The sequence below is a fragment of the Streptomyces sp. NPDC049887 genome, assembly GCF_040656535.1.
Classification (GTDB): domain Bacteria; phylum Actinomycetota; class Actinomycetes; order Streptomycetales; family Streptomycetaceae; genus Streptomyces.
In genome coordinates, this window is the sequence record NZ_JBFAMM010000006.1 from 1 (window position 1) to 332659 (window position 332659).

General features: G+C 72.1%; 285 protein-coding genes, 1 tRNA gene, 1 other RNA gene, 9 pseudogenes and 1 riboswitch. Of the genes and pseudogenes, 150 read left to right on the forward strand and 146 right to left on the reverse strand.

The window, feature by feature from the left end; translation table 11 throughout:
* The first annotated feature begins 459 nt into the window (after positions 1–459).
* Positions 460–1926, forward strand: a complete 1467-nt coding sequence (locus AB0J10_RS09205) for an amino acid permease (protein ID WP_363059445.1) — start codon at positions 460–462, stop codon at positions 1924–1926.
* Positions 1923–3023: a succinyl-diaminopimelate desuccinylase gene (gene dapE / locus AB0J10_RS09210; RefSeq protein WP_363059447.1), complete on the forward strand. Its 1101-nt coding sequence runs from the start codon at positions 1923–1925 to the stop codon at positions 3021–3023. Before AB0J10_RS09205 ends, dapE begins: the two co-directional genes overlap by 4 nt.
* A 297-nt stretch (positions 3024–3320) precedes the next feature.
* On the opposite strand, the gene AB0J10_RS09215 is transcribed toward dapE, so the two are convergent.
* Positions 3321–4940, reverse strand: a complete 1620-nt coding sequence (locus tag AB0J10_RS09215; protein ID WP_363059449.1) for a helix-turn-helix domain-containing protein — start codon at positions 4938–4940, stop codon at positions 3321–3323.
* 170 nt (positions 4941–5110) lie between these two features.
* Between AB0J10_RS09215 and AB0J10_RS09220 the strand changes: the two genes are divergently transcribed.
* Both AB0J10_RS09220 and menC read left to right on the forward strand, forming a co-directional pair.
* Positions 5111–6340, forward strand: a complete 1230-nt coding sequence (locus tag AB0J10_RS09220; RefSeq protein WP_363059451.1) for a hypothetical protein — start codon at positions 5111–5113, stop codon at positions 6338–6340.
* Positions 6337–7452, forward strand: a complete 1116-nt coding sequence (gene menC / locus AB0J10_RS09225) for an o-succinylbenzoate synthase (protein WP_363059453.1) — start codon at positions 6337–6339, stop codon at positions 7450–7452. Before AB0J10_RS09220 ends, menC begins: the two co-directional genes overlap by 4 nt.
* Positions 7453–7505: 53 nt before the next feature.
* Here the strand turns inward: menC and AB0J10_RS09230 are convergent, their stop codons facing one another.
* The gene (locus tag AB0J10_RS09230) at positions 7506–8204 is read right to left on the reverse strand and encodes a helix-turn-helix domain-containing protein (RefSeq protein WP_363059455.1); all 699 of its coding nucleotides are present in this window, start codon (positions 8202–8204) and stop codon (positions 7506–7508) included.
* Positions 8205–8285: 81 nt separating this feature from the next.
* Here AB0J10_RS09230 and AB0J10_RS09235 point away from each other — a divergent pair, with 81 nt between their 5' ends.
* A complete protein-coding gene (locus tag AB0J10_RS09235; protein ID WP_363059457.1) occupies positions 8286–9785 on the forward strand; it encodes an FAD-binding oxidoreductase in 1500 nt (499 codons plus the stop codon).
* 390 nt (positions 9786–10175) lie between these two features.
* On the forward strand, positions 10176–10553 hold the full coding sequence (locus AB0J10_RS09240) for a hypothetical protein (protein ID WP_363059459.1): 378 nt from the start codon (positions 10176–10178) through the stop codon (positions 10551–10553).
* A gap of 346 nt (positions 10554–10899) precedes the next feature.
* Here the strand turns inward: AB0J10_RS09240 and AB0J10_RS09245 are convergent, their stop codons facing one another.
* Positions 10900–11781 (reverse strand): hypothetical protein, encoded by an 882-nt coding sequence (locus AB0J10_RS09245; protein ID WP_363059461.1) that lies wholly within the window; start codon positions 11779–11781, stop codon positions 10900–10902.
* Positions 11782–12316: 535 nt separating this feature from the next.
* On the opposite strand from AB0J10_RS09245, the gene AB0J10_RS09250 reads away from it, so the two are divergent.
* Both AB0J10_RS09250 and AB0J10_RS09255 read left to right on the forward strand, forming a co-directional pair.
* Positions 12317–13672 carry an NAD(P)/FAD-dependent oxidoreductase gene (locus tag AB0J10_RS09250; protein WP_363059463.1) on the forward strand — a complete coding sequence of 452 codons (1356 nt, stop codon included), beginning with the start codon at positions 12317–12319 and terminating at the stop codon, positions 13670–13672.
* Positions 13673–13849: 177 nt separating this feature from the next.
* Positions 13850–14095 carry a hypothetical protein gene (locus AB0J10_RS09255; RefSeq protein WP_363059956.1) on the forward strand — a complete coding sequence of 82 codons (246 nt, stop codon included), beginning with the start codon at positions 13850–13852 and terminating at the stop codon, positions 14093–14095.
* Positions 14096–14126: 31 nt separating this feature from the next.
* Here AB0J10_RS09255 and AB0J10_RS09260 read toward each other — a convergent pair whose 3' ends face one another.
* Positions 14127–14306, reverse strand: coding sequence for a CsbD family protein (locus AB0J10_RS09260; RefSeq protein ID WP_138055446.1), 180 nt, complete (start codon positions 14304–14306; stop codon positions 14127–14129).
* Positions 14307–14526: 220 nt separating this feature from the next.
* Here AB0J10_RS09260 and AB0J10_RS09265 point away from each other — a divergent pair, with 220 nt between their 5' ends.
* Both AB0J10_RS09265 and AB0J10_RS09270 read left to right on the forward strand, forming a co-directional pair.
* Positions 14527–15267 (forward strand): SDR family oxidoreductase, encoded by a 741-nt coding sequence (locus AB0J10_RS09265; protein WP_363059465.1) that lies wholly within the window; start codon positions 14527–14529, stop codon positions 15265–15267.
* 288 nt (positions 15268–15555) lie between these two features.
* Entirely contained in the window at positions 15556–16815 is a 1260-nt protein-coding gene (locus AB0J10_RS09270; RefSeq protein WP_363059467.1) for an MFS transporter, read from the forward strand.
* A gap of 42 nt (positions 16816–16857) precedes the next feature.
* On the opposite strand, the gene AB0J10_RS09275 is transcribed toward AB0J10_RS09270, so the two are convergent.
* From AB0J10_RS09275 to AB0J10_RS09305, 7 genes are all read right to left on the reverse strand, one after another.
* Positions 16858–18123: a S8 family peptidase gene (locus AB0J10_RS09275; RefSeq protein ID WP_363059469.1), complete on the reverse strand. Its 1266-nt coding sequence runs from the start codon at positions 18121–18123 to the stop codon at positions 16858–16860.
* A gap of 234 nt (positions 18124–18357) precedes the next feature.
* Complete coding sequence (locus AB0J10_RS09280) at positions 18358–18603, reverse strand: hypothetical protein (protein ID WP_363059471.1); 246 nt, start codon at positions 18601–18603, stop codon at positions 18358–18360.
* Positions 18587–18838, reverse strand: a complete 252-nt coding sequence (locus AB0J10_RS09285; RefSeq protein ID WP_363059473.1) for a DUF6400 family protein — start codon at positions 18836–18838, stop codon at positions 18587–18589. The genes AB0J10_RS09280 and AB0J10_RS09285 overlap by 17 nt, the downstream gene beginning before the upstream one ends.
* Positions 18839–19115: 277 nt before the next feature.
* Entirely contained in the window at positions 19116–20501 is a 1386-nt protein-coding gene (locus tag AB0J10_RS09290; RefSeq protein WP_363059475.1) for a carboxyl transferase domain-containing protein, read from the reverse strand.
* Positions 20494–21978 carry an acyl-CoA synthetase gene (locus tag AB0J10_RS09295; protein WP_363059477.1) on the reverse strand — a complete coding sequence of 495 codons (1485 nt, stop codon included), beginning with the start codon at positions 21976–21978 and terminating at the stop codon, positions 20494–20496. The genes AB0J10_RS09290 and AB0J10_RS09295 overlap by 8 nt, the downstream gene beginning before the upstream one ends.
* 632 nt (positions 21979–22610) lie before the next feature.
* Positions 22611–23648, reverse strand: coding sequence for a rod shape-determining protein (locus tag AB0J10_RS09300; RefSeq protein WP_363059479.1), 1038 nt, complete (start codon positions 23646–23648; stop codon positions 22611–22613).
* Between the two features lie 158 nt (positions 23649–23806).
* The gene (locus tag AB0J10_RS09305; RefSeq protein ID WP_363059481.1) at positions 23807–24364 is read right to left on the reverse strand and encodes a hypothetical protein; all 558 of its coding nucleotides are present in this window, start codon (positions 24362–24364) and stop codon (positions 23807–23809) included.
* Positions 24365–24502: 138 nt separating this feature from the next.
* Here AB0J10_RS09305 and AB0J10_RS09310 point away from each other — a divergent pair, with 138 nt between their 5' ends.
* Positions 24503–25225, forward strand: a complete 723-nt coding sequence (locus tag AB0J10_RS09310; RefSeq protein ID WP_363059483.1) for a hypothetical protein — start codon at positions 24503–24505, stop codon at positions 25223–25225.
* Between the two features lie 212 nt (positions 25226–25437).
* Here the strand turns inward: AB0J10_RS09310 and AB0J10_RS09315 are convergent, their stop codons facing one another.
* The gene (locus tag AB0J10_RS09315) at positions 25438–25905 is read right to left on the reverse strand and encodes a MarR family transcriptional regulator (RefSeq protein WP_363059485.1); all 468 of its coding nucleotides are present in this window, start codon (positions 25903–25905) and stop codon (positions 25438–25440) included.
* Positions 25906–25994: 89 nt separating this feature from the next.
* Between AB0J10_RS09315 and AB0J10_RS09320 the strand changes: the two genes are divergently transcribed.
* The 3 genes from AB0J10_RS09320 (at position 25995) to AB0J10_RS09330 (ending at position 28637) form a co-directional block, all read left to right on the forward strand.
* Positions 25995–27014 carry an NADP-dependent oxidoreductase gene (locus tag AB0J10_RS09320; protein ID WP_363059487.1) on the forward strand — a complete coding sequence of 340 codons (1020 nt, stop codon included), beginning with the start codon at positions 25995–25997 and terminating at the stop codon, positions 27012–27014.
* Between the two features lie 63 nt (positions 27015–27077).
* Positions 27078–27500 (forward strand): organic hydroperoxide resistance protein, encoded by a 423-nt coding sequence (locus AB0J10_RS09325; RefSeq protein ID WP_363059489.1) that lies wholly within the window; start codon positions 27078–27080, stop codon positions 27498–27500.
* A gap of 243 nt (positions 27501–27743) precedes the next feature.
* Positions 27744–28637, forward strand: a complete 894-nt coding sequence (locus AB0J10_RS09330) for an EI24 domain-containing protein (RefSeq protein WP_363059491.1) — start codon at positions 27744–27746, stop codon at positions 28635–28637.
* 241 nt (positions 28638–28878) lie between these two features.
* Here AB0J10_RS09330 and AB0J10_RS09335 read toward each other — a convergent pair whose 3' ends face one another.
* From AB0J10_RS09335 to AB0J10_RS09345, 3 genes are all read right to left on the reverse strand, one after another.
* On the reverse strand, positions 28879–29250 hold the full coding sequence (locus AB0J10_RS09335; protein WP_363059493.1) for a hypothetical protein: 372 nt from the start codon (positions 29248–29250) through the stop codon (positions 28879–28881).
* Between the two features lie 21 nt (positions 29251–29271).
* Positions 29272–30498 carry a pyroglutamyl peptidase gene (locus AB0J10_RS09340; protein ID WP_363059958.1) on the reverse strand — a complete coding sequence of 409 codons (1227 nt, stop codon included), beginning with the start codon at positions 30496–30498 and terminating at the stop codon, positions 29272–29274.
* 409 nt (positions 30499–30907) lie between these two features.
* Entirely contained in the window at positions 30908–31771 is an 864-nt protein-coding gene (locus tag AB0J10_RS09345; protein ID WP_363059495.1) for an SGNH/GDSL hydrolase family protein, read from the reverse strand.
* A gap of 314 nt (positions 31772–32085) precedes the next feature.
* Between AB0J10_RS09345 and AB0J10_RS09350 the strand changes: the two genes are divergently transcribed.
* Positions 32086–32580: a DUF3145 domain-containing protein gene (locus AB0J10_RS09350; RefSeq protein WP_363059497.1), complete on the forward strand. Its 495-nt coding sequence runs from the start codon at positions 32086–32088 to the stop codon at positions 32578–32580.
* 468 nt (positions 32581–33048) lie between these two features.
* Here the strand turns inward: AB0J10_RS09350 and fabF are convergent, their stop codons facing one another.
* The 5 genes from fabF to AB0J10_RS09375 all read right to left on the reverse strand — a co-directional run bounded on the left by fabF (position 33049) and on the right by AB0J10_RS09375 (position 37963).
* On the reverse strand, positions 33049–34311 hold the full coding sequence (gene fabF / locus AB0J10_RS09355; RefSeq protein ID WP_363059499.1) for a beta-ketoacyl-ACP synthase II: 1263 nt from the start codon (positions 34309–34311) through the stop codon (positions 33049–33051).
* A 79-nt stretch (positions 34312–34390) separates the two neighbouring features.
* Positions 34391–34639: an acyl carrier protein gene (locus AB0J10_RS09360; RefSeq protein WP_138055468.1), complete on the reverse strand. Its 249-nt coding sequence runs from the start codon at positions 34637–34639 to the stop codon at positions 34391–34393.
* A gap of 80 nt (positions 34640–34719) precedes the next feature.
* Positions 34720–35721 (reverse strand): ketoacyl-ACP synthase III, encoded by a 1002-nt coding sequence (locus tag AB0J10_RS09365; protein ID WP_363059501.1) that lies wholly within the window; start codon positions 35719–35721, stop codon positions 34720–34722.
* A gap of 17 nt (positions 35722–35738) precedes the next feature.
* The gene (locus AB0J10_RS09370) at positions 35739–36677 is read right to left on the reverse strand and encodes an ACP S-malonyltransferase (protein WP_363059503.1); all 939 of its coding nucleotides are present in this window, start codon (positions 36675–36677) and stop codon (positions 35739–35741) included.
* 89 nt (positions 36678–36766) lie between these two features.
* Entirely contained in the window at positions 36767–37963 is a 1197-nt protein-coding gene (locus AB0J10_RS09375) for a helix-turn-helix domain-containing protein (protein WP_093656703.1), read from the reverse strand.
* A 249-nt stretch (positions 37964–38212) separates the two neighbouring features.
* Here AB0J10_RS09375 and AB0J10_RS09380 point away from each other — a divergent pair, with 249 nt between their 5' ends.
* Positions 38213–38866: a pirin family protein gene (locus AB0J10_RS09380; RefSeq protein ID WP_363059505.1), complete on the forward strand. Its 654-nt coding sequence runs from the start codon at positions 38213–38215 to the stop codon at positions 38864–38866.
* Between the two features lie 409 nt (positions 38867–39275).
* Here AB0J10_RS09380 and AB0J10_RS09385 read toward each other — a convergent pair whose 3' ends face one another.
* Together AB0J10_RS09385 and AB0J10_RS09390 are read right to left on the reverse strand one after the other, a co-directional pair.
* Positions 39276–40100 (reverse strand): serine hydrolase domain-containing protein, encoded by an 825-nt coding sequence (locus AB0J10_RS09385; RefSeq protein ID WP_363059507.1) that lies wholly within the window; start codon positions 40098–40100, stop codon positions 39276–39278.
* 10 nt (positions 40101–40110) lie between these two features.
* Positions 40111–40212 (reverse strand): annotated as a pseudogene (locus AB0J10_RS09390) (GNAT family N-acetyltransferase); the annotation flags it as partial.
* 98 nt (positions 40213–40310) lie between these two features.
* On the opposite strand from AB0J10_RS09390, the gene AB0J10_RS09395 reads away from it, so the two are divergent.
* Entirely contained in the window at positions 40311–40766 is a 456-nt protein-coding gene (locus AB0J10_RS09395) for a MerR family transcriptional regulator (RefSeq protein ID WP_363059509.1), read from the forward strand.
* Between the two features lie 6 nt (positions 40767–40772).
* A complete protein-coding gene (locus AB0J10_RS09400) occupies positions 40773–41786 on the forward strand; it encodes an aldo/keto reductase (RefSeq protein ID WP_363059511.1) in 1014 nt (337 codons plus the stop codon).
* Positions 41787–42140: 354 nt separating this feature from the next.
* Here the strand turns inward: AB0J10_RS09400 and AB0J10_RS09405 are convergent, their stop codons facing one another.
* The gene (locus AB0J10_RS09405; protein WP_363059513.1) at positions 42141–43022 is read right to left on the reverse strand and encodes a DUF4429 domain-containing protein; all 882 of its coding nucleotides are present in this window, start codon (positions 43020–43022) and stop codon (positions 42141–42143) included.
* Between the two features lie 86 nt (positions 43023–43108).
* Entirely contained in the window at positions 43109–44320 is a 1212-nt protein-coding gene (locus tag AB0J10_RS09410; protein ID WP_363059515.1) for an alpha/beta hydrolase, read from the reverse strand.
* A gap of 441 nt (positions 44321–44761) precedes the next feature.
* On the opposite strand from AB0J10_RS09410, the gene AB0J10_RS09415 reads away from it, so the two are divergent.
* Positions 44762–45211: a peptidase inhibitor family I36 protein gene (locus AB0J10_RS09415; RefSeq protein WP_363059517.1), complete on the forward strand. Its 450-nt coding sequence runs from the start codon at positions 44762–44764 to the stop codon at positions 45209–45211.
* Here AB0J10_RS09415 and AB0J10_RS09420 read toward each other — a convergent pair.
* Together AB0J10_RS09420 and aceE (AB0J10_RS09425) are read right to left on the reverse strand one after the other, a co-directional pair.
* The gene (locus AB0J10_RS09420; protein ID WP_363059519.1) at positions 45192–46034 is read right to left on the reverse strand and encodes an ion channel; all 843 of its coding nucleotides are present in this window, start codon (positions 46032–46034) and stop codon (positions 45192–45194) included. The two genes, AB0J10_RS09415 and AB0J10_RS09420, sit on opposite strands and share 20 nt — an antisense overlap.
* A gap of 70 nt (positions 46035–46104) precedes the next feature.
* Positions 46105–48852, reverse strand: a complete 2748-nt coding sequence (aceE, locus tag AB0J10_RS09425) for a pyruvate dehydrogenase (acetyl-transferring), homodimeric type (RefSeq protein ID WP_363059522.1) — start codon at positions 48850–48852, stop codon at positions 46105–46107.
* Positions 48853–49190: 338 nt separating this feature from the next.
* On the opposite strand from aceE (AB0J10_RS09425), the gene AB0J10_RS09430 reads away from it, so the two are divergent.
* From AB0J10_RS09430 to AB0J10_RS09455, 6 genes are all read left to right on the forward strand, one after another.
* On the forward strand, positions 49191–49619 hold the full coding sequence (locus AB0J10_RS09430) for a DUF3052 domain-containing protein (RefSeq protein ID WP_138055493.1): 429 nt from the start codon (positions 49191–49193) through the stop codon (positions 49617–49619).
* A 147-nt stretch (positions 49620–49766) separates the two neighbouring features.
* Positions 49767–50225 carry a peroxiredoxin gene (locus AB0J10_RS09435; RefSeq protein WP_363059525.1) on the forward strand — a complete coding sequence of 153 codons (459 nt, stop codon included), beginning with the start codon at positions 49767–49769 and terminating at the stop codon, positions 50223–50225.
* A gap of 113 nt (positions 50226–50338) precedes the next feature.
* Positions 50339–50914: a TerD family protein gene (locus tag AB0J10_RS09440; protein WP_363059527.1), complete on the forward strand. Its 576-nt coding sequence runs from the start codon at positions 50339–50341 to the stop codon at positions 50912–50914.
* 90 nt (positions 50915–51004) lie between these two features.
* Positions 51005–51580 carry a TerD family protein gene (locus tag AB0J10_RS09445; RefSeq protein ID WP_363059529.1) on the forward strand — a complete coding sequence of 192 codons (576 nt, stop codon included), beginning with the start codon at positions 51005–51007 and terminating at the stop codon, positions 51578–51580.
* A 160-nt stretch (positions 51581–51740) separates the two neighbouring features.
* Positions 51741–52874: a DUF475 domain-containing protein gene (locus tag AB0J10_RS09450; RefSeq protein WP_363059531.1), complete on the forward strand. Its 1134-nt coding sequence runs from the start codon at positions 51741–51743 to the stop codon at positions 52872–52874.
* Positions 52875–53028: 154 nt separating this feature from the next.
* Positions 53029–53766, forward strand: coding sequence for a Tellurium resistance (locus tag AB0J10_RS09455; RefSeq protein WP_363059533.1), 738 nt, complete (start codon positions 53029–53031; stop codon positions 53764–53766).
* 110 nt (positions 53767–53876) lie between these two features.
* Here the strand turns inward: AB0J10_RS09455 and AB0J10_RS09460 are convergent, their stop codons facing one another.
* Positions 53877–54740 carry a TerD family protein gene (locus AB0J10_RS09460; protein ID WP_363059535.1) on the reverse strand — a complete coding sequence of 288 codons (864 nt, stop codon included), beginning with the start codon at positions 54738–54740 and terminating at the stop codon, positions 53877–53879.
* Positions 54741–55054: 314 nt separating this feature from the next.
* Between AB0J10_RS09460 and AB0J10_RS09465 the strand changes: the two genes are divergently transcribed.
* The 3 genes from AB0J10_RS09465 to AB0J10_RS09475 are packed head-to-tail and all read left to right on the forward strand — an operon-like array spanning position 55055 to position 60101.
* The gene (locus AB0J10_RS09465; RefSeq protein WP_363059537.1) at positions 55055–56218 is read left to right on the forward strand and encodes an HpcH/HpaI aldolase/citrate lyase family protein; all 1164 of its coding nucleotides are present in this window, start codon (positions 55055–55057) and stop codon (positions 56216–56218) included.
* Positions 56218–59091: a phosphoribosyltransferase domain-containing protein gene (locus tag AB0J10_RS09470; protein ID WP_363059539.1), complete on the forward strand. Its 2874-nt coding sequence runs from the start codon at positions 56218–56220 to the stop codon at positions 59089–59091. Before AB0J10_RS09465 ends, AB0J10_RS09470 begins: the two co-directional genes overlap by 1 nt.
* Entirely contained in the window at positions 59088–60101 is a 1014-nt protein-coding gene (locus AB0J10_RS09475) for an HAD family hydrolase (RefSeq protein WP_363059541.1), read from the forward strand. Before AB0J10_RS09470 ends, AB0J10_RS09475 begins: the two co-directional genes overlap by 4 nt.
* 640 nt (positions 60102–60741) lie before the next feature.
* Here AB0J10_RS09475 and AB0J10_RS09480 read toward each other — a convergent pair.
* The 3 genes from AB0J10_RS09480 to AB0J10_RS09490 form a co-directional block, all read right to left on the reverse strand.
* Positions 60742–60966: a zinc ribbon domain-containing protein gene (locus AB0J10_RS09480; protein WP_363059543.1), complete on the reverse strand. Its 225-nt coding sequence runs from the start codon at positions 60964–60966 to the stop codon at positions 60742–60744.
* 21 nt (positions 60967–60987) lie between these two features.
* Positions 60988–61575 carry a DUF4383 domain-containing protein gene (locus tag AB0J10_RS09485; protein ID WP_363059545.1) on the reverse strand — a complete coding sequence of 196 codons (588 nt, stop codon included), beginning with the start codon at positions 61573–61575 and terminating at the stop codon, positions 60988–60990.
* A 404-nt stretch (positions 61576–61979) separates the two neighbouring features.
* The gene (locus AB0J10_RS09490) at positions 61980–63350 is read right to left on the reverse strand and encodes a hypothetical protein (protein WP_363059547.1); all 1371 of its coding nucleotides are present in this window, start codon (positions 63348–63350) and stop codon (positions 61980–61982) included.
* A 468-nt stretch (positions 63351–63818) separates the two neighbouring features.
* Here AB0J10_RS09490 and AB0J10_RS09495 point away from each other — a divergent pair.
* Positions 63819–63893: transfer RNA gene (locus tag AB0J10_RS09495), tRNA-Val, on the forward strand.
* A 102-nt stretch (positions 63894–63995) separates the two neighbouring features.
* Here AB0J10_RS09495 and AB0J10_RS09500 read toward each other — a convergent pair.
* From AB0J10_RS09500 to AB0J10_RS09555, 12 genes are all read right to left on the reverse strand, one after another.
* Positions 63996–65132 (reverse strand): tyrosine-type recombinase/integrase, encoded by a 1137-nt coding sequence (locus tag AB0J10_RS09500; RefSeq protein ID WP_363059549.1) that lies wholly within the window; start codon positions 65130–65132, stop codon positions 63996–63998.
* A complete protein-coding gene (locus AB0J10_RS09505; protein WP_138055523.1) occupies positions 65132–65341 on the reverse strand; it encodes a helix-turn-helix domain-containing protein in 210 nt (69 codons plus the stop codon). The genes AB0J10_RS09500 and AB0J10_RS09505 overlap by 1 nt, the downstream gene beginning before the upstream one ends.
* On the reverse strand, positions 65338–66618 hold the full coding sequence (locus AB0J10_RS09510; protein ID WP_363059960.1) for a replication initiator: 1281 nt from the start codon (positions 66616–66618) through the stop codon (positions 65338–65340). Before AB0J10_RS09510 ends, AB0J10_RS09505 begins: the two co-directional genes overlap by 4 nt.
* A 143-nt stretch (positions 66619–66761) precedes the next feature.
* On the reverse strand, positions 66762–66947 hold the full coding sequence (locus AB0J10_RS09515) for a hypothetical protein (protein WP_363059551.1): 186 nt from the start codon (positions 66945–66947) through the stop codon (positions 66762–66764).
* A gap of 5 nt (positions 66948–66952) precedes the next feature.
* A complete protein-coding gene (locus AB0J10_RS09520; protein WP_363059553.1) occupies positions 66953–67156 on the reverse strand; it encodes a hypothetical protein in 204 nt (67 codons plus the stop codon).
* Between the two features lie 91 nt (positions 67157–67247).
* Positions 67248–67562 carry a SpdD-like protein gene (locus tag AB0J10_RS09525; RefSeq protein ID WP_363059555.1) on the reverse strand — a complete coding sequence of 105 codons (315 nt, stop codon included), beginning with the start codon at positions 67560–67562 and terminating at the stop codon, positions 67248–67250.
* Positions 67563–67587: 25 nt separating this feature from the next.
* A complete protein-coding gene (locus AB0J10_RS09530) occupies positions 67588–67746 on the reverse strand; it encodes a hypothetical protein (RefSeq protein ID WP_363059557.1) in 159 nt (52 codons plus the stop codon).
* A gap of 16 nt (positions 67747–67762) precedes the next feature.
* Complete coding sequence (locus tag AB0J10_RS09535; protein ID WP_018892242.1) at positions 67763–67957, reverse strand: mobile element transfer protein; 195 nt, start codon at positions 67955–67957, stop codon at positions 67763–67765.
* A gap of 1 nt (position 67958) precedes the next feature.
* Positions 67959–68153 (reverse strand): hypothetical protein, encoded by a 195-nt coding sequence (locus AB0J10_RS09540; protein WP_363059559.1) that lies wholly within the window; start codon positions 68151–68153, stop codon positions 67959–67961.
* A gap of 19 nt (positions 68154–68172) precedes the next feature.
* A complete protein-coding gene (locus AB0J10_RS09545; protein ID WP_363059561.1) occupies positions 68173–68871 on the reverse strand; it encodes a DUF2637 domain-containing protein in 699 nt (232 codons plus the stop codon).
* Between the two features lie 150 nt (positions 68872–69021).
* A complete protein-coding gene (locus AB0J10_RS09550) occupies positions 69022–70383 on the reverse strand; it encodes an FtsK/SpoIIIE domain-containing protein (RefSeq protein WP_363059563.1) in 1362 nt (453 codons plus the stop codon).
* Positions 70384–70389: 6 nt separating this feature from the next.
* Positions 70390–70716, reverse strand: a complete 327-nt coding sequence (locus AB0J10_RS09555) for a hypothetical protein (protein WP_336555174.1) — start codon at positions 70714–70716, stop codon at positions 70390–70392.
* Positions 70717–71143: 427 nt separating this feature from the next.
* Between AB0J10_RS09555 and AB0J10_RS09560 the strand changes: the two genes are divergently transcribed.
* On the forward strand, positions 71144–72187 hold the full coding sequence (locus AB0J10_RS09560) for an XRE family transcriptional regulator (protein WP_363059566.1): 1044 nt from the start codon (positions 71144–71146) through the stop codon (positions 72185–72187).
* Here AB0J10_RS09560 and AB0J10_RS09565 read toward each other — a convergent pair.
* Entirely contained in the window at positions 72171–72962 is a 792-nt protein-coding gene (locus AB0J10_RS09565; RefSeq protein ID WP_363059568.1) for an NUDIX domain-containing protein, read from the reverse strand. The genes AB0J10_RS09560 and AB0J10_RS09565 overlap by 17 nt on opposite strands.
* A 603-nt stretch (positions 72963–73565) precedes the next feature.
* Here AB0J10_RS09565 and AB0J10_RS09570 point away from each other — a divergent pair.
* From AB0J10_RS09570 to AB0J10_RS09585, 4 genes are all read left to right on the forward strand, one after another.
* Entirely contained in the window at positions 73566–73991 is a 426-nt protein-coding gene (locus AB0J10_RS09570; protein WP_363059570.1) for a type II toxin-antitoxin system RelE/ParE family toxin, read from the forward strand.
* Positions 73988–74467 carry a helix-turn-helix transcriptional regulator gene (locus AB0J10_RS09575; protein ID WP_363059572.1) on the forward strand — a complete coding sequence of 160 codons (480 nt, stop codon included), beginning with the start codon at positions 73988–73990 and terminating at the stop codon, positions 74465–74467. Before AB0J10_RS09570 ends, AB0J10_RS09575 begins: the two co-directional genes overlap by 4 nt.
* 1 nt (position 74468) lies before the next feature.
* On the forward strand, positions 74469–74957 hold the full coding sequence (locus AB0J10_RS09580) for a hypothetical protein (RefSeq protein WP_363059574.1): 489 nt from the start codon (positions 74469–74471) through the stop codon (positions 74955–74957).
* Between the two features lie 702 nt (positions 74958–75659).
* A complete protein-coding gene (locus AB0J10_RS09585) occupies positions 75660–76805 on the forward strand; it encodes a phage Gp37/Gp68 family protein (protein ID WP_363059576.1) in 1146 nt (381 codons plus the stop codon).
* On the opposite strand, the gene tcmP is transcribed toward AB0J10_RS09585, so the two are convergent.
* Positions 76802–77854 (reverse strand): three-Cys-motif partner protein TcmP, encoded by a 1053-nt coding sequence (gene tcmP / locus AB0J10_RS09590; RefSeq protein WP_363059578.1) that lies wholly within the window; start codon positions 77852–77854, stop codon positions 76802–76804. The genes AB0J10_RS09585 and tcmP overlap by 4 nt on opposite strands.
* A gap of 413 nt (positions 77855–78267) precedes the next feature.
* Here tcmP and AB0J10_RS09595 point away from each other — a divergent pair, with 413 nt between their 5' ends.
* Positions 78268–79071 (forward strand): DUF4145 domain-containing protein, encoded by an 804-nt coding sequence (locus AB0J10_RS09595; RefSeq protein WP_363059580.1) that lies wholly within the window; start codon positions 78268–78270, stop codon positions 79069–79071.
* Between the two features lie 611 nt (positions 79072–79682).
* Here the strand turns inward: AB0J10_RS09595 and AB0J10_RS09600 are convergent.
* On the reverse strand, positions 79683–80804 hold the full coding sequence (locus tag AB0J10_RS09600; protein ID WP_363059582.1) for an AraC family transcriptional regulator: 1122 nt from the start codon (positions 80802–80804) through the stop codon (positions 79683–79685).
* A gap of 14 nt (positions 80805–80818) precedes the next feature.
* Entirely contained in the window at positions 80819–81829 is a 1011-nt protein-coding gene (locus tag AB0J10_RS09605; RefSeq protein ID WP_363059584.1) for an AraC family transcriptional regulator, read from the reverse strand.
* A gap of 600 nt (positions 81830–82429) precedes the next feature.
* Here AB0J10_RS09605 and AB0J10_RS09610 point away from each other — a divergent pair.
* The 8 genes from AB0J10_RS09610 (at position 82430) to AB0J10_RS09645 (ending at position 90307) form a co-directional block, all read left to right on the forward strand.
* The gene (locus AB0J10_RS09610) at positions 82430–82774 is read left to right on the forward strand and encodes a hypothetical protein (RefSeq protein ID WP_363059586.1); all 345 of its coding nucleotides are present in this window, start codon (positions 82430–82432) and stop codon (positions 82772–82774) included.
* A gap of 417 nt (positions 82775–83191) precedes the next feature.
* Positions 83192–83971 (forward strand): hypothetical protein, encoded by a 780-nt coding sequence (locus AB0J10_RS09615; protein WP_363059588.1) that lies wholly within the window; start codon positions 83192–83194, stop codon positions 83969–83971.
* Between the two features lie 376 nt (positions 83972–84347).
* Complete coding sequence (locus tag AB0J10_RS09620; RefSeq protein WP_363059590.1) at positions 84348–85124, forward strand: hypothetical protein; 777 nt, start codon at positions 84348–84350, stop codon at positions 85122–85124.
* A 248-nt stretch (positions 85125–85372) separates the two neighbouring features.
* Positions 85373–85894, forward strand: a complete 522-nt coding sequence (locus AB0J10_RS09625; protein ID WP_363059592.1) for a hypothetical protein — start codon at positions 85373–85375, stop codon at positions 85892–85894.
* 38 nt (positions 85895–85932) lie between these two features.
* Positions 85933–86199: a hypothetical protein gene (locus tag AB0J10_RS09630; protein ID WP_363059594.1), complete on the forward strand. Its 267-nt coding sequence runs from the start codon at positions 85933–85935 to the stop codon at positions 86197–86199.
* A 212-nt stretch (positions 86200–86411) separates the two neighbouring features.
* Positions 86412–86936 (forward strand): (2Fe-2S)-binding protein, encoded by a 525-nt coding sequence (locus tag AB0J10_RS09635; RefSeq protein WP_363059596.1) that lies wholly within the window; start codon positions 86412–86414, stop codon positions 86934–86936.
* A 99-nt stretch (positions 86937–87035) separates the two neighbouring features.
* Positions 87036–88073: a xanthine dehydrogenase family protein subunit M gene (locus AB0J10_RS09640; protein WP_363059598.1), complete on the forward strand. Its 1038-nt coding sequence runs from the start codon at positions 87036–87038 to the stop codon at positions 88071–88073.
* Positions 88070–90307: a xanthine dehydrogenase family protein molybdopterin-binding subunit gene (locus tag AB0J10_RS09645; RefSeq protein ID WP_363059600.1), complete on the forward strand. Its 2238-nt coding sequence runs from the start codon at positions 88070–88072 to the stop codon at positions 90305–90307. Before AB0J10_RS09640 ends, AB0J10_RS09645 begins: the two co-directional genes overlap by 4 nt.
* 609 nt (positions 90308–90916) lie before the next feature.
* On the opposite strand, the gene AB0J10_RS09650 is transcribed toward AB0J10_RS09645, so the two are convergent.
* A complete protein-coding gene (locus AB0J10_RS09650) occupies positions 90917–91372 on the reverse strand; it encodes a protein phosphatase (protein ID WP_363059602.1) in 456 nt (151 codons plus the stop codon).
* A gap of 417 nt (positions 91373–91789) precedes the next feature.
* Here AB0J10_RS09650 and AB0J10_RS09655 point away from each other — a divergent pair, with 417 nt between their 5' ends.
* The 3 genes from AB0J10_RS09655 to AB0J10_RS09665 all read left to right on the forward strand — a co-directional run bounded on the left by AB0J10_RS09655 (position 91790) and on the right by AB0J10_RS09665 (position 93003).
* Entirely contained in the window at positions 91790–91996 is a 207-nt protein-coding gene (locus AB0J10_RS09655) for a hypothetical protein (protein ID WP_363059604.1), read from the forward strand.
* Between the two features lie 132 nt (positions 91997–92128).
* Positions 92129–92566 (forward strand): GNAT family N-acetyltransferase, encoded by a 438-nt coding sequence (locus AB0J10_RS09660; protein WP_363059606.1) that lies wholly within the window; start codon positions 92129–92131, stop codon positions 92564–92566.
* Between the two features lie 176 nt (positions 92567–92742).
* Positions 92743–93003 (forward strand): DUF2277 domain-containing protein, encoded by a 261-nt coding sequence (locus tag AB0J10_RS09665; protein WP_363059608.1) that lies wholly within the window; start codon positions 92743–92745, stop codon positions 93001–93003.
* On the opposite strand, the gene AB0J10_RS09670 is transcribed toward AB0J10_RS09665, so the two are convergent.
* Entirely contained in the window at positions 92972–93637 is a 666-nt protein-coding gene (locus AB0J10_RS09670) for a VTT domain-containing protein (protein WP_363059962.1), read from the reverse strand. The two genes, AB0J10_RS09665 and AB0J10_RS09670, sit on opposite strands and share 32 nt — an antisense overlap.
* A 273-nt stretch (positions 93638–93910) precedes the next feature.
* Here AB0J10_RS09670 and AB0J10_RS09675 point away from each other — a divergent pair, with 273 nt between their 5' ends.
* A complete protein-coding gene (locus AB0J10_RS09675; protein ID WP_363059610.1) occupies positions 93911–94615 on the forward strand; it encodes a superoxide dismutase family protein in 705 nt (234 codons plus the stop codon).
* A gap of 428 nt (positions 94616–95043) precedes the next feature.
* On the opposite strand, the gene AB0J10_RS09680 is transcribed toward AB0J10_RS09675, so the two are convergent.
* The 4 genes from AB0J10_RS09680 to AB0J10_RS09695 form a co-directional block, all read right to left on the reverse strand.
* A complete protein-coding gene (locus AB0J10_RS09680) occupies positions 95044–95508 on the reverse strand; it encodes a DoxX family protein (protein WP_363059612.1) in 465 nt (154 codons plus the stop codon).
* Positions 95509–95564: 56 nt separating this feature from the next.
* Positions 95565–97478, reverse strand: a complete 1914-nt coding sequence (locus tag AB0J10_RS09685; protein WP_363059613.1) for an FAD/NAD(P)-binding protein — start codon at positions 97476–97478, stop codon at positions 95565–95567.
* A 135-nt stretch (positions 97479–97613) separates the two neighbouring features.
* The gene (locus tag AB0J10_RS09690) at positions 97614–99386 is read right to left on the reverse strand and encodes an alkaline phosphatase D family protein (protein ID WP_363059615.1); all 1773 of its coding nucleotides are present in this window, start codon (positions 99384–99386) and stop codon (positions 97614–97616) included.
* Between the two features lie 177 nt (positions 99387–99563).
* Positions 99564–100217 carry an HNH endonuclease family protein gene (locus AB0J10_RS09695; RefSeq protein WP_363059617.1) on the reverse strand — a complete coding sequence of 218 codons (654 nt, stop codon included), beginning with the start codon at positions 100215–100217 and terminating at the stop codon, positions 99564–99566.
* A gap of 183 nt (positions 100218–100400) precedes the next feature.
* Here AB0J10_RS09695 and AB0J10_RS09700 point away from each other — a divergent pair, with 183 nt between their 5' ends.
* The 3 genes from AB0J10_RS09700 (at position 100401) to AB0J10_RS09710 (ending at position 103081) form a co-directional block, all read left to right on the forward strand.
* On the forward strand, positions 100401–101180 hold the full coding sequence (locus tag AB0J10_RS09700) for an ABC transporter permease (protein WP_363059619.1): 780 nt from the start codon (positions 100401–100403) through the stop codon (positions 101178–101180).
* Between the two features lie 355 nt (positions 101181–101535).
* Entirely contained in the window at positions 101536–102120 is a 585-nt protein-coding gene (locus AB0J10_RS09705; RefSeq protein ID WP_363059621.1) for a TMEM165/GDT1 family protein, read from the forward strand.
* Positions 102121–102397: 277 nt separating this feature from the next.
* Positions 102398–103081, forward strand: a complete 684-nt coding sequence (locus AB0J10_RS09710) for an HAD-IA family hydrolase (protein WP_363059964.1) — start codon at positions 102398–102400, stop codon at positions 103079–103081.
* Positions 103082–103289: 208 nt separating this feature from the next.
* Here AB0J10_RS09710 and AB0J10_RS09715 read toward each other — a convergent pair whose 3' ends face one another.
* Positions 103290–104318: a peptidoglycan-binding protein gene (locus AB0J10_RS09715; RefSeq protein ID WP_363059623.1), complete on the reverse strand. Its 1029-nt coding sequence runs from the start codon at positions 104316–104318 to the stop codon at positions 103290–103292.
* 148 nt (positions 104319–104466) lie between these two features.
* Between AB0J10_RS09715 and AB0J10_RS09720 the strand changes: the two genes are divergently transcribed.
* Positions 104467–106545, forward strand: coding sequence for an MFS transporter (locus AB0J10_RS09720; RefSeq protein WP_363059625.1), 2079 nt, complete (start codon positions 104467–104469; stop codon positions 106543–106545).
* A gap of 188 nt (positions 106546–106733) precedes the next feature.
* On the opposite strand, the gene AB0J10_RS09725 is transcribed toward AB0J10_RS09720, so the two are convergent.
* Positions 106734–107270 (reverse strand): GNAT family N-acetyltransferase, encoded by a 537-nt coding sequence (locus tag AB0J10_RS09725; protein ID WP_363059627.1) that lies wholly within the window; start codon positions 107268–107270, stop codon positions 106734–106736.
* 188 nt (positions 107271–107458) lie between these two features.
* Between AB0J10_RS09725 and AB0J10_RS09730 the strand changes: the two genes are divergently transcribed.
* The 3 genes from AB0J10_RS09730 to AB0J10_RS09740 all read left to right on the forward strand — a co-directional run bounded on the left by AB0J10_RS09730 (position 107459) and on the right by AB0J10_RS09740 (position 111691).
* The gene (locus AB0J10_RS09730; RefSeq protein ID WP_363059629.1) at positions 107459–108523 is read left to right on the forward strand and encodes an aldo/keto reductase; all 1065 of its coding nucleotides are present in this window, start codon (positions 107459–107461) and stop codon (positions 108521–108523) included.
* Between the two features lie 350 nt (positions 108524–108873).
* Positions 108874–110235, forward strand: coding sequence for an NADP-specific glutamate dehydrogenase (gene gdhA / locus AB0J10_RS09735; RefSeq protein WP_363059631.1), 1362 nt, complete (start codon positions 108874–108876; stop codon positions 110233–110235).
* A 283-nt stretch (positions 110236–110518) separates the two neighbouring features.
* Positions 110519–111691 (forward strand): serpin family protein, encoded by a 1173-nt coding sequence (locus AB0J10_RS09740; protein WP_363059633.1) that lies wholly within the window; start codon positions 110519–110521, stop codon positions 111689–111691.
* Positions 111692–112233: 542 nt separating this feature from the next.
* On the opposite strand, the gene AB0J10_RS09745 is transcribed toward AB0J10_RS09740, so the two are convergent.
* Both AB0J10_RS09745 and AB0J10_RS09750 read right to left on the reverse strand, forming a co-directional pair.
* Complete coding sequence (locus tag AB0J10_RS09745; protein ID WP_138055552.1) at positions 112234–112560, reverse strand: antibiotic biosynthesis monooxygenase; 327 nt, start codon at positions 112558–112560, stop codon at positions 112234–112236.
* Between the two features lie 94 nt (positions 112561–112654).
* Complete coding sequence (locus AB0J10_RS09750; protein ID WP_363059635.1) at positions 112655–113323, reverse strand: O-methyltransferase; 669 nt, start codon at positions 113321–113323, stop codon at positions 112655–112657.
* A 937-nt stretch (positions 113324–114260) separates the two neighbouring features.
* Between AB0J10_RS09750 and AB0J10_RS09755 the strand changes: the two genes are divergently transcribed.
* The gene (locus AB0J10_RS09755) at positions 114261–114917 is read left to right on the forward strand and encodes a hypothetical protein (protein WP_363059637.1); all 657 of its coding nucleotides are present in this window, start codon (positions 114261–114263) and stop codon (positions 114915–114917) included.
* 343 nt (positions 114918–115260) lie between these two features.
* Here the strand turns inward: AB0J10_RS09755 and AB0J10_RS09760 are convergent, their stop codons facing one another.
* Positions 115261–116502, reverse strand: a complete 1242-nt coding sequence (locus AB0J10_RS09760; RefSeq protein ID WP_363059639.1) for a serine hydrolase domain-containing protein — start codon at positions 116500–116502, stop codon at positions 115261–115263.
* A 346-nt stretch (positions 116503–116848) separates the two neighbouring features.
* Entirely contained in the window at positions 116849–118102 is a 1254-nt protein-coding gene (locus tag AB0J10_RS09765; RefSeq protein WP_363059641.1) for a cytochrome P450, read from the reverse strand.
* 261 nt (positions 118103–118363) lie between these two features.
* Between AB0J10_RS09765 and AB0J10_RS09770 the strand changes: the two genes are divergently transcribed.
* A complete protein-coding gene (locus AB0J10_RS09770) occupies positions 118364–119533 on the forward strand; it encodes a steroid 3-ketoacyl-CoA thiolase (protein WP_363059643.1) in 1170 nt (389 codons plus the stop codon).
* A gap of 185 nt (positions 119534–119718) precedes the next feature.
* Here the strand turns inward: AB0J10_RS09770 and AB0J10_RS09775 are convergent, their stop codons facing one another.
* Together AB0J10_RS09775 and AB0J10_RS09780 are read right to left on the reverse strand one after the other, a co-directional pair.
* Positions 119719–120483, reverse strand: coding sequence for an ABC transporter permease (locus AB0J10_RS09775; protein WP_363059645.1), 765 nt, complete (start codon positions 120481–120483; stop codon positions 119719–119721).
* Entirely contained in the window at positions 120480–121412 is a 933-nt protein-coding gene (locus AB0J10_RS09780; protein WP_363059647.1) for an ABC transporter ATP-binding protein, read from the reverse strand. Before AB0J10_RS09780 ends, AB0J10_RS09775 begins: the two co-directional genes overlap by 4 nt.
* Positions 121413–121751: 339 nt before the next feature.
* Between AB0J10_RS09780 and AB0J10_RS09785 the strand changes: the two genes are divergently transcribed.
* The 11 genes from AB0J10_RS09785 (at position 121752) to AB0J10_RS09835 (ending at position 129707) form a co-directional block, all read left to right on the forward strand.
* The gene (locus AB0J10_RS09785; RefSeq protein WP_363059649.1) at positions 121752–121922 is read left to right on the forward strand and encodes a hypothetical protein; all 171 of its coding nucleotides are present in this window, start codon (positions 121752–121754) and stop codon (positions 121920–121922) included.
* A 210-nt stretch (positions 121923–122132) separates the two neighbouring features.
* Positions 122133–122333, forward strand: a complete 201-nt coding sequence (locus tag AB0J10_RS09790) for a hypothetical protein (protein ID WP_363059651.1) — start codon at positions 122133–122135, stop codon at positions 122331–122333.
* Between the two features lie 106 nt (positions 122334–122439).
* Positions 122440–122619 (forward strand): hypothetical protein, encoded by a 180-nt coding sequence (locus AB0J10_RS09795; protein WP_363059653.1) that lies wholly within the window; start codon positions 122440–122442, stop codon positions 122617–122619.
* A 150-nt stretch (positions 122620–122769) separates the two neighbouring features.
* Positions 122770–123606 carry a hypothetical protein gene (locus tag AB0J10_RS09800; RefSeq protein WP_363059655.1) on the forward strand — a complete coding sequence of 279 codons (837 nt, stop codon included), beginning with the start codon at positions 122770–122772 and terminating at the stop codon, positions 123604–123606.
* Positions 123603–124622: an alpha/beta hydrolase gene (locus AB0J10_RS09805; RefSeq protein WP_363059657.1), complete on the forward strand. Its 1020-nt coding sequence runs from the start codon at positions 123603–123605 to the stop codon at positions 124620–124622. The genes AB0J10_RS09800 and AB0J10_RS09805 overlap by 4 nt, the downstream gene beginning before the upstream one ends.
* On the forward strand, positions 124619–125164 hold the full coding sequence (locus AB0J10_RS09810; protein ID WP_363059659.1) for a hypothetical protein: 546 nt from the start codon (positions 124619–124621) through the stop codon (positions 125162–125164). The genes AB0J10_RS09805 and AB0J10_RS09810 overlap by 4 nt, the downstream gene beginning before the upstream one ends.
* On the forward strand, positions 125161–125883 hold the full coding sequence (locus AB0J10_RS09815; protein WP_363059661.1) for a class I SAM-dependent methyltransferase: 723 nt from the start codon (positions 125161–125163) through the stop codon (positions 125881–125883). The genes AB0J10_RS09810 and AB0J10_RS09815 overlap by 4 nt, the downstream gene beginning before the upstream one ends.
* 59 nt (positions 125884–125942) lie before the next feature.
* Complete coding sequence (locus AB0J10_RS09820; RefSeq protein WP_363059663.1) at positions 125943–126122, forward strand: hypothetical protein; 180 nt, start codon at positions 125943–125945, stop codon at positions 126120–126122.
* The gene (locus AB0J10_RS09825; RefSeq protein WP_363059665.1) at positions 126119–127852 is read left to right on the forward strand and encodes an ABC transporter ATP-binding protein; all 1734 of its coding nucleotides are present in this window, start codon (positions 126119–126121) and stop codon (positions 127850–127852) included. The genes AB0J10_RS09820 and AB0J10_RS09825 overlap by 4 nt, the downstream gene beginning before the upstream one ends.
* On the forward strand, positions 127849–129306 hold the full coding sequence (locus AB0J10_RS09830) for an NAD(P)/FAD-dependent oxidoreductase (RefSeq protein WP_363059667.1): 1458 nt from the start codon (positions 127849–127851) through the stop codon (positions 129304–129306). Before AB0J10_RS09825 ends, AB0J10_RS09830 begins: the two co-directional genes overlap by 4 nt.
* Entirely contained in the window at positions 129303–129707 is a 405-nt protein-coding gene (locus AB0J10_RS09835; protein ID WP_363059669.1) for a hypothetical protein, read from the forward strand. The genes AB0J10_RS09830 and AB0J10_RS09835 overlap by 4 nt, the downstream gene beginning before the upstream one ends.
* Positions 129708–129912: 205 nt before the next feature.
* Here AB0J10_RS09835 and AB0J10_RS09840 read toward each other — a convergent pair whose 3' ends face one another.
* From AB0J10_RS09840 to AB0J10_RS09870, 7 genes are all read right to left on the reverse strand, one after another.
* The gene (locus AB0J10_RS09840; protein ID WP_363059671.1) at positions 129913–130314 is read right to left on the reverse strand and encodes a transglycosylase SLT domain-containing protein; all 402 of its coding nucleotides are present in this window, start codon (positions 130312–130314) and stop codon (positions 129913–129915) included.
* 302 nt (positions 130315–130616) lie between these two features.
* Positions 130617–131474, reverse strand: coding sequence for an ECF transporter S component (locus AB0J10_RS09845; RefSeq protein WP_363059966.1), 858 nt, complete (start codon positions 131472–131474; stop codon positions 130617–130619).
* Positions 131475–131578: 104 nt separating this feature from the next.
* Positions 131579–133423 carry an ATP-binding cassette domain-containing protein gene (locus AB0J10_RS09850; RefSeq protein ID WP_363059673.1) on the reverse strand — a complete coding sequence of 615 codons (1845 nt, stop codon included), beginning with the start codon at positions 133421–133423 and terminating at the stop codon, positions 131579–131581.
* The gene (locus tag AB0J10_RS09855; protein WP_363059968.1) at positions 133420–134559 is read right to left on the reverse strand and encodes an energy-coupling factor transporter transmembrane protein EcfT; all 1140 of its coding nucleotides are present in this window, start codon (positions 134557–134559) and stop codon (positions 133420–133422) included. The genes AB0J10_RS09850 and AB0J10_RS09855 overlap by 4 nt, the downstream gene beginning before the upstream one ends.
* 305 nt (positions 134560–134864) lie before the next feature.
* A complete protein-coding gene (locus AB0J10_RS09860) occupies positions 134865–135533 on the reverse strand; it encodes an SCO2322 family protein (protein ID WP_363059675.1) in 669 nt (222 codons plus the stop codon).
* Positions 135533–136792 carry a prenyltransferase/squalene oxidase repeat-containing protein gene (locus AB0J10_RS09865; protein WP_363059677.1) on the reverse strand — a complete coding sequence of 420 codons (1260 nt, stop codon included), beginning with the start codon at positions 136790–136792 and terminating at the stop codon, positions 135533–135535. Before AB0J10_RS09865 ends, AB0J10_RS09860 begins: the two co-directional genes overlap by 1 nt.
* 110 nt (positions 136793–136902) lie before the next feature.
* Positions 136903–137037: riboswitch (cobalamin riboswitch) on the reverse strand.
* 186 nt (positions 137038–137223) lie between these two features.
* Positions 137224–138288, reverse strand: coding sequence for an MBL fold metallo-hydrolase (locus tag AB0J10_RS09870; protein ID WP_363059679.1), 1065 nt, complete (start codon positions 138286–138288; stop codon positions 137224–137226).
* A gap of 289 nt (positions 138289–138577) precedes the next feature.
* On the opposite strand from AB0J10_RS09870, the gene AB0J10_RS09875 reads away from it, so the two are divergent.
* The 3 genes from AB0J10_RS09875 to AB0J10_RS09885 are packed head-to-tail and all read left to right on the forward strand — an operon-like array spanning position 138578 to position 141185.
* The gene (locus AB0J10_RS09875; protein ID WP_363059681.1) at positions 138578–140041 is read left to right on the forward strand and encodes an aldehyde dehydrogenase; all 1464 of its coding nucleotides are present in this window, start codon (positions 138578–138580) and stop codon (positions 140039–140041) included.
* Complete coding sequence (locus tag AB0J10_RS09880; RefSeq protein WP_363059683.1) at positions 140041–140274, forward strand: ferredoxin; 234 nt, start codon at positions 140041–140043, stop codon at positions 140272–140274. The genes AB0J10_RS09875 and AB0J10_RS09880 overlap by 1 nt, the downstream gene beginning before the upstream one ends.
* A gap of 38 nt (positions 140275–140312) precedes the next feature.
* Positions 140313–141185, forward strand: a complete 873-nt coding sequence (locus AB0J10_RS09885; RefSeq protein WP_363059685.1) for a tetratricopeptide repeat protein — start codon at positions 140313–140315, stop codon at positions 141183–141185.
* Between the two features lie 173 nt (positions 141186–141358).
* Here the strand turns inward: AB0J10_RS09885 and AB0J10_RS09890 are convergent, their stop codons facing one another.
* Entirely contained in the window at positions 141359–141994 is a 636-nt protein-coding gene (locus tag AB0J10_RS09890) for a TetR family transcriptional regulator (protein ID WP_363059687.1), read from the reverse strand.
* 274 nt (positions 141995–142268) lie between these two features.
* On the opposite strand from AB0J10_RS09890, the gene AB0J10_RS09895 reads away from it, so the two are divergent.
* The 3 genes from AB0J10_RS09895 to AB0J10_RS09905 all read left to right on the forward strand — a co-directional run bounded on the left by AB0J10_RS09895 (position 142269) and on the right by AB0J10_RS09905 (position 145526).
* Positions 142269–143582, forward strand: coding sequence for a glycosyltransferase family 4 protein (locus AB0J10_RS09895; protein WP_363059689.1), 1314 nt, complete (start codon positions 142269–142271; stop codon positions 143580–143582).
* A 121-nt stretch (positions 143583–143703) separates the two neighbouring features.
* Positions 143704–144435 carry a methyltransferase domain-containing protein gene (locus AB0J10_RS09900; RefSeq protein ID WP_363059691.1) on the forward strand — a complete coding sequence of 244 codons (732 nt, stop codon included), beginning with the start codon at positions 143704–143706 and terminating at the stop codon, positions 144433–144435.
* Positions 144432–145526: a prenyltransferase gene (locus tag AB0J10_RS09905; protein WP_363059693.1), complete on the forward strand. Its 1095-nt coding sequence runs from the start codon at positions 144432–144434 to the stop codon at positions 145524–145526. Before AB0J10_RS09900 ends, AB0J10_RS09905 begins: the two co-directional genes overlap by 4 nt.
* Positions 145527–145572: 46 nt before the next feature.
* Here the strand turns inward: AB0J10_RS09905 and AB0J10_RS09910 are convergent, their stop codons facing one another.
* A complete protein-coding gene (locus tag AB0J10_RS09910; RefSeq protein WP_269730625.1) occupies positions 145573–145866 on the reverse strand; it encodes a hypothetical protein in 294 nt (97 codons plus the stop codon).
* Positions 145867–146030: 164 nt separating this feature from the next.
* Here AB0J10_RS09910 and AB0J10_RS09915 point away from each other — a divergent pair.
* Together AB0J10_RS09915 and AB0J10_RS09920 are read left to right on the forward strand one after the other, a co-directional pair.
* Positions 146031–146604, forward strand: a pseudogene (locus tag AB0J10_RS09915) (hypothetical protein).
* A 149-nt stretch (positions 146605–146753) separates the two neighbouring features.
* Positions 146754–147212, forward strand: a complete 459-nt coding sequence (locus tag AB0J10_RS09920) for a hypothetical protein (RefSeq protein ID WP_363059695.1) — start codon at positions 146754–146756, stop codon at positions 147210–147212.
* A 299-nt stretch (positions 147213–147511) separates the two neighbouring features.
* Here the strand turns inward: AB0J10_RS09920 and AB0J10_RS09925 are convergent, their stop codons facing one another.
* The 4 genes from AB0J10_RS09925 to AB0J10_RS09940 form a co-directional block, all read right to left on the reverse strand.
* The gene (locus AB0J10_RS09925; RefSeq protein WP_363059697.1) at positions 147512–148522 is read right to left on the reverse strand and encodes an LLM class F420-dependent oxidoreductase; all 1011 of its coding nucleotides are present in this window, start codon (positions 148520–148522) and stop codon (positions 147512–147514) included.
* A 126-nt stretch (positions 148523–148648) separates the two neighbouring features.
* A complete protein-coding gene (locus AB0J10_RS09930) occupies positions 148649–149437 on the reverse strand; it encodes a hypothetical protein (protein ID WP_363059699.1) in 789 nt (262 codons plus the stop codon).
* 193 nt (positions 149438–149630) lie between these two features.
* Positions 149631–150581 carry an N-acetylmuramoyl-L-alanine amidase gene (locus AB0J10_RS09935; RefSeq protein WP_363059701.1) on the reverse strand — a complete coding sequence of 317 codons (951 nt, stop codon included), beginning with the start codon at positions 150579–150581 and terminating at the stop codon, positions 149631–149633.
* Between the two features lie 33 nt (positions 150582–150614).
* Positions 150615–151268 (reverse strand): class I SAM-dependent methyltransferase, encoded by a 654-nt coding sequence (locus tag AB0J10_RS09940; RefSeq protein WP_363059703.1) that lies wholly within the window; start codon positions 151266–151268, stop codon positions 150615–150617.
* A 663-nt stretch (positions 151269–151931) separates the two neighbouring features.
* On the opposite strand from AB0J10_RS09940, the gene AB0J10_RS09945 reads away from it, so the two are divergent.
* The 4 genes from AB0J10_RS09945 (at position 151932) to AB0J10_RS09960 (ending at position 157651) form a co-directional block, all read left to right on the forward strand.
* Entirely contained in the window at positions 151932–152213 is a 282-nt protein-coding gene (locus tag AB0J10_RS09945) for a hypothetical protein (protein WP_363059705.1), read from the forward strand.
* A 210-nt stretch (positions 152214–152423) separates the two neighbouring features.
* Entirely contained in the window at positions 152424–154661 is a 2238-nt protein-coding gene (locus AB0J10_RS09950) for an acyl-CoA dehydrogenase (protein WP_363059707.1), read from the forward strand.
* Positions 154662–154739: 78 nt separating this feature from the next.
* Entirely contained in the window at positions 154740–155930 is a 1191-nt protein-coding gene (locus AB0J10_RS09955; protein WP_363059709.1) for a lipid-transfer protein, read from the forward strand.
* Positions 155931–156187: 257 nt separating this feature from the next.
* On the forward strand, positions 156188–157651 hold the full coding sequence (locus AB0J10_RS09960; RefSeq protein ID WP_363059711.1) for an MFS transporter: 1464 nt from the start codon (positions 156188–156190) through the stop codon (positions 157649–157651).
* A gap of 224 nt (positions 157652–157875) precedes the next feature.
* Here AB0J10_RS09960 and AB0J10_RS09965 read toward each other — a convergent pair.
* Positions 157876–158304, reverse strand: a pseudogene (locus AB0J10_RS09965) (response regulator); the annotation flags it as partial.
* A 418-nt stretch (positions 158305–158722) separates the two neighbouring features.
* Between AB0J10_RS09965 and AB0J10_RS09970 the strand changes: the two are divergent.
* The 3 genes from AB0J10_RS09970 to AB0J10_RS09980 all read left to right on the forward strand — a co-directional run bounded on the left by AB0J10_RS09970 (position 158723) and on the right by AB0J10_RS09980 (position 161694).
* Positions 158723–159577, forward strand: coding sequence for a MaoC/PaaZ C-terminal domain-containing protein (locus AB0J10_RS09970; protein WP_363059713.1), 855 nt, complete (start codon positions 158723–158725; stop codon positions 159575–159577).
* A gap of 87 nt (positions 159578–159664) precedes the next feature.
* Positions 159665–160741 carry a Zn-dependent alcohol dehydrogenase gene (locus tag AB0J10_RS09975; RefSeq protein ID WP_363059715.1) on the forward strand — a complete coding sequence of 359 codons (1077 nt, stop codon included), beginning with the start codon at positions 159665–159667 and terminating at the stop codon, positions 160739–160741.
* Positions 160742–160752: 11 nt separating this feature from the next.
* Positions 160753–161694 carry a 3-oxoacyl-ACP reductase gene (locus AB0J10_RS09980; protein ID WP_363059717.1) on the forward strand — a complete coding sequence of 314 codons (942 nt, stop codon included), beginning with the start codon at positions 160753–160755 and terminating at the stop codon, positions 161692–161694.
* A 341-nt stretch (positions 161695–162035) separates the two neighbouring features.
* Here AB0J10_RS09980 and AB0J10_RS09985 read toward each other — a convergent pair whose 3' ends face one another.
* A complete protein-coding gene (locus tag AB0J10_RS09985; protein ID WP_363059719.1) occupies positions 162036–162206 on the reverse strand; it encodes a hypothetical protein in 171 nt (56 codons plus the stop codon).
* Positions 162207–162310: 104 nt separating this feature from the next.
* A complete protein-coding gene (locus AB0J10_RS09990; RefSeq protein WP_363059721.1) occupies positions 162311–163465 on the reverse strand; it encodes a hypothetical protein in 1155 nt (384 codons plus the stop codon).
* Between the two features lie 319 nt (positions 163466–163784).
* Here AB0J10_RS09990 and AB0J10_RS09995 point away from each other — a divergent pair, with 319 nt between their 5' ends.
* The 3 genes from AB0J10_RS09995 to AB0J10_RS10005 are packed head-to-tail and all read left to right on the forward strand — an operon-like array spanning position 163785 to position 166614.
* Positions 163785–164600, forward strand: coding sequence for a Nif3-like dinuclear metal center hexameric protein (locus AB0J10_RS09995; RefSeq protein WP_363059723.1), 816 nt, complete (start codon positions 163785–163787; stop codon positions 164598–164600).
* Positions 164597–165340 carry a C4-type zinc ribbon domain-containing protein gene (locus tag AB0J10_RS10000; RefSeq protein WP_269732606.1) on the forward strand — a complete coding sequence of 248 codons (744 nt, stop codon included), beginning with the start codon at positions 164597–164599 and terminating at the stop codon, positions 165338–165340. The genes AB0J10_RS09995 and AB0J10_RS10000 overlap by 4 nt, the downstream gene beginning before the upstream one ends.
* Positions 165340–166614 carry a bifunctional RNase H/acid phosphatase gene (locus AB0J10_RS10005; protein ID WP_363059726.1) on the forward strand — a complete coding sequence of 425 codons (1275 nt, stop codon included), beginning with the start codon at positions 165340–165342 and terminating at the stop codon, positions 166612–166614. Before AB0J10_RS10000 ends, AB0J10_RS10005 begins: the two co-directional genes overlap by 1 nt.
* A 289-nt stretch (positions 166615–166903) precedes the next feature.
* Here the strand turns inward: AB0J10_RS10005 and yaaA are convergent, their stop codons facing one another.
* Positions 166904–167704: a peroxide stress protein YaaA gene (gene yaaA, locus AB0J10_RS10010; protein ID WP_363059728.1), complete on the reverse strand. Its 801-nt coding sequence runs from the start codon at positions 167702–167704 to the stop codon at positions 166904–166906.
* Positions 167705–168175: 471 nt separating this feature from the next.
* Here yaaA and AB0J10_RS10015 point away from each other — a divergent pair, with 471 nt between their 5' ends.
* On the forward strand, positions 168176–169618 hold the full coding sequence (locus AB0J10_RS10015) for an RNB domain-containing ribonuclease (protein WP_363059730.1): 1443 nt from the start codon (positions 168176–168178) through the stop codon (positions 169616–169618).
* On the opposite strand, the gene AB0J10_RS10020 is transcribed toward AB0J10_RS10015, so the two are convergent.
* Positions 169569–170399 (reverse strand): hypothetical protein, encoded by an 831-nt coding sequence (locus tag AB0J10_RS10020; protein ID WP_363059732.1) that lies wholly within the window; start codon positions 170397–170399, stop codon positions 169569–169571. The two genes, AB0J10_RS10015 and AB0J10_RS10020, sit on opposite strands and share 50 nt — an antisense overlap.
* The gene (locus AB0J10_RS10025; RefSeq protein ID WP_363059734.1) at positions 170396–171184 is read right to left on the reverse strand and encodes a MerR family transcriptional regulator; all 789 of its coding nucleotides are present in this window, start codon (positions 171182–171184) and stop codon (positions 170396–170398) included. The genes AB0J10_RS10020 and AB0J10_RS10025 overlap by 4 nt, the downstream gene beginning before the upstream one ends.
* A 316-nt stretch (positions 171185–171500) precedes the next feature.
* On the opposite strand from AB0J10_RS10025, the gene rnpB reads away from it, so the two are divergent.
* Positions 171501–171914, forward strand: an RNA gene (rnpB, locus tag AB0J10_RS10030) — RNase P RNA component class A.
* Between the two features lie 509 nt (positions 171915–172423).
* Here the strand turns inward: rnpB and AB0J10_RS10035 are convergent.
* Entirely contained in the window at positions 172424–172744 is a 321-nt protein-coding gene (locus AB0J10_RS10035; protein ID WP_363059736.1) for a hypothetical protein, read from the reverse strand.
* Between the two features lie 1095 nt (positions 172745–173839).
* Between AB0J10_RS10035 and AB0J10_RS10040 the strand changes: the two genes are divergently transcribed.
* From AB0J10_RS10040 to pglX, 5 genes are all read left to right on the forward strand, one after another.
* Complete coding sequence (locus tag AB0J10_RS10040) at positions 173840–174052, forward strand: hypothetical protein (protein WP_363059738.1); 213 nt, start codon at positions 173840–173842, stop codon at positions 174050–174052.
* Positions 174053–174350: 298 nt separating this feature from the next.
* Positions 174351–176237 carry a DUF2075 domain-containing protein gene (locus tag AB0J10_RS10045; RefSeq protein ID WP_363059740.1) on the forward strand — a complete coding sequence of 629 codons (1887 nt, stop codon included), beginning with the start codon at positions 174351–174353 and terminating at the stop codon, positions 176235–176237.
* 400 nt (positions 176238–176637) lie between these two features.
* Entirely contained in the window at positions 176638–176964 is a 327-nt protein-coding gene (locus AB0J10_RS10050) for a hypothetical protein (protein ID WP_363059742.1), read from the forward strand.
* A 223-nt stretch (positions 176965–177187) separates the two neighbouring features.
* On the forward strand, positions 177188–181921 hold the full coding sequence (gene pglW, locus AB0J10_RS10055) for a BREX system serine/threonine kinase PglW (RefSeq protein WP_363059744.1): 4734 nt from the start codon (positions 177188–177190) through the stop codon (positions 181919–181921).
* Positions 181918–185544: a BREX-2 system adenine-specific DNA-methyltransferase PglX gene (pglX, locus tag AB0J10_RS10060; RefSeq protein WP_363059746.1), complete on the forward strand. Its 3627-nt coding sequence runs from the start codon at positions 181918–181920 to the stop codon at positions 185542–185544. Before pglW ends, pglX begins: the two co-directional genes overlap by 4 nt.
* Here the strand turns inward: pglX and AB0J10_RS10065 are convergent.
* Positions 185471–186061: an ATP-binding protein gene (locus tag AB0J10_RS10065; RefSeq protein WP_363059748.1), complete on the reverse strand. Its 591-nt coding sequence runs from the start codon at positions 186059–186061 to the stop codon at positions 185471–185473. The genes pglX and AB0J10_RS10065 overlap by 74 nt on opposite strands.
* A gap of 173 nt (positions 186062–186234) precedes the next feature.
* Between AB0J10_RS10065 and AB0J10_RS10070 the strand changes: the two genes are divergently transcribed.
* From AB0J10_RS10070 to AB0J10_RS10085, 4 genes are all read left to right on the forward strand, one after another.
* Positions 186235–187065, forward strand: coding sequence for a helix-turn-helix transcriptional regulator (locus AB0J10_RS10070; protein ID WP_363059750.1), 831 nt, complete (start codon positions 186235–186237; stop codon positions 187063–187065).
* On the forward strand, positions 187062–187265 hold the full coding sequence (locus AB0J10_RS10075) for a DUF397 domain-containing protein (protein WP_363059752.1): 204 nt from the start codon (positions 187062–187064) through the stop codon (positions 187263–187265). The genes AB0J10_RS10070 and AB0J10_RS10075 overlap by 4 nt, the downstream gene beginning before the upstream one ends.
* Positions 187266–188262: 997 nt before the next feature.
* On the forward strand, positions 188263–188433 hold the full coding sequence (locus tag AB0J10_RS10080; protein ID WP_363059754.1) for a hypothetical protein: 171 nt from the start codon (positions 188263–188265) through the stop codon (positions 188431–188433).
* Positions 188434–188808: 375 nt separating this feature from the next.
* A complete protein-coding gene (locus AB0J10_RS10085) occupies positions 188809–189672 on the forward strand; it encodes a hypothetical protein (protein ID WP_363059756.1) in 864 nt (287 codons plus the stop codon).
* A 287-nt stretch (positions 189673–189959) separates the two neighbouring features.
* On the opposite strand, the gene AB0J10_RS10090 is transcribed toward AB0J10_RS10085, so the two are convergent.
* Entirely contained in the window at positions 189960–190613 is a 654-nt protein-coding gene (locus AB0J10_RS10090) for a class I SAM-dependent methyltransferase (protein WP_363059758.1), read from the reverse strand.
* A 189-nt stretch (positions 190614–190802) separates the two neighbouring features.
* Positions 190803–191249, reverse strand: a complete 447-nt coding sequence (locus AB0J10_RS10095) for a hypothetical protein (protein WP_363059760.1) — start codon at positions 191247–191249, stop codon at positions 190803–190805.
* Between the two features lie 193 nt (positions 191250–191442).
* Here AB0J10_RS10095 and AB0J10_RS10100 point away from each other — a divergent pair.
* The 6 genes and pseudogenes from AB0J10_RS10100 to pglZ form a co-directional block, all read left to right on the forward strand.
* Positions 191443–191658: pseudogene (locus AB0J10_RS10100) on the forward strand (helix-turn-helix transcriptional regulator); the annotation flags it as partial.
* 135 nt (positions 191659–191793) lie between these two features.
* Positions 191794–192816, forward strand: a complete 1023-nt coding sequence (locus AB0J10_RS10105; RefSeq protein WP_363059970.1) for an XRE family transcriptional regulator — start codon at positions 191794–191796, stop codon at positions 192814–192816.
* Between the two features lie 29 nt (positions 192817–192845).
* Positions 192846–193136, forward strand: a pseudogene (locus AB0J10_RS10110) (class I SAM-dependent methyltransferase); the annotation flags it as partial.
* Between the two features lie 14 nt (positions 193137–193150).
* The gene (locus AB0J10_RS10115) at positions 193151–193792 is read left to right on the forward strand and encodes a tetratricopeptide repeat protein (protein WP_363059762.1); all 642 of its coding nucleotides are present in this window, start codon (positions 193151–193153) and stop codon (positions 193790–193792) included.
* 320 nt (positions 193793–194112) lie between these two features.
* Complete coding sequence (locus tag AB0J10_RS10120; protein ID WP_363059764.1) at positions 194113–198003, forward strand: phage resistance protein; 3891 nt, start codon at positions 194113–194115, stop codon at positions 198001–198003.
* Positions 198000–200936 (forward strand): BREX-2 system phosphatase PglZ, encoded by a 2937-nt coding sequence (pglZ, locus tag AB0J10_RS10125; RefSeq protein WP_363059766.1) that lies wholly within the window; start codon positions 198000–198002, stop codon positions 200934–200936. The genes AB0J10_RS10120 and pglZ overlap by 4 nt, the downstream gene beginning before the upstream one ends.
* Before the next feature lie 48 nt (positions 200937–200984).
* Here pglZ and AB0J10_RS10130 read toward each other — a convergent pair whose 3' ends face one another.
* Together AB0J10_RS10130 and AB0J10_RS10135 are read right to left on the reverse strand one after the other, a co-directional pair.
* Entirely contained in the window at positions 200985–202031 is a 1047-nt protein-coding gene (locus tag AB0J10_RS10130) for a CBS domain-containing protein (protein WP_018892158.1), read from the reverse strand.
* Positions 202028–203845: a DUF262 domain-containing protein gene (locus AB0J10_RS10135; RefSeq protein ID WP_363059768.1), complete on the reverse strand. Its 1818-nt coding sequence runs from the start codon at positions 203843–203845 to the stop codon at positions 202028–202030. Before AB0J10_RS10135 ends, AB0J10_RS10130 begins: the two co-directional genes overlap by 4 nt.
* Positions 203846–204031: 186 nt before the next feature.
* On the opposite strand from AB0J10_RS10135, the gene brxD reads away from it, so the two are divergent.
* Together brxD and AB0J10_RS10145 are read left to right on the forward strand one after the other, a co-directional pair.
* The gene (brxD, locus tag AB0J10_RS10140; RefSeq protein WP_363059770.1) at positions 204032–205381 is read left to right on the forward strand and encodes a BREX system ATP-binding protein BrxD; all 1350 of its coding nucleotides are present in this window, start codon (positions 204032–204034) and stop codon (positions 205379–205381) included.
* Positions 205381–207579: a DEAD/DEAH box helicase gene (locus AB0J10_RS10145; protein WP_363059772.1), complete on the forward strand. Its 2199-nt coding sequence runs from the start codon at positions 205381–205383 to the stop codon at positions 207577–207579. The genes brxD and AB0J10_RS10145 overlap by 1 nt, the downstream gene beginning before the upstream one ends.
* A 347-nt stretch (positions 207580–207926) precedes the next feature.
* On the opposite strand, the gene AB0J10_RS10150 is transcribed toward AB0J10_RS10145, so the two are convergent.
* The 3 genes from AB0J10_RS10150 to AB0J10_RS10160 form a co-directional block, all read right to left on the reverse strand.
* On the reverse strand, positions 207927–209786 hold the full coding sequence (locus AB0J10_RS10150; protein ID WP_363059774.1) for a glycoside hydrolase family 15 protein: 1860 nt from the start codon (positions 209784–209786) through the stop codon (positions 207927–207929).
* A 280-nt stretch (positions 209787–210066) separates the two neighbouring features.
* Entirely contained in the window at positions 210067–210531 is a 465-nt protein-coding gene (locus AB0J10_RS10155; protein WP_363059776.1) for a hypothetical protein, read from the reverse strand.
* A gap of 432 nt (positions 210532–210963) precedes the next feature.
* Positions 210964–211719 carry an SDR family oxidoreductase gene (locus AB0J10_RS10160; protein WP_363059778.1) on the reverse strand — a complete coding sequence of 252 codons (756 nt, stop codon included), beginning with the start codon at positions 211717–211719 and terminating at the stop codon, positions 210964–210966.
* 134 nt (positions 211720–211853) lie between these two features.
* Between AB0J10_RS10160 and AB0J10_RS10165 the strand changes: the two genes are divergently transcribed.
* On the forward strand, positions 211854–213485 hold the full coding sequence (locus tag AB0J10_RS10165; RefSeq protein ID WP_363059780.1) for an alkaline phosphatase D family protein: 1632 nt from the start codon (positions 211854–211856) through the stop codon (positions 213483–213485).
* Positions 213486–213934: 449 nt separating this feature from the next.
* Positions 213935–215365 (forward strand): multidrug effflux MFS transporter, encoded by a 1431-nt coding sequence (locus AB0J10_RS10170; protein ID WP_363059782.1) that lies wholly within the window; start codon positions 213935–213937, stop codon positions 215363–215365.
* A 228-nt stretch (positions 215366–215593) separates the two neighbouring features.
* On the opposite strand, the gene AB0J10_RS10175 is transcribed toward AB0J10_RS10170, so the two are convergent.
* The gene (locus tag AB0J10_RS10175) at positions 215594–216949 is read right to left on the reverse strand and encodes a hypothetical protein (protein ID WP_363059784.1); all 1356 of its coding nucleotides are present in this window, start codon (positions 216947–216949) and stop codon (positions 215594–215596) included.
* Between the two features lie 338 nt (positions 216950–217287).
* On the opposite strand from AB0J10_RS10175, the gene AB0J10_RS10180 reads away from it, so the two are divergent.
* On the forward strand, positions 217288–218277 hold the full coding sequence (locus tag AB0J10_RS10180) for a small ribosomal subunit Rsm22 family protein (protein WP_363059786.1): 990 nt from the start codon (positions 217288–217290) through the stop codon (positions 218275–218277).
* A gap of 84 nt (positions 218278–218361) precedes the next feature.
* Here the strand turns inward: AB0J10_RS10180 and ddaH are convergent, their stop codons facing one another.
* Entirely contained in the window at positions 218362–219225 is an 864-nt protein-coding gene (ddaH, locus tag AB0J10_RS10185) for a dimethylargininase (protein ID WP_363059788.1), read from the reverse strand.
* A gap of 112 nt (positions 219226–219337) precedes the next feature.
* On the opposite strand from ddaH, the gene AB0J10_RS10190 reads away from it, so the two are divergent.
* The gene (locus tag AB0J10_RS10190; protein WP_363059790.1) at positions 219338–219943 is read left to right on the forward strand and encodes a TetR/AcrR family transcriptional regulator; all 606 of its coding nucleotides are present in this window, start codon (positions 219338–219340) and stop codon (positions 219941–219943) included.
* 173 nt (positions 219944–220116) lie between these two features.
* Positions 220117–220890 (forward strand): bifunctional DNA primase/polymerase, encoded by a 774-nt coding sequence (locus tag AB0J10_RS10195; protein ID WP_363059792.1) that lies wholly within the window; start codon positions 220117–220119, stop codon positions 220888–220890.
* Between the two features lie 282 nt (positions 220891–221172).
* Here the strand turns inward: AB0J10_RS10195 and AB0J10_RS10200 are convergent, their stop codons facing one another.
* The 5 genes and pseudogenes from AB0J10_RS10200 to AB0J10_RS10220 form a co-directional block, all read right to left on the reverse strand.
* The gene (locus tag AB0J10_RS10200; protein ID WP_363059972.1) at positions 221173–222153 is read right to left on the reverse strand and encodes a hypothetical protein; all 981 of its coding nucleotides are present in this window, start codon (positions 222151–222153) and stop codon (positions 221173–221175) included.
* Positions 222041–223009, reverse strand: a complete 969-nt coding sequence (gene efeU / locus AB0J10_RS10205; RefSeq protein WP_363059794.1) for an iron uptake transporter permease EfeU — start codon at positions 223007–223009, stop codon at positions 222041–222043. The genes AB0J10_RS10200 and efeU overlap by 113 nt, the downstream gene beginning before the upstream one ends.
* Positions 223010–223025: 16 nt before the next feature.
* Positions 223026–224423, reverse strand: coding sequence for an iron uptake transporter deferrochelatase/peroxidase subunit (gene efeB, locus AB0J10_RS10210; protein ID WP_363059796.1), 1398 nt, complete (start codon positions 224421–224423; stop codon positions 223026–223028).
* 14 nt (positions 224424–224437) lie between these two features.
* The gene (gene efeO, locus AB0J10_RS10215) at positions 224438–225586 is read right to left on the reverse strand and encodes an iron uptake system protein EfeO (RefSeq protein ID WP_363059798.1); all 1149 of its coding nucleotides are present in this window, start codon (positions 225584–225586) and stop codon (positions 224438–224440) included.
* A 223-nt stretch (positions 225587–225809) separates the two neighbouring features.
* Positions 225810–225902: pseudogene (locus tag AB0J10_RS10220) on the reverse strand (hemin ABC transporter ATP-binding protein); the annotation flags it as partial.
* A gap of 11 nt (positions 225903–225913) precedes the next feature.
* On the opposite strand from AB0J10_RS10220, the pseudogene AB0J10_RS10225 reads away from it, so the two are divergent.
* Positions 225914–226099 (forward strand): annotated as a pseudogene (locus tag AB0J10_RS10225) (HtaA domain-containing protein); the annotation flags it as partial.
* A 90-nt stretch (positions 226100–226189) separates the two neighbouring features.
* Positions 226190–226864 carry a PhzF family phenazine biosynthesis protein gene (locus AB0J10_RS10230; protein ID WP_363059974.1) on the forward strand — a complete coding sequence of 225 codons (675 nt, stop codon included), beginning with the start codon at positions 226190–226192 and terminating at the stop codon, positions 226862–226864.
* Between the two features lie 315 nt (positions 226865–227179).
* Here AB0J10_RS10230 and AB0J10_RS10235 read toward each other — a convergent pair whose 3' ends face one another.
* Positions 227180–227851: a biliverdin-producing heme oxygenase gene (locus AB0J10_RS10235; RefSeq protein ID WP_363059800.1), complete on the reverse strand. Its 672-nt coding sequence runs from the start codon at positions 227849–227851 to the stop codon at positions 227180–227182.
* A gap of 115 nt (positions 227852–227966) precedes the next feature.
* Positions 227967–228824 (reverse strand): type I methionyl aminopeptidase, encoded by an 858-nt coding sequence (gene map / locus AB0J10_RS10240; RefSeq protein ID WP_363059802.1) that lies wholly within the window; start codon positions 228822–228824, stop codon positions 227967–227969.
* 109 nt (positions 228825–228933) lie between these two features.
* Between map and AB0J10_RS10245 the strand changes: the two genes are divergently transcribed.
* Positions 228934–229167 (forward strand): hypothetical protein, encoded by a 234-nt coding sequence (locus AB0J10_RS10245; RefSeq protein WP_363059804.1) that lies wholly within the window; start codon positions 228934–228936, stop codon positions 229165–229167.
* Positions 229168–229418: 251 nt separating this feature from the next.
* On the opposite strand, the gene AB0J10_RS10250 is transcribed toward AB0J10_RS10245, so the two are convergent.
* On the reverse strand, positions 229419–230714 hold the full coding sequence (locus AB0J10_RS10250; RefSeq protein ID WP_363059806.1) for an MFS transporter: 1296 nt from the start codon (positions 230712–230714) through the stop codon (positions 229419–229421).
* Between the two features lie 45 nt (positions 230715–230759).
* On the reverse strand, positions 230760–231368 hold the full coding sequence (locus AB0J10_RS10255) for a hypothetical protein (RefSeq protein ID WP_363059808.1): 609 nt from the start codon (positions 231366–231368) through the stop codon (positions 230760–230762).
* Between the two features lie 104 nt (positions 231369–231472).
* Between AB0J10_RS10255 and npdG the strand changes: the two genes are divergently transcribed.
* Both npdG and AB0J10_RS10265 read left to right on the forward strand, forming a co-directional pair.
* The gene (npdG, locus tag AB0J10_RS10260; protein WP_363059810.1) at positions 231473–232183 is read left to right on the forward strand and encodes an NADPH-dependent F420 reductase; all 711 of its coding nucleotides are present in this window, start codon (positions 231473–231475) and stop codon (positions 232181–232183) included.
* Positions 232184–232281: 98 nt separating this feature from the next.
* Positions 232282–232461: a hypothetical protein gene (locus AB0J10_RS10265; protein ID WP_363059812.1), complete on the forward strand. Its 180-nt coding sequence runs from the start codon at positions 232282–232284 to the stop codon at positions 232459–232461.
* A 74-nt stretch (positions 232462–232535) separates the two neighbouring features.
* Here AB0J10_RS10265 and AB0J10_RS10270 read toward each other — a convergent pair whose 3' ends face one another.
* The 3 genes from AB0J10_RS10270 to AB0J10_RS10280 form a co-directional block, all read right to left on the reverse strand.
* A complete protein-coding gene (locus tag AB0J10_RS10270; RefSeq protein ID WP_363059814.1) occupies positions 232536–233342 on the reverse strand; it encodes a site-2 protease family protein in 807 nt (268 codons plus the stop codon).
* 402 nt (positions 233343–233744) lie between these two features.
* Positions 233745–234563, reverse strand: coding sequence for an ABC transporter permease (locus tag AB0J10_RS10275; protein ID WP_363059816.1), 819 nt, complete (start codon positions 234561–234563; stop codon positions 233745–233747).
* On the reverse strand, positions 234560–235555 hold the full coding sequence (locus AB0J10_RS10280; protein ID WP_363059818.1) for an ATP-binding cassette domain-containing protein: 996 nt from the start codon (positions 235553–235555) through the stop codon (positions 234560–234562). Before AB0J10_RS10280 ends, AB0J10_RS10275 begins: the two co-directional genes overlap by 4 nt.
* A gap of 458 nt (positions 235556–236013) precedes the next feature.
* On the opposite strand from AB0J10_RS10280, the gene leuE reads away from it, so the two are divergent.
* Entirely contained in the window at positions 236014–236667 is a 654-nt protein-coding gene (leuE, locus tag AB0J10_RS10285) for a leucine efflux protein LeuE (protein ID WP_363059820.1), read from the forward strand.
* A gap of 197 nt (positions 236668–236864) precedes the next feature.
* On the opposite strand, the gene panB is transcribed toward leuE, so the two are convergent.
* The gene (panB, locus tag AB0J10_RS10290) at positions 236865–237731 is read right to left on the reverse strand and encodes a 3-methyl-2-oxobutanoate hydroxymethyltransferase (RefSeq protein WP_363059822.1); all 867 of its coding nucleotides are present in this window, start codon (positions 237729–237731) and stop codon (positions 236865–236867) included.
* A 184-nt stretch (positions 237732–237915) separates the two neighbouring features.
* Between panB and AB0J10_RS10295 the strand changes: the two genes are divergently transcribed.
* The 4 genes from AB0J10_RS10295 to AB0J10_RS10310 all read left to right on the forward strand — a co-directional run bounded on the left by AB0J10_RS10295 (position 237916) and on the right by AB0J10_RS10310 (position 242992).
* Entirely contained in the window at positions 237916–239532 is a 1617-nt protein-coding gene (locus AB0J10_RS10295) for an MFS transporter (RefSeq protein ID WP_363059824.1), read from the forward strand.
* 173 nt (positions 239533–239705) lie between these two features.
* A complete protein-coding gene (locus AB0J10_RS10300; protein WP_363059976.1) occupies positions 239706–240323 on the forward strand; it encodes a TetR/AcrR family transcriptional regulator C-terminal ligand-binding domain-containing protein in 618 nt (205 codons plus the stop codon).
* 280 nt (positions 240324–240603) lie between these two features.
* Entirely contained in the window at positions 240604–241626 is a 1023-nt protein-coding gene (locus tag AB0J10_RS10305; protein ID WP_363059826.1) for an endonuclease/exonuclease/phosphatase family protein, read from the forward strand.
* Positions 241627–241759: 133 nt separating this feature from the next.
* Positions 241760–242992: an MFS transporter gene (locus AB0J10_RS10310; protein ID WP_363059827.1), complete on the forward strand. Its 1233-nt coding sequence runs from the start codon at positions 241760–241762 to the stop codon at positions 242990–242992.
* Here the strand turns inward: AB0J10_RS10310 and AB0J10_RS10315 are convergent.
* Entirely contained in the window at positions 242958–244718 is a 1761-nt protein-coding gene (locus AB0J10_RS10315; RefSeq protein WP_363059829.1) for an NAD+ synthase, read from the reverse strand. The two genes, AB0J10_RS10310 and AB0J10_RS10315, sit on opposite strands and share 35 nt — an antisense overlap.
* A 117-nt stretch (positions 244719–244835) precedes the next feature.
* A complete protein-coding gene (locus AB0J10_RS10320; RefSeq protein WP_363059831.1) occupies positions 244836–246584 on the reverse strand; it encodes a multicopper oxidase family protein in 1749 nt (582 codons plus the stop codon).
* A 92-nt stretch (positions 246585–246676) separates the two neighbouring features.
* Between AB0J10_RS10320 and AB0J10_RS10325 the strand changes: the two genes are divergently transcribed.
* Both AB0J10_RS10325 and AB0J10_RS10330 read left to right on the forward strand, forming a co-directional pair.
* Positions 246677–247393: a DUF998 domain-containing protein gene (locus tag AB0J10_RS10325; RefSeq protein ID WP_363059833.1), complete on the forward strand. Its 717-nt coding sequence runs from the start codon at positions 246677–246679 to the stop codon at positions 247391–247393.
* Positions 247390–248235, forward strand: a complete 846-nt coding sequence (locus tag AB0J10_RS10330) for an alpha/beta hydrolase (RefSeq protein WP_363059835.1) — start codon at positions 247390–247392, stop codon at positions 248233–248235. The genes AB0J10_RS10325 and AB0J10_RS10330 overlap by 4 nt, the downstream gene beginning before the upstream one ends.
* Before the next feature lie 273 nt (positions 248236–248508).
* Here the strand turns inward: AB0J10_RS10330 and AB0J10_RS10335 are convergent, their stop codons facing one another.
* From AB0J10_RS10335 to AB0J10_RS10350, 4 genes are all read right to left on the reverse strand, one after another.
* Complete coding sequence (locus AB0J10_RS10335) at positions 248509–248928, reverse strand: CBS domain-containing protein (protein WP_363059837.1); 420 nt, start codon at positions 248926–248928, stop codon at positions 248509–248511.
* Positions 248929–249299: 371 nt separating this feature from the next.
* Positions 249300–250094: a DUF305 domain-containing protein gene (locus tag AB0J10_RS10340; protein WP_363059839.1), complete on the reverse strand. Its 795-nt coding sequence runs from the start codon at positions 250092–250094 to the stop codon at positions 249300–249302.
* Complete coding sequence (locus AB0J10_RS10345) at positions 250091–250741, reverse strand: DUF3105 domain-containing protein (RefSeq protein ID WP_363059841.1); 651 nt, start codon at positions 250739–250741, stop codon at positions 250091–250093. Before AB0J10_RS10345 ends, AB0J10_RS10340 begins: the two co-directional genes overlap by 4 nt.
* A gap of 93 nt (positions 250742–250834) precedes the next feature.
* Positions 250835–251272: a hypothetical protein gene (locus AB0J10_RS10350; RefSeq protein WP_363059843.1), complete on the reverse strand. Its 438-nt coding sequence runs from the start codon at positions 251270–251272 to the stop codon at positions 250835–250837.
* Positions 251273–251414: 142 nt separating this feature from the next.
* On the opposite strand from AB0J10_RS10350, the gene AB0J10_RS10355 reads away from it, so the two are divergent.
* Positions 251415–252776, forward strand: coding sequence for a glutamine synthetase family protein (locus tag AB0J10_RS10355; RefSeq protein WP_138055719.1), 1362 nt, complete (start codon positions 251415–251417; stop codon positions 252774–252776).
* Between the two features lie 117 nt (positions 252777–252893).
* On the opposite strand, the gene AB0J10_RS10360 is transcribed toward AB0J10_RS10355, so the two are convergent.
* On the reverse strand, positions 252894–254915 hold the full coding sequence (locus AB0J10_RS10360) for a S8 family serine peptidase (protein ID WP_363059845.1): 2022 nt from the start codon (positions 254913–254915) through the stop codon (positions 252894–252896).
* 142 nt (positions 254916–255057) lie between these two features.
* Between AB0J10_RS10360 and AB0J10_RS10365 the strand changes: the two genes are divergently transcribed.
* The 3 genes from AB0J10_RS10365 to AB0J10_RS10375 all read left to right on the forward strand — a co-directional run bounded on the left by AB0J10_RS10365 (position 255058) and on the right by AB0J10_RS10375 (position 257171).
* Positions 255058–255600: a hypothetical protein gene (locus tag AB0J10_RS10365; RefSeq protein ID WP_363059847.1), complete on the forward strand. Its 543-nt coding sequence runs from the start codon at positions 255058–255060 to the stop codon at positions 255598–255600.
* A gap of 49 nt (positions 255601–255649) precedes the next feature.
* Positions 255650–256192, forward strand: a complete 543-nt coding sequence (locus tag AB0J10_RS10370) for a hypothetical protein (protein ID WP_363059849.1) — start codon at positions 255650–255652, stop codon at positions 256190–256192.
* Positions 256193–256283: 91 nt separating this feature from the next.
* Positions 256284–257171 carry a peptidase gene (locus AB0J10_RS10375; protein ID WP_363059851.1) on the forward strand — a complete coding sequence of 296 codons (888 nt, stop codon included), beginning with the start codon at positions 256284–256286 and terminating at the stop codon, positions 257169–257171.
* Between the two features lie 76 nt (positions 257172–257247).
* On the opposite strand, the gene AB0J10_RS10380 is transcribed toward AB0J10_RS10375, so the two are convergent.
* The 3 genes from AB0J10_RS10380 to AB0J10_RS10390 all read right to left on the reverse strand — a co-directional run bounded on the left by AB0J10_RS10380 (position 257248) and on the right by AB0J10_RS10390 (position 260947).
* A complete protein-coding gene (locus AB0J10_RS10380) occupies positions 257248–257688 on the reverse strand; it encodes a VOC family protein (RefSeq protein WP_363059853.1) in 441 nt (146 codons plus the stop codon).
* Positions 257689–257790: 102 nt separating this feature from the next.
* Entirely contained in the window at positions 257791–258225 is a 435-nt protein-coding gene (locus AB0J10_RS10385) for a VOC family protein (RefSeq protein WP_363059855.1), read from the reverse strand.
* Between the two features lie 493 nt (positions 258226–258718).
* Positions 258719–260947 (reverse strand): PIG-L family deacetylase, encoded by a 2229-nt coding sequence (locus tag AB0J10_RS10390; RefSeq protein ID WP_363059857.1) that lies wholly within the window; start codon positions 260945–260947, stop codon positions 258719–258721.
* A 601-nt stretch (positions 260948–261548) separates the two neighbouring features.
* On the opposite strand from AB0J10_RS10390, the gene AB0J10_RS10395 reads away from it, so the two are divergent.
* The gene (locus AB0J10_RS10395) at positions 261549–264542 is read left to right on the forward strand and encodes a bifunctional [glutamine synthetase] adenylyltransferase/[glutamine synthetase]-adenylyl-L-tyrosine phosphorylase (protein ID WP_363059859.1); all 2994 of its coding nucleotides are present in this window, start codon (positions 261549–261551) and stop codon (positions 264540–264542) included.
* 363 nt (positions 264543–264905) lie between these two features.
* On the opposite strand, the gene AB0J10_RS10400 is transcribed toward AB0J10_RS10395, so the two are convergent.
* The 3 genes from AB0J10_RS10400 to AB0J10_RS10410 form a co-directional block, all read right to left on the reverse strand.
* Positions 264906–265769, reverse strand: a complete 864-nt coding sequence (locus tag AB0J10_RS10400) for a phosphatase PAP2 family protein (protein ID WP_363059861.1) — start codon at positions 265767–265769, stop codon at positions 264906–264908.
* Positions 265770–265933: 164 nt separating this feature from the next.
* Positions 265934–266965 (reverse strand): LacI family DNA-binding transcriptional regulator, encoded by a 1032-nt coding sequence (locus AB0J10_RS10405; RefSeq protein ID WP_363059863.1) that lies wholly within the window; start codon positions 266963–266965, stop codon positions 265934–265936.
* Between the two features lie 25 nt (positions 266966–266990).
* Positions 266991–268634, reverse strand: a complete 1644-nt coding sequence (locus AB0J10_RS10410) for a glycoside hydrolase family 13 protein (protein WP_363059865.1) — start codon at positions 268632–268634, stop codon at positions 266991–266993.
* A gap of 364 nt (positions 268635–268998) precedes the next feature.
* Between AB0J10_RS10410 and AB0J10_RS10415 the strand changes: the two genes are divergently transcribed.
* The 8 genes from AB0J10_RS10415 (at position 268999) to pulA (ending at position 283467) form a co-directional block, all read left to right on the forward strand.
* Positions 268999–270270: an extracellular solute-binding protein gene (locus tag AB0J10_RS10415; protein ID WP_363059867.1), complete on the forward strand. Its 1272-nt coding sequence runs from the start codon at positions 268999–269001 to the stop codon at positions 270268–270270.
* A gap of 20 nt (positions 270271–270290) precedes the next feature.
* Positions 270291–271304 (forward strand): sugar ABC transporter permease, encoded by a 1014-nt coding sequence (locus AB0J10_RS10420; protein ID WP_363059869.1) that lies wholly within the window; start codon positions 270291–270293, stop codon positions 271302–271304.
* Complete coding sequence (locus tag AB0J10_RS10425) at positions 271301–272161, forward strand: carbohydrate ABC transporter permease (protein WP_363059871.1); 861 nt, start codon at positions 271301–271303, stop codon at positions 272159–272161. Before AB0J10_RS10420 ends, AB0J10_RS10425 begins: the two co-directional genes overlap by 4 nt.
* A gap of 49 nt (positions 272162–272210) precedes the next feature.
* Positions 272211–273887: a glycoside hydrolase family 13 protein gene (locus tag AB0J10_RS10430; RefSeq protein ID WP_363059873.1), complete on the forward strand. Its 1677-nt coding sequence runs from the start codon at positions 272211–272213 to the stop codon at positions 273885–273887.
* Positions 273872–274915 (forward strand): LacI family DNA-binding transcriptional regulator, encoded by a 1044-nt coding sequence (locus AB0J10_RS10435; RefSeq protein WP_363059875.1) that lies wholly within the window; start codon positions 273872–273874, stop codon positions 274913–274915. Before AB0J10_RS10430 ends, AB0J10_RS10435 begins: the two co-directional genes overlap by 16 nt.
* 366 nt (positions 274916–275281) lie before the next feature.
* Positions 275282–275620, forward strand: coding sequence for a hypothetical protein (locus AB0J10_RS10440; protein ID WP_363059877.1), 339 nt, complete (start codon positions 275282–275284; stop codon positions 275618–275620).
* A 492-nt stretch (positions 275621–276112) separates the two neighbouring features.
* The gene (locus tag AB0J10_RS10445) at positions 276113–277801 is read left to right on the forward strand and encodes a carbohydrate-binding module family 20 domain-containing protein (RefSeq protein ID WP_363059879.1); all 1689 of its coding nucleotides are present in this window, start codon (positions 276113–276115) and stop codon (positions 277799–277801) included.
* A 308-nt stretch (positions 277802–278109) separates the two neighbouring features.
* Positions 278110–283467, forward strand: a complete 5358-nt coding sequence (gene pulA / locus AB0J10_RS10450) for a pullulanase-type alpha-1,6-glucosidase (RefSeq protein ID WP_363059881.1) — start codon at positions 278110–278112, stop codon at positions 283465–283467.
* A 30-nt stretch (positions 283468–283497) separates the two neighbouring features.
* On the opposite strand, the gene AB0J10_RS10455 is transcribed toward pulA, so the two are convergent.
* Positions 283498–284235 (reverse strand): TetR/AcrR family transcriptional regulator, encoded by a 738-nt coding sequence (locus tag AB0J10_RS10455; RefSeq protein WP_363059883.1) that lies wholly within the window; start codon positions 284233–284235, stop codon positions 283498–283500.
* Positions 284236–284298: 63 nt separating this feature from the next.
* Between AB0J10_RS10455 and AB0J10_RS10460 the strand changes: the two genes are divergently transcribed.
* Positions 284299–284694, forward strand: a complete 396-nt coding sequence (locus AB0J10_RS10460) for a hypothetical protein (protein ID WP_363059885.1) — start codon at positions 284299–284301, stop codon at positions 284692–284694.
* Between the two features lie 56 nt (positions 284695–284750).
* Here AB0J10_RS10460 and AB0J10_RS10465 read toward each other — a convergent pair whose 3' ends face one another.
* Both AB0J10_RS10465 and AB0J10_RS10470 read right to left on the reverse strand, forming a co-directional pair.
* The gene (locus AB0J10_RS10465) at positions 284751–286661 is read right to left on the reverse strand and encodes a hypothetical protein (protein ID WP_363059978.1); all 1911 of its coding nucleotides are present in this window, start codon (positions 286659–286661) and stop codon (positions 284751–284753) included.
* A gap of 66 nt (positions 286662–286727) precedes the next feature.
* Positions 286728–287540: a tyrosine-protein phosphatase gene (locus AB0J10_RS10470; RefSeq protein ID WP_363059887.1), complete on the reverse strand. Its 813-nt coding sequence runs from the start codon at positions 287538–287540 to the stop codon at positions 286728–286730.
* A gap of 143 nt (positions 287541–287683) precedes the next feature.
* Here AB0J10_RS10470 and AB0J10_RS10475 point away from each other — a divergent pair, with 143 nt between their 5' ends.
* Positions 287684–288121, forward strand: a complete 438-nt coding sequence (locus AB0J10_RS10475; protein ID WP_363059980.1) for a hypothetical protein — start codon at positions 287684–287686, stop codon at positions 288119–288121.
* Between the two features lie 119 nt (positions 288122–288240).
* Here the strand turns inward: AB0J10_RS10475 and AB0J10_RS10480 are convergent, their stop codons facing one another.
* The 4 genes from AB0J10_RS10480 to glnII form a co-directional block, all read right to left on the reverse strand.
* Entirely contained in the window at positions 288241–289767 is a 1527-nt protein-coding gene (locus AB0J10_RS10480; RefSeq protein WP_363059889.1) for a DUF1996 domain-containing protein, read from the reverse strand.
* Between the two features lie 261 nt (positions 289768–290028).
* Positions 290029–291021 carry an NAD-dependent epimerase/dehydratase family protein gene (locus AB0J10_RS10485; protein WP_363059891.1) on the reverse strand — a complete coding sequence of 331 codons (993 nt, stop codon included), beginning with the start codon at positions 291019–291021 and terminating at the stop codon, positions 290029–290031.
* 73 nt (positions 291022–291094) lie between these two features.
* The gene (locus tag AB0J10_RS10490; RefSeq protein ID WP_363059893.1) at positions 291095–291763 is read right to left on the reverse strand and encodes a winged helix-turn-helix domain-containing protein; all 669 of its coding nucleotides are present in this window, start codon (positions 291761–291763) and stop codon (positions 291095–291097) included.
* Positions 291764–292226: 463 nt separating this feature from the next.
* On the reverse strand, positions 292227–293258 hold the full coding sequence (glnII, locus tag AB0J10_RS10495; RefSeq protein WP_363059895.1) for a glutamine synthetase: 1032 nt from the start codon (positions 293256–293258) through the stop codon (positions 292227–292229).
* 518 nt (positions 293259–293776) lie between these two features.
* Here glnII and AB0J10_RS10500 point away from each other — a divergent pair.
* Positions 293777–294688: a Gfo/Idh/MocA family oxidoreductase gene (locus AB0J10_RS10500; RefSeq protein WP_363059897.1), complete on the forward strand. Its 912-nt coding sequence runs from the start codon at positions 293777–293779 to the stop codon at positions 294686–294688.
* Positions 294689–294861: 173 nt separating this feature from the next.
* On the opposite strand, the gene AB0J10_RS10505 is transcribed toward AB0J10_RS10500, so the two are convergent.
* Both AB0J10_RS10505 and AB0J10_RS10510 read right to left on the reverse strand, forming a co-directional pair.
* Positions 294862–295830: a hypothetical protein gene (locus AB0J10_RS10505; RefSeq protein WP_363059899.1), complete on the reverse strand. Its 969-nt coding sequence runs from the start codon at positions 295828–295830 to the stop codon at positions 294862–294864.
* A 279-nt stretch (positions 295831–296109) separates the two neighbouring features.
* Positions 296110–296469: an arsenate reductase family protein gene (locus AB0J10_RS10510; RefSeq protein WP_363059901.1), complete on the reverse strand. Its 360-nt coding sequence runs from the start codon at positions 296467–296469 to the stop codon at positions 296110–296112.
* 130 nt (positions 296470–296599) lie between these two features.
* Between AB0J10_RS10510 and AB0J10_RS10515 the strand changes: the two genes are divergently transcribed.
* The 4 genes from AB0J10_RS10515 (at position 296600) to AB0J10_RS10530 (ending at position 301104) form a co-directional block, all read left to right on the forward strand.
* Positions 296600–296953 (forward strand): hypothetical protein, encoded by a 354-nt coding sequence (locus AB0J10_RS10515; RefSeq protein ID WP_363059903.1) that lies wholly within the window; start codon positions 296600–296602, stop codon positions 296951–296953.
* Positions 296954–297270: 317 nt separating this feature from the next.
* Positions 297271–298140, forward strand: a complete 870-nt coding sequence (locus AB0J10_RS10520) for an arpA protein (protein WP_363059905.1) — start codon at positions 297271–297273, stop codon at positions 298138–298140.
* 262 nt (positions 298141–298402) lie between these two features.
* On the forward strand, positions 298403–299248 hold the full coding sequence (locus AB0J10_RS10525; protein WP_363059907.1) for a class I SAM-dependent methyltransferase: 846 nt from the start codon (positions 298403–298405) through the stop codon (positions 299246–299248).
* Positions 299245–301104, forward strand: a complete 1860-nt coding sequence (locus AB0J10_RS10530) for a choline/carnitine O-acyltransferase (protein WP_363059909.1) — start codon at positions 299245–299247, stop codon at positions 301102–301104. Before AB0J10_RS10525 ends, AB0J10_RS10530 begins: the two co-directional genes overlap by 4 nt.
* A 79-nt stretch (positions 301105–301183) precedes the next feature.
* Here the strand turns inward: AB0J10_RS10530 and AB0J10_RS10535 are convergent, their stop codons facing one another.
* Positions 301184–301468: a YciI family protein gene (locus tag AB0J10_RS10535; protein WP_363059911.1), complete on the reverse strand. Its 285-nt coding sequence runs from the start codon at positions 301466–301468 to the stop codon at positions 301184–301186.
* Positions 301469–301476: 8 nt separating this feature from the next.
* Positions 301477–302043: a helix-turn-helix domain-containing protein gene (locus AB0J10_RS10540; protein WP_363059913.1), complete on the reverse strand. Its 567-nt coding sequence runs from the start codon at positions 302041–302043 to the stop codon at positions 301477–301479.
* 159 nt (positions 302044–302202) lie between these two features.
* Here AB0J10_RS10540 and AB0J10_RS10545 point away from each other — a divergent pair, with 159 nt between their 5' ends.
* From AB0J10_RS10545 to AB0J10_RS10555, 3 genes and pseudogenes are all read left to right on the forward strand, one after another.
* Positions 302203–303291: an alkene reductase gene (locus AB0J10_RS10545; RefSeq protein ID WP_363059915.1), complete on the forward strand. Its 1089-nt coding sequence runs from the start codon at positions 302203–302205 to the stop codon at positions 303289–303291.
* A gap of 511 nt (positions 303292–303802) precedes the next feature.
* Positions 303803–304408 (forward strand): hypothetical protein, encoded by a 606-nt coding sequence (locus tag AB0J10_RS10550; RefSeq protein ID WP_363059982.1) that lies wholly within the window; start codon positions 303803–303805, stop codon positions 304406–304408.
* Positions 304398–304838 (forward strand): annotated as a pseudogene (locus AB0J10_RS10555) (mobilization protein); the annotation flags it as partial. The gene AB0J10_RS10550 and the pseudogene AB0J10_RS10555, both read left to right, overlap by 11 nt.
* A gap of 215 nt (positions 304839–305053) precedes the next feature.
* On the opposite strand, the gene AB0J10_RS10560 reads toward AB0J10_RS10555, so the two are convergent.
* The 5 genes from AB0J10_RS10560 to AB0J10_RS10580 are packed head-to-tail and all read right to left on the reverse strand — an operon-like array spanning position 305054 to position 309583.
* Positions 305054–305584, reverse strand: a complete 531-nt coding sequence (locus AB0J10_RS10560; RefSeq protein ID WP_363059917.1) for an ATP-binding protein — start codon at positions 305582–305584, stop codon at positions 305054–305056.
* 48 nt (positions 305585–305632) lie between these two features.
* Complete coding sequence (locus tag AB0J10_RS10565; RefSeq protein ID WP_363059919.1) at positions 305633–306499, reverse strand: glycosyltransferase family 2 protein; 867 nt, start codon at positions 306497–306499, stop codon at positions 305633–305635.
* Positions 306493–307728 carry a hypothetical protein gene (locus AB0J10_RS10570; RefSeq protein WP_363059921.1) on the reverse strand — a complete coding sequence of 412 codons (1236 nt, stop codon included), beginning with the start codon at positions 307726–307728 and terminating at the stop codon, positions 306493–306495. The genes AB0J10_RS10565 and AB0J10_RS10570 overlap by 7 nt, the downstream gene beginning before the upstream one ends.
* Positions 307725–308429, reverse strand: a complete 705-nt coding sequence (locus AB0J10_RS10575; protein WP_363059923.1) for a hypothetical protein — start codon at positions 308427–308429, stop codon at positions 307725–307727. The genes AB0J10_RS10570 and AB0J10_RS10575 overlap by 4 nt, the downstream gene beginning before the upstream one ends.
* Positions 308426–309583, reverse strand: a complete 1158-nt coding sequence (locus AB0J10_RS10580) for a glycosyltransferase (protein WP_363059925.1) — start codon at positions 309581–309583, stop codon at positions 308426–308428. Before AB0J10_RS10580 ends, AB0J10_RS10575 begins: the two co-directional genes overlap by 4 nt.
* Before the next feature lie 141 nt (positions 309584–309724).
* Between AB0J10_RS10580 and AB0J10_RS10585 the strand changes: the two genes are divergently transcribed.
* Positions 309725–310699, forward strand: a complete 975-nt coding sequence (locus tag AB0J10_RS10585) for a helix-turn-helix transcriptional regulator (RefSeq protein WP_363059927.1) — start codon at positions 309725–309727, stop codon at positions 310697–310699.
* Complete coding sequence (locus tag AB0J10_RS10590) at positions 310696–311265, forward strand: peptide deformylase (RefSeq protein WP_363059929.1); 570 nt, start codon at positions 310696–310698, stop codon at positions 311263–311265. Before AB0J10_RS10585 ends, AB0J10_RS10590 begins: the two co-directional genes overlap by 4 nt.
* A gap of 60 nt (positions 311266–311325) precedes the next feature.
* On the opposite strand, the gene AB0J10_RS10595 is transcribed toward AB0J10_RS10590, so the two are convergent.
* Positions 311326–313131: a pentapeptide repeat-containing protein gene (locus AB0J10_RS10595; RefSeq protein WP_363059931.1), complete on the reverse strand. Its 1806-nt coding sequence runs from the start codon at positions 313129–313131 to the stop codon at positions 311326–311328.
* Positions 313132–313413: 282 nt separating this feature from the next.
* On the reverse strand, positions 313414–314823 hold the full coding sequence (gene glnA / locus AB0J10_RS10600) for a type I glutamate--ammonia ligase (RefSeq protein WP_093660179.1): 1410 nt from the start codon (positions 314821–314823) through the stop codon (positions 313414–313416).
* A gap of 300 nt (positions 314824–315123) precedes the next feature.
* On the opposite strand from glnA, the gene AB0J10_RS10605 reads away from it, so the two are divergent.
* The gene (locus AB0J10_RS10605; protein ID WP_363059933.1) at positions 315124–315591 is read left to right on the forward strand and encodes an RDD family protein; all 468 of its coding nucleotides are present in this window, start codon (positions 315124–315126) and stop codon (positions 315589–315591) included.
* A gap of 328 nt (positions 315592–315919) precedes the next feature.
* Here the strand turns inward: AB0J10_RS10605 and AB0J10_RS10610 are convergent, their stop codons facing one another.
* The 4 genes from AB0J10_RS10610 to lipB form a co-directional block, all read right to left on the reverse strand.
* Positions 315920–316618, reverse strand: a complete 699-nt coding sequence (locus tag AB0J10_RS10610) for a DUF4191 domain-containing protein (protein WP_093660175.1) — start codon at positions 316616–316618, stop codon at positions 315920–315922.
* Between the two features lie 19 nt (positions 316619–316637).
* Positions 316638–316841, reverse strand: coding sequence for a hypothetical protein (locus tag AB0J10_RS10615; protein ID WP_017949918.1), 204 nt, complete (start codon positions 316839–316841; stop codon positions 316638–316640).
* 234 nt (positions 316842–317075) lie between these two features.
* Positions 317076–318068 carry a lipoyl synthase gene (gene lipA / locus AB0J10_RS10620; RefSeq protein WP_363059936.1) on the reverse strand — a complete coding sequence of 331 codons (993 nt, stop codon included), beginning with the start codon at positions 318066–318068 and terminating at the stop codon, positions 317076–317078.
* 102 nt (positions 318069–318170) lie between these two features.
* A complete protein-coding gene (gene lipB, locus AB0J10_RS10625) occupies positions 318171–319031 on the reverse strand; it encodes a lipoyl(octanoyl) transferase LipB (protein WP_363059938.1) in 861 nt (286 codons plus the stop codon).
* Between the two features lie 242 nt (positions 319032–319273).
* On the opposite strand from lipB, the gene AB0J10_RS10630 reads away from it, so the two are divergent.
* Positions 319274–320725: a regulator gene (locus AB0J10_RS10630; RefSeq protein ID WP_363059940.1), complete on the forward strand. Its 1452-nt coding sequence runs from the start codon at positions 319274–319276 to the stop codon at positions 320723–320725.
* A gap of 196 nt (positions 320726–320921) precedes the next feature.
* Here AB0J10_RS10630 and AB0J10_RS10635 read toward each other — a convergent pair whose 3' ends face one another.
* Together AB0J10_RS10635 and AB0J10_RS10640 are read right to left on the reverse strand one after the other, a co-directional pair.
* Positions 320922–322256: an NAD(P)/FAD-dependent oxidoreductase gene (locus tag AB0J10_RS10635; protein WP_363059942.1), complete on the reverse strand. Its 1335-nt coding sequence runs from the start codon at positions 322254–322256 to the stop codon at positions 320922–320924.
* A gap of 409 nt (positions 322257–322665) precedes the next feature.
* Positions 322666–323565 (reverse strand): TIGR01777 family oxidoreductase, encoded by a 900-nt coding sequence (locus AB0J10_RS10640; RefSeq protein WP_363059944.1) that lies wholly within the window; start codon positions 323563–323565, stop codon positions 322666–322668.
* Between the two features lie 34 nt (positions 323566–323599).
* Here AB0J10_RS10640 and AB0J10_RS10645 point away from each other — a divergent pair.
* Positions 323600–324121 (forward strand): annotated as a pseudogene (locus AB0J10_RS10645) (N-acetyltransferase); the annotation flags it as partial.
* On the opposite strand, the gene AB0J10_RS10650 reads toward AB0J10_RS10645, so the two are convergent.
* Complete coding sequence (locus AB0J10_RS10650; RefSeq protein ID WP_363059946.1) at positions 324102–324785, reverse strand: TetR family transcriptional regulator; 684 nt, start codon at positions 324783–324785, stop codon at positions 324102–324104. The pseudogene AB0J10_RS10645 and the gene AB0J10_RS10650 overlap by 20 nt on opposite strands.
* Before the next feature lie 146 nt (positions 324786–324931).
* Positions 324932–325450 carry a DUF4240 domain-containing protein gene (locus AB0J10_RS10655; RefSeq protein WP_363059984.1) on the reverse strand — a complete coding sequence of 173 codons (519 nt, stop codon included), beginning with the start codon at positions 325448–325450 and terminating at the stop codon, positions 324932–324934.
* Between the two features lie 201 nt (positions 325451–325651).
* On the opposite strand from AB0J10_RS10655, the gene AB0J10_RS10660 reads away from it, so the two are divergent.
* Positions 325652–326572: an SDR family oxidoreductase gene (locus AB0J10_RS10660; protein WP_363059948.1), complete on the forward strand. Its 921-nt coding sequence runs from the start codon at positions 325652–325654 to the stop codon at positions 326570–326572.
* On the opposite strand, the gene AB0J10_RS10665 is transcribed toward AB0J10_RS10660, so the two are convergent.
* From AB0J10_RS10665 to sucB, 4 genes are all read right to left on the reverse strand, one after another.
* Positions 326563–327549 carry a WYL domain-containing protein gene (locus AB0J10_RS10665; RefSeq protein ID WP_363059986.1) on the reverse strand — a complete coding sequence of 329 codons (987 nt, stop codon included), beginning with the start codon at positions 327547–327549 and terminating at the stop codon, positions 326563–326565. The two genes, AB0J10_RS10660 and AB0J10_RS10665, sit on opposite strands and share 10 nt — an antisense overlap.
* Before the next feature lie 141 nt (positions 327550–327690).
* Entirely contained in the window at positions 327691–330375 is a 2685-nt protein-coding gene (gene aceE, locus AB0J10_RS10670; protein ID WP_363059950.1) for a pyruvate dehydrogenase (acetyl-transferring), homodimeric type, read from the reverse strand.
* Between the two features lie 505 nt (positions 330376–330880).
* Positions 330881–331504 (reverse strand): GntR family transcriptional regulator, encoded by a 624-nt coding sequence (locus AB0J10_RS10675; protein ID WP_363059952.1) that lies wholly within the window; start codon positions 331502–331504, stop codon positions 330881–330883.
* A gap of 109 nt (positions 331505–331613) precedes the next feature.
* Positions 331614–332659 (reverse strand): 2-oxoglutarate dehydrogenase, E2 component, dihydrolipoamide succinyltransferase (sucB, locus tag AB0J10_RS10680; protein ID WP_363059954.1); only part of this gene is annotated, 1046 nt, incomplete at its 5' end.

A 332659-nucleotide genomic window follows, 5' to 3' on the forward strand; every position in this document is an offset into this window, starting at 1 on the left:
GCATCAGCGTCCTGTTCGCCATGCTCCGCGACGGAACCTTCTACGAACCGAGAAGCCCCCGCACAGCTTGACGAAAAACATAGAGGCACCCCCCCTCCGCGCGGCCGTCCGGCGGCCGGGGCGCGGCGGTGCAGCGGCGCGGCGGCGCGGGCCGTCCGGCCGGGCGCCGTGCCTCGGCCTGCCGCCGTGCTTCGGGTGCCGGGTGCCGGGTGCGGCTGAGGCGGGGCTGCGGGTGAGGCGGGGCTGCGGGTGCGGCCGCAGTGGTGTCTGGCCGGTGCCTGTGGGGCGGTTCCGCGTGCCGTCCCGGCCCGCGGCCCTCGGACGCCTCCACCTTCGAGTCCTGCATTGGCCGGAAGGACAAAGCACGCCCCGCTGTCTTGGCCGGAGCGCACACCCCTCCCCGCACCTTCGTTCCGCATCATCAAGGGCCGGAACGGGAGCTGTGAGAGGAGTGACGCGATGGACGCTGTGCGGACGAGCCCGCCGAGACCCGCGGGTGAGGTCGGGACCGTGAACAGACTGACACGGCGGCGGGACGTGGCCGATCTGGTCGCCGAGGCCCACGGTGGTGAGCTGCGCCGGACGATGGGGCTCACCCAGCTCACGCTGCTCAGCGTGGGCGCCACCCTCGGAACCGGGATCTTCGTGGTCCTCGGTCAAGCGGTGCCCGAGGCGGGCCCCGCTGTCGTGGTCTCCTTCGTGCTCGCCGGGATCACCGCACTGTTCTCCGCGCTGTCCTACGCCGAGCTGGCGGGCATGATCCCGGGCGCCGGGTCCTCGTACAGCTACACCTACGCCACGCTGGGCGAGCTGGTCGCATGGGTCTGCGGCTGGTGTCTGGTGCTGGAGTACGGCGTCTCGGTCGCCGCCGTCGCGGTCGGCTGGGGCCAGTACGTGAACGAGCTGCTGGAGCTCACCGTCGGCCGGCCGCTGCCCGAGTCGCTGTCCGGACCGCCCGGCGCGGGCGGCGTGCTGAACGTCCCCGCCGCCGCGATCGTCGTCCTCGCCATGGTGGTGCTGCTGCGCGGGGCCCGCGAGAGCGCCGTCGTCAACACGGTCATGGTGGCGGTGAAGGTGGCCGCCCTGCTGATGTTCTGCGCCGTCGCCTTCACCGCGTTCCGCGCCGGGAACTTCCAGCCCCTGTTCCCGCTCGGCATGGCGGGCGTGAGCGCGGGCGCCGCCACGTTGTTCTTCTCGTACATCGGCTTCGACGCAGCGTCGACGGCCGGTGAGGAGGCGAAGAACCCGCAGCGCGACCTGCCGCGCGCCATCCTCCTCTCCCTCGGGCTGATCACCGCGCTGTACTGCGCGGTGGCGGTCGCGGCGGTCGGCGCGATGCCGTGGCGGGAGTTCGCGGGTACCGAGGCCACGCTCAGCGAGGTGCTGGTCCGCTCGGTCGGCGGCGGCACCCTGTGGCCGATCCTGCTGTCGGTCGGCGCGGTCGTCGCCACCACGAGCGTCGTCCTCGCCGTGCAGTACGGGCAGACCCGCATCCTGTTCTCGATGGCGCGCGACGGGCTGGTGCCGTCACTGTTCGCCAGGGTCCACCCGAGGACCGGGGTGCCCCGCGCCAACACCGTCATCGTGTCCTCGTTCGTCATGGTGCTCGCCGCGCTGGTGCCGCTCGGCGCCCTCGCCGACGCCACCAGCATCGGCACCCTGTTCGCGTTCGCGCTGGTCAACTGCGCCGTGCTGATCCTGCGCCGGCGCAGCCCGGAGGCACCGCGCGGCTTCCGGGTGCCGCTCGCGCCGGTGACCTGCGTGCTGGGTGTGCTGTGCTGCGGCTATGTGATGTGGGGGCTGGGCTCCGACACCTGGATCGCGTTCGGTCTGTGGATGGCGGCCGGGTTCGCGATCTACGCCCTCTACGGCATCAGGCACTCCCGGCTGAACCGGCCCGACCCGCAGCAGGAGACCGCCGCATGACCCCGCTGAATCCGGCCGCCGACATAGTGGAGCTCACCCGGGCCCTGGTGGACGTCCCGTCCGAGAGCGGCGACGAGGCCGCCCTCGCCGACGCCGTGGAGGCCGCCCTGAGCGCCTGCGCGCATCTGACGGTCGACCGCATCGGCAACTCCGTCGTGGCCCGCACCGAAGCGGGCCGCGCCGAAAGGGTCGTCGTCGCCGGCCACCTGGACACCGTCCCGGCCGCGGGGAATCTGCCCTCCCGGCTGGAGGGTGGCCTGCTCCACGGGCTCGGGGCGTGCGACATGAAGGGCGGCGTCGCCGTCGCCCTGCGCCTCGCGGCCACTCTCACCGCACCGGTACGCGACGTCACATACGTCTTCTACGAGTGCGAGGAGCTCTCCGGCGACCGCAACGGCCTGAACCGGATCGCCGCCGAACGCCCCGACCTGCTGAAGGCGGATCTGGCGATCCTGATGGAGCCGTCCGACGCGGGCGTCGAGGCGGGCTGCCAGGGCGTCCTGAACGCGGACATCACGGTACGCGGGGAGCGGGCGCACACCGCCCGCTCCTGGAGGGGCGTCAACGCCGCGCATCGAGCGGCCGCCGTGCTCCGGCGCCTCGACGACCACACCGCCGAGCGGATCGTCATCGACGGCCTGGAGTACCGCGAGGGGCTGAACGCGGTCGCCGTCCGTGCGGGCGTCGCCGAGAACGTCGTCCCGGACACCTGTGTGATCACGGTCAACCTGCGTTTCGCGCCCAGTCGTTCGGCCGGGCAGGCCGAGGCGTATCTGCGCGGGCTGTTCCCCGAGTACGAGGTCGAGGTGACCGAGGTCGTGCCGGGAGCCCTGCCCGGTCTCGGACAGGGACCGGTCGCCGCGCTCGTCGAGGTACTGGGCGCGACCCCCCGCCCCAAGCTGGGCTGGACCGATGTCGCCCGCTTCGCCGCGCTCGGCACGCCCGCGCTCAACTACGGCCCCGGCGACCCGGCCCTGGCGCACACCGCCGGGGAGTACGTGCCCGTCGGGCAGCTGCGGGAGTGCGAGGCACGGCTCGCGGGCTGGCTGAGCGGCGGTGCCGTAGAGGGCTGGCACGACTGTGCGGCTGTGCCGTAGGGGGCGGTGGAGCCGTGCTGTGCCGCAATGGGGCGTGGAAGGTGCGCGGCTGTGCCGTAAAGGGGCGGAGCGTAAAGGGGCGGAGGATGCGCACGGCGATGCCGTAGAGGGCCGGAGCGATCGTCCGGTTGAGCGGCCGGGCGCTACGGCGAGGCAATGTGTGCCCGGCCCGTGGACCGCAGGTGCCGCCGTCCGCCCCGGCACGCCGGCCGTGCCCGGCCCGGGGTGCGCGCCGGACGTCGTGCCCCGGGCGCCGGCCGGTGCACCCCTCCCCGCGGCCTGCCGCGGGGAGGGGTTTCACTCACGGCCGGCGCCCCGCAGGCCCCCGAGTGTGCGCAGTTGCAGCCACAGCACCAGCCGCTCGTCCGGGTCGGCGAGATCGAGGCCGACGTGCTGCTGTGCCTGTCTGAGGCGGTACCGGCAGGTGTTGGGGTGCACATCGAGCAGCTTCGCCGCCCGCGCCGTGTCGCATCCGGCGTCCAGCCAGCACACCAGGGTCCTGGCGTAGTCGGTGCCGTGCGCGCTGTCGTACTCCAGGACCTCGCGCCAGGTCCCCGCAGTCAACTCCCGCTGTGCGCCGATCAGCTCCCGCAGCCGCAGCAGGGTGACACGGGCGCGTACCTCGGTCACCGCGGCGACGTCCTCGTCCGGCCCGAGCACCCGCAGCACGAGGTCGGCGTCGTCGCGTGAGCCGCGCACCGCGGCCAGGTCCGCGACCACGTCGCCCAGCCCCGCCCGCACCGGCACCCGCAGTGCCCGGCCCGCGCGCCGCACGATGTCCTCGACGAGCCGCCGGTGCCGCGCCGCACCGCTCCGGGCCTTCGGCTCGGTTCGGGCGGGTGGTCCCCCGGGTCCGGCAACCGGCAGCAGCGCGTACACCGTCCCGTCCACCAGCACGCACGCATGCCATCCGTACCGCGCCTCGCACTGGAGCCGTACGCTGTCCAGCAGCCGCTGCGCCGTCTGTTCCCCGTCGGGCGCGGACACCGCGGCGTCGAGGGCGAAGGCCGCGACCCGGACCGGTGTGTCGGCGGCGAGGCCGAGGCGGTGAGCGGCGCCCGCGGGGTCGGCGGTGCCGTCCAGGAGCCGGCGCAGCAGGTCACCGGCCAGATGCCGGGAGAGCTCCGCGCTCGCCCGCGCCCGCATCAGGAGGAGGGCGGCCGTGGACGCCCCCCGGGTCAGCGCCTCCTCGGCGCCGGGGCCGAGCTGCCCGTCGTCGACGACCCACACCGACCCCAGAGTCTCGCCACCCGCGCGGATCGCGACGGCGAGCCGCGGCAGCTCACCGCCCTCGAGCGCGGTGAGGCGCAGGGGTCCGGGTGCGGCGAACAGGGCTCGGTACTGCTCGGTGTTCTCGGGGCTGCTCGGCACCTGGCGGCCCAGGATGCCTCGCCGCCGGACCTCGTCCACGGCCTGCCCGGGGACGGTGGAGTAGGCCAGGATGCGCTGGTGGGCGTCCTCGACGACGGTCGCGCCGCCCACGGCCACGGCCAGCGCGTTGGCCAGTGCGAACAGGTCCCCGAAGGCGGCCCCGCCGCCCGCCGGGCCGGGCCGGGAGCCGACCGCGGACGCGAGCAGCAGATGGACGTGGTGCCAGGCGGCGTCGTCGTCGACGGCGAGCAGTGCGAGTCCCTGGGCCTCCGCCGCCGCCACGGTGTCGGGTCGCCCGTCCCCGGCGCGCACCACGAGTCCGGCCATCCCGGCCGCCGCGGCATCGCGCGCCAGCGGCCCCAGGTCGCCCGCTCGCGCCCCGACCGCCAGCAGCAGGGCGCCGGGCGCGCTGCGCGGGAACGGGCTCCGGACGTCGTGCAGCAGGATCTCCGAGACGGGTGTTGTGAGGTCGGCCGGGGCGGCGAGCACGCGGAACACGGGTTCGCCGAGGGTGCCGAGCAGGTCCTCGAGGGTGCAGACGTCCATGGGCGGGGCGGGCTCTTCCGGTGCGGGCGGTCACTTGGGGACGATCGGCCCATTCCGCTTTCTACCGGCCGGCGAGCGTCGCGGTCCTTGGCCGATCACAACAGGGGTCACCCCGTTCATTGTGCCGGACGACAACGGATGACGGGATGGGGCCTTGGAGACTCAAGGGCATGACACCTGTGACGAGCTCCGCCGCCGGGTCCGCGGCGGCGAACGGTACGCCGGACGCGCGCCCCCTCGCCGGGGACCCGATCCGCACCGGCGGCGAAGCGGCCCTGAGCACCGGGGGAGGAGCCCCCACGACGGATGAGGCCGCCCGCGGGCCCGGGGGAAGGGCCTCCACCGCGGGTGCAGCCGCCGACGTCGCCCGGGAGGCCGGCGCCGCGGCCCGTGCCGCCGGCGTCACGGTCCGTACCGTGCACGACGTGTCCGGCATCCATGCCGTGGCCGACTTCCTCGCCGATGTGTGGCAGATGCCGCGCGCCACCCCGCCCTACCCCCCGGAGGTGCTGCACAGCCTGGTGCACGCCGGCGGCGCGGTGCACGCGGCGTACTCCGCGCGGTCGTCGGGCGTGCGTCCGGCCGGTGCGGCGGTGGCGGTGTTCGGGCCACCTGGCGAGCGTGACGTGTACTCGTTCGTGGCCGCTGCGAGCGCGTCCGGCCGCGGTGTGGGCTTCGCGATCAAGCAGGCGCAGCGGCTGTGGGCGCTGGAGCGCGGCGCGACCACCATGCGCTGGACCTTCGACCCGCTGGTCGGCCGCAACGCCCGCTTCAACCTGGTCAGGCTGGGCGCCGTCGGAGGCGAGTACCTGGCCGACTTCTACGGACCGATGAGCGACGGCGTGAACAACGGCGACGAGAGCGACCGGCTGACCGTCGTGTGGGACCTGGTGGCCGGAACCCCGCGGAAGGACGACCCCGCCGACGGCCGCTCCGCCGCCGAGGCCGTGCGCCGGGCACCGGACGGCGGCCCGCTCGCCCTGCGCGGCGAGGACCGGATGTGGTGCCGCGTACCGGAGGACGTCGTCGCGCTGCGGGCCGCCGACCCGGCGCTCGCCCTCCGGTGGCGCTACGCCGTGCGCGAGGTGTTCACCGAGGCGTACGCCGAGGGCCTGCGCCCGACGGCGATGTCCCGCGACGGCTGGTACCTGCTGGCCCGCTGCCCGTCCACCGGACCCACGGCGGTGGGGACCGGCTCCGGGACCGCCGCGATCACCGCCGCGCAGACCGAGCGCGGGAGCACCTCTCGCAAGGCCGCCTCCCCGACCGCGTGCGCCCCCTCCGCATCCGCCCCGCCCTCCGCGTCCCCCACCCCTTCCACATCCGCCTCCCCTTCCGCACCCCTCTCCGCAGACACCTCCGCAGACACCTCCGCATCCCCCTCCGAGGAGCAGGAATGAAGCTCGAACGCGTCGAACTGCTCCATGTCGCCATCCCGCTCGTCACCCCGTTCCGCACCTCGTTCGGGACGATGACCAGCAAGGACACCTTCCTGTTGCATGTGGTGACCGACGAGGCGGAGGGCTGGTCCGAATTCGCCGCCGATCCGCAGCCGCTGTACTGCTCGGAGTTCGTCGCCGGAGCGGAGATCGTCATCCGGGACTTCCTGCTGCCCCGCGTCGCCGCCCTGCCCGAACCGACGACCGCCGCCGTCGCCCCGGCCCTGGCCTCCGTCAAGGGCCACGAACTCGCCAAGGCGGCCCTGGAAACCGCCCTGCTGGACGCCGAACTGCGCGCGTACGGGATGTCACTCGCGACGTTTCTCGGCTCGGTCCGCGAAAGGGTGCCCGCCGGAGTGTCGGTCGGCATCAAGGAATCCGTGCCCGAACTGCTCGACGAGGTAGAGCGGTACCTCGCCGAGGGCTACGTCCGTGTCAAGCTGAAGATCGAGCCGGGCTGGGACGTCGAGCCGGTGCGCGCCGTGCGCGACCGCTTCGGCGACGGACTCCCGCTCCAGGTGGACGCCAACACCGCCTACACCCTCGCGGACGCCGAACATCTCAAGCGGCTCGACGAGTTCGGGCTGCTGCTGATCGAGGAGCCGCTGGAGGAGAACAACCTGCACGCCCATGCCCGGCTCCAGAGGCGCCTGGCCACTCCGGTCTGCCTCGACGAGTCGATCCACTCCGCGCGCGACACCGCGTCCGCGCTCGCGATGGACGCCTGCCGGGTGGTCAACGTCAAACCGGCCCGCGTCGGCGGCTATTCGGAAGCCCGCCGCATCCACGACGTGGCGACCGCCCACGGCGTGCCGGTGTGGTGCGGCGGAATGCTGGAGACGGGCATCGGCCGCGCCCCCAACCTGGCGCTCGCCGCGCTCCCGGGCTTCACCCTGCCGGGCGACACCTCCGCCTCCGGCCGGTACTTCGCCGAGGACATCACCGAACCGTTCGTCCTGCAGGACGGCCACCTGACCGTACCGACCGCCCCGGGCATCGGCGTGGCCCCGCTGCCGGACGCCCTCGCCCGGTTCAGCACGGGGAAGCGGGAGTTGTACGCGGTACGGACGTGACCCGTCCTCCCGGTGCGTCATCGTCGCCTGTGCTCGACGACGCCCCGGACACGTCAGGCCGCCGTGCCCGCCGCGGCTCGGGGGACCGGCCTGACGCGGGCGAAGGCGCTGCGGGCGTTCCAGGTGGGGAAGGCGCGTACGAGCCAGGAAGGGCCGTGGAGCTGGATGCGGCGGTCGCGGACGGCTTCGGCCCAGGTCTGCCGGCCCGCGTGCCATTGGACGAAGGCCTCGGCTTCCGCCGTGATGTAAAGGTCCTCGTCGACTCCGGGGTACGTCTTGCAGATCTCGGTGTCGCCGCGCTCGATCAGCAGCCAGTACCGTTCGCCGCGGGTGCGGCCGGTGAAATCGAAGCGGATGACGACGCGTCGATCCGGCAGCCGGTCCCGGCGGAGCATCTTGCACATCGACCACAGCGCCACGAAGGGATCGAGGTGCTCGGGGGCGATCTCGAGCCAGGTCGCCCCCCACTCGCCGAGCGACACGCAGACCTTGAAGAGGTCGTGGCCCGCGGGCGTGAGTTCGTAGTGACGTCCGCGTCCGCCGGGTTTGGGGCACGAGCTGACGATGCCCAGCCGCTCGAGTTGCCTGAGCCGCTGGGAGAGCAGGGTGCGGGACAGCCCGGGCGCGCCTTCCAGGATCTCGCCGAAGCTGCCGCAGCCCAGGTGCAGGTTGCGGATGATCAACGGCGTCCAGCGTTCGGCGAAGATCTCGGCGCCGCGGGCTATGGGGCAGTACTGGCCGTAGCTCCGCACGACACCAGTCTCCCACCCCTCTCCCGGCCCGGAAGTCCAGATTCCTGACTTCACGACCGCGACACCACGGTGGTGCGATGGATGTCGGGGCACCAGGAGGTGGCGGCACGACCGGCGAGCACGTCGGCCGTACCGACCGAGGAGGCGATCGCCATGGAGATCGACGGGTTCCGGGGCCGACTGATCACCGCCCGCCACGCCGACTACGATTCCGCGCGCGCGGTGTGGAACGGGGCCGTCGACCGGCGCCCCCGGCTGATCGCCCGGTGCGGCGGGGCCGCCGACGTGGTCGCGGCCGTGCGCTTCGCCCGCGACCACGACCTGGAGATCGCGGTGCGGGGCGGGGGGCACAACGTGGCCGGCACCGCGGTGTGCGACGAGGGGATCGTCATCGACCTCTCGGCGATGCGCTCGGTACGGGTCGACCCGGCCGGCCGTACGGCCCGGGTGCAGGGCGGTGCGCTGTGGGGCGACGTCGACCACGAGGCGCAGGCCCACGGTCTGGCCACCACCGGCGGGATCGTGAGCCACACGGGCGTTGCCGGGCTGACCCTCGGCGGTGGTATCGGTTTCCTGATGCGCAAGTACGGGCTCACCGTCGACAGCCTGCTGGCCGCCGAGGTGGTCACCGCCGACGGCGGTGTGGTGCGGGCGTCCGCCGACGACCACCCCGATCTGTTCTGGGCGCTGCGCGGCGGCGGCGGTAACTTCGGCGTCGTCACCTCGTTCCGGTTCGCGCTGCACCCCGTCGGCCCGACCGTGCTCGCGGGACCGGTCTTCTGGGCGGCCGACGACACCGGTGACGTGCTGCGCTTCTACCGGGACTTCGCTGTGGAGGCACCCGACGGACTCGGCACCGTCGTCAGGCTCGGTACCGTTCCCCCGCTGCCGGCCATCCCCGAGGAACTGCACTGGCGGCCGGCCGTCGCCGTTGTCTGCTGCCACGCCGGCGCGGTCGAGGACGGCGAGCGGGCGGTGCGGGCCCTCCGCCGGTTCGGGAGGCCGCTCGTGGACCTGGTCGCGCCGAAGCCGTACACGGCCCATCAGAGCAGCACCGACGACACCGTCCCGCACGGCTGGAACTACTACTGGAAGGCCACGGACCTGACCGGCCTCTCCGACCACGCCGTCACGGTCATCGCCGACCACGCCTACGCGGCCGGCTCGCCCCGCTCGTACTCGGTGCTGTTCCACATGGGCGGCGCCGTCGCCCGGGTCGCGCACGACGCCACCGCCTACGCCGCTCGTGACGTGGCCCACAACATCAACATCGATGCCGTATGGCTCCCCGGGGAGTCCGGTGAGCGGGCCGCGGCCGAGACCGCATGGGCGCGGCGGTTCCTGCACGCTCTCCAGCCGCACCGCGTCGGCAGCGTCTATGTCAACTTCCTCGACGCCGACGACGGCACCAGCCGCTTGCGGGAGGCGTACGGCGAGCGCGTATACCGTCGACTGGCCGACGTAAAGGCCGCGTACGACCCCGACAACGCCTTCCACCTCAACAAGAACATCCGTCCCGGTGCGGCCTCCCCGGCCATCGCGGGACCGTCGATCGGATCGCCCGGCCGAGGTGGATCCTGACCGCCACCGGGCACCGGCGCCGGCGGCGAACGCAGATCCGGTACTTCTGCGCGCACATCACCCGGCAGGGGCATGCGGTGTCCCCCTGTGTGGGCGTTCCCGAGTCCGGGTGTTGGACGAGGTGCCGGCACCGGGCCGGTGACGTGCATGGGGTTGTGCGGTGCACCCGTCGAGCCGATCGCGGAGCTGTTCGGCTTCTCCAGCCCCTTCTTCCAGGTCCTCGGTGGTGGCGCTGGGTGGGTTCCCGTGAGGTGAGCGCCCTCTATGCCCCCGGTTCGCTCCATTGAGTTGTTTGCCAGGAAAACGCATCCACTGTGCCGATTGGTGCAGCAATGCTGATCGCCGAGGGAACTCCCACTCCCGGGGTTCCACGGACGAAAGGACACATGCATGCGAGGCAAGCAGGCGATCGGCGCGGGCGCGCTGGCACTGGCCCTCGTCTCAGGCGCCGGATGGGCCGCCCAGGCGACCACCGCCGAGACCGCGGTGGCCAAGGCTCCGGCTGCGGTGGCCAAGGCTCCGGCCGCGGTGGACGGGTATCAGATCGTCAAGCTCCCCAACGCCAACGTGCCCAACTTCCAGCGCCGGACCGTCTTCTGCCCGACGGGCAAGAAGGTCATCGCCGGTGGTGCCGAAGCCCAGGGCAACGGCGCGGTGCTGGTCGGCAGCTTCCCGACCGACGACGGGCGCGGCTGGATCGGACTCGGCCGGCAGGACGGCTACTCCAGCGTCGGCGTCAGCGTCTACGCGGTCTGCGCGAGCGTCTGACCGGCCGGGCCTGACGCAGTAGGCGGTTCCTCGCTGCCGACCGGGCGGCGAGGGACCACCGCGCCTCCTCCCCTCCGGGCACTCCGTGAGCGCGCTCCTCTCGGACCGATCAGGTCCGGGCCCTCGGAGCGGGCTGCGGAGGCGCACACTGCCGGTCGTGGATCCCCGGGAGGGGGAGCGGGAGGACCACGGCCGGAAGGCATCGGTCAGGAGCCGTGGTCAGGCGGGCGGAGGGCGCCCCCGCCGCCCGCCTGGCCACGGACGGCGCCTCCGACGAGGCCCGCGCGAACGGTCAGCTCCCGCACGCCGGCCCGCTCTCCCGCCGCGGCCCGGGCCCGCCGACCGGTCATCTCCCGGTGAGCGCGGCACCGCCGACGACACTCCGGCCCACGCTCGCCGGGAGCGGCACCCGCTTGGGCAGTGCCTCCGTCACCGGCACCTCCGTGGTGCCGGGGGTCGGGCTGCCCGTGGGCGAGGCGCCCGTACTGCCGCTGGGGCTCGGTGAGGCGGGAACCGTCGGCGAGGGCGACGGGGCCGGGCGGCCGGTGGAGGGGCGGACGCTCGGCCCTGCGGTCACCGGCGGAGGAGCCGTGTCCGGGGCGGGTTCCGGGGTGGGGGCGGCCGGGGGTTCCGGGGCGGCGGGGGTCGTGGTGCGGGGGCGTCCGGGCGCAGCGCCGTCGCGTTCCCGGGCGGCCCCCCTGGCGGGGTGGGTGGCCGGACGCTCCGGTGCGGCCGAGGCCGCCGGCCGTGCGGTGCCGTGTTCCCGGGGACCGTCGGGGGACGGCAGTTCCGGGCTCGGCGCGGCCAGTGGGAGGCCGGCGGAGCCGTCGGCCAGCAGCGAGGACGTGCCCAGGCCGCCCAGCACCGCGAAGGCGGCGGCGGCGAGAGTCCGGCCGCCGTATGTCCTCCACCGCCGTGGCCGGGGGCGGTGGGGGTCGGCCGCATGGGCCGCGGCCCGGTGGGCGTCGGCCGTGGTCACATGTGCCGCCGCCGTGGGACTCGGCGGCGCGGCCGTTCCGGCCGCGGCCGGGGGAGCGGCATGCGCGGGGGCGGAGGCGGCGGCGGGGGACCCGCCGGTTGCCGTCTCCTCGTCGGGGCCGGTCTCCGCCATCGGCGTGGCGACCGGCGGAATCCCGTCCGCGCCGGCCATCGCGGGGTCGTACGCACCGCATTCGGGGCACGTCACGGCGCCGTTGAGTGTGCGGTGGCAGGGAACGCAGTAGTCCATGGGCGCGACCGATCTAGTACGCGGGTCGCGGGCGGGAGCCCTGGGCCGCCGGACGCGCCCGGCGGCGGCTCGCGGACGCCGGGCGGAGCCGGGTGCGGTGCGGAAGGAACCTCGGCATGTGCGGACCTCGCTCACTCGGCGGTCTGGGTGGGTCACCGGTTACCGGGGTCAACGAGGGCCCGCGAGCGGGTGTTCAACCGTCGGCGCAAACGTGGCACGGGTAACTTCCCTGCCGGTGGGGGCCGTTGAGGTCCCGTGCCGGCCGGGTGCCCGGTCCGGACGAGGGCACGGGCCCCCGCGCCGGGCGGGTGTGCGTGGCAGCACGCAGCCACCGCCCGCACCGCGTGCAGAGCCGTAGGCGCGGGCGCCGGAGATGTGACAGGGCCCGTCCTGAGACAGTCCGCCCCACCGCCCGGTCCGGTCGCCGACCGGGTGGGCGGTGTGTCGCCCGGACGGCCCCAAGTGCCGCACGGGCGGTTCACCCACCGAGCGCCGGCGGCCCCGGCGGGTGAGGCTGCCCCGTGGAGGTGCCCTCATGGAGCAGGCGACGGCGGACGTGTGTGTGGTCGGTGCCGGATTCGCGGGTCTGGCGGCCGCGCGGAACCTGGCGCACGCGGGCCGGGAGGTGATCGTGCTCGAAGCCCGGGACCGCGTGGGCGGCCGGGTGTGGAACCGCGAACTGCCCGACGGCACCGTCGTCTCCGCGGGCGGGACCTGGCTCGGGGAAGGCCAGGCGAGGATGTTCCGGCTCGCCCGGGAGTACGGTCTCCGGGCGTATCCGCAGTACGGTGACGGCGACCACGTCCTGCGCCTCGACGGCGTCGACCACCGCTACCGGGGAAGCATCCCCAAGGCCGGTCCGGCGACGCTCGCCTCCCTGGGACTGGCCTTCGCGCGGCTGAACGCGATGGCGCGCCGGCTCCCCGCCGACGCCCCCTGGCTGGCCCCTCACGCGCGGACGCTCGACGCCCGCACGCTCGGGCAGTGGCTCGCCGATCCGCTCAATGTGCCCTCCGGCACGGCGCACACCGTGCTGAAGGCGACCATGAGCCTGCTGTTCTGCACCGACCCCGCCGAGGTCTCCCTGCTGGGCGCGCTGGTCCTGGCACGGGGCGGCGGAGGGTTCGACTACTACACCGACAGCGGCAGGACCGAGACGCATCTCCTCGACGGCGGGACCCCGGAGCTGGCCCGACGGATGGCCGAAGGGCTCGGCGACGCCGTACGCCTGGCCAGTCCGGTCCGCCGGATCGTCCAGAACGGGAACGACGCCGAGGTGAGCACCGACGCGCTGACGGTACGGGCGCGCCGGGTCATCGTCGCCGTACCGCCGGTGCTCACCGGGCGCATCCTGTTCGAGCCGGCGCTGCCGCCCGCCGCGGTCCATCTGCGGCAGCGGATGACGCCCGGCTCGATCATCCGCGTCCACACCTCGTACCCCGAGCCGTTCTGGCGCGGCCAGCGCCTGTCCGGGCAGACGCTCGCGCCCCTGTCGGCCGTCCCCGTGACCATCGACCAGACCCCACCCGGGGACGGGCCAGGGGTGCTGAGCAGCTACGCCTTCGGGCCCGGGGCCGTACGGCTCGGCCGCCTGGACCCCAAGGAGCGCCGGGACGTGTGGCTGCACGCGCTCGCGGAACGGTTCGGCCCGGAGGCCCTGCATCCCCTGGGGCACCTGGAGACCGACTGGTCCGCGCAGGCTTGGTCCGCGGGCGGGATGATCGGCCACTTCCCGCCCGGGGCACTCACCGGCTACGGTCGTGCGCTGCGCGAGCCGGTCGGCCGGATCCACTGGGCGGGCACGGAGACCGCGACGCAGATGCACGGGCTGATGGAGGGCGCGGTGCGCTCCGGAGAGCGTGCCGCCCGGGAGGTCCTGGCCCTCAACTGACCTCCCCGAAGGTCCCGCCCCGGTGGGCCGATCCGCGGGGCTCCACCGCCGTGGTCGGGTTCATCGAGCGCCGAGCTCCGCACTGGCCGTGCAGCCGGGCCGCTCGCCGCCGGTACTGCGCCGGGGCGCCGGGCCGCGCTCCTTCCGGGCGGCCGTGCCGGACCCCTGCTCGGGCGGATTCCCGGCTGCGCGCACCGGACCGCCACCGCGCCGCTGGAGCCGGACGACCTCCCGCTCCTCTGCACCGGCGGCCTGATCGCGGGGCGCGACGAGGACGTCGGGGAATCGCTCGACGGCCTCGTCCGCGGCCTGGCGCGCGAAGGGCCGCTGTCGCCGCAGGAGACCGTCGGCGACCTGGTCTCGGCCCACACCGCTGCCGGCCTGGAGGACGACGTGCGCCTGCCGGTCCTGCGGATCGGCTGACCGCGCAGGATCCCGGAGCCGGCCGGATGTCTCAGTGGTGCCTGGTGTGCCTGCGCACCTGGTCGGCCGCCTTCTCCGCCATCTCCTGCGCCTTGCCGCGCAGCATGTCGCTCCGGCCCGAGCGCTGCATGGACTTGTCGCCCATGGTCTTCCCGAGGGTCTCCTTCAGCTTGCCCTTGATCTGCCGCGCCTTGGCGTTGTGCTTGCTCATCAGGATCGGTGTCCTCTCGGGTCCGTGGTGCGTCCACGCACCGGTTAACCCTGCGCCTGTTCACCCTGCGCCTACCCGGGTTGGCCCGCAACCTGCGCACCTGTACGCACCCGCGCACCCGCTCCCGCGCACCCGCGCCTTCCCCCGGCTGTGATGGAGTGGCCCCCGGAAGGCCCGCACGACGTCCGGCGCGGGCAGGAGCGAGCCAGGGAGGTGCCAGATGGGGCGTCCGGTCACCGTCGTCACGGGCGGGAGCCGTGGCATCGGCGCGGCCACCTGCGTCCGGCTGGCCGCCGACGGCCACGACCTGGCCCTCGGGTACGTCAGCAACGCGGCGGCCGCCGAGGAGGTCGCGCGGGCCGTGCGCACCACCGGCGCGCGCTGCGTCACCGTACGGGCGGACACCTCCGACGAGACGGCGGTCGAGCGGTTGTTCGACATCGCGGCGGCGGAACTCGGCGCCGTGACCGGGCTGGTGAACAACGCAGGCGTCACCGGCCCGCTCGGTCGGCTGGCCGACGCCCGCACCGAGGACCTGCGCCGGGTCATCGACGTGAACCTGCTGGGCTGTCTGCTGTGCTGCCGGCGCGCCGCCCGTGACATGGCCGCGCACGGTTCCGGCGCCATCGTCAACATCTCCTCGGCCGCCGCGACGCTCGGCGCACCCGGGGAGTACGTCCACTACGCGGCGACGAAGGCGGCGACCGACGCCCTGACCGTCGGCCTGGCCAAGGAACTAGGCCCGCAGGGCATCCGCGTCAACGCCGTCGCCCCGGGCACCGCCAACACCGACATGCACGCGGCCATGGGCGATCCCGACCGGCCCCGGAAGGTGGCCGCGGTGACCCCGCTCGGCCGGCCGGGAGAGCCGTCCGAGATCGCCGGGGCCGTCTCCTGGCTGCTCTCGGACGACGCCTCGTTCACGACGGGGACGGTCCTGCGGGTCTCCGGCGGCCGCTGAGCGCACCGGGGCGGTGACGGGTTCACCGGGGGACGTACCCGGTGAGCCCGCGCCCCACAAGCCCACCCCCCGGGGCTTCCGGTACCCGTGCGGCCGCCCCGGCGTCGTCAGGGTTCTGACGGCGATGAAGCCCGCAGGGTTCACGGGGCCCGGCCCGGCCCACCGGGATTCGTGCGGCCTGCCCGCGCTGTGAGCGGCCCGACCGCTCTGTAAGGGGCTCGCCAGGATGCGTCAATATACTTCCGCCATGCCGCCGATAGCCGCCCGCCGCCGCACGACCGTCCCCCGGTGACCGCCACCGGCACCCCCGCCCGGGGACCCCGCATCCTCGCCGACCTCACACCGCTGCGCCTCTCCGCCCACTACCGGCGGCTCTGGCTCGGCAACACTGTCTCCTGGATCGGCCAGGGCATGACCACGCTGGCGATCTCGCTCCAGGTGTACGACATCACGCGCTCGACCTTCTCCGTCGGGCTCGTCGGCCTCTTCTCCCTCGTCCCGTTGATCGTCTTCGGCCTGTACGGCGGCGCCGTCGCCGACACCGTGGACCGGCGGGTGCTGGGGCTGTGGAGTGCGGCGGGTTCCGCCGGGCTGTCGGCAGCGCTCGCCGCGGCCGCGTTCGCGGGTTTCCACCACGTCTGGTTCCTGTACGGCGTCGTCGCGCTCCAGGCCGTGTGCGCCGCGCTCAACTCGCCCGCCCGAAGCGCGATGATCCCGAGGCTGCTGCCGCCCGGGCAGCTGCCCGCCGCCAACGCGCTCTCCTCCATGACGATGACGTCCGGCATGCTGATCGGCCCGATGCTGGGCGGGCTGATCGTCGGCTACGGCGGCTACCAGGCCGCGTACGTCATCGACTTCGCCGCGTTCGGAGCCGCGCTGTACGCGATGTGGCGGTTGCCGTCGATGCTGCCCGACCGTGACCGCGCGAAGGGCGGCCGTGCGTCCGTGCTCGACGGGCTGCGCTTCCTCGCCACCCGGCCGAACATCCGCATGACGTTCTTCTCCGACTTCTGCGCGATGATCCTCGCCCATCCGCGCGCGCTCTTCCCGGCCGTGGCCGGGCTCTGGTACGGCGGGGACGCCCGTACGACGGGCCTGCTCGTCGCCGCGCCCGCCGTCGGCGCGCTGCTCGGCGGGGTGTTCTCCGGCTGGACGGGGCGCATCCGGCGGCACGGGGCGGCGATCCTGCTCGCCGTGGCCGCGTGGGGTACCGCGATCGCCGTGTTCGGCCTGACCCGGAACCTCTGGCTCGGGCTGCTGTTCCTCGCGGTCGCCGGATGGGCCGACACGGTCTCCATGGTCTTCCGCAACACCATGCTGCAGGCGGCCGCGCCGGACGAGATGCGCGGCCGCCTGCAGGGAGTCTTCGTCGTCGTCGTGGCGGGCGGCCCCCGCCTCGGCGACTTCCTCGCCGGGTCGGTCGCCGACGTCACCTCGCCGGCCGTCGCCGTCACCGGCGGCGGTCTCGCCTGCGTCCTCGCCGTCGCCCTCCTGGCGCTGCGCGGTCGCGGCTTCCTGCGCTACGACGCCCGCCGGCCGACGCCGTGAGTCCCGGAGGCGGGACCGCCCGCTCGGCGGGACCGGTCGGGGTCAGAACGAACGGAGCCGGAGCAGGGGCTCCTTGATGCCGTCACCGTCCTCCGACGGCCAGGTCCAGTCCGTGCCGCCCGCCGTCACCAGGGCCGACTTGACCTCGGCGGGGGAGGCGGCGGGGTGCGTGGCCCGGTAGAGGGCCGCGCCGCCCGCGACGTGCGGGGCTGCCATGGAGGTGCCGGAAAGGGTGGAGTAGCCGCCGTTCCTGAAGGTGGAGCGGATGCACACGCCGGGGGCGATCAGGTCCACGTCGCGCCCGTAGTTGGAGAAGTCGGCGAAGGTGTCGTCCCGGTCCGTGCGGCAGGTGGGGCTGCCGAGACCGCCCGGCTTGCCGTCGAAGTCGGCAAGCGCGCTGACCGTGATCACCTCGTCGTAGGCGGCCGGGACGATGCCGGCCGCGTCGGTGTGGTCGTTGCCGGCGGCTACGGCGTAGGTGACTCCCTTCGCCACCGAGTTGCAGATCGCCTGGTGCATGGCGTCGTTGTTGGTCTTGCCGCAGTTGCCGTCGTCCTTGCCCGAGCCGCCCAGGCTCATGTTGACGACGTCGATCTCGTCGGCGTGCTGGGTGACGTGGTCGATGCCGCAGATGACGTTCGAGGTGCTGCCGGAACCGAACGGGCTGAGCACCTGGACCGGCCAGAGCCGTACGCCCGGTGCGACGCCGACCACTCCCGTGCCGTTGTCGAGGGCGCCGATCGTGCCGGCCACATGGGTGCCGTGCCCGTGCATGTCCGTGGGCGGAAGGAACGGCAGCCAGCAGTTCTTGCCCCCGGCCTCGTACACGTTGAGATCCGGGTGGTCCGCGTCGATACCGGTGTCGATGACCGCCACGTCGGCGTCGACCCGGGTGTCGTTGCCGTCGATCGCGGCGGTCGGGCTGAGGTCGGCCTCCACCCGGTCCACCCCGGTCGGCACCGTCTGGGCGGCGATCCGCACCGGAAGGTCGGGCTCTACGGACCGGACTCCCGGCTCGTCCGCGAGCTCGGCCGCCGTGGCCGCGGTCATCGACGCCGCGTAGCCCTGCAGGGCGTGCCGGTAGACGTGCACCACCACGGCGCCCATGGACGACGCCCGCCCGACGGCCGCGTTCACGGCGGCGTCGGCGCTCTCGGCCGCGGGGGTGTGCTCGAGCGTCACGATGTACCGGCCGGTGGTCTGACCGCCGGTCTGACCGGACTGGGCGGTCGTGCCGGCGACCGCGGTGGCCGACGGGGCGGCCGCGAGTGCGAGGACGAGCAGAGCAGCGCCGAAGATCTTGGGCATCCCAGACCTTTCTTGAGGAAGTCGTCGGAGATCGACCGGCCTTCACCGGTCTTCTTCCGGAACGTCAACGGGTTCGGCGCTTACAGCTAGCAGCTCCGGGGTGGCGCGACGGTCCGACATCCGGGCGGTCACCGGATTGCTGACTACTCGTCATCCATATAGCTGTGTCATATTCCCCCGCGGATTCGCGGATCCTGCCCTCCGCCGGCGCTGCCGGGTTCCGCGGCCGCGGGATCAGCAGGGCGGCGGGTCCCCGGCGGGGCGCTTCGCGCGGCGGCGGGTGTCGACCGACCACATATGGGTGCAGCCGGGGCACTGCAGATGGACCACCGCGCCCTCGTTGGAGATCAGATAGCGCCAGTGCTCCGCACAGTTGCGCCGGTCCGCGCAGGGGCCGCAGTCCCGCGCGTCGTCGCAGGCGGGGCAGGGCAGCCAGGCACGGCGGGCGATGTCGGCCTGCGGATCAATGGGAAGGCGCACGGCCCGGGCCCCTTTCCGGAAGGACACCGGCGGCGACGAGCATGTCGTACGTCCGCTGCTGCCCGGCGTCGAGACCGGAGTAGAGCAGCGCGTACGCGGCCTCCTCGCCCTCCAGCGCCGCCACGGGGTCCCAGTCCGGCCCCAGCGCGGCCACCACCTCGGCCCGGCGCCGGGCCTCCTCGAAGGTCAGGTCGATCTCGAACGGGGTGAGGTCGGGCGAACGGTCCTGGTCCATGGGCGACACTTCCGGTCTTGCTGTGGTGCGGCGGCCCCTCCGGGCGGACTGCCACGTCTACCAGAGGGGCGTCGCGCGAGGGAAGGGTTGCCTAAGTTGCTGTGACGCACCTCATGGCTCGTGGGCCCCACGGACCACTCGGAGCACAGGGACCGTACGTGGCGACCGGACTCCCGGGCCGCTCGCACGGCGGGGGCGGTCCGCGCGGAACTCGGACCGCACGGCACGCCAACCCCCGGCCGTCACCCGGTCCGCACGGCCGTCCGCGTCGCTCGGTTCACTCGGCCCGGGCCACGATGCCCCGCACCAACCCCAGCTCCACGAGATCCCGCGGCCGCAGGCGGAGCTGGTCCGCGGTCGCCGGTGTCCGGGACGGGTCGCGCTTGAGGATCGCCGCGGCGAGTTCGGGCGCGATGACCGAGAAGTAGCTGTCGGGCGTGACCCAGGTGTTCGCCGGGGCCGCCAGCGCCAGCGCCCCACCGGAACCGCCCTCGCCTATCACCAGGGTCGTCACCGGGACGCGCACCGACGCAACCGCCGCGAAGACGTCGGCGATGGCCGCGCCGGCACCGGTCCGCTCGGCCTCGGCGTCGTTCGCGGCACCGGGCGTGTCCACGAGGGTGAGCACCGGGATCCCCAGCCGGTCGGCCAGCCGGATCAGCCGCGCGGCCGTGCGGTATCCGGCAGGCCGGGTCGCGGTCCCGGCCTGGGCCGCGTACGCCACGACCCGCCCTTCCCGCAGTCCGAAGCCGCAGATCATCCCGGGGTCCGTACCGCCGCACCGGTCGCCGTGAAGATCCGCCCGCTCGTCGAACCAGGCGTCGAGATACGCCCCCGCTCGCGGCCGGTGCGGAGCCCGCGCCCGGCGCACGGCCTCCCATCCGGTGGCCGCCGCGCCGTACGCGCCGTCGAGCGCGAGGGGCGGCGGGACGGGCACGCCGCCCGGCACCGGCCCCGTGGCTCCGCCCGTGAGCAGCCGCAGCCACAGCGACAGTGCCGGGCGCAGCCGGTCCGGCGGGACGACCGCGTCGATCTGCCCGGCGGCCAGCTGGCCCTCGGCCGTGTACGCCGAGGGGTCCGCGTCCGGCGGCCTGACCCGGGACCCGGCGAACCCGACCTGCGCTCCCGGGAGCGCGAGGACCACGTCCGCGCCCGCCCCGAGCGTGGCCCAGCCGCCACCGGTGGCGGGGTCGCGCAGCACCGCGAGCTGCGGCAGTCCGGCCGCGCGGGTCAGCGCCGACGCCCGTGCCACCCGCTGGAGCTGGCTCAGGGCGACCATGCCCTCCTGCATCCTGCTGCCGCCCGTCGCGACCAGCGACACCAGCGGCAGCCGCTCGGCACGGGCGTGCGCGTACGCCCCCTCCAGCAGTTCCCCGGTCCGCCGGCCCAGCGACCCGCCGAGGAACCGGAACTCGAACGAGACCAGCACGGCGCGCCGGCCCCCGATGTCCGCCGTGCCCCAGAAGACGGACTCACGCTCACCGGTGCGTGCCGCGGCCCGCGCCCGCGACTGCGCGTATCCGTCCCACCCGAGCGGTCCGTCGCCGAGCGGGCCGTCTGCGGACGGACCGTCGGTGACAGGGGCGTCCGCGCTCGCCGGGTGCTCCTCGAAGACGTCGGTGACCAGGGCCGCAGCCTCCCGCGCCGTGAGACCGTCAGCCATGGGGGAGGGCCCGCTTCATGATCTTGCCCAGGTCGTTGCGGGGCAGCGCCTCGAGGAAGCGGACCGCGCGCGGCCGCTTGTGCGGGGCGAGCTGGGACGCGACGTGGTCCGCCAACTCGTCGTCGGACGGCGGGTCGGCGGGATCGGAGGGCACCACCCACGCCACGACCCGCTCGCCCAGGTCGTCGTCCGGTTCGCCGGTCACGGCGGCCTCCCGCACCCGCGGGTGCTCCAGCAGCGCGTTCTCGATCTCACCGGCGCCGATCTTGTAGCCGCCGCTCTTGATCAGGTCGGTCGCCTTGCGGCCCACGATCCGCACCTGTCCGTCCGGGGCCCGGACCGCCATGTCGCCCGTGCGGAACCAGTCGCCGTCGAACGCCGCGGCGGTCGCGTCCGGGCGGTTCAGATAGCCGGAGAACAGGTTCGGCCCCCTCACCTGGATCTCGCCGACCGTCTCCCCGTCCAGGCCCGTGATCTCCGACCCGTCCTCTTCCACCAGCCGCAGCTCCACACCCGGCAGCGGGAGACCGACCGATCCGGGGCACGGCTCACCGTCCACCCGGACGCTCGTGTTCATCAGCGTCTCGGTCATCCCGTACCGCTCGACGATCCGCCGGCCCGTCGCCGCGAACAGCCGCTCGTGGTCGTGGACGGGCAGTGCCGCCGAACCCGACACCAGCAGGCGTGCGCCCGCGAGGGACTTCGCCAGCTCGGGGTCGTCGTCCACCGCCTCCGCCAGCCGGTGGTACATCGTCGGCACCCCGAAGAGCATCGTCCCGCCCGCGGCGAGCTCCCGCCCCACCCCGCCGGCCGAGAACTTCCCGAGGTGCCGTACCGAGCCGCCCCGCCGCAGCGGCCCGAGGACGCCGAGGACCAGCCCGTGCACATGGAACAGCGGCAGCGCCTGGACGAGGACGTCGTCGCCGGTCCACGCCCACGCTTCCGCCAGCGCGTCCAGGGTGGCCGCGATCGCCCGGCGCGGCAGCACCGCGCCCTTCGGCGGGCCGGTGGTCCCGGAGGTGTAGACGATCAGGGCCGGGGACTCCGGGGCCGGTTCGGCGGGCAGTGCACGGCAGCCGCCCGGCGGCTCGTCCCCGGCCCCCGCCACCTGGACGTCGATCCGCTCCGACCCGGCCAGTGCGGGCGGCACCGCGTCGCCCGGGCGCGCGAGCACCAGCGGCGGCGCGCTGTCCCCGACGATGTGGGCCAGTTCCCGCTCTCCCGTACGCGGGTTGAGCGGTACGGCGGGCACCCCCGCGATCAGCGCGGCCACCACGCCGACGGCCGTCTCGAGCGTGGGCGTGGCCCAGACCGCGACCCGGTCCGCTCCGGAGATCCGCTCCGCCGTCCTCCCGGCGGCGGAGACCAGCCCGCCGTACGTCAGCGACCGGTCGCCGAAGCGCAGCGCGGGCCGGTGCCGCACACCGTCGGACGTGCCGTCCGCAGCGGCCGCCAGGGCCGGGAAGAGAGCACTCACGGGTCGTCCTCCTCAAGTCGCTTCCGCACCGTTCCGCGGGACCGGCGGTGGGCACGCGCCCGCGGCCACACCATTCTCCCCGCGATCACCTACTCGTGCGTAACAAATGCTCGGACCGGCGACCTCCGACCTGCCGTCGGCAGGTCGGAGGCGCGACTCCGGCACGGCCCTGGTGCCACTCGCGGCGGAGCGCTCGTCTACCGCGCGGAGCGGCGGCTTGCGGTGTGCCTGCGTGGGCGCGGCCCGGTGCGGTGCCTCGGCGGTGGTGCTGCCGGGGGTGCGGCCCCGGGGACGGTACCGGCCGGCACGTTCGTCCGGGGTGGCGTCGTCCGTGACGGTGAAGGGCAGGGTGCGGCGGCCGTCGGGCACGGGCGCGGTCGGCCTGGGCCTCGACGTCGACCGCCGTGGGCCCCGCCCGCCGGTGCGCCGCCGCGCGTCGGGCGCGCCGTGCCGTGAGGGGCGGGTCGCCGCGCTCCCGCTCCTCGTCCACGAGCGCGCCCACCGGTCCGGCGAAGCGCACCGCGGGGCGGCGGCCGAAGCGCACCGCGGTGCGGACACCGAAGCACCCCGCGGGCGGAGGCCGAAAAGCCCCGCCGCGCCACCGGCCCCCGGCAGCGGACCGCGGCCCGGACTCAGGCGGTGAGCGGGGAGAGGACCATCGAGTTGGTGTTGCCCTCCAGCATCTCGCCGAGTCCCAGCACCGCACACACGTCGGGCCGTTCGGCGATGAGGACCGGCATCCCGGTGGCGTCGCGCAGCATCTGGTCGAGACCGGGCAGCAGGGCGCTGCCGCCGACCATCATGATCCCGCGGTCGGCGAGATCGGCGACGAGGTCGGGCGGGCAGTTGCGCAGGATCCTTCCGATTCCGTCGAGTACGGCGGTCAGCGGCGTGTGGATCGCGTCCCGCACCGCCGCGGTGTCGACCCGCACCGAACGCGCCAGGCCGGTCGCCACGTCCCGGCCGTGGATCTCGGTGGTCGAGGGGCCCTGGAGGGTGAGTCCGTTCTCGCTGAGCGCGATCTGGAGGGGGCGTACGGACTGGCTCGGCAGCATCAGTTCGTGCTGGTGGCGCAGGTGCTGGATGACCGCGTGGTCCACGGCCTCGCCGCCGACCGGGATACGGGCCGCGGTGACGATGGAACCCAGGGACAGCACGGCGACCTGCGTGGTGGCCGCACCGCACATCATGATCATCGTGGCGGTCGGCTGCTCCACCGGCAGACCGCAGCCGACGGCCGCGGCGATCAGCGTGTCGACCAGCTCGACCCGCCGGGCCCCGAGTCCGACCAGCGTCTCCACGGTGGCGCGCTGGGCGAGCGGATCGGCCTCGTGCGGTGTGCACGCGGCCGCGCGCAGCCGTGGCTTGCGGCGCAACTGCCTGCGCAGCTTCTCGCCGAGCAGATGGCGCAGCATGCGCTGGGCCATGTCGATGTCGACGACGGTGCCGCCGGAGACGGGGCGCATCACCCGGATGTAGTCGGGGGTACGGCCGGTCATCTGCTCGGCGAACTCGCCGACGGCGATGAGGGCGCCGTTGCGGGTGTTGACGGCGGCGACGCTGGGCTGGTCGACGACCAGCCCGGCGCCCTTCACATAGACCCGGGTCCGCGCGGCACCCAGGTCCACGGCGACATGGCAGCGGCGCAACTGCTCAAGACTGACGGTCATGGCAGGTCCTCCCGAGACGGTTCCCTCCTCGCATCCTGCGATCGCCCGGGGCCTGACGCGCGCTGGGCTGCGCCGGTCGGGGGTGGACTCCGCCGGGATCGCCAGGGGCCGGGCGGACGCCGGGCGCGCGGTACCGGACGCCGGGCGCGAGCCTCGGATCAGGAGCCGTACGCGACGCGCTGCAGCAGGCCCCAGGTGAACTCCGCCACGCACGACCGGCCGTCGGGCACGCCGAACGCGAGCCGCCAGCGGGTGGGGGCGGTGCCCTCCATCGGCCGCACCGGGGCGAAGGCCGCGGCGACCTCGTCGACCGTGCAGCACCAGGGGCGCAGATCGTCCGCCGTGAGCAGGTCGGGTCCGGCGGCCCCCCGCGCCCGTACGAGCCATTCGTTCCAGACCGCCCCGCCGGGTCCGGCCAGCACCTCGAACCGCAGATCCGGCCACAGGGGCACCGGCCACCGCAGCGCGTCGCAGTCCAGGTCGCCGATCCTGCGGCGCGTCGTGGTCTCGGGCTCGCCGAGCACGGAGCGGTACCGGGAGAGGGCCCCGCGGGTACGCGGGGAGCGGACGATCGCCTGCCAGCGGCGGTTCGCCTCCCGCATCCCGGCGGCCGACGCGCCCAGCTCGCGGCGTGCCTCCTCGACCAGTTCCGGCTGATGGTCGGCCATCCGGCGGAGCAGCACGAGCTGGAACTCGCGGGGCCCGAAGGTGTTCATGCCCTCATCGTGCCCGTACGGGCCGGTCCGCGGCGCCGCTCCGGCCGGCCGACGTGCCGCGGAACTGCAGATTCCACACAGGATCCTCACAGTCACGCCTACCTCAGGTGTCACATCGCTGCATACGCTCCCGGAGCCATGGATTACTGCCACCAGTGCCGCCGACACATCAACGGGGCCTTGGCGTGCGCGGGGTGCGGTACTCCTGCCGAGGAACTGCGCCACTTCCGCCCCGCCTCCACCGCGACGGAGAGCGACGTCGTCGTCGAACTGGGCGGCGCGTACGGCGACGAGGACCCGCCCGCCGGGCGCCGCCGTGCCGACGGCCAGGGCCGCCGTACCCGCAGGGCCGCAGGCACCCGCAGGGCCCGTCGCAAACGCGGGCGGAGGGTACTCATAGGGACATTCGGGCTGGCGCTCGCCGCCGGCGCGCTGAGCCTGGCGGAACTGGCCCGGGAGTCCTCGGGCGGCGGTGACGACACCGCCGTCGAGGTGCGTGAGCAGGAGTCCCTGGAGGTCGACGACATACCCGAGCCGACCGGCAGCGCGGAGCCGCCGCCGGGGCCGAGCGCGGTGAGCGAGCCGCCCACGACGTCGCCCGCCGCGGTCAGACCGTCGGGGTCGGTCGGGCGAGGCAGTACCAGACCGACGGTGGAGGCGTCCGCGCCGCAGGGGGAGCCGAGCGAGTCGGAACCGGCCGTGCCCGACCCGCCTGACGACGACGGCACCCCGACCCCGAGCGGCGATCCATCGCAGCAGCCCTCGCAGTCTGCTTCACCGCCGCCACCGCCCCCGCCCGCCGAGCCGGCCCCCTCCCCGACGCCGACGAAGGACTGCTGGCTCATCTTCTGGTGCTCGTGACCCGCGGAGCGCCGCGGCATCTGACCCGGCCCCCGTTCCGGACCCGTCGCGCGCCCCCTCCGAAGACCCTCGAGATCCGCCCCGCCGCCCCCTCCGGGTGGGCCGCGGACCCGTCGCGCGCCCGTCGAAGAACGCGTCCCATCCTGCGGTGAGGCTGCCGACGCCACCCCTTCCGCTCCCGCTCCGGCTCCCGGATGCGGCGCCGCCTCCGGTCACCGTCCCCGATCCGGCGCCTGTGCGCCTGCCTCGGTGCCGGCATCGCCCAGCATGCGCTTCAGCAGGTCCCGCAGCATCCCGCGCTCCTCCACCGACAGCTCCGCGAGCGGCTCGCGCGCGAAGTGAAGGGCCTCCCGGAGCTCGCGCGCCGTCCGGTGGCCCTCCTCCGTGGCCGCGGCTATCTTCACCCGGCGGTCGGCCGGGTCCGGGCGGCGTTCCACCAGGCCGCGCGCCTCCAGCCGGTCGATGATCCCCGTGACGTTCGACGGCTCGCACTTCAGCTTCCGGGCGATCCGGCGCATGGCGGTGGGCTCCATGGACAGCAACCCGAGCACCCTGGCCTGCGCCCCTGTCAGGTGGTAGCGGGCGGCGGCCTCCTCGTACTCGTCGTGGTAGCGAGCCACGACGGTGCCGATGAGATCGACGACCTCGAGGGTCAGCGGGTCCGTGCGCGTGGTGGCCATGCCGCCAGCATACCCAGATGCTTGACAATATGAAATATTCAGTCGCATGGTTGTTTCAGAACATGAAGCATTTCTAGGAGGCCCTCACCATGCCCGCACTTCCCGCGACCAGCCGCGAATGGCACCTCGTCTCCCGCCCCCACGGCTGGCCCGAGCCGGAGAACTTCGCCCTGCGTGAGGCCCCGGTGAACGAGCCGGGCGAGGGGCGCATCCTCGTCCGCAACCTGCACTTCTCCGTCGACCCGTACATGCGCGGCCGCATGAACGACGTGAAGTCGTACGTACCGCCGTTCCAGCTCGACCAGCCCATGGACGGCGGCGCCGTCGGGGAGGTCGTCGCCTCGAACGCGGAGGGCTTCGTGGTCGGCGACCACGTCCTGCACGGCCTCGGCTGGCGCGAGTACGCGGACGTGGAGGCCGGGCAGGCCGTCAAGGTCGACGCCTCCGTCGCCCCGCTCTCCGCCTACCTCGGTGTGCTCGGCATGCCGGGGCTCACCGCCTACGCCGGCCTGTTCGAGGTGGCCTCCTTCAAGGAGGGCGACGCGGTCTTCGTCTCCGGCGCCGCCGGTGCGGTCGGCAGCCAGGTCGGCCAGATGGCGAAGCTGAAGGGTGCCTCGCGGGTCATCGGCTCGGCCGGTTCCGACGAGAAGGTCAAGCTCCTGGTGGAGGAGTACGGCTTCGACGCCGCCTTCAACTACAAGAAGGGCCCCGTCGCCCGGCAGCTGAAGGAGGCCGCCCCCGACGGCATCGACGTCTACTTCGACAATGTCGGCGGCGAGCACCTGGAGGCCGCGATCTCCTCGTTCAACGTGCACGGCCGTGCCACCATCTGCGGAATGATCGCCCAGTACAACGCGACCGAGCCCACCCCCGCCCCGCGCAACCTCGCCCTGGTCATCGGCAAGCGGCTGCGTCTGCAGGGGATGCTCGTCAACGACCACCGCGCGCTCCAGGGCCAGTTCGTCCAGGACGTCGCCGGCTGGCTGGGCTCGGGCGAGCTGAAGTACGACGAGACGGTCGTCGAGGGCATCGAGAACGGCTTCGGCGCGTTCCTCGGGCTGCTGCGCGGCGAGAACACCGGGAAGATGATCGTCTCGCTGACCCGCTAGGCTCGGCTCAGCCGTCGCGGTCGTGGGCGCGAGCCGCGGCGAACGACAGAAGGAACCAGACCCATGTCGATCCAGCAGTCCGACGTCCTCTACACCGCCGTCGCCACGGCGGAGAACGGCCGTGACGGCCGCGTCGCCACCGACGACGGCAAGCTCGACGTCGTCGTCAACCCGCCCAAGGAGATGGGTGGTTCCGGCGCCGGCACAAACCCGGAGCAGCTCTTCGCCGCCGGCTACAGCGCCTGCTTCCAGGGCGCGCTCGGCGTCGTCGCCCGTCAGGAGAACGCCGACGTCTCCGGCTCGACGGTCACCGCCGAGGTCGGTATCGGCAAGAACGACGAGGGCTTCGGCATCATCGTGAGGATCTCCGCGGTCATCCCGAACGTGGACGCCGCCACCGCCCGTGAGCTGGTCGAGAAGGCCCACCTGGTGTGCCCGTACTCCAAGGCCACCCGCGGCGGCATCACGGTCGAGCTCGCGGTCTGAGCTGCCTGCGCCGGGTCCGCCCGGCGCACGCGGCCGACGCACGGGACGAGGCCGCACCCCGAGGGGGTGCGGCCTTCGTCGCATCACCGGTCCGTGGCACCTGACACCGGACGTGCCCGCGTCACCGGTGGGCGCGATCGCCGCCGCCCCGTTTTTCGTCCCGTCCCTTCCCGTCCACAGGTTCCCGGCCTTCGTCCACAGGCCCAGGACCGGGGGTTCCGCACCCCGTATAGGGTGTGGCGCATGCGTGATCTGGGTGCGGGCTTCGGCTACTTGGTGAAGGGACAGCGGTGGGTCGGCCGCCACGGCCGGTGGTTCGGCATCGGGCTGCTGCCCGGGCTGATCACCCTCGTGCTGTACGCCGGAGCCCTCGTCGGGCTCGCCTACGGCGCCGACGACCTCGTGAGCTGGGCGACCCCGTTCGCGGCGGACTGGTCGTCGCTGTGGCAGGGGGTGTTCCGCGGCTTCCTCACGGCCCTGCTGTGGGTCCTCGGTCTCTTCCTCGCCGTGATCACGTTCACCGCCGTGACGCTGCTGGTGGGCCAGCCGTTCTACGAGTCGCTCTCCGAGGCCGTCGACCGTGCCGAGGGCGGTGAGGTCCCGCGATCCGGGCTGCCGCTCTGGCGCGAGCTGTGGATCTCCGCGCGGGACAGCCTGCGGATCGTGATCCGTGTCGCCCTCTACGGTCTGCTGCTCTTCGCGTTCGGCTTCGTTCCCGTCGTCGGCCAGACGGTCGTCCCCGTGCTCGGCTTCTGCGTCACCGGCTTCTTCCTCGCCGAGGAGCTCACCGCCGTGGCCCTGCAGCGGCGACGCGTCGAGCTCGGGGGGCGTCTCGCGCTGCTGCGCGGCCGGCGCCTGCTCACCCTCGGTTTCGGCGTTCCGCTGGCGCTGGCCTTCCTCGTCCCGTTCGTCGCGGTGCTGCTGATGCCGGGCGCGGTCGCGGGCGCCACCCTGCTGGTGCGCGATCTGACCCAGGACCGGGAAGAGGAGGAGCCCGGCCCCCGGGCGCCGGACCAGCACCCGTACACGGCTACGGACCCCCACGCGCACCCCGGGACGGGCCAGGACCCGCACGCGAGCCGCCAGGCCCCGCCCGCTGCCCCCTTCGGCACCGGCAAGGACGAGGCCCGCTCCTAGGACGCGGGCCGCCCCGCGGCCCCGAGCGCGCGCCGGACGCGTCCGCACCGAGCGGGCGTGCCCCCGGGCCGCGCCGCACGTGCCGGAGCCCAGAGCGACGGGCCGCGCCGGACGTGTCCGTGCCGAGGACGACCCCACATCGGCGACGGCCGGCCCCGGGGCGCCCCCGCGGTGGCGAGCAGCGCCCCCGGACGGCGACCGACAGATCAAACTCAAGGCACGAGCCGGTCATAGGCGCGAGTCAGGCCACCGCCCCGAGCGGCACCTGACCATCCTCGCAGTCGTAGCGCGCGAGCAGCTCGCCGTCCGGGCCGAACACGAGTGAGGCGACGGCCGGGCTGCCGCCGTCGCGGGCGCCGCGCAGTTGACCACCGCGGCGGTGGCGGTGGCACGGCAGCCCTCCGGACCGGCGCCGGCCTCGGGTCGCCGGGCGAGGTCCACAGCCGGGGCCGACTGCGGGCAGGCCCAGTTCGTACCCGGTGACCGCCGGCTCCCCGAAGACGGTCAGCCGTGCCCCGCGCCCGGCGGCCGCGCGGACCAGCCGGGCCATGGCACGGACGATGGCCGGGACATCACCCGGTGCCGGGACGAACCGGACCGTTGCGACGATCATGTTCCCATCGTCCGGTGCGGTTCAGCGCCGCGCGGCCGCCACCGCCACGATGGCCCGGACCTGGGCGATGATGTCCAGCCGGTTCCGTACGAACCCGGGGTCGGTCACGGCGCCCGTCGCCGGGTCCGTGTTGCCGGCCCCGAACTGGAGCACCGGAGTGTGCACATGGCCGCCGGGCAGCGTGCCGTGCAGGCCGAGACGGTCGCGCAGCAGCGTGGCCCGGTAGGCGATCTCGTTGGACAGGTAGTTCCCGCCGCCTCCCGCGCGAGCCGTGGAACCGGGGGTGGGACCCTCGGGGCGGACCACCGGATCGGTGCCTCCCGCGGGTATCTCGGTGACGGACGTGTTGTCGTACACCGGGAAACGGCCGGTCTCCGCGGCGATGACGTCCGCGTACGGCAGGGTCGTCGAGGTCCACTGCGGCTGCGCGAAGGGGCCTGGCACCGGCACGGTCCCGGTGCGCGAGACGTTCTCGTTGTCCGGGAAGCCGCCGCGCCAGGCTCCGTTGGTCCGCTCGATGTCGAAGCGCCCGGCGCGCCCCTGGCTCACGGTGGTGAACAGATCCGCCTCGGGCAGCCGGTGGCGCAGGGTCCGCTCGACGGTGCCGGCCGCGAAGTCCGTCCAGCGCACCGGGAAGACGGCGGTCTCCACCCGGGCCAGACCGCCGTCGGCGGTACGCAGCCAGGTGCCGTCGAGGGCGAGCGCCGCCGCCCCGCTCGGGTTGCTGATCCTGATGTCGCGGTCCAGCGTGAACGGGTCGAAACCGGTGAGCACGACGCGCTTGAAGACCTTGCCGCCGACGGTCGTCCCCGCTCCAGGGAAGTCCATGGTGTCCTGGCCCCGGGAGGTCCGCTCCAGCTCGTCGAGCAGCCGGTCGCGCGCCCCGGCGGGCAGGACGAAGTCCGGCTCCCAGAGGCGCAGTTCACGGATCATGGCGAGCCGGGCCCAGTACAGCGGACGGTCGTCGTCGCGGCTGAGGTCCCCGCCTGCGGGGCCCCTGCCCTGCGCCCGGTCGACGGCCCGCCGCCACAGCGCCGACCCCTGCCGCTCGACGACCCGGCGGGCCTCGGCGTACGAGTCCGCCGACCGCAGCGCCCCGGCGAACCGGCCCGCCACGGAGTCGAATCCGCTGCGCCGCAGGATCTCCTGCGGCGCGGCCCGGTCCAGCCGCTGCTCCTCCACGGTCGGCGCGGCCGAGGCCACCACCCGCCCCGGTCCGTCCGCGCTCGCCGGCGCCGCACCGGCCATCGTGCCCACCACAGCCGTCACGACCAACAGCCCGATTGTCCGCCGCACACCGCATCCCTCCGCCGAAACCGATCTGCCCGAAGCCGTCAGTATGGGAAAGGAGTTGGGGGCGTGGCCAGAGGGGAAGCCGGTGCGGCCGGCAGGGACGGGTGGCATGGCCGGATCGGAACGCGCACGACGCACCACAAACGCGACACACATCACGTGGATCGCGATCGGTTCGGCGCGCCTGCACCACTCATGACGGGGAATCAGCATCCTGGAGGTTCGTCCCCGGTACCCACGCGGTCCGGTGCACCGGCCGCCCGCAGGGGCGCACCGCGATCCGTGACCCGTCCGGGCCCCGATCACCCCGGGGCGGTCCCTGACAGCCGCCCCGGGGCCGCCGCCGCGCCGCGGGTGCCCGTGATCAGTTCGACTCCGCCGGCGGCCGCGGCGCGGTGATGTTCCGGTACGCGATCTCCGCCAGCCGCCTCTGGCCGTTCCGGCTCGGGTGGAACCAGTCCCAGGGGCTCAGCTGCTCGCCGGTGAACCGGTAGTCGAAGACGGCGTCGCCGTCGTACCGGCAGCGCAGGTCCTTCGCGCACACGTCCCGCAGCACCCGGTTGTAGGCGACGACACGGTCGTGCACGAGGGCCCGGCGCTCCTCGGCGGCCCGGCCCAGGTCGTCCGCGTCCCCGAGCATCGAGGCGCAGATGCCCAGTTTCCAGATCTGCTTGCCGAGCGGGTTGCCGCGCCCGGTCGACCACAGCCGCTTCAGGTCCGGCACACTCGACACGTACACGTGCGTCCCGGGCGCGCTGCGCCGCAGCGAGCGCATCGCGGCCGTGAACGACTCGGTGAACTCCGCGACCGGTGTCATCTGCGCCGGTGTGTCACGGCACGCGTCGTTGGCCCCGACCATCACCGTCACCAACTCCGGTCTGCGGACGGCCGCCTCCGTCATCTGCGCGGGCAGGTCGGCCATCCGTGCCCCGGACCGTGCGTGGTTCCAGGCGCGCCGCTTCGCTCCCGTCGTCCCCAGCAGCCGCTGCGCGAGGCTGCGCACGGTGGTGTCGGTGCCGGTCGCCCAGGACGCCTCGGGACAGTCGGCGAACAGCGAGCAGGCGTCGAAGCCGCGGGTGATGGAGTCGCCGACCGCGGCCAGCGAGCCGGGGGCGCGGTCCCAGACACGCGTCGGGGAGGGCTTCGGGCGCTTCACCGGCTCGCGCTGCGTTCCGGGGGGTGCGTCGCATCCGACCGGCCCGGCCGTGATCACCACGGTCGCCGCCACGGCACAGGCGACGACGGTACGCCACCGACGCGGCCGCCGACTGCGCCGGATTTCACGCATCTGCCCTCCCCCGAGGCGTCCTGGCGGGTGAATGCTTGGTGCGTACGGGGCCCGGGAGGGGCGGTACGACACACCTGGGCCCCCGTCGCACGGTAGCTTTGCCCACGTCGAACCAGAGGCACTTGGCTCGCCGGCTCCAGTAAATTACATCACGTCATATGCCGTCCGCTTTTTGGCGTTTGCAGGGATTCGTACTTGATGTTGTTTACTGAGGCCGCTGGGAAGGTGATCCTCGTCCCACGCTGGAGGTCCCGGTGACGACACGCGGCGTTCTCTATGTCCACTCCGCACCACGCGCCCTGTGCCCGCACGTCGAATGGGCGGTCGCGGGCGTGCTCGGCGTACGGGTCCAGCTCGACTGGATCCGCCAGCCCGCGTCCCCCGGCACCTGGAGAGCCGAGTTCTCCTGGCAGGGCGAGAGCGGCACGGCTTCCAAGCTGGCGTCCGCGCTGCGCGGCTGGCAGCTGCTCCGCTTCGAGGTGACCTCGGAGCCCAGCGCCACCGCGGAGGGCGAGCGCTACAGCGCCACTCCCGACCTCGGCATCTTCCACGCCGTCACCGGCATCCACGGCGACATCCTCATCCCCGAGGACCGCCTCCGTGCGGCCCTCACACGCTCCGTCCAGGGCGAGACGGAGCTCGAGGCGGAGATCGCCAAGCTGCTCGGCAAGCCCTGGGACGACGAGCTCGAGCCGTTCCGGTACGCGGGCGAGGGGGCCCCGGTCCGCTGGCTCCACCAGGTGGTCTGACCCGCGTCCCACCCGCCGGCACCAGCCGGCTCCGATCCCCGCCTCCGGCCGGGCGGCCGACGCGCCGCCCGGTCCCGCGTCTCCGCGCACGCGCGCCCGGCCGCCGCGTTTCGGCCCCGCGTTCCGCCGGTGCGCTTCCCTCGCCGCCCGACGCTCTCCCCCGCCACCGACCCGTCGGCCGTAGTCCTCCCCGCGTCGGCCTCCCCGTGTCGGACTCTTCGCGTCGCCCACTCCCGAGCAGCGCGTCCGCCCGGACCTCGGCGCCGCAAAGGCGCGGACACCGGAGCGGCGGGCGCCGCCGACGGCCCCGGCCCTCCCGGCCCCGTGCCGAACCGGCCCGCCGAGCCGACCGGCGCCGGGCCGCCCGGCCGTCCGTGAACCGTCCCGCACCGACGAGCGGGCCCCGCCTCCCCACGAGGTACGAGGGGAAACGGGGCCCGGTGTTCGTCGTCGTGCGACGGACGTGCCTCAGACGGTGCGGAAGGCCAGCACCACGTTGTGGCCGCCGAAGCCGAACGAGTTGTTGATCGCGGCGATCGTGCCCTCGGGCAGCGCACGCGGCTCACCGCGGACGACGTCCGCCTCGATCTCGTCGTCCATGTCGTCGACGTTCACGGTCGGCGGAGCCTGCCGGTGGTGCAGTGCCAGCACCGTCGCGACGGTCTCGATACCGCCGGCACCACCCAGCAGATGGCCCGTCATCGACTTCGTCGCGGAGATCGCGACATGGTCGAGGTCGTCGCCCAGCACCTTGCGCAGCGCCTTGATCTCGGCGAGGTCGCCCTGGGGCGTGGAGGTCGCGTGGGCGTTGAGGTGGACCACCTCGGACGGCTTCAGGCCCGTATTGTCCAGCAGGTTCTGCACCGCGGCGGCGACACCGCGGCCGGTCGGCTCGGGCTGCGCGATGTGGTGGCTGTCCGCGGACAGTCCCTGGCCCAGCGCCTCGCAGTAGACGCGTGCGCCGCGCGCGGCCGCGTGCTCCGCGGACTCCAGGACGACGACACCCGCGCCCTCGCCCAGTACGAAGCCGTCACGGGCCTTGTCGTACGGCCGGGAGGCACGCTCGGGCTCGTCGTTGTTCTTGGACATCGCCATCATGTTGGCGAACGCCGCGATCGGCAGCGGGTGGATCGCGGCCTCGGTGCCGCCCGCGACCACGACGTCGGCGCGGCCGCTGCGGATCATCTCGACGGCGTAGCCGATCGCCTCCGCGCCCGAAGCGCAGGCGGAGACCGGGGTGTGCACGCCGGCCTGGGCGTTCACCTCAAGACCGACGTTGGCGGAGGGGCCGTTGGGCATCAGCATCGGCACGGTGTGCGGGGAGACCCGGCGTACGCCCTTCTCCTTCAGCACGTCGTACTGGTCGAGCAGGGTGGTGACACCGCCGATACCGGAGGCGATGACCGCGCCGAGGCGGTCGGGGAGGACGGTCCCGTCCTCGCCGGCAGGGGCGGTGAAGCCCGCGTCGGCCCACGCCTCACGAGCGGCGATCAGGGCGAACTGGGCCGAGCGGTCCAGCTTGCGCGCCTGCGGCCGGGGCAGGACCTCGCCCGGGTCGACCGCCGCAGGGGCGGCGATACGGACGGGCAGTTCCTCGAAGCGCTCGCCTTCGAGGGGCTTGACGCCGGAACGTCCCGCGATCAGACCTTCCCAGGTCGATGCGGAGTCGCCACCCAGCGGTGTGGTTGCGCCGATACCGGTGACGACCACAGTGCGATTGGTCGAGCTCACAGGAATTCTTTCTCCACGGTCTATGAGGGTTCGTGAATCAGCGGCGCCACCGCTGGGTGGCGTACCTGATCGGCCTGGATCAGGCCTGGTGCTTCAGGATGTACTCGGCTGCGTCGCCGACGGTCTTGAGGTTCTTGACGTCCTCGTCCGGGATCTTGACGTCGAAGCGCTCCTCGGCGGCGACGACGACCTCGACCATGGACAGCGAGTCGACGTCCAGGTCGTCGGTGAAGGACTTGTCCAGCTGGACGTCCTCCGTCGGGATACCGGCGATCTCGTTGACGATCTCGGCGAGACCTTCGACGATCTCTTCCTGAGTGGCGGCCATGTGGCGCTCCTTCGGTGTGTAGCAGAGGGTTGAACGGGCTTGCCCGGAGGACCGGAGATCCGGAAGATCCGGATGCTTGCCTAGGGGAGGGTAACGACCGTCGCGGCGTAGACGAGACCCGCCCCGAAGCCGATGACGAGCGCGGTGTCGCCGCTCTTCGCCTGCCCGGTCGCCAGAAGCCGCTCCATGGCGAGCGGAATCGAGGCGGCCGAGGTGTTGCCGGTGGTCTCCACGTCACGGGCGACCGTGACGTGCTCCGGCAGTTTCAGAGTCTTCACCATCGAGTCGATGATCCGCATGTTCGCCTGGTGCGGGATGAAGACGTCCAGGTCGTCCGCGGTGATCCCGGCCGCGTCCAGCGCCTGCTGGGCGACCTTCGCCATCTCGAACACGGCCCAGCGGAACACCGCCTGGCCCTCCTGGGTGATGGCGGGGAACCGCTCGACGGCGCCGTCGCGGTAGTCCGTCCACGGCACGGTCTGCTTGATGGTCTCCGACTTGTCGCCCTCGGAACCCCATACGGTGGGGCCGATCCGGGGTTCCTTCGCGGGACCGACGACGACGGCGCCCGCCCCGTCACCGAAGAGGAACGCCGTGGCGCGGTCCTCCAGGTCGGTCAGGTCGCTGAGCCGCTCGACGCCGATGACCAGCACGTACTCGGCCGAGCCCTCGACGACCATGCCCTTGGCGAGGGTCAGGCCGTAGCCGAAGCCCGCGCAGCCGGCGGAGATGTCGAACGCGGCGGGCCTGACCGCGCCGATCTTGTCCGCGATCTCGGTGGCGACGGCCGGGGTCTGCTTGAAGTGCGACACGGTCGAGACGATCACGCCGCCGATCTGCTCCGGGGCGAGCCCGGCGTCGGCGATGGCCTTGCCGGCCGCCTCGACGGACATCGCCGTCACGGTCTCCTCGTCGTTCGCCCAGTGACGGGTGGAGATGCCCGAGCGGGAGCGGATCCACTCGTCGGAGGAGTCGATCGTCTCGAGGATCACCTCGTTGGGCACGACCCGGGTCGGGCGGTAGCCGCCGACACCCATGATGCCTGCGTACGGGGCGCCCTTGCTGGGCTTGATCTTCGACATGCTGTCTCGGCTCCTTGTCAGGCGCCCGCCGCGTCCGCGGCGGTCGAACCGGTCTCGGCGAGCAGCGTGCGGGCCGCGTCGAGGTCGTCGGGGGTCTTCAGCGCGAGCGTCGTGACGCCCGGCAGCGCGCGCTTGGCGAGACCGGTGAGGGTACCGCCCGGGCACACCTCGACGAGGGCGGTCACCCCGAGCTCCTTGAAGGTCTCCATGCACAGGTCCCAGCGGACCGGGTTGGCGACCTGGCCGACCAGCCGGGCCACGATCTCGTCACCGCCGGCGACGGTGCGCCCGTCCCTGTTGGACACGTACGGCACCTTGGGGTCGGCCGGTGCGAGGGCCTTCGCGGCCTCCTCCAGCTTCGCGACCGCGGGAGCCATGTGGTGCGTGTGGAACGCCCCGGCGACCTTGAGCGCGACGACCTTCCTGACGCCTTCCGGCTTGTCCGCCTCCAGCGCGGCGAGCTGCTCCCTGGTGCCGGCGGCGACGATCTGCCCGGCGCCGTTGACGTTCGCGGCGGTCAGCCCCAGCTTCTCCAGGTGCGCGACACTCACCTCGGGGTCGCCACCGAGCAGGGCCGACATCCCGGTCTCCGTGACGGCGGCGGCCTCGGCCATCGCCAGACCGCGGGTCCGTACCAGGCGGAGCGCGGCGGTGTCGTCGAGGACACCCGCGAAGGCGGCGGCCGTGATCTCGCCGACGCTGTGACCCGCGACGGCGCCCGGCGCGACATCACCGAGCGCGGAGGCCGAAAGCAGTCCGGCCGCGACGAGCAGCGGCTGCGCCACGGCCGTGTCGCGGATCTCGTCCGCGTCGGCCTTCGTGCCGTAGTGGGCGAGATCGAGCCCGATGGCGTCGGACCAGGCCGCGATGCGGTCGGAGGCGCCGGGGAGTTCGAGCCAGGGGGTCAGGAAGCCGGGCGTCTGAGCGCCTTGGCCGGGAGCGACGAGTACGAGCACCCTCACACTCTCTCTTGTGGATGGTCCCGGCCGCCCGTGGGGACAGGGACCAAGAACCGTCAGGGGAATTGTTGGTGTCCGACAAAATCCTAGAGTTGCTGATCTCCGTCTACCAGACGCCCGAGGATGAGCGCGATCCGCAGAGTGAACGCGGAGCGGACATCGGAGGGTGACCATCCGGTGACGTCAGTCACACGTCGGAGCCGGTAGCGGACGGTGTTGGGGTGCACGAACAGCATCCGTGCCGCGCCCTCCAGACTGCTCGCCTGCTCCAGATACACACTCAGGGTTTCGAGGAGGGCCGAGCCGGCCTCCTCGAGCGGTCTGTAGATCTCCTCCACCAGTTGTTCTCGCGCGGACGGATCACCCGCGATCGCGCGCTCCGGAAGGAGATCATCCGCCAGTACCGGGCGCGGCGCGTCCTGCCACGCGGAGCACGCCTTCAGTCCGGCCGCCGCGGCCTGTGCCGACCTCGTGGCCGCCAGCAGATCGGGGACGACGGGCCCCGCGACCACCGGACCGGCAGCGTACGGGCCGATCAGCGCCTTCGCGACGTGCAGCGGATTGTCGCTGCCGCCCGCGATCACGACCAGCCGGTCGCCGAGCACCCCGGTCAGCACCTGGAGTTTGGCGTGCCGGGCCGCGCGCCGGATCGCCTCCACCGTCAGCTCGCTGTCCCCGTCGGGCGCGGTGCCGAGCACGACGCACACGTGCTCCGGGGCGTTCCAGCCGAGCGCCGCGGCACGGCTGACGGCCCCCTCGTCCGCCTCGCCCGAGAGCACGGCGTTCACCACCAGCGACTCCAGGCGGGCGTCCCAGGCGCCGCGGGCCTCGGCGGCCTGCGCGTACACCTGGGCCGTCGCGAAGGCGATCTCCCGCGCGTAGACCAGCAGCGCCTCGCGCAGCACGGACTCGTCGCCCGGGGCGGCGACCTCCTCGATCGCGGACTCCATCACCTCGATCGTCGTCCGCACCATCTCCACGGTCTGGCGCAGGGTGATCGCACGGGTCAGCTCGCGCGGGGCCGTGCCGAAGACGTCCGTCGAGATCGCCTGCGGTGTCTCGGGGTGCCGGAACCACTCGGTGAACGCGGCGATGCCGGCCTGGGCGACCAGGCCGATCCACGACCGGTTCTCCGGGGGCATCGCCCGGTACCACGGCAGCGTCTCGTCCATGCGGGCGATCGCGTTCGCGGCGAGGCGCCCGGACGACTGCTCCAGGCGCTTCAGGGTCGCGGAGTGCGGATGGGCGGCGTTCGGGGGCAGAGCCGGTTCGGGATGGGGCACGGGGACAAGAGTGCCTTATCCGGACGCCGCGGCGGAGACGCGGGTCCGGCACGTGGACCGTTCCCGTGCCGTGCGGTCCGCGGGTGCCCGCTCGGCGGGGCGGGCGGAACCGGGCACGGGCGCCGGGAACGACCGCCGGCGGACGCGCCGGTGGCGGCGCGGGCCACCGGCAGCCGGAGCGGAACCGGAGCACGGGGGGCCGGTACGCGGGCCACCTCGGCCGGTCCTTGCGTCTACGGTGGAGGCGTGATGTCCATACGGCGCGCCGGTGAGCGCTACCGCGGCGGGGACGCGTCCGCCGGCATCGAGTCCCTGCACTCCTTCTCGTTCGGTCGTTTCTACGATCCGGACAACCTCCGCTTCGGTGCGGTCATCGCCTGCAACGAGGAGCGGCTCGCCCCCGGTGCCGGCTTCGACGAGCACCCGCACAGCCACACCGAGATCGTGACGTGGGTGGTGGACGGCGAGCTGACCCACCGGGACTCCGCGGGCCACGCCGACGTCGTACGGCCGGGCGACGTCCAGCGGCTCAGCGCCGCCGGCGGGGTGCGGCACGTCGAGCGCAACGACGCCGGCACACCGCTCACGTTCGTGCAGATGTGGCTCGCGCCGAAGGAGCCGGGTGGCGAGCCGTCCTACGAGATCGTCCGCGGCATCGCCGACTCGACGCCCTACGCACTCCCGGAGGCCGGGGCGATGCTGCACGTGCGCCGTCTCGCCGGCGACGAGCGGACCGCCGTGCCCGACGCCCCCTTCGTGTACGTCCACGTCGTACGGGGCGTCGTCAGGATCGACGGCGAAGCACTGGGTCCCGGTGACGCCGCAAGGATCACCGACGCCGACGGCCTCGAACTCACCGCGGCCGCCCCGGCGGAGGTGCTGATGTGGGAGCTGTCCGGCTGACCGGGCCCCGCTCCCCGGTGCCCGGCCTGCGGCGCCGGACCCGCCCCGCCCGTGCCCGGCAGCCTTCATGTCCCGTGCGCGGAGGCGGAGTCCGAGCGGCGGGGCGTAAGCCCGCCCCCGGACCGGCGCCGGGCGCCGTCGTCTGCCAGTCGCTCCGGAAGAACGGCTCGACTACCTCGGCGTGGACGTGCGGCGGGACGTCAGGACGCCCTGGGAGAGGACCGGTTGGGCGAGGCCGTGGCCGTGCTCGTGGTCGTCGAAGGGCTGCCCGGCCGGCGCGTGGGGTTGCGGCGGGTGTTTCGGCGGACGGTCCCGTACGAGTGCGGCGACGGCGGTCGAAGTCCTCCGTGCGGCGCGGACGCGGACGCCTCCGGCGCACCCGGGCCGGCCGCGCGAACGGACCTGGTGTTCAGTGCGCCCGGCCGCGCAGTTCGGCGAGCACCGCGTCGGTGAACGGCGGCCATACCTCGACCGCCCAGGGCCCGAAGGCACGGTCGGTCAGCGCCACGCAGGCGGCGCGGGCGTCGGGGTCGATCCACAGGAACGTGCCGGACTGGCCGAAGTGGCCGAAGGTGCGGGGCGAGGACGCGGAGCCGGTCCAGTGCGGGGACTTGCCGTCGCGGATCTCGAAGCCGAGCCCCCAGTCGTTCGGCCTCTGGTGGCCGTAGCCGGGCAGCACGCCCGACAGGCCGGGATGCACCACCGACATCGCCTCCAGGACCGTCCTGGGGTCGAGCAGCCGCGGGGCCTGCACCTCGGCCGCGAAACGCACGAGGTCGTCGACCGTCGAGACGCCGTCCTTCGCGGGCGAGCCGTCGAGCGCGGTCGACGTCATGCCCAGCGGCTCCAGCACCGCCTGACGCAGATACTCGGCGAACGGGATGTCCGTGGCCTTGGCGATGTGGTCGCCGAGCACCTCGAATCCGGCGTTGGAGTACAGCCGGCGGGTCCCGGGAGCGGCGGTGACCCGGTGCTCGTCGAACGCGAGGCCGCTGGTGTGCGCGAGCAGGTGCCGGACGGTGGAGCCGTCGGGTCCGGCCGGCTCGTCCAGCTCGACCGCGCCCTCCTCGTACGCGACGAGTGCGGCGTAGGCCGCGAGCGGCTTGCTGACCGAGGCCAGCGGGAAGCGGTGCCCCGTGGGGCCGTGGGCGCCGGCGACGGTGCCGTCCGCGCGCACGACCGCGGCGGCCGCGGTGGGGACGGGCCAGTTCTCGATCAACGCCAGGCTCTGCATGGCTACGAGCCTAAAGGGTCGGCCGCATCGCCGGATCCGGGGTCCGTACGAAGCCGAGGGAGGCGTACAGGGGCTCGCCCTCGGCGCTCGCCCGCAGGTCGACCCGGCCCATGGACGGGGGAGGCTACCGTTCCGGCGACCGCCCCCCGACGCGGAACCCGCAGGATCTCGCTTGCTTCGAGTGCACTCGAAGCTTCTAGCGTGGAGGTCATGACGGTGCTGGAGACCACATCCGCGACGACCGACATCTGCGCATCGGCGCCACCCGCCCACCCCCGCCCCGACGGGCAGGACCACTACACCATCAGCGAGGTCGCCGACCGGACCGGCCTGAGCGCGCACACACTCCGTTGGTACGAACGGATCGGCCTGATGCCGCACATCGACCGCTCGCACACCGGACAGCGGCGCTTCAGCAACCGCGACCTGGACTGGCTGGCCTTCGTCGGCAAGCTCCGGCGGACGGGGATGCCGGTCGCCGACATGGTCCGCTACGCCGAGCTGGCGCGCGAGGGCGAGCACACCTACGAGCAGCGGCAGGAGCTGCTGGAGTCGACGCGGCGCGACGTCCGCGCCCGGATCGCCGAGCTCCAGGACACGCTCGCCGTCCTCGACCACAAGATCGACTTCTTTGCGGGCGCCCGGCGGGCGCCGGAGAGGACCTGAGTCCACATGGCGAACAGCACGATCGAGAAGGTACGGCTCGGCACGGCGGGCCCCGAGGTCGGCGTGCAGGGGCTCGGCTGCATGGGCATGAGCGAGTTCTACGGCGACACCGACGAGGCCGCGGCCCGCGACACCCTGGACGCCGCACTGGAGGCCGGTGTCACGCTCCTCGACACGGCCGACATGTACGGCAGCGGCGCCAACGAGGAGTTCCTCAGGCCGTTTGTGACGGCGCACCGGGACGAGATCACCCTCGCCACGAAGTTCTCCGTCGTCCGCCGCGCGGACGACCAGACCTTCCGGGGCATCAGCAACGACCCCGCGTACATCCGCGAGGCGGCCGAGGCCAGCCTCCGCCGGCTCGGCGTCGACGTCATCGACCTCTACTACATGCACCGCCGCGACCCCGGAGTTCCGCTCGCCGAGTCGGTCGGCGCGATGGCCGAACTCGTGCGGGCGGGCAAGGTGCGCCACCTCGGCCTCAGCGAGGTGACCGGCGCGGAACTGCGCGAGGCGCACGCCGTCCACCCCATCGCCGCGCTGCAGTCGGAGTGGTCCCTCTTCAGCCGCTCCGTCGAGCGGAGCGCGGTGGGCGCGGCAGCCGAGCTCGGCGTGGCGCTGGTGCCGTACTCGCCCCTCGGACGCGGCTTCCTCACCGGCTCGTTCGCGAACGCCGCCGAGCTCCCCGAGGACGACTTCCGGCGCCACCAGCCGCGGTTCACCGGTGAGGCGGCCGCGGTGAACGCGGCGCTCCTGGAGCCCGTCCGAAAGATCGCGGCGGCTCACGGCGCGACACCGGCGCAGATCGCCCTCGCCTGGGTCCAGCAGCGGGCCGGCGTCCACGGCCTCCCGGTCGTTCCCATCCCGGGCACCCGCAGGCGCGGCCGCCTGGAGGAGAACGTCGCGGCCACCCGGATCACGCTCACGCAGGACGAACTGGCGCTGCTGGAGCCGATCGCGGGACGGGTGGTGGGGGGCAGGTACCCGGACATGTCCTCGACGTCGGAAGCCCGCGAGTAGCGCGCTCGCCCGGGCCCGGTCCGGGCGAGCGCGCCGGGCCCGGCGCGACCCCATGCCCCGGGTCCAGGGCGAAGGCGGTGAAAGCCCGCGGCGGGAGGACCCGGCCGTCGCCCGCCGGGCCGCGCCCACATCAGGCACGGCGGCTCGAAGCCCCGGGCGTACCGGATCACGGCACCGAGGCTCGAAGCCCCGGGCGTACCGGCCGATCACGCCCAGCAGTACGGCGAAGACCGGCAGCCGGTCCGCCCGCGCGGCCACCCACGCAGGTGCCCCGTCCTGTCGCCCGGCACGGCACGGTGCGGTGTGCCGGTCCGTCATCCCGAGGTGCCGACGGCCCGGTCCGGCGCGCCGGCCCTACAGCTCCGCCAGGAGTTCGGCCTTCTTGCAGCGGAACTCGTCGTCCGTCACCAGCCCCGCGCTGTGCAGTTCGCCGAGGTGGCGTATCCGCTCCGCGACGCCCGCCGGGTCGCGCGGGGGTGCGGCCGCGGCCGGCAGCGCGGGCGCGGCCTCGCGGACCGCCTCCAGGACCGCCGCCGCGAACGGCAGGGACTCGTGCACCGGCCCGTAGCCCAGGCCGAAGACGACCGCCGCCGGGTCCTGGTCGGCCTGCGCGGGCCGGTCCCCGGCCCCTCCCGGACCGGTACCGGGGGTGCCGCCGCGGAGCAGCAGACGCAGATGGCCGTCGAAGACCTCGGGGGAGCGCCACTCGACCCCGGCCAGCTCCGACACGGAGTAGTTCTGGTCGCCGGCCTTCCACTTCGCGGACGAGGCACCCGTCCAGGACCAGCGGAAGGACACCTTGTCCCCGTCGAACACGGCCTTGCCGTCGTACGCCTTGAACCGGAGCGGTGCGCCGGGGGACGAGACCAGGCACCGGGCTGCGGGCCCGATGCCCGGGCCGGGCAGGACGGCGCGCAGTTCGTCGGCGTAGTACTCGGCCAGCGTCGCGCGCTCCTCGGGCAGCACCAGCCGGTACGGGTCGGCGCTCGCCTTCAGTTGGCCCGCGGCCGCGTCCATCAGCGGATCGGCGCCCGGTCTCGGCACCGCGTGGAGCACCACCGTGCCGCGTTCGCCCGGGGAGAGGGTCACCGACTCGAGCGCTTCGAGGGGGACGTGCCGTTCGTCCAGCACCTGGAACAGCTTTGGCGTACCGCGGTTCCCCCGGGTGAAGCGGATGAGCACGGAGTCCGGTTGGAACTCCCAGGTGGCTTGAATTCCGGCCAGCACATCACCCATGCGCCTCATCGTATGCGGCGTGCGCCCGCGCGTCGCCCCCGCGAACAAGACGGTCATATGCACCGCGCCACAAGGCTCTACGCGCGTCAGATCACTTCCGCGCCGTAAATTCCACTGCGGCACGCGGAGTCGCCGCCTGCGCAGCTGACCGTCCCGTACGAACCGACGCCTATCTCGGCGAAGTTGCTGAGGCTCTCCGTACCCGGCTCGAAATAACCGGTGTGGCCGGCCGCCCCCGCCGCCGACAGCACCCGTGCCCCGAAGTCCGGGGTCATCGGGTCGGCGCCGTGGCCGAGCCCGCCGACCTTCAGGTACGGCACGTCCTCGATCCAGTCGTCACTGTCCCGCATCGCCCACACTCGCGCGTCCGTGCCCAGCTGGGCCGCGGTCCCGGCCCGCATGCCGGGGCTGCCCGCGACCGCCATGTCGCGGACCCGTCCGGGCAGTTCACGGGCGGCGACCCCGCACACCACGGAGCCGTAGCTGTGGCAGAACAGCGACACCTCGGTCCGGCCGGGCAGCGCCCCCGTCAGGGCGACAAGGCGGTTCGCCCCGTTCGCGGCGAGCCGACCGGTGGAGGCGTCCAGTCCGAGGCCCGCGGGTGCGGTGTAGTCGGCCCAGGCGATGACGGCCGTGCGCACGGAGGGCGCGGCGACGCGCTCGGCCCGGTAGAGCGACTGCGCCATGCCCACCGGGGCGGAGTACTTGCGCTTGCTCCGCTCGAAGGTCAGCACGTTGGTGTCGACGCCGGGGACGACCACGGAGACCCGCTGTGCCCGGTCGAGGTCGCCGAAGACCTCGGCGACCCTGCCCTTCCCGGTCGGGTCGAAGGCGAGGATCTGACGGCCGGGGCGCAGCAGCGACTCGTACCGGTGCATGCGCCGGCCGGCCTCGTGGCGCCCTTCGGCGGAGAGCCGGCCGTCGTGCATCCGCCACCTCTCCACCTGGCGCGCCTCGGCCAGCGCGATCCGGTTGGCGCGGTAGCGCAGCGTAACCGGGGCGCCGTTGAGATTGCCCACGACGAGCGGGTGGCGCTCCGCCAGCGAGGCCGCCTGAGCGTCGTCGAGGGAGGAGAAGAAACCGGCCAGGACGCCGGGGGACGACTCGGGGTCCGGCAGCGTGCGATGCCCGATGCGGGCCTCTTCCCATGCGGCGAGCGCGGTCGCCCGGGCGTCGACCGGGCCGCGTTGGTGCCGTACAGCGGTCCAGCCGGTGGTCGTGAGCAGCACGAACACGACGGCGAGAGCGAGGAGGGCGCGCCAGACGTTCAGTGTGGGGGAGGAGTCGAAAGCAGTCACTGAGCGAACAGCCTAGGCGGAGCCCGGGGGCGCTCACGGTGACCGTGAGAGAGATCACGCGTCTGGGGGCAGATGCCCGGCGCACGGCTACTCCGTGTGTGCGCCGGGCTCACAATCCGGTGGGGCGGCGGGGTCCGGCCGCCCCCGGCCGGCCCCCCCGTCGGCGGTGTCCGGGAGCGGGCACGGCCCGCGTCCGACCTCCCGCGCGCACCACGGGCCGTCGATCCCGCGGGTACGACAGCCCCCGCCGGACCGTTCCGGTGGGGGGTGTCGCCTATCTGGATGAACCTGTCCGGCGGGTCTTCCGGGCCGCCCGCGCCACCGGTCAGGGTTCGGACAGGCGACCCGCGACGGGGACCCGGACGGACGGCCGGACGGCTCGGACGGTCACGGACCCCGCACGGGGCACCGGCCGGCACACCGACCCGGGGGTTGATCATCATGCGTACGACCGTCCTCACCACCGCGGCCCTGGCCGCCCTGTGCCTGCTCCCACCGGCGTCCGCGGCCTCTCCGGCCTCGTCCGCCATTCCGGCGTCGGCGACCTCGCCGGAATCCCCGGCACCCGCACCGGCGGCGCGGTCCGGCCCCGTCGCGCCGCCGCCGCGGCTCGGCCGTTGTGCCGCCGGTGAGCTCTGCCTCTGGGTGAGGCCCGGCTTCGCCGGGGCGCGCCAGGTCCACGAGCTGTCCGATGTCGACATCGAGTCCTGCGTTCCGCTCCCGGCGGGCGCCGACGCCCAGTCCCTCGCCAACCGCACGGGCCGCCCCGTCACCGCCTACCAGTCCGCGGAGTGCGCCGAGACCGGTGAGTTCGACACCTACCCGGGCGGCGGGACCTGGGTACCGCAGACCCCCTACCGGGTCCGCGCGTTCAAGGTGTGGGAGAACTAGCAGAACCAGCAGAACCAGCAGAACCAGCAGAACGAGCAGAACGAGCAGAACCAGCGGCACTCGGCGGCGGCACGGAGGGCCGCTCGGGCACGGCCGCCGGATCCGCCGACAGCCGGGCCACCTCCGCCCGCAGCTCCCTGACCTCCTGGGTCAGGGCCTCCAGGAGGGCCGTCTGGCGGCGCTCCTCGGCGTCGTCGCGCTCGAAGCGGGAGATGAACCAGGCCGCGATGTTGGCGGTCACGACACCGAGCAGGGCGATCCCCGACAGCATGAGCCCGACCGCGAGCACCCGCCCCAGTCCCGTCGTCGGCGCGTGGTCGCCGTAGCCGACGGTCGTCATCGTGGTGAACGACCACCACACGGCGTCACCCAGCGTCCGGATGTTCCCCCCGGGCGCGTCCCGCTCGACGGCCAGGACGGCGAGCGAGCCGAACATCATCAGCCCGGTCACCGCTCCGGCCACGTAGGTGGTGAGCGTGATCTGCGGGGCCATCCGGGCCCGGCGTCCGACCAGGAGGAGCGTGGAGACCACGCGCAGCAGCCGCAGCGGCTGCACCAGCGGCAGGAGCACCGCGAGCAGGTCCAGCGGATGCCTCCGCACGAAGAGCCACTTGTGGGGAGCGAGCCACAGCCGTGCCAGATAGTCCACGGCGAAGGCGCTCCACACGGTCCACTCGACGGCCTGGCAGCCCCGGTGGACCCACGCGGGGGCGTCCGGCAGCACGATCGGCACCGCGTACGCGAGCCCGAAGACCACGGCGAGAACCAGCAGCGGGCCCTGGGTGCGGGCCTCCCAGCGCACCTGCGCCGTTCGTTCCTTCATGCCCGGAATCGTAGGCGGGTGCCCTGGGAGCCCTCTCCCGCACCCGCCCACGACCGGGCGCCCGGGACGCCTACGCGTCGCCGCCGGCGGCACCCGGATCGGCCGCCGACACGTCCAGCAGCTGGTAGCGGTCCACGGCCTGCTTCAGCACCGAGCGGTCCACCTTGCCCTCCTGGGCCAGCTCGGTGAGGACCGCCAGCACGATCGACTGGGCGTCGATGTGGAAGTACCGGCGGGCCGCGCCCCGGGTGTCGGCGAAGCCGAAGCCGTCCGCCCCGAGCGAGGTGTAGCGGCCGGGCACCCAGCGCGCGATCTGGTCCGGAACGGAACGCATCCAGTCGGACACGGCCACGAACGGGCCCTCGGCGGCGCCGAGCTTCTGCGTCACGTACGGGACGCGCTGCTCCTCCTCGGGGTGGAGCAGGTTGTACTCCTCGGTCGCCACGGCCTCGCGGCGCAGCTCGTTCCAGGAGGTCGCCGACCAGACCCCGGCCCTGACGTTCCACTCCTCGGCGAGGATCCGCTGGGCCTCCAGGGCCCACGGGACGGCCACGCCGGACGCCATGATCTGCGCCGGGATCCGGCCCGCCTCGCCCTCCCTGAAGCGGTGGATGCCCTTGAGGATGCCTTCCACATCGACGTTCTCGGGCTCCGCCGGGTGCTGGATGGGCTCGTTGTAGACGGTGAGGTAGTAGAAGACGTCCTCGCCGTGCGGGTGCTCGGCGTCGCCGCCGTACATCCGGCGCAGGCCGTCCTGGACGATGTGCGCGATCTCGAAGCCGTACGCCGGGTCGTACGCGACGCAGGCCGGGTTGGTGGAGGCCAGCAGCTGCGAGTGGCCGTCGGCGTGCTGCAGACCCTCACCGGTCAGGGTCGTGCGCCCGGCGGTCGCGCCGAGGACGAATCCACGCGAGAGCTGATCGGCCATCTGCCAGAACTGATCGCCGGTCCGCTGGAAGCCGAACATCGAGTAGAAGACGTAGACCGGGATCAGCGGCTCGCCGTGGGTGGCGTAGGCGGAGCCGGCCGCGATCAGCGAGGCGGTGCAGCCCGCCTCCGAGATGCCGTCGTGCAGCATCTGCCCGGTCGGCGACTCCTTGTACGCGAGGAGCAGCTCACGGTCCACGGCCTCGTACTGCTGACCGAGCGGGTTGTAGATCTTCGCGCTCGGGAAGAACGAGTCCATGCCGAACGTGCGGTACTCGTCCGGCGCGATCAGCACGAACCGCTTGCCGATCTCCTTGTCCCGCATGAGGTCCTTCAGCAGCCGCACAAACGCCATGGTGGTGGCGATCGACTGCTGACCGGAACCCTTCTTCACGGCCGCGTACGTCTTGTCGTCCGGCAGGGCCAGCGGCTGCGACCGCACGACGCGGGTCGGGACGTACCCGCCCAGGCCCTTGCGGCGGTCGTGCATGTACTGGATCTCCTCCGAGTCGCGGCCCGGGTGGTAGTACGGCGGCAGGCCGGACTCCAGCTGTGCGTCGCTGATCGGGAGGTGCAGCCGGTCGCGGAAGCCCTTGAGGTCGTCGACCGTCAGCTTCTTCATCTGGTGGGTCGCGTTGCGGCCCTCGAAGTTCGGGCCCAGCGTCCAGCCCTTGACCGTCTGGGCCAGGATCACCGTCGGCTGGCCCTTGTGGGCGCGGGCCGCGGAATAGGCGGCGAAGATCTTCCGGTGGTCGTGGCCGCCGCGGCCGAGGTGGAGGATCTGGTGGTCGGTCATGCTCTCGACCATGGCGCGCAGTCGCTGGTCGTCGCCGAAGAAGTGCCGGCGGATGTAGTCGCCGGTCTCCGTGGCGTACGTCTGGAACTGGCCGTCCGGCGTGGTGTTCAGCTTGTTGACCAGCACACCGTCGCGGTCCCGGGCGAGCAGCGGGTCCCAGGTGCGGTCCCAGATCAGCTTGATCACGTTCCAGCCGGCGCCGCGGAAGATCGACTCCAGCTCCTGGATGATCTTGCCGTTGCCGCGCACCGGCCCGTCGAGCCGCTGCAGATTGCAGTTCACCACGAAGGTCAGGTTGTCCAGGCCCTCACGGGCGGCGATCGACAGCTGGCCGAGCGACTCCGGCTCGTCCATCTCGCCGTCGCCGAGGAACGCCCACACGTGCGAGCGCGAGGTGTCGGCGATCCCGCGCGCCTCCATGTAGCGGTTCATCCGCGCCTGGTAGATCGCGCCGATCGGGCCGAGGCCCATCGAGACGGTCGGGAACTCCCAGAAGTCCGGCATCAGCCGCGGGTGCGGGTACGACGACAGGCCGTTGGGGAACTTCGACTTCTCCTGGCGGAAGGCGTCGAGCTGGGTCTCGTTCAGCCGGTCCAGCAGGAACGCCCGCGCGTAGACGCCGGGCGAGGCGTGGCCCTGGAAGAAGATCTGGTCGCCGCCGTCGCCCTCGTCCTTGCCGCGGAAGAAGTGGTTGAAGCCCACGTCGTAGAGGGACGCGGAGGAGGCGAAGGTGGCGATGTGGCCGCCGACGCCGATCCCGGGGCGCTGGGCACGGGAGACCATCACCGCGGCGTTCCACCGGGTGGCGTTCAGGATCCTCCGCTCGATCTCCTCGTTGCCGGGGAAGAACGGCTCGTCCTTGGTCGCGATGGTGTTCACGTAGTCCGTGCTGCGCATCTCGGGCACGGCCACGCGCTTCTCGCGGGCCCGCTCGATCAGTCGCAGCATGAGGTAGCGGGCCCGCTCACGGCCTCGCTCGTCGACGGCGGCGTCGAGCGAGTCGAGCCACTCCTGGGTCTCCTCCGGATCGAAGTCCGGGACCTGGCTCGGAAGGCCGCCAATGATGATCGGGTTGCGATCTGATCCGGAAGCCACGCTGTTCCTTCGCTGGTCGGTTGGTATGTCGTTACGCGCTCCCCATCGTGTACCCCCGGGGAGCAAAACGTCATCTCTACCGAACAGTAACCAACCGGCCCCGATTGGCGAACCGTGGGCGCGGAAGCGTACAAAGGGTGCGAAGGGGTGAGTCCGACTCACCGGGGCTGACGGAAGCCCGTCCCGGAGTTGGGGCGACACGGCCGTAAACGTCACCGTTTCGGCGGTCTCGGCGGCCGGGTACTTGCGCGATCCGTCCCGCCCGTGTGGACTACGGCCAATGCCTCGCGTACGCGCGCGGCTGAAGCTTTTTCCGAAACAAGATCAGGAGGCAAGCCGTGAGCGCGACCGCGGACCACGCGGAGGAGCGGACCAACCCGGCGGCGAGGCTGGGGTTCGAGCCCGGACAGGTGGTCCAGGAGATCGGCTACGACGACGACGTCGAGCACGAGCTCCGCGAGGGCATCGAATCCGCAATCGGCCAGGAAATCGTCGACGAGGACTACGACGACGTCGCGGACGTCGTCCTGCTGTGGTTCCGTGACGAGGACGGCGACCTTACGGACGCGCTCGTGGACGCCATCGGCCTCGTCGACGAGGGCGGACTCGTCTGGCTCATGACGCCGAAGACCGGCCGTGACGGCTACGTCGAGCCCAGTGACATCAACGAGGCCTCGCAGACCGCCGGCCTCTCGCAGACCAAGAGCATCAACGCGGGCAAGGACTGGACCGGCAGCAGGCTGGCCACTCCCAAGGCCAAGCGCTGATCCACAGCTGACCAGGGTCCCCGCCGGCCGGCCGCCGGCGGGGACCCTGTGCGTAGGCTGGGGCATCCAGCGGACCGGAGCCGCGGCGGCCCACGGCCGAAGCGGTGCTCCGGCGCCGAAAGCGGCCAACGAAGGGATGCACCAGTCATGGCGATCGAGGTCGGCACCAAGGCCCCGGACTTCGAGCTGAAGGACAACCACGGGCGGACCGTGACGCTCTCCGAGTTCCGCGGCGAGAAGAACGTGGTGCTGCTCTTCTACCCCTTCGCCTTCACCGGGGTGTGCACGGGCGAGCTCTGCGCGCTCCGCGACGAGCTGCCGAAGTTCGTCAACGACGACACCCAGCTGCTCGCCGTCTCCAACGACTCCATCCACACCCTGCGCGTCTTCGCCGAGCAGGAGGGCCTCGAGTACCCGCTGCTGTCGGACTTCTGGCCGCACGGCGCGGCCTCGCGCGCGTACGGCGTCTTCGACGAGGACAAGGGCTGCGCGGTGCGCGGCACGTTCGTCATCGACAAGGAGGGCGTGGTGCGCTGGACCGTCGTCAACGGTCTGCCCGACGCCCGCGACCTGAACGACTACCTCAAGGCGCTGGACACCCTGTGATCCTTCGGGCCGACTGCCTGTCCCGCCCGGGAACCGGTCACTAGGATCCAGTCGTTGATCCGAATGCCAACGCACGACGGGGGCGCTGCCCCTGAAACCACATGGGAGGACTCGTGGGAGTCAGCCTCAGCAAGGGCGGCAACGTCTCGCTGACCAAGGCCGCCCCCAACCTGACCGCGGTCACCGTCGGTCTGGGCTGGGACGTCCGCACCACCACCGGCACCGACTTCGACCTCGACGCCAGCGCCCTGCTGACGAACGCCGAGGGCAAGGTCGGGGCCGACGGCAACTTCGTGTTCTTCAACAACCTGAAGAGCCCCGACGGCTCGGTGGAGCACACCGGTGACAACCTCACCGGTGAGGGCGAGGGCGACGACGAGCAGATCAAGGTCAATCTGGCCGGGGTCCCCGCAGACGTCGAGAAGATCGTCTTCCCGGTGTCGATCTACGACGCCGAGACCCGCCAGCAGTCCTTCGGCCAGGTCCGCAACGCCTTCATCCGCGTGGTGAACCAGGCCAACGGCGAGGAGCTCGCCCGGTACGACCTGAGCGAGGACGCCTCGACCGAGACCGCCATGGTCTTCGGTGAGCTGTACCGCAACGGCGCGGAGTGGAAGTTCCGTGCCATCGGCCAGGGCTACGCCTCGGGCCTGCGCGGTATCGCGCAGGACTTCGGCGTCAACGTCTGAGCCGAGATCATCCGAAGTGTCCGGCGCCGCACACATCCGTGCGGCGCCGGACTCGCCTGTAGTTCCGTACGTTCAGGGGAGGACACCGACATGGGCGTCACGCTCGCCAAGGGAGGCAATGTCTCCCTCTCCAAGGCCGCACCGAACCTCACCCAGGTCCTCGTGGGGCTCGGCTGGGACGCGCGCTCCACCACCGGAGCGCCCTTCGACCTCGACGCCAGCGCCCTGCTCTGCCAGTCCGGCCGGGTGCTGGGGGACGAGTTCTTCGTCTTCTACAACAATCTGACGAGCCCGGAGGGCTCCGTCACGCACACCGGGGACAACCTCACGGGCGAGGGCGACGGGGACGACGAGTCCCTGATCGTCGACCTGACGATGGTGCCGGCACACTGCGACAAGATCATCTTTCCGGTCTCGATCCATGAGGCGGACAATCGCGGCCAGACGTTCGGCCAGGTCAGCAACGCCTTCATCCGCGTGGTGAACCAGGCCGACGGCCAGGAGCTCGCCCGGTACGACCTGAGCGAGGACGCCTCCACCGAAACGGCGATGATCTTCGGCGAGCTGTACCGGTACGGGGGCGAGTGGAAGTTCCGGGCGGTGGGTCAGGGGTACGCGTCGGGCCTCCGGGGCATCGCTCTAGACTTCGGGGTCAACGTTTCCTGAAGCACTGCTCCGGCCTGGTCAAAAACGGGGGTCGGCGGTCCTGGAACCCGCACGGGATCCGGGGACCCGCCCCCGGGACGATGCAGCGCGAAGCCGCGTGCGGCGCGGGGGGAATCCCGCCCTCGGCGGGGGAGCTCCGTACACAACGATTGGGTAGCCAGTGGTACTGAAAACCTTCGGCTGGTCGTTCGCAGTCACTGCGCTCGGCCTGGTCGCTGCGGTGTTCTACGGGGGCTGGACGGCCTTCGGGCTCGTCGCGATCCTGTCCGTCCTGGAGGTCTCGCTCTCCTTCGACAACGCGGTGGTCAACGCCGGCGTGCTGAAGAAGATGAGCGAATTCTGGCAGAGGATCTTCCTCACCATCGGCATCCTGATCGCCGTCTTCGGCATGCGGCTGGTTTTCCCCGTCGTGATCGTCTCGGTCACCGCGCAGCTCGGCCCCATCGAGGCGATCGACCTCGCCCTGAACGACCACGCCCGCTACGAGGAACTGGTCACCGACGCCCACCCCGCCATCGCGGCGTTCGGCGGCATGTTCCTGCTCATGATCTTCCTCGACTTCGTCTTCGAGGACCGGGAGATCAAGTGGCTCGCCTGGCTGGAGCGGCCCCTGGCCAAGCTGGGCAAGATCGACATGCTGGCGGCCTGCGTCGCGCTGATCATCCTGCTGATCACCGCCACCACCTTCGCCGTCCACGCCCACCAGTACGGCGGGGTGCACGTCGACAAGTCGTCCACGGTGCTGCTCGCCGGCGTCGCCGGCCTCATCACGTACATGGTCGTGGGCGGACTCTCCGGCTTCTTCGAGGACAAGCTCGAAGAGGAGGAGGAGCGTGAGCACGAGGCCGAGGAGGAGGCCAAGCGGGCCGGGAAGCCGGTCTCGGCCGTCAAGCTCGTCGGCAAGGCCGCGTTCTTCATGTTCATGTACCTCGAGGTGCTGGACGCGTCCTTCTCCTTCGACGGCGTCATCGGCGCCTTCGCGGTCAGCAACGACCCGGTCGTCATCGCGCTCGGCCTCGGCATCGGCGCCATGTACGTCCGGTCACTCACGGTCTACCTGGTCCGCCAGGGCACCCTCGACGACTACGTCTACCTCGAGCACGGCGCCCACTACGCGATCGGCGCGCTGGCCGCCATCCTGCTGATCACCATCCAGTACGAGGTCCCCGAAGTCGTCACCGGCCTCATCGGTGTGGCCCTGATCGCCTGGTCCTTCTGGTCCTCCGTGCGGCGCAACCAGCGCCTGAGGGCGCACGAGGAGAAGGAAGAGGTACTCGCGGCAAAGGAAGTGTGACACCGCGGGGTTCGAGGAACGCTCTCAGCGGGGCGGCCGGTAGGCGCATGGTCTCCGGGTCGCCCCGCGTGGCTGCCCGGGCCCCCGTGGCACGGGGCCACGCGGTGTATCCGGGACGGCTCCGGGAGGGGGCCGGCGCAGTCAGGGGTGGGGCATGGCGTTCTGGGACGGTTTGTGGCGCGGCAGGGCAGCGCAGTTCGACTCGGGCAGCGCCTCGACGAACTCCATCCAGCTGACCAAGCGGCGCCCGCAGGTCTCGCTCTCCAAGCAGAGCGCCGCCACCGGCAACCTCCGCGTCAACCTCTCCTGGCGGATGCGCACCTCCGACATCGAGGGCCGGTCGCGGCAGAGCGGACGGCTGCTGCGCAATCCGTCGAAGCTGTTCCGCCCCGAAGTGGTCCAGGCGCACACCCAGGGCGTCGTCAACGTCGACCTGGACCTCGGCTGCCTGTACGAGATGACGGACGGCAGCAAGGGCGTGGTGCAGCCGCTCGGCAGCCTCTTCGGCAGCCTGAACGAGCCGCCGTACGTCCGCCTCAGCGGTGACGACCGGTTCGGAGCACCCTCCGGGGAGACGCTGTTCGTCAACCTGGACCACCGGGACTCGATCAGGCGCCTGCTGTTCTTCGTCTACATCTACGACCGCACGCCCGCGTTCGACCGCACCCACGCGAAGGTGACGCTCTACCCCAGCAACGGACCGCGGGTGGAGATCGAACTGGACGAACGCGCCCCGCAGGCCCGCTCGTGTGCCGTGTTCATGGTCGAGAACGTCAAGGGCGAGCTGGTCGTGCGCCGCGAGGTGAAGTTCGTGTACGGCTTCCAGGCCGAGCTGGACCGGCTGTACGGCTGGGGCCTGCAGTGGGGCCGCGGCTACAAGACCAAGACCTGAGCTCCCTGCCCGCCCACGAGCCGCGGGCCCCGTCCGGGCGCACCCCGTCGACGGACGAACGCTCCGGGGCAGGGCGCGGATCACCGCCGGACGGACGCTCGGGCGGTGGGCTACTCCCGGACGAACTGCGGCCCCATCGGAGGCAGCCGGAAGTCCGGGTCCGGCGTCGGCCCGGCCGCGGCGGGCTGCGGATAGCCGTACGCGGGCTGGGCGGCGGACGACGCCGGCTGCGGATAGCCGTATGCCGGCTGCGTCGCGGAGGTCGGCTGCGGATAGCCGTACGCGGGCCGCGTCGCGGCGGAGGAAGGCTGCGGATACCCGTACGACGGCTCGGCCCCCGTCTGCGCCGGGGGCTGCGACTGTGCCTCCGCCCCGGACCGGGCCTGGTCCTGCGCCGTCGGCTCGGGAGCGGAGGCGTCGGCGGACGGCTCGCCGTCGTCCACCGAGATGCCGAAGGCCGTGGCCAGACCGATCAGCCCGGTCGGATAGCCCTGCCCCACCGCGCGGAACTTCCATCCGTCGCCGCGCCGGTAGAGCTCGCCGCAGATGACCGCGGTCTCCTCGCCCGTCTCCGCCCGGACGTCGAACACGGCCAGCGGCTCGCCGTCCGGCACCGCCGCGTCGTACAGCATGATCCGCAGGTCCGGCACCCCGGAGAACGTGCCCCCGTCGGACGACGCCGCGAGCACCACCTGGTCCACGGAGGCGTCGAGCGAGCCGACGTCCGCCTGGACCGTGTCGGTGAGCCCCTCGGCGGTGCGCTTCTTGGGCAGCAGCCGCACGAGCCCGGAGGGATGCCGGGGCTGGTTGTAGAAGACGAAGTCCTCGTCGGCACGCACACGGCCGTCGGCGCCCAGCAGCAGGGCGGAGGCGTCCACGTCGGGGACCCCGCCACCGGGGGTCCAGCGCAGCACCGCCCGGATCGAGGCCGCGCCGAGCGGAACGTTGGAACCCTTCAGCATCGCGTGCGTCATGCCCGTCATCCTGCCCTCCCGCGCCCCGTGCGGACAACGCGGGGCGGGTCCCCGGGGCGGTACGCGTTCGCGCGGCCCGCTCCGGCCCGCTCGCGCCTCAGGGGCACCGCCGCGCGGCTGTGCCCCTGAGGCGCCAGCGGACATCGAGAGAACGGCCGGGCATGCCCCGCAGGGGCGGAGGGCAGTTTGAGTCGGGGACCGAAGGACACGAGTTACCTCGAGTTCATACGGCCGGGGAACTCACGACACCTGTCCCTACGTACTATTACCGGCCACCCAACCACAGGGCCGCACAGGCAGTACGGGGGATTCAGATGCGTCATTTCGGGCATATCCCGGCCACTGCCCGGAAGGAACTGTTCCATCAGGAGCCGGCGGAATTCGACGCCGGCTCCCCCGCGAGCATGCTCTCCGTGGCGCTCGGCGCCACGCTCTACAGCCCGGCGACCCGTCCACGACTCGCGGACGACGTGCTCAAGCAGGCCGCGCGCGGAGTGGTCTCCATGGTCCTCTGCCTGGAGGATTCCATCGACGACGCCGACGTCCCCGCCGCCGAGGACAACCTCGTCCGCCAGTTCGCCGACCTCGACGAGCGCGGGGCCGAGCCCCCGCTGCTGTTCGTCCGGGTCCGCGAGCCCGGCCAGATCGAGAACCTCACCCGGCGACTCGGTGAGTCGAGCCGACTCCTGACCGGATTTGTACTTCCCAAATTCACCGAGGAGCGAGGCGGCCCCTTCCTGGAGGCGGCCACCGCCGCCGAATCCGTGATCGGTCGCACGCTCTACGTGATGCCCGTGCTCGAATCGCCCGAGCTCCTCCACCTGGAGACCCGGCACGAGACCCTGACCGGCATCGCCCGCTCGGTCCGGCACCACCGGGACCGGATCCTCGCCCTCCGTCTCGGCGTCACCGACTTCTGCTCCGCCTACGGGCTGCGCCGCCCGCCCGACATGACGGCCTACGACGTCCAGATCGTCGCCAACGTCATCGCGGACGTCGTCAACGTCCTGGGCCGCTCCGACGGCACCGGCTTCACCATCACCGGCCCCGTCTGGGAGTACTTCCGCCTCCAGGAGCGCATGTTCAAGCCGCAGCTGCGGCGCAGCCCCTTCATGGAGCTGCGGGCCGAGAAGCTGCGCACGGCACTGATCGAGCACGACCTCGACGGGCTGCTCCGCGAGATCGAGCTGGACCGCGCCAACGGGCTCCTCGGCAAGACCTGCATCCACCCCTCCCACGTGCTGCCCGTCCACGCTCTGTCGGTGGTCAGCCACGAAGAGTTCAGCGACGCGCAGGACATCCTCCGCCCCGAGCGAGGAGGGGGCGGAGTGATGCGTTCGGTCTACACGAACAAGATGAACGAGGTGAAGCCGCACCGCGCCTGGGCGGAGCGCACGCTCCAGCGCGCCGAGGCCTTCGGCGTCGCCCGGGAGGACGTCGGCTTCGTGGAGCTGCTGACCGCGGGTCTGGCAGGCTGATGATGGAGGAAGACGAAGCAGTGGAGTGGTCGGGAAGCTGGGTCTCCCAGCGACTGGGCGTGGAGCTCGTCGGCGACGACGGGCTGAAGGAGCTGCTCGGCCTCGCGCTGCGGCGCAACCCCAAGCGCGCGCACCTGCTGGTGTCGCACGTGCTCGGCAAGCATGTGCCGCAGAAACCGTCCGTCGTGTACGGCCACGGGTACGAGCTCGGTGTGCGCGTCCGCGAACTGCTGGGCCGCGAGGACGCCGCACGAGCCGTAGTCCTCGGGTACGCGGAGACGGCGACGGGCCTCGGCCACTCGGTCGCCGACGGCCTGGCCCTCGCGCCGTACCTCCACTCCACCCGCCGTCCCGTCGACGGCGTAGGCCCGGCCGGGGGCTTCGAGGAGTCCCACTCCCACGCCACTTCGCACCTGCTGCTGCCCGAGGACCCCAAGCTGCTGGCCGGAGACGGGCCGCTGGTCCTCGTGGACGACGAGTTCTCCACCGGCAACACCGTCCTGAACACCATCCGTGACCTCCACGCCCGTCACCCGCGTGGCCGGTACGTGATCGTCGCCCTCGTCGACATGCGCTCGGCCCGGGATCTGGGCCGGCTGGACGTCTTCGCGAAGGAGATCGACGCCCGCATCGACCTGGTGGCACACGCCGGCGGCACGGTCCGTCTGCCCGACGACGTCCTCGAGAAGGGCCAGGCCCTGGTCGCGGCCCACGAGACCGCGGGCAAGGCCCCCGCACCCGGCGGCAGCGGCGGTGCGTCCGGCGGGCCCGGCGGCAGGACGGACGCCGCGGCATCCACGGTGGCGACGTACCGCTCCCCTGCGGCGCAGGAGGCGCAGGAGGCGCAGGAGGCGCAGGAGGCGCAGGAGGCGCAGGAGGGGCAGGAGGGGCAGGAGGGGCAGGAAGCGCCGGAAGGGATGGAAGCGCCGAAGGGGCCGGAAGCGCAGGAAGCGCTGGACGGAGCCGACGGCATGCCGGGTGCGGACCACGCGGACGACTCCGCCGGCCAGGGCGGCCCGGACCACGGGGACGGTGCCACCCGCGCGGCCGGACCCGCCGGGCACCGGCGGCACGGGCCGCACGACCCGTACCCCCCGCACGTCGTACGCGTCGACCTGGACTGGCCCTCGGGAGTCCCCGACGGCGGCCGGCACGGCTTCACGCCCGCGCACCGCGTCGAACTCGAGGCCGCCCTGCCCGCCATGGCCCGCCGCCTCGCCGAAGCCCTGGGCGAGGGCCCCCCGCCGGAGACCGGCGGACGCCACGAGCACCCGGCCGGGGCCATTGCGCCGCCGCAGACGGACCGCTCCCCACGGGTCCTCGTCCTCGGCTTCGAGGAGCTGATGTACGCGCCGCTGCGGCTCGCGCTCGAACTGGAGCGGGCCGGCGCCGCACGCGAGGTGCGCTACTCGACGACCACGCGGTCCCCCGTGCTCGCCGTCGACGACCCCGGCTACGCGATACGCACCAGACTGGTCTTCCCCGCCCACGACGAACCGGCCGACGGCCCCGGCGAGCGGTACGCCTACAACGTCGCCGACGGAGGCTTCGACGCGGTCGTCGCCGTCGTGGACTCGGCCGCCGACACGGCCCCCCTGCACGCCCCGGACGGACTGCTCGCACAGCTCGCCGCGCACATACCGCACGTCCTGCTCGCCGTCGTCCCCAGCTACGCACCCGCTCCCGAGAAGGAACCCATGCCGCCCGAGCCGCTCCGCGGACCCGAGTTCTCCTCCTACGCGCCCGACGAGGTCGGCTGGCTGCTCCAGGACCTCTCGGACGTCGAACTCGAGGCGCCCACCGAGGAACGCGAGGAGGCCATACAGAGCGGTGGCGCGCACTACGCCGAATCGCTGCCCGTCGAGTACCAGCCCAGCGACGCGTACCAGGCACTGTTCCACGCCGCCCTGGAGACCTCCGCCGCCCGGATCGCCCGCGCCGTCGGCGCCGTCACCGACACCGTCCTCGCCGAGCACCCCCAGCGCCACCGGCCCGGCGCGCACCCCCGCGAGCGCCGCCCCGTCCTGGTCTCGCTGGCGCGCGCCGGCACACCCGTCGGGGTGCTGATGCGCCGCTGGGCCCGGCACCGCCACGGCCTGGACCTGCCCCACTACGCCGTCTCCATCGTCCGCGGCCGCGGCATCGACGCCAACGCGCTGCGCTGGCTCGCCGCCCACCACGACCCGGCCGACGTGGTCTTCGTCGACGGCTGGACCGGCAAGGGCGCCATCACCCGCGAACTCGCCGCCGCACTGGGCGAGTTCGACGGCTTCGTCCCGGAGATCGCGGTGCTCGCCGACCCCGGTGGCTGCGTCCGCACCTACGGCACCCGCGAGGACTTCCTCATCCCCTCCGCCTGCCTCAACTCCACGGTGTCCGGGCTGGTCTCGCGCACCGTACTGCGCACCGACCTGGTCGGGCCGCACGACTTCCACGGCGCGAAGTACTACCGCGAACTTGCCGCCGCCGATGTGTCCGGCCACTTCCTCGACACCGTCGAGGCGCGCTTCGACGAGGTGGCCGACGCCGTCGACGCCGACGTGAAGGAGCTGCTCTCCGCGGACCGCGCCCCGACCTGGGCGGGCTGGGCCGCGGTGGAGCGGATCAGCGAGGAGTACGGCATCCACGACGTCAACCTCGTCAAGCCCGGCGTCGGCGAGACCACCCGCGTCCTGCTGCGCCGCGTCCCCTGGAAGATCCTCGCCAGGCGCGGCGCGGGCGCCGACCTGGACCACGTACGCCTGCTCGCCGAACAGCGCGGCGTCCCCGTCGAGGAGACCGACGACCTGCCCTACAGCTGCGTCGGCCTGATCCACCCCCGGTTCACACGCGGCGCCACCGGCGCCGACGGAAAGGCGGTGGCGGCGCAGTGACCTCCCTGATCACCAGCGACCTCGACCGCACGCTCATCTACTCGGCGGCCGCCCTGCAACTGACCGTCCCCGACGCCCGGGCGCCCCGGCTGCTGTGCGTCGAGGTGTACGAGAGCAAGCCGCTGTCGTACATGACGGAGGCCGCCGCCGCGCTGCTCACCGAACTCGCGCACGACGCCGTCTTCGTACCGACGACCACCCGGACCCGCGAGCAGTACGCCAGGATCCGGCTCCCCGGCCCCGCGCCCCGGTACGCGATCTGCGCGAACGGCGGCCATCTGCTGGTCGACGGCGAGTCCGACCGTGACTGGCAGCGCGTGGTCGCCGCCCGGCTCGCCGACGAGTGCGCCCCGCTCGCCGAGGTCCGCGCCCATCTGCTCGCGGCCGCGGACCCCGCGTGGCTGCTGAAGGAGCGGGTCGCCGAGGACCTCTTCGCCTATCTGGTCGTGGAGCGTTCGCTGCTACCGGACGGCTGGACCCGGGAACTCTCGGCCTGGGCGGAGACGAAGGGCTGGACGGTCTCCCTGCAGGGCCGCAAGATCTACGCCGTGCCGAAGCCGCTCACCAAGAGCGCGGCCGTCCGTGAACTGGCGCGGCGCACCGGGGCCGAGCGCATCCTCGCGGCCGGCGACTCCCTCCTCGACGCCGATCTGCTGCTGGCAGCGGACCACGCCTGGCGGCCGGGCCACGGTGAACTCGCCGACACCGACTGGGCACCGCGGCATGTCACGGCGCTCGCCGAGCGGGGGGTCGAGGCGGGCGAGGAGATCCTGCGCCGGTTCACCGCGACGGTCACGGACGCGGCGGGGGACGCGGTGGGCGACGTGGCGGGGAGGGCGAGTGCGGTTCCCGGCGCGGAGGCCGAGGGCACTGCGGGCACGGAGAGGACCGGAGAGGTCGCGAGGGCCGAGGGAGTCGGCACAGCCGGAGGCGCGTCCGCCGAGGCCACGGTGACGGCACGGACGACGGTACCTGCACCAGGCGTGGCGGAGTCGCCGGCCGCGCTGTAGACGGGGAGGCGGGGAGACGGGCGGTCCTGGGGCCTGGACCACCCGCCGGGACCGACGCACGGGCGGGACGGATGCGCCCTGTGCGGGCGGGACGGATGCGCCTTGTGCGGGCGGGACGGATGTGCGGGCTCGGACCGACGCCCGACCGGGCCGAGCGCCCGAGCATCAGTCGGTTGATCCAGCCGGTGCGACCGCTGCCGGCCATCGGGTCCGCGGCGGCGCGCAGGATCGTAGGACCCATGGCCGCCTCGCCCGGGAACACGCCAGCCAGGAAGAGGGAGCTGAAGGGCCCCTGAAGGCGGCCTCACACCCCCTGCGGCGATCTGCGGGCGGACCTGCGGTTCTGTGCGGAGGGCGGAGGGGTGACGGGGCGTTGGCGTCACTGGTCAGGGGCTGTGCGACCGGCTCCGGGAGCCGTGGGTGGTCACGCGCAGCGCGATCGGGTCCGGAATGCTTGGGGCTGGTCATGGGCGGCCCGCATTGCCAGGTACCGAGGGCCGCAGATCCTCTGGACGCAGTAGTCAGCAGTCAGACGACCGCTGGCTGACAGATGTCAACATCTGTCAGCCGGTGTCTGTCAGCCGGTGTCTGTCAGCCTGTGTCTGTCAGTCGGTCTCTGTCAGTCGTCAGTCGTGCACCATCAGCCGCAGCAGCCACCGCCGCAGCAGCCACCGCCACCACCACCACCTCCGGCCGGCGCTGGGGCCGGCCCCGCGCTCGCCCCGCCCACGGCGACCGCCGACAGCAGCTTCACGGTGTCGTCGTGCCCCGCGGGGCAGGACGCGGGGGCGGAGGACTCGGCCATGGGCCGGCTCAGCTCGAAGGTGTCGTCGCAGGTGCGGCAGCGGTACTCGTAACGGGGCATGAGGACAGGTTAGCCCGGCTGTCAGCCCTGCCGCCCGGCCTCCGGGAGCTCGCGCGCCCGCATCCGCTCGACACGCGCCTGCTCCTCCGTGGCCGCCTCGTCGGGGTGACGGGCCTTCCAGTACGGGTTGTCGTGGGGGAGCGTGCTGCTCACCCGTCCGTACATCCCGAACCACATCAGCATGATCCCCACCACGAAGCTGAAGAGGACGTTCTGGATGCGGAAGTTGAGGAAGTTGGCGCCGGTGTCCAGCAGGCCGAGGTTCACGAAGCCGCTGAGAATGAAGAGGATCCCGAGCACCATGTTGAGCGTGGAGGCGAAGTTCCCGCCGATGACCATGCCGACGAACAGCAGCAGCCCGACACATATGGACAGCACGCTCAGCGCGCCGTTGGTGTTCAGACCCGCGACGGTGTCGTTTCCCGTGTCGAAGAAGCCGAGGTTGTGCGTCAGTCCGAGGATCCCGAAGGCCAGCAGGATCAGGCCCATGAGCCCGGCGCCGTAGCGGTAGACCTGGTTGAGCCGGTGGTCCATGGGCAGATGCTCGTCCAGGGCGACGTGCAGGCCGCTGGGGTTCTCCGTGGCCTGCGACGGGTGCGTGGATGCCATTGCGGCCTCCTTTGGCCGTGCGTTCTTCCATACAGGATCCGCCCGCTCCGGCACACGGACAAACGGGCGGCAAGGGGAGCGGAGCGGGGTGCGCCCCGGACGCGTGTGGAACGTACGGACCGCCGTCGTCGGGGGCGTCCTCGCAAGGCGGTGGCAGGCCGAGTCCGGGAGCGGTTCGCGGACGGAAGCCTCGGCGGCCGGGCCTCCCTGGCGGCCTCGACCACGCGGTCGAGGCCGCCGGACAGCCACGGGCCGGCGCCCTGCCCGACGACAGCGGGGACGGACTCCCGTGACTGCGGGCACGGTCACGGATGTATGGGCGACGAGGCGGCGCGGACGGAAGACAGCGGGGGCGACTGCTGGGACCGGCCCGTCCGACCTGCGGGCGGACGCCGTCGGCCGGGTCAGGCCGCAGGTCCGCGCTCGCCGCGGATCTGGCCCACCACGCGGGCCACGCTCCGCCGCACCGCTTCCAGCTCCGTCAGGAAGTGCCAGTAGTCGGGGTGGCGCCCCTCGAGACCGGCGATCGCGCGATCGAGCCGGGCCACCGAGTCGTCCAGCGGGCGGGCGTGACGCGGATCGGGCGTGTTGCGTCCGGCCATGGCGAGGCGCTGGGCGTCGCGGATGGCGAACCGGGTGCGCTGGATCTCCTGCTCCGGGTCCTTGGCGACGGCGTCGAGGCGTCGAAGCCGGTCGCCTGCGGCGGAGACGGCCTCGTCGGTGCTGTTCAGCAGGGCACGCACCGTGCCGAGCAGCGCCGTGGCATCGGGCCAGCGCTGCTCGTCGCGCGCCTTGGCCGCCTCCTTGAGCTTCTCCTCGGCACGTCGTACGTTCTCGTTCGCCTCCGCGGGCACGGGCTGCAGGTCCTGCCAGCAGGCGACGGTGAAGCGGCGGCGCAACTCGCTGAGGACGGGCTCGACGCCCTCGGCGCGCGTGGTCAGGGCCTGAGCGCGGGTGCGGAGCGACACCAGGCGCTTGTCGATCTCGGCCGCCCGCTCCGGAAGCCGCTCGGCCTCTGCCCTAATCGTCTCTGCCTCCCTGACGACCCGGTCCGCACGCTGCAGGGTCTCGGGCACGCCGTGGCGGCCGGCGCCCTCGTTGAGCCTGGTCAGCTCTGGGGCGAGGGCGGCGAGCCGGGCGGCGAGGTCGTCCGCGCGCATGCCCGAGGCGCGCACCGCGTCGAGGGCGTTGCTCGCGGCGAGCAGCGCCTGCCGGGCCCGCTCCACAGCGGGCGCGAGCCGGGCCAGCTGGGTCTCCGCTTTGTCCAGCAGCGGCCCCAGACCTTGAGCGAACCGGTCCAGCTCACCCTTGACCCGGACGAGATCGTCCTTGGCCCTGGTCAGCTCCGTGTGAGCGCGCACCGCCACCGGCGGGTCCAGATCGTCCCGGTCGAGGTCGTGAGCGTCGACGGCGGTGATGTACGCGTGGCTGACCTCGTCGATCCGCCGCCCGAGCGCGGCGAACTCCTCGACGGCCCGCCGGGCACCGGGAGAGCTGTCCACGGCCGTGATCGTCTCGATGGAGATCCGCAGGTCGCGCTGGGCGGTGTCCAGCTCGTAGAAGGCCGCCGCGGCGGCGTCCTTCGCGGCCTGGGCGTCGGCCCGCCGGCTCTCGCCACGGCCCCCGAACCACCGCCGCGTCCCGCCTCCCGCGAATGCGAAGGGCAACGAGGCGACCACCAACGGCAGGGGCAACAACACCAGGGTGGCCATATTCCGCACGACACCCGCTGTTGCCTTCGCGCCTGCGCGCGGCCGTGCGTGTGTCGCCGTCACATCCCTCTCCCGTGCCGTGTCCGCCCTGCCGGTTCATTCTCCCACTGGGTAAGGACGAACACACGGGCCTGTTAGTTCACGTCTCACCTGACAATCGTGCGGGAGCGGACACGGCACGGGTGCCGCGCCCCGGGAGCCGCGCCCGATGTGACACCGTGTGCGCGAAGCCCCCACGAACCCTGGTGTCTCGCACGCCGGTGGAGTGCTTCGGAGGACATCCTCAGCGCGTGCCGCGTGGGGTACGTGCTGACAGGGCCCCGTGCTGTGCAGTGCGGGGCCCTGTCAGCGGCACGATCTTCGGTGCCTCTTGTGTCCATGCCCACTGAGAGTGGCCCTCGCCGCGGGCAGCAGGGCTCACTCCGCGGCTGCCTCCCGAACCGGCCTGGAGCCCGCTCACCACGGAGGATCCCCTTGTGATCTGGTTTGCGGCACCCACCCAGGGTCCATGTAGGCTGTTGCCTCATTCTCGGGTGCGTAGCTCAGGGGTAGAGCGCTGCTCTTACAAAGCAGATGTCGGCGGTTCGAAACCGTCCGCGCCCACCAGCCCAGAGGCACAACAAAGGCCCAGGTCATCCGGCGGATCCCGGAAGCCTGGGCCTTTCTCGTTCCCCAGCCGCGGAGGCGGTACGGGGGGCGCTGTGCCAGTTACGTGCCAGATGGCTCGTCGGGCTCTGCCGGCCGCACCTTCCTGATCTGCTCGTCGACGTGCGCGGCGATGACGTGGTCACGGCCGTTCACCAAGTGCTGATAGATCAGCGCTGCCCGAACCGAGGAGTGCCCCATCCGCTGCATCAGCTCGCGCGTCGTGGCACCGCCGGTCGCGGCGAGAGTGTTCCCGGTGTGGCGTAGATCGTGGAAGTGCACATCCCCCAGCCCGGTCGTCTTCAGGGCCCGCAGCCACAGGCGGCGGAAGTTGTTCCGGCGGAGCTGGCCGCCCCGCTCCCCGGTGAACACCGACCCGGTACGGCTGGGCTCGGCGTACGCGGCGAGATGCGCGGCCAGGTCCGCTGTCAGTGAGGCCGGGAAGGCCACGGTGCGCACGCCGGCCGCGCTCTTGGGCGACTTCACCACGATGCCGTCCGTCCGTGTCTCCGCCAGAGCACGCCGCACGGCGACGGTTCGCCGCTCGAGGTCGACGTCGTGGCGCTGGAGTGCGGCCAGCTCTCCGAAACGCAGGCCGGTGAAGGCCGCCAGGAGGATGAGCACCCGAAAGCGTGCCGGCACGGCATCGGCGAGCCGGAAGACCTCGGAGACATCGAGGAAGGGGCGTTCCGCTGTCTTGGCCGCCCCCGCGCCCTTGATGCGGCAGGGGTTGCGCTGGATCAGCTCGTCGTCGACGGCGGTGTTCATGATGGCGCGGAGGACCTGATACGCCTTGACGACCGTCGGCTCACCCACACCGGATTCCAGCAGCCCAGCACGCCAGCGCCGTATCTGCGGTGTGGTGATCTCGCTCAGCACCACGTTCGCGAACGTCGGCAGGATGTGGAGCCGCAGTGCACTGCCGTTGCGCTCACGCGTGGTCGCGGCGTAGTCGCGCTCCTTGAACCAGGCGTCGGCATAGACCCCGAAAAGAACCTTGTCGTCCGGGTTCTTCCATCGTCCGTCGATGATCTCCGCTTCCTTGCGGACGAGCCAACGGTCTGCATCGGTCTGAGAAGGGAACGTCTCGGGCGCCGAGCGTGTCAGTCCATCCGGCCCCTGGTAGCGGGCCTGAAAGCGTCCCGATGGCAGCTTGCGCACCGCACCGAAGCGGCGTCGTTTCCCTTTGGCGTTTGCCATCAGGCCACCGCCCCGAACCGGCGGCGGACGGTGACCGGCTGGACCGTGTTGGCAGCCACGTACTCGTCCAAAGCCCGCTCGGGGATACGGACATGCCGCCCCACCCTGACGAACACGATGCGGCGCTCGGCGATGAGCCGCCGTGGGAAGCGGACCGTGGTCCCGAGACGCTCGGCCACCTCGTCCACCGTGAGCAGCTGGTCGGTCATGCGCAATCCCCTTCCTGCGGGTCGTGTGTGAGTGAGGCGGCGAGCCATTCCTCGCTGCGGGTGAGTCCGGTGCCGGCGAAGGCCCAGTGGGCGAGGACGAGGGTGGTGTCGTCTTCGGCGGGGTCGGCCGTCGGGTCCTGGTCGCCGCGGGCGATGGCGGCTTGGAGGCGTCGCCATTCGGCGCGGGCGGTGCGGAGGGCGCCGAGGGTGGTGGAGTAGCGGCGGGTTTTGGTGGAGAAGTGGCCGCGGAAGCCGAGCATGTGGGCCCAGGCGCGGAGGCGGAGGTCTTCGAGGTCTTTGCGGGCGCCGAGGGTCCAGGCGGTGCGGATGAGCCGTTGGGCGTGTTCGGGGATGGACTTGCGGCCGAGTTCGGCGAGGAACTTGAGGGGGCGATCGAGAGTGCCGGTCGCTGCTTCCGCGCCTTTGGTGGCGTACTTGGCGATGTAGGCGGCGACGGCGCGTTCGGTCAGTTCGGTGCCTGCTCCAAGGTCGGCGGTGCGGATGGGCCGGATGTCGAGTTGGGTGCCGAAGGCGAAGGTGTGGGCACGCCGGTCGATGACGGGGCCGGGAACGTGGGCGGCGGTGGTGGCGGCGCGGATGGCGTCGGTGAGGAGTTCGGCGCTTGCCCAGGCCGGGGGCGGGGTGTCGCCGCCGTCGGGGCCGTCGAGGCGGATCACGGCGTGGAAGTGGATGGCGCCGCGGCGCTGGTATTCGGCGACCTTGGCGAACGAGACGCGGGCGTGCTCCTTGAAGGCCCGTTGCGAGAGGCCGGCGCGCTTGGCGACTTCGCGGCGCAGGTAGATGGAGAAGCGGGCCCAGATCTTGGAGGCGTGCGCGTTCCAGAGCACTGCGGCTTCGTAGTCGTAGGTGTCGGGGTCGAGCGGGGTGCCGAGTTCGGGTGCGTCGGCCGGGTGCTGGGTGCCGCAGCGGCAGCGGCCCTTGGTGGGGCGGTTGTGGACGGGGCCGAAGCTGGGGGCGGTGAAGGTGGCGAACACCCGGGGGTGGGTGGCCACTTCTTCGGGGGTGCCTTTGCCGCCGCGGAGGCCGGCGGTGATGAGCTGGTAGGTGTCGCGGCGGTAGGTCTCGGCGCAGGTGGGGCAGCGGGTGGTGCGGCGGTTGTTGCAGCGTACGAGGAGGTGTCCGGCGGGCAGGTCGCTGGCGGTGAGGTGGTGCAGGATCTCGCCGGTCGTGGTGTGGACGTCGGTGCGGTGGCCGTCGAGGCGGATCGGGGTGGTGCAGCCGCCGAGGCCGCGGAGCTGGCGCATGAGGCCGGGCATGGTGCCGAGCGAGGCGAGGAAGGCGAGGTCACGCAGCGGCGGGGGTGGTGCGGTCGTGGTCACGGTGGTGGGGCCTCCTTCCAGAGGACGGGGGAAGAGGCCGGGGCACCGGCCGGCAGAACGGCGGCTGGTGCCCCGGCGGGTTAGCGGTGGGGGCAGGTGTTGCGGTGGTCGATCCACTCGGCGACCAGGTCGCGGACGTTGTCGTCACCGGTGGTCTGGCGGGCGGTTCCGCAGCAGCAGGCGTAGGACCCGGTCGCGGGGAAGTCCCGGGCAGGCTTGGCGATGTGCACGCCGGGCAGGCCGGGGGCGGGCGCGAGGTCGTCCATGGCGGTCAGCGGGTGAACGCGGCGTCGGCGGCGTCCTCGAGGAGCTGCCGGAGGGGCGGGATGGTGCCGGTGCCCTGGCAGGTGCGGCAGTGGGCGGTGATGGTGCGGCGCTTGCCGTTGTGGTCGCGGCCGCCGAGGGTGACGGCGGCGGAGGCGAAGCCGTCGCAGGCGGGGCAGATGCGGGCCGGGGCGTGGCGGTGCTGGGGCATGATGGGTGGTCCTTCCGGTTGATGTCGGGTAGGGGTTGGAGCCGTCCGGGCGGCGGAGACTTGGCGGTTTCAGGGCCGCCCGGAGGGCCGGTCAGCGCTTGTGCTGGTTGTTGAGCAGGGAGCGCAGGACGACGGCGCAGACGGCGACCGAGGCCGCGGTGACGGCGACCGCGAGGAGCATGGAGACCAGGACCGTGCCGACGACCAGGACGACGGCGGTGCCGGCCCCGACGAGGGCGAGTGCGGTGCCGGGGGTGAGCTGGACCGTGGGCCGGGCCGGTGCGGCCGGGGCGACGGGTACCGGGGCGGGGGCGGGGGTGTGCTGGATGATCGCGGTCGGTTCGACGGCGGGCGGGGTGACGATGCCGGTGGGTGTCGGCATGGTGGGGATCTTCGGTCGGAACATGGGGGCTTCTCCTTTCTGCGGTGGGCTACTTGCTGATGGCGGTGTCGATGACGGGGGCGAGGAGGCTGTCGGCGAGGAGGAAGCCGCCGAGGAGGAGCACGGCGACGAGCCACCAGGGCGGGCGGATGAGCTTGATGCCGAGGGCGCCGACGATGATCAGGGCGAGCCAGAGCGGTACGTCCACGGGTGGGTCCTCCGGTTCAGTCGGTGATGCGGCAGCGGTGCGTGCGGGCGGCGAGCTGGGCGGCGGACTGGGTGGAGTAGTCGGCGGACCAGCCGCAGTTGTCGCGGGAGCACACGGCGGCGTATTTGGTGCGGCCGTGGCGGTCGCGGTGGGTGCCGATCTGCACGGGGCCGATCCGCATGACGGAGTGGAAGAAGTCACGGGCGGGCATGTCAGTCGCTCTCCGTTCGGGTGGTGGTGGGGTCGGGGTAGGTGGCGCGGATACCGGCGGCGGTGGCGGGGTCGGTGATGCGCTGGGCGGCTTCCTCGGCGAGCAGGTGGGCGAGGTAGGGCCGGTTGGCGGCGCTCATCTCGCGGGCGCCGTCGAGGTAGTCGGCGGCGGTCAGGTCAGCCGGGTCACGGGTCACGGTGGTGCTCCCTTCGAGGTCAGGTGAGGTGGGCGGCGAGCTGGTCGGCCATCGGGCCGGGCAGGCCGAGGCGGTCGCGCAGGGTCGCGGCGTCGATCGGGGTGCCGGTCGAGGCGCGGTGGGAGTCGGCGAGCTTGCGGGCGTGGTCGACGAGGGCGGGCGGCACGTCCGCGGGCGGTGCGGCGGGCAGCGCCGGAACGGGCTCGGCGGGCTCGACCGCATCCGGCACCGGCATCGCGGCAGGGTTCTGCGGGGCGGGCTCCGGTTGGGCCGGCGCGGTCACCAGCTCGGCCACGGGCAGTTGCTCGGGCTCGACAGCCTCAGCGGCAGCGTCGGCGTCATGGTTGGTCGGTGAGTGGACGAGCAGGGTGCCGCCGAGGAAGGCCAGGGCGGGCCATCCGGCGACGAGGATGCGGAGCCAGTCCGGCACGTCGTTGAGGTCGAGGAGGCCCGCGGTGGCGACGTTGGCGCCGAGCGACGCCGCCAGGGCGACGGCGAACCAGGACCAGGCCGCGCGGGCCGGTTCGCCCTGGTCGCGCAGGAGGCGCAGGCGGCGCCAGGCCGCGACGAGGAGCAGGTCGACGGAGACGGGGTAGGCCCACGCCTTCCATCCGTCCTGGCCCGCGGCGGCGGCGAGGTCGTGCAGGTGGGCGAAGGACAGTGCCCCGGCGATGACGGCTTGGACGAGAACGGCGTCCAGGCGGACCTTGCGGAACATGGGTCTTCACCTCCTTGAAGGGGGTCGGGCCGGGGCCGGACGACGTACGGCGGGGTGGCCGTCGGGCCCCGGCGGGCTGCCGTTTGGCATGGCGGGGGTAGGGACCTGGCGCGTGACGGTCGCGCCGACCGTGAAGCAGAGGGGGAACGGTCAGGCGGTGACGGGAGCCGAGCCTGGGGCGGGGATCTCGGCCGGTGCCGGGTCGGGAAGGGCCGGGCGGAAGCGCTCCAGGCCCTCGAGGGCCGGGGTGCGGTGGGCGTGGGCGGCGCAGGTGTTCACGGCCTGGCGGAGCGTCGTGAACGGGGTGCGGATGCGGACCCAGCCGCCCGAGGAGTCACCGGCAACGGCCAGGCCGGGCCGCTCGACCGGGATCTGTGTGGTCGCCAGGACCGCGTCGGGGGAGATGTCGCCGAACGCCATCTTGGCGGAGGCTTCATCGTTGACCCGGTGCGAGACGCGGCCGGTGAGCTGGGCGCGGAGCATGGTGATGCCGTCGCCGAGTTCGGCGCCGAAGCGCTGGCCGCAGATCTCGACGTAGATGCCGGCGGCGCGGCCGAGCTGCACCAGGCGCACGAGGGCGGTGACGATCCGCTCGCGGCGCTTCTTCTCCGCCGTGGTCGAGAACAGGGCCAGTTCCGCGACCTCGTCGACGAAGAGGACGACCGGCACCGGCCGCACTTCCTCGGGCAGGCCCCAGATGTCGGCCGTGATCTCCGCATCCGGCGTGTCCGAGCTGATCCGCTGCTCGCGCCGGATCACCTGGTAGATGTCCGCCATCCGCCCCACCAGGGCTTCCAGCAGCTCGGCCGCGTCGTCCGGGTTGTCGGCGAGAGCGGAGAACCGGCGGGCCAGCGGGGCGAGTTCCACACCCTCCTTGCAGTCGATACCCACCAGCGCGACATGACGGGAGGCGAGTTCCTTGACCAGGTTGCGCTGATAGACCGACTTCCCCGACAGGGTCGCGCCCAGGTTCAGCGCGTGCGGCACCTCCCGGTAGTCCCGGAAGTGGACCTCTCCGTCCTCCCGCAAGGCGACCGGCACACGCAGCCCGGCCGTCTCGATGCTGAGCGGCATCTGCACGCGCCGCAGTACGTCGTAGCCGGTCATCCGCAGCTCGACCACCCCGGACTTGATCTCACGCGAGGCGACGCCGTGCATGGAGAAGGAGTGCCGCAGCCGGTCCGTCGAAGCGGCGAAGTCGAAGGCGTCCTGACCCGGCTGGAGCTTCAGCCGCAGCACCAGCCCGGTACGAGTCGGACGCATCCGCAGGATCCGCGGGGCCCGGGGATCGGGGGCCGGCCGCCGGGCGAGCCGGGCCAGAGTGAGCCGCAGCCGGGACGGCGGCACGGTCAGCCCACACGCGTCCATGACCGAGGCGTAGCGGACCGACACCCGGACCATGGCGAGCGTGACACCGATGCTCAGCCAGTACCAGGCCGGGCGCAGCCGCCGCAGCACCAGAGCCGCGACGACCGCCACCAGGGCTAAGACGACGAACGTCGTGTTCGACACGGCAACTCAGCCCTTCGAGGACGGAGCGACCAGAGCGACCGCGCGGAACGCGATACCGTGCCGCCCGTCCCGCTCCCAGTCCCGAGCCTTCAGGCCGACGACCTTCACCGGCATCCCGAGCGTGACACCCTCCGGAACGCCGGTCTCCGGGACTGAGACGTTGAAGAGGTTCGCCTCACCCTCGTCGGCGACGGTCAGGCCGACCGTCATCATCTTCGCCCCGGACTCCCGGTCGACCGCGATCTCACCGGTCTGCTTGTTGATGACCTTCAACTGCGGCTCGACCGCAACGAACACGACAGCGGTCGAAGTGTCGATCTTGAACGATGGCATGATGGAAGCTCCCTTGTAGGGGCGGAAGCGGCGGCTTGCTTGGCGGTAGGGCGCCGCTTCCTGCGAGTGCTGATGGCAGCCGTCGACAGCGCCAACGGCTCAGTGCGTCCCATCTGGTGCGCACCAGTAGCGTGCATCTGGTGCGCACCAGATGTCAATGCTGTCTCCGTCTGGTTCGTCTCAACTGGCCATCTGATGACGCTTCTAGGGAACCGCGCGCATCAACGAGCCGGTAGCCAACAGGACTTAACCCGGACCGGTTAACCCCTGCGGACCTGGGCCTATGTGAGGCATGCTGCTGTGAAGGCTGACGGCAACGTGCGCGGGGGCGGTGCAAGTGTCCAACCGGCTGCGAGAGTTACGAACGGCGCGAGGCTGGTCGCAAGAGCGACTGATACGGGAGATCGAGCGGTACGCCGGGCAGCGCATGCTGGGCATCGCGGCGACGGCAAGCCTGCGTGTGTACGTGTCCGAGTGGGAGAACGGTAGGCGGTCGCTGGGCGATCGGTACGCGGACATCCTTCGCCCGCTGCTGGGCGTCACGGACGACGAGCTGTTCGGCCGGCAGGCATCGCCGTCGGGTGTGCCCGAGGTAGGCGGCTACGACGAACTGATCAGCCGCATCGACTCGGCGCGCAGCGTCAGTCTGACCATGGTGAAAACGTTCATGGACCAGACCGAGCTACTGAGAACCGTCGACCGGCAGATGGGCGCATCGAGCCTTGTCGATCAGATGACCGGACACCTGACCACTCTGGAAGACGCCCTCACCTTCGCGGTCCTGCCGGACACACGCCGTCCGGTAGCTCGCGCACTCGCTGGGGCCGCGACCCTGGCAGCGTGGCAGGCCCTCGATGCGGGAGCGGTCGAACGAGCATGGCGGAACTACGAGCTGGGCAAGCGTGCCGCCCAAGAGGCCGAAGAGCCCATGTACCTGGCTCACGCTACGGCCGAGCAGGCTTACGTGCTCAACGATGCCGGGCGTTCGGACATGGCGGTGCAACTCGTGCGTGAGGCGCATCGCCTGGCAGGTTCCAAGGCGTCCCCGCGGCTTCGTGCCTGGCTGTTCGCAGCCGAGGCCGAACTGAGCGCGAAGGCAGGGTTGGCCGACGAGTGCCGGCGGGCCCTCGACCAGGCCGCAGCATGCCTCCCGGACGGCGACGAGGCCCGCGACCCGGACATGCTGAGCATCTTCCTCAACAGCGGACACCTTGCCCGCTGGCGAGGGAACGCACTTGCGCTCATCGGTGAGGATGACGCGCTCGACAGCCTGTACGCCGCGCTTGAGAACGCGGACCCCACGTTCGTACGAGCGACGTCCGGGCTCCGGTGCGATCTCGCTCAAGCACACCTGAGCCGCGGCGAGTTCGACCAGGCGCAGGAGCATCTGAGGCAAGCGCGATTGCTGGCGAATCGCACCAGCTCCGTGCGGCATCGACGACGCATAGAACAGCTCACGCAGAGGCTTTGACGGCGTCGCCGCCCCGCGAGGCCAGTACGTGGAGAAGCGCGACGAGGGTGCCCGAACCCATCAGCTCGCCACGGGCCATCAGGCCCGGGATGTCGGAGAGCGGCACCCAGGCAACGTGGCCGGCCTCCTCGATGTCCGTGGGTTCGCCCACGTGCTCGGCACCGTGCCCGACGAAGATCTCGTGAGGTGAATCGACCATGCCAACCATGGGCTGGTAGGTGACCACGTGCTCCAGGGACTCCGGGCGCCAGCCGGTCTCTTCCTCGACTTCACGCAGAGCGGTCGTCTTGGGATCTTCGCCCTCGTCCACGATGCCGCCCGGGAGCTCCCAGCCGAAGCGGTTCGGAACGAAGCGGTAGCGCCACAGCATGAGCACCCGGTCCCGGTCGTCGAGGATCGCCGCGATCGAGACGTGATGCAGGCGCACGACGTGATGCTCGAAGCGCTCGACACCAGGCGGCTCGACGTCGACCAGGCCGAGTTTCACCCAACGGTTGTCGTAGATCGTCCGCTCACCGTGGATCTGCCACGGCTCCAACTCGGCGGGGGGCTCGGTGGTCACATCACGGGAAGGAATCCGGTACGAGCTGCGCCCGTGGACTTCCAACACCCGCTCAGCGACGAGCTTCGCGAGGACGCGCCGGAGCTGGGTCCGGCCGATGTCCAAGTCGTCGACCAAGGTGCGCTCAGAGGGCAGCTTGGAGCCAGGCGGCAGCTCCCCAGACGCGACCCACTCACGGATCGTCCGGTACACCCGCGCAGACTTCGTTTCCATCCCCTCGGCACACTCCCCGACTCATCGACTGGCTGCACCAGGGTAGCCGTCGGCAGTGGCCCGGAGGCAGGCACAGCGCAGGGGAGAGCGGTCGTTCCGAGCCCACGGGTGCGCCTCAGCAAGCTGGTGAGTAGAAACCTTCTCTACGGGTTCAAGCGCTCCCGCCGCGCAAGCGCGGCGGCGCGCGGCCCGTCGGCTCGGGCCGCGCTCCTGTCTTCGCCCCGCTCTGGCCCGGCCGCCGGCCGCACGCCAACAAGGCGAGGGCGGCTTGATGGGGGTGAACCCCGATGTGGCTGGGGCGGTCGGCTCCACGGCTTTAGGCAGCCACTTTGGCGCGAGCCTCGAAGATCATGGCCCCAACGTCGTGCCTTACCGGGCAGGTCCACAGACTGCCCGACGCGCCGGAAGCTTACGGGGCCATGATCACTCGCGCCAAAGCGGCTCCAGCCCAAAGCCCTTCCGCCGCCCACACTGCAGTGCTGGTCGAGGGGGCAGACGGCAAGCAACGAATCGGGATGATCTATTCCGAATAGGGGTCGACACGGGCGGGGCTGGGATACCATCCCGCTCACTCGTGTCGCAGCGTTTGGGGAGGGCGGTACAGTGGAAACTGTACAGCGAACGACGTGCACCGACTGCAGCAGGATCAGCTACGAGCGGGGGACTGCACTCATGATCGAAGCTGCGCGAACTACAGAAGGAAGGTTCGAAGCAGACGAATTCATCGCCAACTTGGAGAGGAACTACAAGCGGCGAGGAAACCTCCAGAGGCTTGCAGATATCGCAATACGACTGGAGGAGTTTGCAGAGAGAGGGACTCTTCGGATCCCTCTACAGTTGAATCATCTCCGCGACGAAATATACGAGGTCAAAGCCGGAGATGTGAGACTTCCCTTCTTTTACTGCACTCATTTCACTGGCAAGACGGTGCGCTTGACTCACGGCTTTCTGAAGCAGTCGCAGAAAACGCCTAGGAAGCACATCAACAAAGCAATCTGGGTAATGAGGGAGGATGGTGCGGCACGATGAAGAACTTGTATGAGCGACTTGCCGCGACTGAAGAGGGCGCCCGAGCCCTTGCTGCCGCTCGACTGCGATACGAAGCTCTGGCGACCATCCACGAAAGCCTCGAAGAGTCCGGACTCACACAGACTGAACTTGCCCGCAAGCTCGGAATTCGCAAATCAGCCGTTAACCAAGTCGTGCACGGAGATGGCAACATGCGCGTTACCACGCTCGCCGAATATTTGCACGCCTTGGGCTTTGAACTGAGCCTCAATAGGGTCGAGGCTGGCGTGCCACGGAAGCAAGTTGTAGCCAACCGACCTCACGTCGAATGCGATGATGAGGGCGAGAAGCAGCGTGTGGACTGGGCCGAGGTCGTAGAGCTCAGGGTTACACGAACAGTGGACTCGCCGGCCTGGGAAAAGGAGTCCGACGAGATCATCACTTGGGACAGTGTCGATGATTCCGTAGTCGAATACCGCATGGTACAGGTGCAGTGACATGCCGGAAACTGCGCACGACCCAGAGATCGCAGTCGAAGCTTACTGGTTGCAGAACAATGCGCATCTATGTCAAGTTTCCACTAAGCGTCTAAGTGCTGAAAAAGTCCACCCAGGGCGAGTGGTCAAGTGGGATATTTCCCTCAAGAAGTCGCTTGGCTTCAGCAAAGACCATATCCACATCATCTTGTCCTGCAAGGCCACAGCCGAGGGGAAGCCTGACAAGCCCCTTGGCGTTGTTGAAGCCGAAGTGGTTGGAAATTACCAGATCGGCGAAGATCATCCGCGCATACCGTCATCCGCTGCCATGAGTTTCGGTGACGAGGTCGGAGTTCGTGACGTTTTCCCGTACTTGCGACAAGCGCTCGATCTGCTAGCAATGCAGGTCGGTCTAGGGCGAGTGAAACTCGATCCCCCGAAGCCATCGAATCAAGTCAATCGAAAGACTGCATCCCAGTCAGGCAACGACGCCCTTGACGAAGCGGACTAACGTCACCGCCTCCATCCCCTCGGCGGGCCCAGTCATTTTGGGACAGCCAACGGAGTGGTGTCTAACTACGTGACACCACGCACAGCGGCGGACAAGCGCGGACGCCCACAGACCATCGCAGCAGGTGAGAGATGCACCGCCCCGAGGTCACGTGACCGCCCGAGTTGCTTTGGGACGAAGCGGTCGTGCCGTTAGGGTGCGTCGCATGGCCAACGGCGCCCTGGTCTGTCCCGAGTGCAGCTGGCCCATGAAGTCCGGAGGCCTTGTGCTCTCCAAGCGGGAGGACGACGGCCGGCGGACCTGCCGGACGCTGTGGAGGTGTGCCGATCGACACGTCTGGTGGGGCTGGGCAGACCGGCCGGATGAGCCTTTGGAGCCTTGCCCGGTCCCGGGCCCGTTCCGCTGACATCCAACGCTGACATCAACGAGCACGGACAGCGGTGACAACCGGCAGCCACGTATGGCCCCCGCGCCCAGGACGGGCCCAACCACGCCGGGGCGAGATCGAACTCCTAAGGCGGTGGTCAGTACCGTGCTGTACAGCAGCGGAGTACAGCAACCTTGGCGACCGCAGCCGACCTCCAACGCGCTCATGAAGCCGACCGGCCTGCCCAGCAGACCTCTGCGACCGCCCCGCCCGTAGTTCGCATCGAGGGGTCAGCCCGTGCCACAGGGGTGCCAGATGGAGCACAGACGTGCCAGATGGAGCGGGGGCTACGGGGAACCGCGGCTACCAGCGGAGCTCAGGTGCTCCAAGCACCGAAGTCAACGTTGCCCAGGTCAGCGCTCAACTCGCCCACCGCGCTTAGCCCGCGGGGCAGGGCGAGCCGAAGGGTTCGATCGTGGCCGGCGGCACGCCCGGTGGTCACCGCCTGCACTGGTCAGCGCGTTGGCGGGTGCCCGCAGGTCTGCATCCCCGTAGCGACACGGAGGCTTGAACGAGGGTTCGATTTTTACGGTAGACCTTACAGCGAGGACAGCGGATGGTTGGATGCCGGTGTCTGGCGATGTGATGGATCGTTGGGAATACAGCGAACCGTGGCTGTGCCGTCGTGTGGGCGCGCGCGGTTCGACGAAGTGGAGGGCCGACCGTTGAGTGACCGCAGTGCGATCGAGTGGACAGAGGCGACGTGGAATCCGACGACGGGTTGCGACCGTGTCTCTACGGGGTGCGACAACTGTTACGCGCTGACTCTGTCGAAGCGGCTGAAAGCGATGGGGTCGCCGAAGTATCAAGCCGATGGTGACCCTCGAACATCTGGACCCGGATTCGGGCTGACGCTGCATCCGGACGCTCTGCAAGTGCCGTACGGCTGGAGGAGTCCGCGCACGGTGTTCGTGAACTCGATGAGCGACTTGTTCCATGCGCGGGTGCCTCTCGATTACGTGCGTCAAGTCTTCGAGGTGATCGCCGACACCCCGCAGCACACTTACCAAGTCCTCACCAAGCGTGCCCGACGTCTGCGACTGGTTTCTGATCGTCTGGAATGGCCTGCAAACCTCTGGATGGGCGTCTCTGTCGAGAGCGCTACAGAACTACCGCGCGTGGACGACCTGAGGAAGGTACCTGCGGCAGTGAGATTCCTATCTTGCGAGCCCCTGTTGGGGCCGCTGGCAGGGTTGGAGCTGACGGGAATCGATTGGGTCATCGCTGGCGGCGAGTCGGGGCCGGGGCACCGCCCACTGGACGAGCAGTGGGTCACGCAGATCCGCGACATCTGCCAGGAAGCGCAGGTGGCGTTCTTCTTCAAGCAGTGGGGCGGTCGCACGCCCAAGGTTGGCGGCCGTGAACTGGACGGTCGTACGTGGGATGACATGCCGAACCGCCCTCTGCTTTCGGCAAGCTAGAAGGACTCGTCGGCGACGTCCTCCGGGGCGTAGAACCGTATCGTGCAACCTTCCGGCCAAGCGCTGCGAGCCTTGACTGGATCGACACGGATTGCGAGTCCCTGGGCGGCCAGATTGTCCAAGACCTGGCGCAGGTGTTTGTCCATGTGGTTCAACCGGGCGGCCTGGCTGGACAGTGTCTCCCAGCGCTGCTCAGTGCCGGCGTGCGCACGCAAGGCAGCGTCCAGTCGGTCCACGATCGAAGCCTCGTCAAACAGCGAAAGCGCGTCTGCTGTGTCGGCAGAGGCGCCCTGGCCGCTGTAGCTGTCCAGCTTCCAAGTGACGGGCGCCCAGCACTTCAGGCCAGCCTCGCTGTGGGTCGCCAAGACCAGGTGATAGCGGGCGCTCTGGTTACTGATCTTGACGCCGAAACTACCGGTAAACACCTCGCGTTCTTTGAGACCCTGTTGGTACGCCGCGGCGAACGCCTCCTTGCGAGCGCCCGCACGGCGTTCGGTCGTCGCTGTCTGCCAGTGATCACCGCCGAAGTAGGCGGTCATCGATTTGTCGAAGCCTTCGCGCTGGCAGAAGCGGTGCAGCTCATTGGTGAAGAGAGTGAACAGCACCTCGTCGCGGGGCCCTCCAAGACACTGGCTGATCAGCGAGAACGGTGCACTCTTTAGGTCAAAGGGGTCGATGAGCCACAGCACGGGGGTATCGACGCGACCGCGGTGGGCAAGTGCTGATAGCCGGGACTGCTGCTCTGCGAAGGTGCCAGGCGGCTGGATGCTCACGTTCAGCTGTGGCGAGTGGGGCAACTTGGCGAACTGCCGGTGGAGTTCCGCCACCCGTTCCGGATGTGCCTCGAGGCAGATCAGGTTCAGTCGGCCAAAGCGCCGATGCGCAGTGTGCTCAAGAAAGGTCTTGGCGACCACGATCGAGGAGCCGGGCGGCCCGTCGGTGTAGACACCTGGGCCAGCGAAGCCGTCCACGATGGTGGCCTCGCGGAACGTCTGAAGGATCTTGCCCATCCAGCACTGCAGGTAGTGCCGGTAGACGAGGTGCTTCACCTGAGTGTGTGGGTCGCTTCTCCAGACAACCTGTTCCCGTAGTTCATCTACTCGCCGCATGATTCCCTCCCCTGAACCCGCACCGACCGACCACCCAGCGTCACTGCTAAGGGACTTGTTGTCTACAACGCCTGCACAGTCGTCTTCCCCGTGTCCGGTCTGCTCCAGCACCACCCACGCCGCAGGAGATGAGCTCGACACTCAGCCCGGTTCCTGCGCTGGCCCGTTTGGGTGACGTGCCCATTGGCCCCTCAATCGGTCAGGTCTTGTGCTGACTGCTCGCTGGGCGTCAGTCTCGCCAGTCGCTGGGTGGAAGGCAGCTGGCCGGCGCAGAGCTGTCAGCTCGGTTGTAGCGACCCGCGCACTCTGGCCCTGGCGCGCCTGATGGGCTGTCGACGTCTGCGGTGCCGGCCTTGGGCCAGAACACGTTGCAGGCATCGCTCGAAATCATCGAATGCTCAACCGCCCGTGCCAGCGAGTGGAAGGATCCTGCTATGAGCGCACGAGTTGGCACGGATCTGCTTGTCACCTGTCCACACTGCGAGAGGCCCGCACTCGCCGGGGTCGTTGGGGAGGCACCCGATTTCAGTGGGGAAGACGGGCCGCCGTATCTGCTTGAGTTGGTCCGCTGCGGCAAGTGTTCGAAGCCCTTCGTCACAGTCGAGGAGGACTACGGAGACGGCTGGGATGGGGAGCCCGGGGTCCTGTGGCCGGAACAGCAGCGACCTTTGAGCCTGCATGTACCAGAAGATCTACGCCGCACGCACGCTGAGGGTCGCCGGTGCTTCTCCGCGAAGGCGTACACAGCGACGGCTGTGATGGTTCGCCGCACACTCGAGGCCGTGTGTATCGATCAAGGGATGACCGGGGACCCGTCCGGACGGCCGAAACCTCTGTTCAAAATGCTTGAAGAGATGCGCGATCAGGGCAAGATTGACGGCCGTCTCTTCGAATGGGCTCATGAACTACGCAGTCTAGGAAATCAAGGAGCGCACTACAGCAGCGCTTCAGTGACCCGCGAGGACGCTGCCGACGGTCTCGCTCTGGCGGAGGCCCTCCTCGACTACCTATACGTCCTGCACGCGCAGTTCAACACTTTCAAGCTGCGCAGGCAGACCGCGCGAGAAAAGGGGCGGGCCAACGGGACTCCGTCGCCCGATGTGCGCAGGGAAGCTCCCGAGGCTGGGCAGGCAAGCGCAGGGGACGGTGACGCATAGGTCTGGATGCGGAGCGCTCTGCATCCCGTATTGAGTCGCCCTTTGGGCTTTGAGGCACGTGCCAGATCCGTGCCAGATCGAGCAGCCAGCCACGGTAACTGGAGGGCTTCCGCGGCCAAGGTGCTTCTCGACACCCATCGCAGCATTCAGGCTGGCTGAGCTGGGATGACAGCTGGAACGTCGCTGCCAGGCTTACAAAGCAGATGTCGGCGGTTCGAAACCGTCCGCGCCCACCAGCACGAAGGCCCCCAACCGATCATGGTTGGGGGCCTTTGACATCTACTTCTGACATCAACGCGCGCGTTCACTCACGGCCGGGCCGCCGCTTGAGCAGCCGGATCTGGGGGTGGTCTGGCGCGGGAGGGCGCGCGGGAATCGCGGGACCGTGGAGGTGCCGTAGGAGCGGCGCTGGACGTTCCGGGGGCGCCACGCGGCCTGTCCCCTGGGCGGACCCGAAGTGCCGTGTCACGGGCGTCCGGCACAGCCCCTGGGTGTCGAGCAGCCGGTGAACTCCCGTCTGCCGCAGTCCTCTTCGGGCCCGGTCGGCGCGGGGTCGTGGGCGACGGGCCCGGTCGGCGGGGGGCCGTGGGCGACGGGGTGTCTCGGCACGGTCAGCTGCGGAGCGTGGCGCCCGGGCTCGTTCCGTACATCCGGCGGTAGGCCGCTGCGAACCGGCCCTGGTGGGCGAAGCCCCAGCGGGTCGCGATGCCGGCGACGGTGACGCCGGCCCGGGGGTCCGCGGCCTCGAGGTCGGCGTGGGCGCGGGCGAGCCGTACGCGACGCAGGTAGGTGAGCGGAGTGGTGTCGGCGTGACCGCGGAAGGCGTACTGCAGGGCGCGGGGCGTGACGTACACGGCGGCGGCGATGTCGGCCAGGGAGACGTCGGTGTGGGCGTGGGCGTCGATGAACGCGATCGCCCGGCGCAGGGTGTCGGGGGTGGCGTCGCGGGTGTCGGCGGGCGACGAACCGTCGGCGGTGGTGGCGGTGTTGGGGAAGACGGCGAGTGCCGTCGCGGCCAGCAGCCGGCCCGCCTGCCCGAGCACGAGGGGCGAGGTGACCCCGGAGGCGAGCGTTTCGGCGACGAAGGACCGGGTGCGCGTCCACAGGGCGGCGAGCGAGGTGTCCAAGGGGGTGGAGCCGGTGAACCGGGGGAGGCCCGGACGCCGGGGGTTCGCTACGGCGGCCGCCTGGGCCAGCAACGCGGCCGACAGGTTCACCGTCGTGAAGCGGGTGTCGCTGTGGCGGGCGAAGCAGGACCGTCCGCCGGGGCGTACGAGGAGTACGTCCCCGGCCCCGAACCGCTCGTCCACTCCGGCCGCGGTGCGCTCGAAGAGCCCGGCGGACATCGCGACGACGGTCAGGGCGGTGACCTCGTCCGTGATGAACTCGATCCGGGCGGGCAGGGACACCGCGCCGTCGGCGAAGGCCCCGGCATCCGTGCGGACCATGCCGTACTCGGGCCCGTCCGCCGCGGTGACCAGTCGCAGGGCCAGCCCGTGGGCCGCGCCCAGGATCCGCCCGGCCTCCTCGGCCCGGCGGGTACGGAACTCCGTGCGCACCACGCCACCGGTTCGCGCCGCGGCCGGACCGGGGAGCTCCGTGCCTGCGACACCGCCGGTGCCGGCGGCGGCAGGCCGGGGGATGCCGGGGCACGCCTCGGGTTCGTGCTCCGTGGCCGGATCGGGGCACTCCGCGTACGTGGCGGCCGGACCGGGGACTTCCGTGAGCGCCACAGGGCCGGCGCCCGTCATGACCGGGCTGTCGTCGCGCCGCCGTCGTCCCGCAGGGTCGTCGAGGGGGAGACGCCGTACGCCCGGCGGTAGACGACCGAGAAGTTCCCCGGCTTGCCCCATCCCCAGCGTGCCGCGATCACCGCGACCGTCGCACCGCCCGCCGGGTCGGCCTCCTGCAACTCGCGGTGTGCGCGTTCGAGGCGTACCCGGCGCAGATAGCCCATGGGGGAGGTGCCGTGGCGGCGGCGGAAACCGTACTGGAGCGCCCTGGCGGACACGCCCGCCGCGGAGGCGATGTCGGACAGCGAGACCGGCCCGTGGGCGTGGGCGTCGATGTACGCGACGGCCCGGCGGATGGTGGCCTCGCCGACGTGGCCGGGGCCGCGCAGCAACGGGTCGTGTGCCGTGAAGGTGTTGGGGAAGAAGGCGAGTGCCGCCCCGGCCAGCATCCGGCCGGCCGCGTCCAGGACCAGCGGGGTGCCCGCCGCTCCCTCCGCGCCGAAGAGGTCCCAGACGTAGCGCGTCGTCGACCGCCACACGGCCGCGTGCGCCGGCTCGGCGGACGCGTGGAGCCGTAGCAGACGCAGCGGTGTGCGCGGTTCCTCCCGGCCCAGACCCGCGACCTCGCGGAGCAGCGCCGGTTCGATGACCGCGACCCGGGTGCGAAGGCGGTCCAGATGCGAGTGGAACGGGACGTCCGGCTGGGCGGGTGCCATCACGGCCCCGACGGCCGAGCTGCTGCTGACGCTGTCGCAGTCGACCCTCATGGCCCCCGACACGACCTCCAGCACCATGAGCGGGCCCACCGGTTCCACGGTGTAGGACGCGTCCATGGGGAACGCGAGCGAGTCCAGGGCGAGGGAGCCTGCCGCGCGCCTCTCGTACCGGTAGTGCCCGCCGCTGACCGCCGGCCGTGTCACCTGGATGCGCGTGCCGTACGCGGAGGCCAGGGATGCCAGGGCCCGCTCCACGTCAGGTGTCGAGAAGGTGCTGCGGACCACGTCGCAGCGACGGTTCCCAACCACGGCTTCTCGCCTCATTCCGCTGCACGGTCGCCGGGCGCGCGGCCGGGCGGCCGGATGTCGACCCCGCCTCTTGCCGTGCCGACGGTACGCCGGATCCCCCGGGGCGAGAGCCGGAAGCCGCGCCGCACATCTGCCCACGGGGTCACCCTGCCGGGGTGGCGGTGCCGAGACCCGGGCCCGGCGGTGGCAACCCGCCGGGGCGGCGGCCCGGAGCCCGCCCCCGTGGCGGCGCGCGGCCGACTGGACGGCAGGAAGGGCGTGTTCGACCTCGGGCGCTCCAACTGCCCGCCGCCGTCTGCGCGCTGGTGCGGACAGCGGTGGTGCTGATCGTGCCGGCGGTTGCCGGGGGAGGCGCCGGTGCCCGCTCCGGTCGTGGTCGGCCCGCTCGCCGTCGGAGGGTTGCTCCTGCTCGGCCGGCTGGTCCCCGACCCGGCGCACCGGCGAGCGGGCCCGGCGACGGGCACGCCCTCCGGCATTGGGCTTCGGTATGACGGCGGGACTCATTCCACCCGTGGATCGATATGCAATCGCAGGTCTGGGAAAGGTTTTCGCGGATTCTCGTACGGCAAGCAAGCAGGCATGAGCAATTCCCATGAACCCATGCCGGTAAATGAACCCTACAACCCCTATCCCGTACAGCGGGAGGGTTATCGCCCCAACCGGGACGGCGCCGGAGCAAACCGGGCGGCCCTGGTCATCCACACGATCGCGGACATAGCCGCAGGATTTCTGATCCTCTGGATTCTGCTCCATCTGCTCGGCGCCAACCAGGGAAACGTGTTCGTCGGTTTCGTGCACGATGTGGCCGACTGGCTGGCGGGCTGGTCGCAGGACGTCTTCACCATGGACAGCGAAGGTCTCCGCGTCATCCTCAACCACGGTCTCCCGGCCGTGATCTATCTGCTGGTCGGGCATGGGATCGCCGCACGGGTACGACGGCTCTGACGGATTTCCCGTCGAGTCGGCCGCGCGCGCCGGTGAGGTCCGTGATCCGATTCCTCTCGCCTCACGGCAATCCTGCGGAAAGTCGCGGACCTCACCGGCGGCGTCCCGGTCGTCCGATACGTGATGACCGGGCCGGGAATACCCGGAACGGTCGTCGGGAAATCTTCGCAGCAGCATCACAAGGGCTGCGCGTTCTGTTCGGCTCGGGCCGTTAGCGTTACTGGCCGCTCGATCCCGCGTGCGTGAAAGTTCGCCGGCGTCCCTGGCGGCGCAGTCAGCACAGAAAGACCGCAGATGGACTACTGCTCTTCGTGCCGCAGAGACCTCAACGGGGCACTCGTGTGCCCGGGGTGCGGTGCCTACGCTCCGGATATCGCCCCGCCCTCACATCGGCGTCACGGAGGCGGGGCCTCGACCGTGACCGCGTGCCTGGCGACGGACGGTCGGAACGCCCGCGACCGGGGGGCCTACCCCGGCGGTGCCGCCTACTTCGACGCCCCGCCGGTCAGTGCCGGCCAGGACGGGGCCCCGGACGCCGGTGAGGCCGACGGCGGGATCGGCGACGAAGGCATCTCGGCCGAGGCGTCAACCGGGCAGGGCCGCGCGGCCCGGCGGCGGCAACTCGCGCGCTGGAGGAAGCACCGGCGCCGGGCCGCGGCGGCGACGGCCGTCGCCCTGGTCGGCGGCGGGCTGACGGTCGCCGCACTGCCCAACGGCAAGCCCTCCACCAGTCACACACAGGCGTCCGCACCGCCGGAGCCTGCGTCCGCGGCCTCTCCGTCCGGATCGGTGTCGCCGGGCGGCGTGCCGGCCGAGGCACCGGACACCGCTGCGCAGCCCCGGCGCGGCGACGACCGGGCCGCGGCGGGCGGCGGCCCGCAGAGCGGCACCAGGGACGTGCCGTCTCGCGCCGACGCGGAGGCGACGACCAGGGCGGCCGGGCAGCCGGAGACCGCCGCCCCCGACGCGCCGGCCACGCAGCGGCCCTCCGCCGCCTCGCGCACTTCTCCGGTCTCCGCGCCCCAGGTGTCCGAGCAGGCGCCCGGGGACACTCCGGCGGCACCGGCACCGGAGGCCACCCCGCCGCCCCCCGCCGCCGCGAGTCCCGGACCGACCGCACCGCCTGCCGGACTGCTGCCGACGGCGCCGGGCGGGTCGCCGGTCCAGGTGTGCCTCGTCGGGCTGTGCGTCGGCTGATCGCCGCGCTGTGCCCCTACGCGGGTGGCGGCAGTCGGCGGTGACCCCGGCGGCGCCGGTACGCCGGCCGTCTGCTCCGTCCCCCGCCCGAGTCGCCTCCCTCCGCCCCACCCTCCCCTGCGTGGCTGAAGGAGTGCCGCACACCGCACATCTGAAGGAGTGCCGCACGCCGCACATGGCGCATCGCTCGCCGTACACCGGCTCGCCGGTACCCGTGCAGGCCCCGGCCGAGTGCCCGGCGGGGCCTGCGGAGGCCCTCACAGCACTCCCGGTACCCGCCGCCGGTGGCCGAGCCGCCACTCCCGGCATCCGCCGCCGGTGGCCGGGGCGCCACTCCCGGCACCTGCCGCCGAGAACCGAAGGAGGCCGAGTCCCCATGAGCACTGGCTACCGAGCACGGCTGCACAGAATCGGCCGCTGGTGGGCCGTCGACATCCCGGAACTGGCGATCCACACACAGTGCCGCACCCTCGACGAGGCCGAGGACATGGCCCGCGAGGCCATCGCCGGAGCTGTGGGGACGACTCCCGACACGATCGCCGTGGACCTGGTGGTTCCGGAGTTCGCGCCCCTGCTGCACACCGTGACGGAGGCGCGCAGACGGCGGGCGGCGGCCGATTCGGCCGAGCGGCAGGCGTTGTCCGACGCCGTACGCACCCTGGTCGAGGACCTGCGTATGAGCCAGGGCGACGCGTGCCGGTTGCTCGGCATGTCGCACCAGACGGTGGCCCGGCTGTCCCCGGCCCGTGGCTCCGCCGACTCCCGCCCCTGGCACCTCGACGGGCAGCCCGAGCCGGGGTCACGCGGTCCCGGCGGCCTGGGGCGCGTCGGCGGCCCGGGTTCGGGCCGTGCGGGCGGGGTCACGGGCGGCGGGGATTTCGGTGGTGGTGACGGCTCCGGGACCATTGGCGGCGCGCGCGCCGGCGCGGGTGCCGGCCGTGCGGGCGGGGGCGATGGCTCCGGTGACGTCGAAGGCTCCGGGAGCACCGCCGGTGCCGACAGGTGGCACGACGTGCACGGGCATCGGCATCCGGCCGAGAACCGTCCGGCCGGCTCGCCCCACCCGGGCGGCACGACGCGTCCGCACGGTCATCGGCCCGCCTCGTCGACGATCCGGCCGCGCTGGGCGGTCGGATCGGAGGACGAGGTCTGAGGGCCGCGGGTCGGCGGTGCCGGCGCGCTGATCCGGCGGCGCGGTCGATCCGTGCACGGAAGTCGGGCCGGGACCGCCGGCCCGTCACGCACCCCGCCGCGCGGCAGGGCGGCCGGAGTTCGGGCTCGGCCCTGTTCCCCGCCGCGGCCCGGTTCACGTCCCGGTCCCGGCACGGTCCCCGGTACCGGCCCGCACGCCCGGCGTCGCCCGGCCGCGCGGGGTACCGGGTGCGCCGCGACACTGGAGGCATGACAGGCCAGACCCCCGCAGACCGCACTCGGGCCGCGCCCCCGGCCGCGGCCGGGCGGGGTGACTACACCGGTGCCGTGTACGGTTCCCTCCTCGCCGCCTCGGTGGTGGTCGGGGCGGGGACGCTCGGGTCGTTCCCGCGACTGGAACTCGTCCTGCTTCTGCTCTGCACGGGCGTGGTCTTCTGGGCCGCGCACGTCTTCGCCCGGCTCTTCGGACAGCGCATCGCCTACGTGTCGCCGAACGGGCACGAGATCCGGCGCGTGTGCCGGGCCGAGCGGCCGATCCTCGAGGCGGCGGTCCCGCCGGCCGTCGCGGTCGCCGTCAGCCCGCTGCTGGGACTCGACCTGGAGGGGACGGTGTGGCTGGCGCTCGCCGTCGCGGTGGCGGGCCAGGTCGGCTGGGCGGCCACGGCGGCGTTCAGGGCGGGTGCCTCGGCGCGCATCGTGATCGCGGCCGGGGTGGTCAACCTGGTACTCGGCCTGCTCATCGTGGCCTTCAAGGTCGCACTGAAGCACTGATCCAGCGGCCCGAAGGGACTCCTCCCATGCCTCTGCGCATGTCCTGGCAAGTGTCACCGGTGGCGTCGGCGGGTGAGGAGGTGCCCGACGTGGAGGGTGCCGTTGCCGCGCTGGACCGTTCCGTCCTACGCCTCCGGGAACGCATCGTGACCGGTCCCGAGGGCAGGGACCTGGGCGAGTCGGCACGCCTGATGCGTATTCGCATGCTCGACGACGGGCGTGCGGCCGTGGAACGCGGCGAGCGGTGGTCGGCGACGGTCGGAGAGATCGCAGTGACCCTCTCGCCATTGGACGAGAGCCTCTGACCGAACGACCTGAGGGCCTGACCCGGTCACCTGAGCGCCTGACCGGGTGAGGGATCGGTCGCGTCGCCACGACCGCCGGGCAGCCGGTTCTCGACGACGGAGGCCGGCCGGCGGATGCCTCCGGCACGCTCCGGCTCATGCGGCGAGTTCTACGGTTGCGGCACTTTTGCAGGTGTATGAGCATGAAGGGGTGCTTTCTCTGGAGGTGTGCCATGTCCGCACGCGGCCCGGCCCTTACCGAACGAGGGGCAGCACTCGAGGAACGGGGTCCCGGTCCGGTCCGGGTCAGGCTGTCGATCAACGGCACCGAGCACACGCTGGACATCGAGCCCCGCGTCAGCCTGCTGGACGCACTGCGTGAACGGCTGGATCTGACGGGCGCCAAGAAGGGTTGCGACCAGGGCACTTGTGGGGCGTGCACGGTGTGGGCCGACGGGCGGAGGGTGCTGGCCTGCCTCACCCTCGCCGTGACCTGCGAGGGCCGTGAGGTGACCACCGTCGAGGGCCTGGCCGACGAGGGTGAACTGCACGAGATGCAGCGGGCCTTCATCGCCGAGGACGCCTTCCAGTGCGGCTTCTGCACCCCCGGGCAGATCATGTCGGCCGTGGCGCTGATCGAGGAGGGCCACGCCGGTGACGACGACGAGATCAAGGAGTGGATGAGCGGCAACATCTGCCGCTGCGCCGCCTACCCCAACATCCGGGCTGCGATACGCGCCGTCCGCGACCGTACGTAGTCCGCGACCGAACGCCGGGCCCGAGAACACGGCTCGGTCCGCGACCGAACGCGCTCCGGGGCTCGGCACAGTCCGCGACCGAACGTAGGGAGCCCCGCCGTGCGGCCGATCACCTACCTCCGCGCGACCGACACGGCGACCGCCGTCGCCGCCGTGAGCACCGACCCCACCAGCGACTTCCTCGCCGGCGGGACCACCGAGGTCGATCTGCTCCGCCAGAACGTGCTCAACCCCCGGCGGCTCGTCGACATCAACGACCTTCCGCTGACCGGTGTGGAGAGCACCCCGGAGGGCGGGCTGCGCATCGGCGCGCTGGCCCGGATGAGCGACGTCGCCGCCGCTCCCGTCGTCCGCGAGCGCTTCCCGCTGATCGCCCAGGCGCTGGAGCTGGGCGCGTCGGCGCAACTGCGCAACATGGCGTCGATGGGCGGCAATCTGCTGCAGCGCGTGCGCTGTTCGTACTTCCGCGATGCGGAGTCCGCGTGCAACAAGCGTGAGCCCGGGTCAGGCTGCTCGGCCGTCGAAGGGTTCAGCCGCGGTCATGCGGTGCTGGGCACGAGCGAACACTGCATAGCCACGCACCCGTCCGACGTGGCGGTTGCGCTGACGGCGCTCGACTCGCTCGTGCACACGCTGGGACCGAACGGCGAGCGGACCTACCCCATCGACGACTTCTTCCTCCTGCCCGGCGACTCCCCGCACCGCGAGCACCCCATGGAACACGGGGAGCTGATCACCGGGATCGAGGTCCCCGCCACGCCTCCTGCCCGGCACTCCCTCTACCTGAAGGTGCGGGACCGTGAGTCGTACGAGTTCGCGCTGGTCTCGGTCGCGGCCGCGCTCTCCGTGGTGGACGGCACGATCGCGGACGTGCGGATGGCCCTGGGCGGGGTCGCCACAAAGCCGTGGCGGGCCAGGCGGGCCGAGGACTTCCTGATCGGAGCGGCCACCGTGCGGGACAACTTCGCCATGGCCGCGCGCGTGGAGATGGCCGACGCCCGGCCCACCCCCATGAACGCCTTCAAGGTGGAACTCGCGCAGCGCGCGATCGTCCGCGCCCTCGACACGCTCAGCGGAATCGGCAGCGGCAGGGACACCGACGCCGGAACCGGCGCGGGGAGCGGGAGTTCGTCATGACCACCACCACCCCTTCCGCCGTCGGACAGCCGCTCGACCGGGTCGACGGCCGCGCCAAGGTCACCGGGCACGCCCGCTACTCCGCCGAGATCCCCGTCCCGGACATGGCGTACGCGTACGTGGTCGGTTCCCGCATCGCCGCCGGCCGGGTCGCCGACATCGACGCGAGCGCCGCGCAGGCCGAGGAGGGCGTCCTCACCGTCCTCACCCACCGGAACCTCCCGAGGATCGCGGAGCAGCCGCCGCTCATCCCCTCCCTGGCGGGCACGGCGGCTCCCGGGCAGACGTTCTTCCCCATGCAGGACGACACCGTCCACTACGCGGGCCAGCAGGTCGCGATCGTCGTCGCCGACACCTGGGAACGCGCCCAGCACGCGGCACGCCTCGTGCGCGTCTCGTACGAGGAGACCGCCCCCGTCACCACCCTCGACCAGGGCCGGGACGGCACGTACGTGCCCCAGCGGATCTTCGGTGGCTGGATACCCGGCCGGCTGGAGCGCGGGGACGTCGAATCCGGGCTCGTGGAGGCGGACGTACTGGTCGAGGGCACGTTCACGTACGCGGCGAACCACCACAACCCCATCGAGCCCGCGTGCACGACAGCCCAGTGGGAGGGCGACGAACTACTGCTGTACGACACCACCCAGGGCGTCAACGCCACGCAGATGACCGTCTCCCGGCTGCTCGGGCTTCCGATGTCGAAGATCCGGGTGATGGGCCACTACGTCGGCGGCAGTTTCGGCTGCAAGGCGATGATCCACGCCCATTCGGCGCTCGCGGCGATGGCCGCCCGCGAGGTCGGCAGGCCGGTCAAGCTCGTGCTCACCCGCGAGCAGATGTTCACCTCCGTCGGGCACCGCGAGGAGCAGGAGCAGCATCTGACGCTGGGAGCGAAGCGCGACGGCCGGCTGACGGCGATCCGGCACCACAAGCTGTCCCCGACCTCCCACTTCGACGACTGGGCCGAACCGTCGATCGGCGTCTCCTCGGAGATCTACGCGTGCCCCGACTACGAAGGGGTCTACCGGCTGTTCCGGGCCAACACCATGACCCCCACGTTCATGAGGGCGCCGGGCGAGGCGAGCGGGATGTTCGCGCTCGAGTGCTCGTTGGACGAACTCGCCCACGAACTCGGCATGGACCCCATCGAGCTGCGGCTGCGCAACCACACCGACGTGGACGCCATGTCGGGCCGCCCGTGGTCCAGCAGTGGTCTGCGGGAGTGCTACGAGCGCGGCGCGCGGCGCTTCGGCTGGTCGGGCCGGGACCCCCGGCCGGGCACCCGCCGGGAGGGCGACTGGCTGATCGGCACCGGCATGGCGACCGCCTGCTACCCCGTGGCCCCGCCCGCCAACCCCCAGCGCGCCCGTGCCCGTCTGTACGCCGACGGCACCGCGGTCGTCCAGGCCGCCACCCCGGACTTCGGCACCGGAGTCGCGACGGTCATGACCCAGGTCGCCGCCGACGGCCTCGGCATGGGCGTGGACCGCTGCCGCTTCGAGAACGGCGACACGGACCTCCCCAACATCGCCGCCGCGGTCGGCTCCGCGGGCGCCGGCATGATCAGCGCTGCGGTGCACGCGGCCGCCACCGCCCTGCGCGAGCAGCTGGTCAAACGGGCCGTCGGCGACCCCCGTTCACCGCTGCACGGGACGGACCCGGTCGACGTGGTCGTCCGGGACGGCGTCATGACCGCCGGCACCGCCTCCGACGCCTACGCCGATCTGCTGCAGCGCAACTTCCAGCCGGACGCCGAGGCATCCGGCCAGTGGAGCCCGCCGGCGGGGGACGTGCCCTACGGGATGATGACCTTCGGTGCCCAGTTCGCGGAGGTCGCCGTGGACGCGGAACTGGGTCTGGTCAGGGTGAGGCGCATGACCGGCGCCTTCGCACCCGGCCGCGTGCTCAACGCCAAGACCGCCCGCAGTCAGCTGATGGGCGGCATGCTGTGGGGCCTGGGCCAGGCGCTGCTGGAAGCCAACCACACGGATCCGGGCACCGGGCGCTGGGCCAATTCGAGCCTGGGGGAGTACCTGGTCGCGGTCAACGCGGACGCGCCGGACGTCGACGTCGAACTCATCGAGATCGAGGACGCCATCGTCAACCCCCTGGGCGTGAAGGGGGTCGGGGAGATCGGCCAGGTCGGCGCGGCGGCCGCGATCGCGAACGCCGTTCACCACGCCACCGGCCGCCGGGTGCGCAAACTGCCGATCACGATCGAGGACCTGCTCTGAGCGGATCCCCGGGTGGGGCTGCCGGTGCGTGCGGGGCGCTGGGTGTGCCGGTACCACCGGGAGTCGTTTCCCCGGCTCAGTGCGGTGTCCGACGTGGCAGCGGCGCTCACCGCATCGGGTGTCGCGGTACGCGCGGGAAGAGAGTGAACCTGAGCCGGTGCTCCGGCGTCGGTGCCCAGCGCCTCGTGCAGTGGGTGCAGTACCAGCGCCACCGGTCCTCGAAGCCGGGCGCGGTCCGGCTGGTGTCCCTCCACAGCGGCGGACGCGAGGGGCACTGCGGGCACGACGGAGGTTTCGGCACCATGCGGACTCTCCTTCAGGTCCGGTCCAGCGTGGTGCTTCGGCGTCCGGCCCGGGGCGTGGACCGGCTGCCGCCACCCGGATGGGGGACCGGGCCGGGGCGGCCCGGACCGCGCCCGGGGGCAGCCGGTGGTGCGGGCGGTCAGCGAGCCGCCGGGAGCGCGGAGGGCGCGGGCCGGAAGCGCATGCCCCCCGAGTCCGCCGCGGATGCCGCTCTTCCGGCGGTGGGTCATCCGTCCTGCGAAGGGTGCGTGTCTGCCGGCGGTGGGTCATCCGTCCTGCGAAGGGCGCGTGTCTGCCGGCGGTGGGTCATCCGTCCTGCGAAGGGCGCGGGGAAACCGGGAAGCGGCGAACGTACCGGCGCTGCCAGGGCGTTTCGACGGCGTGGCGGTCGTAGTTCCGCCGCACGAAGGCCACCGCCTCGGCGGCCGGTACGCCGTCGAGGACGGCGAGGCACGCCAGCGCCGTGCCCGTACGGCCACGTCCGCCCCCGCAGGCGACCTCGACCCGCTCCCTCGCGGCTCGCACCCAGACCCCGCTCAGCGCGGCGTGGGCACGGTCCCGGTCGCCGGGCAGCCGGAAGTCCGGCCAGCGCAGCCACTCGGCCTCCCAGGGGACCTCGGGAGGCCGCTTGCCCAGTAGATACACGGCGTACGTGGGTGTGGGCCCGTCCGGCAGCGGATGCCGCAGCCCGCGCCCCCGCACGAGCCGCCCGGAGGGCAGACGGAGGACACCGGGGGCGGTCACCGGCCAGGGCTCTGTCATGGATCCAGCAGACCACGCCGTCGGCCCGTTGCGCGACGCTCCGACGGGACCTTCGCGGCCCGGGCAGCGGGGGAGCCTCACCTCGCCCGGGCGGTCGGGGCACGGCCGTGGACGGCGGGTGCCGCGCTCGCATTCCGGCGGACGTGGGCCCGTCCGGGAACGGGTCGTCAATCCTCGTCGACTCCGCAACGGTGATCTCGTGAACTCCCGGCGCGGACTGGGGTCGTTGAGAGGTGTGAGGGAGGACACGTCGCACACGGGTGTCGCACGCCCCACCAGCCACGACCGCGCGGCGCGGGCTCGTGGTGTGCGTCACCGCGGCGGTTCGACGGGTCACGGTTGTCGGTCCCGCCGCGTAACCTTGTGCCCATGTCCCCAACCCTTCGCGAGCTTGGTTCCGTGCGGTCCGCTGCCGTGGTGAATGCGGAGATTCGTGCGTTGTGGGCGAAGTCCGGGAGCCGGCTGTCCGCCGCGGACGAGGCGAAGTACCAGCACCTGCTCGTGGAGTGGGCCGCGGCCGTGGACGCCGAGCGGTCCGAGGACGCCGAGGCCGACGAGGAGGCCGGGGCGGCTCCCCCGGCCCCGCGCACGGGCGCGCCCCTCCGCCTGACCCGCGCCGCCTGACCCGCCGCGCCTCGTCCGTTCCGGCCGTCCGTTCTCACGCTGCCCGCGCCGGTCGGCGGCGTCCGTCGTCCTGTCCCGACGAAGTCGCCGGACACAGTGGGTCCAGTCGCCGTCGAGGGATAGGCTCCCCGCATGAGCGTCCGCGTAGAGGTCATCAGGGAAGCCAGCCCGGAACTCGTCGACGCCCTCGGCCGCCTGCTGCCGCAGCTGTCCTCGACGGCGAAGCCGCTCGACTACGAATCGGTCCACCGGATGGTGTCCTGCGATGCCGGCACGGTGCTCGTCGCCCGGGCGTCGGAGGCGATCGTCGGGACGTTGACTCTGGTGCTGCTGCCTCTGCCTTCCGGGCTGCGGGGACGCATCGAGGACGTGGTCGTCGACGGTGCGGCTCGAGGTCGGGGAGTCGCCGGGCTGCTCGTCCAGGAGGCCCTGCGGATCGCTCGGGAGGCGGGAGCCCGGACGGTCGATCTCACCTCCCGGCCGGATCGTGCGGCGGCGAACCGGCTCTACGAGCGTCTCGGCTTCCGCGCCAGGCAGTCGACGGTCCATCGACTCTCGATCGACGAGTAGGGAACACCGCCTTCGCGACCCGTGCTCCGCGACCACGGGTGCCGGCCCGACACGGAGCGGGATCGTCGGCACCGAACGTCGCCGGCGCGCTGACGGGACGGTCCGAGGAGGGCCGGATGAGGGGGCGGTCCGAAGCGGGGAGCCCGTCTGTCGGTGGTGTGGCCCACACTGGACTCATGTGCCGCAGCATCAAGACCCTTCGACCGCCGGTCCTCCCCGAGGAAGCCACCGAGGAGGACATCAGGGCCGCGGCCCTGCAGTTCGTACGGAAGGTGTCCGGTTTCCGGGCGCCGGCCGCGCACAACCGGGAGGTGTTCGAACGCGCCGTGGACGAGGTGACGGAGGCGACGCGCAAGCTCCTCGACGGGCTGGAGGTGCGCGGCGGCGGAGGCGCGGCAGGGAAGGCTACGCGGGCTCCGGCGCCGGACGCCGCATGACGTAGGCCGCGACGAAGCCCGCGGCGAAGAGGGCGAGGACGGACACCGTCAGGCCCACCCAGGTGGCGCCCAGCCACTGCCCGCCGAACCAGCCGAGGCCGACGCTGTAGCCCGCCCATGTCACGCCTGCCAGGGCCGACCAGGGCAGGAACTCCCGCACCCTGCGGTGCGCCGCGCCCGCGCCCAGAGAGACGACGGAGCGGCCCGCCGGTGCGAACCGGGCGATGACGACGAGCAGTCCGCCGCCCCGGCTCAGCGCCGTGCCGAGACGTTGCTGCGCCGTGACCAGCCGCCGGGAGCGGGCGATCGCCCGGTCCAGCCGCTCCCCGCCGCGCCGGGCCAGCCGGTAGGCGACCAGGTCGCCGAGCACGGACGCCGTCGCCGCGCACAGCAGCAGTGCCAGGAGCGAGGGCACCTCGCCGGACACCTTGCCGGCCGCCGACGCGACCGTCGTCGATCCGGCCACGGCGCTCTGTCCCGCGGCGGCCGTCGTTCCGGCCGCGGCGGCCGTCGCGGCGGTGATCACCAGCACACCGCTGGGCAGTACGGGCAGGAACACGTCGAGGATTACGGACAGAGCCACGACCGCGTAGATCCATGGGCTGCCTGTCAGCAGCTCCACCGCCTCGAACACCACGACTCCCCACCGGATGACAACGCCGCGACGTCGCAGGGGAGCGGCAGGAGCGGCATGACAGCCACAGAGCGTACGCCTGTGCAGACCGGAGAGATCGCCAGGGGGCGGGTGAACTCCGACACGGCCGTACGAGTGCAGTCCGCCGCGCCGTCGCCCCGGTCCGGGCGCGGCTCGGCACACCGCCGGTCCCGCCCGCGGTACGAGGGCCTGGTGCGTACGCCGGTACGGCGCGTGCGCGGAAGGCGAGCACCCGGACACGAGGAGTGGCACATGGCGGCAGCGGCAGGCGCACTGGCGGGAGCGGCGGCCCTGGTGACGCTGGCGGTGGGGGCCGTGGGCGCGGCCTGCGGCGCCGGTGTCGGGCCCGGCGGGGGCGATCGGTCCGGCCCGGCCGCCGGACCCGGGGGAGCGGTCCTGTCCGGCGGTGCCGTCCCGGCCGCCGGACCCGGGCCGGGCGGAGCCGGAGCGTACGACGTGGCCCGCACGTCCGGTGCGGTCGGGGAGCCCGTCGCGGGCGAAGGGGTGGCGCTGTGGGCGTACGGGCGGTTCGCTCCGCCCGGTTCGTTCGTTCCGTCGACGGCCCTCACCTATGACCGGACGCTCGTGCCGGCGGGGGCCTGGATCGTGGTGGAGCAGTCGACCGAGCGTTCGGGGACCGTGGTGCGGGCGCGTGTGGGCGGGCTGAAGGCGGGGCACGCCTTCGGCGCCCATGTGCACACCGCGCCGTGCGACGCGGACCCGGCCGGGGCCGGGCCGCACTACCAGCACAGGTCCGCACCGGGCGCCGATCCCGCGAACGAACTGTGGCTGGACTTCGCCACCGACGCGGCCGGGGAGGGCAACGCCGAGACACGGCACGAGTGGGGGCTGCGGCGGAGTGGGGCGCAGTCGGTCGTCCTGCACGCCGAGCAGGGCGGAGCGGGCGCCCGAGTGGCGTGCTTCACGGTCCCGTTCGGCGGTTACGGCACACCGTGAGCTCTTTCGGTGCCTGGTCCCGGTCCCGGTCCCGGCTCCTGGGCCCGGTCCCGGACGCCTGAGTCCGACCTGGGCCGGAGCTCGCTCCCGCTCCCGGTCCCGGTCCCGGACGCCTGAGTCCGACCTGGGCCGGAGCTCGCTCCCGCTTCCGCTCCCGGTCCCGGTCCCGGACGCCTGAGTCCGACCTGGGCCGGAGCTCGCTCCCGCTTCCGCTCCCGCTCCCGCTCCCGCTCCCGGTCCCGGTCCCGGTCCCGATTCCGGCTCCGATGCCGCCTTCTGAGCAGGATCCCGAGCCCGGAACCGACCCGAACTCCTCAGCCCGGACCCGATCACGGGCCCCTCAGCCGAGCCCGCGCCCGGCTTCGCGCGGCCGTACGGCGGGCCGGGGTCGCGCGACCCCGGCCCGCCGTACGGCCGTCGCATACGTCTCAGGCCGCGACCGGCGCCGAACCCTCCTGCACGGTCCGCTCGTTCGCGCCGCGCGACGAGAGCAGGCCGTCCAGTCCCAGGGCCCCGGGCCCGGTGAAGACCAGCAGCAGGAACGCCCAGCAGTAGAGCGCTGCGCCCTCGCCGCTGTTCTGGATCGGGAACAGGCCCTCGGGCTGGTGCACGGTGAAGTACGCGTACGCCATCGCGCCCGACGCGACGAGCGCCGCGGCCCGGGTGCCCAGGCCGGTCAGCACCAGGGCGCCGCAGACGAGTTCGATCACGGCCGCGTACCAGCCCGGCCAGGTGCCCGCGGCCACCGTGCCGCCCGCGTTCTCCGCGCCCAGCACGCCGAAGAGCGAGCGCGCTCCGTGGCAGGTGAACAGCAGGCCGACGACGATGCGGAACACGCCGAGCGCGTACGGACGGGCCTGATCCAGCCGTGCGGTCAGCTGACGAGTGGCCATGTGGGGGGTCTCCTTCGGTCTGGGGACATGAACCGACGGGACGAAGTTAGGCGGACCTAATCAATACTTGCAAGTTCAATATTCTGTCGGCGGCCGCCCTTCATGAGAAGTTCACGCCGCGCGCTCACGCGCAGCGCGGCCCGTGCCACCGCGTCCGCGTCGGAGAGCGTGACCGAGTCCACGCCGGGCCGCGCCCCCGCGGCGGTCACCCAGTGCACTCCCTCGGTGGGGACCCCGATCGCGAACCGCCCTGGGTGCGGCCTACCCTGACGGTCGATCAGGTGGTAGGGGCGGCCGGTCACGTCCAGGCCGCCCGTTTCGTAGCCGTCGATCGTATGCGGCCTGCACTGGCCGGTCCGCAGCATCCGGGACAGCAACTCGTCCCGGCTGCGGCGCAGATCGGGTTCCGGCAGCCGTGCCTCGATCAGTGCCGTCGCGGTCACCGCGGAACCCGGCACGTCGGGCGACTCGGCCACGAAGACCCCGCCCTCCGCTCGCACGGTCGTCCTCGGGCCGACCACCACCAGCACCCCGGCCGCGATCAGCGCCGCCATCTCCTCGATCCGCCGGCGCGGCGGGCCGATCGACAGGAAGGCGTTCAGCGGGGTGTACCAGCGGTCGAGGTGGTCCCGCCGCGATCTCCCGGACAGCCCGCGGTGGTCCACGATCTGCCGCACCTCGTTGCGGACGTCCCGCAGCACGTCGAGGGCCGCCTTGACCGGGCCGTCCACATTGCCGAGCGCGGCGTGGCCCGCGTCCCGCCGCAGATGGCCGAGCAGCCAGTCGCGGAAGGCGTCCGGACCGTCGAAGGTCTTCCCCGCGTACGGCCGGGAGATCCGCTCCCAGGACCAGCGTGCGGACTCCGGGCAGCCGTGGGCGTCCAGGACCGCCGCCTCCTCCGCGCTCCCGTGCGCGGTGGCGAGGAACGCCGTCCGGAAGCCGGTGTCCGGGGCGGCGGACGGTCCGAGCAGCGTCTCGTAGTAGACCGTCTCCACCTCCTTGGCGATCCTCGGCCATATCTCGCCCAGGAAGTCCGGCGGATCGCCCGCCTCCGCGCGCCTGCGGAAGAGCGTGATCACATCCGGGGTGAGCGCCAGCGGGTGGTGCCGGCCGGACGCGCCCTTCGCGTTGTCCCCGCGCGCCTGGTGGGGGATGCCGCGCCGGGAGCCCGCGTACAGCCTCGGCTCCCGGCCGGAGGGCCGGTACACCAGCCGCTCCCCGCCGTACGCGCTCCTCTCCCGCGCGTACAAACCGCCGCGGCCCGTCGTCAGCAGCGCCATGTGGTCGAAGAAGTTGAGTCCGAGGCCGCGCAGCAGCACCGCTTCGCCGGGGGCGATCCCGGTGAGGTCCAGATCGGCCGGGTTGGCGGGGGCGAAGTGGCGCAGCCCGTGCCGCCGCGCGTACGCGCCGAGCCGGGTCGGCAGCGCCCCCGGCGCCACCGGAAGATGGCCCTGCGCCAGCACCACCGCGCTCAGGCCGGACAGTGTCGTCCCGTCGTCCAGGACGAGCCGCTGTGAGCCGTCCTCGGCGTCGTCGAGGCGCACCGCACGCGCCCGGTGCGTCTCCACCCGGACCGTGTCCGGGGCGTTGGCGACGGCGGTGCGGAACGCCCAGGCCAGATAGCGTCCGTAGCAGGCGCGCGTCGGGTAGTCGTCGGGTCCGAGCGCCGGGTCGCCGCCGGCCGCCGCCCAGGCGTACAGGCTCGGGCCCGGCCGGATCGGGCCCTCGCAGGCCACGCTCTCGTCAGTGAACAGCGTCACCTGCGAGGCGACCGTGTTCATCAGCAGACCCGAGGGCTGGTCCGTGCGCCACACCTGCCCGGGGCCTGCCGGGGCGGGGTCGATCACATGCACGGTCAGCGGGATGTCCGGTGCCAGCTCCGGGACGGAGGCGCAGAGCCTTTCGAGGACCGAGGTGCCGCGAGGGCCTGCGCCGACGAGGGCCACGGCGGGGGGAGCTGCTGGGAACACGGGCAAAACACTGACTCCCGGGGCGATGTGGGGGCGTGTGGCGGCGGGGGAAGCGGATCGTCCGCCTCATCATGCCGTTGCCGTGTGAGGAGTCCGAGGGGCGGGGGTGAGGATCGTCTCCCGCCGTGTGAAGTGTCACGGACCATTCGTCAGGTTCCGCTCGTCCACGGTCAGGAGCCGTGTACCCGTACGATCCGTACGGACCTGGTCCAGCCGGAGCTCGGCCGAACGCCCGTTCAGGGTCAGGGTCATCAGCTGGTTGCCGAACCAGGGGCCGCCGGTCTTGTCCCAGTGGACGACCGGCCGACCGGCCCGGCCGTGCCGTGCCATGGCCCGCCCCAGTCGCCGCCCCGCCCGGCTCCACCCGAAGCGGAAGCCGATCCGCATCGAGGCGTGGATCGCGTTGTGGACGGGGGAGCAGGTCAGCTGGAGCACCCGGGCTGCCGGTTCCGGTTCCGGCCAGTGGGGCTCCGCGACATAGGCGTGATGGACGTCCCCGGAGAGCACGCACACCGTCGACGGCGCCAGCGGTCCGCTGCCCACCTCCCTGATCAGCGCGGTCAGCTCCTCGAACGAGGACGGGAACGCGGCCCAGTGCTCCAGGTCCGCCCGTCTGCGCAGGTTCTCCCCGACGCGCGCCCAGCGCTCGCCCCGCTCCCCGCGGCACAGCGCCGCGTTCCAGCTCTCGACGTCGTGGATGGCCGGGGGCAGCAGCCAGGGCAGTGAGGTTCCGAGGAGCAGATGGTCGTACGAGCCCGGCGCCTCCAGCACCTGCTCGCGCAGCCAGCCCGTCTCCACGTCGTCGAGCATCGACCGGTGCCGCTCGTCGAGGACGCGGGCGGCACGGGTGTCGATCATCAGCAGCCGCGTCCTGCCGAAGTCGCGACGGTAGCTCCAGCGGACCGAGGCGGGGTCGATGTCGGCCCGGGCCGCGAAGGACCGCAGGGCGTCGGTGCCGTCCGGGGTGGCCCGCACGGCCGCGTAGAGCGGGTCGTCGGCGAGTTCGGCCGGGGAGAGGTTGCCCAGGTGCTGGTGGACCCAGTACGACATCAGACCGCTGAGGATGCGCTCCCGCCACCACGGTGTCGCCCGCATCTCCGCCAGCCAGGAGGCGCTGGTGTTCCAGTCGTCGATGACGTCGTGGTCGTCGAAGATCATGCAGCTGGGGACGGTGGAGAGCAGCCAGCGGACCTCGGGGTCCAGCCAGGACTCCTCGTACAGCCGGGTGTACTCCTCGTAGTCGGCGACCTCCGTGCCGGGGGGCTCGCTCAGGTCGCGGCGGGACGCGAGCCACCGCTGGGTCTCGCGGGAGGTGGCGTCCGCGTACACCTGGTCGCCCAGCAGCACGAGCACGTCGGGGCGCTCGCCCTCCGGGTCGGCGGCCATCCGGGCGGCGAGGGTGTCCAGCGCGTCCGGTCCGATCGGATCCTGCTTGCGGGCGGGCGGCGCGGCCCAGCGGCAGGAGCCGAACGACACCCTTACGCCCTCGGCCGGGATCGCGGGCGTGCGGATCACGCTCGGCGGGTACGGCGAGTCGGCCGGCGGCCAGACCCGGCGGCCGTCCAGGAGCACCTCGTACGCGGTGGACGAGGCGGGGGCGAGGCCGGAGACCGGGACCAGCGCGTAGTGGTGACCCTCGATCTGGAACGTGCGGGCGGCTCCGCCCGCGGCCTTGGGCGGGCCAGGCCGGGTGCCCTCCGCCGGGCCGGTGCCACGGGAAGCCTCGTCGTCGGGGCCGCCTCCGCGGGCGTCCCCGCCGGCCGGCCCGGTGTCCTCACCGGGGGGTGCCCCGAGGCAGCGCACCTCGGCCGTGCACGGCCGGTCCGCCTCGATCCAGACGGTCGCGTGCTCACCGGTCTCCCAGTCCACGTACCGCAGTAGTGGTCCCAGGCGCAGCCCCGCTGCCATGTGCCCTCCTCCGTCGCCCCCGTACGGTACGGAACGACGGGGGAGGGTAGCGCGGTTCCATGCCGCAGGACCCGGTCCGGAGCGTGTCCGGCGCGGTCCGGGCGCGGTGCCCGTGGACACCACCACGCCGGCCGGCGGGACCGGTTCCCCGCCGGCCGGCCGTGCGCGGTCGGCGGGTCAGCAGCCGTTGAGGACGGACTGCAGGGCGGACTTCTCGGCGGAGTCGACGGAGAGGTTCCAGTAGTGCTTGGTGTGCACCCACATGCGGGCGTACATGCAGTGGTAGGAGCTGGTCGGCGGCAGCCACTCGGCGGGGTCCTTGTCGCCCTTGGCCTGGTTCACGTTGTCGGTGACGGCTATCAGCTGCGGGCGGGTCAGGTCGTTGGCGAACGACTGGCGGGAGGAGGTGGACCACGAAGCGGCCCCGGAACGCCAGGCCTCCGCGAGCGGTACGACGTGGTCGATGTCGACGTCGGAGGCGGCGTACCAGGTGGCGCCGTCGTAGGGGGAGTACCAGCTGCCGCTGACCGCCGCGCAGCTGGAGTCCTGGACGACGCCGGAGCCGTCGCGCTTGAGGACGACCTCGCGCGTGTTGCAGGCGCCCGACTGGGTGATCCAGTGCGGGAACTTGTCGCGGCTGTAGCCGGTGGAGGAACCTTCCGCCTTGACCGTGAGCTGGCCCAGGTACGTACGGGCGGTGGAGGCGCTGACCGGCGTGGGCGGGGCGGCCTGGGCGGCGGGCGCGGTGAGCAGCGCGGTGGTGGACGCGAGGGCGGCGGACGCGGCGAACACGGCGGTACGGGTTACTCGACGCGCGTAGACACCTGACATGCGGACTCCTGTGAGAGTGGGGGGCGTTGACCGGAGCGGACCCCGTGCGGGAGGGCCCGCGCCATCGTTGCGGCGCCGGATTGCCTGGGGATGGGCGCCGGGTAACAGAGTGGCGACATGGACACGTCACTTCAAGGGGTCTGACGCACCGGCAATTCACTTCGTCCGGCTTAGGGTTGATGCGTGCTGCTGCCGGTCAACGTGACGTTCGGGATCGTCCTCGCCGTGCTCCTGGCCGCCGCCGCCGGTGTCGCGGCCGTGGCCCACCTCGGCCCGGGCCGCTCCCGCGAGATGGCGGTGGCGGGCCTGCGCGCCGCGGTGCAACTGGGCGCCGTCTCGCTCGTCATCGGCTGGGCGGTCCGCTCCGTTCCGCTGCTGCTCGCCTTCCTGCTGGTGATGTACGCCGTGGCCGTACGCACCGCGGGCCGCCGCGTCACCCCGAACGGCACCTGGTGGCTCACCGCGCTGCCGATCGGCGCCGGCGTCGTGCCGGTCGTCGCCGCACTGCTGCTCACCGGCCTCGTCCCCGTGAAGGGCATCGCGCTCATCCCGGTGACCGGCATCCTCATCGGCGGCGCGCTGACCGCGACGGTCCTCGCCGGGCGGCGCGCGCTCGACGAGCTCGCCACCCGGCGCGGTGAGGTCGAGGCCGGAATGGCGATCGGACTGCCCGATCGCGACGCCCGTCTGGAGGTGGCCCGCGACGCCGCCGCCGACGCGCTGCTGCCGGGGCTCGACCAGACCAGGACTGTGGGGCTGGTCACACTCCCGGGCGCGTTCGTCGGAATGCTGCTGGGCGGGGCGTCACCGCTGCAGGCGGGCGCGGTCCAGCTGTTCGTGCTGGTCGCGCTGATGGCCGTGCAGGCGGTCGCGGTCGCGGTGGTGCTGGAACTGGTGTCGCGGGGGCGGCTGCACCGGGAGCCCCCGGTCGCGGCGGCGCCGGGCGGGGACCGGGAGCCCTGACGGCGGGCCTGGCGGGGGTCCGCCGGGAGTCCTGGTGGGGAGGGGTGAGGTGCCCGATGGTGGGCCCGGCAGGGGTCCTGGTGGGGAGGGGGCCGGGGACGCCGACGGCCGCCCGCCGGCGTCCCGTACTCTGTACGGAGCAGAAGGGGAGTAGCTCTTCGCCGGAACGTCGACATACCGCCGGGCTCGCCCGGCCGGCGCCCGGAGGCGGTCGCGCAGCGGTCCGCCGGCGAGACCTTCGGCCAGCAGTGACCATGACCATTCATGGCCGCTGCCGCGCCGAAGCGACCCCTGGAACACCCTTGCTCAGGTCTCTCGGTGCGGCAGGGCCCGACCGATCGAGGAACTTCTTCCCGTGCTCAGTATCACGATCATGGCGATCACCTTCGGTGTCGTCTTCCTCGCCGAGCTCCCCGACAAGACGGCCCTGGCCGGACTGATGCTCGGCACCCGCTACCGCGCCTCGTACGTCTTCGCCGGAGTCGCCGCCGCCTTCGTCGTGCACGTCGCTCTGGCGATCGCCGCGGGCAGTGTGCTGACCCTGCTGCCGCAGCGGCTGGTGCAGGCGGTCGTCGGCGTGCTCTTCCTCGCGGGCGCGGCGATGCTGCTGCTGAAGAGGTCCGATGACGACGACGAGAGCGTCAAGGTCCCGTCCGACCAGTCCTTCTGGAAGGTCTCCGGTGCGGGGTTCATGCTGATCCTCGTCGCGGAGTTCGGCGATCTGACCCAGATCATGACCGCGAACCTCGCGGCCCGCTACGACAGTCCGCTCTCCGTCGGCCTCGGCGCGGTGCTGGCCCTGTGGGCGGTGGCCGGACTGGGCATCGTGGGCGGCCGGACGCTCCTCAGGTATGTGCCGCTGAAGCTGGTCACGAAGATCGCGGCCGGTCTGATGCTGGTGCTCGCCGGTCTGAGCCTGTACGAGGCGATCGCGGGCTGAGCCGGCCCGGGCGGCGCGCGTCCGGCGCCTTCCACCCGCAGGTCCGTCCCGCTGCCGGGCATCCGCGGCCGTCCCGGTGGGAGGTTCCGGTACCCGGGATTGGCGCGAAAGCGTTTTGATTTGTATCGTGAAGGAACAAAGTGGCCTCCGCCCGCACCCCCTGACCGGCGGGTGGAGGCCGCTCTGCACCCGGACCCGCGGCCCCAACGACCGCACCCCCCATCCGCACCGGACTCACAGGACGGTCCCGTTGTCCCGCTCAGAGACGCCCGCAGAGATCACCGCCCCGGCATCTCGCCCCGAGGCCATCGGCGCCTTCAAGGCGCTGCTGCTCGACATGGACGGCACGCTCGTCAACTCGGACGCCGCCGTGGAGCGCGTCTGGCGCGCCTGGGCGATCGGTCACGGCCTCGACCCGGACGAGACGCTCAAGGTCGTCCACGGACGCCAGGGATACGCGACCATGGCCGCGCTGCTCCCGGAACGGCCGATGGAGGAGAACCTCGCCGAGAACCGGCAGTTGCTCGCGCAGGAGACGGCCGACCTGGACGGCGTCGTGCCGATCGGCGGAGCGCCCGCCTTCATGGACTCCGTCGCCGCCCTGCCGCATGCGCTGGTCACGTCGGCCGACGAGGCGCTCGCCACGGCCCGGATGAACGCGGCAGGGCTGCGCATACCGGAGACGCGGGTCACCGCCGAGTGCGTCGGGGCGAGCAAGCCGGACCCGGAGGGTTTCCTCAAGGGCGCGGCTGAACTCGGCTTCGCACCGGAGGACTGTGTGGTCCTCGAGGACTCCGAGGCGGGCATCACGGCGGCGCGTGCCGCGGGGATGCGCGTCCTCGGCATCGGCCCCCGCGCCGCGGCCTTCGCCCCGGACGCCCACGCGCTCGACCTCACCGACGTCCACGTCGCGGCCGACGCCTCGGGCGTGCTGACGTTCGCTCCCGCGCCCTCGGACTGATACGGCGGCGGGCTCTCGGCGCCACGCGTCCACGGGCGCGCGCGCCGGGCCCGCCACGCCGAACGCCTGTCGGCGCAGCTCCGTGCCCAGGCGTTTCGCCACGAGCGCGGGCGGGCGCATCGACGTGTCCCCCGGACCGTGACACGTACTTCGCCCCGTTGGCGCCACCGTGACGCGTGCGTCGACGCGTCTCCCGTGCGCGCGGCGTTCAGCCGCGGCCGTCGCCGTTCCGGCCGTCGTCGTCGCCCCAGCCGCCCCAGCCATCGCTGGTGCCGTCGCCGTACGGGTAGCGCGTCTCCGCCTCCAGAGCACGGCGGGTAGCCGGGCCGTAGACGCCCTCGGGGTCGTCCTGGATGCCGTTGCCGCTCTGGTACGCCGCCACGGCGTCCTCGAGGCGGCCGTCGAAACGCCCGTGGGACCGTCCGCCGTACAGGCCGACCTGCTTCAGCCGTTCCTGCAACTCGACCACCTCGGCGCCGTCGTCGCCCCGCTGCAGGGTGACTCCGGGGGCCGGGGAGGAGGGCGCGGGCCCGGTCCCGCTCGTCGGGGTCGGCGAGGGGGACGCCGGGCCAGCGGCGAGCGGAGCCGGGGAGGACGCTCCGGCGCCGGCAGGCAGAGAAGCGGAGGCCGGGGCCGACTCCGCGGACGACGCGGGCGCCGAGGGCGATGCGCTCCGGGTCGCCGACTCGGAGGCGGACACCGAGGCGACGGGCGCGTCGGGAGCCGCCGACACGAACGGGGCCGTCATCTCGCTGTCGGGCAGGGCCCGGTCGTCCCCGCCACCGTCCTTCGTGAGCAGTCCGCTCGCATAGGCCGCGGTCCCCAGCACCGCCACCACGGCGGCGACGGCCACGGCCACTCGCCGCCCGCCACGGCCGCGCCGCCGCCCTCCGGCCGTGGGATCCGGCTCCGCCCCGGTCATGTCGTAGGCGTGGCCGTGCTCGTACCGGTCGTCGTACGCGCCCCGGTGTCCGGCCGCCCCGTCCTGCGCGTCGGGCGCCTCGTCCTGCGCGGCGTCGCCCCGGGTCGCTGGTGCGAGCACCTGCGTCAGCTCTGGCGGCGGCCCGGCCGCGGTCGGGACGTCCACCGGGTCCGGGAGCGCCACGTAGGGCCGGACCCGCAGCGGATCGAATCCCTCCGTCGTCGCGGCCCGCCCGCAGTCGCAGCCCCGGACTCCGCCGGATCTGCCGTCCGCGTCGTCCTGCCTGCCGCATTCAGGACAGACGTGTCCTGTCATCGTGAGTTCCCTCCCCTTGCGCTGCCAGCGATTATGCAGCCCCTGTCCAGTGCCCGGACGGTGAGCCTCCGCTCGGCAGGCCGTAGCCCGGCGAAACACCCAGGATGGGAGGAGCAGACGAGCGTGCTGCGGACCGGAGGGCGACTCCATGGCGCAGGAAGTGAACACGCCGGCCGCCGGCCCCGGACCCATACCCCGGCCCGGCGAGGGTGCGAACCGTCGGACCGTTCTCGTGGCGATCGGCGCACTGCTGCTGGGCCTGCTGCTCGCCGCGCTCGACCAGACCATCGTGGCCACCGCGCTGCCGACGATCGTCAGCGACCTCGGGGGCCTGGAGCACCTGTCCTGGGTCGTCACCGCGTACATCCTCGCCTCGACGGCGGCGACCCCGCTCTGGGGCAAACTCGGTGACCAGTACGGCCGCAAGAAGCTCTTCCAGACGGCCATCGTCATCTTCCTGGTCGGCTCCGCGCTGTGCGGCATCGCGCAGGACATGCCGCAGCTCATCGCCTACCGCGCCGTCCAGGGCCTCGGCGGCGGCGGCCTCATCGTGCTGTCGATGGCGATCGTCGGCGACATCGTCTCCCCGCGCGAACGCGGGCGCTACCAGGGCCTCTTCGGTGCCGTCTTCGGGGCGACCAGTGTGCTCGGGCCGCTGCTCGGCGGCCTGTTCACCCAGCACCTCAGCTGGCGCTGGGTGTTCTACATCAATCTGCCCATCGGCGTGGTCGCGCTCTTCGTGATCGCGGCAGTCCTGCGCATCCCGGCCGGCCGGGCCCGGCACACCATCGACTACCTGGGCACGGTCCTCATCGCGGCCGTCGCGACCTGCCTGGTCCTGGTCGCCTCGCTCGGCGGCACCACCTGGGCCTGGGGCTCGCCGCAGATCATCGCCCTGGCCGTGCTCGGGGTCCTGCTCCTCGGCGCATTCGTCCGCGCCGAGCGCCGCGCCGCCGAGCCCGTGCTGCCGCTGAAGCTGTTCCGGAACCGCACGTTCACCCTCGTCTCCGCCATCAGCTTCATCGTCGGGTTCGCGATGTTCGGCGCGCTGACGTACCTGCCGACGTTCCTGCAGATCGTCCAGGGCATCACCCCCACCATGTCCGGCGTCCACATGCTGCCGATGGTGGTCGGACTGCTGATCACCTCCACCGTGTCCGGCCAGATCGTCAGCCGGACGGGGCGGTGGAAGGTCTTCCCCGTAGCAGGCACCGCCGTGACCGCCGTCGGCCTCCTCCTGCTCCACCAGCTCGACCCGAACACCCCGACCTGGGAGGTCAGCGGCTACTTCTTCGTCTTCGGCTCCGGCCTCGGCCTGGTCATGCAGGTGCTGGTGCTGGCGGTGCAGAACGCGGTCGGGTACGAGGACCTGGGCGTCGCCACGTCCGGCGCCACCTTCTTCCGTTCCATCGGCGCCTCGTTCGGCGTCGCGCTCTTCGGCACGGTCTTCACCGGACGGCTGCGCGAGCTCCTCGCCGAGACGCTCGCCGGCCGCCCGCTGCCGCCGGGGACCAGCCCCGAACGGATCGCCGCCGACTCGCAAGCCATCACCCTGCTGCCGCCCGGACTGCGCCCGGCGGTCCTGCAGGCGTTCTCGACATCCATCACGGACGTCTTCCTGTACGCGGCGCCGGTCGTCGCCGTCGGCTTCGTCCTCGCCCTCCTCCTGCGGGAGGACAAGCTGCGCGGCTCCGTCACCGCTCCCGAGGTCAGCGAGACCATCGCCCCCAATCCCGTCCAGCGCTCGTCGTACGACGAATGCGCCCGCGCGCTGTCCGTCCTCGGTTCGCGCGAGGGCCGCAAGGCGGTCTACGTCAAGATCACAGCCAGATCCGGGCTGGATCTCAGTCCGGCGGCGAGCTGGCTGCTGCTGCGCGTCAAACGCCACGGGCTGGTGGAACCCGCCCGGCTCGCCGAGGCCACCAACGTGCCGGTCAGGGCCGTCACCGACGCGTCACGGGAGGTCGAGGAGCGTGGGCTGGCCCGCCGGGAGGGCCTTTCGCTGATGCTCACCGACAAGGGCGTGGACGCCACGGCGAAGCTGTCCGAGGCGCGGGAGGAGTCGCTGGCGGAACTGCTGGGCGACTGGTGGGGGCCGGACCGGCCCACCGATCTGGTCCAGCTGGTGAAGGAACTGACCGCGGAGCTGTGCGGCTCCGACGGCGAGCGCCCCTCCGGTGGCGAACCGCACCGGGACCACCAGGCCTGGAACTTCCCCACGCACTGAGCGGACCGCAGGGGGCGCCGGAAGCGGCCGGGCCCGCGCTGCCGGCAGGACCCGCTCGGGCGGCCCCGTCGTGCGGGCGGGTACCGCGTCCCGCCGGGACGGTCCCGCCCATCCCGCCGCTCTCCTGCCTTCCCGCCGGGACGCCACCCCAGCGGCTGCCTCCGCCTGCCTCGCGGGGACGGGTCCGCTCAGACGGCCGCATGCTCTTCGGCCGTGTCCCCGCCGGCCGCTTCCCCGTCCCGGTCCACCAGCTCCTTGCCGTACCAGACGTCCATGTACGGTCCCTCGCAGTACGCGGGGATCTCCCGGTAGCCGTGTCGTGCGTAGAGGGTGCGGGCCCCGACCAGGTCCAGCCGGGTGTTGAGCACCATCCGCCGTGCCCCGAGCCGCCGTGCCGCCTCCTCCAGGGCCGTGAGCAGGGCCGCGCCGCCTCCCGTGCCGCGGAACGCCGGGCGCACGTACACCCGGGTCAGCTCGGCCCGTTCGGCGTCCAGCAGCAGCACCCCGCCGCAGGCCGCCGCCGACCCGTCGTGACGCCCGACGACGAAGCCGCCGGTGGGGGTGCCGAGCCGGGCCGCGTCGTCGTCCGCGAGGCCCTCGTCGATCTCCGGGTCCGTCACGGGCCGCCCCCAGTAACTGCCGGCCACATCGGCGTAGTAGTCGCGCCGCAGGGCGGTGGCGTCGGGGGTGTCGAAGCGCTCGGGGAGCACGGTCCATCGCGTCATACCGACCTCTGTACCCGATCGCCCGGCCGCCCCGCGAACGATTTGCGGCCCCTGCCCCTGCCCTGCCCTGCCCAGGGCCCGGCCCCCGATGCCGCGCGGAACGGGCGGCGGCCGCGCTTGCGTTGGAGCGCGCTCCAACGCATAGCGTTCACACCGTCCCCAACGGGCCGACCGGCAAGGAGAGTCGTATGCGTCACCGGGTTCTGGGCGGAACAGGCATCCAGGTCAGCCCCTACTGCCTCGGCACCATGATGTTCGGCTCCGTCGGCAACGCGGACCACGACGAGTGCGTCCGGATCATCCACGCCGCGCTCGACGAGGGCATCAACTTCGTCGACACGGCCGACATGTACTCGGCAGGAGAGTCGGAGACCATCGTCGGCAAGGCGCTGCGGGGCCGCCGCGACGACGTCGTGCTCGCGACCAAGGTCCACTTCCCCATGGGCGAAGGCCCCAACCGGGGCGGCAACTCACGGCGCTGGATCGTGCGGGAGGTGGAGGACAGCCTGCGCCGGCTGGGCACGGACTGGATCGACCTCTACCAGGTGCACCGCCCCGACCACACGACCGACGTGGAGGAGACGCTGTCCGCGCTGACCGATCTCGTCCACCAGGGCAAGATCAGGGCGTTCGGCTGCTCCACCTTCCCCGCGGAGGACATCGTCGAGGCGCACCACGTCGCGCGCGACCGCGGCCTCCAGCGGTTCCGCACCGAGCAGCCGCCCTACTCGCTGCTGGCCCGGGGCGTCGAGAGGCACGTGCTGCCGGTGGCACGGCGCCTGGGCATGGGAGTGCTGACGTGGAGCCCGCTGGCCTCCGGCTTCCTGACCGGCCGCTACCGGAAGGGCCGGGCCCTCGACCTGAGCAGCGGCCGTCCGACCCTGCACCCGGACCGCTTCGACCCGTCGGCGCCGCGGACCGCCGCGAAGCTGGACGCCGTCGAGCGGCTCGTCGCGCTGGCCGAGGAGGTGGGATGCACGCTGCCGCAGCTGGCCGTCGCCTTCCCCCTCGCGCACCCGGCCGTCACCTCGGTGATCATCGGCCCGCGCACGATGGAGCAGTTGAGGAGCGCGCTCCGGGGCCTGTCGGTGGAGCTGGACGACGCCGCCCTCGACCGGATCGACGACATCGTGCCCCCGGGGACCGATGTGTACCCGCCGGACGGTGTGTGGACCCCGCCGTCGCTCGCGACGCCCGCGCTCAGGCGCGCCGCCGGCTCCCGCGGGGCGGCGGGTCACGGGGACGCGGCCTGAAGGAGCGGCCCGGCGGAGGGCGGGACCGCACCGGGGCACCATGATCGACGATCTGGGGCCCCGCGTCCGTATGAGTACCCGTGCACGACAGACGTCCACCCACAGGCGAAAGCGACGCCGGCCCGGGACCGGCCCGTACGCGTCCCGACTCCGGCCCCGGACCGGCCCGTACGCGTCCCCGGTCCCCGCCCGGGCTGCCCGGGCCGCCTGGCACGTGTCCCCGGTCCCCTCCGCGCCGTTGACCGACTGCACCGCCCGGCCGGGGACCGCACAGGACCCGCGACCCGGCCCGCGGCACACCTCACGGCACCGCACAGCACCAGACCCGCCGACGGGAAGGAACCCGATCGATGCCCTCCATCTCCTCCAGCGCCACCGTCTCCCTCGACGACCTCGAAGCGGACATCCAGCGCCGCAACCCCGGCGAGCCCGAGTTCCACCAGGCCGTCCACGAAGTGCTGGAGACACTGGGACCCGTGCTCGACAGCCGGCCCGAGTTCCGCGAGGCCAAGATGATCGAGCGCATGGCGGAGCCGGAACGGCAGCTCATCTTCCGGGTGCCCTGGCAGGACGACCGCGGCGAGATCCACGTCAACCGCGGCTTCCGGGTGGAGTTCAACAGCGCCCTCGGCCCCTACAAGGGCGGACTGCGCTTCCACCCGACCGTCAACCTGGGGATCGTGAAGTTCCTCGCCTTCGAGCAGATCTTCAAGAACGCGCTGACCGGCCTGGGCATCGGCGCCGGCAAGGGCGGCAGCGACTTCGACCCGCGCGGCCGCTCCGACGCCGAAGTGATGCGCTTCTGCCAGTCGTTCATGACCGAACTGCACCGGCACCTCGGTGACCGCACCGACGTGCCCGCCGGCGACATCGGGGTGGGCGGCCGGGAGATCGGCTTCCTCTTCGGCCAGTACCGGCGCATCACCAACCGCTGGGAGGCGGGCGTGCTGACCGGCAAGGGCACGGCCTGGGGCGGTTCCCACGTCCGCACCGAGGCCACCGGCTACGGAAACGTGCTCTTCACCGCCGAGATGCTGAAGGTGCGCGGAGAGCAGCTCGCCGGCCAGCAGGTCAGCGTCTCCGGCTCGGGAAACGTGGCCCTCTACACCGTCGAGAAGGCACAGGAGCTGGGGGCGCACGTGCGCACCGTCTCCGACTCGGCCGGGTACGTCGTCGACGACAAGGGCATCGACCTGCCCCTCCTCAAGCAGATCAAGGAGGTCGAGCGGGGACGGGTGAGCGACTACGCGGTCCGTCGCGGCGCGTCGGCGCGGTACGTGCCCGGCGGCAGTGTCTGGGAGGTGCCCACCGATGTGGCGCTTCCCTCCGCGACCCAGAACGAGCTCACCGCCGACGACGCGGCGGCCCTCGTGCGCAACGGCGTCAAGGCCGTGTCCGAGGGGGCGAACATGCCCACCACGCCCGCGGCGGTGCGCATCCTCCGCGACGCCGGCGTCGCCTTCGGCCCGGGGAAGGCGGCGAACGCGGGCGGCGTGGCCACCAGCGCGCTCGAGATGCGGCAGAACGCGGCCCGGGACAGCTGGTCCGCGCCCCGCGTCGAGGAGGAACTGGCGCAGGTCATGCGCGGCATCCACGACACGGCGTACGAGACGGCGGCCCGCTACGGCAGGCCCGGCGACTACGTGGTGGGGGCGAACATCGCCGGTTTCGAGCAGGTCGCGGACGCCATGCTCGCCCAGGGCCTCATCTGACGCACCTGGCCGGTGTGCCGGTGTGCCGGCGTCCCCGACGTGCCCGTCCGGACGTCCCGGCCCTCCCGTGCCCGTCCGGCCGTGCCGGGTGCGCCCCTTCCGCGTCCGACGGGTCCGAGCGCCCGCGCAGGGGCTCGTCCGGCCCAGGCCCGGTCGGGCTACCGGCACACCACACCCGGAGGCCGCCTCCTGGCACACTGCACCCGGAAGCGGAAGAAGCGGGTGACGGGGGGCGGTTGCGGTGGACGACACGGTGAGTACGGAACGAGCAGGTGCGACACCCGTGCCACCGGTCCGGCCGGGCCCGTGTCCCGGACACGCGGGAGCCGTCCGGGCCCTGGGGGAGCGGTGGCTGCGGCAGTTCGACGGACGGGGCGACTTCGTCTGCTCGCCCGCCGGGCTGTGGCTCGCGCTCGGCGCGGTGGCGGCGGGCGCGGGCGGCGGCACCGCGGAGGAACTGCGGGCACTGCTCGGCGTGGCCGGGCCCGACGCGGCCGTGGCCGTCACCTCCGCGGCGGACGAACTGGCGGGGACGGACGCGCTGGCCGTGGCGACCCGGGTGTGGAGCAGGGTCCCGGTCCACCGGGCCTACCGTGAGGCGCTCCCCGGCATCGGATTCGCCCGTCTCGGCGAATCCCGGGACGACATCGACGACTGGGTGAGGCGGGCGACCGGCGGGCAGATCGAGAAGCTGCCGGCCCCCGTCCTCCCGGACACTCTCCTCGCGCTGGTCAACGCCCTCGCGCTGAAAGCCCGTTGGCAGACGCCCTTCCAAGGTCACGCGACCCGGCCCGCGCCGTTCACGGACGCCTCGGGGACGGTCCACCAGGTGCCGACGATGCACCGGACGCTGGTCCCCGGCGACGCGTGGACCGCGGGCCCGGCCCAGGTCGCCCAGCTGCGCTGCGAGGGCGCGGCGGGCGCGGTGGTCCGGCTCGTCCTCGGCGCGCCGGGCGCCGACCCCGCCGAGGTGCTGCCCGCGGCATGGGCGCCGCGCGCGGCGTGCGCACCCTTCGAGGCGGAGGCGGTCGCCCTCGCCGTGCCCCGTCTCTCCCTGCGGACGACGACGGACATCACACCCCAACTGCCCGCGCTGGGCGTCCGGCGGGCGACCACGTCGCTCGCCGACTTCTCCGGGCTGTCGCCCGAACCGCTGGCGATCTCGACGGTCGTCCAGGAGGCCGTCCTCAGGATCGCGGAACTCGGAGTGGAGGCGGCGGCCGCGACGGCGGTCCTCAGCCGCGCGGGCGGCGCGCCTCGTCCCGACCGGACCTTCCGGCTCGCCTACGACCGGCCCTTCGGCATCGTCGTGCTCGACGCCTCGGGGCGGCTCCCCCTCTTCGCCGCCTGGCAGTCGACCGCCCCGGCGGGCGAACCGGCACCGGGCGGCGGCCCCCGCGGTGGCTTCCCGCCTCCACCACCGCTCCCGCCGGGGGCGCCCGGCGCGGGACGCTGACGCCCGTCGGGCCGACGGCACCGGAGCCCCGCCGGAGCTGCGTTCCGGCGGGGCTCCTTGTAGCGGAACCGACTCGGGAAGGAGTCGGCGCAGGCTCCGGACGACGTCGAAGGACTCCGACGGATCGTGGGCCCGACGGCTTCCGAGCGCCGAGAAGGGCGGAGACCTTCCGGCACTGCACGCAGCCCGTACCGCTCCCGGACCGCTCCCGGACCGGAGCCCGATGACAAGCCGCTGCGACCTCCACCGGGGAGGCACACCGGACAGCTCGAAGACGCGTCCGCTCCCGGCGTCGTCGAACGCGTGGAGTTCCAGACCGTCGTAACGGCTCACCAGTTGTACGGCGTTCACGCCCTCGAACAGGAGGTCAAAACGCAATGGGTGTGCGGAGTCCGGCGCCGCACGGAGCAGCAGCCGTGAACGGCCGACGCCGTAGCGTCAGACCCTGAGGCTCCGCTCGGAGGCGAAGAGGAGGGACTCGTCGTTGCCGGTGGCACTCGCACGGACGGTCACCACTCGTCTCCCTGCCGCACACCGGATGCTCAACCCTGCTTCGGCGCGGCCTGCTGGACCACCTCGAAGGACCACAGGGTCGAACCCGTAGCGGCCGGCTTCGGGCGTTCGCCCCCGCCGCCCTCGCCGCGATGGGCGGCCTGCATGGGGCCGGACATCCAGTTCTGGAAGTCCTCCTCACTGCGCCAGCGGGTGTAGACGAGATAGTCGTCGGTGCCCTCCAGCGGGCGGAGCAGTTCGAACCACTCGAAGCCGTCCGAGGACTCCACGGCCCCCGCACGAGCGGAGAACCGCTGCTCCAGGGCCTCGCGCTGTTCGGCCGGGACGGTCAGCACATTGATCTTCACAACACTCATGAGGTGCAGGATAGGACGGGCACGGGGCGCCCGGCGTCCCGACCCGGCGGGGGCGGCGGACAGCGCACCGGGCGTTCGCCGCCCCCGCCCGGTCTCAGCCCGTGACGCGGGCCAGCAGGAGGCCGTCGTACCCGCGCGCGCCCACGGTCTGGACGGCGGTCGCCGTGAGCCGCGGGTGCTCCGATACCAGGTCGAACATCCGGCGGGTGCCCACGATCGCGGGGTCCTCGCTCGACGCGTCGAGGACCGAGCCGCCGCGTACGACGTTGTCGACGACGATGACGCTGCCCGGGCGGGACAGCTTCAGCGCCCACTCCACGTAGTGGGGGTTGTTGGCCTTGTCGGCGTCGATGAAGAAGAAGTCGAACGGGGCGGTGCCCTCGGCCTCCAGCCCGGCGAGGCTGTCGAGCGCGGATCCGACCCGTACCTCGACGTTCTTGTCGAGCCCCGCGCGGGCGAGGTTGGCGCGGGCCACGTCCGCGTGCGCCGCGCTGTACTCGAGCGAGACGAGCTGTCCGTCGGCGGGCAGTGCCCGGCCCAGCCAGATGGTGCTGTATCCCCCGAGCGTGCCGATCTCGAGGATCCTCGTCGCACCCTGGGTGAGGGCCAGCAGGTAAAGCAGCTTGCCCTGGTTGGGGGCGACGGCGATCTGCGGCAGGCCGGCCGCGTCGCTCGCGGCCACGGCGGACTTCAGGGCGTCGTCCTCCGGAACCAGGAGGTCGGTCAAGTAGGCGTCCACGTCGTTCCATTGCTGTTCAGACATACGGGAAACGTATCCCAAGACCGAACTCCCGGGCGGGGATACGCATCCCGGACCGGCTCCCACCGCCCACGGAGTGGCTCCCACCGCCCACGGACCGGCTCCCGGCCGGAAACCACGGCTCCACGGACGTCCCCTGCAGCAGGCCCCTGCCTCGCAGCGACCGCGATCACCGTGCGCCGCAAGCCCGCAAGCCCGCAAGCCCGCAAGCCCGCAAGCCCGCAACGTCCCGTGTCACACGCCCGACGCCGCACGCCCGGTCGGCCCGGGAAGACGCCGACGCGGCGCCTCCCCGGGTGGATCGTCGCGTTCAGCCAGCATCCCCCGACCGCGGCCGGCGCGCCATTCGACCGTGACCGTCAGTTGCCGCCCTCGGTACGACGGCGGGCGCGGGCGCCGTCCAGAGGTTCCCGCTCCCCGGCACGGCGGGCGACTCCGACGTCCGGATCGAGGCGGGCAACCCCTCGGGGCCTGGCCGGCACCCCGGCGCCGGCCAGCGCGTCGGCAGGAGCATCACCTTCACCGGCACGAACCTGTACGTCGGCATGCCGTACGGTCCCGCCCTGCGGTCCACGTCCACAGGCCGAACGTGAGCGGTGGCACGAAGGCGGCCGTGACCACCCCAAGCCGGCACGGGCGGCTGTCCGCCACCGGGAGCGCGGTCCGCGGCTGCGGCCTGGTCCATGAGGACCCGGCGGCGACTGCTGCCGGGCCCGGCCCCACGCGACCGTCCGTGCCACGCCGGCGTTGGACAACGCGGACGAACCGCCGGATCGACAGGCGGTTCCAACCTCTCCGACAAATCGCGGACAAGTCACCGAAATGTAGATGACCGTTCTTCAGAATCCTCAGATCTGCCTCAAGTTATTGCTGATTTGCACTCACAGTGCAACGGGATCTTGTTAGCGTCTGAGAGTCCAATCCGCAAACACCGGAGAAGGTGATTCCGATCAAGGTTCGACACTTCATGGCCGCTTCCGCAGCTGCGCTCTGCGGAGTTCTGGCGTTACAGGCGACGCCGGCCTCAGCGGCTTCAGCCGACACCTCGTACAGGTTCGACGCACTGGACGAGAAGGACGCAGACCTCATTGCCGCAGTGTTCAAGTCCTGCGAAACCGACAACTGCAACTGGCGCTGGTCGGTGAACAGCCGCACCAGTGGATACGGCGACTTGCACCAGGTTGCCGACAGTCTGGCCAACTGCTCTACCGTCGGGGACACTTCGAGTCTCGCCGTAGCTTGGTCCGACACCACCGGCAGCAGCGACACCCTGGGTGTTTCCACGGCCCTGAGCGCCGGGCTCTTCGACATCGTCCAGGCCACCCTCACCGTGTCCTACAACCACACCTGGACTAGGTCCCACACCGAAACGCAGACGACCACGGTCTCCCTCGCAGCCGGCCACGCGGGCACGATTTACCGGAGAGCGCCGATCGATGTATTCACGGGCACAGCCACCGTGTCAGTCCCCGGCAAGCCTGTAGTCGTGGTCATCGAAAATGCGAACTTCACCCTTCCTTCTGGCGGAAAGGGTATCGTGGTCACGGACTCCGACGAGATGACGCCGGCAGAATGGGCCGAATACTGTCCAGCGTAGTCACGGAATAGGGATCCAGCCGGTCCCGCATTCCGCAACGTGCGATTTCGCCGGTGCGAAAAGAACGCCGCGCGTTGGGGGTACCGTGGCAGCGCTGTCGCGGTACCCCCGAGCGCGCTCCTGCGGGCTGCCCCGGCTCCGAAGTCGGAGGGCGGGCTGCTTCGCGGTACGCGCGCCCCCGACCCGCATCACCCTGTCGGATTTCGTCATGATCGCCGGACTGCCACGGCAGCTGCGAGTCCTGATCGGTGGACGGCCGCGTTCGGGGACGGATGGCGCGGGTCGCGGGCTGGCTCCCGCGGCGGGACGCGCGGCTCCTGGCCCTGGTCGATGTGCCACTGCTTCACGGCGCCTGCGGCATCGTCGACCCCGGTGAGGGTGTCCGGGAGGGCGGTCGGCCGCTCTCCTCGGACTGTGGCACGGTCGGCAGGTCGAACACGTTGCGCGGTGTCACCACCTCGGTGACGGCGCGCCCGAGCATCGTGCTCAGCGACTGGCCGCGGTAGTCGGTGTCGGAGTTGACCAGGATCACCAGTGTGGCCCGCTGGGACGGCAGTTGCAGGGCCAGCGTCTCGTAGCCGGGGAGTTCCCCGTTGTGTCCGATCCAGCCGCCCACCCGCATGATGCCCAGTCCGTACTGGACCTGCGGGATGGTCGTCGGCCCGAACCGCAGACGTTCCTTCTGGGTGGCGGGGTTGAGCAGCCGCCCGTCGGCCAGGGCGGGCAACCAGGTGTGCAGGTCGTCGAGGTCGGAGATCACGGCGCCTGCCGCCCAGGCCCAGGACGGGTTCCAGTTGGTCGCGTCGACCGTTCCCCCGGACGGGGTGGCCGTGGCGGCACCGGACTTGGTGTAGGCGGTGTAGCCGTGGGCGAAGGGCTCCGGCATCGCGTCGTCCGTGGGGAACGAGGTCCCGTCGAGCCTCAGCGGCGCGAACACGCGCTGCCGGAGGTAGTCCTCCAGTTGCTGTCCGGTGACCTTCTGGATCACCAGCCCGAGCAGCACCGTGTTGGTGTTGCTGTATTCCCATCGGGTGCCGGGCGGGAAGTTCGCCGGGTGCGCGAACGCGTAGTCGAGCAACTGCTGCGGGGCGAACGTCTGCTGGGGATCGGCCTCGAAGGACTTCTCCCACTTCTCGTCCTCGGTGTAGTTGAACAGGCCGCTGCGCATGTCGGCGAGCTGGCGCAGGGTGATCCGGTTGCCCGCCGGTACCCCTTGGACGTACTTGCCGACGGGATCGTCGAGCCCGACCCGGCCCTGGTCGACCAGTTGCAGCAGGCCCGTGACCGTGAACGTCTTGGTGACGCTGCCGATCCGCATGTGCAGACCGGTCTTCATCGGTGTGCCGGACGACTTGTCGGCCACGCCGAACGACTTCTCGTACGTGCCGCGGCCGGGAATCCAGACTCCGACGATCACACCCGGAATCCCGGCTTTCGCCATGGTGTCGGTAACGGCCCTGTCGAGGGCCTCCGTCACGGCGGGATCGAACTCCTGGCGGACGGTCTGCGCCCGGGCGCCGGTCAGGCCCGTGGCGACCAGCAGCAGGGCGGCGAGAACCACCGGCACGACTCTGAGACGGATCATCCGCAGCCACCTCTGAATTTCTCGGCGAACGAGGTGAGACGGCCCCTTCGGTGAAATGGTCGATACAGGGATCATCCATCATAAGATCGCCAGAACCGGAGGGCGACTCGGGGCCCGGACGTGGTCCGCCGGGCCCGAGTCGGGCCCGAATCCGGGCCCGGGGCTGTGAGGGCCGGGCGGGAGACGGGCCGGGCGGGAGACGGGGCGGGCGCAGGGGGTGCCCCGCCTCCCACGGCCGGGGTGCGCGCGTCGTCGCTGGGTGGCCGCCGGCCTGCACGCGTCGCGGATGTCCGGTTCGCCTTTCGTGCGTCGCCGCGTGCGCGCACCGGCCGGTGGCCCCCGCACCTCAGCGGTCGACGCTGACCCGGAGTTCCTTGATCCCGTTCAGCCACGCGGCGCGCAGCCTGCGCGGGTCGCCGGCCAGGCGCAGGTCCGGCAGGATGTCGGCGACGGCGTCGAAGATGAGGTCGATCTCCTGGACGGCCAGGGACTTGCCGAGGCAGAAGTGCGGGCCGCCCCCGCCGAAACCGAGGTGCGGGTTGGGATCGCGGGTGATGTCGAAGGCGCCTGGGTCCTCGAAGACCTCGGGGTCGTTGTTGGCGGAGGAGTAGAAGAGCCCCACCCGGTCTCCCTTGCTGATCTTCTGGCCGCCGAGTTCGGTGTCCTGGGTCGCGGTCCGCTGGAAGGAGACCACGGGTGTGGCCCAGCGGACGATCTCCTCGGCCGCGGTCGCCGGACGCTCCCGTTTGTAGAGCTCCCACTGCTCGGGATGGGTGAGGAGGGCGTGCATACCGTGGCTGATCGCGTTGCGGGTGGTCTCGTTGCCCGCCACCGCCAGCAGCAGCACGAAGAAGCCGAACTCGTCGGAGGAGAGATTGCCTTCGCCCTCGGCTGCGACGAGCTGGGTGACGATGTCCTGCGCCGGGCACTCCTTGCGTGCGGCCGCCAGGTTCATGGAGTAGCCGATCAGCTCCATCGCGGCCTCTGCGCCGATCTCCTCCGTGATCGCGTACTCCGGATCGTCGTACGCCACCATCTTGTTCGACCAGTCGAAGATCCGGGCGCGGTCCTCCTGGGGGATGCCGATGAGTTCGGCGATGGCCTGCAGCGGGAGTTCGACGGCGATCCGGGTGACGAAGTCGAAGCCGCCGTCCGCTCTGCCCCGCGCGGCCGCCCTCGCCTCCTCCACGATCCGCCGGGCGCGGTCGCGCAGCGCCGACTCCAGTCCGCGTACGGCGCGGGGTGTGAAGCCGCGCTGGACTATCTGCCGGACCCGGGTGTGCTCGGGCGGGTCCATGTTGAGCATGATCAGGCGCTGCGCCTCGATCTGGTCGCGGCTGATGTGCTCGTTGAAGCGGATGACCGCGGTGTTCTCGCTGGAGGAGTACAACTCGGGGTGGGTGGACACGTATTTGACGTCCGCATGGCGGGTGACCGCCCAGTAGCCCTCGTCGTCGAAGCCGGTGACGCCTCGTGGCTGCGGGCACCACCAGACGGGAGCCGTCCGGCGTAACCGGGCGAACTCGGGGAGGGGGACGCGGCTCTGCAGGAGATCGGGGTCGGTGGCGTCGAACCCTTCGGGGAGATGGGGGCAGGGCATCGGCAACTCCAGGTCTCGCGGCTGGACAGCTGTGCGGCGGCTGCAAGGTTCTGACGACCCATCAGAAGTGTCCGCAACGTAATAACGGGTTCTGCAACTGGCAAGACTCGTGGCGGGAACTGTTGCGTGCAGGAGCCTTGCGTACCTGGGGTAACCCTCATAAGACTGCTAGAGAACTAGAACGCGTACTAGTTCTTCTTGCGGTTCTTGCGTGCGGGGTACCGGGACACCCCGCACCGGCGCTGAGGAGAGGACGAGCTCATGGCCGCGGAACCCGTCATCGTCGAAGCCGTACGCACACCCATAGGCAAGCGCGGTGGCGCGCTCGCCAATCTGCACCCCGCCTATCTGCTGGGCGAGACCTACCGTGAGCTGCTCGGCCGCACCGGCATCCACGCCGACTGCGTCGAGCAGATCGTCGGCGGCACCGTCACCCACGCCGGCGAGCAGTCCATGAACCCGGCGCGCAACGCCTGGCTCACCATGGGGCTGCCCTACGAGACCGCCGCGACGACGGTCGACTGCCAGTGCGGCTCCTCGCAGCAGGCCGCGCACATGACCGCCAACATGATCGCCGCCGGGGTGATCGACGTCGGCGTCAGCTGCGGCGTCGAGGCCATGTCGCGCGTACCGTTGGGCAGCGGTTCCAAGCACGGACCTGGCAAGCCCTGGCCGGACGAGTGGAACGTCGACCTGCCCAACCAGTTCGAGGCCGCCGAGCGCATCGCGCGCCGTCGCGGACTCACCCGCGAGAACGTCGATTCCCTCGGACTGATCTCCCAGGAGCGGGCCGCGGTCGCCTGGGCCGAGGAGCGCTTCAAGCGCGAGACCTTCGCCGTCCAGGTGCCCACGACCGAGGAGGAGCAGCACGCCGGACAGGGCATGTGGCGGCTCGTCGACCGCGACGAGGGCCTGCGGGACACCTCGATGGAGGCGCTGGGCGGGCTGAAGCCGGTGATGCCGACCGCGGTCCACACCGCCGGGAACTCCTCGCAGATCTCCGACGGTGCGGCGGCGATCATGTGGGCGTCCAAGCGCATGGCGCGGGCCCTGAAGCTGAAGCCGCGCGCCCGGATCGTCGCGCAGGCCCTGGTCGGGGCGGACCCGCACTTCCATCTCGACGGGCCGATCGACGCCACACGGGCGGTGCTGGGGAAGGCCGGCATGTCGCTCGGGGACATCGACCTCGTCGAGATCAACGAGGCGTTCGCCTCCGTCGTGCTCAGCTGGGCGCAGGTCTTCGACCAGGACCTGGAGAAGGTCAACGTCAACGGAGGGGCCATCGCGCTGGGGCACCCCGTGGGCGCGACGGGCGCGCGGCTGATCACGACGGCGCTGCATGAACTGGAGCGGACGGACAAGGAGTTCGCGCTGGTGACGATGTGCGCGGGCGGAGCACTGGCGACGGGCACGATCCTGCAGAGGCTGTGAGGCTGTGAGGCTGTGAGGCTGCGAAGCCTTGAGTCCGTGAGGAAGTGACACGTCATCCGCCTTCCGGAGGTGATCCGATGGTTCGGGGCGGTCGGGTTCGAACTCCCTTCGGCGGAAGGGGGCAAGGGCGTGGCTCGTCCGCCCTCCCGGCCGTGGAAGCCGGCGCCGTGCCCGGCCGGGATCGATCAGGTTCGGGGTTCCCAGCGGAACCTGCGGGCCGCGATCGCGGCGAACAGTGCGGCCCATGCCAGTGCCAGCACGAACCGGCCGACTCCTTGCAGCACGGAGAGTTCTCCGGTCCAGCCCGAACGCACCAGGTCGATCGTCGGTGACAGAGGCGCGAAGAGGAGGACGTCCGCGGCCGCGTCGGGCAGCACCTCGCGCGGGATGTAGATGCCTGAGATCATCGGAAGCACGAAGATCGCGGGCAGTGTCGCGACCATGACGGACTCGATGTTCTTGCAGAGGGCCGCGGTCGCCGCTGCCATCGCCGTCATGAGGGCGACGCCGGTGAGCAGTGCCGCCATCGCGGCGAGCGGCTGACGGGGGGCCACGCCGTACATCGCTGACAGGGCGGCCGCCACCCCGAGGATCTGTACGACGGCGATGGTGATGAACATGGAGGCGCCGCCTGCCAGGATCACCGGGTCGGAGACCTCGCCCGTGCGCAGGCGCTTGAGGACGAGTTCCTCCCTGCGGGCGACATAGAGACCGGTGACGGAGGAGTAGAGGGAGAAGATCAGCAGGATGCCGGTTGCGGTGGACACCATCAGAGGTCCCGGGTTGAGGCCGTGCCCGGCGAGGTCCATCTGGTCCTGCACGAAGCGCATCGCCATGAGGATCATCAAGGGGACGAAAAGGACGAAGACGTAGTTCGCCTTGATCCGGTTGAACAGCTTCCACTCGATGCGGAAGAGGGCTCGCATGTGGCGCATGGTCGTGCTGGTCACTCGGGGTCCCCCTGGCTGGCGACGCGGATGAAGGCCTCCTCGAGCGAGGCCGGCCGCGCCGTGAATCGGTCCAGTGTCACGTCATGCTCCTCGGCCCAGTTCAGCAACCGGGTGGCGTCCTGCTGCAACTGCGCGGTGGTGACCGTCACACGGCCGCTGTGCTCGTCGGCCGGGCCGCTGACCGCGGGGAGGTCGTGTGCTCGCCACGGGTCGGGCAGACCGAAGGTGAGGGTGGACGGGTGGTCGGCGACGATCTCGGAGACGGTGCCGGACGTCGCGATCCGGCCTCGGTGCATGATGGCCAGCCGGTCCGCGAGGGACTCGGCCTCCTCGAGGTAGTGCGTGGTCAGCAGGATCGTCGTGCCTTGTTCCCGCATGCTCCGGATCAGTTGCCATGTGGTGTGCCTGCCCTCGGCGTCCATGCCTGCGGTCGGTTCGTCGAGGAAGAGCACATCGGGGTGGGAGAGCGTGGCAACGGCCAGGTCGAGCCGCCGCTTCTCGCCGCCGGAGAGGTTCTGGACCATGGTGTCGGCACGGTGTTCGAGCCCGGCTGTGCCGATCGCCTCGGCGATGCTCCGCGGCTTCGAGGTGAGCTGGGCCCACATCCCCACGCTCTCCCGAACGGTGAGGTGGGATATGAATCCGCCCTCCTGCAGCATCGCGCCGGTACGGGGCCGGATTCTGGCCCGGTCGGCGACGGGGTCGAGCCGGCCGAAGATGCGGATGCTGCCGCGGTGTGGTGAGGCGAGGCCCTCCAGCAGTTCCACGGTGGAGGTCTTGCCGGCACCGTTGGTCCCGAGGAGGGCGAACAACTGTCCCGGCTCGACGGAGAAGCTGACGCCGCGTACGGCGTCGAACGCGCTCTTGCCGCGCCCGTATCGACGCCACACGTCCTCGGCTTCGATGTGACTCGTTTCCTCTGGGGACATGCGTCCTTCCGAATGGGTGTGGGGGGTGTGCAAGCCGATCATCGCATGCCCATAGGCCCTTGGGGGCGGCGGAATTTGCAGGTTCTGTGAAGCGAGAATACGCATCTGGAACCTCAAGTTCCCCGAAAGCAATTCGAATGTGGCGCCGGTCACACCGTAAAGGCTTGATCAACTCGCCTTGACCGTTCATATACTGACGGCACGTTCGCAAGCGGCGGGACTGACCAACCTCGCCGCCTGTCCGATGCGCAGCCCCGGACCCCTTCGTGACCGACCAGATCTTGCGGCTCCGGGATGTACGTGTCGCGGGCTGCGCGCTCTCATCCAAGGGGGAAGTTCATGCTTCTGAGCAAGGTGAACCAGGATGCTTCGCTTGCGGAGTTCCTTGCCGACGGCGGCTCGGACGGCCGTGTCGCGCCCATCATGGCCACGCCGGGCGTGGTCGTCGTCACCTCGAAGTGGGCGGTCGCTGCCGCCGGCGCATACGTGGTCACCAAGAACGTCAAGTAGACGACCGTCACGCACTGTTCGTGGTAAAGGCGATGTAATGCGCCTTGTCACCCCTCGCTCCATGCGGCTTTGCTGGGCGAAGGGGATTCTCGATCCCCGCTTCTTTCGTGGGGAACAGTGCACACCTATTTTTCCGGGATTCCTGTCCCCGTTCTTTCATGGGCAGGGCGGGATGTCCATCACCTGCAAAACGCAGAGAGGAGGGAAAACATGCTGATGCAGAAGGTCAACGCCAACACGGCCCTCAAGGGGGCTCTCGACGCCGGTGACGCCACCCGCGGCGCGGCTCCGGTCATGGCCACGCCGGCCATCTTCGCGACGCCGGTCATCGCCAAGGCCGCCGGCGCGGTCGTCGGTGCCGGTGCAGTGACCGGCGCCGCGTACGCGGCGTACAAGGTCGCCACCGGCTGAGCCCGGTGGCGGGTTCCTGGTTCAGGCTTCCGGTTCTGGCAGACAGTGAAGGTGTCTGCCAGAACCGGAGCCATGTCTCATCTATCAGATCTCAGGAGGAAGCACCATGTCTGTGCTTGTGGAGAAGGTGAACGCGGGCGCCGGCCGGGCGGCTGACGGGGCCATCGCCCCGGTGATGGCGACTCCCGCCGCTTTCATGGCCGGAGTAGTGGCCGGCGGCAAGGTGTGCGCCGTTCTCACCGCCGCCGCGGGTGTGGGTGCCGCGGTCAAGGCCGCCCAGAAGTAGTGCCAGGGCGACGGGAAGCCGCACGACTCCGAGGCTTCCCGTCGGCCCTCCACCGGGCCCGATCGGCCTCGTCGGCGCTGCTCCGCCCTCGCCGCGCCTTCCGCGGCACATGCCCGTGCGCCACCTTCGTCACAGGACCAGGAACGGATCATGCTGTCACGTCTGCGCAGAGCCGCCGAGTCGGCGTGCGCGAAACCCCTCACCACCGCCGAGCGGCTGTCCGCCGCCACGCATCTGCTCTCCAGCCTCGAGTACATCGTGCGCAGGATGGACCGCGAGCCGGGCGGCCTGAACGACTGGACCCACACCCGCTCCCAGGTCCCGGCCAAGACCAAGGTCATGCAGACCGTCAAGGACTTCATCGCCAGGGAGCCGGTCACCCAGGCTGTCCACGGATCGCGTGCCGTGGCTGCGGCCATCCTGATCTCGCCGGTCAGGAACAACAAGGTGCGCATGGCGGCCAACGCCTACCTCGCCGGCAGCCAGATCCTCATCTACCCCCGGCACCTGTTCGGTACCGACGGCTCGGACCAGGTGTCCTTCCTCGTCCAGACCGCCGCCGCACTGGGGCGGGCGGGCGGTACCGACGCCACCCGGAAGGCGGCCGTTCAGTTCATCGGCGCCCAGACCGTGCTGTCCTACGGAGCCTCCGGCTGGGCCAAGCTTCCCGGCGACGCCTGGCGCTCCGGCGACGCCCTCGCCAAGATCATGCGCACCCAGACATACGGCGACGAATGGTTCTACCGGCAGTTGGAGAAGCGCCCCGCCGTGTCGCGCGCGATCTGCCACACCGTCCTTGCACTGGAGTGCGGCTTCCCACTTCTTCTGCTGAGGAAGGGCAAATACATCGACGCGGGCCTGCTCGTCATGGGCGCCTTCCATGTCGCCAACGCCCGCTTCATGGGACTGTCCCGCTTCGCTTGGGCCTTCGCCTCGACCTACCCTTCCGTGAGGGCTCTCGCCAAGGGCACCGGTGAGGCCGCATGACCAGGATGACCTTTCCCCGCCTGACCGCTGCAGGTCTGGCCGCCTGCCTCGCCGCCGGCATCGCCCACCAGAGTTACGCCACCCTCAGGATCCGCTCGAGCCACGCCGGCTTCGAGCGGCGCCGTGTCCGCTGCGACAGCGGAAACCTCATCACCTACCACGTCCGCCACGGACGTCCGGGCGGCCCCACCCTGGTGTGCGACGCCGGGCTGATGAACACGTCGGCGGCGTGGCTGCTCGTCGCCGACCATCTGGACCCGGCCGTCTCCGTGGTGCTGTACGACCGGGCCGGATACCGTTCCTCGCTGCGCCGGTGCCCGGAAGACTACGCGCTGGCCGAGTCCGTCGCCGATCTCACCGAGCTGATTGCCGACGCCGTGGGCACCGACGGCCCGTGCGTGCTGACCGGCCATTCACTCGGCGGTTACCTCGTCCACCGCGCGGCCGCAGCGTTGCCCGACCGAGTCCACGGCGTGGTGCTGGTCGACCCCAATCACCCTCGCGAGCTGGTGAACTCCCGTGCACAGCGGGAAGGCTCACGCGGCGTCAACCTGACCATGAAGCTCGGCCCGTGGTCGTCGGTGTTCGGGGCCGGCCTGCTGGTCGACAAGAAGGGTCTGTTCGCCTACGCCGCCGGCAGCCCGCATCTGGGTACTCTCCGGCTGGAAGGCTCCGCCCCCTCCACCTGGCGCACCGGGCGGCGCGAGTGGGACTACTCCTACGCCTTCATGCTCGACGGCGGTCGCCCTCTCGACCGACTGCACATCCCCGTGTCCATCGTGGCCGCCGAGAGCACAATGCGGGACACCCCCGAGCACCAGGACATGTACGACGAGTACATCGCCTCGGGTACGGGCGGCAGCATCGTGACGGTCCCGGGCTCCACCCATCTTTCCCTCACCGGCGGCGTCGACCACGCGCCGCACACCGCGCGGGCCATCGAGGAAGCCATCGGCCGGGTCGTGGACGTCCACCGGAACGAAAGCGACCAGGACGAGCTGGAGGAAGCGGCATGAGCAAGGCATCGACGGTGATGGAGCGTGCCGTACCGGCGCTCCTCGCCGGTTGGTTCGTTGCATCGGTCCTCGGCCAGCATCCCGACCGCAGCTACGACAAGGTCCGCAGCGGCGACAAGACCGGCACCGGAATCCTCATCCCCAACTGGCGCTTCTTCGCGCCCAACCCGGCCGTGGAGGATCAGCACTTCCTCTACCGGCTGGCCAACGAGGACAAGTCGCGGCACACCGAATGGCGTGAGGTCTACGCCATCACGCCGCGGAAACTGGCCCATGCCTTCTGGTTCCCCGGGCGCCGCGCCGAGAAGGCCATCTTCGACGTGGCCTCCACGCTGTTGAACAACCCCGGTGCCATGACCCCCCTCCACCGGGAGGCCAAGGAATCCGCCTACGCGCTCGTGAACGAGTTCGTGCGCCGCCGCATCACACCGGAGGCCGGCTTCCCGCTGTTCCAGGTGCTGCTGGTCCGCTACTCCGGCTACGACCACAGCGAAGACCCCAAGTACGACCTGGTCTTCGACTACGAGAAGGTGAACCCGTGATCCAGGAAGTCCAGTACGGGCCTGCGGTGGCCTCCGTCTACGACTCGCTGATCGCCTCCGCCATGCCCATCGAGGACACTCTCACCCGCCTTCACCCGTATGTCTGCGGCGCCCGTGCACTGGAGATCGGCGTCGGCACCGGCCGGGTTGCCGTCCCCGTCGCATCCGTGGCGGAGGAGGTCGTCGGCCTGGACAACTCCGCCGCCATGCTCGACGAGTTCCGCCGCAAAGGACTCCCCGGAAACACCACTCTGGTGCAGGCGGACTTCCGCAGCCCCCTGCCCGTCGACGGCTCGTTCGACGCCGCCTACTCCACCATGGGGTCACTCGCCTGCGTGCGCACCCGCGAGGAGCTCTTCACCACGCTCACCCACATCCGAGGCGTGCTGGCCCCGGGGGCGACACTGTCGATGGAGTACTACGCCACCGCCGCCTACCTGCCGCTCGTCGTCCAGCACCGGTTGACGGTGCCCACACCGCACCACGGAGACAGCACCACCACCTTCACCGTCACGCTGGACAGCACGGACATCCTCACCATGCACACCCGTGTCGAAACGGACGGCGAACCGGCCGTCGAATTCAGCGAAAGCATCCTGCTCATCGAGCGGAACGAGGTGGAAGCCTGCCTCGAGCGGGCCGGGTTCACCGTCGAGCACGTCCACGCAGACGACGGCACACAGCCCTACGACTGGTACATCGCCCGCGCCACCGCGTAACGCAACGCCCGCACCGCGTGGCAGACGCGTGGATCAGGCAAGGAAAGGAGCAGTGAACCATGCTGACGACAAGCCGCCTGACGTGGTTCGTGATCGCCTACGGCCTCGCCGTACCGAGCATGCTGGTGATGTTCCGCGACAACGGCAAACGGACCAGTGCCGCGTGGATCAGCAGCCTTACCCTCGCAGCAGCCATCGCAGTCATCGTCGCGACCACCCTCGGCGAGGGCAGCTCGTGAACATCACCGCGATCGTCCGCCGTCACCGGCTCCTGCTCGGCGCCGGGGTGCTCCTCGGACTGGCCGGCACCGCCGCCACGCTGGTGCAACCACTGCTCATCGGAGACCTGATCGAAGCGGTGGCCACCCACCGACCGGTTGTGTGGCCCATCACCTTCATCGCACTGCTCTTCGCCGCGGACGCGATGCTTGCCGCAGCCCACTTCTACCTGATCGGCCGCGCCGGGGAGAACATCGTCCTCGACATGCGCACAACCCTCACCGGACGGCTTCTGCACGCCCGAGTACCGGCGTTCAACCGCCTCGAGCACGGTGACGTCTTCACCCGCACCGTCGCCGACACCTCCCTGGCGCGGGTCGCCCTGTCCTCCTCCGTGGCCCAGATGATCACCTCGGCGTTCACTGCCGTCGGCTGTATCGCGGTCATGGCCTGGATCGACTGGCGGATGCTGTTGGCCACCGCAGGATGTCTCGGATCCGCTTCAGCGATTGCCCTCCTCCTGGCCCGCGCGGTCCGCAAGGCAGCCGTCACCAACCGCGAGGACACCAGCCACTACGGCTCCGGCCTGCTGCGCGTGCTGAGCGGCCTGACCACGGTGAAGGCATCCCGGGCCGAGCAGCGCGAAGCCGACCACCTGCAGACACTGGCCCGTGCCGCCCGCGACAGCGGTGTCCGGGTCACCCGGCTCTCAGCACTCCTGATGCCGGCCATGAACGTCGGTACTCAGGTGTCCCTGGCCGTGGTCATCGCCTGGGGCATGGCCCGGACCGCCACTGGCGAGCTCCCAGTGCAGGATCTCACCGCCTTCGTCATGTACCTCTTCTACCTCGTGTCGCCGCTGGTGATGCTGTTCATGTCCCTCGGCGAGCTCCAACAGGGCCGGGCGGCGATCGACAGGGTCCAGGACCTGGCCGGCATCGAGCAGGAGCAGAACCGCGGTAACGACCCGTCGGGCCGCACCGACGGTGCGCCCGCCGTGGCGTTCGAGAACGTCACATTCAGCTACCCCGACGCCGCGACCCCCGCGCTGAACGGCGTCTCCTTCTCACTGCCGGCCACTGGAGTGACCGCCGTCGTCGGCCCCTCGGGCGCCGGAAAGACCACCCTCTTCCAGCTGATCGAACGCTTCCGCGACCCCGACGAGGGGGTCATCCGACTGGCCGGAGCAGACGTCGCCGCCACCCCCCTGGCCGACCTTCGCAAGCGGATCGGGCTGGTCGAACAGGACTCGCCGCTGATGCGCGGCACCATACGCGACAACCTCACCTACGCCCGCCCGGACGCCACCACCGAGGACATCACCGCAGCACTGCAGGCCGCCCATCTGACCGATGTCATAGCGGCCCTGCCCAGCGGACTCGACACCGAACTCGGCGAAGGCGGCACAGGACTCTCCGGCGGCCAGCGCCAAAGGCTCGCGATCGCCCGGGCTCTGCTGACCAACCCCGAGCTTCTGCTGCTCGACGAAGCCACGTCCCACCTCGACTCCGATTCCGAGACCGCGCTCCGACACACCCTCACCACCATCGGATCTCGCTGCCAGGTCCTCACCATCGCGCACCGCATCTCCACCACCATCGACGCCGACCACATTCTGGTGATCGAAGACGGACGGCTGCGTGCCGGCGGTACCCACACCGAACTCATGCAAAGCGACACCACCTACCGCAGGCTCGCCGAGCGCCAACTGGCCCCCCGCGCTGCCTCTGCAGTCGGAGGCGCTCCGTGAGCGACGCAGCGATCGTCGGCTCCGGCCCCAACGGCCTGGCCGCCGCCATCACCCTGGCGCGGGCCGGACTGAAGGTGACCGTGTTCGAAGCGGCCGAGACCACAGGGGGCGGGCTGCGCTCCGAATCACTCTTCGACCAGGACGTCGTCCACGACATCTGTTCCGCGGTCCACCCCATGGCCGCCGCCTCGGACTTCTTCCGCCGCTTCGACCTGCCATCCCGCGGGGTGCGCCTGATACAGCCCGGCATTCCGTATGCCCACCCCCTCCCCGGCGGCAACGCGGTGGCCGCCTGGCGCAGCCTCACCCGCACGGCGGAGCGCCTCGGACCGGACGGCCCCCGCTGGGCCCGGCTCATGGCGCCCCTGGTCGACCGGTCCCACGCCGTGGTCGACCTGATGCTCTCCGACCAGCGCACGATGCCTTCCGACCTCGTGGCCGCCCTCGAACTCGCCACCCGTGTCCTCGCGCACGCACGCCGCACACCCTTCACCACCGAGCCGGCCCGCGCCCTGCTGACGGGTGTGGCGGCCCACGCCGTCGGGAAGCTCCCCTCGATGACGTCGGCCGCGGTCGCCCTGCTCCTGGGCCACACAGCCCACAGCAGTGGCTGGCCACTGCCCGAGGGGGGCAGCGCTCGTATCGCGCAGGTCATGGCCGCCGACATCCTTGCGCACGGTGGCGTCATCCACACCGGACACCGCATCCGGGACCTTGCCGAACTCTCCGGCTTTCCCCTGGTCCTCCTCGATGTGGGGCCCCGCGAGTTCCTCAATGTCGCGGGCTCCCGGCTGCCTCCGCGCTACCGACGTGCCCTGGGCCGGTACCGATACGGGCCCGGCGCTGCCAAGGCGGACTTCCTCGTCTCAGGGCCCATCCCCTGGTCCAGTGCCCTCGTCGGGCTGGCAGGCACCGTGCACCTGGGCGGCACCCGCGAGGACATCCTCCGTCAGGAGAACGAAACCGCAGCCGGCCGCCGCGTGGAGGATCCGTTCGTCCTGGTTGTGGACCCCTCCGTCACCGACCCCACACGAGCGCCGCGAGGTAGACGCCCCATCTGGGCATACGCCCACGTCCCCAACGGCGACCCACGCGACCCCGTCGACATGATCCGCCGCCGCATCGAGTCCTACGCGCCCGGGTTCACCGACACGGTTATCGCCGCCCGCGGAATCTCCGCCGAGCGCTACGACCTCTACAACCCGAACTACGTCGGAGGAGACATCGCCGCAGGAGCGATGACGCTCCGTCAGTCATTGGCGCGCCCGACGTTCCGCCGGGAGCCGTACTCCACTCCGCTCCCCGGGGTCTACTTGTGCTCCGCCGCAACCCCACCCGGACCCTCGGTGCACGGCATGTGTGGTCATCTCGCGGCGCTGACGGCCCTGCGGCGTCACCACGACCTGCGCACCCCACCCGACCTGTCCCCTCAGCCGAAGGAGGTGATCACATGAGAAGCGCGACGAGAAGCGCAGTCGCGGCGTCCGGTGCTCTGCTGCCCCTGCCCGCGTCGACGACGGCCGCAGCGGCGTCCGCCGGCGCGCGAGAGGCCCGCACCGTTCCGTGGTGTGCGGGGTACGGGACGGCCACCGCGCAGGGGGTGCGCTGGATCGAGCCGCTCGGCACTGCGGTGCTGAGCGCGGAACGTCACTTCCGGGCCCGCCGGGTCCGACCAACGAACAAGGAGATGAACATGACCGCCATCGACATCAACGACCTCGACGACACCATCGCCAAGGCCTACGGCGAGCTGAGGGGAGCCATCAACTCCCACAGCGAGAAGAGCATCCACATGTACAGCACGGCGCTCCAGGCGCTGGTGGAACTCCGTCGCCAGACAGTCACGGAGAAGTAGGCCACCACCCCACCCGGGGGCCGGCCACAAGGAGTCAGTGCTCCGTGGTCGGCCCTCATGGCTCCGGGCGGCGCGGGGCGGCGGGGTGCCAGGGCCCGAGGACGGGCTCCTGGACACGGCGAAGGCCCCGTGCCGACGCGTGGTGCGTCGGCACGGGGCCCGGGTCCGCTGTGCGCGGCAGTCCGTCGTCCGCCGTCGGGCCGGCTCAGTACCAGTGGTTGGCCTGCCAGAAGTTCCAGGCGCCGCACGGGCTGCCGTAGCGCTCGTTCATGTAGTCCAGACCCCACTCGATCTGGGTCTTCGGGTTGGTCTTCCAGTCGGCGCCCGCGGAGGCCATCTTGCCGCCCGGCAGGGCCTGGACCAGGCCGTAGGCGCCGGAGGAGGCGTTGATGGCCGTGTGGTCCCAGTTCGACTCGTGCGAGACGATCTTGTCGAAGCACTGGAACTGCGCGGCGGGCATCATCTGCTTCGCGATCTCCTGCGGCGTCGCGGCCGAGGCCGTCGACGTCGTCCCCATGACCGCGCCGGCCGCACCCAGAAGCACGGCGGTACCGGCGGCGAGGGACTTGCTGCGGGCGGAGATGCGGGTGATCAGCGAGCGGGACAAGGGCTTACCTAACGTTCGGGGACTCCGGGTCGCGAGGGGCGGGGCCGAGCGGGGCTCGTGTGCCGGGCTTCCAGGCCCTGCTGCGCCTTGCGACGGGAACAGTTGTAGCCAGCCCCCGGGGGCCCGTGCCGTGACCGGGCTCACGCCGTAGATACGACGTAGAGGGGGCATCAAAGGCCGAAAGTCCTAATACGGACATATACGGTTTAACGGCAGGTGGGGAGGGGTGGGTCGAGAATCCGCGTCCTCGGACGACGCCTACGAACGCCGATAGTTGCGGGACCAAAGTCCTGTGGGCCGCCTCACCCCTCGGAAGGGGTTCCGGCCGCCTTGAATGTGACCTGGGCCTCGAAAGCGGCCCGTCGGGTCGCCCGGCGGAGTGCCTTCAGCAGCGTCGGGCCCACCAGGAGGGTCAGTACGACCGTGAGGGCCGCCCGCCCCAGGTCCCAGCCGAGGGAGGTGGCGAGGACGTACGCGCCGAACCGGACCAGGTTCTCGGCCACCGGAGCGCCCTCCTGGAAGGAGATGCCGGAGGCGAGGCCCGGCACGAGCGTCCAGCCGTAGAGGTTCATCGCCGTGCCGTACGCGAACGCCGCGGCGAAACCGTACCCCGCGAGCATCAGCAGCTCCGCACGGCCCCTGAGGCGGTGCGCACCCGGCAGCAGACCCGCGCCCATCGTGAACCAGCCCATGGAGAGCATCTGGAACGGCATCCACGGTCCGACCCCACCCGTGAGCAGGGCGGACGCGAACATCGTCACCGAGCCGAGGACGAATCCGAACCCGGGCCCGAGCACCCGGCCGCTCAGCACCATCAGGAAGAACATCGGCTCCAGCCCCGCCGTGCCCGCGCCGAGCGGCCGCAGCGCCGCACCCACCGCGGCGAGCACGCCGAGCATGGCGACGGCCTTCGCGTCCATGCCGCCGTCGGCGATGGTCGCGACCACCACACCGACGAGGAGGGGGAGCAGGGCGGCGAACAGCCAGGGGGCGTCCTGTGCGTGGCCGGTGACGGTGGCGTCGGCGTCGGCGAGCAGCGGCCAGCCGAAGGCCACGACACCGATGGCGCTGACGAGGGCGAGGGCGGTGACGGCGCGGGGGCCGAGGCGCACGGGGCGGGCCGGCGCCCTGTGCCGGTCGTCCCGGTCGTGCCCGTCGATCAGACCGTGCCGGTCGTGCCGGTCGGCCCGGTCGGCCCGGTCGTGATGGTCGAGTCCGTCAGGACGAACCTGCCGGTCCGGCCGCCCGGGGGTGTCGGCGGTGCTCACAGGGCGGCCTCCACCTGGGCGACGGTGAGCCACGGCTCCGGGGCGAGGATCTTGGCTACCTGAGGGGCGAAGGCGGGGGACGACACGACCACGTCGGCCGTCGGTCCGTCCGCGACGACCTCGCCGCCCGCGAGGATCACCACACGGTCCGCGATCTCCGCGGCGAGTTCCACGTCATGGGTGGCCAGCACGATGCCGTGGCCTTCGGCCGCCAGGCCGCGCAGCACGGTGACGAGTCGCGACTTCGCCGCGTAGTCGAGCCCGCGGGTCGGCTCGTCGAGCAGCAGGAGCGGCGGACGGGCGGTCAGCACGATCGCGAGGGCGAGCGCCAGCCGCTGGCCTTCGGACAGATCCCGGGGATGGGTGGCGTCCGCCACCCCCGGGAGCAGCCCGGAGACCAGCTCCCGGCAGGTCCCCGGCGCGGCTGCGGCGTCCGCGTCCGCGGCGGCGCACTCGGCTCCGACCGTGTCCGCGTACAGCAGATCCCGCGGCTCCTGGGGTACGAGTGCGACCCGCCGCACCAGCTCCGCGGGCGGGGTGCGGTGAGGGGTGCTCCCGCCGACCCGGACCGTCCCCGACGCGGGCTCGACCATGCCGACGAGGCTGCCCAGCAGCGTCGACTTCCCGGCGCCGTTTCGGCCCATGAGAGCGACGGTCTCTCCCGGCGCGACCACGAGATCGACCCGCCGCAGCGCCTCGATCCGCCCGCGCCGCACCCCGAGCCGCGCGGCCTCCACGAGCACCGCCGGGTCGTACTCCCCGGCCGGCTCGACCGTCCGGGCCCGCCCGCGCCCGAACCACGGGAACAGGGCGGCCCGCCCTCGTCCCCGGTCGGCCCGCCGCCCGCGCACCGCGGGGCCGGTGACATCGGCACGCGCCGGGCCCGGCGCTGCTCCGCCCGTCGTGTCCGTACCGTCCGTCGTGCGGACGGAGGGAGGGACGGGGGCCGCGGGCCCGGCCTCCCCGGCCGGCTCCCCACGCACCGAAGGGCGTGTGCCCCGGGCGCCCGCCGGTGTCACCCCCGCCAGCCGGGCGCGCAGTTCGCCCGCGTGGCGGCGGGCGTCGCGGACGGAGAGGGGGAGCGGGGCCCAGCCCGCGAGGCGGCCGAGAGTGACGACCGGGGGGCGGACCGGGGAGAAGGCCATGACGTCGGTGGGGGCGCCCGACACCGGGGGCTCGCCGGGAGCGGGCATCAGAATGACCCGGTCCGCGTACTGCACCACCCGCTCCAGCCGGTGCTCGGCCATCAGGACCGTCGTCCCCAGGTCGTGGACGAGCCGCTGGAGCACCGCCAGCACCTCCTCCGCCGCCGCGGGGTCGAGAGCGGACGTCGGTTCGTCGAGGACCAGCACCTTCGGGTGCGGGGTCAGCACGGAGCCGATCGCGACCCGCTGCCGCTGCCCGCCCGAGAGCGTCGCGAGGGGACGGTCGCGGAGTTCCGCCAGCCCCAGCAGGTCCAGCGTCTCCTCGACCCGTCGGCGCATCACCGCGGGAGCCAGCCCCAGCGACTCCATTCCGTACGCCAGCTCGTCCTCGACCGTGTCGGTGACGAAGTGCGCGAGTGGATCCTGGCCCACCGTGCCGACGACGTCGGCGAGTTCGCGCGGTTTGTGGGTGCGGGTGTCGCGCCCGTCGACCGTGACCCGGCCCCGCAACGTGCCGCCCGAGAAGTGCGGCACCAGCCCGGAGACTGCCCCCAGCAGTGTCGACTTGCCGACTCCCGAGGGCCCTACCAGCAGGACCAGTTCGCCCTCCGGCACGGTGAGGTCCACCCCGGAGACCGCCGGCGCCGCCGCCGCGGCGTCGCCGTACGTCACCGAGACGTTCTCGAAGCGGATCATGACGTGGACTCCTTCGGCGGCACGGGCGCCACGAACGCGGGCAGCAGGCCCACCAGCGCCGCCGCGGCGGGCCACAGCGGCAGGGCGGGAACGGTCAGGGGTACGACACCGGGATGCAGCGCACCGGGCTGGTACGCGCCAGCGCGGATCATCAGTACCGCCACGACGACACCGGACCCGGCCACCAGCCAGGCCCTCGGACCCCAGCGGTCCGGGCGGTACCGGGTGCGCACCTGGCGCCGTCCACCGAGCCAGAGCCCGCCCAGTGCCGCCGCGAAGCCGCCGAGGAGCACGGGGAGGCCGTACCCCGCGCCCTCCGCGGCGAGCAGCCCGTACGAACCGGCGCACACGCCGAGCAGTCCGCCGAGCGTGAGAGCGGTGGTGGTGCGCCGCACGGCCGGGGGCACCTGCGCGGTACGGCCGTAGCCGCGCGCGTCCATGGACGCGGCGACAGCGACCGAACGTTCCAGCGCGCCTTCCAGGACCGGCAGCCCGATCTGCAGGACGGCCTTCACCCCGCCCGTCGGACGGCCCCGCAGCCGTCGTGCGGTACGGAGCCGGAGCACGTCGGCGACCATGTTCGGCGCGAACGTCATGGCGACGACGACCGCGACCCCCGCCTCGTACAGCGCGCCCGGGAGCGACTTCAGCAGCCGGGCCGGGTTCGCGAGCGCGTTCGCCGCGCCGAGACAGATCAGCAGGGTCGCCAGCTTCGCCCCGTCGTACAGCGCGAACACCATCTGCTCCGCCGTCACCCGGCCGCCGATCCTGACGCCCTGCGCCCAGTCCGGCAGGGGCACCTCGGGCAGCGTCACCAGGACGAGGGTGCCCGGGATGGGCGAACCGAGGACGACGGAGAACACCAGCCGGATCGCGATCACCGCCAGGCCGAGCTTGACGAAGGCGCCGTACGAACGGGCCCAGGGAGCGTCGGTGCGCCGGGCCGCCACGACGTACCCGGCGACGCCCACCAGGAGGCCGAGGAGGAGGGGATTGGTCGTCCTCGAAGCGGCGGTGGCGAGGCCCAGCGCCCAGACCCACCAGGCTCCGGCGTGCAGCGCGTTGCTCCGGCCGGCGGCGGGCGCGCGCAGGGCACCGCCCAGCGGCCGGCGCGCCCGCGGGGCACCGCCGGACAGTCGACCGCCGCGGGGCGCGGCACCGCGCTCGCCGCTCCCGACGCCCGCGCCAGGGTCGTTTGCGGGGCCGCCGACGGGGCCGCCGACCGGGCCGTCCAGGGTGCCGGCGTCCGGGTCGTTTCCGGAACCTCGACCGGAGTCTCTCTCCGCGCCCGGGCCCTCGCCGGCACCGTGGTGGGAGCCCGTGTCCGCGCCCGGGTCGTCTCCGGGGCGGGCGTGCGGGACGCCGCCCAGCAGCCGGACGTTGCGACGCCGTCCGTGCGGCTGCACGGGATCGTCCGGCGGCGGGGGCGCGGGTGGCGGGGTCATCCGCGGCGGCGGGACTGCCAGAACGCCGCCCCGCCCAGCGCGAGCAAGGCCGCGATGCCCGCGAAGAGCCCCAGCGAAGGGCCTCCGTCGGCCGCCCCGGAGGGCTTCCCGGCCGGCGGGGCGGGCGCGCCCGACTCCTCGGACGCCGGGCCCCCGGCCGGGACCTGCTCGCCGCAGCCCGTCCTCGGGTAACCGGAGATCGCGCACAGCAGCGCGTCCGAGTTGTAGCGGAGGGGCTTGGCCACCGCCGCCAGGGCCTCCGCGCTGGTGGCGTCGGAGGGGACCGCGGCGCAGCCGGACGCCGGTGCGGACGGGGGCTTCTCACCGGACGGCGCGTCCGCCTCGGTGCCGAAGTCGATCACGATCCCGACCCGCTTGGTGCCGGGCTTCGCCGGCGTGTCCGCGCACAACTGCGAGAAGGAGGGGGCGGTACGCGGCTTCGCCGAGTCCTGCGAGTCCGCGCTGACGGAGAAGCGGTATCCGTCGACCGAACCGTCGGCCGGCCGCGCCGTGGCCGGTCCCTGGGTGGCGTAGGCCCAAGCGGCGCCGTCGGACTGCCAGAACGACCAGTACCGGTAGCCGGCCGCCTGCGCCTGCCCCGCCACGCCCGGTACCGCGAGCACGGCGCCGAGCGCGAGGAGGAGCGAGATCACTCGCCGGTGCATCACGGCTGCCTGCTCTTGCGGCGGCCGCTGATCAGGATGCCTATGCCCGCACCCGCCGCGAGGCCGGCACCGACGATCCACCAGATTCCGGCGCTGTCTCCGCCCTTGTGCTCCTCGCCCGCGTCGCTCTTCGCCCGCGGAGCGGGCGGCGCGGTGGTGGAGACCGGCTCGGGACCGGTCGCGTTCAGCTGTCGTACGAGGTCGGCGCCGCCGAAGTCCCGCGGGTCGTCGCCGTGGGCGTGCGCGGCGAGGATGAGCTGCGCGTACGCCGCCGGGCCGCCGTCCTTCGCCCACGCGGCGGAGTTCTTCTCCAGCCATCGGACCGCCGTGTCCGCCTTGTCGCCGTGCCCGGCGGCGGAGAGCGCGAGGACCGCGTCCGCCGTGTTGCCGAAGTCCGGGAGCGGGGACGGGTCGGCGGCGCCCGGCATCGGCGGCGAGTCCAGATGGCCGGTCTTCGCCAGCGCCGTGGCCAGGTACGCGGCGCCGTTGCGGGCCGACTGCTCCGGGGTGGCCTTCGCCGGGGAGGCGCAGGCGGCGGGGGCGCCGTCCGGCTCCGGGCCGGAGACGACCAGGCCGCGGCCCAGCCCGGCGAGCACGGCGGCCGCGGTGGCGTCGCCGTTGGCGAGGAGCTTTCCGGTCTTGTCCGGCTGGTAGGCGAAGGCACCGCCCCCGGCCTTGTCCGAGCACGGCACGGCGAACGTGACCAGCGCGTCGAACGGGTTCTTGCCGCTCTTCGACTTCACCTCGCCCGGCCGCGCCTTGGCCGCGGCGAAGGCGCCGATCACGACGGACGTGGAGTTCGCGTCGGACGGCATGCCCGGGTTGTAGCTCCAGCCGCCGTCCTCGTTCTGCACGGACCTCAGCCACTCGAGGCCCTTGTTCACGGCGTCCCCGTGGCCGCCGAGGGCACGCAGGGCCTGTACCGCCGCGGCGGTGGCGTTGGTGTCCATCACCGTCTTCGCGTCGCACGGCCCGGAGACGTCCGCGCGGTAGGAGGCGAAGCCGCCGTTCTCGCACTGCTGCCCGGTGAGCCACCCGACGGCCTGCTCGGCGGGCACGGTCTTGACGACATCCTGGGCGAGCAGGGCCAGCGACTGCCGCCACACACCGTCGTAGGTGGGGTCCTTCGTGCCGTAGAGCCCGGTCGGGAGCGCGGCCGACGGGGAGGGGGTGGGGGCGGCCGTCGCTGCCGGGGCAGCGGCCACGCAGAACACGGCGGAAGCGGCGGCGAGCGCTGCTGCGCTGCGGCGAACGGACATGGCGGGCTGGGCCTCTCCTGCGGGGAGCCGGGCACAGGCACGCTGAGGTACCAGGCTCCGGCCCCGTATTCCTCGACGGTGCCTGCCAGCGGGCCGGTCCCGATGGCGCGAGCCGGTCACGGCCGGTACGGGGCATTCCGACTCGCCGCCTGCGACGGCGGCTCACGGCTGCGGGTCAGTGCCGGATTCGCACCGGCTTCCCCCCGTACGGGTGTGATGACGACTCGCACACTCTACCGGTCCGTAATCCCCGCCCCTCGGGACGGGCGGCCCAGTACGGCGGAGGCCCTCGGCGGCCTGTCCCCCGGGCCTCGCACGGATCACGGCGGGGCCGGCGGCTCGTGCGGGGGTGCGGCCTCGAGTGGATCTCGCGGGGCCGGAGCGGACGGCGTGAGGGGTCCGGCCAGCGCGGATCACGGCGCGAGCCGTGTTCATCGCAGTCCGCGCGCCCCGGCTCGGCCCACCGCGGTGTACGTCACCGGGTCGCTGCCCGGCACGGCTTCCACCCGGCCCAGTTTCACCAGGCGGCGCAGATGGGCCTCGGCCTCCGAGACGGCGATGGTGCGGGAGCCGTAGGGGATCTCGTCCCACGGCCGGTTCCACTCCATGCACTCGGCCAACTGCCACGGGGTGAGAGGTTCGGCGAGAAGGGACAGCAGCCCGGTCAGCCGCTCCTCGTGGTGGGCGAGGAGCTCCCGGACCCGGGCCGGGGCGTCGGTGAAGGCGTGCTGGTGCGCCGGGAGAACCTCGGCGGCGCCGAGGCGGCCGACGCGTTCCAGGGAGTCCAGGTAGTCGCCGAGGGGGTCGGTGACCGCGCCGTCGTCGGGGTCCTCGTACAGGCCGATGTGGGGGCTGATGCCGGGGAGCAGATGGTCGCCCGAGAAGAGGCGGCCGCGGCCGGGGAGGTTCGCCGGGTGCTCCTCCTCCAGGTGCAGGCACACATGACCGGGCGTGTGGCCGGGAGTCCAGATCGCCCGCAGCCGCCGCCCGGCGAGGTCCACCAGTTCGCCGGGCGCGATCTCGCGGTCGGGCAGGGCCGCCCGCAGCCCGGGAAGGGCCCGCGTCCGGCCGCTCTCGCGGGCCGCGAGCAGCGGGGCGAGGTGCTCCTCCGGCGCCCCGACGGCGGCGAGCTTCCCGACCAGGTAGTCGAGCCAGGCCCCGGGCCGGGCCTCCCGGGTGCGGCGGACGACGGCGATGTCGGCCGCGTGCATCGCGACCCAGGCGCCGGACGCCTCGCGGACCCTGCCGGACAGCCCGTGGTGGTCGGGGTGGTGGTGGGTGACGAGTACGCCGTGGACGTCGGCCACCGCGAGGCCCAGTTCGGCCAGGCCGTCCGAGAGCGCCGTCCAGGAGGCGGGGTCGTCCCATCCGGTGTCGACGAGGACGGGTCCGCGGCCGGTGTCCAGGACGTGGACCAGCGTGTGTCCCAGGGGGTTGTCCGGGATGGGGACCTCGAGGGACCACACACCGCCGCCGTGCTCCGTCACCCGCGTCATCGGCTCCCCATCCTCCCGGCCCGGGCCCAAGAACGAGAACCCGTTCCAATCGTCGCCCAAGTCGACTTCATTGCAAAGGGCTCGGAGGTGTGCCGGGCCGGGGCGGAAGCGACGGTCCGCGGGTGCGTCCCGGAGGCGTTCCGCGGCCGCGCGTCTGCCTCCCGGGTGCGGGTCCCGGCCGTGGACTCCTCCGGCGGGAACTGGTATCTGTTCAGGCGGTCGGCGTATCTGAAATGCCGTCAGAAATGCTGGAGCGCTCGGAGAGCCGGGGTCGCGGGAGGCAGTCGTCATGTCCGAACTGGTGGAGCACGGGAAACTCTTCGTCGGCGGGGAACTGGTCGACCCCCTCGGCACGGACACCATCGAGGTGGTCTCACCGCACACCGAGCAGGTCATCGGACGCGTCCCGCACGCCTCGCGGGCCGACGTCGACCGGGCGGTCGCGGCCGCGCGTGCCGCCTTCGACCACGGGCCCTGGCCGAGGACGCCGCTCGAGGAGCGCATCGAGGTCGTCGGCAGGATCAAGGACGCGATCGCCGTACGGCACGAGGAGATCGCCCGCTCGATCAGCTCCCAGAACGGATCGCCGTACTCCTGGAGCGTCCTGGCCCAGGCGCTCGGCGCCATGATGGTCTGGGACGCGGCCATCACCGTCGCCCGCGACTTCACCTACGAGGAACCGCGCGGCGGAGTCCTCGGCCCCCTCCTCGTGCTGCGTGAACCGGTCGGCGTGGTCGCGGCCGTGATCCCCTGGAACGTCCCGCAGTTCGTCGCCGCGGCCAAGCTCGCGCCCGCCCTGCTCGCCGGCTGCGGCGTGGTCCTGAAGCCGTCGCCCGAGTCCCCGCTGGACGCCTACATCCTGGCCGACATCGTCCGTGAGGCCGGCCTGCCCGAGGGAGTGCTGTCGATCCTCCCCGCCGACCGCGAGGTCAGCGAGTACCTCGTCGGGCATCCCGGCGTCGACAAGGTCTCCTTCACCGGCTCGGTCCCGGCCGGCCGGCGCGTGATGGAGGTCGCCGCCCGCAACCTCACCCGCGTCACCCTCGAACTCGGCGGCAAGTCCGCCGCGGTCGTCCTGCCGGACGCGGACCTGGAGACGGCCGTCCAGGGCATCGTCCCGGCGGCCTGGATGAACAACGGCCAGGCGTGCGTGGCCCAGACCCGCATCCTGGTTCCGCGCGCCCGCCACGACGAGTTCGCCGACGCCTTCGCCGCGGCGGCCGGGGCGCTGGTGACCGGCGACCCGCTGGATCCGGCGACCCAGGTCGGTCCGCTCGTCGCCCGCCGCCAGCAGCAGAGGTCGCTCGACTACATCGCGCTCGGCCAGCAGGAGGGCGCCAAGGTCCTCGCCGGCGGCGGCCGCCCGGCCGGTCTCGACCGCGGCTGGTACGTCGAGCCGACCCTCTTCGGCGGCGTCGACAACGCCATGCGGATCGCCCGCGAGGAGATCTTCGGACCCGTCGTCTGCCTGCTGCCGTACGGCGACGAGGGCGAGGCCGCCGCGATCGCGAACGACTCCGAGTACGGGCTCAGCGGCAGTGTCTGGACGGCCGACGTCGAGCACGGCATCGACTTCGCCAGGCGGGTCAGGGCCGGGACGTACAACGTCAACACGTTCAGCCTCGACATGCTTGGCCCGTTCGGCGGATACAAGAACTCCGGGCTGGGGCGGGAGTTCGGTCCCGAGGGATACGGCGAGTACTTTGAGCACAAAATGGTTCATTTGCCGTCGGGATACGGGAGCGAGAGCTGATGGGTGACCGCTGGCAGGTCGAGGTCGACCGTGGTGTGTGCATCGGTTCGGGGATGTGTGTCAACAGCGCGCCGGACGGCTTCAAGCTGGACGCGGCCCGCCAGTCGCACCCCACCGAACCGGAGACCGACGCGAACGAGGACATCCTCACCGCGGCGGAGGGCTGCCCGGTCGAGGCCATCTCGATCCGGCTGCCGGGGAGCGGAGAGGCCGTGTTCCCGCCCGAGGAGTAGCCTCCTGCGGTCCGGTACCGGGGAGCAGGGTGGGGAAAATGGAGAAAGCAGAGGCCAGGCGGCTGATCGAACGGGCCCGGCAGGCCTTCGACGCCGGGGAGTGGCGGCAGTGCGCGGAGACCTACGAGCAGGTGCTCGCCCACTTCCCGGACGAGAGGGCCGGCGGCGTGTGGTGGTACGACGCGGCCCTCGCGTACAAGTTCCTGCGCGACTGGCCCAGGGCCTACGCCCTCGGACGCGAGGCCGCGGCCCGCGCGCCGCGCGGAGAAGGCGATCCGGCGTTCTGGAACCTGGGCATCGCGGCGACGGTCCTGCGCGAGTGGGAGGTGGCCCGCGACGCCTGGGCGGGCTTCGGCGTCCCGGTGCCGGAGGGGGAGGGGCCGATCGACGTCGACGGCGCCTTCGGCATGGCCTGCGTGCGGCTGGAGACGGACGGCGGGCAGGAGGTCGTGTGGGCCCGGCGGCTCTGTCCCACCCGTGCGCGGGTGTTGAGCGTGCCGTTCACCGGCGGCCGGCGTTTCGGCGAGGTCGTCGTGCACGACGGGGAGCCGAAGGGGGAGCGTGTGGTCGACGGTCAGCGGATCGCCGTCTTCGACGAACTGGTCCTCTTCGAGCCCTCGCCCCTGCCCACGCTGGTGGTGACCGTGAACGCCGCCGAGGCGTCGGACGTGCACGCCCTGGTCGGGCTGTTCGTGGAGCAGGGCTTCGGCGCGGAGCCGAAGAGCAGTTTCGTCCTGCACTGCCGTTGCTGCAGCGAGGGGACCGTGGAGCACGAGGGCGACGGTGTCCACGCCGGGGCGCAGGAGGTCGCGCTCGCGGCGCCGGTGGAGGAGGCCGGGCGCATCCTGGACGCGTGGTCGGGGCAGGTCGCGACCGGGCGGAGCTGGAGCGGACTCCGGACGGTCCGCTGAGGCGGGTCCCGGCCGGTGGGCCGCTCCCCGCTTCCGCCGGTGCGGCGGCCCTCGCCCGGGCCGGTCGGCCGACCGCTGCCGCAGCGGTTCCGCCGGGGGTTCCGGCCGGTCCCGGCGTTGGAGTGCTCGACGGTCCGCCGGGGCGGGTCCCGGCCGGTGGGCCGCTCCCCGCCTCAGTCGGTCCGCCGGCCCGGCTGCGTCCCCGGGGCCGTGAGGTCGATCAGGCGGCAGACCGTCTCGATGTCGATCTTCACCTGGGCGATCGAGGCGCGGCCGGACAGCCAGGTGATCAGGGCCGAGTGCCAGGTGTGCTCGATGACCCGGACGGCGGAGAGCTGTTCGGGCGTCGGGTCCTCCAGGCCCATCGCGTCCAGGATGATCGCCGTGGTCTGGCGCGAGACCGTGTCCACCTCGGGGCTGACGCTGCGATCGGCGAAGGTCAGCGCACGCACCATCGCGTCCGCCAGGTGCGGTTCGCGCTGCAGTGCGCGGAACGCCCGCATCAGGGTCTCGGCCACCCGCTGCGCCGCGCTGTCCGCGACCGGCGGGCGCTTGCGCAGGGTGGTGTGCAGATGCTGGAGCTGGTCCTGCATCGTGGCCACGAGCAGGTGCACCTTGGAAGGGAAGTAGCGGTACAGCGTGCCGAGGGCGACGCCGGCGGCCTCGGCGACCTCACGCATCTGCACGGCGTCGAAGCCGCCCCGGCTGGCCAGCTGCGCGCTGGCGTGCAGGATGCGGCGGCGCCTGGCCTCCTGGCGCTCCGTCAGGGGCGGGGCCGCCGGAACGGCCGGCCTGGCTTCCGCGCTCATCTCTTCCGTCCCCGTCCCCGTCCCCGATCCAGGGGCCCCTTCCGGCCCGCTGTCCGGATCCGTGCTGCGTTCCCGTTCCGGGCGCTGCCGGAGGGCCAGCATGGCAGGGCTCCGCGCCGTGGCGCGAATCACCTGATCCAGGCCTTACAGCAGCGCTACCTGCCGGTAGATTCGATGCTCCTTGAGCGATCAAGAACGATCAAGTGTGGAACTTGTTCTAGATTAGCGCGAGCGGTTACGCTCCGGCGAAAGTGGAGTGAGAAGGGGGCCGTAGGTGACCGCTGAGGCCATAGCGGCCGGGCCCCGTCGGGGTGCGTCCGGTGCCGATGACCGACCGCTGCGCATCGCGCTCCTCACCTACAAGGGCAACCCGTTCTGCGGGGGCCAGGGCGTCTACGTACGCCACCTGTCCCGGGAACTCGCCCGCCTCGGCCACAGCGTCGAGGTGATCGGCGCCCAGCCCTTCCCCGTGCTCGACGAGGGCGTGCCGCTCACCGAGCTGCCCAGCCTCGACCTGTACCGGCAGCCCGACCCCTTCCGCACCCCCGGGCGCGGCGAGTACCGCGACTGGATCGACGGGGTCGAGGTCGCCACCATGTGGACGGGCGGCTTCCCGGAGCCGCTGACGTTCTCGCTGCGCGCCCGGCGCCATCTGCTCGCGCGCCGGGGCGAGTTCGACGTCGTCCACGACAACCAGACCCTCGGGTACGGACTGCTCGGCGACCTCGGCGCACCGCTCGTCACCACCATCCACCACCCGATCACCGTCGACCGCCGCCTCGAACTCGACGCCGCTCAGAACTGGCGCCGCCGGGCGTCGGTGCGCCGCTGGTACGGCTTCACCCGGATGCAGAAGCGGGTCGCGCGCCGGCTGCCGTCCGTCCTCACCGTCTCCGGCTCCTCCGAGCAGGAGATCGTGGAGCACCTGGGTGTCCGTCCGGAGCGGCTGCGGGTCGTTCACATCGGCGCCGACACCGGCCTCTTCTCGCCGGATCCGTCGGTCGCCGAGGTGCCCGGCCGGATCGTGACGACGTCGAGTGCCGACGTGCCGCTCAAGGGCCTGGTGTTCCTCGTGGAGGCGCTCGCCAAGCTCCGTACGGAGCAGCCCGACGCGCACCTCGTCGTCGTCGGCAAGCGCGCCGAGGACGGACCCGTGGCCCGGATGATCGGGCGGTACGGCCTCGAGGACGCCGTGCGGTTCGTGAAGGGCATCTCCGACCAGGAACTGGTGGACCTCGTGCGCAGCGCCCAGGTGGCGTGCGTCCCGTCGCTGTACGAGGGCTTCTCGCTGCCCGCGGCCGAGGCGATGGCGACCGGCACCCCGCTGGTCGCCACGACCGGCGGCGCCATCCCGGAGGTCACCGGCCCCGACGGCGAGGCCTGCCTCGCCGTGCCGCCCGGCGACGCCCACGCCCTCGCCGGCGCGCTCGGCCGGCTCCTCGGGGACGCGGGACTGCGACGCCGGATCGGGACGGCCGGACGGGACCGCGTCCTGTCCCGGTTCACCTGGACCCGTGCGGCCCAGGGCACGGCGGAGCTCTACCGCGAGGCCATCGCGGCACGCCCGGCCGCGGCCGGTACCCGATGAACACCCGGCGTTCCGCACCGCGGGCGAGGACCCGCTCCGCGGGTGCGGGCGGCGGGTCCGCACCATCTGCAAGGCGCGCCCCCAGCGAGGGCGCCGTGACCCACCCGGAAGGGCAGACCTCGTGCTGACCGTCGACTTCACCCGCTTTCCGCTCGCCCCGGGCGACCGTGTGCTCGATCTCGGCTGCGGTGCCGGGCGGCACGCGTTCGAGTGCTACCGGCGCGGAGCCCGGGTCGTGGCCCTCGACCAGAACGGCGAGGAGATCCGCGAGGTCGCCAGATGGTTCGCGGCGATGAAGGAGGCCGGCGAGGCGCCCGAGGGCGCGAGCGCCACCGCGATGGAGGGCGACGCACTCAACCTGCCCTTCCCCGACGACTCGTTCGACGTCGTCATCATCTCCGAGGTGATGGAGCACATCCCGGACGACAAGGGCGTCCTCGCCGAGATGGTCCGGGTGCTCAGGCCCGGCGGCCGGATCGCGGTCACCGTGCCCCGCTACGGCCCGGAGAGGGTCTGCTGGGCGCTGTCCGACGAGTACCACGAGGTGGAGGGCGGCCACATCCGCATCTACCGGGCCGACGAACTCCTCGGCAGGATCCGCGAGGCGGGCCTCAGGCCGTACGGCAGCCACCACGCCCACGCGCTGCACTCGCCGTACTGGTGGCTGAAGTGCGCGTTCGGCGTCGACAACGACAAGGCGCTGCCGGTGCGCGCGTACCACAAGCTCCTCGTCTGGGACATCATGAAGAAGCCCCTGCTCACCAGGGTCGCCGAGCAGGCGCTGAACCCGCTCGTCGGCAAGAGCTTCGTGGTGTACGCGACCAAGCCGCACCTGCCCGGGGCCGACGCGTGACCGTGCCCTGGCGCCGTCAGGGGCGTACCGAGCACCTCGTCCTGCCCGGGGTCCTCACTGCCGAGCAGGCCGCCGAGACCGTCGCCGGCATCCTCGCCGTCCAGCGCGAGGACGGGGCGATCCCCTGGTTCCGCGGACACCACCTGGACCCGTGGGACCACACCGAGGCCGCCATGGCGCTGGACGCGGCGGGCGAGCACTCCGCGGCGGCCCGCGCCTACGAGTGGCTGGCACGCCATCAGAACGAGGACGGCTCCTGGTACGCCGCCTACCACGACGGCGAGGCCGACCGACCCACCGACCGGGGGCGCGAGACCAACTTCTGCGCCTACCTGGCCGTCGGGGTCTGGCACCACTACCTGGCGACCGGCGACGACGTGTTCCTGGACCGGATGTGGCCCTCCGTGCACGCGGCGATGGAGTTCGTGCTCCGTCTCCAGCAGCCCGGCGGTCAGATCGGCTGGAAGCGGGAGGCTCCGGAGGACGGCGGGGCGGCGGTCGACGACGCTCTGCTGACCGGCAGTTCGTCCGTCTTCCACGCGCTGCGCTGCGCCCTCGCCATCGCCGAGGAGCGCGAGGAGCCGCAGCCGGACTGGGAGCTGGCGACCGGAGCCCTCGGGCACGCCATCCGCCGCCACCCCGAGCGCTTCCTCGACAAGTCCCACTACTCGATGGACTGGTACTACCCCGTCCTCGGCGGCGCCGTCACCGGCGACGAGGCGAAGGCCAGGATCGACGCGGGTTGGGACGCGTTCGTGGTCCCCGGACTCGGCGTGCGGTGCGTGCTGCCCAACCCGTGGGTGACCGGCGGGGAGAGCTGCGAACTGGCCCTGGCGCTGTGGGCGGTGGGGGAGTCCGACCGGGCGCTGGAGATCCTGCAGTCCGTACAGCACCTGCGCGCCGAGGGCGGCATGTACTGGACGGGCTACGTCTTCGAGGGCGACCGCGCCGTGTGGCCGGAGGAGCTCACCACGTGGACGGCGGGTTCGCTGCTGCTCGCGGTGGCCGCCCTGGGGGGCGACGAGGCGACCACCGCGGTGTTCGGCGGGGAGCGGCTGCCGCGCGGCCTCGAACCGGAGTGCTGCCGGTAGGTCCGTCACCGGCCGCGGGTCCCCCGCCGGCCGCGCGGGGAGAGGGTCAGCCGTGGCGGCGCAGCCGGCCCGCCACGGCATGCCCGACGAAGAGGTACACGACCGCGGCGAGACCGTAGCCCGCCACGACCCGTGCCCACGCCTCGTCGAACGTGAACAGATCGTGCGACCAGCCGGCGAGCCAGCCGGCCACGTCCCGGATCAGGATGACCAGGTCGTTGGCGCGGTTCGCGTCCAGCAGGTACATCAGGATCCACAGGCCGATGATGACGGCCATCACATCGGCGACCACCATGATGATCGTCGCCGCCTGGTTGCTACCACTTCTGCGGGGAGACATGGCAACCGGATTGCCGTTCTCCGTTGAACCAAACCCTGGAGGGATTCGCCCGAGTGGCGGGGCGGCCGGTACTGGGCGACGCCGGCGCGAGAGGCCTCCGGGCGGGGCGGTCCGTGGAGGCCAGGCGCGGGGGAGCCGGCTCGGGGAGGTCAGGGAGGACTGCCATGCCCACTCCGGGAACGACGACCGCCCGCCGGGAGCCCGCCAGGACGGGCCGGCCGCCGCGCCGGGCGGCCGTGGCCCCGCTGCTGTGCTGCGCGCTGCTGGGCGGGACCGCGGCGTGCGGCGGCGACGACGAGGCGGGCGCCGCGGCCACGCCGACGGACGCGGTGGAGGCGCAGAAGTTCGCCAGGACCCGTTTCGTGGCGAACGCCGGGCTCGCGGCGGGCGCGGTCCAGCAGTGGATCGTCAAGCCGTACCGCGCGGAGAAGTTCCATAAGGGCGCCGAGGGCCGGAAGACCGCTCTCGTGAAGGCCGGCCTGGCGGGCGCGTTCGCGTACGACAGGCTCAAGGCGGCGGCGACCGACGCCAAGGGCGATCCGCTGCTGGCGAAGGCGATCGCACCGATCGGCGCGGGCATCGAGTCCCTGAAGGGGCTCGGCTCCAAGATCCGCAAGGGGCAGGTGGGCGAAACCGACATCGGTGCCTTCGAGGACGTCGTCGACCAGGTCAAGGACGCCGGCCGGGGCGGTGGTGAAGGAGAAGGTCCCGACGGCCATCCAGCTGAGCGGCGGCTGACGTGCGCCGGCCCGGCTGCGGGCCTGCGGACGAGTCCGCCGGTCGTGCCCGGTGACGGCCGGGCGCGGTCCCCGTCCGAACGGGGCCCGGCCCGTGGTCCGTTCGACGCCGCCCCGTTTGCGTCCGGCAGAAGCGGCAATTCGAACGCCATGACCAACTCAAGCGCGAACAACAACGGCAGCGGCACGACGACCCGTGCCACCAAGACGGCCAAGGCGACCGCCGCCAAGGCCAAGGAGTCCTCGACGAAGGCGGCGCAGAGCACCGCGTCGAAGGCGGAGTCGGCGGGCAGCACGGCCGGCCGGGCCGCGGAGACCGCCGGCAGCGGCACGGCACGCGCCGTCAAGTCGGCGGGCAGCGGCGTCGGACGCGCCGCGACCACGGCGGGCTCGGTGGCCTCCACCGCCCTCAAGGGCGCCGGTTCGGCCGCCGGGCAGGTGGCGTCCGTCGCCACGACCGCCTGGACGGTGCTGAAGGCCCGCAAGCTCATCGCGGCGGGTGCCACGGCCGGCGCCACGGCCCTGGGCGCGGTCTCCTACCTCGCGGGCCGGCGCTCCGAGCGCAGCAGCCACGGCCCGGTCACCCGGATGACCGGCGGGCGCTTCTAGCGCGGTGGCGGCTCCGCGAGAGCCGTCACGGCCGGGCCGCGCACGCCGGGCCCCGCCCTGCCCGTGCGCCGCGCCGCCGGGACCGTCCGGGCGGTTCGCCCGGCCCGGGGGCGGCCCGGGGACCCCGCGGTTCGTCGAGCCGTCGGGCCTCCGGTCGCGGCAGGTACCAGGCGGACCCTCCGGGAGCGGCCGTGTCGGGGCGGCCCCGGTTGCTCCCCGGCGCTTCCGCCTCGCGAGCGCACGTGCCGGAGTAGGCGCGCCCCGCCCTCCCGGCGGACGGCGCCGCCTGCGGGCGGGGTTCAGCCGTTCAGCTCCGCCAGGACCCTCAGGGTGCGGGGGTCCGGCGCCGTCACCAGCAGGTCGGTGACCGGGCCCTTGCGCCATGAGTCCAGCCGCTCGGCGATGCGTTCCCGCGGTCCCACGAGCGAGATCTCGTCGGCGAAGGCGTCGGGTACGGCGAGCACCGCCTCCTCGCGGTGGCCCTCGGCGAACAGCCGCTGGATGTGCCTGGCTTCGGACTCGTAGCCCATGCGCGCCATCAGATCGGCGTGGAAGTTGCGGGCCGCGTGGCCCATGCCGCCGATGTAGAAGCCCAGCATCGCCTTGACCGGGAGCAGCCCTTCGGCGACGTCGTCGCAGACGTGGGCACGGGCCATCGGCGCGATCATGAAGTCCTCGGGCAGCTCGGTGAGCGACGCCTCGTGGACGCCCGTCCGCAGCGGCGACCAGTACAGCGGCAGCCAGCCGTCCGCGATCCGGGTCGTCTGGGCGATGTTCTTCGGCCCCTCGGCCCCCAGCAGCAACGGCAGCCCGGCCCGCAGGGGATGGGTGATCGGCTTGAGTGCCCTGCCGAGGCCGGTGCCGTCCTCGCCCGTGTACGGGAGGGTGTGGAAGCGGCCGTCGAGTTCCACTGGGCCCTCGCGGCGGAGGACCTGGCGGACGACGTCCACGTACTCCCGGGTCGCCGTCAGCGGGCTGCTCGGGAACGGCCGTCCGTACCAGCCCTCGACGACCTGCGGCCCCGACAGACCGAGCCCCAGGAGCATCCGCCCGCCCGAGAGGTGGTCGAGGGTGAGCGCGTGCATGGCGGTGGCGGTGGGGGTACGGGCCGCCATCTGCGCCACCGCGGTGCCGAGCCGGATGCGCGTGGTACGCGCGGCGATCCAGGTGAGCGGGGTGAACGCGTCCGAGCCCCATGCCTCGGCCGTCCACACGGAGTCGTAGCCGAGCCGCTCCGCCTCCACGGCCAGGTCGGTCTGCGCGGGGTCCGGGCCGCGCCCCCAGTAGCCGAGTGCGAGTCCGAGCCGCATGACCCCAGCCCCTCCCACTGCGCTGACGTACCGTCAGTTCGCTGTTCACGGGCGACTGTACGGCAACGGCCCCCCGCCCGGAAGGGAAAGGCGAGGGGCCGTGCTGTGCGCCGGTCGGACGGCGGGTCAGCCGCGCTGGATGCCGGTGGTGTCCTGCAGCACGCCGCGCCGGCCGTCCTGCGTCTGCGCCACCAGGGCCGGACCGCGCTGGTCGACCGCGAGGTACCAGGTGCCGGGCGCCAGTTCGGCGATCGGCGTAGGGGCGCCGTCCTCCGCGTACAGCGGCCGGGCCACCGGCACCGCGAACCAGAACGGCGAGAAGTCCTGGGCCGGGCCGCCCTGCGGCTGCCCCTGTGCGGCGCCGGGCTCCCGGCCCCCGTACGGCTGCTGCTGCCCCGGCCGGCCGCCGTAGGGCTGCTGCTGGGCGCCGGGGTAGCCGTAACCGCCCTGCGGCTGCGCGCCGTAAGGCTGCGGGGTCTGCGGCCTGGGCGCGCCGATCAGGGGGGCCTTGAGCGCGGGGACGAGCGGGGTGGCGATCGCGCCCGCGGCCAGCACCAGGGTGCCGAGCAGGCCGAGGATCGCACCCGCACCCGCGTCGCCGCTGATGTCGATGATCGTCCAGAACATCGTCCACAGGGCGAAGAGGCTCAGGGCGACGCCGAGCTGCGCGACGTCGAGGCCCACGACCTTGCGCCCCGGCATGGCACGGCCGACGATGATCAGCCCCGCGGCGATGATCCCGCCGAGGTGGACGGACATCACCGTGCCCAGCGAGTCCCAGGCGTTCGGCACCGCGGAGCAGTCGACGCCGCTCGGGCAGTCGACGCTGAAGAAGTCGAGGAACGAGGCGATGAACAGCACCACCGCTGCTCCGATCACCACGCCATCGCCTCGAGTGAGGGAGCGGATGTTCACGTGTAGTCCTTAGTCGGTTGCGTCTCGTCGTGGCGGTCGTCGGTGCCGCCGGTCGGCGGTGCACGCACGGAGGCTCGGGGGTGGCCCCATCGTACGGGTGCCGGTGGGAACCGGTATGAGACCCCCGTACCCGGCGGGGACGAATCTATCGCCTGCCCCGTCCGCCCCGGGCGGTAGGTGCTGACGCCCTGGTCTACCCCAGCAGATAGGTGGTGATGCCCTCGGCGATCCCCTGCGCCGCCTTCTGGCGCCACTGCGAACTCCTCAGCAGGGCCGCGTCCTTCGCGTCGCGCATGTTCCCGCACTCGACGAACACCTTGGGAACGGTCGACAGATTCAGTCCACCGAGATCCCCGCGCTCGTCCAACCCCGTGGCGCCGCCGATGTAGTTGGCCGGCGCGCTGCCGGTGGCCTGCACGAACTTCCCTGCGATGCGTTCCGCGAGTTCGCGGGACGGGCCGACGATCTCCGTGGTGTCGGCGGCGCCGCGCTTCACCAGGGCGGGGTGGATCACGTGGAAGCCGCGGTTGCCGCTGCCCGAGCCGTCGGCGTGGATCGAGACCACCGCGTCGGCTCCGGCCGCGTTGCCGATGCGGGCCCGCTCGTCCACACAGGGGCCGTACGGCCGGTCGCCGTCCTGGGTGAATCGCACCGTTGCGCCCTGCTTCTCCAGCAGGGTGCGAAGACGGTGTGAAACATCGAGGGTGAACGCGGCCTCGGTGTAACCGTCGTTGGTGGCCGTGCCCGTGGTGTCGCACTCCTTGCTGTTCGTCCCGATGTCCACGTGCCGGTTGATCTCGCGGGCGTGCCGGAAGTTCCCCGGGTTGTGACCGGGGTCGATCACGACGACCCGGCCCGCGAGGGGCCCCCTGCCCGGAGTGGCGGGCTTGGCGTCCCCGGAGGGTGTCTCCGGGGTGTCCGAACCCCGGGGCGCCGGGGCGGCACCGGACGGCGCGGCGGACGGCGCGGTGCCGGTCTCCTCCGGGCCTCCGGGTGCGGCGCCGGAGCCGCTCGAACCGCCGCAGCCGGCGAGCGTCACCGCCGTCAGCACGGCGACGGTGAGGGCGGCTCCGCCGCGGGCCACGGCCCGGGACGCGAGGAGGCGGGGCCGGGGGGAGGGCTGCTGGCTCAGGTCGTACGGCACGTCGCGATGCTAGGGGATGACGGCGGCGACACCTCAGATTCCGGCACCAGTGCGCCGCAGTACCCGCAGCGAGCCGGTGGCCGACACCTCGGTGAACGCGCCGGAGGCGAGCGCCCTCAGGTAGATCCGGTAGGGCGCCTGGCCGGTCCACTCGTCGACCGGGTCGGGGAAGACGTCGTGGATGACCAGCAGGCCGCCCCCGGCCACCTGGGGGGCCCAGCCCTCGTAGTCGTTCCCGGCGTGCTCGTCGGTGTGCCCGCCGTCGATGAAGACCAGGCCCACCTCGCGGTCCCAGACCTTCGCCACCTGCGGAGACCGTCCCACGACGGCGATCACGTGGTCCTCCAGCCCGGCCGCGTGCACGGTGCGGCGGAAGGTGGGGAGGGTGTCCATCCGCCCGACCTCGGGGTCCACGAGTTCCGGGTCGTGGTAGTCCCAGCCGGGCTGCTGCTCCTCGCTGCCGCGGTGGTGGTCGACGGTGACCGCCACGGTGCCGGACTCGCGTGCGGCGTCCGCCAGCAGGATCGTGGACCGGCCGCAGTACGTCCCGACCTCCAGCAGCGGCAGCCCGAGCGCCCCGGCCTCCACGGCCGCCGCGTACAGGGCGAGGCCCTCGCCGACGGGCATGAAGCCCTTGGCGGCCTCGAACGCGGCGAGGATCTCCGGCTTGGGGGCGGCGGTGGCCATGGGATTCCTCCGGCGGCGGGGTGGGTCCGACGTGGACGGGGCTGATGTGCGTGGGGCTGACGTGGGGCGGAGCGAACGGGCCGGACGCACGGGCGCCCGGACGTCACATCGTAGGCTCCGCGGGGGCCGCCAGCCGGGCGGGGGCGATCACCGGCTGTTCCCGGGCGAGCGGCCGGTGCGGCAGGCCGGGGAGCGGGCGGAGCGTGCCGTCCGGCCGCAGGGAGGGGCATGCGGCCATGGGCATGCCCATCCAAGGGGGGAGGCTCCGCCCGCGGGCGCCTGCCGTCATCGGCGGGCCTCACCACCGCCGCGTCGCGGGTGCCCGTCGGGGAGTGGAGTGGGCCGCGCCCCCACGAGACCTCGTCCCGGTCCTGCTCGTCCCGGTCCTGCTCGTCGCGGTCCTGCTCGTCGCGGGGCCGCCGACGACTGCACGGCGTGGGCCGTCACGGTCGTCCCGCTGCTCGCGGCGGCGTTCGCGGTGAGCCCTACTCGTGCGGGAGGGCTGACGGCTCCCCGCCCCGCGGGCGGTGCCCCGGCCGGGAACGGGCCCCGCGCGCGGCGACCGGGCGCCGACGGGTGTTCCCGCCGGATTGGGGACACGATGGACACACGCACGAGAGCTGCCCGGCGACCGCCCGGGACGACGACTGCTGCGGAGGCGCCATGGACACCTGGGCGACGTGGACCACTCAGGGGATCATCGCCGGCACCGGCGGGGTCATGACCACGGAAGGTGGTCCGATCACAGGAGACGTGACCGTGCACACCACGTGGATCGACGGCCTGGCGCAGGTGACCGTGCAGCACACCGGGGCGACCGACTGGTACGCCGTGCAGGGCAGCCCCGTGCCCGCCGAGGACGAGGACGCGGGCCGGGCCGTGCACCAGGCGGCCGTGGAGGCGGTCAAGGAGGGTGGCGGCAGGGCGTTCTCGTTCCCCGTCTGAGGTGTCGGCCGCTCGGCGCCGGTGGTGTCCGCCGGGCGGCGGCGTTCGGCCCTTTCGCGGCTCGCGTACGGAGGTGCTCGCGCCGCCCGGCGGACACCGCACGGGGGAGCCGTCGCCGCCCGGACGCGGCACCGCGATTCAGGCCGTGCGCCGCTTCCGTCATGCATCTGACCTTCCGTCAGATTGAAACGTGTTCTACTCTCCGGCTCCATGGGGAGCGGAAGCATCGCGATCACTCACGAACAGCGAGCCCTCGCGGACTCCGTGCGCCGCTGGCTCGCCCGCGCCGTACCGCCCGAAACGGTGCGCAAGCTGCTCGACGCGCCGGCGTCCGGCGGGGGGAGGCCGGCCTACTGGGACGGTGCCGCCGAACAGGGACTGCTCGGCGTGCATCTGCCGGAGGCGTACGGCGGCGGGGGCGGCACGCTCCTCGATCTCGCCGTCGTCCTGGAGGAGACCGGACGGGCAGCCCTGCCCGGTCCGTACCTGCCGAGCGTGCTGGCCTCCGCCGTACTGGAGCGCGCCGGGCGTCCGGACCTGGCCGCGGCGCTCGCCGGCGGCCGCCGGGTCGGCGCCGTGGCACTCGGCCCCGGTGGCCTCACCGCGACCGCCGCCGCCGGGGGAGCCCTCCTCCTCGACGGGACCGCGCCTCCCGTACTCGCCGGTACCGACGCCGATCTGCTCGTACTCGCCGCCGGCCCGAACCCGGTCCTGCTCGCCGTGGACGCCGCCGACCTCGCCGTACGCGGACACGCGAGCGCCGACCCGACCCGGCCCACCGCCGAGGTCACCGCGCACGGGGTCACCGTCCCCGCGGACCGCGTCCTCACCGCCCCACCCGGGATCGTGCCGGAGCTCGCGGCCGTGCTGTTCGCCGCCGAGGCGTGCGGCACGGCCGGCTGGGCGCTGCACACCGCAACCGAGTACGCGAAGGTCCGTGAACAGTTCGGGCGACCCATCGGGCGGTTCCAGGCCGTCAAGCACCTGTGCGCGGACATGCTCGTCCGCGTCGAACAGGCCCGGGCCCTCGCCTGGGACGCCGCCCGCGCCGCCGGCGGAAGCGCTGACCGGAGCACCGGCGCCGGCCGCCACGGCGGCGCAGACGTGAACCACGGCGGCCCCGGCGCAAGCCCCGGGGCGGCGCTGGCCGCCGCGCTCGCCGCGGCCACCGCACTCGACGCCGCGTACGGCTGCGCCAAGGACTGCATACAGATCCTCGGCGGCATCGGGTTCACCTGGGAACACGACGCCCACCTCCATCTGCGCCGCGCCCTCGTCGCCCGGCAGCTCCTCGGTCCGGGCGACGCCCACCGCCTGCGCGCCGTACGGCTCGCCGCCGACGGCGTACGCCGTGAGCTGCGACTCGAACTCCCCCCGGAGACCGAGCCGTTCCGGGTGCGGGCCCGTCGGGCCGTCGCCCCCGCACGAGGGCTGGACCCGGCCGCTGCCCGCCGGCTCCTCGCCCCCACCGGCCATGCCGCCCCCCACCTCCCGCCCCCGTACGGCCTCGGAGCCGGCCCGCTCCGGCAACTCGCCGTCCAGGAGGAGCTGCGGGCCGCCGGGGTGAGCGTCGGGGACCTGGGCATCGCCACCTGGGTGGTGCCGTCCCTCATCGCCCACGGCACCGACGAGCAGAAGGCCCGCTATGTGCTGCCGACCCTGAGCGGCGAACTCCGCTGGTGCCAGCTCTTCAGCGAGCCGGCCGCGGGCTCCGACCTGGCGGGCCTGCGCACCCGAGCCGAGCGCCTGCCCGACGGGCGCTGGCGGATCACGGGCCAGAAGGTGTGGACCAGCGCCGCGCGGAGTGCCGACCACGGTGTCCTCCTCGCCCGTACGAATCCCGATGCGCCCCGGCACAAGGGACTCACGTACTTCCTCGTCGACATGAAGGGCACCGCGGGCATCGACGTCCGGCCGCTGCGGGAGATCACCGGCGAAACGCTGTTCAACGAGGTCTGGTTCGACGGCGCCGTGCTGCCCGCCGACGCCGTCGTCGGCCAGGTGGACGACGGCTGGCGCGTCGCCCGCAACACCCTCGGCAACGAACGCGTCCACATGGCCGACCAGTTGACGTTCGGCACGGGCCTCGAGGAGCTGATCGCGCGGAGCCCCGGCCTCGACGACGCCTCCCGCGCCCGGATAGGCGCCCTCGCCGCCGAGGCGCACGCGCTCGGCTGCATCGCGCTGCGCACCACACTGCGGCAGGTCGACGGCTTGGAGCCGGGGCCCGGCGCGTCGGTGCGCAAGCTCGTGCAGACCTCGCACCAGCAGAAGGTCGCCGAGCTGTCCCTGGAACTGCTCGGCCCCGAGGGCGCGGTCCGCGAGGGGCCGGGCGAACGCGCCGTCCACGAAGTGCTGATGTCCCGCTGTCTGACGATCGCGGGCGGCACCACCCAGGTCCAGCTGAACGTCGTCGCCGAGCGCCTGCTCGGCCTGCCCCGGGACTGACGGCCCGGGACGGAGCTTGGAGAACGGCGGTCCCGGGGCGGGCCGTCCCGAGACCCTGAGACCGAAGGAGTCGTTCCGGTGAAGAGCTACATCGTCGGTGTGGGGATGACGAAGTTCGAGAAGCCCGAGTCGAGGGACTGGCGGTACCCGGACATGGCGCAGGAGGCCGGCACCGCGGCCCTGGCCGACGCCGGCATCCCGTACGAACTCGTCCAGCAGGTCCCCGTCGGCTACTGCTTCCAGCCCTCCACGGCCGGGCAGCGCGCCGTGTACGAACTCGGTCTCACCGGCGTCCCCGTCTACAACGTCAGCAACAACTGCGCCACCGGTTCCACGGCGCTGATGCTGGCCCGGCAGCTCGTCGCGGGCGGGCTGAGCGACTGCGTACTCGCGCTGGGCTTCGAGCAGATGAGGAAGGGAGCGCTCGGCGGGGGCGCGGGCGGAGGGGACCTCGCCGGCTCACCCGTGGCCCGGCACTACGGGATCATGGCCGCGACCCACGGGTTCGAGCGGACCCCGCCCACCGCCCAGATCTTCGGCAACGCGGCCCGCGAGCACATGGAACGCCACGGCACCATCGAGCGGCAGCTCGCCGCCGTCGCAGCCAAGAACCACCGGCACTCCGCCGCCAACCCGTACGCCCAGTTCCGCACGGTGTACGAGGTGGACGAGATCCTCGCCGACAAGCCGGTCCACCCCCCGCTCACCCGTCTCCAGTGCTCACCCACCTCCGACGGGGCCGCCGCGGCCGTCGTCGTCTCCGAACGGTTCCTCGTCGAACACGGCCTCCACGACAAGGCCGTCGAGATCGCCGGACAGTCGATGGCCACCGACACCGCCGACTCGTTCAGCTCGGGCTCCTGCGTCGACGTCGTCGGCACCCCCGTGTCCCGAGCCGCGGCCCGGGGGGCTTTCGAGGAGTCCGGACTCGGCATCGAGGACATCGACGTCGTCGAGTTGCACGACTGCTTCTCGATCAACGAGCTGCTGACGTACGAGGCGCTCGGCATGTGCCCGGACGGCGGGTCCGGCGAGCTCGTCGAGTCCGGGGCGACGACGTACGGCGGACGGTGGGTGGTCAACCCCTCGGGCGGCCTCATCTCCAAGGGGCACCCCCTGGGAGCTACCGGCCTCGCCCAGGCCGCGGAACTGACCTGGCAGCTGCGCGGCGAGGCCGGACCGCGCCAGGTCCCCGGCGCGCGCACGGGACTCGCCCACAACATCGGTCTGGGCGGCGCGGCGGTGGTGACGGTGCTGCGGAAGGAGTGAGGGGGCGGGGCGGACGGGACGCCGGGCGCCCCGCGCTGGTCGCGGGGAGCGCCGGCGGCGTCCGCTGCCGGTCCCTGGCCGGCGGACGGCTTCCGCACCGTGGGGGGGGCCGCGCGGAATCGGCCCTGACCGGTCCGACCTGAGGGCGGGGGCTGCCGAGACGGCTCCCGGCCAGGTGGGAGGCCGCGACCTAGGACCGGAGTCCCCGGTCTCGTCCGTCGAAATCAGGATGTACGGATGAACAGGTGCCTGGGAGCATGACGCTCATGACCCACGCCCACCGTGCCCCGACCGGCATCTCAGACCCCGCCGCAGCGGTCGCGGGGCGCACCGACCGCACCGAACAGCGGATGTGGGCCGTGGTGCTGGCTGCCTGCGCCGGGCAGTTCCTCGTCGTGCTGGATGTGTCCGTCGTCAACACGGCGCTGCCGTCGATGCGGAGCGACCTGGGGCTGAGCAGCGCGGGGCTGCAGTGGGTCGTCAACGCGTACTCGATCGTCCTCGCCGGTTTCATGCTGCTCGGCGGACGCGCCGGGGATCTCTACGGCCGCAAGCGGATGTTCCTGGTGGGCCTGGGGGTGTTCACCGTCGCGTCGCTGGCGGGCGGGCTCGCGCAGGAGGGCTGGCAACTGCTCGCCGCGCGCGCCGGGCAGGGTCTGGGTGCGGCCGTTCTCGCCCCCTCGACGCTGACACTGCTCACCTCGGCCGTGCCGGAGGGCCCCGCACGGGCCCGGGCCATCGCCACCTGGACCGCCGTCGGTGCCGGTGGCGGGGCGGCGGGCGGACTCGTCGGCGGGGTGCTCACCGAGGCCCTCTCCTGGCGCTGGACCCTGCTGATCAACGTGCCCATCGGCGCGGCGGTCGTCGCCCTCGGCGCCTGGTGGCTCACCGAGTCCCGCGCGGGGGAGCGTCGCCGGCTGGACCTGCCGGGCGCCGTGCTCGTCACGGCCGGGCTGGCGACGCTCGCCTACGGCGTCGTGCAGACCGAGCAGGACGGCTGGACCGCTCCCGAGAGCCTGCTGCCGTTGCTCGCCGGACCGGCGCTGCTCGGCGCCTTCGTCGCGGTCGAGGCCCGGACGAGGACGCCCCTGATGCCGCTGAAGCTGTTCCGGACTCGGGCGGTGTCGGCGGCGAACGCCGCGATGTTCAGCTGTGGCGCGGCGATGTTCTGCATGTGGTACTTCATGACGCTCTACGCCCAGAACGTGCTGCACTACGGCCCGCTGGCCGCCGGACTCGCCCTCATGCCCAGTTCGCTCGCGGTCGTTCTCGGATCCAAACTCGCCCCGCGGCTGATGCGGGTCGCCGGTGCGCGCCATGTCGCCGTGTTCGGGGTGCTGGTGTCCGCGGCCGGCTTCGGGTGGCAGTCCACGATGGACGCGCACGGCTCGTACGTGACCGCGATCATGCTTCCGGGAATGTTGATGATGGCCGGCGGGGGTCTGGCGGGCACACCGCTCGCCTCCCTGGCGACCTCGGGCGCCGCGCCTGGCGACGCGGGCCTCGTCTCCGGCCTGATAAACACCTCACGGGTGATGGGCGGGGCGTTCGGCCTCGCGGTGCTCGCGACGGTGGCGGCGGCCCGCTCGGGCGGCTCGGCGACCCCAGAGGCGCTGGCGGCCGGGTACGCCCTGGCCTTCCGGACCGGGACGGGCATCCTGTTGGGCGGTGCGCTGATGATGCTGCTGTGGCTGCCGAAGGACCGCGTGCGGCACGCCTGATCACCGAGTGGCACGGGGACGCGGGCTGGCACGGGGGGCGCCGCCCGCTGCGGCGCACAGGCGCTCGGTGGGGGAGTACGGGGGCGGGCGTACGGGGGCGCACGCCCGCACGGGCCACGATTCCCCTGCCGGTTCGGATTCGGGATCGTGTGATCGCCCCCTCAGGGGCAGCCGCGCACATCCCTCTCCCGCGGGGGATGCGGAGTCGGAGCCGGCTCCGCGTCCGCCGCGGCGAGGGCCGGATCGACGACCGTCTCCCCGCGCAGCACCCGGCGGATCGCGTCCGCGAGTTCCTCCACCGGCCCGTCCTTGACGAGGAATCCCGCGGCCCCGGCCTCCATCGCCCGCCGCAGCGCGCCGGGGCGTGCGAACGTCGTCAGGATCAGCACCCGGCAGTCCGGCACCTCGTCCCGGAGGAGCGCCGCCGCGTCCAGCCCGCCGGGGCCGGGCAGTTCGATGTCCAGCAGCGCCACGTCGGGCCGGGTGACGAGAGCCGAGGCGACGATCGCGTCGCCCGCGGCCACCTGCGCCACGACCTCGATGTCCGCTTCCATCCCGAGCAGCAGTGCGAGGCCGCCGCTCATCCCCTGGTCCTCCGCGAGCAGAACCCTTACGGACTTGCCGGACCGTCGTTCGTGGGGCTTTTCGTCCATCGCATCAGGATATGGCCGAAGTGCCCGTCGAGCGCCGGGGGTGTGGGCATTCGGGTTCCGGTGGGTGCGGGGTGGGCTGTGCTCGGCGGGGCCCCGGAGGTGTCCGCGGGTGGGCTGTGCTCGGCGGGGCCCCGGAGGTGTCCGCGGGTGCGCCGGAGGAGTGGCCCGGGCCTTCGGAGGGTGGCTCCGCAGGCCCCCGTGAGCGGCCGGACACACCGATCTGACGCTGCGTCAGCAGACTTCACAAGTGATGGGACGTGCGTTATACATAGGGGCCAACCGGCCTAGAACGCGTTCTAGAACACCCTCGTGGAGCGGCCGGCCCCGTACGGCCTCGGTGCGGCCGACGGTGCGGACGGCCGCACCGAGGTCTTCCACTCCCTCCAGGGGAGCCAAGGAACCAAGGAGCAGCGTCCCCATGCCCATCGATGCCGCCAAGGCGATCGCAGCGGAGCCCCGCAGCGCCGAGATCAGCTGGGACCACAAGGACATCCAGCTCTACCACCTCGGGCTCGGCGCCGGCGTCCCCGCCACCGACCCCGACGAACTGCGCTACACCCTCGAGTCCCGGCTGCACGTGCTGCCCAGCTTCGCCACCGTCGCGGGAGCGGGTATGAGCGTGGTCGGCGGGCTCTCCGCCCCCGGCATCGACGTCGACCTCGCCGCCGTGCTGCACGGCGGCCAGTCGGTCACGCTCCACCGCCCCATCCCCGTCGAGGGCCGGGCCACCAGTACCTCCCGCGTCGCCGCCGTCTACGACAAGGGCAAGGCCGCGGTCCTGGTGCTGCGCACCGATGCGGCCGACGCGGACGGCCCCCTGTGGACGAGCGACGCGCAGATCTTCGTCCGCGGGGAGGGCGGCTTCGGCGGCGAGCGCGGCCCCTCCGTCGGCACCGGGCAGCCGGACCGCGAGCCGGACCGGACCGTCGAACGGACCGTCCGCGAGGACCAGGCGCTCCTCTACCGGCTCTCCGGCGACTGGAACCCACTGCACGCCGACCCGGAGTTCGCGAAGCTCGCGGGCTTCGACCGGCCCATCCTGCACGGCCTGTGCACGTACGGCATGACGCTCAAGGCGATCGTCGACACGCTCCTCGGCGGGGACGTCACCCGCGTCCGCTCGTACGCCACGCGCTTCGCCGGAGTGGTGTTCCCCGGGGAGACGCTGCGCATCCGTATGTGGGCCGGGGACGGGCGCGTACGGGCGTCGGTGACGGCCGTGGAGCGGGACGACGCACCCGTGCTCTCGGACACCGTGGTCGACCACACCTGACCCGTCGACCCGGCCCCGGCCCTCCGTGCACCGACCCCGTGCACAGTGAAGCCAGAACCCGAAGCCCGACTCCCGAAGGGGGCGCACATGCGCGCTGCCGTACTGCACGAGATCGGCCAGGACAAGCTCGACGTCCTCGACGACGTCGAGACGGTGGGCTTCGGCCCCGGCAAGGTGAGGATCCGGATCAGGGCGACCGGGCTGTGCCATTCGGACGTCTCCGCGATGAGCGGGGTGCTGCCGCAACCGGCGCCGTTCATTCCGGGCCACGAGGGAGCGGGGGAGGTGCTCGACGTCGGCGACGGCGTGACCGCCGTCAAGCAGGGCGACCGGGTGCTGATGTGCTGGCTGCCCGCCTGCGGGAGCTGCCCGGCCTGCCGGCGAGGTCAGTCCCAGCTCTGCCTGGCCGGGTTCATGAACGCGGGCACGCCCAACTTCAGGCGTCCCGGCGGCGATGTCTTCGGCTTCGCCGGGACCGGCACCTTCGTGGAGGAGGTCGTCGTCGACGCCGGCTGCGCGGTGCCGATCCCCGACGACGTCCCGTACGAGATCGCGGCGCTCATCGGCTGCGGCGTCACCACAGGGCTCGGCGCGGCGATCAACACCGCCCGGGTGGAGGCCGGCTCGTCCGTCGCCGTCATCGGCTGCGGCGGCGTCGGCATCTCCACCATCCAGGGCGCCCGGGTGCAGGGTGCCGCGCAGATCGTCGCCGTCGACCCGGTGGCCTCACGACGCGAGGCGGCGCTGGCCTTCGGCGCCACCGAGGCCGTCGCACCGGACGCGCTCGGCGAGGCCAGGCAGCGGATCACCGGCGGCGAGGGCTTCGACTACGTCTTCGAGGTCGTCGGCAAGTCGGCCACGGCGAGGACGGCGTACGAGACGACCCGGCGCGGCGGGACCCTGTGCATCGTCGGGGCCGGGGCCATGGACGACTTCCTCCAGCTCAACATGTTCGAGCTGTTCTTCGACGAGAAGCGGATCCTGCCGTCGATGTACGGGGGCGGCGATGTGCTCCGCTCCTACGAACGGGCCATCGCGCTCTGGCGCGCCGGCCGGATCGACCTGGAGTCGCTGATCACCCACCGGGTGCAGCTCGCGGAGATCAACGAGGCCCTGACCCAGATGCGTACGGGCGAGGCGCTGCGCACCTGCATCGAGATCTGAGGGGGACCCCGATGCCACTCCCACTCCAGGGCCTGTCCGCGATCGTCACCGGCGCGGGCCGCGGCCTCGGCCGGGCCGAGGCGCTCGAACTCGCACGGCTGGGCGCGGCGGTCGTCGTCAACGACTACGGGCAGCCGGGCCGCGACGGCTCGGGCGAGGCGTCCACCGCGCCTGCCGAGCAGGTCGCGGAGGAGATACGGGCGGTGGGCGGCCATGCGGTCGCCCACACCGGCGACGTCTCGGACTTCGAGGCGGCCGGGTCCCTCGTCGCGCTGGCCGTCGGCATGTACGGCAAGCTCGACATCCTCGTGAACAACGCGGGCATCCTGAGGGACCGGATGGTCTTCTCGATGAGCGAGGACGAGTGGGACTCGGTGATCCGGGTCCACCTCAAGGGCCACTTCAACACCACTCACTTCGCCTCGGCACACTGGCGCGAACGGTCCAAGGCGTCGGACGGCCCGGTCTACGGCAGGGTCGTCAACACCTCCTCCGAGGCGTTCCTCGCGGGCTCGGCGGGCCAGCCCAACTACGCGGCGGCCAAGGGCGGCATCGTCGGCCTGACCACCTCGACGGCGTCGGCGCTGCGGAAGTACGGCGTCACCGCGAACGCGATCTGCCCCCGGGCCCGTACGCGCATGACCGAGGACGTCTTCGCCGGAGTCGGCGAACCGGCGCCCGGCGAACTCGACCCGCTCGCCCCGGAACACGTCGCCCCGCTCGTCGGCTATCTCGCCTCCCCGGCCGCGTCCCGCATCACGGGACAGCTCCTCGTCGTCCACGGGGGCATGGTCGCGATCCTCGACCGCCCGAGGGTCGGGGCACAGTTCGACTCGGCGAAGGAGACCTTCTCGTACGAGGAGTTGGCGGGCGTCCTCGGCCCGTACTACGCGGATCGGGCACCGGACGAGACCTTCGCGGCGACGGAGGTGCTGTCGCTGAAGCGGGCGTAGTCCCGGGCTGCCGCCCACCGGCACGGCCGGCGCCCTGGAACCCCACCCGGCCGGGCCACTGCCACCCGGTGCGCCGACCGTCGGCCCCGGCCACCGCCCGGTTCCGCGCCGCGGTACCGGAAGCCCGAGCCGAGATTGCGGCTCGGACGTCGCCGTCGCGGCGGCGGGCGGTGGATGTCGGTGAGGGCGTCCACGGAGGCGGCCGCGGCTCGGACGTCGCCGTCGCGGCGGCGGAAGCCGGTGAGCGAGGGTGCCCACGGAGGCGTCAGGTGACATGGGTGAGGGCCGCCACGGGCTTCCGCGGCGGCCCTCACCCCACCCCATGCGCCTCGCGGGCGCTGCTACGCCGCCTCGCCCTTCTTCGGGCGGCGGTGGCGGCCGTGCACCGGAGACGTCGTGTCCTCCGAAGCAGCGGCACCACCACGGTGCTTGCCGGAGCCGACGGCCTCGGCCTGGTTCGCGCCCGCTCCCTGCGGACGCGCCTGGGTCGTGTCGGTTCGGGCCTCAGACATGTGGGAAATTCACCCCGTTGTTCCATCGCCGATGTGGTGTCACCGGGGCAGCCGTCACCGTCGGCATCCGAACGGTACGGCTGTGTGTCCCCCGGCCGCAGAGTCTAACCACGCGCCGCGCGGCCCGTGAGAGGCGCCTGCTGCAGGGGCACGGGTCTGCACGGGGCCGGACTTCCCGTATCCCCGCAGGGTTCCCCACCTGCGCGTTCCGGTTGCGCCGGTTCCGTGGCGGGTGCCGGCGGAAGGGGGTCCTGGGGAGGTTCCAGACGCGCCACCCCGCATGCCACCGCCTCCGTCGTGCAGGGCAGTTGCAGCACCCCCTCCCGGCTCCAGAGCCCGGAGCCCGCCAACCACCCCTCCGGTGCCGGGAGTTGGTGCAGACGTCGCCCGGCAGGCCGCCAGACCCCCACCCAGGTGCCCGCCGCCGCGTCGATCCGCAGCGCCACCGCGCAGCTCTCCGGTATCAGGACCCGCCCCGGCTGGATCGCGAACGGCGTCACCGCCGCGTCGGGCAGCCGCAGGCACTCCGGGAACCGGGCGGGCCGCAGACTCCCGAGCACACCCCATCCCAGCCGGTCGTGGCCCGCCGCGTCCGAGCGGATCATCAGCAGCCCGCTCTCCGCGTCGGCGAGCAGCAGCCGGTCGTTGCTGTCCTCCGTGATCTGCAGCAGCGGCGTCACCTCGCCACCCCGCTCCAGGTCGACGACCACCGCCTTGGTGATCCCGTCCCGCTCGCGGTCCAGTGCCAGCATCCGGCCCGTGCGGTCCAGCCACACCCCGCCCGAGCAGCGGCCGGGCACTTCCGCGACCCGCTCGGGCCCGAACGCCCCGCCCGCCACCAGCCACACGGTCGTCGAACTCCCGCCCGGCGCCAGCGCATAGGCGCAGGTGCCGTCCGGCGACGGCGGTAGCAGCCGCAGCTCGGCCGACTCCACTGAGCCCAGGGGCAGTTCACCCGTGCCCGGACCGGTCGGGTACAGCAGGGAGAACGAGCGGAGCCCCGCCACCCGCCGATGGACCAGCACCCGCCCGTCGGCGAGTGGGGCCACCTCGGTGCCGGCCTCCTCGGGCTGGCCGAGCGGCAGCGGCACCGCGTACGGCTCCGGGCCGTCGAGCGTCCAGCGCTCGGCGAACAGGGCTTCTCCGCGACCCGCGAGGCGCGCCGCGTAGCTGCCGCCCGCGCCGACCGTGAGCGCCGCCCGCGGTGCGGGCCGTGCGGCCTCGTGCTCCGCGGCTTCCTCGATGGCACACGCTGTCATCGGATGGTCACCTCCGGCCACCGAAGCTAGTTTTCGTACTTCCAGCCGAACACCGCGAGCCGGTTCACTTCACACATAAGGATGGCCGAATCCGGATTTGCCTGAGGGAGCGGTGACTGTTGTGCTCCGGGGTGCGAGGGCCGAGGCAAGGCGCCTGAGCCGGACCGTCGCGGACCGCCCGTGCGCCCGCCGCTCCGGGAGGTCCTCTCCCACGTCGGAGGCCGCCTGGTCGTGTGCGTCAGGGGGCACCCGGTCGTGCGGGTCCCGGGGGCACCCGGCGAGGGACGGCGGGAGGCGGAGGGCAGGTAGCCTTGCCCCCGTGCCCCGTCTGTCTGAAGTCATCGCCGAGCTCGACGCCCTCTGGCCTCCCGAGCGGGCAGAGGAATGGGACGCCGTCGGCACGGTCTGCGGCGAGCCCGACGCCGAGATCAGCCGTGTCCTCTTCGCCGTCGATCCCGTCCTGGAGATCGCCGAGGAGGCCGTCGCGCTCGGCGCGGACCTCGTCGTCACGCATCACCCGCTCTATCTGCGCGGCACCACGACCGTCGCCGCCTCCCACTTCAAGGGACGGGTCGTCCACACCCTCATCAAGCACGACATCGCCCTGCACGTCGCGCACACCAACGCCGACACCGCCGACCCCGGCGTCTCCGACGCCCTCGCCGGCGCTCTCGACCTCCGCGTCACCGGTCCCCTCGTGCCCGCGAACGGCCTGGGCCGGATCTGCGAACTCGACCACCCCGAGACGCTGCGCGAGTTCGCGGCCCGCGCCGCCGCGCGGCTGCCCGCCACCGCCCAGGGCATCCGCGTCGCGGGAGACCCGGAGGCGACCGTCCGCCGCGTCGCCGTCAGTGGCGGCTCCGGCGACAGCCTCTTCGGGGCCGCCCGGGCCGCCGGCGTCGACGCGTTCCTCACCGCCGACCTGCGGCACCACCCCGTGTCCGAGTCCGTTCAGCAGGCGCCGCTCGGACTGGTCGACGCCGCCCACTGGGCCACCGAGTGGCCCTGGTGCGAACAGGCCGCCGCCCAGCTCGACGAGATCTCCGACCGCCACGGCTGGAACCTGCGGGTCCATGTCTCCAAGACGGTCACCGACCCCTGGTCCTCCCACCACACCTCTGGAGCCCCCAACTGAACGCCGCGCCCGCCGACCAGATCCGACTCCTCGACGTCCAGGCCCTGGACGTGCGTTTGTCGCAGATCGCGCACAAGCGCAAGTCCCTGCCCGAGCACGCCGAACTGGAGTCGCTGAACAAGGACCTCTCGCAGCTGCGCGACCTGCTCGTCGCCGCGCAGACGGAGGAGAGCGACTGCGCCCGCGAGCAGACCAAGGCCGAGCAGGACGTCGACCAGGTCCGCCAGCGCTCCGTGCGGGACCAGCAGCGTCTCGACTCAGGGGCGATCACCTCTCCCAAGGACCTCGAGAACCTCCAGAAGGAGATCGCCTCGCTGGCCAAGCGCCAGGGCGACCTCGAGGACGTCGTCCTCGAGGTCATGGAGCGCCGCGAGTCCGCGCAGGAGCGCGTCGCGGAACTGACCGAGCGCGTCTCCTCCGTACAGGCGAAGGTCGACGACGCGACGGCCCGCCGGGACGCGGCGTTCGAGCAACTCGACGGCGAGTCCGCGTCGGTCGGCAAGGAGCGCGAGGTCGTCGCCGGCTCGGTGCCCGCCGACCTGATGAAGCTGTACGAGAAGCTGCGCGAGCAGCAGGGCGGGGTGGGCGCGGCCCGGCTGTACCAGCGCCGCTGCGAGGGCTGCCACATCGAGCTCAACATCACCGAGCTGAACGAGGTCCGCGCCGCCGCCCCCGACGCCGTCGTGCGCTGCGAGAACTGCCGCCGCATCCTGGTCCGCACGTCGGAGTCCGGTCTCTGATGCGCGAGCTGGTCGTCGAGGCCGACGGAGGGTCCCGGGGCAACCCGGGGCCGGCGGGGTACGGGGCAGTCGTCCGCGACGCGTCGAGCGGGGAACCGCTGCTGGAGCGGGCCGAGTACATCGGTGTCGCCACGAACAACGTCGCCGAGTACCGGGGTCTCATCGCCGGTCTGAAGGCGGCGAGGGAACTCGACCCGGACGCCCGGGTCCACGCCCGTATGGACTCCAAGCTCGTCGTGGAGCAGATGTCGGGCCGCTGGAAGATCAAGCACCCGGACATGAAGCCGCTCGCGGCCGAGGCCGCGGGGATCTTCCCGTCGGGACGGGTCACGTACGAGTGGATCCCGCGCGAGCGCAACAAGCACGCGGACCGGCTGGCCAACGAGGCCATGGACGCGGGGCGCCGGGGCGAGCGGTGGGAGCCGTCGGCGTCCTCGGCGGCGCTGTCGTCCTCCGCCGAGGACGTGCGGGCGGCCCGGGTCGTCGGCGACGCGGCGGCGGGCGCGGCGAAGGCACGGGCGGCGCTGGCGTCCCGCACCGGGAACGCGGGCCTGTCCGAGGCGGGCGGTTCCCGTGCCTCGGACGGTGCGGCGACCGCACAGGCCACGCTGCCCAGGAGCACCGAGGTGGAGGGCGCCGGCTGGGGCCCGGACCTCGGGCCGCCGGCGACGTTCGTCCTGCTGCGGCACGGAGAGACCGCGTTGACCCCGGAGAAGCGGTTCTCCGGCAGTGGCGACCACGAGCTGTCCGAGGTCGGCCGGCGCCAGGCCGAGGCCGTGGCGGCGGCGCTGGCCGCGCGCGGCACGATCCAGGCGATCGTCTCCTCGCCCCTCAAGCGCTGCCGGCAGACCGCGGAGGCCGTCGCGTCCCGTCTCGGGCTCGACGTGCGGATCGACGACGGGCTGCGCGAGACGGACTTCGGCGCGTGGGAGGGCCTGACCTTCGCCGAGGTCCGGGAGCGGTACGGAGACGACCTCGACGCCTGGCTCGCGTCCCCGAAGGCGGAGCCCACGGGCGGCGGCGAGAGCTTCGCGACGGTGGCGCGGCGGGTCGCGGCGACGCGGGACCGGCTGGTGCGGGAGTACCGGGGGCGTACGGTGCTCGTGGTCACCCACGTCACCCCGATCAAGACCCTGGTCCGCCTGGCCGTCGGCGCGCCCCCGGAGTCCCTGTTCCGCATGGAGCTGTCGGCGGCGTCGGTGTCGGCGGTGGCGTACTACGCGGACGGCAACGCCTCGCTGCGACTGCTGAACGACACCGGCCACCTGCGCTGACCACGGCGCTGCACGGCCGTGGGCGCGGACCCCGGCCCCTTCGGCACCGGGACGGTGCCGGGGCCGGGGAACATGCCGGGGGTGCGGGGCACGGGCGTGATCCGTGGCCGCCCGGCCCGCCGCGCTCAAGGTCTCGTCAGGGCGCGGTGGACCATACGCTCCCGCTCACGAGCCCCGGTGCGGCCCCGCCCGCCGCGTCCGCCGCTCGGTCAGGGCACGGCGACCCGTCCCGTCCGGCGACTGCGGACGGCCACGCCGGCCACACGGCGGGCGCGTCACGGGCGGAAGGTCAGTGGATCTCCGTCACCACCACGTCGAGCGCCCACGCCTTCCCTGGTCGGCCCGGTGCCTCCGCCTCGACCGTGTATCCGAGGTCGCGTAGCGCACCGACCAGTCCGGCCGGGTCCTTCGGCGCGGCGCCGGACTCCAGCAGACCGCGCACGATGCGGCCCTTGGTCGCCTTGTTGAAGTGGGAGACCACGGAGCGCTTCTCGACTCCGTCGACGGTCTGCGAGTGCAGCACCCGCACGGTGGCGGTACGGCCCGCGATCTCGCCCTTCGGCCGCCATGCCGCCGCGTACGCCGACGAGCGGAGGTCCAGGACCAGCCCGTCCCCGGCAGCCTCGGGCAGCGCGGTCGCCATCGGCGCCCGCCAGTGCGCGCCCAGCGCCCCGAGCCCGGGCAGCTTCACGCCCATCGAGCAGCGGTACGAGGGGATGCGGTCGTCGATGCGGACCGCACCCCAGAGCCCGGAGAACACCAGCAGCGACTTCCGGGCCCGCCGGCGCGCGGCGGCGTCGAGCGTGGCCAGTCCGAGCGCGTCGTACAGCACGCCCGTGTAGATCTCGCCGGCCGGGCGCGCCCCGGCCGTGCGCAGCCCGGCGTTCTTCGCGACCTCGTCGCGCAGCCCCTCGCTCAGCCCGAGCACGTCACGGGCCTTCTCCTCGTCCGCCACGCAGAGCTCCACGAGCTCGTCGAGCACCTGTGTGCGCGCCGCGGCCAGGGCGGGCAGCGACAGGGCTTCCGGCTTGAGCGGCGCCCCCCGTCCCGAAGCGGCCTTGCCCTCGGACGGCGGCAACAGCACGAGCACGGTGTTTCTCCTCTGCGACGAACGGACACGGGGTGCGGCCCCTCGCCAGCCTAGTCGGCCCCATCGGCACACCGTGCCGGCCGTCCGGAGCCCGCCACGCGGACCGGAGCGAACGGCGCCCTCCGTCGCCACGCACGCTGTCGTCGCGGCGCGCTTTCGTACCCACGCCGCCGTCACGGACGCCCCTTCGTCCACCGGCGGTCGTCGTGCCGCCCTCCGCCGCCACCCACGCCGCCGTCGCGGCGCGCCGTCGTCCACCGGCCGCCCGGGCACGGCGGCGGGACGGCGCCCGGGACACGTCTGCCGGCAGGGCCCGGAACCGGTCCGCGGGTGGGGCTCGGGCACGGTCCCGGGCCTGTCCGTGTGCGGGGCCGCGCCGGGAACCGGTCCGCGGGCGGGCCGCAGGTGTGCGACCGGGGGCGGGTCCACGCCCCGGTCGCACCCCCGTCGCCCGCGCCATACGCTCGGCACATGCCACGCCGTCGTATGCACGTGACCTGCGCGGCCGACGACCCGCTGCTGGTCTGCCTGTGCGCCCTGCGCGCCCGGCTCGGCGTGCCCGTCGGGTTCCCGGCCAAGGTGCTCGTCGAGGCGGAACGGACGGCGCGGGACCCGTTGCTGCCGGAACGGGACGCGACGGACGTCCCGTTCTTCACCGTCGACCCGCCGGCGGCCGCCGACCTGGACCAGGCGATGCATCTGGAACGGCGGCCGGGCGGCGGCTACCGGGTGCGGTACGCCATCGCCGACATGGCCGCGTTCGTGCCGCCGGGCGGCGCGCTCGACGCCGAGGCGCACCGGCGGACGCAGACGCTGTACTTCCCCGACGAGAAGGTGCCGTTGCACCCGCCGGTGCTCTCCGAGGGCGCGGCCAGTCTGCTGCCCGGCGGGACCGCGCCCGCCCTGCTGTGGACCCTGGACCTGGACACGGACGGCCGTACCGTCGCCGCCGACGTGCGGCGGGCCCTGGTCCGCAGCCGGGCCGGACTGGACTATGCGGGGGTGCAGCGGCAGATCGACACGGGAGCGGCGGAGGAGCCCGTGGCGCTGCTCAAGGAGATCGGGGTGCTGCGCGAGCGGCTGGAAGTGGAGCGGGGCGGCATCTCGCTCGTCCTGCCCGAGCAGGAGATCGTCACCCAGGACCACTCGTACGCACTGGAGTTCCGCGCCCCGTACCCCGTGGAGCGCTGGAACGCCCAGATCTCGCTGCTGACCGGCATGGCCGCGGCCGGGCTGATGGTCACCTCCGGGACCGGCATCCTGCGGACCCTGCCGACCGCGCCGGACGGAGCCGTCGCCCGGCTGCGCAGGACCGCGCGGGCGCTGCAGGTCCCCTGGCCGCACCATGTCCCGTACGCGCAGGTCGTCAGGTCGCTCGACCCGTCGAACCGCCGGCACGCCGCGTTCCTCCAGGAGTGCACGACGTTGCTGCGCGGCGCCGGCTACAGCGCGTTCAGCGGCGGACGGCTGCCCGACCCCTCGGTGCACGCGGCCGTCGCCGACGTGTACACGCACTGCACCGCCCCGTTGCGCAGGCTCGTCGACCGGTACACGGGCGAGCTGTGCGTGGCCGCGTCCGAGGGCAGGGAGCCCCCGGACTGGGTACGTGAATCCCTGGACGTCGTCCCGCGGGAGATGGCGGAGGGGACCCGGCGCGCGAACACCGTCGAGCGCCAGAGCCTCGACACCGTGGAGGCGGCCCTGCTGACGGGCCGGATCGGAGACGTCTTCGACGGGTTCGTGGTGGATGTGCGTGAGAGTGAACCGGACCTCGGAACCGTCCAGCTGGACGATCCGGCGGTCGTCGCCCCGGTCGACGGCGACGGGGCGGAGCTCCCGCTGGGCGAGGCGCTGCGGGTGCGGCTCACACTGGCCGACCCGGGGGCGGCGAAAGTACGGTTCGCGCCCGCGTGACGGCCCGCAGCAGTGAGCGGGCGTCGTCGGCGTGGCAGCGCACGGTGTGCACCTCGCGCGTCCTGCCCAGCAGCCCCACCGACACGACGGGTTCCGTCAGCGTGAGGGTGAGCGACGTCTGCGCACCGACGGGCAGGTTGAGCACGCCTCCCTCCTTCTTGTCGTGCGTGAACATCAGCTCGAAGGAGGCGGAGGCGATCCGCTCCAGCGGAATCCGCAGATCGACGTGGGCGGCCTGGCGCAGCCGCAGCACATCCCCGGACAGCGTGTGCGGCCGGGTCACGGACGCGGCGTGCAGACCGACGACGAAGAGGACGGTGTAGACGTCGAGGACGAGCACCACGGCGTGCAGCACCGGCCAGGGGCTGAGCAGGTACGACATCCCGACCGTCTCGACGACGCAGACGAAGCCGAAGCCGAGGAGGAGCGCGGCCTGGTCGCGGGCGTGCCCGAAGACCCGGTCGCCCGGCCCGACGCCGCTTCGCCGACGGGCCACCCAGAGCAGCAGGCTCCACATGAGCCGAAGTTCGTGCCCGGCCAGCCGTAGCACCGGCTCCGGCACCAGTTCTCGCACGGCCTCGCGCGGTGTCAGCCTCTCCCGGCGCCACAGTCTCAGGAATACGGCCGCCTCGGCCAGCAGCAGGAGCAGGACGGCCGCCTCGGCGGCGGCCAGCACCTGCGCGGGTGGCCGAAGTCCTGCCAACAGACAGACCAAGAGCGCCAGTTCAGCGGGCAGGACGAGACAGGCGACGCCTCTGAGCAGGCGCTTCACCCGCGTCACCGGGCCCGCTCCGCGACCAGTCGCAGCGCACGGCGCACGGCCTCGGCCTGGGCCGGCGGGAAGTCGGCGAAGAAGGCGTCCATGAGGGTGCTCCCGCCGTCGCCGGACGGCGCGCCGTGCTCCCCGAGCCCCTCCACCACCTCGTGGGGCATGCAGTCGGCCAGCGCCCGGGCCGCCTCCTCGACCCGGGGGTCGCCGGTGTCGGCGCCGGCGAGTGCGTCGAGCAGTCCGTACACCTCGTACGCGCGCTCCACCGCTCCGGGAGCCTCGGTCATCCTCCGCATCGCGCCGAGCAGCCGGTCGCGCTCCCCGGCCGGTACGACCGTGTCCAGCAGCGCGAGCACCTCGCGGTCCTTCGCTGCCGTCGCGGACTCGGGCCGCCCGGCGGTCTCCGCGGTGAGACTGCCGAACAGCGCCGCCAGCTCCGGCGACACCGGCCCCTCGGCGGGCAGCCGCCCGGAGCGCGCCTGCTCCAGCACCGCACCCAGCCGTTCGCGCCGTTCGCGGAGCAGCTCCTGCTGCCGGGCGAGGTCGTCGTCCAGTTCCTCCAGGACCTCGGCGAGCTCCCGTCCCGCGTCGTCGGCGAGGACGTCCCTGACCTCGTCGAGGCCGAGCCCGAGCTCCGTCAGCCGCCGGATGCGGGCGAGCAGCACGGCGTCGCGCACCGAGTAGTCCCGGTATCCGTTGGCCCGGCGGGTGGGCTCGGGCAGCAGGCCCTGATGGTGGTAGTGCCGCACGGCACGCGGGGTGACCCCGACGAGTGCGGCGATCTCTCCGATCCGCATGGCCTCAGTAGAAACCCTGACGCTGCGGCAAGGTCAAGCGCGGTCGAGCGGGGTCGAGGGGGCGGCGGGCGGACGGGAGCGCAGGTTCCGGCGGTGCGGGGAGGGCGGGGTCCGGCGAGGTCTGGGAGGGCCGGAGGGCGGGCGAGCCGACGGGAGAACGGGCTCGGCGGATGCCGGGAGGGCCGGCGGGATTGCGGGCTCGGCGGGGGCCGGTACGGCGTGCCGGGAGAGCCGGCGGGAGAGCAGGGTCCGGCGAGGGGCCGGGACGGCGGTGCCGGGACCCGGACGCGCCGGGTAGCATGGTCGACACGGCAGACGAGCCGGGCGGACGGCCGCGTGAGGCCCCTCAGGGGCGCCTCCCGAGGAACGTCCGGGCTCCACAGGGCAGGGTGGTGGGTAACGCCCACCCGGGGTGACCCGCGGGACAGTGCCACAGAGAACAGACCGCCGGGGACCTCGGTCCCCGGTAAGGGTGAAACGGTGGTGTAAGAGACCACCAGCGCCTGAGGTGACTCAGGCGGCTCGGTAAACCCCACCCGGAGCAAGGTCAAGAGGGGCCGCCCCCCGAAAGGGACGGTGGCCCTGCGCGGACGACCGAGGGCGGCCCGCCCGAGTCCGCGGGTAGACCGCAGGAGGCCGGTGGCAACACCGGTCCTAGATGGATGGCCGTCTCCCCGGCGACCGCGAGGTCACCGGGCGACAGAACCCGGCGTACAGCCCGACTCGTCTGCCGCCACCTGCGGCTTTGCCACGGAAAGGGCCTCTGACTTGCGTCGGAGGCCCCTTCTGGTCTTTCCGGGCTTGCCGCTTCAGGCGGCCGAAAGTCCCTCGGAGATGTCGCAGGTCTCCCTGCGGAGCTTGAGGATGACATGACGGCCGTGTCCGACCCGGTGCTCGGCGCGCCGAGTCGTACCTCTCGGTCGCCATAGAGGGCACTTGGCCCGCCAACTAAGATCCAGTCTTCCCGGATTGCACGACATAGTGGTATTCCTTGGGGGAAGGGGAGAGCTGGAACACCATGCCACGTTGCCGCAGCATCCTGATGCTCGTGTCCGTTGGCTCACGCCAGCAGCGCCTGACAGGTGGATCGTTTCGTGAGCATGGTTGCGACTCGGGGATCGGCTTTTCGCTGTAGAGATGATCCCACGTCAGTGTGGTTGAACCTGCGGACAGTTGGGGCTCCACCGGCTGAGACTTACCACCGACCTTTCCTCCAACCAACTCGTCGGGGGGTGCGGTTTAGTAGGCAGTGGCTGTCAGCCGGCAGCGAATGCGGTACTGGTCATCTCCGGACTGGAAGAAGTACTCGCGGGCGGCACCTCCCATGCAGCGGTCTTCCATGATCAGCAGCCCCAGGCTGAGGGTTGTCCCGTCGTAGGCGTTCACCAGGGTGCGCAAGTTCTCCTCCGTCTCCTGTCGAGCCCGGACGGCCTGGCCTTCTCCCGCCAGTTTCCGCAGCTCTTCTTCGCTGGTGGCGCCGCCGCCCGGAGAACAGGCGGCTGCAGCGAGGAGAAGGAGTACGAGCAGAATTCCGGACCAGCCGTTACCCCCCTGGGCCATTGGGTTCCTCGTAGCGAGACTGAGGGTCCGATGCAGTGGCCGCTGGTTGGTCCGGTGGCCATGCCCGGCGTACGTTCGCAGTGCCTAACTGTCGTGAGGTCACATGTCCCATCCTCCGGCTTGCTGCGTGCGGCGGGCACCCGTACTCGTACTCAGAAGTCACGTCCCCTGGAGTGCGTGCTCGGGGCTGGCGCGCACCACGCCGGCCCCCGAGCGGTGGCACCTGTCAGCCCATGAACTTCACGGTTTCCTGGAGGGTTTCTGCATTCAGGTGTGCACCTTGTACCTTCGGATGAAGCGACTGGGCGGAGAGCTCGCGATCCCTCATGTGTGGCCGATCGCGGGCCGGGATGTCGCTCTTCGTGAGCTTCGTGACAATGCCGTGGATCGTTTCAAGGTCACCGCAGATCGCTTTTCCTGCGAAGAGCGCCTGCGGGTTGGCGTATCCGACATCGATCCTCTCGGCGCCTGTTGCGCGGCACGTCGGCGACGTCGTACATCTCCCGGGCAAGGCAGTCGGCAACGCTGTTGAGCCACTGGGCTTCCTCGGTCGAGATTCCAGCACTTGGAGTCTGATTGAGGCACCAGGCGTTGTTCGACACCAGGTCGGAACCGGCGGGATGCGAAGGCGCGACTGCGGGCCGCGGTCGAGGCGGCGTGTGCGGAGGATCCGCATGCGGTGCGAGTGGCGCCACCCGTGGGGGTGGACGGCAGCGGCGGCAACCGTGGCAACGGTGACCCTACGGTTGAGGCTGAGCGCGGCGGCCCCTTGGGCGCGGGGCGCGGACAGTCTGCGGAAGGGGCAACAGGCGGTCCGGGTGTCCCGAGAGTGGAATTCGTGACGGTCCACGCCGGCCCTGTGCCCTGGAGCCGTCCCTACCAGGACGTAGACCCTGACCTGTTCGGCATAGGTACGTGAGAGGTCGAGCCGCCAGCGGGGCATGCGGGGCGTGGAGTTGCAGGACCACGATGCCCTCGACGTGGTGGCGCGGCAAGATCGTCCACAACGGTACGGCCTATGACAGGCCCTGCCACGAGACGGAGTTCGCCCGAACACCGACGGAGCGGTGCACCCGACGAGTTGCGGAGGTTCCCGTGACGGAGCGGCAGCTCGTGCTCGCGAGAGTCGTCGAGGAAGGACCGGGCGTGCACCGCGAGGACCGGCTGCGGGAGGCCGCTCGCTTCTTCGGGTGGGCACTGCTCGGAGCCGATATCAGGGACGCGCTGACCGGCGACATCGACGCGTTGATCGCCGCAGGGGACTTGATCGTGTCGGAGGGCGGCCTGATGCCCGCCGAGGGTTCTTGATTCGTTGCGGTCGACTCTCCTCATATCGCCCGGAGCGTGCGCTGAGCCAGCCGGTCCGATGTCCAGGTCGGACGGTGCAGGGGGACGGCGGGGCCTGGCCACCCTTGCGTCGGTCAGGCTCTCCTGCGGTCTCAGAGCCCCGGCACCGATCGCATCCACTGATACGACTGCCGGTCCCCCCAGGTACCCTCGGACACATCGTCAACGCGGCCCGACGGGCTTCCGCTCCACCGCGGTGGAGTCTCGAAGGACACGCCCCCACCCGCACGAGTCTCTTCGTGCTGCATGGGGGAAGTCCTTGCTGTTCCGCGCGTCCGCGAAAACGGTCGCCGTCATGGCACTCGACGGTTCACTGTTCCTGCACCTCACCGACAAGTTCGTCCATATGCACGGCTATCGGCCCGGCGCCTCGGAGGTGCGTTCCTGGGAGCGCAGCATCCCCGTCCTCGCCGCCGCACTCAACGACGCCGGTCTGGGCGCCGTGGAGGTCATGCTCGAGTACGCGCTCCCGCTGAACAGCAAGCGTGCCGACGCCGTCCTCGCCGGAGTGCACCCGGTCACGGGAGAGCCGTCCTACGTGGTGGTGGAGCTGAAGCAGTGGAGCCAGGCCCTGCCTCATGAGGACGACCCCACGCTGTGCCATGTCGACGCCTATGCCCATCCGGTCCTCAACCCCGTCGAGCAGGTCCGGCGCTACTGCGAGTACCTCGTCAATTTCAACGGCGCGGTGGCCGAGCACGGGCACCGGGTGACCGGAGCGGCCTATCTGCACAACGCCACCGAGTTCGGTGTGAGCGGGCTGCGGGAGATCGAGCGCGACGGGCACGGTCTGCTCTTCACCGAGGAGCGCCGCGGCGCCTTCCTCGACCACCTTCGTACGCGGCTGAGTGACAAGCACCCGGGTGCCCGGGCGGCGGACGAGCTGCGCGCCGGTGCCCCGGTGCCGTCGAAGCAGCTGATGTCCGTGGCCGCCGAGGAGGTGCGCGAGCGCACCCAGTTCGTCCTCCTCGACGAGCAGCAGGTCGCGTACCGCATGGTGCTCAACGCGGTGGAGAAGGCGAAGCACGCCGACCGCAAGGAGGTCGTCGTCGTCACCGGCGGTCCCGGTACCGGCAAGAGCGTGATCGCTCTCCAACTCCTCGGTGAGCTGTACCGTCGCGGGGTGCCGGCCCTGCACGCGACCGGCTCGCAGTCGTTCACGAAGACGATGAGGAAGGTCGCCGGGGCCCGGAAACGGGAAGTCCAGGACCTGTTCAAGTACTTCAACAGCTTCATGACGGCCGAGAAGAACAGCCTGGGTGCCGTGATCTGCGACGAGGCGCACCGCATCCGGGAGACCTCGGCCAACCGCTATACGCGTGCCGAGCACCGTACCGGCAGGGCGCAGGTCGACGAACTCATCGACGTCGCCTATGTGCCGGTCTTCTTCCTCGACGAGCACCAGGTCGTCCGCCCCGGTGAGATGGGCACCGTGGCCGAGATCAAGGCGGCAGCGGCGAAGCGGGACATTCCCTGCCGTGTCGTCCCGCTGGACAGCCAGTTCCGCTGCGGCGGCAGTGACGCGTATCTGCGCTGGGTGGTCCGCCTCCTCGGCCTGGAGACGGGCGGGCCGGTCGCCTGGGAGCCCGACGGGCGCATGCAGTTGCTGGTGGCCGACAGCCCGCGGGAGCTGGAAGCCTTCCTCGAAGCTCGGCGGACCCAGGGCTACGGCGCCCGGATGTCCGCGGGGTACTGCTGGCGCTGGTCACCGGAGCCCAGGCCCGGCGAACCGCTCCCGCCCGACGTCGTCATCGGCGACTGGGCCCGCCCCTGGAACCTGCGCGGCGACCGCTCCGTCTCCGGCGCGCCCCCGGCCGCTCTGTGGGCCACCGACCCGGCGGGCTTCGGGCAGGTCGGCTGCGTCTACACCGCCCAGGGCTTCGAGTACGACTGGTCCGGCGTCATCATCGGCCCCGATCTGGTCTGGCGCGGCGACCGCTGGATCACGGACCGCACGGCGTCGAAGGACCCGGTCTTCAAGAGGTCCACTCCCGACGCGGACGTCGACCGCCTGATCCGCAACACCTACAAGGTGCTGCTGACCCGGGGCATGGTGGGCACCATCGTCTACTCGACGGACCCGGAGACGCGGGAGAAGCTGCGGGAGCTCGCGGGCGGACCGGCACGGACAGCCGTCCCGGTCTGACGGGGCGGTTCCGTGCGGTCGGACGCCGTCCGGGATCCGGCTGTGCTGCCCATCCAAGGACGGGAGCCCGGTTTGCGGCTCAGGCCCCTGGTCACGCATGCGGGCAGCTCCGGCAAGTACGGCGGGTCATGGTGCGGGGCGCCGTTGCGACCGGGGCGCGTCGCCGATGTGAGGTCGGTTGTGGTGGGCGGCGTCTCGTCCGAGACGGCGCCGTCTCGGAGTGCGGCGGCTCAGAGGCCGGACGCGGGGCCCGGACGCGGGGCCGGACGTAGGGCCGGACGTAGGGGAGGCGAGGGCGGCAGCAACGGAGACGAGACCGAGAACACCGCCCCAGCCACCCCTGCCACTGAGTTCGGGTACTCATGCGCCGGGCCGGAACGCGGTGGCAGCGTTCGGGTGTATGAGCACGAGCAGCAGCCTGTGGGGCTGGACGAAGGAGTACGACGGGCCGGTGGCGTTCCTGGTCGCCGTTGCGGACCTGCTCCTGTCCGGTGTCCTGTTGTGGTCGGTGATCGCGTCCGGGATCACGTTCGGGGCGCCGAACGCCGCGGAGCAGGCGGCCATGCAGCAGGCAAGGGACACCGCGGAGACGATCTGGGGCGTGTGGCTCGCAGCCGGACTTCTGATCCCCACCGCGCTGCGGATGCCCCGGACGGCGATGGTGCACTTGGCAGCCATGCTCGCGATCCCCGGCGCATTCGTGGCCTATGTCGCGGCGCACGGCTGAGGGACGCGATGCGGAGGCAGCGCGTCTGCCTTGCGGCCAGGATCCTCTGTCCCCTGGGTGGGCCTTGCTTCGCCCCGAGACCGCCGAGACCGCCGAATGCCCTGTCGATCCGTCCTCCCTTTATAACCCCTTCTCGGCCCACGGACACGGACTAGGATCTGCACCCTGAGTCTGACCATGGGGAACGGTCGCCCGTGGCGGGACACGAGGAGTGGGGACAGGCATGCGGGAAGGCCGGTGGGTCACGGTCACCGAGTCCGAGTTCGATCACGAACGCCGTGGCCTGGACGCGATCCGGGAGAAGCTGCCGGACTCCGACCCCTGGCGGGCCTGGTCGAACTTCACCTTCACCGCCAACACCGGTCACGTGCGTGAAGTGGACCTGCTGGTCGTCGCTCCCGGCGGCGTCTGCATGATCGAACTGAAGGACTGGCACGGCTCGGTCACGTCCGAGAACGGCACCTGGGTGCAGACGACTCCCGGTGGCCGCCGCCGTACGCACGGCAACCCGCTGCACCTGGTCAACCGCAAGGCCAAGGAGCTGGCCGGCCTGCTCGCGCTGCCCGGCGGCAAGCGGGTATGGGTCGCCGAGGCCGTCTGCTTCACGGACAGCAGCCTGCGGATACGTCTGCCCGCCCACGACCGGAACGGCGTCCACACCGTCCACCAGCTGGTCGAGATGCTGGGGCAGCCCCCGCGTGACGAGCGGCGTCGTATCACCGCGATCGGCTCGCGCGAGATCGAGGCGGCCCTCAAGAGCATCGGCATCCGCAAGAGCGACGCGCAGTACAAGGTCGGCCCGTACGAGCTGGAGCGGAAGTCCTTCGACTCCGGGCCCACCTGGGCGGACTACCTCGCCCGCCACAGTGATCTTCCCGAGGCCGCTCGCGTCCGCATCTACCTCAGCGAGCGCGGCTCCGACGCCTCCCTGCGCCAGTCCGTCGAGAACGCCGCCCGGCGCGAAGCCGCGGTGCTGGGCCGGTTCAAGCACCCGGGCGTGGTCGAGCTCAAGCAGTACTTCCCCTCCGGGCACGCCGCCGGCCCCGCGCTGATCTTCGACTACCACCCGGACACCCTGAAGCTGGACGAGTATCTGGTCCAGTACGGCGAGAAGCTGGACATCCTCGGCCGCATGGCGCTGGTCCGCCAGCTCGCCGAGACCATGCGCTCCGCCCACTCCAGCCGTATCCACCACCGGGCGCTCGCCGCCCGCTCCGTGCTCGTCGTCCCCCGGCCGCGAGGCCGGAAGGGCAGGGCGGTGGGGGAGGAGGCCGCCTGGCTCACCCCGCAGCTCCAGATCTCCGACTGGCAGATCGCCACCCAGCGCAGCGGCGACTCCTCCCAGGGCCAGGGCATGACCCGCTTCGCGCCGACCGCCCTGTCCGCCCAGCACCTGGCCGACGACGCCGACGCCTACCTCGCCCCCGAACTCACCGCCCTCAACCCCGACCCGGTCCACCTCGACGTGTACGGGCTCGGCGTCCTCACCTATCTGCTGGTCACCGGCAAGGCCCCGGCCGCCGGCCAGGCCGAGCTGCTGGCCCGGCTGGAGGCCGGGGAGGGGCTGCGCCCCAGCTCCCTGGTGGACGGCCTGTCGGAGGACGTCGACGAGCTGGTGCAGGCCGCGACCGCCTACCGGCCGGGCCAGCGGCTGTCCAGTGTCGACGAGTTCCTGGAGTTGCTGGAAGTCGTCGAGGACTCCCTCACCGCCCCGGCCCCGGCGGCCACCGGTACGGAAGGGCCGGGCGACGAAGGCGACGACACCACCGCCGACAAGGACCCGCTGGAGGCCGTCGCCGGTGACGTGCTCGCCGACCGGTGGGAGATCCGCCGCCGCCTCGGCACCGGCTCCACCAGCCGCGCCTTCCTCGTCCGCGACCTGCAGGCCGAAACCCGCAGGACCCGCCCGCTGGCCGTACTGAAGGTCGCCCTGTCCGACAGCCGCAGCGAGATCCTCGCCCGCGAGGCCGAGGCCATGGGGCGCCTGCGCCCCCACTCCGGCATCATCCGCCTCGTCGAACCCGAGCCCCTGCACATCGGCGGCCGTACCGTCCTGGCACTGGAGTACGTCGGCGACGAGCGCGACGACAACGGACAGGGCACCGAGGGCGGCGGACGTCCGCGGCGCCGAGAGGAGACCGTCGCCCGCCAGCTCCGCGAGAACGGCCGCCTCCAGGTGGACCAGCTGGAGGCGTACGGCGACTACCTCTTCGGAGCCGTCGACTTCCTGGAGGGCGAGGGCGTCTGGCACCGCGACATTAAGCCCGACAACATCGCCATCCGCATCCGCCCCAACCGCACCCGCGAACTCGTCCTGATCGACTTCTCCCTCGCCGGCTACCCGGCGAGGAGCACCAACGCGGGCACCGACGGCTACCTCGACCCCTTCGTGGACGTCATCACCCGAGGCTCGTACGACTCGCACGCCGAGCGGTACGCCGTCGCCGTGACCCTGCACCAGATGGCCTCCGGCGAGCTGCCCAAGTGGGGCGACGGCAGTGTCCTGCCGCGCATGACCGACGCGAAGGAGTGGCCGTACCCGACCGTCGCGGCCGAGGCGTTCGACCCGGCCGTACGGGACGGTCTGGTCGCCTTCTTCCAGAAGGCCCTGCACCGCGACGCCGGCAAGCGGTTCCCCGAGCTGAAGCCGATGCGGGACGCCTGGCGCAAGGTCTTCCTCGACGCCTCGCAGACCGTCCCGTCCAGCCACCGTTCCCGTCACCCGGCCGCCACGACAACGGAGGAGGGGACACCGGCCGAGGGCGCCGCCGCGGCGGCGATCGCGGACGCCGAGCCGGAGACCGCCGAGCAGCAGCGCGACCGCCTCGCCGCCGAGGTCACCCGCGACACCCCGCTGAGCGTCTCCGGCCTCACGCCCGCCGCCCAGTCCTTCCTGTACGGCCTCGGCATCACCACGGTCGGCGAACTGCTCGACTACAGCCGCCGCAAGCTCGTCAACGCGCCCGGGCTGGGCGCCAAGACCCGCAACGAGGTCCAGCAGCGGCAGCGCGAGTGGGGCGAGCGGCTGCGCGAGATGCCCGTCTCGCCGCTGACGCCGAAGGGCCGGGCGGAGGCCAGGGAGGAGCTGGAGCAGCTCACCGCGGCAGAGTCGGCCCTCGTCGGGGAACTCGCCACGGGCACCTCGGCGGGCGCGCTGTCGCCCCGTATGCTCCGCTCCGTCAGCCTCGACACCCTCGCCACCGTCCTGGTGCCCGCCGTCAACAACAACGGCTCCAACCGCAACAAGGCGGAGATGGTCCGGCTGTTGCTGCGCCTGCCCGACGAGCACGGCGTACTGCCCGACATCGGTGTCTGGCCGAAGCAGAAGGACGTCGCGGAGGGCCTCGGGCTGAGCCAGGGCCGCATCCCGCAGCTGCTCAAGGACGAGCGCAAGCGCTGGAAGGCCGAGCCCGCCGTCCAGGCACTGCGCGAGGAGATCATCGACCTGCTCGTGAGCATGGGCAGGGTTGCCTCGGCGGTGGAGATCGCGGATGCCCTGGCGGTCCGCCGCGGTACGCACCTCGCGGGGCGCGAGCAGCGGCGGGCGATGGCGCTGGCTGCCGTACGGGCCGTGGTCGAGGTCGAGCAACTGCTGCCGCAGGAAGCCGAGTTCCAGCACCAGCCCAACCGCAAGGCGACCGACGAGTCCCTGGGCGCCGGCCTGCTCGCCCTCGACGTCCGCGAGAACGACGGCCCGGACACCCCGACCGCGCCGGGCCTGCTGGAGTACGCGACCCGTCTCGGCAGGACCGCCGACCGGCTCGCGAGGCTGGACACCCTGCCGACGGCGGCGACCGTGCTCGCCGAGCTGGGCGCGCTGACGGTGCCGCCGGGCGCGGTCGACTGGGACGAGCGGCGCATGGTGGAGCTGGCGGCCGCGGCCTCCGTGAACGCGGCAGCCACGCCGCGCCTGGAGATCTACCCGCGCGACCTGCCGCTGGTGAGGGCGCTGCGCCTCACCCAGGCCGGGCTCGTCCGCTGGATCCCGGGCATGCCGGAGGGACAGCAGCCGGGGCTGACCGGCGAGGCCGTGCACGAGCGGGTCCGTGCTCGCTTCCCGGAGATGGTCGTTCCCGACGGGCGCGGCGGCACGACCCACGAACTGCCGACGGGCGGCCCGCTCACCAAGGCGTTGCGCGACGCCGGCTTCGAACTGTCGCTCAGCATGCACGAACGCGAGGGCGTGCTGCGCTACCTGCCGACGCGGGTCGACGACGCGTCCAGCTACCTCACGACGGGTGCGTGGCGGCAGTCGACGCGTACGGGCGCGGTGACGCGGTACGCCGACGACCCGCAACTCGCGGGCGCGGTACGCGCGGAGGAACGGCTCCTCGCGTCGGCCCGGCGGGACGGCTACCGGGTGCTGACGGTCGGGCAGCGGTCGGTGCGGGAGGCGGTGGCCGGGCTGGGCGGCGAACGGCTGGGAGCGGAGGCGGTCTCGGTGACCGAACTGTTCCTGGAGGCCCTGCGCGCGCAGATCACGCCGGGCACCAAGCCCACCTGGGAGACCCTGCTCAAGGCGGACGCCGCCGAGCCGGGCTCGAAGGGCGCGGTGCGGTTCGCGGAGTACGCGCGCACGGCGTGGGGCGCGGTGGAGCCCCGGATCGCGGAGCTGCTGGGCAACGGTGGTGGGGGCGGGGCCAGTCCCGGGACCGGTCTCGGGGGGCCTGTTCTGCTGACGGAGGCCGGGGTGTTCGCGCGCTACGACGCGATGGGCGTCCTGCACCGGCTGGCGTCGGCGGCCCGGCGGGGCGGGCGGGGGCTGTGGCTCCTGGTACCGCAGCCCGACCCCTCGCGCGAGCCCCGGCTCGGGCAGGTGGCCGTGCCGTACCAGGCCGGCCTGGGGGAGTGGATTCAGCTTCCGGACACCTGGGTGGGCAACGCCCATCGCGGGTCCGGCGAGGGTGTGGCAAGTGCTGGTGCCAGTGGTAGTGGTGGCGAGGGAGACGTCAAGTGATCGACCGCAAGGCTCTGTTGAACGACCTGAAGCAGCAGGTCAAGGCGGTTGAGGCGGATCTTGGGCGCCAGGTGAAGACGCTGGGGGACGTCGGCGCGCGGCTGCGGGCCGAGTACGACCAGGCGCGCAAGCTGGGGCGTACGGCGGCGACGTGGACCTCGTGGCTGGACGAGCGGGTCACGCAGGTCGCGGTGGCGTGGGTGCTGGGAAGCGTCTTCGTGCGGTTCTGCGAGGACAACCGGCTGATCCCGGAGCCGTACCTGACGGGACCGGACGGTGACCGGCGGGAGCTGGCGGAGTCCCGGTACGACGCGTATGTGGAGACGGACGAGGACCCGACGTACCGAGGATGGCTGGAGAAGGCTTTCGAGGAGCTGGGGCAGGGGCAGGCGGGCCGGCTGCTCTTCGACAAGCGCCACAACCCGCTGTACCAGGTCCCGTTGTCGCACGACGGTGCGCGGGATCTGGTCGAGTTCTGGCGGGGGAGGGACGAGGCGGGTGTGCTCGTCCACGACTTCACCGACCCCCTGAACGAGGACGGCACGGAGGGGTGGGACACGCGTTTCCTGGGTGACCTGTACCAGGACCTGAGCGAGGCCGCGCGGAAGACGTACGCGCTGCTCCAGACGCCGGAGTTCGTGGAGGAGTTCATCCTCGACCGGACGATGAACCCGGCGGTACGGGAGTTCGGGTACGAGGACCTGAAGATGATCGACCCTACGTGTGGGTCGGGGCACTTCGTGCTGGGGGCGTTCCGGCGGTTGGTGCGGCTGTGGGGGGAGGGGCAGCCGGGCAAGGACGTGCATGAGCGGGTGCGGGCTGCGCTGGACTCGGTGCACGGGGTGGACATCAATCCGTTCGCGGTGGCTGTGGCGCGGTTCCGGTTGCTGGTGGCGGCTATGGCGGCGAGTGGGCTGCGGTCGTTGGGGGAGGCGGCGAGGTACGACTGGCCGTTGAGCCTCGCGGTAGGAGACTCGCTGATCAAGTCCCGTCGCTCCCAGCAGGGCAACCTGTTTGACGGGGTGGACGAGGACTCGGCAGACGAGTTGGCCGAGTTCAAGTACGCCACGGAGGACGTGCACGAGTATCCGGAGATCTTGCGTCCGGGGCAGTATCACGTCGTGGTGGGGAATCCTCCGTACATCACGGTAAAGGACAAGACGCTCAATGCCCTTTACCGAGAGCTGTATCCGGCCTGTTCGGGCAAGTATGCACTGTCGGTGCCGTTCGCCCAGCGGTTCTTTGAGCTGGCCAAGCATGGGGACGTTGCGGGGCATGGCTACGGTATGGTCGGCCAGATTACCGCGAACTCGTTCATGAAGCGTGAGTTCGGAACTCAGCTCATTGAGGGATACTTCGGGAACGCGGTTGAGCTGACTGAAGTCATCGACACTTCGGGTGCCTACATTCCGGGCCACGGAACGCCGACGGTCATTCTTGTAGGCAGGCAGCGGGGTGGAGACAGGCGATCGCCTGTCATCCGGACCGTCCGAAGTGTGCAGGGTGAGCCCGCCACGCCGACTTGCGCCGAGGAGGGTCTGGTCTGGCAAGCGATTGTCGAGCAAATTGACAAACCTGGCTCTGTGAGCCGGTGGGTGTCTGTGGACGACCTGTCACGATCGAAGTACTTCGGTAAGCAGCCGTGGGTGCTGGCGGACGGTGGTCAGGAGATGGTTGAACAACTCGCGGCTGGAGCCAGTGGTCGAATTAGGGAGGCTGTTTCGTCGATCGGCATTGCGGGGTTCACTCTCAGTGATGATCTCTACTTTCTCCCCAAGCACAGTGCCCGACGCCGGGGTGTGCCAGCTAAGTACGTGCGTGAGCTCATCACAGGCGACTCGCTGCGTGACTGGTCCGAGGATGCCTCTAGCGCCGTTGTCTTTCCCTACGGGGCGGACCTCCGACCCGCAGACGCGGATGCTGTTCCAGAACTCGTCCGCTACCTGTGGCCAGGGCGTACTGACGCATCTCGAGGAGTTCTCTTCGGGGGAAAGATGAAGATCGCCGCAGGGCTTAAGTGGTTCGAGTACGGGCGTTTGACCGCTGACAAGCTGCGCTCACCGTTTTCGATTTGCTTTGCCTTTGTGGCGACCCATAACCACTTTGTGTTGGATCGAGGTGGGAAGTTCTTTAACCGTCACGCACCCGTGATCAAGCTTTCGGATGGGGCGGGTGAGGAGGAGCATGTTCGGTTGCTCGGGCTGCTCAACAGTTCCACTGCTGGTTTCTGGCTCCGCCAGGTCTGCCACGATAAGGGCAACCGTGGTGGTGAGCGGGGCACAGGTCGCTATGCGTGGGAGAGTTTTTTCGAGTTTACGGGCACCGCTCTCGCTGACTTTCCTCTTCCTTCCATCTACCCCACTGCCCTGGCCACGGCCCTCGACCTCCTCGTTGAGAAACTGAGCGCCAATACCCCCGCGGCCGTGGCTGAAGCTGACACTCCCACCGCCTCCGCTCTTCGCGAGGTCAAAGATTCCTGGGAGTCCACCCGCGCTCGCATGATTGCCCTCCAAGAAGAACTGGATTGGCAGGTCTACTCCCTATACAACCTTCACTCTGAAGACCTCCGAGTCTCCGAGTATCCCGACGATCCAAAAATCCCTGGACTCGCCCTCGGCGAGCGCGCTTTTGAGATCGTCCTTGCCCGCCGCGTAGCCGCAGGCGAGGCCAGCGACGAGTGGTTCAAGCGGCACGGCTCCACACCCATTACGGAGATCCCCGCCCACTGGCCCGCTCCCTACCGCGAGATCGTCCAGAAGCGGATCGACGCCATCGAGTCGAACCGTGCCATCGGTATGGTCGAGAGGCCCGAGTACAAGCGGCGCTGGGCCACCGAGGGATGGGACGCGCTCCAGGAGAAGGCTCTATGTTCCTGGCTGCTGGACCGTCTGGAGAATCGCGACCACTGGTTCGACGAGAACGGTCAGCCCACCATCCTCACCCTGGCGCGCCTCACCGACGCCCTCTCCCGTGACGAGGACTTCGTCTCCGTCGCCAAGCTCTACGCGCCCCGCAAAGAACTCGCGAAGGTCGTCGCCGAGCTGATCACCGACGAGCACGTGCCATTCCTCTCTGCCCTGCGCTACAAGCCCTCGGGCATGAAGAAGCGCGCCGACTGGGAAGAGGTGTGGGACCTCCAGCGCAAGGAGGACGCCGCGCCGGACGAGCCCGCCAAGCGGAAGATCCGGGACTCCATCCCCGTACCGCCGAAGTACACCTCGGCCGACTTCCTCCGCCCCTCCTTCTGGAGGGCGCGCGGCAAGCTCGACGTGCCCAAGGAGCGGTTCATCTCCTACGGGCAGACCAACGCCGCCACCCCCGAGCTGTACGGGTGGGCCGGCTGGGATCACCGGGAGCAGGCGCAGGCCCTCGCCACGTACTTCACCAACACCGCGCTGTCCACCGAGGAGATCACGCCGTTCCTCGCCGGTCTGCTGGAACTCCAGCCGTGGCTGGGCCAGTGGCACAACGAGTTCGACATGCTCTACAGCGGCTCCCCGGCGGACTTCTTCGCCGGTTACCGCCAGCAGAAGCAGGGCGAGCACGGACTCACCGACGACGACCTCCGTGCCTGGCGCCCTCCGACCGCGACCCGAGGTCGTCGCGCAGCAGTGAAGCAGTAGCCTGCAGGAGATCGACGTCCGTCGGATCAGGGTCCACTCGGTGTGTGGGCGAGTGGCCCTGTTGCTGTAGGCGCAGCTCCGCCCACACCGTCTTGCCCGGGGCCGCCAGGCGCGGGCTGACGCCCCAGTCGTCCGCGAGAGCGGCGACGAGGTGGAGGCCGCGGCCGGACTCGGATGCGGAGTCGAGGGTCGGGGGAGTCGACGGGGGCTGTTTCTCGGCTCGGGTGTCGGTTACCTCGATGCGGAAGGTGCCCTCAGCCAGGGTGAGTCGAACGCGGAAGTCCCGTCCGGGGACGTGGCCGTGCCGCACGGCGTTGGCGGTGAGTTCTGCCGTGACGAGAGTGAGCGTCTCGTTGACCGGAGTCGTGTAGGGGTGCCCCCAGTCGTTCAGGCGGTGCGAGACGAGCCGGCGAGCGAGGCGGGCACCGCGAGGCGTCGAGGTGAAGCGCATGGTGAACTCGCGTTCAGGCGCGGGGCGCTGCGGCATATGCCCGTTCGGGGGAGTTGCTGACTTCATGGGGTCAACGGTGTCGAACTCTGCGTAGCGTTGACCAGGAGCGATGCGCTCACGGATCCGGGTTGTATGCGTGGGCGGTGTGCTTGTGTGCGGCGCGAGGCGTGACCGGTTCCCCGCGCCGCGCGTTGGGTCGAGTTCGGTGGCTGTGGTGGTCGTACGGGAGGAGCTGCGGCGTGGACGACGAGGTTCAGCAGCCGGAGTGCGAGGCCGGGACGGGCATTCTGTGCGTGTTCGGGCGGCAGTTGAAGCTGTTCCGGCAACGGGCGGGGATGGACCGCGCGAGGTTCGGCTCGCTGACCGGGTACTCGGCCTCGACCATCGCGGCGTTCGAGCAGGGGAGACGTATTCCACCGCCGAAGTTCATCGACCGGTCCGATGAAGTTCTGGAGGCAGGTGGGGTGTTGAGCGCGAGCAAGGAGGAGGTGGCGCGGGCTCAGTATCCGGCGTTCTTCCGGGACGCGGCAAGGTTGGAGGCGGAGGCCGTCGAACTGCATGTGTACGCGAACCAGGCGGTGCCCGGACTCTTGCAGACGGAGGAGTATGCGCGGGCCATCTTCATGATGATGCGGCCACCCATGGACGACGAGCTGATCGAGCAGCGAGTGGGTGCGCGCCTGGCCCGGCAGGAGATCTTGTCGGGCCGTGATGCGCCGCTTGCCAGCTTTGTCGTTGATGAGGCCGTGTTGAGGCGTCCCATCGGTGGTCGGGGTGTCCTGCGTGGCCAGCTTGAGCACATCCTCCTGATGGGGGAGCGGCGGAACATCGAGATCCAGGTGATGCCGCTCGACCGTGAGGAGAACGCCGGTATGGCTGGTCCCTTCACCTTGATCGAGACGAAGGAAGGGCGGAGGATCGCTTACGCCGAGGTGCAGAACGTGAGCCGCCTGCAGACGGAGCGAGAACGCGTTCGTGCGCTGGAGGCCAAGTACGGGATCATCCGGGCGCAGGCCCTGACACCTCGTGAATCACTGGCCTATGTCGAGAAGTTGCTGGGAGAGCCATGAATACGCAGGTACATCAGTTGTCCATAGACCAGTTGGTGTGGCGTACGAGTAGCTACAGCAGCGAAGAAGGCGGCGAATGCGTCGAGGTGGCCACCAGCCCCGCCACGGTCCATGTCCGCGACTCGAAGGACACAACCCGCGCCGCGCTGGCCGTAGCACCCACGGCCTGGACCGCGTTCGTCCAGTTCGCGGCGCGCTGACAGGGGTGGCACCCAAGGCAGGACCCCCGGCAGACACATGCCTGCCGGGGGCCCTGCGCACGTCCCAGCGCGACCAGGGCGCCCACCCCGCCGTCCTGACGAGCTGGGCCTCGGCTACGCGCTGTTCGTGGACTCTGCCTCGCCCATCAGGCTCACCCGACAAAGCGGGTGCCCCGGCCGAGGCTGCAGGGAAGACGGACCGCGTTCGTCGAGTTCGAGGCGCTCTGACAGAGGCAGGGCCCTCGCACGCCTCCGAGGCCAGGATTGCTCGGTACCGTCCGGGGCAGGGCCTGCGCGCGGGACGGGCCCGATCGCCACGGCCCGCACTGGCCTGTCGGCGCGCCTTGGTCTGAAGGGGCATGTGGGGCTGTGGCAGGGGCGCCGGCACCCGCCGCAGGGTTCTGGAGATCCGCGAATTGCACGGCAGGCGCACACAAGCATGAAGGGGCGCAATAGAGCACGAGCCCCCGGAGCATACTTTCCCGTGTGATGTACTCCCGCGCGGGTGCAGTGACCGAGACTGGTGAACGCCGTGATCAGAGCCGCGGTCCGTCGGTTCCCGCAGTCGTGCTACGGGCTTGCTTCAATGTCTTCTTGATGTGGCGCATGCGCCACACCTGCATCTGCTCTCACGGCGATTTTCGGTAAAGGCCGCTCAAAGTTTTAACGCGCCCATCACGGCTGCACCAGGCGTTTCGATCCAGCGGGACCGCACGGTGCGCCCCCTGTCGCACCACCAGCCGAACCACCTGAACGATGTGCTTCAGTTGGGAACGCCGGGGCTACGACGGACAGCGTCATAGCCCCGGCGCCGGCAAGAACCCTGCCTGCCTGCAACCTTGCCCGGAATCCGGCAGACAGGATCCTCTTCTGCGAGCCGCCAAGGGGGCCCACTTATGAAGGTACACATGCCCAGTGATCACTACGTGATCAAAAAGTTGGGGGGCGCACACCGATGAACCCACAGCATCCTCCCGTATCGAGCACGGTGAAGACCATGGCCGTGATCATCGCAGTTCTCTTCGGCATCGTCGCTGCGCTCACGGTCGGCATCATCGGGGCGGCAGTCGGCGTTGGACTGCCCGCCGCCCTGGGGTGGGGTGCCGGCGGCTTTGTCGCGGCCGCGCCACTGGTGCTCCGAATCGAGCAGGCGCTGAGTCTGCTGTGAGGAGGGTGGTTGTGGGACGCGCCTGTGTGCGTCCCACAACCACCGCCGGCGAGCGCACTGTTTCGGCTCCGACGCCGACCAGGCCCAGTAGCTCAAGCAGGTTCCCGCCGAGGTCGTCGACGAAGCCGTGCAGGGCGGGCGCGCCGGGACCTCGACGCCGTCGTCGCCGGGCTCAGTCGCTGCCAGAGATCCGGCGCCGTCGCCGTCACGGTGGCAGGGCAAAGTCGAACGTCTGACTCCGCTGCAGGGGGCGTGCGCTGCGACCGGGCCCACCCGTCCACCTTCCCGCCTGCCCGCCGCCGCTCGTACCCGGCGGTCCGGACCATGTGAGCCGAACTGTTCTACTCCAAGGCGGAGTTACTGTAAATTCCTGCCATGAATCAGGGCAAGGTGAGCGAGAACCCCGAGTCGCGCTTCTCCGCGGTGCTGGTGGGGTCGGCCAGGCTTCCGGGCGTGCGGATCCACCGGGAGGCGTACCTCCGGAAGGCGCTGGCGCGCTACTGCTCCGAGGACGAGATCCGCAGGGCGGTCGAGGAGAGCCCGGCGGCGGCGGGTATCGCCGCCGACGTTCTGAACCGGGCGGCCGACGATTCCATCCGCTACGAGACCGCCAAGGTCAGCGCTCTCTCGGCCGCTGCTGGGCTTCCGGGCCTGTTCGCCCTCCCCGCCACCGTGCCGGCCGACATGGCCCAGTACTTCGGCCACATGCTGCGCATCTCACAGAAGCTCGCCTACCTCTACAGCTGGCCCGACCTGTTCTCCGACGACGGCGATGACGTCGACGACGCGACCATGGGGATGCTCACGCTGTTCTTCGGTGTGATGTTCGGTACCCAGTCGGCGAACGCCGCCGTGGGGAAGGTCGCGGGGATGATGGCGGAGCAGGTCGCCAAGAAGCTGCCGCAGAAGGCGCTCACCCAGGGCGTCGTGTACCCCGTGGTGAAGAAGGTCGCGGCCTACATCGGTGTTCAGATGACGAAGCAGACCTTCGCCAAGAGCGTCTCGAAGGCCATCCCGGTCCTCGGGGCCGCTGTGTCCGGCACGCTCACCTTCACGACCTACCGCCCCATGGCCAGGCGGCTGAAGAAGCACCTCTCCGAGTCGGTCCTGGCGAAGCCGACGCACCGAGTTGTGGTGGTGGAAGCCGAGGAAGTCCACCATTCCTTCGTAGCGGAACATGCTGAGAGCCCTGCCCCGGACGGAACTGCCGCCACGGCGGAGGGCCCTCGGTCCGCGTAGATCCCCTGCTGTGAGGGGCGGACGGGAAGTCTCTCGCACACTCCCGTTCGACCGCGGGCTGTACGCGTACGCGGTGTGCTTGTACGTGGTTGCGGGCGTGACCGTTTCCCGCGCTGTGAGTTGGGCGGCAGGGGCGGTCGTACGGGGGGAGTCCGAGGCGTGGACGACGAGGTCCAGCGGCCGGAATGCGACGCTGGGACGGCATGCTGTGCGTCTTCGGGCGACAGCTGAAGCTCTTCTCGATTCCATGTGAGGCTGCGCTGGGGCGGCCGTCGGCCCGTGTGCCGTCAGCGCGGGGCGCGGGCCCGCACGATGAGCGTGCCGACGTTCTCGGGGTCCGGTGCCTCAAGCACCCGGGCGTCGACGTCCACGAACCCGTGCTGCTCAAGGATCCCGGCCCAGTCCTCCGGTGTGTAGGCCCAACGGTAGATCCACAGTCGGCGGCCCTTGAAGCCGGCCCCGTACATGCCTTGGACGCCGTACGAGCCGGGCACGGCGGGGGCGTTGGAGAAGACGAGCACACCTCCGGGGGTGAGGCGCCGGTGGACCAGCGGAAGCAGCCGTCGGGGGTCGGTGAACCACAGCGCGCCCCACACGCTGTAGACGGCGTCGTACCGCTCGTCGGCGGCGGCGAGGTACTGACACACCTCACCCTGTTCGAAGCGGGCGCCCGGGAGGGGCCCGTACCGCTCGCGGGCGCGAGCGCACTGCACGCCGGAGATGTCGACACCGGTGGCTCGCACGCCCTTGTGGGCCAGGTATGCCACGTTGCGGCCACGTCCGAAGCCGAGTTCGAGGGTCGTGTCGGGCTGCTCCAACAGCTCCTCGCCGGGGCCGTGGCCGTCGTACTGGGTCCAGCCGAACGTCAGAGGCTCGGCCGGTTCCTCGTCCTTCACCCCCTCCCCGTACCGGTTCCAGTAGGTCTCGAGGTCGTGGCTCATAGCGCGGTGGTTCCCATCTGGCAGCGCTGCGACGGATGTCCGGGCTGGGATGGGCGTGATGGTAGTGGCCACGGTGGACAGGTCACTGCCGGGCGGTCGGAGTTTCAGCCATACGGGAGGAGGCCGGCCCCGCGATGCGGGACCGGCCTCCGGCGACGTTCGGCTTACGGACGTCCGTAGGTACCCGGGTCAGTGGCAGTTGCTGCCCGGGGAGCAGGGCGAGCACTGGAGCGCGTCCTTCTCCCACAGAGGCCAGTCGATCGCGAAGCCGTTGCTCTCGATGACCTGGGCGGTGCGCATGACGGTGCCGTCGTTCTTGCGTTCGATCTCAGGGATGTGGTGGAGGAACCGACCGTCGAAATGCCTGGCGCAGAAGTCGGCGTAGTTGCGGGTGTCGAGGATGAAGGCGTGGACGCCCATGTCCACCAGGTAGCCGCAGCCGATCTCCAGGCCCTGGTCCCATTTCTCCATGGCGGTGATGAGGTAGGCGATGGCCTGGCCGAAAACGCGCTCGGCCGTCAGGGTGTCGAACGGGTTGTCTCGGACCAGGAGCTTGATCTCCCGGTCCCACACATCGGGGGAGACGAACGAACGCGGGTCGCGAACCTCGGTCTTCTGCGCGATGGCGGTTGCCATGGTGGTGCTCCCTTCGGGCTTGGGTGTGCCTGTTCCGCTCCACCACGGAAGCCTCTGGCCGGGCGTCCGGGAAGGCGGGCCGGCGCGGTCCGCACGCCGTGTGCGCGATTCGCAAGCGCTGTGCGTGCGCCCTCCGATGACAGAACCGCCAGCGCTACGGTGGGTGACACCGCGGGGAGACCGGGAGAGCCATATGGGTACTGGTGCGGTGACTCGAATCGATACAGCGACCGCCGCCGCAGACCTCGGCGCGGTCATCCGAGCGGCGCGCGCCGCCGCACGCATGACTCAGGTACAACTCGGTCGGCGGTGCGGGTATTCGGCGTCGGCGGTGAGCCGCATCGAGTCGAACAAGTTGATGCCGCCGCGCGACACGCTGCTGCGACTGGCCGCCGCGCTCGGCGTCGCCCCCGAACTGCTGGGACTGGTGCCTCACCCGGGCGAGTTACCCACGCGACGTGATGCGTCAAGGGCGGCTCCCACACGAACGGTGGCCGTTAGGGTGCTGGGACACACAGACCCTGACCGCCAGGAGGACGAGCCGGTGCGACGCAGGCAGCTACTCGCGGGAGCAGTCGGCCTCGGGGCCGCCATGGTCACCGGCCAGGGGCGGGCCGCCGCGAGCAGCAGGGCTTCGGACCCCGCGGGTCTGCTGGAAGCCGCTCTCTTCCAACCGCAGGCGGCAGAGCCCATGTCGCTGCCCCGGTTGCAACTCGCTCTCAGCGCCGCACGCCGGGACTTCAGGGCCGCCCGCTACACGGTGCTGGGCGAGAATCTGGGCAGGCTGATCGCCGCTGGCGAAGCCACGCGCGAGGCCACGACTGACGCTGCCCGAGAACAGGCACAGTCGGTGGTGGCGCGCTCGTACGTGCTGGCCAGTGAGTTGGCGGTAAAGGTGCACTCCGATGTCGCGTGGGCGAGCGCCGACCGCGCGCTGAACGCCGCGCGGGAGAGCGGTTGGCCCGCGCCGCTGGGAGAGGCCGCACGGGTCCTGGCGATCGCGATGCGCCGGTCCGGCCGTGCTGGGTCGGCGGTGGACCTCCTCGCCCGCACGGCGGGTGAACTCGGCGCCGAGAACTCGGTGCAGGCCCACGCGGTACGCACATCCCTGCTCTTGACCGGTGCCTACTCGGCCGCGCAGGCAGGCGACCGGGGCACGGCACTGGACCTGACCGGAGAGGCCGAGGAGACCGCCGCCCGACTCGGCGCCGACCCCCGTGCCGAGCTGTACACGGTGGACGCCACCCCGGCGCAGGTGGCCCTATACCGGATCGGCATCCACAACGCCTTGGGCACGCCGGACGAAGGCGTGGCGTACGCCCGCAGCATCTCACCGACGGTGTTCCCCACGGCCGAGCGGCAGGCTCGGTACTGGACGGACACCGCGCGCATGTGGGCACGGATCGGCGACCACCGCCGCACCTACACGGCATTGCGCGCGGTCGACCGGGCCGCGCCCGAGGAGGCTCGCCGACCCTCTGTACAGGCGCTCACCGCCGACCTGCTGTACGCGTCCACCAGCCTGCCCGGACTGCGCGAGTTCGCGGCCCGTACCGGCGCGCGGTGAACTCGCGGGCCCTGCGAAGAGGAATCGCCTTGCCCGCACGACACGACATCGCCGCCGAGACGGAGCTGGGGGACACCTTCGCCGCTTCCGCCTTCAAGGACGACGCGGAGCCGAGCTTCTGCTGGACCCAGTACGCCGGACATGGACCCGGCCCGGAGCTACTGGGCGACCCGCGCTCCGTGCTGGAGATCGGCTGTGGCACCGGCCGTGCTCTCGCCTACCTTGCCGAGCGAGGCATCGATGCCCGGGGTGTCGACCTGTCTCCCGTCATGGCCAAGAAGACCACCGCGAAATGGGGCGGCACCGGCGCGGAGTTCGTCCCTGCACCGGACCGGTGACTACCTCTCCGCCTGGGAGACCGCCCGCATCGCGGCGGACCTCGGGCAGCGGCTCCTCGGCGCGGACCACCGCATGGTCCAGGGCCGGGCGGGCACTGTTCCGGCTGGGCAGGTACGCCGAGGCCGAAGCCGCACTCCGCGCGGTCCGGTACATCCAGGAGCGTCTGTTCGGCGCCGACGACCCCGACACCACCGACAGCGGCTACGGGCTCCAACTGGTGCTGGCGAACCTCGGGAGACGCGAGGAATCCGTCGCGCTGCTCGGTGACACCGTCGCCGGGCGGCGCTCCGCGCTCGGCCCCGCGCACCCGCTGACCCTGCGGGCCCGCGCCGGGCTGCTGGAGATGCTGCCCGCCACCGAGGCGGTCACCCAGGAAGGCGGCGCCCTGCTCGCGCTGCCGTCGGAATGCGATCGGCACCTCGGCCCCGACCACACGGTGACCCTGGGCGCCCGGCACAACCACGCTTGGGCGCTGTACCTCCTGGGCCGCTTCGAGGAGGCGGACCGTGGGATCCGGCGGGTCGCCGCAGCGTATGTGCGGCGCTTCGGGCCCGAGTACCCTGTCGTGCTCGCCGCCCGGCAACTCCGCTCCCGGACCGGGCCGCCCTCGGGCACGTGGACGAGGCGATCGCGCTGATGGCCGACGTTCGTCGAACGGCGGGAACGCGGCCTGGGTCCCGAGCACCCCTTCACGGTCGCGAGCCGGCAACTGCTGGATGCCTACCGATCGGGTCGACGACAGCCGTAGTGCCGACGACAGCACCGGGGCGGTCGCACGGACGGTGCGCGAGGGTATACGGCAGGTGGTCGCCGGGAGTACGGATGTAGGGTGCTGTGCGCAGGCCGTACGGGTGACGTTCAGGACGAGTCGGACCGGCCTCGGGCCCCGGCGGCTGATCCCGCGCGTCCGAGTACGAGCAGCAGCACCGACCACCGTCAGGGAGAGCGAGACCCGCAATGGCCCAGCCGCCCCTCCTCCGCGATGTCATCGACATCAAGAAGAAGATCTCCACTTCGGACTTCGTGCTGTCGCTCGCCGAGGCGACGACACCCGAGGGCGCGCGGAACGCGCTCAAGGACTACGTCGTCACCGAGCGGCTGCTGGAGAACTTCGACGAGGCGCTGGCGCTCATCAAGTCCTCGCTCGACGGGCACCGCTCCAAGGCGGCCTATCTGCACGGCTCGTTCGGTTCCGGTAAGTCGCACTTCATGGCGGTGCTGTACGCGCTGCTCAGCGGCGACCCGGCCGCCCGCGCCCGTACCGAGTTCGATCCGGTGCTGACCAAGCACGAGTGGCTGACCACGGACGGCAAGAGGTTCCTGCTCGTGCCGTACCACATGCTCGGCGCGAAGGCCCTCGAACAGCGGGTGCTCGGCGGATACGTCACGCACGTCAAGAAGCTGCACCCGGACGCCCCGACCCCGCAGGTGTACCGGACCGACTCCCTCTTCGCCGACATCTTCGCCATGCGCGCGAACATCGGCGACGAGGCGCTTATCCGCGGCCTGGGCGGCGGGAGTGAGGCCGACGACGGTGAGGAGGACGAGTGGGGCGAGGGCTTCGCCTGGACCCCGCAGCTCCTGGACACCGCGCTCGCCGCGGAGGAGGACCACGAGGGGGGCACGCCGCTCAACCTCCGCAACCCCTCGACCCCGGCCGAACTGCGGGCCAAGCTGGTCAGCGACGCCGTCACCAACCTCTTCCCCGGCTTCGCCAGGAACGCGGCCGAGGACGAGCACGGCTTCATCTCCCTCGACGCCGGTCTCTCCGTCATCGCCGAGCACGCCAAGTCGCTCGGCTACGACGGCCTGATCCTGTTCCTGGACGAGCTGATCCTCTGGCTCGCCACCCTCATCCACGAGCAGAAGTTCGTCGCCCGCGAGGCCAGCAAGATCACGAACTTCGTGGAGGGCGGCGACGCCCGCCGCGCCATCCCCGTCGTGTCGTTCATCGCCCGCCAGCGCGACCTGCGGGAACTCGTCGGCGAAGAGGTGTCCGGCGCGGCGGAAGCCTCCATCCAGGACACCCTGAACCTCGCCTCCGGCCGGTTCGACAAGATCACGCTGGAGGACCGCAACCTCCCGCAGATCGCCCAGGCCCGCCTCCTCAAGCCGAAGGACGCCGAGGCGGAACGGCTCGTCGACGCGGCCTTCGAGCAGACCAAGCGGGTCGGCACCCAGGTCTGGGACACCCTCCTCGGCTCGGAGAAGGGCACGACCGGCGCGGACGCGGATTCGTTCCGGCTGACGTACCCGTTCTCGCCGGCGTTCATGGACACTCTCGTCCACATCTCGTCCGCGCTGCAGCGCTCCCGTACCGGTCTGAAGCTGATGGGCCAGCTGCTCGCCGACCACCGCAACGAGATCCGGCTCGGGCAGCTCATCCCGGTCGGCGATCTCTACCCGGTGATCGCGGAGGGCGGCGACAAGCCGTTCACCGACAGCCTGAAGGTCGTCTTCGAGGCCGCCGACAAGCTCTACAAGACCAAGCTGCGGCCCTACCTCCTCACCTCGTACGACATCACCGAGGACGACGTCGAGCAGTACGTCAACCGGCCCGAGGCCGTCACCGACCCGCAGCGCGCCAACCGCTGCCGCATGTTCGTCGGTGACAACCGGCTCGTGTGCACCCTGCTACTGTCGGCGCTCGCGCCCAGCGTGCCCGCACTGGCCGAGCTGACGATCCGGCGGCTCGGCGCCCTCAACCACGGGTCGGTCCTCGCCCCCATCCCGGGCGCCGAGGTCGGCATCATCAAGAACAAGATCGCCGAGTGGGCGGCCCGGTTCCCCGAGATCAAGGAGACCGGCACCGACGCCAACCCCGGTGTGCGGCTGGAGCTGTCCGGCGTCGACGTGGACTCCGTCATCGCCAACGCCCAGGTCAACGACAACCCCGGCAACCGGGTCGCCCTCGCCCGGCGCCTGCTGTCCCAGGAACTGGGCGTCGAGCACGGGCAGTTGAGCGACCAGTTCGGCTTCGTGTGGCGCGGCACCGCCCGCACCGCCGAGATCGTGTTCGGCAACGTCGCCGACGAGGACGAGCTGCCCGACCACGACCTGATGCCGCAGGAGGACGGCCGCTGGCGGATCGCGATAGACCTCCCCTTCGACGAGGGCGAATGGGGCCCCGTCGAGGACGTCAACCGCATCCGGCGCCTGCGTGAGCGCCAGCAGGGCGAGCGGTCCCGTATCGTCGCCTGGCTGCCCGCCCACCTGTCCGCGCAGCGCTTCGCCGACTTCCGGCGCCTCGTCGTCATCGACAAGGCCCTCGCCGACGAGCACCGCTTCGACACCCAGTACGCCGGCCACCTCAACGCCGACAACCGCAGCCGCGCCAAGGGCCTCCTCGAAACCCAGCGCGAGGCGCTGCTCAAGCAGGTCAAGGGCGCTTTCAAGCAGGCGTACGGGCTCGCCCGGAAGCAGGCCGCCGACGTCGTGCCCGACTTCGACGACCACCTCGTCGCGCTGCCCGACGTCGACGGCCTCACCCTCTCCTTCGGGCAGAGCCTGCACGACGGCATCCGGCACATCGCGGGCAAACTGATCGCCCACCAGTACCCGGCGCACCCCGACCTCGACCCCGACGGCACCGGTGTCGCCGTCAAGGCCGCCGACACCAAGAAGGTGTTCACCCATGTGCGGGCCGCCGCCGAGGCGCGGGACGGGCGGGTGGAGGTCCCCGCCGCCGACCGCAAGCTCATGCAGCGGATCGCCGGGCCCCTGCGCCTCGGGCAGCAGAAGGAGGCGTACTTCGAGCTGTCCCGCTACTGGGCCGACCACTTCCGGCAGCTCGCCAGCGCCCAGGGCGTCACCGGCGACCTGTCGCTGATCACCCTGACCGACTGGACGGACAAGCCCGACCCGCGCGGCCTGCCCGACTTCCTCGCCCGGCTCGTGGTCGCATCCTTCGCCGAGATGGACGACCGGGTGTGGGTGCGCGGCGGCACCGTACTCGACCCCGCGCCCGAACTGTCCGCGATCAAGGACCATGACGCGCTGCGCAGCCAGCCGCTGCCCCCCGAGGCGGACTGGGACACCGCACGGCAGCGCTTCGAGACGATCTTCGGGCAGAAGGCTCCCGCCCTTCGGCGCGGCCGGATGGTCAACCAGTTCGCACGGCAGCTCATCGAGGCCGCCCGCGCCCACCGGGACCACGCGGCCGACCTGGTCCACCAGCTGGAGGCCCACGCCTCCTTCCTCGGCCTCGACCAGACCGCCGACACCGGACGGCTCGCCCTCGCCCGCCGCTCCCTGCAACTGCTGGACGCGCTCACGGCGGAGGCGGGCAAGGGCGCGGCCGGGGCGAAGAAGACCGTGGAGGCCCTCGCCTCCTTCGACCTGGGCGAGACCAGCGCCGACCGGTACGGGACCTCCATCAAGCAGGCCCGCGGCGTCGCCGAGGCCGTCGCCTCCGCGCCCTGGAGCACGCTCGAACTCGCCGCCGGACTCGGACCCGAAGGCGCGGCGCTGCTCGACTCGCTGCGCAACGTGGCCCGCGACGACCAGCGCACCGCGAACCTGCGCGACGCCCTGGCCCGCACCCAGCGCGAGGTCGTCGCCCTGGTGAAGCGCAGCCAGGCCGCCGCCACCCCGCCGCCCGTGCCCGTCGCGCCGCAGACCAGGGCCGACGACCTGGACCTGGGCAGGCCGACCAGCGACCCGCGCATCCCGTACACCCCGCAGGAGGCCGTCGCGCCGACGCCCTCGGGCAGCGGCTCCGCGCGGAAGGCCGGTGGCCGCCGTACGACCGTTGCACGCGCCGCCGCCGACCTCCAGGCGGAACTGTCCGAACTGGCCGCCCGCCACCCCGACGCGACCATCGAGATCACCTGGAAGGTCGTCGAATGACGGACACCGTCGCAGCACCGGGCGCCGCCGGGGCCGCCCCGGACACCGTCGCCGCTGTCCCGGGCGCCGTCCGGCTGAACACCGCGACCGTCACCCAGTACCTGTCCTCGCAGTCCTCCCTCGCCGCCGCCCTGACCGCGGACGGCGGGGGCAGGCGCCGGGTCGTGCTGCTGCGGTCCGAGCCCCGGTGGGACGGGCCCGCCGAACCCGCCTGGGGCGAGGGCCGGACGGCCGGCGTGGCGCCGGCGCCCTCACCGCTCGCCGTCCACGAACTCGTCCTCGACCATCTGGCGGGCCGGCGCCCCGGCCCCGCCGTCCTCGTGGTCCTCACCGACCGCGAGCAGAACGAACTCGACCCGGCGATCACCGCCCGCGTCCACAAGCAGCGCATCGACATGGTCGACAGCTGGGACGTCGTGCGGGAGGCGTTCGGCGCCCGGCAGATCGACCCGCGCCTGAAGGACGTCGACTGGGCCGCCGAAGCCCTGCTCGAGGCCACCCCGCCCGGCGGCTGGCCCCCGGTGCCCGGCGGCTGGCTGTCGCGGCAGTACGCCCTCACCGCGCTCGCCCAGCGCCGCCTGCGCCTCGGCCGCCACGACACCGAGAGCGGCCCGCGACGCAGTGGTGAGGACCGGCTCGACGCCCAGACCCTGCTGCACTGGTCGACCCGGCCCGGAGCCCCCGAACGGCTGCTGGGCCTGCGCGGTCCCGAGCGCGCCGGGCTGACCGCCTTCCTCGGCGAGCAGGACCAGGCCGGTCTCGCCGGACGCGTTCTGCTCGCTCTCGTCGACGCCGAGCGCGGCGCGGACGCCGCCGCCTACGGCCTCGTGTGCGCGGCGCTGTGGCTGCACGCCGAACCCGCGCCCGAGACGTATCAGTCCCGAGGCCGAGCCGAGCGCTACCTCGGTGACCAGCCCCCGGCCGTCGGCGAACAACTCGACGCCCTGGTGGGCGTCTTCGGACGGTCCGCCGAGGAGTACGTCAGCACGCTTCTGGCGGCCGGACACCGGGGCGGCGGCGTCGATGCCGACCAGGCCCGCGAGGCGCGGCGCACCAGGGGCATCGTGCTCGACCGGGCCGCCGTGCTGGCCCGCCAGTTCGGCGCGGAGGCGGCCGCCGCGGCGAGTCCCGTTCTGCGCGGCGGACTGGAAGCCCGGTTCACCGCCGTCGGGCAGGCTCTCGCGACGGGCGACACGGCCGCGGAGGCCGTACGGCGTCTCGCGGACCACCGGCTCGCCACCGATCCGGAGGAGTCCGCCCGCATCGGACGCGCTCGCATGGGGCAGCGTCTCGCCCTCTGGCTGGCCACCGACCCGTCCACCGACGCACCCAGCGTCGGCGACGTCATACAGCGGCACATCGCCGAGACCGGCTGGGCCGACCTCGCACTGGAGCACATCGAGGCCGGCGGTGACCCGGACCCCGTGCTCAAGGCCGCCTACGACATCCTGGGCACGCGCGTCAGGGACCGGCGGCGGCGGATCGACGCGTCCTTCGCGCACTCACTGGCCGGCTGGACGCAGGACGGCACCCACCCCGGTGGCATGCTCACCGTCGAGACCTTCCTCGACCGGGTGGTCGGGCCCGTGGTGCGGCGGGGAGAGGAACGGCGCGTGCTGCTGCTCGTGCTGGACGGCATGAGCGCGGCCATCGCGAACGAACTCGGCGAGGAACTGCGCCACTCCTGGGCGGAGTTCGACCCGCTGTCCGAGGGCACTCCCCGTCGGCGGGCGATGGCCGCCGCCCTGCCCACCGTGACGGCCGTGTCCCGGACCTCGCTCTTCGCGGGCACCCTGATGAAGGGCACCCAGGCCGACGAGAAGCGGCTCTTCCCCGCGCTGAAGCTGTGGGGCGGGGCACCGGCCGCCGTCTTCCACAAGGACGACCTGCGCACCGAGACCGCGGGCGACACCTTCGGCCCGGCCCTCACCGAAGCGCTCTCCGACGGCAGGACCCATGTCGCCGTCGTCCTCAACGCCATCGACGACCGCCTCGCCAAGGAGCAGAAACTCGGCGACGGCACCTGGCGGGTCGACGACGTGCCCGGCCTGCGCGACCTGCTCCGGGTGGCGGCGGCCCAGGGCATGGCGTTGATCGTGACCAGCGACCACGGCCATGTCGTCGACCGGCACGGCGCGAGGTCCGAGGCGGCCACCGAGCCCGCGTCCGCGCGGCACCGCCTGCCCGGCGGCCCGCTCGCCGAACGGGAGATCGCCCTCACCGGCCCTCGTGTCGTCTGGCCCGAGCCCGGCGCGTCCATCGTCGCGCTCTGGGACGCGGACTTCCGCTACACCGCCCTCAAAGCCGGCTACCACGGCGGGGCCTCCCTCGCCGAGTTCACCATCCCGGTGCTCGCCTTCCTGCCGTTCGGTGCGGAACCGCCCAAGGGGTGGCGGGAGCTGGGGGACCAGCGGCCACCCTGGTGGGCTCCGGAGGAGGCGGGGAAGTCGGTGTCGGACGAGCGTTCGGCTCAGCCGGCCGGCGTGGTTCCGAAGAAGGGGACGACAAAACCCCGCAAGAAGCAGCCCGACCCCGAGTCGCTGCCCGACGCGCTGTTCGACGTGGCGCTGACGGCCGGGGGAGACGACGCCTTGCTCACCCCGACCGTCGTCTCCCGGACCGAGGTGCTCGTCACGGCGCTGCTCGACTCGGAGACGTATCAGGTGCAGCTCGACGGTCTGGCGCGCAAGCCGCAGCAGGAGCAGGTCCACAAGGCCCTCGCCGCCCTGCTCGACGCGGGCGGCACCCTGCCCGTGACCGCGCTCGCCCAGCGAGCGGGCATGCCCACCGCCCGGGGCGACGGCTTCGCCGCGGTCCTGAGGCAGCTCCTCAACTACGACGGCGTACAGGTGCTGGAGACCCTCCCGGACGGGCGCACGCTACGGCTCCACGAGGCGCTGCTGCGCGAGCAGTTCGCCCTCCGAGCGGGCTGAGGCGTTCGGGGTGCCTCTGGCGTTTGTGACCTGAGGCACCCCTCCTCCTCAGGCCGCGAACGCCCGCAGCAGCTTCGCGAACGTCGTCAGCTCGTCGAGCAGCTCCTGCGGAAGCGGCTTCTCGTCGAAGTGGGCGATCCGGTTGCGGATGTCCTTCACGCGCTTCAGCCGGCCGATGAACTGCTCCCTGGGCATGTTGGGCCACTTCAGGGCTTCCCAGTTGGCGTCGGCACGCTCGGCCGGCGCCGTCTTCGTCTGGCCGCCGTCCAGGAGCCTCAGATAGTCGCCGAACATGAGGTCGGAGACCTGGCCGGTGCGGTGCTCCGCCTTCTTGTTCGTCTGGACGGCCTTGATGGCCTCCTCGTCCAGTGCCGCGCCCAGGCAGCGGCGCAGCAGGGACTCGATCTCCCCGACGATGAAGAAGGGCCGCGCCGCGCCCTCGAAGCGGTCCGTGACATCCGCGGCGGTGACGATGCCCGAGAGGCAGCCGTCGTCGCCGCGGACCAGGAGGTAGCCGTGTTCGCGGATGACCGGGAGGGCGGAGAAGAACTCCTGGCGGGTGTCGGCGAGGGGAAAGGAGTCCTTCTCCATCGCGTTCTCCAGCGTCGGAGCCTTGCCCGCCTCGTACATCTTGGCGACGGATCCCCAGGTGACCACCCCATGGATCTGGGCCATACCGGTCGTCACCGGGACCTGCGAGACGCCGTTGGTGCGCATCAGGAACGTGGTCTGCGCCAGGGGGGTGGCGGGGCCGACGGACACCAGGCCGCGCCGCGCCGACGGGATGTCCCCGAGCAGCAGCCGCTGCGGAAGCGCCGCCGACGGCAGCGCCTCCTCCGCCTCGTCCTCCTCCGGGTCGGCGGGGGCGGCCTGCGCGGGGACGGACGCGAGCGGCACCACGTCGACGTCGCTGCGCAGACCGCAGACGGCGAAGTCCGGCAGCGTCGCCAGCCCGGCGTCCGTGAGCGCCTGCGAGATGCGGTGCACCGTCCGGTGGTCGCGGACCCTGACCCGGAACAGGTCGAGGATGTCCTGTACGGGGACGGTTCTGCCCTTGAGCGCGGCGAGGTCCTGGCCACTCGGTGTGGTCGTCATCGGGCGTCGCCCTCCGCGAGGTCGCGGAGCATGGTCCGCTTGCCCATGGCGGCGTGCACCAGATCCTGCAACTGCTTGGAGCGGTCGCGGTAGAAGCGCCCGTAGTCGTTGTCGCGGAGTGCCGCCGGATCGATGAGGTGGGTGGCGAGCACGTCGTCGAACCACTCGGGGCGCATGTCGGAGGCCGCCACCATCGTGGTCAGATAGGAGGCCGGTGCCCCCGTCATGTCCATCGCCGCGCGGTAGGACAGCGGAGTCTTGTTCACGATGGAGTTGGTCGGCAGGCCCTCGCTGCTGCCCCGCCGGAACCAGGTCTTGGGGAAGATCTGCCGGATGTCCACGCCGTACTCGTCCAGCCGTCCGGGGCCGAGCGGCCTGTCCGTGTAGTGCCAGTCCACCGCCCCCTGCTTGACCAGCAGGGCGTAGATGCCCTTGTAGGCGGCGCTGTTGCGGGTGGTGAGGCTGTCGAGCCGGTCGGCGAAGAAGAAGGCGTCCGCCACCGTGTCGGGCGCCCGCTCGTCCTGCGCGATCCAGGGGACCAGCTGCTCGACGTCACGGGTGAAGCGGGTCTCGGTGGAACCGCCGTACATCTCCCCGAGGACGCCGCACCAGAACCACTGGTCGACCTTCTCCTCCGCGCCGAGACCGTCCGTCGCCGTGTCGAGGATGGCGCGGGCGGCGGCGAGCGGGACGAGCTGCGTCTGGTACGGCAGGTCGTTGGGACGGACGATGCACTGCCGCTCCAGGAAGTCGCCCACCCAGGCGAAGGCGTCGGCGAGTTTCGGCGCCAGCCGGACGAAGTCGGCCAGGGGAAGGTCCAGCAGATCCCGGCGCTTGCACGACACCGTCGCCCCGGTGCCCGCCTGCTTCCGCTCCCAGGTCCGCACCAGGGCGATGGCCTGCAGGAAGTCGATGCTGCTCAGCCCGTTCTCGATGCCCCGGTCCAGACGGCCGAACACCGGGTACTTCGCCGCCAGCCCCTGTTTGACCTCCCGCCACACCTCGGGGAGCTGGTAGTAGTCCCCGGTCCGGTCCACGTACCCGCGGTCCCCGGCGTAGGTCGCGGTGAGCAGTTCGAAGACGTTCAGGGGCACCCCGCCCGTGTTGACCCGCTCGAACACCGCGCAGACGGCGTCCATGGAGGTGGACGCGGCCAGCCGGATCATCGGCACCTGGAAGGAGCGGATCTGCTGCAGGACCGACTCGTCGAACCGGCCCCACAGATCCCAGTTCCGGTCCTCGTCCGCCTTGATGTACGCCTTCTTCCAGAGGTGCACGCGCTGGGCGTCGAAGACGAGGTGCAGAGGGAAGAGGCCGGCCGCGCACTCGCCCTCGGTGGTGCTCAGGTCCAGCACCACCGTGCGGTTGAAGTCGGTGCGGAGCACCTTGTCCGCCGGTACGGAAAGGATGGCCTCGTCGCGGTCCGCGGACGCGCCGACGGCCTTGGCGATGTCGACGTAGTACCAGCGCTCGACGGGCTTGCCCCGGGCGTCCGCGGTTTCCACCGGTGCGTCCAGCCACAGGGCCTGGAAGAGGGAGGTGAGGCGCTGCTGCCCGTCCAGCAGGAGGAGGTCCGCGGCCGGGTCCCCGTCCGGGCGTGCTCCGGTGAGTGTCCGGGAGCGGAATCGGGTGGCGCCGCCGGTCTGCAGCGTCATCACCACGCCGAGCGGGTAGTCCAGCGTCACCGTCGCGATGATGGCGCGGATCCGGTCGTCGTCCCACTTCCAGTTCCGCTGGAAGTCCGGCAGTTGTAAGGATCCCGACGCCACGTCCGCGAGTACGTCCTTGAGCTTCACATTGTCGAGAGCCGCCACGTTCGTCCCACTCCCACCCTGGCGTATGTACGGAGAGTGATTCCAGCAGTATCTCCGGGTGACAGTCAACCGGTTCGGCGAAGCGGGCGCCTCGCCGCGGTGCCGCGTGCAGCGCCGACCCACCGACCGGCCGCCGTCCTCCGGTCCGGGTACGGGAGTCTCCTTGCAAATGGAAGACTGCTGCCCGTGAGCACCACCGGATCCCAGCGCCCCGCACAGGTGAGCGCCGCCCGCCGCCGTACCGTCATCGACGCGCTGCGGCGCGGTGCCGTGCCCGACAGCGGACTCGACCTGCTGGCCACCGGACTCGACCGGTTCGAAGCGGCCCTGGACGCCGAACTGGATGCCGTGGCGACCGGCGGCTCCGTGTTCAAGGCCGTGCGGGGTGAGTACGGGTCCGGCAAGACGTTCTTCACCCGCTGGCTGGGGGAGCGGGCCAAGCGCCGGAACTTCGCCGTGGCCGAGATCCAGATCTCGGAGAACGAGACCCCGCTGCACAAGCTGGAGACGGTCTACCGGCGGCTCACCGAACGGCTCACCACCTCCAGTTTTCCGCCGAGCGCGCTGCGGCCCGTCGTCGACGCCTGGTTCTACGCACTGGAGGAGGACGCCCTCGCGGCCGGTGCGACCGAGGAGGAGCTTCCGGGCGAGGTGGAGAAGCTGCTCGTCGCACGGCTCGCCGAGGTCTCCCGGCACGCCCCGTCGTTCGCCACCGCTCTGCGCGGCTACCGGGCCGCCCTCGCGGCCGGCGACGAGGCCACCGCCGCGGCAGTCCTGGCGTGGCTCGGCGGCCAGCCGCACGTCGCCGCCTCCGCCCGCCGGTCCGCCGGGGTACGCGGCGACCTCGACCACTTCGGCGCGCTCGGGTTCCTGCAGGGGCTCCTCACCGTGCTGCGCGACTCCGGGCACACCGGGCTGTTCGTCGTCCTTGACGAGGTGGAGACGCTGCAGCGGGTCCGCTCGGACGCCCGCGACAAGGCACTCAACGCGCTGCGGCAGCTCATCGACGAGGTGCACTCGGGCCGCTTCCCCGGCCTCTATCTGGTCATCACGGGTACCTCGGCCTTCTACGACGGTCAGCAGGGCGTGCAGCGTCTGGCGCCGCTCGCCCAGCGGTTGGCCACCGACTTCACCACGGACCCGCGCTTCGACAACCCTCGCGCCGTGCAGATCAGGCTTCCCGGCTTCAACCAGCAGTCCCTGGTCGGACTCGGCCTCACCATCCGTGACCTGTACTCCGATGCGGCGCACATGCCCGAGCGCGTGCGCGAGGTCGTCGACGACGCGTATGTCGCCGACCTCGCGGAGGCCGTCGGTGGGGCGTTGGGCGGGAAGGTCGGAGTGGCCCCCCGGCTGTTCCTGAAGAAGCTCGTCGGGGACGTGCTCGACCGCGTGGACCAGTTCGACGACTTCGACCCCCGCCGGCACTACCGGCTCACCGTCGCCGGGAGCGAACTCACCGACGTCGAGCGGAACCTGGCCGCCGCGGTCTCCCGGGACTCCGCGTCGGCCGACGACATCGACCTGGAGCTGTGATGGCGGGCGCGGGACCCCCGGCCGGGAAGGGGCCGGGTGACGGGCAAGCCGACGTACTGGACCGGCTCGACCCCGTCGTCCTGCACCACATCGTGAACACCCTCGGCTGGCCCGATCTGCGCCCCCTGCAGCGGGCCGCGATCACGCCGCTCATGGCGGGCCAGGACGCCGTACTGCTGGCTCCGACGGCGGGCGGCAAGACGGAGGCGGCCTGCTTCCCCCTGCTGTCGGCGATGACCGAGCAGAAGTGGACCGGCACTTCCGTGCTGTACCTGTGCCCGCTCAAGGCACTCCTCAACAATCTGGTCGGCCGGGTCGACGCGTACGCCCAGTGGCTGGGGCGACGAGCCGCGCTCTGGCACGGCGACACCAAGGAGTCGACCCGGCAGCGGCTCCGGGCCGAGGCGCCGGACATCCTGCTGACCACGCCCGAGTCGCTCGAGGCGATGCTGATCGGCGTCAAGACCGACCATGCCCGCCTGCTCGGAAGCGTCCGGGCCGTCGTCGTCGACGAAGTGCACGCGTTCGCGGGGGACGACAGGGGATGGCATCTGCTCGCCGTGCTCGAACGGCTGGAGCGGGTCACCGGACGGCCCATCCAGCGCGTCGGGCTCTCGGCCACCGTCGGCAACCCGGCCCAGTTGCTGCACTGGCTGCAAGGCGCGGGCGCCGGCAGCCGCGCCGGCCAGGTGGTCGCCCCCGAAGTGCACCTGCCGGCCACAGCCGGCAGCGGAAGCGGCGACACGGCGAGTCGCGAGCCGGCCGGAAGGCCTGCGGGCGAAGTGGAGCTCGACTACGTCGGTTCACTCGACAACGCGGCCAAACTCATCGCGGCGCTGCACAGAGGAGAGAAGCGGCTCGTCTTCTGCGACTCGCGCCGCCAGGTCGAGGAGCTGGGCGCGGCGCTCCGCGCGCGAGAGGTGACCGTCTTCCTGTCCCACGCCTCGCTCTCCGTCGATGAACGCACCCGCTCCGAGCAGGCGTTCGCCGAGGCCCGCGACTGCGTCATCGTCTCCACGTCGACCCTTGAACTCGGCATCGACGTCGGTGACCTGGACCGCGTCGTGCAGATCGACTCGCCGGCCTCCGTCGCCTCGTTCCTGCAGCGCATCGGCCGCACCGGACGGCGGCCCGGCACGGAGCGGAACTGTCTGTTCCTCGCCACCCGCGAGGAGACACTGCTGCAGGCGGCGGGACTGCTGCTGCTGTGGTCGCGGGGCTGGGTGGAACCCGTCGTCCCCCCGCCGGAGCCGCGTCACCTGGTGGCTCAGCAACTGCTCGCCGTCACCCTGCAACAGCACAAGCTGGGCGACCGGTTGTGGGACCGGCAGTGGAACGGCCTCGCCCCCTTCGACACGTCGGCCGCCCCCATCCTGCGCTTCCTCACCAAGGAAGGCTTCCTGGACAGCGACGGTGGGATGCTGTTCGTCGGCCCCGAGGCGGAACGCCGCTTCGGCAAAAGGCACTTCATCGAACTCACCGCCTCCTTCACCGCACCTCCGCAGTTCACCGTCCTGTCCGGACGCACGGAGATCGGCCGCACCGACCCGAGCGTGCTCACCGAGGAACGCCCCGGCCCCAGGCGGTTGCTGCTCGGTGGACGCAGCTGGCAGGTCACCTACATCGACTGGCTGCGCAAACGCGTCTTCGTCGAACCGGCGGACGGCGGCGGAATCGCCAAGTGGATGAACGGCGGCGTCGCCGGACTGTCGTACGCCCTGACGCGCGCCATGCGCGAGGTGCTGCTCGGCACGGATCCGCCGGTCTCCCTCACCCGGCGTGCGCAGGCGTGCCTGACCGGACAGCGAGAAACCGACGCACCCGACTCCGTCCACCCGGGCGGCACGCTGATCACGCGTGTCGGCTCCGACGTCCGCTGGTGGACCTGGGCCGGCTACCGCGCCAACGCCACCCTGGCAGCCACCCTCCGGTCGGTCGCCGACCCTCTGCAACGGCCCACCGACAGCTGGCTGCGCCTGCGCGAAGACCTCACCCCGGCCGCCTGGCGCACGGCCCGTGAGAGCGTCGTCGAGAACCTCGTAATGCCCGACGTGGACCGCCGGGCCGTACGCGGCCTGAAGTTCTCCGCCGCCCTCCCGGAACGCCTCGCCGTGGCCACGGTGGCGGCCCGCCTGGCCGACTTCGAGAGCGCCCGCTCGGTGCTCGGCGAGTCGGCGCGCTTTCAGTTCAACGGCTGAATCACAACGAGCCGGCGCGGCAGCTGTGGCCGGCAGTGCGCACTTTCGGCAGATGGCCGAGGAGCAGAAGGCGGGGGTGAACAAGGCCCGGCTGTATCCCATGGCGGTGAACGGGCAGGTGGACACCCCGGTGGACATCAGGGTCGACGAACTTGCTGAAGCGACGTCGGCTGATCATGAGCAGGGTCACACGCATTTGCGGGACATCGCGGACGAGGCGGGCGTACGTGCGCACAAGGGACGGCCGACGACATCGAGCAGTGGTGCTCGAGATCCCGCTGTCGGGTGCGGGTGGGATGGCGGGCCGCTCACACCCCGTCCGAGCCGCCACCCCGGGGCCCACGCGCTCACCCCAGTGCACGGTCCAGGTTGAACGCCGCGCTGATCAGCGCGAGATGGGTGAACGCCTGCGGGAAGTTGCCGTTCTGCTCGCCCGTGCGGCCGATCTCCTCCGCGTACAGGCCGAGGTGGTTGGCGTACGTGAGCATCTTCTCGAAGGCCAGCCGGGCCTCGTCCGGACGGCCGGCACGGACCAGGGCCTCCACGTACCAGAAGGAGCAGATGGAGAAAGTGCCCTCCTCGCCGCGCAGCCCGTCCGGGCTGGCCTGCGGGTCGTAGCGGTAGACCAGGGAGTCCGAGACCAGTTCCTCGCCGAGCGCGTCCAGGGTCGTGAGCCACTTCGGGTCGGTCGGGGAGATGAACTTCGCCAGCGGCATCATCAGCAGGGCCGCGTCGAGGACGCTGTCGTCCTCGTGCTGCACGAAGGTGTGGCGCTCGGCCGACCAGCCGCGCTGCATGATCCGCCGGTAGATCGCGTCGCGGACGCCGCCCCAGCGCGCCATGTCCGCTGGCAGCCCCCGGCGGCGGGCGATGCGCATGGCGCGCTCGATCGCGACCCAGCACATCAGCCGGGAGTACAGGAAGCACTTGCGTCCGCCGCGCGTCTCCCAGATGCCCTCGTCGGGCTGGTCCCAGTTCGCGCAGACCCATTCGACGATGCCGCAGACGTGGTCCCACTGCTCGCTGGAGATCGGCTCGCCCCACTTGTCGTAGAGGTAGATCGAGTCGATGAGCGCGCCGTAGATGTCGAGCTGGAGCTGGTCCACCGCGTCGTTGCCGACGCGGACGGGGGAGGAGGCCAGGTACCCCTCGAGATGGCGCAGTTCGCGCTCCGGCAGCTCACGGCGGCCGTCGATCCCGTACATGATCTGCAGGGGACCTCCGTCGCCGCACGTGACGCAGACGTGCTCGGTCAGGAACCGCATGAACGCCTGAGCCTCGTCGGTGAAGCCCAGCCGGAGCAGGGCGTAGACGCAGAAGGCCGCGTCGCGGACCCAGACGTAGCGGTAGTCCCAGTTGCGCTCGCCGCCGATCTGTTCGGGCAGGCTCGTCGTGGGCGCGGCCACGATGGCGCCGGTGGGGGCGTAGGTGAGCAGCTTGAGCGTCAGAGCCGAGCGGTGCACCATCTCGCGCCAGCGGCCGCGGTAGCGCGAGGTGGAGAGCCAGCGCCGCCAGTAGCGCACCGTGGCCCCGAACGCCTCCTCGGCCGTGGCGGTGGGGCATGCCCGCGGCACGACGCCGCTGCCGAGCCGGTCGAGTGCGAAGACGGCCGTCTCCCCCTCGTGCAGTTTGAACAGCGACCACACGTCCCGGCCGTCGGTCTCGACCGGAACGCTGGAGGTGAGCGAGAGGCTCAGTGAGGGCGACTCGAAGACCGGATAGTCGCCCTCGATGCGGACGGTGTGGGTCTGGCAGCCGTAGTCGAAGCGCGGCGCGACCATGACCCGGAACGGCAGCGAGCCGCGGACGCAGATGACCCGGCGGATCAGCCGGTGCCGGTCGGCCTCCCGCGAGTCGTCGGCGACCGGCATGAAGTCCTGGATCTCACCGACTCCGTCCTCCGCGAAGAAGCGCGTGATGAGCACGTTCGTGTCGGGGAAGTAGAACTGCTTCGTCCGGGCCGGTACGTCCGGTGCCAGCTCGAAGCGGCCGCCCTTCTCGGCGTCGAGGATCGACGCGAAGACACTGGGTGCGTCGAAGCGGCCGCAGCAGTACCAGTCGATCGTGCCGTTGGTCCCGACGAGGGCGGCACTGCGCAGGTCACCGATCAGTCCGTGTTCGGAGATCGGCAGGTACCGGGGGGTCCCGGGGCCCCCGTGCGCGCCCGCTCGGCGGGCCGCCTCGTAGGCCGGCGCCTCAGCAGTCACAGGTCGGTCCTCCCTCTGCCTCGCGGCAAATGCGCCCGTACCTCGCATTTCATGGTAGGTCGACTTGCGGAGGCGGGCGCCGGGAGCACGCCCGGGAGCACGCCCGGGTGCCCGCCGGAGCCGGAGCCGGAGCCGGGGTCCGGGTCCTGGGAGCCGGGCGGGCCGGGAGCGCCGGGAGGTTCCGGGGGCGGCGTCCGGGGACGCCGCCCCCGGGCGGTGTCACCGTCGGTGGAGTGGCGGTGACACCGTGCTTCGAGGTGGCCGGCGGGTGGCGTGTGCGTCAGAAGACGAACGGGCCGGGGTCCTGCGGCGAGGTGGCGTTGCAGGTCGCGGTGATGCCGAAGACGACGATCTGGAGGGACGCCGCCTCGAGGCTGTCTCCCGCGGCGACCGTGCCGTTCAGCGGGCCGGTGGAGACCGCGCCGCCGGCCGGGATCGCCGGGTTGGCGCTGCCGGTGAACGTCGTCGTGCCGGAGCCGTTCCTGGTCAGAGTGAGGGTTGAGCGGACGGAGTTGGCGGAGAGGGGGAAGGGCGAGGTGACGGCGGAGGTGGACAGGGTGATGGTGGCCGCGGTGCCGTCCTGGGTGGCCGTGAGCGAGGCCTCGCCGGATCCGAGCGAGCCGCAGTCGAACGACAGGGTCGCCGTCGTGGGCTCGACCGCGAGCGCTGCCGGGGCCAGGGCGAGGGCGCCGACGGCCGTCGCGGCGAGCAGGGCCGTGCCGGTGCCGAGTGCGCGGTGCTTCATCGGGGGTCCCGCCTTCGTGTGTGGGGGTCACGGATGGCGTCGCCGACCGCCGCTGCCTGCGTGGGCACCGGCCCCGGTGGAGGGGGCTGATGGGCAGTCAGGGACGGTTGTCATTGGGGCAGGAACTCCCGGAGAAGGCAAGGGTGCCGACCGAGATTGTTGGCATGCGTCGGTCAATTCCGGCCGTTCGGGCGGACGCGCGGAGGCTCTGGTTCCGGGAGGAGGCCGAGGCGTCGGCGGAAGTTGCGGACCCGGCCGGGATTCCCGTCCTGAGCGTTGGGGCGCTTGAGGGTGACGCGCCACGAGTGGCGCAAGGTGCGAGGCACCGGCCGTGGTCCCGGTCGCCGTCGGGACGACCGCGCCCGCCCCACCCGTACACCGCGGGCCGTCGGTCCGCCCGTCCCGACGCCCCACGCGGCGCGACCGGGCCAGTCAGCCGCGGCCGATGTACGGCATCGTCGTGGACATCACCGTGGCGAACTGCACGTTCGCCTCCAGGGGCAACTCCGCCATGTGCAGCACCGTCCGGGCCACGTCGTCCACGTCCATGACCGGCTCGGGGGCGGTGCGGCCGTCTGCCTGGAGGACGCCGGTCTCCATTCGGGCCGTCATCTCCGTGGCCGCGTTGCCGATGTCGATCTGGCCGCAGGCGATGCGATAGGGGCGGCCGTCCAGGGAAAGCGACTTGGTGAGCCCGGTGACGGCGTGCTTCGTCGCCGTGTACGCCACCGAGTGCGGACGCGGCGCGTGCGCGGAGATGGAGCCGTTGTTGATGATGCGGCCGCCCTGCGGGTCCTGGTCCTTCATCACCCGGAACGCGGCCTGGGCGCACAGGAACGACCCCGTCAGATTGACGTCCACCACATGACGCCACGCCTCGTGGGGGAGGTCCTCGAGGTGCACCCCGCCGGGGCCGAACGTGCCCGCGTTGTTGAAGAGCAGGTCCACCCGGCCGAAACGCTCCCGCGTCGCGGTGAAGAGCGCCGTGACGGCGTCCGGGGACGTGATGTCCGTCGGGACGCAGAGCACGTCCGCCCCGCCGGCCAGTGAGGCCGTCTCCGCCAGCGCGTCCGCCCGCCGGCCCGCCAGCGCCAGCGACCAGCCCGCGCCGGCGAACGCCAGGGCGACGCTGCGCCCGATGCCCGAGCCGGCGCCCGTGACCACCGCACTTCTCCGTTCTGCGTTCATGGCGCCGCAGCGTACGGCAGAGGGACCTCCGGGGTTCTCATCCGTCCGACACGCGGATGTTGTGTACCGGACAATCCGCGGACGCCGGGTCCCGCTCAAATGCGGAGTGACAACGTCCGCAAGGGGAGGGCCAGATGACATCCGTACACCTGCACTCGGACGAACTCCGCGCCGTTGCCCGGCACGTGGGCCGCCGCCGCTTCCTGACCGTCACCGGAGCCGCAGCGGCGCTCGCCTTCGCCGTGAACCTGCCCGCGGCCGGCACCGCGGCCGCCGCCGAACTGGACACCGGGAAGCTCACCGAGGACCCGTTCACGCTCGGCGTGGCGTCCGGGGACCCGCTGCCCGGTTCCGTACTGCTGTGGACGCGCCTCGCGCCCCGCCCGTACGAGCCCGGCGGCGGGCTGCCCCCCGCCCGGATCCGGGTCGGCTGGGAGATCGCCCACGACGCCCGGTTCACCCGCGTCGCCAGACGCGGACAGGCCACCGCCCACCCCGAGTTCGACCACACCGTCCACGTGGACGTCACCGGACTCGACCCCGATCGCGTCTACCACTACCGCTTCCGCGCGGGCCGCTGGATCAGCCCCGTCGGACGCACCCGCACAGCGCCCCGTGCCGGTGCCCGGATCGCCGAGCTGAGGCTCGCGGCCGTCTCCTGCCAGGCGTACCACGACGGGTACTTCACCGCGTACCGGCACCTCGCCGGGGAGGACCTGGACGCCGTCCTCCACCTCGGCGACTACCTCTACGAGTACCCCGTCAACGCCGTGGGCGGCGCCCGCAACCACACCGACCGGCTCCTGCCCGCCCACTTCAACCGCGAGACCGTCACCCTGGAGGACTACCGGCTGCGCTACGCGCTCTACCGCAGCGACCCGGACCTCGCCGCCGCGCACGCCGCCCATCCCTTCGTCGTCACCTGGGACGACCACGAGACCGAGAACAACTACGCGGGGGAGACGCCCGAGAACGACGTCCCGCCGGAGGAGTTCCTGCTGCGCCGCGCCGCCGCGTACCGCGCCTACTGGGAGAACCAGCCGCTGCGCAGGCCGCAGCGGCCGGCCGGCCCGGACATGCGGCTCTACCGCCGGCTGCGATTCGGCCGCCTCGCCCAGTTCGACGTGCTCGACACCCGTCAGTACCGCTCCGACCAGGCGTACGGCGACGGCTGGCAGACCCCCGGGCCCGAGTCCGAGGACCCGGCGCGCACCATGACGGGCGAGACCCAGGAGCGCTGGCTGCTCGACGGCTGGCGGGCCTCGGACGCCGTCTGGAACGTGGTGCCCCAGCAGGTCACGTTCGCCCGGCGGCGCAACCTCCCCACGCCCGACTTCAAGCTCTCGATGGACTCCTGGGACGGCTACCCGGCTTCCCGGCAGCGGGTCCTCGACGGTGCCGAGGCCGCCGGCATCGACAACCTCGTCGTCCTCACCGGCGATGTCCACGTCGGTTACGCGTTCGACCTGAAGAAGGACTTCGACGACCCGTCCTCGCGAACGGTCGGCACGGAGTTCGTCGCCACGTCCGTCAGCAGCGGCAAGGACGGCGCCGAGAAGCCCGCCAACTGGGACAACCTCACCCGGGCCAACCCGCACATGAGGTTCTACAACGGCCGCCGCGGCTATGTGAAGGTCACACTGACCACCGAGCTCGCCCGTGCGGACTTCCGTACGGTCTCCGCGGTGACGACCCCGGGCGCGCCGGTCACCACGGCCGCGTCCTTCGTCACCGAGGCCGGCGACCCCGGGCTCGAGCCGGTGTGACCGGGGCGGCCACGGCCACCCCGGGAGGGGCGGGCCCGCGCGCCTGAGGGACGCGGGCCCGTGTTCCCGCCCGCCGGCGGGAAGTCCTTCCGGGGCCCCCGACTCCCCACCCTGGCGAAGGCCCGCGCAGCCGGTTGGACGGCCTCCGCGACGCCTCCGCGTCCGGCGGCGCGTCGGTGTTACGCCGTGAGCGCCGCCGCGATCCCGCCGTCACCGGCGCACCTCACCGCACCGCGTCACCTGTACGCATCCCTCGGACCCGGACCCGGACCCGGACCCGGACCCGGCCCCGGCCCCGGCCCCGGCCCCCGCCCGGTCCCCGGTCCCGTTGGTTCCCCGGTTCTCGGCGCCGGTCCTGCGTTCCGTTCCCGCCGGTGCCCGGGAACCGGCCGCGACCACTCCGGACGGACTGAGAGCATATGGGGCGACGACCAGGACAGGAGCTGTTGATGCCGGAGAGCGGGCCGACCACCCCAGAGCACATATCCCCCGCCGCGTCCGGCCCGTTGCCGGCCCCGGCTTCGTCCCCGGCTTCGTCCCCGGCCCCGGTTTCCTCTCCGGCGGCGGCCCCCTCCCCGTCCCGGGCCGCGGTGCCCGCCGCGGTCGCGGCCGCACGCCGGGCCGGTCTGCTCGTCACACTGGTCCTCGGCGGGCTCACCGCGCTCCCGCCGCTATCCATGGACATGTACCTCCCGGCGCTTCCCGAGGTCACCGGGGATCTCCGCGCGCCCGCCGCCACCATCCAGCTCACCCTCACCGCCTGCCTCGCAGGTATGGCCCTCGGCCAGCTCGTCGTCGGCCCGATGAGCGACAGATGGGGCCGACGCCGTCCGCTGCTCGTGGGTATGGCGGTGTACGTGGCCGCCACCGCGGCCTGTGCCCTCGCGACCGGCGTCGAGATGCTGATCGCCTTCCGGCTGCTCCAGGGACTGGCGGGGGCGGCCGGGATCGTCATCGCCAGGGCCGTCGTGCGCGACCTCTACGACGGCGTGGAGATGGCCCGTTTCTTCTCGACGCTGATGCTGGTCTCCGGGGTGGCCCCGATCGTGGCACCGCTCGTCGGCGCCCAGGTCCTCCGCGTCACCGACTGGCGGGGCGTCTTCCACGTCCTCGCCGGGATCGGCGTACTGCTCACCCTCGTCGTGGCGAAGTGGCTGCACGAGACGCTGCCTCCGGAGCGGCGCCACAGCGGCGGCGTGGGCCATGCCCTGAGCACCATGCGCGCGCTGGTCGCCGACCGGGTCTTCACCGGCTACACGCTGGCGGGCGGTCTCGCCTTCGCCGCGCTGTTCGCCTACATCTCGGCCTCCCCGTTCGTGGTCCAGAGCCTCTACGGCGCCTCGCCCCAGACGTTCGGGTTGCTCTTCGCCGTCAACTCCATCGGCCTGGTCGCGGTGGGGCAGGTCAACGGCAAGCTGCTGGTGGGCCGGGTCAGCCTGGACAAGGTCCTGGGCTTCGGGCTCGCCGTGATCGCGCTGTCGGCCCTCGCGCTGCTGCTGGTCACCGCCGGCGTCTTCGGTGAGAGAGGACTCCTTCCCGTGGCCGCCGGGCTCTTCGTCCTGATGTCGGCGATGGGCGTCACCCTGCCGAACACGAACGCCCAGGCCCTGATGCGCGCACCGCACGCCGCCGGATCGGCGTCGGCGTTGCTCGGCACGTCCTCCTTCCTCGTCGGGGCGATCGCCTCCCCGCTCGTCGGGATCGCGGGCGAGGCGACGGCGGTGCCGATGGCCGTCGTCCAACTGGTGTGCGCGCTGGGTGCGGTGGGCTGCTTCCTGGGTCTGTGCCGACCGTGGCGGGCGCGGGGGCCCCAGGACGCGGCGGTACGGCCGACGGCCGACGAGACGGCTGAGGCGGACGAGGCCCGCCGGTCCGCGTAGCGAGGCGACGTAGCGGCGGGGCGTGGCGACGCGGTGGCCAGGGGCTCGGGACGGACCGGTGCGATGGGCGGGGCCCGTGGGATCAGCGGGGCCGGTCGAGACGGGTTCGCGGGGCAGGGACGCAGGCACGGGTACTCGGGCACGGGCCCGGCGGTACGGACCCGAAGGCAGGGGGCCCGGGGCACAGGGGCAGCCGCGCCGCCCCGATCTCGGCGCCCCTCCGCGAGGTCAGGGGGCCGGGGCGGGGCGGTCCGCGCGCACGTAGCCGATCAGGTGCAGCCGGTCCCGGTTGTCCGTCCACCGGAAGACGCCGACGCCCGAGGCTTCCGCCGTGGGCAGTCGGACGCTGCGGGGAAGCGGCTCGGCCACGCCCTTCGCGAGGTCCACGACGTGCGGCGCCCCGACGCCGGCCAGCGCCTCGGCGGGGCCGCGGGCGTCGGTCGCCCCGTAGGCGATTCCCGCGTCCGTGACCGTCGTCAGCGTCAGCGGACGCGTGCCGTCCGGCTCCTCGAAGCAGCGGCCGATGCGCTTCTCCAGGTCGAAGGCGAGGTTCCCGGCGGCGAGGTAGCGCAGCCGGGGGGAGAGCACGGCCTGCGGGTACGTGCCCGGCTCGATCGCCGGCTTGTGGCACTCGGCCGCCACCAGCGGCCGGCCCGACGCGGCGTCGTGCACCGCCCAGAGGTCGCGCGTGGTGGCCGCCTCGGTGCCCTTCGCCTTCTGCCAGCGTACGAGCAGTCGCCCGGAGACCAGGGACACCGGTGCCCCGTTCGCCCGGTCCGCGCCGCGCGGCGCGACGTTCCGGCTGAACCAGCCGTCGCGTACCCAGAACTCCCGGGCCCCGCGCACCAGCAGGCCCTTCGCCGTCACCCCCTGGACCGCTGTGAGCTGCCGGCAGGTGGCGCAGCCCTTCGGCGGGCGCAGGGCCTCGGGCGGGACCACGGACACCTCGCCGCTGTCGGGGTCCACGACCGCGCTGCGCGCGCCGCCGTCGCCGATGAGGATGCCGGGTCCGGCCGCGGAGACGGTCGGCGCGCCGGTCCAGGGCACCTCCACCCGCCGCCGCGAGCCGTCCACCGCGTCGTAGACGTCGAGGGAGACGAAGGGGCCCGAGGGCGTGAGGGAGCCGCGGCCCGTCTTCCCGTACGACCAGACGACGAAGAACTGCCGGTCGTCCTTGGCCATGGACAGCAGCCGCGGGAAGTTCTCCGCGCCGGCGAGCGGGGTGAAGGGCTCGCTGGACCAGCCGGGGCGCCCGGTGCCGGTGTACAGCGTGCGCAGCCGGAAACGGGTGTGCTGCGCCCGTTCCAGATAGGCGATGAGCCCGGACCGGGTGGCGAGCGCGTGGTCGGGCGAGGCGTCCGGGACCTCCCAGCCCCTGGCGGTGTCGTACAAGGCGGGGACGGTGAGCTCGGTGACCGGGCCTGAGACGCGATTCTCGGGGCGTTGCGGCCCGTCGCCGCGGTCCTCGTCCTTCCCGCCTCCGCCGTCCTTCCCGCCTCCGCCGCCGCAGGTGGCGAGCAGAAGGATCATGGAGAGTACGGCGACGCCGGCCGCCAGGGCCGTGCGCACGATCCTCTGTCTCATGGTCCCCCCGACGAGCGTTGCCCGGCACAACGGCCGCCAGATTAGCAACTGGGCGTGTACGCACAGTAGTTCGTCCGAGTCCTCGTTCCGGGACTGCTCCGTACCGGCCACGGGCGTCGCCGTGCCCGGTGCCGACGGCGGAAGGCTCTCGGGCACCCGACGCCCGCACGGCGCCTCGCGGGCGTTCTCGGAGTCGCCGGGGGCCGCAGGGCACGAGGGCGCTTCTCGGCCTCGCGGAGCACCGTGCCGGAGGGCTGCCGCTCCGCTTCCTGGAGCGCCCTGCCGGACGCCGGGGGCCTCGTGGGGCGACCCCTCCGGTCGCGGCCTAGAATTCGCCGGTGGACACGACCCTCCCCGACGCCCTCGCCGGTCTCCTCGACGGACTGCCGCAGGGCCGCGCCGCCCAGGCGGTGGACCGCCTGATCGCCAGCTACCGGGGGGACACTCCGACCGACGCGCCGGTGCTGCGCGACCGCGCCGACGTGGCCGCCTACGCCGCGTACCGGATGCCCGCGACGTTCGAGGCGGTACGGTCCGCGCTCGACGCGTTCCGGGCGGCGGCGCCCGAGTGGACGCCCGCTACCCACACCGACATCGGCGGCGGTACGGGTGCGGCGAGCTGGGCGGTCGCCGACGCCTGGCCCGAGGGGGAGCACCGGACCACGGTTCTGGACTGGGCGGAGCCCGCGCTGGAGCTCGGCCGCGAGCTGGCGGCGTCCGCGGACTCGCCTGCGCTGCGGGGCGCGCGTTGGCGGCGGGCGCGGATCGGCGAGTCGATGGGGCTGGAGCCGGCGGACCTGATCACGGTCTCGTACGTGCTGAAGGAGCTCGACGAGCGGATCCGGGCGGCGGTCGTGCGCCAGGCCGCGGCGGCGGGGCGGACCGTCCTGGTCGTGGAACCCGGCACGCCGGACGGCTACGAGCGGATCATCGCGGCGCGGGACCTGCTGGTGGACGCGGGGCTGCGGGTGGCGGCGCCGTGCCCGCACAGCGGGGAGTGCCCCATCGTGCCGGGCGCGGACTGGTGCCATTTCGCGGCGCGGGTGAGCCGGTCGTCGCTCCACCGGCGGGTGAAGGGCGGCTCGCTGCCCTACGAGGACGAGAAGTTCGCCTATGTCGCCGCGACCAGGGACCCGGCGATCCCGGCGCCCTCCCGGGTGACGCGGAAGCCGCAGATCCGCAAGGGCCAGGTGCTGCTGGAGCTGTGCTCCGCCGACGGCGCCCTCCACCGCGAGACGGTCGCCAAACGCCACGGCTCCCTCTACCGCGCGGCGCGCGACACGTCCTGGGGCGCCGCCTGGCCGCCTCCGGACGCCGAGGACGCCTGAGCCGGCCGGTTGGGGCTGCCGGCGGGCGCGGGGCAGGCGGGCGCGGGGTCGGTGGGGGCGGCGGACCGCCCCCGCCTCCGGCACTCAGACGCGCAGCTCCTGAGTGCAGCACTTCACGCTGCCGCCGCCCTTCAGCAGTTCGCCCGTGTCCATCCCGATCGGTTCGAAGCCCCGTGCCCGCAGGGGGTCGAAGAGGCCCAGGGCCGCCTGCGGCAGCAGGACGTGGCGCCCGTCGCTGACCGCGTTGAGGCCGAATGCCGCCGCGTCCGCCTCGCGGGCGACGAGGGCGTCGGGGAAGAGGCGGGCGAGGACCGCGCGGCTGCCCGGGGAGAAGGCGCCGGGGTAGTACATGATCTCGTCCGTCTCGTCGTCGAGGACCGACAGCGCGGTGTCCAGGTGGTAGTAGCGCGGGTCCACCAGATCGAGCCCGATCACCGGCCGTCCGAAGAACTCCTGCGCCTCGTCGTGCGACAGCGGGCTCGATCGGAAGCCCCGGCCGGCCAGTACGAAGGTCGAGGTCACCGCGAAGTCGCCCTCGCCCTCGTTGATGTGGGCCGGCTCGTGGATCTCGGTGAATCCGTGGGCGCGGAACCACTCGAGATGGGCGTCCGCCTCCGCGGCCCGCTCGGGGAAGGCGAAGCGGGCGCCGAGCACCCGGCCGCCGACCACGGTGGCGCCGTTCGCGGCGAAGACCATGTCCGGCAGGTCCTCGCGGGGTTCGAGCAGTTCGACGGTGTGGCCGAGTGCGCGGTAGCGGTCGCGCAGGACCTCCCACTGGGTCATCGCCAGCGACAGGTCGACGGGCTTCCCGGGGTCCATCCAGGGGTTGATGGAGTACGTCACCTCGAAGTGCGTGGGTGGGCACATGAGGTAGCGGCGGGATCTGGCGTCACGAGGCAATGCGGGCTCCTCACGGACGACTGGGCGCACGGTTGTGCGTGAGGCCATGGTGCGGCCTCCGGCGCTTTCGCGCAGTGATCCGATCGGGTGGTTCATCGGACGTACGCCTGATATGAACCGAGACGATACGTATCGTCGCGGACATTGCTAGATTGGGCCCATGCCAGAGAGCAGGAAGCCCGACTCCTCGCGCCGCAGCGAGCGCTCCCGACGCGCCATCCACGAGGCCGCCCTGGCGCTCGTCGGCGAGGTCGGCTACACCCGGACGACGATCGAGGGTATCGCCGCCCGCGCGGGCGTCGGCAAGCAGACCATCTACCGCTGGTGGCCCTCCAAGGCCGCGGTCCTCCTGGAGGCCTTCCTCGACGTCGCCGAGCAGGCCGCCCAGGGCGAGCACGAACTCCCCGACACCGGGGACCTGGAGCAGGACCTGAAGCTCGTCCTGCGCGCCACCGTCGACGAACTCAACTCGCCCGTCCACGACGCCCCCGCGCGCGCCCTCGCCGCCGAGAGCGTCGTGGACCCCGCCCTCGCCGCCCAGTTCGTGGAGAGGGTCCTCGAACCGCAGCTGGAGCTGTACGTGCACCGGCTGCGCGCGGCCCAGGACGCGGGGCAGGCCGGCCCCGGCGTCGACCCCCGCATCGCCCTGGAACTGCTCGTGGGACCGCTGGCCCACCGCTGGCTGCTGCGTACCCTGCCCCTCACGCACGAGTACGCCGACAGGGTCGTCGAGTACGCCCTCCACGGCCTCGCCCCCCGCCCCTGACCCGCCTCGCCCCCGCCCCTGACCGGCCCCGTCCCCCGTCCCGACCGGCGTTTCGGCCACTCGATCGGGGGGTGCGGCCGCCCGGCGCGCCCGATGGTGGGACGATGGCACCAGTGCCGACGCGCGGCCGCACCCGCGCGAGCCGGGGCGAGCAGGGAGATGTGAGGGGATAGATGGGCGACGGCAACGGCCGCTACCGCGGCACGGAGAGCAGGCTTTCCTGGGACAACCGGCTGCCGCAGTGGCTGCGCCGCCGCTCCCGGGAGGATGCCGCCGGCGCCGCGGCCGGCCGGGCCCGGGACCGTCTGGACCAGCTCCTGGCCACCGCCGCCGCCGGACTCCCGCTCGCGCCCGCCGCGCACCCCGCGGGATACAGCTGCTCCTGTGAGCGCATCGGCTGTCCGACACCCGCCCGGCACCCCGTCTCGTTCGCCTGGCAGACCCAGTCCACGCACGATCCCGCCTCCGTCGAGCGCTGGGCGGAGGACCGGCCCGAGGCGAACTTCATCACCGCCACCGGCATGGTCCACGACGTCCTCGACGTACCGTTGGAGGCCGGCCGGGCCGCGCTGGAGCGGCTGCTCGCGGAGGGCACCGAGGTCGGTCCGGTCACCGAGTCCGGAGAAGGGCGGATGCTGTTCTTCACCGCGACCCGCGGCACGCCCGAGGACGAGGACGAGTGGTGGCCCTGCGAACTCGACTGCCACCCCGGGACGATGGACGAGCATCCGGGCCTGCGCTGGCACAGCCGCGGCAGTTATGTCCTCGTACCGCCCTCGCGGCTCCCCGGCGGTCTCGGTGTCGCCTGGGTGCGCGGTCCCGAGCATCCGCTGCCGGACCCGCTGACCCTGCTGGAGGCGCTGGCGGACGCCTGTACCAGGTACGCGGAGAAGACCGGGCAGCACGACCCGGACCACCACACGGTGGCCTGGCCGTCGAGCCGCTGAGCCGCTGCATGTCGGGCCGCCGAGCCGCTGGGTTGAGCCGTCGGGCGTAGGGCCGTCGAGTGTCGGGCCGCGCGGAACGCCCGTGCCGCGCGGAACGCCGTGCCGACGTGTTGCGCCTCCGGGCGCCCCCGAGCCGTCGCGTTTCCGCCTTCCCGCGCCGCCGGATCGGTCAGGTGCTCGGCGGTCGCGCCCGTGCCCCGCCGAGTCGCCCGGCCCTGCCGCACGCCCCGGTGCCCCTGGTGCCCATGACCGCCGCCGCGCCCCGGAAGGGTCCGCGCGGTACTACGAGCCGCGCGCCGCCGTCACACCCTGCAGCCGGCTGATGATCCGCACCGGCGGGCCGGCGGCACCCTTCGGGGCCACCGTCACCGCCTGGCTCGACACCCACTCCTTGGTGAGCGTGCTCTTCACCACACCGTTCATGAGCGCCTTCACGTCCGGGCTCGCCTTGGGCCGGTAACCCTGCGCGGCCGTCTGCCGGTCGAAGTAGCGCAGCGCGAAGAACACCAGCGCCCCGCCGTCCTCCGTGGCCAGCCCGAGGGGCGCGAAGTCCCCGGTGTCCAGTGCCTGGTCGACGTACTGCGTGCTCAGCCCCGCCCGCCGGCCGTTCTGCTCGCGCACCTGCCGCCATCCGCTCGTGTGCGCGCCGTCGGCGAAGTGCTGCGGCTTGCCGGTCCGCAGGTACGAGGCGTACTCCTCGCTGAGGTCGCGCGGGGTGACGGCCGTCGCGTCGGAGTCCGGGGCCACCGGCTCCGCCCAGCCCTCCTGGTCCGTGCGGAACTTCGGCACCTCGGCCGGGGAGAGGATCGCCAGATACGCGGCCTCCCACAGTTGCTTGTTGCTGTTCTTGACGAACACGATCAGCCAGCGGCTGTCCAGGTCGCCGGAGTCGGTGTCCCGGTTGCTGTCGGCGTCCGCCACGAAGAAGCGCGGCCAGCCCGCCTTCTTGGGGATGTGGTACGTCGTGTCGCTGAGCTCCAGCGGGCGGTGCCGTGGGTTCCCGCCGGGCGTGGTGATGCTGCGGGCCTTCAGGCCCGCCTGGTTGATGGCGCCCAGCGCGCCCGTGACCCGGCCCGCGTCGAGCGCCGGGTCGTAGGCCTTGTCGGCCGCGTTGTAGGCGTCGGTGAAGTCCTGGAGGGCCTGCTCGGCCTCAGCCCTCGTCGCCGACGGTACGACCTCCAGCTCGCCGTGCACCGTCACGCACCCGCTCGCCGTCAGCGACAGCACCGTCACCGCCGCGAGCCCCGTCGCCGCCCGACCCAGCCTGCTCATCGGTTGCCTTCTGTTCCTCGCCGCCCCGCACTGACCGTCCGAACCCTACCGGGGTGAGGAACAGCGTGAGTGCCGGGACCAGATACAGCGCCCACACCGTGACCTGGAGGACGGTCGGGTTCGGCTGGAAGTTGAACACGCCCTTCAGCAGGGTGCCGTACCAGCTGTCCGGCGGGACGGCGGCGCTGATGTCGAACGCCTTCTCGGCGAGGCCGCCCAGGAAACGGGCCTCCTGCAGATCGTGCACCCCGTACGCCAGCACACCGGCGGCCACGACCACCAGCATCCCGCCGGTCCAGGTGAAGAACCTCGCCAGGTCGATCCGCAGGGCGCCACGGTAGAACAGCCAGCTGAGCAGCACGGCGGTCGCGATGCCGAGCAGGACGCCGGCGAGCGGCGCGGACGAGCCGGCGGTGTCCGCCGCCGCCCGGACCGACGCCCAGACGAACAGGGCCGTCTCCAGGCCCTCCCGGCCCACCGCCAGGAACGCCGTGGCCACCAGGGCGCCGGTGCCCATCCGCAGCGCGGCGTCCAGCCTCCCGTGCAGTTCGGCCCTCAGCTGCCGTGCGGTGCGCCGCATCCAGAACACCATCCAGGTGACCAGGCAGACAGCGACGATCGACAGGGTGCCGCCCAGCAGCTCCTGGGCCTCGAACGTCAGCTCCTGGGAACCGAATTCGAGGGCCGCGCCGAAGGCCAGGGACACCCCGCAGGCGACCCCGATGCCGGCCCACACCGGCTTCAGCGCGTCCCTGCGGTCCGTCTTGACCAGATAGGCGACGAGGATGCAGACGACGAGTCCGGCCTCCAGCCCCTCGCGCAGCCCGATCAGATAGTTGCCGAACACGGCAGGTCCCTTCCGCTCACGAGAACAGCGCCCGGCCCCACCAGTCGTCCTTGTCCCGGACGCCCGGAGGGATCGCGTACAGCGCCGAACCCACGTGCTGGATGTACTCGTTGAGGTCGTCGGCGGCCAGACTCCGCTGGACCGGGACGAAGCCGTGGGCGACGTCCCGCTGGTAGGCGAGGAAGAACAGCCCCGCGTCGAGCCGGCCGAGCCCGTCCGTGCCGTCCGTGAAGGAGTAGCCGCGGCGCAGCATCCTCGCCCCGCCGTTGGAGTCGGGGTGCGCGAGGCGTACGTGCGCCGTGGGCAGCATCGCGGGCAGGAACGGCTCGTCCCGCTCCCTCGCCCTGCCGACCGGGGCTCCCTCGCCCTTGTCGCGGCCGAAGATGTCCTCCTGCTCCTTCAGCGACGTGCGGTCCCAGGTCTCGATGTTCATCCGGATCCGGCGCGCCACGAGGTAGGAGCCGCCGACGAGCCAGGCCGGGCCGTCCTTCGGCGAGACCCAGACGTGCTTGCCGAGGGCGGCGGTGTCGGTGCCGGCGATGTTGCGGGTGCCGTCCTTGAAGCCCATCAGATTGCGCGGCGTCTGCGCCTCGGGCGTCGTCGAGGACGTCTTGCCGAAGCCGAGCTGCGACCAGCGGACGGCGACCTTGCCGAAGCCGATCCGGGCGAGCTGGCGGATGGCGTGCACCGCCACCTGCGGGTCGTCGGCGCAGGCCTGGACGCACAGGTCGCCGCCGCTGCGCGCCGGGTCGAGGTTGTCCCCGGCGAACTTCGGCAGCTCGACGAGCGCGGCGGGCCTGCGGTCCCCCAGCCCGAAGCGGGCGTCGAAGAGCGACGGGCCGAAGCCGACGGTGAGGGTGAGCCGCGACGGCTTCAGCCCGAGCGCCTCGCCGGTGTCGTCCGGCGGGGCCTCGGCGAGACCGCCGTACGCGCCCTCGCCGACAGTGTCGCCGGCCGTCATGCTCTCGGCGGCCCGGGTCCAGTCCTGCAGCAACCGGACCAGTTCGGCCCGGTCCCGGGTCTTCACGTCGAAGGACGCGAAATGCAGCCGGTCCTGCACGGCGGTGGCTATGCCGGCCTGGTGCGCGCCGTGGAAAGGCACCGCGGCGCCGCTCGCGGCGGCCGGCGAGGTCCGGTCCCCGCCGGCCGTCGCGGCGGCCACGGCGCCCCCGGCAGCGGCGGCGCCGAGCGCGAGCCCGGCACCTCCCCAGCCGAGCAGCGCGCGCCGCGAGGGCGCGGCGGTCGCCCCGGCGACGCCCGTGCCGGTGTCGGGGCGTTCGTCCGTCTGCTCCCGTGCGCCGGTGCGCGTGGGCTGGGCGGTGCGTTCGTTCCCGCCGGTGCGTGTGCCGGTGTCGGCGCGCTCGCCCGTGCCGGGCTCCGCCGTCCCGGCCGGGGGTGTGGTCTCCTCGGACATGTCTGCCGGTCCCCCTACCCGACCACGGCCGCGGCCAGCTTCGACAGCGGCTCGGCCAGCGCGTTGACCCCGTCGGACAGCTCCTTGCGCTGCGCCCCGGAGACCTTGTCGTACGAGGTGAAGACGTAGGTGCCCTTGTCCGCCCGGTACTTGTCGAGCAGCGCGTTCAGCGCGGCGAACTGCTTGTCGAGCTCGGCGACGAGCTCCGTGTCGTTCTTCGACGCGACCGGCTTCAGCAGCTCGTACGACTTCTGCGCGCCCTCGACGTTGGCCTTGAAGTCGACCAGGTCGGTGTGGGAGTAGCGCTCCTCCTCGCCGGTGACCTTGCCCGTGGCCACCTCGTCCAGGAGCTCCTTGGCGCCGTTGGCCATCGACGTCGGGGTGATCTCGGCGGTGCCGACCTTCTTCACCCAGACCGCGAGGTCCTTGTCGAGGGTGTCGGCGAGCGCCTTCTCCTCGGCGCCCAGTTTCCCGTCCTGCCACAGCGCCTTCTCCAGCCGGTGCCAGCCGGTCCACTTCTCGCCCGGCTCCAGGTCGGCCACGCCGTCCTCGCGGAGGTCGACCTTCGGGTCGATGTCGCCGAACGACTCGGCGACCGGCTCCGTGCGCTCCCAGCCGATCCGGGAGTCCGCGTACGCCTTCTTCGCCGCCTCGACGTCGCCTGCGCGGACGGCGTCGGTGAACACCTTCGCCTTCGGCAGCGTCTCGTCGGCCTGCTGCTGGGCGTACGTGCGGTAGGCGGCGACCGCCGCGTCCATCTCCGGGGAGCGCTTGGCGACCGTACCGCCGGTCGCCTTGACCTGACGGCGGATGCCGTCGCCCCGCATCCCGGGCTTGCAGGCGATCTCGTAGTCGCCGGCCTTGACCTCCGCGGTCAGACTCGCCTTGGTGCCGGGGCCGATGTTCTCGCGCTCGGTGACGATGCGGTCGTCGGGGAAGAGGATGTAGACCTCGGTGACCTTGGAGCCCTTGTTCTCGATGTCCAGCCGGACATGACCGGCCGGGAACTCCTTCGCGGACACCTCGCAGGAGTCGTCCTTCGCGGTCACGGCGATGGCACCGCCGCCGTCCCCGGCATCGCTCTTCTCGGCGCAACCCGTGACGGCGGTGAGCGCGGAAAGCGCGGCGACGGCGGTGACGACGGACAGGCGGGCGGGTTGCATACGGGCTCCACGGGGACGGGTTCGGGACGGGCTGCGTACGGATTACGGACGGGGCGCGGACGGATTACGGACGGGACGGCAAGCCGGTGAGGCGGGCCTAACTTAACCGAGCCTTACCTGAGCTGCACCGGCCCGTCCAGTGATTCGGATCTCATCCCCGCACACCGGAAAAGGGGAGGTCACGGCACCGTCATGACCGTCCCACGGGCGGGTCAAGCGCGGTTCAAGGGTCCCGTTTCGGTACGACGAGCGGGGTGCCGGTCCGCGGGTGTGCGAGCACCTCCACCGGCTGCCGGTAGACGTCGCTGAGCAGTTCCCATCTCCGATGTGAAGGTCAGGGCTTCGGGTGCCGCGGGCACGCTCCTCGCCGACGTCACCACCTCCAAGGGCACCAGGAACGACGTGGAGTTCGCCGACCTCGACCTGTCCGGGGCGGACTACGCGGCCAAGGACGGCGTGGTCACGTTCAAGAACGTCGCGGCCGAGCTCACCAAGGACGGCGCCGCGCAGTTCGCGGGCCCGAACGGCGAGCCGTTCTACCAGCCGGGCACGGCCATCGACCCGGTGACCGCGGCCCTGCCGGTCCGTGTCGTACGGGGATGCTTGAATGCCCGGGTGACACACGAACGACCCCGCGGCCTCGACGTCCTGCGCGTCTTCTGCTCCGGCGACGGCCGCCACGGCAACGCCCTCGGAGTCGTGCGCGACGGGCGGCCGTACCCGGACGAGAGGTCCCGCCAGGCGTTCGCGGCCGAACTGGGCTTCAGCGAGACGGTGTTCGTCGACGATCCCGAGCGCGGCGTCGTCGACATCTACACCCCGGCCGTACGCCTGCCGTTCGCCGGCCACCCGCTCGTCGGGGTGGCCTGGCTGCTGGACCTGGAAGCGGTCAACCCGCCGGCTGGAGAGGTCTGGGTGCGCTCCGACGGCGAGTTCACCTGGATCACCGCACCCGCCGAGTGGGCCCCGCCGCGCACCCTGCGCCGGTACGACTCGGCGGCCGAGGTCGAGGCGCTGGAGGTGCCGCCACCCGGCGAATGGACGTATGCCTGGGCGTGGGAGGACGAGGCCGCGGGGCGGATCCGGGCCCGCGCTTTCCCCGGCCGGGGCGACGGCATCGACGAGGACGAGGCGACCGGAGCGGCGGCGCTGCTGCTCACCGAACAGCTCGGCCGCGCACTGAACATCACGCAGGGCAGCGGCTCCCAGCTCCTGACGGCTCCCGGCCCCGACGGCCTGATCGAACTCGGCGGCCGTGTGCGGCTCACGCGCCACTGACGGCTCGCACAGCCACGCCCGACGGCTCGCGGCGAAGGCGCCGGGGTCGCGTCACCGGAGCTACCGGTGCCGGGCCTCGACCCATGGAGGCGTGGGGGAGCGTCCGGGGCCGTGCTCGGGCGCGCCACGTGGCCGCCGCCACGGGGGCGACGCCCGGACCGCGCCCGGACCGCGGTCGGACCACGCCAGGAGGAACGCCCGGACGACGCCCGGACCACGGGCGGACCGCGGTGGGTGCTCGGCGGGCGCGCCGGCTCGCGGTGAGCCGGCGCCGGGGACCACGCGGGACCCACCGCCGTGCCCGTCACTCCGCCCTCATGCAGCGCTGAGCGGGAACTCCCGGCCCAGCTCGCGGAACACCGCGCCGTTGAAGTCGAAGGCGCGCCTGCACTCGTCGATGATGCGCTGCTTCTCGAGGTCGTCGGCGTTCACCGAGTCCAGCAGTTCCCGGTAACCCCGCTTGAACGCCGCCGGGTTGGGGATCTGCTCGAAGACGTAGAAGCGGACCCCGTCGCCCTTGCGGGCGAAGCCCCAGGTGCGCTCGGCCTTGTCGCGGATGATCTGGCCACCGGAGAGGTCTCCGAGGTATCGGGTGTAGTGGTGGGCCACATATCCCGCCGGCCAGGTGCGGGCGCACTCCTCGACGCGGGCCGCGTACGCGGTCGTGGCGGGCAGCGGGCGCAGGCCGCCTCGCCAGTCCGGGCCGCGCAGGTGCGCCAGGTCCCGCTCCAGCTCGGCCGCGCGGAAGAGCTCCGGCCGGATGAACGGCCCCGCGACCGGGTCGGCCTCGAGCGCGCCCGCCGAGTCCTCCAGCGCCCGGTACACGAACCACAGCTGCTCCGTGTAGCGGGCGTACGCCTCGACCGCCAGCCGGCCGCCGAGCAGATCGCTCATGAAGGTCGACGTCTCCGCCTCGGTGTGCTGTTCGTGCGACGCGACACGGATCAGGGTCGAGAAGGGCGTGTCCAGCGTGTCCAGCGTGTCCAAGGCGGGCCTCCGGGGACCGAGGGGGGCGGGAACCAGTAGGATCCTCGTACTTAGGCTTACCTAAGTCAACTGGTTCCCGACGGCCTGTCGGTAAAAACGCTACCCAGGATTCGCGTCAGGGCAACGTCAGGATGTCCGCCCCGGTCTCCGTCACCACCAGCGTGTGCTCGAACTGCGCCGTCCGCTTCCGGTCCTTCGTCACCACGGTCCAGCCGTCGTCCCACATGTCGTACTCGTGCGTCCCGAGTGTCAGCATCGGCTCGATGGTGAACGTCATGCCGGGCTGCATCACGGTCGTCGCGTGCGGGCTGTCGTAGTGCGGGATGATCAGACCGGAGTGGAACGAGGAGTTGATGCCGTGGCCGGTGAAGTCGCGCACGACGCCGTAGCCGAACCGCTTCGCGTACGACTCGATGACCCGCCCGATGACGTTGATCTGGCGGCCGGGCCGGACCGCCTTGATCGCGCGGTTGAGCGACTCCCGCGTCCGCTCGACCAGCAGCTTCGACTCCTCGTCGACGTCGCCGCACAGATAGGTGGCGTTGTTGTCGCCGTGCACGCCGTCGAGGTACGCGGTGACGTCCAGGTTCACGATGTCGCCGTCGCGCAGCACCGTGGAGTCGGGGATGCCGTGGCAGATGACCTCGTTGACCGAGGAGCACAGCGACTTGGGGAATCCCCGGTAGCCGAGGGTCGACGGGTACGCCCCGTGGTCGCACATGAACTCGTGCGCGACCCGGTCGAGTTCGTCCGTGGTCACCCCGGGGGCGATGAGCTTCGCGGCCTCCTCCATCGCCCGAGCGGCGATACGGCCCGCGACGCGCATCCTCTCGATCGTCTCGGCGTCCTGGATCTCCGGCCCGGTGTACGGCCTGGGTGCGGGCTTCCCGACGTACTCGGGGCGCCGGATGTTTCCGGGTACGGAACGGGTGGGAGAGAGCTTCCCTGGTACGAGCAGCGACTGGCCAGACATGCCAGCGAGTCTAACCGGGGGTTCCCGGCGCTCCGGGCGGCGGGAACGCGTCGTCCTCGGGCGAAGGGGAAGACGTCGGGGCAGCATGGGTCAGAGGAAGGAGCCGACGATGGCCCTGTTCAAGAAGCGCACGGTGGGCAAGCCGGGCGAGTGGTACTACTGCCTGGAGCACAAGAAGGTCGAGGAGGGGCCCGAGTGCCCGGCGAAGGACCGCTTCGGCCCGTACGCCACGCGCGAGGAGGCCACGCACGCGATGGAGCTGGCGCGGGAGCGGAACCTCGAGTGGGAGAACGACCCGCGGTGGCACGACGCGCCGCGCGGCGGAGACACCGCCGCCGACTGACCGCGGGAGGGACCCGGCGGCGAACCGGCGCCGGCCGTGCGCCGCAGGGTCCGTACCCGTCCGACCGGCGCCGGCCGCGAGAGCCGGACCGTCTGCCGTCCCGCCGCCCCGGGCCGCTCGGCGTCCGTCGCACCCGGGCCGGCCGGCCTGCCGCACCCGGGCCGTGTGGACCGGGCCGCCCCCGCAGGGAGCCGTCCCGCCGGGCCGCTGTCGGGGTGGGCGGCTTCGCACCGCGAGGCGGCTCCGTGCCGTCAGACCGCCGACCCTTCGGCCGCCGCCCTCTCCTTCTGGGCACGGCGGCGCAGGGCGTCCTCGTCCGTCGCCGCGTCGTACGAGACGAGCTTCGGCAGCGCCGCCGTCAGCAGGCCCACCGAGGCCACGCAGAGCAGCCCGCCGCTCCAGAACGCCGCCCGGGTGCCGGTCCAGCCGGCCACCGCACCGGCGCGCACCTGGCCCAGCTGCGGTCCCACGCTGTACGACAGCACCTCGATGCCGGCCAGGCGGCCGCGCAGCGATTCCGGGATCGTCTGGTTCCAGATGGTGGAGCGACCCAGTCCGCTGAGCATGTCGCCGGCGCCCGCGAAGGCGAGGCAGAGCAGCACCAGCCAGATGTCGGTGAACCACCCTGCCGCGGCGATCGCGAGCCCCCATCCGGCGGCGCCGAACACCACGAACAGGCCGTGCCGGCGCACCCGTGAGGTCCAGCCGCTGGTCAGGCTGAGCAGCAGTGAGCCGACCGACCCGGCCGCGTACATCAACCCCAGTGACCACTCCGCGTCGAGCTCGTCGGCGAGGAACGGGAAGACCGTGTTGGGGAAGGCGAAGAACATCGCGGCCAGGTCCACCGCGTATGTGCCGAGCAGCACCGGCCGGCTCCACGCGTACCGGGCGCCCTCCGCGATGCCCCGCAGCGACGGCTTCTCCGCGTCGTGCGCGGGCGGGGCGGGGGAGAGCCGGGTGCACAGCAGTACGGAGACCAGGAACCCGGCGGCCGTCGTGGTGTACGCCGTCGCGTGTCCCGCGTAGGCCACGACCAGCCCGGCCAGCGCGGGCCCGGCGATGGCGCCGAGCTGCCAGCGGAGCGCGTTGAGCGCGGCGGCGGCGGTCTGCTGGTCGTGGGGCACGATCCGGGCCATCAGGGAGTCCAGTGCGGGGCGCTGCAGACCGGCGAGGGCGGAGACACCGGCCGCCACGACGTAGAGCGGCCACAGCGCGGGCGCCGGCAGCAACGAGTTGACCAGCAGGATCGTGGCCATCAGGGCCATGCCGCCCTCGGTGAGCACCAGCACCCTGCGCCGGTCCACCGCATCGGCGAGCGCGCCCCCGTACAGCCCGAACACGACCAGCGGCACGAGTTCCACGGCGCCCATGACCCCGACCGCGAGCGGCGAGCCCGTCAGGTCCTTGATCTGCAGTGGTAGCGCCACCATCGCCAGGAAGCTGCTGAGAAACGTGATGAGCCCCTGCACCCAGAGCAGACGGAAGTCCCGTGAGGAGCGCCAGGGGGAGAGGTCGGGGAGCAGCGCAACGCCGAGTCGTGAAGCCACGACCCGTCATGCTCGGCGGGGCGGCGAGGGTGCGGCAACCGAATTTCACCACCGCGCCGGCGGGGGCGTCGTGAGGTGGTCGGCCAGCCGGGCGAGGCGGTCGCGGAAGGGCCTGCGGCCACGCGGTCCCGGCGACGGCGGGACGTTCTCGCCGGCCGCCGCGCTCATGAGGTGCTGCACCGTGTCCAGGTCGACCTCCGCCGTCCCCGGGACCGTCAGCGCCTCGTGCGCCAGCCCGACGACCTCCGGGTCGCCGGCGTCCAGCGAGAGCACGGTCGCCCCGCAGCGCCGGGCGTCGTGGACTCGCTCCAGCAGCCCTTCGTCGGGCCGCTGCGGCGCCACCACCAGCAGAGTGTCCCCGCGCCCGGCCGCCGACACCCGGCCCAGACCGACGGCGAGGTGTGCCGGGTCCCCCGGGCGCACCCGGTGGCGTACGAGGGTGGGCGCCAGCTCGGGCTGCCCCGACCAGGCCGCCTCGTCCACGAGGTGCGCGGCGAGGTGCCACGGCTCGTACTCGGCCGTTCCCACCAGCAGCAGACCGCCGCCCTGGGGGACGACCGAGGAGCGCAGCGTGCCCGCGAACCCGCGGGCCGCCGCGGGCCACTCGGTCCCGGCGAGGACTTCCCTCAAGAGCGCGACGCGCACGGCATCCATGGGCGGGCATCCTGCCCCACGGGCGCGCCCGCCGCCCGCGGTTCCGCCGCGGTCCATCCGTACGGGACGGAGACCGCCCTGCTACCTGCGAGTAAGGTCGGATCATGACTTCTCAAGACAACGCCAGCGCACCGAAGCCCGCCGCCAGGGACCCATGGGACCTCCCCGACGTCTCGGGTCTCGTCGTCGGCGTCCTCGGTGGCACGGGGGACCAGGGCCGGGGCCTCGCCTACCGGCTCGCCCGCGCAGGGCAGAAGGTGATCATCGGTTCCCGGGCCGCCGAGCGTGCCGAGACCGCGGCCCGCGAGCTGGGGCTCGGCATCGAGGGCGCGGAGAACGACGAGTGCGCGCGGCGCAGCGATGTCGTGATCGTGGCGGTGCCGTGGGACGGGCACGCCAGGACGCTGGAGGCGCTGCGGTCCGAGCTCGCCGGGAAGCTGGTCGTCGACTGCGTGAACCCGCTCGGCTTCGACAAGAAGGGCGCCTACGCGCTCAAGCCCGCCGAGGGCAGCGCCGCCGAGCAGGCCGCGGCCCTGCTGCCGGAGTCCCGGGTGACCGCCGCGTTCCACCACCTCTCCGCGGTGCTGCTCCAGGACGAGTCGATCGAGGAGATCGACACGGACGTGATGGTGCTGGGCGAGGACCGCGCCGACACGGACCTGGTGCAGGCCCTCGCGGCCCGTATCCCCGGGATGCGCGGTGTCTTCTCCGGCCGGCTGCGCAACGCCCACCAGGTCGAGTCGCTGGTCGCCAACCTGATCTCGGTGAACCGGCGCTACAAGGCGCACGCGGGTCTGCGCGTGACCGACGTCTGAGCGGTACCCGCCCCGGACGCGGTGCCGCGTCACCGGCGCCATGGGGGCATGGGGGACACTGGTCCGGAACACCCGTGACCGGACAGGAGCCGACCCCCATGCCCCGCCTCGCCCTCTACGCCCTCGTCATCTGTGTCCTCGCCGTCGCCGCGGCGGTCGTCTCGTTCGTCGAAGGCAGCTGGCTGGGGATCGTGTGGGTGCTCCTGGCCGGTGTGTCGTCGAACATGGCGATCTACTACATCCGCCGCGGCAGGGAGCGGACGACGCCGACCTCCTGACCCCGCGCGGCCGGCGTGCGCCATCCCTCGGCGGACCGTGCACCCGTCTGCCGCGGGCGACGGCGGGACAGTCCTCAGCGGTCGAGCAGTTCCGTGCACTGCGGGTACTGCTCGGTCCAGATGCGGTAGAGGTCCTGGCCGCAGGCGACCTCCGCCCGGGACACTCCGAGCCCGTCCATCAGGGCGAAGATCGCGTCGAAGAACGCGTGGTTCACCTCGGGGATGAAGAGGACGGCGAACACCGCCAGCAGCCCGAACGGCGCGAAAGGCTCCACCTGACGGCGGAAGCCGTACGACAGCCAGGGCTCGACGACCCCGTACCCGTCCAGACCCGGAACGGGAAGGAAGTTGAGGATCGCGGCGGTGACCTGCAGCAGCGCCAGGAAAGCCAGGGCGAAGCGGAAGCCGAGGGGCACGCCCTCGAGCGCACCGAGCCAGAACGGTGCCGTGCAGACGACCGCGAACAGGACGTTCGTCAGCGGGCCCGCCGCGGAGATCAGGCTGTGCTTCCAGCGCCCCTTGATCCGGTGCCGCTCGATGAAGACCGCACCGCCGGGCAGGCCGATACCGCCCATGATCACGAAGAGGACGGGCAGCACGATGCTCAGCACCGCGTGCGTGTACTTCAGCGGGTTGAGCGTCAGATAGCCCTTCGCGCCGACCGTGAGGTCCCCGCCGTGCAGGGCGGTGCGGGCGTGCGCGTACTCGTGCAGACAGAGCGACACGATCCAGGCGGCCGTCACGAACAGGAACACGGCGACGCCCGGGCTGTCCGCGAAGTCCGTCCAGACCGCCCAGCCCGTCACCGCCATGATCGCGGCGATGCCGAGGAAGACGGGCGACACCGTCCGGTCGCTGGAGCGGGTGGTGGCCGAGGTCATCGAGGGCGCTCCCGGGGCGTGGTCGGCTGGTACGTGCACGGCTGGTCCGCGGTCGGCCGGTGGTGATCGGCGGATCGCATGCCGACCGTACAGGCGGCACGGCCAGAACGTCCCGGGTGGGGCGGGAGTTCCGCAGCGCCGCCGGAGCGCGGCGGGAGCGGCACGGACGCCACGAGAACGGGCGGCTGTGCCGCTCCGTGCCCGGTACCACCCGGGTCCTCCGCGCGACGGCGGTCCTGCCGCGCTCGGCGGCGCGCCCGCCCTGGGGCGGGACGACCACGATCGTGCGGGGCGGACCGTCGGCACCGTGCCCGGCGACGCGGAGTCCACGGCCCGGCGCGCCGGGGCGGCGGCCTCACCCGGAGGAGGCCGCCGCCCGCCCGCACGACCGGAGCCGGGAGTTCAGGACTTCGTCCGGAACTTCCTGATGGCCACCGGGGCCATCACCCCGGTGATCACCGCCGACCAGATCAGCGTCACCCACACCTCATGGGCCACCGGGCCCCCGTGCATCAGCCCGCGAGCCGCGTCGGCCAGGGACGACAGCGGGTTGTGGTTGGTGAAGGTCTGCAACCAGCCGGGCATGGAGCCGGTCGGGGCGAAGATCGAGGAACCGAACTGCAGCGGCATCAGCACCAGGAACCCCATTCCCTGGATGGTCTGGGCGCTCTTCATCGTCACGCCCATGGTGAGGAAGATCCACATGATCGAGGAGCCGAAGACCATCGACAGTCCGACCGCCGCCAGGAGTCCCGGGACGCCGTTCACGGACAGACCGAGCAGGAAACCGACCGTCAGCAGGATCGCGGTGGCGACCAGCATCCGGCCGATCTCCACTACGATCTTGGCGATCAGCACGGAGGAGCGGGCGATCGGCAGGGAGCGGAAGCGGTCCATCACACCGCTCCGGAAGTCCTGGCTGAAGCCGGTGCCGACACCCATCGCGATGTTCATGCCCATCATCGCCATCAGTCCGGGGACGACGTAGTCGACGTAGGCGTCATGGTTGCCCTCGCCGGCGATGGCACCGCCGAAGACGAACACGAACAGCAGGGTGAGGACGATCGGCATCAGCACCGCGTCCATCATGGACTCCGGGTCCTGCCGGATCCACAGCAGATTGCGCCGGACCAGCGCGCCGATGTGCCGGAGACTGCCGCGCAGACCGATCCGCCCGTCGTCGGGAACGGCTGCGGCAGGGGTTGCCGTGGCGGCGCTCATACCGCGACCTCCTGGGGGACCGTGCCGGTGACGGAGGCGGTCCGCCGGCCGGTGATGGCCAGGAAGACCTCGTCCAGGCTGGGCAGTTCGGTCCCGATGTCGGAGACGGCGAAGCCCCGGGCGCCCAGCAGGCCAACGACCGCGGTCAGTTGCCCGTCGCTGAGGATCGGAATGTGGAGCACGCCCTCGTCCGGGACGGCCTGGACGCCGGCGACACCGTCGAGGCCCGCCTCGCGCACGGCCGACGCCATCGCGGCCAGCTGCGCCGCGACGGCCGGCCGGATCCGCAGGGTGCGTCCGCCGACCCTCGCCTTCAGCTCGGCGACCCCGCCCTCGGCGATGACCCGGCCCCGGTCGACGACCGTCAGCCCGTGCGCCAACTGTTCGGCCTCCTCCATGTACTGGGTGGTGAGCAGGACGGTGACGCCCTCGGCGACCATCCGCTGCACCTCGTCCCACACTTCGTTGCGGGTCCGCGGGTCCAGTCCCGTCGTGGGTTCGTCCAGGAACAGCACGGCCGGCCGGCCCATCATCGAGGCGGCCAGGTCGAGCCGGCGGCGCATACCGCCGGAGTAGGTCGCGGCGGGGCGCTTCGCGGCGTCCGTGAGCGAGAACCTTTCCAGCAGTTCGTCCGACCGGCGCCGGGCGTCCTTGCGGGATAGATCGAGCAGCCGCCCGATCAGGTACAGGTTCTCCCGGCCGGACAGCTTCTCGTCCACGGAGGCGTACTGGCCGGTGAGGCCGATCGCGCGACGGATCTGCCGGGGGCGGCGCGCCACGTCGTGGCCGGCGACCGTGGCGCGTCCGGCGTCCGGGGTGATCAGAGTGGAGAGGCAGCGGACCAGAGTGGTCTTGCCGGCGCCGTTGGGCCCGAGGACACCGAGGACGGTGCCCTCCCGGACATCGAGGTCCACCCCGTCGAGCGCCTTCGTCTCTCCGTAGTGTTTGACGAGGCCCCGTACCTCGACGGCGTTCATGTCGGTTCGCGTCATGACGCAACCGTCCCAACCGCCGCCGACGGGCCGCCGACACATTGCCGACGGGCCGCCGACACCCGGCCGGAAGTCAGGACCGGCAGCCCTCGTCGTGACCGAAGAGCCACGAACGGTGCGGCTTGCAGTGCTTCGCGCGAACCCTGACCCCGCCGTCCGTGAGGCCGATGTCCTCGGTCTCCCCTGCCGAGGGAGACCGAACCCCGCACCGTGCCATCGCCGGTTAGGGGCGCATGCGGGGAGAGGTGGAGCTCGCCCCGCTCGGGTCCTCGCGGCATATTCCGTTGCCGAACGACCCGGTATGGGATCTGCTGGTCGACCACGAGCCGCTGAACTCCTTCAGGAGCGGCTCAGGGGAAGGCTCGCCCGGCGGCTCCCGGGGCCACCGGGACACCTGAGCGCGGGCGGGAGACGTACGGCGGTTCGCCGATCGCGGCGGGCGAGAGGAAGGGTGCGAAATGCCGGGAGTGGAGAATCCGCTGACCTTCGCCCTGGGCGCGCTGCTGATCATTCTGCTGCCGGGGCCCAGTTCACTGTTCACGCTGTCGGCCGCCGCACGGCTGGGGGTGGGGGCCGGCTACCGCGCCGCAGCGGGGGTGTTCCTGGGCGAGACCCTGCTCATGGTGGCGACGGCCGCCGGTCTGGCTTCGCTGCTCCGAGCCAACGAGCTTCTGTTCGCCGTCGTGAAGTACGCCGGCGCCGGCTACCTGACCTGGATCGCGACGGGCATGATCCGGGCGGCGTGGGCACTGTGGCGGTGCGGTGACGGGAGGAGGGAGGACGCCGAGGGCGCCCCTGACCCGTCGGCGGGAGGAAGGCTGTTCCGGCGCTCCTTGGTGATCACCGTCCTGAACCCGAAGGCGATCTTGTTCTTCATCTCGTTCTTCGTGCAGTTCGTCGATCCCGGGTACGCGTACCCGGGGCTGTCCTTCGCTCTGCTCGCACTCGTCTACCAGGTCATCAGCGTCGCGTACGTGACCGTGCTGATCCTCGGCGGTACGTACCTGGCCACGCGGTTCCGCCGCCGCCGGAAGCTGTCGGCGGGCCTCACGACGGCTGCGGGGGCGCTGTTCCTGGGTTTCGCGGCGAAGCTGGCCACCACGAGCGGCTGAACACGGCCTCGGCGTCCGCCGGGGCCTGTGGCGAAGCTCCACGACGGGTCGGCGCCCTCGCCGGCCGCCGGCCCCGGACCCGGTCGCATCCGGAAAGGAGGCAGCCCGCCGACGGGGGAAGATCGGCGGGCTGCCGTGGTGCCGCAGTGGCTCGTGGGGCATGGGGTGCCGGTACGGGCGCAGCTGCCCGGCGGCGGTCAGTGGAAGGTGTGCTCCTCGGCCGGGAACGCACCGCCGGCGACGTCCTCGGCGAACGCCTTCGCCGCGTCGCCCAGCGTCTGCCGCAGATTCGCGTACTGCCTGGTGAAGCGCGGCACCTTGCCGCCCGTCAGTCCTGCCATGTCCGTCCATACGAGGACCTGCGCGTCCGTGTCCGGGCCGGCGCCGATACCGATGGTCGGGATGTGCAGCGAACGGGTGACCTCGGCAGCGAGCTCGGCGGGTACGAGTTCCAGGACGACGGCGAAAGCTCCCGCGTCCTGGGCCGCCTTGGCGTCGCGCAGCAGCCGGTGGGCGGCCTCGTCCCCGCGGCCCTGGACCCGGTAGCCCATCGTGTTGACCGACTGCGGGGTCAGGCCCAGGTGGGACATGACCGGGACGCCCGCCTGCACCAGCATCTCGGTCTGCGGCAGGGAGCGCTCCCCGCCCTCCAGCTTGACGGCGCCGACCCCGGCGTCCTTGACCAGCCGGGTCGCCGAGCGCAGCGCCTGGACGGGACCCTCCTGGTACGAGCCGAAGGGGAGGTCACCGACGATCAGGGCGCGCTTGGTGCCCCGTACGACGGCCGCGGACAGCAGCGTCATCTCGTCCATCGTGACGGGCACGGTGGAGTCGTAGCCGAGGTGACAGTTGCCCATCGAGTCCCCGACCAGCATCACCGGGATGCCGGCCTCGTCGAAGACGGACGCCGTCATGGCGTCGTAGGCGGTGAGCATGGGCCACTTCTCGCCGCGCTCCTTGGCGGCGGCGATGTCGTGGACGGAGATGCGGCGAGTGCCCTTGCCGCCGTACAGCGCCTTGCCGCTGCTGCCGGCGGGCTGCGTCTGGGCAGCCTGAAGCGTCATGGTGAACGGCTCCTTCGTCATCTCGAGGCGCCCTTACGGCGTCCCCGGACCGCGTCCATGGTGGCATCCCCGCGCCCGCCGCGTGAAGTGGCCCCGTTCACACTGCCGCGAAGTTGGCCGGTCCCGACACCAACGGCCCAGCATTTCTATACGAGACGGTGCCGTATAGAAATACGCTGCGGTCATGTCCACACCGCCGGGCGCACCCCCCGCCCCACCCCGGGTTCCGGAATCCGTTCACCGACGCCGTTGGCTCATTCTCGCCGTCCTGATGTTCACCGTGCTCATCATGGTGCTGGACCACTCGGTCCTCAACGTGGCGGTCAAGACCATCGCCTCCCCCGCGCCGGTGGGCATCGGCGCCACGCAGGGGGAGCTGGAATGGGCCATCAACTCCTACACCCTCGTCTTCGCCGCCCTGCTGTTCACGGCCGGTCTGATCGGCGACCGTGTGGGCCGAAGGAGGACGCTGCTGTTCGGCATGGCCGTGTTCGGCGTCGGCTCGGCGCTGGCGGCGTTCTCCGGGTCGTCCGGTGAGCTCATCGCGTACCGCGCGGTGATGGGTTTCGGCGCCGCGTTCGTGATGCCGGCGACCCTCGCCGTCCTCATGAACGTCTTCGAGCGGGACGAGCAGCCCAAGGCCATCGGCATCTGGGCGGGCGGGGTGGGCATCGCCATCGCGCTCGGCCCGCTGACGGGCGGGCTGCTGCTCGAACACTTCTGGTGGGGCTCGATCTTCCTGGTGAACGTGCCGGTGGTGATCGTCGGCTTCGTCGCGATGGCCCTGCTCATCCCCGACTCCCGGGACCCCGACCCCGGCCGGATCGACCCCGTCGGCGTGCTGCTGTCCATCGTCGGGCTCGTCCTGCTCGTCTACGGGATCATCCATGGTGGTGAGCTCGCCTCGCTGTCCGACCGGTCCGTGCTGCTGCCCCTGGTCGGCGGGCTGGCCGTGCTGGCGGTGTTCGTGGTCTACGAGCACCGCATCGACCACCCGGCGCTGGAGTTCTCGTACTTCAGGAATCCCGCGTTCTCCGCCGCGATCACCGCGACGGCGCTGGCCTTCCTCTCGATGATGGGCGTCGCGTTCTTCTCGGTCTTCTACCTCCAGAGCGTGCTCGGCCACAGCCCGCTGCAGGCCGGTCTGCTGGTGCTGCCGCTCGCGGTGGCCCAGTCGCTGTTCGCGCCGCGCGCCCGGCTGGCCGTCGCCCGGTTCGGGGCCAAGGCGACCTGCACGGCCGGAATGGTGATGATCGCGACCGGGCTCGCCTGCTTCGCGTTCTTCGACGCCTCGACCCCGCTGTGGGCGCTGGAGCTCGCCTTCTTCGTGCAGGGCGCCGGCATGGGACACGTCATGTCGCCCGTCACGGTCACGGTCATGCAGGCGCTGCCGAGGGAGAAGGCGGGCGTGGCCTCCGCGATCAACAACACCTTCCGGCAGATCGGCGGGGCGCTGGGCGTGGCCGTCCTCGGCTCGCTGCTGTCCGCCGCGTACCGGGGCGGGATCGAGAGCACCCTGGAGCGCGCCCCCGGAGTCCCGGACGAGGCGAAGCACGCGGCGGGCGAGTCGCTGGAGGCGACACTGGCCGTCGCCGAACGGCTCGGCCCCGCCGGGCGGCTCCTGGTCGCGCCCGCCCACGAGGCGTTCCTGGTCGCCATGCACCTGGCGGCGCTGTCCGCGGCGACGGTGACGCTCGTCGGCGCGATCGTCGTGGCCACGTATCTCCCCGGCCGCCGGAAGTCCGCGGACGCACCGGCCGTGCCGGACGAGCGCCCGGCGGCGGGGGTGGCGCGGGGATGACCGGGGTCCGCGAGAATCGAGGGACCCGCCGAGGGGCGGACCGGGAGACGCGACGAGAAGCGCGTCACGGAAGCACGCCACGGGGAGGGCGGGGCGGAGTGGAGGCGGTTGTGTCGAGCGGGACCGGAGCGGCACGGGGCACGAGTACGGGAACCGGCGGGCGGCCGGGCGCCGTGACCGCCCACGGCACGGGCGCGAACGCTCCGCGGCGCGGCCGGCCACGCAGCGAGGCGGCGGAGCGCTCGATCCGCGAGGCGGTGGTGACCCTGCTGGAGGAGGGACTGCCGCTGGGCGACATCTCCATCGAGCGCATCGCCCGTACCGCCGGGGTCGGCAAGGCCACCATCTACCGGCGCTGGGCCGACAAGGAGGAGCTGTTCGTCGACGTCCTGCGGGACATCGAGCCGCCGGATCCCGAGATGCCCGGCACCTCCGCCCGTGACGACCTCGTCGTCATGCTGGAGTCGGTCCGCCTCCGCGGCCTCGCCCAGCGCTCGTCCGCGCTGCTGCACAACGTCCGCGCCCAGATGAAGAGCCACCCCAGGCTGTGGGACGCCTACGTCGCCACCGTCATCGACCCGCGCCGGGCGACCGTGCTGGAGATCCTGCGCCGCGGCGTCGCCCGCGGCGAGATTCGCGACGACCTGGACATCGACCTGCTCAACGACCTCCTGGTCGGCCCGATGCTCGTGCGTGCCGTGATGCGCCCCGACGCCCCGCTGCCCGGCGATCTCGCGGAACGCATGGTGACGGCCGTGCTGGAGGGCCTCGGGCCGCCGTCGTCGCCCTGAGCGTCCGGAAGGAGGCCGCAGCGACGGTCCGGGGCGGCCGTTCCGATCGTCCGGACCGTCGAGTCGCCGTCCGACCGTTCCGCCCTTCGCCCGGGCCCTCCGGCGTCCCCGCCGAACCGGCCAATATGCGCGTTCTGTCACAGCCTCGCCGCCGCCGACCTTGATCGGAACCCGTCGCGGCGCCCGGCCGTCCTCGAACCCGTACGGCAGGAACACACCCGGTATCGCCTAGGGTCGTGGCGGGCAAGGTGTGCACGGCAAGGCAGTGAGGACTATGCACATGCGGCAGGCATACATGACGGAGTCGGGACACGGCAGCGCGGAGGACCCCCGCCCCGGTTCCCGGATCCGGGCCCTGCTCGGCCGTTTGCGGAGCGATCCGGGGATCTGGCGGCGCGGCGTCGTCCTCGCGGTCGTCGCGGTCGCCACCGGCCTGCTGATGATCCTGCACGCGCAGATCCCCAACAGGATCGGCAATGTCGGCAGTCTCGCCGAGACGTTCCTGCCCTGGCTGGGGCTCCTGGTGCCGGTGCTGCTGGTCCTCGCGCTCCTTCGGCGGTCCGCCACGGCGCTGGTCGCGCTGCTCGTGCCGGCGATCGTGTGGCTGAACCTCTTCGGCGGACTGCTCACAAACAAGTCGGGCGACGGTGGGGACTTCACCGTCGCCACCCACAACGTGAACGCCGAGAACGCCGACCCCGAGGGCACCGCCCGCGAGGTCGCCGCCTCGGGCGCCGACGTCGTCGCCCTGGAGGAACTGACGGGCGACGCGGTCCCGGCGTACGAGAAGGCGCTGGCGTCCCGGTACCGCTACCACTCCGTCCAGGGCACGGTGGGGCTGTGGAGCAAGTACCCCATGAGCGACACCCGGCCCGTGGACATCCGGCTGGGCTGGGTCCGGGCCATGCGCTCCACCGTCGCCACCCCGTCCGGCGATCTCTCGGTGTACGTGGCACACCTGCCGTCGGTGCGGGTCAAGATGAACGCCGGTTTCACCGCCAGCCAGCGGGACACCAGCGCCGACGCGCTCGGCGAGGCGATCGCCCGCGACCCGGTGGGCAGGGTCGTCCTCCTGGGCGACCTCAACGGCACGATGAACGACCGCGCCCTGAACGCGGTCACCTCGCAGATGCGCTCGACGCAGGGCGCCGCGGGCGACGGTTTCGGCTTCAGCTGGCCGGCGTCGTTCCCGATGGCCAGGATCGACCAGATCATGGTGAAGGGCGTCGAGCCGGTCTCGTCCTGGACGCTGCCCCGCACGGCCAGCGACCATCTGCCCATAGCGGCCGGTATCCGCTTCTGACCCGTTGCCCAGGAAGCCGGGCCGCTCCGGGGAGGGCCGCCGGCAGGATCGCGGCAACCGCCCGTTCATCCGCGGGAACAATCCGCCTGAGAGACTTTGTTCCGGTAACGAACTAACCGGGAAGGGCTCTCTCATGCCACTGGCGCTGCTCGCGCTCGCCGTGTCCGCCTTCGGCATCGGCACCACCGAATTCGTGATGATGGGCCTGCTGCCCAACGTCGCCGAGGACCTCGGCACCTCCGTCCCCACGGCCGGGCAGCTCGTCTCGGCGTACGCGATCGGCGTCGTCATCGGCGCACCGCTGCTGACCGCACTGGGCTCCCGCGTCCCGCGCAGGCGGATGCTGCTCCTGCTGATGGCGCTGTTCACCGTCGGCAACCTCGCGTCCGCGCTCGCTCCCGGCTTCGGCACCCTCGTCGCCGGACGCGTCCTCGCCGGGCTGCCGCACGGCGCGTTCTTCGGCGTGGGTGCGGTCGTGGCCGACCGGCTCGTCGCCCCGGGACGGCAGGCGCGTGCCGTGGCCACGATGTTCCTCGGGCTGACGGTCGCCAACATCGTCGGCGTGCCCGCTGCCACCCTCCTCGGCCAGCACCTCGGCTGGCGGGCCACCTTCCTCGTCGTCACCGCCATCGGGCTGGTCGCGATGGCGGCACTCGCCCGGCTCGTCCCGCAGCTGCCCGTCGAATCCCACCAGGGCATCGCCCGCGAGCTGCGCGCCCTCGGCAACCGGCAGGTGATCCTCGGGCTGCTCACCGCCGTCCTCGGCTTCGCGGGCGTGTTCGCGGTGTACTCCTACCTGGCGTCCATGACGACCGAGGTGATGGGTCTCGGCGAGACCTCCGTGACGCTCGTCCTCGCCCTCTTCGGCATCGGCATGACGCTCGGTGCCCTGGCGGCCGGTCCGCTCACCGACCGCGCCCTGCGGCCCACCCTGTACGGCTCGCTCGCCGCGCTCGCGCTCGTCCTGGTCGCCTTCCGCCTCACCGCGCACATCCCGTGGCTGGCGCTGGTCACCGTGGTCGTGCTCGGCGCGGTCGGTTTCATGACCACGACACCGCTGCAGATGCTGGTGATGAACAAGGCCCAGGACGCCCCGACCCTGGCCTCCGCCTCCAACCACTCCGCCTTCAACCTCGCCAACGCGGGCGGTGCCTGGCTCGGTGGCGCGGCCGTCGCGGCAGGCTGGGGCTGGACCTCCCCGGCGCTCGTGGGCGCGGCCCTCACCGTCGTCGGACTGGCGACAGCGGTGACCGCCGGGCTGCTCGACCGTACGGCGAAGGGGGCCTCGCGCGTCGTCGCGGGAAGCCTCGTGACCGGGGACGGGCCGCGGGTCAGCGCGCCGTCGTCTCGCGCCAGCGATTCGTGATCGGCAGCCGGCGGTCCTTGCCGAAGCCCTTCGCGGAGATCTTCGTACCCGGCGGGTACTGCCGCCGCTTGTACTCGGCGGTGTCGACGAGCCGCAGCACCCTCGCCACCAGCTCCTCGTCGTAGCCCGCCGCCACGATCGCGTCCTTGCCCTGGTCGCGGTCGACGTACAGCTCCAGGATCCCGTCGAGCACGTCGTAGTCGGGAAGCGAGTCGGTGTCGACCTGCCCCGGCCGCAGTTCGGCGCTCGGCGGCTTGGCGATCGAGTTCTCGGGGATCGGCGCGATCCGGCCGCGCTCCTCGGCCGCCCGGTTGCGCCACTTCGCCAGCCTGAAGACGGAGGACTTGTAGACGTCCTTGATCGGCCCGTAGGCGCCGACCGAGTCGCCGTACAGCGTCGAGTAGCCCACCGCCAGCTCGGACTTGTTGCCCGGCGCGAGCACGATGTGGCCCTCCTGGTTGGAGACGGCCATCAGCGTCGTCCCGCGCAGCCGTGACTGGAGGTTCTCCTCCGCCAGACCGGTCAGCGAGAGCGAGCCCATGAAGGCGTCGAACATCGGCTCGATCGACACGGTGCGGAAGTTCAGCCCCGTACGCCGGGCGAGTTCGGCCGCGTCGTCCCGGGAGTGGTCCGAGGAGTACTTGGACGGCATGGAGATGCCGTGGACGTTCTCCGCCCCCAGCGCGTCGCAGGCGATCGCGGCGACCAGTGCCGAATCGATACCTCCGGAGAGGCCCACGACGACCGAGCGGAAGCCGTTCTTGGCCACGTACGCCCGCAGTCCGACGACCAGGGCCGAGTACACCTCCTCCTCGTCGTCGAGCCGCTGCGCGTAACCGCCCGTCAGCTCCGGCTCGTAGGGCGGGAGCGGGTCCTCGGAGAGGACGATCCGGTCGACGGTCAGCCCGTCGTCCACCAGGCCGGTCGGGGCGTCGGCGGACGCGGTCGGGAGGTCCAGGTCCAGGATCACGCTGCCCTCCGCGAACTGCGGTGCGCGTGCGATCACCTCCCCGTCCCGGTCGACGACGATCGAGTCGCCGTCGAAGACGAGTTCGTCCTGGCCGCCCATCATCGCGAGGTACGCGGTGGTGCAGCCGGCCTCCTGGGCGCGCTTGCGCACCAGTTCCAGCCGGGTGTCGTCCTTGTTCCGCTCGTAGGGCGAGGCGTTGATCGAGACCAGCAGCCCGGCCCCGGCGGACCGCGCGGCGGGGACCCGGCCGCCGTCCTGCCAGAGGTCCTCGCAGATGGCGAGCGCGACATCGACGCCGTGGACGCGGACGACGGGCATGGTGTCGCCCGGCACGAAGTACCGGAACTCGTCGAACACGCCGTAGTTGGGCAGGTGGTGCTTGGCGAACGTCAGCACCACCCGGCCGCCGTGCAGTACGGCCGCGGCGTTCCGCGGGGCGCCCGCGGGCTGACCGTACCGCGGCTGCGCCTTCTCGGAGCGGTCGAGATAGCCGACGATCACGGGGATCCCCCCGAAGCCCTCGTCGGCGAGACGCGCGGCGAGCGCGCGCAGGGCGGCCCGTGACGCCTCGACGAAGGACGACCGCAGGGCCAGGTCCTCGACGGGATAGCCGGTCAGCGCCATCTCGGGGAACGCGATGAGATGCGCCCCCTGCGCGGCGGCGTGCCGGGTCCAGTGCACGATCGACTCGGCGTTGCCGGCGAGATCGCCGACGGTCGAGTCGATCTGATTCAGGGCGAGGCGAAGTTGAGGCACGCGACCAGTGTAATCGTCTTTCTGACGCGATGTCCCGGTGGTGTGGCGCGCGCCACCCCGGTGCAGCCGGGGTGCGGGTCCCGGGAGAGGGAGGCGTCCTCCCCCGGGCCGGGGGGATCAGTCCTCGTACGCCAGCGTCGTCATCATCCCGGACTCCGAGTGGTAGATGTTGTGGCAGTGGAACATCCACAGCCCCGGGTTGTCGGCGTCGAAGTCCGCCACCAGCTTGCGGTGCGGCAGCAGGATCGCCGTGTCCTTGCGGGCGCCCAGCGCGTCGATGCCGGCCAGGGCGAAGGTGTGGCCGTGCAGGTGCATGGGGTGCCACATGTCCGTGGCGTTGATGACCACCAGCCGCACCCGCTCGCCGTACTCGATCCTGTGGAGGACCTCCGGGTCGTACGGCTGCCGGTCGAAGGCCCAGTCGTACCGCTTCATGCCGCCGGTCAGCGTGAACCGGATGAGACGGTCCGGGCGGCGCCGGTCCAGCGCCACCGACTCCTCGGGACGCAGGCGCGCGGACGACTGCAGCACCCTGCGGTCCAGCTCCGACGGGCGGGTGGAGGGCTTGGGCGTGGCCCCGCGGCCCGTCCGCAGCACGGCCATCGCCGAGCCCCGCTTGCCCTCCGCCAGCGCCGTGAACGGGAACACCCCCTCCTTCGCGGTGACCATCACGTCGTACCGCTCGGCCATGCCCAGCAGCAGCGCGTCGGTCTTGTACGGGTGGACGGGGAAGCCGTCCGAGTGGACGACCGTCATCTCGTGGCCGCCGAGTGCCACCCGGAAGGCCGTCTCGCCGCCCGCGTTGATGATCCGCAGCCGGATCCGGTCGCCCGGCTTCGCCCTGAACTCGGTCGGGTCGTCCGCCGTGCGCCCGTTGATCAGGTAGTACGGGTACGCGACATCGCCCGCGTGGCCGCCGAGCAGCTTGCTCACGGCGTCGCTCATCAGCCGGCGCGGGCCCCTGCCGCCGGCCGGCCCGGGCGCATCGCGTCCGGCGTCCGGGTCCCCGGCGCTGGCCGGCCCGTACCCGGCGTCGACCCCGCCGGTCGGCCGGGACCGCGGACGGCCGTCGCCCTCCTCGTCGTCCCCCTCCCCGCGGTCCTCGCGGTCCCGCTCGCGCCGGTCGTCCCCGTCACCGCCGTGGCCGCCGCCGTGTGCGTTGCCGTGTCCCATGGCGGGCTTGCCCTTGCGGAGCTGCGACAGCACGTCGTCCGGAGTGGACCCGCCCACGCCGTCGATCCAGTCGTCCAGGACGATGACCCACTCGTGGTCGTAGGCGAGCGGCTCCTTCGGGTCGTCCACGATCAGCGGTGCGTACATGCCGCTGTCGATCTGCACGCCGTAGTGGGGGTGGAACCAGTACGTGCCGGCGTGCGGCACGGTGAAGCGGTACTCGAAGGTCCCGCCCGGCTTGACCGCCGGCTGCGTCACTTCCGGCACGCCGTCCATCTTGTTCTCGAGGGCGATGCCGTGCCAGTGCACCGTGGTGGGCACCGGCAGGTGGTTGGCCAGGGTGAGCTCGAGCGTGTCCCCGGCGTTGATCCGCACCTCCTTGCCCGGCAGCCGGTCGTTGTACGTCCACGTCCTGAACGTGCGCCCGCGCCCGATGTCGACCGTGCTGGGCGTGGCCGTGAACGTACGCGTGCGGAGCGGGCCCACGCTGCGCACCGCCGCCGGGCCGCCGGCCTTCCTGCCGTCGGCCGGCACGGGCCCCTGGGCGGGGGCACCCGCCGCGCCACGGCCGCCGTCGTCCGCCCCGCCGCCGGAGCAGGCGGCGAGCAGCCCCGATCCGGCGGCGGCGAGCCCGGCACCGAGCACGGCGCGACGGGTGCGAGAGGTCTGACGGGTGTGCTCCTGACTGGACATGGCCCTCCGGTCGGTCGAACATGCGCGCACCACCCCCGTGGGGGACGGGCCCCGGGTGGGGCTGGACGCGGCACGATCTAGCATGGGGCACGATGCCCGAAACATCCGGTACATCCAGAACTGTCGCGCTGCTTATCGCACTCGGCGCCCTGCTCTACACCGCATGGGTGCTCGAACTGCTCCTGGCCACCGGTCTCGACCCGGTCCGGGCGTACGTCAGCGAACTCTCGGCCGCCGACCAGCCCTTCGGCGGCCTGTTCCGCGCCACGGACCTCGCGGCCGGGCTGCTCGTCCTCGCCGGGGCGGCCGTCGCCCTGCCGACGCGTCCGAGACGGCCGTGGTCCGTCGCCGGCTGGACCGCCCTCGCCGTATTCGGCCTGGCGACCGCCCTCGACTCACGGCTGCCGCTCAGCTGCGCGCCCACCGACGACCCGGAGTGCGCCGCCCTGGAGACGGCGGGCCTCGTCCCGGCCACGCACGCCGCGCACGCCGTGAGTTCCGGTCTCGCAATGACGGGCGCCCTCACCGGCATGGTCGCGCTCACGGTCGCGGCCCGCCGCTACCACCGGTGGCCCGAACTGGGCCGGTTCGGGCCGGGGCTCCTCGCCGTCGAACTAGCCGCCACCGTCTGGACGCTGACCGCCGTCGCCGCCCTCGAGGCGGGCCGCGGCGTCTGGTGGCTCGGCGCCGGGCAACGACTCCAGGTGCTGGTCGTGGCAGGCTGGCTGGCGGTACTCGCGCTGTCCGTGGCGCGGGAGGGCACGAGCCGGCCGGGTGCGGGCCGGCCGGGTGCGAGGGGGACGGCGTGACGTTCGTACGGATCGGAGGAGTGCCCCACCACGTGGTGGCCGAGGGCAGCGGGCCGGTCTGCGTCCTCAGCGCGGGCCTCGCGATGAGCTGGTTCGACTGGGACCCCGTCGTGCCCCTGCTGGCCCCGTACCGCACCGTCGTCCGCTTCGACCGGCCGGGGCACGGGCTGAGCGGCACCGCCGTGGTGCCTCCGTCCGCCTCGGGGGAGGCCCACCGCATCGCCGGGATCCTCGACGCCCTCGGTCTCGGCGGAGCACCCGCCACCGTCGTCGGACACTCCATCGCGGGCTTCCACGTGGAGGCCTTCGCCCGGCTCCACCCCGCCCGCACGGCCGGCCTCGTCCTGGTCGACGCCAGCATCGAGGAGGACGCCACGGCGCCCCGCGCCCCCGCCTTCCGCACGGCCGTGGCGCACGGCCTCGGCACGGCGCTGACGGCGGTCGGAGCCCCCGCCGTGATCGGCCCGGCCCTCCGCCGCGCCGTGGTCCGGCTGTCGCGCGAAGGCGGCGGCGACCCGGCCCCCGCCACGCTCGTGCACCGCTGCTACGGCACCTCGCGCGTGCTCCGGGGCGCGTTGCTGGAGAACACCCACTACCGCGCGGTCGCCGCCGAACTGCTCGACCTGCGTACCCGGTTCCCGCTTCCGCACGGGGTGCCCGTGACCGTGCTGGCCGCCTCGGACGGCCACGGCCGTCGCTCGACGGGCCGCTGGCTGGCACGGCAGCGCGCGCTCGCCGCGGAGCTGGGCGACGCGCACTTCGAGGCCGTCGAGCCGTCGGGGCACCTGGTCATGCTGGACCGCCCGGACGCGGTCGCCCGGGCGGTCCTGAAGCCGGGGTGAGGGGGCGACGAAAGACCGCCGGCAGCGGTCACCGGCCCGTCCGCAGGCACCCGGCTCGGCGAACTCGCCGGGGGCCGCCAGCGGCGTACCGAGGCGTCGGCGCCGCGGGCAGGCGGTGGCGGCTACCGCGGTGGCGGCCGGCCGGCTCGCGGGGTGCACCGCGTACCCGTGTGTCGGGGGCGGCGTGGTGGGGCGGCCGTGGCCCGCGGGGTCCGCCGCCCACTCGTGCACCCTGGGCGGCGCCCCCTGCGGCGGATCCCGGCTGACGCCGGATCAGGCCCGTGCGTAGACCTGCTCGACCCATTGGGCGAGCTGGTCCTCCGACAGGTGCTGCGCCAGGTCCGCCTCGCTGATCATGCCGACGAGGCGCTTGTTCTCGATCACCGGGAGCCGGCGGATCTGGTGCTCCTGCATCTCGTGGAGCACGTCGCCGACGTCCGCCCCCGAGTCGATCCAGCGCGGGGTGCCACGGGCCATGTCACCTGCCGTGATCTTCGACGGGTCGTGGCCCATGGCCACACAGCCGACCACGATGTCGCGGTCGGTGAGAATGCCGCACAGCCGCTCTTCGGCGTCGGCGATGGGCAGCGCGCCCACGTTCAGCTCGCGCATCAACTGCGCGGCACGGTCGAGAGTTTCGTGCGCCGGGATCCACTGGGCCCCGGGATGCATGATGTCCTTGGCGGTCGTCATGGGGTTCGTACCTCCTGGGCGCGGCCCACGCCCGTTGTCACCCGATGTCACGCCCGCCGTCCACGCGGGTGGAGAGCGGCCTGCCGACGGCCCGGCCGGCGCCCCGCACCACGGGCCGGGACCTCCCGGCCGGGACTGCGGGGACTTCATCGACGTGCGCGCCGCCACCCAGGGCGGCGGGGAGCCGGGCAACCGGTGCCGGCGGACGCCGAGGAAGCCGTCTTCGACCTTACCGCCGACGTGGTGGCGGCGCCCGACGGGACGGCCGCCCTTCGCGGCCCCCGGGCCCAGGGGCCGCGAAGGGCGCGCTTCGGGGGAGCGCGCGCCCGCGCGGGGCGGGTGTCCGTCCGGCCCGCGCCGGCGCGCCGGTCTCAGGAGCGGGGCGCCGCGCCCCGCTTCTCCAGGAGATCCGCCATCAGGTCCATCTCGGACTGCTGGGCATCCACCATCCCCTGGGCCAGGGCCTTCTCCTGAGGCACGGTGCACAGGTCCGCGCAGCCCTCCGCCATCGCGACGCCGCCCTTGTGGTGGTCGGTCATCAGCTGGAGGAAGAGGACCTCGGCCTGCTTGCCGCTCGCTTCGGCCAGCCGGTCCAGTTCGGCCTGCGTGGCCATGCCCGGCATCACCGCCCCGGCGCCGGTCCGCTGCCCGCCGTGGCCCGCGTCCCCGGCACCCTGGCCGCTTCCGTGAGCGCCGTTCCCGGACGTGCCGCCGTTCCCGGTGCCGCCGTTCCCGGACGTGCCGCCGTGTCCGCCGTCCCCGTGTGCGCCGTCCCCGTGGGCCCGCGCCATCCAGGCCATCGGCTCGGTCCCGGACTCGACCTTCGGCAGCTTCCACAGATCCAGCCAGCCCAGCAGCATGCCGCGCTGGTTCGCCTGGGTGTTGGCGATGTCGTAGGCGAGCCGCCGCACCTCCTCGTCCTGCGTGCGGTCCCGGACGATGAAGGACATCTCCACCGCCTGCTGATGGTGGACGGCCATGTCGCGGGCGAAGCCCGCGTCGGCCGAGCCCGCCGCGGGGGCGGCCGAGGCCCCTGCGGCGTCCCCGTGCCCACCGGGGTGCTCGTCGCCGCCCGCGGACGCGACCGTGGCGGCGCCCGCGAACAGCAGCGCCGACACCACCGCGGCGATCGAGACCCAGTGCGTACGCGTCAGCGTGAGCGTCACGCGCTCAGTCCGCCCGTGCACGCGGCGCCCGGCTCGGGGGTCTGCGGGCCCTGCACGTACTTGGTGAAGAACTGGTCCACCCGCGGGTCGTCCGCGCCGTCGACCGTCACCTGCTTGCCCCAGGCGCTGAGCATGATGGCCCCGGCCTGGTCCTTCACCGGGCTCATCATCGAGTACGAGGTCTTGCCGACCTTGTCCTTGAGCTTCTGCACGTCCGCGGCCGGGGCCTCGTCGCTGTACGTGACCCACACGGCGCCGTGCTCCAGCGAGTGGACGGCGTTCACCTCGGGGATCGGCTTGTCGTAGACGTTGCGATCGCAGTTCATCCACGCCTGGTGGTGGTCACCGCCGACCGGCGGCTTCATCGGGTACTTCACGGCCGCGGTGACGTGGTTGCGCCCGAGCTTCTTGGCGTCCCAGGACTTCTCGTCCTCGATCGGCGCCTTGGCGGCGGCCTCGGCCTGCTCCTTCTTCTCGGACTCCCTGTTCAGCACGTACGTGCCGAAGCCGACGAGGCCCGCCACCAGGACCGCGCTGAGCGAGATCGTGATGATGCGGTTGCGGCGCTCACGGGCCTGTTCGGCGCGGCGCATCTCCTCTATGCGGGCCCGGCGGTCGTTCGTCTTGCTGTTGGTCCTGCTCGACACTCTGCTTCGTCCTTCTGCGTCGGGGGTGTGGGGTGTGCGCGTGATCGCACGGCCGCGGGCCGTGCTGCGCGGACCGGCGGTGGAACGGCCCTGCTAGGTCCGCAGCACCTGAAGGACGTGGAGATCCGGGGCGCGGGGGAGCGCACCGGTGCGCGGTGGGCCGCCCGCGACGCGGGCGGGCACGGCGCCGGGCGGAAGCCCGGCCGGTGCCGGCGGTGCGTCCTGGGGCGGGGCGGTGAGGACGCCGGGCATCAGGTGCGGGAAGAGCCCGCAGTCGCCGCGGTCGTACGGACAGGTGTACGCGGCGGCGGGGTCGGCCCGGGCGTCGCCCGGCACGGCACGGGTGGTCTCGCCGACCCGCGCGGCGGCCAGGGACTCGCCGGTCTCCCGGTGGGTGCCGTGTGCTCCGGCGCTGCCCGTGTCGGCCTGCCCCAGACAGAGGAAGAGCGCGGCGAGGAGCGTCGCCACGGCACTCCCCAGCGCCATGGGACGCGCGGTATGCGCGGTGCGGGCGTTCCGCATGCCCCCCATGGGGGCAGATGGTAACGGCGGGTACGTGCTCCATGTCATACGGGGTGCGTAATCTGGGCGAAACCCCGGGTCGTGATACTGAAGCTCCTCCTCTACGCCCTGGCGGTGGTGCACAGGCCGTCTGAACTGCAAGGATGTGGCTATGGACAAGCAGCAGGAATTCGTGCTCCGCACGCTCGAGGAGCGCGACATCCGGTTCGTACGCCTGTGGTTCACCGATGTGCTCGGCTTCCTGAAGTCGGTCGCGGTGGCCCCCGCCGAGCTCGAGCAGGCCTTCGACGAGGGCATCGGCTTCGACGGCTCCGCGATCGAGGGCTTCGCCCGCGTGTACGAGTCGGACATGATCGCCAAGCCGGACCCGGGCACCTTCCAGATCCTTCCGTGGCGCGCGGAGGCCCCCGGTACGGCACGCATGTTCTGCGACATCCTCATGCCGGACGGCTCGCCGTCCTTCGCCGACCCCCGCTTCGTCCTGAAGCGGATCCTGGCGAAGACCTCGGACCTGGGCTTCACGTTCTACACGCACCCCGAGATCGAGTTCTTCCTGCTGAAGGACCGGCCGCTGGACGGCTCGCGCCCCACCCCCGCGGACAACTCCGGATACTTCGACCACACCCCGCAGAACGTCGGCATGGACTTCCGCCGCCAGGCCATCACCATGCTGGAGTCCATGGGAATCTCGGTGGAGTTCAGCCACCACGAGGGTGCGCCGGGCCAGCAGGAGATCGACCTCCGGTACGCGGACGCGCTGTCCACCGCGGACAACATCATGACGTTCCGCCTGGTCATGAAGCAGGTCGCGCTGGAGCAGGGGGTCCAGGCGACCTTCATGCCCAAGCCGTTCTCCGAGCACCCCGGCTCAGGCATGCACACCCACCTGTCCCTCTTCGAGGGCGACCGGAACGCCTTCTACGAGTCGGGTGCCGAGTACCAGCTCTCCAAGGTGGGACGCTCCTTCATCGCCGGCCTGCTCAGGCACGCCGCGGAGATCTCCGCCGTCACCAACCAGTGGGTCAACTCCTACAAGCGCATCTGGGGCGGTTCGGCCCGCACCGCCGGCTCCGGCGGTGAGGCCCCCTCGTACATCTGCTGGGGCCACAACAACCGCTCGGCCCTGATCCGCGTCCCGATGTACAAGCCGGGCAAGACCGGCTCCTCACGCATCGAGGTCCGCTCCCTCGACGCCGGAGCCAACCCCTACCTCGCCTACGCGGTCCTGCTCGCCGCGGGCCTCAAGGGCATCGAGGAGGGCTACGAACTCCCGGCCGGCGCCGACGACGACGTCTGGGCGCTCTCGGACTCCGAGCGCCGCGCGATGGGCATCGAGCCGCTTCCGCAGAACCTCGGCGAGGCGATCATGCTGATGGAGCGCAGCGAACTGGTCGCGGAGACGCTCGGCGAGCATGTGTTCGATTTCTTCCTCCGCAACAAGAAGCAGGAGTGGGAGGAGTACCGCTCGGAGGTCACGGCGTTCGAGCTGCGCAAGAACCTGCCGGTGCTGTAGTCCCGGCTCCGCTGTCCGGGCAACGGGCGGGGCCGACGGTCGCGGACCGTCGGCCCCGCCCGTCCCGCCGCCCCCGTGCCGTCCGGGAGGCCCGCACGACGCTGCCTCGTCCACGGGTCAGCCCGTGACGCCTCCGGTGGCGACCAGTGCGAAGTCGGCGTCGGTCGCCGGGGTCTCGACGTGTCCGTCCGCGTTGACCTGACCGGCGATGACCTCGATCGTCCAGGTGCCGGCGGCCGGAGTCTGGACGAACACGTTCTCGACGGTGTCGACCGTGTTCGCCGAGCCACCCGGCGATGACCAGTTGTCCGCCGCGAGTCCGTTGTTCCCCCAGTACACGGTGCCGTCCGGGGCGGTGAGCTTCAGGGTCAGATCGTTGACGCGCGCCTGGGCAGCCGACGGTGAGCCCATCGGATCGGTGTAGGCCATCGTCGCCTTCAGCGGCCGGCTGCCGTCGGTGGTCAGTGTGTACGTCGCGGTCTGACCCACCGTGAGCAGGTCCGTCTCGTCGACCAGGACCGGCAGCCGCCAGTCGTTGTCCTGTGCCTCCTGGTACAGGTTGCCGACGTCGGCCGTACCCCAGCCCTGCTTCATGCGGGCCAGGTCGTGGGACGCGCCCGTGAAGGGGTACTGGTCGGCCGAGTTGATCAGCAGTGCCTTTGCGGTGGCGGCGTGCGGCCTGGACGCGAAGACGTCGCGGTCCAGACCGGGGCCGCCGTCGAAGACCCCGTCCGCCCACATCTGGAAGACGAGGCCCGCGTAGCCGCAGGTGATCGGGGTGGAGGCGCTGGTGCCGCTGAACGTGCCGGTGTAGGCGGCGTCGCCGCCGCTCGCGGTGGTGTGGACCGCGTCGTAGTAGTTCGACAGGTCGGGCTTGATCCGCCCGTCCGCGGCCGGGCCGATGCTCGCGCCGCCGTTCCACGCGTCATCGGTCCGGGAGACGGTGTCGTAGTGGTAGGTGCCGCCGACGGACACCACGTTCTTCGCCCAGGCCTGCGGCCGGGCGGAGCGGTTGCCGGTGTTGCCCTGGGACTGGCAGATCAGGATGTCGTGGTCGAAGACGATGTCGTCCATCGCCGCCGACGTGGAGTTGTAGCCGAACGTCAGCGCGCTGCCCCAGCTGTTCGACTGGAACACCGCCCGGTACGGGCCCGCCGGGTCGACGAGCTGCTCGGTGTGGGCCCACCGGTCGGACACGAGGCTGTGGGCGGCGAAGATCGGCTGCGCCTGGGGGAGCAGGCCGCGGGCGGTGGCGCTGACGCCCGAGGCGAAGACCTGCCCGTATGTCGAGGTGCCGTGGCTCGTGCTGGTGGTGTTGGCGGTGTGCAGGATCGGCGGGAACGCCGCGAACTCCTGGTGCGTCGTGCGCAGTCCGGTGTCCATCACCTCACCGCGCACCCCTTGGCCGAGGTACCCGAACGCCGTCTCGACCGCGTCGGCGCCGCCCGCGGCTCGGGCGTTGTCCATGTCCACTTCTGGGACCGTCCAGACGTCGAGCGCGAGTACCGCGTCCAGGTGCGCCACAGCAAGCGCCTGCGCCGGCTCGAGGGTCGCCTCGATCAACTGCCGGCCCGCCGACGAGCCGTCGACCCTCCCGCCGATCGCGGTGATCCGCTCGACCACCGCCCGCTGGTCGGCGGCGTCCGGTTCCACCAGCGTGACGACATAGCGGCGGGTGCTCGGCCGCACGGCCCCGCCCTCCAGTTTGTCGCCGGCGTCGTACGGTCCGACCCATCGAACGTACGGCAGCGCGGCGACCCGTCCTCGGGCCGCCTTGTCCATGCGCACCACGTACGTGGCGTCGGGGATGTAGGCGCCGATCCGGGCACCGAGGGCCGCCAGTTCGGCGCGATGGCTGTCGAGCGGTGTGGTCCTCAACTGGACGAGGTACGTGCCGCCGCTCTTCGTCCGCAGGTTGCCCCGCGGCCGGCTGCGCTCCCCCTCCGGCGTGGTCGGGTCGAAGGTGCGTGTGCGCAGCCGGACGTGCGTGGGCTGCCGATCCAGGTGGTCGTGGGCGGCGGCGAGCCGGGTGGGTCCGGTGCGGTCGGGGGACGCCGGGACGGAAAGGGCGGGGCCGGCGGATGCGGCGAGGGCCAGGGCGAGGACGGTGCAGGCCGCTGTGCGTGCGGGGTTGCGCATGGGGGCTCCGGGGCGGAATCCACCGCGTGGGTGCGGACGGGCGAAACCGATCGAGGAACGCTAACCGGTCACAGGCGGTCAGAAACCCACTGAAAGGGTGAAGACGGACCAAAAGCTCCCGCAGTTGGCCTATAGTCGCGGCGTGCAGATGCTGTGGACCGTTGCGGGAGTCGGGTCGGCGGTCGTGGCGGCGGTACTGTCCGGCGCGGCAGCGCCGGTGACGAGCCAGGACGCGGGGCGCGTCGCGCGCCAGCCCGGCACCCTGTCGATCACCGTGCCGGCCACGGCGAGTTTCGGCTCGGCCTTTCCCGGTGCCTCGCTCAGCCGACAACTCGGTGAGGTCCGGGTACTCGACAGGCGTGGCGGGCAGAACACGGTCTGGACCGCGACGGTGTCCGCGACCGACTTCACCACGCCGGGCGGTGGTGCGGCCCGGCAGATCTCCCGGAGTCAGTTCTCCTACTGGTCGGGTCAGGCCGTTACGACCGACGGCGGCGGCACCCGTGTACCGGGCCAGGCCACGAGCGCGCAGGCGCAGAGCCTGAGCGTCCCGCGCACGGCGTTCAGAAAGACGTCGGGCAACGGGAACAACACCACCGGCTGGCTGCCGACGCTGATCGTCGCGGTGCCGGTGACCGCCGTGGGCGGCACCTACACCGGGACGATCACCCACTCAGTGGCATGATCCATGCCGAATGCCATGTCTTCCTCGCATACCGATCTATGGTGGCCCTGTGCACAGAAGACTCCTGATTCCGTGTGTCGCCTTCGCCCTGGCCGGCGTGTCCTCGCTGCCCGCGGCCGCCCAGCCCTCGGGCGACACGACCGTGACGTTCACCGTGTCGACGTCGAACCTCACGATCGAGGTTCCCGCCTCACGCAATCTCGGGTCCGGGTTCCCGGGGCAGACCATCAGCGGCCAGCTCGGCACCGTGACGGTGGACGACAGAAGGGCCGCGGCGAGCGCCACGTGGACGGCCTCGGTGGTCTCGACGCAGTTCGACACCGGGATCGACGACCCCGCCGAGATCATCCTGCCGAACCTGGTGCAGTACTGGTCCGGCCCGGCGACCGCCACCACCGGCACCGGCACCTTCGTGCCCGGCCAGCCCACGCGGAGCGACCGGGTCACCCTGGCCCAGCCCCGCACCGCGTTCTCCAAGACCTCGGGCAGCGGAAACAACAGCGCGAGCTGGAACCCCACCCTGGAGATCACCATTCCGCCGGACGCCGTCGGCGGGCTCTACAGCGGGACGGTGACCCATTCGGTGGCATGACCCCGTAGGCGGACTGCTCCTCGCGGTGTCACTGCTCGTCGCACCGGTCGCCCCCGCGGCCGCGGAAACGCCACGAGGGTCCTCCGACGACGTGAGCGTCGGCATCCGGCTCGTCGACGCGCCCGTCAGCCGCCGCGACGACGAGCGAGCCCACCGGTATGTCGTCGACCACGTCGGGCCGGGCGAGAGGATTCGCAGGCGGATCGCGGTCACCAACCTGTCGGACCGTCGGCAGCGCGTGCGGCTCTACCCCGCGGCCGCCGCCGTCCACCGAAAGGACGGCTTCGTCTTCGCCCCCGGCCGTACCGGCAACGAGCTCACCGACTGGGTGACGCTCGAGCCGGGCGAACTCGACCTGGGGCCCGAGGAGACGGCGAAGGTGTGGACCGAGATCACCGTGGCGGACGACGCGACCCGCGGCGAACACTACGGAGTCGTCTGGGCGGAGATCAGCCCCGAGCGCGAAACCTCGAAGCAGGTACGCAACGTGGTCCGCGCGGGGGTGCGCATGTACCTGTCCGTAGGGCCCGACGGGGAACCGCGCTCGGACTTCCGCGTCGACGGCCTCACCGCTGCCCGCACCGCGGCCGGTGTCCCCGTGGTCACGGCCCGAGTGACGAACACCGGCGGGCGGGCCCTCGACCTCACGGGCAGGCTCACCCTGTCCAACGGGCCGGGCGGGCTGTCCGCAGGCCCGTTCGGCGTCAGGGCGGGCACCGTCGGTCCGGGCCACTCCACGACGGCGAAGGCCACACTCGACCGGCGGCTGCCGGACGGTGTGTGGACCGCACGACTCACCCTGGTGAGCGGCCGCGTCGAGCGGGAGACCACCGGCCGTATCACCATCGGCACGAAGCCGGCCGCCGAGCGCGGCGCGAGCACCACGATGTCCGTGCTCACGGCCGGCAGCCTCGTCTCGGTCGCCGCGACAGCGCTGCTCGCCGCCTACGCGTACCGCCGTCGCAACCGCGTCCGCTGACCCGGCGGCACGGAGAACGGTCGACAGACGGCGCGTCAACTCTGCGATGGCGACCGCTGCCGCCGAAAGGCGAAGGTCAGACGGTGTGCCGCTGCGACAGGGGAGCCGGGGCCTCCTGGACGATCCAGCCGTTGCCGTCGGGGTCCTGGAAGAACATGAAGGAGTTCCAGGGTTCGCCCCTGCCCGGAGCCCAGCCCGACGGGGCGACGTGCTGGACCGCGCTGACCTCGACACCCCGGGCGAGCAGCTCGTCGTGGGCCGACTCGATGTCGGTGACGCAGAGTTGGAGACCCTGGATCACGCCGGGGCGCATCGTCGTCTGGCCAGGTGCCGGAGGCATGCCCTCGCCGATGACGATCGAGCAGGTGGAGCCCGGCGGGGTCAGCTGGAGGATGCGGACGCCGTCCGAGATGTGCGTGTCGTGGTCGACGGTGAAACCGCACCGGCCCACGTAGAAGTCCTTCGCCCGCTCCACGTCGGAGACGGGGACGACGATCACTTCCAGGGTCCATTCCATGGGCACCGCCCCTGGTGGCTCGTGCGGACCGCGCGGGGGTGGTTCCCCCAGATCAGTGTGCGCCGGGGTGGAGGGCGCCCGCGACGCGGGCGCCCTCAGTGCTCAGCGGTCCGCGAGCGGGGCCGGGGCCTCCTGGACGATCCAGCCGTTGCCGTCCGGGTCCTGGAAGAACATGAAGGAGTTCCAGGGCTCCTTCCCCTTGCCGTCCGCCCAGCCCGACGGTCCCACATGGCGCACCGGACCGACCACGACTCCGCGGTTCACCAGCTCCTTCCTGGCGGCCTCGATGTCGGTGACGCAGATCTGCAGGCCCTGCAGTGAGCCCGGCGTCATCCTGGGCTGTCCCGGGGACTCCGGCATCCCGGATTCCAGGACGATCGAGCAGCGCGAGCCGGGCGGGGTGATCTGGACGAGCCGGGCGCCCTCGAACGGCGACATGTCGAGATCGGCGGTGAAACCGCACCGGTCCACGTAGAAGTCCTTCGCCCGGTCGACGTCGGTGACCGGGATGGCGACCACTTCGAGGGTCCATTCCATGGGGTGGTCTCTCTCCTCTTCCGTGATGGGTCGGGTCTTCGGTGACGGGTGGGGCGGCGGTGGTGAGGGTCCCGTCCGCGGTCGTTCCGTCGGGGCGGACCGGCCCGGTGCTCCCGCCGTCCGCCCGCTGGGACGGCCCGGCGGATAACCCGGTCGGCGACCGGGCGGGCGGCTCAGCGGTGAAGCGTTGTCGGGTCCGGTCGTACGTCTCGGGTCCCCGGCCGAAGCCGAGGCCCGTGGAGCTTGCCACCTCGAAGACCGGGGCGCGGCCCCCGCCCTTGTGCCGGAAGGCCCTGTCCGGACCTCGAAGTGCCACTCCGGACCGTACTTCCCACGCCCGGACCCGGCCAGCCGGGCGAGCCCGGTCCCGTCCCTCACCCGGACGGCCACACCCGCCACGACCAGGGTTCTCCTGCCCAGGCCCCTGCGGGAGCTTCCTGTGAAGCCCCCTGCGGAGACGAAGGCCGCTGCGGAAGTCACCCGCGGCAGCCCCCTACGGAAGCTGCGCCGTCCGCGGACGCCCCGACGGCGTCCAGTGCAGGGTGCCGTCCAGGCCGATCGCGGCGATGCCGCCGGGAAGTCCGGCGGGCGCCCCGGCGAGGAGGAAACCGCCTTCGGTCCAGCCGGCCCCGGCCCCGGCCTCGGGCTCCGTCACCGGTACCGGGCGGGGCCGCGCCTGTGTGCGCGTCGTCGCCAGAACACCGGTGCGGGACCGGACGGCCAGCAGATCGCCGCCCGAGCCGACCGGGCCGAAGCCCGCCACACCGGTCGAGGCCACGAACGAGACGACGGGGACGAACATCCCTGCCGTGCCCCTACCCGCCGCCCCGCCCGAAGCTGTGCCCGCTTCCGCACCCGGGGCACCCTTCGCCTTCCCCGCGATGCCCGTACGCGGGGCGCCGGCCGCCCCCGCGCCGACCGCTCCGCCCCTTTCACCGGTGCCGGGCACACCGGGGGCCCCGCCGAAGTGGGCGGCGCGGACCTCGCCCGTGACCGGGACGCGGTACCAGAGCCGGATGCCGCCGCCCCGGGCGTCGGCCGTCGCGTTCAGCGCCAGCGTCGTCGCCGGAAGGCCGGTCCGCATCGGGCCGGCCAGCGGGCCGCCGGGGCCGGACTGCGACCAGGCCAGCACCGACGACGGGGTGGGGACGAAAACGGTGTGCCGGCCGGACGCGTCCGTGGCCGCCACCGGATCGCCGCGCAGGCCCGTGCCGCCCAGCGGCGTCCAGGGCTCCCAGCCGCCACCCGGCAGCCCGGTCCGGCCGGTCAGCCGGTGGGCGGAGTCCCGGACGAACACCCTGAGCCGGCCCGTCGGGTCCACGACCGCCGCCGGCGCGCTGATGGCCGAAGTACCGCTCTCGTCGTCGCGCTCCGGAGTGCCGAGCGAGGCCCACGGCCCGAAGTCGCCGCCCCGGGAGCGCTGCACGCTGAGCACCACGTCCCGGCGGTAGTCGGCGGCGCGTGCGCCGAGAGTTGTACGGGTCCCGAGCACGGCGATCCGGCCGTCGGGCAGGCGTACCGAGGTCACCCCGCCGTCGATGCCGCCGTCACCGGTCAGCCGGGGACCGGTCCAGCCCGCCGTGGGCCCCGCGCGGTGCCAGACGGCGAGCCGCCGGTCGAGCACGGAGAACGCCCACGCGGTCCCGCCCGGACCGGGCTGCGCCCAGGTCGTCGACTCTCCGCGTGTGTGGCGGACCGTCTGCGCCCAGCCGTGGCCGGCGGGCCGTGCCGCCACCTTGCGGTCTCCGCAGCCGGCCGGGTCGCCGCAGTGGTCGGCGCCGTCCGTCCACGCGTACGTCTCAAGGGTGCGCAGCTTCGCCGCGGCGTCCGCGGGGCCGAGGGTGCGGGGCAGCCGTCCGGTGGCATAGCCGAGGTAGGTCTGGACGCCGAAGGCGGGGTGCCCGGGTACGGCCGCGTAGCGGGCGAGCGCCGCCTGTGCGAACCGCGCCCCGTACAGATGGTCCTGGTGGTCGGAGTAGGTGCCCTTCGCGGTGCGTCCCGGGGTCGGGTCCTGAATGCGGACGAACGTCGGCCGGAACCGCTCCAGCAGTCCGGCGACGGTCTCCACGACCTGCCGCTTGGTGTAGGCGAAGTCCTCCCGCACCGGCGTCCCGGAGGACAGTTGCGACCCGAGGGAGTCCACCCGGCCGTCCCACAGCCCGCGGAGGCTGTGGGGTCGGTCGCCGTTGACGCTGCCGGCCTCCCGGAGCTGGACCCAGACGAGACTGATCCAGGGCTTGGCGCGGAGGGTGTCGAGCTCGGCCGACCCGCCGCCCGCGGTGCGCACGGCAGAGCGCGACCAGGGGCTGGTCCGGTCACCGGTGGCCATCTCGGCGTAGGCGGCGCGTATGCCGTTCTGGCGGGCCTCGGCGTACGCGGCCTTGTCGGGGGCCGGGGGATCCGGGTCGTCGCGCCGGGCGTTGACGCCGTCGGCTTCGCCCGCCGTCAGGTACACCGACGTCAGGCTCCGGCCCGTGGCCAGGGACTGGGCGGTGTCCGGGTTCATGAAGAACAGGTCGTCGTCGGGATGGGCGAGGATCTGGACCACCCGCTCGCCCGCGGTGGTGCGGACCGGCTGGACCGCCGGCCCCGCCGGGGGAACGGCCCGCGCGCCGCGGCGGTCCGCGGCCGTGTCGGGCACGGTCACCAGCGTGCCCACGACGCCCAGCAGCAGCGCGGCGGCCAGCCCGGCGACCACTCCTCGCCGGGCGCGGCGGGCCACGGGACCGGAGCGGACCGGGAGGCCGGCGCCGCCCGGAGCCCCGGGGCCGTCCTCCCGACCGGGACCGGGAGGGGAACCGGGGCGGGCCGCGGAGTCGGGGGCGTGCGAGGAACCGGAGCCGGGGCGGGCCGCGGCGGCGCGACGGAACGCGGAGCCGAAGCGGGGCGCGGATGCGTGAGGCGCCGCCGAGGGGCGGCTGCTGCGGCGGGGCCGGCTGGGCATGGCGGTCGGTGCTTTCGTGGTCGGTGGGGGCCGGTGACCGCCCGGGCGCACGCGCCCGCGGGGGCACCGGTGTCCCGCGGGCGAACGCGCGCCCGCCGGTCACCGGGCGGCCGGCGGGCGTTGCGGGGCCCCACCGCGCACCGGCGACCCGCGGGCGCGGGTGGTCCTCGGTGAACGTGTCCGTGCCGTCCGGGCGCGCGCGGTGCCCGGACACGACGGAGGACGGAGATTCCAGGAATACGGGTTGTCCCGCACGAACCACGAAGAACATGGCGAACATCACGGAACCGCACATCGGGCGACGCCCTCCGGGGCGCGGCCCCCGCACCCCTGCGACTACGCTCGGACCCGGATCCGGACCTTGATCGGAGGCGGCGGGATGACATCGGTGCCGGGGCGCAGAAGCAGTACCTTCACCCGTCTGCTGCGACACGGCTTCACCCACCCCGCCGCCGCCGAGCGGCTGCTGGACCTGCCCGAGATGGCTCCCGTGCGCACCGACTCCGTCCTCCTCGACGCGCTCGGCGCCACCGCCGACCCCGACCTGGCCCTGCGCGGACTCGTACGCCTGGTCGAGGCCCAGCAGCCGGACGAGCGGCAGGTACTGCTGGACACGCTGCTCTCCGCGAAGCCGCTGCGCGACCGGCTGCTCGGGGTGCTGGGCGCCTCGGAGGCGCTCGGCGACCATCTGGCCCGGCACCCGCACGACTGGCAGGCGCTGGTGATGTACGAGGCGTCCGATCTGCACCCCGGGGTGGACGACTTCGAGCGGGGACTCGCCGAGGCGACCGAGCCGGTGTCGCTGCGTGTCGCCTACCGCCGCTGCCTGCTGTCGATCGCCGCCCGTGACGTGTGCGGCACCACCGACGTGGCGCAGACCGCGGCGGAGCTGGCCGACCTCGCGACGGCGACGCTGCGCGCGGCTCTCGCCATCGCCCGCACCGAAGCCCCCGAGGACGCCGCCGCCTGTCGGCTGGCGGTGATCGCCATGGGCAAGTGCGGCGGCCATGAACTCAACTACGTCTCCGACGTGGACGTGATCTTCGTCGGGGAGCAGGCATCCGAGTCCGTGGACGAGTCCACTGCGGTGAAGGCCGCGACCCGGCTCGCCTCGCACCTCATGCGGATCTGCTCGGAGACCACCGTCGAGGGCGCGATCTGGCCCGTCGACGCCAATCTGCGGCCGGAGGGCCGCAACGGCCCGCTGGTGCGCACCCTCTCCAGCCATCTCGCCTACTACCAGCGCTGGGCGAAGACGTGGGAGTTCCAGGCGTTGCTCAAGGCGCGGCCGGTGGCGGGGGACCCGGAACTCGGCGCCGAGTACGTCGAGGCCGTGTCGCCGCTGGTCTGGCAGGCCGCCGAGCGCGAGAACTTCGTGCCCGACGTGCAGAAGATGCGCCGCCGCGTCGTCGACAACATCCCCGTCGCGCACATAGACCGCGAGCTGAAGCTGGGCCCGGGCGGGCTGCGGGACGTCGAGTTCGCCGTGCAGCTGCTGCAGTTGGTCCACGGGCGAACCGACCCCACGCTGCGCAGCGGCTCCACCCTGGAGGCGTTGCGGGCACTCGCGGCGGGCGGGTACGTGGGTCGGGCGGACGCGGCACAGCTCGACGAGGCGTACCGCTTCCTGCGCTCCATGGAGCACCGGATCCAGCTGTACCGGCTGCGCCGTACGCACCTGGTCCCGGAGGGCGAGGAGGACCTGCGGCGCCTCGGGCGGTCCCTCGGGCTGCGCGCCGACCCGGTGGCCGAGCTCGACAAGGAGTGGCGGCGGCACGGCTCCGTCGTCCGCAGACTGCACGAGAAGCTCTTCTACCGGCCCCTGCTGGACGCGGTCGCCCAGCTCGCGCCCGGTGAGACCCGGCTCAGCACCCAGGCCGCCCGGCAGCGCTTGGAGGCGCTCGGCTACGCCGATCCGGCCGCGGCCCTGCGGCATCTGGAGGCGCTGTCGTCCGGGGTCTCGCGCAAGGCGGCGATCCAGCGGACGCTGCTGCCGGTGCTGCTCGGCTGGTTCGCGGACTCCGCCGATCCGGACGCGGGCCTGCTGGGCTTCCGCCAGGTGTCGGACGCGCTCGGCAAGACGCCCTGGTACCTGCGGCTGCTGCGCGACGAGGGCGCGGCCGCGGAGAACCTCGCCCGGGTGCTGTCCGCCGGCCGGCTCGCTCCCGATCTGCTGCTGCGCGCCCCGGAGGCCGTGGCGCTGCTCGGCGATCCCGAGGGGCTGAAGCCGCGGGGCCGCGACCATCTGGAGCAGGAGGTGCTCGCGGCGGTCGGGCGCGCGGACGGAGCGGAGGCGGCGGTGGCCTCCGCCCGCGCGGTGCGGCGGCGGGAGCTGTTCCGTACCGCGGCGGCGGACCTGATCGGCTCCTACGGCACCGAGGAGAACCCGGCCGGGCACGACCCGCGCACGCTCGTCGACCGGGTGGGCAACGCCGTCACCGACCTCAACGCGGCCACGATCGCCGGCGCGCTGCGCGCCGTCGTGCGCGAGCGGTGGGGGGACGAGCTCCCCACCCGGTTCGCGGTCATCGGCGTGGGCCGCTTCGGCGGACACGAACTGTCGTACGGTTCCGACGCGGATGTGCTGTTCGTCCACGAGCCGCGCGAGGGCGACGACGAGCACGAGGCCGCCCAGGCCGCGAACACCGTCGTCGCGGAGATGCGGCGGCTGCTGCAGCTCCCCACCGCGGACCCGCCGCTGCTGATCGACGCCGACCTGCGCCCGGAGGGCCGCAACGGCCCGCTGGTGCGCACGCTCGCCTCCTACGCGGCCTACTACCGCCGCTGGTCACTGGTCTGGGAGAGCCAGGCGCTGCTGCGCGCCGAGCCGATGGCCGGCGACGAGGACCTGGGCGCGCGCTTCATCGAACTGGTCGACCCGCTCCGCTACCCGGCCGGGGGCCTGAGCGAGGAGGCGGTCCGGGAGATCCGCCGTCTCAAGGCCCGGATGGAGACCGAGCGCCTGCCGCGCGGCGCGGACCCGACGCTGCACACCAAGCTGGGCCGCGGGGGCCTCAGCGACGTCGAATGGACGGTGCAGCTCCTCCAGATGCGTCATGGCTGCTCCGAACCGGGTCTGCGCACGACGCGCACCCGTGGTGCCCTCGCCGCCGCCCGGGACGCGGGGCTCCTGTCCCCGGAGGACGCGGAGATCCTCGACGACGCGTGGGTGCTGGCGACCCGGGTCCGCAACGGCGTCATGCTCGTCAGGGGCCGTGCGGGGGACACCTTCCCCTCGGAAGCGAAGGAACTGGCCGCGGTGGGCCGCTACCTGGGGTACGGCCAGGGGCATGTCGGGGAGATGGTCGACGAGTACCGCCGTGCGACGCGGCGGGCGCGTGCGGTCGTGGAGCGACTGTTCTACGGGGCGTAGCCGGAGGTTCCGGCGCCGGCGGCACCCGCGAGTGCATCTGGCGCGGGGCATGCCGCCTCCCCGGCCCCGGTGTTCCGGCAGGCCGCCTCGGTGCGCCCCGGCTTCCGGGTGGAGGGGCGCCGCTTTGCGGACGCGGCCTTCCGGGCGTGCTCCGTGCGCCACGGGCGTCCGGCCCGGCCGCGCGTACCGGGTGCGCGGGTGGGCGTCCCGCCCAGCACGGACAGTGAGGGCCGACACCGGCCCGCAGCCCGGGAGTCGGGCCGGCGACACCGGGCGTTCAAACGCGCCGGGCGAACCGCGCAGTGCGAACCGTGCCGCGGGAGCGCGTCCGCTCCGTGCGTTCTCCGGCGCGTCGGGCGTCGGCTAAGCCGTGAGTACGGCGCCGGCGGGCACCGGGTCCGGCACATGGCGGGGCAGCCGGTGCGGGAGCGAGCCGTACCAGGCGTAGGACAGGCCGTAGCCGAAGCCGAGGCAGAGCAGCCCGCCGACGGCGTCCAGCCAGAAGTGGTTGGCGGTTGCCACGATCACTATGAGGGTGAGCGTCGGGTACAGCAGGCCCAGGATCTTTCCCCAGGGCGCCTTCGCCAGCACGAAGATGGTCAGTCCGCACCACAGCGACCAGCCGATGTGCATCGACGGCATGGCCGCGTACTGGTTGGACATGGTCTTCAGATTGCCGGAGGCCATGGAACCCCAGGTGTGGTGCACCAGCACCGTGTCGATGAAGTGCTGGCCGTTCATCAGCCGCGGCGGGGCCAGCGGGTAGAGGTAGTAGCCGACGAGGGCGACACCGGTGGTGGCGAAGAGGACGAGCCGGGTGGGGGCGTAGCGGCCGGGGTGCCGGCGGTAGAGCCACACCAGGACGCCGATCGTCACGATGAAGTGCAGGGTGGCGTAGTAGTAGTTCATCGTCACGATCAGCCATGTCACCGAGTTGGCCGCGTGGTTGACCGTCTGCTCGACTGCGATGCCGAGAGCCTTCTCGGCCTCCCAGATCCAGTCGGCGTTCCGCAGCGCCTGGGCCTTCTGCTCGGGAACGGCGTTGCGGATGAGGGAGTACGTCCAGTAGCTGACCGCGATGAGCAGGATCTCGAACCAGATGCGGGGCCGTCGGACCGACCGCAGCCTGCGCAGTCTGCTCTGCTCCGGGGCCGGGCCGTCCTCGGTCACCATGGGTGACGGGGACGCGGTCCGGCCTTCCAAGGTCTTCACGGTCGCTTCACCCATAGGAGGAGAGTCTGCCAGATGGGTGCGCCGCTCCGATCATCCCTCGGTCGGGTTCGGGAGGGCCTCCGGTCCCTCCTGAGGACCAGTCGGATCCCCCGTGTTTCCCTGGTGTGCCACGGAATTCGGGAGTCCGGTCGAGAGGCCCGCCGGCCGGGTGGGACGGATCAGGGCGAACCGTGCAAAGGGCCCGCCGCGGTCGAGCCGCGCACCACCAGCTCCGGCATGAAGACGAACTCGCTGTGAGGTGCGGGCGTTCCGCCGATCTCCTCCAGCAGCGTGCGCACCGCCGCCTGCCCCATGGCGGGGACGGGCTTGCGCACCGTCGTCAGCGGCGGATCGGTGAAGGCGATGAGCGGGGAGTCGTCGAAGCCGACCACCGAGATGTCGTCGGGCACCTCCAGTCCCCGCTGCCGCGCCGCCCGGATCGCGCCGAGCGCCATCATGTCGCTCGCGCACACCACGGCCGTGCAGCCCCGGTCCATCAGTGCGGACGCCGCGGCCTGGCCGCCCTCCAGGGTGTAGAGGGAGTGCTGGATCAGCTCCGACTCGATCTGCTGCTCGCTCGGGCCGAGCTGGTCGCGGACCGCCTTGACGAAGCCCTCTATCTTCCGCAGGACCGGCACGAAGCGGCGTGGCCCGAGGGCCAGTCCGATGCGGGTGTGGCCGAGGGAGACGAGATGGGTCACGGCCAGCTGCATCGCCGCCCGGTCGTCCGGGGAGATGAAGGGGGCCCGCACCAGCGGGGAGAAGCCGTCGACGAGGACGAAGGGGACGCCCTGGGCGCGCAGCTTCTCGTAGCGCTGCATGTCGGCCGTGGTGTCGGCGTGCAGTCCGGAGACGAAGATGATGCCCGATACGCCCCGATCCACCAGCATTTCGGTGAGTTCGTCCTCGGTGGAGCCGCCGGGGGTCTGGGTGGCCAGGACGGGGGTGTAGCCCTGGCGGGTCAGCGCCTGTCCGATGACCTGCGCCAGGGCCGGGAATATGGGGTTCTCCAGCTCGGGCGTGATGAGCCCGACGAGTCCGGCGCTGCGGCGGCGCAGCTTCACGGGGCGCTCGTAGCCGAGGACGTCGAGTGCGGCGAGCACTGATTCGCGGGTGGTCGAGGCAACGCCTGGCTTGCCGTTCAGCACCCGGCTGACCGTCGCCTCGCTGACCCCCGCCTGGGCTGCGATGTCGGCGAGCCGTGCGGTCATGGGATTGGACTGTACCGGTCGCATGTCAGATTGCCCACCAGACGGTCGAGTCGGCGGGAAGCCGGACCGTCCCGCCGCTGAACTCGGGGGTCGCGGAGGCCAGCAGCGGAACCCCGGGGGAGGGGAGCGCCACGTCCGTGCCGCGGGTGTTCGTCGTGCAGACGAAACCGTCACGGGCGAAGGCCAGGACGCCGTGGGGTGCGTCGAGCCAGGTCACCGCTTCACCCGCGCCGAGGCCCGGGTGCTCGCGGCGTACCGCGAGGGCCGCCCGGTACAGCTCCAGGGTGGAGCCGGCCACCCCGGTCTGGGCCTCCACGCTGAGCTCTGCCCAGTCGGCGGGCTGCGGGAGCCAGCTGCCGCCGCTGCCGAAGCCGTACGACGGGCCCGAACGGGTCCAGGGGATCGGCACCCGGCAGCCGTCGCGGAAGCCGTCCTGGCCCTCCGCCCGGAAGAACGACGGGTCCTGGCGCACCTCGTCCGGCAGATCGAGAACCTCGGGCAGACCCAGCTCCTCGCCCTGGTAGACGTACACGGACCCGGGCAGCGCCAGCATCAGCAGCGCCGCGGCCCGGGCCCGGCGCAGGCCCATCGGCCCGCCGCCGTAGCGCGTGGTGTGCCGGGGGACGTCGTGGTTGGACAGCACCCAGGTGGTGGGCGCGCCGACGGACGCGGTCGCCGCCAGCGAGGCATCGACGACCTCCCTCATCCGCTCCGGGTCCCAGGGGCAGCGCAGGAACTGGAAGTTGAACGCCTGGTGCAGTTCGTCGGGGCGTACGTAGAGGGCGAGGCGCTCCGGGCTCGGCGCCCAGGCCTCGGCCACGCCGATGCGCTCACCGCCGTAGCCCTCCAGGAGCCGCCGCCAGGAGCGGTGGATCTCGTGGACGCCGTCCTGGTCGAAGAAGGGCAGCACCTGCGCCCCGATCATCTTGGCCTGCTCCCGGGCCCCGATGTCGGGCAGTCCGGCCGCCTTGACCATCCCGTGGGCGACGTCGATCCGGAAACCGTCGACGCCCAGGTCCAGCCAGAAGCGCAGCACCGCGTCGAACTCCTCGCGCACCTCGGGGTGCTCCCAGTTCAGATCGGGCTGCTCGGGGGCGAAGAGGTGCAGGTACCACTCTCCCGGCGAGCCGTCCGGGTCGACCGTCCGCGTCCAGGCCGGTCCGCCGAAGACCGACTCCCAGTCGTTGGGCGGCAGTTCGCCGTGCGTACCCCTGCCGGGCCGGAAGTGGTAGTGGCCCCGCTCCGGGCCGCCCGACAGTGCGGAGCGGAACCACTGGTGCTGGTCCGAGGTGTGGTTCGGGACGATGTCGACGATCACCCGCAGACCCAGCCGGTGGGCCTCCCTGACCAGGTCGTCGGCGTCGTCGAGGGCGCCGAAGAGCGGATCGACGGCGCGGTAGTCGGAGACGTCGTAGCCGCCGTCCGCCTGGGGCGAGGCGTAGAAGGGGGTCAGCCAGACCGCGTCCACGCCGAGTCCCGCGAGGTGGGGGAGCCGGTCACGGATGCCGCGCAGGTCGCCGACGCCGTCGCCGTCGCTGTCGGCGAAGGAGCGGACGTACACCTGGTAGATCACGGCGTCCCGCCACCAGTCACCGGATCGGCCGGGGCGCACGGTCGGGGCGACCGGGCTGACCTGCGGCGTGGTGGTCGTGCCGAGCTCCTGCGTCATGGGCGCTCCTTCGGATGCCTGTCTCTCGATGTTCCGGGCGTTCCGGGTGTTGCAGATGTTCCGGGTGTGCCGGATGTTCTGGAACTTCTCGACCTTCCGGATCTTCCGGCGCAACGCCGACCCAAGTCGAAGGTAACAGCGCTGCAATCTCTTGCGGAAGCAGTTGCGCGGGCGCACGGAGGCGCAGGGGCGGGGTCAGGCGCTGTTGGCAAGGCGCACAACGGCAACCGTGAGGACACGCGGATGTAACGATCGCGGCCGCTTGCGGAAATCTCTCGCAAGGTCTTTCGGACTTCTTTCAACCTTGTTACGTTCCTGACCGAATCGGCGCCGTGATGGAGCGGCCCAGGTTGAAGGAGTTCACATGCGACGTGGCATAGCGGCCACCGCTCTGGTCGCGAGCCTGGCGCTCACGGCGACCGCGTGCGGCGGGGACGACGCCGAGAGCGGCAAGAGCGCCTCGGGCAAGCTGTCGGGCACGGTCACCTGGTGGGACACGTCGACCGTCGGCAGCGAGGACAAGGTCTTCAAGAAGCTCGCCGAGGGCTTCACCAAGCTGCACCCCGATGTCAAGATCAACTATGTGAACGTGCCCTTCGGCGAGGCGCAGAACAAGTTCAAGAACGCCGCCCAGTCCGGCTCCGGCGCCCCCGACGTGATCCGCTCCGAGGTGGCCTGGACCCCTGAGTTCGCCGACCTCGGCTACCTCGCCCCGCTGGACGGCACCTCCGCCCTCAAGGAGGACAAGGACTTCCTGCCGCAGGCCGCCGCCTCCACGAAGTACAACGACAAGACCTACGCCGTGCCGCAGGTCATCGACTCCATGGGCATCTTCTACAACAAGAAGATCTTCCAGGAGGCCGGTGTCCAGCCGCCGTCCTCGATCGCCGAGCTGAAGACCGTCTCCAAGACGATCAAGGACAAGACCGGCAAGACCGGCCTCTACCTGCGCGGCGACGACGCGTACTGGTTCCTGTCCTTCCTCTACGGCGAGGGCGGCAACCTCGTCGACGCCGAGAAGAAGCAGATCACCGTCGACAACCCGGCCGGCGTCAAGGCCATGAAGGTCGTCAAGGACCTCGTCGACTCCGGCGCCGCGAAGACCGATGCCACCGACGGCTGGAACAACATGCAGACCGCCTTCAAGGATGGCAAGGTCGCCATGATGATCAACGGCCCGTGGGCGGTCACCGACACGTACGGCGGCAAGGAGTTCAAGGACAAGGCCAATCTCGGCATCGTCCCGGTCCCGGCGGGCTCCGACGGCCAGGGCGCCCCGCAGGGCGGGCACAACCTCGCCGTCTACGCCGGTTCCAAGAACCTCGATGCCTCCTACGCCTTCGTCGAGTACATGACCTCGGTCGAGTCCCAGACCACGGTCGCCAAGGAGCTCAGCCTCCTGCCGACCCGCACCTCGGTCTACGACAAGCCCACCGTCTCCGGCAACGAGATGGTCGCCTTCTTCAAGCCGGTCGTCGACAAGGCCGTCGAGCGCCCCTGGATCCCCGAGGGCGGCAGCCTCTTCGCCCCGCTCGTGACCGAGTACACCAAGGTCCTCACCGGCCAGACCACCCCGGAGAAGGGAGCCAAGGCGGCGGGCGACGCCTACCGCAAGCTCCTGAAGGACTGGAAGTAAGGGAAGAGGAAGACCGACTGATGGCTGTCCAGACCAGCGGCCAGTCGGTGGCGAAGGCCGCGGAGCCCGGGAGGGCCCGCGGCCGTCGCCGCGACACCGCAGGCGCGCCCGGCAAGATCCGCCGCGCCCTCTCCACGCACTGGTACGCCTGGACCATGGTCGCCCCCGTGGTGATCGTGATCGGGGTGATCATCGGCTACCCGCTCGTCCGCGGCGTCTACCTGTCGCTGACGAACGCCAACGAGCGCAACGTCGAGCGGTCGATCGGGGTGAACCACCTTCCCGCGACGTACGAGTTCGTCGGGCTCGACAACTACGCCGACGCGCTCACCGGCAGCCAGTTCCTGGACACCCTCGGGTGGACGCTGGTGTGGACGGTCTCCTGCGTGGCCGTCACCTTCGGACTGGGCCTCGCCCTCGCCAACATCCTCAACCGCAGGATCGCCGGCCGGTCGTTCTACCGGATGATGCTGATCCTGCCCTGGGCGGTGCCCGGCTTCGTCTCCGTCTTCGCCTGGCGCTTCCTCTACAACGAGGACAACGGCCTGCTCAACAAGCTCCTCGCGGGCGGCGGCATCGACGCCGTGCCGTGGCTCAACGACCCGACCTGGGCCAAGTTCTCGGTGATCGCCGTGAACGTCTGGCTCGGCGTCCCCTTCATGATGGTCGCCCTGCTCGGCGGACTGCAGTCCATCCCCGGCGAGCTGTACGAGGCGGCCGAGATGGACGGTGCCAACGCCTGGCAGCGGTTCCGCAACATCACCATGCCCGGGCTGCGGTCGGTGTCCACCACCGTCGTGCTGCTGAGCACCATCTGGACCTTCAACATGTTCCCGGTGATCTTCCTGCTCACCCGGGGCGGCCCCGGTGAGGCCACGCAGATCCTGGTCACCCAGGCGTACAAGTTCTCGTTCGAGATCAGCCCCCGCGACTTCGCCCAGTCCTCCACCTGGGGCGTGCTGATCCTCGTCCTCCTGATGGTCTTCGCCGCTGTCTACCAGCGCGTCCTCCGCAAGCAGGGAGAAACCTGGTGACCACGACCAACGCCCCGGCGAACGCCCCGGTGCGCGGCCGCCGCACGCCGCTGGCCTCGACCGCGCTGCACCTCACGCTGCTCGTCGCCTCCGTGATCGCCGTCTTCCCGGTGCTGTGGGTACTGCTGACCTCGCTGAAGCCGGCGAGCTACGCGACGACGACGGACTTCGTCAGGGAGACGACGCTCGAGAACTACACGAAGCTGCTGGCGGACACCGAGTTCCTGACCTGGTTCGGCAACTCGCTCCTGGTCGCCGGCCTCACCACGGTCCTCGGCGTCTTCGTGGCCGCCACCACCGGCTACGCCGTCAGCCGCTTCCGCTTCCCCGGCAAACGGGGCCTGATGTGGACGCTGCTGATCACCCAGATGTTCCCGGTCGCGGTCCTGATCGTGCCGATCTACAACATCATGTCGGGTCTGGGCCTGCTCAACGAGCCGGCCGGTCTCGTCATCACCTACCTCACCATCGCGGTGCCCTTCTGCGCCTGGATGATGAAGGGCTTCTTCGACACCATCCCGCGCGAGATCGACGAGTCGGGCCAGGTCGACGGGCTCACCCCGTTCGGCACCTTCTGGCGGCTGATCCTGCCGCTGGCCCGTCCCGGCATCGCGGTGACGGCCTTCTACTCGTTCATCACCGCCTGGGGCGAGGTGGCCTACGCCTCCGCCTTCATGGTCGGCGACGAGAACCTGACCCTCGCCGGGGGCCTGCAGAAGTTCGTCAACCAGTACGGCGCCCAGTGGGGTCCGATGACCGCGGCCTCCGTGCTCATCGCCATCCCGGCCGCGATCGTCTTCCTCTTCGCACAGCGTCATCTGGTCACGGGCGTTTCGGCGGGCGCCGTCAAGGGCTGACCCGCACGTGCCGTACGTTCCCCCCAACCACGACCATCCCAGGGATGAAATGACCCAGCACCTCGCTGCCCCCGCCACCGCGACGACGTCCGGCCACCGAGCCGAGCCAGCGCCATGGTGGCGGGACGCGGTGATCTACCAGGTCTATCCGCGCAGCTTCGCCGACGGCAACGGCGACGGCATGGGCGATCTCGCCGGGATACGCAGCCGGCTCCCGTACCTCAAGGAGCTCGGCGTCGACGCGGTCTGGCTCAGCCCGTTCTACGCCTCCCCACAGGCCGACGCGGGCTACGACGTCGCCGACTACCGTGCCATCGACCCGATGTTCGGCACGCTCCACGACGCCGACGCCCTGATCCGCAGCGCCCACGCCCTGGACCTGCGGATCATCGTCGACCTCGTGCCCAACCACTGCTCCGACCAGCACGACTGGTTCCGGCAGGCGCTGCGCGAGGGCCCCCGGTCCCGGCTGCGCGAGCGCTTCCACTTCCGGCCCGGCAGGGGCGAGGACGGCGAACTGCCGCCCAACGACTGGGAGTCGATCTTCGGCGGACCGGCCTGGACGCGGACGGTCGACCCGGACGGCTCGCCGGGAGAGTGGTACCTGCACCTCTTCGCCCCCGAGCAGCCGGACTTCAACTGGGAGCACCCGGCCGTCCAGGACGAGTTCCGCTCCATCCTCCGGTTCTGGCTGGACCTGGGCGCCGACGGCTTCCGCGTCGACGTCGCCCACGGCCTGGTCAAGGCACCCGGCCTGCCCGACATCGGCTCCGGCGAGCAGCTGAAGCTGCTCGGAAACGACGTGATGCCGTTCTTCGACCAGGACGGCGTCCACGAGATCTACCGCTCCTGGCGGCGGATCCTCGACGAGTACGAGGGCGGGCGCGTCCTCGTCGCCGAGGCGTGGACCCCGACCGTGGAGCGCACCGCGCTGTACGTGCGCCCCGACGAGATGCATCAGGCATTCAACTTCCAGTACCTCACCACCAACTGGGACGCGAAGGAGCTGCGCGAGGTCATCGACGGCTCGCTCGCCGCGATGCGGCCGGTCGGGGCGCCCACCACCTGGGTGCTGTCCAACCACGACGTCACCCGGCACGCCACTCGCTTCGGCAACCCGCCGGGCCTCGGCACCCAGCTGCGCGAGCAGGGCGACCGCGAGCTCGGCCTGCGCCGGGCCCGTGCGGCCACGCTGCTGATGCTGGCGCTGCCCGGGTCGGCGTACGTCTACCAGGGCGAGGAGCTGGGTCTGCCGGACGTCACGGACCTGCCGGACGAGGTGCGCCAGGACCCGTCGTTCTTCCGGGCGGAGGGCCAGGACGGCTTCCGTGACGGCTGCCGGGTGCCGATCCCCTGGACGCGCGAGGGCTCGTCGTACGGCTTCGGCAGCGGCGGCAGCTGGCTCCCGCAGCCCGCCGACTGGGCAGAGCTCAGCGTGGAGGCCCAGACCGGGGTGGCCGGCTCCACCCTGGAGCTGTACCGGGCGGCCCTCGCGGTGCGCCGCGAACACCCGGGCCTCGGCGCGGGTGAAGCGGTGACCTGGCTCGACGCACCCCACGGCGTCCTGGCCTTCGCCCGCGAGGGTTTCGTCTGCACCGCCAACACCACGGGTGCGCCGGTCCGCCTCCCCGCACCCGGCGCGCTCCTGCTGGCCAGCGCGCCGGTCGCGGTGAACGACGGCTCCGCCGTCCTGCCCGCGGACGCCACGGCGTGGTGGACGGTGTGACGATCCCCAGGCCGAGGGGTACCGCGGGGGCAGGCGCTCCCCGGCTCACCGACATCGCAGCCCAGGCCGACGTCAGCGAGGCCACGGTCAGCCGTGTCCTCAACGGCAAGCCCGGTGTGTCGGCGGCGACCCGCACCCGGGTGCTCGCGGCGCTCGACATCCTCGGCTACGAGCGCCCGGTGCGGCTGCGGCGGCGCAGCGCGGGACTGATCGGCCTGGTGGTACCCGAGCTCACCAATCCGATCTTCCCGGCGTTCGCCCAGGTCATCGAGCAGGTGCTGGCCGGGCACGGCTACACACCGGTGCTGTGCTGCCAGCAGCCCGGCGGGGCCAGCGAGGACGAGCTCGTGGAGCAGCTGGAGGAGAGCGGTGTCGACGGCATCGTCTTCCTCTCGGGACTCCACGCGGACACGGCGGCGGACCAGGGGCGCTACGCCGAACTGGCCGCGCGCCGGGTCCCGTTCGTGCTCGTCAACGGCTGGAACGAGCAGGTCTCGGCGCCGTTCGTCTCGCCCGACGACCACATGGCCGCGGGCATGGCCGTGCGCCATCTCGCCGAGCTCGGCCACGAGCGCATCGGGCTCGCGGTCGGGCCGGTGCGCTACGTGCCGTCGCGGCGGAAGACGGAGGGCTTCCTGGCGGCGGCCGGTCCCGACGCCGAACGGTACGTCCGGCACACCCTGTTCAGTGTCGAGGGCGGTCACGCCGCCGCCGCCGAACTGATCGACGCGGGCTGCACCGGAATCGTCTGCGGCAGCGACATGATGGCGCTCGGGGTGATCCGGGCGGCGCGTGAGCGCGGCCTGGAGGTGCCGGGGGACGTGTCGGTGGTGGGGTACGACGACTCGCCGCTGATCCCCTTCACCGACCCGCCGCTGACGACCGTGCGGCAGCCGGTCCAGGCCATGGCGTCTGCGGCCGTCGGCGCGCTGCTGGAGGAGATCCGCGGGAACCCCGTGCCCAGCACCGAGTACGTCTTCCAGCCGGAGCTGGTGGTACGCGGCTCGACGGCGAGGGCGCGGAGCTGAGAGTGCGGGATGTGGGCTGATGCCCGTTTCGGGGTTGGGTCTGGGGGAGGAGCCCTGGTCGGCGGGGCGAGTGGACGGTCAGGGACGGGGCTGAGCGAACAGGCCGGGCTCGGGCTCGGGCTCGGGCTCGACGAGAAGGCCTCGGCTGACCAGGCGTTTCAGCTTGGATCGAATGCCTTCGGCGTTCTTCGGGACGATGGGCAGGTCGAGGGCCTGGCAGAGATCGCGGGCTCGCAGCGGCTTCCCGTGGTCTGAACCCTGGGGCCAGCTCCATGCTTGAACATGTTCAATAATGGAGGTCGGTGGGCCGCGCCCCTGTTCACGGGGGCACGACCCACCGGGCATCCGCCTCCAGCAAGGAAACCCATGAACCCCACCCGTCCCGGCTGTATCGGCCGACTCCTCGCGATCGGATACGTCGGCCTCGTCGCGACGGCCGGACTGGCCCGCGCCTTCGCGGGGGCCAGTCCCGACGGCTTCCTCGACCTCCTGCACCTGTGGACCTTCCCTGGATCGGTGCTGGTGACCGTCGGGTTCCTCTACCCGCTCGCCCTCCTCGACACGGAGACCGATCCGGATCCGGATGCGGCAGGCAACCCTTTCGCCTCCGCCGCGCTCGTAACCGCCGGCGCGGCCGTCAACGTGCTTCTGGTCTACGGCATCGTCCGCCTGGCCCGCGCCCTGCGTCCCAGTGCCCGACCCTGAGCTTGTTCGTTATGGTCTGTCCTGATCGCGTTCGGCGATGATCTCAGGCCGCCTGACGGTCTTGTCAACGTCGTAGCGGGGTGCCCGGTGTCTGTTCTTGGCGCCGGGTGGATGCGGTAGATCGTGAACGCGATCCTCTGCCGCCTGAGCGCCCATCAGGCGCTCGCGCCGGCGCCGGGGGCGCGGGGCCCGTGCCAGGCCGCCGTCCCGGTGTCGTCCGCTCACGGCGCGCGCAGGCACCCCACCGGAGTCCGCGCGGAGACCGCCCCGCCGGGGCCGGCACGCCATCTGCCCGCAGGGTGAAATACCTTGCAGGCAGATGGCGTCCGTGTTTCCCGGATGTGTCCGAACTGTTGACCGGGCAATCGTTCGGGCCTACCGTCACCTGCGCAGAGGGTGCTTTCAGTTTTGCAGCAAGAACCTTCAACACCCCCACCACAGGCCCTCGCTCACCACCTCCCACCTCCCTTCCTGAGCCGCAGGAGGAAGCACATGGCCAGCAGATCTCTGGCTGCCGCGCTCGCCGTCGTGGCGGGCACGGCAGCCGCGGTGATCGCGCCACCCGGGGCAGCGCAGGCGGCCCCGCCCGGCACCAAGGACGTCACCGCCGTCCTCTTCGAATGGCGCTTCGACTCGGTCGCGCAGGAGTGCACCGGCACCCTGGGCCCGGCCGGGTACGGGTACGTCCAGGTCTCCCCGCCCCAGGAGCACATCCAGGGCGGGCAGTGGTGGACGTCGTACCAGCCCGTCAGCTACCGGATCGCGGGGCGGCTGGGCGACCGCGCCGCGTTCACGAACATGGTCAACGCCTGCCACGCGGCGGGTGTCAAGGTCGTCGTCGACACGGTCATCAACCACATGGCGGCCGGAAACGGCACGGGCACCGGAGGCTCGTCGTACACCAAGTACGGCTACCCCGGCCTGTACTCGGCCCCGGACATGGACGACTGCACCGCGCAGATCACCAACTACCAGGACCGTGGCAACGTCCAGAACTGCGAGCTCGTCGGGCTCGCGGACCTCGACACCGGCGAGGAGTACGTCCGCGACAGGATCGCGGGCTATATGAACGACCTGCTGTCGCTCGGCGTCGACGGCTTCCGCGTCGACGCCGCCAAGCACATGCCGGCCGCGGACCTGGCCGCGATCAAGGCCAGGCTCAGCAACCCGGGCGCGTACTGGAAGCAGGAGGCCATCCACGGCGCCGGTGAGGCCGTCCAGCCGGACGAGTACCTGGGCAACGGCGATGTGCAGGAGTTCCGCTACGCCCGCGACCTCAAGCGGGTCTTCCTCAACGAGAACCTGGCGTACCTGAAGAACTTCGGCGAGGGCTGGGGCTACATGACGAGCGGCAAGTCCGCCGTCTTCGTCGACAACCACGACACCGAGCGCGGCGGCGACACCCTCAACTACAAGAACGGCGCCGACTACACGCTGGCGAACGTGTTCATGCTGGCCTGGCCGTACGGTGCTCCGGACGTCCACTCCGGCTACGAGTGGTCCGACAAGGACGCGGGGCCGCCCAACGGCGGCACGGTGAACGCCTGCTACAGCGACGGCTGGAAGTGCCAGCACGCCTGGCGCGAGATCTCCTCCATGGTCGCCTTCCGGAACGTGGCGCGCGGTCAGGGTGTCACGAACTGGTGGGACAACGGAGCCGACGCGATCGCCTTCGGCCGGGGCGACAAGGCGTACGTGGCCGTCAACCACGAGACCTCCGCGCTCACCCGCACCTTCCAGACCTCGCTCCCGGCCGGCGACTACTGCGACGTCCAGTCGGGCACGGGCGTCACGGTGAACGGCGCCGGCCAGTTCACCCGGACCCTCGGCCCGAACACCGCCGTCGCGCTGCACACCGGTGCGAGGAACTGCGGCGGCGGAGCGACCGCCTCCGGGGCCTCGTTCGCGGTCAACGCCACCACCGTCCCGGGCCAGGACATCTATGTCACCGGCGACCATGCCGCCCTCGGCAACTGGAACACCGGCAGCGCCCTCAAGCTCGACCCGGCGGCCTACCCCGTGTGGAAGCTCGACGCCGGCCTCCCCGCCGGAACCTCCTTCCAGTACAAGTACCTGCGCAAGGACGGCGCGGGCAACGTCACCTGGGAGACCGGGGCGAACCGCACCGCGACGGTCCCGCCCACCGGCAAGGTGACCCTGAACGACACCTGGCGGTCCTGAGGACCAGGGCCGGGCGGGCGCGGCCGCCGCGTCGCCGCCCGTCCGGACCCCGGCCGAGCACGGCCGGGTCGGCGCCACCCCACCTCGGCCGTGCCGCCGGACCGGGGCGGGCCCGGTCCGAGGAGTCCCGTGAGCCAGGGGCCGGGGGTGACGGGCCCGAGGAGCAGCCCATGAGCCCACGAGCCCACGGGCACAGCCGGTTTACGACGCTTTCCGCCCAGCACCGACGAGTTCCGACGCATCCGACACGACCACCCACGCGTTCCGACACGAGTACCGACGAGTCCAGACCAGTGAGGAGAACCCTGGTGACACCCCCCTCGCGCGCCCGGCGCAGAACGGTGGCGGCCGGTTTGGCCGTCGCCGTGTGCGCCGCACTCGCGCCCGCCGTGCCCGCCGCCGCGGCGAAGCCGCCCGCCCCACCGTCCGACGCGCGGCTCGCCGCGCAGCCCGCCCGGCACGACCTGACGCGCGAGCAGTTCTACTTCGTGCTGCCGGACCGGTTCGCGAACGGCGAGCGGGCCAACGACCGCGGGGGCCTGACCGGTTCACGGCTGGAGACCGGCTACGACCCCACCGACAAGGGCTTCTACCAGGGCGGCGACCTCAAGGGCCTCACCAAGCGCCTGGACTACATCAAGGGCCTCGGGACGACCGCCATCTGGCTCGCGCCGATCTTCAAGAACCGGCCCGTGCAGGGCAGTGGCAAGGACGCGTCGGCCGGCTACCACGGCTACTGGATCACCGACTTCACCCAGGTGGACCCTCACTTCGGCACCAACCGGGACCTGGAGACGCTGATCGACAAGGCCCATGCCAAGGGCATGAAGGTCTTCTTCGACGTCATCACCAACCACACCGCCGACACCGTCGACTACGCCGAGAAGGCCTACGGCTACCGCCCCAAGGGCTCCCACCCGTACCTCGACAAGGACGGCCGTCCGTTCGACGACCGCGAGGGGATCCCGCGCGGCGGGGTCGACGCCGACTCCTTCCCGTACACCCCGGTCAAGGGCGAGGGCGCCGTCACCAAGGTCCCGTCATGGCTCAACGACCCGACGATGTACCACAACCGGGGCGACTCCACCTGGGCCGGCGAGAGCGCCGAGTACGGCGACTTCGTCGGACTGGACGACCTGTGGACCGAGCGGCCCGAGGTCGTCGAGGGCATGAAGCGGATCTACGAGAAGTGGGTCCGCGACTTCCGGATAGACGGCTTCCGGATCGACACGGTCAAACATGTCGACCTGGACTTCTGGACCCAGTGGGCGACCGCGCTGGACGCCTACGCCGCCGAGCGGGGCCGCGAGGACTTCTTCATGTTCGGCGAGGTGTTCTCCGCCGACACCGCCGTCACATCGCCGTACGTCACCCGGGGTCGGCTCGACTCGACCCTCGACTTCCCCTTCCAGGACGCGGCCCGCGCCTACGCCTCGCAGGGCGCCGACGCCGGCCGGCTCGCCAGGGTCTTCGCCGACGACTACCGGTACACCACCGACAAGGCCAACGCCTACGAACAGGTCACCTTCCTCGGCAACCACGACATGGGCCGCATCGGGACGTTCCTCAAGCAGGACAACCCCGCCGCCGGCGACGCCGAACTGCTGAAGCGGACCCGCCTCGCCAACGAGCTGATGTTCCTCAGCCGGGGCAACCCGGTCGTCTACTACGGCGACGAGCAGGGCTTCACCGGCGCCGGCGGCGACAAGGACGCCCGCCAGACGCTCTTCGCCTCGAAGACCGCCGACTACCTCGACGACGACCAGTTGGGCACGGACCGCACCCACGCCGACGACGCGTACGACACCCGGCACCCCGTCTACCGCTCGATCGCCGCGCTGTCGAAGCTCACCCGAGAGCACCCGGCGCTGCGCGACGGCGTCCAGCAGGAGCGGTACGCGAAGGGCTCCGTGTACGCCTTCTCCCGCACCGACGCGACGAAGCGCGCGGGAGCCGTCGAGTACCTGGTGGCCGTCAACAACGCGACGACCGAGAAGACCGTGACCGTGCCCGTGGACTCGACGGAGTTCCGGGCCCTGTACGGAGGCTCCGGTACCGTCCGCGCCACCGGCGGCCGGGCCACCGTCACCGTGCCCGCGCTGTCCTCGCTGGTGCTGCGCGCGACCGGGCCCCTCGCGCCCCCCGCCGTGAAACCGTCCCTCACCCTGAAGGCCCCGGCCGCCGGGGCGACCGGCACCGTGGAGATCTCGGCCGACGTCCGCGGCGGACAGCTCAACCGGGTCGTGTTCGCGGCGCAGGTGGGCAACGGCAAGTGGCGCACCCTCGGCACCGCCGACCACGCCCCGTACCAGGTCACCCAGCACATCACGGCACCCGCCGGAACGCCCCTGCGCTACAAGGCGGTCGTCGTCGACAGCCTCGGCCGCACCGCGAGCGCCCTGGCCGCCACCACGGCCGGCCAGGTCCCGCCGCCCGAGAAGCCCACGGCCGTCGAGCGCACCCACGCGGTCGTCCACTACAAGCGCGCCGACGGGGACTACGACGGCGCGCAGCTGAAGGCCGCCGGGACCACGGCCGCGTTCACCGGCCGCGACGCCTGGGGCGCCTTCGCCTGGGTCAAGGTCCCCGAGGGCGCCTCCACCCTCGCGTACACCGTCGAGAAGGACGGCACGCCCGACGGGCCGCAGCGCAGCATCGACCTCGGCCGGACCGGCGAGGTCTGGATCACCCAGGGCCAGGACGGCCAGTCCGGTACCGCTCCCGACGGCGCCCGCCCGCCGCAGGACCCGAAGAAGGCCGTGCTCCACTACCACCGGGCCGAAGGCGACTACGACGGCTGGGGCCTGCACACCTGGACCGGTGCCGCCGAGCCCACCGACTGGTCGAAGCCGCTGATGCCGGTCCGGAAGGACGCGTACGGCGTCACCTTCGAGGTCCCGCTCGCCGACGGCGCCGACTCGCTCAGCTACATCGTCCACAAGGGCGACCAGAAGGACCTGCCGACCGACCAGTCGCTGTCGTTCGGCAGCCATGGCCGGGAGGTGTGGATGCTCGCCGGGCAGCCGAAGTACCTGCTGCCGATGAGTGGCGGAGCGCCCGCGCCCGACCTGTCGAAGGCCGAGGCGCAGTTCATCGACCGCAGCACCGTCGTCTGGAAGGTGAAGGCCACCGACGCCACCAGCCAGCAACTCGTGTACGCGCCCGGCGGCGGCATCGGGATCTCCCCCGGAGCCTCCGGCCCGGGAGGTGCCCCCGGCGGTGCGCTCTCCGACGAGGGGCAGTGGCTGCGCCTCACCCCGTCGACGCTGACCGAAGCCCAGAAGGCGAAGTTCCCGCATCTGAAGGACTTCCCCGCCTTCACCGTCGACCTGCGCGACCGCGACCGCGTCGAGGACGCCCTGCGCGGCCAGCTGATCGTCACCCAGCGCAACGCGGCGGGTGCCCTGCTCGCCGCCACCGGAGTGCAGATCCCGGGCGTCCTCGACGACCTGTACGCGGGCAGGGCGCAGCGGACCGCGCTCGGACCGGTGTTCCGCAAGGGACGCCCGACACTGTCCGTGTGGGCGCCCACCGCACGCAAGGTCGCCCTCGAACTCGGTGGGAGGACCGTCCCGATGCGCCGCGACGACGCCTCCGGCGTCTGGTCGGTCACCGGCCCGGCGAGCTGGCGGGGCAAGCCCTACCGGTACGCCGTGACCGTCTGGGCGCCCAGCGTGCGGAAGGTCGTCACCAACAAGGTCACCGACCCGTACTCCACCGCCCTCACCACGGACTCCGCCCGCAGCCTCGTCGTCGACCTCGCCGACCCGAAGCTCGCGCCCGAGGGCTGGTCCACGCTGCGCAAGCCGGCCGCCGTGCCGCTGAAGGACGCCCAGATCCAGGAGCTGCACGTCCGGGACTTCTCGGCCTCCGACCGCACCGCGAAGCACCAGGGCGGCTATCTGGCCTTCACCGAGCGCGGCTCGGCCGGGATGAAGCACCTGACGTCCCTCGCGGAGAGCGGCACCTCCTACGTCCACCTGCTGCCCGTCTTCGACATCGGGACCATCCCCGAGCGGAAGTCCGACCAGTCCGTACCGGACTGCGACCTGAAGGCGTACCCGCCGGACTCCGAGGAGCAGCAGGCGTGCGTCGCGAAGGCGGCGGCGAAGGACGCCTACAACTGGGGCTACGACCCGCTGCACTACACCGTCCCCGAGGGCTCCTACGCCTCCGACCCCGAGGGCACCCGCCGCACGGTCGAGTTCCGGCGGATGGTGCAGGGCCTGAACGGCGCCGGGCTGCGTACCGTCATGGACGTCGTCTACAACCACACCGTCGCGAGCGGCCAGTCGGAGAAGTCCGTACTGGACCGGATCGTCCCCGGCTACTACCAGCGGCTCCTCGACGACGGCTCCGTGGCCACGTCCACCTGCTGCGCCAACACCGCGCCCGAGAACGCCATGATGGGCAAGCTCGTCGTGGACTCGGTCGTCACCTGGGCGAAGGACTACAAGGTCGACGGCTTCCGCTTCGACCTGATGGGACACCACCCGAAGGCGAACATGGTCGCCGTCCGCAAGGCCCTCGACGCGCTGACCGTCGAGAAGGACGGCGTCGACGGGAAGAGGATCGTCCTGTACGGGGAGGGCTGGAACTTCGGGGAGATCGCGGACGACGTCCGGTTCGTCCAGGCCACCCAGAAGAACATGGCCGGTACGGGGATCGCCACCTTCTCCGACCGGGCGCGGGACGCCGTCCGCGGCGGTGGCCCGTTCGACGAGGACCCGGGCGTCCAGGGCTTCGCCTCCGGACTGTTCACCGAACCCAACGCCTCCGAGGCCAACGGCACCCCGGCCGAGCAGCGGGCCCGGCTGCTGCACTACCAGGACCTGATCAAGGTCGGGCTGTCCGGCAACCTGGCGTCGTACACCTTCACCGACACCCGGGGCCGTACGGTCAAGGGCTCCGAGGTGGACTACAACGGCTCACCGGCCGGCTACGCGGCGGCACCCGGTGACGCCCTGGCCTACGCGGACGCCCACGACAACGAGACGCTCTACGACGCGCTCGCGTTCAAGCTGCCGCCGTCCGTCTCCGCGTCCGGCCGCGCCCGGATGCAGGTGCTGGCGATGGCGACGGCCGCGCTGTCCCAGGGACCCGCGCTGTCCCAGGCCGGCACCGACCTGCTGCGGTCGAAGTCCCTGGACCGCAACTCCTACGACAGCGGTGACTGGTTCAACCCCGTCCACTGGGACTGCCGCGACGGCAACGGCTTCGGCCGCGGCCTGCCGCCGGCCGCCGACAACAGGGCCAAGTGGCCGTACGCCGAGCCGCTGCTGACCGCGCCCACGCTGAAGCCCGGCTGCGCGGAGATCACCGGCGCCTCGGCCGCCTACCGCGATCTGCTGAGGATCCGCACGACCGGGAAGGAGTTCGGACTCGGCTCGGCGGACGAGGTGCAGTCGGCGCTCTCGTTCCCGTTGTCGGGGACGGACGAGACACCGGGGGTGATCACCATGCGGCTCGGTGGTCTGGTCGTGGTGTTCAACGCCACGCCGGATCGGCAGACCCAGCGGATCGGCGCCCTCGCGGGCACCTCCCACCGGCTGCACCCGGTCCAGGCCGGGGGGTCCGACCCCGTGGTCAAGTCGGCGTCGTACGACGGCGCCACCGGCACCTTCGCGGTGCCGGGACGCACGGTCGCCGTCTTCGACCGCGGCTGACGCGCGGCGGCGCGCCGGGGCCCTCGGGGCTCAGGCGCGCTGCTGCGGAACCCGTGCCGCCGGTGCCGGGGACGGCGCCTGCGGCACCAGGGCCACGAGCCGGCCGACGAGGTCCCCGAGGGGCCCGTCGGCCGGCTCGTCCTTCATGACGCGCTCCAGCACGGCAGCCATGTCCGGGTCGTACGCCGCGGGCACCGCCACCAGCGCCGCGAAGTCGTGGACCAGTTGGAGCTCCAGCTCCGCCCGCGGTATGTCCCGCCCGTCCAGCCAGATCAGCGCGGTGGACTCGGCCAGTGAGACCCAGGACCGCACCACCAGCCGCAGCCGGGGCGCCGGGTCGGTGACGCCGAGATGGGCCATGATCTGCTCGTAGGCCGCCTGGCGGACCCCGTCGATCACCGCACTGGTGGTGCCGGTCCCTGCCGCGGGACCGCCTCGCATCAGAGCCGAGAACCCCGGCCCGTGCTCGTCGACGAAGTCGAAGAACCGGCGCATCACCCTCAGCAGCCGTCCGCCGAGCGGTCCTTCGTGCCGCTCCGAGAAACGGTGGGCGAGGTCCTCCGCCGCGCGCCGCAGCGCGGCCTCGTACAGGCTCTGCTTGCCGGGGAAGTAGTGGTAGACGAGCGGGCGCGAGATGCCCGCGGCGGCGGCGATCTCGTCGATCGACACCTCGTCGGGGGAGCGGTGGCTGAACAGCTCCAGCGCCACCCCGATCAGCTGCTGCCTGCGCTCTTCGACGCCCATCCTGCGGCGAACCCCGGTCGTCATGCGAACAGCCTAACGGCCGGGCCTCGGACACCGTCCGCCGCTCGGCCGTTAGGCTTCCGGAGCATGACCGCTTCTGACCAGGAGACACCTGCGGAGACGCCGGCCCCTTCGGACGCTTCCGCACTCGTGGAAGCGCCCGCGCCGGCGGGAGTGCCCGCGGTGGACGGGACCGTACCCGTGGACGGGCCCGCAGCCGCGCCGGGGGCCATGACCCCCCGCCAGGCCCGGACGCTCCGGATCGCCGCGGCGTCCGTCGTGCTCGTGGCGCTCGGTGCGGTCCTGGCGGTGCGGCTGGCCAGCCGCACGTCGGTCCTCGTGGTCGGGGTGTACGGACTGGCCATGATCCTGTGCGGAGTTGTCATCGAGCTCAGCCGCCACGGCCGCACCCGGCTGGGCACGTATCTGCTGGGCGCGGGCCTGGCGGCGGCCCTCGCGGCGGACTGGCTGCTGCTGCCCTGACCGCTCGGCTCCGGACACATCGGCCCCACCCGTCCCGTCCGTGCTCCGGGCGCCGTTCAGCGCAGGGCACGCATCCGGGCCCCGTCCGCGAGCCTGCCGTCGAGCTCCACCCGCACTCCCTGGCGCGCCGGCAGGACGAGGTGGTTGCCCACCGCGCTGCCGGTGACCCCGCCGGAAGTACGTACGGAGGCGACGTCCTCGCTGCCCGCGGCCAGCACGTACCACCGGCCCGTGCGGGACTTCCACAGCACGCCCGCCAGCACCCGCGGGTCCCGCGGTCCGCACGCGGGCGCCACCTCGGACCGGGCCACCACCACACCGGGCGACTGGACCGGCGGGCCCGACTGCGGCGGCTGGAACTGGGCGAGCACCCGGCCTCCCGTGCCGCGCCAGGTCTCGGCACGGGTGCACACCCAGGCTGCCCTGCCGTCCCCCTCCGGCAGCCACTGGCGGGTGTAGCGCCAGGCGTTGACCTCCCGCACCCCGTTCGAGCGCATCGTGGGCAGCAGACAGGCCGTGCGCGCCCAGACGGTGCGGGCCTCCTCGGGAGCGCCGGGGACGTCGCCGGCGGACCGCGGAGGCCCCCAGGTCAGCCGGGCCGGAACGATCTCGCCGAGATCGGTGACCAGCCGCCGGGAGCCGCCGCCGGCCAGCTCCAGCGCGGGCCACGACCGGCACTCGCGAGCCCCGGCCGGGCTGGGCAGCGCGTCGGTCACCCCGTGCGCGTCGCGCCCCAGCGTCCGGGGCTCGGCGTCCGGATCGAGCAGGTCCCGCGCCGAGGCCCCGCTCACCCAGGGCGCGGTCAGATAGCGGACCTCACCGCCACCGCGGCCGACGAGCAGCGCCCCGGCGGTGGGCGCGTCCGCGGAGTCGGTCCGAGCGAGGTCCAGCGCCGGGGCGCCGCTCGCGCCCCCGTCCGGCTCCGCGTACCGCACGACGCGCAGCCCGTCGTGGAACAGCACCACCCGGGTCCGGCCCACATCGCCCGCGAACAGCAGCTGCGGCGCCCCCATCGGCGGCCCCGGCGGGGTACCGGGAGTCGCGGACACCTGCACCGCCGCACCGGGCCGCGCCCAGACGGCGAGCGCCCGGCGCAGCAGTTCGCGGTCCCCGGTCAGCGAGCCCCGGGCGGGCCAAACGGAGAAGTCCGTGCGGCTGGAGCTCCGCCAGGTCTGAGCGCCGATCCGCTGCAGCCGGGCCGGGTCCAGCGCCGCCTCGGCCGCCGGATGGCGCGCGTACAGCGGAGCGGCCGCCTCCGCCGGCGCCCAGCCCTCTCCGGGCAGGCTCAGCAGTGTGCCGGACACCAGAACGGCCGCGGCCGCCGCCAGCGCGGCCTTCGCGTGCCGCCGGCGGCGCATCAGATCGGTCGGCCGGGCCTGCAGCGAGCAGGGGTCGAACTCGGGGGACTCCAGCAGATCGACCGCCGTCCTGCCCTCCGGGGTGCGGAGCCCGTCCGCCGCCGCGAGCGCCGCGTGCGGGTCGGCCACCCCGGCGCCGGTCAGGACCTGCCGCACCGCGGCGTCCGCCAGTCCCTCCAGGGCGCGCAGCACGTACGCGGCACGCGCGGCCCCGGGCAGCGCGGACAGCCGCTGGTCCAGCGCGAGTTCATCGGCGCCACCGGAACGCGGGAACAGCCGCAGCCCCCGCACCTGGGGCAGCAGCGGCGGGAACTGCACACGCCTCGGCCAGGCCCGCCGCATCAGTGGAAGCCCCGCGTCCAGCGCCTGCCGCAGCACCCGCCCGCGGACGAACGCGTATCCCGGCGCGGCCGTTCCGCGTGGGGCCGGCACCCGTGCCTCACGGGCCTGCGGCAGCCGGGCCGCGCGGCCGCGCGGCAGGGAGCGCTGCACGATCCAGTGGGCGGTCAGCACACGGCGGTTACGGCCGAGGGAGGGCGGCAGGACGAGGTAGGCGATCCGCACCAGACGCGGATAGTGCTCCACGAGCGCGGCCTCGGCCTGCTCCACGTCGACGGCGGCGGGGGCGAGTTCCTGGGTGCTCACCTTCAGCAGAACGAGCGAATACTGCGATAGTCACCAGCCCCGGCCGGCGGGTCCCGTGAGACGGGCGCGGATCCGTGCCACCGTCTCGTCGCCCACTCCGAGCCCGTCCCTCACGTACCGCTCCAGCGAGCCGTGGAGCCTGGTCACCTCGTCCAGGGCGGCGGCCAGGTACTCCGGTGTGACACCGATGAGGGTGAGCGCGATCTCCGGGTCGCCGCCCTGGGCGGTGAAACCCTCCACGAGCGGCGCGAACGCCTGCCGCACCGCCCGGTTCACCGAGAGGTACTCCGCCATCACGGTGTCCTCGTCCGCGCCGAGCAGGCCCAGCACGACGGCCGCGGCCCAGCCCGTGCGGTCCTTGCCCGCCGTGCAGTGGAACAGCAGCGTCCCGGCGTCCGGCTCGGCCAGGGCCTCCAGGAAGGCCCCGTAGCCGCGCCGGGCGGACTCCGTGGAGACCAGGGCCCGGTAGGTGTCGGCGAACAGGGCGTGCGCCCGCCCCCCGCCCAGCTCCCGCTCGGCTGCCGCCGGATCGCCCAGGACCTCCCGCAGCCGTGCTGCCGCGGGCACCGTTCCGGAGGCCAGGAAGTCCGCCAGCACATCGGCCGCCAGTACGCGGGTGCCCGGCGGAAGGCGGTCGGGCCGCGCCCGGCGTTCCACCTCCGTGCGGAAGTCGAAGACGGTCCGGACGCCCAGGGCCGCCAGGGCCGGGTCCCCCGCGGTGTCCAACCGGTCCAGCTGCCCGGACCGCAGCAGCAGCCCCGGGCGCACGACACGGCCGCCGGGGAGCGGGGTCGGGCCGAGGTCGCGCAGATTGGCGACGGTGGCCGCGGGGATCGCGGGCATGGCGGCGGCTTCTCCCTGGTGCGCATGGGGCAGCTGGTGCGGGTGCGACGTGCGGCACGTTACCCCCCGTTCCTCTGCACACCAGGGCGCCGACCGGGCACGATGGCCCGATGAGTACGCGACGAGCTCGAACCACCACTCCGATGGCCCTGGCCGCGCTGGCGCTGACGGCCGCCACGGTCCTCACCGCATGCGGCGGGGACGGGGACGAGGCCCCCGACGTGCCGAAGACGGCGACCGGGAGCCTGGAGCAGCTGGCGAAGCAGGCCGAGTGCGAGCCCAACATCCAGACGGACGCGAAGGAGCTGCGGCAGGCGAACTGCACGACGAAGGACGGCAAGTACGTCCTCGCCACCTTCGCCACCGACCGCGGCCAGCGCGAGTGGATCAACGAGGCCAAGGACTACGGCGGTTCGTACCTCGTCGGCAGGATGTGGGTCGCGGTCGGCGACGAGAAGGTCGTGACGGCACTGCGCGGCCGGCTCGGCGGGACCGTGGAGAGCGGCGCCTCGCATGGCGGGCACTCGGGGAGCGGTACCGGCAGCGGGGGGAACGAGGACGAGCACTCCGGCCACCACTGAGCAGGCCGCGCAGGTATGGGGGAGGGGGAGACGGGCCGGGGAGGGGTTCGGCGGAAGGTGGCGCCGAACCCCGGGACTCGGGCGGGGAGCCCGGGGATCGGCGCCGGCTCAGCGAGCGGTCAGCGGCACTTGCGTCCGCCGTTGATGCAGTTCACCACCTTGTTCATCAGCTTCTGGTCGAAGACGTTGATGAAGTCGCCGTGGTCGGTGATGGGCTTGTGCAGCTGCTCCGGGAAGGAGTCGACCGCGAAGACGCTCGGGTTCGCCCCGTCGAAGACCGGCGGCGGCACGTCGTAGACGATGCGCTGCACGAGCTGCGGAATGGCCCGGAAGCCATTGGGGCAGGCACCGTTCGCCTGGGCGAAGGCGACATGGGTCCGGTGGTTGGCGCTGTCGGTGTTCTGGCCGTCCCAGCAGCTCTGGAACTTGAAGGTCCGCACCACCTGGCTGCCCTCGGGGCAGATCGGGTACTTGTCCTTCAGCTGGCGGTTCTCGAACCCGGTGCAGCTCCACGACGCGTTCGCGTTCGCGTCACCGTTGACGAACGCCTTGGCATCGCCGGTGATGATCCGGAGGAACCGCGGCATCGCCGTCACCTTGGACCGCGGGTTGCCGACGAAGTTCAGCGTGACCTGCGACGGCGTCTGGATCTCGCCGACGTTCTGGTCCTTGCCGCCGCCGTCGGCGTTGGCGTCGTTCTCCTGCTGGCCGTTCTGCAGCCGCAGCACCGGCCAGTAGTACGTCGACCTGTCGCCCTGGTTCGCACAGGTCGTCTGCCCGTTGGCGAGGTCGTCGTCGCTGGCGAAGGCGTCGTTGGCCTGGTTGCCCACGTAGTCGTGCATGTGGTGGGCGCCGTTGGCGACACCGGGAGCGACGATCACGTTGTCCGGGTTGAACTTCCCGTTCTCGTTCACACCGCAGCTGGTCGTGAACGTGCCCCGGGAGGCACCGCGCCGGTTGCGCGGGTTGTTGACGTTCGGCTGGACGGACTGGATGTCGACGAAGTCGGACTGCTCGGGGCCGTTGCCGGCCTGACCGCCGTTGCCGTCGCCCTGGCCGTTGTCCTGGCCCTGGTCCTGACCGCCGTTGTCCTGGCCCTGGCCCTGGTCCTGGCCGTCGCCCTGACCTTGGTCGCCTCCCTGGTTCTGGTCGCCTCCCTGGTTCTGGCCGTTGTTGTCGTCGGCCCGCAGGGTGCACGACGCCATGGACTCGAGGCCCTGCGGCTTGGGAGCCTTGCCGCGCTCGATGAGTGCCGCGATCCGCTGGAGGATCACCGTCCGCTCGTTCTTCAGCGGAGTGAGGATCTGCTGCTGCCCGTACCGGGGGTCGCTCTCGATCCGCTGCCTGAGGTCGGCGAAGCGCTTGTACGCCGTGGTGATCTGGGTGTCCAGCGTGGCGAGTTCGCGGTCGACGTTGGCGCGCTCCTTCTGCGGCACCACGTCCAGTTCGTTACCGACGTCCGGGCAGTCGATGGTGGAGACCGACCGGCCGGCGGCCTGGGTCCCGTTGGGGTTCTGACCGCGGCTCTCACCCGCGGATGCGTAGACGTTGACCGCGACCAGCCCACCCCCGCCCAGAATCAGGGCAGCCGAGGCGGCGATCGCCCGGTTTGCCAGCGTTGAGCGTTTGCGTGTTGTGCGTGCCATGGAACTCCAATCCCGGGGTGGGAGCAACGCGCCGTTCCATACGGAATCGCGCGGCGCCACGTTCAGACGGGACCGGAATTCGTAGAAAACTCCATCCGCAAAACGGATGCCACCGGGTGCCAACGGGCATGCCCCCGAAGGCGGTTGCCGAAACCCCCGCGGCCGCGCCGGTCCGGGTGCGCGTGCCGCAGGGGTACCCCCGCCGGGCACGGCCCGAACGGTGCGGCGGGGCAGCGGGGCCGGCCTTCGCGTCCCGGGCGCTCAGGAGCCGCCGAGCAGCGCCGACTCCTGGGCCGCGGACAGGCCGACCGGGCTCCGGTCCGGACGCAGGGGAGCGTTTCCGCCCAGCCCCTGGAGCCATGCCCAGGTGTCGGCGACCGTCTCCTCGGCCGGCCTGCAGTGCAGACCGGCCGCCAGGGCCCTGGAGACGTCGGCGCAGTGCATCGCGTCGTACGCCTCGCCGCGCGGCAGCCACACCGGCAGGTCCGTCCAGGGCTCCACCCCGGCCGCAGCGATCCTCCCGGCGTCGAGCCAGCGCAGCTCCGCGCCGGAGCCGGTCGCCCGGACGCACGCCTCCAGCAGCCCGCCCATCGTGGTGTGGCCGGGCGGCGAGACCAGGTTGAACGGACCGGTCAGCCGCTTCTGCGCCGCGTCGAGGGTCCACAGGGCGAGATCGCGCACGTCGACGAACTGCACCGGCAGGTCGCTCGGGCCCGGAGCGGGCACCGTACCGCCGCGCGCCGTCCGGTTCAGCCACCACGGCAGCCGGCCCACGTTCTCCCAGGGCCCCAGGATCAGCCCCGCGCGCACCAGCAGCGACCGGTCGGCGCCGAAGGTCTCCGTCACGGCCAGTTCGCCGCCCCGCTTGTCGCGGGCGTAGTCGGTCGGCCCGGCGTCCGCCGCGGCACCCGCCACCAGCGGGCCGTCCTCGTCGAGTCCCGCGGCCGCCGGCCACGCGTAGACCGAGCGGCTGGACACGTAGACGTAGTGGCCGACCCGGTCCGCGAGCAGCCGTGCCGAGGCGAGGACGGCGGACGGGGCCGACGACCAGGTGTCGACGACGGCGTCCCACTCGCCCTCCGCGAGCGCGCCGAGCCCCTCCGGCGCGTCCCGGTCGCCGCGCAGCACCCGCGCGCCCGCCGGGGCCTCGTGGTGCCCCCGGTGGAACACCGTCACCTGCCAGTCGCGGGCCAGAGCGGCCTCCACGACGGCCCGCCCCACGAACTCCGTACCGCCCAGCACCAGAAGTCTCATGGCGTCGAGAGTGCCCGCTCACCGGCTCCCACGTGCGGAATTCCGCTGCGGGGAGAATCCGGCCGCGCCCCCCTCAGGGCGCGTACCTGTAGCCGACCCGCCGCACGGTCTGGATCGTGCGGCGGTGCTCGGCGCCCAGCTTGCGGCGCAGCCGCGCCACATGGACGTCGACGGTGCGGCCGTCGCCGACGTGGCCGTAGCCCCACACCGTCGTCACCAGCTGGTCGCGGGTGTGCACCCGGTGCGGGTGCGCGACGAGATGCGCCAGCAACTCGAACTCCAGGTAGGTGAGGTCGAGTTCCCGTTCGCCGACGGTCGCCGTGCGCCGTGCGGTGTCGACATGGACGGGGCCGGCCGGCCTCCTGCCGGCGCCCGGTCCGCTCCGGTCCGCGCCGTGCTCCGTGACGGAAGACGTGACCGGGGACGCGACCGGCGGTCGGGGAACCGGGACGGGGACGGCGGACGCGTCCGGAGCGGCGGACGCCGGGAACGGCGGCTGCCGGCCGGCGGGCACGAGCACGAGGTAGCCGACCATCGCAGGCCGGCCCGGGAGCGAGGGCACGGAGTGCTGGGGCGCCGGCAGCCAGGTGGCGACCGGTGGGAGGAAATGCGCCACGGGCACCGTCTCGTCGGGGTCGACGGCCCGAATCCGGTGCGCGCCCTGCGCGGTGGCGGCGGGGCGGGGGACGGCCGCGGCGGGGAAGGAACGCGGTGCAGCGGAGGAGGTACGGGAGTTCGCCATGAGGTCAGCTCTTTCGCGTGAGGAGCCGCCGATGCCGGGACGGTCGGCCGGGCGGCGGAACGGACGGACGTACGTCGTGCGCGTCGGCCGATGGCCCCGGAAGTGTGCGGATCACCCGGCGGGACGGCGGGGGGCCGGGCCGGGATCGGAGGGCTGGATCCTCCGGAGGGGCTTCAGAGGGTCGACGCGTTCCTCGCGCGGCAACACACACGGTCGAAGTCGTGGTGCTGGCGGGAAGGCCAGAACGGCTCGAGGTCGCTGCGACTCGTCACACCGCTCCAAGGGCTGGCCATTCCCCCATTGAAGCAGACGGCACGGCACGGCAGCAGTCCCCTCTCACGGGTCGGACACCACCGCCGTACCCGGGAAGTGCCGTTCGCGTCGCGATCGCGGTGCTCGTGCCACACGGAAAGGGGCGCCCGCCGGATGACCGGCGGGCGCCCCTTCCGAAGCGGCTGCGGGATCAGACCTGGCCGGCCTTCTCCAGCGCGGAGCAGCAGGTGTCCACCAGCAGGCGGGTCACCACGTAAGGGTCGACGTTCGCGTTCGGGCGGCGGTCCTCGATGTAGCCCTTGCCGTCCTTCTCGACCTGCCACGGGATGCGCACCGAGGCACCTCGGTCGGAGACGCCGTAGCTGTACTCGTTCCAGGGGGCCGTCTCGTGCAGACCGGTCAGACGGTCGTCGATCCCGGCGCCGTAGTTCTTGACGTGGTCCAGCGGCTTGGAACCCTCGCCCAGCGACTCGCACGCGGTGATGATGGCCTCGTATCCCTCGCGCATCGCCTTCGTGGAGAAGTTGGTGTGCGCGCCGGCGCCGTTCCAGTCGCCCTTCACCGGCTTCGGGTCGAGCGTCGCGGAGACGTCGAAGTCCTCGGCGGTGCGGTACAGCAGCCAGCGGGCGATCCACAGCTGGTCCGCGACCTCCAGGGGCGCGAGCGGGCCGACCTGGAACTCCCACTGGCCCGGCATGACCTCCGCGTTGATGCCGGAGATGCCGAGACCCGCCTGCAGGCAGTTCTCCAGGTGTGCCTCGACGACGTCGCGGCCGTGGATCTCGTCGGCGCCGACACCGCAGTAGTAGCCGCCCTGCGGGGCCGGGAAGCCGCCGACCGGGAAGCCGAGCGGACGGTCCCCGTCGAAGAAGGTGTACTCCTGCTCGATGCCGAAGATCGGGTCCTGGGCGGCGAACTTCTCCGCGACCTCGACCAGCTGGGCCCGCGTGTTGGACGGGTGCGGGGTCATGTCCGTGTTCAGGACCTCGCACAGCACCAGCACGTTGTCGCCGCCGCGGATCGGGTCGGGACACGAGAAGACCGGCTTGAGCACGCAGTCGGACGCGTGACCCTCGGCCTGGTTGGTGCTGGACCCGTCGAAGCCCCAGATGGGAAGCTCGGAGACGTCTGCGGCGGAACCCGTCAGAATCTTCGTCTTCGAGCGGAGCTTCGCGGTCGGCTCGGTGCCGTCGATCCAGATGTACTCAGCCTTGATGGTCACGGGCCCTCATCCTTTGCGGGTGCAGCGGGTATGAGGCGCAGCTTCGCAACCCCGGATTTCCCGCCCATTGCTCGATTGTGAACCCCGTGTTACTCGGAGATCCCGCGGTCCCCGGGCCGCCCGTGCGCCCCGATTCCCACCGGATCGCGGGCGAACGACCCGGACCGGGACCCCGGTGGAGCGCGGCCGGCTGACCCGGACCGGGAGTCCCCGGACCGCCCCGGAGGACGTGCCGGCACCCGGCCGACGGGGCACGGGCACGGCGCGGGGTCCGCGAGGGCGCCGAGGCGTACCGGAATGGCTGCCTGAGGAGGCTTGGCCGCACCGCCGCACCCGTCGTATACGCCCGGTGATCCATGGGTCGCCGGGGGAGTGGTCCCGGCCGAGCGTCGAGGGCGGGCGTCAGCTGCGGTGCGGCCGGACGGCCTGCCGGCCCCGGCGGACGGTGTCGAGCGGCCCGGCGGGTGACCGCCCGTCCCCCCGTTCCTGCGATGCCGCCCGCGGGGCAGACTGGCCGCATGACGAGACTGCGCATCGGACTGGTCGGAACGGGCCCCTGGGCGGAGCGCACCCAGGCACCGGCTCTCGCCGCGCACCCCGGGGCCGTCCTCAGCGGTGTGTGGGGGCGGCGCCCGGAGGCCGCCGGCGCGCTCGCTTCGGCCCACGGGGTGAAGGCGTACGAGGACGTGGACGCGCTCATCGCGGCGAGCGACGCCCTCGCGTTCGCCCTGCCGCCCGACGTCCAGGCCCCGCTGGCGGCCCGGGCGGCCGCCGCCGGACGGCATCTGCTCCTGGACAAGCCGGTGGCGACGACGGTGGCCGGGGCCCGTGAGGTGGTGGCGGCCGCGGAGGGTTCGGGGGTGGCGTCCGTCGTCTTCTGCACGCTGCGGTTCGCGGCGGAAACGGCCCAGTGGATCGGCGAACAGGCCGCGGCGGGCGGCTGGTTCACGGGCCGGGCGCAATGGCTCGGCTCGCTCTTCGGGCCCGGCTCGGCGAGCCCGTACGCCGCCTCGCCCTGGCGGCGGGAGAGGGGCGGGCTGTGGGACGTCGGCCCCCATGTGCTGTCCGTGCTGCTGCCGGTGCTGGGCGACGTCACGGAGCTGACGGCGCTGCGCGGCCCGGCCGACACCGCCCATCTGGCGTTCCGGCACGCCTCGGGGGCGTCGAGCACGGCCACCGTGGGACTGAGCGCGCCTCCCGAGGCGGCCGGCGTGAGCATCGACCTGTACGGGGAGCGGGGACGCGTTCCCATGCCCTCGTGGAGCGACGCCGTCGGCTCGTTCCGCTCGGCTGTCGACGCCCTGCTGCAGTCGGTCCGCACGGGCGATCCGCACGCCTGCGACGTACGACTCGGCCTGCGGCTCACGGAGGTTCTGGCGCAGGCGGAGGAACGGCTGGGGGAGGCACGGTCCGGGGCGACCGGGGGCTGAACCCGGCAACCCGGGCCGCCGGAGGCCCGGTCCGGCGCCCTCCCGAGGGGCCGCCGGAACGGGCGGCCTCGGGAGGGCGCCCCGCAGAACGGCGCGCTGGGGTGGTCCCGTCCCTGCCCCGCTAGCCCCGGGTGCCCGCGGGGCGGTCGCAGGCACCCGGGAGCAGGGGCGCGTCAGCCGACGCGCTCGATGCGCGCGTTGCGGATCAGGAACTTCCCGGGCTCCCGCACCTGCTCGAACGCGGCGTTGTTGAGCAGCGCGCAGCTGCCGGAGGTCGACGTGACCTCGACGGTCGTCGACTTGTCGTTGTCGAGGTTGGTCACCTTGAGCTGGGTGCCGATCGGGAACTGGCCGCTGGAGGCCGCCGGAGCACCGCCCTCACCGGACAGCGTCACGGTCGATCCGGCGCAGACGACCTCACCGGCGGCGCCTGCCTGACCCCCTCCGCCTGCCTGGTCCGCGGCGTCGTCCGCGGGCGGCTGCTCGACGGCCGGGGGTTCGGCGGCCTCGCCGCCGCCGCCACCGCCCGCGCCGAGGCGTTCGATGCGGACCTCGCGGATCACGTTCTTGCCCGCCTCGCGGACCTGCTCGAAGGCCGCCGCGTTCAGCAGGGCGCAGCTGCCGGAGGTCGACGTGACCTCGACGGTGGTGGTCTTGTCGTTGGCCAGGTTGGTGACCTTGAGCTGGGTGCCGATCGGGAACTGGCCGCTGGAGGCCGCCGGTGCTCCGCCGTCGTTGGAGAACGTGAGGTTCTGGCCGGCGCAGACGACCTCCCCGGCCGCGTCCGCCCCCGCACCCGCCCCTCCGGCCGCCTGGCCCGCACCGGCCGGGGGCTGGGCCGAAGCCGCCGCCTGATCCCCTCCGCCGGAGCCCTTCGCACAGCCGGCGGCTTCCTGCTGGAGGTTGATCTGCCTGATGACCGCCTCGCGGTTGGCGATCCGTGCTTCCGACTGGGCGTCGGGATTGGCCCGTTGGCCGGCGATGAAGTTCTCGTTGTTGCGCACCGCCTGGGCGAGGCCGTCACAGGCAGCCGAGGCATTGCTTGTTCCGGTCATGACAATCGCAGTGCCGCCGACCAGCGCCGTGGCACCGATCATGAGCGCGATCTTCTTCTTGCCGCTGAGGGTCTTCTTGCGCGACACGTAAGGCTCCTGTCCCCGGCTCTGAACGGCGGCCGGATCGGTTCCGTGTGCCGTTACGTACGAGTAGGCCGGGGGCCATGCTCAACGTCTCAACGGTGACTTCCTTAACTGCGACTTAAGTTCTCGCAGGTGGGCGGGGACCTGGAGGTTCAAGGCCGGCCGGTGGGCGCCGCCGCGGCCGGTCGTCGCTTCGTGCGACTTCGAGCGCCGTCACTGCCGACGCGGCCGTCACCGCCGCGGTCGCCGCGCCCGCCCCGCGGTTGGGCGCGGTCGGCGCGTTCAGCGGCCGAGCGCGTCCCGTACGGCCTCGTCGGTGCGCGCCACCACGGCCGTGCCGTCGTCCGCCGTGATGATCGGACGCTGGATCAGCTTCGGGTGCTCGGAGAGCGCCGTGATCCACCGGGCGCGCGAGTCCGCGTCCCTCGGCCAGTCCTTCACGCCGAGTTCCCCGGCGACCGCCTCCCGGGTCCGGGTGATGTCCCACGGCTCGAGCCCGAGCCGTTCGAGGACCTCGCGGATCTCCTTCTCCGACGGGACGTCGTCGAGGTAGCGGCGCACCGTGTACGACGCACCCTCCTCGTCGAGCAGGCGCAGTGCGCTGCGGCACTTCGAGCACGCGGGGTTGATCCAGATCTCCATTTCGCCACCGTACTCCCCCTGCGCCACTCGAACACCCCTGAACGCCCTTTGGCCTGGGGCGATTGTCAGTGGTGGGCGATAAAATCGAACTAGTTCGTGAGGGACCAACCACCGCGCCAGGAGGTCGCCGATGGGCGTTGCCGCAATCACGACGATGACGGGGACGGGGACGGAACAGGGCATGGGGACGGGGGTGCGGACGGGGGCCACCAAGAGGAGGGCGAGGCGGCCGGAGCACCGGTCGGTGCTGTCCGAGCCGGCGAAGAGGCCACTGCCCGCGGGGCTCCCGCGCGAGTGGTACGAATCCCACAACCGCCGGCTCAAGGCCATGCGCCTGGCCATCGCGCTGCTCGACACGGGTGTGTACCACCCGGCGAACGCGAGCAACCGGCGGATACGCACCACGGCCGAACGCATCGGCATCCGTCCGCCGTCCGACACGACCTGCCGCATGGTGCGTTCACTGATCCACTACGCGGACTGAGGGCCCGCGGGAGCTGCGACTGCGGGGATCCGCACCGGCGGGACCGGTTCCGGCACCGGCGGAACGGCACCCGCGGATCACCAGGTCGGCGGGCGTCGGTCCGACGGCGGGGACGCACCTTCGGCGGCCCCCGGGCGCACCTGCCCGGGGGCCGCGCGGGGCGCTCGGCCCGTCCGCCACCTCCGCGGGCCGGGCGGCCCCGTCGCCTTGCTCGTGTGGCGTGTCACAGACAAGCAGCCGAGGCTGTGGGAAGTTCAACTCTGCTGTTCCTCAGTTGAGTTGGTGCCGCCTGCCGGCACGCATGCCGAGAGGACCGAATGAGCACGCTGGAAGCCATGACGCTCGACCAGGTGGTCGACACGAAGCGGTATCCGCTGTCGGAGCTCGACGGCGCCGAGGGGCGGGCGGTGGTCGCCCGCGCCCGGCGCGAGCTGTCCGGCCTCGGCTGCACCGTGCTGCCCGACTTCATCCGCCCGTCCCTCCAGGACGTCCTGCGCGAGGAGGGCTCGGCGCTGGCCCCCCGCGCTCACCACGACGTCGAAACGGTGAACGTCTACAACATCGCCGTCGACTCGGACCTGCCCGAGGACCATCCCGGCCGAAGGACGTTCCAGCGCGGCAACGCGTTCGTCGCCAGGGACCGCATCCCCGAGGACTCCCTGATCGGCCGGCTCTACTCGAACGCCGGGTTCAAGGAGTTCGTCGCCCGCTGCTTCGGACTGCCGCGGCTGCACCGGCTGGCCGACCCGCTCTCCGGACTGGTCCTCAACGTGGTCCCGCCCGGCATGGAGCACCCCTGGCACTTCGACACCAACGAGTTCACCGTCAGCATGCTCACCCGGGAGGCCGAGGACGGCGGCGTCTTCGAGTACTGCCCCGGCATCAGGTCCGCGCAGGACGAGAACTTCGCCGGCGTACGGGACGTCCTCGACGGCCGCGCCGGCCGGCTGGTCCGCCGACTGCCCCTGCGCCCCGGCGATCTGCAGCTCTTCAAGGGCCGTTACTCGCTGCACCGGGTGAGCCCCGTCCGGGGCGGGACCGCCCGCCACTCCGCGATCTTCGCCTACAGCGAGCGCCCCGGCGTCATCGGGAGCGTCGCCCGCACCCGGCAGCTGTTCGGACGGGTGCTGCCCGAGCACCTGGAGGCCGAGGGCCGTGCCGTGCGGGGCGACCGGCTGCTGGACTAGGGCGTGCTGCGAAAGTCCCCGCCCTGCGGGCGGACGGAGCTGCTTTCGCAACACGCCCCAGCGGCCCCGGGCCGCGCGGAATCCCCGCCCCGCGGTCGCCCCGCACACGGTCCACGCGTCCATTGCGCCGGCACATCCGCCCAGGGCCACCGGCACACGCGTCCCCCCCGCCCACCACCGCCGGAAAACCGCGGCCGGGCAGTGTCCGTCCCGGCTTCGCGGGCGTTTCCCACACAGCGACCCCACGGAGGAGCAGAACCCCGTGCGATTCGACGCCACCGGAAAAGTCTCCCTCGACCACATCTACGCCCAGCCCGACCCCCGTACCTACTTCACCGTGCTCCGCCCCCTCGGCTACTGCGTCCCCCAGCAGGCCAAACCCTGGTTCACCAAGCTGATCCAGGAGTACCGCGAGTCCCGGCAGGTCACCGTGCCGCAGGTGCTGGACATCGGCTGCTCCTACGGCATCAACGCCGCGCTGGTGAAGTACGACGCGACCATGGACGAGCTGTACGACCGCTACGGCGACGCCCGGGCCGCGGACGACAGCCGCGCGGCGCTGCTGGCCCGCGACCGTGAACTGGCCCGCTGCCGCCGCCCCGCACAGCCCCTGCGCTTCGTCGGCCTGGACGCCGCCGGCAGCGCGCTGGCATACGCGCTCGAAGCGGGCTTCCTCGACGAAGCGGTCCACGCCGACCTGGAGAACCACGATCCCACGCCCCGCCAGCACGCCCAGCTCGCCGGCACGGACCTGGTGATCTCGACGGGCTGCCTCGGCTACGTCACCGAGCGGACGCTGACGCGCGTGGTGCGGGCCCAGGGCGGACGCCTGCCGTGGATGGCGCACTTCGTGCTGCGGATGTTCCCCTTCGACCGGGTCGAACAGACCCTTGCCGGGCTCGGATACCGGACCGTCCGCGTCGGCGAGGTCTTCAGGCAGCGGCGGTTCGCCTCCCCCGAGGAGCAGGCGCTCGTCCTCGACGGCATGGCGGCCGCCGGGGTGGATGCGCGGGGCTTCGAGGCGGAAGGCTGGCTCCACGCACAGCTCTACCTTTCCCGGCCGTACGACACCCCAGGCACCGACGACCCGAAACGAGACACGTGGTGAACAACCGTCAGACGTCCGCGCCGGAGGCCCCGGCGGCCGGCACGGCCCCCTCCACCTTCGCCAACGAGGCGAGCCTGCCGCGCGTACCGCTGCCGACGCCGGAGGCGAGCTGCGAGCGGTTCCTCGCCTGGTGCGCTCCGCTGCTCACCGCGGACGAACTCGCGGCGACCGAGGCGGAGGTCGCCGCCTTCCTCCGGCCCGACGGCCCCGGCCGCGTCCTGCACACGGCACTGGAGGAGTACGACGCCACCGAGGGCGTGCACAGCTGGCTGGACACGTTCTGGCCGTACCGCTACCTGGGCCGGCGGGACCGTATCGCGCTCAACGCCAACTTCTTCTTCCTGTTCCAGGACACGGACGAGGGGCAACTGGCGCGCGCGGCGGGGCTGATCGCGGGGGCGCTGCACCACAAGGGCCTGCTCGACCGGGAGCAGCTCCCGCCCGTGGTGCAGCGCGGAGTGCCCCAGTCGATGGTGCAGAACACGTTCCTCTACTCCACCACCCGGATCCCGGGAGTGCCCCAGGACACCGTCCGCGCCCCCCACGGGCACGACCGGCCCGGCCCGTCCGGCGCCCGGCACGTGGTGGTGTTCTTCCGCGGCGGCATGTTCCGGCTGGACGTGCTCGGCCCGGACGGCGTCCCCTACGGGCTGGAGGAACTGGAGGCCGGACTCGGCGAGGTCGTCAAGGCCGGGGCGGAGCCCGCAGCCGCGGACACCTCGGTGGGCCACCTCACCACGATGGCGCGTGCGGAGTGGGCGGCCGCCCGTGAGGAACTGCTGCACGCGGACCCCCGCAACGCCGAGTCGCTGGACGTCGTCGAGACCGCGTTGTTCTGCGTCTGCCTGGAGGACTTCGCACCCGCCGGTGTCCAGGAGGCGTGCGACGAACTGCTGTACGGGGACCGTGGGAACCGCTGGTTCGACAAGGCCGTGTCGTTCGTCGTCTTCGCGGACGGCCGCGCGGGCATCAACGTCGAGCACTGCGAACTCGACGGCACCACCATCCTCGGCTTCACCGACTTCCTCCTGAACACCCCGGCCGAGGAGCACTCCCGTCGCTCGGGGGCCCGCTCCCAGGGCGCTCCCGCGCCGGAACCGGTCGTCTTCACGCTGGACGCACCGCTCAGGGAGAAGGTACGCGCCGCCGCGGAGTCCTTCGCCGCGTACGGAGAGGCCACCGCGACCACCACCGTGTCCTTCCCGGACTTCGGCAGCACCACGGCCAAGTCGCTCGGCATGTCCCCGGACGCCTTCGTCCAGTGCGCCTACCAGCTCGCCCACCAGCGTGCCAAGGGGTTCCTGGGAGCCACGTACGAGTCGATCGCCACCCGGCAGTACCGCAACGGGCGCACCGAGGCCATGCGCGTCGTCACTCCGGAGATGCGGGCGTTCGTCACGGCGATGGAGGATCCCGCCACGACCCCGGCCGGGCGCCTCGCCGCGTTCCGTGCCGCGGCCGACGCACATGTGGCGCGTGCGAAGGCGTCCCAGGCGGGACAGGTGCCCGAACAGCACCTGTGGGAACTGGAACTCGTCCAGCGCCGTCGCGGCCCGGAGCTCGGCGTCACCGAGCAACCCGCGCTGTACCGCACCCCGGGCTGGCTGAAGATGCGCGACGACTACCTCAGCACCAGCTCCGCCCCCTCCCGCAACATCCAGTTCTTCGGCTTCGGCTCCACCAGCAGCCGTTGCATCGGGGTGGCCTACGTACTGCTTCCCGAGCGGTTCAACCTCTACCTGAGCACCCCGCTGCCGGTGGCGGACCGGATGCACGCCTTCGCGGACCGTCTGCGCGAGGCGGTCGCGGAACTCCGCGCCCTGCTGCGGCCCGGAGGGGTGCAGCAGGGCGACTGACTCCCCGCGCCCGACGCTGGGGGTCAGTCCCGTCGTCCGCGGGACTGACCCCCAGCGTCCCGGGGCCGGGGGCAGGGATTCAGAGCAGGAAGGCCAGCCGATCGTCCGCCATCCCCGGCGCGATCTCGATGATCTCCGCCGTGACGACGTCCTGGGCGACGAAGGGGTCCTCCTCGACGCGCTTGCGAAGTTCCTCGCGCGAGGCGTCGTGGGCGAGGACCGCACCGCCGAGCTCCGGCTGGATGCTGCCGACCAGCAGGAACACGCCGTCGTCCAGGCCGCGCTGGATCCACTCCTGATGGCCGGGCAGGAGCCGGCCGGCGGCGGCCTTGTTGTCGGAGAACCGGAGCAGGACGACGAACATGGGGTCTCTCATTTCTCGTAGGTGTGCAGCCAGTCGCGCATTCGGTCGACTTCGCGCCGGATGAACGCCTCGTCGTGGAAGGCGTTGGCCATGACGGCGACGCCCTGGCTGAACGCGAGCACGTGCATCGCCAGCTCGTCGGCCCGCTCCGCCTGCCCGAGCAGCGCGAACTGCTCGCGGAGCCATGTGCGGAACAGTGTGAACAGGCGGCCGGCCCGGCCGAGCATGGTGTGCTCCAGCTTGGCCAGCTCCGTGGTCAAGGTGCCGACCGGGCAGCCGTAGTCCTGGATGTCGGCGCGGTTCGTCAGCACGATCTCGACGTACCGCATGATGCGGCCTGCCGGGGTGGACGCCTCGGTCTCCCACTGCTCCAGCATCCGGCGGGTGTCGGCGAGGCGGGCGTCGATCACCGCGTCCAGGATCGCGTCCTTGGACTTGAAGTGGTAGTAGAAGTTGCCCCGCGACAGTCCGACGGCTCCCGCGATGTCCGCGAACGAGGTGTGCTCGTAGCCGTGCTGGTAGAAGAGCCGGTCGGCCGCCGACACGATCTGCTCACGGGTCGCCACAGCGGTCACGCTGATCCCCTTCCGTCGTAGGACAACCGACCTAGAGCCACAACCTAGGTCAACCGTCCCAGGGCGTCAAGTCGTTGACACCGGCAACGAGGGCGACCTAGCGTGGCGGCGCTCTAGGACATCTGTCCTACGATTTTCGACGCAACATTGGAGCTCCCCGTGACCCTCGACCTGTTCGCGCCGTTCGACCTGGGCGGCCTCAAGCTCGTCAACCGGCTGGTGATGGCGCCGATGACCCGAAACCGTGCCGAGGCCGACGGGAGCGTTTCCCCGCTGATGGTCACCCACTACCGGCAGCGCGCCACCGCCGGCCTGATCATCGCGGAATCCACCACCGTCTCGCCCCAGGCGGTGGGCTACCCGTTCACCCCCGGCCTGCACTCGGGCGCCCACGCGGCGAGCTGGCGACGCCTGACCGAGGCGGTCCACGCCGAGGGCGGTCGTGTCTTCGTCCAGTTGCAGCACTGCGGCCGCGTCTCCCACCCGAGCCTGTTGGACGGCCGTACGCCCGTAGCCCCCTCCGCGCTCGCCCCCGCCGGCCAGGCCGTCACCCACTCCGGCCCGAAGGACTTCGTGACTCCCCGCGCACTCGAACGCGAGGACCTGCCGGGCATCGTCGCCCAGTTCCGCCGCGCCGCCGAGCTGGCCAGGCACGCTGGCTTCGACGGCATCGAGGTCCACGCCGGCAACGGCTACCTGATCGACCAGTTCCTGCGCGACGGGACCAACCACCGCACCGATGCCTACGGCGGCAGCACCGCCGGCCGTATGCGCCTGCTGAACGAAGTCCTCGACGCGGTGTGCGACCTGTGGCCCGCCGGGCGGGTGGGCGTGCGCCTGACGCCGGAGAACGGCTTCAACTCGATGTCAGACTCAGACCCGCAGGGCCACTTCGAGTACTTCCTGGGGCAGCTGAGTCCTCGCGGTCTGGCGTACGCGCACGTCCTGGAGGGCGACATGACCACGAAGACCGCGTCCGTCGACTACCGCGCGCTGCGGGCGAGGTTCTCCGGTGCGTTCATCGCCAACAACGGCTACGACCTCGCGCGCGCCCAGGCGGCGGTGGACGCCGGGAACGCCGACCTGATCGCCTTCGGCACACCGTTCCTGGCCAACCCGGACCTGGTCCGCCGGCACCGGGAGAACCTGCCTCTGACGGCGGCCGACCCGACCACGTTCTACGGCGGCGGGGAAGTCGGCTACACGGACTACCCGTTCCACCGGGGCGACGGAGCCCGAGCGGTGTGACCAACCGGCCCGTGAGGTCTGCGAGTGCCTCACCCGCCCGGCCACCACGCGCGGACCGCATCACGCGCAGCGTCCAGCTCGCGTCCGTGGTCACCGTGGTCTCCCCGGCTAGCCCAGGGCAAGCCGCCCGCCCCTCTGACCGGGTCGCTGCCTGTCGGCCCGCCCGGCGGCACCGTAGGCCCCAAGCCCGCTGACCCACTCCCTGGGTCCGTCTCAGTCCGTCGCATCCGTCCCCGCGCAGGTCAGCGCGGGGACGGACTTCCTCGCCGGGACGGAGTTAGCCGTACCTGCGGCCGAGTCCGTACCTGTCCTGACCAGCCACGGGACGGCTGCGACGGACGTGACGAGGCCCTGCACATGCCACCGGAGCACCACCATGCACGACAACAACACGGACGACGCCCCCTCCCGCCACCGCAGGGGACTGTTCAGGCTGGCCCGCCGAACAGCAGCGAGCTGGAGCGAACGAGCCTCTGACGAGGCTTCGTCCGCGCTTGCCCCCGCCCCAGGGGTGGCGGAGGAAGAGGCCGGGCGCCAGCGGGCGCCCGAGCCTGGGGAGGGGACACCTGAGCCCAGCACCGCACCCGTCGTCGGCTGCGCCGCCCCGTGCCCTGAGCAGCCTGCCGATGCCCGACCGCCCGTTGAGCGGCCTGCCGATACGACGCCTTCCGATGAGCAGCCTTCGTGGCGCGAGCCCGACGCCCCGGCGCTGCCCGCGCTGATGAACCGCAAGCGCACCACCGAGAACCGCGACCAGGAAGAGACCATCCGCTTCACCCCGACCGCGGTCCGCATCATCGCCAAGGAGGCCGAGTGGCGCGGTCAGAAGTTCGTCGGGTTCGTCGGCGACGCCGCGCTCGCTGTCGCCCTCGGCGAGGCGGGCATGGTCGGCAGTCCGGAGGACGATCCCATCCGCCTGCTGATCGAGGCCGTCGAGGCTCACACCGTCGCGCTGAACCGCATCGGCAGCAACCTCAACCAGATAACCGGAGCCATCCACCGAGGAACCGTTCCCGAGCAGGCGGAGGCCGTGCTCGCTCGCGTCGAGCGGACGGCCGAGAGTAGTTACCGGCTGATCGACCAGCTCCTGGCGGCGGGGGCTGGCCATGGTGCCTGACGTCTCCACCGGCTCCAGCACCCTCGGCCTGATCAACTACCTCTTCGGCCCAGGGCGGCGGGACGAGCACACCGACCCGCACATCGTCGCGGCCTGGGACACGGCCGGCGCCCCCGACCCCGGCCGCGACCACGAAGCCGCCTACAGCCAGCTCGCCAGGCGCCTGGACCACCACGTTGATCTGCGCACCCGCGAGCTGGGCGGCCACAAACCGCCGCAGCACGTGTGGCACTGCCCGGTACGCACCGCACCCGGCGACCGCTGCCTCACCGACGCCGAGTGGGCAGAAGTCGCCCGCCGCATAGTGGCGGCCACCGGCATCGCGCCCGAGGGCGACGAGAAGGCGTGCCGGTGGATCGCCGTACGGCACGCGGACGATCACATCCACCTCCTCGCCACTACCGTCCGCGCCGACGGCCGACGCCCCCGGGTCTGCTGCAGGTCCTGGTGTGGCGCATCACCGCCCAGCCGAACAAGCGCGTGCAAGCAGCGCGCAGGCGAAGCACCGTGAGCGCCACTTCCTTCGTGTCCGCACCCCGGCCTGCGACCACGGCAGTGCGCGAGCAGAGCGCTGATCGCAGCCAACGCCAAGCGCGTGTCGGACCACGCCATGGTCGGTGATAACGAGAAGTCAGTGGGTCTGCTTCAGACCTGCCTGTGCCTGGCCGCAGACAGCGCCGCCACGAGCGCGTCCAGATCTCCGGTGTAGACGATCACTTCCTCTTCGCCGGCCGGGGGGTCGAAGCGGGCGAAGAAGTCATCGAGGGCTTCGGGGGTGACAGTGAGGGCGTTGGCGTCCTCGCGCTCGTTGCGTTCGGCAAGGCGTCGCAGCAGCTCCTCCCGGTCGGCGGGGAGGTAGACGACGAGCGGGTGGCCGCCCGCTTCGCGGGCGGCCTGCTGCCAGGCGTCGCGCTCGGCGCGCCGCCACAGCCCGTGGTCCAGGACGACGTCGTTGCCAGCCTCCAGCTCCTTGACGAACCGTGCCCGGATCGCCTCGACCACGGGCCGTTCGCGCTCGAAGTAGGTGTCCTCGGGGTAGTCCACGCCGTATCGGCCGTGGAGGCGGTGCACCTCCTCGTCCACGGACAGCCGCATGCAGCCGTGGTCGGCCAGGGTCTGGGCGACGGTGGTCTTCCCGGAGCCGGTGATGCCGGCCAGGAGGACGGCGAGGGGCACGTGGTCATCCCTTCCGCGACGAGCTGTTCGTGGGCGCGTTCATTGTCCCTAATCCTGGCCGGTGTGCGTGTGCGGTCGCCAGGCCGTGACGATGTTGCGGGCCTCGCTGGGCCAGCTGAACGGCACGCGGTCCAGGCTCACCCGGCGGAAGGCGAACCGCGGATCGCTGGTGTTGATCACGCCGCCGTGCTGGCCGACGTGCGACAGGAGGCGGCTGGCCTCGTCGCGCACGGCCGGGGTCTGTTCCTGCCATGTGCCGGTCGAGAAGTGCTGGACCCGGCGGCGGAGGTCGTCCAGGAGGCCCGAGCGCCACTTGAAGTGGTGAACCGCGCAGATACGGTCGGCATCCGGACGCTGTCCGGGGGCCCTGTGGTTGCCGCCCGCCACGGTGACATCGTGGCGGGCGAGAACGATCTTGCGGGGGTCTCCGTGCAGGAGCCGGTGGGTGAGGTGCCCGCCGAGGGGATAGGCGAGATCCAGTCCGCCTTCGGGCCTCCAGCCGGTCAGGCGCCCACTCGCGGCGATCCGGTCGAGCATCAGACCGCCCACCACTCGGTGCCCGGACTTCTCGGCCTGGGCGATCACCTCAATCAGCGGGGCGGGGTACTGCTGGAACTCGTCGGCGTCGGCGAGCAGGTGCCAGCCCGGGCCGGCCCGGTGCCGCAGGGCGTCCCTGAGCTGGGTGTTGGTGTGCTCGTGCCACGGGCCGGTGCTGGTGCCGGTGGGGATGATGCCCAGTTCGCGGCTGGCGGCCTGGAGCTCGTGCCGCTGCTGGTCGGGCACGTGCTCGGGGAAGTGGAAGGCGATCAGGAACCGCTCGACGCCCAGCCACCGGTAGTGGCAGACCCAGGCGGCCAGCAGCGGGGGTTCGACGGGGCCGACGACGGCGATCAGCGCGGGAGGGGTGCTCAGCATCGGGACTCCTTCGTACGCAGTGATGCGAAGGTGCGGGTGAGGAAGTCGGCCTGCCCGGCGGCCGACCACATCCCCAACAGGTGGGGCGCCTCGGGGCCGGGCCGCTCGGGCGGCTGGCGGATGATGTTGTGCAGGGCTTCGGCGAGGGCGTCCGGGGCGCTGGCGGTGAAGGTCAGGGCCCAGGGCCGGCCACTCAGGCGGACGGTGAGACCGGGGTCGTGGTCGGAGACAACCAGGGGGACGCCGAGGCGGGCGGCGTCCATCACGAGCCCGGACTCTTTGCCGACGCCGGGGCGGCGGGTGACCAGGGCGGCGTCGGCGGCGGCGTAGACCAGCCGCAACACCGACTCACTGACCGGTCCGGGCATCGTGTGGAGGCGGACGTTCCGCAGGTCACGCCACCGGGCGAGCACGGCTTCGTCGAGCGGGATGCCGGTGACCACCAGGTGCAGCGGCTCCTTCAGCAGGGTCAGTGCGGCGTCGATGACTCCGATGTCCTTGTAGGGCCACCAGCCGCCGACCAGGCACACCGCGGCTTCGCTGGTGGGGATGTCGAAGGCAGTACGGCCACCGTCGCGTTCGGCGTCGGTGAGGCGGCGGCCGTCGTCGACCGCGAAGGCCCGCACCACCGCTGCCAGGTCCGGGAAGGCTGCCGTGATCTGATCGCCTACGGCCTGGGTCGGGCACACCGCCAGAACCTGCCTCTCGCCCCGGCGGGCAAGCCGGCCAAGGAACCGCACGGCGGCGTCCTCGGTAGTGACTTGTTCGTGGACGAACCGCAGGTGCGGCAGCCCGCCGAGGAGAGCGGAAGCACCATGCAGGGCCTCGCTCGCGCTCAGGATCACCACCGCCTCGGCGCCGGGCGCCAGCCGGCGGGCGGTCCGCAGGGCCGACGCCTCCGCAAGGCACCGGGCGATGAGGGTGATCTGGTGCGGAAGCCGCCGCAGGAAGCGCGGCCAGCGGCGCGAGCGGAAGACCCGTAGCCCAGCCCTGGAGAGCCCGGCCGCGAGGCGGGAGGCGGCCAGCAGTACGGCCGCCGGGTGCCCGGCCGGTGCGGTCACCAGCCGGGCCCCGGCCTCGCGCAGGGCCGCCACCGCCTCGCGGACGATCCCGTGCGGGGCGATCACCAGGCTGCAGGGCCGGGCCTTGGCGAGGGCCACCAGCGTGCGCTGGTGGTGCCCGCCCAGGCGGTCGGCGTACGGCTCGATCAGCACCAGGGGGCCGGTCACCCGGCCACCGCCTGGTCCCCGTGGGCGGCGGTGAACCTCGCCCGCAGCCACGTGGGGTCGTTGAGGTGGTCGAACTGTCCGGGGGCGCGGGCGAACTCCTTGGCGAAGGCGACCCCTTCGCGGGCCCCGGCGGCGGCGTACGGGGCGAACTCGCCGTTGCGGCTCTTGGTCCATGCCTCCACCCGCTGGCGGGAGTCGTCGTCGGCCATGCCGTACTCACTGCCGCGGGCGAGCATCGCGCACTCGCGGAAACCGGCCTTCCACGCGTGGAAGGGGCTCTGGTTGAACCTCGTGATCCCCGCGGTCTGCTGGGCGAACTCGATCCGTCCGGGCAGTGCAGCGAGCACGTCCACGGCCTCGCCCATCTCGCGCAGGGCACTGCGGCGGACCAGTTTCAGCCCGCCGTAGCCGTAGGTCAGACCGTTGACCGGGTTGACCGCCCGCCACACCCGCATCGACACGCCCTCGTCCAGCGGCTCCACCGTGGCGGGGTCGAAGCCGGCGTCGATGGCGAAGTCCCCGTCGGCGAGGAAGAACTGCTCGTGGTCGACGACCTCGGCACACAGCCGGTAGGCCCGGCGCATCCCGTGTACGCCGTGCAGGCGCTTGACCGTGCCGCCGAGCGTGCGTTGAAGCCGGGAGTGCAGAGAGGTGGCCATCGGCTCGTCGTACGAGAGGAAGACCACGTCGAAGCCGTTCACGAGACGGCCTCCAGGTAGCGGGCCACGATCAGGGCTGGGGTGAAGTCGGCGGTGGAGGCGTGAGCCCGCTTGGCGTGCAGGGCGTGGAATTCGGCGTCCGTGGCGAGCCGTTCGGCCAAGGCGACGGCCTCGGCCGGGGTGGTGAAGCACAGCTCGGAGTCGATGTGCTCGGCGAGCCAGCCAAGGCGGGGCGAGATGACCGGAAGGCCCATGCCCTGGCAGTCGATCACGCTCATCGACCAGGGGCAGCCGGGCCGGAACGGGGCGATGCCGAAGCGGGCGCCGGCCAGCAGGTCCTTGTAGCGGACGCGGTCGCCCTGGTCGGAGACGACCTGCACGTGCGGCAGGGCGGCGAGCTGGTCACGCATCTTCTCGGGGCTGTCGTCCAGGCCCTTGCGCTCCGCCCGGCGCTGACCGAACAGGTCCATGACCCGCAGCCTGACGGTGCCGGACGCGACCAGGTCGCGGGCCAGGTCCACGAACTGCCCGGTGCCGTAGTGCGCGTACAGCCGGTGGTTGTAGACGCCGATCGCCCCGGCGCCGGAGGCGGGCTGCGTGGTGGCGGGGTCGCGTACCAGACGCTCGTCACGCGGGGCGGGCACCACTCGCAGCTTCTCGCCGAGGTCCACGGTCATCCGGGCGGCTGCCGCCGACACCCAGGACGCGGCCGTGGAGGAGTGGACCAGCACCCGGTCACAGGCGGCCAGTCCGGCGGCGAACGCCAGCAGCACCGGCCGCCCGAGCCCCGCGTCGTTCAGGGACGGGTCGAGCTGGAGCTGGCCGCCGCCCGTGAAGGAGAACGGCAGGTAGTGGCAGTAGCCGGCCAGTAGGGCGTTGGATCCGGCCTCCAGTAGGGCCGTGCGGATCGCCGGGGCCTCCTCGATCTGGTTGGCCACGACCACGTCGGGCTTATCCGCCCGGATCAGTGCCACCAGCTCGTCGATGTCCGCGGAGAAGCGGGCCCGGTACTTCGTCCCCGGCACCTTCGTCTGGTGGAATCCGCAGCGGGCATCCCCGGCCGGAGCCGGGGCCGCGACCGTAACCTCAGCCCCGGAATCCGCCAGAGCCGGGGCAAGCAGGTCCGCGAAAATCCACCCCGAGTCGGCCGAAAGCCGGTCGGGGTTCGAGATGTTCAGCAGGTACAGCACGCGCATGGTGCTTCGCCTCCCTCATCCGCCCGGAGGGTCTATCCGGGCCAGTAAGGGAAGGAAAACGGCGACGCAGACCGTGACGGGATGATGAACTTGGATCACTCACGGTTCATTCATGCTCACCAACGATGACGCGGGGCTTCGATGGAAGCGCAAGGCGAGGAGATCACCGCCGAGCAAGCGGCCGAGGACTACGCGGCCGAGGTGGCGCGCTGGCGGGAAGTACGCGGCATGTCCAAGAGGGCGTTAGCGCTGGCCATGGGATTCGACCCGTCCTACGTCAGCCACGTGGAGTCGGGCCGCCACAAGCCCAGCGAGGAATTCTCGCGTCTCGCCGACGAGTCACTGAACGCCGGGAAGGCGATCTGGAGACGCTGGTGCGACTACGAGCAGGCAAAGGCCCGTACCCGGCGGCCAGCGTCGGCGCCGCCTGCCCAGCGCAGGCCCGAACAGCCGTATGCGACCGGATCGGCCCTCGTCGTGGAACACGACGAGGCGCGGCTCCAGTACGACGGCACCTCCTACCGGCTGACCATGCGCCGACGGCTGCGGAACACCGGCGAGGAGCCGGTGACCCGCTACCTGATCCGCATCTCCGTGGACCGCTACCCCGGCGACCCTGAGCAGTCCAACGCGCACTACCGAGCCCACCCGCTGACCTGGGACGAACTCGACCTCACCGCCACCTGCCGGGGCGAGGCGATGCGGTGGCAGGCCAAGCACGACCGCGACGCCTTCAAGGAAGTCTGGCTGCTGTTCGACAACGAACACGGCCGCTTCCCGCTCTACCCCGGCGAGTCCGTGTGGATCGAGTACGCCTACACCGTCGGCGACGACAAATGGGGCAACTGGTTCCAGCGAGCCGTCCGCCTGCCCACCGAACAACTCGAAGTCCAGCTCGCCTTCCCCGCCACCCTCGACCCCGTCGTGTGGGGCACCGAGACCTCCATGACCGCCGAAGCCTCCCCGCTGCGAACCCCTCCCGTCCGCAGCGACGACGGTGAACTACGGCAATTCACGTGGATCACGACTACACCCGCCCTGCACGCTCGGTACCGTCTGGAGTGGCGGTTTCGGGCACGGACCGAACGCGACACAGATCAAGGGGAGTTCAGGTGATTGACGTGCGGCCCAGCCAGCAGATGCGAGACCTCGGCGTCGTCCAACACGGCGCCGGCATCCTCGCCGAACCGGCCCGCGCCTTCGACCTGCCCGCCGAACGCGACGAGGCCGAACGCATCACAGACGAGCTCTTCGCCGCCATGGAACGGATCGGCCAGGTCCACCCCTTCGCCAAGGGCATGGGCATCGCGGCCCCGCAGATCGGCATCGCACGAGCCGCCGCCGTCGTCCAGCCACCCGGCGACGCCCCCGCCATCATCCTCCTCAACCCCCGGATCACCACCCGCTCCGAGGATATGGACGAGCAGTACGAGGGCTGCCTGAGCTTCTTCGACGTCCGCGGCCTCGTCCCCCGCCCCCTGAAGATCACGGTGGAGACCACGGCCCTGACCGGCGAGACCGTGACCACCGTGTACGAACGCGGTCTCGCCCGCCTCATCCACCACGAGATCGACCACCTCGACGGCCTGCTCTACTCCGCCCGTATGCGAACTGGCGTCGAACCGATCCCCGTAGAGGAATACCGCCAGACCGGCCGCGCGTGGGTCTACGACGGTGCCTGACCCACGGGAGTGCCGTCGGTACAGGTGGGCGAGAACACGACACGGCTCGGCTCTGATCCGCTACCGCTTGACGCGGCCGCGGACGGCAAGGACGGCGAGACCGAGCAGGACCGGCTCGCCAATGCGGGAGATCATCTCGGTGTAGGTACCGAAGGTGGTCAGGCCCTGGCCGGAGGAGCGGAACACCACCGAGTTGATGACCACCCTCAGCGACTTCTCGAACCGCTCGGTCGACAGCCGCTTCCGGTACGGTCCGTCAGGGTTGACCGCATCGGCCGTGTCAGTCGTCATCATGATGCTGCGGCCGTTGATGGTGCCGGTGCTCTCGGCCTTCGGGGCGTTCTTCGGCAGGCCCCATAACATCATCACCAGCATGGTGGTGAGCATGGCCAGCAGCAACCATCCGAGGGCGCGCGAGGCTCGCAGCCCGTACCCGGACACTGCCCAGTACGCGGTGAGCAAGGCCCGCTCGCCCCAGGGGATGTCGTGGGCGTAGCGACGCATCTCCATCTCGCCGTAGTAGAAGTCAGCAGCACCGGGCTCGTGCTTGCCGTCCTCGAACGCCTTACGCAGCTGCCGGTACACCGGCGCCAGCGCGGCTGGCTCCAGCACCTCCGCTCCGTCAGGCGCGGCCGTCCAGCCGTCCGCGGCAGTGCGGCGGGATGCCCGCCAGTGCTGCTCTTCGGCCAGCGTCCGGCGCGGCGTCCAGCGCACCGGCAGTCGGCCGTGTCGGCGAAGACCGGAGGGGGTAGTGGCTAGGAGATACAGCCCCTCCATCCGCAACTGGTCGAGGTGGATGGTCCCGGCGAACAGGCAGTTGGTGAGGTCGACGTCGGTGAGCACCAGGTGCGCGGCATCCACACCCCGTAGCGACGCGATGCGTACGCGGGCGTTGGTCAGGTCTGGTTCGGCCAGATCCTCGCCTAGCATCGTGAAAGGCTGGGACCGGGCGGCGATACTTACCGGGTACTCCGCGACCGCATCGCTCAGGTCGACGACGGCGTACCGCAGGCGCAGTGCCGCGGTGGAGGCCCAGCGCGTCCGTCGGCACAGCAATCTCGCCGTGGCCGCCTCGATGGTCACGGCGGCCCCGAACGTCGCCCCCGAGAGATCCAGCGTTCCTGTGCATACCAGCGGCCCGGTCACTTTGGCACGTTCGAACACAGCCTCGTCGAACCAGGCATCGCCGCCGAATACTGCCCCGCCGAACCAGGCGTCACCGTCGAACTTCGCCTTGCGGAACCACGTGTCGCCGCCGAATACCACTCCGAGAAATCTGGCGTTTCGAGCGAATACTGCCCCTATGAACTTGGCGTAGTCGAATACCGATCCGTCGAACCAGACGTTGCCGCCGAACTCCGTCTCCACGAAGTTGGCTCCGCCATCGAGCTTGGCCCAGCCGAAACTGGCGTTGCCGTCGAATCTCGCCTTGCCGAACCATGCGTCGCTGCGGAACTCCGCTTCACTGAACACGGCGTCGCCGTCGAATGCTGTCCTGACAAAGCTGGCATCGCCATCGAACACCACTCCGGAGAACCGAGCGTCTCCGAACGTCGCTTCGCCGAACCGGGCGTTTCCCAGGCGGGGTCGGTTTGCGGCGGGGTCCATGAGCGCGGTGAGAAGCTCAGCCAGCAGTTGCTGACTCAGATGCGTGCCGCGGTGGTCGATGTCGGCGCCGGGCTGCAGGCTGGCAAGGTAGGCGGAGCGATCCGCGTCGCTGATGTGGGCCAGGCAACTGGTATACGGCTCGATCTGGCGGCCACGACAGCCGACAGGATCGTGGGCCGGATCGACCCCGCGCCCGCAGTGTGGCCAGTCAGGAGCGTTGAGCGAAAACACGTCGGATGTGGGTGTGATGGCGGTCATGTCCAGGGGACGCGGCGTGACGGCCGCTCGGTTGCCGTGCCGCGCGCACGTCAGTCCGCATTTATCAAGAGCCTGGACGAGCCAGCGAGGGCCGCTACCCCGACTATGGGGTAGCGGCCCTCGCAGCGTTTCTGACATCAAGTCAGAGAATTGGCCGGGCGGTGCACACTCGGTGCACAAGGGGGCGGAAAGCAAGCGGTGACAGTGAGAACTGCTGAGAAGAGTCTTCGCAGGTCACAGCCAGTTTCCAGGGCCTCGGCCCAGGTCGCCCGACCATGCCTCTTAGATGTCGAAGTACAGCTCGAACTCGTGCGGGTGCGGACGCAGCTGGATCGGGGCGATCTCGTTCGTGCGCTTGTAGTCGATCCAGGTCTCGATCAGGTCGGCCGTGAAGACACCGCCGGCCTGGAGGTACTCGTTGTCCGCCTCGAGGGCGTCGAGAACCGCCGGGAGCGACGTCGGGACCTGCGGGACGCCCGCGTGCTCCTCGGGGGCGAGCTCGTAGAGGTCCTTGTCGATCGGCTCGGCCGGCTCGATCTTGTTCTTGACGCCGTCGAGGCCGGCGAGCAGCAGCGCCGAGAAGGCCAGGTACGGGTTCGAGGAGGGGTCCGGCGCACGGAACTCCACGCGCTTGGCCTTCGGGTTCGAGCCCGTGATCGGGATACGCATCGCGGCCGAGCGGTTGCGCTGCGAGTACACCAGGTTCACCGGCGCCTCGAAGCCCGGCACCAGCCGGTGGTACGAGTTGACCGTCGGGTTGGTGAAGGCCAGCAGCGAGGGGGCGTGCTTCAGGATGCCGCCGATGTAGTAGCGAGCGGTGTCCGAGAGGCCCGCGTAGCCCTGCTCGTCGTAGAAGAGCGGGGAGCCGCCCTGCCACAGCGACTGGTGGACGTGCATGCCGGAGCCGTTGTCACCGAAGATCGGCTTGGGCATGAAGGTCGCGGTCTTGCCGTTGCGCCAGGCGACGTTCTTCACGATGTACTTGAAGAGCATCAGGTCGTCGGCCGCGGCGAGCAGCGTGTTGAACTTGTAGTTGATCTCGGCCTGGCCGGCCGTGCCGACCTCGTGGTGCTGGCGCTCGACCTGCAGGCCGGCGTTCTCCAGTTCCAGCGAGATCTCGGCGCGCAGGTCGGCGAAGTGGTCGACCGGCGGGGCCGGGAAGTAGCCGCCCTTGTAGCGGACCTTGTAGCCGCGGTTGTCCTCGATGGCACCGGTGTTCCAGGCGCCGGCCTCGGAGTCGATGTGGTAGAAGCCCTCGTTCGCCGAGGTGGCGAAGCGCACCGAGTCGAAGACGTAGAACTCCGCCTCGGGGCCGAAGTACGCGGTGTCCGCGATGCCGGTGGAGGCGAGGTAGGCCTCGGCCTTCTTGGCGATGTTCCGCGGGTCACGGCTGTACTGCTCGCCCGTGATCGGGTCGTGGATGAAGAAGTTGATGTTGAGGGTCTTGTCACGGCGGAACGGGTCCAGACGCGCCGTGGAGAGGTCCGCGCGCAGCGCCATGTCGGACTCGTGGATGGCCTGGAAGCCGCGGATCGACGAGCCGTCGAAGGCGAGCTCCTCGGACGGGTCGAACGCCGTGGCCGGAATCGTGAAGTGCTGCATCACGCCGGGAAGGTCGCAGAACCGGACGTCGATCATCTTCACGTCGTTGTCCGCGATGTACTTCTTGGCGTCGTCGGCGTTCTGGAACATCCAACTCCTCCTACTCCCGTCCCGGGGAGGGGCGGGGTTGTGACTCGGTCGTGCGGCCAGTGCGGTGGCACACGCAGGACACGACCCTAGGCAGCCGGGATTTCTCCAGCATGACTCATTTGTTTCGCGGAAGTTAACCGGGAGGCAGGTGCCCCGAGTCGCGACACGCCTCGCGCGCCCTCCGCTCTGCCCTCGGCCGGCCCCGTCCGGGCCGGTGGCCGGGGCCCGGTGACGTGGCGCCCCAGGGCTTCCGGGCACCCGGGAGGCGGTGATCGAAAGCGTGCACAGTACCGTGGACGGGTGGACAACAGGCAAGCAATCGGATCGTGGCTCTCCGGGCCCCGCGCGGCGGCCGAGGACATGGGCGCCGACTTCGGCCACCGGGGCGAGCGGCTCGGGCTGCCGGCGGAGGGCCCGGGTTCGATCGCCCCGCTCGGGCGGCGCTTCTGCGCGCTCCTCATCGACTGGGGCGTGTGCGTGCTCATCGCATACGGCCTCATCACCGGCCGCGACTGGGCCGCGACGGGCAACCCGGCGCTGTTGGTCTTCCTCGTGCTCGCCGTGCTGACGGTGGGTACCGTCGGCAGCACTCCGGGCAAGCGGCTCCTCGGCCTGCGCGTCGTCGGCGAGAACGGCGGCCGGCTCGGCCTCGGCCGGGTCGTGGTCCGCAGCGTGCTGCTCTGCCTGGCCGTCCCGGCGCTCATCTGGGACCGCGACGGTCGCGGCCTCCACGACCGGCTCGCCCGCGCGGTCCAGGTGCGCATCTGACGCGCCTCCCGCGAGTCGCGGGGCAGCGCCGCGTGCAGGGACGTGGGCAGGGCGTACACCACGCCGCGATCAGTGAGCCCGTGGAGCCGCGGACAGGACGGTTGCCCGCCGTCCGGCACGTGCCGTCCGCGGGCTCCCGCCGCCGGGCGCGCCGTCCCGTGCCGGCGCCCGTCCGAGCACCCCGCTCGCCCCGGCCGTGGCCGCGTCGCCCACCCGGGCCCGTCCCCACCGCGCACCAAGAGGGCGCCCCGGGTTCGATCGGGGCGCCCTCTTCGTCGGTGTCGAGCGGTCGGGCCCGTCCGCCGGACGGGCCGGGGACGGGACGGCGTCAGCGCATCTTTCCGCCTCGTGGCATCCGCATGCCCTTCGGCATCGGGCCCTTCGGCAGGGGCATGTTGCTCATCAGATCGCCCATCGCGCGCAGACGGTCGTTCGTCTGCGTCACCTGCGGGCCGGTCAGCACACGGGGGAGCTTCGTCATCGTGGTGCGCAGCTTCTTCAGCGGCACCTGGCCCTCTTCGTTGCCGACGACGATGTCGTGCACCGGGGCGTCCACGGCCACCCGGGCCATCCGCTTCTTCTCGGCCGCCAGCAGGGTCTTGACCCGGTTCGGGTTGCCCTCGGCCACCAGCACGATGCCGGCGCGGCCGACGGCCCGGTGGACGACGTCCTGGTTGCGGTTCATCGCGACCGCAGGGGTCGTGGTCCAGCCCCGGCCCACGTTCTGCAGTACGGCGGCCGCCGCTCCCGGCTGTCCTTCCATCTGCCCGAAGGCGGCACGCTCGGCGCGGCGTCCGAAGACGATCGCCATCGCGAGGAAGGCCAGCAGGAAGCCCAGGATGCCCAGATAGATCGGGTGGTCGATCAGGAAACCGATCGCGAGGAAGACACCGAAGGTGACGATTCCCACACCCGCGACGACAAGACCGACCTTGGAGTCGACCCGTCGGGTCATCTTGTAGGTAAGGGCGATCTGCTTCAGTCGCCCGGGGTTCGCAGAGTTCTCTGCCTGATCCTTCCTCGCCATGTCCTGAAGTTTACGTGCCTCAGGAAGAGCGAGTCGCCACGGCCTCCAGGACGTGCTGCGCCTCGACCCGGTCCCTGGCGCGGCGGCGGTCCTCGAGGACCGCGGTCCAGGCGTTGCGGCGGGCGGTGCGCTGGCCGCCGCCCAGCAGTACGGACTCGACGGCGAGCAGGGTCTGGGTGAGCGTCGGGAAGGCGTTGGCGCGTACGGAGGTCGCGGCCTGCATGGCGGAGGTCTCCCTCGGGGGCGGGGTGGTGAGCGGTGGGAGCGTGCGTGCTGTGCGTGAAGACAGCGTCACTGATCGGTGTTACCAGGGCGTGACTCGACGGTCAAACGCTGATGAAACCTTTCCGCGCAGTCCTGGAGACCTGGCGCGGCCCGTACGGGCTCCCGACCTGCGGGGAGCGTACGGGCCGCGACGAACCGGCCATTACTGGTCGGTAACTCCTTGTGCGTGAATTCACACGGTCGGGGCGGCGGTCACGCTCTCCCCGCTCCGCTGCGCGGCCACCGACCGCCGCTGGTCCACGGCCTGCTGGTAGAGGCGTCCGGCCCGGTACGAGGACCGCACCAGCGGGCCCGACATCACACCGGAGAAGCCGATCTCGTCGGCCTCCTCCTTCAGCTCCACGAACTCCTGCGGCTTCACCCAGCGCTCGACGGGGTGGTGCCGCACCGACGGCCGCAGGTACTGGGTGATGGTGATCAGCTCGCACCCCGCGTCGTGGAGGTGCTGCAGGGCCTCGCTGACCTCCTCGCGGGTCTCGCCCATGCCGAGGATCAGGTTCGACTTGGTGACCAGACCGGCCGCACGGGCCTCGGTGATCACCTTCAGGGAGCGCTCGTACCGGAAGCCGGGGCGGATGCGCTTGAAGATGCGCGGCACCGTCTCGACGTTGTGCGCCAGCACCTCGGGGCGGGAGGAGAAGACCTCGGCCAGCTGGTCCGGCTCCGCGTTGAAGTCGGGGATCAGCAGTTCGACCTTGGTGCGGCCGGCCTCGCGGCCCGCCGTCTGCGCGTGGATCTGGCGCACGGTCTCCGCGTACAGCCAGGCGCCGCCGTCCTCCAGGTCGTCGCGGGCGACACCGGTGATCGTGGCGTAGTTCAGATCCATCGTGACGACGGACTCGCCGACGCGGCGCGGCTCGTCGCGGTCGAGCGCCTGGGGCTTGCCCGTGTCGATCTGGCAGAAGTCGCAGCGCCGGGTGCACTGGTCACCGCCGATGAGGAAGGTGGCCTCGCGGTCCTCCCAGCACTCGAAGATGTTGGGGCAGCCGGCTTCCTGGCAGACCGTGTGCAGGCCCTCGCTCTTGACGAGCTTCTGCAGCTGGTTGTACTCGGGACCCATTTTCGCCCGGGTCTTGATCCACTCGGGCTTGCGCTCGATGGGGGTCTGGCTGTTCCGGACCTCCAGGCGCAGCATCTTGCGTCCGTCGGGTGCTACAGCGGACACGACCGGCTCCCTACACTTCGATTCCTCGGCGGACCCCAGGGTACGCCCGTTGATTGTGATGCCCTCACCCCCGGCCAACCTCTGGCCAGGGGTGGGCATTCCTCAGGCTGCCGGGGCGGGCTCCGGAGCCGGGCCCGCGGGCTCCGCCACGGCCTGCGTCGCGGCCTCCGGGCCGGTCCCGCGCTCCACGGCCCGGGGCCGCAGATCGGCGTTCTCCAGCACCTCGCGGAGGTGCTTCTCGACGACCGGCAGGACCTCGGCGATCGTCACGTCACGGCCCAGTTCGCCGGCGAGCGAGGCCACACCCGCGTCCCGGATGCCGCAGGGCACGATCCGGTCGAACCAGGTGTTGTCCGGATTCACGTTCAGCGCGAAGCCGTGCATCGTCACGCCCTTGGCGACGCGGATGCCGATGGCGGCGAGCTTGCGGTCCTCGCGGCGCTGGCCGGCGTTGGACGGGGCGTACTCCGGGCCGCTGAGGCGGGGGTCGAACTCCTCGTCGTGCAGCCGCGGGTCGAGGTCCAGCGACAGTCCTCCCAGCGGGCGCTGTTCGACCGGGTCGCCCAGGATCCAGACGCCGCTGCGGCCCTCGATCCGGGTGGTCTCCACACCGAAGTCCGCGCAGGTCCGGATCAGCGCCTCCTCCAGGCGCCGGACATGGGCGACCACGTCCACGGGCCGGGGCAGCTGCATGATCGGATAGCCGACCAGCTGACCGGGGCCGTGCCAGGTGATCTTCCCGCCGCGGTCGACGTCGACGACCGGGGTGCCGTCCAGCGGCCGCTCGCTGTCCTCCGTACGCCGTCCGGCCGTGTAGACCGGCGGGTGCTCCAGCAGCAGACAGGTGTCCGGGATCTTGCCGGCGAACCGGGCCGCGTGCACACGGCGCTGCTCGTCCCAGGCCGCCTGGTACTCGACGGCGTCGTCGCCGAAGCCCAGATGGACAAATCGCAGCTCGCTCACCGTTGTGCCTCCCTCAAGCGTTCACGGTGCACTCATCACGCTCCGGCCACTGTACGACTCGTGCCGCACCCGTCAGCGCTGCCCTTAATCCTCACACGATCGGATGAATGCGGGACGAAGGCGGCGGTTGCGCCGGTATGGGCCGCTAAATTCGCGCCGTTCCTCCCCCAGAGCTGAGCCCGGGGGAACCCCAGGCTGCGAGGGCCGCACCCGGGCCCGGAAGGCAGGAGACCGCACAGCTGATGACGGACCGACCCCCGCAGCGCACCCCCAACCGCCAGCTCGCCGCCCTCATCGCCGAAGCCGGCTTCTCCAACGCGGGGCTGGCCCGCCGGGTGGACCAGCTCGGCCTGGAGCACGGCCTCGACCTGCGGTACGACAAGACGTCCGTGACGCGCTGGCTGCGCGGTCAGCAGCCGCGCGGCACCACACCCGCCCTGATCGCCGAGGTCTTCACCCGGCGGCTCGGGCGGCGGTTGTCTGCCCAGGACCTGGGTCTGGACGCGTGCGCGCCGGTCTACGCGGGGCTGGAGTTCGCCGCCACCCCGGAGGAGGCCGTGGACATCGTCAGCGGGCTCTGGCGCAAGGACTCGGGCAGCCACGCCGAACTGCGCAAGATCGCGTTCACTCCGGCCGGGCTCGTCGTCCCGAGCCGCGACTGGCTGATCGGCCGCGCCGACGAGCGGGTGGCCCGCGGGGAGCCCGCCCAGAGCGGGGCGCAGGCCAGGGTGCCGGGGCAGGGCGGCCGCACGTCGGTGCCGCGGCAGCGCGGCACGGACCGCGGCCCGGGCCAGCGGGTCGGCTCCGGCGACATCGCGGCCCTGCGGTCGGTCGGCGAGCTCTTCCGGACCCTCGACCACGCCTACGGCGGCGGCCACGCCCGTCAGGCGCTCGTCCGCTACCTGGAGCACGAGGCAGAGCCGATGCTGCGCGGTACGTACGGGGAGAGCACCGGACGCCGGCTGTTCGGGGCGGTCGCGGACCTCACCCGGCTCGCGGGCTGGACGTCGTTCGACATCGCCGCCCACGGCCTCGCCCAGCGGTACTTCGTCCAGGCGCTGCGGCTGGCCCAGGCCGCGGGCGACCGGGCCTACGGGGCCTACGTGCTGGTCACGATGGCCCGGCAGGCCGTCTACCTCGGGCACGGACGAGAGGCCGTCCAGCTCACCAGGGTCGCGCAGCAGGGCGTCGGCTCCTCCGCCCCGCCCGCCGTCCAGGCCCTGCTGCACGCGGTCGAGGCCCGAGGGCACGGCGTGCTCGGGGAGGTACGCCCCTGCACGGCCTCGCTCGTCCGGGCCGAGCGGACACTGGACACCGCCAGGCCCGGGGACGACGTGCCGCACTGGGCGCGGTTCTTCGACGAGGCACAGCTGGCCGACGAGTTCGGGCACTGCCACCGCGATCTGCAGCAGTACCGCGCGGCCGTGCAGCACGCCGAGCGCTCGCTCCAGCTGCGCCCACCGGGCTTCGCGCGCAGCCGCCTCTTCTGCCGGGTCGTCCTCGCCACCTCCCGGCTCGGCCTGGGGGAGCTGGACCAGGCGTGCGCTCTGGGTGCGGAGGCGGCGCAGCAGGCCGCGGAGATGCGGTCGGCCCGGGCCATCGAGTACGTACGCGACTTCGAGCGTCGGCTGGAGCCCTACCGCGACGCGGCCGCGGTCCGTACCTACCGGGACCGTGTCGCCGCGATGGGCTGAACCGCCGAGCGCCGGGTCCCGGGGGCGGCCCCGGGCGGGACGCGCCCGGTCCGTTGGGCGCGCGGCGGGCGCGGGCTCAGCCGCGCCCGCGGTCGCGGGTCACGGCCCTGCCCGCGCCTCCGGTGGCTCGGTGCCCCCGGGTATCGCCGGCCCGGTCCGGGCTGCGGCCCCCGCGGCCGTACGGCCACGCCGGCGGTCAGGCCGCGGCGGTGGTGAGCAGCGCGGGTGCGAGTTCGGGCTGGATGCCGAAGTCGCGCAGTACCGCGAGTGCCGCCCGGCGCCCCGAGTGCAGCGCTCCCTGGACGGTGCTCGTGTCCCGGTGGCCTCCGCAGACGTAGAGCCCGCAAAGCAGCCGCACCGGCCGGCGCAGGTCGTGGGGAGCGGGCATGGCGGGGACGGCCTCCGGGTCGTGGTGCACGTCCAGCAGCTCCCAGTCGGCGGTGGACGTCCCGTACAGCGTGCCGAGATGGGCCCGGACCCGTTCGTCGAGCGCGGCGGGCGGATCGCCCAGCACGGCGGACGTGACCAGCACGCGACCCTCGGGCGCACGGGAGGGGTCGACCTCGCTCATCACCGCCGTGTGCGCGACCGGACCGGAGCCGTCCGCGTCCAGCACCATGGCCGGCTCGGTCAACGGCGGTGCGGGGGCGGTGTGGTGCAGGACCGTCAGCGGATGGAAGTCCGGCACCCGCAGCCCCGGGAGCAGCTTCGCCGCTGCCCGGGCTCCCGTCGCCACGAGCAGGGAGCGGCAGGTGAAGGTGCCGTGCTCCTCGGTGGTGACCGAGGAGATGGACGCCTCGGTGACCCGGGCACCGGTGAGCACCGTGTCCGGTGGCAGCGTGTCCGCCAGCAGCTCCGGAAGCCTGTCGGCACCGCCCGTCGGCACACAGAGCCGGCCTCGCGCGAAGCCGCGCAGCACGAGGTCGGCGCAGCGGCTGGAGGAGACCAGCTCGGCATCGCTCAACAGGGCGGCGAGCAGCGGCCGGAGGAAGCCGTGAACGGAACGAGGGGGCAGGCCGCGGCTGAACAGGGCCTCGTGCGTGGGAGTTTCACGCCGGGCCAGCAGTCGCCGGGGCGGCGTCGCGGCGAGCCGCCCGAGCGCCGCCGCGAGCCGGGCCTGGTCGAAGGCGCCGCCGAGGGGTGTCCGGGGGGCGCTTGCCAGGGCGCGCGCCGCAGTCAACGCGCCCCTCGCGCGCCGCGCGCCTCCCGTCCCGCGCATGCCGAGGACTTCGCCGGCGCGGTGGTGCCGGCCCTCGCAGTGCACGAGCACGCCGGGCGAGAACCGGCTCAGCGGGAGGCCGGCCAGGGCGGGGATGCGGCGGAGTTCCGGATACGAGGTGTTGAGCAGCCGGACCGTCCGGTCGAGCCGGAACCCGTCCAGCTCCCCGGTGGCCGTCCGGCCCCCCACCCTCGGTCCGGCCTCCAGTACGACGACCGTGACTCCCGCACTGGTCAGCCGATGAGCCGCCGCGAGCCCGGCGATCCCGGCTCCGACGATGACGACGTCCGCGTGGCGTGCGCTGCTGAGCACGTGCCCCTCCCCGAGGTCGGCGCGGCTGTGGTGGGGTGCTCATGCCCCCAACCGGATGGCGGAATGCCGAAGTTCGGAACGAGGGTAGAAACCCGGCCGCAGGAATCCATGCGCGCGCGGTGGGCGCCCGGGAGCACGGGGTCGCACGGCCGTGCGACCGGCTTTGCCCCGGCGCGCACGCCGGGGCGTGCGGAGCGCACCACCGTCCTCGCGCGGAAGCGCCGGGCGTGAGAGTCGGCGCCCCGGCGGTGCCCGCACCGGTCCGCGCCGGCGGCCGCACCGGCCTGCGGCGAGGACCACCCAGGCCCCACGACGGGACCGATCAGGCCCCAGGGACCGTCCGGACGCCCGCCCGGGCGCGAGCCCCCTCGGTCGTCGGCCCCGGCGCGGCCGGGCCCGCCCGTCCGTGTCAGGCGAGCGCCGCGCGGATCGCCTCGTCGATGGACGGATGGGAGAAGGTGAAACCGGATTCGAGGAGCTTCCTCGGCACGACCCGCTGGCTGCCGAGGACGTCCTCCGCGAACTCGCCGAGATACACCCGCAGGGCGATCGGCGGCACCGTGAGCAGGGTCGGACGGTGGAGCACACGGCCCATGGCCGCCGTCACCTCGCGATTGGTCAGCGGTTCCGGAGCGGTCAGATTGACCGGGCCCGACAGGGTGTCCGTGTCCACGATGTGGCGCAGCGCCGCCACCTCGTCCTGCAGGGAGATGAAGCTCCAGAACTGGCGGCCGCTGCCCAGCCGCCCGCCCAGGCCCGCCCGGAACACCGGGAAGAGTCTTCCCCAGGCCCCGCCCTCACGCGCCACCACCAGCCCCGTGCGGGCGTACGCCACCCGCACACCCGCCGCCTCGGCCGGTGCCGCCGCGGCCTCCCACTCCTCGCAGACACCGGGCAGGAAGCCCGCCCCGGGGGGCGCGCTCTCGTCGACCGCGCGGTCGCCCGTGTCGCCGTAGTACCCGATCGCCGAACCGCACACCAGCACCCGCGGCGGCTCCTCCAGTGACGCCACTGCCTCCGCGAGCGCGGCCGTGCCGAGCACCCGGCTGTCCCGGATCTCCTTCTTGTACGCCTCGCTCCAGCGGTGGTCGCCCACGCCGGCGCCCGCGAGATGGACGACCGCCTCGCAGCCGACGAGCCCCGCCGCGTCCACGTACTGCCGTGCCGGATCCCACCGGACCTCGTCCGCGGCCCGCGGCGCCCGTCTGACGAGTCGCACCACCTCGTGCCCGCCCGTGCCTTCGGCCCGCAGGGAACGCACCAGTGCCGAACCGATCAGACCGCCCGCGCCCGTCACAGCAATACGCATGCGTCACATCCTGCCCCATGACACAGTGACCGCCATGTCCGAACCCGGCACGCCCTTCGTGATACGCCCGGCACAGGGATCCGACGACACCGCCCTCGCCGAGCTCGACCGGGCCACCTGGTCGACGCTGCACGCCGTCCAGCCGCGTCCGGTCCCCCCGTACCGGCCGTTCTTCGACGAGACCCACCCGCCGGAGCAGCACCTGGTCGCCGAACCCGCGACCGACGGCCCCGTCGGTGACGGAAGGATCGCCGGGTACATCCGTGTCTGCGCCCCCACGCCGCTCTCCTGTAACCAGCACGTACGCCAGATCCAGGGCCTCGCGGTGGCCGACTGGGCGCGGGGGCGGGGCGTCGCGCGGGCACTGCTCCGCGCCGCAGGTGACGCGGCACGCCGGCAGGGAGCGGTCCGCCTCACCCTGCGGGTGCTCGGGCACAACACCCCGGCCCGCCGGCTCTACGAGTCGGAGGGCTACACCGTCGAGGGAGTCCTGCCCGGCGAGTTCTTCCTCGCCGGGCGGTACGTCGACGACGTGCTCATGGGACGCCCGCTCGCCGGGTGGCCCCGGTCGTGGGGGCCAACGGGTGCAGACCGGCGGACAGTTCGCGCAGGCACCGCACGGCCGGCCCCGCCGGCGACCCGTTGCCGCCCACCGCCCCGGACGGCGCGTCCGAAGCGGCCCAGACCTCCAGTCCGATCCGCAGCGCGTCCATGGCGACCGCCGCCGCGAGCCGCAGCTCCAAGGGGTCGGCGTCCGGCCCGGCCAGCCCGGCGAGCACCGGTACCAGTCGCTCCTCCGACTCCTGGTTCACCCGGTACCAGACCGCCCGCAGCGCCGGATCCCGTACCGCCGCGCGCAGCAGCGCCCGCGTACGGCGCAGCCCTTCGGCCGACCCGCCCTCCGGCACCGAGAGCGCCTCGGTGAGCGTCCGCTCCAGGACCTCCGGCAGCGCGTCGCCCGGCCCGGCGGCCGCGAGCAGCGCCCGCCAGCGCTCGGCGCCCATGGCGAGCAACGGCCCGGCGGCGTCCTGTTTGCTGCGGAAGTACCGGTAGAACGTGCGCAGGGCCACCCCGGCCCGGTCCGCGATCTCCTCGGCCGACGTGGCGTGCGGACCGCGTTCCGTGAACAGTTCCGCGGCGGCGCGGGCGATCTCCAGCCGGGTGGCGGCCTTGCGGCGCTCGGTCAGCGGCCGGCGAGGTGACGGCGGCGTGGTGCTCACCGGACGAAGCGTACGCCCGCCGGCGGCGGACGGGCCCGACCGTGCGTCAGGGCCCGGAGCGTCACCCGCTCGTGCGCCGTACGCACTCCGTCCGGGCACGCTCGCGGAGAGTTTCGCGCCCCGGCGCGCGCCCGCCGGGGAGGCGGTCAGGACCCGAAGCGTTCCCACAGCGCAGGGAACCGCTCCGCGAGCACCCGGTCGTTCTCGAGGTCGAACGGGGTGCCCTCCGGCTCCGCGGACTGCGCGGCGATCCCCAGATCGGGTGCGGCCGTTCCGGTGAGCTGCTCGTAGGCCTCGTCGGCCGCGTACCCCAGCTCCTCACCGTCGCCGTCGATCTCCTCGTCGAAGTCGTCCAGGAGTTCGGCGAGGGAGTCCGGGTCGTGCACCGCGCCCTCGAAGACCTCCCGGCCCTGGCCGATCAGCCAGCAGCGGAAGTAGTCGAACGCGTCGTCGCTCGCGCCGTCCAGCAGCACGGTGGCCGCCCCCCACAGGTCCCAGCGGTACGCACGGTTGTAGCGGGACTCGAAGTGCCGCGCGAAGTCCAGGACGGAGTCGGGGTCGAGCTGCAGCAGCCGTTCGACGAGCAGGTCGGCGTGGTCCTCGGGGTCGCCCTCGGCGGCCTCGCGCGTGCTGTCGATGATCTCCCAGAACTCCGTCTCGTCCATCACGGGACAAGCATCGGGGCTCGCGGGGGGCCGCGCACGTGGAGCGGCCGAAACAGGGCCCCTGGAAAATCGGCCCCGACGATCGGCGGGGTCAAGGACCGGAGGGCGGCGGGCCGCTGTCGCGACACGACCCGGGGCGGCCGGGGAACCGGCCGGGAAATGCGGACGGAGGATGTCGCGATTCCGTGCGAGCGTCGCAGCATGACGACCGAAACAGCACTGCAGGGGAAGATCGCGCTCGTCGCGGGCGCGACACGGGGCGCGGGCCGGGCCATCGCCGTACAACTGGGCGCGGCGGGCGCCACCGTCTATGTGACGGGACGCACCACGAGAGAGCACGTCAGCGAGGTCGGCCGGGCGACCGAGACCATCGAGGAGACGGCCGAACTGGTCACGGAGGCGGGCGGCCTGGGCATCGCGGTCCCCACCGACCACCTCGACCCGGTCGCGGTCCGCGCGCTCGTCGCCCGCGTCGACGCGGAGCACGGCCGGCTGGACGTCCTCGTCAACGACGTCTGGGGCGGCGAACACCTCGTGGTCTGGGACACCAAGATGTGGGACACCGACCTCGACCGCGGACTGCGCATGCTGGAACTGGGCGTCCGCAGCCACATCATCACCAGCAGCTGCGCCCTGCCCCTGCTCGTGCGCCGGCCCGGCGGGCTCGTCGTCGAGGTCACCGACGGCACGGCGGAGACCAACCGCCGTTTCCGCGAGAACTTCTACTACGACCTCGCCAAGAACGCCCCGATCCGGATGGCGTTCGCCCTCGGCGAGGACCTGAGGGACACCGGCTGCACCGCGGTGTGCGTGACGCCGGGCTATCTGCGCTCCGAGCAGATGCTGGAGACCTTCGGGGTCCGCGAGGACAACTGGCGGGACGCGGTCGCCCACCAGCCACACTTCGCCGTCGCCGAGTCGCCGGTGTACGTCGGCCGCGCCGTCGCCGCCCTCGCCGCCGACCCGGACCGTGCCCGCTGGAACGGGCGGTCGCTCTCCAGCGGACAGCTGGCCCGGGAGTACGGCTTCACGGACACCGACGGGAGCCGGCCGGACGCCTGGGCGTACTTCGAGGACGTCGTGTTCGGGGGCAAGGCGGGATCGGCGGAGGACTACCGCTGAGCGGTGGTCCCGGCGGGCGGGCCCCCGTAGAGGGCGTGCATACCGGCGGCGGCCTCCGCGAACCTCTCGCGGAGGCCCTCCGGGCCCAGCACCTCCGACTCCGGCCCGAGCGACAGGAGCTGGGTGAACGCGACCACCTCGGACTCCACCCGAAGCGTGATCGTGCGCCACCCCCGCTCGTCCGCCGGGCCCGCCGCCCGCAGCGCCTCCTCGGCGGCGGCCCGGTCCGTGACGTGGGGCAGCCGGCGGGCCGCCTCCGGGGACAGCCGCAGCACCACCTCGTCCCGCAGGATCGAGCGGGCGAACTGCGCGGCGCGCTCCTCCCAGAAGGCGGGCAGATCGAAGGACGCGTCCCGCTCGAAGCGCTCGCCGGTCAGGGAGGCGGCCGTGAACCGGTCGATGCGGTAGACGCGGAACGACGTGCTGTCGGCGAGGGCGCACAGGTACCAGACCCCGGCCTTCAGCACGAGGCCGTGAGGCTCCAGCCGGCGCTCGGCGTCCCGGTAGCGCGCCGTCAGCACCCGGTCGTCCCACACCGCCTCGGCGACCACCGGCAGCAGGTCCGGGGTCTGCGGTTCCTGGTACCAGCCGGGCGCGTCCAGATGGAACCGCTGCTCCGCGGAGCGCGAGGCGTCCCGCAGCGAGGGGAGCAGCGCGGCGGAGACCTTGAGCCGCGCGGCGGAGGCCGCGTCCTCCAGCCCCATCTCGCGCAGCGCCCCGGGCACCCCGGACAGGAACAGCGCCTCGGCCTCGCTCCTGGCCAGCCCCGTCAGCCGGGTGCGGTATCCGCCGACGAGCCGGTATCCCCCGGCCCGCCCGCGGTCCGCGTAGACCGGGACCCCCGCCTCCGACAGGGCGAGAGCGTCCCGGGTGACGGTCCGCTCGGAGACCTCCAGCTCCCGGGCGAGCTCGGCGGCGGTCATGGCGGGCCGGGACTGGAGCAGCAGGACCATCTTGATGAGCCGGGCAGCGCGCATGGTGGCCATTGTCGCGGCTCCTGCGGACGGTGGCGGCCGCCCGGGACGTCGGAGCGGCCGGGGCGGGCCGGTACCGGAACGCCGACGCCCCCGCGGGCCCAGGGCCCGCGGGGGCGCGGAGGAGCGGAGGCGTCGGGGAGCTCAGAAGCCGTAGCGCTCGCGGGCGTCCTTCACCGCGGACGCCGGGACCTCCCCGCGCCGCACGAGCTGCGCCAGCGCCGCGACCACGATCGACTGCGCGTCCACACCGAAGTGGCGGCGCGCCGCCTCACGGGTGTCCGACAGACCGAAGCCGTCCGCTCCCAGCGACGACCAGTCCTGCTCCACCCACTGGGCGATCTGGTCCGGGACCTGGCGCATGTAGTCGCTCACCGCGAGCACCGGACCCTCGGCGCCCTCCAGGGCCTGGCGCACGTACGGGATCCGGGACTCGCCGCGCAGCAGCGCCTCGTCCGCCTCCAGCGCGTCGCGCCGCAGCTCGGTCCAGGACGTCGCCGACCACACGTCCGCCGTCACGCCCCACTCGGCGGCCAGCAGGCGCTGCGCCTCCAGCGCCCAGTGGATCGCCGTACCCGAGGCGAGCAGCTGGATGCGCGGGTCGTCCGCCGCGCCCTCGCCCTCCTTGAAGCGGTACAGGCCGCGGACGATGCCCTCGTCGACGCCCTCAGGCTTCGCGGGCTGCGGCATCGGCTCGTTGTAGACGGTCAGGTAGTAGAAGACGTCCGGGTCCTCGTCCGGGCGTGCCTCGCCGAACATCCGGCGCAGACCGTCCTTGACGATGGCCGCGACCTCGTAGGCGAACGCCGGGTCGTACGTGAGCGCCGCCGGGTTCGTCGCCGCGATCACCGGCGAGTGGCCGTCCGCGTGCTGCAGGCCCTCGCCCGTCAGGGTCGTACGGCCGGCCGTGGCGCCGACGAGGAAGCCCTTGCCGAGCTGGTCGGCGAGCTGCCACATCTGGTCGGCGGTCCGCTGCCAGCCGAACATCGAGTAGAAGATGTAGAAGGGGATCATCGTCTCGCCGTGCGTCGCGTAGGACGACGCGGCGGCGATGAAGTCCGCCATCGAACCGGCCTCGGTGATGCCCTCGTTGAGGATCTGGCCGTTCTTCGCCTCGCGGTAGTACATGAGCTGGTCGCGGTCGACCGGCTCGTACGTCTGGCCCTTCGGCGAGTAGATGCCGAGCGACGGGAACAGCGACTCCATACCGAAGGTGCGGGCCTCGTCCGGGACGATCGGAACCCAGCGCCTGCCGGTCTCCTTGTCGCGGATCAGGTCCTTGACCAGGCGGACGAACGCCATGGTCGTCGCCACCGACTGGTTGCCGGAGCCCTTGTCGAAGGCGGCGAAGGCCTTCTCGGCGGGCGCGGGCAGCGGAGCGACCGGGTGGACGCGGCGGGCCGGGGCGGGCCCGCCGAGGGCCGCGCGGCGCTCCTGGAGGTAGCGGACCTCGGGGGAGTCCGCACCGGGGTGCCCGTAGGGCACCTGTCCGTCGGCGAAGTCGGCGTCGCTGATCGGCAGGTCGAGCAGGTCCCGCATGGCCTTGAACTCGTCCGCCGAGAGCTTCTTCATCTGGTGGTTGGCGTTCTTGGACGCGAAGCCCTCGCCGAGCGTGTAGCCCTTGACCGTCTGGGCCAGGATCACCGTCGGGGCGCCCTTGAACTCCAGTGCGGCCTTGTACGCGGCGTACACCTTGCGCGGCTCGTGGCCACCGCGCGAGAGGTGGAAGCACTCAAGGATCTTGTCGTCCGAGAGCAGCTTCGCCAACTCGACGAGCGCGGGGTCCTTGCCGAAGAAGTCCTCGCGGATGTAGGCGGCGTCGCGCGTCTGGTACGTCTGGACCTGCGCGTCCGGGACCTCGCGCAGCCGGCGGACCAGGGCGCCCGTGGTGTCGAGCTGGAAGAGCTCGTCCCACGCGTTGCCCCAGAGGGTCTTCACGACGTTCCAGCCGGCGCCGCGGAACTGGGCCTCCAGCTCCTGCACGATCTTGAAGTTGGCGCGGACCGGGCCGTCGAGGCGCTGCAGGTTGCAGTTGATCACGAAGGTCAGATTGTCCAGGCCCTCGCGGCTGGCCAGCGCGAGTGCCGCCGTCGACTCGGGCTCGTCCATCTCGCCGTCGCCGAGGAACGCCCAGACGTGCGACGCGGAGACGTCCTTGATGCCGCGGTTGGTCAGATAGCGGTTGAAGCGCGCCTGGTAGATCGCCGACAGCGGGCCGAGGCCCATGGAGACCGTCGGGAACTCCCACAGCCAGGGCAGCCGACGCGGGTGCGGGTAGGAGGGCAGGCCGTTGCCGCCCGCCTCCTGGCGGAAGTTGTCGAGGTGCGCCTCGGTGAGACGCCCGTCGAGGAAGGCGCGGGCGTAGATGCCGGGGGAGGCGTGGCCCTGGATGTAGAGCTGGTCGCCGGAGCCGTCCTGTTCCTTGCCGCGGAAGAAGTGGTTGAAGCCGGTCTCGTAGAGCCAGGCGGCGGAGGCGAAGGTGGCGATGTGGCCGCCGACGCCGTGCTTGGCGCCGCGGGTCACCATCGCGGCGGCGTTCCACCGGTTCCAGGCGGTGATCCGGCGCTCCATCTCCTCGTCGCCGGCCGGGGCGGGCTCGGCGGCGGTGGGGATGGTGTTGACGTGGTCCGTCTCCAGAAGCTTGGGCAGGTCGAGCCCCGCGACGCCCTCGGCGTGCTGGAGGGTGCGGCGCATCAGGTACGCGGCGCGGTGGGGGCCGGCGGCCTTGGTGACGGCGTCCAGGGAGGCCGCCCATTCGGCGGTCTCCTCGGTGTCACGGTCCGGGAGCTGGTCGAGCTCGCTCGGAAGCATGGCTACGGGGTCGGTCATGACACCGCCTTCCGGAGAGGAGGGGGAGGTGGAGATGGGGCCTGTCTGGCAGGACGGGGCCGGGCGGACTGGTGAGTCCGTGGTGAACTGTAAGCCGACGATCGATGATCGATCAAAGCGTTGAGCGAAAAACATCTTCAGATCGAGAAAGTCGGCACAGGGTGCCTCGAAATGGGGCACGCGGTGCCGATGCGCTGTGTCCCGGTGCGGCGTTCTTCCGGCACGTCCTCCACGTCGCGTCGCACGGCGGGCACGCGGGTGCGGTGCCGGGCGTGGACGCGGGTGCGGGGCCTGCCGCGGGGTGGCGTGGCGCTGGGTGGGCGTGGCGCGGGGCTCGGCGACGAGCGGCGCTCAGGCCCGCCGGGCGCCCCGCGGGTGGCGCCGCGCCCACGCCCGCAGCGCGGCGCGGACGGTTTGCGGCGTGGACGGTTCCGTGCGGGAGGGCGCGGCTCCCCGCGAGCGCGGCGCCCGGCACCGCGCGGGCCGACGCCGTTGGGGGGCGGAGCTACGCGCGGGGGGCGCAGCCCAGCACGTGGGCCTTGACCAGCGCACCGATCCGCGGGTCACGCCGGCGGAACGCCTGCACCAGCTCCTCGTGCTCCTCCGCGTACGACTTCTGCTTCGTCCCCAGCCACCGGATGGACAACGCGGTGAAGACCTCGATCCCCAGGCCCTCCCAGGTGTGGAGCAGCACCCCGTTGCCCGCGGCCTTCACCAGTTCCCGGTGGAACGCCACCGTGTGCCGAACCTGTGCCGTCCCGTCCGCGGCACGGTCCGCCTCGTACAGCGCCGCGACGTGCGGTTCCAGCGCCGAGCAGTCGGCGGCCAGCCGCTCCGCGGCCAGTTCGGCGGCGATCTGCTCCAGGCCGGCCCGGACCGGGTAGCTCTCCTCCAGGTCGGCCGCGGTGAGGTTGCGCACCCGTACGCCCTTGTTGGGGGCGGACTCGATCAGCCGCAGGGACTCCAGCTCGCGCAGGGCCTCCCGCACGGGCGTCTGGCTCACGGCGAGCTCCGTGGCGATCCGGCGCTCCACGATCCGCTCGCCCGGCTTCCAGCGGCCGCTGACGATGCCCTCCACGATGTGCTCGCGGATCTGATCGCGCAGCGAGTGGACGACGGGCATGGTCATGAACCGCTCCTTCAAGAAGAGAAGACTCCTAGACAATACGGCGGCGGCCCCGCCCGGAAGTACTCCCGGGCGGGGCCGCCGCTGGTGAGGCTGGTTACAGCCGAGGTGCTCAGAGGCCGAGCTCGACCTCGAACTCACCGGCCTCGAGGATCGCCTTGACCGTGGTCAGGTAGCGGGCGGCGTCGGCGCCGTCCACCAGACGGTGGTCGTAGGAGAGCGTCAGGTACGTCATGTCGCGGACGCCGATGACGGTCCCCTCGGGCGTCTCGATGACAGCCGGACGCTTCACCGTGGCGCCGATGCCCAGGATCGCGACCTGGTTCGGCGGCACGATGATCGTGTCGAACAGCGCACCGCGCGAACCGGTGTTGCTGATCGTGAAGGTCGCACCGGCCAGCTCGTCCGGCGTGATCTTGTTCCCGCGGACCTTGCCCGCCAGGTCGGCGGTGGCCTTGGCGATGCCGGCCAGGTTGAGGTCGCCCGCACCCTTGATGACCGGGGTCATCAGGCCCTTCTCGGAGTCCACGGCGATGCCGATGTTCTCCGAGTCGAAGTAGGTGATGGTGCCCTCGTCCTCGTTGATCCGGGCGTTGACGACCGGGTGGGCCTTCAGCGCCTGGGCCGCGGCCTTGACGAAGAACGGCATCGGGGAGAGCTTGACGCCCTCGCGCGCCGCGAACCCGTCCTTGGCCTGGGTGCGCAGCTTCATCAGCCGCGTGACGTCGACCTCGACGACCGACGACAGCTGGGCCTGGCCGTGGAGCGCCTTCATCATGTTGTCGCCGATGACCTTGCGCATGCGGGTCATCTTGACGGTCTGTCCGCGCAGCGGGGACGGCTCGGTCGAGACACCTGCCGGGGCCTTCGCGGCGGGAGCGGGGGCGGCAGCCGGAGCCGCCGCGGGGGCCTTCGCGGCCTCGGCGGCGGCGACGACGTCCTGCTTGCGGATTCGGCCACCGACACCGGTGCCCTTGACCGAGGACAGGTCCACACCGCTCTCGGCCGCGAGCTTGCGGACCAGCGGGGTGACGTAGGCGCCCTCGTCCGCGGCGGTCGCGGCGGGAGCGGGGGCGGCAGCTGCGGGCTGCGCCGGGGCCGCGGGCGCCGGGGCGGCCGGCTGGGCCGGGGCGGCGGCGGGCTGCGCGGGAGCCGCCG

Coding starts and splice junctions, on each gene's coding strand:
- AB0J10_RS09205 (WP_363059445.1), top strand. CDS start 460: ATGGACGCTGTGCGGACGAGCCCGCCGAGACCCGCGGGTGAGGTCGGG.
- dapE (WP_363059447.1), top strand. CDS start 1,923: ATGACCCCGCTGAATCCGGCCGCCGACATAGTGGAGCTCACCCGGGCC.
- AB0J10_RS09215 (WP_363059449.1), bottom strand. CDS start 4,940: ATGGACGTCTGCACCCTCGAGGACCTGCTCGGCACCCTCGGCGAACCC.
- AB0J10_RS09220 (WP_363059451.1), top strand. CDS start 5,111: ATGACACCTGTGACGAGCTCCGCCGCCGGGTCCGCGGCGGCGAACGGT.
- menC (WP_363059453.1), top strand. CDS start 6,337: ATGAAGCTCGAACGCGTCGAACTGCTCCATGTCGCCATCCCGCTCGTC.
- AB0J10_RS09235 (WP_363059457.1), top strand. CDS start 8,286: ATGTCGGGGCACCAGGAGGTGGCGGCACGACCGGCGAGCACGTCGGCC.
- AB0J10_RS09240 (WP_363059459.1), top strand. CDS start 10,176: ATGCGAGGCAAGCAGGCGATCGGCGCGGGCGCGCTGGCACTGGCCCTC.
- AB0J10_RS09245 (WP_363059461.1), bottom strand. CDS start 11,781: ATGGACTACTGCGTTCCCTGCCACCGCACACTCAACGGCGCCGTGACG.
- AB0J10_RS09250 (WP_363059463.1), top strand. CDS start 12,317: ATGGAGCAGGCGACGGCGGACGTGTGTGTGGTCGGTGCCGGATTCGCG.
- AB0J10_RS09260 (WP_138055446.1), bottom strand. CDS start 14,306: ATGAGCAAGCACAACGCCAAGGCGCGGCAGATCAAGGGCAAGCTGAAG.
- AB0J10_RS09265 (WP_363059465.1), top strand. CDS start 14,527: ATGGGGCGTCCGGTCACCGTCGTCACGGGCGGGAGCCGTGGCATCGGC.
- AB0J10_RS09275 (WP_363059469.1), bottom strand. CDS start 18,123: ATGCCCAAGATCTTCGGCGCTGCTCTGCTCGTCCTCGCACTCGCGGCC.
- AB0J10_RS09285 (WP_363059473.1), bottom strand. CDS start 18,838: ATGGACCAGGACCGTTCGCCCGACCTCACCCCGTTCGAGATCGACCTG.
- AB0J10_RS09290 (WP_363059475.1), bottom strand. CDS start 20,501: ATGGCTGACGGTCTCACGGCGCGGGAGGCTGCGGCCCTGGTCACCGAC.
- AB0J10_RS09300 (WP_363059479.1), bottom strand. CDS start 23,648: ATGACCGTCAGTCTTGAGCAGTTGCGCCGCTGCCATGTCGCCGTGGAC.
- AB0J10_RS09305 (WP_363059481.1), bottom strand. CDS start 24,364: ATGAACACCTTCGGGCCCCGCGAGTTCCAGCTCGTGCTGCTCCGCCGG.
- AB0J10_RS09310 (WP_363059483.1), top strand. CDS start 24,503: ATGGATTACTGCCACCAGTGCCGCCGACACATCAACGGGGCCTTGGCG.
- AB0J10_RS09315 (WP_363059485.1), bottom strand. CDS start 25,905: ATGGCCACCACGCGCACGGACCCGCTGACCCTCGAGGTCGTCGATCTC.
- AB0J10_RS09320 (WP_363059487.1), top strand. CDS start 25,995: ATGCCCGCACTTCCCGCGACCAGCCGCGAATGGCACCTCGTCTCCCGC.
- AB0J10_RS09325 (WP_363059489.1), top strand. CDS start 27,078: ATGTCGATCCAGCAGTCCGACGTCCTCTACACCGCCGTCGCCACGGCG.
- AB0J10_RS09330 (WP_363059491.1), top strand. CDS start 27,744: ATGCGTGATCTGGGTGCGGGCTTCGGCTACTTGGTGAAGGGACAGCGG.
- AB0J10_RS09335 (WP_363059493.1), bottom strand. CDS start 29,250: ATGATCGTCGCAACGGTCCGGTTCGTCCCGGCACCGGGTGATGTCCCG.
- AB0J10_RS09340 (WP_363059958.1), bottom strand. CDS start 30,498: ATGGCCGGTGCGGCGCCGGCGAGCGCGGACGGACCGGGGCGGGTGGTG.
- AB0J10_RS09360 (WP_138055468.1), bottom strand. CDS start 34,639: ATGGCCGCCACTCAGGAAGAGATCGTCGAAGGTCTCGCCGAGATCGTC.
- AB0J10_RS09365 (WP_363059501.1), bottom strand. CDS start 35,721: ATGTCGAAGATCAAGCCCAGCAAGGGCGCCCCGTACGCAGGCATCATG.
- AB0J10_RS09380 (WP_363059505.1), top strand. CDS start 38,213: ATGTCCATACGGCGCGCCGGTGAGCGCTACCGCGGCGGGGACGCGTCC.
- AB0J10_RS09385 (WP_363059507.1), bottom strand. CDS start 40,100: ATGCAGAGCCTGGCGTTGATCGAGAACTGGCCCGTCCCCACCGCGGCC.
- AB0J10_RS09395 (WP_363059509.1), top strand. CDS start 40,311: ATGACGGTGCTGGAGACCACATCCGCGACGACCGACATCTGCGCATCG.
- AB0J10_RS09400 (WP_363059511.1), top strand. CDS start 40,773: ATGGCGAACAGCACGATCGAGAAGGTACGGCTCGGCACGGCGGGCCCC.
- AB0J10_RS09405 (WP_363059513.1), bottom strand. CDS start 43,022: ATGGGTGATGTGCTGGCCGGAATTCAAGCCACCTGGGAGTTCCAACCG.
- AB0J10_RS09415 (WP_363059517.1), top strand. CDS start 44,762: ATGCGTACGACCGTCCTCACCACCGCGGCCCTGGCCGCCCTGTGCCTG.
- AB0J10_RS09420 (WP_363059519.1), bottom strand. CDS start 46,034: ATGAAGGAACGAACGGCGCAGGTGCGCTGGGAGGCCCGCACCCAGGGC.
- AB0J10_RS09435 (WP_363059525.1), top strand. CDS start 49,767: ATGGCGATCGAGGTCGGCACCAAGGCCCCGGACTTCGAGCTGAAGGAC.
- AB0J10_RS09445 (WP_363059529.1), top strand. CDS start 51,005: ATGGGCGTCACGCTCGCCAAGGGAGGCAATGTCTCCCTCTCCAAGGCC.
- AB0J10_RS09455 (WP_363059533.1), top strand. CDS start 53,029: ATGGCGTTCTGGGACGGTTTGTGGCGCGGCAGGGCAGCGCAGTTCGAC.
- AB0J10_RS09460 (WP_363059535.1), bottom strand. CDS start 54,740: ATGACGCACGCGATGCTGAAGGGTTCCAACGTTCCGCTCGGCGCGGCC.
- AB0J10_RS09465 (WP_363059537.1), top strand. CDS start 55,055: ATGCGTCATTTCGGGCATATCCCGGCCACTGCCCGGAAGGAACTGTTC.
- AB0J10_RS09470 (WP_363059539.1), top strand. CDS start 56,218: ATGATGGAGGAAGACGAAGCAGTGGAGTGGTCGGGAAGCTGGGTCTCC.
- AB0J10_RS09480 (WP_363059543.1), bottom strand. CDS start 60,966: ATGCCCCGTTACGAGTACCGCTGCCGCACCTGCGACGACACCTTCGAG.
- AB0J10_RS09485 (WP_363059545.1), bottom strand. CDS start 61,575: ATGGCATCCACGCACCCGTCGCAGGCCACGGAGAACCCCAGCGGCCTG.
- AB0J10_RS09500 (WP_363059549.1), bottom strand. CDS start 65,132: ATGGCAAACGCCAAAGGGAAACGACGCCGCTTCGGTGCGGTGCGCAAG.
- AB0J10_RS09505 (WP_138055523.1), bottom strand. CDS start 65,341: ATGACCGACCAGCTGCTCACGGTGGACGAGGTGGCCGAGCGTCTCGGG.
- AB0J10_RS09510 (WP_363059960.1), bottom strand. CDS start 66,618: ATGCCCGGCCTCATGCGCCAGCTCCGCGGCCTCGGCGGCTGCACCACC.
- AB0J10_RS09515 (WP_363059551.1), bottom strand. CDS start 66,947: ATGGACGACCTCGCGCCCGCCCCCGGCCTGCCCGGCGTGCACATCGCC.
- AB0J10_RS09520 (WP_363059553.1), bottom strand. CDS start 67,156: ATGCCCCAGCACCGCCACGCCCCGGCCCGCATCTGCCCCGCCTGCGAC.
- AB0J10_RS09525 (WP_363059555.1), bottom strand. CDS start 67,562: ATGTTCCGACCGAAGATCCCCACCATGCCGACACCCACCGGCATCGTC.
- AB0J10_RS09535 (WP_018892242.1), bottom strand. CDS start 67,957: ATGCCCGCCCGTGACTTCTTCCACTCCGTCATGCGGATCGGCCCCGTG.
- AB0J10_RS09545 (WP_363059561.1), bottom strand. CDS start 68,871: ATGTTCCGCAAGGTCCGCCTGGACGCCGTTCTCGTCCAAGCCGTCATC.
- AB0J10_RS09555 (WP_336555174.1), bottom strand. CDS start 70,716: ATGCCATCGTTCAAGATCGACACTTCGACCGCTGTCGTGTTCGTTGCG.
- AB0J10_RS09560 (WP_363059566.1), top strand. CDS start 71,144: ATGCTGGGCATCGCGGCGACGGCAAGCCTGCGTGTGTACGTGTCCGAG.
- AB0J10_RS09565 (WP_363059568.1), bottom strand. CDS start 72,962: ATGGAAACGAAGTCTGCGCGGGTGTACCGGACGATCCGTGAGTGGGTC.
- AB0J10_RS09575 (WP_363059572.1), top strand. CDS start 73,988: ATGAAGAACTTGTATGAGCGACTTGCCGCGACTGAAGAGGGCGCCCGA.
- AB0J10_RS09580 (WP_363059574.1), top strand. CDS start 74,469: ATGCCGGAAACTGCGCACGACCCAGAGATCGCAGTCGAAGCTTACTGG.
- AB0J10_RS09585 (WP_363059576.1), top strand. CDS start 75,660: ATGGAGCGGGGGCTACGGGGAACCGCGGCTACCAGCGGAGCTCAGGTG.
- AB0J10_RS09610 (WP_363059586.1), top strand. CDS start 82,430: ATGCCGGTAAATGAACCCTACAACCCCTATCCCGTACAGCGGGAGGGT.
- AB0J10_RS09620 (WP_363059590.1), top strand. CDS start 84,348: ATGAGCACTGGCTACCGAGCACGGCTGCACAGAATCGGCCGCTGGTGG.
- AB0J10_RS09625 (WP_363059592.1), top strand. CDS start 85,373: ATGACAGGCCAGACCCCCGCAGACCGCACTCGGGCCGCGCCCCCGGCC.
- AB0J10_RS09630 (WP_363059594.1), top strand. CDS start 85,933: ATGTCCTGGCAAGTGTCACCGGTGGCGTCGGCGGGTGAGGAGGTGCCC.
- AB0J10_RS09635 (WP_363059596.1), top strand. CDS start 86,412: ATGTCCGCACGCGGCCCGGCCCTTACCGAACGAGGGGCAGCACTCGAG.
- AB0J10_RS09645 (WP_363059600.1), top strand. CDS start 88,070: ATGACCACCACCACCCCTTCCGCCGTCGGACAGCCGCTCGACCGGGTC.
- AB0J10_RS09650 (WP_363059602.1), bottom strand. CDS start 91,372: ATGACAGAGCCCTGGCCGGTGACCGCCCCCGGTGTCCTCCGTCTGCCC.
- AB0J10_RS09660 (WP_363059606.1), top strand. CDS start 92,129: ATGAGCGTCCGCGTAGAGGTCATCAGGGAAGCCAGCCCGGAACTCGTC.
- AB0J10_RS09665 (WP_363059608.1), top strand. CDS start 92,743: ATGTGCCGCAGCATCAAGACCCTTCGACCGCCGGTCCTCCCCGAGGAA.
- AB0J10_RS09675 (WP_363059610.1), top strand. CDS start 93,911: ATGGCGGCAGCGGCAGGCGCACTGGCGGGAGCGGCGGCCCTGGTGACG.
- AB0J10_RS09680 (WP_363059612.1), bottom strand. CDS start 95,508: ATGGCCACTCGTCAGCTGACCGCACGGCTGGATCAGGCCCGTCCGTAC.
- AB0J10_RS09690 (WP_363059615.1), bottom strand. CDS start 99,386: ATGGCAGCGGGGCTGCGCCTGGGACCACTACTGCGGTACGTGGACTGG.
- AB0J10_RS09695 (WP_363059617.1), bottom strand. CDS start 100,217: ATGTCAGGTGTCTACGCGCGTCGAGTAACCCGTACCGCCGTGTTCGCC.
- AB0J10_RS09715 (WP_363059623.1), bottom strand. CDS start 104,318: ATGACAGGACACGTCTGTCCTGAATGCGGCAGGCAGGACGACGCGGAC.
- AB0J10_RS09720 (WP_363059625.1), top strand. CDS start 104,467: ATGGCGCAGGAAGTGAACACGCCGGCCGCCGGCCCCGGACCCATACCC.
- AB0J10_RS09725 (WP_363059627.1), bottom strand. CDS start 107,270: ATGACGCGATGGACCGTGCTCCCCGAGCGCTTCGACACCCCCGACGCC.
- AB0J10_RS09730 (WP_363059629.1), top strand. CDS start 107,459: ATGCGTCACCGGGTTCTGGGCGGAACAGGCATCCAGGTCAGCCCCTAC.
- gdhA (WP_363059631.1), top strand. CDS start 108,874: ATGCCCTCCATCTCCTCCAGCGCCACCGTCTCCCTCGACGACCTCGAA.
- AB0J10_RS09745 (WP_138055552.1), bottom strand. CDS start 112,560: ATGAGTGTTGTGAAGATCAATGTGCTGACCGTCCCGGCCGAACAGCGC.
- AB0J10_RS09750 (WP_363059635.1), bottom strand. CDS start 113,323: ATGTCTGAACAGCAATGGAACGACGTGGACGCCTACTTGACCGACCTC.
- AB0J10_RS09760 (WP_363059639.1), bottom strand. CDS start 116,502: ATGATCCGTCTCAGAGTCGTGCCGGTGGTTCTCGCCGCCCTGCTGCTG.
- AB0J10_RS09765 (WP_363059641.1), bottom strand. CDS start 118,102: ATGCCCTGCCCCCATCTCCCCGAAGGGTTCGACGCCACCGACCCCGAT.
- AB0J10_RS09770 (WP_363059643.1), top strand. CDS start 118,364: ATGGCCGCGGAACCCGTCATCGTCGAAGCCGTACGCACACCCATAGGC.
- AB0J10_RS09780 (WP_363059647.1), bottom strand. CDS start 121,412: ATGTCCCCAGAGGAAACGAGTCACATCGAAGCCGAGGACGTGTGGCGT.
- AB0J10_RS09785 (WP_363059649.1), top strand. CDS start 121,752: ATGCTTCTGAGCAAGGTGAACCAGGATGCTTCGCTTGCGGAGTTCCTT.
- AB0J10_RS09790 (WP_363059651.1), top strand. CDS start 122,133: ATGCTGATGCAGAAGGTCAACGCCAACACGGCCCTCAAGGGGGCTCTC.
- AB0J10_RS09795 (WP_363059653.1), top strand. CDS start 122,440: ATGTCTGTGCTTGTGGAGAAGGTGAACGCGGGCGCCGGCCGGGCGGCT.
- AB0J10_RS09800 (WP_363059655.1), top strand. CDS start 122,770: ATGCTGTCACGTCTGCGCAGAGCCGCCGAGTCGGCGTGCGCGAAACCC.
- AB0J10_RS09805 (WP_363059657.1), top strand. CDS start 123,603: ATGACCAGGATGACCTTTCCCCGCCTGACCGCTGCAGGTCTGGCCGCC.
- AB0J10_RS09810 (WP_363059659.1), top strand. CDS start 124,619: ATGAGCAAGGCATCGACGGTGATGGAGCGTGCCGTACCGGCGCTCCTC.
- AB0J10_RS09820 (WP_363059663.1), top strand. CDS start 125,943: ATGCTGACGACAAGCCGCCTGACGTGGTTCGTGATCGCCTACGGCCTC.
- AB0J10_RS09835 (WP_363059669.1), top strand. CDS start 129,303: ATGAGAAGCGCGACGAGAAGCGCAGTCGCGGCGTCCGGTGCTCTGCTG.
- AB0J10_RS09850 (WP_363059673.1), bottom strand. CDS start 133,423: ATGATCCGCTTCGAGAACGTCTCGGTGACGTACGGCGACGCCGCGGCG.
- AB0J10_RS09860 (WP_363059675.1), bottom strand. CDS start 135,533: ATGCACCGGCGAGTGATCTCGCTCCTCCTCGCGCTCGGCGCCGTGCTC.
- AB0J10_RS09865 (WP_363059677.1), bottom strand. CDS start 136,792: ATGTCCGTTCGCCGCAGCGCAGCAGCGCTCGCCGCCGCTTCCGCCGTG.
- AB0J10_RS09870 (WP_363059679.1), bottom strand. CDS start 138,288: ATGACGCGGGTGACGGAGCACGGCGGCGGTGTGTGGTCCCTCGAGGTC.
- AB0J10_RS09875 (WP_363059681.1), top strand. CDS start 138,578: ATGTCCGAACTGGTGGAGCACGGGAAACTCTTCGTCGGCGGGGAACTG.
- AB0J10_RS09880 (WP_363059683.1), top strand. CDS start 140,041: ATGGGTGACCGCTGGCAGGTCGAGGTCGACCGTGGTGTGTGCATCGGT.
- AB0J10_RS09885 (WP_363059685.1), top strand. CDS start 140,313: ATGGAGAAAGCAGAGGCCAGGCGGCTGATCGAACGGGCCCGGCAGGCC.
- AB0J10_RS09890 (WP_363059687.1), bottom strand. CDS start 141,994: ATGAGCGCGGAAGCCAGGCCGGCCGTTCCGGCGGCCCCGCCCCTGACG.
- AB0J10_RS09910 (WP_269730625.1), bottom strand. CDS start 145,866: ATGTCTCCCCGCAGAAGTGGTAGCAACCAGGCGGCGACGATCATCATG.
- AB0J10_RS09920 (WP_363059695.1), top strand. CDS start 146,754: ATGACCAACTCAAGCGCGAACAACAACGGCAGCGGCACGACGACCCGT.
- AB0J10_RS09925 (WP_363059697.1), bottom strand. CDS start 148,522: ATGCGGCTCGGACTCGCACTCGGCTACTGGGGGCGCGGCCCGGACCCC.
- AB0J10_RS09940 (WP_363059703.1), bottom strand. CDS start 151,268: ATGGCCACCGCCGCCCCCAAGCCGGAGATCCTCGCCGCGTTCGAGGCC.
- AB0J10_RS09945 (WP_363059705.1), top strand. CDS start 151,932: ATGGACACCTGGGCGACGTGGACCACTCAGGGGATCATCGCCGGCACC.
- AB0J10_RS09950 (WP_363059707.1), top strand. CDS start 152,424: ATGGGGAGCGGAAGCATCGCGATCACTCACGAACAGCGAGCCCTCGCG.
- AB0J10_RS09960 (WP_363059711.1), top strand. CDS start 156,188: ATGACGCTCATGACCCACGCCCACCGTGCCCCGACCGGCATCTCAGAC.
- AB0J10_RS09970 (WP_363059713.1), top strand. CDS start 158,723: ATGCCCATCGATGCCGCCAAGGCGATCGCAGCGGAGCCCCGCAGCGCC.
- AB0J10_RS09975 (WP_363059715.1), top strand. CDS start 159,665: ATGCGCGCTGCCGTACTGCACGAGATCGGCCAGGACAAGCTCGACGTC.
- AB0J10_RS09980 (WP_363059717.1), top strand. CDS start 160,753: ATGCCACTCCCACTCCAGGGCCTGTCCGCGATCGTCACCGGCGCGGGC.
- AB0J10_RS09985 (WP_363059719.1), bottom strand. CDS start 162,206: ATGTCTGAGGCCCGAACCGACACGACCCAGGCGCGTCCGCAGGGAGCG.
- AB0J10_RS09990 (WP_363059721.1), bottom strand. CDS start 163,465: ATGACAGCGTGTGCCATCGAGGAAGCCGCGGAGCACGAGGCCGCACGG.
- AB0J10_RS10005 (WP_363059726.1), top strand. CDS start 165,340: ATGCGCGAGCTGGTCGTCGAGGCCGACGGAGGGTCCCGGGGCAACCCG.
- AB0J10_RS10015 (WP_363059730.1), top strand. CDS start 168,176: ATGCCACGCCGTCGTATGCACGTGACCTGCGCGGCCGACGACCCGCTG.
- AB0J10_RS10025 (WP_363059734.1), bottom strand. CDS start 171,184: ATGCGGATCGGAGAGATCGCCGCACTCGTCGGGGTCACCCCGCGTGCC.
- AB0J10_RS10035 (WP_363059736.1), bottom strand. CDS start 172,744: ATGGCCCAGGGGGGTAACGGCTGGTCCGGAATTCTGCTCGTACTCCTT.
- AB0J10_RS10050 (WP_363059742.1), top strand. CDS start 176,638: ATGAGCACGAGCAGCAGCCTGTGGGGCTGGACGAAGGAGTACGACGGG.
- pglW (WP_363059744.1), top strand. CDS start 177,188: ATGCGGGAAGGCCGGTGGGTCACGGTCACCGAGTCCGAGTTCGATCAC.
- AB0J10_RS10065 (WP_363059748.1), bottom strand. CDS start 186,061: ATGAAGTCAGCAACTCCCCCGAACGGGCATATGCCGCAGCGCCCCGCG.
- AB0J10_RS10075 (WP_363059752.1), top strand. CDS start 187,062: ATGAATACGCAGGTACATCAGTTGTCCATAGACCAGTTGGTGTGGCGT.
- AB0J10_RS10080 (WP_363059754.1), top strand. CDS start 188,263: ATGGCCGTGATCATCGCAGTTCTCTTCGGCATCGTCGCTGCGCTCACG.
- AB0J10_RS10085 (WP_363059756.1), top strand. CDS start 188,809: ATGAATCAGGGCAAGGTGAGCGAGAACCCCGAGTCGCGCTTCTCCGCG.
- AB0J10_RS10090 (WP_363059758.1), bottom strand. CDS start 190,613: ATGAGCCACGACCTCGAGACCTACTGGAACCGGTACGGGGAGGGGGTG.
- AB0J10_RS10095 (WP_363059760.1), bottom strand. CDS start 191,249: ATGGCAACCGCCATCGCGCAGAAGACCGAGGTTCGCGACCCGCGTTCG.
- AB0J10_RS10120 (WP_363059764.1), top strand. CDS start 194,113: ATGGCCCAGCCGCCCCTCCTCCGCGATGTCATCGACATCAAGAAGAAG.
- pglZ (WP_363059766.1), top strand. CDS start 198,000: ATGACGGACACCGTCGCAGCACCGGGCGCCGCCGGGGCCGCCCCGGAC.
- AB0J10_RS10130 (WP_018892158.1), bottom strand. CDS start 202,031: ATGACGACCACACCGAGTGGCCAGGACCTCGCCGCGCTCAAGGGCAGA.
- AB0J10_RS10145 (WP_363059772.1), top strand. CDS start 205,381: ATGGCGGGCGCGGGACCCCCGGCCGGGAAGGGGCCGGGTGACGGGCAA.
- AB0J10_RS10155 (WP_363059776.1), bottom strand. CDS start 210,531: ATGAAGCACCGCGCACTCGGCACCGGCACGGCCCTGCTCGCCGCGACG.
- AB0J10_RS10160 (WP_363059778.1), bottom strand. CDS start 211,719: ATGAACGCAGAACGGAGAAGTGCGGTGGTCACGGGCGCCGGCTCGGGC.
- AB0J10_RS10165 (WP_363059780.1), top strand. CDS start 211,854: ATGACATCCGTACACCTGCACTCGGACGAACTCCGCGCCGTTGCCCGG.
- AB0J10_RS10170 (WP_363059782.1), top strand. CDS start 213,935: ATGCCGGAGAGCGGGCCGACCACCCCAGAGCACATATCCCCCGCCGCG.
- AB0J10_RS10175 (WP_363059784.1), bottom strand. CDS start 216,949: ATGAGACAGAGGATCGTGCGCACGGCCCTGGCGGCCGGCGTCGCCGTA.
- ddaH (WP_363059788.1), bottom strand. CDS start 219,225: ATGGCCTCACGCACAACCGTGCGCCCAGTCGTCCGTGAGGAGCCCGCA.
- AB0J10_RS10190 (WP_363059790.1), top strand. CDS start 219,338: ATGCCAGAGAGCAGGAAGCCCGACTCCTCGCGCCGCAGCGAGCGCTCC.
- AB0J10_RS10195 (WP_363059792.1), top strand. CDS start 220,117: ATGGGCGACGGCAACGGCCGCTACCGCGGCACGGAGAGCAGGCTTTCC.
- efeB (WP_363059796.1), bottom strand. CDS start 224,423: ATGTCCGAGGAGACCACACCCCCGGCCGGGACGGCGGAGCCCGGCACG.
- efeO (WP_363059798.1), bottom strand. CDS start 225,586: ATGCAACCCGCCCGCCTGTCCGTCGTCACCGCCGTCGCCGCGCTTTCC.
- map (WP_363059802.1), bottom strand. CDS start 228,824: ATGTCTGGCCAGTCGCTGCTCGTACCAGGGAAGCTCTCTCCCACCCGT.
- AB0J10_RS10245 (WP_363059804.1), top strand. CDS start 228,934: ATGGCCCTGTTCAAGAAGCGCACGGTGGGCAAGCCGGGCGAGTGGTAC.
- AB0J10_RS10255 (WP_363059808.1), bottom strand. CDS start 231,368: ATGGATGCCGTGCGCGTCGCGCTCTTGAGGGAAGTCCTCGCCGGGACC.
- npdG (WP_363059810.1), top strand. CDS start 231,473: ATGACTTCTCAAGACAACGCCAGCGCACCGAAGCCCGCCGCCAGGGAC.
- AB0J10_RS10265 (WP_363059812.1), top strand. CDS start 232,282: ATGCCCCGCCTCGCCCTCTACGCCCTCGTCATCTGTGTCCTCGCCGTC.
- AB0J10_RS10270 (WP_363059814.1), bottom strand. CDS start 233,342: ATGACCTCGGCCACCACCCGCTCCAGCGACCGGACGGTGTCGCCCGTC.
- AB0J10_RS10275 (WP_363059816.1), bottom strand. CDS start 234,563: ATGAGCGCCGCCACGGCAACCCCTGCCGCAGCCGTTCCCGACGACGGG.
- AB0J10_RS10280 (WP_363059818.1), bottom strand. CDS start 235,555: ATGACGCGAACCGACATGAACGCCGTCGAGGTACGGGGCCTCGTCAAA.
- leuE (WP_363059820.1), top strand. CDS start 236,014: ATGCCGGGAGTGGAGAATCCGCTGACCTTCGCCCTGGGCGCGCTGCTG.
- panB (WP_363059822.1), bottom strand. CDS start 237,731: ATGACGCTTCAGGCTGCCCAGACGCAGCCCGCCGGCAGCAGCGGCAAG.
- AB0J10_RS10295 (WP_363059824.1), top strand. CDS start 237,916: ATGTCCACACCGCCGGGCGCACCCCCCGCCCCACCCCGGGTTCCGGAA.
- AB0J10_RS10305 (WP_363059826.1), top strand. CDS start 240,604: ATGCGGCAGGCATACATGACGGAGTCGGGACACGGCAGCGCGGAGGAC.
- AB0J10_RS10310 (WP_363059827.1), top strand. CDS start 241,760: ATGCCACTGGCGCTGCTCGCGCTCGCCGTGTCCGCCTTCGGCATCGGC.
- AB0J10_RS10320 (WP_363059831.1), bottom strand. CDS start 246,584: ATGTCCAGTCAGGAGCACACCCGTCAGACCTCTCGCACCCGTCGCGCC.
- AB0J10_RS10325 (WP_363059833.1), top strand. CDS start 246,677: ATGCCCGAAACATCCGGTACATCCAGAACTGTCGCGCTGCTTATCGCA.
- AB0J10_RS10335 (WP_363059837.1), bottom strand. CDS start 248,928: ATGACGACCGCCAAGGACATCATGCATCCCGGGGCCCAGTGGATCCCG.
- AB0J10_RS10350 (WP_363059843.1), bottom strand. CDS start 251,272: ATGGGGGGCATGCGGAACGCCCGCACCGCGCATACCGCGCGTCCCATG.
- AB0J10_RS10355 (WP_138055719.1), top strand. CDS start 251,415: ATGGACAAGCAGCAGGAATTCGTGCTCCGCACGCTCGAGGAGCGCGAC.
- AB0J10_RS10360 (WP_363059845.1), bottom strand. CDS start 254,915: ATGCGCAACCCCGCACGCACAGCGGCCTGCACCGTCCTCGCCCTGGCC.
- AB0J10_RS10380 (WP_363059853.1), bottom strand. CDS start 257,688: ATGGAATGGACCCTGGAAGTGATCGTCGTCCCCGTCTCCGACGTGGAG.
- AB0J10_RS10385 (WP_363059855.1), bottom strand. CDS start 258,225: ATGGAATGGACCCTCGAAGTGGTCGCCATCCCGGTCACCGACGTCGAC.
- AB0J10_RS10395 (WP_363059859.1), top strand. CDS start 261,549: ATGACATCGGTGCCGGGGCGCAGAAGCAGTACCTTCACCCGTCTGCTG.
- AB0J10_RS10400 (WP_363059861.1), bottom strand. CDS start 265,769: ATGGGTGAAGCGACCGTGAAGACCTTGGAAGGCCGGACCGCGTCCCCG.
- AB0J10_RS10405 (WP_363059863.1), bottom strand. CDS start 266,965: ATGACCGCACGGCTCGCCGACATCGCAGCCCAGGCGGGGGTCAGCGAG.
- AB0J10_RS10410 (WP_363059865.1), bottom strand. CDS start 268,634: ATGACGCAGGAGCTCGGCACGACCACCACGCCGCAGGTCAGCCCGGTC.
- AB0J10_RS10415 (WP_363059867.1), top strand. CDS start 268,999: ATGCGACGTGGCATAGCGGCCACCGCTCTGGTCGCGAGCCTGGCGCTC.
- AB0J10_RS10420 (WP_363059869.1), top strand. CDS start 270,291: ATGGCTGTCCAGACCAGCGGCCAGTCGGTGGCGAAGGCCGCGGAGCCC.
- AB0J10_RS10430 (WP_363059873.1), top strand. CDS start 272,211: ATGACCCAGCACCTCGCTGCCCCCGCCACCGCGACGACGTCCGGCCAC.
- AB0J10_RS10440 (WP_363059877.1), top strand. CDS start 275,282: ATGAACCCCACCCGTCCCGGCTGTATCGGCCGACTCCTCGCGATCGGA.
- AB0J10_RS10445 (WP_363059879.1), top strand. CDS start 276,113: ATGGCCAGCAGATCTCTGGCTGCCGCGCTCGCCGTCGTGGCGGGCACG.
- AB0J10_RS10455 (WP_363059883.1), bottom strand. CDS start 284,235: ATGACGACCGGGGTTCGCCGCAGGATGGGCGTCGAAGAGCGCAGGCAG.
- AB0J10_RS10460 (WP_363059885.1), top strand. CDS start 284,299: ATGACCGCTTCTGACCAGGAGACACCTGCGGAGACGCCGGCCCCTTCG.
- AB0J10_RS10470 (WP_363059887.1), bottom strand. CDS start 287,540: ATGCCCGCGATCCCCGCGGCCACCGTCGCCAATCTGCGCGACCTCGGC.
- AB0J10_RS10475 (WP_363059980.1), top strand. CDS start 287,684: ATGGCCCTGGCCGCGCTGGCGCTGACGGCCGCCACGGTCCTCACCGCA.
- AB0J10_RS10480 (WP_363059889.1), bottom strand. CDS start 289,767: ATGGCACGCACAACACGCAAACGCTCAACGCTGGCAAACCGGGCGATC.
- AB0J10_RS10485 (WP_363059891.1), bottom strand. CDS start 291,021: ATGAGACTTCTGGTGCTGGGCGGTACGGAGTTCGTGGGGCGGGCCGTC.
- AB0J10_RS10490 (WP_363059893.1), bottom strand. CDS start 291,763: ATGGCGAACTCCCGTACCTCCTCCGCTGCACCGCGTTCCTTCCCCGCC.
- AB0J10_RS10500 (WP_363059897.1), top strand. CDS start 293,777: ATGACGAGACTGCGCATCGGACTGGTCGGAACGGGCCCCTGGGCGGAG.
- AB0J10_RS10510 (WP_363059901.1), bottom strand. CDS start 296,469: ATGGAGATCTGGATCAACCCCGCGTGCTCGAAGTGCCGCAGCGCACTG.
- AB0J10_RS10515 (WP_363059903.1), top strand. CDS start 296,600: ATGGGCGTTGCCGCAATCACGACGATGACGGGGACGGGGACGGAACAG.
- AB0J10_RS10520 (WP_363059905.1), top strand. CDS start 297,271: ATGAGCACGCTGGAAGCCATGACGCTCGACCAGGTGGTCGACACGAAG.
- AB0J10_RS10535 (WP_363059911.1), bottom strand. CDS start 301,468: ATGTTCGTCGTCCTGCTCCGGTTCTCCGACAACAAGGCCGCCGCCGGC.
- AB0J10_RS10565 (WP_363059919.1), bottom strand. CDS start 306,499: ATGCTGAGCACCCCTCCCGCGCTGATCGCCGTCGTCGGCCCCGTCGAA.
- AB0J10_RS10580 (WP_363059925.1), bottom strand. CDS start 309,583: ATGCGCGTGCTGTACCTGCTGAACATCTCGAACCCCGACCGGCTTTCG.
- AB0J10_RS10585 (WP_363059927.1), top strand. CDS start 309,725: ATGGAAGCGCAAGGCGAGGAGATCACCGCCGAGCAAGCGGCCGAGGAC.
- AB0J10_RS10595 (WP_363059931.1), bottom strand. CDS start 313,131: ATGACCGCCATCACACCCACATCCGACGTGTTTTCGCTCAACGCTCCT.
- glnA (WP_093660179.1), bottom strand. CDS start 314,823: ATGTTCCAGAACGCCGACGACGCCAAGAAGTACATCGCGGACAACGAC.
- AB0J10_RS10610 (WP_093660175.1), bottom strand. CDS start 316,618: ATGGCGAGGAAGGATCAGGCAGAGAACTCTGCGAACCCCGGGCGACTG.
- AB0J10_RS10615 (WP_017949918.1), bottom strand. CDS start 316,841: ATGCAGGCCGCGACCTCCGTACGCGCCAACGCCTTCCCGACGCTCACC.
- AB0J10_RS10630 (WP_363059940.1), top strand. CDS start 319,274: ATGACGGACCGACCCCCGCAGCGCACCCCCAACCGCCAGCTCGCCGCC.
- AB0J10_RS10640 (WP_363059944.1), bottom strand. CDS start 323,565: ATGCGTATTGCTGTGACGGGCGCGGGCGGTCTGATCGGTTCGGCACTG.
- AB0J10_RS10655 (WP_363059984.1), bottom strand. CDS start 325,450: ATGGACGAGACGGAGTTCTGGGAGATCATCGACAGCACGCGCGAGGCC.
- AB0J10_RS10660 (WP_363059948.1), top strand. CDS start 325,652: ATGACGACCGAAACAGCACTGCAGGGGAAGATCGCGCTCGTCGCGGGC.
- AB0J10_RS10665 (WP_363059986.1), bottom strand. CDS start 327,549: ATGCGCGCTGCCCGGCTCATCAAGATGGTCCTGCTGCTCCAGTCCCGG.
- aceE (WP_363059950.1), bottom strand. CDS start 330,375: ATGACCGACCCCGTAGCCATGCTTCCGAGCGAGCTCGACCAGCTCCCG.
- AB0J10_RS10675 (WP_363059952.1), bottom strand. CDS start 331,504: ATGACCATGCCCGTCGTCCACTCGCTGCGCGATCAGATCCGCGAGCAC.